The 461,373-nt window shown below is 59.0% G+C and carries 399 protein-coding genes, 3 tRNA genes and 8 pseudogenes (1 of these 410 running past the window's edge); 207 read left to right on the plus strand and 203 right to left on the minus strand.

Going from position 1 to position 461,373, the window contains the following annotated elements:
• The 21 genes from PspS49_RS14730 to rfaH all read right to left on the minus strand — a co-directional run.
• A protein-coding gene (locus tag PspS49_RS14730) for a glucose/quinate/shikimate family membrane-bound PQQ-dependent dehydrogenase (protein ID WP_160039941.1) crosses the window boundary here: on the minus strand, positions 1 to 2,199 show its 5' portion. The gene continues 207 nt to the left of window position 1, outside the view; the window shows 2,199 of its 2,406 coding nt (coding positions 1-2,199); the start codon lies at positions 2,197 to 2,199; its stop codon lies off the left edge, out of view.
• A 326-nt stretch (positions 2,200 to 2,525) separates the two neighbouring features.
• Positions 2,526 to 2,831: a DUF6482 family protein gene (locus PspS49_RS14735; RefSeq protein ID WP_077572938.1), complete on the minus strand. Its 306-nt coding sequence runs from the start codon at positions 2,829 to 2,831 to the stop codon at positions 2,526 to 2,528.
• Between the two features lie 14 nt (positions 2,832 to 2,845).
• Positions 2,846 to 3,556 (minus strand): SDR family NAD(P)-dependent oxidoreductase, encoded by a 711-nt coding sequence (locus PspS49_RS14740; RefSeq protein WP_077572937.1) that lies wholly within the window; start codon positions 3,554 to 3,556, stop codon positions 2,846 to 2,848.
• Positions 3,553 to 4,095 carry a DUF3833 domain-containing protein gene (locus PspS49_RS14745; protein ID WP_150729248.1) on the minus strand — a complete coding sequence of 181 codons (543 nt, stop codon included), beginning with the start codon at positions 4,093 to 4,095 and terminating at the stop codon, positions 3,553 to 3,555. Before PspS49_RS14745 ends, PspS49_RS14740 begins: the two co-directional genes overlap by 4 nt.
• A gap of 81 nt (positions 4,096 to 4,176) precedes the next feature.
• Positions 4,177 to 4,734: a GTP cyclohydrolase I FolE gene (gene folE, locus PspS49_RS14750; RefSeq protein ID WP_160039943.1), complete on the minus strand. Its 558-nt coding sequence runs from the start codon at positions 4,732 to 4,734 to the stop codon at positions 4,177 to 4,179.
• A gap of 315 nt (positions 4,735 to 5,049) precedes the next feature.
• Positions 5,050 to 5,952 carry a bestrophin family ion channel gene (locus tag PspS49_RS14755; protein ID WP_038361505.1) on the minus strand — a complete coding sequence of 301 codons (903 nt, stop codon included), beginning with the start codon at positions 5,950 to 5,952 and terminating at the stop codon, positions 5,050 to 5,052.
• Between the two features lie 100 nt (positions 5,953 to 6,052).
• On the minus strand, positions 6,053 to 7,072 hold the full coding sequence (locus PspS49_RS14760) for an acyltransferase (RefSeq protein ID WP_238786284.1): 1,020 nt from the start codon (positions 7,070 to 7,072) through the stop codon (positions 6,053 to 6,055).
• 154 nt (positions 7,073 to 7,226) lie between these two features.
• A complete protein-coding gene (locus PspS49_RS14765; protein WP_238786285.1) occupies positions 7,227 to 8,693 on the minus strand; it encodes a family 16 glycosylhydrolase in 1,467 nt (488 codons plus the stop codon).
• Positions 8,690 to 9,745: a UDP-glucose 4-epimerase GalE gene (gene galE / locus PspS49_RS14770; protein WP_160039945.1), complete on the minus strand. Its 1,056-nt coding sequence runs from the start codon at positions 9,743 to 9,745 to the stop codon at positions 8,690 to 8,692. Before galE ends, PspS49_RS14765 begins: the two co-directional genes overlap by 4 nt.
• Positions 9,746 to 9,774: 29 nt before the next feature.
• On the minus strand, positions 9,775 to 11,193 hold the full coding sequence (locus tag PspS49_RS14775; RefSeq protein ID WP_160039947.1) for an oligosaccharide flippase family protein: 1,419 nt from the start codon (positions 11,191 to 11,193) through the stop codon (positions 9,775 to 9,777).
• A gap of 13 nt (positions 11,194 to 11,206) precedes the next feature.
• Positions 11,207 to 12,160, minus strand: coding sequence for a glycosyltransferase family A protein (locus PspS49_RS14780; RefSeq protein WP_160039949.1), 954 nt, complete (start codon positions 12,158 to 12,160; stop codon positions 11,207 to 11,209).
• 17 nt (positions 12,161 to 12,177) lie between these two features.
• Complete coding sequence (locus tag PspS49_RS14785) at positions 12,178 to 13,491, minus strand: O-antigen ligase family protein (RefSeq protein WP_160039951.1); 1,314 nt, start codon at positions 13,489 to 13,491, stop codon at positions 12,178 to 12,180.
• Positions 13,488 to 14,600, minus strand: a complete 1,113-nt coding sequence (locus tag PspS49_RS14790; protein ID WP_160039953.1) for a glycosyltransferase — start codon at positions 14,598 to 14,600, stop codon at positions 13,488 to 13,490. The genes PspS49_RS14785 and PspS49_RS14790 overlap by 4 nt, the downstream gene beginning before the upstream one ends.
• The gene (locus PspS49_RS14795; RefSeq protein ID WP_160039955.1) at positions 14,597 to 15,676 is read right to left on the minus strand and encodes a glycosyltransferase; all 1,080 of its coding nucleotides are present in this window, start codon (positions 15,674 to 15,676) and stop codon (positions 14,597 to 14,599) included. The genes PspS49_RS14790 and PspS49_RS14795 overlap by 4 nt, the downstream gene beginning before the upstream one ends.
• 2 nt (positions 15,677 to 15,678) lie before the next feature.
• Positions 15,679 to 16,383 (minus strand): WecB/TagA/CpsF family glycosyltransferase, encoded by a 705-nt coding sequence (locus tag PspS49_RS14800; protein ID WP_160039957.1) that lies wholly within the window; start codon positions 16,381 to 16,383, stop codon positions 15,679 to 15,681.
• Positions 16,384 to 16,395: 12 nt separating this feature from the next.
• Positions 16,396 to 17,736, minus strand: coding sequence for a UDP-glucose/GDP-mannose dehydrogenase family protein (locus PspS49_RS14805; RefSeq protein WP_160039959.1), 1,341 nt, complete (start codon positions 17,734 to 17,736; stop codon positions 16,396 to 16,398).
• Positions 17,737 to 17,807: 71 nt separating this feature from the next.
• Positions 17,808 to 19,199, minus strand: coding sequence for an undecaprenyl-phosphate glucose phosphotransferase (locus tag PspS49_RS14810; protein ID WP_160039961.1), 1,392 nt, complete (start codon positions 19,197 to 19,199; stop codon positions 17,808 to 17,810).
• Positions 19,200 to 19,348: 149 nt separating this feature from the next.
• Positions 19,349 to 21,664 (minus strand): GNVR domain-containing protein, encoded by a 2,316-nt coding sequence (locus PspS49_RS14815; protein ID WP_160039963.1) that lies wholly within the window; start codon positions 21,662 to 21,664, stop codon positions 19,349 to 19,351.
• A gap of 2 nt (positions 21,665 to 21,666) precedes the next feature.
• Positions 21,667 to 22,200: a polysaccharide biosynthesis/export family protein gene (locus PspS49_RS14820; protein WP_122598339.1), complete on the minus strand. Its 534-nt coding sequence runs from the start codon at positions 22,198 to 22,200 to the stop codon at positions 21,667 to 21,669.
• Between the two features lie 12 nt (positions 22,201 to 22,212).
• Complete coding sequence (locus PspS49_RS14825; RefSeq protein WP_160039965.1) at positions 22,213 to 23,373, minus strand: outer membrane beta-barrel protein; 1,161 nt, start codon at positions 23,371 to 23,373, stop codon at positions 22,213 to 22,215.
• A 37-nt stretch (positions 23,374 to 23,410) separates the two neighbouring features.
• Entirely contained in the window at positions 23,411 to 23,947 is a 537-nt protein-coding gene (gene rfaH, locus PspS49_RS14830; protein ID WP_160039967.1) for a transcription/translation regulatory transformer protein RfaH, read from the minus strand.
• A gap of 603 nt (positions 23,948 to 24,550) precedes the next feature.
• On the opposite strand from rfaH, the gene PspS49_RS14835 reads away from it, so the two are divergent.
• Positions 24,551 to 25,528: an NAD-dependent epimerase gene (locus tag PspS49_RS14835; protein WP_160039969.1), complete on the plus strand. Its 978-nt coding sequence runs from the start codon at positions 24,551 to 24,553 to the stop codon at positions 25,526 to 25,528.
• A gap of 59 nt (positions 25,529 to 25,587) precedes the next feature.
• Here the strand turns inward: PspS49_RS14835 and PspS49_RS14840 are convergent, their stop codons facing one another.
• From PspS49_RS14840 to PspS49_RS14865, 6 genes are all read right to left on the minus strand, one after another.
• On the minus strand, positions 25,588 to 26,400 hold the full coding sequence (locus PspS49_RS14840; RefSeq protein ID WP_160039971.1) for a DUF1206 domain-containing protein: 813 nt from the start codon (positions 26,398 to 26,400) through the stop codon (positions 25,588 to 25,590).
• 183 nt (positions 26,401 to 26,583) lie between these two features.
• A complete protein-coding gene (locus PspS49_RS14845; RefSeq protein WP_160039973.1) occupies positions 26,584 to 27,588 on the minus strand; it encodes an XdhC family protein in 1,005 nt (334 codons plus the stop codon).
• Between the two features lie 12 nt (positions 27,589 to 27,600).
• Complete coding sequence (locus tag PspS49_RS14850; RefSeq protein ID WP_160039975.1) at positions 27,601 to 28,953, minus strand: cytochrome c; 1,353 nt, start codon at positions 28,951 to 28,953, stop codon at positions 27,601 to 27,603.
• 17 nt (positions 28,954 to 28,970) lie between these two features.
• Positions 28,971 to 31,223: a molybdopterin cofactor-binding domain-containing protein gene (locus PspS49_RS14855; protein ID WP_160039977.1), complete on the minus strand. Its 2,253-nt coding sequence runs from the start codon at positions 31,221 to 31,223 to the stop codon at positions 28,971 to 28,973.
• A complete protein-coding gene (locus tag PspS49_RS14860; RefSeq protein WP_116030274.1) occupies positions 31,223 to 31,678 on the minus strand; it encodes a (2Fe-2S)-binding protein in 456 nt (151 codons plus the stop codon). The genes PspS49_RS14855 and PspS49_RS14860 overlap by 1 nt, the downstream gene beginning before the upstream one ends.
• An 87-nt stretch (positions 31,679 to 31,765) precedes the next feature.
• The gene (locus PspS49_RS14865; RefSeq protein WP_160039979.1) at positions 31,766 to 32,683 is read right to left on the minus strand and encodes an AraC family transcriptional regulator; all 918 of its coding nucleotides are present in this window, start codon (positions 32,681 to 32,683) and stop codon (positions 31,766 to 31,768) included.
• A 229-nt stretch (positions 32,684 to 32,912) separates the two neighbouring features.
• On the opposite strand from PspS49_RS14865, the gene PspS49_RS14870 reads away from it, so the two are divergent.
• Positions 32,913 to 34,157: an MFS transporter gene (locus PspS49_RS14870; RefSeq protein ID WP_150751431.1), complete on the plus strand. Its 1,245-nt coding sequence runs from the start codon at positions 32,913 to 32,915 to the stop codon at positions 34,155 to 34,157.
• 16 nt (positions 34,158 to 34,173) lie between these two features.
• Here PspS49_RS14870 and PspS49_RS14875 read toward each other — a convergent pair whose 3' ends face one another.
• Entirely contained in the window at positions 34,174 to 34,635 is a 462-nt protein-coding gene (locus PspS49_RS14875) for a hypothetical protein (RefSeq protein WP_150751430.1), read from the minus strand.
• 163 nt (positions 34,636 to 34,798) lie between these two features.
• Between PspS49_RS14875 and PspS49_RS29845 the strand changes: the two are divergent.
• Positions 34,799 to 34,954, plus strand: a pseudogene (locus tag PspS49_RS29845) (kinase); the annotation flags it as partial.
• A 92-nt stretch (positions 34,955 to 35,046) separates the two neighbouring features.
• Here the strand turns inward: PspS49_RS29845 and PspS49_RS14880 are convergent.
• The gene (locus PspS49_RS14880; RefSeq protein ID WP_150751429.1) at positions 35,047 to 35,682 is read right to left on the minus strand and encodes a hypothetical protein; all 636 of its coding nucleotides are present in this window, start codon (positions 35,680 to 35,682) and stop codon (positions 35,047 to 35,049) included.
• 169 nt (positions 35,683 to 35,851) lie between these two features.
• Between PspS49_RS14880 and PspS49_RS29850 the strand changes: the two are divergent.
• Positions 35,852 to 36,052, plus strand: a pseudogene (locus PspS49_RS29850) (MFS transporter); the annotation flags it as partial.
• A 111-nt stretch (positions 36,053 to 36,163) separates the two neighbouring features.
• Here the strand turns inward: PspS49_RS29850 and PspS49_RS14890 are convergent.
• On the minus strand, positions 36,164 to 37,417 hold the full coding sequence (locus PspS49_RS14890) for an MFS transporter (protein WP_160039981.1): 1,254 nt from the start codon (positions 37,415 to 37,417) through the stop codon (positions 36,164 to 36,166).
• A 429-nt stretch (positions 37,418 to 37,846) separates the two neighbouring features.
• Between PspS49_RS14890 and PspS49_RS14895 the strand changes: the two genes are divergently transcribed.
• The gene (locus tag PspS49_RS14895; protein ID WP_160039983.1) at positions 37,847 to 38,302 is read left to right on the plus strand and encodes a hypothetical protein; all 456 of its coding nucleotides are present in this window, start codon (positions 37,847 to 37,849) and stop codon (positions 38,300 to 38,302) included.
• A gap of 90 nt (positions 38,303 to 38,392) precedes the next feature.
• On the opposite strand, the gene PspS49_RS14900 is transcribed toward PspS49_RS14895, so the two are convergent.
• The 6 genes from PspS49_RS14900 to PspS49_RS14925 form a co-directional block, all read right to left on the minus strand.
• Positions 38,393 to 38,896 (minus strand): cupin domain-containing protein, encoded by a 504-nt coding sequence (locus tag PspS49_RS14900; RefSeq protein ID WP_160039985.1) that lies wholly within the window; start codon positions 38,894 to 38,896, stop codon positions 38,393 to 38,395.
• On the minus strand, positions 38,896 to 39,414 hold the full coding sequence (locus PspS49_RS14905) for a GNAT family N-acetyltransferase (RefSeq protein WP_160040017.1): 519 nt from the start codon (positions 39,412 to 39,414) through the stop codon (positions 38,896 to 38,898). Before PspS49_RS14905 ends, PspS49_RS14900 begins: the two co-directional genes overlap by 1 nt.
• 96 nt (positions 39,415 to 39,510) lie before the next feature.
• Positions 39,511 to 39,732, minus strand: a complete 222-nt coding sequence (locus tag PspS49_RS14910) for a hypothetical protein (RefSeq protein WP_160040019.1) — start codon at positions 39,730 to 39,732, stop codon at positions 39,511 to 39,513.
• A gap of 71 nt (positions 39,733 to 39,803) precedes the next feature.
• On the minus strand, positions 39,804 to 40,190 hold the full coding sequence (locus PspS49_RS14915) for a cupin domain-containing protein (protein ID WP_127927582.1): 387 nt from the start codon (positions 40,188 to 40,190) through the stop codon (positions 39,804 to 39,806).
• A 72-nt stretch (positions 40,191 to 40,262) separates the two neighbouring features.
• Positions 40,263 to 41,087 (minus strand): AraC family transcriptional regulator, encoded by an 825-nt coding sequence (locus PspS49_RS14920; RefSeq protein WP_127927584.1) that lies wholly within the window; start codon positions 41,085 to 41,087, stop codon positions 40,263 to 40,265.
• Between the two features lie 136 nt (positions 41,088 to 41,223).
• On the minus strand, positions 41,224 to 42,129 hold the full coding sequence (locus tag PspS49_RS14925; protein WP_160040021.1) for a LysR family transcriptional regulator: 906 nt from the start codon (positions 42,127 to 42,129) through the stop codon (positions 41,224 to 41,226).
• 94 nt (positions 42,130 to 42,223) lie between these two features.
• Between PspS49_RS14925 and PspS49_RS14930 the strand changes: the two genes are divergently transcribed.
• The 5 genes from PspS49_RS14930 (at position 42,224) to PspS49_RS14950 (ending at position 49,880) form a co-directional block, all read left to right on the plus strand.
• The gene (locus tag PspS49_RS14930) at positions 42,224 to 43,390 is read left to right on the plus strand and encodes an MFS transporter (RefSeq protein ID WP_160040023.1); all 1,167 of its coding nucleotides are present in this window, start codon (positions 42,224 to 42,226) and stop codon (positions 43,388 to 43,390) included.
• A gap of 58 nt (positions 43,391 to 43,448) precedes the next feature.
• The gene (locus tag PspS49_RS14935) at positions 43,449 to 44,075 is read left to right on the plus strand and encodes a TetR/AcrR family transcriptional regulator (protein ID WP_160040025.1); all 627 of its coding nucleotides are present in this window, start codon (positions 43,449 to 43,451) and stop codon (positions 44,073 to 44,075) included.
• A gap of 201 nt (positions 44,076 to 44,276) precedes the next feature.
• On the plus strand, positions 44,277 to 45,548 hold the full coding sequence (locus PspS49_RS14940; RefSeq protein WP_160040027.1) for an outer membrane protein transport protein: 1,272 nt from the start codon (positions 44,277 to 44,279) through the stop codon (positions 45,546 to 45,548).
• A gap of 136 nt (positions 45,549 to 45,684) precedes the next feature.
• Entirely contained in the window at positions 45,685 to 46,794 is a 1,110-nt protein-coding gene (locus PspS49_RS14945) for an efflux RND transporter periplasmic adaptor subunit (protein ID WP_160040029.1), read from the plus strand.
• On the plus strand, positions 46,791 to 49,880 hold the full coding sequence (locus tag PspS49_RS14950; RefSeq protein WP_160040031.1) for an efflux RND transporter permease subunit: 3,090 nt from the start codon (positions 46,791 to 46,793) through the stop codon (positions 49,878 to 49,880). Before PspS49_RS14945 ends, PspS49_RS14950 begins: the two co-directional genes overlap by 4 nt.
• Positions 49,881 to 49,931: 51 nt before the next feature.
• Here the strand turns inward: PspS49_RS14950 and PspS49_RS14955 are convergent, their stop codons facing one another.
• The gene (locus PspS49_RS14955) at positions 49,932 to 50,846 is read right to left on the minus strand and encodes a LysR family transcriptional regulator (protein ID WP_160040033.1); all 915 of its coding nucleotides are present in this window, start codon (positions 50,844 to 50,846) and stop codon (positions 49,932 to 49,934) included.
• 214 nt (positions 50,847 to 51,060) lie between these two features.
• Here PspS49_RS14955 and PspS49_RS14960 point away from each other — a divergent pair, with 214 nt between their 5' ends.
• The 3 genes from PspS49_RS14960 (at position 51,061) to PspS49_RS29995 (ending at position 53,212) form a co-directional block, all read left to right on the plus strand.
• Positions 51,061 to 52,392: a nucleobase:cation symporter-2 family protein gene (locus PspS49_RS14960; RefSeq protein ID WP_160040035.1), complete on the plus strand. Its 1,332-nt coding sequence runs from the start codon at positions 51,061 to 51,063 to the stop codon at positions 52,390 to 52,392.
• Positions 52,393 to 52,423: 31 nt separating this feature from the next.
• Positions 52,424 to 52,933, plus strand: a complete 510-nt coding sequence (locus PspS49_RS14965; RefSeq protein ID WP_160040037.1) for a nucleoside deaminase — start codon at positions 52,424 to 52,426, stop codon at positions 52,931 to 52,933.
• Between the two features lie 147 nt (positions 52,934 to 53,080).
• Positions 53,081 to 53,212, plus strand: coding sequence for a hypothetical protein (locus PspS49_RS29995; RefSeq protein ID WP_086936038.1), 132 nt, complete (start codon positions 53,081 to 53,083; stop codon positions 53,210 to 53,212).
• 97 nt (positions 53,213 to 53,309) lie between these two features.
• Here PspS49_RS29995 and PspS49_RS14970 read toward each other — a convergent pair whose 3' ends face one another.
• From PspS49_RS14970 to PspS49_RS14985, 4 genes are all read right to left on the minus strand, one after another.
• Positions 53,310 to 53,705 carry a hypothetical protein gene (locus PspS49_RS14970; protein WP_160040039.1) on the minus strand — a complete coding sequence of 132 codons (396 nt, stop codon included), beginning with the start codon at positions 53,703 to 53,705 and terminating at the stop codon, positions 53,310 to 53,312.
• A 215-nt stretch (positions 53,706 to 53,920) separates the two neighbouring features.
• Positions 53,921 to 56,368 (minus strand): fimbria/pilus outer membrane usher protein, encoded by a 2,448-nt coding sequence (locus PspS49_RS14975; RefSeq protein WP_160042542.1) that lies wholly within the window; start codon positions 56,366 to 56,368, stop codon positions 53,921 to 53,923.
• Between the two features lie 218 nt (positions 56,369 to 56,586).
• Positions 56,587 to 57,336 (minus strand): molecular chaperone, encoded by a 750-nt coding sequence (locus PspS49_RS14980; protein WP_034154083.1) that lies wholly within the window; start codon positions 57,334 to 57,336, stop codon positions 56,587 to 56,589.
• A 68-nt stretch (positions 57,337 to 57,404) separates the two neighbouring features.
• Positions 57,405 to 58,010 carry a fimbrial protein gene (locus PspS49_RS14985; RefSeq protein ID WP_034154082.1) on the minus strand — a complete coding sequence of 202 codons (606 nt, stop codon included), beginning with the start codon at positions 58,008 to 58,010 and terminating at the stop codon, positions 57,405 to 57,407.
• 319 nt (positions 58,011 to 58,329) lie between these two features.
• On the opposite strand from PspS49_RS14985, the gene PspS49_RS14990 reads away from it, so the two are divergent.
• From PspS49_RS14990 to PspS49_RS15015, 6 genes are all read left to right on the plus strand, one after another.
• Positions 58,330 to 59,550, plus strand: a complete 1,221-nt coding sequence (locus PspS49_RS14990) for an EAL domain-containing response regulator (RefSeq protein WP_122661958.1) — start codon at positions 58,330 to 58,332, stop codon at positions 59,548 to 59,550.
• Between the two features lie 174 nt (positions 59,551 to 59,724).
• Positions 59,725 to 60,432 carry a response regulator transcription factor gene (locus PspS49_RS14995; protein WP_034154080.1) on the plus strand — a complete coding sequence of 236 codons (708 nt, stop codon included), beginning with the start codon at positions 59,725 to 59,727 and terminating at the stop codon, positions 60,430 to 60,432.
• A 7-nt stretch (positions 60,433 to 60,439) separates the two neighbouring features.
• On the plus strand, positions 60,440 to 64,072 hold the full coding sequence (locus PspS49_RS15000; RefSeq protein WP_160040041.1) for a transporter substrate-binding domain-containing protein: 3,633 nt from the start codon (positions 60,440 to 60,442) through the stop codon (positions 64,070 to 64,072).
• A gap of 104 nt (positions 64,073 to 64,176) precedes the next feature.
• Positions 64,177 to 64,560 (plus strand): hypothetical protein, encoded by a 384-nt coding sequence (locus PspS49_RS15005; protein ID WP_077572902.1) that lies wholly within the window; start codon positions 64,177 to 64,179, stop codon positions 64,558 to 64,560.
• A 309-nt stretch (positions 64,561 to 64,869) separates the two neighbouring features.
• Positions 64,870 to 65,331 carry a hypothetical protein gene (locus PspS49_RS15010; protein WP_077572901.1) on the plus strand — a complete coding sequence of 154 codons (462 nt, stop codon included), beginning with the start codon at positions 64,870 to 64,872 and terminating at the stop codon, positions 65,329 to 65,331.
• A 94-nt stretch (positions 65,332 to 65,425) separates the two neighbouring features.
• Positions 65,426 to 67,054, plus strand: a complete 1,629-nt coding sequence (locus tag PspS49_RS15015) for a methyl-accepting chemotaxis protein (protein ID WP_077572900.1) — start codon at positions 65,426 to 65,428, stop codon at positions 67,052 to 67,054.
• 74 nt (positions 67,055 to 67,128) lie between these two features.
• Here PspS49_RS15015 and PspS49_RS15020 read toward each other — a convergent pair whose 3' ends face one another.
• Entirely contained in the window at positions 67,129 to 67,668 is a 540-nt protein-coding gene (locus tag PspS49_RS15020; RefSeq protein ID WP_160040043.1) for a hypothetical protein, read from the minus strand.
• A gap of 357 nt (positions 67,669 to 68,025) precedes the next feature.
• Here PspS49_RS15020 and PspS49_RS15025 point away from each other — a divergent pair, with 357 nt between their 5' ends.
• Positions 68,026 to 68,943, plus strand: coding sequence for a fimbrial protein (locus PspS49_RS15025; RefSeq protein WP_230669501.1), 918 nt, complete (start codon positions 68,026 to 68,028; stop codon positions 68,941 to 68,943).
• Between the two features lie 211 nt (positions 68,944 to 69,154).
• On the opposite strand, the gene PspS49_RS15030 is transcribed toward PspS49_RS15025, so the two are convergent.
• From PspS49_RS15030 to PspS49_RS15040, 3 genes are read right to left on the minus strand one after another with little or no spacing between them, the layout of a single operon-like run.
• Positions 69,155 to 70,156, minus strand: a complete 1,002-nt coding sequence (locus PspS49_RS15030; RefSeq protein WP_160040045.1) for an NAD(P)H-quinone oxidoreductase — start codon at positions 70,154 to 70,156, stop codon at positions 69,155 to 69,157.
• A complete protein-coding gene (locus tag PspS49_RS15035) occupies positions 70,157 to 70,489 on the minus strand; it encodes a carboxymuconolactone decarboxylase family protein (protein ID WP_077572896.1) in 333 nt (110 codons plus the stop codon).
• Between the two features lie 11 nt (positions 70,490 to 70,500).
• A complete protein-coding gene (locus PspS49_RS15040; protein ID WP_160040047.1) occupies positions 70,501 to 71,937 on the minus strand; it encodes an NAD-dependent succinate-semialdehyde dehydrogenase in 1,437 nt (478 codons plus the stop codon).
• Between the two features lie 221 nt (positions 71,938 to 72,158).
• Between PspS49_RS15040 and PspS49_RS15045 the strand changes: the two genes are divergently transcribed.
• Positions 72,159 to 73,085 (plus strand): LysR family transcriptional regulator, encoded by a 927-nt coding sequence (locus tag PspS49_RS15045; protein WP_150729215.1) that lies wholly within the window; start codon positions 72,159 to 72,161, stop codon positions 73,083 to 73,085.
• 76 nt (positions 73,086 to 73,161) lie between these two features.
• Here the strand turns inward: PspS49_RS15045 and PspS49_RS15050 are convergent, their stop codons facing one another.
• From PspS49_RS15050 to PspS49_RS15075, 6 genes are all read right to left on the minus strand, one after another.
• Positions 73,162 to 73,413: a DUF2790 domain-containing protein gene (locus PspS49_RS15050; protein ID WP_160040049.1), complete on the minus strand. Its 252-nt coding sequence runs from the start codon at positions 73,411 to 73,413 to the stop codon at positions 73,162 to 73,164.
• A gap of 254 nt (positions 73,414 to 73,667) precedes the next feature.
• Complete coding sequence (locus tag PspS49_RS15055) at positions 73,668 to 74,789, minus strand: SMP-30/gluconolactonase/LRE family protein (RefSeq protein ID WP_160040051.1); 1,122 nt, start codon at positions 74,787 to 74,789, stop codon at positions 73,668 to 73,670.
• 123 nt (positions 74,790 to 74,912) lie between these two features.
• Positions 74,913 to 75,941, minus strand: a complete 1,029-nt coding sequence (locus PspS49_RS15060; protein ID WP_160040053.1) for a transketolase family protein — start codon at positions 75,939 to 75,941, stop codon at positions 74,913 to 74,915.
• Positions 75,938 to 76,786, minus strand: a complete 849-nt coding sequence (locus PspS49_RS15065) for a transketolase (RefSeq protein WP_160040055.1) — start codon at positions 76,784 to 76,786, stop codon at positions 75,938 to 75,940. The genes PspS49_RS15060 and PspS49_RS15065 overlap by 4 nt, the downstream gene beginning before the upstream one ends.
• 17 nt (positions 76,787 to 76,803) lie before the next feature.
• A complete protein-coding gene (locus PspS49_RS15070; RefSeq protein WP_016984522.1) occupies positions 76,804 to 78,102 on the minus strand; it encodes an MFS transporter in 1,299 nt (432 codons plus the stop codon).
• Between the two features lie 100 nt (positions 78,103 to 78,202).
• Positions 78,203 to 78,952 (minus strand): SDR family NAD(P)-dependent oxidoreductase, encoded by a 750-nt coding sequence (locus tag PspS49_RS15075; RefSeq protein ID WP_122843954.1) that lies wholly within the window; start codon positions 78,950 to 78,952, stop codon positions 78,203 to 78,205.
• A 198-nt stretch (positions 78,953 to 79,150) separates the two neighbouring features.
• Between PspS49_RS15075 and PspS49_RS15080 the strand changes: the two genes are divergently transcribed.
• Positions 79,151 to 80,065: a LysR substrate-binding domain-containing protein gene (locus tag PspS49_RS15080; protein ID WP_116030292.1), complete on the plus strand. Its 915-nt coding sequence runs from the start codon at positions 79,151 to 79,153 to the stop codon at positions 80,063 to 80,065.
• Between the two features lie 38 nt (positions 80,066 to 80,103).
• Here the strand turns inward: PspS49_RS15080 and PspS49_RS15085 are convergent, their stop codons facing one another.
• Positions 80,104 to 80,706, minus strand: a complete 603-nt coding sequence (locus PspS49_RS15085) for a helix-turn-helix domain-containing protein (RefSeq protein WP_160040057.1) — start codon at positions 80,704 to 80,706, stop codon at positions 80,104 to 80,106.
• A gap of 158 nt (positions 80,707 to 80,864) precedes the next feature.
• On the opposite strand from PspS49_RS15085, the gene PspS49_RS15090 reads away from it, so the two are divergent.
• Entirely contained in the window at positions 80,865 to 81,560 is a 696-nt protein-coding gene (locus PspS49_RS15090; RefSeq protein WP_016986055.1) for a B3/4 domain-containing protein, read from the plus strand.
• 101 nt (positions 81,561 to 81,661) lie between these two features.
• On the opposite strand, the gene PspS49_RS15095 is transcribed toward PspS49_RS15090, so the two are convergent.
• The gene (locus PspS49_RS15095) at positions 81,662 to 82,795 is read right to left on the minus strand and encodes an aminotransferase class V-fold PLP-dependent enzyme (RefSeq protein ID WP_160040059.1); all 1,134 of its coding nucleotides are present in this window, start codon (positions 82,793 to 82,795) and stop codon (positions 81,662 to 81,664) included.
• A gap of 127 nt (positions 82,796 to 82,922) precedes the next feature.
• Here PspS49_RS15095 and PspS49_RS15100 point away from each other — a divergent pair, with 127 nt between their 5' ends.
• Both PspS49_RS15100 and PspS49_RS15105 read left to right on the plus strand, forming a co-directional pair.
• Positions 82,923 to 83,534 (plus strand): dTMP kinase, encoded by a 612-nt coding sequence (locus PspS49_RS15100; protein WP_141125673.1) that lies wholly within the window; start codon positions 82,923 to 82,925, stop codon positions 83,532 to 83,534.
• A gap of 85 nt (positions 83,535 to 83,619) precedes the next feature.
• Positions 83,620 to 84,735, plus strand: coding sequence for an aromatic ring-hydroxylating dioxygenase subunit alpha (locus tag PspS49_RS15105; RefSeq protein ID WP_160040061.1), 1,116 nt, complete (start codon positions 83,620 to 83,622; stop codon positions 84,733 to 84,735).
• 42 nt (positions 84,736 to 84,777) lie between these two features.
• Here the strand turns inward: PspS49_RS15105 and PspS49_RS15110 are convergent, their stop codons facing one another.
• On the minus strand, positions 84,778 to 86,076 hold the full coding sequence (locus tag PspS49_RS15110) for an MFS transporter (protein WP_160040063.1): 1,299 nt from the start codon (positions 86,074 to 86,076) through the stop codon (positions 84,778 to 84,780).
• Positions 86,077 to 86,367: 291 nt separating this feature from the next.
• Here PspS49_RS15110 and PspS49_RS15115 point away from each other — a divergent pair, with 291 nt between their 5' ends.
• The 3 genes from PspS49_RS15115 to PspS49_RS15125 all read left to right on the plus strand — a co-directional run bounded on the left by PspS49_RS15115 (position 86,368) and on the right by PspS49_RS15125 (position 88,705).
• Positions 86,368 to 87,300, plus strand: coding sequence for a hypothetical protein (locus PspS49_RS15115; protein ID WP_160040065.1), 933 nt, complete (start codon positions 86,368 to 86,370; stop codon positions 87,298 to 87,300).
• A 163-nt stretch (positions 87,301 to 87,463) separates the two neighbouring features.
• On the plus strand, positions 87,464 to 87,712 hold the full coding sequence (locus PspS49_RS15120; protein ID WP_174245062.1) for a hypothetical protein: 249 nt from the start codon (positions 87,464 to 87,466) through the stop codon (positions 87,710 to 87,712).
• Between the two features lie 63 nt (positions 87,713 to 87,775).
• Positions 87,776 to 88,705 (plus strand): ZIP family metal transporter, encoded by a 930-nt coding sequence (locus tag PspS49_RS15125; RefSeq protein ID WP_160040067.1) that lies wholly within the window; start codon positions 87,776 to 87,778, stop codon positions 88,703 to 88,705.
• Positions 88,706 to 88,734: 29 nt separating this feature from the next.
• On the opposite strand, the gene PspS49_RS15130 is transcribed toward PspS49_RS15125, so the two are convergent.
• The 5 genes from PspS49_RS15130 to PspS49_RS15150 form a co-directional block, all read right to left on the minus strand.
• Complete coding sequence (locus tag PspS49_RS15130) at positions 88,735 to 89,694, minus strand: DMT family transporter (protein WP_160040069.1); 960 nt, start codon at positions 89,692 to 89,694, stop codon at positions 88,735 to 88,737.
• Between the two features lie 228 nt (positions 89,695 to 89,922).
• On the minus strand, positions 89,923 to 91,035 hold the full coding sequence (locus PspS49_RS15135) for an alkene reductase (protein ID WP_150774241.1): 1,113 nt from the start codon (positions 91,033 to 91,035) through the stop codon (positions 89,923 to 89,925).
• A 170-nt stretch (positions 91,036 to 91,205) separates the two neighbouring features.
• Positions 91,206 to 93,440, minus strand: a complete 2,235-nt coding sequence (locus tag PspS49_RS15140; protein WP_160040071.1) for a molybdopterin cofactor-binding domain-containing protein — start codon at positions 93,438 to 93,440, stop codon at positions 91,206 to 91,208.
• Positions 93,437 to 93,910, minus strand: a complete 474-nt coding sequence (locus tag PspS49_RS15145) for a (2Fe-2S)-binding protein (protein WP_160040073.1) — start codon at positions 93,908 to 93,910, stop codon at positions 93,437 to 93,439. Before PspS49_RS15145 ends, PspS49_RS15140 begins: the two co-directional genes overlap by 4 nt.
• Positions 93,907 to 95,187, minus strand: a complete 1,281-nt coding sequence (locus PspS49_RS15150) for a c-type cytochrome (protein WP_160040075.1) — start codon at positions 95,185 to 95,187, stop codon at positions 93,907 to 93,909. The genes PspS49_RS15145 and PspS49_RS15150 overlap by 4 nt, the downstream gene beginning before the upstream one ends.
• Positions 95,188 to 95,482: 295 nt before the next feature.
• Here PspS49_RS15150 and PspS49_RS15155 point away from each other — a divergent pair, with 295 nt between their 5' ends.
• Together PspS49_RS15155 and PspS49_RS15160 are read left to right on the plus strand one after the other, a co-directional pair.
• Positions 95,483 to 96,682: an MFS transporter gene (locus PspS49_RS15155; RefSeq protein WP_160040077.1), complete on the plus strand. Its 1,200-nt coding sequence runs from the start codon at positions 95,483 to 95,485 to the stop codon at positions 96,680 to 96,682.
• 94 nt (positions 96,683 to 96,776) lie between these two features.
• A complete protein-coding gene (locus PspS49_RS15160) occupies positions 96,777 to 97,700 on the plus strand; it encodes a LysR family transcriptional regulator (protein WP_160040079.1) in 924 nt (307 codons plus the stop codon).
• Positions 97,701 to 97,710: 10 nt separating this feature from the next.
• Here PspS49_RS15160 and PspS49_RS15165 read toward each other — a convergent pair whose 3' ends face one another.
• The 4 genes from PspS49_RS15165 to xylA all read right to left on the minus strand — a co-directional run bounded on the left by PspS49_RS15165 (position 97,711) and on the right by xylA (position 103,026).
• Positions 97,711 to 98,847, minus strand: a complete 1,137-nt coding sequence (locus PspS49_RS15165; protein WP_038361373.1) for a sugar ABC transporter permease — start codon at positions 98,845 to 98,847, stop codon at positions 97,711 to 97,713.
• Positions 98,848 to 100,404 carry a D-xylose ABC transporter ATP-binding protein gene (gene xylG / locus PspS49_RS15170; RefSeq protein WP_160040081.1) on the minus strand — a complete coding sequence of 519 codons (1,557 nt, stop codon included), beginning with the start codon at positions 100,402 to 100,404 and terminating at the stop codon, positions 98,848 to 98,850.
• A gap of 154 nt (positions 100,405 to 100,558) precedes the next feature.
• Entirely contained in the window at positions 100,559 to 101,560 is a 1,002-nt protein-coding gene (gene xylF, locus PspS49_RS15175; protein WP_102899781.1) for a D-xylose ABC transporter substrate-binding protein, read from the minus strand.
• Positions 101,561 to 101,709: 149 nt separating this feature from the next.
• Complete coding sequence (gene xylA / locus PspS49_RS15180; RefSeq protein ID WP_160040083.1) at positions 101,710 to 103,026, minus strand: xylose isomerase; 1,317 nt, start codon at positions 103,024 to 103,026, stop codon at positions 101,710 to 101,712.
• 175 nt (positions 103,027 to 103,201) lie between these two features.
• On the opposite strand from xylA, the gene PspS49_RS15185 reads away from it, so the two are divergent.
• The 4 genes from PspS49_RS15185 to PspS49_RS15200 all read left to right on the plus strand — a co-directional run bounded on the left by PspS49_RS15185 (position 103,202) and on the right by PspS49_RS15200 (position 107,790).
• Positions 103,202 to 104,389: a XylR family transcriptional regulator gene (locus PspS49_RS15185; protein WP_160040085.1), complete on the plus strand. Its 1,188-nt coding sequence runs from the start codon at positions 103,202 to 103,204 to the stop codon at positions 104,387 to 104,389.
• A 172-nt stretch (positions 104,390 to 104,561) separates the two neighbouring features.
• Positions 104,562 to 105,692, plus strand: coding sequence for an alkene reductase (locus PspS49_RS15190; RefSeq protein ID WP_127927657.1), 1,131 nt, complete (start codon positions 104,562 to 104,564; stop codon positions 105,690 to 105,692).
• 154 nt (positions 105,693 to 105,846) lie between these two features.
• Positions 105,847 to 106,785 (plus strand): LysR family transcriptional regulator, encoded by a 939-nt coding sequence (locus tag PspS49_RS15195; RefSeq protein WP_160040087.1) that lies wholly within the window; start codon positions 105,847 to 105,849, stop codon positions 106,783 to 106,785.
• A gap of 81 nt (positions 106,786 to 106,866) precedes the next feature.
• Positions 106,867 to 107,790, plus strand: coding sequence for a LysR family transcriptional regulator (locus tag PspS49_RS15200; protein WP_160040089.1), 924 nt, complete (start codon positions 106,867 to 106,869; stop codon positions 107,788 to 107,790).
• Here PspS49_RS15200 and PspS49_RS15205 read toward each other — a convergent pair.
• Complete coding sequence (locus PspS49_RS15205) at positions 107,787 to 108,920, minus strand: porin (RefSeq protein ID WP_174245121.1); 1,134 nt, start codon at positions 108,918 to 108,920, stop codon at positions 107,787 to 107,789. The genes PspS49_RS15200 and PspS49_RS15205 overlap by 4 nt on opposite strands.
• 439 nt (positions 108,921 to 109,359) lie before the next feature.
• Here PspS49_RS15205 and PspS49_RS15210 point away from each other — a divergent pair, with 439 nt between their 5' ends.
• Complete coding sequence (locus PspS49_RS15210; protein ID WP_238786355.1) at positions 109,360 to 110,637, plus strand: MFS transporter; 1,278 nt, start codon at positions 109,360 to 109,362, stop codon at positions 110,635 to 110,637.
• Between the two features lie 3 nt (positions 110,638 to 110,640).
• Positions 110,641 to 111,819: a M20 aminoacylase family protein gene (locus tag PspS49_RS15215; protein WP_160040095.1), complete on the plus strand. Its 1,179-nt coding sequence runs from the start codon at positions 110,641 to 110,643 to the stop codon at positions 111,817 to 111,819.
• A gap of 270 nt (positions 111,820 to 112,089) precedes the next feature.
• Here PspS49_RS15215 and PspS49_RS15220 read toward each other — a convergent pair whose 3' ends face one another.
• From PspS49_RS15220 to PspS49_RS15250, 7 genes and pseudogenes are all read right to left on the minus strand, one after another.
• On the minus strand, positions 112,090 to 112,605 hold the full coding sequence (locus PspS49_RS15220; protein ID WP_150751395.1) for a cupin domain-containing protein: 516 nt from the start codon (positions 112,603 to 112,605) through the stop codon (positions 112,090 to 112,092).
• A 171-nt stretch (positions 112,606 to 112,776) separates the two neighbouring features.
• Positions 112,777 to 113,163: an antibiotic biosynthesis monooxygenase gene (locus PspS49_RS15225; protein ID WP_150649368.1), complete on the minus strand. Its 387-nt coding sequence runs from the start codon at positions 113,161 to 113,163 to the stop codon at positions 112,777 to 112,779.
• A gap of 13 nt (positions 113,164 to 113,176) precedes the next feature.
• A pseudogene (locus tag PspS49_RS15230) lies at positions 113,177 to 113,302 on the minus strand (LysR family transcriptional regulator); the annotation flags it as partial.
• A gap of 170 nt (positions 113,303 to 113,472) precedes the next feature.
• Positions 113,473 to 114,189 (minus strand): SDR family oxidoreductase, encoded by a 717-nt coding sequence (locus PspS49_RS15235; RefSeq protein WP_095049093.1) that lies wholly within the window; start codon positions 114,187 to 114,189, stop codon positions 113,473 to 113,475.
• A gap of 82 nt (positions 114,190 to 114,271) precedes the next feature.
• Complete coding sequence (locus PspS49_RS15240) at positions 114,272 to 114,757, minus strand: ATP-binding protein (protein ID WP_127927671.1); 486 nt, start codon at positions 114,755 to 114,757, stop codon at positions 114,272 to 114,274.
• A gap of 179 nt (positions 114,758 to 114,936) precedes the next feature.
• Positions 114,937 to 115,836: an EamA family transporter gene (locus tag PspS49_RS15245; protein ID WP_160040099.1), complete on the minus strand. Its 900-nt coding sequence runs from the start codon at positions 115,834 to 115,836 to the stop codon at positions 114,937 to 114,939.
• A gap of 128 nt (positions 115,837 to 115,964) precedes the next feature.
• Positions 115,965 to 117,044, minus strand: coding sequence for an SDR family oxidoreductase (locus PspS49_RS15250; protein ID WP_150751393.1), 1,080 nt, complete (start codon positions 117,042 to 117,044; stop codon positions 115,965 to 115,967).
• 74 nt (positions 117,045 to 117,118) lie between these two features.
• Between PspS49_RS15250 and PspS49_RS15255 the strand changes: the two genes are divergently transcribed.
• Complete coding sequence (locus PspS49_RS15255; protein WP_150751392.1) at positions 117,119 to 117,511, plus strand: MerR family transcriptional regulator; 393 nt, start codon at positions 117,119 to 117,121, stop codon at positions 117,509 to 117,511.
• Positions 117,512 to 117,693: 182 nt separating this feature from the next.
• Here PspS49_RS15255 and PspS49_RS15260 read toward each other — a convergent pair whose 3' ends face one another.
• Positions 117,694 to 118,164, minus strand: coding sequence for a MarR family winged helix-turn-helix transcriptional regulator (locus PspS49_RS15260; protein WP_160040101.1), 471 nt, complete (start codon positions 118,162 to 118,164; stop codon positions 117,694 to 117,696).
• 285 nt (positions 118,165 to 118,449) lie between these two features.
• Here PspS49_RS15260 and PspS49_RS15265 point away from each other — a divergent pair, with 285 nt between their 5' ends.
• Positions 118,450 to 119,403 carry a PDR/VanB family oxidoreductase gene (locus PspS49_RS15265; RefSeq protein ID WP_160040103.1) on the plus strand — a complete coding sequence of 318 codons (954 nt, stop codon included), beginning with the start codon at positions 118,450 to 118,452 and terminating at the stop codon, positions 119,401 to 119,403.
• 36 nt (positions 119,404 to 119,439) lie between these two features.
• Positions 119,440 to 120,513 (plus strand): aromatic ring-hydroxylating dioxygenase subunit alpha, encoded by a 1,074-nt coding sequence (locus tag PspS49_RS15270; protein WP_160040105.1) that lies wholly within the window; start codon positions 119,440 to 119,442, stop codon positions 120,511 to 120,513.
• Positions 120,514 to 120,572: 59 nt separating this feature from the next.
• On the opposite strand, the gene PspS49_RS15275 is transcribed toward PspS49_RS15270, so the two are convergent.
• The 13 genes from PspS49_RS15275 to PspS49_RS15335 all read right to left on the minus strand — a co-directional run bounded on the left by PspS49_RS15275 (position 120,573) and on the right by PspS49_RS15335 (position 136,233).
• Positions 120,573 to 122,204, minus strand: coding sequence for an arylsulfatase (locus tag PspS49_RS15275; RefSeq protein WP_160040107.1), 1,632 nt, complete (start codon positions 122,202 to 122,204; stop codon positions 120,573 to 120,575).
• Between the two features lie 45 nt (positions 122,205 to 122,249).
• On the minus strand, positions 122,250 to 123,044 hold the full coding sequence (locus PspS49_RS15280) for a cyclase family protein (RefSeq protein WP_110718488.1): 795 nt from the start codon (positions 123,042 to 123,044) through the stop codon (positions 122,250 to 122,252).
• Positions 123,022 to 124,023, minus strand: coding sequence for an NAD-dependent epimerase/dehydratase family protein (locus PspS49_RS15285; protein WP_160040109.1), 1,002 nt, complete (start codon positions 124,021 to 124,023; stop codon positions 123,022 to 123,024). Before PspS49_RS15285 ends, PspS49_RS15280 begins: the two co-directional genes overlap by 23 nt.
• A 9-nt stretch (positions 124,024 to 124,032) precedes the next feature.
• A complete protein-coding gene (locus tag PspS49_RS15290) occupies positions 124,033 to 125,016 on the minus strand; it encodes a fumarylacetoacetate hydrolase family protein (protein WP_160040111.1) in 984 nt (327 codons plus the stop codon).
• Positions 125,013 to 125,594 (minus strand): cupin domain-containing protein, encoded by a 582-nt coding sequence (locus PspS49_RS15295; RefSeq protein ID WP_160040113.1) that lies wholly within the window; start codon positions 125,592 to 125,594, stop codon positions 125,013 to 125,015. The genes PspS49_RS15290 and PspS49_RS15295 overlap by 4 nt, the downstream gene beginning before the upstream one ends.
• Before the next feature lie 13 nt (positions 125,595 to 125,607).
• Positions 125,608 to 126,855 carry an MFS transporter gene (locus tag PspS49_RS15300; protein WP_160040115.1) on the minus strand — a complete coding sequence of 416 codons (1,248 nt, stop codon included), beginning with the start codon at positions 126,853 to 126,855 and terminating at the stop codon, positions 125,608 to 125,610.
• The gene (locus PspS49_RS15305) at positions 126,845 to 129,319 is read right to left on the minus strand and encodes an MMPL family transporter (RefSeq protein ID WP_160040117.1); all 2,475 of its coding nucleotides are present in this window, start codon (positions 129,317 to 129,319) and stop codon (positions 126,845 to 126,847) included. Before PspS49_RS15305 ends, PspS49_RS15300 begins: the two co-directional genes overlap by 11 nt.
• A 4-nt stretch (positions 129,320 to 129,323) precedes the next feature.
• Complete coding sequence (locus PspS49_RS15310) at positions 129,324 to 130,427, minus strand: YCF48-related protein (RefSeq protein WP_160040119.1); 1,104 nt, start codon at positions 130,425 to 130,427, stop codon at positions 129,324 to 129,326.
• Between the two features lie 60 nt (positions 130,428 to 130,487).
• The gene (locus PspS49_RS15315; protein ID WP_160040121.1) at positions 130,488 to 131,876 is read right to left on the minus strand and encodes a DUF1329 domain-containing protein; all 1,389 of its coding nucleotides are present in this window, start codon (positions 131,874 to 131,876) and stop codon (positions 130,488 to 130,490) included.
• A gap of 12 nt (positions 131,877 to 131,888) precedes the next feature.
• Positions 131,889 to 133,586: a DUF1302 domain-containing protein gene (locus tag PspS49_RS15320; protein ID WP_160040123.1), complete on the minus strand. Its 1,698-nt coding sequence runs from the start codon at positions 133,584 to 133,586 to the stop codon at positions 131,889 to 131,891.
• A 57-nt stretch (positions 133,587 to 133,643) separates the two neighbouring features.
• Positions 133,644 to 134,780: an FAD-dependent oxidoreductase gene (locus PspS49_RS15325; protein WP_122609318.1), complete on the minus strand. Its 1,137-nt coding sequence runs from the start codon at positions 134,778 to 134,780 to the stop codon at positions 133,644 to 133,646.
• 134 nt (positions 134,781 to 134,914) lie between these two features.
• A complete protein-coding gene (locus tag PspS49_RS15330) occupies positions 134,915 to 135,277 on the minus strand; it encodes a Rieske (2Fe-2S) protein (protein WP_160040125.1) in 363 nt (120 codons plus the stop codon).
• Positions 135,278 to 135,291: 14 nt separating this feature from the next.
• On the minus strand, positions 135,292 to 136,233 hold the full coding sequence (locus PspS49_RS15335; RefSeq protein ID WP_150751378.1) for a VOC family protein: 942 nt from the start codon (positions 136,231 to 136,233) through the stop codon (positions 135,292 to 135,294).
• A gap of 257 nt (positions 136,234 to 136,490) precedes the next feature.
• Here PspS49_RS15335 and PspS49_RS15340 point away from each other — a divergent pair, with 257 nt between their 5' ends.
• From PspS49_RS15340 to PspS49_RS15355, 4 genes are all read left to right on the plus strand, one after another.
• The gene (locus PspS49_RS15340; RefSeq protein WP_150729173.1) at positions 136,491 to 137,453 is read left to right on the plus strand and encodes a LysR family transcriptional regulator; all 963 of its coding nucleotides are present in this window, start codon (positions 136,491 to 136,493) and stop codon (positions 137,451 to 137,453) included.
• Positions 137,454 to 137,512: 59 nt separating this feature from the next.
• Positions 137,513 to 138,670 (plus strand): prolyl oligopeptidase family serine peptidase, encoded by a 1,158-nt coding sequence (locus PspS49_RS15345; RefSeq protein ID WP_160040127.1) that lies wholly within the window; start codon positions 137,513 to 137,515, stop codon positions 138,668 to 138,670.
• A gap of 185 nt (positions 138,671 to 138,855) precedes the next feature.
• Positions 138,856 to 140,205: an amidohydrolase family protein gene (locus PspS49_RS15350; RefSeq protein WP_160040129.1), complete on the plus strand. Its 1,350-nt coding sequence runs from the start codon at positions 138,856 to 138,858 to the stop codon at positions 140,203 to 140,205.
• 11 nt (positions 140,206 to 140,216) lie between these two features.
• Positions 140,217 to 140,663 (plus strand): heme-binding protein, encoded by a 447-nt coding sequence (locus tag PspS49_RS15355; RefSeq protein ID WP_160040131.1) that lies wholly within the window; start codon positions 140,217 to 140,219, stop codon positions 140,661 to 140,663.
• Here the strand turns inward: PspS49_RS15355 and PspS49_RS15360 are convergent.
• The 7 genes from PspS49_RS15360 to PspS49_RS15390 form a co-directional block, all read right to left on the minus strand.
• A complete protein-coding gene (locus PspS49_RS15360; protein ID WP_160040133.1) occupies positions 140,648 to 141,583 on the minus strand; it encodes a LysR family transcriptional regulator in 936 nt (311 codons plus the stop codon). The two genes, PspS49_RS15355 and PspS49_RS15360, sit on opposite strands and share 16 nt — an antisense overlap.
• Positions 141,584 to 142,015: 432 nt before the next feature.
• Complete coding sequence (locus tag PspS49_RS15365) at positions 142,016 to 142,444, minus strand: hypothetical protein (protein ID WP_150776153.1); 429 nt, start codon at positions 142,442 to 142,444, stop codon at positions 142,016 to 142,018.
• 149 nt (positions 142,445 to 142,593) lie between these two features.
• Positions 142,594 to 143,031, minus strand: coding sequence for a hypothetical protein (locus PspS49_RS15370; protein ID WP_238786287.1), 438 nt, complete (start codon positions 143,029 to 143,031; stop codon positions 142,594 to 142,596).
• Between the two features lie 650 nt (positions 143,032 to 143,681).
• Complete coding sequence (locus PspS49_RS15375; protein ID WP_150776685.1) at positions 143,682 to 143,996, minus strand: hypothetical protein; 315 nt, start codon at positions 143,994 to 143,996, stop codon at positions 143,682 to 143,684.
• Positions 143,997 to 144,237: 241 nt separating this feature from the next.
• Entirely contained in the window at positions 144,238 to 144,642 is a 405-nt protein-coding gene (locus PspS49_RS15380; protein ID WP_150776686.1) for a thioesterase family protein, read from the minus strand.
• Positions 144,643 to 144,769: 127 nt separating this feature from the next.
• Positions 144,770 to 145,519, minus strand: coding sequence for a TIM barrel protein (locus tag PspS49_RS15385; RefSeq protein ID WP_150776684.1), 750 nt, complete (start codon positions 145,517 to 145,519; stop codon positions 144,770 to 144,772).
• 92 nt (positions 145,520 to 145,611) lie between these two features.
• On the minus strand, positions 145,612 to 147,177 hold the full coding sequence (locus tag PspS49_RS15390) for a carbohydrate porin (protein ID WP_160040137.1): 1,566 nt from the start codon (positions 147,175 to 147,177) through the stop codon (positions 145,612 to 145,614).
• Positions 147,178 to 147,345: 168 nt separating this feature from the next.
• Between PspS49_RS15390 and PspS49_RS15395 the strand changes: the two genes are divergently transcribed.
• From PspS49_RS15395 to PspS49_RS15420, 6 genes are all read left to right on the plus strand, one after another.
• Positions 147,346 to 148,620 carry an ABC transporter substrate-binding protein gene (locus PspS49_RS15395; protein ID WP_160040140.1) on the plus strand — a complete coding sequence of 425 codons (1,275 nt, stop codon included), beginning with the start codon at positions 147,346 to 147,348 and terminating at the stop codon, positions 148,618 to 148,620.
• 21 nt (positions 148,621 to 148,641) lie between these two features.
• A complete protein-coding gene (locus PspS49_RS15400; protein ID WP_160040142.1) occupies positions 148,642 to 149,604 on the plus strand; it encodes a sugar ABC transporter permease in 963 nt (320 codons plus the stop codon).
• The gene (locus PspS49_RS15405; protein ID WP_160040144.1) at positions 149,601 to 150,443 is read left to right on the plus strand and encodes a carbohydrate ABC transporter permease; all 843 of its coding nucleotides are present in this window, start codon (positions 149,601 to 149,603) and stop codon (positions 150,441 to 150,443) included. The genes PspS49_RS15400 and PspS49_RS15405 overlap by 4 nt, the downstream gene beginning before the upstream one ends.
• A gap of 27 nt (positions 150,444 to 150,470) precedes the next feature.
• Positions 150,471 to 151,616 carry a sn-glycerol-3-phosphate ABC transporter ATP-binding protein UgpC gene (gene ugpC, locus PspS49_RS15410; RefSeq protein ID WP_160040146.1) on the plus strand — a complete coding sequence of 382 codons (1,146 nt, stop codon included), beginning with the start codon at positions 150,471 to 150,473 and terminating at the stop codon, positions 151,614 to 151,616.
• Positions 151,613 to 153,112: a sucrose-6-phosphate hydrolase gene (locus PspS49_RS15415; protein ID WP_160040148.1), complete on the plus strand. Its 1,500-nt coding sequence runs from the start codon at positions 151,613 to 151,615 to the stop codon at positions 153,110 to 153,112. The genes ugpC and PspS49_RS15415 overlap by 4 nt, the downstream gene beginning before the upstream one ends.
• Before the next feature lie 75 nt (positions 153,113 to 153,187).
• Positions 153,188 to 154,180, plus strand: coding sequence for a LacI family DNA-binding transcriptional regulator (locus tag PspS49_RS15420; RefSeq protein WP_160040150.1), 993 nt, complete (start codon positions 153,188 to 153,190; stop codon positions 154,178 to 154,180).
• 57 nt (positions 154,181 to 154,237) lie between these two features.
• On the opposite strand, the gene PspS49_RS15425 is transcribed toward PspS49_RS15420, so the two are convergent.
• From PspS49_RS15425 to PspS49_RS15440, 4 genes are all read right to left on the minus strand, one after another.
• Positions 154,238 to 156,637 (minus strand): TonB-dependent receptor, encoded by a 2,400-nt coding sequence (locus tag PspS49_RS15425; RefSeq protein ID WP_160040152.1) that lies wholly within the window; start codon positions 156,635 to 156,637, stop codon positions 154,238 to 154,240.
• Between the two features lie 67 nt (positions 156,638 to 156,704).
• Positions 156,705 to 157,667 (minus strand): FecR domain-containing protein, encoded by a 963-nt coding sequence (locus tag PspS49_RS15430; RefSeq protein WP_160040154.1) that lies wholly within the window; start codon positions 157,665 to 157,667, stop codon positions 156,705 to 156,707.
• Positions 157,658 to 158,176 carry a sigma-70 family RNA polymerase sigma factor gene (locus tag PspS49_RS15435; RefSeq protein ID WP_160040156.1) on the minus strand — a complete coding sequence of 173 codons (519 nt, stop codon included), beginning with the start codon at positions 158,174 to 158,176 and terminating at the stop codon, positions 157,658 to 157,660. Before PspS49_RS15435 ends, PspS49_RS15430 begins: the two co-directional genes overlap by 10 nt.
• A 90-nt stretch (positions 158,177 to 158,266) precedes the next feature.
• Positions 158,267 to 159,166 carry a helix-turn-helix domain-containing protein gene (locus PspS49_RS15440; RefSeq protein WP_160040158.1) on the minus strand — a complete coding sequence of 300 codons (900 nt, stop codon included), beginning with the start codon at positions 159,164 to 159,166 and terminating at the stop codon, positions 158,267 to 158,269.
• Between the two features lie 162 nt (positions 159,167 to 159,328).
• Here PspS49_RS15440 and PspS49_RS15445 point away from each other — a divergent pair, with 162 nt between their 5' ends.
• The 5 genes from PspS49_RS15445 to PspS49_RS15465 all read left to right on the plus strand — a co-directional run bounded on the left by PspS49_RS15445 (position 159,329) and on the right by PspS49_RS15465 (position 165,716).
• Positions 159,329 to 160,687 carry a glutamine synthetase family protein gene (locus tag PspS49_RS15445; RefSeq protein WP_160040160.1) on the plus strand — a complete coding sequence of 453 codons (1,359 nt, stop codon included), beginning with the start codon at positions 159,329 to 159,331 and terminating at the stop codon, positions 160,685 to 160,687.
• Between the two features lie 151 nt (positions 160,688 to 160,838).
• Positions 160,839 to 161,927, plus strand: coding sequence for a polyamine ABC transporter substrate-binding protein (locus tag PspS49_RS15450; protein WP_160040162.1), 1,089 nt, complete (start codon positions 160,839 to 160,841; stop codon positions 161,925 to 161,927).
• On the plus strand, positions 161,924 to 163,234 hold the full coding sequence (locus PspS49_RS15455; RefSeq protein WP_160040164.1) for an FAD-binding oxidoreductase: 1,311 nt from the start codon (positions 161,924 to 161,926) through the stop codon (positions 163,232 to 163,234). Before PspS49_RS15450 ends, PspS49_RS15455 begins: the two co-directional genes overlap by 4 nt.
• A 255-nt stretch (positions 163,235 to 163,489) precedes the next feature.
• Positions 163,490 to 165,145, plus strand: a complete 1,656-nt coding sequence (locus PspS49_RS15460) for an MlaD family protein (RefSeq protein WP_127927760.1) — start codon at positions 163,490 to 163,492, stop codon at positions 165,143 to 165,145.
• A 16-nt stretch (positions 165,146 to 165,161) separates the two neighbouring features.
• Positions 165,162 to 165,716, plus strand: coding sequence for a PqiC family protein (locus tag PspS49_RS15465; protein WP_127927762.1), 555 nt, complete (start codon positions 165,162 to 165,164; stop codon positions 165,714 to 165,716).
• A 5-nt stretch (positions 165,717 to 165,721) separates the two neighbouring features.
• Here PspS49_RS15465 and PspS49_RS15470 read toward each other — a convergent pair whose 3' ends face one another.
• Positions 165,722 to 166,567 (minus strand): tyrosine-type recombinase/integrase, encoded by an 846-nt coding sequence (locus PspS49_RS15470; RefSeq protein WP_238786356.1) that lies wholly within the window; start codon positions 166,565 to 166,567, stop codon positions 165,722 to 165,724.
• A gap of 447 nt (positions 166,568 to 167,014) precedes the next feature.
• Between PspS49_RS15470 and arnB the strand changes: the two genes are divergently transcribed.
• The 13 genes from arnB to PspS49_RS15535 all read left to right on the plus strand — a co-directional run bounded on the left by arnB (position 167,015) and on the right by PspS49_RS15535 (position 181,165).
• A complete protein-coding gene (gene arnB, locus PspS49_RS15475) occupies positions 167,015 to 168,163 on the plus strand; it encodes a UDP-4-amino-4-deoxy-L-arabinose aminotransferase (protein ID WP_127927764.1) in 1,149 nt (382 codons plus the stop codon).
• Complete coding sequence (arnC, locus tag PspS49_RS15480) at positions 168,160 to 169,176, plus strand: undecaprenyl-phosphate 4-deoxy-4-formamido-L-arabinose transferase (protein WP_127927766.1); 1,017 nt, start codon at positions 168,160 to 168,162, stop codon at positions 169,174 to 169,176. The genes arnB and arnC overlap by 4 nt, the downstream gene beginning before the upstream one ends.
• Positions 169,173 to 171,164 carry a bifunctional UDP-4-amino-4-deoxy-L-arabinose formyltransferase/UDP-glucuronic acid oxidase ArnA gene (gene arnA, locus PspS49_RS15485; protein ID WP_160040166.1) on the plus strand — a complete coding sequence of 664 codons (1,992 nt, stop codon included), beginning with the start codon at positions 169,173 to 169,175 and terminating at the stop codon, positions 171,162 to 171,164. The genes arnC and arnA overlap by 4 nt, the downstream gene beginning before the upstream one ends.
• Positions 171,164 to 172,048 carry a 4-deoxy-4-formamido-L-arabinose-phosphoundecaprenol deformylase gene (gene arnD, locus PspS49_RS15490; protein WP_160040168.1) on the plus strand — a complete coding sequence of 295 codons (885 nt, stop codon included), beginning with the start codon at positions 171,164 to 171,166 and terminating at the stop codon, positions 172,046 to 172,048. The genes arnA and arnD overlap by 1 nt, the downstream gene beginning before the upstream one ends.
• The gene (gene arnT / locus PspS49_RS15495; RefSeq protein ID WP_160040170.1) at positions 172,045 to 173,697 is read left to right on the plus strand and encodes a lipid IV(A) 4-amino-4-deoxy-L-arabinosyltransferase; all 1,653 of its coding nucleotides are present in this window, start codon (positions 172,045 to 172,047) and stop codon (positions 173,695 to 173,697) included. The genes arnD and arnT overlap by 4 nt, the downstream gene beginning before the upstream one ends.
• Positions 173,694 to 174,038 carry a 4-amino-4-deoxy-L-arabinose-phosphoundecaprenol flippase subunit ArnE gene (gene arnE, locus PspS49_RS15500; RefSeq protein ID WP_160040172.1) on the plus strand — a complete coding sequence of 115 codons (345 nt, stop codon included), beginning with the start codon at positions 173,694 to 173,696 and terminating at the stop codon, positions 174,036 to 174,038. Before arnT ends, arnE begins: the two co-directional genes overlap by 4 nt.
• Entirely contained in the window at positions 174,035 to 174,439 is a 405-nt protein-coding gene (gene arnF, locus PspS49_RS15505; protein ID WP_160040174.1) for a 4-amino-4-deoxy-L-arabinose-phosphoundecaprenol flippase subunit ArnF, read from the plus strand. The genes arnE and arnF overlap by 4 nt, the downstream gene beginning before the upstream one ends.
• On the plus strand, positions 174,436 to 175,815 hold the full coding sequence (locus PspS49_RS15510) for a UDP-glucose/GDP-mannose dehydrogenase family protein (protein ID WP_160040185.1): 1,380 nt from the start codon (positions 174,436 to 174,438) through the stop codon (positions 175,813 to 175,815). The genes arnF and PspS49_RS15510 overlap by 4 nt, the downstream gene beginning before the upstream one ends.
• 114 nt (positions 175,816 to 175,929) lie before the next feature.
• Positions 175,930 to 176,442, plus strand: coding sequence for a GNAT family N-acetyltransferase (locus tag PspS49_RS15515; RefSeq protein WP_160040187.1), 513 nt, complete (start codon positions 175,930 to 175,932; stop codon positions 176,440 to 176,442).
• Positions 176,443 to 176,642: 200 nt separating this feature from the next.
• Positions 176,643 to 177,821 carry an MFS transporter gene (locus PspS49_RS15520; RefSeq protein WP_160040189.1) on the plus strand — a complete coding sequence of 393 codons (1,179 nt, stop codon included), beginning with the start codon at positions 176,643 to 176,645 and terminating at the stop codon, positions 177,819 to 177,821.
• 157 nt (positions 177,822 to 177,978) lie between these two features.
• Entirely contained in the window at positions 177,979 to 178,665 is a 687-nt protein-coding gene (locus PspS49_RS15525) for an HPP family protein (RefSeq protein ID WP_160040191.1), read from the plus strand.
• A 238-nt stretch (positions 178,666 to 178,903) separates the two neighbouring features.
• Positions 178,904 to 180,010, plus strand: a complete 1,107-nt coding sequence (locus PspS49_RS15530) for an enoyl-CoA hydratase/isomerase family protein (protein WP_160040193.1) — start codon at positions 178,904 to 178,906, stop codon at positions 180,008 to 180,010.
• 3 nt (positions 180,011 to 180,013) lie between these two features.
• On the plus strand, positions 180,014 to 181,165 hold the full coding sequence (locus PspS49_RS15535; protein WP_150751349.1) for an acyl-CoA dehydrogenase family protein: 1,152 nt from the start codon (positions 180,014 to 180,016) through the stop codon (positions 181,163 to 181,165).
• 341 nt (positions 181,166 to 181,506) lie between these two features.
• Here PspS49_RS15535 and PspS49_RS15540 read toward each other — a convergent pair whose 3' ends face one another.
• The 6 genes from PspS49_RS15540 to PspS49_RS15565 form a co-directional block, all read right to left on the minus strand.
• Positions 181,507 to 182,280 carry an enoyl-CoA hydratase gene (locus PspS49_RS15540; protein WP_160040195.1) on the minus strand — a complete coding sequence of 258 codons (774 nt, stop codon included), beginning with the start codon at positions 182,278 to 182,280 and terminating at the stop codon, positions 181,507 to 181,509.
• A gap of 16 nt (positions 182,281 to 182,296) precedes the next feature.
• On the minus strand, positions 182,297 to 183,424 hold the full coding sequence (locus PspS49_RS15545; RefSeq protein WP_160040197.1) for an acyl-CoA dehydrogenase: 1,128 nt from the start codon (positions 183,422 to 183,424) through the stop codon (positions 182,297 to 182,299).
• Positions 183,425 to 183,566: 142 nt separating this feature from the next.
• Positions 183,567 to 184,760, minus strand: a complete 1,194-nt coding sequence (locus PspS49_RS15550) for an acetyl-CoA C-acyltransferase (RefSeq protein ID WP_160040199.1) — start codon at positions 184,758 to 184,760, stop codon at positions 183,567 to 183,569.
• Between the two features lie 12 nt (positions 184,761 to 184,772).
• Positions 184,773 to 185,534, minus strand: a complete 762-nt coding sequence (locus PspS49_RS15555) for an SDR family NAD(P)-dependent oxidoreductase (protein ID WP_160040201.1) — start codon at positions 185,532 to 185,534, stop codon at positions 184,773 to 184,775.
• 16 nt (positions 185,535 to 185,550) lie between these two features.
• On the minus strand, positions 185,551 to 187,215 hold the full coding sequence (locus PspS49_RS15560; protein WP_127927796.1) for an AMP-binding protein: 1,665 nt from the start codon (positions 187,213 to 187,215) through the stop codon (positions 185,551 to 185,553).
• Between the two features lie 826 nt (positions 187,216 to 188,041).
• The gene (locus PspS49_RS15565; protein ID WP_160040203.1) at positions 188,042 to 189,058 is read right to left on the minus strand and encodes an AraC family transcriptional regulator; all 1,017 of its coding nucleotides are present in this window, start codon (positions 189,056 to 189,058) and stop codon (positions 188,042 to 188,044) included.
• A gap of 289 nt (positions 189,059 to 189,347) precedes the next feature.
• Between PspS49_RS15565 and efeU the strand changes: the two genes are divergently transcribed.
• Genes efeU through efeO (PspS49_RS15585) form a run of 4 tightly spaced genes read left to right on the plus strand, consistent with a single transcriptional unit; the run spans position 189,348 to position 193,570 of the window.
• Complete coding sequence (efeU, locus tag PspS49_RS15570) at positions 189,348 to 190,193, plus strand: iron uptake transporter permease EfeU (RefSeq protein WP_077572785.1); 846 nt, start codon at positions 189,348 to 189,350, stop codon at positions 190,191 to 190,193.
• Positions 190,194 to 190,201: 8 nt separating this feature from the next.
• Positions 190,202 to 191,401, plus strand: coding sequence for an iron uptake system protein EfeO (gene efeO / locus PspS49_RS15575; RefSeq protein ID WP_160040205.1), 1,200 nt, complete (start codon positions 190,202 to 190,204; stop codon positions 191,399 to 191,401).
• Positions 191,402 to 191,419: 18 nt separating this feature from the next.
• A complete protein-coding gene (efeB, locus tag PspS49_RS15580; RefSeq protein ID WP_160040207.1) occupies positions 191,420 to 192,718 on the plus strand; it encodes an iron uptake transporter deferrochelatase/peroxidase subunit in 1,299 nt (432 codons plus the stop codon).
• A 27-nt stretch (positions 192,719 to 192,745) separates the two neighbouring features.
• A complete protein-coding gene (efeO, locus tag PspS49_RS15585) occupies positions 192,746 to 193,570 on the plus strand; it encodes an iron uptake system protein EfeO (RefSeq protein ID WP_160040209.1) in 825 nt (274 codons plus the stop codon).
• Between the two features lie 122 nt (positions 193,571 to 193,692).
• Here efeO (PspS49_RS15585) and pssA read toward each other — a convergent pair whose 3' ends face one another.
• Complete coding sequence (gene pssA / locus PspS49_RS15590) at positions 193,693 to 195,036, minus strand: CDP-diacylglycerol--serine O-phosphatidyltransferase (RefSeq protein WP_160040211.1); 1,344 nt, start codon at positions 195,034 to 195,036, stop codon at positions 193,693 to 193,695.
• Positions 195,037 to 195,240: 204 nt separating this feature from the next.
• Between pssA and PspS49_RS15595 the strand changes: the two genes are divergently transcribed.
• Both PspS49_RS15595 and PspS49_RS15600 read left to right on the plus strand, forming a co-directional pair.
• A complete protein-coding gene (locus PspS49_RS15595; protein ID WP_150792674.1) occupies positions 195,241 to 195,804 on the plus strand; it encodes a TetR family transcriptional regulator in 564 nt (187 codons plus the stop codon).
• A 55-nt stretch (positions 195,805 to 195,859) separates the two neighbouring features.
• Positions 195,860 to 196,339, plus strand: a complete 480-nt coding sequence (locus PspS49_RS15600; protein ID WP_038361256.1) for a nuclear transport factor 2 family protein — start codon at positions 195,860 to 195,862, stop codon at positions 196,337 to 196,339.
• Positions 196,340 to 196,461: 122 nt separating this feature from the next.
• On the opposite strand, the gene sfnG is transcribed toward PspS49_RS15600, so the two are convergent.
• Positions 196,462 to 197,544 carry a dimethylsulfone monooxygenase SfnG gene (gene sfnG / locus PspS49_RS15605; RefSeq protein WP_150776606.1) on the minus strand — a complete coding sequence of 361 codons (1,083 nt, stop codon included), beginning with the start codon at positions 197,542 to 197,544 and terminating at the stop codon, positions 196,462 to 196,464.
• 334 nt (positions 197,545 to 197,878) lie between these two features.
• On the opposite strand from sfnG, the gene PspS49_RS15610 reads away from it, so the two are divergent.
• Positions 197,879 to 198,658 carry a TSUP family transporter gene (locus PspS49_RS15610; protein WP_103302453.1) on the plus strand — a complete coding sequence of 260 codons (780 nt, stop codon included), beginning with the start codon at positions 197,879 to 197,881 and terminating at the stop codon, positions 198,656 to 198,658.
• On the opposite strand, the gene nudC is transcribed toward PspS49_RS15610, so the two are convergent.
• From nudC to PspS49_RS15630, 4 genes are all read right to left on the minus strand, one after another.
• Entirely contained in the window at positions 198,626 to 199,456 is an 831-nt protein-coding gene (gene nudC / locus PspS49_RS15615; protein WP_160040213.1) for an NAD(+) diphosphatase, read from the minus strand. The genes PspS49_RS15610 and nudC overlap by 33 nt on opposite strands.
• Before the next feature lie 6 nt (positions 199,457 to 199,462).
• On the minus strand, positions 199,463 to 200,275 hold the full coding sequence (locus tag PspS49_RS15620) for a crotonase/enoyl-CoA hydratase family protein (protein ID WP_129393953.1): 813 nt from the start codon (positions 200,273 to 200,275) through the stop codon (positions 199,463 to 199,465).
• A gap of 203 nt (positions 200,276 to 200,478) precedes the next feature.
• Positions 200,479 to 201,402: a magnesium transporter CorA family protein gene (locus PspS49_RS15625; RefSeq protein WP_110718565.1), complete on the minus strand. Its 924-nt coding sequence runs from the start codon at positions 201,400 to 201,402 to the stop codon at positions 200,479 to 200,481.
• 7 nt (positions 201,403 to 201,409) lie between these two features.
• Positions 201,410 to 202,984 (minus strand): RimK family protein, encoded by a 1,575-nt coding sequence (locus PspS49_RS15630; RefSeq protein WP_160040215.1) that lies wholly within the window; start codon positions 202,982 to 202,984, stop codon positions 201,410 to 201,412.
• A 92-nt stretch (positions 202,985 to 203,076) separates the two neighbouring features.
• Here PspS49_RS15630 and PspS49_RS15635 point away from each other — a divergent pair, with 92 nt between their 5' ends.
• The gene (locus PspS49_RS15635; protein WP_160040217.1) at positions 203,077 to 204,177 is read left to right on the plus strand and encodes a peptidase C39 family protein; all 1,101 of its coding nucleotides are present in this window, start codon (positions 203,077 to 203,079) and stop codon (positions 204,175 to 204,177) included.
• A gap of 107 nt (positions 204,178 to 204,284) precedes the next feature.
• Here the strand turns inward: PspS49_RS15635 and PspS49_RS15640 are convergent, their stop codons facing one another.
• Together PspS49_RS15640 and PspS49_RS15645 are read right to left on the minus strand one after the other, a co-directional pair.
• Positions 204,285 to 205,439 carry a PQQ-dependent sugar dehydrogenase gene (locus tag PspS49_RS15640; RefSeq protein ID WP_160040219.1) on the minus strand — a complete coding sequence of 385 codons (1,155 nt, stop codon included), beginning with the start codon at positions 205,437 to 205,439 and terminating at the stop codon, positions 204,285 to 204,287.
• Positions 205,440 to 205,492: 53 nt separating this feature from the next.
• Positions 205,493 to 205,813, minus strand: a complete 321-nt coding sequence (locus PspS49_RS15645; RefSeq protein WP_127927830.1) for a hypothetical protein — start codon at positions 205,811 to 205,813, stop codon at positions 205,493 to 205,495.
• 190 nt (positions 205,814 to 206,003) lie between these two features.
• On the opposite strand from PspS49_RS15645, the gene PspS49_RS15650 reads away from it, so the two are divergent.
• Positions 206,004 to 206,870 (plus strand): Ku protein, encoded by an 867-nt coding sequence (locus tag PspS49_RS15650; RefSeq protein ID WP_160040221.1) that lies wholly within the window; start codon positions 206,004 to 206,006, stop codon positions 206,868 to 206,870.
• A gap of 164 nt (positions 206,871 to 207,034) precedes the next feature.
• On the opposite strand, the gene lpxO is transcribed toward PspS49_RS15650, so the two are convergent.
• A complete protein-coding gene (gene lpxO, locus PspS49_RS15655; RefSeq protein ID WP_160040233.1) occupies positions 207,035 to 207,934 on the minus strand; it encodes a lipid A hydroxylase LpxO in 900 nt (299 codons plus the stop codon).
• Positions 207,935 to 208,310: 376 nt separating this feature from the next.
• On the opposite strand from lpxO, the gene PspS49_RS15660 reads away from it, so the two are divergent.
• Positions 208,311 to 209,897 (plus strand): ABC-F family ATPase, encoded by a 1,587-nt coding sequence (locus PspS49_RS15660; RefSeq protein ID WP_077572769.1) that lies wholly within the window; start codon positions 208,311 to 208,313, stop codon positions 209,895 to 209,897.
• A 279-nt stretch (positions 209,898 to 210,176) separates the two neighbouring features.
• On the plus strand, positions 210,177 to 211,364 hold the full coding sequence (locus tag PspS49_RS15665; RefSeq protein ID WP_150775937.1) for an MFS transporter: 1,188 nt from the start codon (positions 210,177 to 210,179) through the stop codon (positions 211,362 to 211,364).
• 23 nt (positions 211,365 to 211,387) lie between these two features.
• On the opposite strand, the gene PspS49_RS15670 is transcribed toward PspS49_RS15665, so the two are convergent.
• A complete protein-coding gene (locus PspS49_RS15670; RefSeq protein WP_160040235.1) occupies positions 211,388 to 212,425 on the minus strand; it encodes a dienelactone hydrolase in 1,038 nt (345 codons plus the stop codon).
• Positions 212,426 to 212,661: 236 nt separating this feature from the next.
• Positions 212,662 to 213,273 (minus strand): FMN-dependent NADH-azoreductase, encoded by a 612-nt coding sequence (locus PspS49_RS15675; RefSeq protein WP_160040237.1) that lies wholly within the window; start codon positions 213,271 to 213,273, stop codon positions 212,662 to 212,664.
• 126 nt (positions 213,274 to 213,399) lie between these two features.
• Between PspS49_RS15675 and PspS49_RS15680 the strand changes: the two genes are divergently transcribed.
• Together PspS49_RS15680 and PspS49_RS15685 are read left to right on the plus strand one after the other, a co-directional pair.
• Entirely contained in the window at positions 213,400 to 214,308 is a 909-nt protein-coding gene (locus PspS49_RS15680) for a LysR substrate-binding domain-containing protein (protein WP_127927842.1), read from the plus strand.
• The gene (locus PspS49_RS15685; protein WP_160040239.1) at positions 214,305 to 214,664 is read left to right on the plus strand and encodes an MmcQ/YjbR family DNA-binding protein; all 360 of its coding nucleotides are present in this window, start codon (positions 214,305 to 214,307) and stop codon (positions 214,662 to 214,664) included. The genes PspS49_RS15680 and PspS49_RS15685 overlap by 4 nt, the downstream gene beginning before the upstream one ends.
• Before the next feature lie 121 nt (positions 214,665 to 214,785).
• Here PspS49_RS15685 and PspS49_RS15690 read toward each other — a convergent pair whose 3' ends face one another.
• Positions 214,786 to 215,214, minus strand: a complete 429-nt coding sequence (locus tag PspS49_RS15690; protein ID WP_160040241.1) for a DUF1294 domain-containing protein — start codon at positions 215,212 to 215,214, stop codon at positions 214,786 to 214,788.
• A complete protein-coding gene (locus PspS49_RS15695) occupies positions 215,211 to 216,041 on the minus strand; it encodes an undecaprenyl-diphosphate phosphatase (protein WP_127927848.1) in 831 nt (276 codons plus the stop codon). Before PspS49_RS15695 ends, PspS49_RS15690 begins: the two co-directional genes overlap by 4 nt.
• 304 nt (positions 216,042 to 216,345) lie before the next feature.
• Here PspS49_RS15695 and PspS49_RS15700 point away from each other — a divergent pair, with 304 nt between their 5' ends.
• The 9 genes from PspS49_RS15700 (at position 216,346) to PspS49_RS15740 (ending at position 224,672) form a co-directional block, all read left to right on the plus strand.
• The gene (locus PspS49_RS15700) at positions 216,346 to 217,980 is read left to right on the plus strand and encodes a methyl-accepting chemotaxis protein (protein ID WP_127927850.1); all 1,635 of its coding nucleotides are present in this window, start codon (positions 216,346 to 216,348) and stop codon (positions 217,978 to 217,980) included.
• 255 nt (positions 217,981 to 218,235) lie between these two features.
• The gene (gene pnuC / locus PspS49_RS15705) at positions 218,236 to 218,799 is read left to right on the plus strand and encodes a nicotinamide riboside transporter PnuC (protein ID WP_160040243.1); all 564 of its coding nucleotides are present in this window, start codon (positions 218,236 to 218,238) and stop codon (positions 218,797 to 218,799) included.
• Positions 218,796 to 219,320, plus strand: coding sequence for an AAA family ATPase (locus PspS49_RS15710; RefSeq protein WP_160040245.1), 525 nt, complete (start codon positions 218,796 to 218,798; stop codon positions 219,318 to 219,320). The genes pnuC and PspS49_RS15710 overlap by 4 nt, the downstream gene beginning before the upstream one ends.
• A gap of 357 nt (positions 219,321 to 219,677) precedes the next feature.
• Positions 219,678 to 220,130: a hypothetical protein gene (locus PspS49_RS15715; RefSeq protein ID WP_127927856.1), complete on the plus strand. Its 453-nt coding sequence runs from the start codon at positions 219,678 to 219,680 to the stop codon at positions 220,128 to 220,130.
• Between the two features lies 1 nt (position 220,131).
• Positions 220,132 to 220,707 (plus strand): adhesin, encoded by a 576-nt coding sequence (locus tag PspS49_RS15720; RefSeq protein WP_150751325.1) that lies wholly within the window; start codon positions 220,132 to 220,134, stop codon positions 220,705 to 220,707.
• A 73-nt stretch (positions 220,708 to 220,780) separates the two neighbouring features.
• Entirely contained in the window at positions 220,781 to 221,785 is a 1,005-nt protein-coding gene (locus PspS49_RS15725; RefSeq protein WP_127927860.1) for a heme utilization protein, read from the plus strand.
• Positions 221,786 to 221,847: 62 nt separating this feature from the next.
• Positions 221,848 to 222,528 (plus strand): C39 family peptidase, encoded by a 681-nt coding sequence (locus tag PspS49_RS15730; protein WP_127927862.1) that lies wholly within the window; start codon positions 221,848 to 221,850, stop codon positions 222,526 to 222,528.
• A 44-nt stretch (positions 222,529 to 222,572) separates the two neighbouring features.
• Entirely contained in the window at positions 222,573 to 223,322 is a 750-nt protein-coding gene (locus PspS49_RS15735) for a hypothetical protein (protein WP_127927865.1), read from the plus strand.
• A gap of 45 nt (positions 223,323 to 223,367) precedes the next feature.
• Entirely contained in the window at positions 223,368 to 224,672 is a 1,305-nt protein-coding gene (locus tag PspS49_RS15740) for a hypothetical protein (RefSeq protein ID WP_127927867.1), read from the plus strand.
• Positions 224,673 to 224,771: 99 nt separating this feature from the next.
• On the opposite strand, the gene PspS49_RS15745 is transcribed toward PspS49_RS15740, so the two are convergent.
• Positions 224,772 to 226,097, minus strand: a complete 1,326-nt coding sequence (locus tag PspS49_RS15745) for a sigma-54 dependent transcriptional regulator (RefSeq protein WP_127927869.1) — start codon at positions 226,095 to 226,097, stop codon at positions 224,772 to 224,774.
• A 354-nt stretch (positions 226,098 to 226,451) separates the two neighbouring features.
• On the opposite strand from PspS49_RS15745, the gene PspS49_RS15750 reads away from it, so the two are divergent.
• The 7 genes and pseudogenes from PspS49_RS15750 to PspS49_RS29860 all read left to right on the plus strand — a co-directional run.
• On the plus strand, positions 226,452 to 226,718 hold the full coding sequence (locus PspS49_RS15750) for a hypothetical protein (protein ID WP_016983763.1): 267 nt from the start codon (positions 226,452 to 226,454) through the stop codon (positions 226,716 to 226,718).
• Positions 226,719 to 226,996: 278 nt separating this feature from the next.
• Positions 226,997 to 228,286 carry a hypothetical protein gene (locus PspS49_RS15755; protein WP_160040247.1) on the plus strand — a complete coding sequence of 430 codons (1,290 nt, stop codon included), beginning with the start codon at positions 226,997 to 226,999 and terminating at the stop codon, positions 228,284 to 228,286.
• 132 nt (positions 228,287 to 228,418) lie between these two features.
• The gene (locus PspS49_RS15760) at positions 228,419 to 229,351 is read left to right on the plus strand and encodes a hypothetical protein (protein ID WP_127927873.1); all 933 of its coding nucleotides are present in this window, start codon (positions 228,419 to 228,421) and stop codon (positions 229,349 to 229,351) included.
• A gap of 205 nt (positions 229,352 to 229,556) precedes the next feature.
• The gene (locus PspS49_RS15765) at positions 229,557 to 230,477 is read left to right on the plus strand and encodes a hypothetical protein (RefSeq protein ID WP_127927875.1); all 921 of its coding nucleotides are present in this window, start codon (positions 229,557 to 229,559) and stop codon (positions 230,475 to 230,477) included.
• Between the two features lie 172 nt (positions 230,478 to 230,649).
• Positions 230,650 to 232,152, plus strand: a complete 1,503-nt coding sequence (gene nhaB / locus PspS49_RS15770; RefSeq protein ID WP_127927877.1) for a sodium/proton antiporter NhaB — start codon at positions 230,650 to 230,652, stop codon at positions 232,150 to 232,152.
• 359 nt (positions 232,153 to 232,511) lie between these two features.
• A pseudogene (locus PspS49_RS29855) lies at positions 232,512 to 232,604 on the plus strand (metal ABC transporter ATP-binding protein); the annotation flags it as partial.
• 750 nt (positions 232,605 to 233,354) lie between these two features.
• Positions 233,355 to 233,459 (plus strand): annotated as a pseudogene (locus tag PspS49_RS29860) (metal ABC transporter ATP-binding protein); the annotation flags it as partial.
• 184 nt (positions 233,460 to 233,643) lie between these two features.
• Here PspS49_RS29860 and PspS49_RS15775 read toward each other — a convergent pair.
• The 3 genes from PspS49_RS15775 to gnd are packed head-to-tail and all read right to left on the minus strand — an operon-like array spanning position 233,644 to position 236,962.
• A complete protein-coding gene (locus PspS49_RS15775; RefSeq protein WP_127927879.1) occupies positions 233,644 to 234,465 on the minus strand; it encodes an HAD family hydrolase in 822 nt (273 codons plus the stop codon).
• On the minus strand, positions 234,462 to 235,985 hold the full coding sequence (zwf, locus tag PspS49_RS15780) for a glucose-6-phosphate dehydrogenase (RefSeq protein WP_127927881.1): 1,524 nt from the start codon (positions 235,983 to 235,985) through the stop codon (positions 234,462 to 234,464). The genes PspS49_RS15775 and zwf overlap by 4 nt, the downstream gene beginning before the upstream one ends.
• On the minus strand, positions 235,982 to 236,962 hold the full coding sequence (gnd, locus tag PspS49_RS15785) for a phosphogluconate dehydrogenase (NAD(+)-dependent, decarboxylating) (protein WP_034153922.1): 981 nt from the start codon (positions 236,960 to 236,962) through the stop codon (positions 235,982 to 235,984). The genes zwf and gnd overlap by 4 nt, the downstream gene beginning before the upstream one ends.
• A gap of 273 nt (positions 236,963 to 237,235) precedes the next feature.
• Here gnd and PspS49_RS15790 point away from each other — a divergent pair, with 273 nt between their 5' ends.
• The 3 genes from PspS49_RS15790 to PspS49_RS15800 all read left to right on the plus strand — a co-directional run bounded on the left by PspS49_RS15790 (position 237,236) and on the right by PspS49_RS15800 (position 242,183).
• On the plus strand, positions 237,236 to 237,418 hold the full coding sequence (locus PspS49_RS15790) for a DUF6026 family protein (protein ID WP_016983768.1): 183 nt from the start codon (positions 237,236 to 237,238) through the stop codon (positions 237,416 to 237,418).
• A gap of 209 nt (positions 237,419 to 237,627) precedes the next feature.
• Entirely contained in the window at positions 237,628 to 239,376 is a 1,749-nt protein-coding gene (locus PspS49_RS15795; protein WP_160040249.1) for a phosphoethanolamine transferase CptA, read from the plus strand.
• A gap of 248 nt (positions 239,377 to 239,624) precedes the next feature.
• On the plus strand, positions 239,625 to 242,183 hold the full coding sequence (locus tag PspS49_RS15800) for a hypothetical protein (protein ID WP_238786288.1): 2,559 nt from the start codon (positions 239,625 to 239,627) through the stop codon (positions 242,181 to 242,183).
• Between the two features lie 243 nt (positions 242,184 to 242,426).
• Here the strand turns inward: PspS49_RS15800 and PspS49_RS15805 are convergent.
• Positions 242,427 to 242,522, minus strand: a tRNA-Sec gene (locus tag PspS49_RS15805).
• 415 nt (positions 242,523 to 242,937) lie between these two features.
• Here PspS49_RS15805 and PspS49_RS15815 point away from each other — a divergent pair.
• The 6 genes and pseudogenes from PspS49_RS15815 to PspS49_RS15840 form a co-directional block, all read left to right on the plus strand.
• Positions 242,938 to 243,147: pseudogene (locus tag PspS49_RS15815) on the plus strand (hypothetical protein); the annotation flags it as partial.
• A 278-nt stretch (positions 243,148 to 243,425) separates the two neighbouring features.
• Positions 243,426 to 247,454 carry an Ig-like domain repeat protein gene (locus PspS49_RS29695; protein WP_174245063.1) on the plus strand — a complete coding sequence of 1,343 codons (4,029 nt, stop codon included), beginning with the start codon at positions 243,426 to 243,428 and terminating at the stop codon, positions 247,452 to 247,454.
• A 662-nt stretch (positions 247,455 to 248,116) separates the two neighbouring features.
• Positions 248,117 to 248,392, plus strand: coding sequence for a DUF3077 domain-containing protein (locus PspS49_RS15825; RefSeq protein ID WP_160040254.1), 276 nt, complete (start codon positions 248,117 to 248,119; stop codon positions 248,390 to 248,392).
• A complete protein-coding gene (locus PspS49_RS15830; protein ID WP_150775626.1) occupies positions 248,389 to 248,655 on the plus strand; it encodes a short-chain dehydrogenase in 267 nt (88 codons plus the stop codon). The genes PspS49_RS15825 and PspS49_RS15830 overlap by 4 nt, the downstream gene beginning before the upstream one ends.
• Positions 248,656 to 248,872: 217 nt before the next feature.
• On the plus strand, positions 248,873 to 251,101 hold the full coding sequence (locus tag PspS49_RS15835) for a TonB-dependent siderophore receptor (RefSeq protein WP_160040257.1): 2,229 nt from the start codon (positions 248,873 to 248,875) through the stop codon (positions 251,099 to 251,101).
• Positions 251,102 to 251,286: 185 nt separating this feature from the next.
• Positions 251,287 to 251,496 carry a hypothetical protein gene (locus PspS49_RS15840; RefSeq protein WP_150649465.1) on the plus strand — a complete coding sequence of 70 codons (210 nt, stop codon included), beginning with the start codon at positions 251,287 to 251,289 and terminating at the stop codon, positions 251,494 to 251,496.
• 352 nt (positions 251,497 to 251,848) lie between these two features.
• Here PspS49_RS15840 and PspS49_RS15845 read toward each other — a convergent pair whose 3' ends face one another.
• The 5 genes from PspS49_RS15845 to PspS49_RS15865 all read right to left on the minus strand — a co-directional run bounded on the left by PspS49_RS15845 (position 251,849) and on the right by PspS49_RS15865 (position 255,361).
• A complete protein-coding gene (locus tag PspS49_RS15845; RefSeq protein WP_160040260.1) occupies positions 251,849 to 252,346 on the minus strand; it encodes a GNAT family N-acetyltransferase in 498 nt (165 codons plus the stop codon).
• A gap of 168 nt (positions 252,347 to 252,514) precedes the next feature.
• A complete protein-coding gene (locus PspS49_RS15850; protein WP_160040263.1) occupies positions 252,515 to 253,096 on the minus strand; it encodes a DinB family protein in 582 nt (193 codons plus the stop codon).
• A 17-nt stretch (positions 253,097 to 253,113) separates the two neighbouring features.
• Positions 253,114 to 254,229 carry a cell division protein ZapE gene (gene zapE / locus PspS49_RS15855; protein WP_160040266.1) on the minus strand — a complete coding sequence of 372 codons (1,116 nt, stop codon included), beginning with the start codon at positions 254,227 to 254,229 and terminating at the stop codon, positions 253,114 to 253,116.
• A 22-nt stretch (positions 254,230 to 254,251) separates the two neighbouring features.
• On the minus strand, positions 254,252 to 254,593 hold the full coding sequence (locus PspS49_RS15860) for a nuclear transport factor 2 family protein (RefSeq protein WP_127927907.1): 342 nt from the start codon (positions 254,591 to 254,593) through the stop codon (positions 254,252 to 254,254).
• A gap of 51 nt (positions 254,594 to 254,644) precedes the next feature.
• Positions 254,645 to 255,361, minus strand: a complete 717-nt coding sequence (locus PspS49_RS15865; RefSeq protein ID WP_127927909.1) for a YafY family protein — start codon at positions 255,359 to 255,361, stop codon at positions 254,645 to 254,647.
• 200 nt (positions 255,362 to 255,561) lie between these two features.
• Here PspS49_RS15865 and PspS49_RS15870 point away from each other — a divergent pair, with 200 nt between their 5' ends.
• Complete coding sequence (locus PspS49_RS15870) at positions 255,562 to 256,614, plus strand: aldo/keto reductase (protein ID WP_160040269.1); 1,053 nt, start codon at positions 255,562 to 255,564, stop codon at positions 256,612 to 256,614.
• Between the two features lie 148 nt (positions 256,615 to 256,762).
• Here PspS49_RS15870 and speB read toward each other — a convergent pair whose 3' ends face one another.
• Positions 256,763 to 257,722, minus strand: a complete 960-nt coding sequence (gene speB, locus PspS49_RS15875) for an agmatinase (protein WP_127927913.1) — start codon at positions 257,720 to 257,722, stop codon at positions 256,763 to 256,765.
• 16 nt (positions 257,723 to 257,738) lie between these two features.
• Complete coding sequence (locus PspS49_RS15880) at positions 257,739 to 258,830, minus strand: polyamine ABC transporter substrate-binding protein (protein WP_160040273.1); 1,092 nt, start codon at positions 258,828 to 258,830, stop codon at positions 257,739 to 257,741.
• Positions 258,831 to 258,929: 99 nt separating this feature from the next.
• On the opposite strand from PspS49_RS15880, the gene PspS49_RS15885 reads away from it, so the two are divergent.
• The 4 genes from PspS49_RS15885 (at position 258,930) to PspS49_RS15900 (ending at position 262,647) form a co-directional block, all read left to right on the plus strand.
• Entirely contained in the window at positions 258,930 to 259,823 is an 894-nt protein-coding gene (locus PspS49_RS15885; protein WP_160040276.1) for a LysR family transcriptional regulator, read from the plus strand.
• A 217-nt stretch (positions 259,824 to 260,040) separates the two neighbouring features.
• On the plus strand, positions 260,041 to 261,507 hold the full coding sequence (locus PspS49_RS15890; RefSeq protein WP_016982855.1) for a nucleobase:cation symporter-2 family protein: 1,467 nt from the start codon (positions 260,041 to 260,043) through the stop codon (positions 261,505 to 261,507).
• Positions 261,508 to 261,574: 67 nt separating this feature from the next.
• On the plus strand, positions 261,575 to 262,048 hold the full coding sequence (locus PspS49_RS15895; RefSeq protein WP_150775633.1) for an LEA type 2 family protein: 474 nt from the start codon (positions 261,575 to 261,577) through the stop codon (positions 262,046 to 262,048).
• A gap of 53 nt (positions 262,049 to 262,101) precedes the next feature.
• Positions 262,102 to 262,647, plus strand: a complete 546-nt coding sequence (locus PspS49_RS15900) for a GNAT family N-acetyltransferase (protein WP_150775634.1) — start codon at positions 262,102 to 262,104, stop codon at positions 262,645 to 262,647.
• Positions 262,648 to 262,782: 135 nt separating this feature from the next.
• Here the strand turns inward: PspS49_RS15900 and PspS49_RS15905 are convergent, their stop codons facing one another.
• Positions 262,783 to 263,706, minus strand: coding sequence for a carbon-nitrogen hydrolase family protein (locus tag PspS49_RS15905; RefSeq protein WP_102900964.1), 924 nt, complete (start codon positions 263,704 to 263,706; stop codon positions 262,783 to 262,785).
• Between the two features lie 84 nt (positions 263,707 to 263,790).
• On the opposite strand from PspS49_RS15905, the gene PspS49_RS15910 reads away from it, so the two are divergent.
• Positions 263,791 to 264,699: a LysR family transcriptional regulator gene (locus PspS49_RS15910; RefSeq protein WP_160040279.1), complete on the plus strand. Its 909-nt coding sequence runs from the start codon at positions 263,791 to 263,793 to the stop codon at positions 264,697 to 264,699.
• A gap of 4 nt (positions 264,700 to 264,703) precedes the next feature.
• On the opposite strand, the gene PspS49_RS15915 is transcribed toward PspS49_RS15910, so the two are convergent.
• Positions 264,704 to 264,958 carry a hypothetical protein gene (locus PspS49_RS15915; RefSeq protein ID WP_007917411.1) on the minus strand — a complete coding sequence of 85 codons (255 nt, stop codon included), beginning with the start codon at positions 264,956 to 264,958 and terminating at the stop codon, positions 264,704 to 264,706.
• A gap of 154 nt (positions 264,959 to 265,112) precedes the next feature.
• Between PspS49_RS15915 and PspS49_RS15920 the strand changes: the two genes are divergently transcribed.
• Entirely contained in the window at positions 265,113 to 265,430 is a 318-nt protein-coding gene (locus tag PspS49_RS15920) for a DUF883 family protein (RefSeq protein ID WP_016982860.1), read from the plus strand.
• Between the two features lie 199 nt (positions 265,431 to 265,629).
• Here the strand turns inward: PspS49_RS15920 and PspS49_RS15925 are convergent, their stop codons facing one another.
• Positions 265,630 to 266,670, minus strand: coding sequence for an Ldh family oxidoreductase (locus PspS49_RS15925; protein ID WP_160040282.1), 1,041 nt, complete (start codon positions 266,668 to 266,670; stop codon positions 265,630 to 265,632).
• A gap of 234 nt (positions 266,671 to 266,904) precedes the next feature.
• Here PspS49_RS15925 and PspS49_RS15930 point away from each other — a divergent pair, with 234 nt between their 5' ends.
• The gene (locus tag PspS49_RS15930) at positions 266,905 to 271,755 is read left to right on the plus strand and encodes a DUF6543 domain-containing protein (RefSeq protein ID WP_160040285.1); all 4,851 of its coding nucleotides are present in this window, start codon (positions 266,905 to 266,907) and stop codon (positions 271,753 to 271,755) included.
• Positions 271,756 to 271,819: 64 nt separating this feature from the next.
• On the opposite strand, the gene PspS49_RS15935 is transcribed toward PspS49_RS15930, so the two are convergent.
• On the minus strand, positions 271,820 to 272,089 hold the full coding sequence (locus tag PspS49_RS15935) for a PepSY domain-containing protein (RefSeq protein ID WP_127927934.1): 270 nt from the start codon (positions 272,087 to 272,089) through the stop codon (positions 271,820 to 271,822).
• A gap of 153 nt (positions 272,090 to 272,242) precedes the next feature.
• Here PspS49_RS15935 and PspS49_RS15940 point away from each other — a divergent pair, with 153 nt between their 5' ends.
• Positions 272,243 to 273,256 (plus strand): FecR family protein, encoded by a 1,014-nt coding sequence (locus PspS49_RS15940; RefSeq protein ID WP_160040288.1) that lies wholly within the window; start codon positions 272,243 to 272,245, stop codon positions 273,254 to 273,256.
• Positions 273,257 to 273,312: 56 nt separating this feature from the next.
• On the opposite strand, the gene PspS49_RS15945 is transcribed toward PspS49_RS15940, so the two are convergent.
• Entirely contained in the window at positions 273,313 to 275,658 is a 2,346-nt protein-coding gene (locus tag PspS49_RS15945; RefSeq protein ID WP_160040291.1) for an acylase, read from the minus strand.
• Between the two features lie 1,540 nt (positions 275,659 to 277,198).
• On the opposite strand from PspS49_RS15945, the gene PspS49_RS15950 reads away from it, so the two are divergent.
• Positions 277,199 to 277,576, plus strand: a complete 378-nt coding sequence (locus PspS49_RS15950) for a fe2+ zn2+ uptake regulation protein (protein ID WP_127927942.1) — start codon at positions 277,199 to 277,201, stop codon at positions 277,574 to 277,576.
• A gap of 18 nt (positions 277,577 to 277,594) precedes the next feature.
• On the opposite strand, the gene PspS49_RS15955 is transcribed toward PspS49_RS15950, so the two are convergent.
• Positions 277,595 to 277,783, minus strand: coding sequence for a hypothetical protein (locus PspS49_RS15955; RefSeq protein WP_038363103.1), 189 nt, complete (start codon positions 277,781 to 277,783; stop codon positions 277,595 to 277,597).
• 158 nt (positions 277,784 to 277,941) lie between these two features.
• On the opposite strand from PspS49_RS15955, the gene PspS49_RS29700 reads away from it, so the two are divergent.
• From PspS49_RS29700 to PspS49_RS15980, 6 genes are all read left to right on the plus strand, one after another.
• On the plus strand, positions 277,942 to 278,082 hold the full coding sequence (locus PspS49_RS29700) for a hypothetical protein (protein ID WP_007918111.1): 141 nt from the start codon (positions 277,942 to 277,944) through the stop codon (positions 278,080 to 278,082).
• 277 nt (positions 278,083 to 278,359) lie between these two features.
• Complete coding sequence (locus tag PspS49_RS15960) at positions 278,360 to 279,607, plus strand: MFS transporter (protein WP_127927944.1); 1,248 nt, start codon at positions 278,360 to 278,362, stop codon at positions 279,605 to 279,607.
• 12 nt (positions 279,608 to 279,619) lie between these two features.
• Positions 279,620 to 280,750: an acyl-protein synthase gene (locus PspS49_RS15965; RefSeq protein ID WP_160040294.1), complete on the plus strand. Its 1,131-nt coding sequence runs from the start codon at positions 279,620 to 279,622 to the stop codon at positions 280,748 to 280,750.
• A 1-nt stretch (position 280,751) separates the two neighbouring features.
• The gene (locus tag PspS49_RS15970) at positions 280,752 to 283,148 is read left to right on the plus strand and encodes an acyl-CoA reductase (RefSeq protein ID WP_160040296.1); all 2,397 of its coding nucleotides are present in this window, start codon (positions 280,752 to 280,754) and stop codon (positions 283,146 to 283,148) included.
• Positions 283,149 to 283,189: 41 nt separating this feature from the next.
• Entirely contained in the window at positions 283,190 to 284,491 is a 1,302-nt protein-coding gene (locus tag PspS49_RS15975; protein WP_150775643.1) for an AMP-binding protein, read from the plus strand.
• Positions 284,479 to 285,417 (plus strand): GNAT family N-acetyltransferase, encoded by a 939-nt coding sequence (locus tag PspS49_RS15980; protein WP_160040298.1) that lies wholly within the window; start codon positions 284,479 to 284,481, stop codon positions 285,415 to 285,417. The genes PspS49_RS15975 and PspS49_RS15980 overlap by 13 nt, the downstream gene beginning before the upstream one ends.
• A gap of 60 nt (positions 285,418 to 285,477) precedes the next feature.
• On the opposite strand, the gene PspS49_RS15985 is transcribed toward PspS49_RS15980, so the two are convergent.
• Positions 285,478 to 286,005, minus strand: a complete 528-nt coding sequence (locus PspS49_RS15985; protein WP_127927954.1) for a hypothetical protein — start codon at positions 286,003 to 286,005, stop codon at positions 285,478 to 285,480.
• A gap of 380 nt (positions 286,006 to 286,385) precedes the next feature.
• Here PspS49_RS15985 and PspS49_RS15990 point away from each other — a divergent pair, with 380 nt between their 5' ends.
• The 18 genes from PspS49_RS15990 (at position 286,386) to PspS49_RS16075 (ending at position 309,635) form a co-directional block, all read left to right on the plus strand.
• The gene (locus PspS49_RS15990) at positions 286,386 to 288,377 is read left to right on the plus strand and encodes a methyl-accepting chemotaxis protein (protein WP_160040300.1); all 1,992 of its coding nucleotides are present in this window, start codon (positions 286,386 to 286,388) and stop codon (positions 288,375 to 288,377) included.
• Positions 288,378 to 288,701: 324 nt separating this feature from the next.
• A complete protein-coding gene (locus PspS49_RS15995; RefSeq protein ID WP_038368994.1) occupies positions 288,702 to 289,148 on the plus strand; it encodes a DUF411 domain-containing protein in 447 nt (148 codons plus the stop codon).
• Positions 289,148 to 289,582, plus strand: coding sequence for a YqaA family protein (locus PspS49_RS16000; protein ID WP_160042546.1), 435 nt, complete (start codon positions 289,148 to 289,150; stop codon positions 289,580 to 289,582). The genes PspS49_RS15995 and PspS49_RS16000 overlap by 1 nt, the downstream gene beginning before the upstream one ends.
• A gap of 87 nt (positions 289,583 to 289,669) precedes the next feature.
• Positions 289,670 to 290,719, plus strand: coding sequence for an alpha/beta hydrolase (locus tag PspS49_RS16005; RefSeq protein WP_127927958.1), 1,050 nt, complete (start codon positions 289,670 to 289,672; stop codon positions 290,717 to 290,719).
• A gap of 13 nt (positions 290,720 to 290,732) precedes the next feature.
• A complete protein-coding gene (locus PspS49_RS16010; RefSeq protein WP_160040303.1) occupies positions 290,733 to 291,686 on the plus strand; it encodes a D-2-hydroxyacid dehydrogenase family protein in 954 nt (317 codons plus the stop codon).
• Between the two features lie 592 nt (positions 291,687 to 292,278).
• Positions 292,279 to 293,865, plus strand: a complete 1,587-nt coding sequence (gene glgA / locus PspS49_RS16015; RefSeq protein WP_127927962.1) for a glycogen synthase GlgA — start codon at positions 292,279 to 292,281, stop codon at positions 293,863 to 293,865.
• Positions 293,866 to 293,883: 18 nt separating this feature from the next.
• Positions 293,884 to 295,686, plus strand: coding sequence for a malto-oligosyltrehalose trehalohydrolase (treZ, locus tag PspS49_RS16020; RefSeq protein ID WP_150752281.1), 1,803 nt, complete (start codon positions 293,884 to 293,886; stop codon positions 295,684 to 295,686).
• A complete protein-coding gene (gene malQ / locus PspS49_RS16025) occupies positions 295,683 to 297,761 on the plus strand; it encodes a 4-alpha-glucanotransferase (protein WP_160040306.1) in 2,079 nt (692 codons plus the stop codon). Before treZ ends, malQ begins: the two co-directional genes overlap by 4 nt.
• A complete protein-coding gene (locus PspS49_RS16030; protein WP_160040309.1) occupies positions 297,758 to 300,526 on the plus strand; it encodes a malto-oligosyltrehalose synthase in 2,769 nt (922 codons plus the stop codon). The genes malQ and PspS49_RS16030 overlap by 4 nt, the downstream gene beginning before the upstream one ends.
• A 27-nt stretch (positions 300,527 to 300,553) precedes the next feature.
• On the plus strand, positions 300,554 to 300,868 hold the full coding sequence (locus PspS49_RS16035) for a DUF2934 domain-containing protein (RefSeq protein WP_127927970.1): 315 nt from the start codon (positions 300,554 to 300,556) through the stop codon (positions 300,866 to 300,868).
• A 224-nt stretch (positions 300,869 to 301,092) separates the two neighbouring features.
• Positions 301,093 to 303,252: a glycogen debranching protein GlgX gene (gene glgX, locus PspS49_RS16040; protein WP_127927974.1), complete on the plus strand. Its 2,160-nt coding sequence runs from the start codon at positions 301,093 to 301,095 to the stop codon at positions 303,250 to 303,252.
• Between the two features lies 1 nt (position 303,253).
• Complete coding sequence (locus PspS49_RS16045; RefSeq protein WP_160040312.1) at positions 303,254 to 304,252, plus strand: acyl-CoA dehydrogenase family protein; 999 nt, start codon at positions 303,254 to 303,256, stop codon at positions 304,250 to 304,252.
• Positions 304,249 to 305,007 carry a PIG-L family deacetylase gene (locus PspS49_RS16050; RefSeq protein ID WP_160040315.1) on the plus strand — a complete coding sequence of 253 codons (759 nt, stop codon included), beginning with the start codon at positions 304,249 to 304,251 and terminating at the stop codon, positions 305,005 to 305,007. Before PspS49_RS16045 ends, PspS49_RS16050 begins: the two co-directional genes overlap by 4 nt.
• On the plus strand, positions 305,004 to 305,603 hold the full coding sequence (locus PspS49_RS16055; protein ID WP_160040318.1) for an SAM-dependent methyltransferase: 600 nt from the start codon (positions 305,004 to 305,006) through the stop codon (positions 305,601 to 305,603). The genes PspS49_RS16050 and PspS49_RS16055 overlap by 4 nt, the downstream gene beginning before the upstream one ends.
• Positions 305,600 to 306,286, plus strand: a complete 687-nt coding sequence (locus tag PspS49_RS16060; protein WP_127927982.1) for a glycosyltransferase — start codon at positions 305,600 to 305,602, stop codon at positions 306,284 to 306,286. The genes PspS49_RS16055 and PspS49_RS16060 overlap by 4 nt, the downstream gene beginning before the upstream one ends.
• 156 nt (positions 306,287 to 306,442) lie before the next feature.
• Positions 306,443 to 307,201 (plus strand): PIG-L family deacetylase, encoded by a 759-nt coding sequence (locus tag PspS49_RS16065; RefSeq protein ID WP_127927984.1) that lies wholly within the window; start codon positions 306,443 to 306,445, stop codon positions 307,199 to 307,201.
• Positions 307,202 to 307,395: 194 nt separating this feature from the next.
• Positions 307,396 to 308,178: an endonuclease/exonuclease/phosphatase family protein gene (locus PspS49_RS16070; RefSeq protein WP_123375378.1), complete on the plus strand. Its 783-nt coding sequence runs from the start codon at positions 307,396 to 307,398 to the stop codon at positions 308,176 to 308,178.
• Between the two features lie 389 nt (positions 308,179 to 308,567).
• Entirely contained in the window at positions 308,568 to 309,635 is a 1,068-nt protein-coding gene (locus PspS49_RS16075; RefSeq protein ID WP_160040321.1) for an autotransporter outer membrane beta-barrel domain-containing protein, read from the plus strand.
• Positions 309,636 to 309,759: 124 nt separating this feature from the next.
• Here the strand turns inward: PspS49_RS16075 and glgB are convergent, their stop codons facing one another.
• The 3 genes from glgB to PspS49_RS16090 form a co-directional block, all read right to left on the minus strand.
• The gene (gene glgB / locus PspS49_RS16080; RefSeq protein WP_127927990.1) at positions 309,760 to 311,991 is read right to left on the minus strand and encodes a 1,4-alpha-glucan branching protein GlgB; all 2,232 of its coding nucleotides are present in this window, start codon (positions 311,989 to 311,991) and stop codon (positions 309,760 to 309,762) included.
• Positions 311,992 to 311,993: 2 nt separating this feature from the next.
• Entirely contained in the window at positions 311,994 to 315,335 is a 3,342-nt protein-coding gene (gene treS, locus PspS49_RS16085; RefSeq protein ID WP_160040324.1) for a maltose alpha-D-glucosyltransferase, read from the minus strand.
• 147 nt (positions 315,336 to 315,482) lie between these two features.
• Positions 315,483 to 317,480, minus strand: a complete 1,998-nt coding sequence (locus tag PspS49_RS16090; RefSeq protein ID WP_160040327.1) for an alpha-1,4-glucan--maltose-1-phosphate maltosyltransferase — start codon at positions 317,478 to 317,480, stop codon at positions 315,483 to 315,485.
• A 217-nt stretch (positions 317,481 to 317,697) separates the two neighbouring features.
• Between PspS49_RS16090 and PspS49_RS29705 the strand changes: the two genes are divergently transcribed.
• A complete protein-coding gene (locus PspS49_RS29705; RefSeq protein ID WP_007966757.1) occupies positions 317,698 to 317,856 on the plus strand; it encodes a hypothetical protein in 159 nt (52 codons plus the stop codon).
• A gap of 125 nt (positions 317,857 to 317,981) precedes the next feature.
• Here the strand turns inward: PspS49_RS29705 and PspS49_RS16095 are convergent, their stop codons facing one another.
• Positions 317,982 to 318,494 (minus strand): MgtC/SapB family protein, encoded by a 513-nt coding sequence (locus tag PspS49_RS16095; RefSeq protein ID WP_116032991.1) that lies wholly within the window; start codon positions 318,492 to 318,494, stop codon positions 317,982 to 317,984.
• A 124-nt stretch (positions 318,495 to 318,618) separates the two neighbouring features.
• On the opposite strand from PspS49_RS16095, the gene PspS49_RS16100 reads away from it, so the two are divergent.
• From PspS49_RS16100 to mapR, 3 genes are all read left to right on the plus strand, one after another.
• Positions 318,619 to 318,867, plus strand: coding sequence for a DUF3203 family protein (locus tag PspS49_RS16100; protein ID WP_127927998.1), 249 nt, complete (start codon positions 318,619 to 318,621; stop codon positions 318,865 to 318,867).
• Positions 318,868 to 319,062: 195 nt separating this feature from the next.
• Positions 319,063 to 320,493 carry a cytochrome c oxidase accessory protein CcoG gene (gene ccoG, locus PspS49_RS16105; RefSeq protein ID WP_160040330.1) on the plus strand — a complete coding sequence of 477 codons (1,431 nt, stop codon included), beginning with the start codon at positions 319,063 to 319,065 and terminating at the stop codon, positions 320,491 to 320,493.
• Between the two features lie 277 nt (positions 320,494 to 320,770).
• Positions 320,771 to 322,180, plus strand: a complete 1,410-nt coding sequence (mapR, locus tag PspS49_RS16110) for a GntR family transcriptional regulator MpaR (protein WP_034155962.1) — start codon at positions 320,771 to 320,773, stop codon at positions 322,178 to 322,180.
• Between the two features lie 134 nt (positions 322,181 to 322,314).
• Here the strand turns inward: mapR and PspS49_RS16115 are convergent, their stop codons facing one another.
• The 7 genes from PspS49_RS16115 to tpx all read right to left on the minus strand — a co-directional run bounded on the left by PspS49_RS16115 (position 322,315) and on the right by tpx (position 335,368).
• Positions 322,315 to 323,061: an SDR family oxidoreductase gene (locus PspS49_RS16115; RefSeq protein ID WP_127928002.1), complete on the minus strand. Its 747-nt coding sequence runs from the start codon at positions 323,059 to 323,061 to the stop codon at positions 322,315 to 322,317.
• A gap of 190 nt (positions 323,062 to 323,251) precedes the next feature.
• Positions 323,252 to 325,333: an EAL domain-containing protein gene (locus PspS49_RS16120; RefSeq protein WP_160040333.1), complete on the minus strand. Its 2,082-nt coding sequence runs from the start codon at positions 325,331 to 325,333 to the stop codon at positions 323,252 to 323,254.
• Positions 325,334 to 325,554: 221 nt separating this feature from the next.
• On the minus strand, positions 325,555 to 327,027 hold the full coding sequence (locus PspS49_RS16125; RefSeq protein ID WP_160040336.1) for an efflux transporter outer membrane subunit: 1,473 nt from the start codon (positions 327,025 to 327,027) through the stop codon (positions 325,555 to 325,557).
• Complete coding sequence (locus PspS49_RS16130) at positions 327,024 to 330,131, minus strand: efflux RND transporter permease subunit (protein ID WP_150752265.1); 3,108 nt, start codon at positions 330,129 to 330,131, stop codon at positions 327,024 to 327,026. Before PspS49_RS16130 ends, PspS49_RS16125 begins: the two co-directional genes overlap by 4 nt.
• 145 nt (positions 330,132 to 330,276) lie before the next feature.
• Complete coding sequence (locus PspS49_RS16135) at positions 330,277 to 333,378, minus strand: MdtB/MuxB family multidrug efflux RND transporter permease subunit (RefSeq protein WP_160040339.1); 3,102 nt, start codon at positions 333,376 to 333,378, stop codon at positions 330,277 to 330,279.
• Positions 333,375 to 334,682: an MdtA/MuxA family multidrug efflux RND transporter periplasmic adaptor subunit gene (locus PspS49_RS16140; RefSeq protein ID WP_160040342.1), complete on the minus strand. Its 1,308-nt coding sequence runs from the start codon at positions 334,680 to 334,682 to the stop codon at positions 333,375 to 333,377. The genes PspS49_RS16135 and PspS49_RS16140 overlap by 4 nt, the downstream gene beginning before the upstream one ends.
• Positions 334,683 to 334,867: 185 nt before the next feature.
• Positions 334,868 to 335,368 (minus strand): thiol peroxidase, encoded by a 501-nt coding sequence (gene tpx, locus PspS49_RS16145; protein WP_008086450.1) that lies wholly within the window; start codon positions 335,366 to 335,368, stop codon positions 334,868 to 334,870.
• 337 nt (positions 335,369 to 335,705) lie between these two features.
• Between tpx and PspS49_RS16150 the strand changes: the two genes are divergently transcribed.
• The gene (locus tag PspS49_RS16150) at positions 335,706 to 336,131 is read left to right on the plus strand and encodes a YciI family protein (RefSeq protein ID WP_122597854.1); all 426 of its coding nucleotides are present in this window, start codon (positions 335,706 to 335,708) and stop codon (positions 336,129 to 336,131) included.
• A 110-nt stretch (positions 336,132 to 336,241) separates the two neighbouring features.
• Here the strand turns inward: PspS49_RS16150 and PspS49_RS16155 are convergent, their stop codons facing one another.
• Both PspS49_RS16155 and PspS49_RS16160 read right to left on the minus strand, forming a co-directional pair.
• Positions 336,242 to 336,718, minus strand: coding sequence for a hypothetical protein (locus PspS49_RS16155; RefSeq protein ID WP_150776100.1), 477 nt, complete (start codon positions 336,716 to 336,718; stop codon positions 336,242 to 336,244).
• 331 nt (positions 336,719 to 337,049) lie between these two features.
• Positions 337,050 to 337,418: a DUF6124 family protein gene (locus PspS49_RS16160; RefSeq protein ID WP_127928014.1), complete on the minus strand. Its 369-nt coding sequence runs from the start codon at positions 337,416 to 337,418 to the stop codon at positions 337,050 to 337,052.
• A gap of 643 nt (positions 337,419 to 338,061) precedes the next feature.
• Between PspS49_RS16160 and PspS49_RS16165 the strand changes: the two genes are divergently transcribed.
• Positions 338,062 to 339,690 (plus strand): J domain-containing protein, encoded by a 1,629-nt coding sequence (locus tag PspS49_RS16165; protein WP_160040345.1) that lies wholly within the window; start codon positions 338,062 to 338,064, stop codon positions 339,688 to 339,690.
• Positions 339,687 to 340,682, plus strand: coding sequence for a DUF3829 domain-containing protein (locus tag PspS49_RS16170; RefSeq protein ID WP_150752260.1), 996 nt, complete (start codon positions 339,687 to 339,689; stop codon positions 340,680 to 340,682). Before PspS49_RS16165 ends, PspS49_RS16170 begins: the two co-directional genes overlap by 4 nt.
• A gap of 48 nt (positions 340,683 to 340,730) precedes the next feature.
• Here the strand turns inward: PspS49_RS16170 and PspS49_RS16175 are convergent, their stop codons facing one another.
• Entirely contained in the window at positions 340,731 to 341,405 is a 675-nt protein-coding gene (locus tag PspS49_RS16175) for a DUF3313 domain-containing protein (protein ID WP_160040348.1), read from the minus strand.
• Between the two features lie 212 nt (positions 341,406 to 341,617).
• On the opposite strand from PspS49_RS16175, the gene PspS49_RS16180 reads away from it, so the two are divergent.
• On the plus strand, positions 341,618 to 343,972 hold the full coding sequence (locus PspS49_RS16180; protein WP_160040351.1) for a tetratricopeptide repeat protein: 2,355 nt from the start codon (positions 341,618 to 341,620) through the stop codon (positions 343,970 to 343,972).
• Positions 343,973 to 344,316: 344 nt separating this feature from the next.
• Here the strand turns inward: PspS49_RS16180 and PspS49_RS16185 are convergent, their stop codons facing one another.
• From PspS49_RS16185 to PspS49_RS16195, 3 genes are all read right to left on the minus strand, one after another.
• On the minus strand, positions 344,317 to 345,291 hold the full coding sequence (locus PspS49_RS16185) for a hypothetical protein (protein ID WP_127928048.1): 975 nt from the start codon (positions 345,289 to 345,291) through the stop codon (positions 344,317 to 344,319).
• Positions 345,292 to 345,510: 219 nt separating this feature from the next.
• A complete protein-coding gene (locus tag PspS49_RS16190; RefSeq protein WP_127928050.1) occupies positions 345,511 to 345,990 on the minus strand; it encodes a DUF934 domain-containing protein in 480 nt (159 codons plus the stop codon).
• A complete protein-coding gene (locus tag PspS49_RS16195) occupies positions 345,987 to 347,660 on the minus strand; it encodes a nitrite/sulfite reductase (protein ID WP_160040354.1) in 1,674 nt (557 codons plus the stop codon). The genes PspS49_RS16190 and PspS49_RS16195 overlap by 4 nt, the downstream gene beginning before the upstream one ends.
• Positions 347,661 to 347,998: 338 nt before the next feature.
• Between PspS49_RS16195 and ccoN the strand changes: the two genes are divergently transcribed.
• Both ccoN and PspS49_RS16205 read left to right on the plus strand, forming a co-directional pair.
• Entirely contained in the window at positions 347,999 to 349,426 is a 1,428-nt protein-coding gene (gene ccoN / locus PspS49_RS16200; protein WP_160040356.1) for a cytochrome-c oxidase, cbb3-type subunit I, read from the plus strand.
• Between the two features lie 18 nt (positions 349,427 to 349,444).
• On the plus strand, positions 349,445 to 349,663 hold the full coding sequence (locus tag PspS49_RS16205) for a hypothetical protein (protein ID WP_016983187.1): 219 nt from the start codon (positions 349,445 to 349,447) through the stop codon (positions 349,661 to 349,663).
• A 301-nt stretch (positions 349,664 to 349,964) separates the two neighbouring features.
• Here the strand turns inward: PspS49_RS16205 and PspS49_RS16210 are convergent, their stop codons facing one another.
• The gene (locus tag PspS49_RS16210; RefSeq protein ID WP_150752254.1) at positions 349,965 to 350,456 is read right to left on the minus strand and encodes a hypothetical protein; all 492 of its coding nucleotides are present in this window, start codon (positions 350,454 to 350,456) and stop codon (positions 349,965 to 349,967) included.
• 212 nt (positions 350,457 to 350,668) lie between these two features.
• On the opposite strand from PspS49_RS16210, the gene PspS49_RS16215 reads away from it, so the two are divergent.
• A complete protein-coding gene (locus tag PspS49_RS16215) occupies positions 350,669 to 351,361 on the plus strand; it encodes an aspartate/glutamate racemase family protein (RefSeq protein ID WP_160040359.1) in 693 nt (230 codons plus the stop codon).
• Between the two features lies 1 nt (position 351,362).
• Here the strand turns inward: PspS49_RS16215 and PspS49_RS16220 are convergent, their stop codons facing one another.
• Positions 351,363 to 351,881, minus strand: a complete 519-nt coding sequence (locus tag PspS49_RS16220) for a GNAT family N-acetyltransferase (RefSeq protein WP_160040362.1) — start codon at positions 351,879 to 351,881, stop codon at positions 351,363 to 351,365.
• A gap of 263 nt (positions 351,882 to 352,144) precedes the next feature.
• Here PspS49_RS16220 and PspS49_RS16225 point away from each other — a divergent pair, with 263 nt between their 5' ends.
• Both PspS49_RS16225 and PspS49_RS16230 read left to right on the plus strand, forming a co-directional pair.
• Entirely contained in the window at positions 352,145 to 356,170 is a 4,026-nt protein-coding gene (locus PspS49_RS16225) for a YncE family protein (RefSeq protein WP_160040365.1), read from the plus strand.
• A 581-nt stretch (positions 356,171 to 356,751) separates the two neighbouring features.
• Positions 356,752 to 357,110: pseudogene (locus PspS49_RS16230) on the plus strand (hypothetical protein).
• Between the two features lie 98 nt (positions 357,111 to 357,208).
• On the opposite strand, the gene PspS49_RS16235 reads toward PspS49_RS16230, so the two are convergent.
• The 14 genes and pseudogenes from PspS49_RS16235 to PspS49_RS16300 all read right to left on the minus strand — a co-directional run bounded on the left by PspS49_RS16235 (position 357,209) and on the right by PspS49_RS16300 (position 370,890).
• Positions 357,209 to 357,385, minus strand: coding sequence for a hypothetical protein (locus tag PspS49_RS16235; RefSeq protein WP_160040368.1), 177 nt, complete (start codon positions 357,383 to 357,385; stop codon positions 357,209 to 357,211).
• Between the two features lie 11 nt (positions 357,386 to 357,396).
• Positions 357,397 to 358,377 (minus strand): LysR family transcriptional regulator, encoded by a 981-nt coding sequence (locus PspS49_RS16240; protein ID WP_160040371.1) that lies wholly within the window; start codon positions 358,375 to 358,377, stop codon positions 357,397 to 357,399.
• A gap of 156 nt (positions 358,378 to 358,533) precedes the next feature.
• Positions 358,534 to 359,481 carry a peptidylprolyl isomerase gene (locus PspS49_RS16245; RefSeq protein WP_160040374.1) on the minus strand — a complete coding sequence of 316 codons (948 nt, stop codon included), beginning with the start codon at positions 359,479 to 359,481 and terminating at the stop codon, positions 358,534 to 358,536.
• On the minus strand, positions 359,478 to 359,948 hold the full coding sequence (locus PspS49_RS16250) for a YbjN domain-containing protein (protein ID WP_160040376.1): 471 nt from the start codon (positions 359,946 to 359,948) through the stop codon (positions 359,478 to 359,480). The genes PspS49_RS16245 and PspS49_RS16250 overlap by 4 nt, the downstream gene beginning before the upstream one ends.
• A 17-nt stretch (positions 359,949 to 359,965) precedes the next feature.
• Positions 359,966 to 360,595, minus strand: coding sequence for a DNA repair protein (locus tag PspS49_RS16255; protein ID WP_160040378.1), 630 nt, complete (start codon positions 360,593 to 360,595; stop codon positions 359,966 to 359,968).
• A 17-nt stretch (positions 360,596 to 360,612) separates the two neighbouring features.
• Entirely contained in the window at positions 360,613 to 362,310 is a 1,698-nt protein-coding gene (locus PspS49_RS16260; RefSeq protein ID WP_095112037.1) for a putative porin, read from the minus strand.
• 39 nt (positions 362,311 to 362,349) lie between these two features.
• Positions 362,350 to 363,054, minus strand: coding sequence for an energy transducer TonB (locus PspS49_RS16265; protein WP_137216818.1), 705 nt, complete (start codon positions 363,052 to 363,054; stop codon positions 362,350 to 362,352).
• 3 nt (positions 363,055 to 363,057) lie between these two features.
• A complete protein-coding gene (locus PspS49_RS16270) occupies positions 363,058 to 363,483 on the minus strand; it encodes a biopolymer transporter ExbD (RefSeq protein WP_007915482.1) in 426 nt (141 codons plus the stop codon).
• 11 nt (positions 363,484 to 363,494) lie between these two features.
• A complete protein-coding gene (locus PspS49_RS16275) occupies positions 363,495 to 365,291 on the minus strand; it encodes a MotA/TolQ/ExbB proton channel family protein (RefSeq protein WP_160040381.1) in 1,797 nt (598 codons plus the stop codon).
• A gap of 14 nt (positions 365,292 to 365,305) precedes the next feature.
• Positions 365,306 to 366,904: a ShlB/FhaC/HecB family hemolysin secretion/activation protein gene (locus PspS49_RS16280; RefSeq protein WP_160040384.1), complete on the minus strand. Its 1,599-nt coding sequence runs from the start codon at positions 366,902 to 366,904 to the stop codon at positions 365,306 to 365,308.
• A 56-nt stretch (positions 366,905 to 366,960) separates the two neighbouring features.
• Positions 366,961 to 367,290: pseudogene (locus tag PspS49_RS30000) on the minus strand (transposase); the annotation flags it as partial.
• Positions 367,291 to 367,845: 555 nt separating this feature from the next.
• Entirely contained in the window at positions 367,846 to 369,054 is a 1,209-nt protein-coding gene (locus tag PspS49_RS16290; RefSeq protein WP_174245123.1) for a DSD1 family PLP-dependent enzyme, read from the minus strand.
• Positions 369,055 to 369,128: 74 nt separating this feature from the next.
• Entirely contained in the window at positions 369,129 to 370,457 is a 1,329-nt protein-coding gene (locus PspS49_RS16295) for a D-arabinono-1,4-lactone oxidase (protein ID WP_174245124.1), read from the minus strand.
• Between the two features lie 76 nt (positions 370,458 to 370,533).
• On the minus strand, positions 370,534 to 370,890 hold the full coding sequence (locus tag PspS49_RS16300) for a c-type cytochrome (protein WP_127928084.1): 357 nt from the start codon (positions 370,888 to 370,890) through the stop codon (positions 370,534 to 370,536).
• 365 nt (positions 370,891 to 371,255) lie between these two features.
• On the opposite strand from PspS49_RS16300, the gene PspS49_RS16305 reads away from it, so the two are divergent.
• The 4 genes from PspS49_RS16305 (at position 371,256) to PspS49_RS16320 (ending at position 375,429) form a co-directional block, all read left to right on the plus strand.
• Positions 371,256 to 372,881, plus strand: a complete 1,626-nt coding sequence (locus PspS49_RS16305) for an NADP-dependent glyceraldehyde-3-phosphate dehydrogenase (protein ID WP_150751057.1) — start codon at positions 371,256 to 371,258, stop codon at positions 372,879 to 372,881.
• Positions 372,882 to 373,011: 130 nt separating this feature from the next.
• Positions 373,012 to 373,362 (plus strand): DUF3302 domain-containing protein, encoded by a 351-nt coding sequence (locus tag PspS49_RS16310; RefSeq protein ID WP_038368661.1) that lies wholly within the window; start codon positions 373,012 to 373,014, stop codon positions 373,360 to 373,362.
• 5 nt (positions 373,363 to 373,367) lie between these two features.
• Positions 373,368 to 374,327 carry an HlyD family secretion protein gene (locus tag PspS49_RS16315; RefSeq protein ID WP_127928088.1) on the plus strand — a complete coding sequence of 320 codons (960 nt, stop codon included), beginning with the start codon at positions 373,368 to 373,370 and terminating at the stop codon, positions 374,325 to 374,327.
• A gap of 61 nt (positions 374,328 to 374,388) precedes the next feature.
• Positions 374,389 to 375,429, plus strand: a complete 1,041-nt coding sequence (locus PspS49_RS16320; RefSeq protein WP_174245064.1) for an FUSC family protein — start codon at positions 374,389 to 374,391, stop codon at positions 375,427 to 375,429.
• Between the two features lie 3 nt (positions 375,430 to 375,432).
• On the opposite strand, the gene PspS49_RS16325 is transcribed toward PspS49_RS16320, so the two are convergent.
• Complete coding sequence (locus PspS49_RS16325; protein ID WP_160040393.1) at positions 375,433 to 376,326, minus strand: DMT family transporter; 894 nt, start codon at positions 376,324 to 376,326, stop codon at positions 375,433 to 375,435.
• Positions 376,327 to 376,464: 138 nt separating this feature from the next.
• On the opposite strand from PspS49_RS16325, the gene PspS49_RS16330 reads away from it, so the two are divergent.
• Complete coding sequence (locus PspS49_RS16330) at positions 376,465 to 376,902, plus strand: Lrp/AsnC family transcriptional regulator (protein WP_064381847.1); 438 nt, start codon at positions 376,465 to 376,467, stop codon at positions 376,900 to 376,902.
• Between the two features lie 57 nt (positions 376,903 to 376,959).
• The gene (locus tag PspS49_RS16335; protein ID WP_150775361.1) at positions 376,960 to 377,277 is read left to right on the plus strand and encodes a YceK/YidQ family lipoprotein; all 318 of its coding nucleotides are present in this window, start codon (positions 376,960 to 376,962) and stop codon (positions 377,275 to 377,277) included.
• 87 nt (positions 377,278 to 377,364) lie between these two features.
• Here PspS49_RS16335 and PspS49_RS16340 read toward each other — a convergent pair whose 3' ends face one another.
• Complete coding sequence (locus PspS49_RS16340) at positions 377,365 to 378,036, minus strand: Bax inhibitor-1/YccA family protein (RefSeq protein WP_007915443.1); 672 nt, start codon at positions 378,034 to 378,036, stop codon at positions 377,365 to 377,367.
• Between the two features lie 122 nt (positions 378,037 to 378,158).
• Between PspS49_RS16340 and PspS49_RS16345 the strand changes: the two genes are divergently transcribed.
• The 4 genes from PspS49_RS16345 (at position 378,159) to PspS49_RS16360 (ending at position 380,697) form a co-directional block, all read left to right on the plus strand.
• Positions 378,159 to 378,246, plus strand: a tRNA-Ser gene (locus tag PspS49_RS16345).
• Between the two features lie 844 nt (positions 378,247 to 379,090).
• On the plus strand, positions 379,091 to 379,255 hold the full coding sequence (locus PspS49_RS16350; protein WP_224790123.1) for an ectoine synthase: 165 nt from the start codon (positions 379,091 to 379,093) through the stop codon (positions 379,253 to 379,255).
• A gap of 46 nt (positions 379,256 to 379,301) precedes the next feature.
• A complete protein-coding gene (locus tag PspS49_RS16355; protein WP_160040396.1) occupies positions 379,302 to 380,513 on the plus strand; it encodes an MFS transporter in 1,212 nt (403 codons plus the stop codon).
• Entirely contained in the window at positions 380,488 to 380,697 is a 210-nt protein-coding gene (locus tag PspS49_RS16360) for a hypothetical protein (protein ID WP_160040399.1), read from the plus strand. Before PspS49_RS16355 ends, PspS49_RS16360 begins: the two co-directional genes overlap by 26 nt.
• A gap of 9 nt (positions 380,698 to 380,706) precedes the next feature.
• Here PspS49_RS16360 and PspS49_RS16365 read toward each other — a convergent pair whose 3' ends face one another.
• The gene (locus PspS49_RS16365) at positions 380,707 to 381,120 is read right to left on the minus strand and encodes a cupin domain-containing protein (protein WP_160040402.1); all 414 of its coding nucleotides are present in this window, start codon (positions 381,118 to 381,120) and stop codon (positions 380,707 to 380,709) included.
• A gap of 123 nt (positions 381,121 to 381,243) precedes the next feature.
• Positions 381,244 to 382,143: a transcriptional regulator GcvA gene (locus tag PspS49_RS16370; RefSeq protein ID WP_174245125.1), complete on the minus strand. Its 900-nt coding sequence runs from the start codon at positions 382,141 to 382,143 to the stop codon at positions 381,244 to 381,246.
• Positions 382,144 to 382,253: 110 nt separating this feature from the next.
• Here PspS49_RS16370 and gstA point away from each other — a divergent pair, with 110 nt between their 5' ends.
• The 3 genes from gstA (at position 382,254) to PspS49_RS16385 (ending at position 385,531) form a co-directional block, all read left to right on the plus strand.
• Positions 382,254 to 382,865, plus strand: coding sequence for a glutathione transferase GstA (gene gstA / locus PspS49_RS16375; RefSeq protein WP_160040408.1), 612 nt, complete (start codon positions 382,254 to 382,256; stop codon positions 382,863 to 382,865).
• Between the two features lie 84 nt (positions 382,866 to 382,949).
• Positions 382,950 to 383,330 carry a RidA family protein gene (locus PspS49_RS16380; RefSeq protein ID WP_127928194.1) on the plus strand — a complete coding sequence of 127 codons (381 nt, stop codon included), beginning with the start codon at positions 382,950 to 382,952 and terminating at the stop codon, positions 383,328 to 383,330.
• Positions 383,331 to 383,542: 212 nt separating this feature from the next.
• Positions 383,543 to 385,531, plus strand: a complete 1,989-nt coding sequence (locus tag PspS49_RS16385; RefSeq protein WP_160040411.1) for a U32 family peptidase — start codon at positions 383,543 to 383,545, stop codon at positions 385,529 to 385,531.
• 113 nt (positions 385,532 to 385,644) lie between these two features.
• On the opposite strand, the gene PspS49_RS16390 is transcribed toward PspS49_RS16385, so the two are convergent.
• Positions 385,645 to 385,719, minus strand: a tRNA-Gln gene (locus PspS49_RS16390).
• A 318-nt stretch (positions 385,720 to 386,037) separates the two neighbouring features.
• Here PspS49_RS16390 and PspS49_RS16395 point away from each other — a divergent pair.
• On the plus strand, positions 386,038 to 387,063 hold the full coding sequence (locus tag PspS49_RS16395) for an alpha/beta hydrolase (RefSeq protein WP_160040414.1): 1,026 nt from the start codon (positions 386,038 to 386,040) through the stop codon (positions 387,061 to 387,063).
• Positions 387,064 to 387,267: 204 nt separating this feature from the next.
• On the opposite strand, the gene PspS49_RS16400 is transcribed toward PspS49_RS16395, so the two are convergent.
• The 4 genes from PspS49_RS16400 to PspS49_RS16415 all read right to left on the minus strand — a co-directional run bounded on the left by PspS49_RS16400 (position 387,268) and on the right by PspS49_RS16415 (position 390,602).
• On the minus strand, positions 387,268 to 387,624 hold the full coding sequence (locus tag PspS49_RS16400) for a DUF6124 family protein (protein WP_160040417.1): 357 nt from the start codon (positions 387,622 to 387,624) through the stop codon (positions 387,268 to 387,270).
• Positions 387,625 to 387,742: 118 nt separating this feature from the next.
• Positions 387,743 to 388,108 carry a hypothetical protein gene (locus PspS49_RS16405; protein WP_123593384.1) on the minus strand — a complete coding sequence of 122 codons (366 nt, stop codon included), beginning with the start codon at positions 388,106 to 388,108 and terminating at the stop codon, positions 387,743 to 387,745.
• A gap of 477 nt (positions 388,109 to 388,585) precedes the next feature.
• Positions 388,586 to 389,611: a GlxA family transcriptional regulator gene (locus PspS49_RS16410; RefSeq protein ID WP_150751049.1), complete on the minus strand. Its 1,026-nt coding sequence runs from the start codon at positions 389,609 to 389,611 to the stop codon at positions 388,586 to 388,588.
• A 46-nt stretch (positions 389,612 to 389,657) separates the two neighbouring features.
• Entirely contained in the window at positions 389,658 to 390,602 is a 945-nt protein-coding gene (locus tag PspS49_RS16415) for a LysR family transcriptional regulator (RefSeq protein ID WP_160040420.1), read from the minus strand.
• A gap of 113 nt (positions 390,603 to 390,715) precedes the next feature.
• On the opposite strand from PspS49_RS16415, the gene PspS49_RS16420 reads away from it, so the two are divergent.
• From PspS49_RS16420 to PspS49_RS16455, 8 genes are all read left to right on the plus strand, one after another.
• Positions 390,716 to 391,108, plus strand: coding sequence for a RidA family protein (locus PspS49_RS16420; RefSeq protein WP_150751047.1), 393 nt, complete (start codon positions 390,716 to 390,718; stop codon positions 391,106 to 391,108).
• A gap of 89 nt (positions 391,109 to 391,197) precedes the next feature.
• Positions 391,198 to 391,917 carry an SDR family oxidoreductase gene (locus tag PspS49_RS16425; RefSeq protein ID WP_160040423.1) on the plus strand — a complete coding sequence of 240 codons (720 nt, stop codon included), beginning with the start codon at positions 391,198 to 391,200 and terminating at the stop codon, positions 391,915 to 391,917.
• Positions 391,918 to 392,046: 129 nt separating this feature from the next.
• Complete coding sequence (locus PspS49_RS16430; RefSeq protein ID WP_160040426.1) at positions 392,047 to 392,910, plus strand: putative selenate ABC transporter substrate-binding protein; 864 nt, start codon at positions 392,047 to 392,049, stop codon at positions 392,908 to 392,910.
• Positions 392,907 to 393,704, plus strand: coding sequence for an ATP-binding cassette domain-containing protein (locus tag PspS49_RS16435; protein WP_160040429.1), 798 nt, complete (start codon positions 392,907 to 392,909; stop codon positions 393,702 to 393,704). Before PspS49_RS16430 ends, PspS49_RS16435 begins: the two co-directional genes overlap by 4 nt.
• The gene (locus PspS49_RS16440) at positions 393,698 to 394,522 is read left to right on the plus strand and encodes an ABC transporter permease subunit (RefSeq protein ID WP_160040432.1); all 825 of its coding nucleotides are present in this window, start codon (positions 393,698 to 393,700) and stop codon (positions 394,520 to 394,522) included. The genes PspS49_RS16435 and PspS49_RS16440 overlap by 7 nt, the downstream gene beginning before the upstream one ends.
• Positions 394,519 to 395,286: a phosphonate ABC transporter, permease protein PhnE gene (gene phnE / locus PspS49_RS16445; RefSeq protein WP_160040436.1), complete on the plus strand. Its 768-nt coding sequence runs from the start codon at positions 394,519 to 394,521 to the stop codon at positions 395,284 to 395,286. The genes PspS49_RS16440 and phnE overlap by 4 nt, the downstream gene beginning before the upstream one ends.
• Before the next feature lie 188 nt (positions 395,287 to 395,474).
• Positions 395,475 to 397,154: an MFS transporter gene (locus PspS49_RS16450; RefSeq protein ID WP_160040439.1), complete on the plus strand. Its 1,680-nt coding sequence runs from the start codon at positions 395,475 to 395,477 to the stop codon at positions 397,152 to 397,154.
• A gap of 114 nt (positions 397,155 to 397,268) precedes the next feature.
• Complete coding sequence (locus tag PspS49_RS16455; protein WP_127928216.1) at positions 397,269 to 397,484, plus strand: hypothetical protein; 216 nt, start codon at positions 397,269 to 397,271, stop codon at positions 397,482 to 397,484.
• A 422-nt stretch (positions 397,485 to 397,906) separates the two neighbouring features.
• On the opposite strand, the gene PspS49_RS16460 is transcribed toward PspS49_RS16455, so the two are convergent.
• Positions 397,907 to 398,644 carry a DUF72 domain-containing protein gene (locus PspS49_RS16460; RefSeq protein WP_160042550.1) on the minus strand — a complete coding sequence of 246 codons (738 nt, stop codon included), beginning with the start codon at positions 398,642 to 398,644 and terminating at the stop codon, positions 397,907 to 397,909.
• A gap of 144 nt (positions 398,645 to 398,788) precedes the next feature.
• The gene (locus PspS49_RS16465) at positions 398,789 to 400,576 is read right to left on the minus strand and encodes a thiamine pyrophosphate-requiring protein (RefSeq protein ID WP_160040442.1); all 1,788 of its coding nucleotides are present in this window, start codon (positions 400,574 to 400,576) and stop codon (positions 398,789 to 398,791) included.
• A 185-nt stretch (positions 400,577 to 400,761) separates the two neighbouring features.
• Here PspS49_RS16465 and PspS49_RS16470 point away from each other — a divergent pair, with 185 nt between their 5' ends.
• On the plus strand, positions 400,762 to 401,532 hold the full coding sequence (locus PspS49_RS16470; protein WP_160040445.1) for an APH(3')-II family aminoglycoside O-phosphotransferase: 771 nt from the start codon (positions 400,762 to 400,764) through the stop codon (positions 401,530 to 401,532).
• Between the two features lie 136 nt (positions 401,533 to 401,668).
• Here the strand turns inward: PspS49_RS16470 and PspS49_RS16475 are convergent, their stop codons facing one another.
• Positions 401,669 to 401,944 (minus strand): DUF2798 domain-containing protein, encoded by a 276-nt coding sequence (locus PspS49_RS16475; protein WP_127928222.1) that lies wholly within the window; start codon positions 401,942 to 401,944, stop codon positions 401,669 to 401,671.
• A 123-nt stretch (positions 401,945 to 402,067) separates the two neighbouring features.
• Between PspS49_RS16475 and PspS49_RS16480 the strand changes: the two genes are divergently transcribed.
• The 7 genes from PspS49_RS16480 to PspS49_RS16510 all read left to right on the plus strand — a co-directional run bounded on the left by PspS49_RS16480 (position 402,068) and on the right by PspS49_RS16510 (position 409,893).
• A complete protein-coding gene (locus PspS49_RS16480) occupies positions 402,068 to 402,979 on the plus strand; it encodes a LysR family transcriptional regulator (protein WP_160040448.1) in 912 nt (303 codons plus the stop codon).
• An 88-nt stretch (positions 402,980 to 403,067) separates the two neighbouring features.
• Entirely contained in the window at positions 403,068 to 404,144 is a 1,077-nt protein-coding gene (locus PspS49_RS16485) for an alpha/beta fold hydrolase (protein WP_160040451.1), read from the plus strand.
• 2 nt (positions 404,145 to 404,146) lie between these two features.
• The gene (locus tag PspS49_RS16490) at positions 404,147 to 404,557 is read left to right on the plus strand and encodes a GFA family protein (RefSeq protein ID WP_160040454.1); all 411 of its coding nucleotides are present in this window, start codon (positions 404,147 to 404,149) and stop codon (positions 404,555 to 404,557) included.
• On the plus strand, positions 404,526 to 404,996 hold the full coding sequence (locus tag PspS49_RS16495) for a hypothetical protein (protein WP_160040457.1): 471 nt from the start codon (positions 404,526 to 404,528) through the stop codon (positions 404,994 to 404,996). The genes PspS49_RS16490 and PspS49_RS16495 overlap by 32 nt, the downstream gene beginning before the upstream one ends.
• 258 nt (positions 404,997 to 405,254) lie before the next feature.
• A complete protein-coding gene (gene yghU, locus PspS49_RS16500; protein ID WP_160040459.1) occupies positions 405,255 to 406,094 on the plus strand; it encodes a glutathione-dependent disulfide-bond oxidoreductase in 840 nt (279 codons plus the stop codon).
• A gap of 286 nt (positions 406,095 to 406,380) precedes the next feature.
• Entirely contained in the window at positions 406,381 to 408,561 is a 2,181-nt protein-coding gene (locus PspS49_RS16505; protein WP_160040462.1) for a TonB-dependent siderophore receptor, read from the plus strand.
• A gap of 138 nt (positions 408,562 to 408,699) precedes the next feature.
• A complete protein-coding gene (locus PspS49_RS16510; protein WP_160040465.1) occupies positions 408,700 to 409,893 on the plus strand; it encodes a GAF domain-containing sensor histidine kinase in 1,194 nt (397 codons plus the stop codon).
• Here PspS49_RS16510 and PspS49_RS16515 read toward each other — a convergent pair.
• The 3 genes from PspS49_RS16515 to PspS49_RS16525 all read right to left on the minus strand — a co-directional run bounded on the left by PspS49_RS16515 (position 409,890) and on the right by PspS49_RS16525 (position 412,738).
• Positions 409,890 to 410,531 carry a LysE family translocator gene (locus PspS49_RS16515; RefSeq protein ID WP_127928239.1) on the minus strand — a complete coding sequence of 214 codons (642 nt, stop codon included), beginning with the start codon at positions 410,529 to 410,531 and terminating at the stop codon, positions 409,890 to 409,892. The two genes, PspS49_RS16510 and PspS49_RS16515, sit on opposite strands and share 4 nt — an antisense overlap.
• Before the next feature lie 1,134 nt (positions 410,532 to 411,665).
• Positions 411,666 to 412,007, minus strand: a complete 342-nt coding sequence (locus tag PspS49_RS16520) for a hypothetical protein (RefSeq protein ID WP_122598452.1) — start codon at positions 412,005 to 412,007, stop codon at positions 411,666 to 411,668.
• Positions 412,008 to 412,093: 86 nt separating this feature from the next.
• Positions 412,094 to 412,738, minus strand: a complete 645-nt coding sequence (locus tag PspS49_RS16525; RefSeq protein ID WP_160040468.1) for an ATPase — start codon at positions 412,736 to 412,738, stop codon at positions 412,094 to 412,096.
• Positions 412,739 to 412,907: 169 nt separating this feature from the next.
• On the opposite strand from PspS49_RS16525, the gene PspS49_RS16530 reads away from it, so the two are divergent.
• From PspS49_RS16530 to PspS49_RS16540, 3 genes are all read left to right on the plus strand, one after another.
• Positions 412,908 to 413,156 (plus strand): hypothetical protein, encoded by a 249-nt coding sequence (locus PspS49_RS16530; protein ID WP_127928245.1) that lies wholly within the window; start codon positions 412,908 to 412,910, stop codon positions 413,154 to 413,156.
• 147 nt (positions 413,157 to 413,303) lie between these two features.
• On the plus strand, positions 413,304 to 414,461 hold the full coding sequence (locus PspS49_RS16535) for a GGDEF domain-containing protein (RefSeq protein WP_150751032.1): 1,158 nt from the start codon (positions 413,304 to 413,306) through the stop codon (positions 414,459 to 414,461).
• Positions 414,462 to 414,469: 8 nt separating this feature from the next.
• Positions 414,470 to 414,985, plus strand: coding sequence for a PaaI family thioesterase (locus PspS49_RS16540; RefSeq protein ID WP_160040471.1), 516 nt, complete (start codon positions 414,470 to 414,472; stop codon positions 414,983 to 414,985).
• A gap of 371 nt (positions 414,986 to 415,356) precedes the next feature.
• Here the strand turns inward: PspS49_RS16540 and PspS49_RS16545 are convergent, their stop codons facing one another.
• Entirely contained in the window at positions 415,357 to 417,555 is a 2,199-nt protein-coding gene (locus PspS49_RS16545) for an OsmC domain/YcaO domain-containing protein (RefSeq protein ID WP_160040474.1), read from the minus strand.
• A 221-nt stretch (positions 417,556 to 417,776) separates the two neighbouring features.
• Here PspS49_RS16545 and PspS49_RS16550 point away from each other — a divergent pair, with 221 nt between their 5' ends.
• Positions 417,777 to 420,389, plus strand: coding sequence for an EAL domain-containing protein (locus PspS49_RS16550; protein WP_160040477.1), 2,613 nt, complete (start codon positions 417,777 to 417,779; stop codon positions 420,387 to 420,389).
• Positions 420,390 to 420,433: 44 nt separating this feature from the next.
• Here PspS49_RS16550 and PspS49_RS16555 read toward each other — a convergent pair whose 3' ends face one another.
• Together PspS49_RS16555 and ppk2 are read right to left on the minus strand one after the other, a co-directional pair.
• Complete coding sequence (locus PspS49_RS16555) at positions 420,434 to 420,649, minus strand: hypothetical protein (protein WP_127928255.1); 216 nt, start codon at positions 420,647 to 420,649, stop codon at positions 420,434 to 420,436.
• Between the two features lie 368 nt (positions 420,650 to 421,017).
• Positions 421,018 to 421,833, minus strand: coding sequence for a polyphosphate kinase 2 (gene ppk2 / locus PspS49_RS16560; protein WP_160040480.1), 816 nt, complete (start codon positions 421,831 to 421,833; stop codon positions 421,018 to 421,020).
• Positions 421,834 to 422,021: 188 nt separating this feature from the next.
• On the opposite strand from ppk2, the gene PspS49_RS16565 reads away from it, so the two are divergent.
• From PspS49_RS16565 to PspS49_RS16590, 6 genes are all read left to right on the plus strand, one after another.
• A complete protein-coding gene (locus PspS49_RS16565; RefSeq protein ID WP_160040484.1) occupies positions 422,022 to 424,148 on the plus strand; it encodes a TonB-dependent receptor in 2,127 nt (708 codons plus the stop codon).
• Between the two features lie 235 nt (positions 424,149 to 424,383).
• Positions 424,384 to 425,175, plus strand: coding sequence for an enhanced serine sensitivity protein SseB (sseB, locus tag PspS49_RS16570; RefSeq protein WP_127928260.1), 792 nt, complete (start codon positions 424,384 to 424,386; stop codon positions 425,173 to 425,175).
• Between the two features lie 201 nt (positions 425,176 to 425,376).
• Positions 425,377 to 425,754: a cytochrome c gene (locus PspS49_RS16575; RefSeq protein ID WP_160040487.1), complete on the plus strand. Its 378-nt coding sequence runs from the start codon at positions 425,377 to 425,379 to the stop codon at positions 425,752 to 425,754.
• A 67-nt stretch (positions 425,755 to 425,821) separates the two neighbouring features.
• Complete coding sequence (locus PspS49_RS16580) at positions 425,822 to 426,472, plus strand: hypothetical protein (protein ID WP_160040490.1); 651 nt, start codon at positions 425,822 to 425,824, stop codon at positions 426,470 to 426,472.
• A 64-nt stretch (positions 426,473 to 426,536) separates the two neighbouring features.
• On the plus strand, positions 426,537 to 427,250 hold the full coding sequence (locus PspS49_RS16585; protein ID WP_224790121.1) for a DUF695 domain-containing protein: 714 nt from the start codon (positions 426,537 to 426,539) through the stop codon (positions 427,248 to 427,250).
• Between the two features lie 58 nt (positions 427,251 to 427,308).
• Complete coding sequence (locus PspS49_RS16590; protein ID WP_160040493.1) at positions 427,309 to 427,782, plus strand: hypothetical protein; 474 nt, start codon at positions 427,309 to 427,311, stop codon at positions 427,780 to 427,782.
• 105 nt (positions 427,783 to 427,887) lie between these two features.
• Here the strand turns inward: PspS49_RS16590 and msrA are convergent, their stop codons facing one another.
• The 3 genes from msrA to PspS49_RS16605 all read right to left on the minus strand — a co-directional run bounded on the left by msrA (position 427,888) and on the right by PspS49_RS16605 (position 430,166).
• Positions 427,888 to 428,394, minus strand: coding sequence for a peptide-methionine (S)-S-oxide reductase MsrA (msrA, locus tag PspS49_RS16595; RefSeq protein WP_150751022.1), 507 nt, complete (start codon positions 428,392 to 428,394; stop codon positions 427,888 to 427,890).
• An 85-nt stretch (positions 428,395 to 428,479) separates the two neighbouring features.
• Entirely contained in the window at positions 428,480 to 428,773 is a 294-nt protein-coding gene (locus tag PspS49_RS16600) for a hypothetical protein (protein WP_150751021.1), read from the minus strand.
• Positions 428,774 to 428,948: 175 nt separating this feature from the next.
• Complete coding sequence (locus tag PspS49_RS16605) at positions 428,949 to 430,166, minus strand: MFS transporter (protein WP_150751020.1); 1,218 nt, start codon at positions 430,164 to 430,166, stop codon at positions 428,949 to 428,951.
• 131 nt (positions 430,167 to 430,297) lie between these two features.
• On the opposite strand from PspS49_RS16605, the gene PspS49_RS16610 reads away from it, so the two are divergent.
• Together PspS49_RS16610 and PspS49_RS16615 are read left to right on the plus strand one after the other, a co-directional pair.
• Positions 430,298 to 430,933 carry a TetR/AcrR family transcriptional regulator gene (locus tag PspS49_RS16610; RefSeq protein ID WP_160040496.1) on the plus strand — a complete coding sequence of 212 codons (636 nt, stop codon included), beginning with the start codon at positions 430,298 to 430,300 and terminating at the stop codon, positions 430,931 to 430,933.
• Positions 430,930 to 431,235 carry an ATP-binding protein gene (locus PspS49_RS16615; protein WP_238786289.1) on the plus strand — a complete coding sequence of 102 codons (306 nt, stop codon included), beginning with the start codon at positions 430,930 to 430,932 and terminating at the stop codon, positions 431,233 to 431,235. The genes PspS49_RS16610 and PspS49_RS16615 overlap by 4 nt, the downstream gene beginning before the upstream one ends.
• Here PspS49_RS16615 and PspS49_RS16620 read toward each other — a convergent pair.
• Positions 431,222 to 431,476, minus strand: a complete 255-nt coding sequence (locus tag PspS49_RS16620) for a hypothetical protein (protein ID WP_127928275.1) — start codon at positions 431,474 to 431,476, stop codon at positions 431,222 to 431,224. The two genes, PspS49_RS16615 and PspS49_RS16620, sit on opposite strands and share 14 nt — an antisense overlap.
• Positions 431,477 to 431,616: 140 nt before the next feature.
• Entirely contained in the window at positions 431,617 to 431,997 is a 381-nt protein-coding gene (locus PspS49_RS16625) for a hypothetical protein (protein WP_127930418.1), read from the minus strand.
• Positions 431,998 to 432,396: 399 nt separating this feature from the next.
• Between PspS49_RS16625 and PspS49_RS16630 the strand changes: the two genes are divergently transcribed.
• The 3 genes from PspS49_RS16630 (at position 432,397) to PspS49_RS16640 (ending at position 434,787) form a co-directional block, all read left to right on the plus strand.
• Positions 432,397 to 433,194, plus strand: coding sequence for an enhanced serine sensitivity protein SseB C-terminal domain-containing protein (locus PspS49_RS16630; RefSeq protein WP_127928277.1), 798 nt, complete (start codon positions 432,397 to 432,399; stop codon positions 433,192 to 433,194).
• A complete protein-coding gene (locus PspS49_RS16635) occupies positions 433,191 to 433,799 on the plus strand; it encodes a hypothetical protein (RefSeq protein WP_160040499.1) in 609 nt (202 codons plus the stop codon). The genes PspS49_RS16630 and PspS49_RS16635 overlap by 4 nt, the downstream gene beginning before the upstream one ends.
• A 625-nt stretch (positions 433,800 to 434,424) precedes the next feature.
• The gene (locus PspS49_RS16640) at positions 434,425 to 434,787 is read left to right on the plus strand and encodes a DUF6124 family protein (protein WP_127928279.1); all 363 of its coding nucleotides are present in this window, start codon (positions 434,425 to 434,427) and stop codon (positions 434,785 to 434,787) included.
• 291 nt (positions 434,788 to 435,078) lie between these two features.
• On the opposite strand, the gene PspS49_RS16645 is transcribed toward PspS49_RS16640, so the two are convergent.
• From PspS49_RS16645 to PspS49_RS16660, 4 genes are all read right to left on the minus strand, one after another.
• Complete coding sequence (locus tag PspS49_RS16645; RefSeq protein ID WP_127928281.1) at positions 435,079 to 435,999, minus strand: hypothetical protein; 921 nt, start codon at positions 435,997 to 435,999, stop codon at positions 435,079 to 435,081.
• A gap of 234 nt (positions 436,000 to 436,233) precedes the next feature.
• On the minus strand, positions 436,234 to 437,352 hold the full coding sequence (locus tag PspS49_RS16650) for a hypothetical protein (RefSeq protein WP_238704343.1): 1,119 nt from the start codon (positions 437,350 to 437,352) through the stop codon (positions 436,234 to 436,236).
• Between the two features lie 112 nt (positions 437,353 to 437,464).
• The gene (locus PspS49_RS16655; protein WP_127928283.1) at positions 437,465 to 437,851 is read right to left on the minus strand and encodes a hypothetical protein; all 387 of its coding nucleotides are present in this window, start codon (positions 437,849 to 437,851) and stop codon (positions 437,465 to 437,467) included.
• Between the two features lie 166 nt (positions 437,852 to 438,017).
• On the minus strand, positions 438,018 to 438,821 hold the full coding sequence (locus PspS49_RS16660) for a 2OG-Fe(II) oxygenase (protein ID WP_160040502.1): 804 nt from the start codon (positions 438,819 to 438,821) through the stop codon (positions 438,018 to 438,020).
• A 267-nt stretch (positions 438,822 to 439,088) separates the two neighbouring features.
• Between PspS49_RS16660 and PspS49_RS16665 the strand changes: the two genes are divergently transcribed.
• On the plus strand, positions 439,089 to 440,060 hold the full coding sequence (locus PspS49_RS16665; protein ID WP_160040505.1) for an AraC family transcriptional regulator: 972 nt from the start codon (positions 439,089 to 439,091) through the stop codon (positions 440,058 to 440,060).
• A 709-nt stretch (positions 440,061 to 440,769) separates the two neighbouring features.
• On the opposite strand, the gene PspS49_RS16670 is transcribed toward PspS49_RS16665, so the two are convergent.
• Positions 440,770 to 442,689 (minus strand): tyrosine-protein phosphatase, encoded by a 1,920-nt coding sequence (locus tag PspS49_RS16670; protein ID WP_160040508.1) that lies wholly within the window; start codon positions 442,687 to 442,689, stop codon positions 440,770 to 440,772.
• 450 nt (positions 442,690 to 443,139) lie between these two features.
• Here PspS49_RS16670 and PspS49_RS16675 point away from each other — a divergent pair, with 450 nt between their 5' ends.
• Positions 443,140 to 444,081, plus strand: a complete 942-nt coding sequence (locus PspS49_RS16675) for a transposase (RefSeq protein WP_108227338.1) — start codon at positions 443,140 to 443,142, stop codon at positions 444,079 to 444,081.
• Between the two features lie 445 nt (positions 444,082 to 444,526).
• On the plus strand, positions 444,527 to 446,035 hold the full coding sequence (locus PspS49_RS16680) for an EAL domain-containing protein (protein WP_238786290.1): 1,509 nt from the start codon (positions 444,527 to 444,529) through the stop codon (positions 446,033 to 446,035).
• On the opposite strand, the gene PspS49_RS16685 is transcribed toward PspS49_RS16680, so the two are convergent.
• Positions 446,036 to 446,434, minus strand: a complete 399-nt coding sequence (locus PspS49_RS16685; RefSeq protein ID WP_160040514.1) for a hypothetical protein — start codon at positions 446,432 to 446,434, stop codon at positions 446,036 to 446,038.
• An 80-nt stretch (positions 446,435 to 446,514) separates the two neighbouring features.
• Positions 446,515 to 446,781, minus strand: coding sequence for a hypothetical protein (locus PspS49_RS16690; protein ID WP_160040517.1), 267 nt, complete (start codon positions 446,779 to 446,781; stop codon positions 446,515 to 446,517).
• A gap of 143 nt (positions 446,782 to 446,924) precedes the next feature.
• On the opposite strand from PspS49_RS16690, the gene PspS49_RS16695 reads away from it, so the two are divergent.
• The 7 genes from PspS49_RS16695 (at position 446,925) to PspS49_RS16725 (ending at position 452,682) form a co-directional block, all read left to right on the plus strand.
• Complete coding sequence (locus PspS49_RS16695) at positions 446,925 to 447,365, plus strand: TspO/MBR family protein (RefSeq protein WP_007916213.1); 441 nt, start codon at positions 446,925 to 446,927, stop codon at positions 447,363 to 447,365.
• Complete coding sequence (locus tag PspS49_RS16700) at positions 447,365 to 448,366, plus strand: alpha/beta hydrolase (protein ID WP_160040520.1); 1,002 nt, start codon at positions 447,365 to 447,367, stop codon at positions 448,364 to 448,366. The genes PspS49_RS16695 and PspS49_RS16700 overlap by 1 nt, the downstream gene beginning before the upstream one ends.
• Before the next feature lie 92 nt (positions 448,367 to 448,458).
• The gene (locus PspS49_RS16705; RefSeq protein ID WP_160040523.1) at positions 448,459 to 449,085 is read left to right on the plus strand and encodes a DUF3885 domain-containing protein; all 627 of its coding nucleotides are present in this window, start codon (positions 448,459 to 448,461) and stop codon (positions 449,083 to 449,085) included.
• 76 nt (positions 449,086 to 449,161) lie between these two features.
• Positions 449,162 to 449,572, plus strand: a complete 411-nt coding sequence (locus tag PspS49_RS16710) for a hypothetical protein (protein WP_150751008.1) — start codon at positions 449,162 to 449,164, stop codon at positions 449,570 to 449,572.
• Positions 449,573 to 450,057: 485 nt separating this feature from the next.
• Positions 450,058 to 451,917: an ABC transporter ATP-binding protein gene (locus tag PspS49_RS16715; RefSeq protein ID WP_160040526.1), complete on the plus strand. Its 1,860-nt coding sequence runs from the start codon at positions 450,058 to 450,060 to the stop codon at positions 451,915 to 451,917.
• Positions 451,918 to 452,047: 130 nt separating this feature from the next.
• On the plus strand, positions 452,048 to 452,341 hold the full coding sequence (locus tag PspS49_RS16720; protein WP_160040529.1) for a hypothetical protein: 294 nt from the start codon (positions 452,048 to 452,050) through the stop codon (positions 452,339 to 452,341).
• 176 nt (positions 452,342 to 452,517) lie between these two features.
• Positions 452,518 to 452,682 (plus strand): hypothetical protein, encoded by a 165-nt coding sequence (locus tag PspS49_RS16725; protein WP_160040532.1) that lies wholly within the window; start codon positions 452,518 to 452,520, stop codon positions 452,680 to 452,682.
• Here PspS49_RS16725 and PspS49_RS16730 read toward each other — a convergent pair.
• The 5 genes from PspS49_RS16730 to PspS49_RS16750 form a co-directional block, all read right to left on the minus strand.
• A complete protein-coding gene (locus PspS49_RS16730) occupies positions 452,660 to 457,045 on the minus strand; it encodes a response regulator (RefSeq protein WP_160040535.1) in 4,386 nt (1,461 codons plus the stop codon). The genes PspS49_RS16725 and PspS49_RS16730 overlap by 23 nt on opposite strands.
• 43 nt (positions 457,046 to 457,088) lie before the next feature.
• Positions 457,089 to 458,246, minus strand: a complete 1,158-nt coding sequence (locus PspS49_RS16735) for a two-component system response regulator (protein WP_160040538.1) — start codon at positions 458,244 to 458,246, stop codon at positions 457,089 to 457,091.
• Positions 458,247 to 458,510: 264 nt separating this feature from the next.
• The gene (locus PspS49_RS16740) at positions 458,511 to 458,924 is read right to left on the minus strand and encodes a PaaI family thioesterase (protein WP_064118477.1); all 414 of its coding nucleotides are present in this window, start codon (positions 458,922 to 458,924) and stop codon (positions 458,511 to 458,513) included.
• Between the two features lie 182 nt (positions 458,925 to 459,106).
• Positions 459,107 to 460,507 (minus strand): GABA permease, encoded by a 1,401-nt coding sequence (gabP, locus tag PspS49_RS16745; protein WP_160040541.1) that lies wholly within the window; start codon positions 460,505 to 460,507, stop codon positions 459,107 to 459,109.
• 312 nt (positions 460,508 to 460,819) lie between these two features.
• The gene (locus tag PspS49_RS16750; protein WP_160040544.1) at positions 460,820 to 461,302 is read right to left on the minus strand and encodes an HIT family protein; all 483 of its coding nucleotides are present in this window, start codon (positions 461,300 to 461,302) and stop codon (positions 460,820 to 460,822) included.
• Positions 461,303 to 461,373: the final 71 nt, after the last annotated feature.

A 461,373-nucleotide genomic window follows, 5' to 3' on the forward strand; every position in this document is an offset into this window, starting at 1 on the left:
GATGAAGATCAAACCACCTTGGGTCGACAGCGTGCCGCCGAGGGTTGGCAGACCGATCTTGATCGGCAGGTGCATGCGGATGCCCAGTGGACCGGTGTCTTCAACGGTGCCGACCGGAACCTGCCAGGCGATTTTCTGGGTCTTCATGTCGATCGCCGTCAGCGTGCCGAACGGTGGTGCCTGGCAAGGAATGCCGGCCACCGACAGGAAGCGGTTCTTGTTCACAGCGTACGGCGTGCCTTTCAGCGGTACGGCGCCCATGCCGGTGTTCAGTGCTTCGCCACCGCCAGCGGCTTGACCCTTGTTCTGCGACGGAATCATCTGAATCCACAGACCCAGGCGCATGTCGTTGACGAAGATGAAGCCGTGTACCGGGTCAGTGGAGATGCTGCCCCAGTTCATGCCGCCCAGCGAACCTGGGAAGCTCAGCGATTTGTCCATGCCCGGCGCGGTGTACAGGCCGTCGTAGCGCATGCCTTTGAAGTCGATGCGGCAGAGCAACTGGTCGTACGGCGTGGCGCCCCACATGTCCGATTCAGTCAGGTGCTGAGCACCGATTTCTGGCATGCCCACCGATTTCGGCTGAGTCGGGGAGTACGGTTCGTTCGGGATGTTCGCCGCTTTCACCGGTACTTCTTTAACCTCGGTCAACGGTTTGCCGGTCGCGCGGTCGAGCACGTAGATCTGCCCGGCCTTGGTGCCGATGACCAGTGCCGGAATGCTTTTGCCGTCCTTGGTGAAGTCGATCAGGCTCGGCTGCATCGGCAGGTCGAAGTCCCAGAGATCGTTGTGCACGGTCTGGAACACCCAGCGCTCGTCACCGCTGGTGGCGTCCAGCGCGAGGATCGAAGCACCGTAGGTGTGATCGAGTTTGCTGCGCTCGACACCATAGATGTCGGTCGACGAACTGCCCATCGGCAGGAACACGGTGTTGGTCGCCGGGTCATAGGACATCGGCGCCCAGCTGTTCGGCGTGCTGCGCACATAAGTGCTGCCGTCGGCCGGTGCGTTTTTATCCTGCGGATTGCCCGGGTCGAAGGCCCAACGCATGGCGCCGGTGATCACATCGAAACCACGGATTACGCCGCCGGGCATGTCGGTCTGCACGTTGTCAGCTACGCGACCGCCAACCACCACGGTGGTGCCGGCCATCAGCGGCGCGGACGACAGCTGATAGTAGCTGTCCGGCACGTTACCCAGACCGGCCTTCAGATCAACCTGGCCGTTGTTGCCGAAACCCTGGCAGAACTCGCCGGTGTCCGCATCGACCGCGATCAGGCGGGCATCAATGGTGTTGGTCAGCAGACGACGCTGGCAATTGGCGGCCGGCGCAGGCTTGGCTTCGATGATTTTCGAATTGGCCGGCTGAGCGATAGCGGCGGTGGCGTCGAAATAGGCCATGCCACGGCAGCGCTGCCAGACTTTCGACTGAGCGTTGATCGCGTTCTTCCACAGCTCTTTACCGGTGTCGGCATCGAGGGCGATCAGGTTGTTGTGCGGGGTGCAGATGAACACCTTGTTGCCAACCTGCAGCGGGGTGAGCTGATCTTCAGCACCGTTGCCATCGCTCTCGGCGACGTCACCGGTGTGATAGGTCCACGCCACTTTCAGTTTGTCGACGTTGTTGCGGTTGATCTGGTCCAGCGCGGCGAAGCGGCTGCCACCTTCGGTATTACCGTAGTGCGCCCAGTCCTTTTGCGCCTTGTCCGGCTCGACCGGGGTCAGGCCCGGGCCAGTGCCGGTTGCCGCCACGGTTGGATGGGCGACAAACATATTGCCGGCCGCCACAACCACGCCGACCGCAAGCACCGCAGCCACAGCGTAAGCGCCGCGACCGGCAACGCCACCGTTGGCACGCTTGAGCTGCGGATAAACCAGCGCCACGACCAAGCCGATCACACTGAACATGAACAGGCGCGAGAACACCGGCCAGAACACCAGGCCGGCATCGCTCACCGCCCAGATCGCGGTGCCCACCAGGAACGCGGCGAACAACCACGCGCCGGCAAGCTTGAAGCGCGCGATCAGCAGACCGGAAACGGCCATGACCAAGCCACCCACCAGGAAGTACCACGAGCCTCCCAGGCTGACCAACTTCACGCCGCCCGCAGCCAGCGCCAAGCCGAGCAGGGCGATGACGACGCCCAGCCCGATCAGAATGAATTTTGATATGCCCGAGAGGCGTTGACTCTGCTTCACGTTGAGTGTCCCGTTGAAATGAGGCGCGCATTATATAGTTAGGTAACTACCTAGTTAAATCACTAATTCAGTAATAAAGCGTTATTGGATTTTTGATAATCCGCTTGGGCCGCAAATGGCGCTCTGACAGGCTTCAACAGAGCTTTTGAAAACCTGCAAAAGACGCCGTTTTGTCAGAAAAAATCATGGTTATGACAGCATTTCTATTTTGCTGTTTTCAGTCAGCCAACACCGTTCAACTGACGCACGGCCGTAACACCAGCTTAGCGGGTACGCGACAAATGGGGCGGCCCCCGCTCGTTACCAGTTGATGTGCGTGGTTCGACTCATACGGGCGTAGTGAGCGAAAAGGGAATGCGCAGCTCTTCGACAGGCCCTGTATCGCGCCCGCACATTTCGTCGTGCACGCATTGCTGCACCAGCACGCAGGGAAAGGCCGGCACGGTCTGCAGCAAGTCACGCAGGTGGGTGATCGAGCGCAGGTGCATCGGCTTGGCCGCGTCATCCAGCAGGGTGAACTGGCCGTGATCCAGACGGATCCGCGCCAGATAAAAACCACCTTCGAGTGACAGCAGCTCCAGTTCACGTATTTCACTGTTGGCCGCACGTTCGGTGAGGGCTTGCAGGTTCATGCTTCACTCCTTGCCTACCAGGGTAGGCGTTCTCCATCGTAGGCAAAGAAATGGCCGCTGTCGGCCGACGTCAACTGGTCTATCAAGGTCAGTAACTGTTCAGCGGCAACGTCTGCCGGACGGGCGCTGGAGGCGCCGCGAAAAGGTTGCGACAACCCCGACACCACCGTGCCCGGGTGCAGACTGAGCAAGCGACTCTGCGGGCGCGTGCGTGCCAGTTCGATGGCGGCGGTCTTGATCAGCATGTTCAACGCAGCCTTGGAGGCGCGGTAGGCGTACCAGCCGCCCAAACGGTTGTCGCCAATGCTCCCGACCTTGGCCGAAAGCATCGCCATCGCTCCCCGAGGATCGAGCAGTGGCAGGAAATGACGCAACACCAATGCCGGTCCCAGCGTGTTCACTTGAAACACGGTTTGCAGCGCCTCCGGCTCGATTGCGCTGAAGCTTTTTTCCGGTTTGATCCCTTCGCGATGGAGCAGACCGGCCGCGTGGATGATCAGTTGATACGGCGCTTCGCCTGCCAGTTCGGAGGCGGCACTGGCAATCGTTTCGGGCCGTTCAAGGTCGAGCGCGGGGAGGGTACGGCGCCCCAGCGCACGAACGTCGGCACAGCGCGGATCCTGTTTCAGCAGTTGGCAAAAGGCTGTGCCGAGGGCGCCACTGGCGCCGATCACCAGCGCGCGATAACCGTCGCCGAGCGAGGCCAGGGTCAATGCGCGGTTCATTCGCTGACTCCGGCACCCTGGCGACGGAAGAACAATGTCACCTGTCCGACCTCTACGCCGAATTTGGACATGCTGGTGCGGTTGATCAACGTGTCCTCGTCCATCAAGTACATCCAGTCGTCCATGCTCATTTCGTAAGTCGAGTCATCGACCGGCAGGTTCAGGCGATAACGCCAGTGCAACGTGTTGCCCGCGACCCGGCCCTCGGCGACACCCACCACGTCAGCCGCGCGACCGCTCCAACGCCCCTGGCCTTCGGGCGTGAGAGTCCAGACGCGACGTTGGCGGGTGCCGTCGCTGTACAGGAAGCGCTCGTCGAGAATCAGGTTGTTGCCCTCACGCCGGCTGACGATGTTGACCTCAAAACGCTTGGCCACCTCACCGTTGCGCTTCTGAAACATCCCCCAGGCTTTGACGGGCTGGCTGAAAAAACGCTGCAGGTCCAGGGCCGGTTGTTGCTCGGCATAACGGGCAACATCTACGCTGCCGCAGCTTGCGACGCTGAGGACCAGTGCCAATAACAGCAGAAATCGGGTCATCGCCTAACTCCCTGAAACACACAAGTGAAGAGGGTGAGATTCGAACTATCGGCTTGTACAGTGACTGTCCCCTGTATAGCTTTATCGACGTCCGATCAGTTGCAGGAACTCCTGCCGTGTCGTCGAACTATCCCGGAAAGCCCCCAGCATCACGGAGGAGGTCATGACCGAATTCTGCTTCTCAACGCCGCGCATCATCATGCACATGTGCCGCGCTTCAATGACCACCGCCACACCGGCGGCATCGGTGATCTGCTGGATGGCGTCGGCAATCTGCCGTGTAAGGTTTTCCTGGATCTGCAGGCGACGCGCGAACATGTCTACCACCCGCGCGACCTTCGACAGCCCCAGGACCCGGCCGGTGGGGATGTACGCGACATGTGCCTTGCCGATAAAGGGCAGCATGTGGTGCTCGCACAAGGAATACAGCTCGATGTCGCTGACGATCACCATTTCATCGCTCTGCGACTCGAACAAGGCACCGTTGGTGACGTCTTCCAGGCTCATGGTGTAGCCGTTGCACAGGTACTGCGTCGCTTTGGCGGCGCGCTTGGGTGTGTCCAACAGTCCTTCGCGCTCGGGGTTTTCACCGACGCCGACGAGAATTTCACGGTAATGGCTGGCTAATAGTGGGTTCATTCAAGGTGCTCGCGGCAGTGCTGTGCGTGAGGCCAATCCATAGCGAAAGAGTTGTACGCAATGAAGTGCTTTGTATAGGTTTTATTGAAGATAGGCTGAAAAAAATCACCTGACAATGAATCGGCAATCTTTTTTATGCAGATGCGAAAACCTCACATCGCAAAATGTGAGACCGCGAGGAGCGGGAAGCAGAGGGGGATGACAGTGAGCGCTCCGGGAGATGTGTGAGCGCGGTGCGATCACAAGCGATGTTGTGCGGCGTTCTGATTGATTTGGAAACCGTCAGACGTCCTGACGGTTACCGATTGCTGCACCTCAAGCGTTCTCTTCAAGCCTGCGCACGTCACCCAAAGAATCACGCTGCATCGACTGCAGGTTTTTCTCGATGGTTTCGCACAGCGCTTCCATCTGAATCTGGTGTTCGCTGTGGCGAAACGGGCTTTGCAGATCGGTGCCGATGCGTTCGATGGCCAGCAGCATAAAACCGACCACGGTCGAAGCCAACGGCGTGAACCAGCCCAAAGACTCCACCAGCCCGACGGGCACGATCAGGCAGAACAGCGAAATAAACAGCCGCGGGAAATACACATAAGGGTAGGGCAGCGGCGTATTGGCAATCCGCTCCATGCCGCCCTGGCTGTTGGACAAATCCACCAGCGTCGACTCCAGCCGTGCCAGACGAATGCTGTCCAGGCGCCCGGCCTTGTATTCGCGAGCGAGCAAGGTCGCGGAACCGGTGAGAATGTCATTGGCAAAGTTATTGGTCGTGCCACTGCGGGCGAATTCATTGGCGGGAATAAACGCGCGGACTTCCTCAGGGCAAGGCTGGCCTTGCAGATGCGCGGCGAGGCAATTCACATAAGCGACGTGGCGGCGCAACAGGGTCGACTTGACCGGATTGACCTCGCCATCGGGATCATCCAGCAACGTCAGCACCTGGCGGGCGAAGCTGCGCGAATTGTTGATCATCGAACCCCACAACGTGCGTGCTTCCCACCAGCGGTTGTAAGCGCTGCTGTTGCGAAAACTGATCAGCACGATCAATGCCGAACCCAATAACGTCAGGGGCATCAATGGCAGGTTCAGCTTGGCGTTGAGGAACAACATGAAATCGACGGTGACGGCGATGTCCCAGAGCAGCAGCCAGAACAACGCCCAGCCGACATAGCCCAGAGTCTTGATGATCAAACGGTATTTTCTGACGATGGCTGCTTTCAAACGGAAACCTCGTGGTGAGCGGTAAGCGTTAACGCCTTAGCTCGGACGCTGTTTTCGCGGGAAAGGTTCGCTAAATCGCTTCAGCTTTCGTCGCCGCCGGCTAACCGGCCCGTAGACGATTGAAGGAAAATGACAGGGACCTTTTCATCAGTCTGGCCATTGGCGTTTCGATTTTTTCGTGAATGACATAGGACGCAGCGATCATCAAAGCCACGGTGCCCCACAGCAGCAGGTGCGCATTCACCGCCGGATAGGCCATGTTGAAGATGATGAAACCGATCATTTGATGGAGCAGGTACAGCGGGTATGTGAGCGCTCCCAGGGTCGTCCAGTTCAATTGCCCGATGGCGGCTGTTTTGTTGGTTGCGATCAAAAGGAAGGTCATAAAGAAAACGATAATGACGCTGCCGATGATCGAGGGATCGTATTGCGTCGCATATTTGCTTTCGATCGACTCGGCCCAGGTAATGGCAGTAAAGGTGGCCAAGGCCAATGCGCCCGCCACCAAGGCAATGCGCAGTTTTGTCATACCCTTCGCCCAGATCAGGTAGAACGTGGCACCGGCGATGAAGTAGGCCGCGTAATCAGTGATGAGAATCGAGCGCAGCTTTTCGAAAGCGAGGACTTCCGCGGTGGCCGACACCAGTAACCACAGCACGAGGCAGGGTTCGATTTTGTCTATTTTCTTCAAGGCCAGGAGAATCGAGATCATCAGGTAGAACTTGATTTCGACAAACAGCGACCAGTAAACGCCGTCGATGGGCGGGACGCCGATCAGATCGCCAAGGAACGTCATGTTGATCAGGTATTGATAAAGATCCGCGCTGAATCTGGGCTGTCCGAAGGCGAGTGTGATCAGAAAGGTGAGCGTGCAGCACACCCAGAATGCCGGGCACAGGCGCACCACGCGGGAGATGAAAAACACCTGCAGATTGTTGCTCGACGCCGTCATCAGGATGACAAATCCGCTGATCATGAAAAACAGTTCCACGCCCAGGTAACCGTATTTGGCCACCTCGGCCAGCAGCGGATAGGGCATGACCGACATGTCGCCCCGCGCATACCCGCGAAACGCGTAGTGAAAAATCACCACGGCGAGCGCAGCCAGGAAGCGCAGCAAATCCAGTTCCTTCAGTCGTCGGTTGTTCATGTTTGGGCGCTCCGGACGTGTTAGCGCTGATTGAGAACTGACGACTCTGCCGAGTGGAATTCGACCCAAGGCGAAAGCTATGGCAGCAGGAGGGGGCATCGACTGTCCCAGCGTTGTGTGACGGTTATGGACCGCGTTGCCACCTGTGGATGTAGTCGACTTCGAAGGTGGACGGCAGGTCAGCGTCGTCGACCACGCCGAACCATTTCCACATGGCCTCACTGTCAAAGACGATTTGCATCGGGAAGAAGAAGTGGCGGTTCTTCGATTCCCTGACCAGCACGCCATCGACGTACCAGCGCAGGGTGTCGGGTTGCCAGTCGAAGCCGTAGACATGAAAGTCACTGGCCAGGCGCCAAGGGCTGATCCAGGTGCTGCCGCTGGCGATATGTTCTTTACTTTGCGGCGTGGCCCATAAGTGAGCGTTCATGTTGTAAGAACGATCCGAGGCTGCGCCTTTGGTTTTACCGCCAATTTCAAAGATATCGATTTCGGTGGCGTTGTCCGTGAAGCCCGTCCACGCCAGCCAGAATGCGCTCGACGCTGCGGAGTTCATCGGTTTGGCGCGTGCTTCGTAGTAGCCGTAGAAACCGCGTTCACGGGTACGGACCATGGCTGAGGTGTAATCCTTGAAGCCAAGCTCGACGTACTTCTGCGGCAAGGTTTCCTTACGAAAGACAATGTTCAGGTTGCCGTTGCTGACGCTGGCATTGCGTGGAGTGAACAGCGCCGGTTTGCGCCCGAGCGATTCATTGCCGATGGCATTGTTGACGTGCCAGCGGGTGGGGTCGAGGCTGCTGCCGTTGAAGTCATCGGACAGGTTGGTGTCGAGTACCCAGCGTCCGCCGTTGTTTTGATCGGACAGTGGCAGATAAACGTGAGTGCGGGTCGGCAGCGTGCCCAGCGGACCGACACGGGTCCATGTATCGGCGTGGGTGGGAACGGCCACTGACCACTTGTGCGCAAGGTACTGAAAAGCCTGCTGACGCTCGGCGAGGGACGCAAACGGGCGGTCGTAAACCAGCACCTCGGCGATATCGCCGCGAAAGTTTTCCGACGTGCCGATGGCATTGCGCCCGACCGCATACGGGCCGATCGGCACACCCTGCAGTTCCAGGACGGAAACCGTCGGTTCATACGCGGTGGTTTGCGCCAGGCTGATGGCGAAGTTCGGCAACACGTTATCGTTGTCAGCGGTTTGCGCACGTGAACTGAACAACCGCTGCCACGGATCGACGCCGGCCTGTTCTGGCAATCGGCGGGACACGACCAATACCGTGACAGGCCCATTTCCACTGCGAATGTTTTTGCCCAGAAACGCCGAAGTACCACTCAAACGCACGACGGCATGGCCATTCACGGCGTTTTCAATCTTTTGTGGCTGCTCGGTGCCTTCGTCGACCCAGGCGTCATGGGACTGGCCGGATTTATCGCTCCAGCGCTGCACACGGTTCTGCGCATTCACGCTCAGGCTGGACGCATCGGCCGCGTCCAGCCACAGCACCAGCCCGGCATTGGGCGGCGCTTGTGCGGCGTTGCCAGTCAGCGCAACCCACAGCAGCAGCGCCGGCAGCGATCGTAAGAACATCATTTGAACGCAAGCAGCGCTGGGATTTCGAAGGAAGACTGATACCCCTGCGGATTACACGACTGCCAGCGCCAGGCATCGACAATCATTTGTGGCAGGTCGCGTTGCGCGGTCCAGCCCAGCTCGCGTCCGGCCTTGGCCGGGTCTGCCCAGCACTTGGCAATGTCACCTTCGCGGCGCGGTGCAAAGCGGTAGGGAATGCTGATGCCGGTGATGTCCTCGAAACTGTGGATTATCTGCAACACGCTGTAGCCGACCCCCGTGCCGAGGTTCCAGAAATGGATGCCGTGGTTCTGCTGCAACACCAGCAGTGCCTTGAGGTGGCCAATGGCGAGGTCGACCACGTGGATGTAGTCGCGCACGCAGGTGCCGTCGACGGTGGGATAGTCGCTGCCGTACACCGTGAGTTCCGGTATCCGGCCAATGGCGACCTGGGTCAGGCACGGCAGCAGGTTGTTGGGTCGGCCGCGCGGGTCTTCACCGATCATCCCGCTTTCGTGGGCGCCAATCGGATTGAAGTAGCGCAACAGGCCAATGCTCCAGCGCGGATCGGAATCGCACAAATCCGTCAGCAGCTCTTCGATCATCAGCTTGGTGCGACCATACGGATTGACCGGTTTACCGGTGCCGAAGTCTTCGGCAATCGGCGTACGGGTCGGCTCGCCGTACACCGTGGCCGATGAGCTGAAAACCAGACGGAAGACGTTGTTGCGCGCCATGGCCCGGCACAGGTCCAGCGTACCGGCGACATTGTTGGCGTAGTAGTCGAGTGGCTTGCGCACGCTTTCGGCGACGGATTTGAGGCTGGCAAAATGCACCACCGCATCGATGTCATAGCGCCTGAAAATGTCGTCCAGCAGGTCGGAATCACGGATGTCGCCCTTGATGAAATCGACCCGGGTCAAAGTCAGTTGCTCAAGGCGCGCGATGCACTCCTGACAGCTGTTGCACAGGTTATCGAGCACCAGCACCCGGTGCCCGGCATTGATGAGCGCCAAAGCGGTATGCGAGCCGATGTAACCGGCCCCGCCAGTAATCAACGTGGTTTTGCGCATGGTGAGGTCTTCCTGTCTCAGGGACTGAATCAGCGGGCGGTGAAAACCGATTTGAATTCCTGCGGCCAGTGCGGGTGGATGAGGCTGTACGCCACGGCGTAGCTCAGCGCGCCCACCGCGATGTTGCCGATCAGGTGCAGGTAGCCTTGGAAACCCAGTTGCGGTGACACCAGCAATACGGTCGCGGCCATGACCAGCGCGGCAATCACGCTGCGGTAATTGGCCTCGACAAACCGCCGCCAGCTGTAACCGATGGCCAGGTTGAGGCCGCGAATTTGCAGTGGCGTGATCAGCAACATGCGCGCGAGCAGAGCGGCAGCTGCGGCCATGCCGCCATAAACGCTGCCGAGGCTGTAGACCAGCGCCAGAGCCAGAACTGTGGTGAGTACTTCCGCCTTGATCGTCAGGTGGCTGCGGTTGACCGCCACCAGTGCGGTGGTGGCGTACATGGCGGTGTTGCCGATGGCCGCGGTGCAGGCCAGCACTTGCAACAGTGGAATGGCGTCGGCCCACTTGGCGCCGAAGATCAACAGGATGAGGTCGTTGGCCGTGAGCGCGAGGCCAATGAACAGCGGCGTCAACACAAAGCCGCTGACCGCGGTCGAGTCGCCAATGATCCCGAGCAGGCGCTTGGGTTCCGCACTGCGTCGGGCGAACGCCGGCAACGCATAACTCAGCAGACCGTTATAAATCGCTGTGCGCGGCAGTTCGATGATGCGCATCGCCATGTTGAACATGCCGACTGCGTTCGCCCCGGCCGTCATCCCCAGCACCACGTTGACGCCGCGCTGCAAGGTTTGTGAACTCAGCGAATTGATTGCAACCGGTGCACCGGCCTTCAACAGTTCGCGCAAGACCGTCCGGTCGATGGCAAACGCGATGCGTCGCCGGTCTGCACCCATCAGGACCATGATCGACACCCATTCCATGATCAGCGCCTGGGCAATCACTGCCCACGCACCCCAACCGTACAGCGCCACTACGATGCCGCCGACGCCGCCCGCGACTTTGCCCAGTAACGTGCGCGACGCGAGCATCTTGAAGTTACCGCTACGGCGCATTTGCGCCACATAGACCCGCGCCATCATGGTGAACAGGATTTTCACCGAGGCCACTGCCGTCAGCCATTGCAGCAGCGGGTCGGGCGTGTACAGGAATGCCGCGAGCGAGATGATGACAATCGACACCAGACTGACGAGCACCCCGGCCCAGAAAGCCGTGGAAATGTGTTTGTCTTCCAGCCGTTCAAGGCGTACCAGCGGATCCTCCAGCACCGATGAGTACACCAGACCGATCAGCTCGACGATGGCAATGATGATCGTGCCCACACCCAGCTCGGCCGGCGACAGCAGCTTCGCGTAGACGACAAAGGTAATCATCGACAGCAGGATCAGGCCGAATTTCTCGGTGAAGATCCAGCTCAACGTCACCAGACGGTGATTGGCCATGGCGGTTACCGGTTCAATGAGCTGGGGTTGACGCCGTTGCCTTGCGCCATGTTCTGGCGCGGGCATAGAGATAGCGCAAGGTCGGTTTACCGTTGGCGAAGATCAGCGCTTGCCAGGAGCACTCGAGCATTCGCCGGTACACGCCGAGCACTTGGTCGTGCTCGCCGCGGCGGGAAAACGCTTCGAGAAAATCGGTGTGGTTGCTCAGGACGAAATCGATCCGTTGCTGCTGGCTGAGCATCTCGCTGTAGCGGGCGAGGTACACCTCGATGAAATGGATCTTGTTCTGGTAGTACTTTTTCGGTTGCGCGGTCATGTTGCCGCCGTTGACCGTGCGCTCCAGCAGTACCTGCGGCACCGTGTGGACCTCCCAGTGTTCGGCGATCCGCGTCCACATGTAGCGGTCTTCGGAGTAGCGCAGGCTGGCATCGAAGCCGCCGAGCTGCATGATCACCTCGCGCCTGACCAGCGCAGTGGAAACGCCATTGACGACGTTGGCGTGGATGAAGTCGTAGAAGTGCCTGCCGCTTTTGCGGCGGTTGTCCAGCTGCCGCCGGCCGTCGCTGTAATTGACCTGCGCATAGCAGTCGATCAACCCCACCGGCCGGCCCTGACGACTGAGTTCTTCGTACAGGGCCAGTTGCAGTTCGAGCTTTTGCGGGTGCCACTGGTCATCGGCATCGAGCATCGCCACAAACGTCTCTTGCGAGTGGCGCATGCCGTGATTACGCGCGCTGGCCTGGCCTTCGTTGGCTTGCTGCAGCAGCGTCAGGCGAAACGGCGCGACAAAGTCTCTGACCCGTTGCGGGCCGTCATCGGTGGAGCCATCGTCGATGACGATGACGTGATCCGGCAGGCGGGTTTGCCCGACCAGCGACGCTAATGTCTGCTCAATGCTGTCGGCGCCGTTGTACATCGGGATGACGACGCACACTGAATCCACGGAAGAGGGGGCTTGGTTGGGCACGGGTGGTTCTCCTTGGGTTACGCGTTGGCTGAATCGCGCGGCAGTGCTCTGCCAGAGACACGCTGACGCTGCGTTGCCGCTGAGGTTGCGGGGTAGACCGCGAGGTGATGGCGGAAAGACAGGGCCAGAGTGCAGAACACCAGAAACTCGGCGGAGCGATAGTTGGGGATCACGTACGCCACATAATTGGTGACGGCGAACAAACCGATGATCACCAGTGCACTGGCGCGAAACTGCGCGGTCTGGTTGGCGGTCACGGCGCGGTATTGCTTGAGCAGGGCTTCGCCAAACATCAAGGCCAGCGCCGTCAGTTGGATTGCACCGCCGTTGAGCAGGGTTTCGACGTAGCCGCTGTGGGCGTTACCGATGTAGCCCCAGCGAGTAATGAAGCCATCGGCATCGGGGCTGGACCAGAAGGCGCCGAAGCCGTAACCCTTGAGGAACTGCCCGTCGATAAACGGCGCGAGCAATTCCCAGATCAAGGTGCGGTCGGTCAGTGACGGGTCGCGACCGGCCATTTCCAGCAGCACCGCAAAGTTGCTGTAGAGGAACAGGCACACCAGTAGATAGAGGAGGGTACAGCCGAGGAACATCAGCGGCGAATGGTTGATGCGCAAACGGATCAGGGTCAGGAAGTACCAGTAGCTGATCGCGCCGGAAACAATCAGCGCTACCCCGGTCGCCGACTGCGCGAGCAAGATCGCGACCAGTGAGAAAAACGCACAGAACAGCGCCCAGTGATTGCGTCGGCGAATCATCGGTAGCAACAACAGGATGGCGATCGCGTTGAGCCGCGCACCGGCATTCTTTTCGGCAAAAATCCCCTTGAAGGCGCCGTCGCGAATCCCCCCGGACAGGAACGCGACGTCAGGCATCACCACGGCGAGGATCAAGCCGATCAGCGCCGCCCCGCCGATGGCGCAACCAAGCATGAAGGTGATTTTTTCCAGCGAATAGTTGTAGGCAATGAAACCGGCGAAAAACACCATGCTGAGCATCGCGATAAAGCGCTTGAAACTCAGCATCGGGTCGTGGGACCAGCCGATCGACGCGATGACACAGAGCAAGAACAGCAGCATGAAAAAGTTGCTGCGATAAAAGGTCTTGCTGAGGAACACCTTGTTGCGGATGAAGAAGAATAACGGCACCAACAGCGTGATCAGCCCGCAAATCTGATTGGCCACGTTGCCTTCGAGGTCTTTGTTGATGTCGCCGAAGCTGGCGGCTCCGCCCAGGCTGAGGACAAAGGTAATCACCTGGATGTAGAACAGGATGCCGAACAAGGTGAAGCCGTCGCGTAAGGTCGAATACCTGATCGCCAGTGTGCTCATGATGACGGGCTCCCGATCAACGCTTTGAGATAGGTCTGCACGGCGCTGGCATTGATGAATCGGGCCGCGGCCTCCAGGCGCAATTCACGTTGCAGATTGCGCGGTGTGGCCAGTTGCAGGGCAATCGCCTGCGCCAGGGCGATTGGATCGTCGACGTCGACCAGTGGCGCGACTACACCGCCAACGAGGATGTCTTGCGGGCCATGGGGGCAGCGGGTTGCCACCACCGGCGTGCCCGTGGATAACGCCTCTACCAAGGCGTTTGGGCTGCCCTCGAAGCGCGACGACAGCACGAAGCAATCGGCGGCAGCGACCTCCGCCAAAGGGGCATGGGCATAGCCCGGCAGATCGAAGCGGTCCGCCATGCCCAGTGCGCGCGCCTGTTCCAGCAGATTCGGCCTGAGTGCGCCCTCGCCAAAAATGATCAGTCGGGCGCGGCTGTCCGGCAATGCAGCGAACGCGGTGATCAAGGTGTCGAAGCCTTTTTGCGGCGCCAGTCGACCCACGGCGACAATCACCGGGCCGGATTTTTCCTGCAGCCAGCGGTGGCTGGGCAGACCGAGCGTCTTCTCGCGAAAGTCATTGTCGAGCACCGGGTTGTCGGCAATGGTCACGTCCTGGCGGCGGGCCACGGTGGTGTCGACCAGGTCCTGGGCTACACCCCGCGAGACACAGATCACCGGGTTGGGAATCAGCCGATACAACAGCGGCGCCAGCAGGTACGCGACGCGCACCATGAAGTCGGGGTTGACGTGCTTGTCGTGGGAAAAGGCATTGCGCTCGCTGACGTGCAGGCGTGCCAGCGTGCCGGACAACACCGACGCAGCGATCGCCACCACGTTGACGTGGGTGAGGGCCGCCAGTTGTGCGTCAAAGCGATTGGCCCGCAGAAAACGCGTGAGTGCCGGCACTGCACGGACGCTGCGTGGGCTATTCAACTCAACCTTCTTCACGCGCGGGTCGAGGTGCGCGGCGTGAATGCCGCCGCCGGTGAGCATCAGCAAGGTCACGTCATTGCCCGCGTCCACCAGCGCTCCAGCCAGACGCGCCAACATTTTTTCAGCCCCGCCGGCGCTGAGGTCATGCAGGATGATCAGCAACTTTTTCATTGATTCCATACCTGGTAATACGCCTGCGCCGCGTACTGGCTGGTGTACTGACGCAGGGTGTCAGTGAGTCTGGTTTCGCTGAAGGCGACGTCATCGCGTGGCGTCAGGCTGCGCAGCATGCCGTCGGCCAGCGCCGGTACGTCGTTGACCCTCACCAGTTGGCCCAGTCGGCCGTTGTCGAGCAGTTCTCGGGGGCCGGTCTCGCAATCGCTGGCCAGCACCGGCGTGCCCAGTGCCAGCGCCTCGATCAACACCGTCGGCATGCCTTCTTGCACGGAACTCAAAATGAACAACTGCGCGTGCCGGAGCAGCGGATAGGGGTTGCTCAGGAACCCGGTGAAATGCACTCGCGGGGCGATGCCCAGACGACGGGCTTGAGCGGTCAGTGCCTCGCGCAACGGGCCATCGCCGACGATCACCAGATCCGGCAGCGCAGCGCTGCGCAACGCCAGCGCGTAGGCATCGAGCAACAGCTGAAAACCTTTCGGTTCGACCAAACGGCCCAGGCCCAACCAGTACGCACCGGGCATTCCGGCGGGTAGCGGCGCCTGCGAGGCTTGAAAGAGTTGCTCGGTGACCACCGCATTGGGGCAATAACGGATGCGCTGCTGACCCCAGGGCAGTAACTCGACGAGCGTCTGGCGCAAGGCATTGGAGACGGTGACGACCTTGCCGCTGCCACACAGGTACAAGCTGTAGAGCACGCGCAGGCTGGCAGGACCGGTGTTCTGTTCACTGCAATCGAGGGTCGCGTGGCGGCAATAGATGACTTTGTAGAAACGACCCAAGGTGGCGAACCAGGTGCAGAGGTTGGCCTGTTCCTTGGCGGCAATCAGGTGGGTGACGCCTTCACGCTGTATGAGCCGGCGCAACAAAATGATGGACTTGAGCAAACCGATGAGACCGCTGCCGCCGCCGTTGAAGCGCTGCACACCGGGCGTGTCGGGCACGTCTGCGTTGATAACGAAAAAGCTCACCCGTCGGCCGTCCTTGAGAAACTGCTCGGACAACCGTTGCTGCACGCGCTCGACGCCACCGCCCACCTTGAAATCCTTGAGGATAAACAGGATATGCATGGTCATTCCCCCACACTGATGGCGACTTTGTGTCGGGCGAGCATCGTCAGCAGGTGCAAGAAGTTGCTGGGGTAATCGACGAGGTAGCGTTTGATCGTGTGCGGCTCGCGGTACATTCGATAGAACGCGCGCAGGTGCAGGCGGTTGATCAGCGCCGGATAATATTGCCGCGTGGCCAGCGCTTCCTGGCGGATGAAACCGCCACAGGTGAAGGCAACACCACGAAAGCCTGCGCGCAGGGCATCCTGTTCGAACTGTTCTTGCAGCCCGGCGCCCAGGCCAACAATCAGGATGTCGGCGGCGCTGCGACAGATGTCCGCTTGAATGTCTTCGGCCTCGGCAGCGTCGAAATAGCCGTTGCGATAACCGGCGATGGTCAACTGCGGATAAAGCGCCCCGATCTTGACGATAAACAGCTCCAGCTCGGCCTGCCGGGCGCCGACGAAGTACACGCGTTTACCCAGTTGCTCGGCGCTGCCGAGGACAAGGTCGGCGATCGAGGTGAAGTCGAAGCTGACCCGGCCAATCGTCCTGCCGGTCACCCGCGACATGAAGGTCGACATCAGCATGCCGTCGCAGAAATAGGCGACGCTGCCCGGGGTCTGCTGGAAAACGCTGCCGATGGAGGCAAAGTTGATAAAGGAATAGGCCTGGTTGGCCTCCAGTAATTTCGCCGAGTAATGCCCGACCAATTCCAGCTGCAACATGGCGCGGCTCCTTCAAATGACTGAAGGGGTTGGCCGCCCCACGGATATGTAGGTGAAGCCACGGTTGCTCAAACGCTGCGGATCGAACAGATTGCGTCCGTCGAAGATCAACGGTTGCTTGAGCTGCCGGCTGAGCAAATCGAAGTCCGGCGCGCGAAAGGCTTGCCACTCGGTGACGATGATCAACGCGTCGGCATTTTTCAGCGCCGCTTCCTTGGTCCCCGCCAGCGTCAGGGCATCGCGCGCGCCATACAGGCGCTGGGCCTCTTCCATGGCTTTCGGATCAAACGCCTGAACGCTGGCGCCGGCGTGCCACAAGGCCTCCATCAGTACGCGGCTGGGCGCTTCGCGCATGTCGTCGGTATTGGGTTTGAAACTCAAGCCCCACAGGGCAAACGTCTTGCCGCGCAGATGACCGTCGAAGTGATTGAAAATCTTGCTGTACAGACTGGCTTTCTGGTCCTGGTTGCGCGCCTCTACAGCCTTGAGCAGGCGGGCGTCGATATCGACACTGGTCGCGGCATGGATCAGCGCCTTGACGTCTTTGGGAAAGCACGAGCCGCCGTAACCCACGCCCGGGTAGATAAACTGGTAACCGATGCGCGGGTCGGCGCCGATGCCGTGGCGGACTTTTTCGATGTCGGCGCCGAGCTTTTCGGCGAGGCAGGCCATCTCGTTCATGAAGCTGATCTTGGTCGCCAGCATGCAGTTGGCGGCGTACTTGCTCAGCTCAGCGCTGCGAAGGTCCATGACAATGATTTTGTCGCGGCTGCGATTGAACGGCTCATACAGTTCGCGCATCACCGCTTCGGCATGCGGGCTGTCGGTGCCGATGATGATCCGGTCCGGGCGCATGCAGTCTTCGACCGCGCAGCCTTCCTTGAGAAATTCCGGGTTCGACACCACATCGAACGTCAGATGGCTGCGATTGTTGTCGGCCAGCACCTGCTCGATACACGCACGCACCTGATCGCCCGTGCCGACCGGCACCGTGGATTTGTCGACGATGATCTGACGCCGATCCATGTTCAGCGCGATGCTCTGCGCCACGCTCAACACGTATTGCAGATCGGCCGAACCGTCTTCGTCGGGCGGTGTGCCGACGGCGATCAACAGCACATCACCATGCTGAACAGCCTCCGCCAGATCCGTGCCGAAGCGCAGACGACCACTTTGATAATTATCACGCACAAGGCTTTTCAGGCCCGGCTCGTAGATCGGCAGCGTGCCTTGTTTCAGCGCCTCGACCCGGGCCGCGTCGACATCGACGCAGAGCACGTTGTGCCCGACCTCGGCCAGTGCGGCGCCCTGGACAAGGCCCACGTAACCAATACCGAATACGCTCACATTCATGGTCAAACCTCAGCTCGTTGTGAAGGTTGTCAACGCAGGGGCAGGGCGGGGATCAAGCGGTCGGGCAGGGGTCAGTAGATGTTTTTCGAGAACAGGGTGAAGGGCGTCTTGATGAGGATTTTGATGTCGAGCCACAGCGACCATTGGTTGATGTAGTTGAGGTCCTGGGCGACGCGCAGCTGCATCTTTTCCACGGTCTCGGTTTCGCCGCGATGGCCGGTGATCTGGGCCAGACCGGTGATGCCCGGCTTGAGGCGATGGCGGGCCATGTAGGCGCGCACCTTGCCGGTGTAATAAATGTTGTGGGTGACGGCATGCGGGCGCGGGCCGACCAGGGCCATCTGGCCGGACACGACATTGAACAACTGCGGCAATTCGTCGATGGAACTGCGGCGCAGGAAGCCGCCGATCGGGGTCAGACGGGCATCGTCACGGGTGGCCTGGCGCACCTCGCGATCGTCGTGGATGTGCATCGAACGAAACTTCCAGACCTTGATCACTTCACCGTTGCAACCGTGGCGGGCCTGCTTGAACAGCACCGGGCCTGCGGAGGTCAGCTTGACGGCGACGGCCACCGCCAGCAGCAAGGGACTAAGCAGAATAATGGCCGCGCCGGCCAGGCTGCGTTCAAACAGGTCCTTGCAAAACAGACTCGCCGGGTGCGAGCTGATCAGGCTTTCATTGAGGTAGATCGCCGGCATTCGCTCGATTTCCGAGATCGAATGGTTGAGCAACACCATGCTGCCGAAATCCGGAATCCACACCACGTCGACATTCATATCCAAGAGGTCGATGTACAGCGCTTCAATGGTCGCGGCATGCGCCATGGTCAGCACGATGTAGACGCGGCGCACTTCCAGGCGCGTGATGATCTCGCGGATCGCGGCAACGTTGCCGAGCAGCGGCAGGATGCTTGGGGCCGGGCCGCTGTTGTCGGCAGCGGCGATGAAGCCGAGCACCAGCGCGCGGTTCGGTCGCGAGAGTTTTTTCGCCAGCTCATGGGCCGTCGGGCAGGTGCCGATGATCACCGACCGGCGCTCTTTGCAGACCTTGCGCGAGTGCAGCCGGGCGAAGTAATGCAGGGGCAGAAAACTCGCCGCCTGCACCACGAAACCCAACACGGCCCAGACAATAATCACCTGGCGTGAATAGATCGCGCTGGTCTGGGTGATGAAGGCGATGGCCGCGAGCACGGCCAGCAGAATCAGCCAGCCGGCCAGCAATCGGCCCAGGCCGACCAGCAGACCATGGCGCTTGTGATAGACCTGCATCACGCTGTAAATCGGCACCGAACCGAGCACGGCGAGAATGATCAGGATGCGGTATTCGCTGTTCAGACTGCCGACGCGCCAATGCACGAGCAACATCAGCAACACGGTGGTCAGCGACAGCGCACACAGCCACTGGCCCCAGAAAGTCAGGCCTCGGCGGTGCGTCAGGTGAGCGGTATAGAGCGGTGTCATGGGCTTAACCTCAAGGCAGCAGTCATGTATCAGCGCTAATCGAACGGACAGGACGGGTCGCCCGATGGCTATTCCGTAGCTCGGCAGAGGTGAAGCGGGTTGTGCGATGGCAGAAGGGGGTGTAGCGGCTGGCGTATTCGCCTGAGGTGTTACCTGGGCGCGAAATCGTAGTTATAGAACGCCCGGGAGTGGTGATGGCCGTACTTGCGCGCCTTGCGCAGGTCGACCTGGTTGAGCACGGTGCCAAACACCGGCACATGGCTCTGCTGCAACGCGGCGAGGCCGCGCTGTACCTGGCTGATTGGCGTGCTGTCGGCCTTGACCACGTAGATCACGGCATCCGAATGCCGCGCCAGCAACAGTGCGTCGCTGATCATCTCGGCTGGGGGTGAATCGATAATGATGTGGCGGTAACGCGACCTCAGTGCCTCAAGCATGCGCGCCATGCGCGGTGAGCTGAGCAGATCCTGCGGCGGCGGTTGCAACGGATTGAGCGAATCGGCCGGCGACGGCAGGCGCGGGGCGGCGAACATGTCCAGCGGTGCCGGCAGGACTTTGCCGGCCGGCAACATGTCCAGATTGCCCACCGAGACAATGCAGTCTTCAAGCCGGGCGGTGCCGGCAATGACATTCGCCAGTCCGGGGCTGTCCGGTGGGAAATCGAAGTTCAGCGACAAGGTTGGCTGACGCATGTCGGCATCGATCAACAACACACGCTCGAGTGACGTCAGCGAGCTGGCCAGATTGTTGGCAATGGTGCTTTTACCCTCACCGGCAACCGTCGACGTCACCAGCACCACCTGCGAGGGCATTTCGCTGCTTTGCAGCATCAACCAGGTACGCAGGTTGCGAATGGTCTCGGAAAAGCGCGGATTGTCGTTATCTTCAAACAAGCGCGCCAGTTGCCGACGGGTTTTCTTCGTCACCAGCGGCACAACGCTGAGCAACGGAATGTTCAGCGCGTTTTCGATCGACTCGTCGGTTTTGAAGGTATTGCTCAGGCTCTCGAACAGCAGCGCCAAGGCAACGCCGATCACCGCAGCGATCAGCCCGACGATCGCGACAATCAAGGTTTTACGCGGTTTGCTCGCATCGACCGGGACAATGGCCGGGTCGACGATGCGCACCTTGGTCGAGTCCATGTCGGCGGTGGCGGTGGTTTCTTTCAAGCGGGTGACGAAGGTTTCATACAGCGCGCGGGAGCTGTCGACCTCACGCTGGAACTCGCGCAACTGAAACTCTTTGCGCGCAATGTCCTGGATTTGCGCCTTGTTGCTGTTGAACGACTGACGCAGCGAGGCTTCACTGGCAGTGGCGAGCTGGTATTGCCGCTCGATACCGGCGACCACTTGCTGCACCTGCAATTGCAGGCTGGTGGTGGCGGTGCGCAATTCGGTTTGCGCAGAAAGCAGGCTCGGGTGTTTTGGCCCATAACGGCCCGCCAGTTCATCTACCTTGGCTTGCGCCACAGCCCGGTCGGCCTGGAACTTCTGCACCAAAGGATTGCTCAGCACCGCAGGTACGCTGGAGAGGCGGCTCAGATCGCCGTTGCCCAAGGCCTTCGCCTGGCGGTATTCGCTCTCGGCTTCAGCGCGGTTGCGCCGGGCGTCGACCATGCGATTACCGGTCATTTCCAGTTCGTTGGCACTGATGGTGGCAACGCCGCCGACGTCCACCAGACCTTGCTCTTCGCGGTAGCCCTGGAGCTTTTTCTCGGCCACGCGCAAGTTGTCGCGCAGCTTGACCAGCCGTGTGTTCATCCAGGCTGTGGTGGTTTGCGAGGACTTCTCGCTGGTGTCGAGCTGGCTGTCGGTGAAGCCTTGGGCCAACGCATTGGCCGCTGCGGCTGCGAGAACCGGATCGGGCAACTCGACCTCGATCTCGAGCAACTGGCTCTTGCCGACGAACTTGACGCTGGTGTGCAGCATGAGGTTCTGCGTGACCTGATTGAAAACATCTTCTTCAGTGGGCTCGTCTTTTTTGCTCAGCGGCATCAACCGGCTCAGGCCCGGGATCCATTGATCAAGGTCGAGATCCGCCAGCCACTGGCGCGGTGTGAACCAGGGCTTTGATTGCTGGCGCGGGTCGGTGACCGGATGCGTGGTCAGGCCGAGTTTTTTCACTGCGCGTTCGGCAAGATCGCGCGATTGCAGGAGCGCCTGCTGGGTCTGCAAATAGTCCGTGGCGTTGCCGCCGGAATCCTTGACTTGCTGGAACGACATCAGCGGCGGGGTTTTATCGTTGAACAGCAAGGTGGTGCTGCCGATGTATTGCGGCGTGATGTTCGAGACCACAATCGCGGCCAGCGCAGCGCTCGCCAGCACCAGCCAGGCGATGCTCCATTTGGCGCGCCAGATCACTCTCCAGAGCTTTAACAGGTCAAGGGTGTCCTTGTCTTCGCTGTACTGCTGATGCAGATGCGCTTGCAGAGGACGTTCGACGTAGGTGCTAGGGCTGTTGTCCATGATTAGAAAAAGCCTTGTGCAATGGAAATGGTGTCACCGGGGGCAATCGTGGTGTTGCGCGTCACGTCATCGGTGAGGGTCGCGCCACCATCGCCGCGCAAAATGGTCACGCGCTTGATCGAGGCCCGCTCGGTCAAGCCACCGCCCAAGGCAATGGCTTTCTCCAGAGTCAGGCCGGGCACGAACGGGTAGCTGCCGGGTTTCTTGACTTCGCCATTGATGTAGAAAGAGCGGTATTCAATCTGACTGAGGCTGACTTTCGGGTCGATCAGGTATCCCTGTTTCAGCCCGTCGACAATGATTTTTTCGACTTGGCCGGGGGTCAGTCCCTTGGCGGAGATCTCACCGAGAAAAGGGTAGGAAAAAGTGCCGGCATCACTGAGGCGGATCTTTTTCAGGCTCAATTCCGGCTCACCGAAAACGATGATCCGCAACACATCGCCAGCGGCCAGTTTGTATTGGGTGCTGGGGTCTGCAGCGAAGGTATGAGGTAGAAAAAACAGGGCAAACACCAAGACGAGCGTGCGTGTGTTCATGTCGAAACCCTCTTAAAGGCTGACGTTGAAACTGATCTGGAACACGTTGCGGGTGAAGCTTTCATCGTCGGCATCGGAATCGTTGTCGCGATAGCGATAGCCCAATTCGATATCCAGCCAGCGGCGCATCGCGTACACCACGGCGAGGTTGTAGTCCTGGAGATCGTCGGTACGGCTTTGGCCTTCGTAGACATAACGACCAAACCCGGCTTGTGCCACCGTGGTGATGCGTTCGGTCCAGCCGTGGCGCCAACCGACCTGAGTGAACGTCGACTTCACGGCATCAGCGCCATCGTCACCTTCGGCGAGGGCTTGGCGAGCGACAAAGGTAAACGTCGAGTAGGTTCGCGGTTTCCATTGCAAGTCCACTTGCCAGGTCGGGTTGTTGAGGTCTTTGGATTCGCTGTTGTCGAAGTTCTTGCGCTCATAACCGAGGCGCACTTTGCCCGTCGTACGTGCGGTGAAGTCCCACACGGCACCGGCCAGTACCGCATCGGATTTGCTGCTGCGCGGGCTGTTGGCTTGCTGATAATCAAAGTCGGTGTGGTCATATTCCAGCAGGCCGCGGGTGTTACTGCCGATGCGGTGGTACCAGGTGCTGGTGAGGGCGATGGTATTGCGTTCCTTGTCGTCGTTGATGCCGTCGGCATTGTCGTAGCGAAGTTGCGCGTAACTGGCGCCGACATCGATTTGGTTGTCGGCACTTTTAGCGCCGAAGGTGTATAGCCCCCCCACGCGTTTATTGTTGAGTTTGTCGTTGATGCCCTCGACTGCCGTCGACTCGGTGCGCTCCCATTTACGGTATTCAGCATCGAGCTTGAGACGATGGCGGTCGGTGAACTCCATGATGCTGTCGGCACGCACGCGCTGGGCGGTGTTCGAGGCATCGGAATCGTCGTGATAGATATAACGCGTGGGCTGCCAGATCAGTCGAGTGGCGCTGTTGCGATCTTCAGCCTTGAGCTCGAAGGTCGGCGCCAATTTGGTGACCATCGATGACTGTTTACTGTTCTCCACTTCGCGAAAGTTATCGTCATAACTTTCTGAAAACAAAAAGGATGGCGTGAAATCGAATCCGTAAACATTAATGGCTTGCGGATCGATACTCCAGGCCATTCCAGGATAGAGAGAGGCCATCAGCAGTGCGACAGGGCATCGTGACTTCAAAGCCATGTTATAGCTCCTGAGCAAAGGCTTATAAGGCAAGGGGTTAGTGATAGTTCTGAACGTTGGGTTGTTGACGTTCGATCACGCTGAGTGGCAAGCAAACGGATTGTTCGCGATTAAGAAACTGCAAGAGGATCATCACCCGGTCGCTGCCGTGCAAGCCGAGAAACACGCCCTCCAAGGGTGCCAGCGGGCCGCTGACGATCTGCAGGTTCTGCCCCGGTTTCAGGGCCTCATCCGGCCCCGACAGCGATGATTCGATACAGCGCGCACGCAAGTGCTCGATGACGTGCTCTGCCACCGTCGCCGGACCGTGATTGAATTCGACGATGCGACTGACCCCGCGTGTAGAACGCAAGGGCCCCCAATTGTCGTTACGACTGAGTTGGATAAACAAATACCCGGGGAATAGCGATTCGCGCACTCGCTGTCGTTTCCCACGGATGATTCGTTCACTGAGGAGTTGCGGATGGAATACCACGTAATCCTGTTGGAGCAGGTTCAGGTGAGCGCGCTCATCCTGACGTGGCTTGCATTGCAAAAGGTACCAAAAGGGATGTTCGGAGCTGATAACTGGCATGCTGGTAAACTCTGTAATGATCGAAAGTTTATGCAGGCAGGAGCTCTATCGAGGGCTAAGTAAAGGCAAATGGCAACAGTCTGTTTTTATGTTTGGCGCAGAAGTGTTTCATGCATGAATCACAAAGCGTTTCATTAAGGTGCGTCGAACTTAGGCGTGACGCTATAGTGTGCGGCGCATAGGGAATAAGCCGCGGCTTAACTTTTCAGAAGACAAAGCTACCGCACGGTCTGCGCATGGCAGCGTTTAATGATAGGTAACTAAGTAGTTGTCTCTGAAACGACAGGGCGCGAGTAGAATATTGCTCGCGCCCTGTAAAAATGAACCTTGGTAGTTATCGGCCAGTCTTTGCGGTCTGTCAAACGTTCCCAGTCAAAAAACACGCCATTTATCCGCTAGTGATGGCACTCGCGCGCAGGTTATTGTTTTTTAAGGCGTCATCCTTTTGTCGGAAGGCAAGAAACTTTACTGTCACTTCAGAGTCGTCGCTCGCCATTTAGATCAGACGTTAAACCCCATAGTTGGGGAAGTTATAAAGTCTGGACTCCGCAAGTCGACCAACGCTATAACTAATCGCCTGGCGACTTGGCTGGAGAGGCGAATATGTCCGTTCTTGTTACAGGTGCTGCAGGCTTTATCGGATATCACACGGTCAGACGATTGATATTGCAAGGCCATCAAGTAATCGGCATCGACAATCTTAACGATTATTACAGCGTGGAACTCAAACAGGCGCGCCTCAAGCAGTTGAGCGAGCTAAAAGGTTTCCGTTTCCAGACCATGGACATTGTCGATAAGCCAGCCTTGATGGCTCTGTTCGAAGAGCAGGGGTTCACCGAAGTCGTGCATTTGGCCGCGCAAGCGGGTGTCCGCTATTCGCTCGACAACCCGGATGCCTATGCGCAATCAAATCTGCTGGGCTTTCTCAATGTGCTGGAAGCCTGCCGGCACTATCCACCTGCGCATCTGATCTACGCGTCGAGCAGTTCGGTGTACGGGGCCAACAGCAAGCTGCCATACAGCGTCGATGACGCGGTCGAGCATCCGGTGTCCCTGTATGCCGCCACCAAACGCGCCAATGAATTGCTTGCCGACAGTTACTGCCATCTCTACGGCCTGAAGGCCAGCGGGCTGCGATTTTTTACCGTCTATGGACCATGGGGCCGACCGGACATGGCGATGTTCAAGTTCACCGAAGCGATCCTTCAGGGGCGGCCGATTGATATTTACAATCAGGGTCAGATGGCGCGGGACTTTACCTACGTCGATGACGTTGTCGAAAGCATCGTCCGCCTGTGCCCGAAGCCGCCAACGCCCGACAAAGACGCCCATGGCAGCCACCGGATTTTCAACCTGGGGCGGGGCAGGCCGATAGCGCTGCTGGATTTTGTCGACTGCCTGGAGACGGCATTAGGCATAAAAGCCCAGCGCAATTTGCTGCCGATGCAGGCCGGCGATGTGGTCAAGACCTGGGCTGATGTTTCGGCGCTGGCAGACTGGATCGGGTTTTCGCCGCAGGTCGAGGTTGAGGTGGGTGTGGCGGAGTTTGTACGGTGGTATCGCGAGTATTATCGGGTGTGATCGAAACAGTAGCGTCCCCGCTGACGGGGTGACGAGCGCCATGGGGACTGGATTACACCCTACGGTCTCGCGACTCCCGGCACATCCATATTGATCTTGCGCCAGAATGCTTCCGCCAGACTGTAGACCGAGAAGGCAATCAGCCCCAAGGCCATCACCATCAAGATCAGCCAGCCAGCGGGTAGATTCTGCAGCGCATCGAGCGCTTCCTTCATACCCGGTGGATCCATGGCTTGATAGGTGGAACCGCTGACGGCCAGCAGCAATGCAATCTCGATAAACACCACGCCGCGCGCGATCAGACCAAACCGCGAGACCGGGCGCACGTAGCGCATGACATCCTCGTCGGCCTCGAAATACTTCTCGAACGACGCTTTCCATCCTTTGACGATGTGAGCAATGCCGACCCCCAGCGGAATGAGGGCGATCAGGTACACCAGCCAGTTCGAATGTTCCCAGGACAGCAAATGCGCCAGCCAGTCTTTGGTTTGTCCTGCGGAATCGCCCGAGCTTTTAATCCCGCTTATAAGCAGACCCAATGCAAAGAACGCCAGAGCACCATTGACCAAGCCACCCACAAACAGCCCTGTGCGAATCACCAGCCCTTTGAATTTTGTGCCGTGATGGTCGACATCACGCGTTGCCTGCAGGACACGCCAGGCGGCAAATGCGAGCAGCCCCGCCACGACAAGTCCAACCAGAAAATAGCCGAATGGCTGGCCCAGCAACGCTTCCAGACTCTTGTGACTGTCCTTTGGCTTGGTTGAATCCTGGGCTGCCAGCAACGCAAAGATGCCGATGATCAAATACAGCATTCCCCGGGCGGCGTAGCCTCCCCGAGCGAGGATGACAAGGTTGCTTTGCGCGGACATGGGACGTATTCCTGAGAGGTCATACCAGAGCAGACCCTTCTTGCCGGGAGGGGTTCTATGACCTGTCGAAGAACACAGTGAGCTGGTTTGTGCAGACAACTCATCAATAGCCGGAATCGTCACCTGATAAACCACGTCGTTTCGCTGCCGGCCGACAACGCCGACACAGAGAAGCCGCGTGGCTCATTCTGCGAGCGCTTTGGCCCTGGCAATTGAAAACGCTTTCGGCAGATTGGCGCCATTCTTCGCCGCAAGGATCTCGGCCATCACACTAACGGCAATTTCCGCCGGCGTCTTGCTACCAATATAGAGGCCGATCGGCCCGTGCAGGCGCTCAAGCGACGCTTCGGTTTCACCAAAATGCTCAATCAGGCGTTCCCGGCGCAGTTGGCTGTTGCGCCGCGAACCGATGGCGCCGATGTAAAACGCCGGGCCGTGGAGCGCTTCGAGCAGGGCCAGATCGTCGAGTTTGGGGTCATGACTCAAGGCGACGATGCAGGTGCGCAGATCGACCGCGAAGTCGCGCACCACGTCGTCCGGCATGCCGACAATCCGCTCCACACCGTCTACTGCCCACGTCTCGATGTACTCGGGACGCGGATCGCACACCGCCACCTTGAAGCCGTTGAACAACGCCATGGTCGCCAGATACTCGGCCAACGCGCCGGCACCGATCATCAGCATCCGGTAGCCCGGTCCCAGAGTGTTGAGCATCTGCGCACCATCGAAGCTGAATTGTTCCGGCGTTGCGGTCGGTTCGAGCATGACCTGACCGGACTCCAACGCCAGTCGGCGACGAACCAGTTGCCCGGCGTCCAGTTGCCCCAGCAACGCGTCAAGCGACTGCCACGCCGGGTTGAACTCAAGGATCAGTTCCAGCGTGCCACCGCACGGCAAGCCGAAGCGATGCGCCTCATCGGCGCTGACGCCGTAGCGCACCACTTGCGGTGCGCTGTCGCTAAAAGCGCTGCCGCCATGCGCCGTGGTGAAGCGATGGATCAGATCGTCTTCGATGCAGCCGCCGGACACGCTGCCCACCACGCGACCGTCGTCACGCAAAGCCATCATCGACCCCGTCGGCCGTGGTGACGAACCCCAAGTGCGCGCCACCGTGGCGAGCAACACTCGCTCGCCAGCGGCGAGCCAGTCCCGCGCCGTGCGCAGGACCAGCAAGTCGATGCTTTCCATCAGTGTCTCCTCTTAGCGCATCTGCAGAATGATCGGGCTGCTGCTGGCCGGATCAGTGTGTTCACGCAGTTTGCCCACCGCCTGCGCATCGACCGCTGTGCTCTGATTGCCCCAGGTGCTGCGCATGAACGTCAGCACTTCGGCGATCTGCTGATCCGACAACTGCTCACGGAAGGCCGGCATGCGATAGGCATCCGGCACGCCAGCCGCGACGACACGCTGCGAACCATTGAGGGTGATGTTGATCGCCGAAGCGCTTTCCTTGGCCAGTGCCGAGGTGGCGCCGGCCAGCGGCGGCATCCATTCAGGTTGACCCTTGCCGTCGAGACCGTGACAGGAAGCACAGCGCGCCACGTAGGTATGCGCACCGGGCGAATCCAGACGTTGCGCTGCCGAAACCGCTTGATACTGCCACGGCGCGCCATCCCGTTCACGATCCCCGGGAAGTGACTTCAGGTAGTGGGCAATCGCGGTCAAATCATCATCGCTCATGAACTGCGTGGAGTTGTTGAACGCCTCAGTCATCGAGCCGTAGACCACCGCGTGTTTATTGCGACCGGTCTTGAGGAACTGCACGATTTCCGGCTCGCTCCAACGGCCCAGCCCGGTGTTGTGATCATCGCGCAGGCTCGGTGCGTACCAGCCATCGAGCAAGGCGCCGGCGAGGTACGGCTTACCGGAGTCATCCAGTGCCTTCTCGTTGAACGCCAGGCCGCGCGGCGTGTGGCAACTGCCGCAGTGTCCGGCGCCCTGAACGAGGTAAGCACCACGGTTCCACTGTTCATCCTGCGACGGTTTGGGCGCATACGGTTCGGCATCGACAAACACACCGTTCCACAGCGCAATCGGCCAGCGCAGGTTCAGCGGAAACGGAATCGCACTGGGGATGTTCGCCTGTTTCACCGGCGCCACGCCTTTCATGAAGAACGCATACAACGCACGCACATCATCGTCACTGAGCTTGGCGTAGGACGGGTAGGGCATCGCCGGGTACAAACGGCGACTGTCGGGCGCCACGCCGTGGCGCACCGCCCGGTCAAAATCCGCCAGGCTGTAGTGGCCGATGCCGGTTTCCGTGTCCGGGGTGATATTGGTCGCATGGATTGAGCCCAGCGGTGTGGCCATTTCCAGGCCACCAGCGAATGGCGCGCCTCCTGGCACGCTGTGACAGGCCACGCAATCGCTGAGCCGGGCGACGTATTCGCCACGGGCGACCAGTGCCGGGTCGATGTCGGCCACGGCGATCTGATGAGTTTCAAGGCGCGAGACAGGCTCACGGGTGACATACCAGGCCAGCAGGCCTGCCGCGACCAGGCACGGCACTGCCAGCCAGCCAGCGGTTCTTGCGAATCGGCTGTTATTCATGGACGCTCCGGCGCTGATCAAGTGAAGGTGTGTCGGCTCATCGGCAGGCTGCGCACCCGCTGACCGGTTAGCCTTGCCACCGCGTTAGCGACGGCGGGCGCGACCGCTGGCAACGGCGGTTCACCGATGCCACCCATTTTTTCGCCACTCTCGACCACACGCACGTGTACCCGAGCCATCCGCGCAGGCGGCAGGATCTGATACAAGTCGTAGTTGCGCGCCCGGGGTTTGCCATCAATCCACACGGCTTCTTCCACCAGGGTTTGCGACAGTCCCAACGCCACAGCGCCGTTGACCTGCGCTTCGACAATCGCCGGGTTGACGATGCTGCCCGGGTCAATCGCCTGCCAGATGTCGTGCACCTTGACCTGACCGTTCTCGATGGACACCTCGGCGATCACCGCCGTCTCCGTACCGAACGGCGAAGCCATGGCCACACCGCGCGCACGTTTGCTGCCATCCTCGGCGGTAAACGGCCCGCGCTTCCAGCCGCCCGACAGTTCAGCCACCGCTTGCAGCAGGGTGGTCAGGCGTTTGTTGTCACGCAGCAGATGCAGACGCAGGTCGAACGGGTCTTTGCCACCCTTGTCGGCGAGCTCATCGAGGAACGATTCATAGAAGAAGTCGTTGAGGGAGTTGCCCACCGAACGCCAGTAACCGAGCATGGCCGGGCCTTTGACGTAGATCTGCGCGATGCGTTTGTTGGGGATCGCATAGGTTTTGCCTGACAACCCTTCAAGCGCTGTGGGGTCGAGTTTTTCACCCTGTTTGCCGGCGAGGGCTTCGGTCGGGCCTTCGGTGGCACTGATCGCTTCGATTGCCAGCGGCCAGCCGTCGTTGTCCAGCGCGGCACGGAAGTTCACCGCAGCAACGGGGCGGAGCACGTCACGCAGGAACTCTTCTTCGCGGCTCCAGATCAGTTTGACCGGACGGCCAACCGCTTTCGCCAGCGCGATTGCCTGAGGGTAGGGACTGGCCGAGTCGTAGAGGAAATGCCGGCCGAAGAACCCGCCTAGCAGCGGCGAATGCAAGGTGATGCGCGACGGATCCAGCCCTGTGCGTTTGGCAATGTCGGCACGGAACATGTCCGGCGCCTGATTCGGCAACCAGACTTCCAGCGTACCGTCCGGGTTGAATCGGGCCAGTGCCGAAGGCGGCTCCAGTTGTCCATGGTTCAGGTATTGGTTGTGGTAAGTGGCGTCGATCCGGGTCTTGGTTTCCTTGAGAATCGCAGCCACGTCGCCTTCGTTTTCATCATCTTTGGCCGGGCCTTTATCTTCAGCGAGACGCTTGAACCAGGCATCGCTGGAAAAGTCGGCGGGCATCGGCCGCACTTTGCTGTCGGCCGTTGGTTCTTGCCAGTCGACCTGAATTGCCTCGACGGCACGTTTGGCGTGCCACCAGCGCTCGGCAACCACCGCCACGGCACCCGGCAGACGGTGCACGGAATGCACGCCTTTCATTGCCTTGACCTGCTCTTCGTTGCGCAGGTTGCCGACCGTCATGCCCAGGCGCGGGGCATGTTGCACGGCGGCATGGAGCATGTCGTCGACCTTCAGATCGATGCTGTACAGCGCCTTGCCGGTGGACTTGTCGTAGGCATCGAGGCGCTTCACCGGTTTGCCGATCCAGCGGAACTGGCTCGGATCACGCAGTTGCACGGAGGCCGGATCGGGAACCGGCAGATCCATCGCGCGCTCGGCCAGTTCACCGTAAGCCAGCGAGCGGCCCGACTTGGCATGCACGACTTTGCCAGGCTCGGTGCTCAACTCGCTGACTGGCACGCCAAGTTGTTGCGCGCCCGCCTGCAACAGCATGGCGCGGGCAAGGGCGCCGAGGCGGCGCATGACCGGGTAGCTCATGCGCACCGACATACTGCCGCCGGTGATGCGCATGCCGTTTTCCAACACCACATAGGCTTCGCCGGGCGGTGCGGCTTCGACCAGAAAGGTCGACGGATCGGCATCCAGCTCTTCACCGACGATTTGCGCCATCGCCGTGAACGTGCCTTGTCCGCCTTCCATGAACGGGCAGAGCAGACGCACGCGATTGTCTGGACGGATCTCGAGAAACGCCGGCACCTGCGTGCCGCGCTCGGCCGTCGCCGCGGCAACGGCAGCTTGCACGCGTGTCGCACCGAGCGGCAGGCCGAAGCCGAGGACCAGCGCGCCGACGGCGGTACCGGTGAGAAAACGTCTGCGCGAAACATTGATCGGTTCGTGCAGATCCAGTGCCGAGGCTTGCAGTGAAGGGTCGATTCGAACGTTCATCACGCGTCTCCCTTGCCGGCCAGCTCATGCACGGCGGCATGAATGGCGTTGTAGGTACCGCAGCGGCACAGGTTGACCATCGCCGCTTCGATTTGCGCATCACTCGGTTTGGGGTTTTGTTTGAGCAGCGCGGTGGCGGCCATCACCTGCCCGGACTGGCAGTAGCCGCACTGCGCGACCTGCAGATCGACCCAGGTCGCGACCACCCGTTTGCCCACTTCATCGCTTTCGATGGCTTCAATGGTGGTGACCTCGCGGCCAACCACACCGGCCACCGGCGTGACGCAGGAGCGCACCACATTGCCGTCCACCAACACTGAGCAGGCGCCGCATTGCGCCAGACCGCAGCCGTACTTGGTCCCGGTCATGCCCAGATCATCGCGGATCACCCACAGCAAGGGCGTATCGGCGTCGGCATCGACCTGATAGGTCTTCTGGTTGATTCGTAGTTCCATGATTCACCCGCTGATCATCGGTTGACGTGCATTGTTATTTGCGGTGGCACGCGGCGTGGCGCATCACCGTTGAAGCTGGTTGTTCGTTCAGAGCGCTTCTGCCTCGAATGGCTGCCCGCGCAACAGGGCAATGTCACGACTCGGTGCAGTGCCGAACAGGCGGCCATATTCGCGACTGAACTGCGAAGGGCTTTCATAGCCGACCGCAAACGCAGCGCGCGATACGTCGAGGCGCTCGACCAGCATCAGCCGCCGCGCTTCGTTGAGCCGCAGCCATTTCTGGTACTGCAGCGGACTCATGCCGGTGAGCTGACGGAAATGATGGTGAAAGGTCGGCGCACTCATCTGCACCCGCGCGGCCAGATCATCGATGCGCAGGGCATCGGTGTAGTTGACCTTGAGCCAGTCAATCGCCTTGGCGATGCGATAACCCTGACCATCGACGGCCGTGATCTGCCGCAGCCGCGCACCTTGATCGGTGTGGAGTAACCGGTAGTGGATTTCGCGCAAAATCAGCGGCGCCAGCACCGGGATCGCTTCGGGTTCATCGAGCAATGCCAGCAGTCGATCGAGAGCGCCTTCCAGGGCAGACGACATACTGCCAATCGCGGCGCCCGTGCCCGTTGCTGGCTGCCGCTTGGCCGGCAGGCCGCTCTTGGTGATGACCTCGGCGAGCATGCTGACATCCAGTTTCAGCACGAGGCCGACACAGGGCTGCTGGGGACTGGCAAGCATCACTTCGGAGTTGGCGGGCAGGTCCAGTGAAGTGACCAGAAACCGTGACGGGTCATAGCTGTAGCCCTCACCACCGACCCACAAGCGCTTTTCGCCGCGACCCACGAGAATCAGGCTGGGTTCGATCATGCACACCATGGGCGGCGCCGGTTGGTCGCGACGAAACAGCGACAAGCCGGGTATGGCCGTGGCGAAGTCACCCGGTGCGTTCACGCGCGGGTCAATGTGCAACGCCAAAGGCGATTGCTGAGCCAGAGGGGTAGGGATCATGTCGGGTCACTCCTGTTGACCGAACTCTAATCCGCGCGCGAGACGTTTCCTATCCATCACCCTGCATCGCCAGAGGATCAGGCAAGCATTCAAGAGGAATGCGCTAGGGAAGGGCCGGATTGACCGGGAGAATGTGTCTATCTGTTACAGGGGCAGTGCCCGAATGGGCTTCACGCTGCTTGCCCCTGCGCATCACATCCACAGGTTTTTCGCACCACAGGTAGTTCCCATGACGTTTCCTTCTACAGATCCTTCTAAAAGAACAGGCGGCTGGAGCGCCGTGCTGGCCATGTCGTTGGCCGCATTCGCTTTGGTCGCTTCAGAGTTCATGCCCGTCAGTCTACTGACGCCGATTGCGGCCGACCTGCACATCACCGAAGGCCAGGCCGGGCAGGGGATTTCCGTGTCCGGTGCCTTCGCCTTGATCACCAGCCTGCTGATTGCCTCGGTCGCTGCTCGCGTCGAACGCAAGAAATTACTGCTGGGCCTGACCTTGCTGATGATCGTCTCCGGTACGGTCGTCGCGGTCGCGCCAGGCTACCCGTCATTCATGTTCGGACGTGCGTTGATCGGGATCGCGATCGGCGGTTTCTGGTCATTGTCGGCAGCGACTGCGATGCGTCTGGTGAAGCCTGAACAGGTTTCGCGAGCGCTGGCCATCGTCAATGGCGGTAACGCTCTCGCCACGGTAATCGCGGCTCCAGCGGGGAGTTTTCTTGGCTCGTTGATCGGCTGGCGCGGGGCATTCTTCTGTGTGGTTCCGGTCGCGGTGCTTGCCGCCGTGTGGCTGCTGATCAGCCTCCCATCCTTCAAGGCTGAGCGCCAGGCCGGAAGCGGCAACGTTCTGCGGTTGATGAAGCAGTTGCCAGTGGCCTTGGGCATGGTCGCCGTCAGTGTCTTTTTCATGGGCCAATTCATGTTGTTCACCTACCTGCGTCCCTTTCTTGAAGGCGTGACGGGCGTCAGTGTCTCAACGTTGTCCTTGATGCTGCTGGGGTTGGGACTGGCCGGTTTTATCGGTACCTTTCTAATTGAAAGGTTTATGGGCCGCGGCCTCTACCGCACGTTGACCGTCATCCCGCTGATCATGGCGGCCATCGCGCTGGCGTTGGTCAGCTTCGGCAAATCACCGCTGCTGACCGCCGTGTTGCTCGGCCTCTGGGGACTGGTTGCCACGGCCGCGCCGGTCGGCTGGTGGACATGGCTGGCGCAGACGCTGCCGGATGATGCGGAGGCCGGAGGTGGCTTGCTCGTCGCCATTGTCCAACTGGCGATCGCCGGTGGCGCGATCATTGGCGGTCTGGCCTTCGATCTGAGCGGTTACAAAGCCACATTCGAGCTTAGCGCCGCTGTCTTGGTTGTCGCGTCAGTGCTGGCCTGGTTGGCGGGGCGCAATGCCACTGAAGTTCATCTTGTCGAACCGGCAGCTCATTCGAACGCTGTTTCCGGCGAAGCTGAGTCCCGATTTGTCTGATCAAGCAGGAAGCTGCTCAGTGCGCCAATGACGGTTGGGTCGCGACCGAGACAGTGAAGATCACAACAAACAGCACGACGACTGCCCAGAACATCACCATGACTGTCAGCATGACCACCTTAAGGCCTTGATAAAGCCTGCGCAGCCAATGGCCTTCGGGTTTTGCTTCTGCGCGGGTTCTGAGTAGGCCTTTCAAATAAAAGCCGAGCAGCGCCAATAGCCCGCCATCTATCGCCAGCGCAGGCAGGCCGGCTATGGGGAAGATGCTTTCCCACCGATAGAAAGAAGACCGGCTCAGAAAGACCACATAACAAGTCAGACCGCCGTAGGGCAGTGCTCTCCACCATTTGCCAGCCAGCGCGCCGACCATCAGGCACATGATCACCATGAACGGGCTGAGGAGAATATGGAGCATCCACTCCAGTACGTTGAGGAAGTAGTCCGGGGAATGGATGCTGCGCCAGAGGTGTTCCAACATTGATCGGGTTCCTGCCTGCTATGAAGTAAGTGCTGCTGCGGTGCTTCCGTGCTGCTGCACGGTATCGGCGTGTTTTTGGGTTACATAAGGGTTGTTGTGTAAATCAGGGGCTTTAGGGGCGTGCGGACTACGCCGGAGCATGCCCGGGCGGGGGAGGAATTCAAGGGTAGACACCAGGAAGGTTGATATTACCGGCCTGACGCCACCCACCTGGCAGTCTGTATTGGCTCATGAATATGAGCCGTGGGATAACGCTCCGTTTTATATAGACACAGCCTTGACGTCTCGCTGCTTTCGAACAATATCGATCATTGGTTAGGCTCTGCGCCTTTCCTGCTATTTCAACCTGTATCTAGACTGATAACATCTAGTGGGTAAAAAGGCGTGAAAGGCCCAAGGCAATATTCCACCTTATCCAAAGTATTGCTGAACAATTGCCAAACCTCTTAGTTGTGACAATGCGCCAATGCAAGCAGTATGAGTGGCTTGATTCGGATAGCCGTGCTCCCACCATATTCGCCAAGTAATGCCTTCACTCGATCGAATGACGGCAGCTAGCTTATTGGCGCAACCCGCCGGAAGCAGCAGATCACCGTTTGCAGTGGGCAATATCCAATTTGAGGATGCTGAGGCGCACGGGATTTTGGAAATAAAAATATCAATCTTACTTGCAGCGCCATATTCATCAAACATTTGAGGGAGCTTCCTCAGAAACAGTTCTTCCGCATGGCCGCCACCTTGTTGCGGATTCTCGATGACCCTTAGAGTGCCGAGCACAGGTTGGCTACCCTGTATGAAAGGGCCTCGCAAACGGTCGGCAGGCTGAATTCTTCGCTGCTGTTTCATACCTGCCAATGTGACGAGCGCAACGCCTCCAATCCCTGTCTTTATTGGGTTGTCTCTATACCCCATACTTCCGAATGTGCATATTGTTCCGTCGTCATCATCAAATCTTGATATTAAGTAAACATAGCCGGGACTCTGTCTCGCAAGCACGTCAAGTGATCGCTTGTGACGAATGAACTCAGAGCTTTCTACCAATGTCATGAGCACCTCCTTGTGAAACGTAAAATTCCAAACCTGACCTCAATCAACGCCAGTTTAGTAGATTTTCAAGCGACCGTTTTTGACCGATTACTGCCTCTTGTGGTCGGCTGAAAACAGCCCTTGTCCAACGATGGGATGAAACAGAAAGCGATCCTGCTTTATTACTCGCCTCTGGGGACTGGTTCCCACCGCCGCGCCGATCGGCTGGTGGACATGGCTGGCGCAAACGCTTCCGGATGATGCTGCGCAGGCCGGAGGCGGCTTGCTGGTGGCGATTGTCCAAGTGGCGATCGCGGGAGGCGCAATCATTGGTGACCTGGCTTTTGATCTGAGTGGCTACAAATCTACATTCGGGCTTAGCGCCGCGGTGTAGGTCGCCGCGTCGGTGCTTGCCTGATTGGCGGGGCTCAATGCCACGGAAGCTCAGGAAGGGGAGTCTGATGCTCACTTTGAGTTGACCGAGTAACGTTTCAACCGCATTTCATGGACTCAAGATCGCCGCAAGTTCCGGATGGTTTTTTGCGTAATACAGCTCTGACTCAGCGTCATCTTCCAGGAAGTGCCATATCTTTTTTGATCGCATGGAATACATGACGATAATCAGAAATACCCCGAGATAAAGCCACATCAAACTGTTTGCGCCGGATCTGGACATGATGGCGCCCGTCATCATGAATGAAACCGAGCTGCCTAGCTGACTGATCACTAATGTGGAGGCCATCAGTCGTACGCGTACGCCGGAGGGGATCGACATGAGCCTCTTGTCCATTCCGACCATAGCAATGCAAGCACTCGCCGCCCCGGCGAAAAACAGACAAGTACTCAACTGCCAGATTTCGTCGGCTTGCGTCGCTGCACAGAGTGCAAACGTTAATAGGGCCCAACATCCAAGATACTTGTTGCGCTGATTTTCCTTTTTGCTAATCAGCGGGCTTAAGAAGAACAAACCTGCAACAGCCCCACCCGCGAACAGCGCATTGAACAGGCCAACGCTACCTTCAGCTAAACCGCGAGTGTGTATGAGCGCTGGAACCAACATCGGTACCGTCGCTGTTACGGCAAAACCCAGTAGCAACCCTGAAAAAGTCAAAAATTGTTCTGCCGGTAGAGCGCATTTGAGTTTAAGCCCCAAAAGCATGTCATTAACGTGATCGGCTGATGATTTTCTGCGTAGCAGGGCAGGGGCTGCACTCACCGGTAGCATCATGGCGAACGCCACGATGACTAATCCCACGATTGACGCAAATAGCAGCGAGATTTCCAGTGAAGAAACCGTAATAACAATACCCGCCAACAAGGGCCCCGCAACCCTGCCGACAGTAACGACGATGCGCCGGACGCGAAATGCCGCGTCCGCACGATATTTATCAACGGTTTCCGCAGGATAGATACCCAACAGAGGCTGGATCATTCCAAATGCTGATGCCGCGATCACATCGATCAGTATCAGCGCATCAAGCGAATACCAGTTTGCGGCAAAAAAGTATCGCAATACGCTGGCCATCAAGATCGCAAAACAGCCTACCTTGAGCGCCGTACTGCGGCGCATCGACTCAACACGCGGCGCCAGGCACAACATTGAAATGATCGCCGCGAGCGCGAGCGCTGTTTCGTAGGCCGCCAGCTCCAGCAGGCTTCCTCGCTGCACGATGATCAGCGGTAGCGTGGTATTCCAGCAGCCGAGGTAGATCCAGAGTAACAAGTCCAGGCAAAGATACTTTCGAAATGTACTCAATTCGTGGGTTCCTTGCTCCGCACCTTGTCAACTCAATAAAACAAAGGTGCAGTGAGGGTTCAGATTGCGTGATATCAAAAGCTCTTACCGTCGACAATGAAAAAATTACTCTGTAAATCAGCTGATTGCTGGTCAGTTAAGGTTTGGCTGGATGGCTCTGTCAAACTATTTTTTTTGCGCACCATTTTGGTAAATAACCAAGGATCCGTGACGACTTTGTTCTTTGAAGTTCAGCCAGGCGAGCATCAAAAAGAGGCACCTATAAAAGTGTTGCGCACATGCAGAGTGCGAAAGGATGGCGTGAATTGACACATGACTTCGCGAGGTTGCCCTTCAGCACGGGTTAAATCTGGCGATAACCTGTTCGGCGACTCAAGCGTTTTCTCACCGGATGTTCCCGCCAGCCCTCTATCGTTGAATGGACTTCCCATGCATCACCGCATCCATGCCGCTTACCATCAAGCAAAATTCAGTCGTAGCCGTTGTGCCTGGCTATTTATCGACAACGTACCTATCGAACAGTGGCTGAACAGTCATCTCGAATACCCCGATCAGGACCTCAACGGTCTTTCATTGATGTGGTTGCTGGACGAGGAAGAAGACGCGCTCGCCAAACGGCGCTTCGCTCCTGCAGAAGACGGGACTTCGACGCCAGTTCCACTGTTGGTCTGCGGCGATGATATGGACTTCGATTGCTTTGTGTTGATGACCGAACAGGTGATTGACGGAGAGACTCTGCATTGGCGTCGTTTTGGGTTGAGCGTGTCCAGCGGCCTGGAAGTCGGTATTACCACTCGATGGGACGTCGAGAATCGGCCGATCAGTTTTTCCCTTGCGGAATTTCGCGAAGCGCTGGAGGACTTTTACAGACTGATGAAAGCCTGAAGGGCTGAGTGAGGTCGGAGTGTCATTCGCGCGCGCCGAGTGTTTCGCAATGCCGGGGGAAACCTGCCCGGGATCGAAAACACGGCGCCCTCATGGTTCGTCGTCCCAATAATCAAGCGTAGCCCCGGGCCGCTGCACAGCGGCGAAGGCGCGCGCTCCATTGATTGTGACCATCGCCTGATATTTGCCGGAGTCCGGGTATTGGCAGACTTCGGGGGTTTCTCGGGTGCCAATGGACAGATACTTCAGCGGTGCATCCGAGGTGTTGATGATCTGATGCGGATATTCGGGGCCGGCCGGAATGAAGATGACGTCGCCGCTTCGGATCGGCAACATTTCACCCGCCACGCGCAGGGTGCCAAACCCTTCCAGGATGACGAACATCTCTTCCTGAGCATAATGAAAGTGGTAGGGACAAGAACGCTTGCCTGGCGCGACGATGTCCACCGACGCACCGAGTTTCTGCGCGACGGTGTCAGTGCCGAGGCGCGCGCCATGGCTCTCGTAAAGAGGGTCGCGGCGCTCGTATTGCAGCGGCACATCATTGAAATTGCGAATCATGCGCGCAGCTAAAGCACAGGGGTCATTGCTCATTAATCACTCCCGAAAGTATCTGTATGGGCATCCCGCCTGTCGCCCAAACGAACGGTATTACTGTTGGCGCGGACATAATAATTATCAAATTCACCGCTTTCGACAAATACGAAACCATGGCGAATATAAAAGCGATTTGAAGCGCTTTCTTTGAGAGCGCCAACTTTAACAGGGCGTCCGATCTCATCCGCCTCTCTGAAAATCCGAGTGAGAACTTCGGTGCCTATCCCTGCTCCTTGAGCGCTAGGTATCACATACAAGTGGTCGAGCAGTAGCTCGCTCTGATGGTCTTTGAGAACGACAAAACCGACCATATCACCTGATACTTCTATGCGGCGCGTGCTGCTAGCGTCGAAACCACTATGAAACCGTTCGCGCGCGCGATCAGGATCAAATCGCCCAAGCCGCTCTAGGCTTTCGCGCATGGCCTCAATCCGAATGGCTATCAGATCTTCTAGATCGCAGTTTGAAGCACGGCGTAAAACGACAGCAGATTTTTGGTCAGGGAAAGGTGACATAACAAGCGCTCCAGGCATGGCCGGTGACTCATTATAGAGAGCGTGAGTGGCATAACCAGTCACGCCGGCCCATGCCCGCAACCAGAACGTACTGTCTCAGCCATACATGTACAAAAGGTCGTCGATCAGCTCTAGGTCCTGCTGCGTGAACTGGACCTTGTTGTACCGTCTAATGTCCTCAAGCACACCCCTGATCGGAACTTGCCGCGAAGGATCCTGAACAATTTCGATCAGACGGTCGTAATCGGGATCTCTTCCCTTGAGGTGTTTTTCAATCAGTTCTTTGAGCGCTACGCGCGCCACTGGATCGGATAGCACTGTCACTTATCCCGCAAGATCGTGAATTCATCTTCCAACTCAGCGCAGACATCGCACAGGATGGTGCTGGATTATATCCAGACGTCGTTCAAGGCCGTTCTTTCACCATCTTCATGCCCGGTATTCAAAATACCTCGTGGCTCGATCATCATCAGTTTTGTTTCACCTTTAGCAGCCGTCCGATGTTCAACACCACGGGGTACTACATACAGTTCACCCGGGCTCACATAGACGCAGCCATCCGGCAGGTCGATGCGCAAGGTGCCCTCCAGGACAAGAAATGCTTCGTCGGTCTCAGGATGTGAGTGCCAGATGAATTCGCCTTCGATTCGCACAACCTTGAACTGGTAGTCATTCATCTCTGCAACAACCCTGGGACTCCATTGCTGTTCGATGAGCGACGCTTTACGTGCCAGGTTTACAGGAACTGATGATTGTTGATGACGGAGCTTTGACATGACGGATCCTCTTTGGTCGAAGTCGTCATCCTATAGAGCATGGAGCAGGGCGCTCTTGTACGATCCTGCAAGTCAGCGCGCGGCCCGCAATCGTTCCAGCCAGCGCATGGGCGGAACTCCGTAGCAGCGGCTGAAGTGTCGCGTCATATGACTTTGATCGTGGAAACCCGCGACGAGGGCCGCATCCACCAAGGTGAAACCTTCAAGCACCAATGCGCGGAACCGATCCAGACGGCGCAGGGTGACAAATCGGTAAGGGCTCGTACCGTAAAGTGTTCTGAAGTCGCGTGACAGGCTCCAGCGTTCGCGCCCACTGGCATGTTCCAGCATCTCCAGCGAAATGCATGTGTGCAGATGTTCCAGGATGAATGCTCTGGCGCGCTCGGCTGCGCGGTAATCCAGACGCTTGCGCCCGCGCGGCTTGCCGCCGACCGCACGCAACGCCATCGCCAGGTCATACAGCGCGTCCTGTTCCTCCAGTATTTCCAGTGGATGATCCACCGCTTGCACGAATGCTTCACTGGCCTGGAACAGACGCGGATCGCTCGACAGTCCCCCTGCGATAAAGGGCAAGGGTTCCCCACCCAGAACGTTCTGGATCAATGACGGATCAACGTAGGCCATTCGATAACGAAAGCCTGCGTCAGTGCCGGCCATGCCATCGTGGAGTTCGTCGGGGTGAAGCACGAGCGTGTTGCCGGGAACACCGTGGCGCAGCGAGCCTGCGTAGTGAAAGCTCTGAACGCCCGCCAACGTACGGCCGATCGAGTAGGTGTCGTGTCGATGAGGATCGTAGCCGTGGCTGCCGAACCACGCTTCGATACGCTCGATGCCCCCAGGCTGAACACTGCGGATGACCCAGTCGGCGGTGCCGGCTTGGCCATTTTTTTGATCCATGAATGTGTACCTTCCCGATTCTGCGCGTTGGTGGTGAAGATTTGTCTGTCGGAAATATACAAGTGAGGGTATTTAGATGTCTGTTCCTGACCTAAAGCGGTCTTTAACGACGGCCATCAACTTCACGAGTATCAGCTTATACCTGCGCTGACATCCGGTGATGCTCCAGCAAGAAGTCGACGAACAATCGCACCCGCGCCGGCATTGCCGGGCCACCGACGAATACCGCATGAATCGGTTCCTGATCCCCCGGGTTCCAGTCTTGCAACAGCGCAATCAGGTCGCCGCGCTGCAGATCCTCGCTCACGCTGAACTCTCCGATACGTGCAATGCCGGCGCCCATTCGCGCGAGTTGTGCCAGCGCTTCACCACTGCTGCATTCGATGTTGCCGCTGACCTTCAGGGAAAACGCTTTGCCATCACGGATGAATGGCCAGTTGGGTTCGGCACGCCGGAAGTTGAAGCGCAGGCAGTTGTGCTGCAACAGGTCCTCCGGTTCCTGGGGGATGCCGTGGCGCTGCAGATACTCGGGCGATGCCACTACTACCTGGCCGGTAGTGCCGATCCTGCGTGCGGTCAGCGGGCTGTCGGGCAGATGGCCGAAGCGCACCGCGACGTCGGCCTGTCCGCCAAGAATGTCGACCACTTCGTCGCCGAGGGTGAGGTCGACGACGATGTTCGGGTAACGGGCGCTGAAAGCTGCGACCAAGGGAACGATGGCCAGACGGCCGTGGCCAAGGGCGGCACTGACGCGCAATCGCCCTCTGGGCACGCCTTGGTCGGCGATGGCTTCTTCGACCTCGTCCATGTCGGCGAGGATACGCCGGGCGCCGCGCAGGAACGCTTCGCCCTCGGCCGTGAAGGTGATCGCCCGGGTGGTGCGCAGCAGCAAGCGAGTGCCAAGCCGTTGCTCGGTGCGCGCAATGATCCGGCTGACTGCCGAGGGTGTCAGGCCCAGCGCACGCGCGGCCGCCGAGAGGCTGCCTTCCTGCGCGACGGTGGTGAACACGCTCATTTCACCTGACCTGCCGTTGAAATCCACTTGTGCCTCCTACGCAAAGGTGATTGCCAAAAATGCTATCTACCGCCTGAAAAGACGGGATCGTAGCATTGGCGGCATAGATAAGGAGTTTTCCATGCGTATCAATCCACCACTTGTTGCACTCGCCATCGGTGCCTTCGGCATCGGCGTTACAGAATTCGCCCCCATGGGCATGTTGCCGGGGATCGCTGCGGATCTGGGCGTTTCCATTCCCGCTGCCGGTTTGCTGGTCAGTGCTTATGCGCTGGGCGTATTGCTCGGCGCACCGCTGATGACTCTGACCACCGGCAAGATTCCCCGGCGCTATCTGCTGATCGGGCTCATGGCGATTTTCACCCTCGGTAATCTGATGTCGGCCCTGGCCACCGATTACTACAGCCTCATGGTTGCCAGGGTCGTGACCTCGCTGAACCACGGTGCCTTCTTTGGCGTTGGTTCCGTCGTCGCCGCCACCCTGGTCGCCCCGGAAAAACGTGCTGGGGCGGTTGCGGCGATGTTCATGGGCCTGACTCTGGCGACCATCGGCGGTGTGCCGCTGGCCGCCTGGTTTGGCGAAATGTTTGGTTGGCGCACGGCTTTCTGGGGGATTACCGGCCTGGGCGTGGTGACCATGGCCGCGTTGTGGTTCGCTCTGCCTAATGTGCGGGCGCCGCAAAGCGTCGGTGTCATGGCAGAAATCCGGGTGTTGGGGCGCGGCCCGGTACTGGCCGCGCTGGCCCTGACCGTGGTCGGCTCGAGTGCGATGTTCACCGTCTTCACCTACATCGCGCCGATCCTCAGCAGCGAGACCCATGCGTCCACCGCCTTCATCACCGCCATGCTGATGCTTTACGGTGTCGGTTTGACGCTGGGCAACATGTGGGGCGGCAAGGCCGCTGACCGCTCAATCGATCGCACCCTGATCGTCTCGCTGAGCGTGCTGATTGTCGTATTGTTGGCGTTCACCGTACTGATGCGCTGGCCGCTGCCGGCCGCCGTGGCCATCCTGATCTGGGGTATCGCCAGCTTCGCCCTCGTGCCGCCGCTGCAGATGCGTGTCATGGAAGCGGCGAAGGACGCGCCCAATCTGGCCTCGGCGGTGAACATCGGCGCCTTCAACTTCGGCAATGCGATTGGCGCAGCGCTGGGCGGCGCGGTGATCAGCAGCGGGCTGGGTTATCCGGCGATCTCCCTGGCCGGCGCGGCAATGGCGGGCCTGGGGCTGCTGATGGTGTTGGGGTTTGCGTGGCGTTCCAGAACGGTTGAAGCCGCGGTGGTGTGACACGTTCAACAATGCTCGGCGAGTTGTCAGTCATTCATAGGGTGAGTAAGCTGCGCCCATGAATCAGCCATCCGTATCTACCTCCTCGCCGAGCACTCGCGGCCCCGCCGAACACGACATTCGTGACCAGATTGTCGCCGCGGCCAACGAGCATTTCAGCCAATACGGCTACGGTAAAACCACGGTTTCCGACCTGGCCAAGGCCATCGGTTTTTCCAAGGCGTACATCTATAAGTTCTTTGATTCCAAGCAGGCAATTGGCGAGGCCATTTGCGCCAACTGTCTTGGGCAAATCGCTGCGGCAGTCGAACAAGCGGTTAATACCGAAGCGATTTCAGCCACCGAGCGTTTGCGCAGGTTGGTGAAAACCGTGATCGCTACGGGTGTGGATCTGTTTTTCAACGATCGCAAGCTCTACGACATCGCGGCGTTTTCCGCTTCGGAGCGCTGGAACAGTGCCCAGGTGTATGAAGCGCAGATCAAGGGCTTTATCCTCGATATCGTGCGCCATGGTCGAGAAGCGGGGGAGTTTGAGCGCAAGACGCCGCTGGACGAGACCGTCGAGGCGATCAATCTGGCGCTGCGACCTTTCGTCAACCCGCTGCTGTTGCAACACAATCTGGATTTGATCGAGCAAGCGCCCACGCTGACGACCAACCTCATCCTGCGCAGCCTCATGCCTTGACCCATCGCTGGGCAAGGTTTTCAGGCGATTCCAGTCAGACGACATCCCCCCTCATTACGTTTCCTGCCCACCGGCACATAAGTGCCGGGAGGGCGTTGAATTTAGCTTGTCGTGACCATTGACTGATTCGGTCACATGGATAATATGGCTTCGCTGTAGTGCTCGATGTTCTATTCCAGTGATCTCCATAGAGTCCCGATAATGAAAAAAACAATGCTCAAGAGCCCCATGGGCCTGGCCGTCGTGCTTGCGTCTTCCAATGTGTTCGCCGGTGGCTTTGCACTCAACGAACAAAGCATCAGCGGGATGGGCTCCGGTTTTGCCGGGCGCTCTTCATCAGCCGAAGACGCCAGTACGATCTACGGCAACCCGGCGGGCATGGCGCGGATTAAACGAGAGCAGGTCAGCGTGGGCGCGGCGACGCTGTTCGCCAAGTCGGATATCAGCCGGACGCGCAGTACGTTCGGCGGCAATGAAGACGGCGACATGGTGCCAACGACCACCGTGCCCATGGGGTATTACGTCAAACCGATTGATGACCACTGGGCATTCGGCGTCGGATTTTATGTGCCGTTCGGGCTGATCACCGACTACGGCAGTGGTTTTGCCGGACGCTATTACGCCAACAAGAGTGAAGTCACCACGCTGACTTTCCAGCCGACCATCAGCTACGCCTTTAACGAAAAAGTCTCGATCGGCTTCGGTCCGACCATTAACCGTATCAGCGGCGAGATATCCGGCATGGTGCCCAATCCACTCAGCCCGGGGCGTAATGACGGCAAGCTGAAAAGCACGGGTGATGATACCGCGCTGGGCTTCAACGCCGGTGTGCTGGTGCAGGCGACAGACCAGACCCGCCTGGGGCTGACCTATCACTCCAAAGTCAGTTACCACCTGGATGCGAAAACCAAGGTCACCGATGGCATCTTCAGCGTGCTGGGCGTGAGCGGTCGCAGCTATGACGCGTCGCTGGACGTGGACACGCCGGAGTCGGTGGACGTTTCGGTTACGCATCAATTCAATAACGACTGGACGCTTTATGTCGGCAGTACCTGGACGCGCTGGAGCCGCTTCAAGGAGCTGACGATCGAGAACAGTGGCTTGCCGCCGTTGCTGAGTGGCCAGTTGGGGACGATTAGCGAAGAGCAGAACTGGCACGACACCTGGGCTCACGCGATCGGTGCGGCCTATCAACTGAATAACCAATGGGTGCTTCGTGCCGGTTTTTCGGTTGATCAGTCACCGGCCAACAACACCAATCGAGGGCCGCGCATTCCGACGGGCGACCGCAAGGTGCTCAGCTTCGGTGCCGGCTGGACGCCGGTGGAAAATGTCACGATCGACCTGGCTTATTCCTACCTTTGGGAGGAGAGCGTCGAGGTTAACGACACCTCGGCATCGAGAGGTGCCTACAGTGCCAGATACAAGAACAGTGCGAGCGGGCTTGGGACTTCTGTGAGCTACCGTTTTTAGTCGGGCCTGTCAGTCGATCCGTAGTCCGATGTTGCTGATGGCCAGGATGCAGTTATTTCTCAGGTTGTGACTATTGACGATATTGGTCACAAGACTGAGAATATGATGATCATCCTATTCCTCAGTAAGGGAATCTATGCGCCGGCTCCGACCTTTCCCCATTGCCGCATGCTTGTTACCTCTTGCCCTGACTGCCTGCGGCGAATCTTCAAGCGTTGCAGATCCCCGTACCCAGGCGCCGCTGGTCAGATCCGCTGCGGTTCAAGCGTCACCCGATGTCGCTCGCTCTTTCACCGGCGTGGTCGCGGCGCGCGTTCAGGGCGACTTGGGTTTTCGCGTGTCGGGCAAAGTGCTCGAACGTCTGGTTGATACGGGGGAGGTCGTCAAGCGGGGTCAGCCGCTGATGCGTCTCGACCCGATCGACCTTGGACTGCAAGCGCGGGCGCAGCAGGCGGCGGTCATAGCTGCTCGCGCCAGCGCCAAACAGACAGCCGACGACGAGGCTCGCTATCGCAAACTGGTCGGCGTTGGCGCCATTTCGGCATCAGCCTACGACCAGTACAGAGCCGCCGCGGAGACTGCAAAGGCGCAGCTCAATGCCGCGCAAGCGCAAGCCGACGTGGCCCTTAATGCGTCGGGTTATGCGCTGCTGGTCGCTGATGCGGACGGCGTGGTGGTGGAAACTCTCGCTGAACCTGGACAAGTCATCAGCCCGGGACAACCGGTGGTGCGATTGGCGCGCGCAGGGCAACGCGAAGCCATCGTGCATCTGCCTGAAACGTTGCGCCCGGCTGCCGGCTCCACCGCGCAAGCCAGCCTTTATGGAGTGAATTCGGCTCCTGTCACGGTTAGTCTCAGGCTGCTTTCGGACTCCGCAGACCGCACAACACGCACATTCGAAGCGCGGTATGTGCTCGAAGGGCCGCTGGCCAATGCGCCAATCGGTGCGACCGTCACCCTCAGCATTGCCGAGGGCGCCACCCAGACACAGGCCTTACAAGTTCCCATCGCTGCTGTTTACGACGCGGGTAAAGGTCCAGGTGTGTGGTTGATCGCCGGAACACCGGCAACAGTGACCTGGCGAGCGGTTCAGGTGCTGGGGTTGAGCGATGATTCGGCCCGCATCGCCGGCGACCTCACTGCCGGTGAGCAGGTTGTAGCGTTGGGCGCACATTTGCTGCGCGATGGCGAAGAGGTGCGATTGCCGCAACAGAGCGAAGCCAGCGTTGCCGGGAGTCGTCCATGAGCCAGGGGCGCTTCAACCTTTCGGCCATCGCCGTGCGCGAGCGGGCAATCACGGTGTTTCTGATTTTTCTGATTGCCGTTGCAGGGACGTTGTCGTTCTTTCAACTGGGACGTGCGGAAGATCCACCGTTTACGGTCAAGCAGCTGACCGTGATTACCGCGTGGCCGGGCGCGACGGCGCAAGAGATGCAGGATCAGGTCGCCGAACCCCTTGAAAAGCGCCTGCAAGAACTCAAGTGGTACGACCGCTCGGAAACCTACACCCGCCCTGGACTGGCGTTCACGATGGTGTCGTTGCTCGATAGCACGCCGCCCTCGCAAGTGCAGGAAGAGTTCTATCAAGCGCGCAAGAAACTCGACGATGAAGCCATCAGGCTGCCGGCCGGTGTGATCGGGCCGATGGTCAACGATGAGTTTTCCGATGTGACCTTCGCGCTGTTCGCCTTGAAAGCCAAAGGTGAGCCGCAGAGCTTGCTGGTGCGTGATGCCGAAGCCATGCGCCAGCGTCTGCTGCACGTGCCGGGGGTGAAGAAGGTCAACATCATCGGTGAGCAAGCCGAGCGCATCTACGTTTCATTTTCCCATGACCGCTTGGCGACCCTCGGCTTGTCGCCGCAGGACATCTTCGCCGCGCTGAACAGTCAGAACGTGCTGACGCCCGCCGGCTCCATCGAAACCAATGGGCCACAGGTGTTTCTGCGTCTCGACGGTGCTTTCGACAAGGTGCAGAAAATTCGCGACACACCGGTCTCCGTGCAGGGCCGCACGCTCAAGCTCTCTGATGTGGCGACGGTTGAACGCGGTTACGAAGATCCGGCGACCTTTGTTGTGCGCAATAACGGCGAAGACGCGCTGCTGCTGGGTGTGGTGATGCGCGAGGGCTGGAACGGTCTCGATCTGGGCAAGGTGCTGGATGCGGAGACCGCGCGGATCAATGCGGAAATGCCATTGGGCATGACCCTCGCCAAAGTCACCGACCAGGCAGTCAATATCGACTCGGCGGTCGGCGAGTTCATGGTCAAATTTTTTGTCGCGCTGCTGGTGGTCATGCTCGTGTGCTTTCTGAGTATGGGCTGGCGAGTAGGCGTGGTGGTCGCCGCCGCAGTGCCGTTGACCCTGGCGATCGTGTTCGTGGTGATGGCCGCCACCGGCAAGAACTTCGATCGGATTACCCTCGGGTCATTGATCCTCGCGCTCGGGCTGTTGGTCGATGACGCGATCATCGCCATTGAAATGATGGTGGTGAAAATGGAGGAGGGCTACGATCGCATCAAAGCGTCCGCGTATGCCTGGAGCCATACGGCGGCACCGATGCTGTCCGGTACGCTGGTGACGGCGATCGGCTTTTTGCCCAACGGTTTTGCCCAGTCCACTGCCGGCGAGTACACCAGCAATATGTTCTGGATTGTCGGCATCGCACTGATCGCTTCCTGGGTCGTTGCGGTGGCGTTCACCCCGTATCTGGGCGTGAAGTTGTTGCCGGACATCAAGAAGGTTGAAGGTGGCCACGCGGCGATCTACAACACGCCGAATTACAACCGTTTCCGCCGGCTGCTGACCGCGGTGATCGCTCGCAAATGGCTGGTGGCAGGCACGGTGGTCACGCTGTTTTTCGTCGCCGTGCCAGGCATGGGCTTGGTGAAGAAACAGTTCTTTCCGACCTCCGATCGCCCCGAGGTGATGATCGAGGTGCAGATGCCCTATGGGACTTCGATCGAGCAGACCAGCGCCGCGGCCGCTAAGGTCGAAGCCTGGTTGCACGAGCAGGATGAGGCGAAAATCGTCACGGCCTATATCGGCCAGGGTGCGCCGCGTTTCTTCCTGGCGATGGCGCCGGAATTACCCGATCCCTCGTTTGCCAAAATCGTGGTGCTGACGGACAGTCAGGAAGCACGCGAAACCCTCAAGTTCCGGCTGCGCGAAGCGGTTGCTGAAGGACTGGCCCCGGAGGCCCGTGTCAGGGCTACGCAAATTGTCTTTGGTCCTTATTCGCCGTTTCCGGTTGCCTACCGGGTGATGGGTCCTGATCCGGCGAAACTACGCGATATCGCCGAGCAAGTCCGCGGCGTGCTGCAAGACAGCCCGATGATGAGAACGGTGAACACTGACTGGGGACCGCTGACCCCGACATTGCATTTCAGTCTCGATCAGGACCGTCTGCAAGCAGTGGGGCTGACCTCGAATGCGGTTGCCCAGCAACTGCAGTTCCTGCTGAGCGGAGTGCCGATTACCGCGGTGCGCGAGGATATTCGGTCTGTCCAGGTTGTTGGGCGTGCCGCTGGCAATATCAGGCTCGACCCGGCGCAAATCAAAGGTTTCACCTTGGTCGGCGCGGCGGGACAACGCATCCCGTTGTCGCAGATCGGCGAGGTCGATGTGCGCATGGAGGATCCGATTCTGCGCCGCCGTGATCGCACGCCAACCATCACCGTGCGGGGCGACATTGCCGAAGGCTTGCAGCCACCGGATGTTTCGAGTGTGATCCTCAAGCAGTTGCAGCCGATCATCGAAACACTGCCTGCCGGTTACCGGATCGAGCAGGCAGGCGCCATCGAGGAATCCGGCAAGGCGGGCAAGGCGATCCTGCCCTTGCTGCCGATCATGATCGCCATGACGTTGCTGATCATCATGGTGCAGGTGCGTTCGATCGCGGCGATGATCATGGTCTTCCTCACCTCGCCATTAGGCTTGATTGGTGTGGTGCCGACGCTGCTGATCTTCAATCAGCCATTTGGCATCAATGCGCTGGTCGGGTTGATTGCGCTGTCGGGGATCCTGATGCGCAATACGCTGATTCTGATCGGGCAGATCCATCACAACACGCTGGAAGGACTGGACCCGTTCCATGCCGTGGTCGAAGCCACTGTGCAACGTGCGCGGCCGGTACTGCTGACGGCGCTGGCGGCCATTTTGGCGTTTATTCCACTGACACACTCGGTGTTCTGGGGCACGCTGGCCTACACCCTGATTGGCGGCACGTTCGTCGGCACCATCATGACGCTGGTGTTCCTGCCGGCGATGTATTCCATCTGGTTCAAGATCCGCCCTGAGCACGAGGTTCAGACCGAAACAGTCAAACTGGCGTAGTGACAACGCCTGCAATCGAGGCCCGCTTTGGCGGGCCTCTTTGTTCCCACGTCAAAGGGTGGTGATCTGCCCGTTGCGATCCAGCTCATACACCTTGTTGCCCTGCAATTTCTCCTTCAGCCACCGCTCCGCGTTGCCCAGCGGTCGCTGCCGCGCCCACAGCAAATCCACACCAATCTGCCAGTCGGTATGCGGATACGCCGAGAGCTGTAGCTCCACCAGCTCACCCTTGGCCAGTTCACGCTGAACAAGCTGGCGGGGCAGGGTGGCCCAACCGAGCCCGGCGCGGACCATTTCCAGTAACGCCAGATAGCTTTCCGCTTGCCACAACTGGGTCGAGCGCAGGTATTCGCTGCTCGGCAGTTTGCTCGCGTGGGCGCTGAAGGCCAGGCGCCGATGGACGTGCAGGTCGTCGAACGTGACGTTATCGAGTTGCGCCAATGGATGGTCGGGGTGGCAGACGTGCAGCATGATCAGCTTGCCCAGTTGCTGAAACGCCAGCTCCTTGGGATAGCCGGGCTGTGAGAACGCCACACCGAGTACCGCTTCGCCGCTGCTGACCAGTTCGCTGACGTCGCCGTAAACCGGATGGCGGATGATCAGGTCGACAAAGGGGAACGCGGCTTCGAAGGCTTTGAGCACCGGCATGATCGGCCCGTACGGCGTTTCAATCGCCAGTGTCAGGCTGGTTTCGACGTTGTCCGAAAGGCAGTCAGCGTGGGCTTCGAAGGTCATGCAGCGTTCGAGCACGGCTTCGGCCTGCACCAGCAATTTGTGGCCGCTGGCGGTGAGGGCAGGGCTGCGGTTGCTGCGGTCGAACAGGTCGACGCCAAGGTCGGTTTCGAGGTTGGCAATCGCCGCGCTGATGGTCGATTGGGTCTTGCCCAGTTGGCGCCCGGCGGCGGAAAACGATCCGCTTTTGACCACTTGGACGAACATCAACAGTTGATCGAGTGAGAAGCGCAAGCGGTGAACTCCCGGGTCGAAAATGAAGGTTTGGAGCGGCTAACGAATGCCTGATTGTGCCATCGAAAAAAGCGATGGTTGCTAATTTGTTTCATCGCAATAAACGTTCAAATATGCCCTCGCGTCAAACGATCTCCGGGGCGGATCTGACTTTCAAGCGTCCCTGAGCATGCCCGCGATCTCAACAGATGCCGCACCTTCAGGAGCGTGTGAAATGACTACACAACGCATTCATCCGGTGGACGAGGTTTTGCCACTGCGACAGTTGTTCACGTTTGGCTTGCAGCATGTGCTGGTGATGTACGCGGGAGCGGTGGCGGTGCCGCTGATTCTCGGCAGTGCGATGGGCCTGACCTCGGCGCAGGTGGTGTTGCTGATCAACGCCAACCTGTTGACCTCTGGCGTGGCGACGCTGATTCAAACTCTCGGCTTCTGGAAATTCGGCGCACGGCTGCCGCTGATTCAGGGCTGCTCGTTCATTGCTCTGGCGCCGATGATCATGATCGGCAAGGAATTCGGCCTCAGTCAGATTTTCGGTGCGGTGATCGCCGCCGGCTTTATCACCATTGCCCTGGCACCGGTGTTCAGCCGCTTGCTGCGGTTTTTTCCGCCGGTGGTGATTGGCAGTCTGATCACCATTATCGGCATCTCGCTGATGCCGGCGGCGGCGATCTGGCTGGGCGGCGGCAATCCCGACTCGGCGGATTTCGGCAATCCGGCGAACTTGTTGCTGGGTCTGGCCACGGTCAGCGTGACACTGGTGATCTATGCCAAATGCAAGGGCTTCCTCGGCAACCTCAGCGTGTTGATCGGCCTGTTCGTCGGCAGTCTGATCGCAGCGGCTTGCGGCATGACTCACTTCAATCGGGTCAGCGAAGCCGCGTGGTTTGAGCTGAGTGCGCCGATGGCCTTCGGCGCGCCGGACTTCGCGCCGGTGCCCATTCTGATCATGACCCTGGCGATGCTGGTGATCATGGCGGAGACCACCGGCAACTGCTTGGCGATCGGCAAACTGACCGGCAAACCGACCACGCAAAAGACCCTCGGCAACGCGTTTCGCGCCGACGGCTTGTCGACCATGCTCGGTGGTTTGTTCAACAGTTTTCCTTACAACGCCTTCACCCAGAACACCGGTTTGATTGCGCTTTCCAACGTCAAAAGCCGCTTCGTCGTGGCCGCCGCCGGGGCAATCATGGTGCTGATGGGGTTGTTCCCGAAACTCGGCGCGTTGATTGCGGCGGTGCCGACACCGGTGCTCGGTGGTTGCGCAATCGTGATGTTCGGCATGACCACGGTGGCAGGGATTCAGGAACTGTCGCGGGTGCAGTTCGAGGGCACTCGCAACGGCATCATCGTCGCCGTGTCGGTGAGTGTCGGCGTGCTGCCGATGTCCTTTCCTGCGCTGTTCGAACACGTTGAGCCGACGTTGAAACTGGTGCTCGACAGCGGGATTTTCCTCGGAGCGATCACCGCCATCGCCCTCAACATCCTGCTCAACAACGAAAAAAAATCGACCGAAACCCTCGGCGCTGAACTGGCCGACTGACCTTTTGTTTTCCACTGCCCAGGAGTTACCCATGAATCAATTCACTCAGCTCATCCCGGCTGGCGTCAGCGATCTGGATCTGGCGTTGTTGCACCAGACCATCGCCTTGTCCGAGGCATCGAAACAACGCGGTCGCCATCCGTTCGCGGCATTGGTGGCCGACCGCAACGGCAAGGTGATTGTCGAAGCGGGGAATAACTCGATGCCGCCGGAAGGCGATCCGACGCAGCACGCCGAGTTGGTGGCGGCCGCCGCAGCGGCAAAATTGCTGTCGCCGCAAGAGCTGGAACTGTGCACGCTGTACACCAGCGCCGAACCTTGCTGCATGTGCGCCGGCGCGGTGTATTGGACCGGAATCGGGCGAGTGGTTTATGCCTTGTCGGAGCATGCCTTGCTGGGATTGACGGGGGATCATCCGGAGAACCCGACGTTCTCTCTGCCGTGCCGCGAGGTGTTCGCCAAGGGGCAGCGCAAGGTCAGTGTGCTGGGGCCGATGCTGGAGGGGGAGGCGGCTGAACCGCACAAGGGCTTCTGGTTGTAACCGCTTTGAAACGAAGCGCGCGTGGTGTGAGGTTGCGCTATCCAGAGACTTAAGAGTACTTGCTCGCCGAGAGGGAGAAGGTGCGAAGTTTTGGAACTGCCAGCCCTCGGCCGATGCCGAATGAGTAACCAGAACGAGGGCAAAGCAATGACTGAAGAAACAGCACAATTTCCAGAGGAAGAAGTACCTGATCAATCGACGCCGGCGCATTCCACAGAGGAAGAGCAAAAGCGCCTCAAAGATTTTAACAAGGAAGGCATCCCGCCCGGCAGCTGCTGATGGGTAGGCACTGGCTCGGGCCACGTACCTTCGGCGCGTCGCTTTGCGACGCGCCATGAGGCGTTGGCCTGCGCCAGTGCGGCCATCGGCGGGGATTTCAAGCGTGTGTGTCAACGCTGAGTGTCATTTGGATCAATGTTGCCTGCAGCGCGTGGAGGTTGCCAGCACATACAGAAATCTGATTTTGAATCTCGATTGTTCTTTGAGACTTCTCTTCTTCTGGCATATTCATTCTTTCGATTTTAGCCAGCTCTGCTCTGCGAGTGGCAAGTTGTTGCTGCATCTCGGCAATTTGTTTTTTTATGAGCTCGACTGCACTAATAGGCTGTTTGACCGTATCAACACCTTCTTCTCTGGAATCAATTCTAATCTTGTCGTCGCTAGTGGTTTTCTTCGTAAGTGATAGATGATTTTGCGAATCTGATTTTATGTGTTGGTTGTTCTCTGGTTTTTTCTTATAGATGGTTACGCTCATTGCACTGATTTTTGGCATGGCTAATTCTCTTGGCTTTCTCGGCTATAGGGCGTTGGGGCTATTGATCTCACACGGTTGCGCGTGAGTGCTCACTACGCCTTTTATGGTAATGAGTCTTCTGCATGAGGATATAGGAATTGTCTTGTTTTTATGCGCCATGGCTAGACGCGCAGAAACGACAAGGCTCTGAATAAATCAGAGCCTTGATATTGAAGATTGAAGAATTGAACGTGTTATTTCGATGTGTCTACGCTGGTTGAGCAAGAAAGCCGGTAATGCTCATAGTTCAAATCCTTCAGTCGTTCTGGAAGCTTGTAAGGGGCGGGGCAACTTTTACCCTGCCACTTGATTGTAATAATCCCTTGATCTTTGGTAACAAGCGCTAACGCCTTGCCGGTGGGGTCGGAAAGTGCCAGTTGTTTACCATCGGCATCCATCAATACCGCTCCGAATGGGAGGGGGTTGCCCTCGGCATCGTAGAGTTCGAACTGGATCCGTCGACCTTTGCTGCCCTCGAAGCGCGCGAGCACTACTGAACCTCGTCTCGGTACGAGTTGTCGAGTGGCGTTGTCCAGCTCTATGTCACCGCCGAGATTTCGTGTGTCCAGTGTCACCCAATTCACGCGATAGGGCTGTGCGTTTGGAAGGACGGCATAGCCGTTGAGGCCGGTTTTCACGCCGGAGTAGCTGCTGACTTCTACCCCTGACATGCCAGGCACTTCCACCATTGCGAATGTTTCGCCGACGGTCTGGCCCATGTTGATTCCCCCCGCGTGAGCCACGATCGATCCGGCCGCGCTCAGGTTCTGTGATTCATAACCGCTGCCTCGGCTGTAGCCCAATCCCAGATCGCCCATCGCTGTACGGGTACTCAGGCTGAGTGAGCCGGAGCGATCACCTTGCACACTGCGCCCGGTCTGTACGGAATAGTAGGTGTCACTGTCTTCAGTCAGATAACCATTGATCCCGGCTTGTGTACTGGTGCCGGTATTCTGATGATTGCTGGAAATGTAGGCGCGAGGTGCGCGAGGTGTCGATCCGAGCGGGAATGAGATCGAAACGCTCAATTGGGTGTCGTGAGTGGTGTCGCCGCGTGTGCCGAATTCCTCGGTTTTACTCAAGCTGATGTTGTAGTTCAGGTCGCGCCAATTGTTGTTGTAACCGGCGGAGAAGCTGCGCGAGCCGCCGCGATCCCAATAGCGCTGATCACTGGCATTCAAGTACAGCGAGCCGTACTGGCGCGCTTCGCCCAGGGTCTGGTTGACCGTGAGGTCGGTACGGGTTTTGGCGTTACCTGCGCGCCGTGTAGCGCCGGTGCTGGTGTCTTGAACGTGGTCGGTCAGCGTGCGGTAACCCTCGGTCGAATAACGATAGGCGGCGAGGGTGAAGCTGGTATCGGTGCCGGTGAAGGTCTTTGCATAGAGCGCGCGTACGCTGCTGCCCTGGGTCGTTTTGCCAAATGCCTTGCTGGACGATTGCGTCACGTCCAGCGACATCGCGCCAATCGAAGTGTTCTTCGCCGCACCGACGGAAAGCGCCTTGAAACCATTGCTGGCCTGAATGCCGGCAATGCCTGTCAGGTTGCTGGTCAGACCGTAGGCGAAAGTGCCGCCCAGGAAGGCCGGCTTGTCATAGCCTTCGCTGTTGTTGTTGAATTTGCCGCTCGACAGGCTGTACTTCAACTGTCCCTCACGCACCATCGTCGGCAGGGCGGAGAACGCCTGCCGGGTGACCTTGCGCCGACCATCCGCCTCGACAATGGTGATCTCCAGATCGCCATTGGAACCCGATGGATAGATATCACTGATCTCGAACGGCCCCGGCGGCACGTTGGTGGTGTAAAGAATGTAGTTATCCTGGCGGACCTCGATCTTCGCATTGGTTTCAGCCACGCCACGAATGATTGGCGCATAGCCGCGCTCGCTGTCTGCGCGCATGCCCTCATCAGAGGCTACCTTGACGCCTTGATAGCGCACGCTGTCGAACAGGTCTGAGTCGGAAAAGATTTCACCCGCGCTCAGTTGCCCCTTGATCGCCGTGAGGTCGCGCTGGATGAAAGTGCGGTTGCTGACAAACCGATTGGGCCGGCCGGTGGCACTGCTCAGATTGGACTCGTTACGCAAACGCCAGGCACCGAAGTTGATGCCGTTGCGCAGCCCCAGATTATTGGAGATCTGCGTCGAGTAATCGGTTTTGCTGCGGGTGCTGCTCAACTGATAGTTGATGAATCCGGCGGCCACGCCATCGTCCCAAAGCTCTGGGTCAACATAGCCGCGCATGCCGCGTGCCATAGCAACCTGCGGCACGCTGATATTGAGGCGCAGGCGGTTGGCGTCAAAACTGATACTGGCTTGCTCGATCATCGACGCAAGATCGTAGTGATCGGCAGGCCGTTGCTCATCAACCAGACCTTGCTCACGCAGTTTGCGCATGTCCACACCCAGCTGCTGTAACAATTCCAGGGTGATACGTGGCTCGACTTTGCCGTTGAGCGGGTTGGCCGCGAAATCAACGTCGCGACGACCGACCAGCGTGCCGTTGCTGAAAACGTCAACGCGATATCGGCCAGGCAGAACGCTGTTGGCATTCAACAAAGGCTGCAGATCGACCGCCGATGAACCTTCCAGAAACAAGGTATTGAACGCTTCACCCGCTACCGCGGCGGGGCCTTCGGCACCCATGGCGAAGCCACAAATGGCCATGTTGATGGCAAAGCACAATGGATGCAGGCAGCCCAACGCCGTTTTGTTTTTATGGCGCGCAACGTGATGCTTTACACAACTTGAAGATGTGTGGTGTTGGGAGGAAAACATGCAATTTGCCTTATCAGTCCGTGTTGCTTCAACCGGAGTCCGGAACTCGTAAATAGCTTGTGAATTGGCGGGGCGGGGCGAGGAAGTTACTGGGCGGATGCATCTTTCACGCGCTCGGCATGACTTTCGATAGCGCTGAGTGGTGCATCGAATCGTTGTTGTGCGCCGTAATCATTAATGGCTGAAAAAGTCAGGCGTGGAGAACCGGGTGGCAACTCTTTCAAGTTGAACGAGCGAACTTCGCCCGGAGCGATCATTGTCGAATCAATCACCAGTTCCGCTTTATTTCCAGCAGCGACTTTCAGGTCGGCCAGCGATACGTGGTAATTGCTTTGATTTTTTACTTTCAGTACCGACTTGCCAGCTTGCGTGACCAGTTGCCATACAAGTTGCACCGGCGCTTGCGCGGCGGCTCCGGTGAGTCCGTCCGGACGGAAGAAAACCTTGATGCGCTGACGTACCGCCAGTTGCAGCGTATTGACATCGGCAGCACTGGCCTGAGGGATTTCCTGCACGTTCAGCCACACCACCGACTCTTTGTCCGCAGGCATGCCGCGGCCTTCATAAAGAATCCTCAACAGTTGCTGTTGATTGGGTTCGAGTCGGGCCAGCGGTGGAGTCACCGCGAACGGCGGCGCGCTGCCAGCCGCGTCGCCGGCATCCAGCCACGATTGCGCCAGGATGGTTTGCCCGCCGTTGCGCACGGTGACGTTTGCCTCTTTGTGCGCGCCATCGAAAATGATCCGGGTGGAACTCAAGGAGATGCTGGCGAATGCCGAGTGCGTCATCAACAACCCGGCAAGCCCCAGGCAGAGCGGAAAATAGCGACTTAACATAGTTTTCACCGATTGATCTGGTGGGGAAGGACGAGGCACAGCGGCCCCGTCCAGGTATTGCGCGCTGCTTATTCGTATTCGAGAACGAACGGCAGAGTGGCGTTACCGGTACCTGCAGTAGCGGTGGTCTTGTCGCCGGTGGTGACGTAAGCGGCTGCGAACGACAGGGTGCCGTCGCCGCCAGTGGTGCCGTCGCCGGTCAGACTGGTCTGTACTTTGGCAGTGGCTTCAGAGCTCAGGTCGATCAACTGGCCGTTGCTGTCCAGCAGCGCGATACCTACGCCTTTGGCTGCATCAGTACCTTGCAGCTTGAGAACTTTCTTGCCATCAACCAGGCCCGAACCACCGTTGACGGTTGGTTTGAACAGCATCGACACTTTGGTGCCGGCGTTGCAGTTCACTTTCAGGTTGAAATCGTTGGCAGCCACGCGACCAGCACCCGGGGCAGAATCGGTGCCCATGTCTTTGATCGACACGCTGCCCATGTCCACAGCGATCATCTTGTCGTTACCCGAAGCGCCATCTACCGAGCAAGCGTCGTTGTTGATGACGCCGGTGAAACTGATTTGACCGCTGCCGCCCTTGACGGCTTTAGCGGCTTCTTCTTCAGCCAGTGCGCCAGTGGAGGCAGCCAGTACGGAAAGAGTGAGTACTGCGAAAGCGAACTTTTTCATGTTTATATCCGAAGTTATTGTGAAGTGCTGCATTGAAATGCCAGGCCATGTTAGGTCGGTGATAGCGATGGGTCTTTGAGATTTGTCTTAAAGCGTGGCAAGTGCGAACAAGGCGGCAATATCGGAAGTGCGTATTTATATTCTCAGTAAAGTGCAGTGGACTAAATGAGACAATTCTCAAAGTCGCGCGAGCTCTACCTGATTAGTATTCGCGGACGCAGAAATTCTCAGTCAATGCAAAGTTTGTGAGCAATCTTTCTGTTGGAAGATGATTCAAGCTTTTCGCTATTAATGGCTGATAGAACGAGGTTCCCGGTTTGTGAACACGCTTCGTATATTGGTATTGGAAGATCACGCCTTCCAGCGCACGGCTGCGGTCAGCGCGCTTAACAGTCTGGGTTACAAAAATATCTTTCAGGCGGCTGACGGAAAGGATGCGCTGGCTTTGATCTCCCAGGCAGGAGGTGTGGACGTTGCGTTGTGTGACTTGAGCATGGCCGGGATGGATGGTTTGACCTTTCTGCGCCTGGCGAGAGAGGCCGGATTGATTCGCGCAGTGATCATCTGCAGTTCACTGCCTGAAGACTTGTTACGCACGGTCGATCGAATTGTCACGTTGCAGGGCCTGGAATTGCTTGGCAGTGTCGGCAAGCCCTTGATGGTCGATGTACTGGCGCCATTGCTGGCTCGCTATCGGCCGCACAGCCAGGTCGATGCCAAACTGGCGGAAAGTCATCTCGATCAGCCTACGGAGAACGAAGTGCTCGAAGCGATACGCCGGCAGGAATTTCGCGCGTACTTCCAGCCCAAGTTTCACCTGCGCAGTGGTGAGGTGGATGGCGCCGAGGTGCTGGTGCGCTGGCAAAGCCCCAGTCGCGGGTTGCTTTCACCGGGTATGTTTCTGCCAACGATCGAGCGTTGCGGACTGCTCGACGAAATGTTTTTCAGCCTGCTCACGCAAGGACTGAGTCTGCAGCGTTTCGTGCAGTCCCACGGCAAGCCGTTCAAGCTCGCCTTCAATCTCGACGTCACGCAGATGGCCAACCCGAATCTCGTCGACCGGATCAAGGCGCTGTTGCGCATTCACGGCGCCTCGCCAGCCGGGCTCATATTCGAGCTGACGGAAACCGGTCTGCTGCAGATGCCCGAGATCAGCATGGAAAACATGGTGCGTCTGCGCATGCTCGGCTTCAGCCTGGCGATCGATGATTTCGGTGTCGGCTACTCTTCGCTGGAGCGACTGTGTCAGATGCCGTTCAACGAAATCAAACTCGACGCCGGTTTTGTGCAGAATTTCCAGCAGGCTCGCTACAGTGCGGTTATCCACGGTGCACTGGCCTTGGCGCGCGAGCTGGACATGCGAGTGGTCGCAGAAGGCATTGAAACCGCAGATCAGGTTCATCACCTGGCTCGACTCGGTTGCCAGTGGGGGCAGGGTTTCTTCTATGCCCGGCCCATGAATTGGGCGCACCTGGTCGATTGGCGTTTCGAGGGTCAAAAATCGTCCTGGCGCCGGGCAATAGGCACGTCCGACCTTTGATCCGCGCGCGCGGTCTGACTTTTGGGACAAAGCCCTATTTCGTCACGTCTTCAAAACAATCATCATGTGACGAGAAATCAATCAGATGCACCTGAATGCTTCGGTGATGCCCGGGATCGGCTGCGGTTGCCAAGTGCTGATGATCCTTCAACCCTCCTCATCATGGAGCTGTTCATGCATTGGTCAGTCGTGAATCCGTTACGCGTTGCCATCCTTGATGATCACTCGCTCATACGTCTGGCGATGAAATCGCGGCTGACGCGCGAAGCCGAGTTCAGTGTCGTGGGCGTGTACGCGAGCAGTGCGCAGTTGCTCGCTGGATTGCGCGAGACCGAAATCGACCTGCTGATACTCGACTACAAGCTGCACGATGGCGAGCTGGACGGGCTTAATCTGATTCGCCTGCTGCGCAAGCAATATCCGGGCATGCGCATCCTCGTCTCATCCTCCGAAGAGCGCCCGGCAGTAGTGAACATGGCGATCGGAGCGGGCGTCAGCGGATTCTTCGGCAAGTCCCAGCCAGTCGATGACCTGATCACCGGCATCCGCTGCGCAGCGTCCGGCCAGTTGTACCTGTCGCAGGCAATGGCCTTCGAACTTGATGTGCTGCCTGTGTCAGTCGATGAGCCTGCTGGTAGCAATGATGACGGCGCGGCGCACAGCGACGATTTTCTGAGCAATCCTCTGCTGTCGCCGAAAGAGAAAGAAGTCTTGCGCTGCTGCCTCGAGGGTATGGGGGTGACGCAGATCGCTTTGAAGTTCTCGCGCAGTCGCAAAACCATCAGTGGGCAAAAACAGGCCGCTTTCAAAAAGCTTGGCATTCGTGGTGATGCAGAGCTGTTCAAGTTGCAGCACAGCCTGACAGCCGACAACCAGGGATAACTCGCTTATGTTTCATCTGTTGCGCGGTGTTTTGCTAGTCAGTGTGCTTTTCGTGTTCGGTAGCGGGTCGTTGTGGGCAGCAGAGCCGCGCACTCTGCAGGTGTTCGGTCGATCGGACTGCAAGGAGGTGCAAGTCGATCTGGGCAATGAAGACTGGAGTTGGCTACGGCAGAAACGCAGCCTCGTATTGGGATCGGCGCTTCCGGATTTTCCGCCCTATGTCATGACCGCAAGCGGTACGCGTTATGAGGGGATTGCCGCCGACATTGCCTGCATTATCGGCCAGGCCTTGCATGTCGAAGTTACCGTCAAGGCTTATCCTGACCGTCGCGAGGCCATGGCGGCGCTTGAACGCGGCGACATCGACATGTTGGGCAGCTCCAACAGTTTCGAGTTGATCGATGGCCTCGTCACGCTCAGCAAACCTTATGTCGAAGACGTGCCGGCGATGTTCATGCGCGGCGATGATCGGCGACCGATGCCGGCCAATCTGGCCGGTCTGCGTATTGCGGTTGCCGACGATTACCTGCCATCCAGTCAGCTGCATGGCTTGTACCCCAACGCCGAGTTCGTACTTTTCCCATCGAACGAGTTGGCACTGGCCGCGCTGGCGTTTGGCAAAGTCGATTTGTTTCTGGGCGACACGGTGTCCAGCAATTATCTTATCAATCTCAACTACTTCAACTATGTGCGCCTGCACTCTTTCGTCAAAACGCAAACCAGCGGTTTCAGCTTTGCCTTGCGCCGAGGTAATGATCAACTGCTGCGTCTGATCGACTCGGTCATCGAGTCGATGGGTGAGGGCAAGATAGCCGAAATTTCCAAGCGCTGGTCCGGTGGCGGCGGGGCACTGACACCCAAACGCATCGATCTGACACCCGGTGAAGCACGCTGGCTTGAACTGCACCCGGTCGCGCGGTTCGTGATCAATGACGATCAGGCGCCATTTGCGTTCTTTGATGGCGATGGCAATTTTGGCGGGATCGGCGCCGATCTGCTGGAGCTGATTCAGCGGCGCACTGGTTTGCAGATCGATGTAGAGCGCACCGACAGTTTTTCCAGCTTGAGCACACGCCTGCTGGATGGCAGTGCCGATATCTCGTTGCTGACGCCAACCGTCTCCCGTGAAGTCGGTATGCGTTTCACCCACCCGTTCCTCGCCAGTCCCTTTGTGATCGTCACCGCCAAGGACGCAGGCGCGCCGTCAAGCCTGCAGGAGCTACGCGGCAAGCGTGTCGCCGTCCCCGAGAGTTCGGCGGAGCGTGAGCTGCTCAAGGATTACCCCGACATCGAGATTGTCGACAGCGAAACAGTGCTGGGCGCTCTGGCTGACGTGAAGGATGGGCGAGCAGACGCGATGATTACCACGTTGCACAGTGCGCGTTACTACATCGCTCACATCTACAGCGACAGTTTGCGCATCTCCAACATCGTCGGCATGAACAAGGGTTTCCTCGCCTTCGCCGCCCGACGCGCCGATACCGAACTGGTCAGCATTCTGAACAAGGCTCTGTTGAGCATTCCACCCGATGAGCTGGACGTGATTCTCAACCGTTGGCGTCCCATTGCTGCGTTCTCGGGTTTGTCGTGGCGCGATTACAAGACGTTGATCTACCAGATCAGCGCTGGCGCATTCCTGATCATCCTCGGATCGCTGGCGTGGAATTTCTATATTCGCCGGCAGATCCGCGAGCGCAGTCGGGCAGAGCGCTTGCTCGGCGATCAACTGAAGTTCATGGGGGCGCTGATCAACGGCACGCCGCATCCCATTTACGTTCGCGATCGGGAAGGTCGGCTTGTCACCTGCAATAACAATTATCTGCAGACGTTTGGCCTGTTGGAAAAGGACGTGATTGGCAAGACCGTGCTCGAAAGCGGCAAGCGCAATCGCCAGGAGGCGTTGCAATTTCACGATGACTATCTGCGCGTCATCGAGCGGGACGAACCTTACGAGGTGGATCGCACGCTGCATGTCGGTGATACGCGGCTGATCATTTATCACTGGATTCAGCCTTATCACGACACAACGGGCGAAGTCAGAGGCGTGATCTGCGGCTGGATCGACATCAGCGAGCGCCGCGAACTGATCGAAGAGTTGCGTTCGGCGAAAGAGCTGGCCGATGAGTCGAGCCGCGCCAAAACCACATTCCTGGCGACGATGAGCCACGAAATCCGTACGCCGATGAGCGCCGTGATCGGCATGCTTGAACTCACACTCAAGCGCGCCGAGCAGGGCCACTTCGATCGACCGGCGATTGAAGTGGCCTACGACTCGGCCAAAGGCCTGCTGGAGCTGATCGGCGACATTCTCGATGTGGTTCGCATCGAGTCTGGGCATGTCAGTCTTTCGCCGAAACGTGCCAACCTGCGCGAACTGGTCGAATCCGTAGCGCGGGTCTTCGACGGCCTGGCCAGGCAGAAGAGTCTGGTGTTGAAGCTCGATATCGACGCCACCGTCGGCTGTGACGTACTGGTTGATCCGATGCGCTTCCAGCAGGTGCTCTCGAACCTGGTCGGCAATGCCATCAAGTTTACCGATACCGGGCATGTCAGCGTCTCGATTCGTGGCCAACGCCTTGCTGACGAACGTTTGCAGGTCGACTTGAAAGTCGAGGACACCGGCATCGGCATTTCCAGCGCTGATTTGCAGAACCTGTTCCAGCCGTTTTCGCAAGCCAATCACGGCCCCTCGAACCGGGGCGGCACCGGTCTGGGGTTGGCGATTTCACGTTCGCTGTGCGAGTTGATGGGCGGGCGGCTGAACATCACCAGTACGCTGGGCAAAGGCACCTGCCTGGAAGTATCGCTGTTCTTCAATATCCTCAGTCCGCTCGGCGGCAAGGTGCTGCCTGTTTCGGTCGTCCAGGACAAGCCAGTGCCGACGCTGCGGATTCTGGTAGTGGATGACCAGAGCGCCAATCGTCTGCTGCTGATGCAGCAGCTCAGCTTTCTTGGCCAGGCGGTGCGTGACGCTGCCGATGGAGCGCAGGCATTGGCGTTGTGGCGCTCTGAGCCGTTCGACATTGTCATCACGGACTGCAACATGCCGGTCATGAACGGCTATGAACTGGCCCGCACCATCCGCCAGGACGAACGCGACAGTGGTGGCGCGCCGTGTATCGTCTTGGGCTTCACAGCCAACGCGCAGCCGGAAGAAAAAGTGAAATGCCGAGAGGCGGGGATGGATGACTGTCTGTTCAAACCGATCAGCCTCAGCACCTTGTCGACCATGCTTGCCGGCTGGGAAAAGAATGTCGAAACCGAGCCGGTTCAAAGCCCGCCAGCGGCGAGTATCAAGGAGCTGGGGTCGATTCGCGAGCGTCTGACCGAACTCACCGGAGGCGATCTCGACATGATGAAAGAACTGCTGCGCGAGGCGCTGTCTAGTTGCGAGAAGGATCTGGAGGAGTTGCATTCGCTGATACCCGAAAGCGATCCCGGTTTGTTGGCTGACCTGGCACATCGGATCAAGGGCGCGGCGCGCATCGTCGCCGAGCATCAGGTCATCGAGGCGTGTAACGACCTTGAGGCCGAGTGCGAAGCGCCGGTCATCGATCCACTGGATATCAATCGCAGCGCGTTGAAGCTTGAGCATGCACAAGCTGATCTGATCAAGAAAATCAAACGGGTCGAGCTGTAACCGTATTGGCGCAGGGCCCTGCTGACTGGCCTTGTAATGAAGGGGGACGTTAAAGATCATTTTGCAACGGGCGATACCTTGGTTAATAACCATGGAGTTTCGCGATGATCATTCGACGTCCTTTATTGATTGCCAGTCTCTGCCTGCTTGGTTTTGACACCGTCAGCGCGGCCCAGTCTGCGCCCGTCAGCGGAGTGATTCGCTTCAGCGGACAGATTGTCGAGGCAAGTTGCATGGCGAGTGGCGCCAGCCGTGCTTCTGCTTCTTTCGAGCTGCTTGATTGTCCGCAGGCGAGCACTGGTCAGATGTTCTCGGTGACCAACGTCAGTGCGGCTGGGCGGGGTGAGCCGCGCCAGCAAGTATTCGTGAAGATGATTGCCGATACCCACGAGCAGGAAAAATATTACGACCAGCGCCTGCTGCTCACGGACAACAACGGCCACCCGATAACGACTGGCAATTACGTCGTGACGCTGACGCTGCCTTGATGGACTGAGAAAGAATGAGTTTGCGCCCCTTGTTTCAAGGTTACTGACAACAAGGGGCATTAATAATGAGAATTGTCTGGTTCGTACACAACCGTCTCGCGCTTCTGGCATTGCGCCGCTCTCCACTGTTGCAAAATCCCTCCCTCCAAAGACTTTGAACCATGCCGGGCCCCGCTAGCGCGGGCTTGTCAGCAAAGTGTGGTTTTCGTTCAGCGACCCCCGCGGTCATTTTGAGACAAGTCTCATATCGGACGGGCTGGCCCTTGGTTATTTTCTTGAAAGGAAGAATGGAGCTGCCAAAGGTGTCCGATGTTTCTTGAAAATAACCGAAGTCGATCCTTGCGGATCCTGATCGCCGATAGCGACGTGCGTAGAGGCCTGTCGATTGAACAGCAGTTCAACAAGCTGGGCTGTCTCAGCGTCGTGAACGTATGCACTTATCGTGACCTGAGAATACTGACGTATTACTGCCCCCAGCGGCTCAGCCTGGTCGTCGTCAATGCTGAGTTGCTCAACGAGATGGCGATGGATCCGCTCGATTTTTTTGGGGAAAACCCGCTGATTCGTCACCTGCTGATTTTCAACCCCAGTGATGATCATCAGTGGTCGAAGACCTTCTTCAACCCGCATCCGCAACGCTGGATGCGTCTGGTCTCGAAAATCAATCTGCCGCGATTGGCGGATTTTCTGATGCTGGCTGATCCCGCGCTCAATGAAAGTGCGGAGCCGGCCTCAACTGATCCCACGCTGTCTTCGTGTGCAAACCGCTAGCTGCACCCTTGCGCGGTGACGGCTGATTGTCTGCGCCAGCTTTCCTGCCAGCTCGTAAGACCCATTGTCTGAATACACTCTAAGGTAAGGCATCATGCTGCTTCGTAAACTCAACCTCGCGCCGCGATCGGCGCTGTGTTTTGGCTTGTTCTGTCTCATGATTATCGCGATCGGATTGATCGCCTTGCAGCAAGTCGACTTGCTCAACAAGGCAGAAACCTATGTCGAGACGACCATCGTGCCAAGCATCAAGCTGCTCGGCCAACTGGATCGCGAGTTCATCGAAATCAAGGGCAATAACGCCCGTTTGCGTAACCCTATCGAAACCCCTGAGCGCAAGGCTCAGGCCCTGATGGACATTCAGCAATCGCGTCAGCTCATCAAAAATCATCAACGAGCGCTCATTGATCTGCTGACTACTGACGCTGGGCGTAAAGCGTTCGAGGAGTTCGCCAAAGCACAAGCGGTCAATGATCAGGCGCAGGACCAATACCTTGAAACCGTGGCGAAAGGGCAGCTTGAAGCGGCCATTGCGCTGTCAAAGAATCAGATGCGTGCCGCCTCGGACGGCGTGCAGGTCGCGCTCAAAAAGCTGATTGCTCTCAACGAGATCGAAGCATATGAAGCGGGCAAGCAGGCCGACAATGTCTACGAACACACGCTGTTGATCGTCAGTGTGTTCATTGTCATTGCCATCGGTGCTTCCTTGGCCCTGGCGGTGTTGTACACGCGCAGCCTGACGGTGCCGATTGCAGGCTCGCTAAGGGTTGCGGAATGCATCGCCGCCAACGATTTGAGCGAAACCATCGCGCTGGATGGTTCCGATGAGGCGGCGCAGATGCTGTCTTCGTTGGCCGCGATGCAGGCCAGTTTGCGTGATGCGCTGATCATGATCCGTGACTCGTCCACGCAGTTGGCCGAAACCTCGGAAGTCATGCACGGCGTCACCGAAGATATTTCGCGTATCACTCAGCGTCAGAGTCATGAAATCGAAATGGCCGCCACCGCCGTGACTGAAATGAGTGCGGCGGTGGAGCAGGTCGCGGACAACGCCGCATCGACCTCGCAACTGACGTCGGAATCAAGCGCAGCAGCTGTTGCCGGTAAAGCCCAGGTCAGCGAAACGGTCGCGGCAATCAATCTGATGGTTTCCAGCGTGCATAGCACCTCGGCTGAAGTGCAGGCGCTTTCTACGATGGCGAGCGATATCAGCAGCGTGCTGGACGTGATCCGAGAAGTCGCCGAACAAACCAATCTGCTCGCTTTGAACGCGGCCATCGAAGCGGCACGGGCGGGGGAGGCGGGCCGTGGCTTTGCCGTGGTTGCAGATGAGGTGAGAGGGCTGGCGCAACGTACGCAGAAATCGACCGAGGACATTGAATCCATGGTCAGCTCCATTCAGTCGGGCACCAGTCGGGCGGTTTCTTCCATGAGCCACACCCGCTCTCAGGCCGAAAGAACGCTCGAGATGGCCAATATCGCCGGCGAAGTGCTGACCGACATTACTGGCTCACTGAATCTCATCAATGAACGAAATCTGCTGATGGCGACCGCTGCCGAAGAGCAGGCTCAGGTTGCACGCGAGGTGGATCGAAGCCTTATCAGCATTCGCGACCTGTCTTGCGAAACCGCAGAAGGTTCGAAACAGACGGCAGTTGCATCGGCGGAGCTTTCGCAATTGGCGGCCTCGCTGAATAAGTTGACCAAGGAATTCAAGCTTTAAAAAGTTAACGGGAAGCCCTGATTGCCAGGGCTTTTTCGGTCCGCGATCAATCGTATTGCGCAACGAGTGCAGGCTCATTTCTGTGTTGGCAATGCGGTTTGTGCCGTCAGCTGTTCAATGCAGTGGGCGAGTTGTTTTTCATAGCTTTCCAGCACGGCTTCAGCATCAGCTTCGCGCTCATCACGCAAGCGGAAGAAATCGTCGCGATTGAGCTGGTCCGCGACGAGCCGGATATTTTGCTCAATGATCGCGCACAGTGAGTCTTCGTCCTCTAACGCGGTGCTGGTTTGCGTCGCGCGTTGAGTGTTTTCCAGCTCGGTCTTTGCCGTCTCGGCGGCCTTCACTTGTTCCTTCGCGTTAAGCAGATCGGTTTCCAGGGCTTGCTTCTGTTCTGCCAGGCGCTTGAGTTCTGCGCTCATTGACTGGATAGCATCGGCGCGGTGGGTGAGTTGGACCTCCTGTTGTTGCACCACATCCTTCAGTGGAAACAGTTCATTGAGCTGGTAACCGGCGACCACGGTCATGGCGATCAGCGCCAGTGCCAGAATCGTCAGGCAGTAGATGGCGGCGTTGCTCTGGGGTTTTGCGCTATTGAGGGTATCGAGGGCTCTCACGGAATCGTTTCTCCTATCAAGAGAAGTCAGTGTAATGCCAGAGTTTCGTTGTGCCTTTAAGACGAGTCTTAAATTGGTTGTTGGTTATTTGCGCTGGCAAAGGTGTTCAACTTGGCTTTTTATAGATATTCCGAATTTAGCTAGTGGCTATAAGTCTATGAGAATTGTCTGGTTTTTGAATAAATAAAACTTTTGCTCAAGTGTTATTTATTCATTATCTTTTCGCTCCGTTTATGGTGATTTTGCTGCCGGTTAAATATTCGCACCATCGTCAATCATTCAGTTTTTTGCATGCAGCGCAGAGTCAGAGGGAGTGTTATGAAGTTATGCCATATATCAATTGTCGGGCTCTTGTACATGCTGTCGTCAAACGCAACGGCGGCGGTATGCGAATTTTATCCCGACAATTCCATGGGCAACCTCCGAGTTGTCCTTCCGGCCACGATCTCGGTGCCGCGGGACACGCCGACCGGCACGGTTATCTATGAAAGCCCAATCGTGACCCTGGGAGCCATTCCCAGTTCGTTCAGGTGCTCTGCGGTACACAATGAAGGTGTGCGCAATTCTGTGGGCACCACCCAGGCGGGCGCGCAGACTTTTCCCATTGGAAATACCGGCATCGGCTGGCAATGGGTTCGACCGCCATCGGGCAAAGTATGGAAAGGCTTTCCGGGTGACTCCGACGTCGCTGGCGGTTGGGGGTGGAATGGCACTGAGCACATCTTGCGGCTTGTAAAGACGGGTGAGATTTCCGGTAGTGCGACGATACCCTCAGGCCAATTGGGGAAATTTGTCGCTGCTGAAATCGAGCCTCTTGCATTGAATACAAGTGGCACGCGGGTGGTCTCACAGTCTTGCGAAACACCCGATGTAAAAGTTGATATGGGTAGCTATAACTTGAGCGATTTCCCGAAGAACGGTGCCTATGCCAAGGAGCAATACTTTTTTCTCAGTATGAAAAACTGTCCTGCCGGAATAAACAACTTCCGCTACTCCTTTTCGCCCACTGCGGGCAGCCCTGCGTGGGACGCTAATACTGGCATGGTAAATCTGAACAGTAGCTCCACTGCCAAAGGTTTGGCATTGCAGATGCGCTTCAGAGACGGGAAGCCACTCAAGCTGAATCAGAACTACATAACAAAAGCGCCTACATCGGAAGGCGGGAATGCATCTGTAGACTTGCAAGCGCGCTTCGTGCGCATCGAGCCTTCCAATGCGCAAATGCGAGCGGGCAATGCCAATGCCGAAATTGCCTTTGTCGTTGAGTATCTATGAGGAGGCCAACAGCTTCTTCACCTCAGCCACAATCATCGCAATGTCGAAAGGCATGGCCAGCCCCACGTCGAACTTTCAAAGAAAGGCATGAGAAGCGGGTTGTCGACATACGGAACAGGTCGACTAAGCCCGAACACTTATGCATGTCAATGCATAAGCAGAAAACGGTGCCCATCAAGGGCACCGTTGTTAATCGACCATTCGACCCGTTTTAAATCAAGTCTTCTGGCTGCATCGTCAAAATGATTTTCCCGACGTTCCCGGAAGACTCCATCCGGCGATGCGCATCGGCAGCCCGCGCTAGAGCAAACGTGCTATCGACGACCGGCTCAAGGCTTCCGGCACCCTCGAAGCGATCAAGCCAGTGATCGCGGAATCGCTTGATCATGGCGTGCTTCTCCGGTTGCGTGCGTGACTTCATCACCGTGCCGATGATTTGCAAGTGGCGGTAAAGAATGTCCTCCAGCGCCACCGTGACGTTGCCGCCACCGCCAAGGATGCCGACCTGAATCAGGCGACCGCCCTTGGCAAGGGACGCGATGTTGCGGGCGAAGTAGGGCTCACCGATAAAATCGATGATCACATCGACGCCGCGACCCTGGGTTTTGTCGGCGATCACCTCAGCGAAGTCCTGCGTCTTGTAGTCGATCGCCACGTCTGCGCCCAAATGCTCGACACGCGCCAACTTGCTGCCTTCGGTGGTCGCATACACCGTGGCGCCGGTGGCGTAAGCCAACTGCACCGCAGCAGACCCGACGCCGCCAGCGGCCGCGTGTATCAGCACCGAATCGCCAGCCTTGAGCCGAGCCAGGTGCATCATCGCTTCATGGGCCGTGACGAAGACCTCGGGAATGGCCGCCGCATGTACATAGTCAACCTGCGCAGGGATGTGCATGGCCATGCGGTAATCGATGCGTGCCTGCTCGGCGTAGGCGCCGCCGCCGACCACACCCATGACGCGATCTCCGACCTCGAACCCCGTCACCGCTTTACCTTTGCCGATCACTTCGCCAGCGATTTCCAAGCCGATGATCAGCGAGTCGCCGAAATCCGGATGGCCGTAGCCACCGGTCCGGTGCGTCAGATCCGCTCGGTTCACTCCGGCGGCATAGACACGTACCAGCAGGTCGTCAGGACGGACTTCAGGATTGGCGACCTCGACGAGTTCGAGGACGTCTGGCGCACCGAATTCTATGATGTTGATGGCTTTCATTCAGTTGTTCTCCGTTTCGCTGAACGTGGCGTTGGCGATAGCCGATGCGGTGATGGCGCCAGGGAAGCCCACATAGAAAGCCAGGTGTGTGATCGCTGCCGCCAGTTCGTCTTGGGTTACACCGTTGCCAGCCGCGCGGCGTAAGTGGGCAGGCAACTCTTCCGAGTGACCAGCGGCTATCAATGCCGCCACGGTGATCAGACTACGGTCGCGCAGGGACAGCGCGGGATCGCTCCAGATTTGCGGATAAAGCGTCGAGTCGACGAATTGCGCCAGCTTTGGCGTGAACGCGCGCGCGGCTTCGCGAGGACTGCTGAAATTGAGCTTGGACATGGGCGAGTTCCTTAAACCTGGCTGATGAATTTGTGGGTCAGATAGTGCTCGATGCCTTCAATGCCACCTTCGGAGCCGTGACCGCTTTCTTTCATGCCGCCGAACGGGAGCTCGGTTGCGACGATGCGGTATTGGTTGATCCCGATCATCCCGGCCTCTAACCCGTCGGCGACGTCAATGGCCGTGCGCGCGCTGGAGGTGAACGCGTAGGCCGAAAGTCCGTAGGGCAGGCGGTTGGCTTCTTGCAGCCCATCGGCCAGCTCATCGAACCGCATCAGTACGGCGATGGGGCCGAAGGGTTCTTCGTGCATGATGCGGGCGTTCATCGGCACATCCGCCAGAACGGTGGGCTGGAAGAAGTAGCCCTCGCCTGACAAGGCTTCGCCACCGACCAATACTCGTGCACCTTTTTCGACGGCATCGGCGACCAGTTCTTCCATTTTTGCCAATTGCCTTGGGTTGGCTAACGGTCCGACCTGAGTGTCCGGATGCAGGCCGTCACCGATTCTCAGGGCTTGGGTCGCCGCGACAAAGTGATCGACAAAGGCTTGATAGGCGCCACGCTGGATCAGAAACCGAGTGGATGAAATGCACACCTGCCCGGTGCCGCGAAAGCGGTTGGCGACGCCTTCGACTGCGGCTTTTTCAATGTCGGCATCCTCGAACACCAGCACCGGTCCGTGTCCACCGAGTTCAAGGGTGATGGGCTTCACGCCTTCGGCAGCGCGTGCAGACAGCAGGCGACCGATAGGCACCGAACCGGTGAAGGTCACTTTGCGAATGATCGGCGAGGCGATCAGATGGCTGGACACTTGATCCGGTACGCCAAACACCACTTGCAGCACACCCTTGGGCAATCCTGCATCGTCGAGTGCACGCGCCAGGGCCAGCGCTGTGGAAGGGCTTTCTTCACCGGGTTTGAGAATGACGCTGCAACCGGCGGCCAGTGCTGCCGAGAGCTTGCGTGCCGGGGTGATGGCCGGGAAATTCCACGGTGTGAATGCGGCCACTGGGCCGATGGCCTGGCGTTTGACCAGTTGCAGCACGCCTGGCCGGTTAGCCGGGACCACACGGCCATCGATACGCCGGGCGCTTTCGGCGAACCATTCGAAATACTCCGCCGCACGGGTCACTTCATCCAGGCTTTCACCCAGCGGTTTGCCTTCCTCCAGGGTCATCTGCGCGGCGATCTGCGGCGCACGTTCGAGGATCAGGTCGGCGGCACGCTTGAGGATTTTTGCGCGTTGGTCAGGCACGGTCTGGCGCCATTGCTCGAAGCTCAGGCGAGTCACTTCCAAGGCGTGATCAAGATCGCCTGCGGTGGCGAGCGGGACGCGGCCGATTTCCCGGCCGGTCGCCGGGTTGACGACAGCAGCGGTATCGCGCCCTTCGGCACTGATCCATTCACCACCGATGAAAAGATAAAGCGGGTCGTAGGAAGTCTTCATGATGCGCCCTTCAGTTGGTTGTCAGAGATTCGTAAGAAACCCGGCGCCGGTTCAGGCAGCCTGTGCAACCAAGTCTATGGAAGGAGGGGCCATTGATTTAGACGGGCCAGAGGGAATCATTGTTGTCGCCAGAGGTAATATCGAGCCGCGGGCCGAACGTGTAGCATCCGGAAAAAGTGCGCGCTATCACGGGTGAGCGTCAGATCTACAGGAAGGTCGCGATGGATAAACTTTCGAACATGTCGGTGTACATAAAGGTTGTCGAGATGGGCAGTTTCACGGCCGTGGCCAATCATCTGGATTCCACCGTCGGTAACGTATCGCGTGCTGTCTCTGCGCTGGAAAACGTGCTCGATGCGCGCCTGTTGCAACGCTCGACCCGACGCCTGTCGGTCACCGATGCCGGGCGACGGTTCTATGAGCGCTGCACGAAGATTCTGGCTGATCTGGAGAGTGCCGAAGCCGAAGCCAGCAATGCCGCGCTGGAGCCTCGGGGAACACTGCGGGTGCATTGCGTTCCTGGGCTGGCCCGGCATCTGGTCACGGGGGCGGTGCTGGAGTACCGCCAGCAATTCCCGGAGGTGACGGTGGATTTATTGCTCTCGCAACGCATGCCTAACCTGTTGGAAGACCAACTTGACGTCTCGATTCTGATCGCCCGCGCGCTCCCCGATTCGGCGTATGTCAGCCAGAAGATCGGCGTCAGCCATTGTGTGTTGGCGGCGTCGCCGGATTACCTGGCTAGGCATGCGGCCCCGGAAACACCTGAAGACCTGCGGGATCACCAGTGTCTGTTGTTGGGTACCGTGGACTATGTCCGGGATGAGTGGCAACTCAAAAGCAAGGCGGGGGACGCGACATTTGTCCCGACAGGGCCAAGTTTCAGCGTTAACGATATGGATGCGATGGCACATGCCATTCGAGAGGGCGCGGGGATTGGCTTGCTGGCCGGGTTTACGGCCATCGACGATTTGCGTTCCGGCAAGCTAGTGCGGGTTTTGCCTGACTACCATACCTATGAGCGTAACGTGTACGCCGTCTATACCTCTCGGCAGTTTGTCGATGCAAAAATCACCCGGTTTATTGAAACGCTGAAAGATCGGGTTGGCAGTCAGCTGGCAGCCACGGCCAAAGAACTGATCGATTGAAATACTGCGGAGCAAAAAGGTATTTGCGCCTCGATGAGACCACTCTCCGAGGCGCAATGATCGGCGAACAACTGACCTAGCCCTGGCTGCAACGGCCCATGACGTTATAGGTCAGTACATGGCGTTTGCCTTGCGAATCCTGGTAGGTCATGTGCGTCGGTACCACTGCGCAAACATCCGGCACCGGGTCTTCAGAGATGACCTTGGCGACATCCAGGTGGGTACCGTAGCGATATTGCTCGACCTGTTTAGTCGTTGCAGAACCTTCCTGCGCTGCTACCACAGAGCTGAAGCCCAACAGTGCGACGATGATCATTGCCGTTTTCATGATGTGATTTCCTAAAGTAAGTGTGATGTTGCTGGCAGGACGAACTTTAGGCTTGAGGGTTTTGCGCAAACAGGCGTGAATCTGGGAAAGACTTTTATCAATTTCGAACACAATCTTGGGGTGTCTGACGCTAGGGCGTTTCACAGGGGCCGGCGAGGCGGGATAGTAACCGGGCTTGAATGCCGCGCACCCTTGGATGCGCGGCAGACTATCGTTTCGATACTCACGAAACTGTCGCGAGACGAACCGCGCTTTTACAACGCAAACGTAGTCCCACGAGTATTCACGAACAGCGAATAGATCGAGTGACTGCTGGCCATGAACAGCCGATTCCCTTCGCGCCCGCCAAAGCACAAATTCGGGCAACGCTCTGGCAGCGATATGTGCCCGATGGCCTTGCCCTGCGGATTGAAAACGCGCACGCCGTCGAGTTTTTCCAGGTCGGCCTTGGGGTCACCATTGCCGCCCCAGCCGCACCACAGGTTGCCGGCTTCGTCGCATTTGATGCCGTCGATAGCTGCATATTCCAGACCTTCGATGTGCTTGCGGCGTTCGCCCAGTGTGCCGTCGTCTTTTACGGCAATCGCCCAGATCAGGCGATTGGGCTTGGCGCGACCTTCAACGACGTACAGTGTTTTCTCATCGGGAGAAAAGCACAGACCGTTGGGGCCGTTCAGATCGTCGATGACCCGCGTGACCTTTTTGCTCTCGCCGTCGATGCGGTACACGGCGTGGGGTTGGCTCGGGGTGATTTTGTGGCCTTCGTAGTTGTTGCCGGTCTGGAAGGGCGGGTCGGTGAACCAGATCGATCCGTCACTTTTGCAGACGATGTCGTTGGGCGAGTTGAAGGGCTTGCCGTCGAAGCTGTCGGCCAGCACGGTGATCGTGCCATTGGCTTCGGTGCGCGTGATGCGCCGGCCTTCGCTGGTGGTGGTAGAGCCTTCACAAACAATCAAACGCCCTTGGCGATCCCGGCACATGCCGTTGGAGAAATTGGAGTGTTCGCGGTACACGCTGAAGGTATCGGTGATTTCGTCCCAGCGCATGATGCGATTGTTGGGGATGTCACTGACCAACAGATAGCGGCCATCGCCGACCCACACCGGTCCTTCGGCCCAGCGCATGCCGGTGGCAAGTTTTTCAACACTGGCGTTGAAAACACGTAATTCGAGGAAGCTGTCGTCGAGGATATGAATCAGCGGATCTGGATAGCGCTGACTCAAGGGTTCGGCGGCCTCGGCGAGTCGGGGCAGTGCGGCACTGCCGACGGTGGCGAGCGTAGCGGAAACAGCCAAGGACTTTTTCAGGAAGCTGCGGCGGGTGTTGCCTTGCGCTCGGTGGAGGCTTTCAAGTTTGGCGGACAGGCATGAGTCCATGTAGCGATCTCCGTGGTTTTATTTTTTTTCGGGGAGACGTAGTAATACCTTGTGATAGGACATCGTACAAGCTGTTCGTTGTCCGCGAGTTGTAGGGCGCTTGTCCATAAGCGCCCTGATCGGTCAGCGGTCCAGCCAAAGCTTGATCTGCGCGCAGACGGCCTGGGTAGAAATGCCGTAACGATCATGCAGTGTCGGCAAAGCACCCGCGTCCAGAAACGCGTCCGGCAAAGCGATCTGCCTGAACGCTGGCGTGACTCCGTTACGCAGCAGCACCCCGGCAACGGCCTCGCCGAGTCCGCCAATAATCGAGCTGTTTTCTGCGGTAACCACCAGTCGACCTGATTTGCGAGCTTCGGCAAGAATGGTTTGTTCATCCAGCGGCTTTATCGTCGGTACGTGCAACACGGCGACATCCACGCCATCTGCTTGCAGTTCCTTGGCGGCTTCAAGTGCGCGCATGGTCATCAGGCCGGTGGAGATGATCAGCACATCGTTACCGGTGCGCAGGGTTTTGGCTTTGCCGATCTCGAACTGATAGCCGTACTCGTCGAGCACCAGCGGTACGTTGCCGCGCAGCAAACGCATGTACACAGGCCCTTGATGCGCGGCGATCGCTGGTACGGCCTGTTCGATTTCCAGGGCATCGCAGGGGTCGACAATCATCAGGTTGGGCATGGCACGGAAGATGGCCAGGTCATCGGTGGCCTGGTGGCTGGGGCCGTATCCGGTGGTGAGACCGGGCAGGCCGCAGACGATTTTGACGTTGAGGTTTTCCTCGGCGATGGCCATGCAGATGAAGTCATAGGCACGCCGCGAAGCAAACACCGCATAGGTCGTGGCAAAGGGGACGAAGCCTTCACGGGCCATGCCCGCGGCTGCACTCATCAGCAGTTGTTCGGCCATGCCCATTTGATAGAAACGGTCCGGGTGGGCCTTGGCGAAGATGTGCAGGTCGGTGTATTTGGACAGGTCGGCGGACAGGCCGACGATGTCCTGGCGTTGATCAGCCAGCGCCGCCAGCGCATGACCGAAAGGCGCGGCTTTGGTGGCTTGGCCCTCAGAAGCGATGGACGCGATCATCGCCGACGTGGTCAGGCGTTTCTTGCTCGGCTCGGCAGTCGGCATGGGTGTTTTGACGGCGTTGTTCATTGGATTTTTCCTTCTTCAAGATTGCGCAGCGCCAAGTCCCATTCGTGCTCTTCCACACGGATGAAGTGGGTTTTCTCGCGGGTTTCCAGGAAGGGCACGCCTTTGCCCATTTTGGTGTCGCAGATGATCACTCTTGGTTGGCTGCCAGAATGATTGCGCGCGGCATCGAATGCGCTGACCAGCGCCTCCAGATCATTGCCGTCGACGCGCTGGGTAAACCAGCCAAATGCCTGCCAGCGATCGACGATGGGTTCGAACGAGAGAATTTCGCTGGAGTGGCCGTCGGCTTGCTGGTTGTTGACGTCGACGATGGCGATCAGGTTGTCGAGCTGCCAGTGCGAAGCCGACATCAGCGCTTCCCAGGTCGAGCCTTCGTTCAACTCGCCATCGGACAGCAGGTTGTAGACGAAGGAGGGCGAATCTTTGCGCTTGAGGCCCAGGCAGGCACCGACAGCGATGCCCAGCCCCTGACCCAACGAGCCGCCGGTGATTTCCATGCCCGGGGTGTAGGCGGCCATGCCCGACATCGGCAGGCGACTGTCGTCCGAGCCGTAGGTTTCCAGCTCTTCGAGCGGGATGATCTCGGCTTCGATCAGCGCTGCGTACAGCGCAATGGCGTAGTGACCGATGGAGAGGTAGAAGCGATCGCGCTGCTCCCATTCAGGGTCTGTGGGGCGATGATTCATCGCATGAAAGTAAGACACCGCCAGCAGATCGGCAGCGCCGAGTGCCTGGCCGACGTAGCCCTGACCCTGGACCTGGCCCATGCGCAGCGCGTGGCGGCGAATGTTGTGCGCGCGCTCCGTTAGGCTCAGGGATGCAGCGTGTGAAAGATTAGTCGTCATGATGAAACTCCGTTAACTCAACGATTGACCAGGGCGGCGGGAATGCGCAGGACCAGACTGGCGCCGAGGAACAGCACGCCCGTAATCAGGTACATGCCGATGGCGCTGGAGCCGGTCAGGGTGGTGATCCAGCCGATCAGATAAGGCGAGCAGAACCCGGCGAGATTGGCGAAGCTGTTGACCGCGGCGATGCCAGCGGCGGCAGACACCCCGCCGAGCAGCGTGGTGGGCAGCATCCAGAACAGCGACGTCGCCGACAAAATGCCGGAAGCGGCCAGGCATAGACTGAGGATCGACAGCGTTGAGTTGCCGCCCATCATCGCCGCCAGGCTCAAGCCGATCGCCCCGGCAATCATCGGCACGATGAGGTGCCAGCGGCGTTCGCGATGTTTGTCACCACTGCGGCCCACCAACAACATCGCGACGATGGCGCACAGGTAGGGCAGGCTGGTCATAAAACCGATGTGCAGCGGGTCGGAAACCCCCGCATTGCGCACCAGTGTGGGCAGCCAGAAGGTGATAGCGTACTGGCCCATCACCACGCAGAAGTAGATGGCCGCCAGCAGCCACAGACGGCGATCGCGAATGAATTCGCCAACCGAGGCGTGGGTGACTTTTTGCTGGTCGTCTTCGGCCAGTTCGCGAGTGATCAGGGCTTTTTCTTCGTCATTCAGCCAAGTGGCCTGATGCACGCCGTCTTTCAGATAGCTCAGCACCAGCAGCCCGACGATGACGGTCGGTACCGCCTCCAGAACGAACATCCACTGCCAGCCGGCCCAACCGTGCACGCCGGCGAAGTGGTTCATGATCCAGCCGGAAAGCGGACCACCGACCATGCCTGACAGCGGAATGGCGATGAACCACAGCACCGTCATGCGTGCCCGACGGTAGGACGGAAACCAGTAGGTGAGGTAGAGCAACAGGCCCGGCGCCAGACCGGCTTCGGCAATCCCCAGCAGAAAGCGCAACGCATAGAATTGCCACGCGGTTTCGACGAAGGCGAACAGCGCCGAAACGATGCCCCAGGTGATCATGATCCGCGCGATCCACACGCGCGCACCGACCTTGTGCAGAATGATGTTGCTGGGCACTTCGCAGAGGAAATAGCCGATGAAGAACACGCCGGCGCCCAATCCGTAGACCGTTTCGCTGAGGGCCAGATCGTTCATCATTTGCAGCTTGGCGAAGCCGACGTTGACCCGATCCAGATAGGCGCACAAATAGCACAGCATCAGGAACGGCATCAGGCGCCAAGCGGTTTTGCGATAGGCAGAGGAGCGCACGGTCGAAACCGCTTCGAGCGACAGGGTAGTCATGATGGTCTGATCTCTTGTTTTTATTGACCGCCAGGCCATCAGGCCCGGCTGCATCATCGATCCAGAACCGCACGGGCCGCACAGGCCCGCCCAGAAGTACTCAGTGAATCAGCATGCCGCCGTTCACATCCAAGGTGATGCCAGTCAGATAAGAGGATAAGTCGCTGGCGAGAAACAGCGCAGCGTTGGCGACGTCCTGCGCCTCACCCAGGCGACCCAGCGGAATGCCGTCGATGATGGCGTGACGGCGCTCGTCCTGCATCAGGCCGCCGGTGATGTCGGTGTGGATCAGGCCCGGCGCGATGGAGTTGACGCGAATGTTGTCGGGGCCCAGCTCCCGTGCCATGGCTTTGCCCAGACCCAGCACACCGGCCTTGGCCGCGCTGTAATGCGGGCCTCCGAAAATGCCGCCACCGCGTTGCGCAGACACCGACGACATGCAGACGATGCTGCCGCTGGCCTGCTGACGCATAAGCGGAATCACCGCTTGGGACATGAGCAGGGTGCCACGCAGGCTGACGTCCAGCACCTTGTCGTAGTCCGAAGGACGAATGTCGAGGGTCTTGAGTGGCTGGGTAATGCCGGCGTTGTTGACGAGGATATCAATGCGCCCGAAGTGCTCGATGATGGTGGCGACGGCTTGCTGAACCTGCGCCTCGTCCGCGACGTTAGCCGCCAGTCCCAGGTGACCTTCGCCCAGCGACGCAGCAGCGTCGCGCGCGGCGGATGCATCCAGATCAAGGATCACGACACGAGCGCCTTGTTGTGCGAACGTCGTCGCTGTAGCGCGGCCGATGCCACGGGCAGATGCGGCACCGGTGATGATTGCGACTTTGCCTTGGAGAAGCATGGAGGTGTTCCTCTAATTGTTTTTATGGGTTCGGTCCGCAAAGAACCGATGACTCAGCTTGTCCTCCAGACCGGCCCTGAGCAATAACGCAAACTTCACTGGGTGCTGAAAAAAATTCAGCACTCGCCAGCGTTGTCTGCCGATGTTTGAATAGCCACAAGCCCGGCCCAAGCCACTTGCAGCGGAAAAACAATCATCATGAGTTCATCTGGCGAAGCACCTGCGACCCTGCCACCCCTGAAAGCCATTCAGGCCTTTGAGCAAACAGCACGCTTCGGCAACGTTGCCCGCGCCGCCGAATTGCTGGATTTGACCCCGTCGGCGGTCAGTCACCAATTGGCCAAACTAGAGGCGATGATCGGGCGTCAGTTATTTCTCAGAACAGCCAGGGGCGTGACATTGACGCCAGTGGGCGAGCAATACCTGACCGAAGTGTCCGGCATTCTGCACAGCCTGGCGGTGGCGACAGAGCGTGCCGCCAGCGATGTCAGTCTCGATTGCCTGCGGTTGCACTCGTCACCCAGCTTCGGACTGCTGTGGCTGATGCCGCGGCTGGAACAGTTTCGCCAGAGTCATCCCGACATCCAGCTCAATCTGTCGTGTTCTTACGAATCACTGCATTTCAGTCGCGACAAGATCGATGTCGACATCCGTCACGGCATGCCCAATTGGCCAAGTTTCGAAGTCCGTACGGTGCGCAATGAAAAAATTGCCGTGCTGGCGTCGCCGAAATTGCTGCAGCAACGCCCGATCCGCACAGTCGCGGATCTGCTCGACTGCAATCTGATCCTGTCGGAAGCGACGCTGATCAAGTGGCCGCAGCTGTTTGCTCAACATGGCCTGTCGCGTCCGGAAAAACCCTATTCACTCAGCTTTGACCGCTCCTACATGACATTGGAGGCGGCCAGCCACGGTCTTGGGTTTGCGTTGGAAAGCACGCTGCTCGCGCAGGATTATCTGGCGCGTGGTGCTTTAGTCGAGGTAGCGCCGGGGCTGAGTGCCCCGATCACCGCACACCACCTGGTGTTCCCGAGAGCGCACGCCGGTTTTCCGCGGGTCAGGCGATTTCTGGAGTGGATGCAGAATGAGCTGGGGCACGACTTCAACTACTGACAGTTATGTCATGAAGCCTGTGCCCGAATGTCGGGTATCTACTGATGTATCTCGGTCACGGACATGGTGAACACCAACCTGGATATGCCCGCGTTGGAATAGGAGTGAGGCACATCAGTTTTCGCCACTGCCGAACTCCCGGCAGGAATGATCAGCTCTGTTTCCCCGATCATGCATTTCAACGTGCCTTTCTCTACATGGAACAGTTCAAGCGTGCCTTGAGGGTGCCCCGGTGAAGCGAACGATTCACCAGGATGCATTTCCCAGCGCCATAACTCGATCATGTTCGGGCCGGACGTTCCTGCAAGAAGTCGCGCAGTGCCTCCAAGGTCACCGGTCCAGAGCGTGGGGATATCCTGGCTTTCGATGATATGGGCAGAGGGGGCCTCGGTCACATTGACGATGTCGGCAACCGACAGGCCCAGCGCGGCGGCGATTTTGCAAAGAATGCCGATACTGGGATTCGCGGTGCATTTTTCTATTTCGACGACCATTCCTTTGCTCACGCCTGAGCGCCGAGAAAGCTCGTCCAGCGTGATTTTCTGTGCCTTGCGGGCTTGTTTGAGTGTGCGTGCGACGGCCAGGCTGACGGCTTGAGCATCAGCACCTGGGGTAGTCGACAAGCTGGTATTCATGGTCATTGATCAGGTTCATGAAAAAAAGTGCTGGAATTTTCGGCCCTTAACGATCGTGGCGTCAATCGACTCACCCACTGAAGCGGAACATGATGGTCATTATATTGACTAAATCGGTCATCGATAGATAGCATGAAACACCATTTGAATCCTGGAGGTTTTTGATGCTGTCCGTACTGCCGTTGATCGATCCAGCCGTTGCAGAACTGGCTCCGGGGTTCCGGGCCCTGAGCATTGTGGTGGAAGCTGCACCACTCACCCGTCCTGAAGTTGCCCGGGCCGCCCTGGATCACGCTTGCAAGGCTGTGCAGGCGGGTGGTCCAAGCTGGGGAGACGCTCACCTTGCCGCCTGGGCCGACGCCTTCAGAAAGTTCGGGGCCAAGCCACAGCGCACGCCTTGTTCAGCCGAAGCGTTGCGTAAAAGGGTTTTACGTGACGGGACCTTGCCGAGCCTCGATCCCATCGTCGATCTCTACAACGCCATCAGCATCGAGTACGCCATTCCGGTAGGCGGGGAAAACATAGAGGCTTATGCAGGCGCTCCGCATCTTGTCGTCGCCAATGGCAGCGAGCCCTTTGACACGATGAAAGAGGGCGTTCCCGCTGTCGAGTATCCAGATGCCGGCGAAGTGGTCTGGCGCGATGACAAAGGCGTGACCTGCCGCCGCTGGAATTGGCGGCAAGGTGTCAGAACCCGCCTTGGGGCCGATGCGCAGAACATGTGGTTCATTCTCGAGAGTTTGCCAGCGATGCCGCTTGAAGCCTTGACTGAAGCAGGGGACAAGCTGATCGCAGGTTTGCAGCAAATGATGCCCGGCGTGCAGATTGAAAGCTCGCTGATTGGTCCCGGGGCCAAATAGTCGATAGACCACTGAACAGAATGATGAACCGCCTTGCTGGAAGAAGGGCACACGTCGGGAATGCCCTTCTGGAGTTCAAGCGTTAGGAACGATATGGGACCTTAGTCAACCATCAGCTCATCCAGTGCCTGCTCCAGCAGGCTGACCGTGCGCTCGATATTCTGCAGCTTCTCCAGGCCGAACAGGCCGAGGCGAAAGGTCTGGAAGTCGGCCGGCTCATCGCATTGCAGCGGCACGCCGGCGGCGATCTGCAGGCCGTGCTGGGCAAATTTCTTGCCGCTCTTGATGTCGGCATCATCGGTGTAACTCACCACCACACCTGGGGCCTGAAAGCCTTCTGCGGCCACGCTTTTGAAACCTCTGCCGGTCAACAGCGCACGCACCCGATCACCCAGCGCCTGTTGCTCGTCGCGGATCTTGTCGAACCCGTACGCTTGCGTCTCTTTCATCACCTCATTGAAGCGGGCGAGCGAATCGCAGGGCATGGTCGCGTGATAGGCATGTCCGCCCTGTTCGTAGGACTGCATGATCTGCAGCCACTTTTTCAGGTCGCAGGCGAAGCTGCTGCTTTGCGTCTGTTCGATACGCTCGAGCGCCGCAGCACTGAACATCACCAGGGCGCAGCAAGGGGAGGCGCTCCAGCCTTTCTGCGGAGCGCTGATCAACAGGTCGACGGCGCACTTGTGCATATCCACCCAGATCGTGCCGGAGGCGATGCAGTCCAGCACGAACAGACCACCCACCGCATGCACGGCGTCGCCAACGGCTCGCAGGTACTCGTCGGGCAGGAGGATCCCGGATGAAGTTTCAACGTGAGGGGCGAAGACCACTTTCGGCTTCTGCGCCGCAATGGCGGCCAGCACTTCGTCCAGCGGCGGCGGGGCGTAGGCCGCCTGGCGACCCGTCTCGACCGGCCGGGCTTTGAGCACCGTAGTGGCTGCGGGGATGTTGCCCATCTCCAGGATCTGGCTCCAGCGATAACTGAACCAGCCGTTGCGTATCACCAGACATTGTTGGCCGGTGGCGAACTGCCGCGCCACCGCTTCCATGCCGAATGTACCGCTGCCCGGAACCACCGCCACCGCTTCGGCGTTGTAGACCTGTTTAAGGGTCGTGGAAATGTTCTTCATCACGCCTTGAAAGGACTGCGACATGTGGTTCAGCGAGCGGTCGGTGTAGACCACTGAGTACTCGACCAATCCCTCGGGATCGATGCTCGGATAAAGCTTGGACATGGTGACTCCTTTGGCAGAGGGGTAAACATCATTGGCAAGCAAGTGTAGGCAAAGGGCAGGGAACAGCTCATTGATTTGCGCAAATGAGGTTAGAGTGCTCGGCAATGTCTCAATCGTTGCGTGAACCATGAAGCTGCCGCTGTTTATTTCTCTGGACGGGCCCAAGGGCACCGGCAAAACCACATTGCTGGAGGCCGTTACCGCAGCGCTGCGGGCAGACAAGCACAAAGTCATCCGCCTGTGCGAGAGAAAAAGCGATCCGTACCGCGGCGAAACCATGGCCCTGGTCAACCAGCTCGCTAGACATCCCTCGCGGGATCTGGAGTGGGCGGTGTGTCAGCGCCTTGCGGATAGCCGCCGCTGGATTTCCCGGGAGGTACTGCCCAAACAGCCGCTGGACAGCATCATCCTGATCGATCGCTGGTATCCGTCGGATGCCGCATTTCGCCATAGCGTGCCGTTTGCCGAGATTCTGCAGTTGAACATGCAGCGAGGCGTGCGTGTGCCGGATCTGCATGTCGGCGTCGTCACCGCGCCGGATATTTCATGGGCGCGGGCAACGGCCCGATCACGAGGACTCGGCGGCACGGTGATCCAGAAACACGCCGAGCACGTCGTGTGTAGCGAGATGTTCGAGCAGGCGGTTGCCGATCACGGCTGGGTGTTGTGCCGTAACGAAGGAACCATCGAAGCCGCAACGACTCAGGTAGTTGCAGAGATCTATAAAGTGCTTGGCTGATTGTCGAATCAGCGCCGCCTGATCTAGTTTGAATGCCAGGTTTCTCTGACCTGAACTCACCGTACTGACGGATCACACGCCCCCCATGCTCACAAACCTTTGGTATGTCGTTGTCCCATCGTCACAGCTGACTGATGGACTGATGCCGGTTCAATTGCTCGGACAACCGTTCGTGGCGTTCCGCGATGACGCGGGGGTCGCTCACCTGCTTTCGGATATTTGCGTGCATCGCGGCGGCTCGCTCTCAGCTGGCAGCAAGGTCGGCAACAACGTGCAGTGTCCCTATCACGGCTGGCGGTTTGGCACTGATGGCGTGTGCACGCAGATACCGGCGCAGCCGGACCTGCGCATTCCCGCCAAGGCGCGAGTCGATGCGTACCCGACGCTGGAGCGCTACGGCTGGATCTGGGCGTTTTTAGGTGATCTGCCGGAATCTGAGCGTCCACCCTTGCCCACGCTCGACTGGATGGACGATCCCGCCATCCGCGTGGTCTCGGGACACTTTGACTGGCAGGCCAGTTGGGACCGGATTATTGAAAACGGTCTGGATTTCGCGCACGCACCGTTTGTCCATGGTTCAACCTTCGGTGATCCGGATCATCCCGAGATTGAATCGTTCGAGGTCGACAGTGATGCGTGGAGCGGCAGCGCCCAAATGCTTATGCGCAGGCCGGCGCGCAAAGGGTTGCTGAGACGCAAATCCTCCACCGAGTTTGTCAGTGTGGTCACTGTTCCGGGGTTTCACCTGTCCGGCCCTTGTACAACGCTTGAGCTTGAGTTGCCCAACGGCTGGCGGATCTACATCGTCTCGGCGCATGTGCCGATTGATGCCAATCACACGCGCACCTGGTGGATGATGGGCAGAACGTTTCTGCGCTCCCGATTGCTCGATCGCAGGTTCATTGCGAGCAATATCCGTATCTTCGAACAGGATCATGCCGTGCTGAAAAACGTGCGGCCCGAGCGCGTGCCGGACTCTTTCCAGCAGGAGGTTTCGCTGAAATCCGACGCGCTGCAGATTGCCTTTCGCCGAGACGTACAGGCACTGGAGTTGCGCGGTTGGCGGATCGATGAAGACCGCCTCGCTCGAACCTTCACCGGACGCAAGGCTTGCGCGATACCCAGCCCTGAACGTCGTCAGATTCGCGCTTGGGCGATAGAGCCGATTCCGCTCGTGGATATCACCCACGAATCTGAATAGCGGTGCGAGCCAGCCTGCGCTTGGCACAGACTGGCGAAAGCCTTAGCGCGTCTCACATTGCGGCGAAGGCTCGCCGCTCAATGCATCCACCATCGGCGGATGCTCCTGCACCGCTTGACGCAGATCTTCAGTCACCCGCAGCTCCGCACCTGTCGGTGAGAACGTGGCTGCCGCTGCAAACGGCGCGGGATTGGCCGGAACCGGGCGTTTGCCACGGCGCCACAGGAAGAAGGTAACCATGCACAGATTGACCAGTGCAAACACCCAGAACAAACCATTGGCACCGAACGAATTCATCACCGGCGAGATCATCATCGGGCTGATCGCCGAGCCCAGTGAGTTGATCAGCAGCAAGCCCTGAATCATCGGCACCAAGGCTTCGGCCGGGGCGCGGTCGGCGGCATGGCTGACCGCGACCGGGTAAAGCGCGAACACACCACCACCAAGCAGAAACAACATCACCGCGAGCATCGTCGAGGACAACGGCACCAGGACGATCAACAGCGACAATACCGTGCACGCCACTGTCAGAATCGTCAGCACTTGCAAGCGATCCTTGCGATCAGACCAGCGTCCCACCGGGTATTGCAGGAGCATCGCACCGAGGATCGTCCAGGCCATCATGCTGCCGACTTCCCCGACATTCAGACCACTGCGCTGCAAGTACAGCGGCAGCAAGGTGTAGATCGCCGCAATGGTCACACCCGAACCGAAACAGCCGACCAGCCCGGTCGGCGTCACGCCCAATAGTTGCCGAGGCTTGAGCGGCTCGACCTGATCGAGCAATGGCGACACGCGCGGCAGGATCACGATCGGCAGCACCGACAACGAAGCGAGCATGCCGGCGACCATGAACGGTGCGCTGTCGCTCAACCCGGTGATCTTGCCCAACGTTGCCTGACCCAGCACACCGGCGCCGTACAGGACGATCATGTACAACGCGAGCAAGCGCCCACGAATCTTCGCGTCGCCGGCCAGCAGCAGCCAGCTTTCGATCACCAGAAACACACCGACCGTGGCCCAGCCGTTGATCAGGCGCAGGGCGAACCAGCCCCAAGTGTCGTAAAACAATCCCTGCAGCAGGATGGTCACGGCGATCAGCGAAGCAAAGCTGCCATAGGCGCGGATATGACCGATGCGCAGAATCAAGCGGTCATTGAATACGGCGCCCAGGGTCAGACCGATGAAGTAGGCCGAGGAAACGACACCGATCATCGTGGTCGACGCACCGGCAGCGTCCAGTCGAAGGGTGGTCAGCGACGACATGAAACCGTTGCCCAGCGCAACAATGAACAGCCCAAGCAAGGGCGCCAGCGCCATGGCCAGCAAACGCGGAGACATAAAAACCTCTGGAGATCGAACAGCAGAACGTGCGCCTCTGCGCATGCGATTGCCAAGCCGGGGTGTGTGATGCAGGCAGACACCGAGGGGGCTGCAAGAGAGCGCGGGATTCTAAGGCTTGTGCAGGATTTGCCAATAGCTGTTTGCTGCGACGTTAGGACGCAGGTGTTGCCATTTATGCCTGTCCTGAGCGTACGGAGAAAAAACAGCTTTTTGCCATCACCCAAGTGCTAAATTGCCTCGCGTACGGTAAGTGTTGCGCAATCACGCAAGTTTCAGGAGATCAACCGCATGGAAGCCACCCCGATAGGCCGAACAGCCGCAACACGTTACCTCGCAGCATTTGGTCTATCGCTGCTGTTCAACCCTTCAACCCCGGCCTTCGCCTTCAACCCCGAGCTGCATTCGGCCTATGCACTGAGAGCAGCGCAGGCGTATCAACGCTGCCCGGGGGTGAAGTTGCCCGAGCAGTTGGCCGAGGCTTTGGCGGCAGGCACTGACGCTGAGGATTCAAACCTGCTGACGCTCCCTCAGCGCGCTACCAATTGGCACTTCTATAACCGCAACAAAAAACTTGAGCCATTCTGGTTCGCCAACCGTAGCCTGGACGTGATTTTTTCCAAACGTATTGAAAAGCTGAACGCGCTGCTGGCGGAACCTGATGCCGATCCTGTTGCGGTATACGAGCAAGCGGGAAGGGTCTTGCATTACATACAGGACATGAGCGTCCCCGGCCATGTCGTGCCGGCTTACCACGCCAAGTTGCCGGGCAATGATCCCGATCCGTTTGATGAGTTCGAAAGCATTGAAGCGCTGCCAGTGTTCGGTTTGTCTGAAGCGCAGTGTCAGGCGCTTCGTGATGAGGCAGGTAAAGCCGATGCCACTCCTCAGCACTTTTTGAATGCCGCCGCGACAGCCACCTTGCAGGCGATAGAGCAGATAGACGCAGCCGGCAAACCTGTCGTCGATGGTGCATGGAAAGCGTATTGGGTGTATCCCGCCCGAGATGCTGCCGACGCTCGCAAAGGCTGGGGCCAATACGCTAGCTGCGAGTTTACAAAGGGCGATGTCAAGGCTGAGTGCAAGCGTGAAGAGGAGCTTGTGGCGTTGTTTGAGCAGCAATCTCGACAGGCTCAGACAAATTCGGTGTTGATGCTTTTTTATGTACAAAAGAAGATGGCCGAAGCAGGCCAAAAAGACGCCAGTGCAATGGCTAATCAATAGCCCCATGAGAATGCCGGCGTAGCGCATCTGCCGGCATCGCGCTGGAAGGCCCGCAACAAGCCTTCCTTTTTTCTATTGCTTTCAGGTAATCCGCTTTTCGTCAGACATTTTGAACCTAACCCGAAATCAGTCGCTCAACCGGGAAATATTCGGGGTGGGCGAAATGAACGCGTTCAAGAACCAACTGACATTCGCACAAGAAACCAAACTACTCGCTTTGGCTGCCTGGCAACGTGCACTGGAAAATCTTCAACTGCGAATGGACTGCCCAGACGCCTATCACGACGAACTGCTGCGCCAGTCGGATGAAATGGATCGCTTGGGCATACTCAGTTGGGACGAGTGGCGCGACCTGCGCAGGGAAGCAGACGTCGCTTATCTGCGCGCAGTCGCTGGAGACGATTACCACTGAGGTCATGTACGGTCGTTTTCCGGAGCTGCTGAAAAGATCGAATCAACAAAACAGGAGATTTCCATGCCCGAACCGTTGACCTCATCAGCCGCACCCGCTCGCTCCTGGTTCGCCCGATTCTCAGGATCCGGATGGGGCGGGCGCGTCTTCTGGTCAATTCTGATCGGCGTGACAGTCTTCCTGTTGATAAGCGGTTATGGCGCCTTCGTCGGAGCCAACAAACAAAATCTGCACTTTGCCTTTATCGGTGGCATGACCGGCTTCGCTGCCACGGCAATCGGTGCTGTGGTAGCGATCGCGTTACGAGACATCGCCGCCCGAACCCAAGACATCATGCTCGGCTTCGCCGCCGGGATGATGCTGGCCGCCAGTTCGTTTTCGCTCATTCTGCCGGGCATAGAGGCGGCTCAGGCGCTTTGCGATAACCCGTTACTCGCGGCCTGCGTCGTCGTTGCAGGATTGGGATTGGGCGTTGCGCTGATGGTCGGCCTTGATCGTTTCGTGCCTCACGAACACGAGAAAAGCGGACGCCGTGGGCCGGACGCGCAGCGCATCAATCGTGTCTGGTTGTTCGTCCTGGCAATCACATTGCATAACCTGCCGGAAGGCATGGCCATTGGCGTGAGCTTCGCCAACGGCGATATGAAGGTCGGATTGCCGCTGACCGCGGCGATCGCCATTCAGGATATTCCCGAAGGTCTGGCAGTCGCCCTGGCATTACGCGTGACAGGCATCTCAGCGCTTCGCGCCGCGCTGATTGCGGTGGGTTCGGGGTTGATGGAGCCCATTGGCGCCATCGTCGGCTTGGGTATTTCCAGCAGCTTTGCGTTGGGATATCCCATTGCGCTTGGTTTGGCCGCCGGGGCGATGATTTTTGTGGTGTCCCATGAGGTCATTCCCGAGACCCATCGCAACGGGCATGAGACCCCGGCCACCTTGGGACTAATGCTTGGCTTTGGGGTGATGATGTTTCTCGATACGGCTTTGGGTTAATCACGAACCTGACCACTGAATAGAAACCCTCACGCACTGGCTTTAACCTCAGCCTTGACCACTGATTTACGGTAAGTCAGCAGAACGATGCCCATGACCACAATCACTCCGCCGAAAATCTGTCCTGTACTGAGCATCTGGTCCAGCACAATCCAGCCCATCAGCAGCGTTGCCAATGGCTCGATATTCATGACCGGCGCATTGCGCGACATGTCGAGTCGCGGTACCGAAATGAACAGGACGATAAAACCTGTGCCGTACAGCACCACCAGCGTGGCGAGGGCCAGCCATCCGGTCGAGGTGGCGGGCAGGTTCAATCCGCCGGGAAGGGCACCCGTCAGCCCTGCCAGATTGACGCTGCTGAACACGATGAAAATGGTCAGCAGACTGCGCACCGAGCCACGTACCTGAGACAACTTGTGGTCGGTGATCCACAGCGCGCAGGCGAATACGCTGGCGGCGCAGAATGCGAGCGCAACGCCCGTCAGCCATTGCGCACTGACGTCTGTCGTGGTCGAGAGCCGCCCGGGGACATCCAGCACAAACACCAGGCCCAGTAGAATCAAACCCATTAACGTCGCAGTGCGTGCGCTCGGTCGCGGGCCACCCAGCGCCCATGTGAGCAATGCCAGCAGAATGGGGAACACGTTCGCCACCAGCAGGGCCAGCGCCACCGGCACCCGTGCGACAGCGGAATACAGACACAGACTCTGCGCAGTGATCAGCAACCCCAGCAATAGCTGCCAGCGCCAGGCACCCGCCGGCAAGCGCAGGCTTTGTCTTTGCCACAGCACCAGGATGGCGAGCACCAGCAAGGTCCCGCCGGAACGCATCAAAATCGCCAGCAGCACACCCGCACCATCATCAAAGGCGACTCGCGCCGCCACATGATTGCCGGCAAACGCACAGCCCATGCACAACAGAATGATCACGGCCAGGTAACGGGGGTAGGGCGGCGGTACGGTTTGCGTAGCGGTAGGGCGAGGCATGGCAGATCTCAGGATTGTTAGCCGTTCGAACGACTTGGTTTTTATTAGGTTGTCGTACAACCAGCCCGTTTTATCGCATTCGGCGACGTCGGGCAATAGACCTGAAAGCGCACATCTACGCATATGTTTGACGTTACGGTGGATTTCCCACGACTTTGATTAGGCACAGAGATCGTATGACCTAATAAAAAAGGGGCGAGTCCGCCCCTCCCATAGGTCTGCATTTGTTCAGGCATGAAATGGATAATCGATGTACCCACGCTGATCCCCACCGAAAAAGCTGCTCGGATCCGGCGCGTTGAGCGCCAGACCATCGTGCAGCCGACGCGGTAAATCCGGGTTGGCCAGGAACGGCCGGCCAAACGCGATGATGTCGGCACGATCGGCAATCAGTGCCTGTTCGGCAGATTGCGCATCGTAGCCGCCCGCCAGGATCAGCACGCCGTTCCAGGTTTTGCGCAACTGGGCAATGATCGCGTCCCAGCGCGGGTCGAAGTTCTCATCTTTGACTGTGCCGACCATCGCCGGCTCGACCAGGTGCAGGTAGGCCAGATTCCATTGGTTGAGCGCTTCGACGAGGTGGCCGAAGGTGGCCTCCGGGGTGTCATCGCCCATGCCCATGAAACGCCCCATCGGCGTCAGGCGTACGCCCACTCGTTCGGCGCCGACTTCTTCAGCCACGGCCGCGACCACTTCCAGCAGAAACCGCGCGCGATTCTCCACGCTGCCGCCATAGGCATCGTCACGCTGATTGCTGTTGCTGTTAAGAAACTGGTCGAGCAGGTAACCGTTGCCGGCATGGATTTCCACACCGTCCATGCCCGCCTGCAAGGCGTTGCGCGCGGCCACCCGATAGTCCTCGACGATGCCGGCGATTTCCGCGGTTTCCAATGCGCGCGGCACCGGCACATCACCCCAGACACCGTTACCGTTTTCGTCGACGATAAACGTCTTGCCCGGCACCGGCAGCGCGCTGGGCGCAACCGGCAGGCCGGCATCGGGTTGAAAGCTCGGATGGGAAACCCGACCGACGTGCCACAGTTGCATGAAGATCAACCCGCCGGCCTCATGCACCGCGGCGCTGACGTCACGCCACGCCCGGACCTGCTCAGGGCTGTAGATGCCCGGCGTCCAGGCGTAACCCTGAGCTTGCCGGGAGATTTGTGTAGCCTCGGTGATGATCAGCGCGGCACTGGCCCGTTGGCGGTAGTACTCGGCGTTCATCGGAGTCGGCACATCGCCCGGTTGGCCGGCGCGTGAGCGCGTCAACGGCGCCATTGCCACGCGGTGGGCGAGCGTATAAGGACCGAGTGCGAGGGGTTGGAACAGACGACGGGTCATGGGTAGCTCCAGATTTCAATTGAAGGAATTCCAGCGCGGCAGCAGGGCCGCGAACCAGTGCCGCTAACTTAACCGCGCTCAGCGGGGCTGATAATCGGCGACCGGCGCTACGCTGTTTTGCGCAGGGCGCAACGACGCCCGTGCTCATCAGCGATGAACACGGGCGTGGCTCAGGCGGGTTGGTTTGAGCGCGTGAGTGGCAGGTTCAGCCAGCGACGGCCGGTGGCGTTGGCCACGGCGTTACCAAGGGCGGCGGCCATCGGCCCCTGGACGATTTCAGCAGCACCGAGGAACGGTTCTCCCGGTTGGTCGAGCAAATGCACATCGACTTTTTTCGGCAGTTGCGTGAAGCGCAGAATCGGATAACCGCTCCAGTCGTAGCTGCGAATGCCCCCGGCGTCGTAAGCGACTTTTTCGTACAGGGTCCAGCTCGCGGACTGCACGATACCGCCCTCGACCTGATTGCGCAGGCCGTCGGGGCTGACGATCTGGCCGACGTCAACCGCCGTCACCACGTGATCGATGCGGATCTCGCCGGTCTGCGGATGCACCCGAAGTTTCACCGCAATGGCGCAGTAACCCATGATGTTTTTGTAGCGGGCAAAGGCGAAACCGATACCGGCGCCGGGCTCGCTGCTTTTTTGCGGCCAGCCGATCTCATCACGCACACGCTCAATGACCGCGCGAGCACGCGGATCGCTGAGGTGGGCCAGACGCAGCGCCACCGCGTCGATACCGGCCCTGATCGCCAACTCGTCGATGCTCGCCTCGATAGCGAAGATGTTGATGTGCGCACCCAGCGAACGCATGGCCGAGGTGCGAAAGGGCATCTGGGTGACGAAGGTCATGTTGATGCGCGTCGAGTTGAGGTCGTACAGCGGCACCGCATTGCGATCACCATCGCCTTCGGGCTGGGCGATCGGCACGGAGGGCGCCGAGGCGAAGGGCCGCGCGAGCAAGCGTGCCGGTAGCAGACGCCCGGCGTTGACGATGCGTTCGTTGTGCGGCGTGGTCCAGAGTTCGTAGGCCCAATCCTGCAGGCGGCCCTGGCTGAGGCCGGCGTCGACTTCGGTGACCATCGCCGAGCTGTATGGCTCCCAAAGATTTTCCTGTTCGCGCATCCATTGCACGCGTACCGGCGTACCGGGCACGCGCAGGGCAATCAATGCCGCATCGGCGGCGGCATCATCGGCGCCGTTATGCCCGTAGCACCCTGAGCCTTCGGTATGAATACAGCGCACCCGCTCAGGCGGCAGATCGAGCATTTCGGCAATGCCGGCGCGCAGCGGGTAAACGCCTTGGGTGTGGGTCCACACGGTGAGAACGCCGTCCTTGAACCAGGCCACTGCGCAGGACGGGCCGATCGAGCCGTGCATCAGGTATTGCTTGGTGAGCCGCGCCTGAAAACGCGTGTCAGCCGCGCCGCTCGGCGTGCCACTGTTGCTGATCGGATAGCGCCGTGAGGGCAGGCGTTTGAGCAGACCATGAATCTCGGCCGCCTCGGGAATCGCTTCGCCTTCGCTCCATTGCGTCACCTCACTGGCACGGCGCATGGCTTTGATCGCTTGCCACTCATCACCGGCGACCACCGCCAGATAGCTGCCGTCACGGATCACTTTGACCACGCCAGCCAACGCCTCGATGGACGCCGTATCGAATGCTTGCAACGTGCAGCCCGGACGGGGCGGGCGGATCACCCGCGCATGCAGCATGCCCGGCAGGCGCATGTCCTGGACGAATGCTGCGCCACCGCTGACCTTCGCCGGAATGTCGAGGCGCGGCAACGAATGGCCGATCAGTTTGAATTCAGCGGCGGCCATCGCCGGTGACTGCGCCTTGGCATATTGATGCACATCGACATGCTTGACCGCGTCGACGTAACTCATCCGCTGAGCGGCCGGGCCTTCGATCACACCGTCGCGAGTGCTCAGCAGCGCTGCATCAACCTGCCAACGGCGCGCGGCGGCATCGACGAGCATTTCGCGTACCTGCGCGGCGGCGTTGTACAACGCGGTGCCGCTGTCGAAAATGCTGTGACTGCCGGCGGTGTAGCCTTCATTGGGCGTCAGCGCGGTGTCGGCGGTGAGCAGGTTGATAGCGGTTGCCGGCACCTGCAAACGTTCGGCAGCAATTTGCAGCAATGCGGTTTTCACCCCGGTGCCCAATTCGACCTTGCCGGTGTAGACGGTAATGCCGTCGGCGCCGATGCGGATCCAGGCGTCGAGAAACGGGTTGGTGCGCAGGCTTCCGGGCAGGTCGGGCGCGAGGACCACGGTGCCGAGCGTATCGACTTCCGTATCCGCCAACACACGCCGCGCGACCGGCAGCAGGGTGAACGCCATCAGCAACGCACCACCGCGCAGGAAGGCGCGTCGGCTCGGATTCAGTTCATTCGACTCGCTCATGTCAGGCTCCCGTTGTGCCCGGCCACCTGTTTGATCGCCTCGATGATCCGCAAGTGCGTACCGCAGCGGCACAGGTTGCCGGCCATGTATTCGCGAATGGTCGCCTCATCCGGGTGGCGATTACGCTCAAGCAACGCTTGCGCGCGCATCAGCATGCCGGCGATGCAGTAGCCGCATTGCGCAGCCTGTTTCTCGATGAACGCCGCTTGCAGAGGGCCAGGTTGTTCCGCGCTGCCGAGGCTTTCCACGGTGCGGATTTTTTTGCCTTCGAGACCGGCGCAGGGCGTCAGGCAGGCGAACACCGGTTGATCATCGACGATCACCGTGCAGGCGCCGCATTGGCCGAGACCGCAGCCGTATTTGGCGCCGTTGAGGTTCAAGTGATTGCGCAGCGCATACAGCAGCGGCATGTCCGGCTCCAGCTCAAGCGGTTGCGCGGCTCCGTTGACGTTGAGGGTGATCTGGCTCATTTCGTCTCCTGACGTAACGCTTCAATAGTGGAAGAGAGGTCGGCCCACGGTTGATCGGGGCTGGCTTGCTGACGCAGATACGCGGCCAGTGCGCCGAGTTGCGCGTTGTCGAGGCTGGCGGCGAACGCAGGCATCAGCGGGCCGGGCGATCCGGCTGTGGCGGGCAAGCCTTCGAGCACGGTTTTGAGGAAGTTGCGCGAACTGGCCGCTTGCAACGCCGAGGTGTTTTGCAACGCCGGACGACCATCGATGGTGCGCATTGGCGCCGCCGGGCCATGGCAACCGGCGCAGGCGCTGCTGAAGAGCAGGGCGCCGGTCGAGTGGTCTGCCGCTTCACTGGCAGGCGTCTTCGCCGTCGTCTCTGTCACCGAACGCGGGTTTTCCAGACTGAGCAGGTATTCGGCAATCGCCTCGGCTTCACTGGCGGGCAAGCGCGCCAGACTCAAGCTGACCGGACGCATCGGCCCGGCGGGTGTGCCGTGGCCATCAACGATCTCGGCGCGCAGATAGCCCACCAGTTGCTCGCGACTCCACGGGTTGCTGCGTTGGCCCATACCGACCAGCATCGGCGCCTGCCAGCCGTCGACGCTGCCGCCCTGTAGATATTCCGAAGATTTTTCCGCGCCGATCAGGTTCAGCGGCGAATGGCAGCCGGCGCAGTGCCCCGGGCCGTCGACCAGATAACGCCCGCGATTCCACGCCTCGCTGCGCTGTGCCAGCGGCGTCAATGGCTCGCCGTGCAAAAACAGCAAGTTCCAGAACGACACCAAAGGGCGAATGTTCATCGGAAAGTTCATCCGGTTCTGCTCGGCCGGCGCGTGCACGGCAGGGCCGCTCATCAAGTAGGCATAAGCGTCGGCGATGTCTGCTGCGCTCATGCGCCGGTAGTGCACGTAGGGGAACGCCGGATAAAGGAAGTGACCATCGCGAGCGATGCCCTGACGCATCGCCCGCTCGAAGGCCGGCAGTGACCATTGGCCAATACCGGTCTCTACATCTGGGGTGATGTTGGTGCTGTACAGCGTGCCGAACGGCGTTACCAGCGGCAGCCCGCCGGCCAGATATTCACCGCCGGGGCGGGTATGGCAGACCGCACAATCGCCGGCCTCGACCACCCGCGCCCCGCGTTGCAACTGCGCAGTATCGAACAGCGTCGGGCGCTCGATCGGTCTAATTGCCGGGCGCCACATCAGCCAAACGGCGCCGATCAGGCCGAGCACGGCGGCGACTGCCACGCTGATCCATAGCGTTCTGGACTTCAGAAATGAGCTGTTCATGGGACGGAGAAAAACGCGGCAGGCAATGGCAGAACGGATGGGATACGGGTCATGACAACGCTCCTTGTAACAGCCGGGGAAGGGCGCCGCTGGGGACGACGGCGCCAGGGGCCAAAGCGTAGAGAAACCGTCTGCGCGGGAGAATCAGCGGCGCACGCAACAGCGCGTTGCGCGAGAAGCAACACCTGCGCCGTTGCGCAGGACGCATCACTGCGTTGCCCGCCGCGTGGATTCTGCGCATCGCCACAGGGCCGTAGCCTTGGCAGCACTTTCCTGAACTCAATGAGGTGTCATCATGCTCACGGGCAACCCGGCCGTTGCGGCCAACGCCGAACAGCCAACTTCACTTTCCGGCCTGATGGTCGCGTTCCTGGCATTCTGCTGTGGCGCGGTTGTGGCCAATCTTTATTACGCGCAGCCAATCGTCGAGCTGATTGCACCGCAGATCGGTCTGTCGAGCGCCAATGCCAGCCTGATCGTTTCGCTGACGCAGTTTGGCTACGCGCTGGGCCTGTTAATGCTGGTGCCACTGGCCGACCTGATGGAAAACCGCCGTCTGGTGGTCGGCTTCACCCTCGCGGCGAGCGTCACGCTGTTGTGCGCCGGCCTGACTCATTCGCCGTCGATGTTCCTGTTGTTGTCTTTGCTCATCGGCCTGACGTCGGTGGCCGTGCAGATCCTGGTGCCGCTGGCGGCACACCTGGCGCCCGAAGCCAGCCGTGGCCGCGTCGTCGGCAATATCATGAGCGGCCTGCTGCTGGGCATTCTGTTGTCGCGGCCACTGTCGAGCCTGTTGGTTGAAGTGTTCGGCTGGCGCGGGGTGTTTTACAGCGCGGCGGCCCTGATGGCGGTCATCGCGCTGATCACTGCAGTGGCGCTGCCGCGTCGGCTGCCGACGCATAAAGCCACCTATGCTGCGCTGATCGGATCGGTGTTTGCCTTGGCCTCGCGCTATCCGCTGTTGCGTCAGCGCTCGCTGTATCAAGGTTTGCTGTTTGCCAGCTTCAGCCTGTTCTGGACCCTCGCGCCGATTGAACTGATGCGTCACCACGGCTTTACTCAGACGCAAGTCGCGATCTTTGCACTGGTCGGTGCCGTGGGTGCCATTGCGGCGCCGATTGCCGGGCGTCTGGCCGATGCCGGGCATGGTCGTCGCGGCACACTGGTCGCATTGTTGCTGGCGCCGGTTTCGCTGTTGATCGCCGCACTCCCGGGCAGCGGCTATGTCTGGCTGGTGGTGTGCGCGGTGCTGCTGGATTTCGCCGTGCAATTGAACATGGTGCTCGGCCAGCGTGAGGTCTACGCCCTCGATCCCCACAGCCGTGCGCGCCTGAATGCGGTGTATATGACCAGCATTTTCGTCGGCGGCGCCGTGGGCTCACTGGTCGCCAGTCCGCTGTACGAGCACTTCGGCTGGAACCTGTCCGCCGTCACGGTGGCGCTGTTGCCAGCGCTGGCGCTCGGGTTGTTCCTGAGCCGCAAGGCCGATGACTGAACATCCAGCAGGTGCGGGCAAGCACGGCGGTACAAGACGTCGGGGGAACAGTGATGCACAATCATCCGCGTTCCCTATCGACCGGACCCCGCTTATGGACAAGTTGCTGGCACTGAAGATGTTTGTGGAAACCGTGCGCTGCGGGGGCTATTCCTCGGCAGCGCGCAAACTCGGGATATCCACGTCGTCAGTGACACGGCAAGTGGCCGGGCTGGAGCACGAGTTGGGCGCGAGCCTGCTCAATCGCACCACGCGCAACACCAGCGTGACCGTTGCCGGCCAGACCTATTTCGAAAAAGCCGTGGCGATTCTCGACGCGATCGACGAAGCCGATGCTGTCGTCGCCGATCGTGGCGCCGAAGCGCAGGGCCGTCTGCGCATCAGCGTGCCGGTGGAGTTCGGCCGACGCCTGATCGCGCCGCATCTGAGCCGCTTGCTCGAGCGGCATCCGGGCCTGGAGATCAGTCTGTCGCTGAGCGATCAAGTCAGCGACCTGCTCAGCGAGCAGATCGATGTTTCAGTGCGGCTGGGATCGTCGGTGGTCAGTGAAGACATCGTCAGCAAACGCGTGGGGCAGTTCGAACGCTGGGTGGTGGCCAGTCCGGCGTATCTGGCGCGTAGCGCGGCGCTCTGTCATCCACGGGATTTGCTGGAGCATCAATGCCTGCGTTTCGATTACGGCGGCACCCACCAGCACTGGACCTTTCAGAATGAAGACGCGCCCATTCAGCTCAACGTCCATGGGCGCCTGCAAAGCAACAACGCCGACATCCTGCGCGAAGCAGCCATCGGCGGCGGCGGGGTGACACTGCTGGCTGACTGGCTGGTCCGCGACGACGTCGCAGCCGGCCGGCTGACCCGCTTGCTTGAGCACTACGAGGTCAATCCCGGCAGTGCCAGCACCTGCATCAACGCCTTGTATTTACCCAATCACCGAGGCTCCAGCCGGATCAATGTGTTTATCGATTTCCTGATGGAAATTCTCAGCCCGGCGCCCGCGACCACGCCCGCAGCGTGATGCTTGCGGCTCAACGGCGCCCGGTCCGCGTACTCACATCCACCCAAACCGCCAACACCAGAATGCTGCCCTTGACGATCATCTGCCAGTAACTGTCGACATCGAGCATCGACATGCCGTTGTCGAGACTGGTAATAACCAGCGCGCCGAGGAGGGCGCCGTACACCGTGCCGGAGCCGCCGCGCATGGAGGTGCCGCCGATAAAGCACGCGGCGATGGCGTCGAGTTCACCCATGCTGCCGGCCGAAGGCGAACCGGCGGCCAGGCGCGCGGTGTTGACCACGCCGGCGAGGGCGCACATTACGCCCATGATCCCGAAGATCCACAGCTTAACCGCCTGCACATTGATCCCGGACAGGCGCGTCGCTTCCATATTGCTGCCCACGGCATAGACGCGGCGGCCGAACACGGTCTGACTGGTCACGTAGCTGAACACGCCCAGCAGAATCAGCAACAGCAGGACCGGCACGGGGATGCCGTCATAGCTGTTCAGCGTCTGCACGAAACCGGCGAGCACGGCACCGATCACCAACACGCGGACGACGTCACGCACCAACGAATGCGCCGCGAGGCCGTGCAGGGCGCGATTGCGTCGTTGTTTCCAGGTCAGGAACACGGTCAGCGCGAACAGCAGAACGCCGAGGCCGGTGCCTATCGCGTGGGGCAGGTAACCCTGGCCAATGTAAACCAGCTCCGGCGATACCGGCGCGATGGTCGTGCCGCCGGTAATCCCCAGCAGAATCCCGCGAAAAGCCAGCATGCCGCCCAGACCGACAATGAAGGAGGGTATGCGCAGGTAAGCCGTCATGTAGCCGTTGGCGAGGCCGATCATCAGGCCACACAAGGCGACCAGACTCAGATTCGCCAGCAGCGGAATGTGGTAGACCACATCGAGAATCGCCGCGAGGCCGCCGAGCAGACCGAGCAACGAGCCGACCGACAAATCGATCTCGCCGCTGATGATCACCAGCACCATGCCGCAGGCGAGAATGCCGGTAATCGACATCTGCCTTAGCAGATTGGAAAGGTTGCGCGGGGTCAGGAATCCGCCCTCGGTCTGCCAGCTGAAGAATAGCCAGATCAGCACCACGGCAAACACCAGCGCGAGCATTTTGTAGCGGGTGAACAGTTGTTTGACCTGATTCATTTACGCGGATTTCCGATCATTATTGTTATGACTGCCAGGCTGGCTGAGGGCAGCGGCGAGCACCTGTTCCTGGGTAAGTTCATGGTTGATGAAGTCGCCCCGCAACTGGCCTTCACCGATCACCAGCACACGGTCGGAAACGCCGAGCACTTCCGCCAGCTCCGACGAGACCATGATGATCGACACGCCGGCGGCGGCCAGCGCGCCCATCAACTTGTAGATTTCGTATTTGGCGCCGACGTCCACGCCTCGGGTCGGCTCATCGAGAATCAGTACCCGGGGTTTGGCCAGCAGCATCTTCGCCAGCACGGCTTTTTGCTGATTGCCACCCGACAGGCTGGTGATCGGCAGGAACGGGCTGGCGGTCTTGAGGTGCAGGCGCGAGATTTCCCGATCGATGCAGCCCAGTTCAGCTTCGGCATCGATGCGGGTCAGTTTCGAATAGTTGTCCAGTACGGCGAGGGTGATGTTCTGGCCGACGCCCAGATCCGGAATAATGCCTTGGCGCTTGCGGTCTTCCGGCACCAGGCACAGGCCGGCGCGGATGGACTTGAGTGGCGTGCGGGTGTCGATGGGTTGGCCATTGAGCCAGACTTCGCCCTCGTGGCGACCGGGATAAGCGCCGAACAGCGCGGTCACCAGTTCGGTACGGCCGGCACCGACCAGCCCGGCGATGCCGAGGATTTCGCCGCGCTTGAGGACGAAGGAAATGTCGTCGACCCGTTTGCGCTTGGGGTTGTCGACGTCGTAGCAAGTGATGTGGCGGGCCTCGAAAATCACCTCGCCAATATCGTGTGGCTCGCTGGGGTAGAGGTTGCTCATTTCCCGCCCGACCATCTGGGTGATGATCTGCGCAATGTCCATGTCGGCCATGGCGGTGGTGGCGATGTGTTTGCCGTCGCGGATCACCGAAATGGTGTCGCACACGGCGGCCACTTCATCGAGCTTGTGCGAGATGTAGACGCAGGCCACACCTTTGGCTTTGAGGTCGCGGATGATGTCCAGCAACACCTCGATTTCCGAGCGGCTCAAGGCTGATGAAGGCTCGTCGAGGATCAGCAGGCGGGCCTTTTTGTTCAGGGCCTTGGCGATTTCCACCAGTTGCTGATAGCCGCCGCCGTACTGTGAAACCGGCAGCGAGACGTTCATGTCGGGGACTTTCAATTCACGCATCAGCGCTTCGGCACGGTGGATCATCGCCGGGTAATTCATGCGTCCGCCGGGCAGCGTCAATTCATGGCCCATGAAAATGTTTTCGGCCACCGACAGATCGGGCACCAGCGTCAGCTCCTGGTGAATGATGACGATACCGGCGGCTTCCGTTTCACTGATCGATTGCGCCCTAAGTGGTTGCCCGTCCCAGAGGATTTCACCGTCCCAAGTGCCATGGGGATAGACCGCCGAGAGGATCTTCATCAGCGTCGACTTGCCGGCGCCATTCTCGCCGCACAGGCCAACGCACTCGCCGGGCCTGACCTTGATGTCGATGCCGTTGAGTGCTTTGACACCGCCGAAGGTTTTGACGATGCCGTTCATTTGCAGCAGATAGTCGGACATGGACAGGGCTCGTATATCAAAGACTCACACACCACTGAACCTGGGTGGGAGCGAGCCTGCTCGCGAAAGCGTCAGTTCAGACAATGCTTCGTTGACTGACACAGCGCATTCGCGAGCAAGCTCACTCCCACAATGGTTTTCGCATTACCGGAGATCACTTCCCGGCAATTTGCGCCTTGGTGTAGAAGCCGTCCTGTTCGAGCAGGTCGATGTTGTCCTTGGTCAGCGGGGTTGGCGTGAGCAGGATGGTGTCGACCTTTTTGCTGCCGTTGTCGTACTGCGAGCTGAAGGCGGGTTTTTCGTTGCGCGCCAGTTGCACCGAGAGCTTGGCCGCTTCGCTGGCGATGAGTTTCAGCGGTTTGTACACGGTCATGGTTTGCGTGCCGGCGATCACGCGTTTGACCGCGGCAAGGTCAGCGTCCTGCCCGGAAATCGGCACTTTTCCGGCCAGTTGCTGTGCCGCCAGTGCCTGAATCGCTCCGCCTGCCGTGGCGTCGTTGGAGGCGACGATGCCGTCGATTTTGTTGTCGTTGCGGGTCAGGGCGTTTTCAACAATGCTCAGCGCTTCGGTCGGGTTCCATTCCTTCACCCACTGTTGGCCGACGATCTTGATATCGCCCTTGTCGATGGCCGGTTGCAGCACTTTCATCTGGCCTTCACGCAGGATTTTGGCGTTGTTGTCGGTGGGCGCACCACCGAGCAAAAAGTAATTACCCTTGGGCGCCGCTTTCAGCACGCCGCTGGCCTGCATCTCGCCGACCTTTTCGTTATCGAAGGAAATGTAGGCGTCGACATCGGCGTTGAGAATCAGACGGTCATAGGACACGACTTTGATCCCGGCTTTCTTCGCTTCGGCCACCGCGTTGGTCAGCACCGTGGCGTTGAACGGCACGATGACGATGACATCGACGCCCCGGGAAATCAGGTTTTCGATCTGGGAAATCTGCTTCTGCTCGTTGGCATCCGCCGACTGCACGAAGACCTTGGCGTCCATTTTTTCGGCCGCCGCAACGAAGTAGTCACGGTCACGCGACCAGCGCTCCAGGCGCAGGTCATCAATGGAGAAACCGATTTTCGGGTGGGCAGCATCAGCCATCACCGGCAGAGACAGCAAGGCCAGAGCAGTGGCCAATAGCGTGCGTTTTACGTTCTTCATAGTGGGGCGTCCTTTTATTGTTGTTGGAAAGACACGGCCTGACGATGAGTATCGGGCTGGTAAAACTGTAGAGAATCCGCAGACGCCGCAGGCACAGATTTGTCGTAGAAATGTCACCGCGTGGATGCGCCCGCAGACTCCCTGTGTGATCAGCGATAGATAAAGCGGTTGACGATGTTCTCGAGCCTTTCCTGGCGGCCGCTGACCGCTTGCGGGTTCAACTCGTTGGTGAACGCGTGCTCGGCCAGCGATTCAAGGTTGAAGTCGCCGGCCATCACCGCTTGCCCGAACGGCTGCTGCCAACCGGCGTAGCGTTGATCCTTGAGCCGTTGCAGCTCGTCGTTCTGGACCATGGCCGCTGCGCGCTCCAGAGATAGGGCAAGAACGTCCATGGCACCGACGTGGCCATGGAACAGATCGATCTGATCAAGGCTTTGCCGGCGAACCTTGGAGTCGAAGTTGAACCCGCCATTCTTGAAGCCGCCGGCCTTGAGGATTTCATAGGTGGCGAGGGTCATTTCTTCGACGCTGTTGGGGAACTGGTCGGTGTCCCAGCCGTTTTGCGGATCACCGCGGTTGGCGTCGATGCTGCCGAAAATCCCCAGGGAGACGGCGGTCGCAATCTCGTGATGGAAGCTATGCCCGGCCAAAGTCGCGTGGTTAGCCTCGATGTTGACCTTGATTTCGTGCTCCAGCCCGAACTGCTGAAGAAAGCCAAACACGGTGGCGCTGTCGTAATCGTATTGGTGTTTGGTCGGCTCTTGCGGCTTGGGTTCGATCAGCAGGTCACCGGTGAAACCGATCTTGTGCTTGTGCTCGACCACCATGCGCATAAAGCGGCCCAATTGTTCGCGTTCACGTTTCAGGTCAGTGTTGAGCAGGGTTTCGTAGCCTTCGCGACCGCCCCACAACACGTAGTTGGCGCCTTTCAAGCGCTGGGTCGCGTTCATCGCGCTGAACACTTGGGCAGCGGCGCAGGCGAACACTTCGGGATCGGGGTTGCTCGCGGCGCCGGCAGCGAAACGCGGATTGCTGAAGCAATTGGCGGTGCCCCACAACACCTTGATTCCGCTGGCTTCCTGGTGTTGCTCGAGGTGATCAACCATTTGCGCGAAGTGGTTGCGATACTCCTTCAGAGAGCTGCCTTCCGGAGCGACATCGGTGTCATGGAAGCAGTAATAGTCGATACCCAGTTTGGAGAAGAATTCGAAGGCGGCGGCTGCTTTGCCGATGGCCACTTCCATCGGGTCGCCGGCATGTTGCCATGGGCGCTTGAACGTCCCCGCGCCGAACACATCGGAACCCGGCCAGACGAACGTGTGCCAGTAACAGGCGGCCATGCGCAGGTGTTCGCGCATGGGTTTGCCGAGGATGAGTTTGTCGGCGTCGTAGTGACGAAAGGAGAGGGGAGAATCGCTGTCTGGACCTTCGAAGCGAATCGCATCGACATCGGGAAAATACTGCATGGACCTTGTCCTTGTTGTTCTTGGCGGTGTCTCGATACTAGCAACGGCCCTGACCCTGCTGATTATGAAAAACATCAACACCGAGTGCGATTTTGCGTATTGAGCTTCGTCGCCCAGGCGCCTAGTCTGTGCCAATCGCCTCTGTGAAAAGGGGCCCGGGACAAGCATAAAAACAATGAAAACCGTACCGCCTGTTCACCGCATCGCTCTGTTGTTCAACGGCAGCAAGATCTACGACCGTGGGATCATCAGCGGCATCGGCAACTACCTGAGCAGCACCCGCGCTTCCTGGGACCTGTTTCTCGAGGAGGATTTTCTCTGTCGTTTGAAAGGCATCGAGCGCTGGCAGGGTGACGGGATCATTGCCGATTTCGACGATCCGCTGATTGGCGAGGCGCTGGCCGATATCCAGATGCCGGTGGTGGCGGTAGGGGGCTCGTACGAGGATAAACGCGCCTATCCGAAAGCGATTCCCTATGTCGCCACCGATAACAATGCGCTGATGACGCTGGCCTATACGCATTTGATAGAAGCAGGACTGCAACGTTTTGCCTGCTTCAGCCTGCCGGAAGCGCAAGCCAATCGCTGGGCGCAGGAGCGGGAAAAAGCCTTTCGCAAACTGATGAAACGCGACGGCCTGCACGGCGAAATCTATCGCGGCATGGGCACCAGCGCACCGCTGTGGGACAGCGCCGTCGAACAACTGATCGCCTGGCTGCAAAGCCTGCCCAAACCCATCGGCATCATTGCCGTCAGCGACGCCCGCGCCCGGCAATTGCTGCAAGCCTGCCTCACCGCCGGGATTGCCGTGCCGGAACAGGTGGCATTGATCGGCATCGACAATGATCCGCTGACACGCAGCCTGACCCGGGTGCCGCTGAGCTCGGTCATTCAGGGTACGGAAACCATGGGCCGTACCGCCGCGCAATTGCTTCACCAGATGCTGCACGGCATGCCGTCCGCCGGCACGCAAATCCTGATTCCCCCGGATGCGGTCAACGTGCAGGTGTCGAGCTTGCACCAGCCATTGGGCAATCCTTACGTCATGCAAGCGCTGTTGTTTATTCGCCAATATGCTTGTCAGGGCATCAAAACGGCACAGGTCGCGGCTTATGTCGGTGTGTCACGTTCGTCACTTGAAGCGCATTTTCGTGCTGAGCGAGGTTGCAGCGTGCATGACGAGATTTTGCGTTTCAAATTGGCAGCGGCTACCAGTGGTTTGAAAAATACTGACTCGGTGATTGCCGACGTGGCGCGCAGTTGTGGCTTTAAATCTGCGCAGTATCTGCACACGGTGTTTCGCCGGGAATTGGGTTGTACGCCTCGGGAGTATCAGCAGGCTCCGACTAAATCTCATTGCTAAAAAAGCAATAGTCATTTGCGATTCCGGCGGATTGTTGCCGTCAATATCAGAAGTTAGCATCAATCCATTGCTGCAACTCATCAGGCCTTTGGCGCGAGTTCGAGACAGTCCACATCGTTAGCCTGTCGCTGCGCTGATCGTCGTCTCAGTTGATCAACCTTGGAAAATTCTGATGTCGAAACTCTTCGAAGCACTTCGCCTGGGCGACACCTCGCTCAAAAACCGCATCGTCATGGCGCCGCTGACCCGTTCGCGTGCACCCAATGATGCAGCCGATGAACGCGTTGCGCTGTATTACGCGCAACGCGCTACCGCAGGCTTGATCGTCAGCGAAGGCACGCCGATTTCCCGTGAAGGGCAGGGCTATCTGTTCAATCCCGGCATCTTCACTGCCGAGCAGATCGCTGGATGGCGTCTGACCACCGACTCGGTGCATGCCGTAGGCGGCAAGATGTTTGCGCAGATCTGGCACGTCGGCCGCGTCTCGCATCCGTCGATCCAGGAAGGTGGAAAACTGCCGGTGAGCGCCACGTCGAAGCAAGCCGTCGGCGCGACAGCGTTCGGTTATGACGCTGATGGCAAGCCAGCACTGGTCGAGCCGCCGGCGCCCCGTCAACTGGAAACGGCTGAGGTTTCGCGGATCGTCGGTGAGTTCGCACAGGCTGCGCAAAACGCGATTGAGGCGGGTTTCGATGGCGTGGAAATTCACGGTGCCAATGGCTATTTGTTCGAGCAGTTCATGAATCCGCTGGTCAATGATCGAACCGATCAGTACTCGGCCGATCGACTGGAAAATCGTCTGCGCTTCACCCTGGAAGTGATCGATGCCGTGGTCGCGCGGATTGGCGCGGGTCGGGTGGGCATTCGTATTTCGCCGTATGGTCAGTTGTTCGATATGCCGCTGTACGAGCAAATCGATGAAACCTACACCGCGCTGGCTGAGGAGATTGGTGCGCGGCAACTGGCCTACGTTCATGTGATGGATCAGTCCGGTTTTCCTGCTCCGGGTACTGAGGGCGGTGGCGGCGGGCCGAAGGCAACCTTCCTTGAGTTGCTGTCGACCATCAAGTCGAAATTGCCGGCCACCGCGCTGATTCTGGCGGGCGGCATGTCGCGCCAGCGTGCGGACGATCTGATCAATGACGGCATCATCGACCTCGCCGCGTTTGGTACCGCTTACATCAGCAACCCTGATCTGGTGGCGCGGCTGCAGCACAACTGGCCTCTGACCGACGCCAAGCGCGAAACCTTTTACGGCGGCGGGGCCGAGGGTTATGTCGATTACCCGCCCTATAAAGGCTAAGTAGCCGCTGAAGCACTGGCAGCCGTCACCGTTATTCGGGGCGGCTGCTTTTTCATGTCGGCTGCAAACAGGCCTGCAAGGATGTTGCGAGAGGACAAGCAGGCGAAGTTCTGTTTTAGTGCAAACCAACTGTCCCTGATGATCGGAATTCCTCATGCACCTCAAAGCGCACCGGTACTTCGCCATGGTTGCCGTGACTGGCAGTTTCTCGGCGACGGCCCGGCACTTCCAAGTGCCGGCGTCCTCCGTTTCGCGCTTCATCGCGGCGCTCGAGCGAGAGGTGGGGCAGCAGCTTCTTTATCGAAACACCCGCGCAGTGAAACTGACGGATGCGGGCGAGCGTTATTACCAGCAGATCCGCGAAGTGCTGGAATTGCTCGATGCGGCTGATGAGGAAATAACCGGCAAGGGTGGCGAGGTGCGTGGACTTGTACGGATCAACGCGCCGGTCGCGTTCGGCAGCCTGCATATCGTCAAACTGTTGAACGGTCTGTATGACAAGTATCCCGAGCTGACGGTCGAGTTGACGGTCACCGATGCCTTTATCGACCCGGTTCAGGAGGGCGCTGACATCATCTTCCGGGTCGGGCACCTGGGCGACTCTGGCTTGATCGGCCGGAAAATCTGCGATCAGCAATACGTTCTGTGCGCCAGTGCGGACTACATAACGAAGCATGGCCAACCCGCGTCGCCGGCGGATCTGCAGAATCATGCCTGCCTGGTCTACAAGGGAACCGGCGGGGCGCAGCGCTGGTATTTCAGAAAGCCTGGCAGCGACAAACCCGAGATCATCGACGTCCATGGTCCGCTCAGAAGTAATAATGGACAGGTGCTGGTGGAGGCCGCGCTGGCGGGCAGGGGGATCGTGTTTTTTCCGTCCTGGCTCTTTAGTCGCGAGAGCTTCATAAACCAGCAGCTCATTCGGCTGTTACCTGATTGGCAGGGATCGGTGGAGCAAACGCCTAGCCAGATCCATCTGCTTTCCCCGGAGAATCGCCTGCGGTCTCAGAAGGTCCGTGTGGTGTGGGACTACTTCATCAAAGCGATCGGCGCGCCTCCTTACTGGGACGATCTCGGTGATCCTCGTCCATGAGCAATCCAGGAAATCAATGAGTGGTGAATGGCCGGCATCTTGCTTTATGGTTGGCGCCAAATAAAAAGCGAGTCGCACACCGTGAAATTTCATCAAATCAGAGCCTTGGTCGCGATCAACCAGTGCGGCAGCATCAATGAAGCTTCGCAGATGCTGCATGTCACTCAGCCCGCGTTGAGCCGTTCAATCAAGGATCTGGAGCGCGAGTTAGGCCTGACCCTGCTGCAGCGTTCCTACAAAGGCATGTCTCTGACTGACGAAGGCCGGCGCATCATCCGGCATGCACACATGGCGGTCGAGAGCATGCGGCGCCTGCAGATCGAGGCCGACAATATTCACGACATGGCCGTGGGGGAGGTAGCTGTCGGCGTCACTTCACTGACCGCCATGCTGCCGGGTTTTGAGAAGTGCATCAGTGACTACCAGGCGAAAAACCCACGGGTGCGGATCAAACTGATCGAGCTGCGTCCCAGCCATATTGTCCAGCGTTTGCGCGATGGGACTCTGGACTTTGCCCTGACGTCTCAACAGAACACTCAACGTCTGAATCTCGATTGGGAGGCTCTGCATCGAATTAAGGGCACAGTGGTGTGCAGTCCGAACAATCCGTTGCGGCATTCGCCCTCGTTACGGCAATTACAGTACGCCAACTGGATCAGCCTGGACGAGGTAGACGACCGATCTTCGCAGTTCTACCAAATGTTCGAGGTCAACGATATTCACCCGCCGCAGAAGGTGATCGAGTGCGCCTCGCTGTTCCTGGCCTTGCGCCTGGTGGAGAATGCCGACGCGTTCATGACCCTGAGCAATCTCGCGCTGGGCAGTGCACTGCCGCCGGGACGGGTACCGGAACTGGTCCTCGTCGAAGTCGAAGAGGTCATCCCCGAATACCCGATTTATCTGGTGTGCGTTGACCGCCATTCGCTGACGTCGCCGGCGAGGGATTTGTTCTACGGTCTCAAATCCAAGCTGGCCGCAGAGTCATCGGCAGAGCCGGCTTACTAGAAGTGGTAGTACATGCCGACTGCCAGGTTACTGGGGTTGTCACCGGTTTGCTCGAGGGGGATTCCTGCATAGCTGATGGCGGATTCCGGGCGGTTATCGATCAGGGCGACCCGACCGTAGATGGCCCAGTTCTTCTTCAGGAAATGGTCGTAGCCGAGCATGATCCCGGTGGCGTCCTTATCGCCGAATTCGATGTCGCGCTTGACCAGTGCCATGCGCGCCACATCGGCTTTGCCGACGGGCGCAGAGAGGCCCAACGTCCATGCGCTCATGCTCGGTGTGGCGTGGTAGTCGACGTCCTGGCGCTGCCAGGTGACATTGGCAGACAGCGGCCCGAAGTCATAAAACGCCGAAGCGCTTTTGAAGTAGTTGTGGGTCTGCCGCTGACGGTCGCCGTCGTCCCATGGATCGCTCAAGTAATCATTGAATGAGCCCAGCAAAATCCACCGCGCATTGCTGTACTGAACACTCATGCCTTTACCGCGCACGGTTTTGCCGGAGCTGGCGGTATCGTTCAGGCCCAGGCTCACGGCGGTGGCCACGCTGAAACCGGCGAATTTGGGCGTGGTGTAGGCGAGGGTGTGCTTGGGTCGCATATCCAGATAATAGGCACCGCGCCCGGCCGGCGGGCTGGTCAGGTAGGTATAGGGCGAACCGTAGGTGGCCAGGAAAGGATCAGCAAACGTCGGCGTGCCCATGCCATAGGTTTTGCCGAACTCCAACTTGCCGTACTCCCGCGAACGCAGCGCCGCTACCGCCAGACGTAGCGTGCCGACCTGCTTCCAATGCTCTTCCAGCGCTTGGCCATTGAGGTTGAAACCTTCCTCGACGTCGAACTCCAGCACCGTATCCGGGTTGAGGGCCTTGCGCATGTAAAGCCCGAGCTTGTTGGTCCAGGCGCCGCCACCCGCGAGTTTGGTTCCGGAGTGATGGCCCGAGTCCTGATAATTAACAAGCGCATCGAGCGTGCCGTAGACATTGAGCTTGTCGGTGTAACCCTTATCGACGTTGTAATAGCCAAATCCTGGCGCTACTCGGGCAATGGCAGGGAATCCCTCAGCCTGGCTGCACGTCGGTAGCCCGAGCCCCAGGAGCCAAGCGGTCAATGAACAATTGCGCGCGGTGGACATAACCATTTCAGACGCTCCATAGACGTGATGGCTGATGAGCCGCAGCCTCCACGAAAATAAAAACCGGCGGAAATGGTCAATTTTGCATGGGTATGCCTACTGGTTAATTTGCTGGGGAATGACCGGTGCAATGAGGGCGGCAGGCGTGTGCAAAGATCACAAAAAGAAGCCCGATTACTTCGATTCGGCGACTGCATGCGTCTGAATAATGGAAGCCATTGGTGCGATACCCGTCATCAAGTCCTCGCGCAGCACCGTTGTAGGGCGCATTCAAAGGACGTGGCGCAAGCAAGTTAACCATTGGTTAATTGCCTGCAAAAAGCGCAAGTGATTCGTCTTCGGAGTTCCCCGATAGTTGGCCTCGCATAACGCCAATAAGAAATCGGAGCGTGCCATGACGACCCTGCATTCGGACACTTCCCTGGCCAACGGAGGAACGATGCGTTCCAATCCGGCCACATCCAACTCCAGAAAAGCCACGGTAGCGTGCGCCCTCGGCAATGCCTTGGAAATGTACGACTTCACGATCTACAGCTTTTTTGCCGTGATCATCGCCAAGAACTTTTTCCCCGCGCAGTCTCCGATAGCCTCATTGCTGATGTCGCTGACGGCATTCGGAGTGGGCTTTCTGATGCGTCCGGTCGGGGCAATGATCATTGGCCGTTTCGCCGATAGAAAAGGGCGCAAGGCTGCGCTTACGCTGACCATTGCACTGATGACACTGGGTACGGCGCTGATCGCATTCGCCCCCACTTATCAGCAAGCCGGGGTACTGGGCACCGTCCTGTTGGTCATCGGCCGACTGACTCAAGGTTTTTCCGCTGGCGGAGAAATCGGCACCGCCTCGGTGTTGATGATGGAGTCCTCGTCGACGAACCATCGATGCAGCAATGTCAGCTGGCAGGCTGCGAGTCAGGGTTACGCGGCTCTGGTCGGGGCCGGGATCGGTCTTCTCCTCAGCAGTGTCATGACCACGCCTGACCTTGAAGCATGGGGTTGGCGTATCCCTTTCGTCATCGGCCTGTTGATTGGCCCGGTCGGCTGGTACATCCGCCGCTGCCTGCCAGAAACTCTTGAACAGACCACGATCAGCGCCGCCCCTTCAACCGTGCACAAACCCGGCTGGCGCGAGGTCATTGATCTGCGCAACACCGCACTCGCCACCGGCCTGATGGCGAGCGCAACCATTGGCATGTACCTGTTCATTTTCTACATGCCGGCGTACCTGGTCAGCGCGCTGCATTATCCGCAGCGCAGCGCCTTGGCGATTGCCTGCGTTGCAGCCGCGTGCCTGGCGATCATCACCCCAATTGCAGGACGTTACGCCGACCGCCACGGCCTGCGCAAAAAACTGCTGGTCTGGACGATGACCTTACCGGTTATCGCAGCATGGCCCGCACTTTGGCTGTTGTCGCATACCACTGACTTGTACGTCGCGATGTTGATCGTCGCACTGCTGGTACTGCCAGGCTGCGTGGGCTCCGGGGCGTTTTTCGCGATGATCATGGAAGCCTTCGCCAAGCCACACCGAGCGCTCGGCACGTCGGTGAGTTACAGCTTCGGCGTCACCTTGTTCGGCGGTTTCTCACCGTTGATCGCCACATGGCTGACCTCGGCACTCGACACACCCACAGCCCCGGCGTTCTACCTGCTGGTCGGCGGTGTGATCAGCCTGTGCTGCTTGAAACTGTTCCCGGAAAACATTGGACGAGACTGACCCATGCGCAACCAACAAAATAAATCAGCATTGAGCGACACCGAATTGCAAAGCTTTATCGCCTTGCGCCGACAAATCCATGCTGCGCCTGAACTGGGCGGCGAAACCCCGAACACCGCTGAACTGGTCGCCGCCAAACTCACGCAATGGGGCTATCAGGTGCATCGCGGTATCGGCGGACATGGCCTGGTCGGCGTCCTGAAAAGAGGCGAGGGCACACGCCGTATCGGACTGCGCGCCGACATGGACGCGCTGCCCATGCAAGAAAAAAACACCTTTGCGCATGCCAGCCAGATTGCCGATCGCATGCATGCCTGCGGGCATGACGGGCACACCGCGATCCTGCTCGCGGCCGCTTATCGTCTGGCCACCCACGGCGAATTCAACGGCACCCTCAATCTGATTTTTCAACCGGATGAGGAGGGCTTGTGTGGGGCCAAGGCGATGATCGACGACGGCCTGTTTCAGCGTTTTCCCTGCGATGCGATTTTTGCGCTGCATAACATGCCCGGTTACCCCTTGGGCACGGCCGTGGTTCAGGCGGGCCCGACCATGGCGTCCTCGGAACGTGTGTCGCTGCGTATCACCGGCCAAGGTGGGCATGGTGCTATGCCAGAGAAATCGGTCGATCCATTACCCGTGGTGGCCAGCTTGATCAATGCGATCCAGACCATCAAATCGCGCAATCTCGGCCCGGAAGAGTACGCGGTCATCAGCATTGGCATGCTCGAGGCCGGGAGTGTCTACAACATCATTCCTGACGACGCCCGCATGCTGATCAGTGTGCGTACCGATACTCCGCAGACTCAGCAAAAGATCAATCAGCGACTCGAGCAGATCGTCCGCGGTCACGAGCAATCATTCGGCGTGAGCATTGACCTGGAGTTCACTCCGCTGGCCCCGGCACTGATCAACGACGACACCGAAACACAACGAGTGCGCGAAAGTCTTGTGCCGCTTTTTGAACCTGGTCACCTGCAAAGTCGGGGGCCGAAGGTCATGGGTACCGAAGACTTCGCCTGGATGCTCGCAGAAGTACCGGGGTGCTATTTCTTGTTGGGCAACGGTGAGGGTGAGTTTCACGGTTGCTCCGTGCACAACCCGCACTACGACTTCAATGATGAGCTGATCCGGTTGGGCGCCGATTGCTGGGTAAAACTGGTGGAAGATTTTCTCGTCTGACCAACCTCATACGGATTGATCCGCGCACGCCATAGCGTGTACGGATCAGCGGTTGATAGAAGTGATGATGGCAAGGCAGCGACTGCTGAGGTGATTGTCGAAATGTAGACAAGGCGGTTGCTGCTAGGGCACGTAGCGTAATACATGATTTAACATAATATACATTACACGTAACAAGATGTTGCGAGATCAGCCCGGTTGCACAGTGGATTTCAGCCTACAGAATCGACCTGAATCCGATCCACTGCTTTTCCTTGAATTCGACGGCGCTCAACCCTCATCACGCGTCAGCTTTTCAATCAGCGTTCGATGCTGTGGAAATTGTTGCGTGAGTTTCTGCCGATCACCCATTTCCATATCGGCAAAATCAAATCCTGGCGAAACGGCTTCGCTGATCAGCCCAAATCCGTTTTCGCCTTCGAGCAACCGCGAAGCTTTCCATAGTCCACCCGGTACGCGTAATTGCAAAAGCTGTCCTGCCAGAATGTCGGCGCCCATCACCAATGTCTGCAACGAGCCGTCAGCATGAATCAGGCTGTACTCAATGGCGTCGCCCAGGTGGAAATAATGCAGGATGTCGGATCGATTGAAATGAAACTGGCCCACCGGTGATTGCTGATCCAGCAGATAGTAAATCGAGGTCATCAGATACCGTGGACCGCTGGGGGTTTCGAGTGGGACGCGATGATCGGCCTGATAGGTTCTACGGAAATAGCCACCTTCGAGGTGAGGCTGCAGATCCAACGTTTTAATAATGTCTTCAGCTTTGGCTTCACACATGATCATGGGCTCTTCTCCGTCAAATATGCCGCCAATTTACGTTAACTCGACTAAACGACCATTTAGTGTAGTTAAACGTGAACCGTAAGGTCTGCGTCGAACTCATCCCTTTTCATCACTTTCCTCCATTTAAAAAGCCAGCCCGCCCAGCGCGCAAATCTCTTTCGAACTGGCCTGTTACGGCGCAGGCCGGGGGCTTAGCTCGATTGGCGCGGTTTCAATCAAGCGCTTCGATACAATCATCGACTTGGTTGTGGCAGCGTACTTTTTGAAGTGCGGCGATTCGATATGGCTTCGGTATGCCGAATCGCTGGCGTAGATTTCGAAGAAATGAAACCAGTTCGGGCGGTCGACTTCGGCGACGGCGTAGATTGATATGACGCCCGGCTCTGTTCGAGTCGACTCTGTGATCTCTTCCTTGACTGCGGCTTGATAGGCCGCAACCTGTGCAGGATCGATTTCGAGTTGCGCGATGCGCACCACCAAGCCATTTTCCTCGGCGGCCAGCGCTTGTCCTGCCAGTAATCCAGCCAATGCCACCACTCCTAATAAACGTTTACCCATCAGGTTTCCCCCTCTTCATTGTGTGGCTCAAGGCGGAGGCGCTGATGCCCACCTCTTTGCCTGCGCGATTAAAGCTTTGATGGCGGGTAATGGCGAGAACGTAGACAAAGTCTGCGACGTTGGCGCGGCTTACATTCATGAGGCCTCACAACTTGAAACCGGGATGGAAGCCGGACGAGCGACCACGTCAGATGATTCTACGGATCACGTAAGCGTATTTTGATGAGTTTCCCTCATTAAACTGTCGCATCCGACTCATCAGTTAAATTCCATGATCGGGAACGAAGGCCGGAAATCTTCTTCGTATCGCTATTTGCCACCGAGACTCCCTCCCCCATCGACGCTGATCACCTGGCCGGTAACGAAGGATGCTCCCTCGCTCAGCAGGAAGGTAATCAGCGAGGCCACTTCTGATGGCGTGCCCAGTCTTTGCATCGGAATGGTGGAGAGTATCTGACGCTCACCCTCACTTCCCACGGGACGGTTTTTTCGGAAAAGCTCGGTGTCTATGGGGCCCGGTGCGACTGCATTGACCGTAATGCCAATGGGCGCCAACTCAAGTGCCCACGTACGCGTGACCCCCACCAATGCACTTTTTGCGGCAGCGTAAGCGGTTCTGTCCCGGGCTCCAAAAATGGCACGGCTGCAGACATTCACGATGCGTCCCGCAGACGATCGCTTCAGAGACGGCAGGCAAGCCTGGGTGATTTGTACCGAGGCTCTGACATTCAGGTCAAAAACGTTTTGGAGTGTTTCGAGTTCAAGCGTTTCCAGGCTTTGCGCAGACGCAACACCTGCGTTATTGACGACGGCATCAATAGAGGTCCGTTCCAGGAGTTTCTCAAGCATTTTCCTCGTTTGCTGAGCATCGCTTAAATCACAGAGCAACAGCTTCCCGGGAAAATCATCAACCGGATGCCTGGCGATGCCGACCACATTCCAGCCTGCCTGATTCAACTGAGTACTGAGTGCAAAACCGATCCCTTTGGTTGCTCCAGTGACCAGTGCAGTTCGGCTGTTGTTCATGGTTACCCCTCTCATCAACGATCACCTGCGACGCCAGAAGCAGACGTTCCAGATAACTCACTCCAAGAAATATGCCCGCCCTTCAGTATCGGTGAATTTCAATCCGTATCCCCTCATTCGTATCTGGAGCACGAAAGTAGCTCGTTATCAAATCGAACTCAGCGTCGCTTGCTGTAAACTCATGCTCGGCGCGGCCATTGCGCCGATGTAGCCTGCCCCGACAGGTCTCATCATCCACTTCGATGTAGTGGAAACAGTGGGGAATTTCGGCAGCGTCAGCCAGACCGCGTAACCACAGCCGATCCTCTGGCGTGTTGGCCGGGAAATCCAGAACCACAGTCACGCCAGCCTTCAGCACATCGATGACAAGCGGGCCCACCAGTGCCCGAATCTGACGCGCAAGCCTCACGTAATCGGCCACTGATTGGATCTGATCAGGGTAAAGCCTTGAGAGCCAATGATCCTCACTCATCAAAATAGCCGACCGTTCAAACGCCAAGGACTTGGCCAACGTCGATTTACCGGATGCAATCTTGCCTGACATCAAATGAAGCATTGGTTTGGTCATGGGGGACTCCTCCTTGTCGAGTTCTGATGATGTTCATTGAAAAGCATCGAAGCAACCGCATACCCTCCACTGTCAGCTTTAGACTGGGCCCGGTTTTTCCAGCCAGAACTTCAGCCTTTCTTGCTTTTCTCTTCATCGTATTCTTCTTGGACCGCACGTAATAAGGATCCGAAATAGCCTCACTCGGTCGAAGGGACGGAAGCTTTGCTGCCCAAGCGTATGAGCTCATTGGAGAAACACAGGCCGACTATGATCAGCACCGCTCCCGCGTAGAGGCTTTCGCGCGGTACTTCATTGAGCGCCACAAACGCCAGCAGCGCGGCAAACAGTGGCTCGGTCAATTCCAGCGCTTGTACTTGGGATGGCTTGAGATACTCGATGGCCTTGGTTGTGCAGAAGAAGCCCAGGATTGTCGGTAGCGTGGCCAACGCCAGCAACGCGGCGATCGCCATCGGCGACAACTCGCCTATTACAAAACCATCGGCGGCAGCCGGCATCAGCAAGTACAGGCTGCCAAAGAACAGCAATTGGCGGGTGAAGTGCAGTCCTCCCGACACCCCCATACGCTTCATAGCCACCGAAAAGGCTCCATAGCCGGAACCGGCCACGGCGGCGAGCGCAGCACCTTGCAGTGTAAAGCCCTGCTGCAGGTCGCCGCCGAAGATTACCGAGATTCCGGCGATAGCCAGGGTCGCGCCAACAGTAGCGTTCGCGGTGATCGCGTCCTTGAGGAAAATGCGCCCCAGAATGATCGAGGAAATTGACGCGCTGGCCATCAGCACCACCACCACACCTGCCGCAGCGTAGTGTCGATAGGCGGACGTTTCGAAATGGAACAGCACAAAGATGCCAAGAAACGCGCAGACAGCCGCCTGCGTCCATTTGGTCGATGTCGCCGGGCGCTTGGAGAAAAACAACAGAATCGAGAGAAGCACGCAACCCAGTACGGTCTTGATGACAGCAACACTGGTAGAGGTGAAACCATTACTCATGAGTATTTTGCTGAGTACCCCGATCGTTGCGTTCAGTGCCGCAGCGGAGAGTGCAAATATGACGCCTTTCCTGAAAGTCGATTGCATGGATGACGATCCCTGTCGCTGAATGGTCGTTCGATAGAAAGCCGCCCTGTATCGACGGCGCAAAGTTTGAGCACACGAACAGCCGACTAATACCGATAGGGTGCTATTCGCCGTCATGTCGCCAACGGTCAGAGGGCCTGGCCTTTGGCGATGCAATACGAGTTGACGAACATGGCAGTGTGCTGCAGAGACTGACGTATATCCGGTTTGGCTATTCCATGTCTGTTGGCAAATTGCTCAACCGCCGCCGTATTAAAACGAGTGGTCTGGATAAAATCCAGGGCTTCGGGTTTTGAATTCAAGAACCTCGCTACGGGAGGAATACTCAGTAGCAGCTTCAGTAATCGAATTGAAATGTGATGCTTGGGAGACTTTAATCCCAACGGTTGTGCAGCCTGTGCCAGGAGCTCTCGCAGGTTTGGCGTCTGGTCATCAAGCGCCAGCAGTTCCTGACCCACCATGGCAGGATCAAACGCACAAACTGCCACCAGTTCAGCCAGGTAATCCACGGTGACCAGTGGCAGCCAGTGCCTGGCGGTGCCGGGCACCGCAGTCAACTTGCCCTGCACAAGGTTGCGTATCAGCTCCACCAGCGGCTGACCGTCAAGGATATGCCCCGTGCGGCTGTGGCCACAGACCGTCGCAGGGTGGACAACAGTAATCTCCCCGCCCTTGGCTGACATGACCTCCAGGGTCGCAAAATGCGCCTCCAGCTTGCTTCCCTCGTAACCACCGACACGCCGGTAGACGGCAGGCCAATTCGTCCGCTCCGGATAACGAGGGTCAATGCCGATGCGTTGTAGATGTTCATGATTTTTCAGCATGTAGCCGCCGATCATCACTAAACGGCTTTTTTGCTCAGCCGCCAACAGCGCCACGCGCTTTGCCCCTTCTACGTTCACCGCACGAGAGTGCTCCACTGAAAGCCCCCATGCGAAGTGCGCGCCCAAGTGGAACATGACGCTGGCGCGCCTCAGCACTTCTCGGTCAGCAGCGCTCAGCCCGAGGTTGTCGTGTTCCAGATCGCCAGCGACGGCGAATACCCGGGCTGCGCACCCGCCCAAATGATCGACTTGCTCGCGCAAGGCCGCCAGTCGCTCCGGGCGACGCATCAACACCCGAACGGTGTGACCTTTTGCACTCAGGTTCGCCACTAAATGTTGGCCGACGAAACCAGTCCCGCCTGTGACAAAGCACTCCACGCTCATTTCCCTGTTCCTTGTTGAAGGTGAGAAATCAAGCGTAAAGTATCGACCCCACTCTACAGTCAAGCGGTGTTTCCATGAAAATCGGCGAACTCGAAGCGCGCAGCGGCGCCAGCCGTCATACGTTGCGCTACTACGAGCAAATCGGCCTGATCTCCCCCCTACGGCAAACCAACAACTATCGCGTTTACAACGAGCAAACTCTGCAGGATCTGGACTTTATCCAGCGCGCGCAAAGCATGGGATTTTCTCTGGGGGAAATCGGCGAGATTCTGGATGCGCAGCGGAACAAGCTGATCGATTGTGCTGAAGGCGCGAAGCTGATTGAAAAGAAGATGGCCGACATCAAACAGAAAATCGCCAACCTCCAAGGTGTTTATCGGTATCTGGATGAAGAGCGCGCCACTCTGGAAGCCAGTGCCGCCAGGCAACTTGAGCTTCAGCAACAGAGCAACGCTTCCAATCATTAAACCAGCCCGTTTTCCAGGCGCATCATGGTGATCATTCCTGGCCGGTTTCTTTCAGTCACGATGGGCGGAATTCAGGCGTTCGGCTAGACGTGTACACCCATGCACAGCAGATATCAGCAGTCCGGCAACTCGCACCGCGCAGCAGCTTTCAACGCCAATTCCACGCTGCGGTCTGCCGCGACTCACTCCTCACTCGGGTCGTAACTGTTCACATTAGGCACTTGCAGATGCAGGCGCCCAAGCAAGTCAACCAACGTGTCGACCTCGGCCGGGGTCAATCCGCTGAGCAGACGCGACTCTCGCTCAAGTGCAACTTTGAGCACGCGGTCATGTAGTTCTTTACCGCTGGCCGTCAATCGCACGGTGTAACGCCGCGCGTCCCTGGGATCCAGCTGACTGGTGATCCGCCCCGCTGCTTCCAGTGTCTGCAATGAACGACTGACAGCGCTCTTGTCGAGACCGATCGCCTGGCAGATTCGATTGGCGGTGATGTCGGATTCAACCGCCAGCATCGACAGCATCCGCCATTCAACCACGCCGATTCCGAAGTGTTTGCGGTAGCACTGGGAAGCCCCGGTTGCGAGTTTGTTCGCCAGGAAAGTCACCAGGCCAGGTACATAACGCGACAGGTTCAGTTGTGTATCGGTAGGCATCGAGAAAACACCGTAGATCGAAGATCTTGCAATTTGGTTGACACCGCAACTAAATTATCTGAGGATTCACTCAGCCTGTCATTGCGGACGATGCGCCGCATGATACGCCGTAGCACAACCTCAAAAAAATAATTAACAGGTCTTGCTTATGAACGCTCCCCAACTGTGCCCTTCCTTGGCGCCCATGATTACCCACCCTTTCTACTTCTTCTTGCCTGGCTGATTAGTCACCCGCAAGTCCCCCTTTCGTTTTTCAGCAGCCACTTCAATGTGGAGGGAGAAGTCATGCTTCAAGTCAGCGTCACCCGCAAGGTCGTCGAGGCCGAGGGTATTTGCAGTTTTGAGCTGTGCGCAGCAGACGGGCGGCCGTTACCACCGTTCAATGCCGGTGCTCACATCGACATCCATATTGCCGGCGGCCTCACCCGGCAATACTCGCTGTGCAATGACTCCCGAGAGCGTCATCGCTACGTAATCAGTGTGCTGAAGGATCCCGCCTCTCGGGGTGGCTCCACTGCGATGCACGACACCATCAGTCAGGGACAGACACTCAGCATCAGCGAACCCCGCAACCTCTTCCCACTCGCTGACTCAGCCAAGCGTCACCTGCTGTTTGGCGGTGGTATTGGCATTACGCCGATGCTGGCAATGGCCCATGAGCTTCATCATCAAGGCGCGGATTTCGAGCTGCATTACAGCTTTCGATCCAGCGAACGCGCCGCGTTTATCCGATTGCTCGAGCAAGCGCCGTTCGCCAACCACGTGCACTTGCATGACGACAGCGGATCGCCCGAACAGAAGCTCGATGCAACCGCCCTCCTCGCCGCGCCAGACACCGCGACTCACCTCTACGTATGTGGCCCGGCCGGCTTCATGAATTTCATCCTCGACACCGCGCAGGCCGCTGGCTGGCCCGAAGATCGTGTGCACAGAGAGTTCTTCGCCGCCGCACCTATCGATGCAAGCGCTGATTTGCCCTTCGAAGTTCAACTGGCGAGCACAGGGCAGATTTTTTACATCCCCGCCGATCGCACCGTTTTCGAAGTGCTCGATGAGGCCGGGATTGCCATCGAATCATCGTGCGAGCAAGGCGTCTGCGGCACCTGTGTCACGGGTTTGCTCGAAGGCATTGGCGATCACCGTGACCAGTTCATGACCGCCGCCGAACACGCTGCCAATGACCGTTTCACGCCGTGCTGCTCACGTGCCAAATCGCCCCGACTGGTATTGGACCTTTGACCTGAACCGAGCATCGAACGCTCGCCGGAGAACATCATGACGACCGCTGCCCAACCTCTTGCACACGAAATTGTCCCGGCCAATGCGCCGAGCTTCCCGCTCGATCAATGGTACGTCGCGGCCTTGAGCCGGGAACTGAAAGACCAGCCCCTTGGCCGTACGTTACTGAATAAACCTGTGGTGCTTTTTCGCACGGCGGATAACCAGGTCGCCGCGCTGGAAGACCGCTGCTGCCATCGGGCATTGCCCTTGTCCGGCGGCACAGTGGAGGAACGCGGTTTGCGCTGCGGTTACCACGGCCTGCTATTCAATGAAGGCGGTAAATGCATTGAAATTCCAGGCCAGGACAAGATCCCGAGCAAAGCCAAAGTCCCTGCCTACCCTGTCCGGGAGCAGGATCAGATCATCTGGATCTGGTTTGGCAGCGCAGAGCACCCAGAGCCGACATTCGCGCCACCGGTCTACGACGTGCACAGCAGCGGCAAATACCTGTTCGACGGTGATGTTTACCACTACGACGCGCCTTATCAACTCATCCACGACAACCTTATGGATCTCAGCCACTTGGGCTACGTCCATTTGCACACCATTGGCGGCAACGCCAGCATTCATATGAACGCGCAGATGAGCGTGGACGGGGATGACTCGATGGTTCGCGTGGTTCGCCACATGCCCGATTCCGTTCCGCCGCCGACCTACACCGCGGCCTACCCGTTCAAAGGCAACATCGACCGCTGGCAGGAGATCGAATTTCACTTCAATCACCTGCGCATCTGGACCGGCGCGATCGATGCAGGCACGGACGACCTGAACAACCCGGATCGGGGTGGTTTTCATATGCGTGGTTTTCACGGCGTAACGCCGGAAACAGACACCTCAAGCCACTATTTCTGGACCATGGCCACCAACCCTGAACATGATCCCGAGGCCGTCACAGCCAAAGTTCTGCATCAGACGCGATTGACGTTCGACGAAGACAAAGTGGTGATCGAAGCGCAGTACCAGAACATGTGCCGGTTCGGTACACGTCCGATGATTGATATTCATGTCGACGTCGGAGCCAATCGTGCCCGCAGAATCATCGAGCGACTGCGCAACCCAACGAGTTGATGGCCGCAAAACAGTGGCGGCGAGAAACGCCGTCCACTGTGTGCAAAGCCTCTGCCGTACTAACGCGGCGGAAACGCTACGCCGACCCGCTCGGCATACTTGAGCCACGCGGCCTTGAGCCGTTCGACCGTCTGCGGCTGAGCCGCCGCCAGGTCACGGGTTTCACCACGATCCTGGGCAACATCAAACAGCTGCCATTGCGGCGGCTGTGTGTTATCGCCGAAACCTGCTTGCGGGCGCATGCCCAACAATTTGAGGTTGCCCTCACGATAATAAGCATTGCCGAACAACTCACCGGCCAGACTCTCAGCGTCGTGAGGGCTGCCCTTGCCTTCGAGCATGGGCAGGATGGATCGGCCGGTGATCGGGTGTTTGTCCGCTTCGCTCGGCAAAGCGATGCCCGCCAAATCAAGGAATGTCGGCGCCAGATCATCCACCCGCGCTACGCCTCTTTCCACACCCTGACGCCGCAGTGTCTTGGGCAGTTGGATGATCGCCGGCACACTGATTCCGCCTTCGGCCGTGGTGCCCTTGAACAAGTGAAAAGGCGCGGCACTGACTTCCGCCCAGCGCAATCCATAGTCGATCTGCGAGCCGCGCTGGCCCAGATTGGCCAGGCTGTTATCGGTGTTCACGCCGGGTGGATAGAACTGCGCATGATTTTCCGCCGCCGCGCCGTTGTCGGACATGAACACGATCACCGTGTTGTCGTACTGGCCGCTTTGGCGCAGGTAGTCGATAACCCGGCCAATGTTGTGATCGAGGTTGTCGACCATTGCCGCGTAGATTTCCATTTTCCGCGCTTCGACTTTCTGCTGCTCAGCCGTGAGTTGCTGCCAACCGGGCAGCCGAGGGTTCACGGGCAACGGTTGCGCCGGCTGAAAGTCCTTGTCCAGCAAGCCGAGTTTTTTCAGCCGCTCAATGCGCGACGAACGCACGGTGTCGTAGCCTTGATCGAAGCGGCCGCGGTATTTGTCCAGGTATTCCTTGGGCGCTTGCAACGGCCAGTGCGGTGACGTGTAGGCGGCATAGGCGAAAAACGGTTTGCCTTCACGTTGGCTGTTTTGCAGATAGCCAATCAGCTTGTCGGTGTAAAAGTCGGTGGAGTAGAACGTCTCGGGAAGCTCTACCGACTGGCCGTTTTCACGGTAATGCACTTGCTCCAACGGCGTCGGTGCAACGCTGGCGGGTTTGAAGTGCGTCGCCCCGCCTTCCAGCAAGGTGAACGACTGCTGGAAACCGCGCCGGTCAGGGCCTTGATCGGTTTCCAGACCCAAGTGCCATTTGCCGACCATCAGCGTGTTGTAGCCGCCCGCTTTTAGCAACTCGGCAACCGAGTAGGCGCGCCCGTTCAGGTACCCCTCATACCCCGGTTTACCCTGTTGAAACGGTTGCAAGGCTTCGGCCATGGTGCCCAGTCCGACCAAGTGATTGTCCGTACCGGACAGCAACATCGATCGAGTGATGGAACAGGTCGGCGCCGCGTACATGCTGGTGAATTGCACGCCCTGTTGCGCCAGTTCATCCAGCCTGGGGGTGTGAATCTCTCCGCCATAGCTGCCCAGATCCGAGTAGCCGAGATCGTCCGCCACAATCAGCAGAATATTCGGTTGGCTGGCCGCCATGGCCACGCCGCCGCCCATTGTCAGGGCGCAAAAAAGTGCCGTCAGCGGTAATCGCAATAGAGCCATCGGTTTTCTCTTATTGTCGTTAAAGGAATGCCTCAAACAGCCCGATCACTCTTCGAAAATAGCCACCGCACGCACAAAACCTGCTGACGCATGACGGATCTTGTAAGGAAAACACGACACCGTGAAGCCGCTCGCTGGCAGGGATTCGAGGTTGGCCAGTTTCTCCATTTGCCCGTAGCCGATATCGCGCCCGGCCTTATGCCCTTCCCAGATGATCGAGGCATCGCCGCTGGCAGCAAAACGCTCACGGGTGTATTTGAACGGCGCGTCCCAGCTCCAGGCGTCAGTGCCGACCACGCGCACGCCGCGTTCCAGAAGATACATCGTCGCTTCGCGTCCCATGCCGATACCGGCGTCGAGGTAACCCGGTTGGCCAAACAGTGCCCCGGCGCGTGTGTTGATCAGCACGATATCCAGTGGTTGCAGCGTGTGCTCAATGCGCGCCAGTTCCGCTTCAACCTCTTCTGCCGTGACCACGTGACCGTCGGGCAAATGGCGAAAGTCCAGTTTGACCCCCGGCTGCAAGCACCAGTCCAGCGGCAACTCATCAATGCCAAACGCCGGCTCGCCGCCATCGGTGGTCGAGGCGTAATGCCACGGCGCGTCCATGTGGGTGCCGCTGTGGGTGGTGATCTGCAAGCGCTCGGCGGCCCACGACTCATTGCCGGGCATCTGCTCAAGCTGCAAGCCCGGGAACATCGCCGCCATCTCCGGCCAGCCTTGCTGGTGATCCATGTAATCGATTTTCGGCAACAGCGGTGGCGGGTCTGTGTACGGGTTGTTATCGAGGGTCACCGAAAGGTCGACCAGACGACGTTTACGCTGGATGGGCTGTGACATGAGGCGTATCTCCGTTCAACGGCAGAGGCCGATAAGGGGCTGGATTGAAGGCGTTGCGAATAAGCGTGGCGACGTTGCCGTCATGGCAGAAACCGGCAGCGCGGGCCTGCGGGGTTTTCAAGGGCGGCATGCGCCCGAACAGGGTTTCGAGGTCAAGGTCAGCGGCGAAACTGATCAGCGCACGGCGTTGCTCGCCGTAAGTTGCCGCCAGAGCATCGATGACTTGGGCGATGGACAAATGCAGCACCGGCAGTTGCCAGACCCGCTGTTGCGCGGCGGCGTCATCCAGTTCAGCGGCGTGGATCAGGTTGTTTACGCAACAGCGCGCCGACATCCACCACGCCGTTGCTTGCGGTGATACCGGGCAGCAATACTCAGCGCCCTCGGCAAAGGCACGCATCAAGTCGCTCATGAAAGCCGAGCGCAAGCCGTTGGGTTCGCGCGGTCGCGCGACAATGCCCGGCAGGCGCACCGCGCGGCCATCGACTTCAGCGCGCCGACCCAGATCGATCAGCGCACGCTCGACCATCATCTTGTGTGTGCCGTACGACAGTTGCGGATGCAGTTCAGCCTGCTCGTTCATCTTCGCCGGCAGATCGGCGCCGTACACCGCAACGCTGCTGGCATACACCAGAACCGGTGGACGCACCTTGTTGCGCAGTTGATCGAGCAGTTCGAGGCTGGCCAGCAGGTTGACCTGATAACCCGATTCGTAATGCGCCTCCGCCGCTCCGCCGGGGACGCTGACCAAGTGAAACACCACATCGATGCCATCGGCGAGGACACGGCGCATCAACGCCGCATCCGTCACGCTGCCGCTGTGCCGCCGCAGGCGCGGATCGTCTGGCAGGCCTTGGACATCAGTGTCGAGCACCAGCAACGAACGAATGACTTGCCCGCGCAAACTGCCGCGCGCGAGCAGACAACGCAGCAGTTCGCGGCCGACAAAGCCATTGGCTCCGGTAATCAGTACACGCATGGGCGTTCCTTAGCCGTGGGCCTTGACGACGCGTTGATCGATCGCACCAAACAACGACCGACCATCGCTGCCGGTGACGTCCATGCGCACACGATCACCGAAACGCATAAATCCTGTCACCGGCGCGCCGTGCTCGATCATCTCAATGGCCCGACGTTCGGCGATGCATGCCGAGCCGACGTTGCGCTCGGCGTTCGACACCGTGCCGGAACCGATCAGCGTGCCGGCGCGCAAGCGTCGGGTTAAGGCCGCGTGGGCGATCAGTTGGCCAAAATGAAAGTTCATCTGCGCGCCGTGCGGCTGGCCAAACCACTCGCCGTTCCACTGCACTTGCAGGGGCAAATTGACGCGGCCGTCTCGCCAGGCTTCGCCGAGTTCATCCGGGGTAATCGCCAACGGGGCAAAACTGGAGGACGGTTTGGCTTGCAGAAATCCAAAACCGGTGCGCATTTCACGCGGAGCCAGTGCCCGCAGGCTGACATCGTTGATCTGCAGGATCAGTTTGACGTGCTGTAATGCGCTTTCGGCCGAACAGCCCATCGGCACATCATCGACCAGCACGACAAACTCGCCTTCGAAATCGATGCCCTGGCTTTCGCTCGGCAGTTCGATGTCATCGTGTGCGCCGATAAAGTCATCACCTGCACCCTGATACATCAACGGCGTACGGTCAGCGCCTTCGATCGGGTCGAGGTTGAACGCCTTCTGCATCAGTGCACCGTGACTGAGAAACGCCGAGCCATCGCACCATTGGTAAGCACGCGGCAACGGTGCCATCGCCTGCGCGGGGTCGAAGGCAAAGGCCTCGCGGCAATCGTGGTTTTCTAGCTCACGCGCCAGGGCTTGCAAACGCGGCTCGGCTTCGCGCCAGTTTTCGATGGCGTGCTGCAAGGTCGGCGCTACCGAACCGGCGTCCACCGCCCGGGCCATGTCGCGCGAAATCACCACCAATTGGCCGTCACGGCTGCCGTTTTTCAAGGTTGCGAGCTTCATGATTTTTCTCCCGGGCAGTCTTGCAGTTCAGCGGCAAAGCGCCCGTCCAGCAGGATAAACACCATGCGCGCCATGGCCTCGGTGCGGTTGCTCCACGCGTGATTGGTGCCGCGCTGAACCACCACGTCGCCGCGTTTGAGGTGGATCTCTTCATCGTCGAGCACCAGCCAGACTTCGCCTTCGGTGACGATGCCGTAATCGAGGGTTTCGGTGCGGTGCATCAGTTTGTGCCGCGAGTTCGCCTGACCGGTACCGGCATGCGCCTGACCAATTTCGGCAAATGCGGCCGCAGCAGCGCCATCACTGACCTGGTTCTGCACGTTGTCCGGCGGAATATCGACGACGCGAATCACACTGCCCAGCGGGCCGGGGCTCAGCTGTAAAGGTTTGCTGGTTGGATCATCGGCATTGTCGAGCAGTGCCGGACTGCCGCTGCTGTTCCATATTTCATGAAACACCGTGCCTGGCACCGCTTGCAGCGCGAAAACGTTGGCAGTTGCTCCGTGACTGGCGACGACGGCGCGGCCGTGGGCATCATGCCCGGTGACCACGCGCTTGAAGGGGGGAAGCGCTTGCATGGAAAATCCTCGTTCAATGGCCGTTGCTGATGGAGTCGTGACCGCCGACATGGCTGCGGATCAACAGACCACCGAGCCTCGGCACGGACAGACAAAACAGCGCCACAACCAGTTGCAGCCAACCGATCATGGCCAATGCTTGAGGCAACTCTGTAGAAGCCCCGGAAGTGATGGCGAGTACCACCAGCGGGCTAATGAACTCGCCGGCAAAAATCGCGGCGGTGAAACACCCCGCCGCTCGCCCACGCTGAGCAAAACCGACTTGCGCCATGATCCAGGTGATCAACGTCGGCAACATAAGGCCGATGCCCAGACCGTTGACCAGAACCGCGACCACCACTTGCGCGTGGCTGCCGGCAGCGGCCATCAACAGGCCGCCGATGCCGGCCAGGCCATAGGCAATCAGCAACAGATGCTGGCTGCGCAGACCGCTCAACAGACGAAAACTCAAGGCCCCGACGAGCACACCGAGTTGATTGGCACCCATGGTCATGCCGATCTGCTGCGGCGCATCCACGTGCAACAAGTTGAGCAAGTAGCCGGCCTGCACCGGCACGATGAACAGGCTCAGGCCCGCGAGCAGCGACAACGCATACAGGGGCGTCAGTGCGCGCCACGGAAACAGGCGCTGGACTGGCACCGGCAGCGTTGCTGCCGGTTGCACGCGGGGTTGCGGTTCCCAGAGTTTCCACGCCATCAGCGGCAGGAAGATCAGCCCGACTGCGTACAGTGCAAACGGCGTGCGCCAGTCGTCCTGTCCGAGAAAACCACCCAGCGCGATAAACACCGCAGCAGAGAGCGACGTTGCGACCATTTGCAGTGCAAACAGGCGTTCACGGCGTGCGCCGCTGTAGTAGTCGCCCATCAACGTGGTGCAGCAGGTCATGATCCCCGCCTCTGCCAGACCGATGCCGGCGCGGCTGGCGACAATGGCCGGCAGCGAATCCAGCCAAAGCGGAAGCACACCGCAGAGCGTGTACAGGGCCATGCTCGCCAACAACAGCGGTTTGCGTCCAAGCCGATCGGCGATGACCCCGGCAAACGGCGCCAGTACTGCAATCATCAATGCCGGCAAGGTCAGCACGATCGGCACCAGCACCGTGCTGCCCACGACCTCGGCAAAATGTGCCTGCATGCGCGGCAATACCGGTGCGAGCAATACCGCGCCAAGCACTGGCAGACAGCTGCCGAGCAGCAACAGCAACGATTGCGTCAAACCGGCGCGGCGGCCGCTGTTTTCCAATGAAGACTCAACGGCCATGACAGGTCTCCCGATGACGCGTTTGATGAATATCTACCGCCGCGGCTCGCGACGGCAGGCTCAGATTGATTGCCTCCGCCGGCGTTTCTGCGTCAGTGTTCGTGCGCCGAGCAGGCAGCAGGAAGTACGCCAGCGCTGGCAACAGCAGCAGCGCGCCGACCATGTTCCAGACGAACATGAACGCCAGTAGCACGCCCATGTCAGCCTGGAATTTGATCGGCGAGAAGATCCACGTGGCCACGCCAATGGCGAGCGTGATACCGGTGAGCATCACCACTTTGCCGGTGGACACCAGGGCGCGGTAATAGGCTTCAGACAGGCTCGCGCCCTGGCGCAGATGACCTAGCAGGATGCTCATCACATACAACGCATAGTCGACGCCAATGCCGACACCCAACGCGATCACCGGCAACGTCGCGACCTTAACGCCGATGTTCAGCCAGACCATCAACGCTTCGCAGAGGATCGAAGTGACCATCAGCGGAATCACCGCGCACAGCGTGGCGCGCCACGAGCGGAAGGTGATCAGGCACAGGACGATCACCGCCCCGTAGACCCAGAACAGCATCTCGCGATTGGCCTGCTTGACCACGATATTGGTCGCCGCTTCGATGCCGGCATTGCCCGCTGCCAGCAGGAACTGCACATCCTGGTCGTTATTGGCGGCGGCGAATTGCTCGACGTGCTCGACCAGCCGCGTCAGCGTTTCAGCCTTGTGGTCGGTGAGGTAGGCGTACAGCGTGAGCAGGCTGCAATCCTCGTTGTACAAGCCGCGTGGTGCACTGGCGGTGATCATGTTGAGCATCGCCTGATTGTTCTGCAGCTCGTACCACTTGGCGCTGCCTTCGCTGAGGCCGACCAGCATGCGGCGGTTGAGCAAGGCCAGCGAGTTGGTCGAATCCACCCCCGGCAGCGCACGCAGTTGCCAGTCCAGCGCATCGACTTTGGCGAGGATGTCGTAACGCGCACACTGTCCGGCCGGGGTCTTGACCATCACTGCGAACAAATCACTGCTGGCGCCGTAATGCCGGGTCAGAAACGCATCGTCCTGGTTGTAGCGCGAGTCGGCCCGCAGCTCCGGTGCACCGGCATCCAGATCACCGATCTTCAATTGCAGGCTGACCACAAAGCCCAATGCCGCCAACGCCAGGCTGATGGCAATGCACAGGCTGGCCCAGCGACGTCGGGTAAACAGATCGAGAAAACGCCAGAAGCCATGACGCCGCGCGCCGGCCTGATCGTTCTGCTCGCTCTTCAGGCTAAGTTGCGCCGCACGCGGCGTTACGCCGACATAGGACAGCAACACCGGCAGCAGAATCAGGTTGGTGAAAATCAGCACCGCCACACCGATACTGGCGATCACCGCCAGATCCTGAATCACCTGGATCTTGATCAGCATCAGCACGGCAAAACCCACTGCGTCGCAGAGCAATGCCGTCAGCCCGGCCAGAAACAGCCGTCGAAAGGTGAAGCGCGCGGCCACCACCCGGTGCATGCCGCGACCGATGTCCTGCATGATGCCGTTCATTTTCTGCGCACCGTGGCTCATGCCGATGGCGAACACCAGAAACGGCACCAACACCGAATACGGATCCAGTTGATAGTCGAGCAACGGCAACAGGCCCAGTTGCCAGACCACCGCCACCAGCGAACAGAACACCACCAGCAACGTGCTGCGCAGGCAGCGTGTGTACCAGAACAGCACAGCGGTGGTGATCAGAATCGCTACGGCGAAGAACAGCAGGATCTGCTTGAGCCCGGCAATCAGGTCGCCGACCTTTTTCGCGAAACCGGTGATGTGAATGTCGATCCTGTCGTTCTGGTACTCGCTGCGCAACGCCTCCAGTTGCTCCGACAGCACCGAGTAATTCAGCGCCTGGCCGTCGGCAGTCGTCGCCAGTAAAGGCACGTAAATGATGCTCGAGGTTTGATCGAACGCGACCAGTTGGCCGAGCTCGTTGGAGCGCTGCACGTTGCGGCGCAAGGCCTCGAGACTGGCCGGGGTGCCCGCGTAATCGTCCGGAATCACCGGACCGCCATCCAGTCCGTCTTCCGTCACTGCGACCCAACGCGTTGCCGGGGTCCACAGCGACTTCATGTAGGCACGGTCGACGCCGGGCAGCAGGTAAAGCTTGTCGCTCAAGGCCTGCAAGGTTTTCAGATACTCAGCGTCGTAGATATCGCCCTGGCGATTGGCGACAACGATGCGCAAGGAGTTGCCCAGACCGCTGAGCTGCTTTTGATGTTGCAGATAATTGGCGATGTAGGGTTGTTGCGTGGGAATCATCTTTTCGAAACTGGCGTTCAGCTCGACACGCGTGGCCTGATAGCCCAAGAAAAGCGTGGTCACCAGGCACACCAGCAACACCCACAACCGGTGATTGAACAAAGTGCGTTCCACGACCGAGCCGGAGCGCGGGTCGAAACTCGCCAGGCTGGCCGTGGCGTTGTCGAATGGTTTCATAACCTCACTCCGAAGCTGTAGCAGTGGGCGACGCCAGGCGCGTCACCCCGGTGAAACCGGCCAGCACCAGGCTGCCATCGGCGGCCTGCACGACACTGGAAATCGGTTTGCCCAGCGGTTTGCCGAAAGGCTGCAGGGTGGGTGCGTCGCCCGTGGTGCGAAACATTGCGCCCGCCTGATTGACCAACAACAGCTGGCCGTCAGCGCTGCGAATCGCTTCACTGAAGGACACGGGCATCGGTACGGGCGCGGGCACGAAGCTGTTGCCGTCGTCGGTGGAAATGAACGCGTTGCCTTTCAGGCCTGCCGCCAGCAGCGTGCCGTCATCGCGTACTTGCAGGGCGAAAAAGCTGCCGCTGTACGGGCTGTCGAGCGCGACGAAGGATCGTCCGCCGTCCTCGGAACGCGCCACATAGCCTTGCTCGCCGGCGATGAACCAACGCTCGTCGTGTTGCGCGACGGCATACAGGTGCGCGCCCATCGGATTGTCGATATGGCCCATCAGCGACTGCCAGCTCACGCCGCCGTCCTCGGTGGTAAACGCGAGGCCGTAGGCGCCGACGATCAGGCCGTGACGCGCATCGGTGAACTTGAGGCTCAGAAACGGTTTGTCCGCGCCTTCGCTGACCATCCGTTCGGCAGTTTGCACACGTGCCGCCGCTGCGTCGGGGTCAGTCGCTGTCGGCAATTGCTCGCGTGCGCCCTGCAATTCCAGTTGCGCAGCGCGATCGCCGTCCAGTTGCAACGCCCAGTTTTCACCGCCGTCGTGGGAGACCAGCACCGCACCGGCATGGCCGACCGCCCAGCCCGTGTTCGCATCGACAAACTGCACCGCCGTAAGGCTGACGGAGACCGGCACCTGCGCCTGCCGCCAATTGATACCGTTGTCATCGGAGAGCAAGACGATGCCGCGTTCGCCGACCGCCACCAACCGCGCACCTGCCCGCGCCAGATCAAGCAAGACGGCTTGCCGGGCCTGCGGCGCGCGCATTGCCGGGGTGTGCAATACATCACCGACAACAGCAGCCTGAGCCTGGCTTACGGGTAATACGCAAGGCAGCGCCAGCAGCGCTAACAACCGCCCGAGCACCTGACAGATTCTGTTCATACCGACCTCGAAACCACCTGTGAAACCGGATCGCCACAGCGTGTCGCGATCCGGCCCGATTCAACGAACCCCGGCACCCGCCATCGCCGCCGGCGAGAATTCCGATGCCTTGTAGCGATCGACCACGCCGTATTGCTCAGGCAGACCGGTGTAGACGTTCTGGATAAACCAGGCGCCGGAGGTCAGGTCGTAGAAACCCGAAGATAGCTGCGCTTGCGCTGGCAGATCCGGCAGCACGGCCGGTAGCGACCACAAGGTTTTGGCGAGTTGGCCGTTGGCGTCCCAGCGATCGCCGAGCATCGCTTGCCAAGTGTCTTCGTCGAGGTAGTAGCGGCCCTTCGGCAACTGGTGACGCTTGCCCGGCGCGAGTTCGGCGTCTACCACCCACACGCGATGCAATTCCCAGCGCACGTAATCAGGATTCATGTGATGGGCCAGAAACAGGTCTTCCGGTTTGCCGGCGGTCAGGACTTTGTTGGTGTTGTAAGGGATATACATTTCCTGCTTGCCGACCAGTTTCCAGTCAAAGCGATCGATGCGCCCCTGGAACACGCTCAACTCATCGAACGACATCACCCCAGCGGTGGCCGGCGTCGGTGTGTCGCAGCAGGCATTCGGCAACTTGCGCACGCGGCGCTGGCCGGTCAGATAGACGTGAGCCTGGGACTTGTCGCCGTTGATATTGGTGCGCCCCATGATTTGCTCACCGGCACGCAACGGCGGGCCGACGTTAAGCAGGCGGAACAGCCAGTAATCACCGGCGAAGCTTTCCGGCGTGCCGTCCTGGTAGTAATACGGCATGTCCTGGATCGCCTGGCCGTCGGTGGTCATCACCTGTTTGCCGTCTGCAGTCATCAGGTAATGGCGAAAGTGCATGGCCAGTGACGTGCCGCGCCAGTTGAGGATGTGGTTCCACATGGCTTCGGCGCCGTTATGCGGGATCGGGAATGGAATCCCGCCAAACGCACCTTCGGGCACAGGTCCAGCGCTGCTCTCGACCAGCTTGGCGCGGGTGGCATTTTTCAGGGTGTTGTCATACACCCATTGCGGTGCGGCGGCCGAGCGACGGGTCGGATAGACATCGATGCGATAGGTGTCAGGAAAGCGCTTGAACATTTCCTTGGTGCCATCGCTGAGCTTGGCGGCGTATTGCGCCAGGTTTTTCGAGGTGATGCTGAACAGCGGCTTGTCAGCCGCAAACGGATCGTTGCGTTTGCCGCCCGGTTTATACGCCGGGTCAACCTTGGTGTAACCGCCCTGCCAGGCCGGAATGCTGCCGTCGGCATTGCCAGCGCGCTCGGCACCCATTGGCGTGAGACTGCTCGACAGCTTGGCGGCCTCTTCTGCGGTGGCCGCCGTTGCAACCTGACTCAGGACGGTCAGCGTTCCGAGCAAGGCAAAGCACAGGGCTTTAAGCTGCGGGACACGATTGTGGTGGTGAGAAGTCATGCGCAAGTCCTCTTAAAACGTGGTCTTGACGGAGAAGGCGAGGTAATCCCGATCCTTCAGCGATTGCTTGTAATTGAACTGGCTGAGGCCGTTGAGGTTGGTGTCCTCGGCGCCGTAGTAATGCGTGTAGGTCAGGCCGGCCGTGACGCGATCGAGGTAAGTGGCGGTGATGCCGATGTTGATGTCGCCACCGTTGTCCGGGCCGAACGAGCTGACCACCGCTGATTTGCCCAGCGGGAAATAACTGACGCCGACCGGAATGCTGATATCGATGCCGGAGAAGAACTGGCGGTACGTCGGCGTGTAGACGACTTTGAAACCCAGGCCATCATCGGTGGCGTTCGGGTCCAGCGCGGCGCGATTTTTAGTGACGCTGAGCAGGCGGTTCCACGCCACTTCACCAACCAGTCCGGACTCGCGGGCGATGAAGTTGGGGCCAAACGAAGCCAACACGTTCAGGTTGACGTGAGCGGTGCGACCCACGGCGTAGAGCGCGTCATCATCGTTGTCGGCGATGACGCCGGGCAGCACGGTCTGACCGTTCGAAACCAGCGGCATGTTCCAGCGCATCGACGCTTCACCGGCGAAGCTGTACTCGTCCACGGTGGTGGAAAAACTCGCGCCCAGCGCGCGAATGTCTTCGGGGTAAACCCAGTAGTACTCGCCGATCTGGCCGGTGCTGAAGTTCGGCGCCGCCGTCGACGGTTTCAGATACAGCTTCGGCGTCTTGTCGTGGTACTGGATGGCGTAGAGGCCGTACTCGACGGTCTCAGCGCTGTATTTCAGTTGCAAACCGCCCTGCCCCGAACTGCGCGCTTCCTTATCGTTACCGTGGAAAAACGCAGCGGGACTGGCCGGGTTGCCGCCGAGGAATGCCGGAAACGGTGCCCCGACGATCAAACGCTCATTGCCTTCGCCAATGGTGTCGCTGGTGGAGAAATAGCTGCCAGCGGCGGGCAGACGTGTTTCTTCCCACTCGAGTTGGTAGTAGGCACCGAGCGATACGTCGTCCGTCAGTTGGAAGGTGCCAGACAGTTGATTGACCGGACGGGTGATTTCCTTGAACTGCGTGTTAGGCACCGACTGCGCCTTGACCACGTCAACCGGGGCCATGCCACCGGCAATGCCGTTGGCGCCGAAGAACAGGCTTTCGCCCCAGATCAGGCCATGACGGCCGGCGCGCACCGACGTTGCGCGGTCGGCCAGTTCACCGTTCCAGTAAACGAAGGCGTCGAGGATTTCGCCGTCACCACCGTGCAAATGACGGGTGTCGTCGGTGAACTCGTCGTAGCCCACGGAACGTGCGTTGGCGCGGGACGGATCGTTATTGTCGTTGTTGCCCTGATACTCGCTGTCGTACCACGCTGCGCCGCTCAAACGTGCGCCGAAGTCCTTAAATGACAGATCCAGCTCCGAGAGGATGTCGGTGCGATTGGAGATCAGGCCTTTTTTGAACGCACGATCACCATCGTCCTGATTGAGCGCCACCTGACCTTCGGTCAACTTGCTGCTCGGGTTCTGCGTGCGCCAGGCAGCGCTGTACTTGACCGTGTTGTCCCAGCGCAACTTGAAATCCGGGTTGCCAGTATCGATGTCGAAAGCCTGAGCGGCCTGGCTGCACAGCACCAGCAGCGCAGCAACGCTCAAACCAAAGGGTGCAGACGAGCAGACCGAGCGACGCGCGAGCGCCGCAGTCGTAGAACTAACCATCGCGTTAACCTCTTGTTTTTATAGTGGTAACTGCTGTGGATGCGTCGCAGGTGGGGCTTAGATTGGCTCGGCAGTGCGCGCGAGCATTTGCTTGACCAGGCCAATGCGATCGAAGGCCCGGTCGTGTTGCATCTCCTTGTCACCGGCCAGCACCGAGCTTTCGCTGATGTATTTGCAACGTTCGAAACGCCGCGCCATGAAGCGCTGCAGTTGCTGTTCGACGCTGGTGGAGGCGGACTGCTCGCGAGTGAGTTCTTCGCTGAGCACAATCGCGTCTTCGATGGCCATGCCGGCGCCTTGACCGAGGTGCGGCGTGGTCGCGTGGGCCGCATCGCCGATCAGCAGGACGCGTCCGCGATGCCACGGCTCATCGACGAACACCACCTCCATCGGCTTGTAGACGACCTGACTGTTGTCAGTGATTTGCTCGCGCAGCTCGCCGATCAGCCCGGTAAAGCCTTGCAGGCGCTGGCGCATCTGCGCAGCCAGATCGGCAGGATCCATCCACGGATTGGACGGTTCGTGGGACGTCAGAAACAGGTACATCAAGTCGCCGGCCAGCGGCACCAGCCCGGCGTTGCCGTCAGCGCTTTGATAGTTGGCCAAATGATCGATCTGTGGCGCGCGGGGAAAGTTGTAGCGCCACACCGATTGGCCCGTGAAACGCGGGGTGTAGGCATCGCCGAAGACCAGGCTGCGCACTTTCGAGAACAGTCCGTCGGCACCGACCACCAGGTCGTAGTGGCCGCGATTGCCGTCGGTAAACAACACGTCGACCTCTGTGCCGTTGTCGTCCAGCGCTTCCACACTCAGGCCCAAACGCACGTTGGCGCCGAGTTGCAGAGCGGTTTCGCTGAGAACTTTGTGCAGCGCCAAGCGAGAAATGCCGACGTTGGCTGGGTACTGCGGACCGGCCAGTCGCTGACCCGGAATGCGCGCCAGTTGCTGTCCGCCGGGGCCGTAGATGGCGACGTCTTCGAAGGCATACGCGGCATCGAGATAGCCGTCGAGAACGCCCAGCTTGGCCATTTCACGGACGACGTTGCTCTGTTGAATAATCCCGACGCCATAGACTGTCCATTCGGACTTGAGCTCGATCAGGTCGACCTCGATACCTTTACGCCGCAAGGCGATGGCCGCACACAAGCCGCCGATACCACCGCCCACGATCAGAACGTTGTTCACTGCACTCATGGTGTTCTCTCTTTTTATTCTTGTGATCGATGCTGCGTCGGGCACGGCATCGTTGGATGAAGCTTCCCGGCAAAGCAGGGATTTGACTAATCGCGAGTAAGGATGCGATGTATCGCCGTACGCGATACCTCGATTTATCCCGGCTGCGGCAACTCTTCAGGCATTCGTAACAGCAGCCAGCCATCCTTCTCGCTGAACGGCAGCGCCTCCAGCGTCTGGCCCAGGCACGGGCCGTAGATGCACTCGCCCGTCGCCGGAAGAAAATGCGCACCGTGGGCGTAACAGACGATCAACTGGCCATCGGCGGACAAGAAGCGGTCCTTGCGATACTCCAGACGCACGTCCAGATGCGGACAACGGTTGCGATAGACCCGCACCCGATCGTCATGACGCAGGGCAAACACGCTGTCGCGCCCCTGCGCCAACGGATCGAATCCGCGCGCCCGGCCCTCCTCCAGTTCGTCCAGCCGACACAATGGCCGCGCAATAGCGCTCATGATCAGCGCCGGCTTCAACCGAGTTTCGGCGGCGGGCCACCGGGAGCCCATTTTTCTTTGGCGCTGAACAGGAACAGCTGCGAGTTATCCGCCGACAGCGGCGCGCGACGGGCCTCCCAGGCGTCATCGTGCTTGTCCATGTCGGCGTCGTATTCAATGTGGCAGCCCAGCGGACTGTTGAAGTACCAGAACCAGTTGGAGCCAAACAGGTGACGGCCCGGGCCCCAGAAACTGGTCCAGCCCTTTTGCTCGAAACGCGTCCCGGCCAGCAGCACTTCGGTGCCACTGCCCATGTGGAAGGTGAAGTGTTCGCAGCCTTTCATGTGCGGTGGGGTCTGGATCATGAACAGGCAATGGTGATCGTCAGAACCGGCCGGGCGCATGAACGGCCCGGCGCCAATGAAGGTGTCGGTGGTGCGAAAACCCAGACGCTCGGCGTAGAACGCTTCTGCTTTCGCTGCATCGGGTACGAAATACACCACGTGCGACAAAGTGCGCGGAACAGCGCCCATATCGAGGCTAATGCCCGGCTGGTTAAGCGGCCGCTGTGGCGCATGGCCGGCGGCGTTGGTCAGGTCATCCGGTGCGCTGTAAGGCTTGCGTACAGTGACCTGAAAAGCGATGGCGAAACCCATGTCGTCAACGCTGTGCAGCACGCCGTGTTGATCGCGACGGACACTACGATCACGGGCCAGCTCATCTTCGATGGCATCCAGATCGCTGATCGCAGCGACCCCGTAGACCGTCTCGCGAATCGACGGCGCCGGGCCGATCGCCGCTGGCAAATCAGGATCGTCGGCTCGACGGATAATCACGGCGGTGCCGTCCAGCGCTTCGAAACGCCCGCCGTTGCTGCCAACGCCGACCGGCGCAAGGCCGTAGTCGCGCAGGCAATCAGTGCAGGCTTGAATGTCATCGACGCCAAAAATCAGGGCATCAAGGCCAATGATGTTCATGGCTTACCACTCCATTGAAATTATGATCCGGTGACTGTCGCCATGGACGCCTTGCAGCGCGCCGGGCCTGACTGGAAACCGGTGGTGGTGTCGGCAGCAGGGCCGACTGCGGCGAAGATTGGCGCAAGGGCTGACAGCTGACTAATCGCGAGTCGGGATGCGACCTATCGGCAAACGCGATACCTGCGACGAAGGTTGACGTGTCGATGGATTCGTTCGAATGTATTGCGAAAATAAATACAAAAACGGACCTGCCCATGCGTTTCAACCATCTGGATCTGAACCTGCTGGTCGCGCTCGATGTGTTGCTCGAAGAGCAGAACATCACCCGCGCTGCCGAACGCCTGCACATGACCCAATCCGCCACCAGCGGTGTGCTCGCGCGTTTGCGCACCTACTTTGAGGATGAGTTGCTGGTGCAGGTGGGACGCAAGATGCAGCCCACGCCTTACGCCACGGAACTGGCCAGACCGGTGCGAGAAGTCCTGCTGACGATCCAGTCCTCAATTACCGCCAAACCGGTGTTCGACCCGGCCACCAGCAAGCGACATTTCCGCTTGGTGACCTCGGACTATCTGATCAGCGTGCTGTTCGCCCAAGTGATCCAGAACATTCATCAGCAAGCGCCCAACATCACTTTCGAAATGCTTGGCCCCAGCGACAATTCCGGCGAGTTGCTGGTACGCGGCGAGGTCGACCTGATGATTGTTCCCGAGCGCTACATCATTGAAGGCCACCCTTCGCGCCTGCTGTTCGAGGAAGAACACGTGTGCGTGGTGTGGCAAGGCAATACGCAAGTCGGCGACACCCTGACCCTTGAGCAGTACATGGAGATGGGCCATGTCTCGGTGGGCTTTGGCCGTACCCGGCACATGAGCATCGAAGAATGGTTCATGAATCAATACGGCTTCAATCGGCGCATTGAAGTGATCACCAGCGACTTCAATACCCTGCCGCAACTGATTGTCGGCACGCAGCGCATCGCCACGATGCACCAGCGTCTGGCGAACCTCTACGCGCACTATCTGCCGCTGCGCATCCTGCCGCCGCCGGTGAAAATCCCGGTCATGCGCGAGTACATGTTGTGGCACCGCAGCGTTGACGGCGACCCGATGCACCGCTGGCTGCGCGAACGCATCAGCGAATCCATCCAGCATCTGCAACACGTGCCCATCGTATCTCGCGATACCTCGTATCCGCCGTCACGATTGGCCAATTAGTCGGGTGATCCTTAACGTGCCTTGGGAATGCCAAGGCAACCATAAGGACAACAATAATCATGTTTCGCTATTTCCCGACCAACTACGTTTGGAATCTCTCTGTCGACCTGGCCATTGAAATGGGCGCCCGCATGGGTGAAATCGAAGAGATGTGCGCCCCGCTGCAAGAGGCGGCCAAGCAGCCGGACGCGGCCGGCACCCGCGCCTTTCGCGAAACCTGGGCGAAAATGGCTGACAAGCTTTGCGGTCTGGCTGAGGAAGACGAAGGCAATGGCCGGATGCTCTCGGCTGGCGAAAAATACAACCGCGCCGCCACTTACTATTTGACCTGCGAGCGTCTGCAAGCTCATGGTGCGCCAGGCCGTACCGAGCTGTATCAGCGTTTTCTGCAGACCTTCAAGCGCGGCATCGAATTGTCGCGGGAAAACTGTGAACGGGTGGAAATCCCTTACGAGGGCAAACATCTTTCCGGCTTGCTCGTGCGTGCCGAAGGCGTCGAGGGGCCGGCGCCGATTCTGGTGCAGGTCAATGGTCTGGACTCGACCAAAGAAATGAAATACCGCGTGGGCTTGCCCGCCTGGCTGGCGAAACGCGGCATCTCTTCGCTGATCATCGACCAGCCCGGCACCGGCGAAGCGCTGCGCCTGCATGGCCTGACCGCACGATTCGACAGTGAACACTGGGCCAGTCGTGTGGTGGATTGGCTGGAAACCCGAAGCGACATCGATGCCAAACGTATCGGGCTCGAAGGTGTCTCCCTTGGAGGGTATTACTGCCCGCGCGCGGTTGCATTCGAACCACGCTTCGCCTGCGGCGTAGTCTGGGGCGCCAACCATGACTGGCGTGATGTGCAAAAGCGTCGACTGGAAAAGGAAGGCAGCTTCCCGGTGCCGCACTACTGGGCGCATGTCTGCTGGGTGTGGGGCGCCAAGGACGTCGAAGAGTTCATGACCATCGCCGAAGACGTCCACCTCGATGGCGTGCTCGACCGGATCAAGGTGCCGTTCCTGGTGACCCATGGTGAGCAGGATTCGCAGATTCCATTGAAGTGGGCGCATCGCACCTACGAACAACTGGTCAACAGTCCAAAATGTGAACTGAAAATCTTCACCGAACGTGAAGGTGGTGTGCAGCATTCGAGCTTCGACAACAGCATCAATGCCGGGCATTACATTGCCGACTGGGTTGCTGAAACCCTCGGTGGTCGCACCGCTTGATCTACTGAAAGATACGCACAAAAAAACGCCGGACAATCCCACGATTGTCCGGCGTTTTCGTTGGAGGCTTCAGCCCGGCGCAGCTATTGACGCGATCAATGCGCAGCCATCGATGCAATCTGCTGGTCGTCCCCTCGCCTGCTCTCTAGCCTCTCTTTGCATAACAATCACATAGCGAAGACGCCATGACTGCCCTGCACCTGAAATGCCAGACCCTGTTTGACGGCACCGGACTGCAAACCCGCCAGCAACAGACATTGATCGTCGAAAACGGCCTGCTCAGTTACGTTGGGCCCACCGCGCTGGCACCTGCTCCCAAACCCGGCGATACCCAAGTGGATGCAGGGGATGATTTCGTCATGCCGGGGCTGGTGGATGTGCACACGCATCTGGCCTTCGGTAACGCGCAGAGCGAAGAAGACATTGATCTGTGGACCAGTGACGAATTTCGCGCGTTGCGCGGGATGTTCTTCGCGCAACACGTACTGGCCGCCGGCGTCACCAGCATGGTCTGCCCCGGCGACAGCGGCCAGCTCAGCATCGCCGTGCGCAATGCGGTGACCGCTGGTTTGTTCGAAGGGCCGAGGATCGCAGCCAGCAGCCGCGTCATCACCAACCGCCAGAGTCTCAATGACTGGTTCCCGAGTCGGGTCGGCGCTCCGGAGTACTTCACCGCGCAGTTGGTCACCAGCCGTAGCGACGCCCTCGCGGAGATCCGCAAGCAGGCCAAGGATGGCGTTGACCTGATCAAGATCGCCATGGACGGCACGCACCGCCGCCCCAACGGCGAAATCATTGCGGCTTTCACCGCCGACGAAACCTTCGAAATGGTTGAGGAAGCGCATCGTCTGGGCTGCAAGGTTGCCACCCATGCCTATGGACGCGAAGCTGTGATGTACGCGGCGCGTGCAGGCGTTGACCTGGTTTTCCATGCCTTTTACATGGACGACACGTGCATCGAAGCGTTGCTCGAGGCCGGCAGCATCCTGGCCCCGACCATGACTTTCCCGCAAAACACCGTGGATTTCTGCCAGCCCCATGATCCGGCGATCAGCACGGGTTATGCCGGTTATTGTGCTCGCACATTGGAGGTCGGTTCGGCGGTACTCAAACGCGCCAAAGCGGCGGGTGTTCCGTTCGCCTGCGGCAGTGACAGCGGGTTCGCGGTAACGCCTTACGGCGAATGGCACGCCCGTGAACTGGAGCTGTTGGTCACGCGCCTGGGATTCACCCCGGCCGAAGCGTTATACGCAGCGACGGCTGTCGGTGCGCGCTGTATGCCACGCGGTGAAACCCTCGGCTCGCTGCAGGTGGGCAAGCAGGCAGACTTCCTCGTGCTTGATGGTTCACCACTGGATGACATCCGCGTCCTTCAGGATCGCTCGCGCCTGAAGGCCGTTTACAAGGCCGGCCAACCGGTGCGCATGGATCGCAGCCCCTACAACCCCAAGCAAGTGTCCGATTTCAACTCGCTGAAATGGACCGATCTTTACACCCGCGACCGCGTGGCCCAACTGGGCAAGTGGACCGTATGAGGACAGATGCCATGCAACGATTGGATCTGCTGACTGCGACGAACATGGCCAGCGATGCCATTCGCATTGCTCGGGAAACCGGGATCAAACCGCTGGGCGTCGCCGTACTGGATGCCGCCGGCCATCCCTTGGCGATTTTGCGCGACGAAGACGCCACGTTCCTGCGTACGCAAATCGCCACAGGCAAGGCACGCGGTTGCCTGGGCATGGGTTTTGGCGGACGTGAACTGGCGCGACGCGCGCAGGCCATGCCGGCGTTTTTCGACGCGATCAACAGTTTGACCGGCGGCGAAGTTATTCCGGTAGCGGGCGGCGTGCTGATTCGAAATGCCGAGGGCGTGATTCTCGGGGCTATCGGCATCAGCGGTGATACCTCGGACAACGACGAGCGCTGCGCATTGCTGGCCATCGCCAAGGCCGGATTGGTCGCCGACAGCGGCGATCAGACAGAGGGTTGATCGAGCAACGCGGCCTGTTCCAGCAGCAGGCCGCGAAACCATTGCATGGCCGGGTCATGTTCTTGATAGGGATGCCATTGCAAAACTTGAACGGCCTCGGGAAAAGCCACCGGCGCCGGGTGGACGCGTAATGGATAACACTGGGCGAAGCGTTGCGCCTGCCGTTGAAACACCGTGGCAATGCGTGCGGTACCGACAATGAATTGCGGCATCAGCACAAAGCTTTCAACGGTCACCGCCACTCGCCGCTCAATGCCGAGTTCATGCAGGTGCATGGCATCCATCGCCAGGTTGTGCCCATCGGAAAACTCGCGCACCACATGCGCCGCGGCGCAATAGTCGGCCATGCTCAGTTGCTCGCTAAACTCTGGCTGCTGGGCGCAGACGATACAACAGAGCTGGTCCGTCATGAGCGGCACATGGGGATAGGCCGGATTCAGCCGTCGTTGCGGCACGACCACACAATCGCTGCGCCGATAATCCAGCGCTTCGCTGACGACATCACCGTCGCGTGGCACCGGCATGTCGCGCAGGCTCAAGCGAATATTCGGAGCGATACGCGCCAATACACGGCTGACAGCCGGAAGCAGCACGTCGGCGACGTAATCGGAGGCTACGAGGGTGATGTGCCGTTCGCAGTTCGCCGGGTCAAAACTTAGTGGCGCGTCGACGACTTCCCGTGTCAGTGCCAACGCTGCACGTACCTTTGGCAGCAACTCCAGGCCCAGCGCCGTGGGTTCCAGGCGGCGCCCGACTTGCACCAGTAACGGGTCGTTGAAATGTTCACGCAAGCGGCCCAATGCCGAGCTGGCAGCTGACTGCCCCAGGCACAAACGCTCGGCCGCTCTGCTGACGCTGCATTCGCTCAACAAGGCGTCCAGCGCAACCAAGAGATTAAGGTCGAGGCGTCGATATCGCATGTGGGTTCCGCTGAAGGTGATGGCGACGTTTTTGCCACTGTTTACGGGCAGGATCAAAAACGAATCATGACCTTAGCGAGCTGTGTAGCAATGCGCCAATCGCATGCGTCGTTGGGAGGTATCGCTAACGAAGATACCAAGCGCCAATGCGCGTAATTAGTTACTCATGGGAAGCCACTAAATAGAAGGGGCAACACACACCATCGATTATCTAGTAGGTAGGCAAAAGCGCTGCGATCACTTTTGATCGAGAGCAACTTATAGGTTGCTCGAAAATCGATGCTCGTGGATGACGGTAGTCGGTCAGAAGCAACCGCTCGGGAATGGGGTCTTTTGACCAGACGCTCACGCACCCGAACGGTTGCATGGACTGATAGAGAAAATCTGCTTTAACGCCTCCACCCTCTGCAAAGGGCCGACACTTTGATGAACTCATTCACTGAGCATGTCGCCAGTTTGACGTCTTTTTCTAACACAATTGATCGTCAAAAGCACACCGGCTGCAATGCCTTGTGTTCCGCACATAAGCCAGATTAGGCCTATGTGAAAAAGGACCCAGGCACTCAAACCTAGAATCAGTGTTAACAAAACCCCAAGTAAAAGTAGTGGCAGGTGTTGCACAGAGGGGCTGTCCTCCAGCGAGTCGGAAAAAATGCTCCAGCATGCCCATTGCGAAAACAGCGACACCAGAAGCCACAACATGATCACCCCCCAACCTGAAAAGGATTGTGAGGTGAACAGGTTGATCGTCGAGGTGATGGTGATCCAAAGAGTGAAGACGAATGTAGTGCTTGAAGGTACGGTATAGGCTGGAAGGGCAATGGCTATCTGAATCAACTTGAGTGTTTGCAATCGAGTCATTCATACGCTCCCTGCGAGTTGAATTTTACCGCGCCCTTTGGACTCTTCAGTGACTATAGATCAGGAGTTCTTTGAGGGGAGTATGCTGACGGTCAGCTCTTGGCCGATTGCTGTCTTTGGGAAGGTCCGCAGTCGACCCATAGCTGTCATTAAATTGAGGTAACGAAGCGGGTTTCGAGGCCTACACTTACTGACGGTAGCGCATTAATCAATACGACGGCATCGTCGCCCTGGTTAAGGTAGATCAACGAGTCACCGGTCTCGAACGTAACTATGAATCCGGCCAGCCAAGGCTCTTGTCCGTTGAAAGAGTCAAGAATTCCCTCAACTGCGCAAATTTTTGTGTTCTCAAGGTGGGTTGCTGACAGATCCGCAAGCAGGTTTTCCCTCTTCCAGGAGCAGATCACGTTTGGCTCTATCTCGAAGGGAGTCGGCGTATCAGAAGGAAACAAGTCCGCACCAACTCTCTCGCCATCACTCAAGAGATACATGGATAGAACTTCTCCTTCGCCAAAACGCCACTCTAGAGAACCTGTGTCTCCCAGATCTTTCTCGTCGTTGAAATAGTACTGGTCGTGCAGCAGCACGCTCAGCCGTTTTCCCAAAAGCGAACGTGCGTTTTGCAGGTCTAGGACAGCTCTTGTAGGGGATGGGGAGTGTCGGCTAGACATCGGCATCTCATATAGGATGGAAGAGAGGCAGATACTACACAAACGCTATTACGTCCGCTTCTGGCCGATTGCTGCTGGTCGCGACCGTAGGTGATTGGTGCTAGATACGAAGAACCGCGTGAACTTGTATTAATTTCTTAGCCAGTTCAGCCAGAGCATTTCAGGGACTTCGGATCGAATGACACATTGGCCATACTTCGAATGTCAGGTACTGGTTGCCATTCAGCAGTGGTGGAGTCGATTTCGCGCAGAGTCCATTGCTGGGGGCCGGACCAGGACAGTTCTATGTAGGGGCCTTCAAGTACTTCGTTCGCTATTAACATGTCGACTTCGTCGGCAGGTCCCGGGAGCATGCCTCCGACAGCAATGGGCACGCGCTGATGCAAAAGGCTGTTGAGCATGCACAACAACTCGGCACGTGATGTGTAATGCACTCTGTAATCCCCGACTTCTGTGTAGGCAAACACCAGGCTGCCGGAAACGGAGTCGACGGAGCTGATCAAAGTGAGATGCGTCGGTGGCAGGCCTAACCCCTTTGAATACCGTAGTTTGATAACTGCGCCCCTTTATGTAGTTCGCTTTATGAGCTCGACGAGCTTCGCGGCTTCATTGCGCAATTCATCGAATCTTTCGTTTAGCACAACATGACCCAGCTTCCAGCAAAGGACGCCATTCTCATCACTTTGACCAAGAATGAGATCATTGAATGAGCCCATTCCACCATAGGCTGACTGTAGGTACTCAATTCCGGAGTAATCAGAATCCATTAAGCGTGCTCTTGCCTTACGCATCCACAGGCTCCAGTGAGTATCTCCATCGCTCTCAAGCATTGCTGCAAGCTGATCAAGAACGCAGATCAGCTCTTCGGTTTTAGGTCCCATTTCTTGACATCGTCCAAGGTGAATCACGGTATGGGAAGGAACCCCACCGCCGAGTATTTTTCGTCAGTCTCGCTACATAAGCTACTGTTTTGCAATCAGGTTGTCCAAGGGCCGCTTTTGGCCGATTGCTGCCGGTCACCAAGGCCGCAATCGCCCATAGCTCCCGGTGAGGAATGGTAGATTTTGGCCACAACCGGACACTCGACAGCCCCCCGAAACTTTGTTGAGTCCGTCTGATCGTCTACGAAAGAAGCGCTCGCAACGGAGCTGGAATGGGTACAACTTCCTTACTTTCCGGTGAGACACAAACGTGTGTGACATTCGCGGTAAATGACAGCACGCCTTCGCCTACAACCCCCTCAACCAAAAAAGTAAAAGAGTGCTCGCCCAACCTGGCCACGCCAACTTTAATAGTCATTTCGTCATCCCACGTCAGCGGAGACAGCAACTCGATCGACATCGCACGCACCGGCGGCAATATATTAAAACTCATCACCGCTCTAAGCCCCGGCCCCCCTACCCATCTGTCGAGTGCTACACCAATGGCCTCTACAGCAAAATGTGAGAATCGCGGGGTGTAAACCACCCCTGCCGGATCACAATCTCCGAACAAAATAGTTCGACTTACAAAAACCGCATCAGGCATTAACTCCCCCCTACTCGCCAGCGTCAGGCCGATATCGATGAGTTCTTCTCGCTCGGCCATCAAGGGCTTCTGCCTTTGATGGCGGCGATTTACCTATATCTGCGATTCAAAGATTTCTGTCTAGAACCTAAGCACTTAGCTGCTTAAACCAGTCAAGACTCGCAACAGTAGTTCCAGAAGGACGGTATTCACACCCGATCCATCCGGCGTAGCCGCGTTGCTCCAGCGCCGCGAACAAGGCAGCAAAGTCGATATTCCCCGTTCCCGGCTCGTGACGCCCCGGGTAATCGGCTATTTGCACATGCACGGTTCTGTCATAGAAACGCGCCAGCACATCGGCTGCGTCTCCGGTCAAAAGCTGGGCATGGTAAAGATCAAGAATCAGCCCGACACTCGGGAAGGTCTCCAGTACCTGTTGCGCCTTGCTGAAGTCAGACATGTAATAGCCCGGCATCGCCTCCGCGCTGATCACTTCGATCAGCGGCCGCAGCCCCTGGTCTTCCAAGTACTTGACCGCATATTCCAGGTTGCCCGCGTAGGTTCGCTCAGCGTCATTCTGCGTGGTAACGCCCGACATGATGTGGACATCCGCACACGCCAAGGTCTTTGCGTAGCGGGCGGCCTGGAGCAACCCGTCACGAAACTCCTCGCCCCTGCCCTGTAACGCGGCGATGCCTTTGGTCACGCCAGCCGGGGCGGCGAACTGAATCAACGGCAAACTGTATTGGGCTAGATGGTCGGCAAGCAGACTGGCGTCGAATTCATACGGCGACGGGAATTCAACTGCCCGGAAACCGGCGGCTGCGGCGGCTTCGATGCGTTGCAGAAAAGGCAATTCATTGAATTGAAAACCGAGATGAGCATTGAACTTGAGCATTGGTAATTATCCATCCTGGGAAGAAACGACATCATCAGCCTGGAGCATCCTTCGCCGCTCCAGCACTGCACTATCGCAAGTACGTTCAACGATTAAAACCAGGTTTCCATCTGTATGCCGTATTGCCACACCCCTCCCGCCTGGAAGTCGGACATGCCAAAGGCGTCTGTAGTACTGAACCTGTCCAGATCCGAAGACCAGTTCATGTAGCTGGCGAACACTCGCAACTCTGGACGCGTGAGTAGATCACCAACGTCAAGTTTGAATGTCGGGGCGACAGTGAACTTCCAGAAGTTACCATCGACCGCATTTCGTTGTAGATAGCCTTTGGGGTCGAGGTTCATGGTTTGCCAGCTCATTTCGTAGGCCATTTCGAAGTTGCTGTTGATTTTGTTGGCCAGTCGCACGTTCAGGGTCAGCCAGCGGTAGTCGTCACCTTTTACGTATCGATCCTTGCTCTGTTCGGCCAGCAAACTAGGCCCGATGCGCCAGTCAGAGGTCAGCGGGGTCTCACCGTAAAGCGCCAGACGCAGCGCGCGGGCGTCGTCGATCAACTCACCATCCGAGCCAACGTTCTTGACCTCTGCCCCCAGACCTTGCCCATAGAGCAGCGCCGTTTTGAAGAAGCCTTCCCTGCCGAAAAAGGTTTTCTGGTGATTGGCCAGCATGCTGTGCAAACCCGAATCCGCAGGCGTCAAACCGGCTTTGTTGGTGCGGGTGCCGACATCGTTTTTCTTTGCGCCGATGGCGTTGTACATCCACTGCCACTGGCCATCCGCAAAGAACTGGTTGGAGGTCAGGATGTAGCTTTCCACATCGGCATTGATACCGCCTTGACTGAAATCCCCGTAGCTACGCCCAATCAACGAGTAATTCGAGCGCCAATGCTGGTTCATCTGCACATCGTAAATTCCACCGCCGGTGCCGGCCAGGTAAACGACGTCGGAGTCCAGCCAGTGGATATCGAAATTATCTCTATCGAAGCGCTTGCCCGCCCACAGCGTAGCGTTCTCGAAGACTGAATTGCCTTTGAACGCAGCGACATGGTCGAGCGTTGTGAATACCTGGCGTACGTTGAGTTTGCTTTCGTCGGCCGTCCAGTCATTGGAGCTTTCCACACCGTCGGCGATAGAGACCGTGAACTTGGAACGGGTGCCGTTTTGCGCATAGAGCTCTTTCGACAGGTCGATGCGCATGTAGGTGTCGTCTTCGTTACCGAGTCGCCCGACTGCACCACCCACCGAGCCGGCCGGCGTTGTGTAAGGGCCGCCACGCCCGCCACCCAGCCCCTCGTCGACCAACAATCCGGAGCGCGCATAGCCGTTGAAGCTGAATCCATCGGTGAGGTTCCCGGTACTGCCCTCCTTGTCCAGGCTTTGCTGACGGGCTTCGAGTTTTGCCAGTCGGGTGTCCAGAGCCGGTGCGGAAATGGCTGTTGCGTTAGATGCGACGGGTTGCAAGGGCGGCGTCGCGCGTTTGACCTGCTGCAATTCCCGGGCAAGTGCCTGGGTCTGCTGCTCGGCCGTGGCCGCACGCTTTTCCGCTGCGCTGGCACGCGCTTCAAGTGCGGCCATGCGCTCTTCCAGCGTCGCGGCCTGAGAGGTCGCCGCAGAGGTGCCGAGCACACCTGCCAATAGCCAGCCTGTTGCTTTGTGCATATGAAATCCCTGTTTTGTTTTTATTGTTGGTTGACGCAAACGGCCGTTTTTTGCGTGCGTTGCGAGTTGCCGCAATCGACGAAAAAAAGGATGCCTCCTCGCAAATACGCTGCTACATTTGGCGATGTTAACGTTAACTTTTCTAAAAACAAAAATAAAGGACGCTCGATGAAACACCTGAAATCGCTCCTGCCAGTCGCATTGATCACCCTGTCTGCCGCACTTCCATCCGTGTCGAACGCAACCGATCTGACGATCTCCTGCGGTGCGGTGGGTGCGGAGTTGCAACTGTGCAAAGAGGCCGTCGAGACATGGTCGAAACAGACTGGCAACAACGTCGAGGTGGTCTCCACGCCTAACTCGGCAACCGAGAGGTTGTCGTTCTACCAGCAGATCCTCAGTGCGCAGTCCACCGACATCGACATCATTCAAATCGATATGGTGTGGCCGGGGATGCTGGCCAAACACCTGATGGATCTGCGTGAAGTGCTTCCCGCCAACGCGACCCAAGGCTACTTCCCGGCACAGGTCGATAACGCCACGGTCAACGGACGGCTGGTGACGATGCCGTGGTTCACCGACTCGGGGCTGCTGTATTACCGCAAAGACTTGCTTGAGAAATACAACAAGCCGGTTCCCCATACGTGGGAGGAAATGACCGCTACCGCCAGGGACGTGCAACAGGCTGAGCGCAGCGCTGGCAACGCAAATCTGTGGGGTTATATCTTTCAGGGACGTGCCTACGAGGGGCTGACGTGTAATGCGCTGGAGTGGATCAGCAGCCAGCCGCAAGGCGGACTGATCAATCAACGCGGCGACATCGTGGTCAACAGTCAGGCCTCGAGAGCGGCGTTGACCCTGGCGAAAAGCTGGGTCGGCGACATCTCCCCGCGTGGCGTGCTCAATTACACCGAGGAAGAAGGACGTGGCGTATTCCAGTCGGGCAATGCGCTGTTCATGCGTAACTGGCCTTATGTCTGGGCTCTGGTGCAAAGCCAGGACAGCGCCGTAAAAGACCAGGTCGGCGTCGCTCCCCTGCCCCGCGGCGGCGAAACCGGCGAGCATGCCTCCACCCTCGGTGGCTGGGGCCTGGCGGTCTCGCGTTATAGCGCCCATCCCAAACTTGCCGCCGAACTGGTGAGCTACCTGAGCAGTGCCCAAGAGCAAAAACGTCGAGCGCTGAAAGGCGCCTACAACCCGGTAATCGAGTCGCTGTATCAAGATCCCGAGTTGCTCGCGGCCATGCCTTATTACGCTCAGCTGCACAGCATTCTCAACGCTGGGGTCATGCGCCCCGCCGCCATCACCGCCGATCGCTATCCACGGGTCTCCAATGCCTTCTTCGATCGGGTGCATGGCGTGCTGGCGGGCGAGTTGCCCGTCGATCAGGCACTCGCCGAACTGGAAAGCGAACTCACGCGCATCAAACGCCGGAACTGGTAAGCCACAAGGAAGGAAATCACCATGTCTGTCTCTACGACCCATGCCCCCTTTGACGAGCTGCTGCTCACGAGGGAAACGCCTGTACAACGTCGCCGGGTGCGCGCTGCCTGGCTGTTTCTGACGCCAATGCTGGTCTGCCTGGCCCTGGTGGCTGCGTGGCCGCTGCTGCGCACATTCTGGTTCAGCCTGACCGACGCCAGCCTGGCGGACACCGGTGGCGCAACCTTCATTGGCCTGAGCAATTATCTGGTGTTCAGCGGTTCCGGCTGGTCGGGCATCCTCGTCGATCCACAGTGGTGGAATGCGGTGCGCAACACGTTGTATTTCACGGTGGTCTCGGTGGGACTGGAAGTCGTCCTGGGGCTGTTGGTGGCGTTGCTGCTGAACATCAAGTTCACCGGCCGTTCGCTGGTGCGTGCGTTGATTCTGATTCCGTGGGCGATTCCGACGATTGTCTCGGCGAAGATCTGGTCATGGATGCTCAACGACCAGTTCGGCATCATCAATCACCTGATGCTCAGCCTCGGCCTGATTGACGCCCCGTTGGCGTGGACGGCAGATGCGGACCTGTCGATGTGGGCGGTGATCATCGTTGACGTCTGGAAGACCGTGCCCTTTGTCACGCTGCTGATGCTGGCGGCCTTGCAGATGTTGCCGAGCGATTGCTACGAAGCGGCCAGGGTCGATGGCATTCACCCGCTGAACGTGTTCTGGCGTGTCACGCTGCCACTGTTGATGCCTGCACTGCTGGTGGCGGCGATCTTCCGCATCCTCGATTCCCTGCGGGTCTTCGACGTCATCTATGTGCTGACCTCGAACTCGTCGAGCACCATGAGCATGTCGGTGTATGCCCGCCAGCACCTGGTGGAGTTCCAGGACGTCGGTTACGGCAGCGCGGCGTCGACGCTGTTGTTTCTGGTGGTCGCGGTGATCGCCATGCTTTATCTCTACCTCGGACGCCGTCAAATGGAGGTCCGCGCATGAGCCCGCGCCTGCTGAAAAAAGCGCTGTTGCGCCTCGGCTTCTGGTGCCTGATCGGGGTGTTGCTGCTGTATGCGGTTTTCCCGTTCTACTACGCCATCGTGACGTCGCTGAAGCCCTCCAGCGCGTTGTTCGAGGTGAGCTACTGGATCGAACATCCCGACTTCTCCAATTACGCGGCGATCCTTCACCAGGCTTCATTCCTGCGAGCGATCGGTAATTCGCTGGTGGTTGCGCTGTGCGTGGTGACGCTGGCGCTGTTCCTCAGCCTGACCGCTGCCTATGCCTTGGGCCGGGTGAAATTCCGTGGGCGTGGCACGGTGTTGATGATGGTGCTTGGCGTGTCGATGTTTCCTCAGGTCGCGGTGCTGTCGGGACTGTTCGAAGTGATCCGCGCCTTGGGTCTGTACAACACGTCGTGGGCGTTGATCCTCAGCTACACGATTTTCACCCTGCCCTTCACCGTCTGGGTGCTGACCACCTTCATGGGGCAACTCCCCCATGAACTGGAGGAAGCGGCAATCATGGATGGTGCGTCACCCTGGGTGACGCTGACCCGCGTGCTGTTGCCGCTGCTCTGGCCAGCCCTCGTCACCACTGGTTTGCTGGCCTTCATCGCCGCGTGGAACGAGTTCCTGTTTGCCCTGACGTTCACCCTCACCGACAGCCAACGCACCGTGCCGGTTGCCATCGCCTTGATTTCCGGCGGCAGCCCCCATGAGTTGCCTTGGGGCTTGTTGATGGCTGCCTCGGTGCTGGTCACCGTCCCACTGGTGATTCTGGTGCTGATCTTCCAGCGCCGAATCGTTTCCGGTCTCACTGCCGGCGCGTTAAAGGGTTGATGCCCAACAAAGACAAGGAACAGCATCGTGATCAAATTGAAACTGGACAACGTGAACAAACAACTGGGCGGCGCGCGGATTCTTCGCGACATCAACCTGGAGATCGCTGCGGGTGAATTCGTGGTGTTCGTCGGTCCTTCGGGCTGCGGAAAGTCGACCCTGCTGCGCCTGATCGCCGGACTGGATTCGATCTGTGCCGGCGACCTGCTGATCGACGGGCGGCGGGTCAACGACCTGGAACCGCGCGAACGTGGCGTCGGCATGGTGTTTCAGTCTTATGCGCTATACCCGCACATGAGCGTCTACGACAACATCAGTTTTGGCCTCAAACTGGCCAAGACTGAAAAGAGCAGCCTGCGCGAGCGGGTGCTGAAAACCGCGCAAATCCTGCAATTGGACAAACTGCTGCAACGCAAACCGAAAGAACTGTCTGGCGGGCAACGTCAGCGTGTGGCCATGGGCAGGGCCATGGCGCGGGAGCCGGACATTCTGTTGTTCGATGAGCCGCTGTCCAACCTGGATGCTTCATTGCGGGTGCAGATGCGCAACGAAATCGCCCGACTGCATGCCCGATTGGGCTCGACCATGATCTACGTCACTCACGACCAGGTGGAAGCGATGACCCTGGCCGACAAAATTGTCGTGCTCAATGGCGGTCATATTGAGCAGGTCGGCTCACCGCGCGAACTCTATGAGCGCCCGGCCAGCCGCTTTGTCGCCGGTTTTCTCGGTTCGCCGAAAATGAACTTCCTGCCGGCACGCCTGCAGGCGCCGGACGAAACCAGCCTGGTCGATACTCCGGTTTTGGGGATGACTGCCCTGCCCTTCGACAGCTCGAACCTGGCGGCGGACGCCTCGCTGAGCCTGGGCGTTCGTCCGGAACACCTGTCGCTCAAAGCGGCGCCGGGAGCGGCTGGCGTCGTCGTGACCGGGGTCGAATACCTCGGCAGCGAAACCTATGTGCACCTCGATACCGGGCAGGACGAGCCACTGATCTGTCGTTGTGAAGTCAACGCCGGATGGCAAGCAGGCGATCGGGTCGAATTGCAACTGGACATCGACAAGATCCACCTGTTCGACACCGACGGCACGGCATTGAAGCGCCACCCGCACGCCATTGAATCCGCGCAGGATGACCTCTCTTTGCGCTCAGTCCGAGCACACGCCCTATGACCTTTTTGAATACCCAGAGCGATCCAATGTCTTCGACCCTTGACCTTGCGCAGCGCGCACTGGCTGACAGCCAGTCTCGCGTCATCGAGGATTATCGACCCGGTTACCATATTGCCCCGCCGGCCGGCTGGATGAACGACCCGAACGGGGTCGTGTACTTCCGTGGCGAATATCACGTGTTCTATCAGCATCACCCCTTCGACGCGAAATGGGGCCCGATGTATTGGGGCCATGCCAAGAGTGCCGATCTGGTGCATTGGCAGCACCTGCCCATTGCGCTGGCACCCGGCGATGACTGCGACCGCGACGGCTGTTTTTCCGGTAGCGCCGTGGTCTGTGGCGATACCCTGGCGCTGATCTACACCGGACACACCTGGCTGGGCGAAGTGGGTGACGAGCGCTTGATCAAACAGGTCCAGTGCCTGGCCACCAGCAACGACGGCATCCACTTCGTCAAACACGGCGTGGTGATCGACAGCGCGCCGCAAGACACCATCATGCACTTCCGTGACCCCAAGGTCTGGCAGGACGATGGCCATTGGTACCTGATTGCCGGCGCACGTCTGTGCGACAGACCGCTACTGCCGCTGTACCGCTCCACGGATCTGCACGCCTGGGAATTCCTCGACTATGTGTCCGCCGGCAGCGAGGGCGATGGCTATATGTGGGAATGCCCGGACCTGTTTCGACTGAATGGACGCGATGTGCTGCTGTACTCTCCGCAAGGCATGCAAGCCGACGGTTATGACCGGCTCAACAAGTACCAGACCGGTTATCGAGTGGGCCAACTCGATAACCAGTGGCACTTCACCGGTGGAACTTTTGTCGAGCTGGATAACGGCCACGATTTCTATGCGGCGCAAACGCTGTTGGCCGCCGATGGGCGGCGCCTCGTCTGGGCGTGGCTGGACATGTGGGAAAGCCCGATGCCGAGCCAGGCCCATCACTGGTGTGGCATGCTCGGACTGCCACGCGAACTTGAGCTGTGCGCCGAGCGCCTTTGCGTGTATCCGGCACGGGAGCTCAGCGCGCTACGAATGACGCAATTGCCGGGGGCGCCGTGGTGGGAAGCGTCGGGAACCCGCTGGGTGCCGGAGGTAAACGGCGACATGCTGGAAATCCATGTGCATCTGGATCTGCTCGGCTGCACTGACGGCCACTTGGGAGTCGCCTTACGCTGCAGCGACGATGGCCGTGAAGAAACTCTGCTCTATTACGATGCATCACTGCAGCGCCTGGTGCTTGACCGCAGCCGCTCGGGTGCGCAAGTCACCGGCCAGCGCAGCGTCTCGATAGACCCGACACAAGAGCGACTGGAACTGCGCGTGTTTCTTGATCGCTCGTCCATTGAGGTGTTCGACGAAAACGGCCGCTTCAGCCTCAGCAGTCGCCTCTATCCGCGCTCCGACAGTTTGGGCGTGAAGCTGGTGGCAAGCGGGAGTGGCGGGCGCGTCTCGATTGCCAAGGCATGGCCGCTCGGTTCTGCATGGTCATGAGCGGCGTCATTCGGGTCGCGAGAAACCCGGGGCCTGTGTCATGATTCTGCGTCAACCTGACCGGCCGCACTTCGCATGACTTCAGTGAAAGACGTTGCACAACTGGCCGGCGTGTCCCTGATGACGGTGTCTCGAGCGCTCAATAGTCCGGAAAAACTGAGCCCCGAAACCCTTCTACGGGTGCGTCGTGCCATTGATGAACTGCAATTCGTACCCAGCCTGTCAGCGCGCAAGATGCGCGGTGACAACCTGCAGTCGCGCACCATCGGCGTGTTCGCGCTGGACACCGCGACCACGCCCTTCGCGGTCGAGCTGCTGCTGTCCATTGAGCAGACCGCGCAACAGGCCGGCTGGAATGTCTTTATCCTCAACCTGCTAAGCAACCCGCCCACCGACCAGAACATCGACCTGATGCTGTCGCACCGTCCGGACGGTCTGATCTTCAGCGCCATGGGATTTCGCCAGGTCAGCATTCCCGAGCGCTTGAAGAGCAAGCCTCTGGTGCTCGCCAATTGTCTGGCAGATGACAGCAGCCTCGTCAGTTATGTGCCCGACGACGAAATGGGCCAGTATCGCGCCGTACACCACGCGTTGAGCCTCGGCTACAAGCGGCCTCTGTGTATCAATCTGCCGAAACAGAGTCTGGCATGGGGGCTGCGACAAAAAGGCTTGCAGAGTGCCTGTCAGGCATTCGGACTGGCGCCTGACACACTCCTGCAATACGACCTTTCCGATCATGATGCCTATGGTGAAACAGCCGCTATCCTCGACCGGCATGTCATTGATGGTCGTCCCCAATTCGATATTCTGATCTGTGGCAACGACCGCATTGCCTTTTGTGCCTATCAACTGTTGTTGGGGCGTGGGCTGAAAATTCCGGACGATGTTGCTGTGCTCGGCTACGACAACATGATCGGCATTGCCGAGTTGTTCATCCCGCCGCTGACCACGGTGCAACTGCCGTACTACGAGATTGGGCGCCAGGCTGCACGGCATCTGATCGAGACCCTTGAGCTATCGGGAACTCAGCGAGTTGACTGTCCATTGGTGGTCAGGACATCACTCTGAGAGTGGTGTTGTTCGCTGATTGCATTCCCGATTGCTTTTTTGATTTGCCGAGTGAAATCAGAAGTCCACTGTCGCTGAAAGTAGATAGGTTCTCGGTGTCGACAACGTCAACCCCGGTTCACTGTCATCCGAAGCGCCTGCTGAACTCCAATAACGCTTATCCAGCACGTTCTCGATATTCCCGCGCAAGGTGATGGTTTTGTCGTCAACCTTGAACGCATAGCGCGTCCCTACGTCGAAGCGCTCCCAGGAATCGATTTCCTTCTCGTTGGACTGATCCAGGTACTGCGAACTCGAATAAATGCCCCGCGTTGTCAGCGTCAACCCCTGCACAGTCGGCACGTCCCACTCGGCGCCCAGATTGACATTGTATTTCGGCGTCGCCGGTGCGCGATTGCCGTCGAAGGTGCCATTGGTGGTGTGGGTCAGCTCGCTGTCGATGTACATCACGCCGCCGAGCAAGCGGAAGCCTTTGAGCGGTTCGCCGAACACGCTCAGTTCCACGCCATTGTTCTCGCGCTTGCCATTGGGGCCAAAGACTCGCGTGGTGGCGTTGGTTTCGTACGCCGGTTGCTTGATGCGAAACACCGCAGCGGTCAACGCGTAGGCGCCGGCGTCGTATTTGGCCCCCACTTCAACCTGACGACTGATAAACGGCGGGAAGATTTCATCTTCGTTCACCGAGGTCGACGGCGCGATCTTGCCCTGGCTCAGGCCTTCCATGTAGTTGGCGTACAACGACAGTTTGTCGGTCGCCTTGAACAGAATGCCGCCCGATGGCGAAACCTTTTCTTCGTCGTAAGCGGTGTCACCTTTGACGTCATCGCTCCAGTCGTCGACTTTCACCCGCTGCCAGCGAGCGCCGAGGGTCAGCAGCAATCGATCGTCGAAAAAGCCCAAGGTGTCGGACAGCGCGACGCCGCTGAAGCGGTTTTCGGTGTAGACCTTGGCGTCATTGCGTGTCGGCGTGCCGGGTTTTGCTGTTTCCACCGGGTCATACAGGTTGCTGCGCCCTGCCGCGTAACGCGCGCCGCCGTTCTCGAAATCCATGTAGAAGTAGCTGGCCGCGAGGTTGACCTCATGGCTCACCGGCCCGGTATGAAACCAGTTGCGCACGCCTGCCGTTGCGGTACGGACATTCTCGTCGCGGGTGAAGTCGCGCGGCAGTACGCTGAAATCACCGGCATCGTTGGTGACGGAAACGGCGTGGCGCAGGAAGTCATGATTACTTTTGCGCGCGCCGACGCCGCCGTACAGCATCACCGAATCATTGACGTCGAACTCAGCGTTGAGCGTGCCGAAGGTGTCCTCGGTTTTCGCCTGAGTCCAGGGTTGCGCGTAGTTGCGATGCACCTTGTTCGCGCTCGGAACCTTGGCATTGGCCGCGACCTGCACGCGCTCCTGCGGTGCGTCGGTGTCGCGTTCGGTGTGGCCGATATCGGTGGAAAGTCGCAAGCGCTCACCGCGAAAATCCAGGCCGAGCACGGCCATGTCACGGTCGACACTTTGATGATCCCACTCGGTATCACCAGACTGCTTGACGCCGTTGAAGCGCAGGCCGAACTGATTGTCCTCACCGAACCGCCGGCCGACATCCACCGCGCCGCCGACCTGATTGTTCGACGCATAGTTGGCCGTCAGCGAGGTGATCGGTTTGTCGGTGGCACGCTTAGGCACCACGTTGATCCCCCCGCCTACGCTGCCCCGCGGCGAGATGCCGTTGATGAGCTGGCTCGGGCCTTTGAGAATATCCACACGATCGGCCATTTCCATGTCAATGGTGTACGTCGGCAGCACGCCATAGAGCCCGTTGTACGCCACGTCGCTGTTGAACAGGCTGAAACCACGGATGGTGAACTGCTCGTAGCGGCCACCGGCCGGGTTGGTTGCACGCACCGAAGGGTCGCTGGCGATCAGATCGCCCAGCGTGCGTGCCTGCTGGTTTTTCACGGCTTCGCTGGTGTAGGTGGTCATGCTGAACGGGGTTTCCATGAAGTCTTTCGACCCCAGCAAACCCTGCGAGCCACGCCGCGCGACTTGGCCGCCGGCAAACACATCGGCATCGCTGGAACCGGTGGCACCGAGAATCGACGTCGGCGCCAGTTGCAGGCTGCTGCCCTCGGCGGCTGGAATCAATGTGTAGGCTTGCTCGCCCAGCGGTTGCAGTTGCAGACCGGAACCCAGCAACAAGCGAGCGAACCCCTCCTCCACAGCGAACTCGCCGGACAAGCCGTTGCTGTTGCGGCCACTCACCAGTGCCGGATCGACCGACAGATTGACCCCGGCCAACCCGGCAAACCGCGTCAACGCTGCACTCAGGCTGCCGGCCGGCACCTGATAACTGCGCCGGGTGTCTTCGGCCCAGCTCGACTGGATCAACACAGGGCTGGCACTCAGGCTCAGCAGGAGGCTCAACTGCAACAACGGACGCAAACGACTTGGGAATACTGCGGGCATTGGAAGAAGCTCTCGATTTTGTTCACTTACCTGCAATGACCGGTGAAGCGAAAAAAAGGGACAGGCTTCAACCAGTTTTTTCTGAGGGGGGAATGTGTCGAGGCGTGAGAGACACCCAGAACCGCGTACGCGTATGAACGTCGATCGGCAGGCTCGCCGCGAGCAGTGCGAGGATTTGATCAGTATTGTCGAGGCGGAAACTGCCGGTGATGCGCAACGCTTCCAACGCCGGATCCCAGCGCAACAGCCCCGAACGATAGCGACTCAGCTCGCGCAAGAAGTCTCCCAGCGCTTGGTTCTGCGCCATCAACACGCCGTCACGCCAGCCCGGCATCAACGCATCGAATGCTTTGACGGAACCTGCGCCAGACGCTTGCAGGCTGACTTGCTGTCCTTGATTCAACACCAGCGCGGGTCCGTGCAACGGCTGTAACTGCACCGTGCCGCTGACCACCGAAACATTGCAATCACGCTCATTGAGACGCACGCATACTTCGCTGCGGCTGACGATGATCCGGCCGTAAGGCGCGTTGATAGTCAGCGCCGAACTGCCCGGAACGTTGAGCGCTATCTCGCCACGCAACAGCGTCAATTGCCGTCCCGGCAGATCGACATTCACTGCGCTGGCGGTGTTCAGTTGTAACGAACTGCCGTCACCCAACGACAAACGCTGGCGCTCTCCAGTGCTGGTGTGCAGATCTGCACGCCATACATCCATCGGCAATTGTCGACTGATCAGCCACGCTGCCGGCACCAACGCGGCGAGACCGAGCGCACGTTTCAGCGCCGCGCGACGCGCCAGATCCGGACGATCCAGCGTGGCCATGGCCAACGCCGCCGGCACAGCGGAAAAGCGTTGGCGCAACAGCTGGATCTTCTGCCAAGCATTTTCATGACGACTGTCACTGTTGCGCCAATGCTGCAGCCGCGCGTGATCATCATCCGTGGCATCGCCCGATTCGAGCAGCGCCAGCCATTGCGCGGCGGCGCGTGCCACTTCGCGCACTTCTGCGTTGGGCGCTACGCGCATGCTAGATCCAACATCAAGCAATGCTCGTAAGCTTGCGCCATATAACGTTTTATTGTGCGTTCGGAGACCTGCAGGCGCTCGGCGATTTCGCGATAACCGAGGCCTTCGAGCTGACTCAGGAGAAAGGCCCGACGCACCGCTCGCGGCAAACCATCGAGCAGCTCATCCAGCGCTTGCAGGGTTTCCAGCAGCAGCCAGCGCTGCTCGGGCGACGGCACGCATTCTTCGGGCAATTGCGCGAGGGCTTCGAGATAGGCCTTTTCCAGACTGCGGCGGGTGTAGAAATTGCTCAGCAGGCGTTTGCCCACGGTCAGCAGATAAGCGCGCGGCTCACGCATGTCGGCAATCGGCTGAGCGCTGCACAGCACGCGCAGGAAGGTGTCCTGGCTCAGATCCGCCGCATCCCACGCGTTGCCCATGCGCCGCCGCAGCCAGGTTTCCAGCCAGCCTCGGTGATCGCGATAGAGTTCGTGCAGGTGCTGCGGCGATGGCGTCGCTGCTTCAGTCATCTCAAGAGTCCTGCGCGAAGTCAGTTTCAAATGAGAGTGATTCTATTTAACTTCAGCGCCGAGACAAAGCCTTTTTAACCGGCAAGGCTTTCATGAGCGCTTCAAGGTCTCGCTCGGCAACTCCTTGAACAACGCCCGGTAACTGCTGGAAAACCTTCCCAAATGCCAGAACGACCACTGCATCGCCACCTCGGCAACCGTAGTTTCCGTCGGCCGGCGCTTGAGCAATTCACGGTGTGCGCTGTTCAACCGGCGCAGGCGCAGCCAGTGACTCGGGGTCATCCCGGTGTAAGCCTTGAACGCCTGCTGCAATTGCCGCAACGGCACCCCGGCCACTTGCGAAAGCTCCAGCAGATTGACCGTGTCTTCCGGCGAATCGGCCGCCCACTCTCCAACCCGTTTCATGATCATCCGTTCTTCGCTACGTTTCTGTAACCCGCCGCGATCAAGGCTGGCATGAGCGTTGTCGAGAATGAACAAACAGTCTTCGAGCAGTTGCTTTGTCAGCGCATCTTTATCAAGCAGATCAACAGCTTGCGACACCTTCGTGAGAGTCGAGCTTAACCAGCGACTGAACAAAGCGTTCTGCCCGCAATTGAGTTGGGTCATGAACAAGCCTTCGAGTTTCGCCACATTCAGACCGTGCTGACGGACAAACTCCGGACCGAACACCACGGCGATTTCCTGGTAGTTCTCCGGGGTGATCCAGATATTGCGGCTCTCTTCATTGAGCAAATAAAGCGCGTTGTCGCTGCGATCAAAACAGAACGCCAGAGCACCCGATGGCGCGCTGAAATTCTGCTCGACGCGGGTGTTCATCTGCTCTTCATAGACCTCGACACCCTGCAGATCCAGATAGCGGATCTGCCCGGCGAAGTGCCCCGGCGACATCTGTTGGTAATGCTGGACCCAGCCCGGTGTGGCGCGGACTTGTTCGGCGACATCGGCGGTGTTGAACGCTTGGACTTGTAGCGGATTGCACGTCGTCATGGGGTGACCTTGCGCACTCTTTTGGTGCGCTTTGGTGCTGCTTAAAGTGGATAGATGGAACTGCAAGGCTCGCCCAAGATAGTCGTCAACGCGCCACAGGGGAAGGGGCGGAAGATGAAACCCGCCCTCCCCGGCGTCTATAAAACCAATAACGAGGTCTTTATGAATGCCCCTTTCGATCAGCTGTTCACGTGGCTGAAAGATCACAAGATTACCGAAGTCGAATGTGTGGTCAGCGACCTGACCGGCATTGCCCGCGGCAAGATCGCGCCGACCAACAAGTTCCTGCATGAGCGAGGCATGCGCCTGCCGGAAAGTGTGCTGCTGCAAACGGTAACCGGGGATTTTGTCGACGACGACATCTACTACGACCTGCTCGATCCTGCCGATATCGACATGGTCTGCAAGCCCGTGGCTGACGCGGTCTACGTGATTCCATGGGCGATCGAGCCGACCGCCATCGTCATCCACGACACCTTCGACAAGTTCGGCAACCCGATCGAACTATCGCCGCGCAACGTGCTGAAGAAAGTCTTGCAGCTGTACACCGACAAAGGCTGGAAGCCGATTGTGGCGCCGGAAATGGAGTTCTACCTGACTCAGCGCTGCGAAGACCCGGACTTGCCGCTCAAGGCACCACTGGGCCGCTCGGGCCGTGCTGAAAGCGGTCGGCAGTCGTTCTCCATCGATGCTGCCAACGAATTCGATCCGTTGTTTGAAGACGTCTACGACTGGTGCGAACTGCAAGGCCTGGACCTCGACACGCTGATCCACGAAGACGGCCCGGCGCAGATGGAAATCAACTTCCGCCACGGTGATGCGCTGGATCTGGCTGACCAGATCACCGTGTTCAAACGCACCATGCGTGAGGCAGCGCTCAAGCACAACGTCGCCGCGACCTTCATGGCCAAGCCGATCGGCGATGAGCCGGGCAGCGCCATGCACATTCACCAGAGCGTGGTCGAAATCGCCACCGGCAAGCCGATCTTCGCCAATGAAGACGGGCAGATGAGCGAGCTGTTCCTGCATTACATCGGCGGTTTGCAGAAGTACATCCCGAAAGTGCTGCCGATGTTCGCGCCGAACGTCAACTCGTTCCGCCGCTTCCTGCCGGACACCTCGGCGCCGGTCAACGTCGAATGGGGCGAAGAAAACCGCACCGTCGGCCTGCGCGTGCCGACTTCCAGCCCTGAAGCCATGCGCGTGGAAAACCGCCTGCCGGGCGCTGACGCCAACCCGTACCTGGCGATTGCCGCGAGTCTGCTCTGCGGTTACATCGGCATGGTCGAAGCCATCGCGCCGAGCGCTGCGGTCCAGGGCCGCGCTTACGAGCGCCGCAACCTGCGCCTGCCGATCACCATCGAAGAAGCGCTGACGCAGATGGAAGAATGCGAAACCGTCGCGCAATACCTCGGCGACAATTTCGTCCGTGGCTATGTCGCGGTGAAGCGTGCCGAGCATGAAAACTTCAAGCGCGTGATCAGCTCGTGGGAGCGTGAGTTCCTGATGCTGAGCGTTTAAGACCTTCGTTGTCTGTACCACCGCTATCGCGAGCAGGCTCACTCCTACAGGGGGAATGCATTCCAAAATGTAGGAGTGAGCCTGCTCGCGATGGCGGCAGCTCAAACAGCAAAGAACCACCTGAAAAATCCAAAAAATTAGAGGTGTAGATATGCGTCTGTTGAAAACCATGGTTCCCGCCGCTCTGGCCCTGATGTGCAGCATCGGAGCCCAAGCCCAGCCACAAGTCAGCGTCTACAACTGGACCGACTACATCGGCGAAACCACCCTCGCCGACTTCCAGAGCCAAAGCGGGATCAAGGTGATCTACGACGTTTTCGATTCCAACGAAACCCTCGAAGGCAAACTGCTCGCCGGTCGCACCGGGTATGACGTGGTGGTGCCGTCCAACCACTTCCTCGCCCGTCAGGTGAAGGCCGGCGCGTTCCTCAAACTTGATCGCTCGCAGTTGCCGAACTTCAAGAACCTCGACCCGAAACTGCTCGAACTGCTGGAGAAAAACGACCCGGGCAACGAGCACTCGGTGCCGTACCTGTGGGGCACTAACGGCATCGGTTACAACGTCGACAAGGTCAAGCAGGTGCTGGGCATCGATCACATTGATTCGTGGGCCGTGCTGTTCGAGCCTGAGAACCTGAAAAAACTCAGCCAGTGCGGCGTGTCGATGATGGACTCCGCTGACGAGGTGTTCCCTGCCGTGCTCAACTACATGGGCATGGACCCGCGCAGCGAAAATCCGGAAGACTTCAAAAAGGCCGAAGCCAAACTGCTGAGCATTCGTCCTTACATTACCTATTTCCATTCTTCGAAATACGTGTCCGACCTGGCCAACGGTGATATTTGCGTAGCCTTCGGTTATTCCGGCGACGTGTTCCAGGCCGCCAACCGCGCCAAGGAAGCCAAGAACGGCGTGAACATCGCTTACGCCATTCCGAAAGAAGGCGCCAACCTCTGGTTCGACCTGCTGGCCATCCCGGCCGACGCCAGCAACACCAAAGAAGCCCATGCCTTCATTAATTACCTGCTCGATCCGCAAGTGATCGCCAAGGTCAGCGCTTCGGTCGGTTACGCCAACCCGAACCCGGCCGCCAAGCAATACATGGATCCGGAGCTGGTCAACAATCCAGAGGTTTACCCACCTCAAGCAGTCCTCGACAAACTCTATATTTCTACCACCCCGCCCCAAGCGATCATGCGTCTGATGACCCGTTCCTGGAGCAAAGTGAAGTCGAACAAATGAATCAGTACACCCAGGAACACGCCCGCTCCTATTACGCCGCTTCGGCGCGGGCGACCACATCTTATCCAGTACTGGACGGTGACCTGACGGCCGATGTCTGCGTGATCGGCGCCGGGTTCACCGGCGTCAACACCGCCATCGAGCTGGCTCAGCGTGGATTGTCAGTGGTGTTGATCGAAGCCCGGCGCATCGGTTGGGGCGCCAGCGGGCGCAATGGCGGCCAGTTGATTCGCGGGATCGGTCATGACGTCACCGGGTTCGCCAAGTATGTCGGTCAGGAAGGCGTGCGTTATTTGCAGCGTGCCGGTATCGATTCGGTGGAACTGGTGCGTCAGCGCATCGGCGACAACGGCGACAACGGCATCGAGTGTGATCTGCGCTGGGGCTTCTGCGATCTGGCCAACACCCCGGCGCAATTCGACGCCTTCAAGGATGAATTGGTCGATCTCGCCGAACTCGGCTATGCCCACGAAACCCGCCTGATCGGCCCGGAGCAGATCCGCCAGCAAGTGGTCAACTCCGACATTTATGCCGGTGGGCTGGTGGACATGGGTTCCGGCCACTTGCACCCGCTGGATCTGGTGCAAGGCGAAGCGCGACTTGCAGCATCGTTGGGCGTAAGGATTTTCGAGCAGAGTGAAGTGCTGGAAATCATCCATGGCCCGACCGTGCAGGTGCGTTGCGCAACCGGCACCGTGCGCGCTGGCAGTCTGGTGCTCGGCTGCAATGCGCATCTGGACGACCTCGAACAACAACTCAGTGGAAAGGTGCTGCCGGCCGGCAGCTACATCATCGCCACCGAACCGTTGTCTGAGGCGCGCGCCGCGCAACTGATCCCGCACAATCTGGCGGTGTGCGACCAGAAAGTCGGCCTCGATTACTACCGGCTCTCGGCGGACCGGCGCTTGTTGTTCGGCGGTGCCTGCCACTATTCCGGCCGCGATCCGGCGGACATCGCCGCTTATATGAGACCGAAGATGCTCAAAGTCTTCCCGCAACTGGCGGACGTGCGCATCGATTACCAGTGGGGCGGCAAGATCGGCATCACCGCCAACCGCTTCCCGCAGGTCGGCCGGCTCAAGCAGCACCCGAACGTGTTCTACGCGCAGGGCTATTCCGGTCACGGCCTGAACGTCACGCACTGGTGCGCGAAACTGCTCGGCGAGGCAATTCATGCCGGTCACAGTCAGGGCATGGACGTGTTCAGCGGCGTGCCGCACATGACCTTCCCCGGCGGCCCGGCCCTGCGCTCGCCACTGCTGGCACTGGGCATGTTCTGGTATCGCCTGCGGGAAATGCTCGGCTGACAGCACAAGCAGCGCTGTCGCGATCTGATCGTTCCCGGCTTTGATCGTTCCCACGCTCTGCGTGGGAATGCCTCAAGGGACGCTCTGCGTCCAGTGACGCGGAGCGTCACGGGCTGCATTCCCACGCAGAGCGTGGGAACGATCATCAAGCACAGGTGAGCTATACACATTTGCTCTATCGCCAAGCACTTCTATATTGATGAGGTGCTTTTGCGTTCCTGACGCTCAGTGCCCAATCAATCGAGGAGGACATGGATGAAGTCGTCAGCCACCGACGAGCCGCGAGCACCAGGCCAAGCCCCAGTCAAAACCCGCCGTTTCGGCATTTCGCTCGTCTGGATCGTGCCGATCGTGGCGGTGCTCGTGGGCATCTCGCTGGTGGTGCACAACGTGATGCAGGAAGGGCCGACGATCATCGTCAACTTCAAGACCGGCAGCGGCCTGACGGCGAACAAGACCGAGGTCAAATACCGCAACGTGGTCATCGGTCAGGTCACGGACGTCGAGTTGAGTGGCGACCAGAAAAGCGTCGACGCCACCATCAAACTGTCCAAACAGGCGGAAACCTTCACGCGCGAAGATTCACAGTTCTGGGTGGTGCGCCCGCGCATTGGCGCCGGCGGCGTCTCGGGCATCGACACCCTGCTTTCCGGTGACTACATCGGCGCCGACGTCGGCCAGTCCGATAGCCGCGCAAAGAACTTCAAGGGTCTGGAAAATCCTCCGCCGATCACCTATGGCGAACCCGGCAAGCGCTTCATGCTGCATGCGCCGGATCTCGGTTCACTGGACATCGGTTCACCGGTTTATTACCGCAAGATTCCGGTCGGCCAGGTCGTCACTTACGCCCTTAACCCGGAAGGCAAAGGGGTCGATATCGAGGTGTTCATTCACGCGCCGAACGACGCGTTCGTCACCGAAAACACCCGTTTCTGGAATGCCAGCGGCATCGACATCAATGTCGGTGCCAACGGCTTTGCCGTGAAGACCGAATCGCTGTCAACCATGCTGGTGGGCGGCATTGCGTTCCGTGCTCCGGATTACAGTCCCAACGATGTGGCCGCCGCCGACGACAAGGATTTCGAACTGTTCGCCGACCAGCAGAGCGCCCTCGCCCCGCCGAACGGCAAGGCGCAATACATGGTGCTGCGTTTCGAGCAGTCACTGCGCGGACTCAAGGTCGATGCGCCGGTCGAGTTCCTCGGTATGGAAATCGGCCGGGTCGTGGGCATCAACCTGGATTTCGATGCGAAAAAACGCACCTTCCCGCTGAACGTCGGCATCGTCATTTACCCGCAGCGTCTCGGTCAGGCCTACAAAAAGATGCTCACCGAATTCAAGCACGACCCCAACGACGAAGCGGCCGGCATCCGCCTGCTGGGCACCTTCGTCGATAATGGCCTGCGTGCTCAGGCGCGCAGTGGCAACCTGCTGACCGGCCAGTTGTACGTGGCACTGGACTTCTTCCCGAAAGCGGAGAAAGTCGCGTTCGACCCGAGCGCTCGCCCGGTCGTTCTACCGACCGTTCCGGGAAGCCTCGAACAGCTGCAGGAGAAACTCGAAGCCGTGGTCGACAAGCTCAACAAGCTGCCGGTCGATCGCATCGCCAACAACCTCGACAGCAATCTGATCGAGCTGCGCAAAGGCCTGACCCAGTTCAACGCCAAGACCCTGCCGGGCGTGCAGAGCACCCTCGCCGACGTCAGCAAGACCTTGCAGTCCGCCAGCTCGACCCTGGCCGAAGATTCGCCGCAACGCGAGAAACTCACCGAGACCCTCGACGAACTCGGACGCATGTCGCGTTCGCTGCGTGAGCTGTCGGATTACTTGGGCCGGCATCCGGAATCGCTGATTCGTGGTCGCCCCGATAACGCCGCGCCTATAGACCTGAAAGGCCCGCCACGCAACTGAGCACAGGAGCTGAACCATGGCTGTACCGCTGAAAATCACCGTGCTCGCTGCGTTCATGCTGCTTGGCGCCTGCCGCAGCGACCCGATCAGCTTCCACACCCTGACGCCGGTACAGATCGCCAACACCCGGACCGGCGCGCAGATTCCGATTGAAGCGCTGAGCGTGCCGCCGCAGGTCGACCGTGCGCAAATCGTTATCCGCCAGGGCAACAGCGGCCTGGCGATTCTGGAAACCGATTGGTGGGGGGCGACACTGGCGGATGAGTTGCGCGGTGCGTTGGCCGATCAATTGAGCAATACCAGTGGGCAAGGCAATGTTTCGGTGCGCATCGAAGTGCAACGCTTCGACTCGATCCCCGGTCAGTACGGCCTGATCGACGCCAAATGGCGCTTGCGTCCTGTCGGCGCCACTGACAATGGCTCGCTGACCTGCCGTTCGACCCTGCAAACACCGTCCGGCCCGACCATCGATGATCTGGTGGGCGCCCAGCAGCACAACGTCAAACGGCTGGCCGATCAGATCAGTCGGGCGGCAACCGGCAACGCGCGCACCTGCCCTTCCCCGTCCTGACAGGCCTACAGATCGAAGCGATCCACCGCACGCCGCCGCTCGTTGTCATCACGCACATCGTAGTTGGCGGTGGTCTGGATGTTGCTGTGGTGCGCGAGCTTCTGCGCGATCGACAGATCATGTTCCTCGATGACCCGCGTAATAAACGAGCGGCGGAAGTCGTGAGGCATGATCTTCACCCCGACCTGGGTGCCACGCTGGCGGGCGATGTAATAGATCGCGTGTTTGGTGATGCGCTCGCGGGTGATGTGGCTGCCGCGACGGATACGATTGAACAGAAAGGCATCGTCGCTCTCGCCTTCCTTGAGTTGCGAGCGGCGCAACTCCAGCCACGCATCGAGTTTGGCGAATGCCCAGGCCGGCGCGTACTTGATCAGTTGTTTGTTGCCCTTACCGGTGACGGTCAGGCTGCGCTCAGTGAAGTCGACCTGATTCAAATCCAGGTCCACCGACTCCGATTTACGCATGCCGGTGCCGTACAACAGCGCAATCACTGCCGCGTCGCGCAGGCCTTGTGGGCGTGGATCGGCGGAGCAAACTTCCATCAGTTCGTGAATCAAGGTGCGCTTCAAGTTGCGGCCCTGAGATAACCGCGTGCCGGCAATGCCTTTGACCGAACGCATCTTTAAAAGATGATCCTGACTGATCAGACTCATGCGCCAGGCTTCATTCATCACCCCGCGCACGGCATTCACATACAGCGACGAGGTATTCGGCGCATAACCGTCGGCGCGCAACGCGGCGACCAGCGCCACGACGTCTTCCGGTTGCAGCCCGTGCCAGGGGATTTCTTCGATATCCACGTCTTCGAAACCCAGGCGGTCCGCAGCATCCTGCAAGACATAGCGCATGGTCAGTTGGCTGGAAGGCGCCAGTCGCGCCAGATAAAGCGTCAGCGGATTAGTGTTGGACGGGGTGGATTCAGTACTCGACAAGTCAATCAAACGAAACGGCCTTGAATAGAAAACAGTTCAACAAAACAACTTAAAAGTGCAAACAAACTTATATAAAGAGCGACTCTTCCGTAAGACTTTTCGACTAAAACAGCCGATGAACGGAAGAAGTCTGAACGGTGGCTGTATGGCTTACAGATAGACGAATCGCCGACCGTTTTTTCATGTTCCTTTGACAAAAACGCGCATAACCTTAGTTACAACAGGTTGCCCCGAAAGGCCTGCAACCCTGCCGGCCGCGGACTGGAAAGTCAATCAGGTATTCCCCGACCGGTAACTCAACCCTTTGAAATTCCGTGTTTTTCAGACAATCGGCTGAAGGATGGCTGTCGCCCCGAGGTTCTTATGAGTCAAGCGTTTCTGCCGTTTTCCCGGCCGAGTATCGGCGAAGAAGAAATAGCCGCCGTCGAACAAGTATTACGTTCGGGCTGGATTACTACCGGCCCTAAAAACCAGGCACTGGAAGAACAGTTCGCACACTATGTCGGTTGCAAACACGCCGTGGCACTTTCCTCGGCCACCGGTGGCATGCACATCACCTTGTTGGCTTTGGGCATCGGCCCGGGCGACGAAGTCATCACCCCGTCGCAGACCTGGGTGTCGACGGCCAACATGATCTCGCTGCTCGGCGCCACACCGGTATTCGTCGACGTTGACCGCGACACCCTGATGACCGACGCCGCGCGCATCGAAGCGGCAATCACCCCACGCACCAAAGCAATCATCCCGGTGCATTACGCCGGCGCCGCGTTTGATCTCGATCCGCTGTACGCGTTGGCCGACAAACACGGCATCGCCGTCATCGAAGACGCCGCCCACGCAGCCGGTACCCGTTACAAGGGCCGCCACGTCGGCTCGCAGGGCACAGCGATTTTTTCCTTCCACGCGATCAAGAACATGACCTGTGCCGAAGGCGCGATGTTCGTCACCGACGACGAAGCCTTGGCCAGCCGCGTGCGCATGCTCAAATTCCACGGTCTGGGCGTTGATGCCTACGATCGCCTGACCGGTGGCCGCAAGCCGCAGGCCCAGGTGATGGAACCGGGATTCAAATACAACCTCGCCGACATCAACGCCGCGATTGCGTTGGTGCAGCTTGAGCGTCTGGACGCGATCAACGCCCGTCGCTCTGAATTGGCCGCCGCCTACCGGCAAAAACTCGAAGGCCTGCCGGTGCAACCGCTGGCCCTGCCCGCCTACGCGCAGACCCACGCCTGGCACCTGTTCATCCTGCGCATCGACAGCGAGCGCTGCGGCATGGACCGCGAAGCCTTTATGAAAGGTTTGCAGGACCAAGGCATCGGCACCGGTATCCATTTCATCGCCACCCACCTGCACACCTGGTATCGCCAGCGTGACCCCGACCTCTACCTGCCCGACACCGAATGGAACTCGGCGCGGCTGTGTTCGATTCCGCTGTTCCCCGACATGAGCGATCAGGACCTTGATCGCGTGGTCGGCGCCATCGCCACCCTTATGGACAAACGCCCGTGAAAACCTATCCGATCCGCTGTGTGTCGATCGTCATCCCGGTCTACAACGAACAGGACAGCCTGCCGGAACTGCTGCGCCGTACCGAAGCTGCCTGCCGGATGCTGCGTCACGACTATGAAATCGTCCTCGTTGACGACGGCAGCCGTGACGATTCCGCCCACCTTCTGGAAGAAGCCGCGAGCCGTGAAGACAGCCCGTTCGTGGCGGTCATCCTCAACCGCAACTACGGCCAGCACGCAGCAATCATGGCCGGTTTCGAACAATGCAAAGGCGATGTGGTGATCACCCTCGACGCCGACCTGCAGAACCCGCCGGAAGAAATCCCCCGGCTGGTCGCCGAAGCGGAAAAGGGTTACGACGTCGTCGGCACCGTGCGCGGCAACCGCCAGGATTCGGCCCTGCGCCGCTATCCGTCGAAGCTGATCAACCTCGCCGTGCAGCGTTCCACCGGCGTCGCCATGAGCGACTACGGCTGCATGCTCCGCGCCTACCGCCGAACGATCATCGACGCGATGCTCGCCTGCCGTGAACGCAGCACCTTCATTCCGATTCTGGCCAACAGCTTCGCCCGTCACACCACCGAGATTGTCGTCGCCCACGCCGAGCGCGAACACGGCGATTCGAAGTACAGCCCGATGCGTTTGATCAATCTGATGTTCGACCTGATCACCTGCATGACCACCACGCCTCTGCGCTTGCTGAGCATTGTCGGCTTCGCCATGGCCGGCCTCGGCGTGCTGTTTGCCGCCGCACTGATCGTGTTGCGCCTGGTGTTCGGTGCCGGCTGGGCCGGTGACGGCATGTTCGTGCTGTTCGCGGTGTTGTTCGTGTTCACCGGTGGCCAGTTCATCGGCATGGGCCTGCTCGGCGAATACCTGGGGCGCATGTACAGCGACGTGCGCGCCCGCCCGCGTTTCTTCGTGGAAAAAGTCTTGCGCGGCCAACCCGCCATGCCGCCGCGCGCCATCACCGTCGACGGTCTCTCCTCCTCCAATGATCAGGTTCTCTCATGAGCGCAAAAACGGTTGTCTTCGCTTATCACGATATCGGCTGCGCCGGCATTCAAGCCCTGCTGGACAGCGGCTATGACATCGCGGCGGTGTTCACTCACGCCGATGACCCGAAAGAGAACGCCTTCTACGCCTCGGTCGCGCAATTGTGCGCCCGTAAAGGCATTCCGGTGCACGCCCCGGAAGACGTCAACCACCCGCTGTGGATCGAGCGGATCGCCAAACTCAATCCGGACTACGTGTTCTCCTTCTACTACCGCCACCTGCTGAGCGAATCGTTGCTGGCCACCGCAAAAAAAGGCGCGTTCAACCTGCACGGTTCTCTGTTGCCGAGCTACCGTGGCCGCGCCCCGGCCAACTGGGTGCTGGTTAACGGTGAAACCGAAACCGGCGTCACCCTGCACCGCATGGTCAAACGTGCCGATGCCGGCGCCATTGTTGCCCAGCAGCGCGTGGCCATCGAGCGCAGCGACACCGCGTTGAGCCTGCACGGCAAGCTGCGCATCGCCGCGACGGATCTGCTGCGCGACACTTTGCCAGCCATGCTGCAAGGCAAGATCAGCGAAACCGCGCAGGACGAATCGAAGGCCACAGTATTCGGTCGTCGCACGGCGGCGGACGGCAAACTGCTCTGGGCCAAACCCGCCGAGCAATTGTTCAACCTGGTGCGTGCGGTGACTCAACCGTATCCGGGCGCTTTCTGCGCCGTGGGCGAGCACAAACTCATCGTCTGGAGCGCCGAAGTCGTCAAAGGCAACGACGGTCAGGCGCCGGGCCGGGTGATCAGTGTCGATCCACTGCGCATTGCCTGCGGTGAAGATTCGCTGGTGATCCTCTCCGGCCAGCGCAATGACAGCGGCCTGTTCCTCAGCGGCCCGCAACTGGCCAGTGAACTCGGTCTGGTCGACGGCTCGCTGCTGCGCGGTGCCGAGTCCGGCCGTGGGCCACGCCGCACGCGGGTGCTGATCCTCGGTGTCAACGGTTTTATCGGCAATCACTTGTCCGAACGCCTGCTGCGTGATGACCGCTATGAAGTCTATGGCCTGGACATCGGTTCCGACGCCATCGACCGTCTGCGCAGCCATCCGCACTTCCACTATGTCGAAGGCGACATCAGCATTCACTCCGAGTGGATCGAGTACCACATCAAGAAGTGCGACGTGGTCCTGCCGCTGGTGGCCATCGCCACACCGATCGAATACACCCGCAACCCGCTGCGCGTGTTCGAACTCGACTTCGAAGAAAACCTGAAACTGGTGCGCTACTGCGTCAAGTACAACAAGCGCGTGATCTTCCCGTCGACCTCGGAAGTCTATGGCATGTGCCAGGACAAGCACTTCGACGAAGACACTTCGAACCTGGTGGTCGGCCCGATCAACAAGCAGCGCTGGATCTACTCGGTGTCCAAACAACTGCTGGATCGGGTGATCTGGGCCTATGGCGCCAAGGGTCTGAATTTCACCCTGTTCCGTCCGTTCAACTGGATGGGCCCGCGCCTTGATCGCCTGGATTCGGCGCGCATCGGCAGCTCCCGCGCCATCACTCAGTTGATTCTTAATCTGGTCGAAGGCACGCCGATTCGCCTGTTCGACGGCGGCGAGCAAAAACGCTGCTTCACCGACATCGCCGACGGCGTCGAAGCCTTGGCGCGGATCATCGATAACGATGGCGACGTCTGCAACGGTCAGATCATCAACATCGGCAACCCGGACAACGAGGCCAGTATTCGTCAGTTGGGCGAAGAGTTGCTGCGTCAGTTCGAAGCGCATCCGCTGCGCAACAACTTCCCGCCATTCGCCGGTTTCCGCGACGTGGAAAGCAAAGCGTTCTACGGCGCCGGTTACCAGGACGTCGAGCACCGCAAGCCAAGCATCGCCAACGCCAAACGTCTGCTCGACTGGACGCCGACCGTGGAAATGCGCGAGACCATTGGCAATACGCTGGATTTCTTCTTGCGTGAAGCCATGCTCGAAATCGCGGACAAGCGTTGATGCAGGCCGGTCTACGCATCGACGTCGACACCTTTCGCGGCACCCGTGAAGGGGTGCCGCGTTTGCTGGAAATGCTCGACGAGGCGCAGATCAAGGCGACGTTTTTCTTCAGTGTCGGCCCCGACAACATGGGCCGGCATCTGTGGCGCCTGATCCGCCCGCAGTTCCTCTGGAAGATGCTCCGCTCCAATGCGGCCGGCCTGTACGGCTGGGACATTTTGCTGGCCGGTACGGCGTGGCCGGGCAAACCGATTGGCCGCGAACTCGGGCACCTGATGCGTCAGGCCCGGGATGCCGGTCATGAAGTGGGTTTGCATGCCTGGGATCACCACGGCTGGCAGGCCAATGCCGGGCGCTGGAGCAATGCGCAACTGATCGAGCAGATCCGTCAGGGCGTCGACACTTTGAGCGACATTCTCGGCGAGAAAGTCGAGTGCTCGGCCGCCGCCGGCTGGCGTGCCGACGAGCGCGTGATCGAGGCCAAGCAAGCCTTCGACTTTCGCTACAACAGCGATTGCCGAGGCAATCGCCTGTTTCGTCCGCTGCTGGCCGACGGCACGCCGGGCACGCCACAGATTCCAGTGGATCTGCCAACTTTCGACGAAGTCGTCGGCCCCATCGTTGCCGCGCGGGATTACAACGCGTTCCTCCTCGATCACTTTCGCCCGCAACAGCTCAACGTCTACACCATTCATGCCGAGGTAGAAGGGATTCTGATGGCCGAGGATTTTCGTCAATTACTGGCCGCTGCACGTCAGCGCAACATCGATTTCAAACCGCTGGGCGATTTGCTGCCCGAGTTTTTCAACACCTTGCCCGTGGGTCGCGTGCAACGCGGCGCCCTCGACGGCCGTGAAGGCTGGCTGGGAGTGCAAGGCGCATGACTAGACGCTGGACGCTGCCACTGTTGTTGCTGGGCATTTGTCTGCTGGCCTATCTGCTGCCGCTGGGCACGCACGGCTTGTGGATTCCCGACGAAACCCGTTACGCGCAGATCAGTCAGGACATGCTGCTCAGTGGCAACCGGGTGTCGCCGCACTTCATGAGCCTGCGTTATTTCGAGAAGCCGATTGCCGGTTACTGGATGATCGCACTGGGTCAGCAATTGTTCGGGCAAAACCTGTTCGGCGTGCGCTTCGCTTCAGCGCTGAGCACCGGCCTGAGCGTGCTGCTGTGCTATCTGGTCGCCCGACGTTTATGGAACGAGCCGCGCAAAAGCTTCGTCTGCGCCCTGCTCTACATGAGTTTCACGATTGTTGCCGGTCAGGCTGGGTACGCCAACCTCGATCCGCAATTCACCTTCTGGGTCAACCTCAGCCTGGTGGCGCTGTGGTTTGCCGTCGACAGTCAAACCGGCGGCAAGCGCATGGCGGCCTGGGCGGTATTGGGGTTGGCGTGTGGCATGGGCTTCATGACCAAGGGATTCCTCGCCTGGCTGCTGCCGGTGTTGATCGCCCTGCCGTGGATGCTCTGGCAAAAACGCTGGCGTGAACTGCTGATGTTCGGCCCGGTGGCGATTGCCGTGGCGATCCTGATCAGCCTGCCGTGGGTGCTCTCGGTGCATGCGCAGGAGCCGGACTACTGGCGATTCTTCTTCTGGCACGAACACATCCGCCGCTTTGCCGGGGACGATGCGCAGCATGATGCGCCGTGGTGGTTTTATCTGCCGCTGCTGGTGGCGTTCAGTCTGCCGTGGGCGGGATTGCTGCCGACGGCGTTCAAGCAAGCCTGGCAAAGCCGCGCTCAGCCCAAAGTCGTATTCCTGCTGCTGTGGCTGCTGATGCCGCTGCTGTTTTTCAGCCTGAGCAACGGCAAGCTGCCGACCTACATCCTGCCGTGCCTGCTGCCGATGGCGTTGCTGCTCGGTCATGCGCTGGCCGATCGTTTGCGTCTGGAGCAAGGTCGGGCGCTGAGCATCAATGGTCTGCTCAATCTGTTGCTGGGCGTCGCCACGCTGATTGCGCTGGTGTACCTGCAACTGAGCAAACCGGTCTACGACCACGAACTGCACAGCATGGTGCTGGTGTTTATCGCGCTGATCGGCTGGATCATCGCCAACCTGCTGCAAGCCTTTCTGCCGCTGCAATGCTGGGCAGCACCGGCGCTCGGCAGCCTGCTGCTGATCGCGGTGCTCCCGGCGGCACTGCCCAAATCGGTGGTCGCCAACAAGATGCCCGATCAATTCATCAAGCATCACGTCACTGAACTGGCGCAGACCGCCCATCTACTGAGCAACGACCTCGGCGCTGCTTCAGCGCTGGCCTGGCGCCTGAAAACCCCGCAAGTCGCGTTGTACAACACGATAGGCGAATTGAAATATGGCCTTGCCTATCCTGACGGCATTCAACAGCGGGTCGATCCCGATCACGTGCAACAGTGGATGCGCGAGGCACGCCGCAGCGGTGCGGTCGGCGTGGTGATGCGCGTCAAGGGGCAGGACGAACTGGACGAAATCGACAGATTGCCAAAGGACGGCGTCCGTTATGAGCAGGGCAACCTGGTGATCATGATCCTGCCCAAGGAGGCGTCATGAGCCTGTTGCTGTTGTTGGCTGCGTGCCTGCTGACCTGCCTGGGCCAAGTGGCGCAGAAATACGCCGTGGAGAGCTGGCGCGGGGGCGATTCTTCGCTGATTGGCAAACTGCGCTCGCCGTGGTTATGGCTGGCCCTGTTCGCCCTCGGTTCCGGTCTGTTGGTCTGGCTGTTGGTGTTGCAGCGGCTGGAAGTCGGCATCGCCTATCCGATGCTCAGCCTCAACTTCGTGCTGATCACCCTGATCGCGCGCTTCGTCTTCCGTGAGCCGATCGACCGCCAGCATTGGCTCGGCGTCGCGTTGGTAATCGGTGGTGTGGTTTTGCTGGGGCAGCAGTCATGAACCCGCGTCGCGGCGTCATTTTCGCGCTGGGCAGCGTGTTGCTGGTCAGCGCGGCGCAATTGGCGATGCGCTGGAGCATGACGCGCCTGCCCGTGCCGAAACAATGGCTGGCCTTCGACAGCCTCGACCGGTTTGCGCTGGCCGTGGTCGTCGCGGCGATTTTTGCCTACGCGCTGTCGATGCTCTGCTGGCTCGCCGCCCTGCGCGATCTGCCGCTGGGCCGGGCTTATTCGCTGCTGAGCATCAGCTATGCGCTGGTTTATCTGCTGGCGGCCAGTCTGCCGCTGTTCAACGAATCCTTCAGTTTCACTCAATCACTGGGCGTGGCGCTGGTCATGCTCGGGGTCATCACCATCAACACGCGTCCGGCTCGTGCGCCCGAATTCAGGAGTGCTCCATGAAAATCACAGTATTTGGCAGCGGTTACGTCGGTCTGGTGCAAGCGGCTGTGTTGGCCGAAGTCGGCCATGATGTCGTGTGCATGGACGTCGACCAGAAGAAGGTCGAGCTGTTGCGCCAGGGTCACGTGAGCATTTTTGAACCGGGACTGGCCAGCCTGGTGCGCGAAGGGCTGGACTCGAAACGCCTGCAATTCACCACCGATGAAAAGCTCGCCGTGCAGCACGCGCGGGTGGCGTTTATTGCCGTGGGTACGCCGTCGCGTGAGGACGGTTCGGCCGATCTGCGTTACGTGCTTTCGGTCGGTGACGCGATTGCCCGGCATCGTGAGCAGCCATTGATCATCGTGGAGAAATCCACGGTGCCGGTGGGTACTGGCGACACCCTGCGCACGCACATTGAAAAAGCCTTGATCAAGGTCGGCCGCCTGCTGCAGTTCGATATCGTCTCCAACCCGGAATTTCTCAAGGAAGGCTCAGCGGTTGCCGATTGCCGCCGTCCGGACCGTATCGTTATCGGTTGCGAAGGCGATGAAGTGCGCGACGTGATGCGTGATCTGTACTCGCCGTTCAACCGCAACCATGACCGCATCATGTTCATGGACCTGCGCAGCGCCGAGCTGACCAAGTACGCCGCCAACTGCATGCTGGCGACCAAGATCAGCTTCATCAACCAGATCGCCGAACTCGCCGAACACCTCGGTGCCGACATCGAATCGGTGCGCCAGGGCATCGGTGCCGATACGCGCATCGGTTACCACTTCATCTACCCGGGCTGCGGTTATGGCGGCTCGTGCTTCCCGAAAGACATGCGCGCGTTGATCCACAGCGCCGAAGAAGCGCATTGCTCCAGCGACTTGCTGCAAGCGGTCGAGGCGATCAACCAGCGGCAGAAACACAAATTGTTCGAGCGCATCAACGCGTTCTACAAGGGTGATTTGCGCGGCAAGACCTTCGCCCTGTGGGGCCTGGCGTTTAAACCGAATACCGACGACATGCGTGACGCGCCGAGCCGGGTCCTGCTGGAAGAACTCTGGGCCGCCGGTGCCAGTGTGCGCGCCTTCGACCCGGAAGCCATGCAGGAAACCCAGAACCTCTACCCGGACGAATCGAAACTGATGCTGATGGGTACGCCGGAATCGGTACTGCCCGGGGCCGATGCGCTGATCATCTGCACCGAGTGGCAGCAGTTCAAAGCCCCGGATTTCGACTTGATCAAACAGCGCCTCAACACGCCGGTGATCTTCGACGGGCGCAACCTGTACGACGCCGAGCGTCTGGCGCGCAACGGCTTCCAGTACTTCCCGATGGGCCGTGGCGAATCGCGTAAGTTGCCGATCCCGCTGCAGCAGTGGCCGCACGCGTCCGACGTCGCTTGATGACGCCATCACTCTGTACACCGCCCCCCTTGTAGGCGCTGCCGAAGGCTGCGATCTTTTGATCTTGTTTCTTGAAATCCAGATCAACAGATCGCAACCGGCGGCAGCTCCTACATGAACATGATCATTCGCCTCGCAAGGCCCGCTGACGCGGTGGCCCTCCCTGCCATCGAACGCTCGGCTGCCGAGCTGTTCCGTCTTGACCCGCAATTGGCCTGGCTGGCGGATGCCGAGGTGGCGGAGGTTGCGCAACATGTGCGTGCTATCGAGGAGGCGAATATGTGGGTCGCCGAAAGTACCGGACTGGCAGGGTTTCTCCGCGCAGTCGAAATCGACCAGCACCTGCACATTGAAGAGTTGTCTGTCAGTCAGGCCTTTCAGGGCCAGGGCATCGGTCGACGGCTGGTTTCGGCGGCGATTGAACAAGCGCGCGCGTTGCGGTTGAACGCAGTGACATTGACCACGTTTCGCGACCTGCCGTGGAATGCGCCGTTTTATCAGCGCATGGGGTTTGTCGAGTTGACGTCCGCACCTACCGCTGGCTATTTGCACGACGCCGTACAGGCCGAAATCGCACTGGGTTTTCCCGCGAACCGCCGCTGCGCCATGCACCTGCCCCTGATTTGAACGCAACGAAAATCCCCTGTGGGAGCGAGCCTGCTCGCGAAGGCGCAGTGTCAGTCAACATTGATGTATCTGACACAACGCATTCGCGAGCAGGCTCGCTCCCACAGGGGATGGTGTTATGGCAGCTTGACCGTTGGTGATTGCCCGGTAAGGATGGCGTACGCCCGCCAGGCATTCTCAAATAAGGACATTGACCCTTCGTGGCCACCTACTCGCGCCTCATCCGCCGGTTGATGATCAGCTCGCTGACCGTCGTTATCAGCCGCGCCCTGATCAGCCCGCTACTGACGCTGTTCCTCAGCAACAAGCTCGGCCTCAACCCGCAAGACGTCGGTCTGCTGCTGGGCATTGCGGTGTTCAGCGCCACGCTGTTGTCGTTGTACGGGGGTTACATCATCGATCGGCTCGACAAACGCCAGTTGCTGATCCTGACCATGCTCTCCAGCGGTATCGGTCTGATCCTGCTGACCTTCGCGCAGAATCTGTATCTGGTCACCCTGGTGCTGATCATCAGCGAAACGGCATCGGCGCTGTTCCTCATCTGCTCCAAAGCCATCCTCAGTGAAAACCTGCCAGTCGGCCAACGGGTCAAGGCGTTTTCCCTCAACTACACATTGACCAACATCGGCTATGCCGTCGGCCCGATGATCGGCGTGGTGATTGCCGGGGTGCAGCCCTCTGCACCCTTTATCGTGGCCGGTGCGATTGCCATCGGCAGCATCTTTCTGCTGCTCGGCGCCGGCCGGGAAGCCAGCCCGATTGCTCCAGTCGCCGCAGCGCCGAGTTTTCTGAAAACCCTGATCATCCTGAAAAACGACCGCACGATGATCCTGTTTACCCTGGGCTGCCTGCTCAGCACGCTGGTGCACGGACGTTTCACCCTGTACCTGTCGCAATACCTGCTGGTCACCCACACCCAACAACAGACGCTGGACACCATGGCCGCCCTGCTCGCCTGCAACGCAATCACGGTGATCCTGTTGCAGTACCAGATCGGCCGCTTGCTCAGCCGTGAACACCTGCGTCACTGGATAGCCGGCGGCACCGCGTTGTTCATCGTCGGGCTGATCGGCTTCAGTCTCGCCGACAGCCTGATCGGTTGGTGCGTGGCGATGTTCATCTTTACCTTGGGCGAGATGATCATTTACCCGGCCGACTTTCTGTTCGTTGACACATTGGCCCCGGAAGACCTGCGCGGCAGCTATTACGGCGCGCAGAATCTGGCGGCGCTGGGTGGTGCGGCCAGCCCAGTCATGTGCGGATTTCTGCTGATGCACACACCGGCGCCGAGCATGTTCTATGCCTTGAGCGCACTGGCGGCGGTGGGCGGCTATTTGTGTTTCGTCAGTGGCCGTCGCGTCGCTTCAATTCAAAATTAATGCACTAAATGTGCATTAATATGAATTTGTCAGCATCGATTTTGATCGGCACACTGTGCGGGTTCCTCCCCCAATGTTGGAACGCTTCGAGGGCTTTCCGGATATGCCGGACAAGTCCTTTTTTTTGCCTCGAATTTGCTGCAAGGATCGGATTCACATGCTCGCTCGCTGGTTGCCTGCCGCCATCAATACCCGTCCCACCGAATGGAGTCGCGCCGCCATCGGCATGGCCTTGGGCACGTTGTTCAGTGTGTGGCTGTGCGCGCAGGTGTTCGGCCATGAAGTCGCCTATCACTTGATCGGGCCATTGGGCGCATCGGCGGTGTTGCTGTTCGCCGTGTCATCCGGTGCCCTCGCCCAGCCCTGGTCGATTCTCGGCGGCTACTTGTGTGCCGGCGTCGTTGCGTTGCTGGTGGCCCATGTCCTCGGCCGCACGCTCGGCAGCGCTTGTCTGGCGGCGGGCATGGCGCTGATTCTGATGTGCTGGCTGCGTTGCCTGCATCCGCCCGCTGGCGCCTTGGCGCTGACGCTGGTTCTGGCCGATCCTGCAACCATCGCCATGGACTGGAAAGCCATGGAACCGGTGATGCTTGGCGCAGCGTGCATGCTGCTCAGTGCCTTGGCCTACAACAACCTGACCCGCATCCGTTATCCGAAACGTCCGGCGGAACCGGCACCGGTGCTGACACCGGTCGACAGTCAGGCGATCACCGCCGAAGACCTCAAACTCGCTTTGGCCGACATGGAAGCCTTCATCGACATAACCCCTGAAGACCTCGAACAACTGATCCACGCCAGCGAACTGCACGCCAAACGTCGCAGCATTACCCAAACCTTCCGCTGACTCCGTGTAGGAGCTGCCGAAGGCTGCGATCTTTTGATTTTGTTATTTAAGGTCAAGATCAAAAGATCGCAGCCTGCGGCAGCTCCTACATGAGCCCGCGTACATTTTCGACCAAGGTAAAAACGCAAACTCCCCCTGCGAATATCCCGGTTGTACACGGCAAATTTGCACTGTTACGATCCAGTAACGCTCGCGCGCGAGCTTTTCGAATAAAGACAATAAAAGCAGGGAGTTACTGATGACAGCTCAGGCTTCATCCCCGCGGACTCAGTCCATGGACGCCACGCAGAACGAAGTGCTGGCCGAGGTTCGCAACCATATCGGTCACCTGACCCTCAACCGCCCCGCCGGTCTCAACGCCATTACCCTCGACATGGTGCGCTTGCTGCAACAGCAACTCGATGCCTGGGCGACTGACGCCAATGTGCATGCGGTGGTTCTACGCGGTGCCGGTGAAAAAGCCTTCTGCGCCGGTGGCGACATTCGTTCCCTGTACGACAGTTTCAAGAGCGGCGATACGCTGCACGAAGATTTCTTCGTCGAGGAATATGCCCTCGACCTGACGATTCATCACTACCGCAAACCGGTGCTGGCGCTGATGGACGGATTTGTCCTCGGCGGCGGCATGGGCCTGGTGCAAGGCGCCGATCTGCGCGTGGTCACCGAGAAGAGCCGACTGGCGATGCCGGAAGTGGCCATCGGTTATTTCCCCGATGTCGGTGGCAGCTATTTCCTGCCGCGCATTCCCGGTGAGCTGGGGATTTACCTGGGCGTCAGCGGCGTGCAGATCCGTGCCGCCGATGCGCTGTATTGCGGCCTCGCCGATTGGTATCTGGACAGCAGCAAACTGGCGCTGCTCGACGAAAAACTCGATCAGATGGAATGGCAGGACACGCCGCTCAAGGCGCTGCAGAATCTATTGGCCAAACACGCCGTGCAGACCTTGCCTGACGCTCCGCTAGAAACCTTGCGCCCGGCCATTGACCACTTTTTCGCGCTGCCGGATGTGCCGAGCATGGTCGAGCAACTGCGCGCGGTGACCGTCGCCGACAGCCACGAATGGGCGACCACCACGGCAGACTTGCTGGAAACCCGTTCGCCGCTGGCGATGGCAGTGACCCTGGAAATGCTCCGTCGCGGCCGTCACTTGAGTCTGGAACACTGTTTCGCTCTCGAACTGCACCTGGATCGCCAGTGGTTCGCGCGCGGCGACCTGATCGAAGGCGTACGCGCCCTGCTGATCGATAAAGACAAGACACCGCGCTGGAACCCGCCGACCCTCGATGCGCTGAACGCTACGCATGTCGCGAGTTTCTTCCACGGTTTTGATGAGAGCGGGAGCTGAGCCATGCACGATCTCGAACTGACTGAAGAACAAGTGATGATCCGCGACATGGCCCGGGACTTTGCCCGTGGCGAAATCGCACCCCATGCGCAGGCCTGGGAAAAGGCTGGCTGGATTGACGACGCGCTCGTCGCGAAGATGGGCGAATTGGGTTTGCTCGGCATGGTCGTCCCCGAAGAATGGGGCGGCACCTACGTCGATTACGTCGCTTATGCGTTGGCGGTGGAAGAGATTTCCGCCGGTGATGGCGCGACCGGCGCATTCATGAGCATCCACAACTCGGTCGGCTGCGGCCCGGTGCTCAACTACGGCAGCGAAGCACAGAAACAGACCTGGCTGGCGGATCTGGCCAGCGGCAAAACCATCGGCTGCTTCTGCCTGACCGAACCGCAGGCCGGCTCCGAAGCGCATAACCTGCGCACCCGCGCCGAACTGCGTGACGGCCAGTGGGTGATCAACGGCGCCAAGCAATTTGTCAGCAACGGCAAACGGGCGAAGCTGGCGATCGTGTTTGCGGTGACTGATCCGGATCTGGGCAAGAAAGGCATTTCGGCGTTTCTGGTGCCAACCGATACCGCCGGTTTTATCGTTGATCGCACCGAACACAAAATGGGCATCCGCGCCTCCGATACCTGCGCGGTGACGCTGAGTAATTGCAGCATTCCTGAGACCAATCTGCTCGGTGAGCGTGGTAAAGGTCTGGCGATTGCCCTGTCCAACCTTGAAGGCGGACGCATCGGCATCGCGGCGCAGGCTTTGGGTATCGCGCGCGCGGCATTTGAAGCGGCGCTGGTGTATTCGCGCGATCGCATCCAGTTCGGCAAACCGATCAACGAACACCAGAGCATTGCCAATTTGCTGGCCGATATGCACATGCAGATCAACGCGGCGCGGCTGATGATCCTGCATGCGGCGCGTCTGCGTACGGCGGGCAAACCTTGCTTGTCCGAGGCTTCGCAGGCCAAGTTGTTTGCTTCGGAAATGGCCGAGAAAGTATGTTCCTCGGCGATTCAGATTCATGGCGGGTATGGTTATCTGGAGGATTATCCGGTCGAGAAGTATTACCGCGATGCGCGGATTACCCAGATCTATGAAGGCTCGAGCGAGATTCAGCGGATGGTCATTGCGCGGGAGCTGAAGAACTATCAGTTGTAATGGTGTTGGCCCCTTTCCCTCACCCCAGCCCTCTCCCCGAGGGAGAGGGGGCCGACCGAGGTGTCTGGCGTCATACATCGACCTGAAAGATTGAGTCGATTATGGATTTAATAAAGCACCTTCAGGTCGACGTACCTCCCAAGCATCCCCCAATCAGTCCCCTCTCCCTCTGGGAGAGGGTTAGGGTGAGGGGTTTTTGATTTTGATGTATATCAAACCTTAAAAGCTTCGCGAGCAGGCTCGCTCCCACAGAGATCTCCAGCGAACACAGATTGTGTGAACGCCGAGAACCTCATGTGGGAGCGAGCCTGCTCGCGAAGGCGTCAGCTCAGGCACCACATTTATTTGCCTTGGAATGCAGCCTCACGCTTGGCAATAAACGCCGCCATCCCCTCCTTCTGATCCTGCGTCGCAAACGCCGCATGGAACACCCGGCGCTCGAAGCGCACGCCCTCAGTCAGGTTCACTTCAAAGGCACGATTCACACTTTCTTTGACCATCATCGCAATCGGCAGCGACTTGCTGGCGATCACCGCCGCTACCCTCAGCGCTTCGTCGAGCAACTCATCACTCGGCACAATGCGCGCAACGATACCGCAACGCTCAGCCTCCACCGCATCGATCAAGCGCCCGCTCAGGCACATCTCCATGGCTTTCGCTTTGCCGACGGCGCGCGTCAGGCGCTGGGTGCCACCCATACCCGGCAACACCCCGAGGTTGATTTCCGGTTGGCCAAACTTCGCGTTATCACCGGCCAGAATAAAGTCGCACATCAACGCCAACTCACAGCCACCACCGAGGGCGAAACCGTTGACCGCTGCAATGATCGGCTTACGCCGGTTAGCCACGCGATCGCTGTCGCTGAACAGGTCGTCCATGTAGATCTGCGGGTAGGTCAGTTCGGCCATTTCCTTGATGTCGGCACCGGCGGCAAAGGCCTTTTTCGAACCGGTGAGGACGATGCAACCGATGTTCGCATCCGCTTCCAGCGCATCAAGGGCCTGGTTCACTTCGCTGACCAGTTGCGCATTCAGCGCATTCAGCGCCTGCAGGCGGTTGAGGGTGATCAGGCCAACGCGGCCGTGGGTTTCGAGCAGAATGGTTTCGTACGTCATGAATAAAAATTCCTTCTTAAAGATTGCGCGAAATGACCATGCGCTGAATATCGCTGGTGCCTTCGTAGATCTGGCAGACGCGTACGTCGCGGTAGATACGTTCCAGCGGGAAGTCGTTGAGGTAACCGTAACCGCCGAGGGTTTGCAACGCCATCGAACAGACCTTCTCGGCCATCTCCGAGGCGAACAGTTTGGCCATCGACGCCTCGACCAGTGCTGGTTGACCGCTGTCACGCAGGGCGGCGGCGTAATGCACCATTTGCCGGGCGACGGCGATTTGCGTGGCCATGTCGGCCAGGCGGAATGCTACCGCCTGATGCTCGATGATCGGCTTGCCGAAGGTGTCGCGCTCACGGGCATAATCGCGCGCCGCTTCAAATGCGGCGCGGGCCATGCCTACCGATTGCGACGCAATGCCGACGCGGCCACCTTCAAGATTGGCCAGCGCAATCTTGTAGCCCTCGCCCTCTTCACCCAAACGGTTGGCCACCGGCACTTTCACATCTTCAAAGAGAATCTGGCAGGTGTCGGACGCGTGTTGACCGAGCTTGTCTTCGACGCGGGCGACTTTGTAACCCGGTGAATCGGTCGGCACGATAAACGCGCTGATACCGCGTTTGCCGGCACTCGGATCGGTCACCGCAAACACAATCACGATCCCGGCGTTTTGCCCTGAGGTGATGAACTGTTTGCAGCCATTCAGCACGTAGTGATCGCCTTCCAGCCGTGCACGGGTTTTCAGGCTGCTGGCATCGGAACCGGCTTGCGGTTCGGTCAGCGCAAATGCGCCGAGCATGGTGCCGCTGGCCAAGGGTTTGAGGAAGCGTTCGCGCTGATCGTCGTTGCCGAACTTGAGGATCGGCACGCAGCCGACCGAGTTGTGCACGCTCATGATCGTCGAGCAGGCGCCGTCGCCGGCGGCGATTTCTTCCAGGGCCATGGCGTACGCCAGATAACCGGTGTCGCAGCCGCCCCACTGCTCCGGCACGAGCATGCCGAAGAAGCCCAGCCCGGCCATCTGGCCGATGGCTTCCTTGGGGAAACGGTGCTCGCGATCCCACTCGGCAGCGAACGGCTTCAAGCGTTCCTCGGCGAACTGCCGGGCCATGTCGCGGATCTGGGTTTGGTCTTCGTTGGGAATCATGGTGAATCCTTAAATCCGGGTTACCACACAGAACCCCTGTGGGAGCGAGCCTGCTCGCGAAAGCGGTGTGTCAGTAAAGCAAACATTGACTGACATGACGCCTTCGCGAGCAGGCTCGCTCCCACAGGTATTGGCGTTTGCTTCAATACACGCATTCCACGGCCATAGCCGTGGCTTCGCCGCCGCCGATGCAAATCGCCGCGATGCCGCGTTTCTGCTTTCTCTGGCGCAAAGCCGACAGCAACGTCACCAGAATCCGCGCACCCGACGCGCCGATCGGATGACCCAGTGCGCAGGCACCGCCATGCACATTCAGCTTGTCATGGGGGATTTCCAGGTGCGTCATCGCCGCCATGCCAACCACGGCAAACGCCTCGTTGACCTCGAACAGATCGACGTCACCCAACGACCAACCGGTTTTCTTGATCAGCTTCTTGATCGCACCAATCGGCGCCACCGGGAACAGGCCTGGGGTGTCGGCAAACGCGGCATGACCGTGAATCACCGCCAACGGTTTCAGACCGAGTTTCTGCGCTTGCGACTGACGCATCAGCACCAATGCCGCCGCGCCGTCAGAGATCGAACTGGAGTTCGCCGCCGTCACCGTGCCGCCCTCACGGAACGCCGGTTTCAGCGAGGCCACTTTGTCGAGTTTGGCTTTCGGCGGCTGCTCGTCATGGCTGATCAGCACCTGTTCTTTGCCGACGGTCACGGTCAGCGGGACGATTTCGTCCTTGAAGCTGCCGTCCTTGATCGCCTGCTGAGCGCGGGTGGTCGAGGCGATGGCAAAAGCGTCCTGCGCCTCACGGCTGAAGCCATTGGTTTCGGCGCAATCTTCGGCGAAGGTGCCCATCAGGCGCCCTTTGTCGTAAGCGTCTTCAAGGCCATCGAGGAACATCGAGTCGAGCACACGGCCATGGCCCATGCGGTAACCGGCGCGGGCACGATCCAGCAGGTATGGCGAGTTGGACATGCTTTCCATGCCACCGGCGATCACCACATCGGCACTGCCAGCCACCAGCATGTCGTGAGCCAGAATCGTGGTTTCCATGCCCGAACCGCACATCTTGTTGACGGTGGTGCAACGGGTCGACTTATCCAGCCCGGCCCCCAGCGCAGCCTGACGCGCCGGCGCCTGACCGAGGCCGGCGGGCAACACGCAACCAAACAGCACTTCATCAACCGAGTCACTGGCGACACCGGCACGCTCAACCGCAGCCTTGATCGCCGCAGCACCGAGTTGCGGCGCGGTGAGGCTTTTCAGTTCGCCCTGAAAGCCGCCCATTGGCGTGCGCACGGCGCTGACGATAACAATCGGATCGTTGGAAATAGTCATGACAAATCCTCCTTACTTGGCGGCCATACGCAAGGCGCCGTCGAGACGGATCACCTCGCCGTTGAGCATGCTGTTTTCGATGATATGCCGAACCAGTGCAGCGTACTCGGCAGGCTTACCCAGACGTGGCGGGAACGGTACGCCGGCGGCCAGCGAATCGCGGACTTCCGGGGTCATGCCGGCCATCATCGGCGTTTCGAAAATACCTGGGGCGATGGTCATCACGCGGATGCCGAAGCGCGCCAGTTCACGGGCGGCTGGCAGAGTCAGACTGGCGATCGCGCCTTTGGAGGCCGAGTACGCCGCTTGGCCGATCTGACCGTCGAACGCCGCGACCGATGCAGTGTTGATGATCACGCCGCGTTCGCCATCAGCGTTTGGCTCGGATTCGGCAATCGCCGCAGCAGCCAGACGCAGCATGTTGAAGCTGCCGATCAGGTTGACGTTGATCACTTGGGCGAAGCTGCTCAGCGCATGCGGGCCGTTCTTGCCGAGGATCTTCTCGCCACGGACGATACCGGCGCAGTTGACCAGACCGTTGAGGCTGCCAAAGGCTTTTACCGTCGCCTGCACGGCAGCTTCAGCGGCGCCTTCGTTGCTGATGTCGGCGACCACACTTTGTGCGCCCAGACGCTGAGCCTGAGCGGCGACGGCTTCGGCGTTCATGTCCACCAGCATCACTTTGGCGCCGGCACTCACCAGCAGTTCAGCGGTGGCGGCACCGAGGCCGGATGCGCCGCCGGTGACGATAAAAACCTTGTTCTCGATCTGCATGACTGTATTTCCTGATTCAAGCTGAAACGTTATGCGCCGCAGCCTCTTGAGCCTTGGCGATTTCCTGGTTGCGCAAGATAAAGCGCTGCAATTTGCCACTCGGGGTCTTGGGCAATTCGCTGACAAATTCAATTTCACGTGGGTACGAATGCGCCGCCAGACGCTTGCGCACGTGTTGGCGCAGTTCTTCGGCCAGCTCCGGCGCGGCGCGGTATTGCGCACTCAATACGACAAAAGCTTTGACCAGCTCGGTGCGTTCCGGATCGGGTTTGCCGACCACCGCTGCTTCGACCACCGCCGGGTGTTCGATCAGCGCGCTTTCCACGTCGAACGGGCCGACGCGGTAGCCGGAGGTGGTGATCACGTCATCGCTGCGACCGACGAAGCTGATGCTGCCGTCCGGGTTCCATTCCACGGTGTCGCCGCTCAGGTAGTAATCGCCGACGAAGGCTTTGGTCGGCGCGCCTTCATAACCGCCGAACCAGCACATCGGCGATTGCGGCCGGTCGATGGCGAGAATGCCCGGCTGTCCGACGCCGAGTTCGTTGTACTGCTCATCCAGCACGACGATGCGATGGCCCGGCGAGGCGAAACCGGCGGCGCCGACGTGCACCGCGTGATCGAGGCCGTGGTGGTTGCACAGGACCATGCCCAGTTCGGTCTGGCCGTAATGGTCATGAATGACCACATCGAGGTTGTCGGCGAACCAACGAATCACTTCCGGGTTCAGCGGCTCACCGGCGCTGCTGACGATGCGCAATTTGCCTTTGATCGACTTGGCGAACTCATCGCCGCCGGCAATCAACAAACGATAAGCCGTTGGCGAACCGGTGAGGTTAGTGATGCCGTACTTGTTGATCACCCGGCAGGTGCTTTCGAGGGTGAACGGGCCATCGTAGAAGGTGATCGGATGGCCCATCGACAACGGGCCGGTGACGCCGAAATAGATGCCGTAGGCCCAGCCCGGATCGGCGACGTTCCAGAATGAATCTTCCGGGCGCAGATCGACGGCATCGCGGGTGTAACTCTGGAAGGCGACGATGGCTTTGAGTGGCACCGACAGCGCTTTCGACGGGCCGGTGGTGCCTGAGGTGAACATCAGCAGGAACGGGTCTTCACCCGTCAGCAATACCGGTTCGCAGACGCTGGAATGGTTGGCCAGTTCAGCCCAGAAACTGAAGTCGCCACGGACGATGCCCTGGCCTTTCGCGCCGCCGACGGTAACGAGGGTCGGGCAATCGGCGACTTCAGCGAGTTTCGGCCGGTTGACCGCGTCGGTGACCACGACTTTGGCGCCGGAGCTGTTTAGGCGATGTTCGAGGGCTTTCGGGCCGAACGCGGTGAACAGCGGCTGATACACCGCGCCAATGCGCCAGGTGGCCAACACGGTGATGAGCAATTCGACGTTGCGCGGCAGCAGACCGGCGACCTTGTCACCCTTCTGTACGCCTTGGGCGAGAAGAAAATTGGCGAAACGCGCGGCTTTGTCTTGCAGATCGCTGAAGGTGTACGTCGCACTGGCGCCGTCGCGGCCTTCCCAGAACAGCGCAATGCGCCCCGGCAACGCATGGCGGTCGCAGCATTCGACGCAGGCGTTGAGCGCCTCAAGCGTACCGCTGAGCGCGGCATCCACGGTGTGCTGATAGTTGAACTGTGCGGTGGCAGACAAGTAATCGCGCATTGCCAGAATCCCTCTGTTTTTTATTAGGCTGGGAAGCGTAAACAACAGAGGGATAGTCGCGCTGTGCGGGGGCTGGGGCAATGGTCAAAGCTATCAATGTGGCTGACTGGTTTGGCCATGCCCTGCCACACCGATCGTTCCCACGCTCTGCGTGGGAATGCAGCCTCGGACGCTCTGCGTCCGCTCCAGAACTGGAACGCGGAGCGTCCCTTGAGGCATTCCCACGCGGAGCGTGGGAACGATCAAGCGGCGGGAAGTGTTCGATCAGACAACCTCATTCAGAATCAGCGTGCGGTAATGCCCAGGATTCGACCCCGACCACTTGCGAAACGCCCTCCTGCCACACCGATCGTTCCCACGCTCTGCGTGGGAATGCAGCCTCGGACGCTCTGCGTCCGCTCCGAGCTGGAACGCGGAGCGTCCCTTGAGGCATTCCCACGCGGAGCGTGGGAACGATCAAACGGCGGGATGTGTTGGGTCAGACAACCTCGTTCAGGATCAACGTGCGATAGTGGCCCGGATTCGACCCCGACCACTTGCGAAACGCCCTCCTGCCACACCGATCATTCCCACGCTCTGCGTGGGAACGATCAAGCGGCGGATGTGTTGGATCAGACAACCTCATTCAGGATCAGCGTGCGATAGTGGCCCGGATTCGACCCCGACCACTTGCGAAACGCCCTCCTGCCACACCGATCGTTCCCACGCTCTGCGTGGGAATGCAGCCTCGGACGCTCTGCGTCCGCTCCAGAACTGGAACGCGGAGCGTCCCTTGAGGCATTCCCACGCGGAGCGTGGGAACGATCAAGCGGCGGGATGTGTTGGGTCAGACAACCTCGTTCAGGATCAACGTGCGGTAATGTCCCGGATTGGACCCCGACCACTTGCGAAACGCCTTATAGAACGAACTCGCATCGGCAAACCCCAATCGACTGGCAATCTCGACAAAACTGATAGAAGGTTCCGCCAGCCAGATAATCGCCAATTCCTTGCGCACACTGTCCTTGAGGCCTTGATAGGTCTGCCCTTCCTCGGCCAGTCGCCGGCGCAAGGTCGAGGCCGACATGCACAACTGTTGCGCCAGTGCCTCGGTTTCCGGCCATTGTTCAGCGGGCAGTTGTCGCAGGTCGTGTTTGATCCGACTGGCCAGACTCTGCGGGTCGCGGTACTTCACCAGAATGTTCGCCGGTGCATGAGCTAGAAAGCGTTTCAGTTCTTCCGCGCTGCGCTTGATCGGCAGATCGAGGCAATCGGCAGAGAAAATCATTCGAGTACGCGGCCGCTCGAAACGCAGGTTTTCCGAGAACATCACCCGGTAATCATCGGTGAAGTCCGGCGCCGCGCAGCGCAGTTCGATGGCCAGAATCGGAATCCGCCGCCCGGCCAGCCAGCAGGCCACGCCGTGGACGATCATCCAGTAGGTGAAATAAGTGAAGGCGCGGCGCGGTTCGGGGTCGTCCTCCAGCAGGACGATTTCCGCGAGACTTTGCTGGTGCACCAGTTGCGCCGGCATGCGTTCAAGCATCAATGACAGAAAGCTCAGGCCCGTGCTCAAACCCGCTGCCAGCGTCGGTTGCGCCATCGCGCTGCGACAGAGGAATTCAAGGCTGCCGGACTTGAGCTTGCGCGGGTCCATGCCGAAGAACTCGTCATCGCCACGGCGGGCCAGCAAGCGCCAGAGCTTTGCGTACTGCGAGGCCGGCACCCGGCTGTGTTCGGTTGGCAGCAACGCCGGATCAATCCCGACCTTGTTCAAGACCTCTTCGGTGGCTGCGCCCGGGGCACAACTTTGCAGCAGCGCTTCACGCACCAGTTGAACGGCGATGGTGTCTTTTTCCGACATGGAGCGCGGTTAACCTTGTTGTTTTGGGTGGCATGCATATTACCGCAGGTGGCGAATTCAACACGAACCCCTGTAGGAGTGAGCCTGCTCGCGATAGCGGTGGGTCTGAAAAATCAGCGCTGACTGACACGACGCCATCGCGAGCAGGCGAAGGCCTACAGGGATCAATGCGAGGCAAAAATTGAGGTCGTTCAGCAACTGTTCAGGTTTATGTCAATCAATGTCATGTGAGAATGACTTTCATTATGTTACAACTTGTAACCTCTTCGAATGACTTGTTGGATGCCGAATGCTCGTTCCCTTCCTGATCATGCTGCGCGAAGGCATTGAAGCCGCGCTGATCGTTGGCATTATCGCCAGCTACCTGCAACAGACCGGCCGTGGCCAGTGGATGCCCGCCGTGTGGATCGGCGTGTTTCTCGCCGCAGCCCTCGCCCTGCTGGTCGGCGGTGGTCTGGAGTTGGTCAGCGCTGAATTCCCGCAAAAGCAGCAGGAGCTGTTCGAGGGCATTGTCGGCCTGGTGGCCGTGGGCATTCTCAGCTCCATGGTGTTCTGGATGCGCAAGGTCGCGCGCTCGATCAAGCATTCGCTGCAAGCCTCACTGGATCAGGCGCTGACTTCTTCGAAGCATCAAGTGATCGCCTTGATCGCCATGGTGTTTTTCGCCGTCGCCCGTGAAGGCCTGGAAACGGTGTTTTTCCTGCTCGCGGTGTTCCAGCAGAGCGAAGGCCCGGGCGCGCCGATCGGTGCCCTGCTCGGGCTGATTCTGGCGATCATCGTCGGTTTCCTGATCTACAGCGGCAGCATGCGCCTCAACCTTTCGGCGTTCTTCAAGTGGACCGGCCTGTTCATTCTGGTGGTCGCCGCCGGGATTCTAGCCAACTCGGTGCAGGCGCTGCATGAAGCCGGGCTGTGGAATCACCTGCAAACCGTGCTGTTCGACTTCAGCGCGACGCTGCCGATGGACGGCCCGCTGGGCTCGGTGCTGGCCGGCATGTTCGGTTATCAGGATGCGCCGACCGTCAGCACCCTCGGGGCGTATCTGATCTATCTGCTGGTGGCACTGGTGATGTTCTTTTACCCGGCTCCCGCGCCGAAGCCTTCCGCACAATCGTCTTCCGTTTCCAGCCAATAAGGGCATTCATGTCAAAGCCTAACTCTCCTCAGGCCTCCCCTCCCCGCGCCTTGCGCTGGGCGGTGGCCGGCTCGGTGGTGGTGATGATCGCCGCCGGCGGCCTGTTTTATTACGCCTCGAAAATGGCCGCGGCCAAGCGTCAGCACAATCACGATGAAGTGGTGGTGAATATTCATCCGGGCAGTTGCGAGCCGAACGCGCTGACGGTGCCGGCCGGCCGCGCCAGTTTCCGCATCGTCAATCGCTCCGACCGTGCGGTGGAATGGGAAATTCTCGACGGCGTACTCGTCGTCGAGGAGCGTGAAAACATTGCGCCAGGCCTGAGTCAGGTGATCAACGCCAATCTGCAACCCGGCGATTACGCGATCACCTGCGGCCTGCTGAGCAACCCGCGCGGCACCTTGCACGTGACGCCAACCGCTGCCTCCGACGCTGCCGCCAAAGCCAAACCATCAATGGTCGCTTTCATCGGGCCGTTGTCGGAGTTCCGTGTGTACCTGGCCAGCCAGAGCAGCGTGCTGATCAAAGCCATGACGGCGCTCAATCAAGCCATTGAAAGCGGCGATTTGGCTCAGGCTCAGGCGCTGTATCTGCCCGCACGTGTCGCTTATCAACATCTGGCCCCGGCCGCGCAGCGTCTGGCCGAACTGGACAACAGCATCAACGCCCGCGCCGATTACTTCGAAAAACGCGAGCAGGATCCAGCGTTCGTCGGTTTCCACCGTCTCGAATTCGGCCTGTTCCAACAGCGCAAACTCGACGATCTGACGCCGGTCGCCCAGCGTCTGCTCAGCGATGTCACCACGCTCAAACAGCAATTGCTCGCGCAGTCGCTGCCGCCGGAGCAACTGGTCAACGTCATCGTGCGCAACCTCAACACCTTGGCCGACGTCCGCGCCGCCAGCGGTGAAGAGGAACGCTACAGCCACAGCGACCTCAACGGTTTCGCCGCCAATGCGCAAACCGCGCGCAAAGTCGTCGATCTGCTGCGGCCAATGCTGAGCAAATCTGCCGCCGACCTGTTGCCGAAAATCGACAAGGCACTGGCGGACTTCGACAGCGAACTCGACAGCTACAAGATCAAGGACGGCTACGCCAGCTACGACTCCATCAGCGGCGCACAACGCAAGCAGATCGCCGACAAGGCTCAGGCTCTGGCCGACGCACTGGATGGCATCGATCCCGCCCTCGGCCTTTCCGGCCTGTAAGCAGAAGACCCATTCCCGATGAAAGATTCAGAAAACCTCAACCTGCAACGTCGCCGTGTCCTGATGGGCATGGGCGCCGCCGGTGTCGCCCTCGCTGGTTCCGCCCTGAGCTGCCCGGCCATGGCCGCCGCGCCGGCGCAAGTCACCGAAGCGCCGAGCAGCGACAAGACCGAAGACCGCCACGATTTTCACGGCATGCACCAGACCGGCATCGTCACCCCGCGTCCGGCCTCGGGCATGCTGGTTTCATTCGATGTGTTGGCCAGTGATCGCGAAGACCTCGAGCGGCTGTTCCGTACGCTCAACGAGCGCATCGCGTTTCTGATGACGGGTGGCCCCGTCGCGCAGATCGATCCGAAACTGCCACCGCCAGATTCCGGCATCCTCGGCCCGAACGTAACCCCGGACAACCTGACCATCACCGTTTCCGTCGGCGAGTCGCTGTTCGACGAGCGCTTCGGTCTGGCCGAGGCCAAACCCAAACGGCTGATCCGTATGGTCGGTTTCCCCAACGATGCGCTGGACGCCGACTGCTGCCATGGCGACCTGAGCCTGCAGTTCTGCTCGAACACCGCCGACACCAACATTCACGCCCTGCGCGACATCGTCAAAAACCTGCCCGATCTGCTGCTGGTGCGCTGGAAACAGGAAGGCAGCGTGCCGCCGCAAGCCCCGGCGAAACCGGGCGTGCCGGCACAATCGGCGCGCAATTTCCTCGGTTTCCGCGACGGCTCGGCCAACCCGGATTCCAACGATGGCAAAGCCATGGATCGCCTGGTCTGGGTGCAACCGGGCAGCGATGAACCGGCCTGGGCTGCCCACGGCAGCTATCAGGCCGTGCGGATCATCCGCAACTTCGTCGAGCGCTGGGATCGCACGCCGTTGCAGGAGCAGGAAAGCATCCTTGGCCGGGTCAAAACCACCGGTGCACCGATGGGTGGCCAGCATGAAAGCGAGGTCCCGGATTACAGCAAGGACCCGGCGGGCAAACTGACCAAACTCGACGCGCACATTCGCCTGGCTAATCCGCGCACGGCTGCGACTCAGGCCAACCTGATCCTGCGCCGGCCGTTCAACTATTCCAACGGCGTGAACAAGAACGGCCAGCTCGACATGGGCCTGCTGTTCATCTGTTACCAGGCTGATCTGGAAAAAGGCTTCATCACCGTGCAGACCCGCCTCAACGGCGAGCCGCTGGAGGAATACCTCAAACCGGTCGGCGGCGGCTACTTCTTCACCCTGCCGGGTGTCACCGGCGACAAGGACTTCATCGGCCGCTCGCTGCTCAACGCCACACAACCGAAAACCGCTGCATAAAACAATCTCGACACTGGAGCCGCCCCCATGAAAAAGACGCCACTCGCGTTATTGCTGACCCTTGGTTTGCTCAACACCCCGCTGTCGGCGTTTGCCGCGACAGCGCCGCTGGATCTGGTCGGGCCGGTTTCGGACTACAAGATTTACGTCACCGAGCAATTGGATGAACTGGGTAGCCACACCCAACAATTCACCGACGCCGTGAAGAAAGGCGACCTGGCCACCGCGCAAAAGCTCTACGCACCGACCCGCGTTTACTACGAGTCGATCGAGCCGATTGCCGAGCTGTTCAGTGACCTTGATGCGTCCATCGACTCCCGTGTCGACGACCACGAGAAAGGCGTGAAAGCCGAGGACTTCACCGGTTTCCACCGCATCGAATACACGCTGTTCTCGGAGAAAAGCACTCAGGGCCTGAACGCGCTGGCAGACAAGCTCAACAGCGACGTCAAAGACCTGCAAACCCGCGTCGCCGGCCTGACCTTCCCGCCTGAGAAAGTCGTCGGCGGTGCTGCTGCGCTGCTGGAAGAAGTCGCCGCGACCAAGATCTCCGGCGAAGAAGATCGCTACAGCCACACCGACCTGTATGACTTCCAGGGCAATATCGACGGTGCGAAGAAAATCGTTGATCTGTTCCGTCCGCAAATTGAAGAACAGGACAAGGCGTTTGTCGCGAAGGTCGACAAGAACTTTGCCACGGTCGACAAGATTCTGGCCAAGTACAAGACCAAGGATGGTGGTTTCGAGACTTATGACAAGGTGAAGGATAACGACCGTAAAGCGCTGGTTGGGCCGGTGAATACACTGGCGGAAGACCTGTCCACGTTGCGTGGCAAGTTGGGTCTGAATTAAGTTTTGTAGCGCCTGTTGAGGCCCTATCGCGAGCAGGCTCACTCCTACATTAGGAATGCGTTCCCCTGTAGGAGTGAGCCTGCTCGCGATAGCGGTTGTATGACCGCTACAAATTCAAAGCCTTACAAAATCCGATAGAGCAACCGCTCAATCCGCACCCGGCTCACGCGCTTGAGAAACTTGGCCACCCCGGCCGGGTACTCTGGCAGCGTCTCCAGACTCTGAAAGCTGTCGATCCGCGTGGTATGGCGGAAAATCTCTTCCAGCTCCTTCGCTCGCGGCTCCAGCCATTCGCCTTTCGGGTCATCAATCAGCAGCGCGTTTTCCAGGTCCAGTCGGAACGCCCTTGGATTGAGGTTGTTGCCGGTCAGCAGCGTATAGCGCTGGTCGATCCACATGCCCTTGAGGTGATAGGTGTTGTCGCCATCACGCCACAGATGCAGGTTCAACTGACCGCTGTCGATGTTGCGCTGATGCCGTTTGGCGAAGCGGCGCAGGCTGATCTCGTACAGATACGGTAGCGCCGCAATCACCTTGAACGGCTCGCTCGGCGGGATATAGAAATCGTTGGCGGTCTTGTCGCCGACGACGATATCGATCTTCACGCCACGAGCCAGCGCGCGGTTGATCTCACGGATCACGCCCAGCGGCAGGTTGAAGTACGGCGTGCAGATGGTCAGTTGCTTTTGCGCGCTGGCGATCAACTCAAGAATCGCCCGGTTCAACGGGTTGTTCTTGCCGACGCCGAGCAACGGAGTGACTGACAGGCCTTCTCTGGCCGTGCTGCCGGTGGCGGTATCGTACGTCGCGTATTTGAGACGGCTGCGCAGATCACCGATGTCGTTGCGCAGGCTACGCGTAGTCGGCAGGTTTGGCAGATCGAGGCGATGCACAGCTTTCGATTCGATCAGGCCGTGCTTGACCAAGTGATGCATCGAATCGGCCAGTTCGCGACTTTGCAGGACGTGATAACGGTCGAAACGGTACTTGTCGAACTTGTGCAGGTAAACGTTGTTCAGGCTCGCGCCGCTGTAGACCACGCAGTCGTCGATCACGAAGCCTTTCAAATGCAGCACACCAAACAACTCGCGGGTCTGCACCGGCACGCCGTACACCGGCACTTCGCTCTGGTGCGTGCGGGTCATTTCCTGATACCACGCCGAGTTGCCCGGCTGCTTTCCGGCGCCGATCAGCCCGCGCTGGGCACGCAACCAATCGACGACCACGGCGATTTCCAGCTCGGGGCGCTTAAGCTTGGCCGCGTGGAGAGCATCGAGGATTTCCTGACCGGCTTCGTCTTGCTGCAGATACAGCGCGACGATGTAGATGCGCTGGGTCGCCGTGGCGATTTTTTCCAGCAGGCAACGACGGAACTCGGCGGCGCCGGACAGAATGGTCACGGCCTCGGCGGTCAGCGGAAAGCTGCGCAGTTTAGGCAGCAGGGAACGTTTGAAAAGCAACGGCATAGGGCTCGCAATGGGTCGAATCCGAAGAACCCGAGAGCTTACACCATCGCATCCTTCGGGTCTTGTTAGTGCCCGTAAAGAGATCAAAAGATCGCAGCCTTCGGCAGCTCCTACACGGGCCAATGTAGGAGCTGCCGAAGGCTGCGATCTTTTGATCCTAAAAAACCATTGCCAAAGGAGAACAATCGTTCTACTGTTCGCCACATGAACGAAATCACTAGCAACGACACACGAGACATCATTCTGGATGTCACCGAAAAGCTGATCTACAAAAGTGGCATCGCTGCCACCAGCATGGATCTTCTGGTGAAAACCGCCGGCGTCTCCAGAAAAAGTATTTACCGTTACTTTGCCGACAAGGACGCCTTGACCGTTGCCGCCCTGCAACGCCGCGACGTGCGCTGGATGCACTGGTACCGAAGCGCTGTCGATCAAGCCGAAACCCCGGCCGATCGCCTGCTCAACCTGTTCACCGTGCTCAAGAGCTGGTTCGCCTCGGAAGGTTTCCGTGGCTGCGCGTTCATCAACACCAGCGGCGAGACCGGCGACCCGCAGGACCCGGTGCGCCTGGTCGCCAAAGAACACAAACAGAAGCTGCTCGACTATGTGTGCGAGCTGTGTACCGAACATGGCGCCGAGGATCCGCAACTGCTGGCCAGACAGCTGCTGATCCTGATTGACGGTGCCATTACCGTAGCGCTTGTGATGGGTGATCACAGTGCCGCCGATAATGCGCAATGCATGGCGCGAAAGTTATTGGACCTGTAACGCCTTAATAAGCCGGACTTGTTGTTCAATTATTAATTAGATCGGGAGACTGAACATGTCTACTGCAGCCCAGGTACGTCCGCCATTGCCGCCCTTCAACCGTGAATCGGCGATCGAAAAAGTTCGTTTGGCCGAGGATGGCTGGAACTCCCGCGACCCGGAACGGGTATCGCTGGCCTACACCCTCGACACCAAGTGGCGTAACCGCGCCGAGTTCGCCAACAATCGCGAAGAAGCCAAGGCCTTCCTCACCCGTAAATGGGCGAAAGAACTGGACTACCGCTTGATCAAGGAGCTCTGGGCCTACTCGGATACCCGCATCGCCGTGCGCTACGCCTATGAATGGCACGATGATTCGGGTAACTGGTTCCGCTCTTACGGCAATGAAAACTGGGAATTCGATGAACAGGGCCTGATGTTCCAGCGCTACGCGTGCATCAACGACATGCCGATCAAGGAAAGCGAACGCAAGTTCCACTGGCCACTGGGCCGGCGCCCGGATGATCATCCAAGCCTGTCTGACCTCGGTCTCTGATTTCACAGTGAGTTCAATTGTGGGAGCGAGCCTGCTCGCGAAGGCGTCGTATCAGTCAATGTAGTTGTTGCTGACACACGGCTTTCGCGAGCAGGCTCGCTCCCACATTGGCTCCTCGGTGTTCAGGCGACGGCGGCGGTCTTCTCGGCCTCCAGTTCACGCACCAGCGGTAATACGCGCCGCCCGAAATATTCGACCTCTTCCTGAAAGTGCAGAAACCCCGCCAGCACCAGATCCACCCCCACCGCCTTCAGCGCCACAATCCGCTCGGCAATCTGCAACGGCGTGCCGATCAAGTTGGTTTTGAAGCCATCGTTGTACTGCACCAGATCCTCAAACGTCGATTTCGCCCAGTTGCCCTCACCCTCCGGCGATGCCCGGCCCGCTTGTTTCGCCGCGTCGCCAAAGGCGTTCACGGCTTCCGGGTCAGCCTGATCGATGATCTGCGCCAGCACGGCCCGCGCCTCTTCTTCGGTATCACGGGCGATGACAAACGCGTTGACGCCAACTTTCACCGAATGATTATTCGCCGCTGCTTTGGCACGAATATCGTCGACCTGCGCCCTGATCCCTTCAACGCTGTTGCCATTGGTGAAATACCAGTCCGAAACCCGCGCCGCCATGTCCCGTGCCGCACGCGAACTGCCACCCTGAAAGATCTCCGGACGGCCCAAGGGTTTCGGTTTCAGGCTGTAATTGTCGAAGCGGTAGAAGTCGCCGCGAAAGGTGAAGTTGTCCTCGCTCCACACGCCGCGCAATGAACGGATGAACTCTTCGGAACGACGATAACGCTCGTCGTGCTCCAGCCAATGCTCGCCGATGGCTTGAAACTCGCCTTTGAACCAGCCGCTGACGATGTTCACCGCGATGCGGCCGTTGGTGAGTTGATCGATCGTCGCCAGTTGCTTGGCCGCCAGCGCCGGTTGCCACGGGCCGGGCAGGATCGCTGCGATCACCTTGAGTTTGCTGGTGGCCGCGAGTAACGCGTGGCTGAACGCAACTGACTCATGCTGAAACTCGGCGCCGTAACCGGCGGTGAAGCGGATCTGCGTCAGCGCGTATTCGAACCCGGCAGCCTCGGCGAGCTGCGCCAGTTTGCGGTTGTAGTCGATGCCCCAATCGGTGCGCTGTTCGATCTTGCTGACCACCAGCCCACCGCTGACGTTCGGCACCCAGTAGGCAAATTTCACGGCTTGCTGACTCATTGGCGTGTCCTCGGGACGTTTGCGGAGATGAGGGTGGTAGAGCAGCAAGCGTGCCAGGGTTGAAATGCCTGGTTTTATTGGTGTTCGGCGTTGGATAGATGTTTTGTAGAGGGGAGATTTGTTGGCTGGATGTTGAGTGGGCAACAGTAGATTTTGCAGTGGCTGGAAAGCCGCCTTCGCGAGCAGGCTCGCTCCCACAGGGTGGAATGCATTCCAAATGTGGGAGCGAGCCTGCTCGCGAAGGCGTCAGACGGGTCGCCGCAACAGTTGGATACAGGTAACATGACCGCCCTCCCCGCAGCCAAATCTGCGCCCTGCCGAATAAGCCGATTCCATGCCTTTCGAACTCAGCGTTGACCTCACCACCCTGGCCATTCTGGCCCTCGTCGCTTTCATTGCCGGTTTCATCGATGCCATCGCTGGCGGTGGCGGTCTGTTGACCACACCGGCCCTGCTGACGGCTGGCCTGCCGCCGCACCTGGTGCTGGGCACCAACAAGCTGAGTTCGACTTTCGGTTCGGCCACCGCCAGTTTCACCTTTTACCGCCGCAAACTGTTCCACCCTCGGCAGTGGGTGCACGCGATTGTCGGCACGCTGGTCGGCGCATTGACCGGCGCCATCGTCGCCCATTACCTGCCGGCCGAATGGCTGAACAAGATGCTTCCGGTAATCGTCTTCGCCTGCGGCCTGTATCTATTGTTCGGCGGCACGCCAAAAGCACCGCTGGACAGCGATGCGCCGATCAAAAAGAAATGGCAGTCGACCCAGGGCTTCAGCCTCGGTTTCTACGACGGCGTGGCGGGTCCGGGCACCGGCGCGTTCTGGACGGTGAGCAGCCTGCTGCTTTACCCGATCGACCTGGTCAAGGCCAGCGGCGTAGCGCGCAGCATGAACTTCGTCAGCAACATTGCGGCGCTGTCGGTGTTCGTGTTTTCCGGACAGGTGGACTGGATCATCGGCCTGAGCATGGGCCTGTCGGTGATGGTCGGCGCGTTCTTTGGCGCGCGCACCGCGATCAGCGGCGGCGCCAAGTTCATTCGCCCGGTGTTCATCACCGTGGTACTGGGATTGACCGTGCGCCTAGCCTGGCAGCACTGGTTCAGCGTGGCCTAAGCGCCGCGCCACGTAGACGTCGATCAGGTAACGGGCAATCGACTTGGACGCCGGCAACGGCGGCAGGTCGTGCACGTTGAACCACTGGGCGTCTTCGATCTCGTCTTCCTGACAGACAATCTCGCCGCCGGCATATTCGGCATGGAAGCCGAGCATCATCGAATGCGGGAACGGCCAGCACTGGCTGCCCAGATACTGAATATTCTTCACCTCGATCTGCACTTCCTCGCGCACTTCCCGAATCAGGCAATCCTCGGCTGACTCGCCCGGCTCGGCGAACCCCGCCAGCGTGCTGTACACCCCGGTAACGAAGCGCGGTGAGCGCGCCAACAGGACCTCGTCGCCACGGGTGATCAGCACGATCATGCTCGGCGAAATACGCGGATAACTGCGCAGATCGCACGGCTGGCAATACATCGCCCGTTCACGCGGCACTTGCGTCATGGCTTGCCCGCAATTGCCGCAGAAACGATGTTCGCGGGCCCAGGTGCCGATCTGCGCGGCGTAACCGAGCACTTTGTAGATCGTGTGATCGCCGTCGAGCATGAACGCCCGCAGGCCTTTCCAGTTGCAACCCGGCACCTCACTGGTACTGCGCAGTTCGAGCAGGTACACCGGCTCGCCATCGAGATGGCCAATGCCGTGTTCGGCGAGGACTGACAAGTCCTGCCGCTTGAGCCATTCCCGAGGGAATAACGCGCCGTTGTCATCGAACAGAAAGCCTTCCGGGCTGCGCGCCACGGCCCAGCCGCCAGGTTGATCGGTGTCCAGTACTGCAGTGGTCCAGCGAGCTGTCATGGTTTCTCAGTCCAGAAATTCGGGTTTCTGTTTGCTCATATGGGCGGCCATGGCCACGCGCAAATCGGTGGATTGCAGCATGGCGGCGTTCCAGGTGGCAACGTATTCGAGGCCGTCGTCGATGCGATGGTCGCGCATGTAGCTGATCATTTCCTTGGTGCCGGTGACCGCGATCGGCGATTTCGAAGCGATCTCACGAGCAATGTCGATCACACCTTCGAGCAGCGCGTCCTTGTCGCTGTAGACGCGGTTGACCAGGCCAATGCTGCGCGCCTCGTCAGCGCCGAAAGTGCGACCGGTGTAAGCCAGCTCACGCAGCATGCCGTCACCGATGATCCGTGGCAACCGTTGCAAAGTGCCAACATCGGCGGCCATGCCGATATCGATTTCCTTGATCGAGAATTGCGCGTCTTCGGCGGCGTAGCGCATGTCGCAGGCAGCGATCAGATCGATGGCGCCACCCAGGCAGTAACCCTGAATGGCGGCGAGCACCGGTTTGCGGCAGTTATCGACGGCGTTGAACGAGGCTTGCAGGGTCAGAATCTTGCGACGCAGCAGGCGCGCATTACGGCCGACATCCTTGCCCAGTTCATTGGCGACGCCGGCGAGCATCATCAGGTCGATGCCGGAGGAAAAGTGTTTGCCGTTGCCGCTGAGCACTACCACGCGCACTTCGTCGGTGTCGTCGATCCACTGGAAGATCTCGACGATCTCGCTCCAGAACGCGGCGTTCATCGAATTGATTTTTTCCGGGCGATTGATCTGCACATGGGCGATGTTGTCGGCCAGTTCGACGCTGAAGGCGGAGTATTGAGTCATGGCAGTGATCCTTTACCGGGCTGAAAATGAGGCCCGAACTATAACAAGGCATCACGGTGGCGGTTCGGCCAATTGCGGGACTGTCCTGAGTTTTACTTTGCCCGTGCCGGCCTCTTCGCGAGCAGGCTCACTCCCACAGGAGAATGCATTTCAAAATGTGGGAGCGAGCCTGCTCGCGAAGGCGCCGGATCAGACAACCTGATTCATCGAGCCAATCGCCGCAGCCCAAACAACATCCCCCCCGCCCCCAGCAACATCGCCGCCAGAAACAGCGGATAGGAAACCCACCACGGCGTCCCCGCCGTCATCATGCTGAACTCCGACATCCCGCCAATACTGGCAATCAGGTTCAACGGCAGAAACACCACGTTGATCAACGTCAGTTTGCGCAGCAGGTTGTTCATGCTGTTGTTCATCAGATTGCCGCGCGCATCGATCAGTCCGGAAAACACCGTGGAGTAGATCTCCGCCTGCTTGTAGCACTGGTTGTTTTCGATGATCAGGTCGTCGATCAGGCCGATCGCCTCACTGCCGAAATGCTGCTTCTCGGCATGATTGCGCAGGCGCGTGAGGACCGCGCCGTTGCTGTGTAGCGCGTTGATGTAATAGATCAGGCTTTCGCTGAGGTTGAACATCTGCACCAGATGCTGGTTCTGCATCGAGGCGTTGAATTTCTGCTGCAACTCGCGGGCGACCAGTTTGATCACCTTCAAGTGCCCGAGGTAGTGATGGATGTTGTTGAACAGCAGATCGAGCAAGACATCCAGCGGCGTATTCAGCGGCTGGCGAGTGCCGAGGCCGTGCAGCGGTGTGTCGTCGGTGGCGATCACCAGCAATTGCCCCGGCGCGAACAGCAATCCGCAGGACGACACTTCAAACGCAAGACTGCCGCCACCGGAATAGTTTTCCGGACGCTTCCAGATCAGGAACAGATGGTCGGGATGAAACTCGATGCGCGAGACCTCGTCCGGGTCCAGCGCTGACGCCAGTGCATGCTCATCGACCTTGAAATGACTGTGTAGCAAATCGCGCTCGGCAGCATCAGGGTTGCTGAACAACATGACCTCGGCGTCCAGCCGCTCGACCCGCTGCAAAGCGCCGTGGCTCAGTGCAAAGCTGTTGATCATCGGCGCCTCACCAGGCCTGACCGCGACGTTTGAGTTCCAGACGGCGCACGAATTCTTCCAGCACCAGTGAATACAGATCGTCGTGCAAATAAGCGTCTTCGATGCCGGCGTCGAGGTTGGGGTTGTCGTTGACTTCGATCACCACGACTTTGTCGCCCGCCTGTTTCAAATCGACACCGTAAAGGCCGTCGCCGATCAGATTGGCGGTCTTCACCGCTAACTCCACCACCGCGCGCGGCGCCTCGTGGATTGCCATCGTGCGGCATTCGCCGTTGACGTCCTGGCCTTTGGCCTTGTGGTTGTAGATTTGCCAATGGCCCTTGGACATGAAGTATTGGCAGGCGAAGATCGGTTTGCGGTTGAGCACGCCGATGCGCCAGTCGTACTCGGTGTAGAAAAACTCCTGAGCCAGCAGCAACACCGAGTGTTCGAACAGTTCGGCGGTCGCTTCGAGCAGCGCCTGCTGGCTTTCGACCTTGATCACCCCACGGGAAAAACAGCCATCGGGAATCTTCAGCACCAGCGGAAAGCCAAGCCGCTCGCCGACCCGTTCGAAGTCTTCGGGTCGCTCCTTGTAAAGGATCTCGGTGGCGGGCATACCCAGTTGATGGCTGTTGAGCAGATCGGTCAGATAGACCTTGTTGGTGCAGCGTAAAATCGATGTCGGGTCATCCATCACCACCAGTCCTTCGCTCTCGGCTTTCTTGGCAAAGCGATAGGTGTGATTGTCGACGCTGGTGGTCTCACGGATCAGCAAGCCGTCGTACTCGGCCAGACGTGCGTAATCCTTGCGTTCAATCAGCTCAACATCGATGCCCATGGTTTTGCCGACCCGGACGAAATTCGCCAGTGCCTTGGCGTTGGACGGCGGCAGGGCTTCTTGCGGATCGTGCAGAATCGCCAGGTCGTAGCGCGCCACTTGCGGAGAACGCGGTACTCGCCAGACTTTACGGCTGAAACCGTCCAGCGCATTGGCGAACTGATCTTCCTGATCATCGCGCAACTTGTGCAAAGCGCCAGACTTTATCCCTTCGATGTGCCAGCCGTTAGTTCGTCGAAACTCAACTAACAGAATCGGACAGGGAAATACTTCAAACAACTGCCGGGCCAGATCCTGTAAGGGCTCGATATGGGTTCGGCCAAAATACAGGGTCAGGGTAAAACCTTCGGTATCACTGTAGAGGTGATGGCTGAGGGCTTTTTCCAGGGTTTTATCGAGATCATCCAGAGCCAGACCGTACAGTGATTTTTTCGTCAACTCGCTGATGGTGCGCACCGACGGAATCACCTTGTGCCCTCGTGCTTCGGCCAGCAACGAGCAGTAGTAGCCATGGCCCAGGTACTTGTAGCTGCGGCACAGATTGATCACCTGCACGCGTTTTCCCGACTCGCTGTCACAGCTGTGTTCGAGGTATTCCTGGGCGGTCACGATGTCTTCGCTGGGGAAGTATGAAGCCCAGTCTTCCTTGCGCTCGACAATAATCAACACTTGACTGGAGGCTTTAATCGCTGAACTTAAAAGAGTTGCCGCCGGCAAACTTTGCTCGGATACTTCGCGCCAATGACCCTGTACCGCTGACATAGAGATTGATCCGTTGGAGAACAAGACCTTTTCTATTAAGCACGAAGTTTTTTGAAAGTCTCGTTTCGTTACGCAACTTTTACGGTGGTCATATGAAGGCTGTTTTTCGTTTGGCGGTAGTTGAGGACTTGCCGGCGCTGCTGGTACTGGAAATGCAATGTTTCACCACGGACCGGCTCACCAGTCGCAGCTTTCAGTGGATGATCACCCGCGCTCACGGCCGGTTGCTGGTGGCCGAGTCCAACGGTCAATTGCTGGGTTACGCGCTGGTGTTGTTCCATCGCGGCACTTCACTCGCGCGGCTGTATTCCATCGCACTCGCCGTCGAGGCGCGCGGCACCGGCCTGAGCAAACAATTGCTGCAACGCATTGAGGCGCTGGCGCTCGAACACGACTGCGCGTATCTGCGCCTGGAGGTTCGCTTAGACAATCCCGCCGCGATTGCGCTGTATGAACGCAATGGCTACCGGCGCTTTGCACTGATTCACGATTACTACGAAGACCACGCGGATGCGCTGCGCTTGGAGAAACGCATTCTTCAGCACCGCGACTCGCGCAGCATCAAGGTGCCCTACTACCCGCAAACCACCGATTTCACTTGCGGCCCGGCGTGTCTGCTGATGGCCATGGGCGCACTACAATCTGAACGCTTGCTGGAGCGGCGCGAAGAATTGCAGATCTGGCGTGAGGCGACCACGGTGTTCATGACCTCCGGCCATGGCGGTTGCAGCCCGCAGGGATTGGCGTTGGCGGCATGGCGTCGGGGTTACAGGGTGGGTTTGCAGCTGAGTCTGGCCGGGCCGTTATTCCTTGACGGTGTGCGTGATGCGCATAAAAAAGACGTCATGCGCCTGGTACACGAAGAGTTCACCGCGCAATTGCAGGAGACCGATGTTGAGTGTTTGATCGGTGCGTCTCTGGATCTGCCGCGACTGCTGGACGCCGGTGGGCAGCCACTGGTGTTGATCAGCAGCTATCGACTGACGCGCTCTAAATCGCCGCACTGGGTGGTCGTGACCGATTGCGACGAAGATTTCGTTTACCTGCACGACCCGGATGTCGATCACAGCCAGCATCGACAGCCCATGGATTGCCAGCATGTGCCGGTGAGCCATGGTGAGTTCGAGAAAATGTGCCGGTTTGGCCGGGGCAAATTGCGTGCTGCGGTGGTGCTGTATTCCCGCGAAACGTGAGCCTGCACATGTAGGAGCCGCCGCAGGCTGCGATCTTTTGATTCTGAAAAACAAGTCAAAAGATCGCAGCCTCGTTGCACTCGACAGCTCCTACAGGGGAATACCCGTCAAGGTGTGGGCTTCAGGCCGATCTTGTACAGCGAACCCTTCTCCTCATCGGTCAGCACATACAAATAACCATCCGGACCTTGCCGCACATCGCGAATCCGCTGATTCAGTTCACCGAGCAAGCGCTCCTCGTGCACAACCTTGTCGCCATCGAACTGCAAACGAATCAATTCCTGAGTCACCAAGGCTCCGATAAACGCATTGTGCTGCCACGGTTTGAAGCGATCGGCATCGTAGAACGCCATACCGGTGACGCCCGGCGACTTCTCCCAGACATGGTGCGGCGCGACCGTGCCTTCGGCGGTTTTACCCTGGGCTTCCGGGATCGGCTGCATCGAGTAATTGATGCCGTGGGTCGCCAGTGGCCAGCCGTAATTCTTGCCGCGTTCGATGATGTTCACCTCATCGCCACCGCGCGGGCCGTGTTCGTTCTCCCACAACGTACCGGTCCAAGGATTGAGTGCTGCGCCCTGCGGGTTGCGCAGGCCGTAGGCCCAGATCTCGGGACGAACGCCAGACTGACCAACAAAGGGGTTGTCATCCGGCACCTTGCCGTCCGGGTAGATGCGCACGACCTTGCCTTGCAACTTGTCGAGATCCTGCGCCGTTGGCCGGTCGTTGTTCTCACCCAGGGTGATGAACAGATAGCCGTCGCGGTCAAACACCAGCCGCGAACCGAAATGATTGCCGACCGAAAGTTTCGGTTCCTGACGGAAGATCACTTTGAAATCCTTCAGCGTCTTCAAGTCATCCGAAAGCCGACCACGCCCGACGGCGGTGCCGGCCTTGTCACCGGCACCACCGCCTTCGGCATACGACAGGTAGACCAGGCGATCCTCTTTGAAATCCGGCGACAGCACGACATCCAGCAACCCGCCCTGCCCTTTGGCCCAGACCTGTGGCACGCCGGAGATCGGCGCCGACAGTTTGCCGTCAGCGCCCACCACACGCAGATTGCCGGGACGCTCAGTGACCAGCATGCCTTGGCGATCCGGTAGAAACGCCAGTGCCCACGGATGCTCGAGCCCCGCGGAAATGGTCGTGACTTCGAGGGTGCCCTGTTCGCTTTGCAGCTTTTTAGGGGCGGCGGCGAATACCGGAGCGCTGATCAGCGCTCCGGCACACAGTGTGGCTAGAAGAGTTTTACGCAACATGCACGATTCCTTTTGTTCGTTTGCAATGGCCGGCAGAACCTCAGTCCTGCCGCTCAACGGTTGCTGTCTCCGCTGCGCGAAGGTGGATTGGGAATGAACGTGGGTGGTGTGCCCGGCACCGGGCGGATCGGCTGGCCGTTGCCAATGCCTCGGTTCTCGACCGTAGGCTGACGTGGCGTCGGCACAGTGTTCGGCCCCCGAATGGGCGGAGCGCTGGGCTGGGTGCCCTGCATGCTGTTGGGGTTGGCCCGGCGGATCGGGCTGTTGTAGGGGTTGTTGCTGTTGCCGGTAGGGCTTTGCGCCAACAGGACGTCGGCATGAACCAGACCGCCACTGAGGGTCAGGACGACGATGCCAAGCAGAATTCGGTTCATGACACTGCCTCTCGATGGGGCCGGGGATAGAGCCTTCGAGTCCACGCTACGCCGAGGGTTCGGATTTGTTAACCCACAAGCCTTAAACAACATGTAACACGACTTGACCGAGTCCCCGAAACCCCGTGCATTCCGGGGAAACTTTCAGTCACAGCCACAGGTCATCCGATCATCACTCGGAGAACTCACCATGGCTCGGGCAATCTGGAAAGGCGCAATCAGTTTCGGACTGGTGCACATCCCTGTCGCACTGGTCTCGGCGACGTCGTCGCAGGGCGTGGATTTCGATTGGCTCGACAGCCGCAGCATGGACCCGGTGGGTTATAAACGGGTGAACAAGGTCACCGGCAAGGAAGTCACCAAGGAGCACATCGTCAAAGGCGTGGCCTATGAAAAAGGCCGTTATGTGGTACTCAGCGAAGAGGAAATCCGCTCGGCGCACCCGGTTTCAACGCAGACCATCGACATTTTTTCTTTCGTCGACGCCGAACAGATTCCCCTGCAAAACATCGACACGCCCTACTATCTGGCACCCGACAAACGCGGTGGCAAGGTCTATGCGCTACTGCGCGAAACCCTGAGCAAAACCAATAAAGTCGCCCTCGCCCGTGTGGTCCTGCATACGCGCCAGTACCTGGCGGCGTTGATGCCGCTGGAGTCTGCACTGGTGCTGGTGAAACTGCGTTGGCCGCAGGAGGTACGTGGCCTCGACGAGCTGGAACTGGGCAGCGAAGTGACCAAACCGCAGTTGGCCAAGGGTGAGCTGGACATGGCCAAACGGCTGGTGCAGGACATGAGCGCGGACTGGAAGCCCGAGGATTACAAGGATGAGTTCGAAGACAAGATCATGGCCCTGGTCGAGAAAAAGGCCCATGAAGGCAAGATCGAGGATGTCGAAACGGTGGGTGGCGAGGAAGAACGCAAAACTGCTGATGTGATCGACTTGACCGAGCTGCTCAAACGCAGTCTGGGCGGGAAAGCGCCGGCGAAGCCAAAAGCGAAGGCCGCCACCAAGGCTGCGCCAGCCAAGAGGACAAAGAAGGCCTCTGGTGAATGACAATCCAAGGATCGTCAGGCAACTGACAGGTTGTATTTGAGAGAGTCATCGCTAGCAGGGTAGCTCCCACAGGGTTCTGAGTCGAATGCAAAAATTGCTATCACTCAAGACTAAAGTGGGAGCGAGCCTGCTCGCGAAGGCGCCAGCCAAACCAATGCAAAAATTCAGATCAGAATGAAGATCGCCAGCAAACCACCGAAGATCGCCCACTTCTCCATGTAGTAACGCTTGCGATTGCGTTTTTTCAGCTCTTTACCACGCAGGCGAATCTTGTAGATCCGGGTAAACAAACGGTTGATCCCGCCAGTACGGTCGCCAGCATCGTTCGGCGCACCTGCCGCCGACATAACGGTACGGCTGAACCAGGCGTTGAACGCTGCGGCCCAGCGGTACTTCATCGGCCGCTCGATGTCGCAGAACAGGATGATGCGGTTCTTGTCGGTGGTGTTTTCGGCGTAATGAATAAACGTCTCGTCGAACATTACCGCTTCGCCATCGCGCCAGTGGTAGCTCTCGCCATCGACATTGATGTAGCAGCCGGCGTCGTTCGGCGTGTCCAGGCCCAAGTGATAACGATAGGAGCCCGCATAGGGATCACGATGACGCACCAGCTTCGAACCCGGTGGCAGCTCGGCAAACATCGCGGCCTTGATCGAACCGATGTTCTGCACCAGCTCGGTGGTGCGCGGGCACAGCTTCATGGCCGACGGATGGCTCTCGCCGTACCACTTCAGGTAGAAACGCTTCCAGCCACTCTTGAAGAAGGAGTTGAAGCCAACATCGTCGTACTGGTTAGAGCGCTTGATCTCGCCGGCACGCAGCAGATTCTGCCCTTCCTCGCGGATTTCCTCCCAGTGCGCCTGTAGCGGGCTCAAGTCGGGAAAATCAGCCGGGTCGAGGTAAGGCTTGTTCGGCTTTTTCGAGAACAGATACAAGAAGCAGTTGATCGGCGCGAGGAACGTCGAATGGTCGCTGAGCTGTCGGCCGAGTTTGTGGCGCACACGGCCACGAAGATGAACGTATGCAATTGAAATGACATAAATAGCAGCAATGATGAGTTTCACGGAAATCGTCACACGTCAGAAGTGAACAAACTGCGCGCCGGCGGCCTGAAGCCCCGCGTCTTAAGCAGTGGTCTGAATACACATGGCACGTCCTTGGCCCGCGCCGTTACCGGACGCTCGGTGAAAGGTGGCATTTTAGCCACAGTTTGTAACCGATAGTGAACCTTCATCTGTGAAAAACTGTCCCGCGATCATGCCAATCGGCGATCGTGGCGTCTTCGCCCTATCGTTTAAAGAGCCAGACCAGTACAATCGCCGCCAAACTTTACGCGCCCCCTTGGTTGATGTCGGGATTCTCCCGCTTCAGCGCACTTTGACTCGGGCCGAGCGCTCCAGCCGCACCTCGCTTTTTAAGAATGCTTCGCAGGAATAACTCTTGATTTCTACAGCTAACATCACGATGCAGTTCGGCGCCAAGCCGCTCTTCGAAAACGTTTCGGTCAAATTCGGCGCGGGCAATCGCTACGGCCTGATCGGCGCCAACGGTTGCGGCAAGTCGACCTTCATGAAAATCCTCGGCGGTGACCTCGACCCGTCCGGTGGTCAGGTCATGCTCGAGCCGAACGTGCGTCTGGGTAAATTGCGCCAGGACCAGTTCGCCTACGAAGAATTCACCGTGATCGACACCGTGATCATGGGTCACGAAGAGCTGTGGAAGGTCAAGGCCGAGCGCGATCGCATCTACTCGCTGCCGGAAATGAGCGAAGAAGACGGCATGGCCGTGGCCGAGCTGGAAACCGAATTCGCCGAAATGGACGGCTACACCGCCGAATCCCGCGCCGGTGAACTGTTGCTGGGCCTGGGTATCGGCATCGAGCAGCACTTCGGCCCGATGAGCGAAGTTTCGCCGGGCTGGAAACTGCGCGTATTGCTGGCGCAGGCGCTGTTCTCCGATCCGGAAGTGCTGTTGCTCGACGAACCGACCAACCACTTGGACATCAACACCATTCGCTGGCTGGAAAACGTTCTGACCCAGCGCAACAGCTTGATGATCATCATCTCCCACGACCGTCACTTCCTGAACAGCGTGTGCACGCACATGGCTGACCTGGATTACGGCGAGCTGCGTCTGTTCCCGGGCAACTACGACGAGTACATGACCGTGGCGACCCAGTCGCGCGAGCAACTGCTGTCGGACAACGCCAAGAAGAAAGCACAGATTTCCGAGCTGCAATCGTTCGTCAGCCGCTTCTCGGCCAACGCCTCGAAAGCCAAACAAGCGACTTCTCGCGCCAAGGCGATCGACAAGATCCAGCTGGCCGAGGTCAAGCCTTCGAGCCGCGTGAGCCCGTTCATTCGCTTCGATCAGAACAAGAAGCTGCACCGTCAGGCAGTCATCGTCGAAAAAATGGCCAAAGGCTTCGACGGCAAACCCCTGTTCAAAGACTTCAGCTTCCAGGTTGAAGCCGGCGAGCGCGTGGCGATCATCGGCCCGAACGGTATCGGTAAAACCACCCTGCTGCGTACCCTGGTCAACGAACTGACCCCGGACGCCGGCGCCATCAAGTGGACCGACGCCGCGGAACTGGGCTACTACGCTCAGGACCACGCGCACGACTTCGAAGACGACGTTACGCTGTTCGACTGGATGGGTCAGTGGACTCAGGGCGAGCAGATGATTCGCGGCACTTTGGGCCGCATGCTGTTCTCCAACGACGAGATCCTCAAGTCGGTCAAAGTGATTTCCGGTGGTGAGCAAGGTCGCATGCTGTTCGGCAAGCTGATCCTGCAAAAGCCGAACGTGCTGATCATGGACGAACCGACCAACCACCTGGACATGGAATCGATCGAGGCGCTGAACCTGGCGCTGGAAAACTACCCGGGCACGCTGATCTTCGTCAGCCACGACCGTGAGTTCGTATCGTCCCTGGCCACGCGCATCATCGAGCTGAGCCCGGATGGCGTGACTGACTTCAGCGGCACTTACGATGACTACCTGCGTAGTCAGGGTGTGGTGTTCTAAAAAGCAGCTTCTAGTGTTGAGCTGTTAGCTTCAAGCTAAAGCCCTGTCCATGTGACGGGGCTTTTTGCATTTCAGGGTGAGGGATTTGCTGGTGCGGCTACCTTCGCGAGCAGGCTCGCTCCCACCTTTGGAATGCATTCCCCTGTGGGAGCGAGCCTGCTCGCGAAGGGGCCATCAGCAGCTACATCAATCCTCAGGGAAGTAGTTAGCCTGCTTTCTTTTATCTCAAGCCCACGCCATGATGCGAACTCTCCCACCGCCGCCCGCGAACGAGTCCTCATGTCTGCGCAGCAACTGCCACCGCAAAGCTCCATGGCGATCACCCTGCAGATCGTCTCCATCGTTTTCTACACCTTTATTGCGTTCCTCTGCATCGGTTTGCCGATCGCGGTGTTGCCCGGTTATGTGCACGAACAATTGGGTTTCAGCGCGGTCATCGCCGGGCTGGTGATTGGCTCGCAATATCTGGCCACCCTGCTCAGCCGGCCGATGGCCGGGCGCATGTCGGATACACTCGGCACCAAACGGGCGATCATTTATGGCTTGTGGGGGATTGTCCTCAGCGGCTTGCTGACGCTGGTCTCTACGCTGCTACAGGACTTTGCGCTGACCAGCCTGATCATCTTGATTATCGGGCGTTTGCTGCTCGGCATCGCGCAAGGGCTGATTGGCGTTGGCACGATCAGTTGGTGCATGGGCCAGGTCGGGGTCGAACACACGGCGAAATCCATCGGCTGGAACGGCATCGCGTCCTATGGCGCGATTGCCATTGGTGCGCCGCTGGGTGTGGTAATGGTCGCCGATTACGGTTTCACCAGCCTCGGCATCGCGCTAGCGGTCCTTGCGGCCGGCGCACTGCTGCTGATCCGCAACAAACCGTCGGTGCCGGTGATCCGTGGCGAGCGGCTACCGTTCTGGGCCGTGTTCGGGCGGATCGCGCCGTATGGCGCCAGCCTGACCCTCGCCTCGATCGGCTACGGCACGCTGACCACGTTTATCACCCTTTATTACCTTAATCGCGGCTGGAGCGGCGCGGCGTATTGCCTGACAGTGTTCGGCGTATGTTTCATTCTGTCGCGGCTGCTGTTTATTTCGGCGATCAGCCGTTTCGGCGGCTTCAAATCGGCGATCGCCTGCATGACCATCGAAACCGTCGGGCTGCTGATGTTGTGGCTGGCACCGTCCACCGCTTTCGCTTTGATCGGCGCGGGACTGGCGGGGTTTGGCCTGTCGCTGGTGTACCCGGCGCTGGGCGTCGAAGCGATCAAACAGGTGCCGAGTTCCAGTCGCGGTTCGGGCTTGGGCGCTTACGCGGTGTTCTTCGATCTGGCGCTGGCGATTGCCGGGCCGCTGATGGGCGCGGTGGCGTTGAATCTGGGGTATTCGTGGATATTCTTCAGTGCGGCGCTGTTGTCGGTGATCGGGCTGGGCCTGACCCTGCTGCTCCAGCGCCGGGCGACGACCTAAAGTCCTACAGGGGATTTGCGGGGTTATTGATCCGCGGTTTGCATGCCGGCCCGGGTTGGTCTGCCCAGTATATGCGAGAAGAACCGCCCGGCCTCGGAGATGAGGTTGCGATGGATATCCTCGCGATCCACCCCATCAGCATCGGTGCACAGCGCCGGCATCGCGCGAATCTGCTCTTCATTACACGGCGCCATAAAAACGAAGTGCCCTGCCCCGGCCAGCAGCTTGAAATCCGGCGCTGTCGGCAGTTTGCGCGCCAGCGCGGCAGCGTTCTTGTCGAAGGCCACCAGTTTGTCGCCGTCGCCGCTGTAGAGCAGCACCGGCACATGCACATCAGCCAGGGTGTGACGGCCGAACTTCAGGCTCAGCGGCGCCATCAGCAGCAACGCATGCACGCGCGGATCGGCCACCGGTTGCAGGTCATCGCGATCGACGATCAATTCACCCTGCGTATTGCAGGCGTCACGATCATCCGGACGTTCCTGGCAATAACGACGCAGGCGATCGAGGTCCGGTTGCGCCCCGGACAGAATCAACGCCGTCTCGCCGCCCGCCGAATAACCGATCACGCCCACCTGTTCGGCATTGACGTACGGCGCGAGCATGCGGTCGCCGAGGGTTGCAGTGATCGCTTCGGAAATCTGGATCGGCCGCCCGTACAGATTGCTCAGGGTACCGAGTCGGCTGTGGTCTTTGGAGTTGTCACCGGGGTGAATCACCGCCACCACGACAAAGCCTTTGCGTGCCAGCGAGGTGGCAAGGTCGTGCAGCGCCAGGGGCGTGCCGGTGTTGCCGTGGGAGAGCATCAACATCGGAAAGCGGCCGATGGCGACTTTGGTGTCTTCGCCGGCCTCGACTGAGTAGCCCTCGAGCAGGCTCATGTGTTCGCGATCGCTGGAGGGATAAAACGCGATGGCGCGCATCGGTTGCAGATCCAAAGGATCGAGGAAGGTCATCTCGTGATAGCCGACGCTCCACACAGGGTGTCGCCCAGGCGCAGCATGCACTGTGTTAAGGCTGCCAAGCAGGCAAATCAGTAACGTTGCACAAAGACGCATCATGGGATGCCCCACCCTGTTGTTACTCAATCGAAAGATCCGTTGCGTGGCGGGCCAGAACCACCGGGGATTCGGTGTTTCGGTACGACATCGCACTCAGATGCTGATTGTCTGACTGCATAACCCGGGCCAGATTATGTAACAGTCAGAAACAAAAAACTCCGTATTCGCCCCTTGCGGAACCAGAATACAGAGTTTTTCGGGTGTTACCTGAACATCAGCTGTTCTTTACGCAAGCCTTACGCCGCGGCGAACAATTGCTCGCTGATTTTCGCTTGCGCAGCGGTCATCGCGTTGTTGCGCACTTCTTCGCCATACGCCAGACCTTCAGCGCGGACGATTTCGATGTCGGTGATGCCGAGGAAGCCCAGAACCAGCTTCAGGTATTCTTCGTGAGCGATGCCGCTGGCCTGACCGGCATGGATACCGCCGGAGGTCGAAACGATCACCACTTTCTTGCCACCGCACAGGCCTTCAGGGCCGGCTTCGGTATAACGGAAGGTCTGACCGGCAACCGCAACGCGATCGATCCACGCCTTGAGTTGAGTCGGTACGGTGAAGTTGTACATCGGCGCTGCAATCACTACGGCGTCGGCAGCAATGAATTCGGCCAGGGTCGAAGCGCTCAGTTCGGCTTCGTGCTGTTGTGCGGCGTTGCGCAGTTCAGCGGTGGTACCGGCGGCGACCAGTGTGGTCGACGAGAAGTGGCTGATGGCGTCGGTGGCCAGGTCGCGGTAGGTCACGACAGCGTTTGGCTCGGCGGTTTGCCAGGCTTTGACGACTTCGCTGCTCAACTGACGGGAAGCCGAGTTGTCGCCCAGAATGCTCGAATCGATATGCAGCAGTTTCATGTGGAATCTCCTGGAATGAATCGCCGATGGCGACGGAATGGAGACAATCCTACGCAAGAAACCAATGGATGATTAGCCGCCTGAAATGCGATAGTTTGTCCCACTGATAGAACAGTGGATTTCCCTATGCAAGACCTCAACGATCTTTACTATTTCGCCAAAGTCGTCGAGGCCGGCGGGTTCGCGGCGGCCGGGCGCTTGCTGGGCATTCCCAAGTCACGACTGTCACGGCGCATAGCCGAACTGGAAGAACGCCTCGGCGCGCGTTTGCTGCAACGCACCACCCGACAACTCAACCTCACGGCGGTGGGTGAACGCTATCTGCGTCACTGTCAGGCGATGTTGCTGGAAGCAGAAATGGCCGATGAGGCCGTGGCGAGCATGTCCAGCGAGCCGCGCGGCCGTTTGCGGGTCTCCTGCCCCACCGGTCTGGCCCGGGAAATGTTGCCGTGGGTCATCAGCGAATTTTTAGGCAAATTTCCGCAGGTGCAACTGGAAGTGGTATTGCTCAATCGCCGGGTCGATCTGGTCGGCGAAGGTTTTGATGTCGCGCTGCGTGTGCGCGAGCACGGTGACGAAGATCCGTTGTTGGTGACCCGGCGTTTGCGCCAGGCGCAAATGGTCGTGGTGGCCAGTCCGGCATTTATCGATGGGCAAACGATCAACCATCCGCAAGACCTCAAAAGCCTGCCCGTGCTCGGCGCGCTGGAGGCGGATCGCATGGTGCATGTGCGCTTGCTCGATCAGCAGGGCCATAGCTTTGAACTGAACATGGAAGCGCGCCTGGGCATCGATGACTTTATTGTGCGCAAAGCCTGCGTGCTGGCGGGTCAGGGTTTCACTTTGCTGCCGATGATGTACTGCGAAGAGGAACTGAGAAACGGCACCCTGGTGCAGTTGCTGCCAGAGTGGTCGCTGCCCGGCGGCTGGCTGCAAGCGGTGTATCCGCATCGGCGCGGGGTGATGCCGGCGGTGCGCGCGTGGATCGATCATCTGGTCGAGTCGTTCAATGCCTGTGGGGAGCGGTTGTTATGAGCAAGGGAAAGATGAGCGAAGCCGACGTTGCGGCGTTCTGCCTGGAACTGCCGGGCGCTCGGGAAGATTACAAATGGGGTGGCGTGCGGGTGTTCTCGATTGCCGGCAACAAGATGTTTGCCTTGCAGGGGCTGCGCGGGGATTCACTGGCATTCAAGGTCGACAAGGATCTGTTTCTCGGTCATTGCGACCGCCCGGGGATTCATCCGGCGCCGTATCTGGCGCGGGCGCAGTGGATCATCATGCATCCGCCCTACCCGCTGGGTGCTGAGGAGTTACGCGGGTTGTTGCAGCGTTCGCATCAGTTGGTGGTGAGCAAGTTGCCGAAAAAGACCCAGGTGGGATTATTGCTCTAACCCCAATCCCCCCTGTGGGAGCGAGCCTGCTCGCGAAAGCGGACTTTCATTCAACGATGATGTTGTCTGACACGGCCTCTTCGCGAGCAGGCTCGCTCCCACATTGGTTTTTTGCAGTTCTTTAGAACAGCGTCAGCAGGTTCGAGCCAAGAAACAACTGGTCGATCCAGAACACTTGGTGCAGCACGACAATCACCCAGAACAGAACCTGAAACGACACCTTGCGCGTCTTGTGCCGGAACACCTGCTGGGCAATCAACGCGCCCGGCCAGCCGCCCGCCAGCTCTACGGCATGCAGGATGTTCTCCGGTGTACGCCAGGCAGCCGTCTGCGCCTTGCGCTTATCGGCCCAATACATGAAGAACGCTAGCACGCTGACGATCCCGTAAGCGGCCAGCGGCACCAGCGAAATCCCGCGCAGCCACATCGACAACGAGCCGAACAGCGGCAGCGCGCAGACGATCAGCAGAACCAGCAGTTTCAATTTCAGGTGCTGAATGTTGCCGCCCGAAGGTCGCCCTTCGGGCCGGCGTGCGCGGGAATCACTCATGGTTTGGCCGCCGCCCAGTCGATCCAGCCAAACTGCCACGTCGCCAGAATCACCAGACCAAACACGATTCGATACCAGGCGAACGCCGCGTAGCTGTGGCTGGCGATGAACTTGAGCAAGCCGCGCACGGCGATCATGGCGAAGATGAACGCCGTGACAAAACCGATGGCGAACACCGGGAAGTCTGCCGGTACAAACAGATCGCGGTACTTGTAGCCCGAGTAAACCGCCGCACCGACCATGGTCGGCATGGCGAGGAAGAACGAAAACTCGGTGGCGGTCTTGCGCGACAGGCCGAACAGCAACCCGCCAATGATCGTCGAGCCAGAGCGCGAGGTGCCAGGAATCATCGCCAGACACTGGGCGAAGCCGACTTTCAAGGCATCTTTCCAGGTGATTTCGTCGACCGTCTCAGCGTGCACTTCATGCTGACGCTTTTCCGCCCACAACATGATAATGCCGCCCACCACCAGTGCTGTCGCAACGGTAATCGGGTTGAACAGGTATTCGTGGATCAGGTCGGCGAAGATCACGCCCAGCACCACAGCGGGCAGAAACGCGATCAGCAGGTTGGCGGTAAAACGCCGTGCGCTTGGCTGGGTCGGCAAACCGATGACCACATCGAAGATCTTGCGTCGAAACTCCCAGACCACCGCAAGAATCGCGCCGAGCTGGATGATGATATTGAACGCCATGGCTCGTTCGCCGCCGAATTCGAGCAAGTCGGCAACAATGATCTGGTGTCCGGTACTGGAAATGGGCAAAAACTCCGTCAGCCCTTCTACAACTCCTAGTATCAGTGCCTGCAAGGCCGTCCAAAGATCCATCAATCCCCCAAAGAGCGATGCGCGCCGGCATGCCCCGATAGTATTTTTTTACGTTCACTGCGATCAGCGTAGCTGGTTGTGGCTGTACCGATTCCGCGCGCACAGGATCCACACGAAACGGTCAAAATTCCGTGAAATATCAATTTGGATTCAGGTTTTCACGCGCGGGGCCGAAATCCTAACAGACAAGCCTTAATAGCGCTGCCGCGTTATACGACTTGGGTCGCGTATGCCCGCTCACGAAATCGTGGTTGGATGCTGGCGGTCGTTTATTACAAGAAAAAGAATCCGGAGTGACAGCGTTATGAACAGCTTGCGCAGTGTGTCGATCAGCCGACGCTTGTGGCTCATCTTGATTGTGGCGGTGGTCATGTTGCTGACCTTGGGCGTGTTGATGCTCAAGCAGATCCACGACGACCTGTATCACGCCAAGGCCCAGAAAACCCAGCACGTGGTACAGACGGCCAGCGGCCTGCTGACCTATTACCACGACCTCGAAACCGCCGGCACTTTGAGCAAAGACGCGGCGCAGAAGCAGGCGCTGACGGCGATTCGCGGCCTGCGCTACGACCAGAGCGATTATTTCTGGATCAACGACCTCACGCCCGTGATGGTCATGCACCCGACCAATCCGAAACTCGAAGGCCAGAACCTCTCGGCGATCCGCGATCCGGACGGCTTTGCGGTGTTCAACGAAATGGTTGCCATCGCCAAGGCCAAAGGTGCCGGCATGGTCGACTACCGTTGGCCGAAACCCGGCGCCAGTGAGCCGGTGGCCAAGACTTCCTACGTCAAACTGTTCGAACCTTGGGGCTGGGTGCTTGGCTCCGGGGTTTATGTCGATGATGTGCAGGCGGAATTCCAGGGCCAAATGATCAAGGCTTCGGTCATCGGCTTGGCGATTGCGCTGATCATGGCGCTGCTGGTGATCCTGATCGCACGCAGCATTGTGCGTCCGCTGCAAGAAACCGTGAACGCCATGGCCAACATTGCCAGTGGTGAAAGCGACCTGACCCGCAGTCTCGATACCCATGGCAAGGATGAAGTCACCGAGCTTGCGCATCACTTCAACGCCTTCACCGCCAAACTGCGACGGGTGATCGGCGATTTGCAGGTGTCGGCCAGCGCCTTGGGTCAATCGTCCAGTGAACTGGGCAACGACGCCTCGCAGGCCCAGCAACGCAGCCAGCAGCAATCGCAGCAGATGGAACTGGTGGCCACGGCGATCAACGAAGTGACCTATGGCGTGCAAGATGTGGCGAAGAACGCCGAGCATGCCGCCGCCGAAATGCGTGACGCCGAAGCGCAGGCGCAACAGGGCCAGATCAACATCGACGGCAGCTTGCAGCAGATCGACAAGCTGTCCGGCACCATCGATCAAGCGGTTGAAGTGATTCGCACCCTGGCGGCCGAAAGCACCCAGATCGGTAGCGTGCTGGAAGTGATCCGCTCGATTGCCGAACAGACCAACCTGCTCGCACTCAACGCCGCGATTGAAGCCGCCCGTGCCGGTGAACAAGGTCGGGGGTTTGCCGTAGTCGCGGATGAAGTGCGCTTGTTGGCGCAGCGCACGCAGAAGTCGACAGCGGAAATCCAGTCGATGATCGAGCGCCTGCAGAACCATTCCGAGGCGGCCGTGAAGGTGATCGGTGACAGCAGCAAGGCGTCGCAATTGACCATTGAACAAGCCGGGCTGGCCGGTGCCAGTCTGAATGCCATCGGCCAGGCGCTGCGCAATCTCAATGGCCTGAATGCGTCGATTGCCAGCGCTACGTTGCAGCAGGCGCATGTGGTCGAGGACATCAATCAGAACGTGACGCAGGCTGCTGGCCTCTCGCACAGCACGGCGATCGCGGCCGAGCAGTCGAGTGCCGCCAGCCTGCGCCTCGGCCAGTTGAGCGAACAACTCAACGCCCTCCTGCGCCAGTTCCGCGTCTGACCCGTGTAACTCTGGTGAGCCCACCCCTCACCCCAGCCCTCTCCCCGAGGAGAGGGGGCCGACCGAGGTGTCTCAAGCTATACGTCGACCTGAAAAATCGAGTCGATTATGGATTCAACGCAGAAAGACCAGGTCGGCGTATCTCGAACATCCAACTTGGTCAGTCCCCTCTCCCTCCGGGAGAGGGTTAGGGTGAGGGGTTTGGCCCAATGCAGTACAATCCGCCCCCTCCTCAATTTCCCCCAAGGAACCCCCATGTCCGGGCTTGAACTGTTTGCCGCCGCCCTTGGCGTGATCGCCGTGTGGCTGACGGTCAAACAGAATCCGTGGTGCTGGCCGATCGGGCTGATCATGGTGCTGCTCTACAGCTGGATCTTCTTCGAAGTGAAGCTGTACTCGGACATGTTGCTGCAAGTGATTTACGCCGCATTGCAAGTCTATGGCTGGTGGCAATGGACTCGCGCCGGGACGATGCATGACGGCCGCGAGGTCACCCGCCTCGATCAACGCTCTATCCTGATCGGCCTCGGTGCTGGCGCGGTCGGCAGCCTGCTGCTCGGCGCGGCCATGGCCCACTGGACCGACGCCGCGCAACCGTGGCTCGATGCCGCGCTCACCGGTTTCAGCCTGGTTGCGCAACTGTGGATGGCGCAGAAACGCCTGCAATGCTGGGCGTTGTGGTTTGTGCTCGATGTGATCTTTGTCGGCTTGTTCATCTATAAAGGGCTGTACCTGACCGCTGCGCTGTACGGTCTGTTCACTCTGCTGGCCATTCAAGGCTTTCGCGAATGGCGCGCTGACCCGGCGTTGCGCACATGAAGGTCGTGGTGCTGACCGGGCCTGAATCCACCGGCAAGAGCTGGCTGGCGGCGGGCCTGCAACAACGCTTTGGCGGTGTGCGCGTGGATGAATACGTGCGCCGCTTTATCGAACTCAATCCCCGTGACACCTGCCTGGCCGACATCCCTGCCATCGCTCGGGGCCAGTTGCAACGGGAAGATGAAGCGCGGGCGCAACAGCCGTCGTTGCTGATTCTCGACACTCACTTATTGAGCAACATGCTGTGGAGCCAGACGCTGTTCGGTGACTGCCCGGACTGGTTGGCATCCGAGTTGCTGACCCGGCATTACGACCTGCACCTTCTCTTGTCCCCGGAACAGGTCGACTGGACCGATGACGGTCAGCGCTGCCAACCGGATCTGGACGAGCGTCTGGCGTTTTACCAGTCCACGCAAAACTGGCTGGAAACCCACCATCAGCGCTTTCTGATCATTCAGGGCAATTGGGCCGAACGCCAACGACAGGCTTTTGCCGCCGTCGAGCAACTGCTGGCGGAGTGACCCGGCCAACGGGTCAGTTTCCCCAATGATCCCCCCTGTTTTGGGGGCAAAGTGTCCGATCCTGAAACACTCCGTGAGGTGCAAAGTGCCCGTCTCAGCACTGTTCACTGTTTTGTCATCGCCGTTGTTTCACGGTTGAAACACATCGTCGCAAACCCTCGTTCCAGAGCTTTGTTCAGCCAATAGACAGGTCGGCGCGCGCACGCGTGTATCAATCCTGAAACAGTGTGTGTATCAGCTGCGCGGCTGATTTTTGCAAGCATCTGAAACCAAACGACATTTAAAAAGCGGCACAGCTTTCGCTCTCTCCTTCACAACGCTGACTCGGGCCAGCCCACTGAAGAAGGAATTGCAGCCGTGGGGAATATCCAAAAAGGTTTGACCTGCCTTCTGCTGATCGGATCAGCAGCCAGCACATTGCTCAGTTTCAATGTCCACGCAGAAGGCAATGGCGTCATCGTCCTCAACCGCGATGTCCAGCCGATCCCGATTGGTCGCAATGGCGGCAAAGACCCCTACCCGACCACCGTCAATGCCAATCCGTCCGCACGCATCAACTCCACCATGAACAGCACCGAATTGAGCGACGGCGACTTCGCCGGTGTCGCCAGCGGCAGCGCGTTCCGCACCGTCAACAATGTCCAGGCCGGCAGCAATCTGCCAGGCCTCAATACCGTCACCAATCCCAATGGCATGCCCGGCATGAGCGCAGGACACGGCGGCGGTTCCGGTGGCGCGATTTCCGGCACGATCAACCGCGCCATGAGTTCCGGCCTTGCGCCATTGACCCGCATGGCCGGAGGCCAATGAGATGAATCGTTCACTCCTTCTGCTTGCCCTGCTCGGTTGCACCACTGCCATGGCTGCTGAACCTGGTTCAGTGAACAAGGCCAACATTCAAGATTCCGGGGTTCAGTACCGCGGCAATTTCAACGTCAACCAGGCGGCTGGCGATCAAATGCAACAGGCCAACGTCAAGGCTGTGGCGATCGGCACCGAATCCCACGCCACTACCAGCGTCATGCAGAAAATCGATACACCTGCCTCGCGCTCGATGGACGCCAGCGCAACCATCGGCGGCACCTCTTTCAGCAATGGCAACGGGATCCTGGGCGTGAACCAGGGTGCCGGGGCCAACAACCAGATGGCCAATGTGACGCGCGTCAGCATCAGTGCTGCCCCGCAGAGCGTTGACGACAGTGCCCTTTCGCAACAGAACGTGGCGCTTTTACCGAGCTCAGGAGCAACTGGTACCTCACCCGGCAGTCGCCAGGTCACGACAAGTGATCAGGCCTTCACCGGCAGCCGCGGGGTAATCCAGGTGAACCAGAGTGCCGGGGTGGGGAACCGAATGGCTAACACCCTGAGCATCCGGGTCGCTGACTGACCCAAACAACAAAAGCAGTGCAATTAGAAAGTACCAACACTTAACCAACTAATAAGCACGATGGAGAAACACCATGAAACCTACAATGGCTCTCAAACCACTGGTTTTCGCACTTGCAGCAGTGATGGCAATCGCAGCACAGGCAGGCGGTCGTGATGACGATCATGGTAATGGTCACGGTAACGGGCACGGTAACGGCCATGGTAATAACCAGCCTAAAGGCCCAACCCTGGAACAACTGCTGCAAATCACCGCAGGCGCTGGTGCCGCTGTGCTTGACGTGCAAGACAGCGACGGCAACGTGGTGAAAAACCAGGGCACTCTGAACAACGCTAATGCCAGTGATTCGCTCAACGGTTCCAACGGCAACATGGGCGCCAACGTTGCAGCCGGCGACGGCAACCAGCAGGACAACGCTGCTGCGCTGGCCACAGCTGACGAAAGCTTCATCTTCGGTAACGCTGTTGCTGCTTCGAGTGCAACTCAAGTCAACAACAACAACTATGTGAAAAACTCGTCCACCTTCAACAACGCTACGCTCAACAACGCAGGCAACAATGGTTCCGGCAACATCGGCATCAACGTCACTGCCGGCAACTTCAACCAGCAGAAAAACAACCTGGCGATCGCCGTATCCGGTGGCCGCGTAGCTCAGGCTGCTGCTTCTGCCAACCAGTCTTCCACTGGCCTGGTTGTAGAAAACAAAGGCGTGCAGGCCTACAAAACCGACACCCTCACCGGCACTTATGCCGCTGCTGGCGTGTTCAAAGCCAAAGGCACTGCAACCATCGAAGATGATGACCACCACGGCGGTTATGGCAATCGTGGCGGCGGCCACGGCGGCAACGATGACCAGAAAGCCAAGTTCGAAGCCGTGGGTACCTTTGGCCTCGCTGGCGTAACCACTCAGCAAGTGATGACCAAAGACGGCTGGAAAGCCCCTGTGGTCAACAATGCCAACATGACCAACTCGATGAACAACTTCTCCGGCAACGGCGGAGCCAACGTCTCGGCGGGTGTGGGCAACCAACAAAGCAACTCGCTGTCCATCGCTGCTGGCTGCAGAGCCTGCCTGTAATCGCGATCGAACGAAAGCCCCGGAAACGGGGCTTTTCCTCAGTCCGCAAAGGCGTATCGATCATGCGTAAGACTGCCCTCCTCGCTCTGCTTTTCGTCTGTGGCCTGACTCAGGCCGGTCAGATGCCCGTGGCTGCCCTGCCGGGTGGCACGCTCGTCTACAAAAACGTGCAGAGCATTCGTGAGCGCAAGTTTGCCGACATCGTCGAACAGAAAACCGATTTCAGCTGCGGCGCCGCTGCACTGGCAACGGTATTACGCCAGGCCTATTGGCTCGACGTCGATGAGGAGCACATCATCAAAGGCATGCTGGTCAACGCTGACCAGGACCTTGTTCGTACTCAAGGTTTTTCCATGCTCGACATGAAGCGCTACATAGAAAGCATCGGCATGCGCGCCAGGGGTTACAAGATTCCACCGGAAAAGCTCGAAGCGGTAACGATCCCGGTGGTGGTACTGATGGAAATTCGCGGCTACAAGCATTTCGTCGTGTTGCAGCGTTCGGACAAGGACTGGGTTTACATCGGAGACCCGGTGCTCGGCCATAAACGCTACAAACATGATGACTTTGTCAAAGGTTGGAACGGCATTGTCTTCGCCATCGTCGGTCCCGGATATGACAAGGCCAACGCCTTGCGCAGCCCTCCGGTGCCCTTGACGGCCAAGAACAAGCTGGATGGTTTCAACCCGGTCAAAGATGCTGAATTGATGGATTTCGGGTTCATTCAGAGCGACTTCTTTTAATCGCCGATTATAGAAAATGGGACTGGATGTCCCGGGAGCAGCAGATGAAAACCTCATACTGGCTGGCCGCCGCCTGCCTGGCAGCGAGTGCGTCAGGCTATGCCAATGCAGGATTCAAACCCATAGAAATCAAGGACCAGGAGCTCGCCGAGCTACGTGGTCGTTATGTCATGCCGGGGCGGATTATCAGCTTCGGCATTGTCATGAGCAGTACCTGGCGCAACGCCAGCGGAGACCTGATCGGAGCGTCTGCCTCGATGCAGGTGCAACAGGCCACAATCAAACCAGAATTCTACGTTTCGACCATCAAGGAGATGGGCAACGGCAGTACGCCGGAACTGGGCACAGGATCGATTATCGGCGGTGCCGGTCTTAACTCATCGTCGGGCGTGACGCAGAGCGTACGCGCGGCAGGTGATGGCAACACGGCGAACAACAACGTCGCCATCAACGTCAAGGAAGCCAATCAGGCGCCAGCACTCGCACCCGCACAGGGCCAAGCCCTGCTGGCCGGCCAGACCATTTCCGGCAGCAATGCCGCCGGCAATGTCGCGGTGTCGGCAACCGGTACGGGTGGCGTGCAAATGGCGATTCAAGCCAGTGGCAATCAAGGTTCGGCGCTGCAACAGGTCGCCTCCAGCGGCTTACTGCAGAACACCCGCCTGCTCGGCAGTGCCAACGTGGTCAATAACCTGACTCAACTTAATGTCGTACTCAATAATAACGGCAGAAGCGCCGGCGCACTGGATTGCAACCTGACTCAACTCGGGGCCCTACGCAGTATTGGATATTGAACTACGCTGAGTCTCGATCATTGGGCTTAAAGGGACGGCTTATTCATGTATCGATCAGTATCACTGCGTGCCGCAGTGTGTTTGAGCACTCTTCTTCCTGCGGCGATGCTGCAAGCAGCACCGGATGCAGATGTACAGGCCCTGAAACAGGAACTTCTGGAGCTGAAACAACGATACGAAGTACAACAAAAGGCCCTGGCGGTTCTCGAACAACGAGTCCGCCAGGTTGAAGAACAACCCGCCGCCCCACCACCAAAACGGCTGGCAAAATCGCCGTCGGACATGAAAGGCAACCGCGTCGCCACCGGCACCGGTGCGGCAGCAGCATCAGGAGGCGCCGCCGGGGGCAGTGGCGCTTCTTACGGGCAATCACTGGCGGACGACTCACAACCGGCGCAGAGCGTTTCCAACCTGTACGACGAAGCCAGCGGCTTCTTCGGCGGCGGCAAGTTCAGTGTCGAAACCGGCATCACCTACTCGCGCTATGACACCCGTCAGCTGATTCTCAACGGGTTCCTCGCACTCGATTCGATCTTTCTTGGCAACATCAACCTTGACCGGATCAAGGCTGACACCTGGACCCTCGACCTTACCGGCCGCTACAACTTCGACAACCGCTGGCAGTTCGACCTGAACGTGCCCGTGGTCTATCGCGAATCGACTTATCAGTCGGGCGGCGGCAATGAGGGCGCGGCCGGTGTCACTACAGAAGAAACCGTCACCAAGGATCCCACCATTGGCGACGTCAACTTCGGCATCGCCTACAAGTTCCTCGACGAGTCGGTCAATACACCGGACGCGGTCGTCACCTTGCGGGTCAAGGCGCCAACCGGCAAGGATCCGTTCGGGATCAAACTGCGCCAGACCGATGCCAACTCCAATCTGTTTGTACCTGACACCTTGCCCACCGGTAACGGCGTCTGGTCGATCACGCCGGGCATCTCGCTGGTCAAGACGTTCGACCCGGCGGTGCTGTTCGGCAGCTTGTCCTACACCCACAACCTGGAGGAGTCGTTTGACGACATCAGCTCGACGGTCAACCAGAAAAACCCGGGCAAGGTAAAGATCGGCGACAGCTTCCAGATCGGCGCCGGTATTGCGTTTGCACTGAACGAGAAGATGAGTATGTCGTTCTCGGTGTCTGACCTGGTGCAGCGCAAGAGCAAGCTGAAACAGGATGGCGGGGATTGGGAATCGGTGGTGTCCAGCGACGCCAACGCCGGTTACTTCAACGTCGGCATGACCATTGCGGCCACCGATAACCTGACCATCGTACCCAACCTGTCCATCGGCATGACGGATGATGCCCCGGACTTTTCCTTCAGCCTGAAATTCCCGTATTACTTCTAGGCAAAAGCCAAAGATCGCAGCCTTCGGCAGCACCTACATCGGATTTGTGTAATCCCTGTAGGAGCTGCCGAAGGCTGCGATCTTTTGATCTTCAGGTATCTAGCGAATCTGGTGTTTATGCAGCAGGCGATAAAACGTCGGCCGCGACACCCCCAGGACTTTGGCCGCCACACTGAGATTATCGCTGTGCCGGTTCAACACATCGCACAGTGCCTGGCGCTCGGCGCGGGTCTTGTAGTCTTCCAGCGTGCCCATGGGTGTCGCGATCGAATGCTGACTGATCAGCCCCAGGTCTCGGGCCTCGATCTGCCGCCCTTCGGCCAACACCAGCCCGCGCCGCACACGGTTGGCCAGCTCACGGACGTTGCCCGGCCAGTCATGTTTGCCCATGGCAATCAGCGCGTCTTCGCTGAAGCTGCGCGGGCGTCGACCGGTTTCGTGGCTGTAGAAATGGGAAAAATGGTTGGCCAGCATTGAGAGGTCGCCGTGGCGTTCGCGCAAAGGCGCAGTGACCACTTGCAGCACGTTGAGCCGGTAATACAAATCTTCGCGAAATCGCTTCTTCTCAATGGCCGCTTCCAGGTCGACGTGAGTCGCCGCCAGAACCCGCACATCCACCGGAATCGGCTGGCTGCCGCCGACACGTTCAATGTGCCGTTCCTGCAGGAAACGCAACAGATTGGCTTGCAGTTCCAGCGGCAGATCGCCGATTTCATCGAGAAACAGCGTGCCGCCATTGGCCGCTTCGATGCGCCCGATCTTGCGTTGATGCGCGCCGGTGAAGGCGCCTTTCTCGTGGCCGAACAGCTCGGATTGAATCAAATGCTCAGGAATCGCCCCACAATTGATTGCCACAAACGGCTTGCTGTGACGCTGGGACTGGCGGTGCAGCGTGCGCGCGACCAGTTCTTTGCCGGTACCGCTTTCGCCGCGGATCAACACAGGCGATTCGGTGGGTGCCAGTTTGCTGAGTAGTTTGCGCAGTTCACGGATCGGCTTGCTGTCGCCGAGCAGTTCATGTTCGGGCTGATCGACGTGGATCGTGCCTTGCCCGCGCAAACGCGCCATGCCGAACGCGCGCCCGAGCGTCACCTGCACGCGCGAGACGTCGAACGGCAAGGTGTGAAAATCGAAAAACCATTCGCAGACGAAGTCACCGACGTTTTGTAATCGCAGCACTTCCTGATTGAGCACGGCGATCCATTCGGTGCCACTGCGGCTGATCAGTTCTTTGACGGCTTCGGGACGTTCGAGGTGAAACGGCTGCAAACGCAACAAGCCGACGTCACAACTGCGATCGGCAGCGTTTTCCAGGGTACAACTATCAACATCCCAACCTACGGCGCGTAATCCGGGCAATAAGCGGTGGCAGTCGTCGCACGGATCGACCACCAGTAAACGTCGTAACGCAGGCGCTTCGCTCATGACTGTTCCTTGGCGCCAAATTATTAGAAATGATTGTAAAAACAGTCATTTGGCAGACCCGACTGTAACATTAGCAAGATTTTGACAGGGCCTTGTATCGATTGCTTATAGGTGTACAAGCAATCACGTTATAAGAAGCAAAGTTGTTAGTGAGCTATCGACTAATCCCAGCCTTAACCTTTCAGGGAGCTTTCAAAAACCTGTCGGTAAAGCAACGCCATGAAAGAAAGTTGAAATTTCTTTGTTTCATGTGTGACCTGCCTGCGGGTTCGGTGCATCAGTACAAGTACCAGCCGAACGGTAAGCCCAACCGACGGCACATCACTTGATTGGGCACCATAGAGAGAACAACCCATGACCGCCCCGCTCCGTATCAACGAAGCTCTTTTGATTGCCAACCACGCGTTCAAACCTTTCCAGTGCGTGGCCTGGGCGCCACAAGACGGCAATGGCGAACTGAGCCTTACCGTCATTGACCGAACCAATTCGCACATCGGTCGCAAACAGATCCCAAGCAGCGCCTACTCCGATCCAGCGCAACTCGAGCAACTACTGCAGCAGGCTCGCGCTGAGCTCAGCGAAGAAGGTTACAGCCTGCAATCGTGGTCGATGCCGCACTAACAGCCGGGCGATGCGGATGACTTTCAGGTCATCCGCCCTCTTCGCTTAGTTGTAATCTTTTAAACACCCGATACTTTTGTACAACTCTTTGCAAGGTGCTCAGGCTTAACTGCTTGGCCGGCTTGCTATTGGTTCAAAAAGACACTGTTCTGGCACAGTGCGACCCTCCACCTGTTAGTTCTTACAGTTGTACTTCTCCCGGTTCAGGGATTGAATGTTCCGCTCATGCAGTTACCCACCCGGTTCCGGTAAAGGTCAACTCGCAAGGAGATGCGTGCATGTCCACTCTGAACACTTTTGCGCTGCCGGCGTTATCGACGTCTGCCGGTCAACTCGATAAAACATTTGCCACCACCGGCATCGCCCAAGTGTATTTCGCTGACAGCCTGTCCAGCCTGACCGAGGATATCGCCCTCGATGCGCAGGGGCGGATCCTCGTCGCGGCGAAAGTCGGCGTTGCTGCCGGCAATCGATTCGGACTGGCACGAATGCTCGCCGATGGCTCGGCTGATCTGGCCTTTGGCGACAAAGGCAGCGTGATCGATACGTTTGCCCCAGGCTTCGAAGCCACGGCCGGTAAAGTCCAGGCACTGCCCGACGGGCGCATCCTGCTCGCCGGCCTGCATTATGAAAACGCTCATCGCACCCTGCCCGCACTGGCCCTGTTCGACGCTCAGGGCAAACCGGATTTGCGCTTTGGCGACAATGGTCGTCAGGTGGTGCGCTTGCCCGGCGATCTGTCCATGGGCAGCCGTGATGCCTGGCTGCCGCCGGGCGTACCGGGCGCCGAAGCCTGCGATTTTGTCGTCCAGGAAGACGGCCATATTCTGTTGATCGCCAATCACCACTTCGAACTCGCCGACCATGCCGGCATGCTGATTCGCCTCAAGCCCGACGGCAGCCTCGATGAAACCTTCAATGGCCGCGGTTTTGTGATGATTCGCCACTTGCTGCTCAACACCTGGCTGAGCAGTCTGCTGGTGCAGAAGGATGGGCGTATTGTGGTGGCAGGCTCCATCGACTTCCCGCAGGAGGGTTTATTGGCGCGCTACCTGCCCAATGGTCGCCTCGACGAACGCTTCGCCGTGGATGGTTTCATGGCGTTCAAGGCGCACGGCAAAAGCGCTCTGGTCAGTCAGGTCCTTGAGTCCGCCGACGCGCTGCACTGTTTCGGCAGCAGCCGCGATCCGATTCGTTGTATGGCGTACAGCCTGCACACCAATGGCCGCCCGAACCTGCACAACCATGCCGGCCAACCCCAACTGCTGGAAATCGGCCCCAGCGGCTGCCAATGGAGCGCCGCGCAACGTATGGCGGACGGCCGCATCATCGCGGTCGGTGCAACCATTGGTGGAATCGAAGCGGACTTTATCGTAGCCCGCTACTCGAGTGATGGCGGCCTGGATCACAGCTTTGCCGACGGTAAAGGCTGGCTGCGCACGCGCTTGGGCCGCAGCCTGGACACAGCCAATTCGCTGGCCGTGCAAGCGGATGACGCCATTCTCGTGGGCGGTTATTCACTGGATGGCAATTACCGGGCGATGGTGGCGCGGTATCTGAATCAATAGGCAGGCGGGACTGACCGTTCGTCGAAAACAGGTCTGTACCTGTAATTTCTGACAGTAGACGTCAACCTTGATCGGGCATCAGATAGCAGGGCGCAGAAAGCGGCGCGCCCATTCAGAAAAAGGAATTTTGATATGAACGATCTAGTGACACCGTCCAAACATCGGACATCGGTTGAGCTTTTCGGTGGAAGCGCTGAGCTTGCAGCTCCCCGGCTCATTTCAATCACCAATGGTGACAACCAGGTTATTCCACCTGACGGTACAACCACGAACGGTGATCTGTCTTTCGTCGGTTCGGCGGAGCCGAATCAATTAGCCGAGATACTGGACCATGGTATTCCTGCACACCCTCCCGTGAATGTTGACGCAGCGGGTCATTTCAGCGCCCTGCTGCTCAATCAGCAACGAGGCCGTCACGTATACAGTGTGAAAACAGCTGATGGTCAAGAGTCAGCGACGTGGACTGTCAATGTAGATGTGAGCGAAACGCTCTCAATCGACTCGGTATACGAACCTGACGGCAGGCCCGTCGGAAGAGGTGAAAGCACTTTCCATAATGTGCTGCATTTTATTGGCACGGCCACGCCAGGCAAAGTAGTGGAGCTGGTGAATAACGGTACGGTGCTAAAACTCTTGAATGTCGCTGACAACGGGCATTGGAGCGCCATTCTCGAGAACCTCGTGACAGGTACCCAAAACTTCATCGCTCGGGAAACCAATGGACAGCAATCATCGCCATGGCGGGTCCTGATAAAGCAACCTGCACCGATCAGCATTCAATTTGTCTTGGGCAATGAAAATTTTCAGCTGATCGCGAATCACGAGTCCACGTCCGATAGATCGGTGACTTTGGTTGGCACTGCAACTCCTGGTGAATCAGGCTGGATTGTCGAGTACAGCCGTGAATTGGTGCCCTTCACTGCAAATGAGCAGGGTGTCTACTACGCGACAATCAAGGACCTGGAAGAAAATCGGGTTCACAACTTCAGACTCCGATCCGATCTGGGTCGAATCTCAACGCCTTGGGTAATCCAGGTGGTTTCGTCGAAATTGCCAAAAAATTAGGTTCCTTACATAAGCAAAACAAATCCGCCGAGTCATGACTCGGCGGATTTTTTTCGTTCCGGCAGCGTTAGAGCAAAGGCATTCACCGTTCGTCCGGAATGCGCCTGTACCTGTAATTTCTGACAGTAGACACCAATCTTGATCGGGCATCAGATAGCAGGGCGCGCATGAATCATGCGCCGTCATCTGATAAGGGAGTTTTGAAATGAGCGAGCAAGAGGCACTGCAAAAACAAAATCCATCTGCCAAGACTTCAGACTATAACGCGAGAACCCTTCCCCGAATTCTTACAGTTACCGATCAGTACGGTGACCCCGTCCAGAACCCCGGGTTCACTAAAAGCAATCAACTTTATTTTGAGGGGAAGGCCCCGCGTAGTGAACTTGTGGAACTACTGGATAAGAGTATTCCCGTCTATCATCCCGTTTACGTTACAGAACATGGTGACTTCAATTTTTATCTGACAGATCAACGATCGGGTGATCATGAATACAGTGTAAAAGACAGTAATGGTTACGAGTCAGCGCCATGGGTGATCACTCTGGATATAACTGACGCGGTATCTATCGACTGGATAACAGGTCCTGACGGTCAGATGATCGAGGACAACGGTAGCACTCTGTTTAGCGAGCTGGATTTTGTTGGCCAAGGCGAAGCGGGTCAGAAGATCGAGCTGCTGGACAACGGCGTGGTCGTACAAACGTTTGCTGTAAATGAAATGAAACGCTGGTTTGGCAATGTAAAGGAACTGTCGACAGGTAGCCACGAATTCATGGCTCGAGGGCAAAAGGGTCAGGAATCAGCTGTCTGGCGCGTCCTGATCAAAAAACCGGCACCGCTCAGTATTCGCTTTGTACTGGGCCAGGAAAATTATCAGCTAATAGAAAATAACGGTGCAACGACGGATCAGGTAGTGACCATAGTTGGCACGGCGAACCCCAATGAAAAGGGCTGGGTCGTCACAAGTGCGAACGCTGCCGAACCCTTCGCAGCAAATGAAAGCGGTGTCTACTTCACAACTTTTCGGAACTTGGCAGCAGGGCGTCATAGCTTCAGTCTAAGATCCGATTTGGGGCGTGTCTCAGCGCCATGGGTGGTCATAGTGATTTACTCGAAATTGCCGTAACTCATTTCCCGCACGATCAAACAACGCCCCGCCGAGACATGCGTCGCAGGGGCGTTGTGTGTTCAGTGCCAGAAAGCCTGGCTACTACAAATTTGCGTCAAACCCAGTTACACCTTGAACTTGCATCGCACATCCGGCAACTTGCGCGCTTCAATAAAACAAGGAGCAACCGATGTCCGGTTCAATGGCCCAGGCGTTCGCGCACAATTTTCTCGGGCAATCGCCACGTTGGTACAAGGCGACCATCGTCGGTTTTCTGATCCTCAATGCGCTGGTGCTGTTCACGGTTGGCCCGGTCGCGGCCGGCTGGTTGCTGGTGATCGAATTCATCTTCACTCTGGCCATGGCGCTCAAGTGCTATCCGCTGATGCCCGGTGGCTTGCTGTTGATCGAAGCGTTGCTGCTGAAGATGACCACGCCGCAGGCGCTGTACGATGAACTGGTGCACAACTTTCCGGTGATCCTGCTGCTGATGTTCATGGTGGCCGGCATCTACTTCATGAAGGATCTGTTGCTGTTTCTGTTCTCGCGCCTGCTGCTGGGCGTACGTTCAAAAGCGGCGCTGGCGTTGATGTTCTGTTTTCTCTCGGCATTTCTCTCGGCGTTTCTTGATGCCCTGACGGTGACAGCGGTGATCATCAGCGCGGCGGTCGGCTTTTATTCTGTCTATCACCGCGTCGCGTCCGGTAATGATCCGCGCCAGGACAGTGAATTCGCTGACGACCAGAACCTGCCGACACTGCATCACGAAGATCTGGAGCAGTTCCGCGCATTCTTGCGCAGCCTGTTGATGCACGGTGCGGTCGGTACGGCGCTGGGCGGTGTCTGCACATTGGTGGGCGAGCCGCAGAATCTGTTGATCGGCCACGAAATGGGTTGGCACTTCGGCGAGTTCTTCACCAAGGTTGCGCCGGTTTCGCTGCCGGTGCTGGCAGCGGGTCTGGTCACCTGCGTGTTGCTGGAAAAGCTGCGTTGGTTCGGTTACGGCACGCTGCTGCCGGACAATGTTCGCGCCGTGCTGGCCAACTATGCCGCCGAAGACAACGCCGAACGCACGGCGCGCCAACGCGCGGCACTGCTGGTGCAAGGCGCTGCGGCCCTGATCCTGATCGGTTGCCTGGCCTTGCACATCGCTGAAGTCGGTTTGATCGGCTTGATGGTCATTGTGCTGATCACCGCGTTTACCGGTATCACTGACGAGCATCGTCTGGGCAGCGCGTTCAAGGACGCCATGCCGTTCACCGCGTTGCTGGTGGTGTTTTTTGCGGTGGTCGCGGTGATTCACGATCAACAGCTGTTTGCACCGCTGATCCAGTGGGTGCTGGCCCTGCCGGTCGAACAACAACCGGGCATGCTGTTTATTGCCAACGGTTTGCTGTCGGCGATCAGTGACAACGTGTTTGTCGCGACGATTTACATCACCGAAGTGAAGCAGGCGTTCCTCGCCGGGCACATGAGTCGTGAGCATTTCGAGACGTTGGCGATCGCGATCAACACCGGCACCAACCTGCCAAGTGTGGCGACGCCGAATGGTCAGGCTGCGTTTCTGTTCCTGCTGACCTCGGCGATTGCGCCGCTGGTGCGCCTGTCGTACGGGCGGATGGTGTGGATGGCGTTGCCGTACACCTTCGTGATGGGGCTGCTGGGCTGGTATGCGGTGAGCTACTGGCTCTGACAAACACTGAATAAACCTGTGGGAGCGAGCCTGCTCGCGAAGAGGGAGTGTCAGACAACAGATTCGTTGATGACACACCGCTTTCGCGAGCAGGCTCGCTCCCACATTTGGTTTTGCGTGCTTTCAGCGAGGCGGGATGTATTTCTCGATCGCTTGGGCTACCGCTCTGACAAACACTGAATAAACCTGTGGGAGCGAGCCTGCTCGCGAAGAGGGAGTGTCCGACAACAGATTCGTTGAATGACACACCGCTTTCGCGAGCAGGCTCGCTCCCACATTTGGTTTTGCGTGCTTTCAGCGAGGCAGGATGTATTTCTCGATCGCTTGGGCTACCGCTCTGACAAGCGCCGAATAAACCTGTGGGAGCGAGCCTGCTCGCGAAGAGGGAGTGTCAGACAACAGATTCGTTGAATGACACACCGCATTCGCGAGCAGGCTCGCTCCCACATTTGGTTTTGCGTGCTTTCAGCGAGGCAGGATGTATTTCTCGATCGCTTGAGCTACCGCTCTGACAAACACTGAATAAACCTGTGGGAGCGAGCCTGCTCGCGAAGAGGGAGTATCCGACAACAGATTCGTTGAATGACACACCGCTTTCGCGAGCAGGCTCGCTCCCACATTTGGCTTTGCGTGCTTTCAGCGAGGCAGGATGTATTTCTCGATCGCTTGGGCTACCGCTCTGACAAGCACTGAATAAACCTGTGGGAGCGAGCCTGCTCGCGAAGAGGGAGTGTCAGATAACAGATTCGTTGAATGACACACCGCTTTCGCGAGCAGGCTCGCTCCCACATTTGGTTATGCGTGCTTTCAGCGAGGCAGGATGTATTTCTCGATCGCTTGGGCTACCGCTCTGACAAACACTGAATAAACCTGTGGGAGCGAGCCTGCTCGCGAAGAGGGAGTGTCAGATAACAGATTCGTTGAATGACACACCGCTTTCGCGAGCAGGCTCGCTCCCACATTTGGTTATGCGTGCTTTCAGCGAGGCAGGATGTATTTCTCGATCGCTTGGGCTACCGCTCTGACAAACACTGAATAAACCTGTGGGAGCGAGCCTGCTCGCGAAGAGGGAGTATCCGACAACAGATTCGTTGCATGACACACCGCTTTCGCGAGCAGGCTCGCTCCCACATTTGGTTTTGCGTGCTTTCAGCGAGGCAGGATGTATTTCTCGATCGCTTGGGCTACCGCTCTGACAAACACTGAATAAACCTGTGGGAGCGAGCCTGCTCGCGAAGAGGGAGTGTCAGACAACAGATTCGTTGAATGACACACCGCATTCGCGAGCAGGCTCGCTCCCACATTTGGTTATGCGTGCTTTCAGCGAGGCAGGATGTATTTCTCGATCGCTTGGGCTACCGCTCTGACAAACACTGAATAAACCTGTGGGAGCGAGCCTGCTCGCGAAGAGGGAGTGTCAGACAACAGATTCGTTGAATGACACACCGCTTTCGCGAGCAGGCTCGCTCCCACATTGGTTTTTGGGTGGAGTCAGTGAGGGAGGATGTATTGCTCGATCGCCTGGGCCACGCCGTCTTCGGTGTTCGGCGCGGTGACCACGTCGGCTTGGCGCTTCACCGCCTCCTCCGCCTGCCCCATGGCAATCGACAGGCCTGCGCAATGAAACATCGCCGGGTCGTTACCGCCATCACCAATCGCAGCGGTCTGCTCCAGCGGTATGCCCAAGTGCTCGGCCAAAGTCGCCAGTGCGGTGCCCTTGTTGGCCTCTAGCGCCGTCACGTCGAGATAAACCGGTTGCGAACGCGACACCTGCGCCATCCCGTTGACTTTCGGCAACAGTAGAGCTTCCAGTTCGATCAACAGTTCCGTGTTGTTGCTGGTCGCGACAATCTTGTCGATGCGCTGCAGATACGGCTCGAAACTCTCCACCACGACGGGTGGATAACCGAGGCCGTGCTGTTCGCGCGGCACCATCGGCCCGTGCGGATCCTTGAGCAGCCAATCGCCGCCGCTGAACACCCAGATTTCAACGTCCGGTTGATCAGCGAACAGCGCCAGCGCAATCAGTGCGGTGGTAGCCGGCAGGTAATGCGCGACCAGTAAACTGCCATCCGGGTTGACGATAGTGCCGCCATTGAACGCCGCCGTCGGCAAATCAACACCCAGGGCTTCAATTTGTTGCAGCATGGCTTTCGGTGGCCGGCCGGTGGCGAGGCTGAACAACACGCCCGCCTCCCGCAGCGAACGCACCGCGTCGATGGTGCGTTGGCTCAGCGTGTGATCCGGCAGCAACAGTGTGCCGTCCATGTCGCTGAGCAGAAAACGGATGGGTTGTTTCGGCACATCACTCATCCGAGGCCATGCCAGACGCGACCATCGCGAGTCAGCAGATCTTCGGCAGCTTGCGGGCCGTCCTCACCCGCGGCATAGGCCTGCACGCTCGCGTCCTGTTGCCAGGCATCAAGGAACGGCTGCACAGCGCGCCAGCCGTTCTCGATGTTGTCGGCACGCTGGAACAGCGTCTGATCGCCGGTCAGGCAGTCGTAGATCAAGGTTTCGTACCCCGTCGACGGCTGCATCTCGAAAAAGTCTTTGTAAGCAAAACCCAGCTCGATGTTGGCCATGTTCAACGCTGGCCCCGGCCGTTTGGCCAGCAGGTCGAACCACATGCCTTCGTTCGGCTGGATCTGGATACGCAGGTAAGTCGGCTGCAATTCGTCGACTTCGGTGTCACGGAACTGCGCGTAAGGCGCCGGTTTGAAGCAGATGACGATCTCGGTATCGCGCACACTCATGCGCTTGCCGGTGCGCAGGTAGAACGGCACGCCGACCCAACGCCAGTTGTCGATCATCACCTTCAGCGCCACGTAGGTTTCCGTGGTGCTGTCAGGGGATACGTTGGGCTCCTGGCGGTAGCCGTTCAACGCCTTGCCATCGACTTCGCCGGCGCTGTACTGGCCGCGAACCGAGTTGGCGCGGGCTTCTTCGGTCGTCCATGGACGAATCGCCCCGACCACCTTGGCCTTCTCGCCGCGCACCGCGTCAGCGCCGAACGCCGCGGGCGGTTCCATGGCAACCATGGCGAGCAACTGGAACAGGTGATTGGGCACCATGTCGCGCAGTGCACCGGTGTGTTCGTAAAAACTGCCACGGGTTTCGACACCGACGGTTTCCGCGGCGGTGATCTGTACGTGGTCGATGTAATGGTTGTTCCAGAACGCTTCGAACAGGCTGTTGGAGAACCGGCTGACCAGAATGTTCTGCACGGTTTCCTTGCCCAGATAATGGTCGATCCGATAGATCTGCTTCTCGGACATCACCTTGAGCAAACAGGCGTTCAACGCTTCGGCGGTGTGCAGGTCGGAGCCGAACGGCTTCTCGATCACCACCCTTCTGAACGCTTGCGGGGTTTCTTCAAGCAAACCGGCGCTGCCGAGTCGGCGCACCACTTCACTGAAGAAACGCGGCGCGGTGGCCAGGTAGAACACCGCATTGCCGGTGCCGCTGTCGGCGATTTTCGCCGCCAGCGCTGAATAGGTGCTGTCGTCCAGAAAGTCGCCCTGGACGTAGCTGATACCTTTGGCGAGCTTGGCCCACAAGGCCGGATCAAGCATCTGATCGCCCTTGCCGACTTTCGCCGCCACTTCGGTACGGATGAAGTCTTCGAGCTTTTGCGCGAAGGCCTCATCGGTAATGGCGTTGTGGTCAACGCCGACGATCCGCAGATTGTCGTCAAGCAAGCCGTCGCGACTGAGGTTGTACAGCGCCGGCATCAGCAAGCGCTTGACCAGGTCGCCGTGGGCACCGAACAAAAACAGCGTGGTCGGTGGTGCGGGTTCTGCCTTGGATTTTCTGCGGATCGTATGGGTCATTTCTTCGGTGTCTCCACGTGGCCGCCGAAGCCGAAGCGCTGGGCCGAAAGAATCTTGTCGCCAAAGGTGCCCTGGCCGCGCGAGCGGTAGCGCGAGAACAGCGAGTTCGACAGCACCGGTACCGGCACCGCTTGTTCCATGGCCGCTTCGATGGTCCATTGACCTTCGCCGCTGTCAGCGACGGAACCGGAGAAACCGTCGAGCTTCGGATCGCTGGCCAGCGCATCGGCGGTCAGGTCCAGCAGCCACGAAGACACCACGCTGCCACGACGCCACACTTCAGCAATGTCGGCCACGTTCAGGTCGAAACGCTGATCTTCCGGCAGGCGCTCGCTGGATTTGGTCTTGAGGATGTCGAAGCCCTCGGCGAACGCGGCCATCATGCCGTACTCGATGCCGTTGTGAATCATCTTCACGAAGTGCCCGGCACCGGCAGGACCGGCGTGGATGTAACCGTGCTCGGCACGATGATCTTCAGACTTGCGATCCTTGGTGCGCGGGATGTCACCCATGCCCGGCGCCAGAGCAGCGAACAACGGGTCGAGGCGCTGCACGGTTTCAGCGTCGCCGCCGATCATCATGCAATAGCCGCGCTCCAGGCCCCAAACGCCGCCCGAGGTGCCGACGTCGATGTAGTGCAGGCCTTTTTCGGCCAAAGTCCTGGCCCGGCGAATGTCATCCTTATAGTTGGTGTTGCCGCCGTCGATGATGGTGTCGCCGGCTTCGAGCAAAGTGCTCAGGGTGTTGATGGTGTCTTCGGTGGGTGCGCCGGCCGGCAACATGACCCATACCGCACGCGGTTTGGCCAGGCCGGCAACCAGTGCCGGCAAGTCGGCGACGCCGGTGGAGCCCTCGGCGACCAGGTTATCGATGAAAGCGGTATTGCGGTCGTAAACAACGGTGGTGTGACCGTTGAGCATCAGACGTCGCGCAATATTGCCGCCCATGCGGCCCAGTCCAATAATCCCGAGTTGCATGTGCTGATGCTCCTTACTACAAATAAATGTGTGTCATTGGTTATAGCCCAACGCGACTGATGGAGGTTAGTCCAGAGCGTTGCGATGAAGTTTCCGGGCATTGTGCCCGATCCAGACTGATAACGCCCCGAATCCTGCTGAAGACACACCGACCATGAAAAATAAAAAAGTTCCATTCACAGGCAAAAGAAATCAAAATCGGCGCCGATAGCAAGTCAGTACCCGCAAACGGGGACGACTTACAGTTGATGCACGCCATTTGCGAGGTGAGCAATGGGCACAGTACACACAGCAATGCCGCCACAAACCCTGTACGTGACGATTCGTCGCGATGAATTGCGTCAGTTGAAAGACGAACGCGACCAGTTGAAGCAGGAGCTGGCGCAACTGCGCCTGTTGACCCAGGGTGCGCAACCGCAACCTTTGCCGGTCGTTCAGCGTCATCCCCACGCCTGATACCCCGCCTGATTCGGGAACGGCAGCGGCTGTTCCCGACGCACTACCCTCTGGCTGCATGCCCCACGGCAAAAGCGCCGCTTAACAAAACTTTCACATTCTCTTCGTAATACTCCGCCCCATTCTGGCCGTACCTGCGTGTACGGCCTCCGTTCGTCGGCTTCATGGATGTTCCGGCGGTGGTTGTAACGAGTGAGCTGGAGCGCCGAATGGCATTGTTCAAACGCAGCAAAACGACTGCGACAGGTTTCGATTGGGCCGGTTTTCTCTGGCTGTTTGTATTCTTCTGGTACTTCTCGGGTATCACTCAACTGCTGATCCAGTTGACCGGCACTTCCGGCTTCACCGGGTTCCGTCAGGCGTTCGTCATGAGCGCGATCTGGCTGGCGCCGATGCTGCTGTTCCCCAAACGCACCAAACTGCTCGCCGCCATCATCGGCGTGGTGTTGTGGGCCTGCTCGATGGCCAGCCTGGGCTACTTCTTCATCTATGAGCAGGAATTCTCCCAGAGCGTCATCTTCATCATGTTCGAGTCGAACGTGTCCGAAGCCGGCGAGTACATGACCCAGTACTTTGCCTGGTGGATGGTGCCGGCGTTCCTCGCGCACACCGCGTTCGCTTACTTCCTGTGGACTCGCCTGCGCCCGGTGTACATGCCCCGTGGCCGCGCATTCGTCGCAGCAATGGCCATTCTGATTGCAGTGATCGGTTATCCGCTGGTCAAGCAAACCCTGCGCATGGGCACCTTCGCCCAAGGCTTCGAGAAATTCGAAACCCGTATCGAGCCAGCGGTGCCATGGCAGATGGTCGTGGCCTATCACCGTTACCAGGAAACCCTCGCCGACATGCAGGGCATGCTGCACAACGTCAGCAAGATTCCGCCGCTGAAAAATCTCAAGGATGCCTCGGCCGATCAGCCGAAGACCCTGGTGCTGGTCATCGGTGAGTCGACCAACCGTCAGCGCATGAGCCTTTATGGCTATCAGCGCAACACCACGCCGGAACTGGACAAGCTCAAGGATCAACTGGCGGTGTTCGACAACGTCGTCACTCCACGTCCGTACACCATCGAGGCGCTGCAGCAGGTCCTGACCTTTGCCGACGAGGAAAACCCGGATCTGTACCTGTCCACGCCGTCGCTGGTCAGCATGATGAAACAGGCCGGCTACAAGACCTTCTGGATCACCAACCAGCAGACCATGACCAAGCGCAACACCATGCTCACCACGTTCTCCGAACAGGCCGACGAGCAGGTGTACCTGAACAACAACCGCAACCAGAACGCCGCGCAATACGACGGCGACGTCATCGAGCCCTTTAACAAGGCCCTGACTGATGCGGCACCGCGCAAACTGATCGTTGTGCATTTGCTCGGCACACACATGAGCTACCAGTACCGCTATCCGCCGACGTTCGACAAGTTCCAGGACCGCAACGGCGTGCCGCCCGGCGTGCGTGACGACCAGGTACCGACCTACAACAGCTACGACAACGCCGTGCTGTACAACGACTTCGTCGTGTCGAGCCTGATCAAGGATTACGCCAAATCCGATCCGAACGGCTTCCTGCTGTACCTTTCGGATCACGGTGAAGACGTGTTCGACTCAGTGGGCCACAAGACCCTGGGTCGCAACGAAAACAAACCGACCGCGCCGATGTACACCATCCCGTTCATGGCCTGGGCGTCACCGAAGTGGAAGGCCAACCATGACTGGAACTTTGCCGGCGATCTGGATCGCCCGTACAGCAGCTCGCACTTGATCCACACCTGGGCCGACCTCGCCGGCTTGAGTTTCGATGAGCTCGACCGCAGCAAGAGCCTGGTCAGTGACAGTTTCAAGGTGCGGCCACTGCTGATCGGCGACCCGTATCAGACCGATCAGCGTGCACTGATCGACTTCAGTTTGATGAAGCCGAAGAAGCCCACCGCAACCGTCGCCGACGCCGTGGAGCAATAACGTTGCGTTGGATGTGCAGGCATGAGAGCAACTGAATAGCGCTCTGCCTGATCGTTGAAAAGCTCTGTATCGAAAGATGCAGAGCTTTTTTATGCCTTCGGAAATCCGGATCGTTCGATGAACGATCCATTGTGCAAACGCCTACCGCACGTCGGATTTCAGCCCGCACCTGTCAGATCTGACAGGTGCGCAATTCCACCAATCCGCTTTCAATCACTCCGTCACCTCACCGAACGGAGCACGCCCCCATGTCCAACCCAACACCGGATGCCCTGAAGTCCCTCTACTTCCCCGCCCTGAACCCGCTCGACCCAGCGGAAGACTACGATGGCGGCATCCCCATTCGTGGCGTGGAAAACGGGTTGCAAGGCACTGTGCCTGCCTGGCTCTCCATGAGCATTGGCGACCGGGTCGATGTTTTTTGGAACAACGCCACGCAGGCAGTGTGGAGCAAGACCATTCAATACGAGTCCGAACTCAATCGGGATGTGACCTTCACCTTGGCCAAGGATTTTGTGCTCGACGGTGATGCCACCAACGTTTACTACAAGATCACCGGCAAGAACCATCCCGGCGAAGAATCCAGACCCCGCTTGAAACTGCTGGTCAAACTCACCCGCCCCGGCGAATACGACGACATCCCCGGTGATGACGGCCACTCCGACCTCAATTTTTCCCTCGACCGCTACGAAATCGACCAGGACTTTTTGGAAACCGACGTGGTGACGATGCGCATCACCCCCTACCGCAACCTGACCCGCTTCGACCGCATCCACGCCCGCTGGGGCAGCCAGCAAGTGTTGCATCTCGTCAGCCCGGAACAAGCGGCGGATCCGCTGAAAAACCCCATCGACATCACTTTCGATTACAAGCTGATCAAGGCCGCCGGCGATGGCTCAGCGGTGGCCGTGGCGTTTCAGGTGGTCGACCGCTGCGGCAACTACCCCGACGAGCGCGCGCCGTGGTCAGCCCTACAGTCGGTGCTGGTGGACATGAACGGCGACCGACTGGACTCACCACTGGTGCTGGTCCAAGGCAAGCCGACCGATCGGGTGGACCTCGACACACTGGGTGACGACGACGTCATCGTTCGCGTGTACACGCCGACTAAAGACTTTGCCGTGAACGATGAAGTGCTCCTGACCTGGACCGGCACCCCCGCCCAAGGCCCGCAAATCATCGTCGGCCCGTTATCGATGCCGGTGGAGTTCGTGCCCTTTCAGCTCGACTTCACCATCCCCAACGAAGCCGTGCGCGCCATCGCCAAGGGCAGTGCGTCGGTGGGTTTTGTCCGGCGCCGCGAGGGTGAATCCGACCGCCCCTCGAAAAACGCGAGCGTCAGCGTCGTCGGCGACATCAGCCGATTGCTCGCGCCTGGCGTCGCCGAGGCACCTGGCGGGACGTTGCCAGTCGATACGCCGTGGGCGACGGTGAGTATTCCGTGGTACGTCGGTCGCAACGGCAGTGATCTGCTGAACCTGATCTGGGAAGCAAAGGCGCCCGGCGGCGACCCTGTTTACTACGAGGACCCGCGCCAAGTCGGCAACGTAGCGGATGGCGAGCCCGTCCTGCGCGCCGTTGCCCAGAGCGATATCCAGCGTTTCGATGGCCTGAGCGTCAAGGTCTACTACGTCGTCACCAACAGAGACAACCTGCTGCTGAGCGTGCGCGAATCGCTGCCATTCATCATGCAGGTGGGCGTGCCAATGCCGACCTTTGATCGCCCGGAAGTCGAAGAAGCAGACGCCGATGACGTGCTGGATCCGGACAAGGTGTCGCCGACCGGCGCAACGCTGGTCGCGCCCTTCCTCGGCACCCAGGACAAGGACCGCGTGACCTACCGCTGGCGCGGCTCGGCCAGCGGCGGCAGCACCAGCGATTATCTGGACATGATTCCGGCCACGGTGGGTAAACCGGTGAAGTTCACGGTGGGCAAGGCATTCGTGACTGCCAATCGTAACGGCACGGTGGTGGCGGATTACAGTATTCAGCGGGGGGGAGAAACGCTGGGGCATTCGCGGGAGTTGACGTTGGGAGTTGGCCAGGCAACTGCTCCAACTATCGATGCGGTGATAGGCTCTCCCAGCAATGTTGAAATCCCTCAAGGCGGGGAAACGGAGGAAACGGCCGTAACCCTGAGCGGCATCGCTGCCAAAGGCCAGAAAGTCGAAATCTTTGACGGCGCAGTCTCCAAAGGTCCGGCACCTGCAGATCCCACAACCGGTGTCTGGACGCTGCTCGTCAGTGCCCTGGCTGTGGCTGCACACAGCTTTACCGCCAAGGCGTTGTATGGCAGTGAGATGTCATCCAATCCTCCGAGAACCTTAAGGGTAGTTGAGCCTTATATAGAAGAAAACTTCGACAACGTAGTAGATCAAAGAATTGTCGATTTAAATGCAACAATGGAAACTCCACTAATGACTATTAAAAAATTATTTGGTGGTGACGGCCCTCAGCATTATGCAGCAATTTGCAACACTGATGATTTTTACCCAGAAAAAATAAGTGGAAAAGTGCTGTTTATCAGTCACTTTTACACCGACTTCTACGGAAAATCATACATAATAAACCTTAAAAATCAATACAGAAAAATATCATTCTGGATAAAATCAGACAGAAGCGTATATGGGCATATCATCCTTAAAAACGGCACAACCAACGTAGGACAACTAACAGTTAGCGGCTCTGAACTTACTCCAAATCTCTGCGAAATAGCGTCATCCGATTTTTTCAATGCAATAGAGCTAAATATGACCGGAGGCTTTTCATTTAAATACCAGATCGATCACATTCGACTATATAAATAACTACAATTACAGTTAAACGGAATTAAACGGGGGCAGGCCACGTTATCTGCATTTCTGATCGAAGATCGCAGTCTTCAGTAACTCCTAAGCGATTCATTGTAGGAACTGCTGCAGGCTGGGACTAAACGGGCCCAGACTACGTTTTTCCAGCATTTCGAATTAAAAGATCACCAGCCTTCGGCAGCTCCTACAGATATGTGAGTAGGAGCTGCCGAAGGCTGCGATCTTTTGATTTGTAAGAACTGGCGGAAGACAGCCGGAATCGAACCTGCCCGGGAACGGATGCCCTGCCCGACCGGGTTTGAAGCCCTGCCGCGCCACCCGGCGCGATTGCCTTCCTTGAAATCATTGTGCGTCGACGTGGGCCAGCGCGTTGTCGGGGCGAATCTGGCAGGATTCACCGAGGCGCCTTGTCAGGCCGATGCGATCAAAATACTCCAGATACTTTTTGCCTTTTAAACTCGTGCGTTTAAAAGACACCTCAAGACACGCCTTCAAGGCTACATATCCTTGCGCCATTGCCTACAGCTACGCCAGAATCCGCCGGTTTGTGCGCCTTGGGGTTGGGCCTTATCGTGGATCGGTCGCTGACGAATCAGCGATCGGGTTTAGCGATCCGATACCCTGCAGACGCTCAATCCCCAGTCTCAATTGCAGCGTTGTCTGTCTGCACTTGGCGTCATGGTGGCTGTGCGTGGGAGACCTTCGGGTCTACCCGGGATTTCTGTGACCCGGATCGCTAACCTGCGTACAGCCGCCACCCCGTAAAACCCGCCGGATGTGCGCCGTCACCGCAGACTTCAAAAACGAGGAATTGCTGGCCGATGCCTGCGAAACCCTCGCCTCCGCCAGAACCATCGCCAATGACTTCCAGCGACGGACGCTTTCAGGGATCGCGCAACTGATCATACTGGGCGAACTGGCGGTGAATCGGGTGATGGATAATCTGGATTTACCCCAATAGCGCACCCCCACCGATGATCGTTCCCGCGCTCCCGCGTGGGAATGCCTCAACGGATGCTCCACGTTCGGCTCTGGATGGGGCACAGAGCGCACCGGGCTGCATTCCTTTGCTGCGCGTGGGAACGATCAATCTCTAAGGCTTTTTCAGCTGCGACTCGACCTCTCCCAAAATCACCATCCGTCGGATTCAAGCCTGCACCTGTCAGATCTGACAGGTGCGCAAACTAACTTTTAGCCGTTCAATCACTCCGTCACTTTCCGCCACGGAGTCCCCCTCCCATGTCCGCCAAAGACCAGCCTGACAACGCCCCACTGATCCTCAATGAACTCAAGATCCCCGGCCGTACCGGGCCAGTGTCCGAAACGCCCAAGGTCTGGGGCATCAACCGCGCCGCGGCGCTGGACAATTTTCCGCGTCAGGGTCTGTTGTGCCAGGCCGGGCCTTGGGCGCCGATGAATCGCCTCGACAAGCTGGTGATCTACAAGGACAAGACCCAGGAGATATTGCCAAAAACCGTTGATGAAAACGAAGTCGGCACCGAGCTGCAAATGTTCGTGGAGGCGCGGCATATCACCGAGGGCACATACACCTTGTCCTACAGCGTTACCCGGCAGGGCGGGACGGCCGAACATTCGCTAGAGATGCAGGTGCTGGTCAAGCTCACCCGCCCAGGTGGCGAGGATCATAGCGAAGAGCCGGGGCATCCGGATCTGGTCATGACCATCCCTGAGGAGATTCTCAAGGGGGGTATCGACGAGGATAACGTCGCCGCTGGCGTACTGATCACCATCGGCAACGCCGATGGCAAGCCACCCTATCCATTCGCCGCGGCCGGCGATGTGATCCGGGTTAGCTGGGGCGGCGTATTTGTACTCAGCGCCCCGTTGACCCAAGCGCAGGCTGATGGCACGGACTCAATCACCGTGAAGATCGAGGAAGGCAAAATCCGCAAGGCCGGCGACTCCGACGACTCGGGTCTGGCTGTGGTTTTCGAGGTTTACGATCTGGTCGACAATCGATCGTCGGACTGGAGTGTCGAACAACGGGTGTTGGTGGCAGTGGACACAACGCGCTTGGTCGCGCCATTGCTCAAGGAAGCGCTGAACAATGTGCTGGACGTCGACAAACTGGGCGACGCCGACGGCACAGCGCAGGTCTGGGTGTCAGGCTCCTCGTTCAAGGTCGGCGACATCCCCATCCTGACAATCAAGGGAACACCACAAGAAGGCCCGCCGGTTGATATTGAAGTGCCGGGGGAAGCCTTGGTCAGCGTGCCGACCACCCATGAAACCAAAATCGCCAATAGCCTCCTGCGCCAATTGGCAAAAAGCCAGATCGCCCTGTCCTATCGCCTGAAAAAGGCCGATGGCTCTGCTGATCTACGTGCCAAAACCCAGTTCATCCGCGCCATCGGCGAAGTTCAGCGGCTGGCCGCGCCGATCATGCTGGACGAGGACTCCGGGGCGCTGGACCCGACGCTGGCCCAGATACGCCTGGAGATTCCATTCGACAAATCCTTTGCCGAAGGTCAGGTCCTCAAGATATTCATGCTCGGCACCACGCCTGGTCTCAAACCTTACCTGCCTGACTTGCCTCTTCGCCCCATCACCCGCAACGACATCGTCGCAGCCAAACCGTTGTCGTACAGCATCGACGGCAAACACCTGGCCCCGGTCAACGGTGGCACGGCGGAGTTCTACTACCAGCAACTGATCGCGGACGCGGTACTCGCCACGCTGGACAAGTACGCCGCCACTCGCGCCATTCGCGAGTCGATCCACACCGACATCCTGCAAGTCGGCGAACCGCGCCTGGAACTGCCCGAACCGGTAGTGGCCGGCGTGGTCGACGGCGTCCTGCCTGCCGACACCGCCGGCACAACCCTGACCGTGCCGTACACCGAAACGGTCAAAGGCGATGAAGTCTTCATGTTCTGGATCGGCTCGATCACCGACGAATACCCCGATTCGATCAAGCTGAACGAATTCACCGCCGGTAAGCAAGTACCGTTCACCATCCCGGCCGAGGAGATCAAGGGCAATGAAGGCGGGACGGTGATCGCCAGGTACGAAATCAAACGTGCGGATGGGCGGACGAGTTATGCCGAACCGTTGGAGTTCAGTGTCGGGGTGGCGCTGGAAAACCCCTTGCCATTGCCACAGATGCCGGAAGCCACAGGCAATGGTGCCAGTGTGACCCTGGCGCCACTCGACGCCCAAGCGGGTGCCCGCGTGATCGTGGCCTACACCGGCATGAACGAAACACATAACATCAAACTGAGCATGGCGGGCACGCCCGGCGTCGGCTCACCGGACATCCCGGCCAAACCGGGCGTCGCCAGCGGCAGCGTCGAGTTCCTGATTCCCGCCACAGCCATCGCAGCCAACATCGGCAATGAAACCAAAACCTTCACACTCAGCTACGAAGTCACCGCAGGCCAGACAACTCCATCTTTGCCTTTGACCGTCAGCGTCACGCCGCTGCCTGCGACAGAGCTGGACAAAATCAGCATTGAACAAGCCGAGGGCACGGTGCTGGATCTGGCGAAGGTGACGTTGGGCGCAACGATTCTCGCTGGCGTCTGGGCGTTTATAGCCGCCAATCATCGGGTAGGACTGAACTTCAAAGGTACGAAGAGTAACGGCGATGCCTTCCATCACGTGGTATGGCCGTGGCCGTCTTCCTACGTTAATCAAAACTGGTTCAACAGCGGTCAATACACACATACGCTGGCGTACAACGCCATCAAGGACCTGGCGGATGGCAGTCGGCTGGAATTGCATTTCAAAGCGGCGTTGACGTTGAGTCGTGAGGAGGCTGAGGCGATTGATGCGCCGGTGAAGGTTTATACGATCAGGGCCCTCGATCTGAAAGAGCCTCGTATCAAGGAAGCCAGTGACGACAGTCTCGATCCATTCGCGGCCAGCGACACACTGACCGCTGTTATTCCGGCTTACACAAACATGATCGGGACCCAGGTCAGCGTGACCTGGAGCGGCACGCCCGGTGAGGGCAGCGCAACGGCCGGCCCCTTCGAGGTGAACGCGCAAGCAGACAAGGAAGTGGCGCTGCCGAACTCAGTGGTCGCGTTCAATCTAGGCAAACCGGTGAAAGTGACTTACACCGTCATCCGCAATGCCGTACCGCAGAATTCGGATGAATTGGATCTGACTGTGCTATCGATTACTGATGGCGATACGAATCTTCCGACGCCAGCCATCGACGGGGCGATAGGCGATGACCTGGAAGTGATGGAACTGGCGGAAGGTGCGCAACTAAGGATCGAAAAATGGCCGTTGCAGGCTTCGAATCAGTGTATTTGGCTGCGTTACGACGGAACTAACAAGAACGGTGACGCCGTAGAAAAAACCTTCTGGGCAGGAGAAGCGCATCAACAGGTAGAAGGGTTGGTAACGCCGGCACAGGTTGCCTGGTTAAGAGAACTCAAAGATGGACTGCCGCTGACGATTACCTTCAAATTGAATTTTGACAAGGTGGCCGATGCGAGTACAGCGGTCGGTTTTCCGGTCAGGACTTATACTGTCAAGGCTGTTGAGGATGTGAAACCGGAAATTACCCGGGTCGAAGATTCCAAGGGTACTGAAGTTCTGCCAGGGGGCGATACGTTGGACACCACAGTGACACTCATTGGCAGCGCCACCATGGGCCAGATGGTGGAGATCTTTGACTACGCCGACAGCAAGGGCGAAACCACCGCGCAACCCGGGACGGGTATCTGGACTCATACGCTAACGGGCTTGGTCGAGGGAAATCACAGTTATACGGCTAAAGCTCTGTATGGAAGCGAGCAAGTGTCGGCGCCCAGGACGGTGACCGTGATTAAAGCTGTATCGGGTGAAGACTTTGGAGATAGAAAGCACCTTTTTTCAAAACTCCATGAACCTTATGAGCTTCCCAGCGGAACAATTGCATTGATCTCAGGAGCAGTATCAGACTTAAATCCTGCCTCTATATGGCCAGCGATTTATCTAGTCCCTGGAAAAATTGAAGGCAGCGCGTTATATCTGTCCGCCAATTATAAAAACATCCTAAAATACGACTTCAAAGCAACTTACTCAGAAATAAGTTTCTGGTTTAATAATGTATATAATTATTCATTGCTTTATAAATTTATTGTTTATGACGCACAAGGAGTTGAATTAGAATCAAAATTACACAGTGCAGTTAAGGGGGTAACTCAAATAGTTTTCACAACACCTGGAATAAAGAGCCTAAAGATTGAAGCCGTGAATGGCGGCGATTTTGCAACAGGACTAGTGATAGACTCCTTCAAATTCAAAGAATGACTTGTTTACGCAGTTGATCGGCTCTCGGTTTCTTGATATTTCAATAGGGGCAAAACTTAGGAACGTTATCGTTATCAGGGACAGACCCTGAGGGATCCCCACAAATCTACTCCAAGATCTGTGCCTGATGATGCACCTCATCACGCAGAGCTTTCTCCAATGTTTCCCAGTCTCCGCTGCTTCCGCGAATTAAACGGGAATTAAACGGGGACAGACCACGTTATCTGCATTTCTGATCGAAGATCGCAGTCTTCAGTAACTCCTAAGCGATTCATTGTAGGAACTGCTGCAGGCTGCGATCTCTTTTGTCAGGAGGAGCCTGACAGATTGTCAAAGCCCGTAGCCTTTCCCCTACAACGAATCCCGCCAAACTCCGGCAGACTGCAGCGGTTGACTGCCCTGCCCTCACTCCCTATCCTCGCGCCTGTCACGACTCATTCGTGATCGGGTTTGACGGCTCGGACTTCCTTACTACGCGCATAGCCTTTCTCTGCTCGTGCACTTTTGTGCCCGCTCATTGCCTATGGTGACTGTGTGTGGGGCATCTTCGGATGCGCCGGGTTTGTGAGGACCGGTCCGTCAACCTGCGCACAGTTGCCACCCATTCGTTTGACGGCGATCAAGTGGCAGCTCTCTTTAACTCTGAAAGAGATACCTCACTTATGAAGCAAGCAAACACAGCCTCGACTCCCTGCGACCACATCGCTCACCACCCTTTCCGCGTCCGTCCCGACCTCTCGCTCCTCGACGCCCTCGAACACGCGGCCGTCTACCTCAACTGCGCCGAAGCCCTCGCTCACCAAGCCCCTAGCGTCGCTCGCCCGGATCACAGCAGCTCGCTGCGCTGGGCCAGCCAGCAAATGCTCGCCAACGCCCGCGCACTGGTCCTGGCTTCCATCGCCAGTCAGCACACCGCTCAGACCAGAGGTGACGTATGAAAGCGCACCTTTCGATGACCCACAACGAGGACAGCATTCCGGTGTTACTGGTCTCCACCGAAGCACCACTGGATGTCTTGCACGCTAGCGCGGCCAGTCGCTTTTTGGCGGTGACGCAGATGATGGAAAGTCTGGCCAGTCTGGATATCTCGTCCGCCAAAGGCGCCGATGTGCAGCAACTGGCCCATGCAGCGGCGATGTTGTTGCGTGATGGCTGTGACGTGATGGATGTGCTGGGCCGGCAGATTCGTTTGCGGGTCTGATATCGGCAAGATCAAAAGATCGCAGCCTTCGGCAGCACCTACACCGATCCCGGTAGAAGCTGCCGAAAGCTGCGATCTTTTACGTTTGAACCGTGGTCGAGCCAACCTCTGAAACACTTTCAAATAACAATATTTCTCGTTTGACACTAAATCCCCGCCCCACGCCTCGTCTTTGAACAAACGGATTTTTTCCCTCGAAGACAAGGAGTCGGCTGCGATGTTCGCGCCCATTACCCGTTCCATGACCCTCACCCTCGGTCTGTGCAGCGCTGCATTCAGCGCCGGTCTGCTGGCTGAAACCGAAGCCGAAAAGCCGCTGAAACCCAGCAACACAGCGCTGGAGCTGGCCGAGACCAACGTCAGTGCGCAAGGCTTGGGCACGACCACCGAAAACACCGAGTCCTACACCACCGGCGCGATGAGCACCGCTACTCGCCTGAACCTGTCGATCAAGGAAACCCCGCAATCGGTCTCGGTGATCACGCGTCAGCAGATGGATGATTTCAAGCTCGGTACATTGACCGAGGCCATGCGTCAGACCACGGGCATTGTGGTGCAGCATCTGGATTCGGATCGGGTCAGCTATTCGTCGCGCGGCTATGCGATCAACAACTTCCAGATCGACGGAATGCTCAATACCTTCGATCGCATGAAGTCCGATTCCGACACGATTATTTACGACCGTATCGAGGTAGTACGCGGTGCCACCGGGTTGACCACGGGGGCCGGTGATCCATCGGCGACCATCAACATGGTGCGCAAGCGCCCGACTACGCAGTGGCAGGCGCTGGCCGGGGTCAGTGGCGGCAGCTACGACAATTACTACAGCTACGTCGATGTCGGCGGGCCGTTGGCTTTCGACGGTCGTCTTCGCGGACGCACGGTGCTGGCCTATCGCGACAACCAGTCGATCAAAGACAAGTACGCGCTGCAACGGGAAGTCGGATATGGCGTGCTCGAGGCGGATCTGACCGATTCCACCGTGCTGGCGGTCGGTTACGACTATCAGAACAAGCATGTGCAAGGCTCGTCCTGGGGCACCGTGCCCTACTGGAATGCCGATGGCAGCAAGGCCGGTCTGGGACGTTCGACCAACATGGCGACGTCGTGGAGTTCCTGGCCGCTGCAGGACAAAACCGCGTTCGCTACTCTCGATCAGCAACTGGCCGGCGGCTGGCGCCTGAAAGCGGCGTACACCCACCGCGACAGCAATACCGACGGCAAGGTCTATTACGCTGGCACCGGATATCCCGAGCCCGACCGCAGCGGCATGAGCGCCTACACCTCGCACATGATCGGCACGCAGAAAATGCAGGCGTATGACTTCAATGTCTCCGGCCCCTACTCGCTGCTGGGCCGCGAGCACGAAATGATGTTCGGCTACGGAGAGGCCGAGCGCCGCTCGAACTCTCCGTACACCATCGCCAGCCCACGCCCCAGAGGTTACGGGACTATCCGCGACTGGAAATACATGGGCGATATCGCCAAATTCAGCGACACCGTCACCGATCTCACCGGCGCCAAGGACGATACCCGGCAGAAAGCCGGATACATCGCCACGCGCCTGAGCCTGACCGATGAACTGCACGCGGTGCTGGGCAGTCGCTACGGCAGCTGGCAAGCCTCCAGCACCACCAACAGCTACAACGCCAATCGACAGCTGACCAAAGTCGATTACACCAGCCAGAAACAGAATGACGTCTGGACGCCTTACGCCGGGCTGCTGTATGACCTGACCCCGGAATACACGGTGTACGTGAGTTACACCGACATCTTCAAACCCCAGGGCAATCGCGACAAGAATCGCAAGTACATCGACCCGGTGGTGGGTAAAAACTATGAGCTGGGCCTCAAGGGCAGTTTGCTCGAGGAACGCCTGAATCTGTCCACAGCGCTGTTCTGGAGCAAGCAGGATAATGTCGCTGAAGTGGACAATTCGGTGCCGGCGGATCCGGTTACCCGCGAACAGTTCTACAAGTCCGGTGGCAAGGGCAACAAGGTCAACGGCTTTGAAGCTGAAGTGTCCGGGGAAATTCTTCGTGGCTGGAACATGACTGCCGGATACACCTACACACACTCGGTCGACGGCGAAAGCGAGCGCACCAACACCAATCAGCCCATGAACCTGTTGCGTGTGTCCACCGCGTATCGTCTGCCGGGCGAATGGCAGGCGCTGACCGTGGGCGGCGCGGTGAACTGGCAAAGCGATATGTATGGCACCGCGCCCCGACCGGTTGGCCTCGGCACCGAAGAGACACGCATCAACCAGAGCGGCTACACCGTGGTCAACCTGATGTCGCGGTATGAGTTCGACAGGCACCTGTCAGCATCGCTGAACGTCAACAATCTGTTCGACAAGAAATATTACGACAACGTCGGCTTCTACGACGGCGTGTATTGGGGAGATCCGCGCACGCTAACGGTGAGTCTCGACTGGAAGCTCTGACCCGTCCCCCTCTGACGCGGTGCGCCTGGATCGATGGGCGCCGCGTCTGTCAGATATCGCTCTGCAACCTGCTGCAAAACCTACACTGAACGAGCGTTAACCCCGTGTTAATTCACACGGGAGAGACTCCTCTCGAGTTCTGATTCATGGATGAAACGGCTCCCACTTGTTCAGTAGGAGGCACCATGAAAATCGCTACCGTAATCCTTGCCGGGCTGTTTGCCCTGGGTTCTGCCAGCGTCTTCGCCGAAGGCGGCGCTGAGCGCATGCGGTATTACTACGACAACTTCCCGGTTCACCACGCCCAGAGCGCGCAGCAGAGCGACGCCAACGCGAAAGAAATTCGCGTTCCCGCCGACCAGACCGCGCAAGTGACCGAGTCCTATCGCGACTGAGATTGACCGAGCAACCGATGGACCTCCCGTGGCTCCGCTCTGGCCTGGGAGAAGACAGTTGGGCGCCCTGATTGGGGCGCCTTTTTTTTGTGGTCATTCTGTTGATTAATCAGGATTGGGTGTCCGGCTTTCGACTTGTGGTGAATTCGCCCCTCACCCCAGCCCTCTCCCGAGGGAGAGGGAGCTGTTTTGTGGTGTTTTCAGGATCGCCGTTTGCCTGTAGGCCGGTTTGGCGTTTGATTTGTGGGCTTTTCAAACCTGAGTGCGGCTCGATGTTTCAGGTCGGCGTACCTCGCCCAAACACCTCGGTCAGTCCCCTCTCCCTCCGGGAGAGGGTTAGGGTGAGGGGCTTTCAGGCTTGCAAATTCTTGATCCAGAACAGCATGCGCCCGTAATTCGGGTCGAACATGCCCGGCGCGAAGCCGAATTTGCCGTAAGCATTCTGCGCGACGGCGTTGCCTTCCAGCACTTCGAGGGTAATCTTGCAGCAGCCGCGCTGGCGGGCAATCTCTTCAACTTTCTGCAGCATTTTCTGGCTCAGACCGAGGCCACGAAACTGGCCCACCACCGCCACGTCGTGAACGTTGACCAGCGGTTTGCAGGCAAACGTGGAAAACCCTTCAAAGCAGTTCACCAGCCCCGCCGGCTCGCCACCGACAAAGGCCAGCACGCTGAACGCATGCGGTCGCCGGGCCAGTTCTTCAGGCAGACGACGCAGCAGATCAGAGTCAAGCGAATGACCGCCGCCCATAGGGTCTTCAGCATAATGATTGAGCACAATACCGATGGCCTCGGCGTGCGCTGGATTGCTGTAGCTGGCTTGAAGTACAAGAATCTCTGTGGAATCCATTTCCATCCCCGAACACACAAAAGCCCCATCACGCAAAGTGCGCACTGAAAGGCTGTCTGACCTTAGCGCGGGGATGATCCGGCGGGCAACCCGCAAGATCGCAGCCTTCGGCAGCTCCTGCAGGTAATCAGATGCAGGAGCTGCCGAAGGTTGCGATCCTTTGCTTGGTCAATGCCCCCAGATCAGTTCCTCGGTCCAGCCGAGTTCGGCGAAATCTTCGGCACGCAGAGCACTTTCGCCGACACAGAAGAACTCATCCAGTTGCGGCGGTTTCACCGACGTGTCGCTGAGCATCGCGTGCACCTGGCCGCGGTGATGAAGCTGATGCTCGAACAGGTGCGAAAGCATGCGCAAACGGCTGTCGTGCTGCGGCGCGTCGCGGGCGATAGTGACGACTCGGCCCAGATCGGCATCGCGCAGTTGCTCGCAATAGGCGATCAGGCGCCGATCAACGTGCGCCTGCTCTTCGCGCAGTGGTGGGCCGTCGGTAAATGGCTCATCCGCATTGAAAAACACATAGCAGTCGGGATGCGGCTCGTCCCCGCGCAACTCGCGTTCCAATGCATCGACGTAGAACCAGTCGCAGGTGAGGATGTGATTGAGGGTCAGACGAATGCTCGGGAAAAAACTCACCCGGGGCGCGGCCAGCTCTGCCGCTTCGAGCTGGCTCCAGGCCTTGGCCAGACGATGATTGGCCCAGGCATTCTGGTAAGCCATCGTCAGCAGATGATGGGAAAGCGGTTGGCTCATGTCGGCGCCCTCTTCACTCAAGCTTCGGCAAAGCGCTGCAGCTGCATCTCCTGCAAGCGACTGAGGGTCCGGCGGAACGGGAATTCCAGATAACCCTCGGTGTACAGCGCATCCATTGGCACTTGCGCCTCGATGTACAGCGGCACCTTGCGGTCATAGCACTCGTCGACCAGCGCAATGAAACGTCGCACGCCGTCGTCGTGGACCGACAGTTGCGGCAACTCGCGGTCACCCGCCACCACTCGCTGCGCGCCGTCTTCGGTGCCACGCGCGATGCGCCCCTCGCGTTTCTGTGCGCTGAGATTGGGTACTTCGCTCAACAGAATAGCCGTGTAACGGTCGCACAGTGCGATGAAATCCATGGCGGCGAACGGTTGCTCGCAGAGATCCGCATAGCGACACCACAACACCGTTTCACTGGCCTGCACCACGTTCAACTGGCGATGCCCGACCGACACCGGTTCGCGGCTGGCCGGTTGCCCGGCGGTCAAAGCCTGAAACACTTCGTCCAGCGCACTGAGCGAGGACGTGGCCACAAAATAACGTTGCAGACCTGCGCCCGGATGCAGTCGATGATCCTCGGCACCATTCACCGCGACCACCTGCATATGCGCCTTGATCGCGGCAATCGCCGGGACAAAACGGTCGCGGTTGAAGCCGTCGGCGTACAGATCATCCGGCGGCAGATTGGACGTGCACACGATCACCACGCCTTCGTCGAACATCACCTGAAACAGCCGACCAAGAATGATCGCGTCACCGATGTCGTTGACGAACAGCTCATCGAAGCACAGCACCCGCACCTCCGCCGCCAGCTCTTTGGCCAGCACGCGCAACGGATCGGCAATCCCGGTCAACTGGAACGAGCGCTGATGCACCCAGCCCATGAAGTGATGAAAGTGTTGGCGTCGCGCCGGCACCCGCAGGCTCTGATAGAACTGATCCATCAGCCAGGTCTTGCCGCGCCCGACCGGCCCCCACAGATAAACGCCGGTGACCGAACGGGCACCGGCGTGCAGGGCTTCGTGGCATTTTTGCAGCGCCCAGACCGCGTGTTCCTGGGCTTCATCCTGGATGAAGCCCTTGTGTTGAACGGCGTGTTGCCAGGCGCTGAGGGGGGAGTCGAAAGTCATGCGCGGCAGTATGCCACGATGCTTACAGGGAAATATCCAGGCGGGCGATTTTGCCCTGCTCGTTCAAGCGGAACGTATAACGCAGCTGGGCCGGGCTGCCGGGAAATGTCCCGGAAATCAGTCCGTGCACCAGCACTTTGCCGGTGCGTTGCTGGACCTCCAGCACTTCGACCCGAGGCTGATAGCGTTGCCCGGTGTCTTGCATCCATTGTGCAATGGCGTGCGGGCCGACCTGATGCTGGCCCTCGTCGAACACGTTGGCATCCTCGGCAAAAAAACTGGCGACCCGCGAGGTGTCACGTGCGTTGGCCGCATCGATATACGCAGCGATGGCCGGGGCCAGTGTAGAGGCGGGATGAGACATGATTGCAGCTCCTTTTGTGTGGTTCTGCCGTCATCGTAAAGCAGCGTTGCGTCAGTTTTTGTCAGGAGTGAATCGCCCGCTTTCATCCAGTTGCATCTGCTCGCGCCAGGTGCGCAACCAGTCGCTGCGGCGCCCCGGATAACCATCACCCTGACGCCTGGCGGCGCTGATCCGGTCTGTGCGAAATGTACGGTAGGCGCCGCGCAATTCGCACCACGCAACAATGATCCGCACCTCATTGAGAAAGCCCAGCGCCAATGGCCAGATCAGCCGCTGACTGGGCACCTGTTGCGCGTCGGCGTAATCGATGTGCAGTTTGGCCTGGTCGCGGATGGCGTGGCGGAACACGTTCAACGGCACGGCGTTTTGCGGAAAACCATAGCCCGGCGGCCCCGGCATCACCGTGGGATTACGCAGCGCTTCCTGGGCCTGCGGATCGAGTACGGCGGCAATTTTCGCCAGCGCATCCGCCGCCGCTTTACCGAGGACTTCGTCACCGCGCTGATCGACGTAGCGCAAACCGAGGACGATGGCTTCGGTCTCTTCGGCGTTGAGCATCAGCGGCGGCAGAAACAGGCCGCTGCGCAACACATAACCGATCCCCGCCTCGCCATGGATCGGCGCGCCGAGGGCGGTCAGTTCAGCGATATCGCGATAGAGCGTACGCTCGGACACTTCCAGCTCGGCGGCGAGGATTGCCGCCGTGACCGGGCGTTTCTTGCCGCGCAGCACTTGCAGCAAAGTCAAAAGACGAGTGGTACGCGACACGATGGCCAGGCTCAGCAGGGAAAGTGCTCGCAGCTTAGCAGAGGCTGGTGTCAGAAAATGGCAGGAGCGTGGCGAGGCTGATGTGCTGGTTTTACCGTTGAGCGGCAAGCGTCTTGACAGTGAATATTATCGACATCATATTGACCAAATATTTCGAACGTAATTTTTACAACTGATGAATTTCCACCGAGGGCGTTGCCATGCATTACAAGGTTTTTGGTCGCAAAACCGGTCTGCGTGTTTCTGAACTGGCGCTGGGCGCCGGCAATTTCGGCACCGGTTGGGGCCACGGCGCCGAACGTGACGAAGCCAAGCGCATCTTTGATGGCTTCCTCGATGCCGGCGGCAATTTCATTGATACCGCCAATGGTTATCAGGGCGGACAGTCGGAATCGATGCTCAGTGAATTCATTGCCCCGGAGCGCGATCGCCTGGTGATCGCCACCAAATACAGCATGGGCACGACCCCGGCCGACGGCATTTCCCACACCGGCAACAGCCGGAAAAACATGGTTCGCGCGGTAGAAGAAAGCCTTAAACGCTTGAACACCGATCACATTGATCTGTTCTGGGCGCACGTGACCGATGGCGTGACGCCGATGGAAGAAATTCTCCGCGGTTTTGATGATCTGGTGCGCGCGGGCAAAATCCACTATGCCGGTTTGTCGAACTTCCCGGCGTGGCGCGTTTCCCGCGCTGACGTGTTGGCGGAGCTGCGCGGCTTTGCGCCGATAGTCGCGATTCAGGTCGAATACAGCCTCGCTGAACGCAGCGCCGAGCGCGAGTTGCTGCCAATGGCCGAAGCACTTGGACTGGCGGCAACCCTGTGGTCACCCTTGGCGGGTGGGTTCCTCACGGGCAAATATCGCGGCGGCGATGACAATAACCGTGCGAGCAAACTCGGCATGCTGGTGCACGCGGAAAAAAGCGCCCGCGAAACCGCCCTGCTCGATACGTTGCTGGCGGTGGCCGCAGAAATCGGCGCCAGTCCGACCCACGTCGCCATCGCCTGGTTACGCGAAAAAGCCCGGCGTTCGACGACTGCGCTGATCCCGATCCTCGGCTCGCGCACCCGCGAACAACTGGACGCCACCCTTGGCGCACTCGACGTGCAACTGAACGAACAACACATGGCGCGGCTTGAAGACAGCAGTGCCGTGCCGGCGGGTGTACCGCACGAGACGATTACCAGTGCCGCGCCTCGCTTTACCGGTCCGCAAACGTTGGACCTGCCGATCATCCCGGTAGCCTGACCCGCCTCGCGTCGCCACGGGATAATCGTTCCCACGCTCCCGCGTGGGAATGCCTCAACGGACGCTCCGCGTTCGGCCCTAGAGGGGACGCGGAGCGTCCCAGGCTGCATTCCCACGCAGAGCGTGGGAACGATCATTGGCGGCCGGTTTAGCGATCGACCTTGTGTCGGGCGGCGTAGAGGCAGAGCATTTCCATCGCCAGTGTCGCGGCGGCCAATGAGGTGACCTCGGCGTGGTCGTAGGCCGGGGCGACTTCCACCACGTCCATCCCGACCAGATTGATCCCACGCAAACCACCGAGAATTTCCAGCGCTTGTACGGTGCTCAAACCGCCGCAGACAGGCGTTCCGGTTCCGGGTGCAAACGCCGGATCCAGGCAATCAATGTCGAACGTCAGATACACCGGATTATCACCCACCCGCGCGCGAATCGCTTCGACAATCGCCTCACAGCCCCGCCGATGGACCTGCCGCGCATCCAGCACCTGGAAACCCATGTGATCGTCATTGGTGGTGCGCAAACCGATCTGCACCGAGCGCGCCGGATCAACCAGCCCTTCGCGAGCGGCGTGCCAGAACATCGTGCCATGGTCGACCCGCTTGCCCTCCTCGTCCGGCCAGGTGTCGCTGTGCGCATCGAAGTGGATCAGCGACAGCGTGCCGTGCTTGCGTGCATGCGCTTTCAGCAATGGGTAGCTGATGAAGTGATCACCGCCAAACGTCAGCATCGCGCTGCCGGCGTTGAGAATCTGCTCGGCGTGGGCTTCGATGCTTTCCGGGATGCTGTGGGGTGAGCCGTAATCGAAGTCGCAGTCGCCGTAATCGATAACCGCCAAATGCTCGAACGGGTCGAACGTCCACGGCCAGTGGCGTTCCCAGGCGATCCCGGTGGAAGCCGCACGAATCCCCCGTGGCCCGAAACGAGCGCCGGGGCGGTTGCTGGTAGCGGTGTCGAACGGCACGCCGCTGACCGCGACATCGACGCCGCGCAAGTCACGGCTGTAGCGCCGGCGCATGAAACTGGTGATGCCGGCGTAGGTACTTTCGGCGGCAGTGCCATAAAGGCTGTCACGGGTCATGGCTTGATCGTTCTGCATGGGCACATCCATCGTGGTGCTCCTGTTGTTATTGATGGCTACGGAAAGTGGTCCACAGACGCGTGCGCTGACGCATGTCCTTGAGGCTCATGCTGCGGTCGGCGTAGAGCCGCGCACGCACGTCGCTCGGCGGATAGATGTCGGGATCGTTGCGCACCGCCTCGTCCACCAATGGCGTGGCGGCCTGGTTGGCGGTGGCAAAGAACAAGGTATTGGTCAGTTCGGCCACCGAGTCGGGGCGCAGCATGAACTCGATGAACGCCCGCGCGGCCTCGGGGTGCGGCGCGTCTTTGGGGATGGCCAGATTGTCCTGCCATACCAGCGTGCCTTCCTTGGGAATGCGGTACGCCACTTCGAACGCTTTATTGGCTTTGCGCGCCTGATCTGCGGCCATGCTCGCGTCGCCGTTGTAGGTCAGCGCGAGGCACACGTTGCCGCTGGCCAGATCATTGATCTGCCGGCCGGTGGCGACGTAGAGCACCGATGGCTGGAGGTTCTGCAACAACGCCTCGGCGGCGGCCAGGTCGTTTTTGTCGGTGCTGTAGGGATCCTTGCCCAAATAATGCAGGGCCAGACCGATGACTTCTTGCGGCGAATCGAGAATGGCGATGCCGCAGTCCTTGAGCTTGCTGGCGTTCTGCGGTTTGAACAGCAGGTCGAGGCTGTTCAGCGGCACATCAGGCAGACGCTGCTTCACCGCCTCGACATTCATGCCCAGCCCCAACGTGCCCCAGGTGTACGGCACGCCATAGCGATTGCCGGGGTCGACCGCGGCCATTTTTTCCAGTAAATCCGGATCAAGATTGGCGTAACCCTTGAGGCCCTCGTGAGGGATTTCTTTCAAGGCGCCGGCCGCCAGCCCCCGCGCCAGCACGCTGGACGACGGCACCACCACGTCATACCCGCTGCCGCCAGTGAGCAACTTGGTTTCCAGCACCTCGGAGGTGTCGAACGTGTCATAACGCACATGAATGCCGGTTTTCTGCTCGAACCGTTGCAGGGTTGACGGCGGCACGTAGTCGGCCCAGCTGTAGAGATTGAGGGTCTTGTCCTCGGCCTGAGCCTGAACAGCCACGGACAACAGCAGCACGGGGAAACACAGCTTGAACACGGGAGCCATGACGAACACCTGACCGGAGGAAGTGGTTGCAGGATGCGCCGTCGGATACATTAGAAAAATAGCCGAATAATCATCCTGACTTTACGCCGGAGTAATGTGATGTTGGGTCAACTGCACGATGTCGATTTGCAACTGCTGCGCCTGTTTGTGCGAGTGGTCGAGTGTGGCGGCTTCAGCGCTGCCCAGGGTGATCTGGGCCTGAGCCAGTCGAGCATCAGCCAGCAAATGGCCAAACTGGAAACCCGCCTCGGCTACCGTTTGTGCAGCCGTGGCAAGGCTGGCTTCAGCGTTACGCCCAAGGGCGAGCAGTTGCTGATCGCGGTGCGCACGTTGTTTGAATCGATCGAAACCTTCCGCCATCAATCCAACGGCGTCGCCGGACGCTTGATCGGCGAAGTGCGCCTGGGGATTTCCGAGTCGGTCGATCAATCGGTGCTGCAAAGGGTAGCTGCGGCGATCCGACGTTTTCGCGAGCGCGATGAGTCGGTGCGTATCGAGCTGATCAGTGCCATACCCGGCGAAATGGAACGGCTGCTGCTGCAACAGCGGCTGGATCTGGCCATCGGTTATTTCTCGCAAGTGCAAAGTGCCTTCGACTATCAGCAGTTGTTCAGCGAAACCCAGCATTTGTACTGCGCCGCCGGCCATCCATTGTTTAACGACGAGACGCCCAGCGACGCCGCGTTGCAGGCCTGCGACCGGGTCGATCACCCCTATCGTTTTTTCCGCAGTGACGAGCCGTTTCAGGGCAAGCTCTGCTCGGCGCGATCGGAGCAGGTCGAAGGCACGCTGACGTTTATTCTCTCCGGCAAACATGTCGGCTATTTGCCGGATCACTATGCGCGGAGCTGGCAGGAAAAGGGGTTGCTGCGGCCAATTCGTGAGGGCGAGTTGAGTTTCGAAGTAGCCTTTCATCTGGCCCGGCATCGGGCGCAGGTGCCGGGGGATGCGCAAAAAGCCTTCGAGGAAGATCTGCTCGCGGCCTTCTCCTGATACATCTCCCTGTAGGAGCTGCCGCAGGCTGCGATCTTTTGATCTTAAAAGATCGCAGCCTCGTTTCACTCGACAGCTCCTACACGGGCGTTTGCCGATAGCGACCAATAAAACCTGACCTTTCAGGCAGTTATTGCTCGTTGCCCTCGCCGCCCTCTTCCGGCATCCTGCGCCTCCATTTTCTGACCCGGCCCCGCCTTGCGGCGCGCAAAACACCATGACCGCCTCTGAAAAAGCCCCGCGCAACAACGACCTGATCTACGGCCTCAACGACCGCCCGCACCTGACTGCCACCGTGTTTGCCGCACTGCAACACGTGCTGGCCAGCTTCGTCGGTATCATCACCCCGACCCTGATCATGGGCGGCGCCCTCGGTCTGCAAAGTGAAATTCCTTACCTGATCAGCATGGCGCTGTTCGTCTCCGGCCTCGGTACTTTCGTCCAGGCCAAGCGCTTCGGCCCGGTCGGTTCGGGATTGTTGTGCCTGCAAGGCACCAGTTTTTCCTTTATCAGCGTGATTCTCAGCGCCGGTTTCATGGTCAAGGCGCGCGGTGGCGGCACCGATGAAATCCTCTCGACGATCTTCGGCGTGTGCTTTTTCGCCGCCTTCATCGAAGTGGTGCTGAGCCAGTTCATCGGCAAACTGCGCATGCTGATCACCCCGGTGGTCACCGGTACGATCATCACGCTGATGGGCCTGTCGCTGATCAAAGTGGCGATGACGGACATCGCCGGCGGTTTCGGCGCGCCTGATCTGGGTGCGGCCAGCCACATTTTCCTCGCAGCGCTGGTGATCGGCACCATCGTCGTGTTGAACCGCGTCGACGTACCGTTCCTGCGCCTGGGCGCGATCGTCATCGGTCTGACCCTCGGTTACGTGGTCGCGTGGCTGATGGGCACGGTGGATTTCGCCTCCATGCCTGAAGTGCCGCTGGTCAGCGTGCCGGTGCCGTTCAAGTACGGCTTCAACTTCGACTGGGTGGCGTTCGTGCCGGTGGCAGTGATTTTCCTCGTGTCGCCGCTGGAAGCTGCCGGTGATCTGACGGCCAACTCGATGATCTCGCGGCAACCGGTCAAAGGCCCGCTGTACATCCGCCGAATCAAATCCGGCCTGCTCGCCGACGGCCTCAACTCGGCCATGGCGGCGGTGTTCAACAGCATGCCGATGGTGACCTTCGCGCAGAACAACGGCGTGATTCAACTCACCGGTGTGGCCAGCCGCTACGTCGCCTTCTTCATCGCCGGTTTGCTGGTGTTGCTCGGGCTGTTCCCGATGATCGGCGCGGTGCTGCAGTTGATGCCGAAACCGGTACTCGGCGGCGCTGAACTGGTGATGTTCGGCACCGTCGCGGTGGCCGGGATCAAGATCCTCGCCGAAGCAGGTCTGCATCGGCGCAACATGCTGATCGTGGCGATTTCGCTGGGTATGGGCCTGGGCATCGCCGCTGTGCCGGAAGTTCTGCGCGAGCTGCCGCAAGCGCTGCGCAACATCTTCGAATCGCCGATCACCGTCGGCGCGTTGTGCGCTATCGTGCTGAATATCTTCCTGCCAGAAGAATTCATCGAGCTGGAAGAAGACGATTTCGACCCGGAAGCCTCGATTCTTCAGGTCATGGAAAATCCGGACATGCCGGCCAAAGGTGAACCTGCCCCAGCGGCGGCTGTCGCACAGTTGAACCGCTAACGTCTGGCCTTTGATAGAAAGGGCTGAGCCGGTGACGGTTCAGCCCTTTTTTGTTGAGAGACCGTTTATGCGCCGCTTCCAAGCCGTCATTCTGTCACTGCTTCTGCTGTCCCTCAGCGCCTGTGCGCTGTTCCCCAACCGAGACCCGGTGAACATCAACGTGGTCGGCCTGGAGCCGTTGCCAAGCCAGGATCTGGAAGTGCGTTTCGCCATCAAGATTCGCGTGCAAAACCCTAATGAAACGGCCATCGACTACAACGGCATCGCTTTGGATCTTGAAGTCAACGGCCATTCACTGGCCTCGGGTGTCAGCGATCAGAGCGGTTCAATCCCAAGGTTTTCCGAGGCCATTGTTAGCGTTCCGGTCAGCATCTCGGCGTTTTCGGTATTACGCCAGACGCTGGGCCTGAGTCAGACGCAAACCCTCGATAACCTGCCCTATGTGCTGCGCGGCAAGCTTGCCGGCGGTCTGTTTGGCACCATGCGTTTTGTCGACAGCGGCAAGCTCAGCCTGCCCAAGGCCAGTGCCGCAACCTGGTAAAAATGCGCTAGCCTGCCTCGTTCCTTAAAGACACTTATGGAGGCTGCAGGTTTATGGAAGACATACCGACGCTGTACACCGAACGACTGATCCTGCGCCCATTGCAACTGGCCGATGCCGAAGCCGTGCAGCGCGAATTTCCGCATTGGGACGTGGTGCGTTATCTGAACGCAGCCGTGCCATGGCCGTATCCGGAGGACGGTGCCCTCGCCTATCTGCGCGACGTTGCCTTGCCAGCGGTTGCGGCGGGCAAGGAATGGCCGTGGACGATTCGCCTGAAATCGGCACCGGAACTGTTGATCGGCAAGATCAGCCTGATGGATCAAGCGGACAACCACCGCGGCTTCTGGCTGGCACCGGCGTGGCAAGGTCAGGGTTTGATGACGGAAGCCTGCGCGGTGGTGACCGATTACTGGTTCAACGTTCTGCAACGCCCAGTGATGCGCGTGCCGAAAGCGGCGCCGAACATTGGCTCGCGCAAGCTCTCGGAGCGCGCGGGGATGCGCTTGATCCGAACCGATGAAGGCGATTTCGTCGGTGGGCGTTTCCCTCGGGAGCTGTGGGAAATCACCCGTGAAGAATGGCAGCAGCGCCACTGACTTCCAGACACACCACCGATCCATTGTAGGAGTGAGCCTGCTCGCGATAGCGGTCTGCCAGACACCATAATCGTTAACTGACAGATTGCTATCGCGAGCAGGCTCACTCCTACAGGTTTTGTGTCAGCCAGTGGGTTAAGTGTTGAAGCGCACACCCGGTTTGGCCCGCTCATCCACACTCAGTTCAAACACATCCGGCCGCGCATAGTGGCCGACTACATCGTAGTCATAGCGCGCCCGCACCAGCTCATCGGTGTCGATCTCAGCAGTGAGCAACCCCGCCTCGCCGCGCAACGGCCCCGCCAGCACATCCCCCATCGGCCCGACAATCACGCTGCCACCGGCAATCAACGGCCGATCCGCCGGCCAATTGGCGACTTCAACGCCCAACGCCTGAGGCGAAGCCTGCACCTGACACGCACTGACCACAAAGCAACGGCCCTCATGGGCGATATGACGCATGCTGACCTGCCACATCTCGCGCTCATCGACGGTCGGCGCGCACCAGACTTCAATGCCCTTGGCGTACATCGCCGTGCGCAGCAGCGGCATCATGTTTTCCCAGCACACCACCGCGCCGAGCTTGCCGACCTGGGTGTCAAACACCGGCAAGGTCGAGCCATCACCCTTGCCCCAGATCAGCCGTTCGGTGCCGGTCGGCATCAGTTTGCGGTGTTTGCCGACAAGCCCGCCCTGCGGGTCGAAATACAGCGCTGTGCAATACAACGTGCTGCCACCGCGTTCGATCACACCGATTACCAGGTTTGCCCCGGTTCGCGCCGACATTGCCGCCAGCGCTTGCGTTTCCGCGCCCGGCACATCGATCGCGTTGGCGAAGTATCGGGCATAGGCTTCGCGCCCTTCTGGCAGGCGATAACCCAGTTGCGTACCGAAACCCTCGCCTTTCGGATAACCGCCCAGCAGTGCTTCCGGCATCACCACCAGCGCAGCGCCGGATTCGATGATCGCGCCTTCCCAACTGAGAATCTGTTCCAGAGTCGCGTCTTTGCCTTCGGGCAAGGCGCCGATTTGCAGCGCAGCAACGATTGATTTGGCCATCGCGGTAACTCCATCAGGTTCAGTGGTTGCCGATTCTGCGGCGCCACGCGATCATGAATAAAGCCCCGTTCACTGCTGAATGATATGAGCCAAATGAATATCACCACCATCGACCTCAACCTGCTGAAAGTCCTCGAAGCCCTGCATGAAGAATCCAGCGCCAGCCGTGCAGCGCTGCGTCTGGGCGTCACGCAATCGGCGGTCAGTGCGGCGCTGCGACGGTTGCGCGATGTCTACGGCGATCAATTGTTCGTACGTACCGGGCGCGGGTTGGCACCGACACTCAAGGCCAATCAATTGAAACCGGTGGTCAGTGAAGCGCTGAACAAGTGTCGGCAAAGCCTGGCAATGGTCGACCCGGCAGCCAATCAATACGAGGGTCGCTCGGTTACCGTAGGGCTGTCGGACGACTTCGAGATTGCCTACGGTCGCCGGCTGATCGGGGAAATCGCTCGCAGCGCACCGAAGTTGCGCCTGATCTTTCGCCAGACCCACAGCCAGATCGTTGCTCGCGCCTTGATGGATCGCAGCATCGACCTGGCGATCACCGCCGGTGGTTTTGCCGAACGTTTGCTCAGTCGTCAGGTGTTGGGCGAAGGCGGCTACGCGTGTCTGGTCGATCCGGCGAGCCTGGCGCCCGGCCAGCAGCAGATCGATCTTGAGGAGTTCGTCGCCCGCGAGCACATTCTGGTGTCGTCCGGCGGTTTTATCGGGATTACCGATGAAGGTCTGGCGGCGCTGGGCCTGAGCCGACGGGTGTGCGCCTCGACCACGCATTTCGCCGCGCTGCCGTATCTGCTCAAGGGCAGTCGGGCGGTGGCGACGATTCCGGCGCATGCCGCCGAGAGCATCGCGGCACTCAGCGGCCTGGCGCTGCTGCCCTGCCCGCTGAAATTGCCGCGTTATCCGATCGAACTGGGCTGGCGCACCAGCGCGCAGATCGATCCGGTGGTGGTCAAGGTTCGCGAGGTGATTGTCGCGACCTTCACCTGAGGCATTACTTGTTGGCGGCCATCAGTCGATTGACTTCACTGCGCACCATGTTGGCGAACTCCGGCGGCGACATGCCGTCCAGTTCGGCGCGGACCCACTCGGCCCACTTGCCCTTGCGCTTGCCACGCTCGCCGAACAAACGCGCGGCTTCGCCTTTGGCCTTGCCGAGGTTGTTTTGCCAGAGTTCGAACAGACGGGACTTCTCGTCCTCCAGTGCGGCGCGCTCTGCGAGTGATTTGTCGGCCAGATTGAAACTCATCGGGAATTATCCTGCTGCATAAAATGGCGACATCTTACACGCTCGACGGAAATCTCCCGCGCAGGTTTTTCTTTCTGGCTTAAATTCAGTGCAACTTTTTGCTCAGCGCCACACTCCATTGATCACTGTCCATTCAACTGCAAGGAGTCATCCAATGGCCCGCAAATCCGCCGTGCAAGCCGCCGAAGATCAAATCAAGGATCAAGCCTTCAGCGAACTTCAGGCTCTGATCGAAGAGTCCGACAAACTGCTCAAGAGCAGCGCCTCACTGGTCGGCGAAGAAGCGGAAACGCTGCGCGGACAGATCGCCCTGAAACTGCAGCAGGCGCTGGATTCGGTCTCGAGCGTACGTGACCGCACCAAACCGGCAGTCGATGCCACCGAAAGCTACATCGGCGGTCATCCATGGCAGACCGTGGCGATCTCCGCCGGTTTCGGTCTGGTGGTCGGCTTGTTGCTCGGCCGTCGCTGAGTCAAACGCATACTAAAAAGGCGAACCCACTGGGTTCGCCTTTTTATGCCTGCATGTTTTTGCCGGTTTTGAACCAGATCTGGGCATTCAAAACCCGAGTTCAGCTCGATCTCTCACGTCGGCGCACATCTCCCATTCACCCCGGTCAGTCCCCTCTCCCTCCGGGAGAGGGCTAGGGTGAGGGGCCTTTGCTCTTTGCTCACACCCCCGCCAATTCGCGCAACTGCGCCAATGTCTGCGCCTCCAGCACAATGCCCTCAGCCAACGATTTACTGCGTTGCCAATGCCGACGATCCCCCGGCAAACGCTTGAGCCCGACGCTGTGCATCTGCCGCACCAGTTCACCACTGCGTTCGGCAAAACCCTGCCCGGCGGCCTTGCTCGGGTCGATGACGATCAACAACTGTCCGGTCCACGGCGTTTTCGCCCCGGGATGATTGGACCAATCGAACTCGAAGGAAAAATTGCCTCCCGTCAATGCTGCAGCCAGCAGCTCAACCATCATCGACAGCGCCGAACCTTTATGGCCACCGAACGGCAACAGCGCCCCGCCCTCAAGAATCGCTTTGGGATCCTGAGTCGGCTGACCGAGGCTGTCCACGCCCATTCCGACCGGCAGCCGTTCGCCTTTGCGCGCAGCAATCTGCACGTCGCCATGGGCAATCGCGCTGGTGGCCAGATCGAAGACGATCGGTGCGGCGCCGGCCCGTGGCGCGGCGAAGGCAATCGGGTTGGTGCCGAACAGCGGCCGGTCGGCGCCGTGGGGCACCACGCAGGTCATGCTGTTGACCACACTGAGCGCCACCAGACCTTCGTCAGCGAACGGCTCGACGTCCGGCCACAATGCGGCGAAGTGATGCGAGTTACGAATCGCCAGCACGGCGATCCCGGCGTGCCGCGCCTTTTCCACCAGCAGCGGCCGAGCGGCGGCCAATGCCGGCTGAGCGAAACCGTTACCGGCATCGACACGGACAAATCCCGAGGCAACATCTTCGACTTGCGGCACGGCGTGCCCGTTGACCCAGCCGCTGGCCAGGGTCGAGACATAACCGGGAATGCGGAAAACCCCGTGACTGTGGGCACCATCGCGCTCGGCGCCGGCGCAATTGGCGGCCAGCACTTGCGCGACTTCAGCGGAGGTGCCGTGGCGCAGAAAAATCGTTTCAAGCAGTTGCGTCAGCGCTTCGAGAGACAACGAGGACGAAACAGCAGAGGACACATGATCGTGTGGCGCAGACATCTGAAGCTCCAGAATGATTATTGGAGGGAACAACAGCGTATGGACGACTAGCTCACCGATTAACCATGGCTCAGCTGCCGGCTGTCAACCTTTCGATTGCTCAGCCATGACTGGCATCGCTGTCCTGGCACATTTCGACTCGGTGCGTGCGGTAACTATTTACCGCCAGTGCGCCCAGTCACGTCTCTATTCTTGCGCTCCCCGGCCCCAACGCCTCCGCTCCGAGTCTCGATGATGTCTACGCCCCTTGCTCCACTCCTGTTTCCGGATGTTCTCAAAGCTCCCGACCAGCACGCTGACCTGGCTACCGCGCAGGGTCTCAACAGCAAAGATTTCAGCTGGCTTGCGCATGTGGAACTCGCGACTCACACGTTGCGCAGTGAACAAACCCCGCCGATGTTGGCCGAGCGCATTCTGCTTAACGCCGACAGGCAATTGGCGGTGCCGCTGGCCGGGAGTTTTACTCTCGGCGCCGGGCCGGATGATGGCGGTGTGTTCCTCTACACCCCCTACGACGGCCTGAAGAAATACAGCGATCAGCAAGCGCTGCTCGAAGCGTTGCAGACGCGCCTCGACAACGCTGACGAACAGGATGATCTATTGGCGTTCCTCAGCGTCTCGCTGCGCAAGGAACTGGTGGAAAAACGCGGAATCAGTCTGACCCTTGAAACGATCGAAGGAGACGTGTTCGAGGATCAAAAAGCGGCGATCAACACGTCACAGGATTTGTCCACGCGCGACCTGCTGGATGAGCTCAAACGTCTGCCTTCGCTCACCACCCTGCTGGAAAAGATTCTCGACGAACTGCTCGAACCTCACTTCGCGGGTCTGCAACAGTCACGCACCCGCGTCAGTTTTTTCGCCGACACCGCGCCCCTCTCCGGGGATGTACGGCAGTGGGTCGATTCGCTGTCGCTGAGTGAGGCACTGCTGCTGCACTTCCGCCGCCAGGGCTGGCCGCATGGTCAGACAGCCGAATTTTCCAATCCGGCTCGCTCCGGCACAGATGCTGACCAGGCAATATGGGCGGATGCAATCAAGTCCGCCTCGGGAAAGCTGACCATGCTGTTGTTTCGACAGCTCGAGGTTTACTGGAATGCCGCCGCTTTTGAAGGTTCCCCCAGACGCACATTCTTCAGCCGGACGTTGCTCGATCAAGCACGTGCAGACTTACTGCTCAAGCGCGAAACCGACATCCTCGAGGCGAAGGAATTCGAAGCCCTTCACAGCTTGATACGGGAGCCGGACAGCGCCGTGCGGCGTCCGACCTTCGAAACGGTATGCCTGGGCGAAGAAACCACCTATGTCGAGTTGGCTGGATCGCTGATGATCAACCATGACAAGGCTTATCTCTACACCCCCACCCAAGGCGTGCAAGTACTCACCGACTACGCCGACCTGCGCCAAACGCTGATCGCCAAACTCAATGCCGCCGGACATGAAGATGAGCTGTACGGGCTCATGAACCTGGAGGAGCGCAATCGCTACCTGGGCTTCGCCAATGCTCAGGTGTCCGGCGAAAACATAGCCGGCGATATCATGGCAACACTGATGGAGGCGATTATCACCAAGCAACGCCAGAGCGTTGAATTCGCCTTGCAGCTGTTTCGCCAAAGCGAACGCCGTACTGACATTCATGCATTTTTCGATAAGGCGCTGGATATCCGTTCGATGATTCACGAGCGCTTGGTCAGGCTAGACGTCAATGAGCGCTGGAGCACCCGCCCGCTGTTCTCCAGCGCACCGCCCTCGTCATTGGTCCAGGCCGACAAAGCTGCGCAACTGGCGACAACGTTAGAACGAACACTGGAAAATCTCACCGACAACTTCAAGGGCCAGCCGACCGCGAGCAGCGCTGAACAACGGGTCTTTCTCGAAGGCATTCGATGGAAACTGGCGCAGGCTTTCGAGGATGGAGTGCGCGGTGAAGCGCACATGAGAAATCTCGGCGACTCCTGGCCTGCAGCGGAACGAAAAATCGTCGATACCGTATTCGACGCAAAACACGCAACACGCATGGACCGCCAGTCACTCAACGGTTTCCGGCCGGATGCGTGGGCGCTCAACCTCACTTGCGAGGGCCGAAGTGGCGTGCTGTCACTCGCTCACTGTGTGTTGCTGACCGAGCGCGGAGGCATGGACGTAGCGCACTCCGGGCGCGCCATCTTGTGGACGCCCGCCATCGGCCTGGAATCGTTCGACAACATAGCGATTGCGCAAAAACAATTGCAACAGCGCCTGAACGACAACAACCAGAGCCAGACGCTGCTGGAAAACCTGCCGAAGACGCAACATCGGCTGGATCAGCAATACACGCTGGGCACCTTTCAATTGATTGAGGGCAACGTGTTGAACGACCGTATGCAATCGGCCATTGACCACTATCTGGACCATTGCGAGGCGTTACGCGTTTGCATAAAGGATGAGGACTCACTCGCCGGTTTTCTCGACAAACTGAAAAACAAGGTCATCGAGACCAATCTGCGCCGGGCCGTTGAGCTTGCCAGGACTGTTGCCCGTCATCTGGATTTCCCCGATTGGCTGCGCATGGCCCCGGTCGCGGAACAGCGTACCCAGCTCGCACTGCTGGATGAGTTGCGCCGCTGCTTTATCGATGGCAAGGATTTTCTCGAGGGTGTGCCCGCGTTGGACAGCCACGTCGAGCAGACTTTGAAAACGCTGCTCGACAGCAGATTTCCGAACAACGGCCTCAAGCCACAAGACATCCGCATCACGCCGAATCTGACGCTGGCCGGTCCTGCCTGCAACCTGCTCGAATTTGCTCTGCACCACTACAACATTGTGCAGGGCACCGGGTTCAAGGTTGCCTCGAATACCACCGCAGGGTTGCCGGCAAAACTCAATCAGTCCGCCGTCCGCCAACTGCTGCAATCCCTCGATATCAGCACCACCTACACGCAGAAAGTGAGCGAGGCGCTGTCAGCTGACAGTGAGTCTGCGCGCACCAGCAAAGAGCGGTTTTTACGTCAGTTGCCCTGGCAGTTGATGCAGCATGCGCACGCGATGAAGTTGCAGCAACAATTGTCAGAAACCGGCTACGACTTCATTTGTCAGGTTCTGGACATGCCGGACGGAGTGGCGCGTGCAACGGTAGAGGGCGCTCACGCCATTGCCAGTCCACTGTCATTGATCAAGACCACGGGGGCTGACCTGGTCGATACCCTCGGGCTTTATCTCATCGGGCCCGGCGCGGGGCAGACAGGGCCACAGGTGCTGTATGCCCCCTACTCCAAATACGTTTTTCGTGAGTTCGAGAATGAAGCGCAGTTGATCGATGCATTGAATACACCGGGACATTTCCAGGACCTGATCATCCGGCGCCTGCCCGCCGGCGAGCAGTCCGCGTTCAAAAACCTGCTGAAAACGACGATTGGCAAAACCAGTGAAATCAAACTGCAAAGTACGCCCATCTCCGGCAATGTGCTGGAGCGGCTGCACAAGGATACGCTCAGCCTTTTGCCGCAATTACTCGGTTGCCAATCGCAGATCAATGCGCAAGCGGACTGGGAAGCGGCAAAGTTTCTATTCAGTCACGGTGTCCGTCTGGTTCCGCACGTTTTGCCGGGGAAACTCGCTTCCCTGGTTTTTCTTTGGAAAAGCTACGAGGATTTCAAAGAGTCTGCCGAGGAGCTTCAGCAACATCATTGGGCAAATGCCTTGAAAAGCTTTATCTCGGGGGCGATTTCCCTGTTCAGTCTGGGTCGTTTTTCCTGGGAAACAGCGGCGGAAAGTGAAACGGCCGAATTTGCTGTCCAGGCGCAGGCTAGCGACGCAAACGCGGCAGCCACGGCCCCGCCGCTCTGGTCGAAAGTCCCACCAGCTACGCCCTCCCGCGTTAATCTGCAGCCCTTTGAAACCACCACAGCGCTGGAAAACTTCAAGCTTGAAACCAATAAACTTGTCTATGGCAGTTCGTCGAGCACGCAAAAGTTTGCGGCGATCGCTGGCAAGGTCTACCCGGTGGTCAAGGATGAAAAGGTCTGGTATTTGAGCAAGAAAGACGGCGGACAAGGACCAACCCTTGAACAGAAAAACTCAAGGCTGGTACTGGCACCCGCGGGTCAGCCTGTTCATCGCTGTCGATCCAAACGCAACCGTGTGCAAGCTGACGTTGAACGCAGCCGTTCGATACTCATGTATATCCAGGCTCAAGGGATGGCACAAATCAATCGGCGCTATCCGGCCAGAGCCTTCGTGATCCAGCAAGCTGTCGCTCGGGCAAGAGAATACGCGCTGAATTGTCTGCATAACTTCGTCATACATCGCGACAATCTGGGCGGCACTCGCGTGGAAGCCGTACTCAGAAATTTTTTCGACGTGTTACAAGTCACGCCCACGCTGCTCAGAAAAGTAGAACAGGTGATAATCCCCATCTGCCGCGAGCTGACGGACCCAGCAGATGATCTGCTCTATACGGAGCGCTTTTTCGCTGGCTTGAATGCGCGCTATGGCGACGATACGGTTGCATTTGTCTTCAAACAAGACCGGCGGAAGATAGTCCACCTGACCGAACTTTTCTTTAATCCGCGCCTGGATCCCTACACCGCTTTCCTGCCTCCCAGATTCAATGTTGACTCCCATGCTCGCGCGGTCACGCTGATCCACGAGCTTTCTCATTTGGTTTGCGATGCCGAAGACTTCGACTTCGTGGAGGCGATGAGTCCATACCCTGACCTTATAAACACGACAACCGCTGAAGGTGCGGCTCTCCAAGCGGGTCTGGAGCGTGAGCGCAAATCCTTGTCCCGCTCTGCTGCGCCTACGCGCTTGTTTGCGGAGAAGAGCAAGAATGGGGTGTGGGTAGACATGGACCAGGTGCCAGCACGGGCCGAAGATTACAAAAAAATTCTCAAACTGACCAAAACCAGAAACCTTGCAGATGCACGTAAAGCCTTCCGCGATCCAGTCTCTGCCGACGCACGCATCGAGGTGAAAATGGCCAACGCTGACTCGATCGCACTGTTCATCAGCGAACTGGGCAGGGTGCTGGACCCTCCTCCGGCCCCGATACCTTTACCGGCGCCAGGCTCAAGCCAGACAGGATCCTCGCCAGCATTGCCGTAACAACCGCAACAGACATACGCCGGCTTGCAGCCGGCGTATGTTTTACAACGCGTAACCAGGGTGGTTAATCCTTCTGATCCCGCAATACATTGCCTGAAGCGCCGTCGATGCGGAACTCGTAGACAACACCGTCAGCCTTGCGCCCTTCGCCTTTCCAATAGCCATTGTTGTCGGCTTCGATCTCATAGACCTCGACATAACCGGCCTTGGTCTTGACGATCTCGATGGCTTTTTCGATGGTGATCCAGCCTGCGCCCGGCCGATCGGCCAGCGCTGCGCCTGCGCTCAGCAAGCCGGCAGTGGCAATTAGCGCTGCGATTGTCTTTTTGATCATTTTTTCACTCCATTTATGGATAGTAGTCGTTTGCATCCTGCTTTTTTGGGTGCCGGAGCGAAAAATAAGTTCCACTTTGATGGGCAATTGCCATGACGAATGTTCTCGGTAACTTCCCGACAAGGTTAGAATGTGCGAAATCAGGACGAGTCAATGACCCAAGACACTCTCTCGGAAGCCGAATACGATGCGATCACCGATGCCGCCGCGCATTGGTGCATGCGTGTGCACGCCGCCGACTGCACCGATGAAGATCGTCGCGCATTCAAGCAATGGCACGACGCCCATCCGCTGCACGCGTTCGAATATGAAGCCATGCTGGAAATCTGGAACGTGGCCGAACATTTGCCACGCCCCGCATCGGCCACCGCCCTCCCGGCGCACGGGCCCGCGCAGCAGCCTTCGCGCTCGTGGCGCCAGTTTGCTGTAGCAGCAGGCGTGTGTGCGCTTGCTCTGCCATTGGCAGCCTACACCGGCTGGAACCTGGGCTGGCTGCCCGACAGTTACGAGCATTTTACCGCCACCGATAATGTCCGACAGGTGACGTTGGGCGATGGCAGCCAACTCGAACTGAACCTCAACACCGATCTGACCTTCAGCAATTACAAGGACGAACGCCGCGTCACCCTGAAAAAAGGCGAGGCGTTCTTTACGGTCAGCCACGACATGTCCCACCCGTTTGTCGTTCGTGCAGGCGAAGGCAAAATTCGCGTCACGGGCACGCGTTTCAATGTCTGGATGTATCAGGATCAAGTGCGCGTGAACCTGATCGAAGGCTCCGTGCTGGTCACCAGCGATCGCTCATTGCCGGGCGATGGCCTGCGCCTCGGTCCATCGATGCAGGCGCGCTACAAACACGGCGACTACATACCGCAGATCAGCCAGACCTACTCCGGTGACACGTCACTGGCCTGGCGCAACGGCAAACTGGTGCTGGACAACCTGGCGCTGAGCGAGGCCCTGCCACTGATCAATCGCTATCTGAACAATCCTTTGGAACTGGCTGACAACAGTACCGGTACGATTCGTGTGGGTGGCATCTACAACATCAAAGAGCTGAACAACCTGGCCAACAGCCTGCCCAAGGTACTGCCGGTCTGCCTGAGCCGTAACAAGGAAGGTAACCCGGTGATCAACTCGATACCGCAACAACCGCCAAAAAGCTGAAGGCCGCACCCTTTGCAGGATGCGGCCTTCAGGCTTGATGCCTTTAATGCTCGGGCTTACTGAGCGGCGACTTTCCCCGCCTTGTCCAACGCCTCGCGAACAGTCTGCACCTGGTATTGCGGGTCAGCCTGAATCTGCTGCTCGGTAAACGGCAGCACACTCCACTGTTTCTTCGAGAACGCCTCGGTCTGATCCCGCGAATACTTCGACGCCGGATCGCTCGACAGCGAGAACGCCAGCAACCCTTGGGCGTGCGGGCCCTTCTCATCGAAGGTCACGACTTGCAGGTAGCTGGTACCGCTGACCACTTCAAGTTTGCCGTCTTCACGCGGCACGCTCTGAATGGCGTTGTAAATTCCCAGCGTACCCGGGCCGCCGTGAATCGGCGTCTGTTTCCCGCCACTGCTGACCACCTGGATGTCACCCCAGCGGGTTTGCGGCTTCAAACCCATTTTCTGGCTCAACTCGACCGACGCCAACATGGCTTCACGCAGCGCCTTGGCCACCGCCGGCTGCTCGACCGCCAGTCCACGTGGCGTGTGTTGCGCATCTTCAGGATCGAACGCCACGCGCCAGACGTCCGGCGAAGCCTGCAGCGCCTGCATGATGGTCTGGAAATGCACCAGGCCCAGGCCTGAATCGAGATTGGCGCGGCCATCCCATGCCTTGAGGCTGACGCAAACCGGCTTAAGCGCCTGCGCGTCGGTGCCAAGGTCAGAGGCACAGAACTTCAGCAGATCCGGGATCACCTGAGTCGCCAGGTACACCTGATCGTCCATCACCATTTGTTGCAGATCCTTCACCGCCAGCGGGCCTTTCTTGCTCAGCGTGCCCAAACGATCCAGCGCAAACCGCGAGCGCAAGCCCAGCGGCTGGCCGTCCTGACTGATCAGTGGCGAGAAACCGGTGAGCGGTTGCGCCGGGTTGGCCAGCCACGCCGAATCGTTGGAGTGCTGGACGAAGTCCTTGCGCAGCAGTTGCGGTAATTGGCTGGAGGCATAAATGCCCTTCTGCGCAGCTTGTGGGTCAATGTCCCACGCGCAGGCACTGTTGGAGCCGTCCAGCACGATCATTTTTGTGCCGATACGCGGATCACTGCACTTGGCCAGTTTCTCGGCGTTGACGTTCGGCACTACTGACAAGTTCATATACAGCGTCTGGCCTTTGTCATCGACGGCCAGGGTGTTGACCCACGGAATACCCTGAATCTTGTGCACCGAATCCTGCAGTTCCTGAAGCGTGGACGCCTGATTCATCGCGTACCACTGATTCAGCACCCGATCATTGTCGAGGTTGGCATCGCGCAGGCTGTAGGCGAACCGATTGTCCCAGTCGAGCTTGCCCGGCCATTGCACAATCGGCCCGAACTGCGAGCTGTAGATATCCCGCGAAACCGGCACCACTTGCCCGTCAGCCTGTTTCACCTGCACGGTGACGGTCTGTTTGTTCAACGGCAGAGATTTGCCATCGAGCAGATAGCGTGTGGAATCCTTCGGATCGAGTTGCAGCCGATACAACGTGAAGTGTTTCGACGAATCGACCGTGTGCGTCCAGGCCAGATGCTGATTGAAGCCGATATTGATCATCGGCAAGCCTGGCAAGGCAGCACCCATGACATCGAGTTTGCCCGGAATGGTCAGGTGCATCTGATAGAAGCGCATACCGCCAACCCAAGGAAAATGCGGGTTGGCCAGCAACATCCCGCGCCCGTTGAACGAGCGCTCACTGCCCACCGCGACAGCGTTACTGCCTCGATCAAGTGCAAAGCGCTGCTGACGCGCATCGGCCAACTGATAAGCCTGCACGTCGTGTTCGATCCCGGCTGTCGCTTGCGGCGGCGTGGCGCCGGCCAAAGCCTCGGCAAACTGCCCAACGCCGCCCTCGACCAACAGACGGCGGGTCAGCTTCACCAGATCTTCCGGTGCGATCTCACGCACCCACTCACCCTGACACTGTTGCGGCAAACCTTGCTGGCGACGCTCGGCCAGATAACGGTTGTAACCGGCGGTATAGCCTTCGACCAGATCACGCACCTGCGCAGGTTGCGCCTGCCAGAATGCCTTGACCGCTTCAGGCGTATTGAGCCAGGTAAAGAACACATCGCTGACCCGGTTTTCGCGCTGCTCGACGGTGAACTGATCCGGGCCGAAGTAACGGGAACGCTGGCCATTGACCGTCACAATCTCGTTGGCCAACAGGCACAGATTGTCCTGCGCATAGGCATAACCGATACCGACCCCAAGCCCACGCTCGTCCTGCGCACGAATATGCGGCACGCCAAAAGCAGTACGGCGAATATCGGCGCTGACATCCGTGGCCGGGCTGAACGCATGAGCCGAACAACTCAGCCCAAAAACCACGCCGGCCAAGGTCAGTCCGGTTAACTGTCTGGAAATAATCACGCTCGCTCCTGATCGACATGCCAAAGAGCGGATCCGGTGCTAACGCGGACCCGCCCTGGAAACACCCACGCGTCCACGCGCAATGAGCCTGTCGAAGAAACGAAGTCAAAGAAAAAAATTTAGACCCTCCAAACGACCCCCCAAACGCAAAATCAAAAGCCCCTCACCCTAGCCCTCTCCCAAAGGGAGAGGGCACTGATCGAGGTGACTGCCAGAGCTACGCCGACCTGAAATACCAAGTTGAACTCAATGAACCAGATCAAAAGCCCCTCACCCTAGCCCTCTCCCAGAGGGAGAGGGCACTGATCGAGGTGATTACCAGAGCTACGCCGACCTGAAATACCGATTTGAACGCAATACTGAACCAGATCAAAAGCCCCTCACCCTAGCCCTCTCCCAGAGGGAGAGGGCACTGATCGAGGTGATTGCCAGAGCTACGCAGACCTGAAATACCGAGTTGAACTCAATGAACCAGATCAATAGCCCCTCACCCTAGCCCTCTCCCAAAGGGAGAGGGAACTGACCGAGGTGACTGCCAGAGCTACGCCGACCTGAAATACCGAGTTGAACTCAATGAACCAGATCAAAAGCCCCTCACCCTAGCCCTCTCCCGGAGGGAGAGGGCACTGATCGAGGTGATTGCCAGAGCTACGCCGACCTGAAATACCGAGTTGAACTCAATGAACCAGATCAAAAGCCCCTCACCCTAGCCCTCTCCCGGAGGGAGAGGGAACTGATCGAGGTGATTGCCAGAACTACGCCGACCTGAAATACCGAGTTGAACTCAATGAACCAGATCAAAAGCCCCTCACCCTAGCCCTCTCCCGGAGGGAGAGGGAACTGATCGAGGTGACTGCCAGAGCTACGCCGACCTGAAATACCAAGTTGAACTCAATGAACCAGATCAAAAGCCCCTCACCCTAGCCCTCTCCCGGAGGGAGAGGGAACTGATCGAGGTGATTGCCAGAGCTACGCCGACCTGAAATACCAAGTTGAACTCAATGAACCAGATCAAAAGCCCCTCACCCGCTCCTAACCACTCAACAGGATGAGCGTTAGCTCGGCTGCAGCTTTTGATCTGCCGGCCCCTTCGGCAGGCTGAGTGGAGGGATTTATCCGGGGGTGGGAGCACAGCGACCGTTCGACGAAGTCGAACACATCGAGAGGAGGTGCAGCGAAGCAAACCGTAGGCGATGCCCCCGGATAGATCCCGGAATGAAGGAACCCGAGCCACGGCGAGGGCCGAACGCCGGGGCCCAGACCTTTGGTTCCTTTGGGGCGTTTGCCAAAGGGACTCGCTGTAAGAGCGAAACCGCCAGCGGCAACACCCATAACAACGGATATTCACCCAAACCCCCAAGAGCATGGTCGGCCCAAAGGCCGCCAAGCCCAAAGCAACTGCAATCGACAATCACAAGAAAAAGACAAACCCCCGACAAATTTTCTACATCTTTTCTTTCATGATTTGTCGTGCTGATACGTCTTGTCTTAGAGAGCGCAAAAAAACCATCCCGATCAGGCTCTGAAAAGGAGTAATCGCATGTACAACTCGCAACTACCAACGGACGGTAGCCAGGCACCCAAAGGAGTTTCCATGAGCCCCCACGCGAGCGATTTCGGGCAACGCGTCGAGCGTCACGGCAACGAACGCATCCGGCTGCTGCTGAAAAGTTTCGGCCTGCGCACCAGCCTGATTCGTCTGAAAGTCATCGACGCCCTGCTGGTTGCCGCACAAAGCGAGCGACGTCTGGGCGTGCGCGGTGTCCACAGCCAATTGCTGGATCTGGATATTCCGCTGTCCTTCCTCAGTGTGCGCGAAGTGCTCAAACGGCTGTGCGCCGAAGGTGTGATCACCTTCAATGATGACAAGAGCTACAGCCTGCATCCACAGGCTGCGGCCGTCCTCAACAACGATTGAAGCGTGCGGCAAACGCCGTCAAGGCTTGACCTTGCGGCGCATCACGCCGTTGATCACCACCACGATCACCGCTACACCGATGGCGACGAACTGGAATGTCTTCTCCGAAATCATTCCGGCGTTTTGCAGCCAGGACAGGCCAAGCATGATCGCCAGCACCGACACGGCAATCAGAATCGAATAAATCAAGCGTTGCTTGTGGGTCATTGCGGCTTCCTGAAACGTTGAAATGTATCTGCTTTGTATCCGCTTGCATGCCATGCACTTACCGTTCTACGGGGATGCATCGTGGCAATCGGGGTCTCATGTTACAGCCGATGAAGAGTTTTGGCTTCATGACGGCGTAACCATGAGGAACTTTCAAAATGCTGCGTCGAATCACCTGGCTGATTCCCGTTCTTGCCCTGCTGACCCTGAGTGGCTGCATCATCTTCCCCCACGGTGGCTGGCATGACGATCACCACCGTTACTACCAGGGTGGCCCTGGCTACTACCAACATCGATAGAACAGGATTGTTCGCCCTGCCCGCTTGCCGATAAGCAGATGGCGGCAGGAAATCAACAAGTCCGATCAACTTCAAACAAAGCCCGCCCTGTTGCGGGCTTTTCTGTTTTTGCCGTGGCGGCTGCCACGCACTCGTAACTAGCGCTTAGCGGCAACTCGGAACCCACAAAACAAGTTGCAAGCATTTGAAATCTAATGTCGCAGCAAAAAAATAGGTCATGCAAGCCCCTGCAACTAGTCTCTGGCAACTTTCCTTTCACTCACTAACAGGGACGTTTATGCAGAGAACACTGATACAAATCGGGCCGCGACAAGTGCTCGGATTTTGTTTTGCGCTAAGCGCTTTTGAACTTCTGACGTATATGGCCAGCGACTTGATCATGCCGGCCATGCTGAGCGTGACAACTGATCTTCAGGCCGATGTGCGGCATGTTCCCAACGCCTTCAACCTTTATCTGATTGGCGGTATCTGCCTGCAATGGCTGATCGGGCCATTGTCCGATCAATGGGGGCGACGGCGGGTATTGCTGAGCGGTTGCGCATTGTTCGCAATGGCCTGCGCCGCTGCGTTTTTCACGAAGAGTATTGAAGCCTTCAATCTACTGAGACTGCTGCAAGGCATGGGCTTGGGTTTTGTGGTCGCGGTCAGTTACCCGGCCCTTCAAGAGGTCTTCTGCGAGGCCGATGCGGTGCGCTTGATGGCGCTGCTCGGCAACATCGCCCTGCTGTCACCGCTGGTGGGGCCGCTGCTGGGCATTCTGTTGTTGCAATGGTTGTCCTGGCGCGAACTGTTCCTGGGCCTGGGCCTTGTAGCGTCGCTGGTCTGGCTGGGACTGTTCGTCTACATGCCGGAAACGGTCGGGGTTACGCGCCGCGATGGACAGCTGCAACCCGCGGTACGTTTTTCCTGGCGCCAGACCTGCCAGCGCTACCGCGTCTTGTTCGGCAATGGCCGATTCCTCGCTGCCAGCCTCGCGCTCGGGCTGATGAGCTTGCCATTGATTGCCTGGATCGGCCTGTCACCGTTGCTGCTGATGCAGTTGCTCGGGCTGTCGCCGGTTGAATATGGCTTGTGGCAGATTCCGGTTTTTTCTGCAGTGATCGCCGGCAACCTGATCCTCGACCGCTTGCTCGCGACTCACTCTTTGCCCCAGTTGATCCGCTTGGCGCTCTGGCCATTTTGTCTGGGGCTGCTGGCGCTGATCGGCAGCGCGCTGTCTGGCGCTGGCCTGGGCCCGGTGGTCGCCAGCCTGGCGCTGTACGCCGTCGGCTTGGGCATGAGCAATGCCGCACTCTATCGGCTGGCGTTATTTACCAGCGATGACAGCAAAGGCCTGGTCTCGGCGCTGGTCGGCATGATTTCGATTGCCGTGATGGGTGTCGGCGGTTTGCTGATTGCTGCCCTCGGCGGTGGCGCGCGCCTCGAACTCTTCGCGCTCTTCGCCGCGTTCAGCGGCCTGTTGAGCCTGCCGTTGGTGCAGGGATTATTAAAAGGCTTACACGCCGATTCCACCGCCGCTCAATAAAGGAATATTGAAATGAATCAGTTTCCCGCCAGCGATGCGCTCTGCGCGTTGCCACACCCCTATTGCCCGGACTCGGTGCCTGCGGGCCTGTTCGATCGGGCCATGACCGAGATCAGTCGATACCATTGCCAGCACACTCCCGGTTACGCCCATTGGCTGAATGCCAACGGTCTCGACGTGGAAGAGCTCGACGCCCTGCAAGACTGGTCGCAACTGCCACCGATTCTGGCCAATTTTTTCAAACAGCAACTGTTGCTCAGCCCGACCGGGGAGAACGCCCTGGAACTGACATCGTCCGGCACCAGTGGGCAGAAAAGTCGCATGCGTTATGACCCGCGCAGTCTGTCCGGCGCGCAATTCATGGTCGAACGAATTTTTAGCCATTACGGCTGGAACTCCGCCGATACGCCGTGCAACTACCTGCTGCTGAGCTATGAGCCGCAGGGCGCCATCACGCTGGGGACGTCATACACCGACCAGTTCCTCTGCCGGTTTGCCCCGGTCAATCGCGTCGCCTACGCCTTGCGCTGCACCGGTGACAGCCACCAGTTCGATCTGTTCGGGGTCATCGCGGCCCTGCAATCGTTCGCCGAAGAAGGCTTGCCGGTGCGCATTTTCGGCTTCCCGGCATTCCTTTGGCAGACCTTGCAGCATATGCAGGCTAACGGCGTGCCTGAGTTGAAGCTGCCGGACGATTCGCTGGTGTTTTTTGGCGGCGGCTGGAAAACCCGCACCAGCGAGGAAATCCCCAAACTTCAACTGTACGGGCGCATCTCCCGGCAACTCGGCATCCCGACAGCGCGCTGTCGAGACGGTTACGGTGCGGTCGAGCACGCGGTGCCTTACATCGAATGTGCCCACCATCATTTTCACGTTCCGGTTTACGCCAAAGCGTACGTGCGAAATCCGCTGGATTTCTCCGTGCAGCCCTACGGCCAGCAAGGCTTGCTGGGATTCGTCTCACCCTACATTTCATCCAGCCCGGCGCACGCGGTAGTGATGAGCGATCTGGCAACGCTGCACCCCGGCGCAAGTTGTGGCTGTGGCCTTGCCTGTGACTGGTTCGAACTGCATGGCCGCGCGGGCACCACTGCCGGCAGAAGCTGCGCGATGGCCGCAGCGCAATTACTGGGGAGTCACTGACATGTACCTGATCAACGGAGAACTGCACGCGGACGTCGACCTCGACAATGCACTGGCACTGCTGCATCAGACCTTGCCGCAACACCTGAACACGCCGCTGGACAGCGCCACCGTACTGACCGCAACCGCCAACTTTGCCCAACATCTGCGCAGCGCCGAGTTGCCGCTGGATGACGCGCAACGCCAGGCGCTGATCGACTTCTGCCAGCCTCGCACTCTGCAAACCAAGCTTGAAAGAGAATTGGGCGATCAAGCCGCAACCCTGCGGCGTCTCGATTATCGGCAATCGCACTTTGAACGCTGGAGTCCGCTGGGTCTGGTGGTCCATGTCACACCGGCAAACGCGCCACTGCTGGCGTGCTGCGCGATGATCGAAAGCCTCTTGGCCGGCAACATCAATTGGCTGCGTCCCAGCCGCAGCGACCACGGTTTGACGGCGCGGGTGCTGCACGCGTTAGTGCAATGCGACCCCAGCGATCAGCTGCGCTATCACGTCGCCGTGCTGCCGGTGGCAACCGAGCAGATCGGTCGTTTGTGCAAAATGGCCAACGGCGTATCGGCGTGGGGTGGCGAAGCGGCGCTGCAAGCGATCCGCCAACAGCTGCCACCCGGTTGTCGCTGGATCGACTGGGGGCACCGCATCAGTTTTGCCTATCTGACGCCGGACGCAGCCTCGCCGCAGGCACTGGAGGCGATCGTCGATGAGGTTTGTCGACTGGATCAACAGGCCTGCTCCAGCCCGCAGTGGCTATTGGTCGATAGCGATGATCCTATCGTTCTTGAGGACATCGGCTGTGCATTGGCCAAAGCGTTCGAGCGGCGTGCCGAGCACTGGCCGGCGCTGGTCCCGACCGTGCAGGAAGCCAGCGAAATCAGCAGCCACGGCATGATGACGCGTTTGAGCAGGAGTTTTTCCGGAGTCACGGCGCAGGTCTGGAGTGCGCCGGGCTGGCGCGTTGTCTGGAGCCACAATGAGTTGCTCGCGCCCTCGCCGCTGTTTCGCACGCTGCTGCTCAAGCCGCTGCCACGCGAGCGCCTGTCGCAAACCCTGCTGCCTTGGCGCAACGTGTTGCAGAGCTGTGCGTTGGTGTGCAGCGAAGCACAGATCGCAGAACTGTCGCGGACACTGATTGCGGCGGGCGTCAGCCGAATTGCACCGATCGAGGCGATCCATGACGGCTATGACGGCGAACCCCACGACGGCGTTTACGCGCTGCAACGCCTGAGCCGCCGTGTGTCGGTGAGCGTCGCGGCGACGCAACTGCCCAGCCACATGACCCTTGATCGAACACCTTGTGCGCTGCACCCGACGAACGTGCCGATCACCGACAAAGAAGCGTTTATCGCACGACCGACGACAGCGGCGGCGCAGCTGTTTTTCCGCTCCGGCGGCAGCAGCGGCACACCGGCGTTGTCGGGATTCAGTTACCACGATTTTCAACGGCAAATGCAGGCGACAGCCGACGGGTTGTTCGCGGCGGGGCTCGATCCGGCCCGCGACAAGGTGATGAACCTGTTTTTCAGTGGCGGTTTGTATGGCGGCTTTTTCAGTTTTGCCAAAGTCCTCGAACTGCTGGGCGCCACCCACCTGCCCATGGGCGCCCCCGCCGATGATGACTACAGCGATATTGCACAAGTAATCATTGAGCAGCGTGTGACTGTATTGATCGGCATGCCCAGCACCCTGCATCGCTTGTTCCTTAACGAACAGCAGCGTCTGAGCCGTTATGGCGCGATTGAAAAAGTGTTTCTCGGTGGTGAACACATCAGTGATCAGTGTCGTGAGCTATTGCAACGCTGCGGCGTCTCCAGCATTCGCTCGGCGGTGTACGGCAGTGTCGATGCGGGGCCATTCGGGCATGCCTGCGTCGCCACCGGCGATGGTGTGTTTCATCTGATGGACACCATCCAGCATCTGGAAATCGTTGCCCTGGAGGAGGACGTTCCGGTCGCCGGCAATGAAATTGGCCGCTTGCTGTTCACCTCAAAAGCACGCGAGGGCCAACGGGTGCAACGTTATGAAGTCGGCGATACCGGTCGATGGCTGCCCGGCGCCTGCGCATGCGGACTGAATTCGCCGCGCTTCGAACTGCTGCAACGGCACGGCCGACTGTTGCGCATCGGCACCGATTTCATTTGCCTGAATGAACTCGCCGGGCACCTGCAAGCACCGTTTCAGTTGCACCTCGATCACGCCCCTGATGGTCTGGAGCGCTTGCTGATTCGCAGCTCCGGCGAGCCTGCCGACATCCTCGGCCGACTGCTGAACTACTCGACGCTGGCCGTTCTGCAGCGCACCGGACTGCTCACGGTTGAAGCGCAAACTTGCGAGCCGCAGCAGTTCTGCAGAAACCGACACAGCGGAAAAATCCCGTCAGTCATCGACGCGCGCCGTTAAGAGCACTATCGCCTACGGCGGCCATCATCCAGGACAACATCATGAACACAACACTTGAGTTAAACGCGCTGGTCGCTTTTGCCCGTGAACATTCAAAGTATTACGCCAGACATTTGCATCACGTTACAGCGCAGGTCAGCACACTGGATGAACTTCCGGTCATCGATCCGCAACACTACTGGGCAACCAGCCAGAACTTCGACCAATGGCCCGTACTGACATCAACGGTTGAGCGCGCACTGGTGTTCAAGACCGGAGGAACATCCAGCGCCGGTAAACTTTCGGCATTTACCCGCGAAGAATGGCAGACACTTGTAAAAGACTTTGGCAGCCATCTCGGCAATCAATTGAATCCCGGAGACCGGGTGGCAAATCTGTTCTTTGTTGGCGATCTGTATGCCAGTTTCATTTTTATCCATGACGCACTGGCGCAGGAAACGGCGGGTGTCACCGAGTACCCGTTTACCGGTGATGTCGACCCTTTTGTGCTGGCAGATTCCATCCATCAGCACCGGATCAACGTGCTGGCCGGTGTGCCCGCGCAATTGCTGGCGTTCGCCGGCGTGCTGGAGCGCCAGGCGCAAACGCTGGTTGAAGTCGAGACCATACTTTATGGCGGAGAAAGCCTGTTCGCCGGTCAATTGCAGTTATTGCAGCGGGTGTTTCCCAACGCGCGGATCGCCTCCATCGGCTACGCCAGTGTCGACGCTGGTTTCATCGGCGCCACAAGCCGCGATTGCGCCTTGGGTGAACACCGGATGCTGGCCAGCCACAGCCTGCTGGAAATCGTCGACGAACACACCGGAGAAGTGATCGAAGAATGCGACCGCAGCGGGCGACTGCTGATCACCAACCTCACCCGTCGGCTGATGCCATTGATTCGCTACCCCGTGGGCGACCTCGCCTGTTGGCGAGAGCCGGCCACGGCGGCCATGCGCAAGTTTGCCTTGCTGGGCCGCAGCGCAAGCAGTCAGCGCGTGCGAGTAAGCAGCCTGACTCTGCTGGTCGAGGACATCACCAGAATCGTCCAGCGCAGCACCGCCAGCGACGACTGGCAACTGGTCATCAGCCAATCGGCAAACGTCGATATCCTGCGTCTGAAGTGGGTGCCCGACGGGCTCAACGCTGAAAGCACTGACGCCGGAAAAACGCTGCACCGTGAGTTGATCGAGCATTACCCGCTGATTACGCAACTGTGCGTTGAGGGCCAACTTGAACTGCAGGTTGTCCATTGCACAACCGATGAACTCGCTCGACATCCGCGCTCCGGCAAGCGGCAACGAATCGTCGACCTGCGCATCTACGACACCCAACGCCCGGAGCAACGCCCATGGACGACTTGACGCTGCGCAGCTATCGAAGCACCGACGCCGGAGCTGTCAGCCGCCTGTTCCGGGAAATCTATGGTGATCACTACGTGCAGCCCCACGTGTATTTGCCGTTGATGATCAACCAGAACCATGGCGATGGGAGCTGGCATTCACTGGTGGCGCAGTCCGGCAAAAAAATCCTCGGTCACGCCACGTTATGCAGAAACCCCGGATCGTCCACGGCGGAACTGGCATTGAGCGTGGTCCATCCGTCGACCCGCGGGCAGAACATCGCCACGCAGTTGGGCTCTCGGCTATTGATCCATGCCCAGGCGCTGGGATGCCATGGCGTGACGATCAAACAGGTGACGCAGCATCCCTACACACAGCGCATGGCTGACAGGCTCGGTTTCTGCAGCAGCGGCTTGCTGCTCGACTATTGCCCCTCGCCGTTTGGCGAACCGCTGCCGGAGTCCATCGTCATCGGCTACACGCCGATTGATGGCTACCGACGACCGCTCCCGGCACTGCCATGGCCGCAAAGCTGTGCCAGGTTCATGGAGCATTTGTGCGGGGTATACGGGACACAGGACAAAGAGCCGCCCTGGGTGGGGCCGCAGATCCATGTCGAGCCCTGTACCGGGCGCTATGACGTCATGCTGAAAAAACTCGACAGCAGTCTGCTCAAGCAGCTTCAACGACTGCCTGCCCACTGGTTGATCTCGATTCGGCTAAGACTTGCAAACGGATTTGCCTGTGCCGTGGAGAGCCTGACGGCGATGGGTTTCACCTTCACCGGGATTGCCCCGAATGACCGCTGCGCGGGTTGGCTGGCGTTGTTTCATCGGGGCTATCGCCCGCGCTCGCTGAAGTTACATTGCCCGCACATGCAGCGTTTGCATGATCAGGCGCAATCGCAAATCGCAGCGCACGCCAAGGAGGCGTCGCCGCCGGCTTGAGCAACGGCCGGCCCATCGGTGTCGCCCGTTCAAACCAGGAACGGGCGACAACTGATCAGCTTACGCCTTGGCCTTGACGCCCTGATCGACCGGTTTAGGCGCGTTGCCATCACCATAGTTCTTCAGGTTCTGCAGGACGTAGATCGCTTTCTTGAACTCGGGAATCAGGTTTTTGCCGTAGGCATTGCCATTGAGACCATTGTTCTGGATAGCGTCGAGTTGGGTGGCGAAATATTCCAGTGCGTTGAATTTGGCGTCGATGTCTTTGGTCACGCCAAAACGGTCGAACTTGTCCCCGGCGGCTTTCAACGTGAACGAAGTGACCTCGGAGATCAACCCGCGGCTACGCAGCATCTCGCTCAGATTACCCAATTGTTTTACCGAAACATTCGCCGGATCGAAGCCCTTGATCGCTTTGCGCATACCCTGCTTGTCCATTTCGGCAGTGTTCAGCGCGTTGGGATCGTTGCCGACCATGTTGAGCATCTGCTGCACTTTGACGCTCTGGCTGACTTGTTTCTTTGCGCCGGTGTCGCGTACCAGAAGTCCTGCCTTGGCCTGCCAGCCGCCAACGTTACCGATCGTCATGAGAAGACTCCCTGTGAAAAACCATAAAAATTCCGTGGGCAATGCCATCAATGGCGGCGAGTATCAGCGGGCGAACTGATGGCACCAACCTCTTTCTGCACATTTTTACAATTCTTGTACATTCTCGATACAAAAGCAAAACAGCCCGTAAACCGTGACCCAGAGCTGTCATGCCAATGCAACGAAAATGACTTTTTCCCGCGATCAGGCACGTTAGCCACAGCACCTGTATCGGGTCTGATACCGACCAGTCATCGGCACCGGTGTTTTTTAGGACGCCAGTACCTAAAGGTTCCCGGCACATCGACGATACGCTGTGGATACCCGCACTGTTTTACCCCTGCCCCCTAATAAGAAACGCTGCTCAAGGACCGGTCTCCATGCCCGCATTCCGTACTATTTCGGCTCGCTACACGCTGTTTCTGGTTCTGTTCATCCTGCTGCTGTCGGTGTTGACCGTGGTCGGCATCAGCCAATTGGTTGCCCCCAAACTGCGTCAGACCGAAGAACAGGTGGTCCTCAACCGCATCGCCGAAGTGGCCGAGCAGATTCAGGGCGAGTTGAACAAAGTGCAGGCGCAACAGCGCAGCATCACCCAGACGATTCCGTTGCTCGATAGCGCCGCCATCGACACGGTGTTGCCAGGCCTGGTCGATCAGTACGGCGAGTTGAAGGTGTTCGGCGGCGGGATCTGGCCGCTGCCGGGGCAGCGTGAGGCTGGGCGCAACAAATTCAGCACGTTCTGGCACCGCGATGCCTCGGGCAAACTGGCGGTGAATACATTCTGGAACAGCGACGCTGCCCCCAACTATTACGACCAGAGCTGGTACAAGGGCGGTATGGCCACACCTCGCGGCCAATGTGCCTGGGCGGCCGCATACAAAGATGACGCCAGTGCCGAGCCGCGCACCAACTGCGCCATGGCCATCCAGAAAAACGGCAGTGCCTGGGGCGTGTCGACCATCGACGTCACCCTCGGCTTTTTCAACGATCTGGTGGCGCGCAAGGAAAAAGACCTCAACGCCGAAATGCTCATCGTTGAAGCCGACGGCAAGATCATCAGTAACAGTTCACGCATCAGTGGCCCGATCGTGCTGAAGAACATCAGCGAACTGGCCGGCACTTCAACCTTTGCCAGCCAGGTCAAAGCCGGCCTGCAAAACCGCGATCAGGCTCAGCGCGTCGAGTTCGACAACAACGGTGATGCCAGCACCTTCTTCATGCGCCCGATTGAAGGCACGCCGTGGTTCCTCGCCACCGCCCTGCCGACAAAAATGCTCACGGCCCAGCGTGATGACGTCCTCAGCACCCTGAGCCTGTTGCAGATTCCGCTGGTGATCCTGCTGGTGCTGTTGCAGGTCTACGCGATTCGTCAATTGGTGCAGCGCATGAAAGCGTTGAAAGCCAACATCGACTTGCTGTCCAGTGGCGATGCCGACCTGACCCGACGCATTACCATTCGTGCCGAAGATGAACTCGGCGCCATCGGCCATTCGGTCAATACCTTCATCGCCTATCTGCAAAACATGATCGGCGAAGTCACCCAGGCCACCGGCGCCATGGCGTCCAGCCTCGACAACCTGCAACGCACCTCGGCGCACACCAGCCAGATCCTCCTGCGTCACGCCTCGGAAACCGACCAGACCGTTACCGCTATCACCGAGATGAGTTCGACCGCAGAAAGCGTTGCGCAGAATGCCGCCGAAACCGCAGCGTTCACACAGCGCGCCAACGAAAACGCCGACCGTTCCCGCGTGGTCGTGGGCGAAGCCACCAACAGTGTCGTGGCGCTGATCGATGAAGTGGCCAGTGCTACACACAAAGTTGAAAACATGCAGCAGGACGCTCAACGCATCACCGAAATACTCGGGGTGATCGGCGCGATCGCCGGCCAGACCAACCTGTTGGCGCTCAACGCCGCAATCGAAGCAGCTCGCGCCGGTGAACAGGGCCGGGGGTTTGCCGTGGTTGCCGATGAAGTCCGCGCCCTCGCCGCGCGCACGCAGGCCAGCACCTCGGAAATCAACGAGATGTTGACGCGTCTGACGCAGGGCGTGAGTTCGTCGGTCAGCGCCATGGAAAACACCCAGGCCAGTTGCCAGTCCGCCGCCGATGCCACCGCACGGGTCAACTCGGGTCTGGATGAAATGGCCGGTTCGGTCAGCCATATCAACAGCCTCAGCACCCAGATCGCCACCGCCGCCGAGCAGCAAAGCGCGGTGACCGAAGAGATCAACCGCAGCATGGTGCAGATCCGTCACATGGTCGATGAGCTGGTGCAGAGCGGCAAAGCCAGCGAACTGAATACCCGCCAATTGCTCGAAGCCAATAGCCGGGTGAGCGCGATCATGGGGCGTTTCAAAGTCCGCTGATTCATGCAGGAATTTCTGCCAACCCGATAACCCCTGTGGGAGCGAGCCTGCTCGCGAAAGCGTCCTTTCAGTCACTGCATCCAGTGCCTGACACACTGCCTTCGCGAGCAGGCTCGCTCCCACAGGGTTCGACGGCGTTCACACCATCGCCAGATGTGGCCACCTGACAACTTTGTCATCTCGCGCTCAGCAACCTGTCAGCCTTGATCTACGATCATCCTGCCAGCCTGCCTTGCAACAACTGGAAACATTGCGTTGATGCCTGGCGGAAAAAACCGTTCAAAATGCGTTCTTTTTGACCGTCACCCGAGCCGAGGATCCGCTATGCGAACCCACCTGCGTCTGGTCGCCCTGAGCGCCCTGTTCATTTCCTCCCTGGCCCAGGCCGCCGATCTGATCCCGATCGAAGTGCACCGCGATGCCAACTGCGGCTGCTGCAAAAAATGGATCAGCCACCTCGAAGCCAACGGTTTCAAAGTCGACGATCACGTAGAAAGCGACATGAGCAGCTTCAAGCAACAACATGGCGTTCCGCCGCGTCTGGCCTCGTGCCACACCGCAATCATCAACGGCAAATTCGTCGAGGGCCATGTGCCGGCAGAACAAGTGCTGGCCCTGAGCAAGCGTGACGACCTGCTCGGCGTGGCCGCACCGGGCATGCCGATGGGTTCGCCGGGCATGGAAATGGACGGCATGAGCGATGCTTATCAGGTCATCGGCCTGAAAAAGGATGGCGCTGATGTCGTGGTGGCGGACTACCCGGCCCATTGATCGGCGCGGCTTACTTCGGGCTGTTCCTTGCCGCGTTCGGTGCAGCGACCTTGTTGCCGCTGCAGTCCGAGGCATTTCTGGTCGGGCTGATCGCCAGTGATCGCTACTGGCTGTGGGGATTGCTGGCCGTCGCGACGCTGGGCAACGTACTCGGCTCGCTGGTCAACTGGTGGCTGGGCCGTGGCATCGAGCGTTTTCAGGATCGGCGCTGGTTTCCGGTCAGCCCCGCGCACATGACCAAGGCGCGCAAACACTATGAGCGCTACGGGCATTGGTCGTTGCTGCTCAGTTGGCTGCCAATCATCGGCGATCCACTGACGCTGATTGCCGGTGTCATGCGCGAGCCGCTCGGGCGGTTTCTGTTGATCGTCACCCTGGCCAAAGGTGCACGCTATGGCGTGCTGGCCGTGCTGACCCTGGGCTGGCTCGGTTGAACGATCAGGCGCAGGCATTGCCTGTGTTTAACGTCGCCATAATCCAGCCGTTCCAGCATCGGCCGATTTCAAACGGAGTTTGACCTTATGTCTGTCACGTTTTCCCGTTGGCTCCCCTCCCTGTTCCTCTGCGCCGCCCTGCCCTTGTCTGCGCAGGCTGCCGCGCCAGCCGAAGCAACGCCTGAAGGCCCGGCCTACGGTCCCGAACTGCAAGGCTTCGAATACCCTTACACGCTTAAACACTTTGCGTTTCAGTCTCAGGGCAAATCCCTGCAAATGGGTTACATGGACGTCGCCGCTCACGGCAAGGCCAATGGCCGCACCGTGGTGCTGATGCACGGCAAAAACTTTTGCGCGGCCACCTGGGACAGTTCGATCAAGGCCTTGAGCGAGTCCGGTTACCGGGTGATCGCGCCGGATCAGATCGGCTTCTGCACCTCGAGCAAACCGGACAATTATCAATACAGCTTCCAGCAATTAGCGACCAACACCCAACAATTGCTCAAAGCGCTGGGCATTCAGAAAGCCACGCTGCTCGGTCATTCCACCGGTGGCATGCTCGCCACCCGCTATGCCTTGTTGTTCCCGGAACAGGTCGAGCAACTGGCGCTGGTCAACCCGATCGGCCTGGAAGACTGGAAAGCCCTCGGCGTGCCCTATCGCACCGTGGATCAGTGGTATCAGCGCGAACTGAAAGTCAGCGCCCAGGGCATTCGTGATTACGAACGCACCACCTATTACGACGGCCGCTGGAAACCGGAATTCGACCGTTGGGTGGACATGCTCGCCGGCCTGAGCAAAGGCCCGGGCAAAACCCAGGTCGCGTGGAACTCGGCGCTGATCTACGACATGATTTTCACCCAGCCGGTGTACTACGAGTTCAAGGACCTGAAGATGCCGACCCTGCTGCTGATCGGCACCTCCGACACCACCGCCATCGGCAAGGACCTCGCGCCGCCTGAGGTAAAAGCGAAAATCGGCCATTACGAAGTGCTCGGCAAACAAGTGGCCAAGCTGATTCCGCAGTCGACGCTGGTGGAATTTCCCGGCATGGGCCACGCGCCGCAAATGGAAGAACCGGCGCAGTTCCACAAAGCTCTGCTCGACTGGCTGAATACATCCAATCCCGTTCGTTGATGAGGTAAGGCTGATGGCGGTGCAGATTGCAGTAATCGATGACTGGCAGGACGTGGCCCGCGATGTGGTCGACTGGTCAGTACTCGATAGCCTTGGTGAAGTGACGTTCGAGCATGATTACCCGGCCGACAACGCCACATTGGCCGAGCGTCTCGGCCGGTATCAGGTGATCTGTGTGATGCGCGAGCGCACACGGTTCGATGAAGACCTGCTCAAGCGCTTGCCTAATCTCGAATTGCTGGTCACTGGCGGCATGCGCAACGCGGCGCTGGACATGCAGGCCGCCGCAAAACTGGGCATCAAGGTCTGCGGCACCGACAGCTACAAGCATGCCGCGCCGGAGTTGACCTGGGCGCTGATCATGGCAGCGACGCGTAATCTGGTGAATGAGGCCAACTCCCTGCGCGCAGGCCATTGGCAACAGGGTCTGGGCGGCGACCTGCATGGCAAGACCCTCGGGATTCTCGGTCTGGGCAGCATCGGCCAGCGCGTCGCGCAGTTCGGTCAGGTGTTCGGCATGCGGGTGATTGCCTGGAGCGAAAACCTCACCGTCGAACGGGCTGAACAGGTGGGCGTGACGTACGTGAACAAGCAGGCACTGTTCGAGCAGGCTGACGTACTGTCGGTGCATCTGGTGCTCAGCGAGCGCAGTCGCGGGCTGGTCGATGCGCAGGCGCTGGGCTGGATGAAACCGACGGCCCTGCTGGTCAACACCGCGCGCGGGCCGATTGTCGATGAAGCCGCGCTGATCAAGGCCTTGCAGAAACAGCACATCGCCGGGGCCGCACTGGACGTATTCGAGCAGGAACCGCTGCCGGCCATGCACCCGTTTCGCACACTCGACAATGTGTTGGCGACGCCGCATGTCGGGTATGTCAGTCGGCAAAACTATGAGCAGTTCTTTTCGCAGATGATCGAGGATGTTCAGGCTTGGGCGGCTGGGGATCCGGTTCGCCTGTTGAACTGACCCTTCTCTGCAAATAGAGGGTGAAGTCACTATTGCTATCGCGAGCAGGCTCACTCCTACAGGGGAACGCATTTCAACTGTAGGAGTGAGCCTGCTCGCGATAGCGTCATAACAGTCACCCCATCAACAAACTGCCCGCACCACAACAGTGCAACCGCCCTCCTCGCTAGCACAAAATCGTGACCACCCAGTCACCGTTTTGGCCCTCCCTCGCAGAAAAACCTGCACTTCGTCGGTGCGTTTGCCCCACCAAAGTACGGTTTGCACCGACAGCCAACCGATTGTCGAACAATTTACCCATTTGCTCTGGCCCGCTCTAGGATCTGGCCTAGACTGGTTTTTTCGGGGTACGACCTGTCGGTCACATTGCGGAAAAAAACTCGAAACTTTTGCGCAAAGCGGCGGGTCATCTGAAAGGCAGGGCCAAAGCGACTGGTGCAATCCTTGCAACGGCCCGTTCACCCATTCTGCTTGCGCGTGTTGGGTAGCGTTTGCTCACCGATGCGTGGCGCGTTTGCGCCCGGCCACAGGATTTGGCCATGGACATCGCTTGTTCAAGACAAGAATCAGATCAACGATACGGGAGATTCATATGATCAGTGCGGCATTGGATATTCAGGGAGAGCGTGCTCAGCAGGCGGTTGGTGAATCGAGCACCGTCAGTGTTCCCGGCAGCCGACAGATCAACGTCCCCGGCACCAAAACGCTGACTCCGGTAGCGAGCCAGAACCCCAACAAGAAAAAAGTGTTGTTCGTGACTTCGGAAATCGCCGATCTGGTGAAAACCGGTGGTCTGGGCGACGTCTCCGCTGCCCTGCCCCGCGCGATGGCCCATCTGCATGATGTTCGCGTGCTGATCCCCGGTTATCCGCAAGTGATGCACAGCGAGAATCCGATCCACATCATCGGCGAACTCGGCGGCCACGCCGCATTGCCACCGTGCAAGATCGGGCGCATGGACATGCCGGACGGTCTGGTCATCTACGTGTTGATCTGCCCTGAACTCTACGAGCGCGAAGGCTCGCCCTACGGCGCCAACAACGGTCGCGACTGGCCGGACAATCACATTCGTTTCGCCCGCCTCGGCCTGGCCGCTGCCGACATCGCCGCCAACCTCGCACAGATTCACTGGTGCCCGGATCTGGTGCACGCCCATGACTGGCCGGCCGGCCTCGCCCCGGCTTATATGCACTGGCGCGGGCAGCGCACGCCGACCCTGTTCACCATTCACAACCTCGCCTACCAAGGCGTGACCAGCCTCGGTTCCTGCCCTGAACTGGGGATTCCCAACCATGCCCTGCAACAGGAAGGCATGGAGTTCTACGGCAAGATGTCGTTCCTCAAGGCCGGCATGGCCTATTCGAGCCACATCACCACGGTCAGCGCGACTTATGCGCAGGAAATCACCACCCCGGATTTCGGCTGCGGCCTCGACGGCTTTCTCGCCGCCAAGACCCAGCAAGGCTTGCTCAGCGGTATCCCCAATGGCATCGACGAGAGCTGGGACGCCGCCACCGATCCGCACCTGTTCGCACCGTTCGCCATGGGTGACTGGGAAGGCAAAGCGGTCAACGCCGCGCATGTGCGTGAGCTATTTGAATTGAATGACTCAGCAGGCCCGTTGTTCGCCGTGGTGTCGCGACTGGTTTATCAAAAAGGTCTGGACCTGACGATAGCGGTATCCGAGTACATCGTTAAAAACGGCGGCCAGATCGCCATCATCGGTCGTGGCGAACCGGAAGAGGAACAAGCCATGCGTGAACTGGCGCTGCGCTTTCCCGGGCAGATCGGCGTGCGCATTGGCTTCAATGAAACCGACGCCCGCCGCATGTTCGCCGGCAGCGATTTCCTGCTGATGCCCTCGCGTTACGAGCCTTGTGGTTTGAGCCAGATGTACGCCCAGCGTTTCGGCTCGCTGCCGGTGGCGCGCAACACTGGCGGGCTGGCCGACACCATTGAAAACGGCGTCACCGGTTTCCTCTTCGATGAATCCACCGCCGAAAGCTACCAGGAAGCCCTGAGCCGCGCGTTCAAGGTCTTTGCTTTCCCCGAACTGCTCAATGCAATGCGTTGCCGGGCGATGGCTGCACCGTTCAACTGGTGCAAAGCGGTTGAACCGTACGCCGAACTCTACGAACAACTGGTGGCCAAGGCGCTGGGTAAAGCTCACCACAAATAACCAGGGAGGTTCACCACGATGCCGTTACGGTCTACTGAAACCTGGCCCCACGGCGCGATCATGCTGGACGCCGAACACACACAGTTCGCGCTGTGGGCGCCGGATGCTTTTTACGTCAGTGTCGAACTTGAAAACGGCCAGTCTCTGCCGATGTTGTCTCAGGCCGACGGCTGGTTTGTAATCAAGGCCCGCTGTCCGGCGGGCACCCGCTACCGCTACAACATCGACGGCGAACTGGAGGTGCCCGACCCGGCCTCCAGAGCACAGGATGGTGACCTCGACCGCCACAGCGTGGTGGTCGATCCGCTGGCTTATCAATGGCGCCACAGTGCCTGGCACGGTCGGCCGTGGAGCGAAGCGGTGATCTACGAGTTGCACGTCGGTGCGCTCGGTGGTTTCGCTGAAGTCGAACAACATCTGGCGCGCCTCGCGGGTCTGGGCATCACCGCCATCGAGCTGATGCCGCTGGCGCAGTTCCCCGGCGACCGCAATTGGGGCTACGACGGTGTTTTGCCCTACGCCCCGCAAGCCTCCTACGGCACGCCGGAACAACTCAAGCACCTGATCGACAGCGCCCACGGCCATGGCTTGGCCGTCATTCTTGATGTGGTCTACAACCACTTCGGCCCTGACGGCAATTACCTGCACCGTTACGCCAAAGGCTTTTTCCGCGAGGACAAACACACGCCGTGGGGCGCGGCGATCGATTTCCGCCGCGACGAAGTGCGCGAATTTTTCATCGAAAACGCGTTGATGTGGTTGCTCGAGTATCGCTTCGACGGACTGCGCCTCGACGCCGTGCATGCCATCGAAGACCCGGACTTCCTCACGGTAATGGCCCAGCGCATCCGCGCGCAGATCGACCCGAGCCGGCATGTCTGGCTGACCGTGGAAAACGAACTCAACCAGTCGAGCCTGCTCGAATACGACTACGACGCGCAGTGGAACGACGACGGCCATAACGCCCTGCACGTCTTGCTCACCGGCGAAACCGACGCCTATTACGCCGACTACGCCGCGCAACCCACCGAACAATTGGTGCGTTGCCTGAGTCAGGGGTTTGTGTTCCAGGGCCACATCACCCGCCATGGCGAACCACGCGGCGAACCCAGCGAACACCTGCCGTCGACCGCGTTCGTGCTGTTTCTGCAAAACCACGATCAGATCGGCAACCGCGCGTTCGGCGAGCGCCTGCATCATCTGGCCGATCCGCGCGCCGTGCAGGCAGCGACGGTGCTATTGCTGCTGTCACCGATGATTCCGCTGATGTTCATGGGCGATGAATTCGCCGCCGAGCAGCCGTTCCTGTTTTTCACCAGTCACCACGGCGAACTGGCGGAGTTGGTACGCGAAGGCCGGCGCAACGAATTTGCCGCGTTCAGTGCCTTCACCGATCCGCACAAGCGTGAACGGATTCCCGACCCGAATGCCGAAAAAACCTTCCACACCTCGCAGCCAAGGTTGATTGGCCATGGCAGTGCAAAACAGCAGGAAAGCCTCGCGCTGTACCAGAAGCTTCTGCAATTTCGCCATCAATACATCATTCCCCATCTGTCCGGCACGCAAGCGCTCGGCGCCCATATGCTCGGTTATGGCGCGGTCAGTGCACGCTGGCGCCTGGGCAATGGCAGTGAGCTGCGAATTGACCTGAACCTCAGCGACACGCCAGTGGTCAACCCTCCACAGACCGAGGCCGTGTGGTTGTTTCAGCAGCCACCCACCGTCGATCTATCGGAATCGGGCGTACTGCCCGCGTATTGCGCGCTTGTCAGCCTCACGGCCGCAACCCCTTTGCAACCTCTGGATGGAGAGCGCCTATGAGCGATGCGCAACTGGAAATTCTCGCAAGCCGCGCCGGCCTTGCCGTCGACTGGATCGACGCCAACGGCCGCCCGCAAAAAGTCGCTCCGGCGGTGCTGCGCAATGTGCTTATCGGCCTCGGTCACCCTGCCAGCACGGCGCAGGAAATCGACGCCAGCCTGTTGGAACTGCAAGCCGTTCAACAAGACCGCCACCTGCCGCCGCTGTTGACCAGCGATGTCGGGGTCGGCCTTGATCTGGGGCGTTACTTTGCGCCTGAAACCCCGTGTGAAATTCACCTTGAAGACGGTTCACGCCTGAACCTCAAACTGGACAGCGAAGCCGTGTTGCCGGGGCTGATCCCGGTCGGCTATCAACAAGTACACATCAGCGATCAGTATTTCACCCTGGCCGTGGCCCCGGAGCGCTGCTTCAGCGTCGGCGATGCGGTGGATAATCCGATTCCCCGCGTCTGGGGCCTGAGTGCGCAACTGTATGCCTTGCGCCGCGCCGGTGACGGCGGTTTCGGCGACACTCAAGCACTGGAAGACCTGGTCCGTGTGGCCGGTGAGCGCGGCGCCGATGCCGTGGCGATCAGCCCGTTGCACGCGATGTTCAGCGCCGATACCGGACGCTACAGCCCTTATTCGCCGTCCAGTCGGCTGTTCCTCAATTCTCTGTATGCCGCACCGGGCGCGATTCTCGGTGAACGCGCCTTGCGTGATGCGATCGACGCGGCAGGTCTGACTGAACAGTTCGCGCAACTCGAAGACCTGAAACTGATCGACTGGCCGAGCGCCGCCGACGCCAAGCAAAAACTCCTGCAAGCCTTGTACGAAGGCTTCATCGCTGGTGACCACCCGCTGCACCCGGACTTCGCCAGTTTCCGCCATGCCGGCGGTGAAGCACTGGAAAACCACTGCCGTTTCGAAGCAATTCAGGAAATGCGCGCCGCCCGTGGCGAAAACCTCGACTGGCGTCAGTGGCCGGAACACTGGCACGACCCGCGCGGTGCCGCGCTGGAAGCGTTTGCCGAGGAATACGCCGAGCGCATCGGCTACTTCGCTTTTTGCCAATGGCTGATCCACCGTTGTCTGGAACGCGCGCAAACCGCCGCACGCAGCGCCGGTATGGGCATCGGCCTGATCGCCGATCTGGCGGTGGGTGCCGACGGTGCCGGCAGTCAGGCCTGGAGTTTTCAGGATGAACTGCTCGCCTCGCTGACCGTCGGTGCGCCGCCGGACATTCTCAATCGCTCCGGGCAAGGCTGGGGGATTTCCGCGTTCTCGCCGGAAGGCCTGATCCGTAATGGTTTCCGTGCGTTCATTGACATGCTGCGGGCAAACTTCGCCCATGCTGGCGGCTTGCGAATTGACCATGTCATGGGCCTGCAACGGCTGTGGGTGATTCCCAACGGCTCGGCACCTGCCGATGGCGCGTATCTGTATTACCCGGTCGATGACTTGCTGCGGTTGCTGTCCCTTGAGTCGCATCGCCACCAGGCTATCGTCCTCGGCGAAGACCTCGGCACCGTGCCTGATGGTCTGCGCGAAAAGCTCATCGCCCGCTCCATGCTCGGCATGCGCGTGCTGCTGTTCGAGCAGGACAACACCCATTTCAAACCGATTCTCGACTGGCCGGACAACGCGCTGGCAACGACCAGTACCCATGATCTGCCAACGCTCAACGGCTGGTGGCATGGCCGCGATATCGACTGGAATGCTCGATTGGGTTTTGTCGACGCCAACGGTGAAATCGAATGGCGGCATCATCGTCAGCGCGAGCGCGAAGGTTTGCGCAGCGCCTTGAGCCAAGACCCGCAAAACTTTCGCGAGGAATCCCACGAGGCCGATCAAGTGGTCGATGCCGCTGTGCGCTTCCTCGGCCACACCCGCGCGCCATTGGTGCTGTTGCCGCTGGAAGATGCGCTGGGCATCAACGAACAGGCGAATCTGCCGGGTACCATCGACACCCATCCAAACTGGTCGCGGCGCTTGCCCGGCACCAGTGAGGCGCTGCTCGACGGCGCCGATGCGGCGCGACGTCTGGAGTTGCTGGCCTGTGCGCGTCTCCAGGCTGCCGAGCGTGACCAATGAATCAAACGCTTATCCAGCCCCTGCGGGCGACCCTGCGGCTGCAATTTCATAAAGGTTTCAGCCTCGAACAAGCGGTGCCGTTGGTGCCGTACTTTGCCCGGCTCGGCATCAGCCACATTTATGCCTCGCCGCTACTCGCGGCGCGGGCCGGTTCCATGCACGGCTATGACGTGGTCGATCCGACCCAAGTCAACCCGGAGCTTGGCGGCGAGCCGGCGCTTCGGCGTTTGGTCAGCACCCTGCGCGAACACAACATGGGGCTGATCCTCGATATCGTCTCCAACCACATGGCCGTCGGTGGCAGCGACAACCCGTGGTGGCTCGATCTGCTGGAGTGGGGGCGGCTGAGCCCTTACGGTGAGTTCTTCGATATTCAGTGGCACTCGCCCGACCCGTTGATGGAAGGCCAATTGTTGCTGCCGTTTCTTGGCAGCGATTACGGCGTCGCGCTGCAGGACGGCACTCTGAAACTGCTGTTCAACCCACACACTGGCAGCTTTTACGTCGAGCACTACGACCATCACTTCCCGATCTGCCCGAATGACTACGGTGAGTTGCTCAAATCCGCAGACGTGCTGAAACCGCTGGCCGATCGCTTCAGCACCCTCAGTTATCAGACCGATGCCCACTCGCTGGCGATGCCGCTGAAAGAAGAATTGCGGCAACTGGCGACGGATCCGTCAATCGCTGCAGCCATTGAAAACAACCTGAAGCATTACGACTCAACCAGCGAAGAAGGCTTCCACAAACTGCATCAGTTGCTGGAGCGTCAGAGCTATCGCCTGGCCAGTTGGCGCACCGCAGCGGATGACATCAACTGGCGGCGCTTCTTCGACATCAACGAACTCGGTGGACTGCGCGTTGAACGTCCGGCGGTGTTCGAGGCCACCCACGGCAAGATCTTTCAGTTGATCGCTGAAGGGCTGATCGACGGCTTGCGCATCGACCACATCGACGGCCTCGCCGACCCGCGTGGCTATTGCCGCAAACTGCGCCGGCGTGTCGATCTGCTGGCACCCGGCAGGCACTTGCCGATCTACGTCGAGAAGATCCTCGGCGCCGGCGAAACCCTGCACCGCGACTGGGCGGTGGACGGCACCACCGGTTATGAATTCATGAATCAGCTGTCGCTGCTGCAGCACGATCCCGATGGCGAACACGTACTCGGTGACCTCTGGCAACGCCGCACCGAACGGCCGGCTGCTTTCATCGAGGAAGCGCAACTGGCGCGCCAGCAGATCCTCAACGGTTCGTTGGCCAGCGATTGCGAAAGCGTCGCCCAAGCGCTGCTGCAAGTCGCCCGCGATGACCTGATGACTCGCGACCTGACACTCGGCGCGATCCGCCGGGTGTTGCAGGCGTTGATCGTGCATTTCCCGGTATACCGCACCTACATCAGCGCGATGGGTCGCTCCGAACAGGACGAAAGATTTTTCCAGCAGGCCATGGACGGTGCGCGGCAAACCCTCAGCGAAGCCGATTGGCCGGTACTCGACTGTGTCGCTGCGTGGCTCGGTGGCACGCCATGGCGGCACAAACCGCGCGGGCGTTCACGCAAAATCCTCAAACACGCCTGCGTACGCTTTCAGCAACTGACTTCACCGGCGGCGGCCAAAGCCGTGGAAGACACCGCGCTGTATCGCTCGGCGGTGCTGTTGTCGCGCAATGACGTCGGCTACAACACTGAGCAGTTCAGTGCCCCGGTCAGTGACTTTCACGCGGTCAATCAGCAACGGCTGAACGAGTTTCCCGACAACTTGCTGGCCACCGCCACCCACGATCACAAACGCGGCGAAGACACTCGCGCGCGTCTGGCCGTGCTCAGCGAGCGCAGTCATTGGTATGCGGAGCAGATCGAATTGTGGCGCGCCCTCGCCCGTCCTGTTCGGGTTGACGATCAGATGCCTTCGACCGGCGATGAGCTGATCCTCTATCAAGCGTTGCTCGGCAGTTGGCCGTTGCAATTGCGCGATGACGATCAGGCAGGAGCAGCCGACTACGCCAAACGTATCTGGCAATGGCAGCAGAAAGCCCTGCGTGAGGCCAAGCTGCAAAGCAGTTGGAGCGCGCCGAACGAAGCCTATGAAAACGCCGCGCAGGCGTTCACCGAAAAACTCCTCACCGGAGAGGAAGGCGAACTGCTGCGCGCCGCGCTGAGCAAGACCGTCAACAGCATCGCCGCCGCCGGCGCCCTCAATGGCTTGGCGCAAACCTTGCTGCGCATGACCGTGCCGGGGGTGCCGGATCTGTATCAGGGCAACGAGTTCTGGGACTTCAGTCTGGTCGATCCGGACAACCGCCGGCCGGTGGATTACGCCGCTCGCGAGCACGCACTGGAGGCGCCATTGCCACCTGCGGAGTTGTTGGCGAACTGGCGTGACGGGCGTATCAAGCAAGCCTTGATCGCCGAGGTGTTGAACCTGCGTGTCGAGCATGCCGAGCTGTTTCGCCGGGGCAGCTACCAGCCCCTGGAAGTGCTCGGCAGTCAGGCGCACAACGTGCTCGCGTTTGCCCGTGAGCACGAGGGCAAGCAGGCCATCGTGATCGTGCCGATCCGTTGCGCAAACTTGCTGGAAAACGGTGCTGTACCTCAGGTCGATGCGCTGCGCTGGGGCGATACGCGGGTGGCTTTACCGTTCGCCGCCTCTGAGACAAACCTGAAGGGACTTTTTTCAAGCACAGCAGTCACAAAAAACAGGGAGCTGAATATCAGCGACGCGCTGGGGGATGTCCCGGTCAATCTCTTTATCCAACACTTAACGTAAGCACGAGTTCAGTTCAGGAGCATTGCGATGAGTACCGACGATAAACGCATTCGCGAATTCGCCTATCAAATCTGGGAGTCGGAAGGTCAGCCCGACGGTCAGGAAGCACGCCATTGGGAGATGGCGCGCAAACTGGCTGAAGCAGAAGCGCTGGCGCCGAAGAAGCCACCGAAAGCCGCTGGCAGCAAAACCGCGGGCAAGACTGCCGAGGTCAAAGCACCGGCCGCCAAACCGAAACCGGCGGCCAAGGCCAAACCGGCCAGCGCCGCCAAAGTGATTCCCCCGGGCGAAAAAGCCGCCGAGAAAAAGCCCCGAGCGCCGCGAAAGCCTTCGGCGATCTGACGCTAACCGGATTATTGAACTGAATGAATGTGTGGCGGGTTCGCTCGCCACCGAGGGCGCGTTCGTCCTCAAGAAACCCACCAATCCCCTGTAGGAGTGAGCCTGCTCGCGATAGCTATCTGACATTCAACATTGATGTCGCCTGATAGACCGCTATCGCGAGCAGGCTCACTCCTACAGGGGGATGTGTAAGCCCAGAAATTACCCGTTTTGCAGGAGCAATCATGACCCGTCCAAAAAAAGCCGAGCCCACCGCGCACGCCGAGCCGTCGAGAATCCGTGAAGGCCTGCCCTTCCCGCTCGGTGCGACCTGGGATGGGTTGGGGGTCAACTTCGCGCTGTTTTCCGCCAACGCAACCAAAGTCGAACTGTGCATCTTCGACGACGCCGGCGAAGTCGAACTCGAACGCATCGAACTGCCGGAATACACCGACGAGATCTACCACGGCTACCTGCCCGATGCGCATCCGGGGCTGATCTACGGCTACCGTGTCTACGGCCCGTACGACCCGGCCAACGGTCACCGCTTCAACCACAACAAATTGCTTATCGATCCCTACGCCAAGCAATTGGTCGGCGAACTGAAATGGTCGGAAGCGCTGTTCGGCTACACCATCGGCCATCCCGACGCCGACCTCAGTTTCGATGAGCGCGACAGCGCGCCTTTTGTGCCCAAATGCAAGGTCATCGACCCGGCGCACACCTGGGGCAATGACCACCGCGTCAGCGTGCCGTGGGACAAGACCATCATTTATGAAACCCACGTGCGCGGCATCAGCATGCGCCACCCTTCTGTACCGGAGAACGTGCGCGGCACCTTCGCCGGGTTGATGGTCGACGATGTGCTTGAACACATCCGCAAGCTCGGCGTGTCGACGGTCGAGCTGCTGCCGATCCACGCCTTCGTCAACGACCAGCATCTGCTGCACAAAGGCATGACCAATTACTGGGGCTACAACAGCATCGCCTTCTTCGCCCCGGACCCACGTTATCTGGCCAGCGGCAAGATCGCCGAGTTCAAGGAGATGGTCGCGCACCTGCACGAAGCCAATCTCGAAGTGATCCTCGACGTGGTCTACAACCACACCGCCGAGGGCAACGAACAAGGCCCGACCCTGTCGATGCGCGGCATCGACAACGCCTCCTACTACCGCTTGATGCCCGACGACAAGCGCTTCTACATCAACGATTCCGGCACCGGCAACACGCTGGACCTGAGCCACCCGTGCGTGCTGCAAATGGTCACCGACTCGTTGCGTTACTGGGCCAGTGAGATGCATGTCGACGGTTTCCGTTTCGATCTGGCAACCATTCTCGGCCGCTATCACGATGGCTTCGATGAACGTCACAGCTTCCTCGTCGCCTGCCGCCAGGACCCGGTGCTGCGTCAGGTGAAAATGATTGCCGAGCCGTGGGACTGCGGCCCCGGCGGCTATCAGGTGGGTAACTTCCCACCGGGCTGGGTCGAGTGGAACGACAAGTTCCGCGACACCGTGCGCGCCTTCTGGAAAGGCGACGACGGTCAGGTCGCCGATTTTGCTAGCCGCATGACCGCCTCCGGCGAGATGTTCAATCAGCGTGGGCGGCGGCCGTATTCGTCGGTGAACTTCATCACCGCCCACGACGGTTTCACCCTCAACGATCTGGTCTCGTACAACGACAAGCACAACGAAGCCAACGACGAGAACAATCAGGACGGCAGCAACAACAATCTGTCGTGGAACCACGGCGTCGAGGGCCCGACCGACGATCCGGAAATCAATGCCCTGCGCCACCGGCAGATGCGCAACTTCTTCGCCACCTTGCTGCTCGCCCAAGGCACACCGATGATCGTCGCCGGCGACGAGTTTGCCCGCACTCAGGACGGCAACAACAACGCCTATTGCCAGGACAGCGAGATCGGTTGGGTCAACTGGGACCTCAGCGAGGACGGCAAGGCGCTGCTGAAATTCGTCAAGCGCCTGATCAAGTTGCGCCTGACTTACCCAATCCTGCGGCGCGGGCGTTTTCTGGTCGGCGAGTACAACGAGGACATCGGCGTCAAGGACGTCACCTGGCTGGCGCCGGACGCCACCGAGATGACCACCGAACACTGGCACGACGCGCACAACCGTTGCCTGGGCATGCTGCTCGATGGTCGCGCCCAGGAAACCGGGATTCGTCGCAAAGGCGCGGATGCGACGCTGTTGCTGGTGGTCAACGCGCATCACGACATCGTCAACTTCACCCTGCCGGAAGTACCCGACGGTGGATTCTGGACATGCATGGTCGACACCAATCAGCCGTCGATTCGCGGTCAGGAACGTTTCGAGTTCGGTCACCAATACTCGGTCACCGGGCGCTCGCTGCTGCTGTTCGAACTGCAACGTGATGAAGAAGATTGATATGGATCTGCACAGTTATCTGACCCGACGTCCAGCGGATTATCCGCACACCGCAGCCCTCGGCAATTGCCTGCGGGCGCTGGTCGAGGCCGGGCTGGATCGCCTGCCGCTACCGGGCAGTGGCCACACGCTGGAGCGTTTTCAGTGTTTGGCGGAGGTCGGCGGACATGATCTGGGCTTGTGCAAACTGTTCGAAGGCCACACCGACGCACTGGCGATCATCGAGCAATTGGGCGGTACGCCGACACCGGGCAGCACTTGGGGCATGTGGGCAGCGGAACCGCCGCAAGCGCGGGTCAAGGTCAGTCCGGCCGGGCACATGGTCGCGCTGCACGGACGCAAGGCGTGGTGCTCCGGCGCCGCCGTGCTCAGCCATGCCTTGCTCACCGCGTGGGATGCCGATGATCAGCAACAACTGGTCGCCGTCGCCCTCGACCAACCGGGCGTGACCATCACCGAGCAAGGCTGGCAAGCCGTGGGCATGGGCGCCACCGGCAGCGTTGAAGTGCTGTTCGACGGCGCCGAAGCACAGGCCATCGGCAACCCCGGCGACTATCTGCAACGTGCGGGTTTCTGGCAGGGCGGGATCGGCATTGCTGCATGCTGGTACGGCGCCGCGCGGCAAATCGCCGAAGCGTTGCGCCGCCATTGTGGGCAACGCCCGGAACCCCACGCCCTCGCCCATCTCGGCGCAGTCGACAGTGCCTTGCAGGCGGCCGCCGATGTGCTGCGTTTCAGCGCCCTGCACATCGATGCACACCCCGAGGACAACGCCGAATTGCTCGCCCGTCGGGCCCGTGCGGTGGTCGAGCAGTCAGCCGAACAGGTGATGCGTGAGGTCGGCCGCGCGCTCGGCGCCGGGCCGTTTTGCAAGGATCGCCACTTTGCTCGGCTCAGCGCCGACCTGCCGGTGTTCTTGCGTCAGAGTCATGCCGAACGTGATCTGGCGGCGCTCGGGCAAATGGTTGCCGGGCAATCCGCGGAGGCATGGGCGCTATGAAAATCAATCCGATTGTCGGTCAGGGCACGAGCCTGCATCAATGGCAGGCTTCGCGGCATCTGGCGGAGCTGGACAGCATCGACATCCTCAGTCTGGTGCCACCGGGCGCACGGGCAGTCATTGTCGCGCCGCACCCGGACGACGAAGTGCTCGGCTGTGGTGGCTTGCTGCAATTGCTCGCGGCTGCTGGCCGGCCTTTGCAATTGATTTCGGTGACCGACGGCAGCGCCAGTCACCCTGGTTCCAGTCGCTGGCCGGTGGAGCGACTGAGCGTGGTGCGCCCACAGGAATCTGCCGAAGCGCTGCGCCGACTCGGTCTGCCGATGCATCGCGTGAAGTGGCTGCGCGGCGGTTTCACCGACACTCAGGTCGCGGCGCAGGAAAGCGAGTTGATCGAATTTATCGAACGTCATCTGCGCCCGGACGACGTGCTGTTCACCACGTGGAGCGAGGACGGCCATTGCGACCACGAAGCCGTCGGCCGCGCCAGTGCCGAAGCCGCGCGCCGGGTCGGTGCGAGCTGCCATGAATTGCCGGTGTGGACGTGGCACTGGGCGACCCCGGAAGACGCCTTCGTACCGTGGCAACGGGCGCGCAAGATTCTCCTGACGCCAGCGCAAGTCGCACGCAAGCGCCACGCGGTGTACGCCTTCGCCAGTCAACTGGAAGGCGATCCTGACGCCGGACTTGGCCCGGTGCTCGCGCCGTATGTGCTCGATCGCCTCTTACAGCCTTTCGAAGTGGTGTTTCTATGAGTGTCGAGGATCGCTATTTCGACGGCCTGTTTGCCGGTAACGACGACCCGTGGGCGTTCCGTGAGCGCTGGTACGAGCAACGCAAACGCGCGATCACCCTCGCCGCCCTGCCGCGTCCGCACTATCGGGCGATCTTCGAACCGGGCTGCGCCAACGGCGAGTTGAGCGCCGAACTCGCCGCCCGTTGCGATCGCTTGCTGTGCTGCGACACTGCCAGTGCCGCAGTGACCCTGGCGCGCACGCGTTTGAGTCTGTTCGAACACGCCGAAGTGCGGCAAAACCGTCTTCCCGGCGACTGGCCGGAGGAAAAATTCGACCTGATTGTATTTAGCGAGATCGGCTACTACCTCGACGGCGAAGATCTGACAGAAGTGATCCGTCGGGCCAGTGATTGTCTGACTGCCGACGGCCAGTTCCTCGCTTGTCACTGGCGTCCGCCCATCGACGGCTGCCCGCTGAATGCCCGGCAGGTTCACGACCTGATTCACGAAAAACTGCAGCTGCCACGGCTGGTTTTGCATCAGGAAGCGGACTTCATTCTTGAGGTGTGGAGCCGTGAACCGCGCTCGGTGGCGGCACTGGAGGGTTTGCGATGATCGGCATTCTGATCCCGGCACACAACGAAGAAGACCTGCTCGACGAATGCCTCAGCGCGGCCATGCGCGCCAGCCGGCATGGCTTGCTGGCCGGCGAGCGCGTCGAAGTGCTGGTGGTGCTCGACAGTTGCACCGATCGCTCGGCGCAGATTGTCAGCGGCTATCCGGTGCTGAGCCTGCACATCGACGCGCGCAATGTCGGTCAGGCCCGCGCGGCTGGCGCACAGCTGTTGCTGGAGCGCGGCGCGCGCTGGATCTCCTGCTCGGACGCCGACAGCCGCGTCGCCGATGACTGGCTGGTGGCACAACTGGGGTTGGGTGCAGACGCAGTCTGCGGTACCGTCACCGTCGAGCACTGGCACGAGTCATTCGATGCCGCGGCGCAAATCCGCTACCACCGGCATTACCGGGCCTGCGATGGCCATCGGCATATCCACGGTGCCAATCTGGGCATCAGCGCCGATGCCTATCGCTGGGCCGGAGGCTTTAAACCGCTGGCGTGCGACGAAGATGTGCAGTTGGTGCGGGAACTGGAACTCGACGGCGCCAACATCGCCTGGAGCCATCGCCCGCAAGTGCTGACCAGCGCGCGCTTCGACAGCCGTGCGCGCGGAGGCTTCGGTGACTATCTGCGAAATCTGGCACAGATGGAGCAAAAAAAAGCGGATCAGATTGATCTGTGACGCGACGAACTTCTCTTCATGAGCAATACTCTGCTGCGCGGCAATCCAGGGTTCGGAGCGTCGCAGGGCAATCAACCAGCCTTCACGGGTCGGTAGCGTCGGGCAATCACTGTCACGCGCACGACTGAGGGCGAGTCAACACAAGGACGTCATATCATGAAACCGTTAACCCTCAGCGACAGCAGTTCGTCGGCGCAAATCTGGAACAGCGCCGCGCAACTGGACAACATCCCCGTCATCAATACCCGCAGTCTGGTGCCCGACGGTGCCCGCGCCGTGGTCATCGCGCCGCATCCGGGTGATGAAGTGGTCACCTGCGGCGGTCTGCTGCAATTGCTCTCCAGCCTCGGTCATCCGTTGCAATTGCTCTCGATCACCGACGGCAGCGCCAGCCATCCGGGTTCGCGGCAATGGTCGGAAAAGCGCCTTAGCGTATTCCGCCCACAGGAAAGCGTCGAAGCCCTGCGCCGCCTCGGCCTGCCGATGCACAGCCTGAAATGGGTGCGCGGTGGCTTCACTGACAACGCCCTGTGCGAACAACAGGCGCAAGTGACCGAATTCATCAGCCGCTACCTGCGCCCCGGCGACGTGGTGTTCAGCACCTGGCGCGGCGATGGCAACGACGACCATGAAGCCGTGGGCCGGGCCAGTGCGCAAGCGGCTGAACAGGCCGGCGCGACCTTTCATGATGTACCGGTGTGGGCCTGGCACTGGCCTGAACGCGACCAGCAACTGATCCCTTGGGAACGCGCGCGCAAACTGCGCCTCGACACCTGGACCGTCGCGCGCAAAAGCCACGCCACTCACGCCTACGCCAGCCAGCTCAACGGTGAACCGGCGATCGGCATTGCGCCGATGCTGCCGCCGGTGATTCTCGAAAGAATGCGCCTGCCCTACGAAATCGTGTTTGTCTGACGCCGTTTCGGGTGGGAGCGAGCCTGCTCGCGAACGCGGTGGTTCTACCAACTCATGTATTGGATTTGCCGACGCCTTCGCGAGCAGGCTCGCTCCCACAGGAATTGGGTTGTCATCAACCATGATTTGCAAGGAACTGCCGCCCCTCCCCGTCAGTCGCATGAACAAGTGGCCCGCAATCCAGAGGAGTGAACGTGTCCAGCGATCCCAAGCGTCATGTTGTCGACGCGCCCGTCATCCATCGTCTCAGGGTGCTGACGGTCAACACCCACAAGGGCTTCACCGCGCTCAACCGGCGCTTCATCCTGCCGGAACTGCGTGAAGCGGTGCGCAGCACTTCGGCCGATCTGGTGTTTCTGCAGGAAGTGGTGGGTGAACACGAGCGGCATTCGAGTCGTTACAACGAATGGCCGCAAACCTCGCAATACGAGTTTCTCGCCGACAGCATGTGGAGCGATTTCGCTTATGGGCGCAACGCCGTCTACCCCGACGGCCATCATGGCAATGCGCTGCTGTCGAAATACCCGATCCGTGAGTACCGCAACCTCGATGTGTCGATCACCGGCCCTGAACGCCGTGGCCTGCTGCACTGCGTGCTCGATGTGCCGGGGCACGCCGAGGTCCACGCGATCTGTGTGCACCTGAGTCTGCTGGAAAGCCATCGGCAATTGCAGCTGCAACTGCTTTGTCAGTTGCTCGAATCCCTGCCTGATGATGCGCCGGTGATCATCGCCGGCGATTTCAATGACTGGCAGCTGCAGGGCAATGTCGCCCTCGCCCGTCGCGATTATCTGCACGAAGCCTTCGAGCGTCACCACGGGCGCCCGGCCAAGACTTACCCGGCGCGTTTTCCATTACTGCGACTGGACCGGATCTACCTGCGCAATGCCAGCAGTCATGACCCACAGATCCTCGGTAACAAGCCGTGGACGCATCTGTCCGATCATCTGCCGCTGGCCGTCGAAGTGCACCTGTAGCCGCAATAGTGACAGCAATGCAGGACGCAATGAGGCAGCTCGTTCGTTGGTTGAAAGTTACCGACAGACCATCTGTCGGTAACTGAATGCCTCTGTGTCGGGGCTTAGGCTGCGTTTTTCCATACAAACAACCACTTAGTTATGTTCAGAAAAACAAACGCTTGCAAAGCCCGTTTTGCCACTACCGCTCATCGTTCAATTTCTTGACGGGCACGCGCGACTCTTCTTATCTCTACCTTACTACCCCCGGAATCACTACCCGGGACGAGCCTTCGGACACTCGCGAAATCGAGCGGTCAGAGTTCGCCCCGCTCCATTCGGTCGCCCCTCGTTCGGGGTAGGAGAGACGCCACACAGAGAGAATGCATGCGCCTGCAAGGTAGACCTCCATGAAAACTTCAATAAGCCCACGCGAGATCAAAATCACTTTCTGCACAGTGTCGAGTTCAATCTTGCTGTGCTCATCCATGGAGGCGCAGGCCGGTTCTGCGGCGGATGAAACGACCCCGTGGTATCGCGCGGACGTGCCGGTCATGACCTTGCCCGCCACCGTCATTACGCCCGGCCCGCAACGCTTCAGTCCACGCCCCGATCTGCAAGGCACGCGCCTGATCACCGAAGACCTCGCTCCGTCAGCCTGGGATGAGTTGTACGGCAGAAGCGCCCGGCAGGCACAGACCGACGTGCTGTCGTCAGGTTACGCGACACCCGGCAGCGGCGACTTCAAAGGCCCCGCCGTGCTGACTCTGCAAAGTGGTAGCCATACCCAGAAAATCGGCCTGATTGGTGGTCTCAACCAGATTCAAGCCAATGGCAACGGCCCGCTTACCAGCCGCGCCCTCGCAGACCCGAACAGTGACACCCTCAATCTGCAAGGCCAAAGCCTTGGCGCCTATTACAGCCTGATCGGCGCCCAGGGCTGGCACGTTGATTTATCCGCCAGTGGCGGCCGGGTCAGCGGCTTCAGTCGCAACGGCCAAGGCGCGCGGCAAGCCACCGAAGGCAGTGCCATGACCTTCTCGGTCGAAGGCGGCTTCCCGATTGGCTTGAGTGAAAACTGGGTGGTGGAACCGCAGGCGCAATTGATCAATCAGCGCATCACCCTCGACACGCCCTACGCCGGTTCGGGCAATGCCTCTTCCTCCGATCTGACAGCGTGGAGCGGCCGCGTCGGCGCACGCTTGAAAGGCAGTTACGATTTGAATGGTCTGCCGGTCGAACCCTATGTGCGCACCAACCTCTGGCACACCGTTTACACCGGCAATACCGTGACCCTGGATCAGGTCGACAAGATCAGCAGCAGCCGCAAATCATCCACTGTTGAGTTGGGATTGGGCCTGGTGGCGCGGGTGACGCCGGCGGTGAGTCTGTATGTCAGTGCCGATTACAGCAGTGATGTCGATGACAATGATTTGAACGGGATCATTGGCAGCCTTGGAGTGCGGATGCGTTGGTGAGCGCTGAGCCGGATTTTGAAGGTGTCTGAACTGGCGCCTTCGCGAGCAGGCTCGCTCCCACATTTGGAATGTATTTACCCTGTGGGAGCGAGCCTGCTCGCGAAGGCAGCGACGCGGTCTCGGATCAACCCTCCGGTTTGAGGATCAACACCGCCAACGGCGGCAGATTCAGTTCCAGCGACAACGACTGGCCATGGCTCGGCACTTCCTCGGTAAACGCCCCGCCGCCATTGCCGTAATTGGAACCGGCATAGGTGTCGGCATCGCTGTTGAGCAATTCAGTCCAGCGCCCGGCAAACGGCACACCGACGCGATAGGCCTGACGCGGCACCGGCGTGAAGTTAGCCACCACCAGCACCGGTTTACCGTCCTTGCTCCAGCGCAGCCAGGCATAAACGCTGTTGATCGCATCGTCGCCGATCAGCCACTGGAAACCCTGCGGCGCGTCGTCCTGATCGTGCAGCGCCGGCTCCTCGCGATAGAGCCGATTGAGATCGCCAACCAGTTTCTGCACGCCTTTGTGCTCGGAGTACTGCAGCAGATACCAGTCCAGCTGCTGATCGTGATTCCACTCGCGCCACTGGCCAAACTCGCAGCCCATGAACAACAGTTTCTTGCCCGGATGGGTCCACATGAAACTCAGATAGGCGCGCAGGTTGGCGAATTTCTGCCAGCGATCACCAGGCATCTTGTCGATCAGCGAATGCTTGCCGTGCACCACTTCGTCGTGGGAAATCGGCAGGATGAACCGCTCGGACCAAGCGTAGACCAGGCCAAAACTCAACTCGTTGTGATGATGCGCGCGGTACACCGGGTCCTGCTGGATGTAATGCAGCGAATCGTGCATCCAGCCCATGTTCCATTTATAGGCAAACCCCAAGCCGCCCTGCTGCGTACTTTGGCTGACACCCGGCCACGCGGTGGACTCTTCGGCGATCACCAGCGCACCCGGCGCTTCCAGTTCAACCACATCGTTCAAGTGCCGCAGAAAGTCGATGGCTTCGAGATTTTCCCGGCCGCCATGACGATTGGGCACCCATTCGCCGGCCTTGCGCGAATAGTCGCGATAGAGCATCGAAGCCACCGCATCGACGCGCAAACCATCGACATGGAAATGCTTCAACCAGTGCAGCCCCGACGCCAGCATGTAGCCGTGCACTTCGGTACGACCCAGGTTATAGATCAGCGTGTCCCAATCCTGATGGAAGCCTTCCAGCGGATTGCCGTACTCGTACAGCGCGGTGCCGTCGAACTGCGCCATACCGTGAGTATCAGTGGGGAAATGTGCTGGCACCCAGTCGAGGATCACACCGATCTCCGCCCGGTGGCAGGCGTCGACGAATTCGGCAAACTGCGCCGGGGAGCCATAGCGCGCGCTCGGCGCGAATTGCGAAAGCAATTGATAACCCCAGGAGCCACCAAACGGGTGCTCCATGATCGGCATCAGTTCGATATGGGTAAAACCCAGTTCCTTGACGTACGGGATCAACCTTTCAGCAAGTTCCGGCCAGGTGTACTGGCGCGCCACTTCGCCCAGATCGTCCAGCTCGCATTGCCAGGAACCGGCATGCAGTTCATAGATCGACAGCGGCGCCGAGTGTTTCTGCCGGTCGCGTCGGCTGCTCATCCAGTCCTGATCTTGCCAGTCGATTTGCAGCGGCTCAGCGACTTTCGACGCGGTATCCGGCGGCAGGCTGGTAGCCAGCGCCATCGGGTCGGCCTTGAGCGGCAGAATCCCGTGAGCGCCGAGAATCTCGTATTTGTACAACTCCCCCGCTTGCAGGCGCGGGATGAACAACTCCCAGACCCCCGACGGGTGACGCAGGCGCATTGGATGGCGACGCCCGTCCCAGACGTTGAAATCACCGACCACTGACACGCGTCGGGCATTCGGCGCCCACACGGCGAAACGCACGCCGTCGACACCATCCACGGTTTTCAGCTGGGCGCCGAGGCACGCACTGAGGTCGCGGTGATTGCCCTCGGCGAACAGATACAAATCCATTTCACCGAGCAGTTGACCGAAGCTATACGGGTCTTCGGCGACTTGCTCGCCGCCGGCCCAGCGCGTGCGCAACTGATACGGCCGCGCCTGATCGAAATGACCGACAAACAGCCCCGGCGTTTCGGTCTGCTCCAGTGGACCGCGTTCTTCGCCGCTGTCCTTGTCCAGCACCACGACACTCAACGCACCCGGTAGATAGGCGCGAATGAACTGCCCGCCAGCGCCATCGCCGTGCGGGCCAAGAATGGAAAAAGGATCGTGATGTTCAGCGCGGACCAAGGCGTCGATATCTTTCGCCGAGGGCAGCAGTGCTTCTTTGACCTGACCCTGTTCCTTGTTCGAGAAACTCATGACTACTCTCCACCAAGATCGGAAAAGGGTTTAAGCCCCGTCAATAACCCGTACAAACCGTGCAACGGCACGGGCAGCCACGTGGGGCGATTTTCGGCTTCATAGGCCACTTCATAGGCCGCCTTCTCCAGGCCAAACAACGCCAAAGCGGCGTCGGCACCTTCAGGATCTTGCCAGGCATGATCAAGACTAGCTGCCGCACGGCGATATGCCTGAACAAATGCCTCACGGGCCTCACGCAGATAACGCTCGGCGACCAGACGCCGCGCAGTTTCAGACTCAGCGCTGTGGTCGACGTTGTGCACGTTGATGGTCATCGCTGCCGCGTAATCGAACGAGCGCAGCACGCCGCTGACATCTTTGTACGGACTGTGTTTGCCACGGCGCTCGCTCAATGGCCGCGCCGGCTCACCCTCGAAGTCGATCAGATAGGCATCGCCCTTGATCACCAGCACCTGGCCCAAATGCAGATCGCCATGGACGCGAATGCGCAAACCGCCGACGGCTTTTTTCGCCAGATCCTGCACGTGGGCGAGAATGGTTTTCTTCTCGTCGACCAGCCTCTTCACCAGTTTCTGATCCGCTGCGCTGAGTTCGCCCTGATGCTGCTTGAGCAGTTTCAAGGCGTGCTCGACCTGGGCCACGACATCCTTGCCCGTCGCCTGCATGTCCTTGGCCGTCGACACCTGCGGCGCGAAGTCGGCATTGTCGGTAGGCGCGGCGAGCACCTTGTGCATCTCACCCAGACGCTGACCGAGCATGCCGGCAAAATCCCTCAGCTCACCGAGGGCGTTGTAATGCTGTTCCTGCTCGGACATGGCGTCGGCCAGCTCATCACGCAGCGCCCGTTCGAGGTTGTTCTGCGTCCATTCCCACGCATCGCCCTGATTGCTCAAGTAACCCTGAGCGATCATCAGCAGATTGTCTTCGCCCTTGCCATCGCGACGGATCACCGAGCCGAGCAGCGGAGAGATATTGGCAAATCCGGCCTCGGTCAGGTAAGCGCTCATCTCCAGTTCCGGGTGTACGCCAGAAGCGACTTTACGTATCAGCTTGAGCACCAGACTGTTGCCAATGACCACCGAACTGTTCGATTGCTCAGCGGACAGATAACGCACTTCCGACTCGGCACCCAGGCCGAGTTTTTCCAGATGCGGCGTCGGCGCAAAGCGGATTTCGCCCTCAGCCGACTCCAGCACCGTGTTGTTCTGCATGCCTTGCAGCACTGCGCGAACAAACGCTTCGAGGCTGAACGCGTCAGTGATCAGACCGACTTGTCGTACACGGCGTACACGGGACAAAGCCAATTGCTGCGGCAACGCCGGGCCAACCTGATCCTCGGCAATAAAGCCGAACGGCAGTTGATAGCGACTGGTCTGTCCGCCACTGGTGACTTCGATTTCGCTCAGCAGCACCGGATGCTGCGCATCGCCGAAACGCACGCCGTAGGCCAGATGCACTTTGTCGATGGCCGCATCCTTGCCCGCGAACCAGCGCCGGTTCTGCAGCCAGCTCGGCAGAATGCTTTGCTCCAGCGTCGTCCGTGACGGCGCTTCGAGCAGTTCTTCCATGCGTTTTTTCAGCACCAGCGTGGTGAAGTCCGGCAGGCTCTGCGCCGGTTCCACGTGCCAGCTCGGCATCTGGTTTTCCGCCGCCAGGGCGAACCAATAGAAACCGTACGGCGCCAGGGTCAGGAGGAAATTCAACTGGCCAATCGGCGGGAACGCATTACCGCCAAGCATCTCCACCGGCACCATGCCGACATAGGCCGACAGGTCCAGTTCCACCGCTTGCGCACTGCGCGAGACGTTGGCCACGCACAGGATGATTTCGTGTTTGCCGTCGACATCGGTGAATTCGCGGGTGTAAGCCAGCACGCGACGGTTGTTCGGCGAGAGCATTTTCAAGGTGCCACGGCCAAAAGCCTTGGACTGTTTGCGCACCGCCAGCAGACGGCGCGTCCAGTTCAACAGCGAATGCGGATCGCCGGACTGGGTTTCGACGTTGACCGACAGATAGCCGTACTGCGGATCCATGATCGGCGGCAGCACCAGACTCGCCGGATCGGCGCGGGAGAAGCCGCCGTTGCGGTCGATCGACCATTGCATCGGCGTACGCACGCCATCGCGGTCGCCAAGGTAAATGTTGTCGCCCATGCCGATTTCATCGCCGTAATACAACGTCGGCGTGCCGGGCATCGACAGCAGCAGACTGTTGAGCAACTCGATGCGGCGGCGGTCGCGCTCCATCAACGGCGCCAGACGCCGACGAATGCCGAGATTGATCCGCGCACGACGGTCAGCGGCGTAGTAATTCCACAGATAGTCACGTTCCTTGTCAGTGACCATTTCCAGGGTCAGCTCATCGTGGTTGCGCAGAAAGATCGCCCACTGGCAGTTGGCAGGGATTTCCGGGGTCTGGCGTAAAATGTCGGTGATCGGGAAGCGATCTTCCTGAGCCAGCGCCATGTACATGCGCGGCATCAGCGGAAAGTGAAACGCCATGTGGCATTCATCACCGTTGAGGCCAGCGGCATCGGTGTCACCGAAGTACAGCTGGGTGTCTTCCGGCCATTGGTTGGCCTCGGCGAGCAGCATGCGGTCGGGATAATTGGCGTCGATTTCCGCGCGAATCTGCTTGAGAACGTCGTGGGTCTCGGGCAGGTTTTCGTTGTTGGTGCCGTCGCGCTCGATCAAGTATGGAATGGCATCGAGGCGCAGACCGTCGATGCCCATGTCCAGCCAGTAGCGCATCACCGACAGTACGGCCTTCATCACTTGCGGGTTGTCGAAATTCAGATCGGGCTGGTGCGAATAGAAACGGTGCCAGAAGTACTGGCCGGCGACCGGGTCCCAGGTCCAGTTGGACTTTTCCGTGTCGAGAAAAATGATCCGCGTGCCGTCGTACTTCTGATCGTCATCCGACCACACATAGAAGTCCCGCGCCGCCGAGCCGGGTTTGGCCTTGCGCGCACGCTGGAACCACGGGTGCTGATCGGAGGTGTGGTTGATGACCAGCTCGGTGATCACCCGCAAGCCGCGCTTGTGCGCCTCGGCGATAAAGCGCTTGGCGTCGGCCATGGTCCCGTAATCGCTGTGTACGCCTCGGTATTCGGCAATGTCATAACCGTCATCGCGACGCGGCGAGGGATAGAACGGCAATAGCCAGATGGTATTGACGCCGAGGTCGGCAATGTAATCGAGTTTGGCGATCAGGCCGGGAAAGTCGCCGATCCCGTCATTGTTGGAGTCGAAAAACGATTTGACGTGAACTTGATAGATCACCGCGTCCTTGTACCAGAGCGGGTCTTTGATGAAGGTGGCTGCCTTGGGTTTCTTCGCCATGTGAAACTCCTGCTGAATGCTTTAAAAGCGCCCCACGATGATCGTTCCCCCGCTCTGCGTGGGAATGCCGCCATGGACGCTCTGCGTCCGTTTCTGGGACGCGGAGCGTCCCGGGATGCATTCCCACGCAGAGCGTGGGAACGATCATTACGTAGCGGTGATTCTCCAGATGCCGAACGGCTGATACGCCGGGTCCAGGCGCATGAACTGGTATTTGCCATGCCAGTCCCAGCGATGCCCGTTCATCAAGTCTTCGCCATGGGTCGTCGCGTCGTCGGGCAGGCCCATTTCCCACAATGGCAGTTCGAAATTCGCCTCCTGCACGTTGTGCGGATCAAGGCTGACCGCCACCAGAATGAAATTGCTGCCGTCAAAACTGCGCTTGCCGAAATACAGAATATTGTCGTTCCAAGCGTTGTAGACCTTCAGGCCCAGGTGCGTGTGCAACGCCGGGTTCTGCCGACGAATGCGGTTGAGCTGGGCGATCTCGGCAATGATGTTGCCGGGCGCGGTGAAGTCGCGGACGCGGATCTCGTATTTCTCCGAGTCGAGGTATTCCTCCTTGCCCGGCACTGGGGCCGCCTCACACAATTCGAACCCCGAATACATGCCCCACAGCCCCGAGCCCATGGTCGCCAGCGCCGCGCGAATCAAGAAGCCGGGGCGGCCTGACTCGTGCAGAAACGCCGGGTTGATGTCTGGGGTATTCACAAAGAAATTCGGCCGGTAGCACTCGCGCCATGGCGATTCATTCAGTTCAGTGAAATACGTCGCCAGCTCAGCCTTGCTGTTGCGCCAGGTGAAATAGGTGTAGCTCTGCGTGTACCCGACCTTGCCCAGCCGCGCCATCATTGCCGGCGTGGTGAAGGCCTCGGCGAGGAAGATCACTTCCGGGTACAGCGCCCGCACATCAGCGATCAGCCATTGCCAGAACGGCAGCGGTTTGGTGTGCGGATTGTCGACGCGGAAGATTTTCACGCCCTCCTCGACCCAGCCGATGACGATGTCACGCAACTCGATCCACAGACTCGGAATCGCCTCCGGCGCATAGAAGTCGACGTTGACGATGTCCTGGTATTTCTTCGGCGGGTTTTCCGCGTATTTGATCGTGCCGTCCGGGCGCCAGTTGAACCAGCCCGGATGCTGTTTGAGCCACGGGTGATCCTGGGAACACTGGATGGCGAAGTCGAGGGCGATTTCCAGGCCGTGATCGGCAGCAGCGGCGACCAATCGACGGAAGTCGTCGCGGGTGCCGAGCTGCGAGTGAATGGCCTCGTGCCCGCCCTCCTCGCTGCCAATCGCATAAGGGCTGCCCGGATCATCGGGGCCGGCGGTCAGGGAATTATTGCGGCCCTTGCGATGGGCGCGACCGATCGGGTGGATCGGCGTGAAGTACAGCACGTCGAAGCCCATGTCCTGAATCATTGGCAGACGTGAGTGCACGTCGTTAAAGGTGCCATGACGGTGGGGATCGTCAGTGATCGAGCGCGGAAACAGTTCGTACCAACTGGCAAACTCGGCGAGTTCGCGCTCGACGTCCATGGGGAATTCGGCGCTGACGCTCAAGTAAGCCCGATGATCGGCCTCGGCCATCAGTTGCGCACTGCGCGAGTGCAGAAACAGCGCAACTTGCTCGGTTTCGAGCAGCCCGGAGAGTTCATGGTGCAACGCTGCGAGCTGCTCGCTCAGTTGGCCTTCGCTGCGTTCAGCGGCCTGTTGCACCATGCTGCGGCCTTCTTGCAGCTCGAGCGAAACGGGCACGGCAGCGTTGTGCTTCTTCTCCAGTTCATACTGGAAACTGGCGAATTGATCGATCCACGCTTCGATGCAATACAGGTAGCGCCCCTGATGTTCAGGGCGGAACTGGCCTTGCCAGCCGTTATTGCCCTGATCGGCCATCACTTCGCTTTGCCAGGTCTCCTCGCCTTCCTCGCGCCAGCGGATGCGCACGGCGAGTTTGTCGTGGCCGTCGGCAAACACCTTGCTGGTGACCACCACTTCGCGGCCGGCAATCGACTTCACGGCGAACTGCCCGCCATCAAGCGTCGGCATGGTGTTTTCGATGACAATGCGCGGCAGCAGCAGTGCCTGCGACAGCGGCATGTGCGGGTTGTAGCTCAGTTCCGAAGGTTTTTCAGCAGTCATTGAGCATCTCTCCTTAACGCCCCAAGGACGCTCTTGTGCCGGATCAGTGTTCACAACGAAGCACCTGCCCCGAAATGAACTCACTTAGGTTCCGAGCGACCGGCGCCGGGAAAAGTTCAGATGAAATTGCCGTGTCAGAAAAGCGGATCGAATTGCGCGCAGGGTGGTCAATCCACTTAAGCACTTCTCACGCCATGTGCCACACGGAGGTCATCAGATGAACATCCCGATCCCGGCGGAAACGCCCGATCCGAACATCGACAAACCCACTTTGCCCGAGACTGAGCCGCAACCGGTTCCCGAGCAGGAACCACCTGGCACCACGCCACCGCCGAAAGAAGAACCACCAACGACGATGCCACCAGTCATCGTCTGACTGATCGTTCCCACGCTCCGCGTGGGAATGCAGCCCGGGACGCTCCGCGTCCCAAAGCGGACGCGGAGCGTCCATTGAGGCATTCCCACGCAGAGCGTGGGAACGATCAACGTGGCAACGATCAGTCAGTGATCATCAGTCTTCTCCTCTTCTTTTTCGAAGAGTTTTACGATGCGCGGCATCACGCTGAAAATCCCCAGCGCCAGTAAGGTACTGAGCAGCGCCGTGGCTTCCCGGCCAAGGCCGGCAGCGACACCAATGGCCGCCGTCATCCACAGCCCGGCAGCCGTGGTCAGGCCTTTGACATGGCCTTCATCGCCTTCCTTGTTTTTCAGGATAGTCCCGGCACCGAGAAAGCCGATCCCGGCAATCACCCCTTGCACCACGCGACTCATCGCATCGGACTCGGCCCCGGACGTCTGCGGCACCAGTACAAACAACGCCGCCCCCAGCGCCACCAACATATGCGTGCGCACCCCTGCAGCCTTGCCCTTGTGCTCACGCTCGAACCCGAGAATGCCGCCCAGAATCGCCGCCATCAGCAGGCGCACGGTAATGCGCGTCAATTGCGAAGCATCGCCAACGTCGGCGAACTCCGCCTGCAGGGTTTCCCACACTTCATGCCACCACGCGTTCATCGTGCAGTCCTTGTTATTGGGTCTATAGAGGATGGACAGCGGCGACCATTAATCAGTTGCGCAGAACGATCGGCGCAGCGTGCGCCCTAACCTTGCAGACCTCCCTGAAAAAAGGACTGCTCCTATGCCTCTTCGAGTCGATGAATCCAACCCCGAGCAAAAAGTGTGTTTTTTCACCGTCGAACACGGCGAGGAAATTCGCATTTGCGACACCCTGGAAGTCAGGACGGACAGCGAAAAATCCATGTCATTCGTGGAAATAGAAGGCCGCCGCGTTTACATCACCGAGGCAGAAGCCGACGAATTGACCGTCGCAGGCGCCAAGGACGGCCGCAAGCATTTGAAGGCCGACGAGAGTGGTTCGGTGATTTGACTGACCTTGATCAACACCCCGCGCAAACGCCTACGATAGGCGTTTGCGCCCGTGTCTGCGGGCTGCTTCAAGTTGTCGCAGGCGTTGCGCAGAAACGCATCTGATCCGCTTTTTATTGAAATAGCTGAGTCTGTTATGCAAACAGATCGGCGCTCATAGTGCTCTGGCCTGATGGAGGCTGATGAGCGAATAACCATGAGCGAACAAATTCCCGTCCGAACCGTAGAAGCATCTCCAACTATCAAAAGTGTGCCCGCACGCCCAATGAAGGCGACGGCCAGGTCCAGCGACAACCAGATTCACACCCGCAGCTTCACTGGCCTGTTCCGCACCCTGCGCATGAGCGGCGCGGGTTTTCTGTTCGTGTTGTTTTTCGGCACCGTGTGGCTGGACTGGGGCGGGCGTCAGGCAGTGCTCTGGGATCTTTCCGAAAGTAAATTCCACATCTTCGGCGCGACGTTCTGGCCACAGGATTTCATCCTGCTGTCCGCGCTGCTGATCATCGCCGCGTTCGGCCTGTTCGCCATCACCGTGTTTGCCGGCCGGGTCTGGTGCGGCTACACCTGTCCGCAGAGTTCGTGGACGTGGATCTTCATGTGGTGCGAGAAAATCACCGAAGGCGAACGCAACCAACGGATCAAACTGCAAGCCGCGCCGTGGAACCTGAACAAACTGGCGCGCCGTGCGGCCAAGCACACCCTGTGGCTGGCGATCAGCGTGCTGACCGGCCTGACCTTCGTCGGTTATTTCACCCCTATCCGGCCATTGGCCGAAGAATTGCTGACCCTGCAAATTGGTGGCGTCAGTCTGTTCTGGGTGCTGTTTTTCACCGCTGCCACCTACATCAACGCCGGTTGGTTACGTGAGGCGGTGTGCATGCACATGTGCCCGTATGCGCGGTTCCAGAGCGTGATGTTCGACAAGGACACCCTGGCGATTTCCTATGACGTGGTCCGTGGCGAAAACCGTGGCCCGCGTAAACGCGACGTGAAACCGCTGGAAGCAGGCCTGGGCGATTGCATAGACTGTCAGTTGTGCGTGCAGGTCTGCCCGACCGGCATCGACATCCGCGACGGCTTGCAGATGGAGTGCATCGGCTGCGCCGCGTGCATCGACGCCTGCGACTCGATCATGGACAAAATGAACTACCCGCGCGGTTTGATCCGCTACAGTTCCGAGCGCGAATTGCAGGGTGGCAAAACCCATCTGCTGCGCCCCCGACTGATTGGCTACAGCGTGGTGCTGGTGGCGATGATCGGCGCATTGGCACTGGCGCTGGTGGAGCGGCCGATGGTCTCGCTGGACGTGACCAAAGACCGCGGGCTGTTCCGCGAGAACGGTCAAGGCCAGATCGAAAACATCTATAGCCTCAAAGTCATCAACAAGACCCAGCAACGCCAGGACTACAACCTGAGCCTGGTCGACGGTGACGGCTTCCAGTTGCAAGGCAAGACCGAGCTGAGCCTGGCCCCGGGTGAGATTGTCGATGTGCCGGTGTCGGTGGCGATGACCACGGAACGCCCGGCCAGCAGCTCGCAGACCTTGAGTTTCAAGATTGCCGACAGCGATGAGCCTGAGGTTTATAGCGTGGCGAAGAGCAGGTTTGTGGCGCCGATGAATCGCTGAGCCGTTAGAATCTTTTCCCCTCACCCCAGCCCTCTCCCAGGGGTAGAGGGGGCCGACCGAGGTGTCTGTCGCTATACATCGACCTGACAGACCGAGTCGATTATGGATTCAACAAAGTACTTTCCGGCCGAGTCGATTATGGATTCAACAAAGTACTTTCAGGTCGGTGTAGTTCACAAGCATCCCGCAATCAGTCCCCTCTCCCTTTGGGAGAGGGTTAGGGTGAGGGGCAGTTCTCCTGACACACCTCATCATCAACCAGCACCAAGGCTCCTCGATGAAACGCTACGAAAAATTCGCCGACGACATCGCTGAACTGATCCGCTCCGGCGTCCTTGGCCCCGGCCAGCGCGTGCCTTCGGTGCGTTACGCCAGCCAGACCTACGGCGTCAGCCCGTCCACGGTGTTCCAGGCCTATTACCTGCTCGAGCGCCGCGGCCTGATCCGCGCGCGGCCGCGCTCCGGTTACTTCGTCAACACCCATGCCCCGAGCCCGTTTTCCGAGCCGGTGATCAGTAGCCACGTCAACGATTCCACCGAAGTCGACGTCAGCGAACTGGTGTTCTCGGTACTCGATTCGATCAAAGATCCGAGCACGATCCCCTTCGGCTCGGCATTCCCCAGCCCGACGCTGTTTCCGCTGCAACGCCTGTCGCGCTCGCTGGCCAGCGCTGCCCGCGAGATGGATCCGCGCATGGTCGTCACCGACATGTCGCCGGGCAATCCGCAACTGCGCCGGCAAATCGCTCTGCGCTACATGGTCGGCGGCCTGATGTTGCCGATGGAAGAACTGCTGATCACCAACGGCGCCCTCGAAGCGCTGAACCTGTGCCTGCAAGCGGTGACAGAGCCCGGCGATCTGGTGGCCATCGAAGCCCCGGCGTTCTACGCCAGCCTGCAAGTACTGGAACGGCTGAAGCTCAAAGCCGTGGAAATCCCCGTGCACCCGCGCGACGGCATCGATCTCGGCGTGCTCGCGCAAACCCTCGAACGCCACCCGATCAAGGCCTGCTGGTGCATGACCAGTTTCCAGAACCCGATGGGGGCCACCATGCCCGAGGCGAAGAAACAGGAATTGGTCGAACTGCTGCGTCGCCATCAAGTGCCGCTGATCGAAGACGACGTCTACGCCGAACTCTATTACGGCCAACAGGCACCGAAACCGGCCAAGGCCTTCGACACCGAAGGCCTGGTGATGCATTGCGGCTCGTTCGCCAAAAGCCTGGCCCCCGGTTACCGCATCGGCTGGGTCGCCGCCGGGCGTTATGCGCAGAAAATCGAACGGCTGAAACTGATGACCTCGCTGTGTGCCTCGATGCCCGCGCAGGCAGCGATTGCCGACTATCTGCAACACGGCGGCTACGACCGTCACTTACGCAAATTGCGTTACGCCCTCGAAGAACAGCAAAGCGCGATGCTCGCCGCGATTGCCCGTTATTTCCCGGCGCAGACGCGGGTCAGCCAACCCGCAGGTGGTTACTTCCTGTGGCTGGAATTGCCACCGCAGATGGATTCATTGAAGCTGTTTCAGATGGCACTGGCGCAAGGCATCAGCATTGCCCCGGGGCCGATTTTCTCGCCGACGCAGCGGTTCAGGAACTGTATTCGTCTGAACTATGGCAGCCCTTGGACTGAGGATTCGGAGAAGGCCATGGAGACGTTGGGGCGGATTGTGCGGTCGTTCTGACAGTCCTGTGTTGCTTGGGCTATTGCCTTCGCGAGCAGGCTCGCTCCCACCTTGGATTTGTGCCGGACACAGAACCAATGTGGGAGCGAGCCTGCTCGCGAAGAGGGCCGACCTGGCAACGAAATGTTCAGGGCTTAACGCCCGCCCCCCAAATCAACAAACGTCCCGGTCGCATACGACGCCTTATCCGACAACAACCAGACAATCGCCTCCGCCACCTCATCCGGCCGGCCGCCACGGGCCATTGGAATCGCCGACTCCAGCTTGCTGACCCGATCCGGATCGCCGCTCAAGGCATGGAAATCGGTATAGATGTAACCCGGACGCACCGCGTTGACGCGAATTCCCTCGCCCGCCACTTCCTTGGACAAACCGATGGTGAAGGTATCGAGTGCACCTTTGGACGCGGCGTAATCGACGTATTCGTTCGGCGAGCCGAGACGCGAAGCCACCGACGACACGTTGACGATACTGCCACCCTGCCCGCCGTGCTTGGGCGACATGCGCAGGATCGCGTGCTTGGCGCAGAGGATCGGCGCCAGGACATTGGTTTTCATGATTTTGAGGATACGGAATTCGGACATTTCGTCGACTCGCGACTTTTGTCCGACGGTGCCAGCGTTGTTCACCAAAGCGGTGACGCGGCCCAGTTCGCTGTCGACCCGCTGGAACAGCGCGATCACTTCGTCTTCGATGCTGACATCGGCCCGCACCGCGATGGCCTGTGCACCCAAGGCACGGACTTGCTCCAGCACGCTTTGCGCAGCCTGTTCATCCGACTGATAGTTGATGCAGATCCGATAGCCTTGCCCGGCAGCCAACAGCGCCGTCGCGGCGCCAATTCCGCGTCCGCCACCGGTGATCACAATGACTTTATCCATGCTGGCCTTTCCCCCAAATGCACACGTAACAGTCGGGGGGAAGAATAACCGCCATTGGCGGGTTTTGCATGGAGTCTGTGGTGTCTGGGCAGACGCCTTCGCGAGCAGGCTCGCTCCCACACTGGATTTGTGCTCCGCGCCGCCCCCCTGTGGGAGCGAGCCTGCTCGCGAAGAACGATAACGCGGTCGATCAGACCACCGCTAACTGCTCACCCCGCGCAATATCCTGCATGAATTTTTCCGCCGGCATCGGATGCCCCAGCAGATACCCCTGCAACGAATCACAACCCAACTGCGTCAGAAATTCCTGCTGCACGCCGGTTTCCACGCCTTCCGCGACAATGCGCAAACCGAGCGCCTGCCCCAACGCAACAATCGCCGAGACAATCGCCGCATCGTCGCTGTCATGCTCCAGATCGCGCACAAACCCACGGTCGATCTTCAGCTCATTGGCCGGCAGACGCTTGAGATACATCAGACTGGAATAACCGGTGCCGAAGTCATCGATCGACAGATCGACGCCCATGTCCGACAACTCCTGCAACACCGTCATGCTCGCATCGGCATCGCTCATCGCCGTGGTTTCGGTGATTTCCAGGGTCAGGCTGTTGGCCGGCAAGTGGTGGGTGGCCAGCGCCTTGGCCACGCTGCGTACCAGCCCTGTGTGGCAAAACTGCAACGCCGACAGATTCACCGCGATGCGCCAATCGGTGTAACCGAGCACGTACCACTCGCGCATCTGCCGGCAGGCTTCGTTGAGCACCCATTCACCGATCGGAATGATCAGACCGGTTTTCTCGGCCAGTTCGATGAACTTGTCCGGCATCAGCATGCCGTGGGTCGGGTGCTGCCAACGCAACAGCGCTTCGGCGCCGACCGGACGGCCATTGGCGGCATCGAACTTGGGTTGGTAGTGCAAGCTGAACTGGCTGTGCTCAAGTGCCGCACGCAGGTCCTGCAACAACTGCAACTGCTTGCGTGCGTTGTTGTTCATCGAGGCATCGAAAAAGCTGTAGCCGTTTTTGCCGCCGCCCTTGGCGTGGTACATCGCTGCGTCGGCGTTCATCAGCAGTTCCTGCGCGTTCTGGCCATTGCCCGGATACAGGGCGATGCCGACGCTGGCGGAGATCTGCAAGTCATGCTCGGCGACGCGGAACGATTGCGCGATCAAGCCGACCTGACGGGCCGCCAATCCCAAAGCGTCATTGGGTTCGGTGAGGCGCACCAACAACACGAATTCATCGCCACCGATCCGCGCCAGCGTGTCCGGGCCGCGCAAGTCTTCACGCAGACGCAACCCCACTTCACGCAGCAACTGATCGCCCATGTGATGACCAAACGCATCGTTAACCGGTTTGAAGCCGTCCAGATCGATGAACATCAAGGCAAAACAGCCGCCCTGCTCATGGACCTTTTTCATTGCCTGATTAATGCGGTCGTCCAGCAGCATGCGGTTCGGCAGCCCGGTCAGGGTGTCGTGCAGGGCCAGCTGGGTGAGTTCGCGGTTGGCCATGGTCAACGAGTGCGCGAGATCGGCGGTGCGCGCTTCGAGGCGCGCGTCGAGAATCGAGGTCAGCAAGGCAATCGACAGCACCGCCAACGTGGTAATCAACACCAGGCTGTCGAGGCCATTGCCTTTCAAGCCATTGACGGTGGCACCACAGAAACTGCCATCAGGGAATTGCGCAGCAGCCATGCCGGTGTAATGCATGCCGACAATCGCGATGCCCATGATGATCGCCGCGCCGCCACGAATCAGACGCACATAGGGAGAATGCTGACGCAAGCGGAAGGCGATCCACAGCGCCGCCGCCGACGCACCGACGGCAATCAGCAACGAGGCGCCGAACAGCGTCGGGTCGTAATCAATGCCGGGCGTCATGCGCATCGCCGCCATGCCGGTGTAATGCATGGCGCTGATCCCGCTGCCCATGATCAACGCACCCAATGCCAGTTGCAGCATTGGCAGTTTCGGCTGGCTGACCAGCCACAGCGCGAACCCGCAGGACAACACGGCGATCAGCAGCGACAGCACGGTCAGACTGATGTCATAGCCGAGATCAATCGGCAGTTTGAAGGCGAGCATGCCAATGAAATGCATCGACCAGACGCCGATGCCCATGGCGAACGCTCCCCCCGCCGTCCAGAAATGCACGGCACGGCCCTTGGCCGTGGCGATGCGACCGGTGAGGTCGAGCGCGGTGTACGAAGCGAGAATCGCCACACACAACGAAATGAAAACCAGGGTGGAGGAATAACTACCGATGAGCATGGGGATTCTCGTGACCACCCAACGCGGATTGCGTCCGTTCCCGGTCGGGCAAATGCGGCGATTGTACTGATTGCACAGAAGAACGCACTGACAAAGTAAGCAATTGGCCATCAAGCCGATGAAACGCTTGTTCGATCGTCCGACAAGGCTCTGGCCCGGCGCTCACGCCCTTACACGATCGTTCCCACGCTCTGCGTGGGAACGATCAGTGAAGCCAGCCTTCAGCGGGTGCTATCGCTGACCTCCAGTTGCCCATCCCAACCGCCGCCCAGCGCGGCAATCAATTGCACGCTGGCAATCAAGCGGCTTTGCAGAATGTTCAGCACGCTGCGCTCGTTACTCAACGCCGTGGCTTGCACCACCACCACATCGATGTAGGCAATCAGCCCGGCCTTGTACTGGTTTTCCGTCAGGCGCAGGGAGTCGCGGGCAGCATCGAGGGCTTCCTGGCGCACCGCCGCTTCATCCTCGTAAACTTTGAGCTGCACCAGATAGTTTTCCACCTCGCGGAAACCGTCGAGCACGGTCTGGCGGTACTTGGCCACGGTCTGGTCATACACCGCTTCGGTACGATCGACTTCCGCCGAACGAATGCCGCCGTCGAACAGCGGCAACGCCAGTTTCGGCCCGACCGACCAGAAGCGGTTCGGCAGGCTGATCAGGTTCTGCGAGGTACTGCTGCTGTAACCGCCGCTCAGGCTCAGGCTCAGATCCGGGTAATACGCTGCTTTGGCCACACCGATGTTGGCGTTGGCGGCGATCACCGAACGCTCCGCCGAAGCAATGTCCGGGCGACGCTCCAGCAACTGTGATGGCAGGCTCAACGGCACCTGCGGCAACTTCGGAATGGTCTGCACTTCGGCAATGTTGAAATCCGCCGGCGCTTGCCCCGTGAGCACCGCAATCGCATTTTCGAACTGCGCGCGTTGCCAGATCAGGTCAACCAGATCGGCCTGGGTGCTTTTCAGTTGCGTCTGCGCCTGGGCCACCGCATCCCGCCCGGAAACGCCCGCGCGGTATTGGTTCTGGGTCATTTTCAGCGAGCGTTCGTAAGCGGCAACCGTGGCTTCGAGCAGCCGTTTCTGCTGATCGATCACCCGCAACTGCAGGTAGTTCTGCACCAGTTCCGACTGCTGACTCAGACGCATCGCCGCCAGATCGGCAAAACTGGCTTGGGCGCTGGCCTCGTCAGCCTCAAGCCCACGGCGCAACTTGCCCCACACATCGGCTTCCCAACTGACGCCCAGTTCAGCGTTGTAGGTATCACGGATGCCGCTGGAGGAACTGCTCAAACTTGAACTGCTGCTGCCGGTGCCCTGACTGGAGCGGGTTTTACCCAAGCTCAGATCGACACTCGGGTAAAACGCCCCGCGAGCGCTACGCACCAAAGCCTGCGCTTGCCGGTACTGGGCTTCCGACTGCGCGACGGTCTGGTTGGCATTGTTCAGGCGTTCGATCAAGCCGTTGAGCTGCTGATCGCCGTACAACTCCCACCACGCACCCCGGGCCAGCGAGTCGCTCGGGTTGGCCTGGGTCCAGCCCTCGGCTTCCTTGTACTGGGCAATTTCAGCGGTCTGCGGACGCTGGTAGTCCGGGCCGACAGCGCAGGCACTGAGCATCGCCACGCACAGCGACAGGCTCAGCAGACGCGAGCCGCGCACAGTGGCCAGATTGAAAAGCGAACGGTCAGTCATAGCGGAGTTTCCAGAGCGGCGTCAGTACGCACGCCACGCCATTTGTTGAAACGATGGCGCAGCTTGTCGAGATAGAGGTAAACCACAGGCGTGGTGTAAAGCGTCAGTACCTGGCTGAAAATCAGCCCGCCGATGATGGTCAGGCCCAGCGGCTGGCGCATTTCCGCGCCTTCGGCCCGGCTGAGCAGCAACGGCAAGGCACCGAGAATTGCTGCCAGCGTGGTCATCAGAATCGGCCGCAGGCGTTGCAGGCAGGCGCTGCGGATCGACTCCAGCGGCGACAGGCCTTGATGACGCTCCAGTTGCAACGCGAGGTCGATCATCAAAATGGCGTTTTTCTTCACCACGCCAATCAGCAGGAACAACCCGAGCAACGAGATCAGGCTGAACTCGCCGCCCAGCGCATAGATCGACAGCAACGCGCCGACACCGGCCGACGGCAGGGTCGACAGAATCGTCAGCGGGTGAATGTAGCTTTCATACAGCACGCCCAACACCAGATACACCGCCAGCAACGCGCCGAGAATCATGAACGGCTGGCTCTTCTGCGTCGCGGCAAAAGCGTCGGCGGTGCCGGCCATTTTCGCGATGACGTCTTCCGGCAGGCCGAGCTTGGCAATCGCCCGCTCGATGGCAGCACTGCCCTGCTCCACCGTCACGCCTTCGGCCATGTCGAAGGAAATGTCTTCGGAGGCAAACTGGCCTTCGTGGCTGACGCGGTCGTCCTCCAGGCTGTTTTCGTAATGAGCGAAGGTCGACAGCGGCACCCGCGCACCGTCAGCGGTGATCACCTGCACCTGCTTGAGCGTCACCGGGTCCTGGGCGTATTTCGGATTGACCTCCATCACCACCTGATACTGGTTGAGGCTGTCGTAGATCGTCGAAATCTGCCGCTGGCTGTAGGCGTTGTTCAACACCGAGGTAACCATGTCCATGTCGACACCGAGGCGTTTGGCCTGATCGCGGTCGACAATCAGCGTCACTTGCTGGGCGCCCGCTCCCTCTCGGGCGTCAATGGCCGTCAACTCCGGCAAGGCCCTTAACGCGGTAACCACTTTCGGGTACCACTTGCGCAACTCGCTCAAATCACCGCTTTGCAAAATGTAGCTGTACTGCGAGGTGGTCTGTTCGCGGCCGCCGCCAAACTGCAGATCCTGATCCGCCATCAGCATCAATTGTGCACCAGGGACCTTGGGCATTTCCTTGCGCAGGCGTTCGATGACCTTTTGCGCATTGAGCTGGCGCTCCTTGATTGGCTTCAGACGCACCAGCATGAAGGCGTTGTTGGTGCCGTTGCTGCCACCGATGAACCCGGCGACGCTTTCCACTGCTTCGTCCTTGAGCACAGCACGGCGGAAGATTTCCATTTTCGGCTGCATCACGCTGAACGAAAGACCGTCGTCACCGCGCACGAAACCGATCAACTGGCCGGTGTCCTGCTGCGGCATGAAGGTTTTCGGCACCACCACGTACAGCGCGACGTTCACGCCAACGGTGATCAGCAGACTGAGCAAGGTCAGACGACGATGGCGCAACACCCAGTCGAGGCTGCTGGCGTATTTGCCAACCATCCAGTCGTTGGTGCGGCGGCTCCAGCGTTGCAGACGGTTCTCCTGCCCCGGCGTGTGCGGCTTGAGCCAACGGGCGCAGAGCATCGGCGTCAGCGTCAGGGAAACCACCAGCGAGACGACAATGGCTGCCGCCAGGGTGATGGAAAACTCACGAAACAGGCTCTCGACGATGCCGCCCATGAACAGAATCGACAGGAACACCGCGACCAGCGAAACGTTCATTGACAGCAAGGTGAAACCGACTTCCTTGGCCCCGAGGTACGCGGCCTGCATCGGTTTGACGCCTTCGTCGATGTGCCGGGAAATGTTCTCCAGCACCACGATGGCGTCGTCCACCACCAGACCGGTGGCCAGAATCAGCGCCATCAGCGACAGGTTGTTCAGCGAAAATCCGTAGAGGTACATCACCGCAAAGGTGCCGACCAGCGACACCGGCACGGCCAGTGTCGGAATCAGCGAGGCGCGGAAGTTCCCAAGGAACAGGAACACCACCAGAATCACCAGTGCCACGGCAATCAGCAGCGTCATCTCTGCTTCGTGCAGGGTGGCCTTGATCACCGGTGAGCGGTCCATGGCCAGATTCAGCTTCACGCTGGCCGGCAACACGGCTTGCAGGGCCGGCAACTGCGCTTTGATCTCGTTGACCGTCTCGATGATGTTGGCGCCAGCCTGGCGGTTGATCACCAACAGCACCGCCGCGTCATCGTTGAAGAAACCGCTGTTGTAGCGGTCCTCGACACCGTCGCTGACCTTGGCCACGTCCTTGAGGCGCAACGCCGCGCCGTCGGCATAGTGGATGATCAGTGATTCGTAATCCTTGGCCTTTTCCAGCTGGTCATTGGCCTGGATCTGCCACAGACGCTGACCGTCCTCGACCGAACCCTTGGGCCGGCGCACGTTGGCATCGGCGATAGTCTTGCGCACATCGTCGAGCGCCACGCCGTACTGGTTCAGCGCTTGCGGTTCGAGTTCGATACGCACCGCCGGCAGCGAACTGCCGCCGATCTGCACTTCGCCGACGCCCTGCACCTGGGACAGGCTCTGGGACAGAATGGTCGAGGCCAAATCGTAGAGCTGGCCTTTTTCCAGCACATCGGAGGTCAGCGACAGCACCATGATCGGTGCTTGCGACGGGTTGACCTTCTTGTAGGTCGGCATGCTGCGCATACCGCTCGGCAGCAGGTTGCGCGACGCGTTGATCGCGGCCTGCACTTCCCGCGCGGCGCCGTTGATGTCGCGGTCGAGGTCAAACTGCAGAATGACCCGGGTCGAACCCTGACTGGAACGGCTGCTCATGGTGTTGACGCCGGCAATCGCGCCGAACGAGCGCTCCAGCGGCGTGGCCACGGTGGACGCCATGACCTCCGGGCTGGCACCGGGCAGGCTCGCCTGCACGACGATCACCGGGAAATCCATTTGCGGCAGCGGCGCCACCGGCAGCAGGCCGAAGCTGACACCGCCGAGCAGCATGATCGCCAGGCTCAGCAGCATCGTCGCTACCGGGCGCTTGATGAAAGGACCGGAGAGGTTCATCGAACGCGATCTCCGCCTTCACCGCAGATCCCTGTGGGAGCGAGCCTGCTCGCGAATGCAATCTTGTATTCAACAATGATGTTGCCTGATAGGCCGCTTTCGCGAGCAGGCTCGCTCCCACAAGGGATGTGTGATGCTCGCGAAGTCATACCGACACCTCTTCAGCATCCGCATTGGTCTTGCCAAAGCGTCGCCCGAGGCGGTCGAAGTACAGGTAGATCACCGGCGTGGTGAACAGCGTCAGCACCTGGCTCACCAGCAGACCGCCGACCATCACCAGACCCAGCGGCTGGCGCAATTCAGCACCTGAGCCCGTGGCAAGCATCAACGGCACCGCGCCAAACAGCGCCGCCAGCGTGGTCATGAGGATTGGCCGGAAGCGCAGCAGCGCGGCCTGATAGATCGCCTGCTCCGGCGCCATGCCTTGGGTGCGTTCAGCATCGAGGGCGAAGTCGATCATCATGATCGCGTTCTTTTTCACGATACCGATCAACAGGATGATGCCGATGATCGCGATCATGCCCAGGTCATTGCCACTGAGCAGCAACGCCAGCAAGGCACCGACCGCCGCCGACGGCAAGGTCGAGAGAATGGTGATCGGGTGAATGTAGCTCTCGTACAGCACGCCCAGCACGATGTACATGGTCACCACCGCCGCCAGAATCAGCAGCAAGGTGCTCGACAACGAGGCCTGGAAGGCTTCGGCCGCACCCTGGAACTGGGTCTGCACGCCAACCGGCATGCCGATGTCTTTCTGCACCTGCTCGATAACGTCGACCGCATGCCCCAGCGCTACACCGGGCGCCAGGTTGAATGACATCATCACCGCCGGGAACTGGCCGATATGGGTGATCGCCAGTTGCGCCTGACGTTCTTCCACATGGGCCAGGCTCGACAGGCGTACCTGCGCGCCATCGGTGGTCTTGACGTGAATCTGGTCCAGCGCCTGCGGGCCGATCTTCTCCCCGGCCTGAGCTTGCAGTACCACGCGGTACTGGCTGGCCTGGGTGTAAATCGTCGAAATCTGGCGCTGGCCAAAAGCGTCGTACAGCGCATCAGTGATGTTCGCCACCGAGACGCCAAGGCGTGACGCCGCATCGCGGTCGATCACCAGATACACCTGCAAACCCTTGTCCTGCAAATCACTGGCAACGTCGGTCAGTTCCGGACGCTGGGCCAACGCTTCGACCAGACGGCCGCTCCACTGGCTGAGCAGTTCGGAGTCCGGCGAGGACATGCTGAACTGATATTGCGTGCGGCTGACGCGGTCCTCGATGGTCAGGTCCTGCACCGGCTGCATGAACAGACGGATACCGACCAGTTTGTCCAGTTGCGGTTGCAGGCGCGCAATCACTTCAGTGGCGCTCAGATCGCGATCGCCGTGGGGCTTGAGGTTGATCAGCAAGCGCCCGCTGTTTAGCGTGGCGTTATCGCCGTCGACGCCGATGTAGGACGACAGGCTCTGCACCGCCGGATCTTCGAGAATGATTTTCGCCAGTTCCTGTTGACGCTCGCCCATCGCCGCGAAGGAAATCGACTGCGGCGCTTCGGAAATGCCCTGAATCACCCCGGTGTCCTGTACCGGGAAGAAGCCCTTTGGCACGACCATATAGAGGAACACGGTCAACGCCAGTGTGCCGATAGCCACCAGCAGGGTCAGCGGCTGATGCTTGAGCACCCAGCGCAGCATCCGACCATACTCGGCGATCATCCAGTCGATGACAGCACCGCTGGCACGGTAGAAACGGCCCTGCTCATGTGCTTCCGGCTCACGCTTGAGCAAACGCGCGCACATCATCGGCGTCAGGGTCAGCGAAACCACCAGGGAAATCAGGATTGCCACGGCCAGGGTGATGGCGAACTCGCGGAACAAGCGCCCGACTACGTCCGCCATGAACAACAGCGGAATCAGTACCGCGATCAGCGACAGGGTCAAGGAGATCAGGGTGAAGCCGATCTGCTTGGCGCCCTTGAGCGCGGCTTGCATCGGGCTGTCGCCCTCTTCGATGAAGCGCGCGATGTTCTCGAGCATGACGATGGCGTCGTCGACCACGAAACCGGTGGCAATGGTCAGGGCCATCAGGGTCAGGTTATTCACCGAGAACCCGGCCAGGTACATTACGCCAAAGGTGCCGATCAGCGACAGCGGCACGGCCACCGACGGAATGATCGTGGCACTGGCGCGACGCAGGAACAGGAATGTCACCATCACCACCAGGGCGATGGCGATGAGCAGTTCGTGTTGCACGTCGGTGACCGAGGCGCGGATGGTCTGCGTACGGTCGGTCAGCACAGTGACATCAAGGCCGGCCGGCAGGTTGTCGGTGATGCTCGGCAGCAGTGCCTTGATGCGGTCGACCACTTCGATCACGTTGGCACCCGGCTGACGCTGGATGTTCAGCAATACCGCCTGATTCTGGTTGGCCCATGCAGCGAGGCGTTCGTTCTCGGCGCCGTCGACGATTTCCGCCACGTCCTTGAGCCGTAACGGCGCGCCGTTCTTGTAGGCGAGAATCAGATTGGCGTAGTCCTCGGGCGAGGTCAGTTGATCGTTGGCGTCGAGCATCGACACTCGGGTCGGGCCGTCGAAGTTGCCTTTCGGCTGATTGACGTTGGAAGCGCCGATCAAGGTACGCACGTCCGACAGGTTCAGGCTATTGGCGGCCAACGCTTCCGGGTTGACCTTGATACGCACGGCCTGACGCTGACCGCCGGCAATGCTGACCATGCCGACGCCGCTGATCTGGGCGATTTTCTGCGCCATGCGCGTATCGACCAGGTCATTGAGTTTGGGCAGCAGCATGGTTTTCGAGGTGATCGCCAGGGTCAGCACCGGGGTGTCCGCCGGGTTGACCTTGTTGTACACCGGCGGCGCTGGCAAATCGGTCGGCAGCAGATTGGTCGCGGCGTTGATCGCGGCTTGCACCTGCTGTTCGGCGACGTCCATGTTGATGTCGAGGCTGAAACGCAGGGTCAGCACCGACGCACCGCCGGAACTGGTCGAGGCCATTTGCGTCAGGCCCGGCATCTGCCCGAACTGGCGCTCGAGTGGCGCGGTCACGGCACTGGTCATCACGTCCGGGCTGGCGCCGGGATACAAGGTCATGACGCGGATGGTCGGGTAATCGACCTGTGGCAACGCCGATACCGGCAGCAAGCGATAAGCGATCAGGCCGGCCAGAACAATGGCCAGCATGCTCAGGGTGGTAGCTACCGGTCGGAGGATGAACAGCCGCGAAATGTTCATGCGCCCTTCTTGGCCTTGTCAGTGACCGCAGCGTCTGGCGTCTGGGCGGCGGACTTGCCTTGCAGGTGTTCGGTCGGGGTGGTTGGCACTTTATTGCTGTCGTTGACCACTTCCACTTCACTGCCTTCTTTCAGGCGGTCAGTGCCTTCCAGTACCACGCGGTCGCCAGCGGCCAGACCTTCAGTGACCACGGTGTTTTCGCCATCACTGGCGCCAATCTTCAGTTGGCGAATAGTGACTTTCTTGTCGCCATCCAGCGCATAGACGAAGGTGCCGTTGGTGCCGAACTGAATCGCTGCCGACGGTGCCAGTACCACGCCTTTCAGCGTGTCAGCGAGCAAGTGCACGTTGACGAACTGGTTGGGGAACAGCGCCTGATCGCGGTTTTCGTAGCGGGCCTTGAACTTCAGGGTGCCGGTGGCGACGTCGATCTGGTTGTCGAGACTTTGCAGTACGCCGGTGGCTTGCAGTTTGGTGTCGCCGCGATCCCACGCTTCGGCCGGCAGCTTGGCGCCGCTGCGATAACGCGCAAGCACGGTTTCAAGGCTGTTTTCCGGCAAGGTGAAAGCCACACTGATCGGTTGCGTCTGGGTGATCACTGCAAGGAAGGTGGTGTCGTTAGCGGTAACGAGGTTGCCGACGTCAACCTGACGCAAACCGACACGGCCGGCAATCGGCGCGCGGATCTTGGTGAATTCGAGATTGAGCTTGGCGTCGTTGACCGCGGCCTGATTGGTCTTGACCGTGCCCAGATACTGGCCGACCAGTGCTTCGGCGGTGTCCAGCGTCTGTTTGGCGATGCTGTCCTCTTTGTACAGACCGCGATAACGCTCGACGTCGACCTGGGCGTTTTTCAGTTGCGCCTGATTCTGCAGCAACGTGCCTTCAGCCTGCAGCAAGGCGTTCTGGTATGGACGTGGATCGATCTCCGCCAACAGGTCGCCGGCCTTGACCATCTGCCCTTCTTCGAAATTGATTTTCACCAGTTCGCCGCCCACCCGGCTGCGCACATTGATGGTGTTCAGCGCCGTCACCGTACCCAGCGCTTTGTAGTACAGCGGAAAGTCGCCGGTGACCGCCGGCGCCACGCGCACCGGAATCGGCCCGGCGCCGCCACCGAAGCCCGGCCGCATCATTCCCGAACGCCCGGTGTGCCCGGCTGCAGCCTTGTCAGCGCCCTCCTTGTGGGCTGAACCGGCGGGCCAGAATTTCCAGCACAGAACGGCGATCACCAACAAGACAAGCAGGCTGATCAGCCAGCGACGGGAATTACGGGGGGACGATTGCATGGAGTGATTAACCATTGGGCGCGTGGGCTTCTATTACGGGAGGCTGAACGATAAGCACTGATGGGGAATTAGCAAAGCAGCTTTACCGGCAATTTACTTACACCTTACGTTTCAAGGTGTGAGGCAAAACACTGATACACAAATGAAAACGGCCTGGACAGGGCCAGGCCGTTAACAATTGTAAAGCGTTGTGGCAGAGCTTACTTGAGGACGGCCAGAGCAGCGTCGTAATTAGGCTCTTCCGCAATTTCCTTGACCAGTTCGCTGTGCAGCACGTTGTCGTTTTCGTCCAGAACCACCACGGCACGGGCGGTCAGGCCTTTCAACGGGCCGTCAGCAATGGCCACACCGTAGTTCTCGATGAACTCGGCGCCGCGCAGGGTCGACAGGTTCTGTACGTTTTCCAGGCCTTCAGCGCCGCAGAAACGCGCTTGGGCGAACGGCAGGTCAGCGGAGATGCACAGCACCACGGTGTTTGCCACTTCGTTGGCCTGAGCGTTGAACTTGCGTACCGAAGTCGCGCAGGTCGGGGTGTCGACGCTTGGGAAGATGTTCAGCACTTTGCGCTTGCCGGCGAAGTCTTTCAGGGTCACGTCGGACAGATTGCCGGCAACCAGAGAAAAGGCTGGCGCCTTGGAACCGGCTTGTGGCAACTGGCCGTTGACTTGAACCGGATTGCCTTTAAGGGTGACTTGAGCCATGACTTGAGTCCTTCTGATGTTTTGATTGGAAAGCATGCAAGAGGCCGAAGTTAACCACGAAATGTTTCAAGCACCTATGCCCTTTGATGAAATTGTTGGGTGCCTGCGCGAAAAATTGTATACAAAACTACCGCTATTCCCACTGTGGGAGCGAGCCTGCTCGCGAAGGCGCTGGATCAGTCAGCATAAATGTCGAATGTGACGACCTCTTCGCGAGCAGGCTCGCTCCCACATTGGATTCTGTGGTGTTACTGGTCTTTTATTTAGGATCCCTGTCGATTCACCGCTGGCTCGTTCGACTAAACAACGAATCCCCACAATCCTCGGAGTCACCGCCATGCGATTCATGATCCTTGTCAAAGCCAGCGCCGATTCGGAAGCCGGCATCATGCCCAGCGAAGAACTGATCACCGCGATGGGCAACTTCAACGAAGAGCTGGTCAAAGCCGGCATTCTCATCGACGCCGACGGCCTGCACCCGAGCAGCAAAGGTGCGCGTGTGCATTTCTCCGGTGACAAACGCACGGTCATCGACGGGCCGTTCATCGAGACCAAAGAGTTGGTGGCGGGTTACTGGATCTGGGAAGTGAAATCGAAAGAAGAAGCCATCGAATGGGTCAAGCGCTGCCCTAACCCGATGCCGGGCGAGTCCGATATTGAAATCCGCCAGATATTCTCCGCCGAAGACTTCGGCGCCGAATTCACCCCCGAAGCACGTGCGCAAGAAGAACGCGTTCGCGAACAAGCCAAGAAAAACAGCTGAACCGGACATCCCATGTAGGAGCTGCCGAAGGCTGCGATCTTTTGATTCTGTTCTTAAAACACAAGATCAAAAGATCGCAGCGTCGTTTCACTCGACAGCTAAAGAGTCGATCAGTCGGGCATAGAGCGGATGATGTCAGCCAGATCATCTTTGGTTATTTCATTGGCCTTGATCGCAGCGGCGACATCTGTTCTGGAAAGCGGAAAACGTTTGAAAGTTTCTTTCAAGGTTTCCTCATCAACATTGTCCAGCCAGAGCGGATCGATAGATGAACCGCCATATTCAGGCTTCATGGGAATTTCTTCGTGTGCAATTGCGCCTTTATGGTTGAGATACACCACATAACGGTCATGCCCTTCAGGAAAGCTTTTATCGTGATAAAGCGTAGTGCCCAAAGGCAGAACATAGTAGTTCTGGTCGCCATTTGGCCCTTCAATCAGCAACGGCTCTTTGGTTTTGATCATTTTCCTGTCGTGCCCTTTCCCGATATCACCAAAAATCAGAAAAGCCAAAAAAACTGCATTGACGGATAAAACTGCCGCCAGCCATAGGCTCAGTCGTCTATTTGTAAATGTTTTTCCTATCAAACCTTTGCTCCTGCAATTGTCAAGGCTATCCCTAACCGTCATTCAAGGGACGCTCTGCGTTCCAGCTTGCGAATTTGACGCAGAGCGTCAAGGGCTGCATTCCCACGCAGAGCGTGGGAACGATCATTCAAGAGAGATCAATTCTTGAGTTCGACGTGATCCAGGGCATGATTCACCGCGAGTTCACCAGCATTACGATTTGTCTTGATCGTTCCCACGCTCTGCGTGGGAATGCCTCAAGGGACGCTCCGCGTTCCAGCTTGCGGATTAGACGCAAAGCGTCAGGCACTGCATTCCCGTGCAGAGCGTGGGAACGATCATTCAAGAGAGATCAGTTCTTGAGTTCGACGTGATCCAGGGCTTGATTCACCGCGAGTTCCCCCAGCATGACGACCTGTGCGATCCCCAGTGCAGTCTTGCGGTGCGAGGTTTCCAGCGAGGCGGCGAAGTTGATCAGCATTTCGCTGGCCGAGCCGAGGGTTTCGCTGGCGTTGGCGAGCAGGGATTCGGTGTTGTACCTGGGATTGGCGAGGTACATGGGTTCCGGCTCGTTGGCGCTGGACATGATGTGGGCGGAGGGGTTGAGGTAGAAATCGAGGGCGCGGTCGGCGGCTTCGTGGAGTTTTTTGCTGTCGACTGAGGCGTAGGGGGATGTGGTGTCGGCGTCTGATTCTGGGGGATTGGGTGTTGGTTTTTTCATGGTGTAACTCCACTGGAAAGTTGGAGCTGCCCCATTCGGTTTCCGGACGAAGAGGTGGCAGCTGTACGCAGGTTGGAAACCCGGGCAGCGGCGACCCGGTCGACCCGAAGGTCTCCCGCGCACAGCCGCCATAACGGAGTGCACACATTCGAAGTGCGCAAGGATACGTTATGAAAGGCGTGTACGCGCCACTAATACCCGTCGGGGTTTCCAGTCCCGGTCGCTGATTTGGCAGCGACGAACACAGGCTAGAGACCCGACGTCCGACGGACAACCTGAAAACCTTGTGGGAACGTTCCGCAAATTCCAAACAACGCTTAAACATCCCGAATTGAAATACGCACAGGTAGGAGCTGCCGAAGGCTCGGACCGCGATCGGACGATCTTTTGATTTTGCATTTAAAAAACAAGATTAAAAGATCGCAGCCTCGTGTCACTCGACTGCTCCTGTCGCCAGTGCGCCGTCCCCTTGCAGAGTCAGTTGGCGGGTGATGCGCAGTGATGGTGGCAACCCCTATTTCCGCTGGTTCGTCGGCAAATAAACGACGGCTGAGGACTTTTCGACGCGAAACAGGTAGGGTGCGCAAAATCAAAGTGCCATCACTGGACCGCGTCGCAGGTTTTCAATGGAGTTGTACACGCAATGAGTTGCTGGACCGTCCTTGGCCTTACGGCCGACGCCGATACGCGCAGTATCAAACGCCAATACGCTGCCCTGCTCAAACAGACCCGTCCGGACGAAGACGCCGAGGGCTTCCAGCGCCTGCGTGACGCCTATGAGCAAGCCCTGAATTACAAGGAATGGGCGCAGGCCAACGAAGACACAGAGAGCGAAAACGACAGCTGGGATTTGACCGGCCTGACCGTGGTCGAAGTCGATGCCTTGCAACAGGCAACTCGCTCGCTGCAAGGCACCAGCCTTGCGCAGTTGCAACAACGCCATGCCCTCGCCGTTGAGCAGGGTTGCGCGCATATCCTCGAAGAGACCCTGCTGCAGCATTGCATCGAAAACCCGCAAACATCGGCGCCGATGGTCGATTGGGCGGTGCAGACCTATCACTGGTTCAGTGCCTGGCAGCGCCTGGAACTGGATGAGGAATCCATCGAACATTTGCTCGATCAGCAGCGCGAACGCATTACTCGACCGCTGCGTGATGCCCTCGATCGTGAGGAGAGTGCGGCCTTTTTGCAGGCCTACGCACAGTGCGGCCAATGTCTGTGGCTCGACGCTGAAGTACACCGGCTGTGGTTCAACCTGTTCCTGAGTCGATTGCTACTGGACAGCGAACACTGGTCCTGCGCTGTTTTCGAGCAGGTTTGTGCGGGCCAGGGCTGGCATTCCGGCCCGGCCAACCGTTGCCCGCAAGATGAATGGAAGCGTCTGGTCGCGCGCCATGAGGCACCGATTTTTATCGCGCAACAGCGTCAACTCGCGCAAGAGCCGCCCGCCACTGCCGAACATCGCGCCGCGCGCCTGTTGCTCGGGAGCGGCCCGTTCAGCCAGCGTCGCGCGCTGGCCCGGCGCCTGCGTGAGAAAGATTGGGAGCATTGCCGACATTTGAGTTCGGCGCTGTATGCCAATCATCCGAAGGTCTGTGCAGAGTTGCCCGGTGGCACCGCGTTTTTCTGGCGTGACTGGGAGCTGAGCCGTGGCGAATGGCCGACCTACCTTGGCGTGGTGCTGGCCTGTCTGATCGGCGCGTTTACTCATTTCATCCCGCTGGGGCTGCGCGTCACCGGGCTGTTCAATATCGTCATGACCTCAACGATCGTGTTTGGGGTGATCGCTGCGGGCATCAACTGGCTGACTCACGAATTGGCGCACACCCATTGGCTGCTGGATGACCGCCTCAGCGCACGGTTGTGGCCGGGGGACGCCAAGGACGCTGCACCGTTCGGCATACTGCGTGATCTGATTCCCTGCGCATTGATGGTGGCTGGGCTCAGCTGGTTTTTCGGCCCCATCGCTGGCGGCGTCTATGCCGCCACACTGGCCTGCGTGGGTTTGATCCGTCGCCGTCAGGTCAAGCCACACACGTCCTGGGAAAAGACCAACCTGCCGGCGAAAGTCGGCCTGACGCTACTCGGCGTTGTCGCCCTGGTGCTGGTGCTGGGCGTGTTCAAAGTGGCCGCCAGTCAAGGCACGGTCAATCGCAATCAGGGGCTACAACCCTGGGCGGAGCGTTTGTGTAGCCGGTTGCCGGCGAGTTCTTTCGATTGCGGCGCTCCGGCCACCCGTGAACAGTGGTATCCCGCGGAGGCACGGCCATGACGTCGAGATTCATGTTTGTCAGCGGCGTAGTGGTCGTTCTGGTGGTGATGGGGCTGTCGAGCGCGACCCGGCCGTTCCTGAAACTCGATCTGTGGCTTGATCAGCGCGAATCCCCTGTGACCGCGCAGGCCAACGCGTTGAGTCCGATCATTGCATGCGTCAACCGTGTCGATGTGCACTGGCGCAACGCCTACGACAAATTCGAACGTCCGCGGCCAACAAGTGATGCATTCGGGCATTATCTTGCTGAGGCACGGGATTTCGACAACACGGATGCGTACACCGTGCAGGACATCCAAAAGGATCTCTGCCTCAGTCATATCAACGAAAAACTCGAACTCTTGGCCTATCAGCCAGTGCTTTCACAAAAAGTCCGTGACTACGCGCAAGCACTGCAGGGAGCAGCGGTGATCTTTACGCCGGAGCGACTCGACAGAAGTGCGAATTTTTATGCCACGCCGCTCGCCCGGTTGTCCCAGGGCTCGGGGCAAATCCAGGCCGCCAGCAATGCCTACATCAATGCATCGACAGCCTTGCGAGAGGAACTGCTGCCACTGGACGTGGCTCAGCGCCCCGAGCAGCTCAAGCTGCTGGAAGCGCGGGTAGGCAAGGAGATTCATTGGTCTCTGCTGGCGTACATGATTCAGGCCCGGGAGACACTGGACCTGCTCGAAGACGGGATGAAACACCGCACGCTGACCCCGCAAGCCGTGGCCGACACCACCGCCGATCTGCAACAGGCGTGGGATCGCCACGAACCGCTCATGGGCCTTCGTTTGGGTGGTTTGCGAAACAAGGACGATGACGCGCGTGACTTGTGGGATTACATCCGCGCGCCCTCGCAAACGTATCTCGACGCGTTGAGAACCCTGCACGAGGACTGGCAAAACCACGCCGAACCGCAACGCTTGAGCGACGACTACTACGCCGTCACTCGCGGTTACGACGTCCTGCTCAGTCACTACAACCGCCGGGCGCGCGCCGACTTCTGAGGGTGTGCACAGGCCGGAGAATCCTCGCGGACCTCCGGCCTCGTGCGTTTACTTGGCAGCCTTGAGCTTCAGATACGACTGACGCAGGTCTGAGGCCCAGCCATCGATCACAGGTTTGACATCATTGGCCGTCATCGCCTGCGAATCATTTTCCAGTGGCTTGCCGGTGCCTTTGCGTACCACTTGCGCGACGACCTTGTTATTCGCGCCATCGAGGAACACCGCTTCGGTGGCCAACGTAGTTTCCTGATCGCGAATACCGCTGGCCGTGCTGACCGCTGCTGCCACCAGGGCAATCGGAATCACCTCATACGCGTGCAGGCCTTCGGTCTTGCTGCTCACGGCGGTGATCGCCGCACGCACCACAATCACGCCAGGGCCTGGGCCGGTGGCCAACGGCAGGTCTTTGCCGATCTCACGCTTGAGCGCCTGATCGTAGTAGGAAGTGATGCCATTGAGGGTCTGCTGGGAGATCTTCGCGGTCGGCTGCGGTTTCGGGTAGAGCTGGGTCGGCTCGATATAAACGCTGGTGAATTTCTTGACGTCGACCTTCGGATCGATCCAGCGCATGACCTCGGCACCGGAGGGCGATTTGGCCTCTTTGAGCTGGCTGTAGTCCTTGAGGAAGCCGGAGTACTCTTTCGGGTCGACGGTTTTGCTGGAACAACCTACCACTGCGAGGGTGGCAAAACACAGTGTGCCCATCATCACTGCTAGCTTCATGCTGTAACTCCTGTCAGAAGGCCGAAAACTTTGCCCGGGGGAACTACAGGTATAGCTAAAACCTCAGTAATTGCGATTGCAAAGCACAATATTCACGCAACGCTGCGCGGCGCATCACAACGGTCATTTGACAGACACCGGTCATCCGGCAAAGCTGCACCGGGCTTGAACGCACGCCCGACGGCAAATGCACCTGGACTACGGAAGTCGCAATGCCCAAGCATAAAAATAAAACAGCACAACCTGACCCTGATTCGCCTCGATCTACACTCTCAAAATATCTGTTCCCGATCACCATTGGCGTGCTGCTGGCCGCCGTGGCAGGGATCGGCTGGTTTCTGTTCAGCCCTGCGCCCGCCCCCGTAAAACCTGCGCCAATAAGCGTGTCAGCAGCCGTAAAGCCGCAGCCTGTTGTGGTGAACAAACCGGCGACGATGGTCGATGAACAACAATGCCAGGGCTGCCACAGCGAACAGGTCAAGGACTGGCAAGGTTCACATCACCAGTTGGCGATGCAGCCGGCGAGCGCTGAAACGATGCTCGGCGATTTCAATAACGTCACATTCAAAGCCGAAAGCGAGACCACACGATTCTCGCGCAAGGGCGATGAATTCTGGGTCAATACCCCTGGCATCAATGGCAAGAACGCCGACTTCAAAGTCGCCTACACCTTCGGCATCGCGCCGTTGCAGCAATACCTGATCGAGGTCGGCGAAGGTCGTTTGCAGGCGCTCGGCGTGGCGTGGGATACCGAGAAACATCGCTGGTTTCATCTCTATCCCGGCCAAGGCGTCAACTTCAAGAATCCGCTGCACTGGAGCAAGCCAAGCCAGAACGCCAACTTCATGTGCGTCGAGTGCCACACCACCGGTTTCAAGCGCAATTTCGATGCGGCCAGCAACACCTTCAACAGTCAGTGGAACAGCCTCGGCGTCGGTTGCCAGGCCTGCCATGGTCCAGCATCGAACCATCTGGAATGGACGCAGAAAAAAACCGATCTGATCCATCAGGGTTTTGACGTCGACCTCAAGGACAAGAACGCCACCGTCGAGATCGAAACCTGCGCCCGCTGCCACGCGCGCCGTGCGCCGTTGGGCGATGGCTACACCGTCGGCAAGCGCCTGATGGACGACTACCTGCCGAGCATCCTCACCCGCGAACTGTATGCGCTGGACGGCAAGATCAAGGATGAGGTCTTCGAACACGGCTCGTTCCTGCAAAGCAAAATGTTCGACAAGGGCGTGCGTTGCAGCAACTGCCACAACCCGCACAGCAGCGAACTGAAAGCCCCGGGCAACGCGGTGTGCCTGCAATGCCACAACACCGCCGGCAAGACTTCGGTCGAGGGCGTTGATGGCAAGGGCTTGCAGGCGAAGAACTACGACTCCATCGAACACACCCGCCACACCATGGGTCAGCCTGGCTCGCAGTGCGTGGATTGCCACATGCCGGGCAAGTTCTACATGGGCAACGACTTCCGCCATGACCACAGTTTCAGCATCCCCAACCCGGAGCGAGCGCAGAAACTCGGCACCCCGGATGCTTGCCTGACCTGTCATCAGGGCAAGGCTGGCGACAAGGTCACCGCGCAGTTCAAGTTGTGGAGCGCCTCAAGCGCAACCCAGGCTCCGCGCTATGACGAAAGCCTGTGGCTGATCCGCAATGGCCAGCCGGGGGCTGCTGATGCGCTGTACGAGCAGTTGCAGCGCAGCAATTTGCCAGCGATTCAACGGGCGACGTTGCTCGCGGAGTTGCCGCTGTATCCGAGCGAACAGGCCTTGAAGCTGGCCACGCTGGATCTGAAGAACCCGGCGCCTCAGGTGCGCGAAAGTGCGGTGCGGGCGATCAGTGCATTCCTGCCGCCGCCAGAGCGCGCACCGTTGTTGGCGCCGTTGCTGGGCGATCCGGTGAAAGCCGTGCGAATCGTTGCCGCGCGGGATTTGTTGAGCGTTGCGCGCAATAACGGGCTCGGTGCGGCGCAAGCCAACTGGGATGCAGCGATTGCCGAGTACGAAACGGTACAGAAGAGTCTGCTGGAGCGTGCCGAGGCCAACCTGAATCTGGCGATGCTGTATCAGGCCAGTGGCCGAGGTTCGGAAGTCGAAGGTCTGCTGCGCTCGGCACTCAAGCGCGACCCGGATTTCTACCCGGCGCTGGTGACGCTGGTGCAGTGGCCGGAGGCCAATGGCCGTGGCCAAGAGGCGCAGACACTGCTGGATGACAGCCTCAAGCAGCATCCGGACGCGGCGTTGTTGCAGCACACTCGAGGCTTGTCGCTAATCCGCGCTGGCAAGGCTGGCGACGCCATGTCACCACTTAAGAAAGCCGCGCAACTGGAGCCGCAGAACGCTCAATACGGTTATGTGCTGGCGGTGGCGCTGCATGAAAGTGGCAAGGTCGATGAGGCGTGTGCGGTGCTCGAAGGTTTGCTCAAGGCTCAACCGGCGAACCGCAATGCGCGGTTGTCGCTGATTCAGTGGTATCTCGACAGCGGGCAGGAGCCGAAGGCGCAGGTGCTGTTGCAGGGGTGGAAGAAGATGAATATGGGGGATCCGGCGCTTAAGTGATTGGCTGGAGATTGGCTTCCCTCACCCTAGCCCTCTCCCAGAGGGAGAGGGGACCGATTGGGGGATATTCAAGAGATACGCCGACGTGAACGATTGGCGTTGAATCCATAATCGACTCGGTCTTTCACGTCGGTGTCACTCGCCAGACAACTCGGTCAGTCCCCTCTCCCACTGGGAGGGAACTGATTGGGGAATACTCAAGAAATACACCGACGTGAACGATTGGCTTTGAATCCATAATCGACTCGGTTTTTCACGTCGGTGTCACTCGCCAGACAACTCGGTCAGTCCCCTCTCCCTCCGGGAGAGGGTTAGGGTGAGGGGCTTTTCAAGGTTCAACCGATTTACCAGGACGAAGTCTCACCACTACGCAACGCCATCTCGCGCCGGCTGTTGATGTGCATCGCCTTGATCAGCGACACCGTGCCCACCAGCAAGATCGCCGCCCCCAACAGGAAATCGATGTTGTACAACTGGAAGTCCTGCACCGGCCCGATCAGCAGCACCCGCACGATCGCAGCGCCCAACAGCGTGGCGAGGAAGTCGATCCCCGGCTCATTACGGTAAAACACCAGCAGCAACGGCAGGCACAGCACCAACAGCAGCAACAACACGACAACCTTGAACGAACCTTTGCGCTCGACGCTAAACGCACATTCGTGCGGGCCGTAAGCCTTGTAGTCGTCATCGCGGATCATCGAGTTGTTCTCGTTGATGTAGTCGACGCGGTTGTACTTCTGGATCGGTGTGAAGGTGTTGGACATCTCCATCAACGTGGTGATGTTCTTGAAGCGCAGGTCTACGCGCTCGCTGCCCTTGAGGTAATAGAGCACCGGTTTATAGCCGTAGCGATAGGTGTCGAAAGGGAATTCGGTGACCTGACCCTGCACGCCGATCGGGCGTGGTTCGAGTTCGGCGTAGGCGCTTTTGTTGGTGGCCGACAGGTTACGGCTCAGCGGTTGAACCTTGACCTGCTCAAGGAAGATCGGCGTGACGCCGTAGGACCACTGCAAGGGTTCCAGACGCAGGCGCAGTTCATTGCGACCCAGGTCGTAACGGTTGAAGGTGCGCTCCGAAACCACCAGGGAACCGCTGAGCATGAACTCGCCGCGCAGGTTATTGGTCACGCGCAAGGTCAGTTGGTCCTTGCCCAGCAACGCCGCTTCCGTGGACGGTGGCGTGCCGCACCACGCGGTGCTTTCGCCGACACCGCCGAGCTGGCCGCTGCGGTTTTCCTTGAATACGTAAAAGTAACTGGCCCACAGCGTCACCATCAACAGCAACGCTGTGAGGCCGAGGATTTTTTTGCCCGGACTCACTGATCAGACTCCCTTCTTCGGTTCCATCGTCCAGCCGAAAACCCGCTGGCGACGGCGACTCTACCAAAAGGCCACCATCGACCCAAGGGAAAATGCCTGATTCGTCAGGTTTCTAGGGGTTTCCCCGGTGTACATCGAAGATCAAAAGATCGCAGCCTGCGGCAGCTCCTACACGCGATCCACTGTGGAGCTGCCGCAGGCTGCGATCTTTTTTAACCGTCAACGCCGACGGAAAAGCGGACGCGGCTCGATCACCGAACGCCCATACAACACGCTCATGCCGGCCAACCCCTTCAGCGCATCCTCGGCAGATTTGTCCTCGCGCACCGCAAAACTGTCGAACCCGCACTGGCGCATATGGCTGAGCTGATCACGCAACACGTCGCCAATCGCACGCAACTCCCCTGCCCAGCCGAAACGACTGCGCAGCAGATACGCCTGGCTGTAAGCGCGGCCGTCGCGAAAACTCGGGAAGTCCAGCGCGATCAGCGGCAACGATCGCAACCACGGCACCAGGCTTTCAACGTCATCGTCCGGGCCCAGCCACACGGCGTGGGTCGACGGCGATTCCAGCCAATGCCCCAGCGGCAGCATCAACAAACCATCAGGCCTTGGCGTCGATGGCTCACGCACCAACGTCCACGGATCGTCTGTCACTATCCGCGCCACGCCCTGCTCCAGCCGCAACAGATTATTCATGCCGTGGCCTCCAGCGTCTTCGGATAGACCCGCTCCTTGAATGGCTCCATCCCGATTCGCGCCACGGTGTCGACAAACAACTCTTCGTGCTCGCGATAGCGCACAAACGTGCCGATGATCCGCTCGATCACCTGCGGCACTTCGGCAGCGCTGAACGACGGGCCGATGACTTTGCCCAGCGCGCTGTGCTTGCCTTGGGCGCCGCCGAGGGTGATCTGATACCACTCGCTGCCGTTCTTATCGACGCCGAGGATGCCGATATTGCCGATGTGGTGGTGACCGCAGGCGTTCATGCAGCCGGAGATGTTCAAGCTGATATCGCCCAAATCATGTAGGTAATCGAGATTATCGAAACGTGCCTGAATCGCCTGGGCGATCGGGATCGATTTGGCGTTGGCCAGTGCACAGAAATCGCCGCCGGGGCAGGCAATGATGTCGGTGAGCAGGCCGACGTTGGCGCTGCCCAGATCGTGTTTGCACGCCAGTTGCCACAACGCAAAGAGGTCGGTTTTCGCCACGTCGGGCAGGACGATGTTCTGCTCATGGGCGATACGAATCTCGCCAAAACCGAAACGCTGCGACCAGTCGGCCACCGCCAGCATCTGCACACCGGTGACATCTCCCGGCGGCGACGCCATGCCCGGTTTGGTCGACAACACCACACTGGTGTAACCCGGCACTTTGTGCGGCTGCACGTTGCGCGCGACCCAACGGGCAAACGCCGGGCTTTCCGCCAGGCGTGTGCCGAAGTCCAGATCGGTGTCGGCCAGGGTGTGATAAACCGGCGGCACGAAGGCGCTGGCGACCCGTTGATATTCGGCCTCGGTCAACTGCGCCGGGCCGTCCTTGAGGTGCCGCCATTCCTCTTCGACTTCCTTGGCAAACGCCTCGATGCCCAGCGCCTTGACCAGAATCTTGATCCGCGCCTTGTACTTGTTATCGCGCCGACCGTGACGGTTGTACACGCGCAGCACGGCTTCGACGTAGGACAACAAATGCTGCCACGGCAAGCCCTCACGGATCTGCAAACCGAGGATCGGCGTGCGCCCCAGACCACCGCCGACGATCACTCGCAGCAGCATCTGCCCGTCGCGACCGGGGTAAAGATACAGGCCGATGTCGTGCATCATGATCGCCGCGCGATCCTGCTTCGCCGAGCAAATGGCAATCTTGAATTTGCGCGGCAGAAACAGGAATTCCGGGTTGATCGTCGACCACTGCCGCAGAATCTCGGCCAGTGGACGCGGGTCGATCAACTCGTCCGCCGCGACCCCCGCGAACGCCTCGGTGGTGATGTTGCGCACACAGTTGCCGGAGGTCTGGATCGCATGCATGTTGACCTGCGCCAGACGTTCGAGGATGTCCGGCACCTCGGCGAGTTCGATCCAGTTGAACTGCATGTTCTGCCGCGTAGTGAAGTGGCCGTAACCGCGATCGTAATCACTGGCGATGCTCGCCAGCGTGCGCATCTGTTCGGCACTCAAGGTGCCGTAGGGAATCGCCACGCGCAGCATGTAGGCGTGCTTTTGCATGTACAAGCCGTTTTGCAGGCGCAGCGGCAAAAACTCCTCTTCGCTCAGTTCCCCGGCCATGAAGCGCTCGACCTGATCTCGAAACTGCGCAACGCGCTCGAACACCAGCGCCCGGTCGTAATCATCGTATTGATACATGCCGCCACCTCATCAGTTATTCCTGTGGGAGCGAGCCTGCTCGCGAATGCGGTGTGTCAGGCAACTGCATTGTTGGCTGACACACCGCATTCGCGAGCAGGCTCGCTCCCACAGTTTTCTTCAGAGCACTATGACGAAGCAGCGCAGCACGTTACAGATTCACCTGAGGCGATAAAAACCATATCAGGGCGCGGCAGAACGCCGCAGTCAGCCCTTCAATCTGATCCGCATAAATGAAAGATTCCTGAGCCTGTTTTGTTTCTGACGGGGTTTCTACAGTGCAGCTCATGCCAGACCGGGTGGCCTGGCAAGACTTTGCAACCGTGGATGAACTGACCATGAGTACAGCAACAATCGGACAGGCTTATAACTACAAGGTCGTCCGCCAATTCGTCATCGCCACAATTTTCTGGGGTGTGGTGGGCATGGCAATGGGCGTGTTTATCGCCTCGCAACTGGTCTGGCCAGAGATGAACCTGGATCTGCCGTGGACCACCTTCGGCCGCTTGCGCCCGCTGCACACCAGCCTGGTGATTTTCGGTTTCGCCGGCAGCGCGCAATTTGCCGCCAGTTATTACGCGGTGCAGCGGACCTGCCAGGTGCGGCTGTATTCGGACAAACTCGCCGCGTTCACCTTCTGGGGCTGGCAATCGGTGATTGTGATCATGCTGATCACCCTACCGCTGGGCTACACCACCACCAAGGAATACGCCGAGATCGAATTCTCCGGCGCGGTGTGGATGGCCGTGGTCTGGGTCGCCTACGCCGTGGTGTTTTTCACCACCGTGGTGCAACGCAAGACCAAACACATCTACGTCGGCAACTGGTTTTTCGGCGCGTTCATTCTGGTGATCGCCATGCTCCATGTGGTCAACCACCTGTCGATTCCGGTGGACTGGTTCAAGTCCTATCCAGTGTATTCCGGCGCCACCGACGCCATGTTGCAGTGGTGGTACGGGCACAACGCGGTGGGCTTCTTCCTGACCACCGGGTTTCTCGGGATGATGTATTACTTCGTGCCGAAACAGGTCAATCGCCCGGTGTATTCGTATCGCTTGTCGATCGTGCATTTCTGGGCGCTGATCACCCTGTACATCTGGGCCGGCCCGCACCATTTGCACTACACCGCGCTGCCGGACTGGGCGCAGTCGCTGGGCATGGCCATGTCGCTGATCCTGCTCGCGCCGAGCTGGGGCGGGATGATCAACGGCATGATGACCTTGTCCGGCGCCTGGCATAAGTTGCGCACCGACCCGATTCTGCGCTTTCTCGTGCTGTCGCTGGCGTTCTACGGCATGTCGACGTTCGAAGGGCCGATGATGGCGATCAAAACCGTCAACGCCCTCTCCCACTACACCGACTGGACCATCGGCCACGTGCACGCCGGCGCCTTGGGCTGGGTGGCAATGATCACCTTCGGCGCGACCTATCACATGGTGCCGAAAGTCTTTGGTCGCGAGCAGATGTACAGCACGCCGCTGATCAATCTGCACTTCTGGCTGGCGACCATCGGCACGGTTTTGTACATCGCCTCAATGTGGGTCAACGGCATCACCCAAGGCCTGATGTGGCGGGCGATCAACGAGGACGGCACGCTGACCTATTCGTTTGTCGAGGCGCTGCAGGCCAGTCATCCGGGATTCATCGTGCGCTTTGCCGGCGGGGTGTTCTTCCTCACGGGGATGTTGCTGATGGCTTACAACGTGTGGCGTACGGTGCGGGTCGCCGACGTCGCACTGGCCCAACGTGAAGCGCAGATCGCCTGAGGCAGGGAGCCGCTCGTGATGGAGATTTTCTTTGATGTGTTGGGCGTGGTGTTCCTGTGGCTGGCGGTGGAGTACTGCTTGCGACGGGAGACGGCGGACAGTCTGGATGAAGCGAGCATGGTGCCGTTTGCCGATGACCCGGAGGTGGCGCGGCGGGTGGAGCTGGCCACCGGTAAAACCGTGAAAGCGGTGGCGCCGGAGGTGGCGAAGCCGGGGTGGGTCAATCTCGATATGTGAGGGTGTCAGGTGGGCTGCCCTCACCCTAGCCCTCTCCCGGAGGGAGAGGGAACTGACCGAGTCGTTTGTTCGGGTTACACCGACCTGAAATATCAAGTTGAACTCAGGTTCTGAACAGCACTCGGTCTGCCCCCTTTCCCCCTCGCCCCAGAGGGAGCGGGAACTGACCGAGCTGATTATTCGGGTTACACCGACCTGAAATATCCAAGGTGAATGCAATCTCAAAACCAATGAAGATCGGCTCCCTTTCCCCTCGCCCCCTTGGGGGAGAGGGCTGGGGTGAGGGGGTAAGCTCTTGATCTTAACCGCGTTCGCGAGGAATCAGACTCTGCAACTGCTGCGCCAGAAAGTTCGCATCAAACACAAACGTATCCGGATCCTTCAAACCATTGGTCTTGCGCCACTGCCACTCACCATTCGCCAATCCCACCAGCGAAATGCTGCCATAACGCGCCGCCGTCAGCCCCATCACCGCAAGCGAGATCTGTCCCGCGCTGCCCATCACATCCGGCACAAACTCCACCGGTTTACCGGCAATCACAATGCTCAGCTTCTCTGTCTTGAAGGTCGAGGTCTCCACCGGCGTGCTCGGCCCGAATGCAACATACGCCTCACGACTCACCTCCAGCAGATTCGGCGCCTGCACCGGTTCCAGCCATTGCTGAATATCACCGAACAACGCGGTAATCCGTGTAGCCCAAGCCGCCGATTGCGTCTCGAACAGTTGCTTCTTGTGCGCTTCGCTCTCGGCGTAATGACGAAGCATCTCGCCCAGTTGTTGTACATCGTCCATAGCGGTGTTCCTCGGAAAGGACCTGCAAAGGTCGATAGTGGCAGATACCAGCCCCGGCGTACGTTTAACCTGCACCCGCCCCGACAAAGCACCATGACACTTGCGTGAAAGATCAGCGGTACAGTCACTTGCTGCTGGTATCGAAGTGTGAAGAAAAGGAAACTCCCGTCAGACCTGAACACTCGACACTGTCATTTGCCTGAGGACATTCAATGCGCACCATCGGCCTGATCGGCGGCATGAGCTGGGAATCCAGCGCCGAATACTATCGACTCATCAATCAGCAAGTCCGTGATCGTCTCGGCCCGTTGCGCTCGGCGCAATTGCTGATGCACAGCGTCGATTTCGGCCCCGTCGAACAGGCCCAGCACGCCGGGCGCTGGGACGATGCGGCGGCGATTCTGGTCGATGCTGCGCGCAGGCTGGAAGCGGGCGGCGCGGAATGCGTGGTGCTGTGTACCAACACCATGCACAAGGTCGCCGAGCAGATTCAGGCGGCGATCAACATTCCGTTTTTGCACATTGCCGAACCGGCCGCGCAGGCAGCTCTGGACATCGATGCTCGCACCGTCGGTTTGCTCGGCACCGCATTCACCATGGAACAGGATTTCCTCAAGCAACGCCTGGTCGCCAAGGGTTTGACCGTATTGGTGCCGGACGAAACAGAGCGCAAGGATGTACACCGGATCATCTACGACGAACTCTGCGTCGGCGTGATCAGCGATCAGTCTCGGCAAATCTATCAACGAGTGATCGAATCCCTCACCGCACGCGGCGCGCAGGCGATCATCCTCGGTTGCACGGAAATCGGCCTGTTGATCAAACCCGAACACAGCGCCCTGCCCCTGCTCGACACCACCGAACTGCATGCGCAGTCGGCGGTGGCGTTTGCCTTGGGCGACTGATTCAGGTCTTCGGACGACTGCGCAAACGGGCCATGCTCAGGGTGTCCACCCACTGCCCGTCGCGTACCGCGTAATCGCGAAACAGGCCTTCGTCCTCGAAACCGAATTTGCGGTAGAGGCCGATGGCTGCCTCATTGTCGGCGTAAACCGAGAGTTCGACGCGGTGCAGATTCATCCAGTTGTCGGCGACGTCCAGCGCCGCCGCCAACAGCATCGAACCCACGCCTTTGCCTTGCCACGCCACGGCGACTGCCATACCGACGCTGCCGGCGTGGCTGCGACGAATCCGCGAATAGTTTTCCAGCCCCAGATGGCCGATGACCTGACCCTGATGCAGCGCGACCAGCTTCAACACCCGTTCATTTTCCGCCAGCAGTCGTTGGCGCCAGACGTCGACGGACTGAAACGGCATCTGCAACACCTGCCGGGTGACGGCCCGCTCGTTGTAGAGCGCAGTGACAGCCTCGATGTGCGACTCGCTGAAGCGTTCGATGTGAATGGCGGCGTTGTGATCGGGCATGGCGGATCCTTCCTGGATCGATGTGTGGCTGACCACTCTAAACCGCACGCCACCCGCCTGGCGAGAGCGAAAATGGTGGGAGCGAGCCTGCTCGCGAAAGTGATCGTTCGGTCGCCGGTTTCATTGATTGGACGAAAACGGTTGCCGCCCCTACTCCATACCGTATGTCGGATTTCAGCCCGCACCTGTCAGATCTGACAGGTGCGCAATCTCGCTTTTAGCCGTTCAATCACTCCGTCACCTTCCCGACCGGAGTCGTTGCCATGGCCAACCCCAACAAACCCCTGCTACTCGCGGAACTCGGCATTCCGGGTCGCAGCAAGGACCCGGTGTCGAAGGATCCCGATGTCTGGGGCATCAACATCGCCGCCGCGCTGGGCAACTTTCCGCTGCATGGCCTGCAGTGCCAGGCCGGCCCATGGGGGAATATGGCGAGTGGCGACAGGTTGACGATCTTTTGGGGCACCGGGCTGGACGCGGGGGGCAAGACCGTCCTCAAGGACGAGGTCGACACGCAATTGCGCATGTTCGTGCCTTCCCGGCACATGGTCGATGGTCAGTTCGCGGTGTCCTATGTCGTCAAGCCGTTGGGCGGCACGGATCAACCGTCTGAAGTCATGCAGGTACTGGTCAAGCTGACGCGCCCGGGCGGGCACGATAACAACGGTGACGGCGGGCATTCCAAGCTGATCATGATCATTCCCCAAGACATTCTTGACGGTGGCATCGACGAGGAGATTGCGAAAAAAGGCGTGCCGATCAGCATTGGCAAGGCCGATGGCACACCGCCCTACCCCTACGCCGCAGCCGGCGATATTTGTCGCGTGAGTTGGGGCGGGATCTTCGTGCTCAGTGAGCCGCTGACTCAGGAACAGGCCGAAGGCAAGGCCCCGATCATCATCAGCATCACGGAAGCGATCATCAAAGAGGCCGGTGATGCGCCCGGCGTAGCCGTGGTGTTCGAGGTGTACGACAAGGTCTTCAACCGTTCCGAGGACTGGAGCCCCGAACAGCGTGTGGTAGTGGCCGTTGATGCGACCCGGCTGATCGCGCCGTTGCTCAAGGAAACGCTGAACAACGTGCTGGATGTCGACCAACTGGGCGACGCTGACGGCACCGTGCAAATTATCGCCACAGACAAAGCCAGCTTCGAAATCGGTGACATCCCGTTTATCAGGATCAAGGGCACGCCGGTCGAAGGTGCGCCGATTGATCTGGAAGTAGAAGGCGCGGCGTTGACCAGCGTGCCGAGCATTATTGAAATCAAGGCCCCCAACGCCGTGCTGCGACAGTTGGCCAAGTCGCAGATCACTTTGTCATACCGTCTGAAAAAAGCCGACGGCACCGCCGATCTGAAATCGAAAAGCCAATTCATCCGCGCCATCGGCGAAGTCCAGCGACTGGCCGCGCCGATCATGCTGGACGAGGACTCCGGGGCGCTGGACCCGACGCTGGCCCAGGTGCGTCTCGAGATCCCCTTCGACAAATCCTTTGCCGAAGGCCAGGTCCTCAAGATATTCATGCTCGGCACGACGCCTGGTCTCAAACCTTACCTGCCTGACTTGCCTCTTCGCCTCATCACCCGCAACGACATCGTCGCAGCCAAACCGTTGTCGTACAGCATCGACGGCAAACACCTGGCCCCGGTCAACGGTGGCACGGCGGAGTTCTACTACCAGCAACTGCTCGCGGACGCGGTACTCGCCACGCTGGACAAGTACGCAGCCACCCGCGCCATTCGCGAGTCGATCCACACCGACATACTGCAAGTCGGCGAACCACGCCTGGAACTACCTGAACCGGTGGTGGCCGGCGTGGTGGACGGCGTTCTGCCAGCCGACACCGCCGGCACAACCCTGACCGTGCCGTACACCGAAACGGTCAAAGGCGATGAAGTCTTCATGTTCTGGATCGGCTCGATCACCGGCGAATACCCCGATTCGATCAAGCTGAACGAATTCACCGCCGGTAAGGAAGTACCGTTCACCATCCCGGCCGAGGAGATCAAGGGCAATGAAGGCGGGACGGTGATCGCCAGGTACGAAATCAAACGTGCGGATGGGCGGACGAGTTATGCCGAGCCGTTGGAGTTCAGTGTCGGGGTGGCGCTGGAAAACCCCTTGCCATTGCCACAAATGCCGGAAGCCACAGGCAATGGTGCCAGTGTGACCCTGGCGCCACTCGACGCCCAAGCGGGCGCCCGCGTGATCGTGGCCTACACCGGCATGAACGAAACACATAACATCAAACTGAGCATGCTCGGGACACCCGGCGTCGGCTCACCGGAAATCCCCGCCAAACCGGGCGTCGCCAGCGGCAGCGTCGAGTTCCTGATTCCCGCCGAAGCCATTGCGGCCAACATCGGCAATGAAACCAAAACCTTCACACTCAGCTACGAAGTCACGGCAGGCCAGACAATTCCATCTTTGCCTTTGACCGTCAGCGTCACGCCGCTGCCTGCGACAGAGCTGGACAAGATCAGCATTGAACAAGCCGAGGGCACGGTGCTGGATCTATCGAAGGTGACGTTGGGCGCAACGATTCTCGCTGGCGTCTGGGCGTTTATAGCCGCCAATCAGCGGGTAGGACTGAACCTCAAAGGTACGAAGAGTAACGGCGATGCCTTCCATCACGTGGTATGGCCGTGGCCCTCCTCCTACGTTAATCAAAACTGGTTCAACAGCGGTCAATACACACATACGCTGGCGTACAACGCCATCAAGGATCTGGCGGATGGCAGTCGGCTGGAGTTGCATTTCAAAGCGGCGCTGACGTTGAGTCGTGAGGAGGCTGAGGCGATTGATGCGCCGGTGAAGGTTTATACGATCAGGGCCGTGGAGGATATAGTGCCCACCATTGACTCGGTCAAAGGCACTCTAAGCAACGACGACATCCTCGATGGTGACATAACTGTTGAGACTGAACTCACACTGAAAGGCATGGCAAGCAAACTCCAAACAATCCATTTATTTGATAACAATACTCTTCAGGACACCCTTACTGTCGACGCAGAAGGCATCTGGTCGACTTCATATACAGCTGGCGTGGGAAATCACAAAATTACTGCTCAAGGAGATTACGGCAGCAATCCGACTTCAACAGCGTATAACTTTGAAGTGATACCAGAAGAATATTTAACGTTCAAAAATGCACCTTACACTGCGGCTCCTGCAGGACGCATCAAGGATATCAAGCTACAACTACGCACTGTGGTTGGTGACAACCCCGTCACGGGAATAGTCACCCTAACACTACCTGATGGGTTTCTTTATGCTGATGGAGGATGTGGCGAGCGCGAGTTCAGCACTGGCTCAGATGGAGTCCTGACTATTTCGTCAATTAAAGCCCCCATAATCAGTGGAGACTTCTCGCTGACTGCCGAAAGACTAAAACTAAAAGCAGCGGCCACAACAACGGTAACAAAACTTGGCGAAGCAAGAAAAATAGTTTTGGAAAAAGAACCATGGGGTTTGGCCCTGAGCGACGACGGCACGCGACTTTACATAACCACTGGCAATAGCGGTTCACTGTTTGTGATTGACACATCAAACTACGAAACCATTAAAAAACATGCAAACCTGACAGGCAATCGCGGAATAGCGTTAGATAAAAACGAACGATATTCATATATCGGCAATTTCGCCCACAACTCTGTCACTCAACTAGAATTACACTCAGGCGCACATACAAAAGTAATTTCCGCCCAAAAACTGATTACCGACGTTATCTTGAGCGCGGACGACAGCAAACTTTATACCTGCAACAGATCAAGCAACAGCATAAGTATAATAACCTTGCATGACTTAAAGTCCGTTCACGTCACGGTAGGTTTCGCCCCAAGAAAACTGGCTATGAGTCCGGATCAAGCTTATGTCTATGCAAGCAATACGGAAAGTAACTTTATATCTGCAATAAATACCGATTCCGGCTTGGCAACCTCTATTGCTATAGCGGCAACCAGTCATGACATAGCATTCAGTCCTGACGGCGATTTTGCTTATGCCGTCACTACGTCTGGCGTCGCGGTAATTGACACTAAACAACAAAAACAAATCAACTTCATTGAAGATGTTGGCGGCTGGGGTATATCGGTCAGCCCAGATGGAAAGTCTTTAAGTGTTTGTAACCAAGCTAATAACTCTGTGAGGACCATCAGCCTTCCATCCGGTGTGTTGGGGCCTGCCAAAACGGTCGGAACTGATCCTCGCCAACTCATTCATAGCAAAGACGGTAGTCGACTCTACGTCTGCAATTACGGTGAAAACACGATAAGTGTCATAGAGATTTAAGGTTTGACCAGTTTGCATTCTGTGGAGAGTCTGATATCTGGACACGTAATTTGGGGACGGATTTATTTAACCAGTGATTTAAACAGCGGGGCTTGATCGGGATTTTTCTGCTGAACGGGATGGCCCTTTCGCGAGCAAGCTCGCTCCCACAGGGAAACGCATTCCAAATGTGAGAGTAAGCTTGCTCGCGAAAGGGTCGTCAGGTTTGGCGCAATTCTTTGATTTAAACGAAGGCGTTTAAAAGACACTTGCAGATACGGTCTCCAGGTTACAAACCCTTGCGCCGTTACCTACAGCCAAGCCAGAATCCGCCGGCTTGTGCGCCTTGGGGTCGGGTTCTATTGTGGTGCGGTCGCTGACGAATCAGCGATCGGGTTTCGCAGCCCGGACCAATCAAGGCGCACAGCGCTCCCAATCGTTGCTATCAAGATTTATGCAACGGTGCTTCATGGCGGCTGTGCGCGGGATACCTTCGGGTATGCCGGGTACCTTGATTCCCGGTCTGCGAACCTGCGTACAGCTGCCACCTCTCTTCGTTTCGCAGCGAAATGTGGCGGCTCCAACAATCAAGGAGCTTCACCATGATCAAACCAACACCCAACCCTCCCGAAACCGACCCCACCTCCCCCTACGAATCCCTCGATTCGAAAAAACTCCACGAAGCCGCCGACCGCGCCCTCGATCACTACCTCTGCCACCCGGCTCCACGCCGCCACCGCGCAAGACCCGCCGGATGTACGCCGTCACCGCCGACTTCAAAAACGAAGAACTGCTGGCCGATGCCAGCGAAACGCTCGCTTGCGCCAGAACCATCGCCCATGACTTCGCCCACCTCATACCCGCGTCACAGCGCAGGACGCTACTGGGGATCGCGCAACTGATCATGCTGGGCGAACCGGCGGTGAATCGGGTGATGGATAATCTGGAGTTGCCGCAGTAGCGCCTCCTCCCGATGATCGTTCCCACAGCTGCGTTTGCACCGCAGAATGTGTGGGAACGGGCTTGCCCCCGCAGGCTGAATGACAGGCGCAGCAATCTTCAGACAAACGAAACCCGCCGTTCCGACTCATCGGGGCGGCGGTTTTGTTTTTGTGTCGAGTTTGTCGATGCGTCGGCTGTCAGGCTGGCATCGCTGGCAAACCAGCTTCCACAGGGTTCGCGGTGTGCCCACATCTCATCAGTGATGATAGTCATCGCCAGCAGGCTGGTTTCCACGGGAATCTCGCTCAGGGCTGGAACCATTCGTGGCGTTCGTTGAAGGTGTGGTGGATCAGGTCAGTCAGGGTCTGCACTTCAGCCACATTCTGTGAGTCAGCATTGACGGCCAGCCACGCCTGCAATTGCATGGGTTCGGCGAATAATCCGGGTAGCGCAATCAGACCACGATCAAACCGGCTCATATACGCCGGCAGCAAACCTATGCACGCGCTGCAGCGAATCATCTCCAGCATCAATTCATAAGACTGCATTTGCACCACGCCGGCCAGACGCTGTTCAACCAGTTCATTCCACGGACGAAAGCTGTCGATCTGCCGATCGTGCTGCCATTGCACGAGCATGAAATCGGCGAGGTCGTCGGGGGTGTCCGGGCGGGCGGTGACGCGGGAGTAGCGTTTGGCGATGTGTGGCAGGTAGTCGAGGCGCGCCAGCGCTTGCGGTTCGCTGGTGGCGAAGGTCGGGCCGGGGTGCGGGGTTTCGCCATGGGCCAGCCACAGCACGATGTCGGCGCTGACGGCGCGCAGGGACAGTTCGCTGTCCAGCGCGATGATTTCCAGACGTACGCTGGCGTTGCGGCGCAGCAGTGCGATGAGGTCGCGGCCGAGGATGTCGTGCAGGATCGATTCGGCGACAGCCAGGCGAATCAATGGTTGTTCGATCACCGGGTGTTTGCGTTCGTTGGCCAGCGTCACCAGTTTGGCCTGCAATTGCTGGCCTTCGCGGGTCAGGCTCAGGGCACTGCCTTGAAAGCTGAACAGCGTGTGTTGCAGTAAATGCTCAAGCTGCGCGAGTTGTTTGCGCAGCAAGGTCGAGCGCACGTTGAGGCTGCGTGCGGCTTGCATGAAACAGCCGCAGCGGGCGCTGACCAGGAAGTATTGGACGACGTCGGCGTCGATGGTCGCGGCGTGTGCGAGCCACGGTTCGCTGTTGTCGTGTGGCCAGTGGTAATCGGGGTTGCCCTGTCGTCCTGCGGGTTCGGTGAATGACATCGATGACTCCCTGTCGATCTTTGTATTTGTCTTACGCAGCTCCCTGTAGGAGTGAGCCTGCTCGCGATAGCGTCCGGTCAGTTGACATTGACTAACCTGACCCACCGCTATCGCGAGCAGGCTCACTCCTACAGGGGGGTTGTGGTGTAGGTGAAATCAGTGTTTTTCCTCGAGGACTTTGTTGAGTTCAGCGCCGTCGATGCTCAGTGTTGCGGTGTTGAGCATGCCGTCCAGATAGGCTTGGGCGATTTGCTCCTGGCGTTGCGCACGCAAGGCCTGGGTCATTTGATCGCGCAGTTCATCGAGGGTTGCGGTACGGGCGGGTTGTTGCTCGGTGAGCTTGATCACATGGAACCCGGCGGCACTTTGGACGGGATCAGAGACTGCGCCAACCTTGAGCCGCGCCACGGCGCTTCGCACTTCCGGCACCAATTGCTGCAACGGTTGCAGACCGCTATCGCCGCCGCGTTCAGCGGTGACGCGATCCTGCGAATATTGAGTCGCCAGCGCGGCAAATTCCGCAGGCGTCGCCTGGGCTTTTTTGCTCAGGTCAAGCGCCTGCTTGCGCACCGATTCAAGATTCTGCGGATCATTGACGCCGAGGAAAATCTGACTGACCCGATACAACGCCGGGGTCTGCCAGCTTGCCTTGCCCGCGTCATAAGCCTGCTGCAATTCCGCTGCACTCGGATAATCCGCCGGCACCTGGCTGACCGAACGCAAGTAATCACGGAACACAATCTGCTCAGTCGCCGCACGGGTCTGCCGTGCCACGTCCGGGCGCTGCGCCCAACCTTGGGCATCGGCCTGCTCCAGCACCGCTTTCTCGGCCAGACGTGTGCGAATCCAGCGTTCCAGTGCCTCACGATTGCCGCGCAGTTGCTCGCGGGTCTCCGCTGGCACCGTCGCCAGCAACGTCTGAAGTTCCGCAGGGGTTACTTGCTGATTGCCCAAGCGCGCCACCGCCGGCCCCGTTGCAACCGTCGCCAGCGGTGACGATTGCTGGGCGGCGACCGGGTCACTGCCCGGCCGCACCACCAGCGCCACGGCCACCACCAACAGCGCCACCGCAGCGGCGCTGATCACCATGGCAGGCTTTTTCACAGCGCGACTTCCTCTTGCTCGGCAACGGCGACTTTGGCGGTCTGCGCGCCGCCGTTCTGGGTGAAGTCACGCAGATAAACGATGAACTCCTGCAACAGGCGATCCCACAATTCGAGGTTGCCGCGCAGGTGATCGTTGCTCACGCCCGCCGCCACCACCACATCCATTTCCATCACCAGAAACTCGCCCTGCAACGACAACCGGGCAAAACGACGGCTGGCGTTCCACTGCTCGGCCACACCCTGTGGCAACTCACCCTGCACCCGCAGCGCACAGCTGAAAGTGAAATCGACGTAGCTGCCCTGCTCCACCGCCGGATTACCAAAGCGCACGGCGTAGCCGATGCCCTGGCTGGCGCTGAGCAACTGAACAATACCGTTCTGCTCGGTTTCGTTGACGCGATAACCCGCAGCTTGCAGGACTTCGGTCAGGGATTTTGGTGATACGTGGCTGATCAATTGAGTCATTGTTTCTTCCTTGTTCATCAGTGTGCGAGCGCGGCTTGCGGCGCGTCGAATTGAGTCTTGTAGAGCTCGTCACCGAACCCCTGAGCCAGTTCATCGAACTTGACCCGGGCGCTGCCCGCGAAGGGCTGGCGGATCTTCATCACCTCGGCCACATCGATGTTTTCGTAGGCAGTGAGGATCTGCTTGGCGACGCCGTACATCTGCTGATTCTTGACTGAACATTGCTGCACTTGTGTGTCACGTTCAGCCAATTGCGCTTGAAGCTTAGACCGTTCTGCCTCTTTGGCACGGGCCATGACCAGCAACTCGTCATAGGCCTTTTTGAACTTGCCGGTCTGCTCGGCGCTGGCCGCCACTTGTGCCTGCGCCTGGCTGTGCAGGCTCTGTTGCTGCCCGGCGAGCTGCTCGGCAACGCCTTTGACCTTGGCCAGTTCGGCAGTCAATTGCTTGATTTGCGCCTGCGCAGCCTTGGCTTCGTTTTGCGCCGCCAATTGCGCGGCGCTGGCCTGGGCCTGCTGACTTTGCAGGGCCTGCAACTGTTGCGTGGTGCTGCGCAATTGCGTGCGCAGGCGTTCTTCCATGCCTTCGGCGTTCGCACCGGTAGCGCACAACAAGCCGAGGCTCAGCCACAACAAACGCGTTTTCATAACCCTCTCCCGGCGCCTTAGAAGCGCGTGTTGATCTCAAGCTGCAAGACGTCGATGTCGAACGGCGCGCCGTACACCGCTTCGGTGCTCATCCAGCGACCGGTGGCATAAACGTTCTTCGCCAGACCGTAGTTGCCGCCGATGAAATAACCCTTGGCGTTGGTGCCGCCGAGGTGGAACGAGGAGTCGTTGAAGCCGTCCGGCAAGGCATCGGGCTGGATGTACTTGTAGCCAGCGAACATGTTCCAGTCGCCCTGCTTTTTCAGGTCCAGCGCGCTGCCGAGGGTGAACTGCACCATCCACGCATTGGCGCCGCTTTCGATGTCGCCGTTGCTGTCGAGGTTGTTGACGATCTGCCCGGCCGAGCGCTTGCGCATGTCGCCTTCGTCGTAGGCGAGGTTGTGGATGTAGTTGCCTTGGCTGCGCAGCTTGAAGTCTTCTGGCAGGTCGGCGTCCCACACCACGTTCAGATCCAGCAGGTTGAATTCCGAAGCGAGGCCAACAAACTGCGGTTGCGGCGTGGTGGTCGGGTTGAGCGGGTTCGGCGTGATGTCGCGCAGCAGGAACACGCTGTTGCCCTTCTGCATGAATGCCGCACGGCTGCCGTCGCTGTCGCAACCCGGTGCGCCGGCCCACGGTTCGCAAGGGCTGGAACGCTGGCCTTGAATGTCGTCGAAACGGTAGTAAGCCAGCGCGCCTTTCAAGCGGTTGTTGCTGTTGATCGCCCATTTGGCGCCAATCTGCGCGCCGTACAACCACTTGTTGTCGCTCTCTTCCTTGTCGAAGCCGTTGCTGCTGGCGGTGTCGTTGGTGTAGTCCACCGGGAACGCGCCGACGGTGCCGAACACGCCCCAATCGCGATTGAGTTTGTGGTCGAAAATCGCCGCCACGCCGTCGAAATTCAAGTCGTTGGAATAGAGCATGTCGGTGGACATGAACGGGTTGGCGAAGCGCCCACCGGTCAGGGTCAATTCATCCGTAGGCTTCCAGTTGAGGTAGCCCTGATCGAGCCAGATATCCTTCTTGGCGAAGCCGCCGCCGAGGTTTTGCGTGGTCGACACCGGGTTGTTGTCCGAGCCGGTGCCGATACGAATACCGGCAGTCCATTGCGGCGAGATCTCGGCTTTCATGCCCAGCCGTGCGCGGATGCGGAACTGGTTGGTGCGGTCTTCGCGGGTGTTGAGCAACGGCGGCAGATTGGTGCTGCTGTTGGGGTTTACGTCGTACGGGCCGTTGTTGTTAAGCTTGGCGAAGTCGACGATCTCGTTGCTGTTGCTGTCCGAGTAGTAGCGCGATTCATTGCGCAAGCGAATGTCGCCGTCGAAACTGATGCGCGCCGCCCATTCCGGGAAGCTGTTGGGCGCGGCCCAGTTTTCCTGTTTGGCAGTGGCCATGACTTCGGCTTTGACCTGGTCGCGGATCTGGTCGCGCACCGCTGCCGGCACGTATTGCACACGGACATCGCCCGGCGCCGCCACTGGCCCGGCCGCCACGGCGGTGGATGCCGCAGCTTGTTTGGCCTGCGCCGCTTCGTTCTGCGCCTGGGCGATCAGTGCGTCAGCCTTGTCCTGCTTCAGAATGCCCTGCTCGACCAGCAAGCGGATCAGATTGATCGTGGCGTTCTCCGAGGGCGCAGGCGCTGCCACGGCCTGACCGACCAGGGTCGCAATGACCATGCCGACCGCCAGGGACAATCGATTCACGTTGGAAATCATCTGCACACAACTCCTTTTGGCAAAGCGTAAATAAGTGAATTAACCCGGACGCCGCCCTTGCAGGGACAGGCGCACAGGCAACGTGATGGAGGCCGGTGGCCGTTCGCTCAGCGCCGGGGCACCGCGCAGCGCCGCCAGCACCTGGGTATCTATTTCGGGGTTGCCGCTGGACTTGATCAGCTCGACCCGGGTGATCTCGCCAACGCTGCTCAGCCAGACATCGGCCTGCAGCGAAAACGCAAGGTTGCGCAGTTCGGGGTTTTCACGCAGCAAGCGCTGGAAGGTGAACGCCAGAAACTGGCTGTACGTCCCCGTGCCCAAACGTCCGCCGCCAGCTCCGGCCATGCCGCCACCCTTGCCCGCGCCGATGTTGAAGGCGTCGCTGCCGCTTTGAGCATCGCCGTCCATTTGCATCGGGTTGGCCAGATCGTCCGCCGGTGATGGCGGCGCTTCTTCCTCGGGCTTGACCTCTTCCGGCTCCGGCGTTGGCTCCGGCTCGACGACTTTCTCTTCCACCGGGGTTTCCGGCTCCGGTGGTTTTTCCGGCGGCGGAGGTGGCGGTGGCGGCAACGGAATGATCGTCGGCACCTTCGGCGCTTCGCGGCGGATGCCGCTCATGTCATTGGCCCACTGCCACAAAAACCACGCAGCGAGCGCGCCGATCAGCAATCCGGCGCCCCACTTCGCATAACGCAGCGCTGGCTTTTTCACCGGCAGCGGCTCGATCGGGAGTTGTGCGGTCATGACTCAGCCCTGACTCGGTTTGCCGGTCACAAGACCGACCTGGGACAGTTCGAGCCGGCGCAACAGATCCAGCACTTCGATGACTTTCTGGTATTGCACCGTGGCGTCGCCGCGCACGATCACCGGGAAATCCGGGCTCTGCGCCTTCTCGATGCGCAGGCGCTCTTCCAGTTCGGCCAGCGTCACCGGGTAGGCGTCTAGGAACACCTGCCCGCCGTCATTCACCGAAATCGCCTTGGTCTTGGCTTCGGACAGCGACACGGAGGCGCTGGCCTTGGGCAGGTTGATCTGGATCCCCGAGACCTGCGCGGTGGCGGTGAGGATGAACATCACCAGCACCACCATCAGCACGTCGACCAGCGGGGTGATGTTGATGCTGTCCACTGCTGCATCTTCATCATCGTCGTGGGAGGCATTTACGGACGCCATGTCAGTGCTCCTCAGGCCGGTAGAGAGTGGTTGGCGTGATGGCCGCGATGCGACGACTCACTGAACTGACTCTCGCCGTGCATCTCCGCCAGACGGGTGATGAACTCATCGACGAACACGCGCATGTCAGCGCTGACTTCCTTGTTGCGGGTAATCAGGCGGTTGTAGCCAAACAGCGCCGGGATCGCGACGAACAGGCCCATTGCCGTGGCCAACAACGCGGCGGCCATACCGGGAGCGATGGCGTTGATGTTGACGTCGCCGGCCATCGCCGTGCCGAGGAACACCACCATGATCCCCAGCACCGTACCGAGCAGGCCGATGTATGGGCCGCCGGCGATGGCGTTGGACAGGGTCGAGAGTTTCGAACTCAGTTGCTGGTTTTCCCGGGTACGTACGCCGTCCATCGAGCAGCGGATCGCTTCGATGGTCGCCGCTGAAACCGAGGAGGTATCGGCGCCCTGCTCGCGACGGGTACGGATTTCTTTGACCGCCACCAGGTACAGGCGCCACAGCGACGAATGCTGCAATCGCTGGGCGAGTTGCGCATCGTCGGCGAACATTTCCAGACGCGTGCCGACCTTGGCGAACTGCACGCGGAAGTCTTCGTTGGCGGCAGACACGCGACTGAGGCTGCGGTTCTTGCGCAGCATGATGATCCACGACTGGAACATCATCAGCACCAGCACGGCGATGATCACCCAGGCGTCGATTGGCACCGCGTTGAGCAGGAAGCCGAGGCTGCCGAAACCGAACCCGGATTGCTCTTCATCGACGCCGTAAGCGACCAGTTTCGACTCGGCGCCTTGCGAGGTGGCGTCGGCCAGCAACAGCGCTGCCGGGCGTGAAACCTTCGACAGGCGCAATTCATCGATAGCGCCCACAAACGGCTGGAACGGACCTTCGTGCACGTCAGCACCGATGGCCATGACCGAGTTGAAGGCCGGCATCGCCTGGGCGAGCGTGGCCGCTTCGCGACCGTTGATGAACAGGGTCACTTTCGCGCCTTCAGCGGTCAGCGCGACGTGCTGCCATTGGCCGGGATTGAGCGCTTGCGTGGCGACAGCGCGTTGGCCATCGATTTCCACGAACGGCACGCCTTGGTTGGCGCCGATCAGCAAACTGTTGGCGCCTTCGCGGCGAGCGAGAATCAGTTGCTCGCCATTAGCCTGATCCAGACGCAACCAGGCACTGAAGGTGAACGCACTGCCCGCATTGTGTTGCAACGAAGGACTGGCCGGCAGCAACAACGGCTGGCTGCTGAACTGCAACGCGCGCCCTACTACACCGTCAATCACCGCACCGGTCGCGCTTTGCGCGGTATTGCCGTAGGCCGTGGTGTCTTTGGCCGGGGTGCCGGTGGCGCCGTCGAAGTGATACAGCGCGGTGTAATTCGGATCAAAGGTCAGTTGGCCGTTGCCGGTCGCCGGCGCCTTCTGATTGCCGTAGTACATCCAGATGTCCTGGCGCTGACCGCCCTCGACATTTGGCACATCGACCCAGATCAGCGCCATGCCCATCAGCGCGTCGAAGCTTTCGATCTGGTGGTTGAGCACAGTCTTGTCATCGGCAGCGACGAAGCGCAGATCGGCGCCGTCCTCTTTCACCCCGTCGAAGGTGAAATTGCCAGTGTGCAGGCGCACCAGCAGCGCGGTGCGGCCAAGGGCCTGATTGATCGCCGCGCCTTGTGGCGTGGTGTCGACGGCGATCTGTTTGCGGTAGTGCCAGTCGTCCTGCCACCAGGCCTGAGCCGTGGCCGGGAGCACGAAGCCCAGGCAGATCAACAACGAAAGGAAGAGGCGCTGCATGAACGTGCTCCTTGTCAGAAAGTGGCTTGAAGGTTGAAGTGCAGGCGCGATTCCTGTTTCGAGGTGTTCGGCCCTTCGAGTAGCGGGTAGCCCCAGTCGAGGCTGCCGGACAGCCATTTGCTCAGGCTGGCGCGGGTGCCGAGGCCGACACTGGCCAGGGCGTAATTGGCGTCCTGATCCGGCAGTTCGTCGCGCAGGTAAAGTTGTGCGCCTTCGGCAAAGGCGTAGAAACGCCAGTCCTGTATCCACGTGCCGGCGTACTTGGCCAGCGACGGCGTGCGCACTTCCTGACTGAGCAGCAAGCCGTCATCGCCGGTGCGTTCGGCGGCCAGATAGCCGCGCACCGAGGTGGCGCCGCCGGCGGAGAATTGTTCGTTGGAAACCAATGGCCCGGACGCCAACTGGAATGCTGCTTTGCTTGCGCTTTGCCAGTCGCTGTCGAAGGTCCAGGTGTAATTCGTATCGCCCTTGAGCACGGCGAAACTCGGTTTGGCGCGGTAGCGTTTGTAGTCGAAATCTTCGTCGGAACTGCCGTAGCCGAAAATGCTGCGAGTGGCGGCGACCAGGCTCAGGCCGAGGCCGAGCTGGCTCTTCTCGGTGTAGCGATAGCCGTTGTAGGCGAAGGTGAACGGCGCATATTGCAACGGGACTTTGTCGCTCTCACCGGACAGGGTCAGGCGTTCGTCGAAGTCCTTGAAGTCGATGCCGGCCGACAGCGAGTTCGACCAGTTGCCGCTCGATGGCAGCGTGTAAATCGCCGACACACCATAGGAATGGCCCTTGCCGAGTACGTTGCTGCCACCGATGGTGGCGACGTTGCTGTCGGACTGGTAACCGGAGAACTGCACGCTCCAGCGATCGGTCAGCGGCGCGGTGTAGGAGCCGGACCAGACCTTGGCGTTGTCGGTTTCCTGCGGCGCAGTGAAGAACGTCAGGTTGACGCTATGGCCGAGTTGCCAGAGGTTGTTGTAGCCGAGGCTAGTGACCGTGCGCAGCTTCTCGGTGTCGGCGCTGTAATCGTTGTTGAGGCCAACACTGGCGGTCCACGGGTTCTGGTCTTCTACCTGCAAATCGACGTCCATGGTGCCGGGGCGCTGACCCTCGCGCACCAGCGGCATCACTTGCCGGCCCGGGGTTTTGTTCAACTGGGCCAGTTCGCCCTGAACCTTGGCGAAGTCCGGTACCTCGCCTTCTTTCAGCGCCGGGACGTCGTCGCGAATATCCAGCGGCGAATAGTGTTTGGCGCCGACCACGCGCACCCGGCCGACCTTGGTTTCGCTGACTTGCAAGTAGACGATGCCGTCGGCCACCGCTTGCTCCGGCAGCTCGACGAACACCGATTGATAGCCACGCTCCTGATAGGCCTTCTGCAAGGCGTCCCGCGCGCCTTCGATATCGCTGAGGGCTTTTTGCGGGCCGAGAAACGGGTACACCGCTTCTTCAATGGCCCGCGCATCGAGCACGGTGTTGCCGCGCACGAAGTATTCGTTGACGTCGACCAGACGCTGGGCCGCCGCGTTGTTGGCGGCCTCTTCGGCCAATGCCGGCTGCGCGCCCGCCGTCACCAGCAGCCAGCCCCACAGCGCCAGCCGTGACTTGAAAATCGGTTCCACACTACCCCCTGAATTCGCGATGACCTGTTGGCGTTTCGAACGCCGCGTGTATGGCGTCAATTGCTGGCTGTCGAGGCACAGGCGTGCTTGCCCAGCCACGTGTGCAAAAGCGCGAAGTTCAACGAGAACTCGGGCATTTGCAGCAACGCGCCGCAGAACACTTCGCCAATGATTTTTTGAATGAGCAGCACCGCCCGTGGCTCGTTGAGCAGCGTGGCGATGTCGCGACTGAGGGCGTTGAAGCTCCAGACTTTCTGGTTCAGGCCAAGACCGACGAACCAGCGGAACAGCAGGTTGTAGTTGAGCTGTTCATACAGTTGCTGTTCGCTGGGCACCGAATAGAGCAGTTGCAGGAGCAGGATGTGCATCACCGTTTGCGCGGGGATCAGCATGCCGGGTTCGGCATTGAGGTCGTGCAGGAGCTCGCGGTGGGCATCGAGCAAGTCGTCGATCTGCGGGCGCAGCAACACCAGCGAATGGCCCGGCGGGATGTAGCTGGAAACCTCTTTCAAGGCGCCCTGCCAGTCATCCTGCGAGACAATCCAGACCCACGGCGCGCCGTAGCGATACACCGAAACCGGCTTCTTGCGCGCGGCTTCGACGATCTTCGACAGGCGTTGATCGAGTTCCTGCATGCCCACTTTCGAGTAGCGTTCCATAGTCCCCATTGCCTCACTCCCGGCGTCCCGCCTCGGCTTGTGAAAAGCGCCCTGTTGGGCCCCTCAAGCGCGTTACATAGGCATGACCGGACTGGCGATGTGCTACCGAACTTTTGTCATAAAAGCTTCATTACAGAATTGATCGGGATTTAACAGACAACACAAAACCCTGTAGGAGCGAGCCTGCTCGCGAAAGCGGTGTGCCAGTCAATTAGAAGGTGACTGACGGGACGCTTTCGCGAGCAGGCTCGCTCCCACAAGGGGATTGTTTGTGGTTGGAAGTCAGGTGTAGACGGGCCAGGTGTCGACGATCTTGCCGTTGCGCACGGCGAGCAGATCGCCGAATTGCAGGAGCACGGCTTCGGTCTGGGTCGGGCGCAGGAAGACTTGATCTTCGATGGTCAGGCCGACGGCGCTGGAGCCATTGACCATTTCCTGATTGGAGCTGCGGCCATACACGCCGTTGCTTTGCAGACCAGCGGGCGATTCGAACTCGGCCATCCAGTTGCCGCCATAGATGAAGAAAGCCTGACGCTGATTCGCGTCCCACCACGAGAACAGTTTTGACTTGTCATCCAGCGCCGGGATGTTCACAGCCCCCGTGCTTTTTAGAACTGGCGTGGCGATGTAGGTCGCGGGCACATGCGCGGTGAGCGATGGCAAATCATAGTGCGTCGGTTTGAGCATCGCCGTGCCCACAGAAACCTCGGTACTCAGTTTCTCGTTTTCGTGAATGCGATAACTCGGGCTGCCCGCGGTGTTCAGGCACAAACCGTCATGCCACAACACGGGAAATTGCTGCCGGGTGAAATCGACGCAGCGCTGATAAATCACCATGACCTTGGCGAACAGCTCCTCGGGCGAGCCGAGAACTCCCGGCACGCCCATGCCCACGAATGGGTCGTAACCCATGAACCCGGCGAATTCCAGATGCTGCGGGTTGGCGCTGATCAGCGTGAGCATTTGCCCAAGGACATTCACATCACTGACGCCGCCACGATGCAGGCCGACATCCAGTTCGATGTTGATGCGCATCCGTGTGCCCAAGCCCTGCGCCAACGCAAGGTATTGCTGCAAACGTTCAGGACTGTCGAGCAGCCATTGCAGTTGCTTCGCGGGATCGAACGGGCCTTTGTGGGATTGATAAAACAGCTCTGCCGAACGCACCGGCAATGGCTTGCCGAGCAGAATGTCGGACTGCGGAAAAACCTGTGCATCGTGATTGAGAAACGGCTGATGAAACGACATCAGCTTCTGCGTTCCGGCACGTTGTGCGATGTAGCTCAACAGCCCCGGTGACGGCAGCGACTTCTCCACCAGACGCAATTGTTTGCCGCCGCGCTTGACCGATTGCATCACCACATCAATGTTGTGATCGAGACGATCGAGATCGATGAGCAGCACCGGACGCATTGGCCCGTTGTCCTTCAATTCTTTGTTCAGCGCGCGGAAATAGTCGCTGTACGGCGCGCCGTGATCCCCTGGGCGCAACCACGCGCCAACACCGACCAAGAGAGCGCCGACACCCAACGTACCGAGAAGAAAGTTACGTCGATTGACCGCCATCAACTCACCCCCAGAATCGACGCCAGATGCGCATTGAGAAAGCGTCCGCTCGGATCCAGCGCCTGGCGCACGTCGACAAACTCGCGCCAGCGCGGATACAGCGGTTGCAGGTTCTTTGCGTTGAGCGTGTGCAATTTGCCCCAGTGCGGCCGGCCGTTGTACTTCCAGAAGATCGGTTCGACCGCCGCAAAGAAGTTGTGATGATCCATCTGATAATGCTGGTGCACCGAGATCGAACAGCTGTCGCGGCCCTCGAACATGCTCAACGCAATGTTATCCGCCTTGACGTAGCGGTACTCGATGGGAAACCAGGTGCGCAGATCCTTATCCTGGATCAGCTTGAGGATTTCGCGCAGGCAGGCCGGGCCGTGTTCGGCGGGTACCGAATATTCCATTTCGTTGAAACGCACGGTGCGCACGTTGGCGTAGATGTCGAACGAGTCGCCGACGCGGTCATCGAAACTGGCCAGATGGCGCAGGCTGTTGAGCAGCGTGCGGCGCAGGTCGGGAAAGTCGCTGCCGTACTTGTCGATCTTTTCGATCAGGGTGACGAACTCGTTGCCGCCCTCTTCTTCCGGACTGATCGGCGGCGTGGCCGGGTCGTCGGTTTCGTTGAGGGCGATGGACAAGGCGTAATCGGAATGGGTGACGACGAGCATTTCCCAGTGTTGGTTTTCACGGGTGTTGTTGTCGAGGTCTTCGAGCAGTTCTTCGGTTTTGGCGATCCATTGGCGCTCGCGCAGGCGATAGGCCGGACGGTTTTGCAGACGGATTTTTGTTGCCACACCGAGGGCACCGAGGGACACGCGCGCGGCATTGAAGACTTCAGAATGACGCTGACTGTCGCAGTCGAGCACCTCGCCATTGGCGGTCACCAGTTGCATGCCGCAGACGTGCGCCGAGTAGGACTGGAAGTTTTTGCCGGTGCCGTGGGTCGACGTGGCAATCGCGCCGGCCAGGGTCTGATAATCGATGTCGGCCATGTTTTGCAGGGCCTGGCCGATGTCTTTCAACGGCTGGCCCATGCGTGACATCGGCGTACCGGCGGCAAATTCGGCTTGTAAGGTTTTCGCGTCATGATCGAGCAGGCCGGTGAAGTAACTCAGCGACAAGAGTGTGCCGTCGGTGGGCACCAAAGCGCTGAACGAGTGCGCCGAGCCGACCGGGCGGATCTTGCCTTGCGCCTGCTGGATAGCGGCCACCAGTTCATCAAGATTCTTCGGCGCCAGTCGCGCCGCCGGCAGGCAACTCTGCCCGCCCGACCAGTTGCGCCACGGAATCAAACGCGGCGCACGCATCAATTGGCCCAATGCCGGGTGGCTCGCCAACGCACTGAACGCACCGACGATGCTTGCCCGTTGCAACAACTGACGCCGTGTCAGATCCATCGTCATGCCGGGCACCTTATTGAGGGAGGGGCTGGTCGGCCATGAAGCCGATCAGTTGCAGGAATTGCTCTTCGCTGCACTCGACACACTGGCCCATCGGCGGCATGCCGTTGTAGCCGTTGATGGCGTGGTCGAGCAGCGTGTCGGCGCCCTGCCGGATGCGCGGTTCCCAGGCTTTGCGGTCGCCGGTCAGTGGTGCGTTGGCCGCCGGGTTGGCGTGGCAGAGCTGGCAGCTGTTGGTGTAGATCTGCGCCAGTGCCGGGTCTTTGGGCATGGCGTTGTTGTGGATGGTGGCCGGGGGTTTGGGGTCTTCGCCGCAGCCGGGCAGCGCCACGGCCAACGCCAGCAGTAGAGTGAGTCGGATTGCCCGCATAACGGCCTCGCTTATTGTTGTGCTCACACCTTAAGGCAGCGGCTGCTACGGGTTGAGGGCATTGCGGGACAGCGAGGGGGGCAAACGGGGCCAGCCCTCTCCCCCGATGATCGTTCCCACGCTCTGCGTGGGAATGCCTCAAGGGACGCTCCGCGTTCCAATGGGACGCAGAGCGTCCCGGGCTGCATTCCCACGCGGAGCGTGGGAACGATCAGGCCAGCGGTTTCGTGCTCTCCTTAAAGCTCTGTTTTGCGCCTCTGCGTGACATTCGGGTGACATTTGCGGGTTTAAATTCCGGCGCATTCAGGCGTATAACCTGTGAAGGCTTTTTGATCTGCATACGGACATCAACACGGGGTAGCGACATGACCACAACAAACATCCTTGGCAACCTGTTCCCTTCTGTCAGCGACATCCCGGAAAAATACCGCCTCGACGCTCAGGTCGAGCAACGCGAATATCTGGTCGACGGCCAGTTGCGCCGTTGGGACGGCCCGCTTGCCACCGTGCGCAGCCCGGTCTATCTGAAAGGTGACAACGGCGACGAACAAGTGATTCTCGGCAGCACGCCGCTGCTCGATGCCGACACCGCCCTCACCGCCCTCGACGCCGCCGTACGTGCCTACGACCGTGGCCAGGGCCTGTGGCCGACCATGCGCGTGGCCGAACGCATCCAGCACGTCGAAGCCTTCCTTGGCCGCATGCGCCAACAGCGCGATGCCGTGGTGAAGCTGTTGATGTGGGAGATCGGCAAGAACCTCAAGGACTCGGAAAAAGAGTTCGACCGCACCTGTGACTACATCGTCGACACCATCAATGCACTCAAGGAACTCGACCGCCGCTCCAGCCGTTTCGAGCTGGAACAGGACACCCTCGGGCAGATCCGCCGCGTGCCGCTCGGCGTCGCCCTGTGCATGGGCCCTTACAACTATCCGCTGAACGAAACCTTCACCACGCTGATCCCGGCATTGATCATGGGCAACACCGTGGTGTTCAAACCGGCCAAGCTCGGCGTGCTGCTGATCCGTCCTCTGCTGGAAGCGTTCCGCGACAGCTTTCCGACCGGTGTTATCAACGTGATCTACGGCAGCGGCCGGGAAACCGTCAGCGCCTTGATGGCCAGCGGCAAGATCGACATCTTCGCCTTTATCGGCACCAACAAGGCCGCCAGCGACCTGAAGAAACTCCACCCGAAACCTCACCGCTTGCGCGCTGCGCTGGGGCTGGATGCGAAGAACCCCGGCATCGTCTTGCCGGAAGTCGATCTGGACAACGCCGTCAGCGAAGCGGTCACCGGTTCACTGTCGTTCAACGGCCAGCGCTGCACCGCGCTGAAAATCCTCTTCGTCCACGAAGACGTGGTTGACAGCTTCATCGAAAAATTCAACGCCAAACTGGCCACGCTGAAACCGGGCATGCCGTGGGACAGCGGTGTGTCGCTGACGCCGTTGCCGGAGTCGGGCAAGGTCGATTATCTGCATGGTCTGGTGGCGGATGCGCGCAGCAAAGGCGCCGAAGTGGTCAACCCCAATGGCGGCGAATCACGAGAGTCGTTCTTCTACCCGGCGGTGCTGTACCCGGTGAACCCGCAAATGCGCGTCTATCAGGAAGAGCAATTCGGCCCGGTGGTGCCGATCGTGCCTTACCGCCATCTCGATACCGTGATCGACTATGTGCTGGAGTCGGATTTTGGCCAGCAACTGAGCATCTTCGGCACCAACCCGGTGGCGGTCGGCCGTCTGGTCGACACCTTTGCCAACCAGGTCGGGCGGATCAACCTCAACGCGCAATGCCAACGCGGTCCGGACACCTATCCGTTCAATGGCCGCAAGAATTCGGCGGAAGGCACGCTGTCGGTACACGATGCGTTGCGGGTGTTCTCGATCCGTACGCTGGTGGCGACCAAGTTCCAGGACAGCAACAAGGACCTGATCAGCGAGATCATTCGCGGACGTGATTCGAGCTTCCTGACCACCGATTACATCTTCTGATCGACTGTCACCGGAATCGTGAATAAGCAAAAAGACGACGGCATCCGCTTCTGATCCAAAGTCGCCAAGCGCCCGGCAAATCAGTGGCTACACTGATGCCAGCACTGTGCTGGATGCCGGGAGCTTGACCATGCTGGATTACTTTGCGCTAGGGGTTTTGGTGTTTGCCGGGCTCGTACTGTTTTACGGGATCATCGTGTTGCACGACATTCCCTATGAGATTGCCGTTCATCGTAAACACCCGCATCAGGATGCGATCCATGCCACTGGCTGGGTTAGTCTGTTCACGCTGCATGCGCTCTGGCCTTTCCTGTGGATCTGGGCGATGGCCTATCGAGAAGATCGCGGCTGGGGTTTCGGTGACGGTAAATCCGTGCAAAACCATGTCGTTCGCCTGGAGCAACAGGTGGTCGAACTGCAAGGACGCCTCGAACGACTCGAAGCGCTGAATGCCACTGCTCCCCACAACCGGGAGGGCTGAACACCATGGATCTGCTCCTTATCCTGACTTACGCCGCGATCTGCGTCGCAGTATTCAAGATCTTCCGTATCCCGCTGAACAAATGGACGGTGCCCACCGCCGTACTGGGCGGCATCCTGATGATCGGCGCCTTGATTTTTACCATGAACTACAACCATCCCTACTCTGAGGTGGCGCGCACGTACTTCGTGTCTGTGCCGGTGATTCCCATCGTCAGCGGCCAGGTGATCGACGTGCCGGTGAAGGGTAACGAGCCGCTGGAAAAAGGCGACGTGCTGTTTCGCATCGACCCTACGCCGTTTCAAAACCGGGTGAAATCGCTCAAGGCGCAATTGATCGCCGCCAAGGGTGATCGCTACCGGATCACCGAATTGATCCGACGCAACTTCGGCACCCAGCGCGAACTGGATGCGGCCATCGCCCGCACCGATGATCTGCAGGCGCAGCTGGACAACGCCCAGTTTGAGCTAGACAACACCACCGTTCGCGCGCCGAGCAAAGGCTTCGTCACTCACGTGTCCTTGCGGCCGGGGATGATGGCGAGCAAGTTGCCATTGCGTCCGTCGATGGTGTTCATTCCCGAGGAAGGCCAATATTTTGCCGCGTGGATGCGCCAGAACAGCCTGCTGCGCCTGACCGTCGGGGATGAGGCAGAAGTCGCGTTCGACGGCATTCCCGGCAAGGTGTTCGCCGGCCGGGTGAAAAACGTCATCGGTGTGATTGCCGAAGGCCAGGTGCAGCCTTCCGGCACACTGATCGGCTATACCGGTTCGCCGCCGGCCGGGCGTGTGCCGGTGATCATCGAAATCACCGATCCGGCCTTCGCCCAGTACAGCAAGCTGATGCCGGGCGGTGCTTACGGGCAGGCCGCGTTGTACAGTCAGCACTTCCATCACATTGGCACGATGCGCAAAATCCTCCTGCGTATGGCAGCATGGATGAATTACATTTTCCCTTTCCATTGACCTGAAGCCCAATCACGAGAGGCCCGCACTGAGTACTTACAGCACCCATCGACTTCCGCCCTTGCTGCGCCGTGTCCTGCGTCCGTTGCTTGATCCCTATCGACGTTACCGGCACGCGCGGCTGATCCATGCGGTGCGCGTGGCCCTCGGCTTGCTGGCAACGATCCTGCTGACCACCGGCATCAATCTGCCCCACGGCGAATGGGCCTCGGTGACCATGCTGGTGGTGATCGGCGGTTTGCAGCATCACGGCAACATCGGCAAAAAAGCCGCCGAACGCGCCACCGGCACCTTGATCGGTGCCGGCGTCGGTTTGCTGCTGGTGGCGCAGCAGGCGTGGCTTGGCATGCCGTGGCTGACGTATTTTGCGATGGCGGTGGTCTGCGGTTTCTTCTCTTATCACGCGATTGGCAAGGGTGGTTACACTGCCCTGCTCTCGGCGATTACCGTGTTCATTGTCGCCGGACATGGTGACAACCCGATCACCGACGGCTTGTGGCGCGGCGTCGATATTCTCATCGGGATTGCCCTCGCTCTGGCCTTCTCTTTTGCCCTGCCGCTCTACGCGGTGTATTCGTGGCGCTACAACCTCGCCGATGCCCTGCGTGATTGCGCTACGGTGTATGGGCGGATCATCGGCAGCCAACCGGTCAGCGCCGATGAGCATCTGAAATTAATGGGCCGTCTCGGCGCGGTGATGGTGCAGTTGCGTTCACTGATGCCGTCAGTGTCCAAGGAAGTGAAGATTTCCATGACCGAACTCGATGCCATCCAGCGCAATCTGCGCATGTGCATCAGCACGCTGGAGATCCTCGGCAACACGCGACCGGATGCCAACGATCCAGAAGCCATGGCGCATCTGCAATCAGCGCTAAAGGCCGAGCACCGGCAGATTCGCGTGCAACTGATCGGCATGGCCCGGGCGTTGAAAACCGGCGCTTCGCAACGCCTGGACAAGCCACTGGAGTTGCCGGAAGCCAACCTCGATGCGCCGGTTTACAGCACGCTGGATGGCTACCGACTGCTAACCCGGCAACTGGTGGCGAACATCGGCGAGATGCGCCAGCGCCTGGCGAAAACCGCGCCGCACTGGAACATCTGAGGGTTACTGCGCGGCCAGCCGCCGGGACTTCAGGCCCCAGCCCTGTTGCATGCCGGCGGCGGCCAGCAGGATTGCCGCGACACCGACCCATTGCAGGGTTTCCAAGCGATGGCCGAACGCGAACCAATCGACGAAGATCGCCGCAATCGGGTAGATGAACGACAATGCGCCGGTCAATGCGGTCGGCAATTTCTGGATGGCGCCGTACAGCAGCACATACATCAGGCCGGTGTGAACGATGCCCAGCGTCACCAGACTGGCCCAGGCACTCGGTGCTTGCGGCAATGCGCTGAAATGCGCGAACGGCGCCAGCAGCAAAATTCCGGTGCACACCTGAATCAGCGCTATCAGATGCGGTGGCGTGCCGGTCAGGCGTTTGATGATCAGCGCGGCAATCGCATAGAGAAACGCCGCACCCAACGCCAACGCAATGCCCATCAGATAGTCGTTGCCGCTCTCGCCCTGAGTTCCGTGGGCACCGACGATCGCCAACATGCCCGTGAAGGAAATCGCCAGCCAGAACAGCTTCTGCAGGGTGATTTTTTCGCCGAGAAACAGCGCCGCCAACCCGACCAGCATAAACGGCTGCACGTTGTACACCGCCGTGCCAATGGCAATCGAGGCGCGGGAGTACGAGGCAAACAACAACACCCAGTTACCGACAATCGCCATCCCGCTCAGCACTGCGAGCAGGAATGTGGTGCGGGTCAGAATGCCCGGGCGCAGAAAGCCGAAAGCGGCACAGATCAGCAGCAAGGTGCCGGCCCCGAATACACAGCGCCAGAACACCACGTCGAGCACCGGTTGCCCGGAGACCAGCACGAACCAGCCGATTGTCCCGGATATCAGCATGGCAGCGGTCATTTCGAATGAGCCGTGACGGAGTGTGTTGTCCATCATCTATCTCCTGAGTGTGTGTGAAAAGTATGTCAAGCGAACACGCAAACGCTCCAGAGCAAAAAGCAGGCTAAACTCGCAATCTGCCTTTTTTATCGTGGGTAGTTTTCATCAATTGCCTAATGCTGGAGTTTTTTCATGACTGACGATATTGATCAGATCCTCATCGGCGCATTGATGGAGGATTCACGGCGCTCGCTCAAAGCCCTGGCACAAATCAGTGGACTGTCGTCACCAAGCGTGGCCGAGCGTTTGCGTCGACTGGAAGAGCGCGGTGTGCTCAAGGGCTATACCGTGGAGATCGACCCGAAATGCTTTGGCTACCAATTGCAGGCGATCGTACGGGTACGCCCGCTGCCGGGGCAGTTACAGGAGGTGGAGCGGCAGATCCTGTCGATTCCCGAATTCACCGAGTGCGACAAGGTGACGGGCGAGGATTGTTTTATCGCGCGCTTGCATGTGCGCTCAATGGAACAGCTGGACACCCTGCTCGACCGCCTCAATACCTTGGCCGAAACCAACACCGCGATCGTCAAGAAGACGCCGGTGAAGCGTCGTTTGCCGCCGATGGCCTAAGTGCTTTTTCCACACGTTCGGCGTAGATTGAAGTTTTTCCGGCGAAGGATTGGCGGTATGAAAGTTAAGGCAATGATGCTGATGGCATTAGTGTTGAGTGGTTGCGGGACAGTGCAGACGGTCGTGCGCGACGACCAGGTTGCCATAGACGATTTGAAATCGAACAAATCCTATTGCGGGGCGGTACCACGAATCTACAGCGGCGTGATGTATGACTTCTGCAGTCTGCATGCACCGATAGACGAAGGTAACAAGTACAACGCAGCCCTGCCCGGCTGGGCGATTGATGCCGTGGCTTCCGGGGTGCTCGACACCTTGTTGCTGCCCTACACCATTTACAAACAACAGACTGACGGCAGCATCGTTATCAACTGAATAGTCCCGGGCACGGGACAGAACCGCTTTCCTGCAGACAACAAAAAACCCGCCGAAGCGGGTTTTTTGTTATTTCACAGCCAGCGATCAGTCGTCGCGGCTCATGATGCCGAAGATCTGCAACAAGCTGATGAACAGGTTGTAGATCGATACATACAGGCTGATGGTCGCCATGATGTAGTTACGCTCGCCGCCGTGGATGATGGCGCTGGTCTGGAACAGGATGCACACGGACGAGAACAGCACGAAACCTGCGCTGATCGCCAGTTGCAGGCCGCTGACCTGGAAGAAGAAGCTTGCCAGCGTTGCACCCAGCAACACGAAGAAACCAGCGGTGATGAAACCACCGAGGAAGCTCATGTCCTTGCGGGTGATCAGCACGTAGGCCGACAGACCACCGAACACCAGCGCGGTCATCGCGAACGCCGAGCTGACCACTTCAGCGCCGCCCTGCATGCCCAGGTAACGGTTGAGGATCGGGCCGAGCAGGAAACCCATGAAACCGGTCAGCGCAAAAGCGGACACCAGGCCCCACGCGGAATCACGGAGTTTGTTGGTGAGGAAGAACAGCCCGTAGAAGCCGATCAGCACCACGAAAATGTTCGGGTAGCCAACACGCATCTGCTGGGCAACAAAAGCCATGACGCCGCTGAATGCGAGGGTCAGAGCCAGTAGGCCGTAAGTGTTGCGCAGGACGCGGCTAACCTCTAGCTGCTCAGCCTGCACGCTGTTATTAACTGCGTAATCCTGTTCGCGCATGGCGACACTCCTGTTGGTTTGAAACGTTCAGTCGCAAAGATCATAACAGACGCTCTGTAACAAGCCATGCAGAGAGTTTGACAGTGTGTTTCATTCAGGTATTATGGCGCCCGCAACGCAACGGAGGTGTGGCCGAGTGGTTTAAGGCAACGGTCTTGAAAACCGTCGACTGTAACAGGTCCATGAGTTCGAATCCCATCGCCTCCGCCATATTTGGTACCGACAAAGCCCTGATTATTCAGGGCTTTGTCGTTTCTGGCGTTCTGAAAAATTTCTGTCGTGCCAGATGCGTTCCCGCCTGTGAGTTGTAAAGGACTCCCACTGCGCCGTCCCACAAATCAGGCTGTTTTCCGAGGCTATAGGTCGGTGATTACACGTCACGAATGCCTACCGCGGCGCCTCGACCTATAACGTCGTTCAGATCGGCAACGGGAATCTGCTGGGCACTATCAGCAGGTCAATCTTCAACTTCGAAAGTGATGAGGTGAAGGTGTGCAACGGCCCATCAGCCCTCAATTCCTGTGGAGACGCTGTGCCCCTATAGGTTCAAAAACAGCTCACTGGCTTTGCATTGCGAACTCGTACGCTTTGAAAATCTTCTCTGCGGCGCCGTATCACAATTCAAGAGCCAGAGAATGAACATACGTTCATCGAAAACAAGGCTCGATGCGTCTAGGCTGCGGGTTCCGACATAGTGACTACAGGAGTAACCCACCATGTTCTCGCACGAAAGCGTCCCGCTAATCATCATCTTTGTCATCATGCTCATAGGCGTGCTTACGGCTTTTTTGCACCCGGTGCATGCGCTCTTTAGCTGGCTTCGGAGGCGCAGAGAAAGATCGACCGTCAAGATCGCAAAAGACATGAATTCGCGCTGAATCCTTCCATTAAGGGCCCGGATGCGTCTGGGCTTTTCCCGCCTGAGAAGAAGAAAAAAACACAGCACAACAGACCGTTATTGCTTTAAGCATTCTGCTCTTCCTTGGCGTCATTCTTGAAAGTGTCCTGAAACACGGCAAATATCGGCCAGCCGCCGGCAAACAGCTCGTCAAAATTGCAGTCACTCAACCGACGTTTTTTTCTTGTACTCGACCAACACGATCGTCATTACCTGCGCGGGAGCAAGGAGCAAGACCTGATCCTCGCCAGCGTATTCAACCCGCCCAAGCGCGGGGATGAGCGGCATAATCTCAATGACAGCCTAGGATCGGCATACTGAAGCACAGCTGGCCGCGCGCCTGACTGTCAATAACAAGGAGTTCACTTTGCGCAAGGATTACCTGGCATTTTTCACCTCGCTGTTCCTCTCGCGACTAGCGGATCAGATTCTATTGTTCATCGTGCCGTTGGTGGTGTTCCAGACTACCAACAGTGCTTCCTGGGCGGGTTTGGCGTTTTTCGTCGAATCGCTGCCGCGCTTTCTCGCGTTTCCGCTGTGCGGAGCCCTGTGCGACAAGTTTTCGCCGATCAGGATTCTGCACATCAGCCAGGTTTACCGTGCGCTGCTTTGTCTGCTGGCAGTAGGCATGTTTGCCCTCTTCGGCGGTATCGCCTGGGTCGTCGTGCTGTCAGCGCTATGCGGCGTACTGACCACTCAGGGCATCATGGCCCGAGAGGTGCTGATGCCACACATTTTCCAACACTACAGCTACACCAAGACCTTGTCCTATTCGCAGATCGCCGATCAGACCGGGCTGGTGCTCGGGCCGCTGGTGGCTGCATTGCTGTTGGAAGTCTGGGCGTGGCATTGGGTGGTGCTGTGGGTCGCCGGGCTCTTCCTGCTGGCGGACCTGAGCATGCTGGTCTGGCAACGCCTCAGCCGCATCACGCTGGAAGTGTTCGAGCAGCATCAGGACATCTGGCTGCAACCGCTGCGTATCGCTTTTGGTCACATCCGCGAGCTGGCGGAACTGAAGAAAATCATCCTGCTGGCGGTTGGGGTCAACCTGATCGTCGGCGTCACTCTCGCTACTTCGGCAGCGATGGTGATCGGCGAGTTCAGTGCCGGCAAGGATGCCTATGCCGGGCTACAGGCAGCGGGCGCGGTGACCACCATCATCATTCTGTTCTTCCTCGCACGGGTTGAACTGCCGCAACGGATACTCGGCGGGCTCGCTTATTCAATGATTGCCGCAGGTGCGCTGGTCAGCGCCCTGAGTCCGAATCTGGCCGGCTATGTGCTGGGATTCCTGCTGATCGTCGGCTTCGACAAGATGTTCAACATCTACATGCGCAGCATCCGCCAGCGGGTGATTCCGGCCAAGGACTTCGGCAAGACCGTGGGCGTGATCACCTTGCTCAACAACCTCTCGCAACCTTTGGCGGGGTTGCTGGTGGCGTTGCTGGCCTCAAGCGTGGGTACGCAAGGGGTGATCCTGATTCTGGCCGTGCTGACTATGCTGCTGGGTGCCGTAGCGGTATGGTGGTTTGCCGTCAGCAGAGGAACCCTGAATGCCGAAGAATCCACCGCCCCCTGAAAACAAAGCTACCGCCGCCGACATCGAGCGCTCGATCCAGGCTTTAAACAAAATGGCCGAGCGCCTCTGGGGCGAAGGTCGAGAGGCCGAGGCCAAAGCCCTGCTCGATGCGCTCGATGCGTTGAACCGGGCGCTCGATCGAATCAGGATTGGAGAAAGTCGCCGAGCGGCGACTCTCCATTGAGCCAAGGGCCTAAGGCTTGAGGATCAGCAACGGCTCACCCTTCTTGACGATGTAAGTCGCCAATTCCGAACCCTTGTCCGCACCCACGTTTTTGGCGACATGCGCCACACCTTGCGGAATGAACAACGAATCCCCCGCTTTCAGCGTCACCGGCGCCCTGCCCTCCAGTTGATATTCGAAAGTACCGCTGATCACATACGCGACCTCAACACCGGGATGCGCGTGTCTTGGCGAGGTCACGCCCGGTTCGAAATCGACGCGTGCCTGAATCACTTCGCGCTCGGCGGCCCCGAGATCCTGGCGAACCAGGTCCGTGCGGCTCAAGCCTTGTTGCCAACTCTTGGCCGGTGCGTCAGCCGCATGGGTGATGCCGATCATTGAAGCGAGTATCGCGGCGCTGGCCAGTAACAGTGGACGATGCATGGTGTTGCCCTCTCGAACGTAGTGGTGTGGTGGCCTCTACTTTGAGCGGGTCATGTAGGGAGGATGTGTCGTAAACCCCGGGTTTATTGTTCACGTGTGTATCCACGGCAGATTGATACACGCTTATACAAAGGTTTCTCTGGCTAGCGGCTGCGCCAACAGCCATGCCCTGAAGGCGACGATTTTCTTCACCTGTGCCGTTTCACGCGGCGTCACCAGATAAAAACCCAATTGATCTTTCAAGCGCAGATCGAAGGGTACGACCAGACGCCCGGCCCGCAGATCGTCTTCGACATAGGTCGAGCGGCCAATGCATACGCCCTGCCCGTCAACCGCTGCCTGCACCGCCATCATCGCCAGATCGAAGGTCAACCGTGGTCCCTCGGCCAACTGCAGCGGTTGGCCCGCAGCGCTTAGCCAGGTGCTCCAGTCAGTGGCCGTCACGCCGCTGACTTGCAGCATTGTGTGCCTGGCCAGATCTGCGGGCGTGCTCAGCGTCTTCGCCAATGCGGGGCTGCACACCGGAAAGATTTCATCGGACATCAAAAAGTCGGCCTGCAAGCCCTTCCAGTCACCACGCCCGTAACGAATCGCCGCATCGATAGTGCCCTTGCGAAAATCGACCAGCTCAGTGGACGCACTGATCCGCACATCGATATCGGCAAACGCCTGCTGAAAGGACGGCAGTCGCGGCAGCAACCACTTCGATGCCACGGACACCAGGGTGCTGATAGTCAGTACGCTTTTGTGGCGTCCTTCAAGCAATTGCTCAGTCGAATAGCGCAGCTCCTGAAACGCCGCACGAATGCCCGGCAGATAGGCCTGCCCTTCTTCGCTAAGCGCCACCCCCTCGGCGAGTCGCAGAAACAAATGAACACCCAGCTCCGCTTCGAGTCGACGAATCTGGTGGCTGACAGCCGTTTGGGTGACGTTGAGTTCTTCGGCAGCCTTGGTAAAACTCATGTGCCGGGCAGCGGCTTCAAAGGCTCGCAATCCGTTGAGTGAGGGCAGTGAAACAGTCATGGAGTTGATGGTACTCATGAGATTTTGTCATACGCTAGCACCGTAAATGACCTTTGCGAAAGCTGCGCGGGTAAACGATTGTGGCGCCTCTCACATTGCCAGGAAGTGCCATGAAACTGTATTTCGCGCCGATGACTTGCTCGCTTTCCCCGCATATTGTGCTGCGGGAACTGGGTTTGCCCTTCGAACTGGTTCGCGTCAACAACCACAGCAAACGCACCGCCGACGGGCGTGACTTTCAAGAGATAAACCCGAAGGGCTATGTCGCCGCGCTGTTACTGGATAACGGTGAGGTACTGACGGAAGGCCCGGCGATCCTGCAGTTTCTGGTCGATCAGGTGCCCGGCAACAAACTGGCGCCCGCGCTGGGCACCTGGGAGCGCACGCGTCTGCAGGAGCATCTGAACTTCATCAGCTCGGAGATTCATGGTGGTAGTGCACCGCTGTTCAATGCCGACATCGCGCAATCGGTGAAAGCGATCTTCCGGGACAGGCTGTTCAAGCGCCTGGACTACCTGAATCGGCAACTGGCGAATCAGGACTACCTCACCGGCACATTCGGCATCGCCGATGCCTATCTGTTTACCGTACTGACGTGGCTGCCAGTCTTCTACATCGACATCTCAGCCTGGCCCGCCCTTGCCGCCTATAGTCGTCGCATCGCCGCCCGCCCCTGCGTAATTGCAGCGACGGCGGCGGAAGCAGCGACGCTGCCGGTCTGAACATCATCAGGGCATCGAGCGGGCCATCTCGTCCCTGAAGCTGTAAACTGCCGCGATCTTCACTCTCTCAAACAAGGGATCAGCATGGCCAACCAAGACATCATTTTCACTCCGGACCCGGACGCAGACTCGATCTCTTCGGACGTCACCACGTTCAACGGCATCATGGTCTCCACGCAAATCCCGACCCGCGCCGACGGCAGCCTGGAACTGGGCGATATCACCCTGCAAAGCGAATGCACCCTGCAAGCACTGAAGCTTGCGCTGGAACGTGCCGGCAGCTCGATGGATCGGGTGATGCACTTGACCATTTACCTGACCGACATGGCCGATCGCGCCGCATTCAATGAGGTTTACAAACGTTTCTTTGCCAAGCCGTGGCCGGTGCGTGCGGCAGTGGGTGTGGCCTCGCTGGCGGTTGAAGGAATGCGTGTGGAAGTGACTGCGATGGCGGCCAAGGCCTGACCTCACACCGCCAAACCCTGTGGGAGCGAGCCTGCTCGCGAAGGCTTCAGTTCAGGCGCCATTGATGCTGAATGTGATGGCCCCTTCGCGAGCAGGCTCGCTCCCACAGGGGGTTGTGCAGTGTCAGCTGCCATCGGGCAGCACAGGCGTGCCGGGCGCGCGTTTCACGGGTAGAATGCGCGCCTAACCGTGACAGCCTGACTAAAAAAACTATGTCCTTGCCCAAGCATCATCTGGAATTGCTCAGCCCTGCCCGCGATGTGGCCATCGCCCGTGAGGCGATCCTCCACGGCGCTGACGCCGTGTACATCGGCGGCCCAAGCTTCGGCGCGCGCCACAATGCCTGCAACGAAGTCGGCGAAATCGCCGAACTGGTGGAATTTGCCCGCAAGTATCACGCGCGCATCTTCACCACCATCAACACCATCCTGCACGACAACGAACTGGAGCCGGCGCGCAAGCTGATCCATCAGTTGTACGACGCTGGTGTCGACGCGCTGATCGTTCAGGATCTGGGCGTGATGGAGCTGGACATTCCGCCGATCGAGCTGCACGCCTCGACCCAGACCGACATTCGTACGCTGGAGCGGGCGAAGTTCCTCGATCAGGCCGGTTTCTCGCAACTGGTATTGGCCCGTGAGCTGAACCTGCAGGAAATCCGTGCGATCGCCGACGAAACCGACGCTGCCATCGAATTCTTCATCCATGGCGCGTTGTGCGTGGCCTTCTCCGGCCAGTGCAACATTTCCCACGCGCAGACCGGGCGCAGCGCCAACCGTGGCGACTGCTCGCAGGCCTGCCGCTTGCCGTACACCCTGAAAGATGAAAAGGGTGGCGTGATCGCCTACGAAAAACACCTGTTGTCGATGAAAGACAACAACCAGAGCGCCAACATCCGCGCATTGGTTGAAGCCGGTGTGCGTTCGTTCAAGATCGAAGGTCGCTACAAGGACATGGGCTATGTGAAAAACATCACCGCCTATTACCGCCAGCGCCTCGACGACGTGCTCGAAGACCGCCCGGATCTGGCCCGTGCCTCCAGCGGCCGCACCGCGCACTTCTTCCTGCCGGACCCGGAAAAGACTTTCCACCGGGGTAGCACCGATTACTTTGTCACTGATCGCAAGATCGACATCGGCGCCTTCGACTCGCCTACCTTCACCGGTCTGCCAGTGGGCACAGTCGAGAAAGTCGGCAAACGCGACATGCAGGTCGTCACCCAGGAGCCGCTGTCCAACGGCGACGGCTTGAACGTGCTGGTCAAACGCGAAGTGGTCGGTTTCCGCGCCAACATCGCCGAAGCAAAAGGTGAATTCGAAGAAGACGGCGAGAAGCGCTACCGCTATCGCGTCGAGCCGAACGAGATGCCCGAAGGCCTGTACAAGCTGCGCCCGAATCATCCGTTGAATCGCAACCTCGATCACAACTGGCAGCAGGCGCTACAGAAGACCTCTTCGGAGCGTCGCGTGGCCCTGAGCTGGGTCGCTCGTCTGCGTGAAGAACAGCTGGAAGTGACCGCCACCAGTGAAGAAGGCATCAGCGCCAGCGTCACCCTCGCCGGTCCGTTCGGTGTGGCCAACAAGCCTGAGCAAGCGCTGGAACAATTGCGCGATCTGCTCGGCCAGCTCGGCACCACGCAGTACCACGCCACCGATATCAAACTGGATGCGCCACAGGCGTTCTTCATCCCCAACTCGCAGCTCAAATCCCTGCGCCGTGAAGTGATCGAGAACCTGACCGCCGCCCGTGTCGCCGCTCACCCGCGTGGCGGCCGTAAAGCCGAAACCAGCCCACCGCCGGTGTACCCGGATTCGCACCTGACGTTCCTCGCCAACGTCTACAACCAGAAGGCGCGCGACTTCTACCACCGTCATGGCGTCAAGCTGATCGACGCGGCGTACGAAGCTCACGAAGAGCCGGGCGAAGTGCCGGTGATGATCACCAAGCACTGCCTGCGTTTCTCCTTCAACCTGTGCCCGAAACAGGCGAAAGGCGTGACCGGCGTGCGCACCAAAGTTGCGCCGATGCAGTTGATCCACGGCGATGAAGTGCTGACGCTGAAGTTCGATTGCAAGCCGTGCGAAATGCACATCATCGGCAAGATGAAAGGCCACATCCTCAACCTGCCGCAACCGGGCAGCGTGGTCGGCCATATCAGTCCTGAAGACCTGATGAAAACCATTCCGCGCGCACCGCACTGAGTGGACGGCGTGCGCGGTGCTTCGGCGCCGCGCACACCTTCTTTACCAAGCCTGGCCAAATCGCAGGCATAAAAAAACGCCAACTTCTTGCGAAGTTGGCGTTTTTTCGAATATGGCAGGGGCGGCTGGATTCGAACCAACGCATGGCAGGATCAAAACCTGCTGCCTTACCGCTTGGCGACGCCCCTACTGCTCTTTCCAGCTACTCCGTTAGGTTCGCTGTGAGAACGGGGCGCAATTTACCAAGGTTTTTCCGCTTTGTGAAGCGCGGAATGAAATATTTTTTGTTTTAAAACAGCGACTTATTATTTTGGCCTGAATCAGGTCCAGGCTGAGTCGGTTTATCGCTGTGTATCACACTGTGTACGAACCCCACCGCGACACATCGACTTTCGATAAAGCCGTTCTTCGACACAGCCCAGATACGTCTCCGCGCTCAAATGCACTCAAGGTTTCAGGTGTTCATTCAGAACCCTTGGCCAAAGGCTCGCAAAGGAGACGTCACCATGAAGATGGCACTGCACATCCGCAAAACCGCGTTCGGTTTGTCGATTCTGGCTTTGTCGTTGTTCGCTTTTGGCAGCGCTCAGGCGCAAACCGCTGAACCCGCCGCCGCCAGCTATTCCGCGCCCTCGCCCTTCGGCCCGCTCAAACATGTGAAGGCCGGCGTACTCGACGTGGCCTACGCCGAAACCGGCCCTGCCGATGGCCCGGTGGTGATCCTGTTGCACGGCTGGCCCTACGACATTCACAGCTACGACGAAGTCGCGCCGTTGCTCGCAGCCAAGGGTTATCGGGTGTTGATGCCGTATGCGCGGGGTTATGGCGATACGCAGTTCCTTTCGAAAGACACCCTGCGCAATGGCCAACCGGCGGCGCTGGCCAGTGACGTCATCGACTTCATGGACGCGCTGAAGATCAAGCAAGCGGTGCTCGGCGGTTATGACTGGGGTGCGCGTTCGGCAGGCATCGTTTCGGCGTTGTGGCCGGAACGGGTGAAAGCGCTGGTGTCGGTCAGCGGTTATCTGATCGGCAATCAGGCCGCCGGGCAGAACCCGCTGCCGCCCAAGGCGGAATTGCAGTGGTGGTATCAGTTCTACTTTGCGACTGACCGTGGCCGTGCCGGGTATGAGAAGAACACCCACGACTTCGCCAAATTGATCTGGCAGACCGCTTCGCCGCAGTGGAAGTTTGATGACGCCACGTTCGACCGCAGCGCCAAGGCGCTGGAGAACCCCGATCATGTCGACATCACCGTGTTCAATTACCGCTGGCGGTTGGGCCTGGTTCAGGGCGAGGCGAAATACGCCGCGCTGGAGCAGAAACTCGCCACCGCGCCGTCGATCAGCGTGCCGACCATTACCCTTGAAGGCGACGCCAACGGTGCGCCGCATCCGGCGCCGGAGGATTACGCCAAGCGCTTTACCGGCAAGTATCAGTTCCGTTTGATCAATGGCGGGACTGGGCACAACCTGCCGCAGGAAGATCCGCAGGCGTTTGCCAAAGCCGTGATCGACGCCGATCACCTGTAGAAACAAAAAAGCAGTCAGCCGCAATGGCTGACTGCTTGATTATTTGAGGGTGGAGGGATGGTCACTTTTTGCAGATGCTTTGCCTGAACGGACGCCATCGCGAGCAGGCTCACTCCTACATTTGAAATGCGTTCCCCTTGTAGGAGTGAGCCTGCTCGCGATCACGCCCGACCACACACCCTCAATCCCAACTAACGTGCACGATCACTCGGTTGGCACAACCAGATCCAACGCTTTGTTCACCGCCAACTCCCCCAACATGACCACTTGCGCAATACCCAGCAGGGTATGGCGGTTCGATCCCTCCAGCACCCCGGCAAAATTGCCGAGCATAACCGTGGCAGACGCGAGGGAACCGCTGGCATTACTCAGCAAAGACTCGACGTCGGATTGCGGGTTAACCATGAACATCGTGCTGGGCGTATAGGGTGTGGCCATGATCGCGGCAGGCAACAGGTAATGGTCAAGCGCACGCTCTGCCGCTTCGTGAAGCTTTCTTGAATTGGGCGATGCGTACGGGGATACCAGGTCGGTGACCGGTGGTTCGGGTGGCTGAGACATCTGCTGAAACTCCAGACAAGAACCGTTTTGCGGCTCTTTGATCGAAGGCGTGAAGCGCCGCGATTACGGACGCTTCTGTGCAATGAGGGAGCGAGCCCCTCACCCATCTGCACCGCGACTAGTGCGGCAAGCGCTGGTTATCCAGGACTCGACCGACCACCAGTTCGCTGAGCATGATCACCTGTTGCAGGATCAGCATCTTTTTGCGCTGTGAAGGGTCAATCGAATCGGCGAGTTCACGGGCCATGTCAGTGGCTGAGGACAATGTTTCAGTGGCTTCGACGAGCAGGGTTTCGTTATCAACCGTGGGGTCGATGAGGTAGATCTTGCCGGTTTTGCGGGTGGGGATTGAAGTCTTCAGCGCCGAGGGATTGAGGTAGAAGTTGATCGCGCGGTCGGTGGCCTCTTTGATGTTTCGAGGTTCGAGTGCGGCGTCGTAGGGGATTGGATCGGTTTCTGGCGGGTTTGGCGTAATTTTGAACATAGATGACACTCGCTTAGCAAAAAATAAGGAGCCATCACTCACGCTACCAAACGAGGTGGTGACCATTGCGCAGGTTGGTAGACCGGTCTAAGCGAGTAAACCCCGGCGCTCCCGAAGGAGCCCCACGCATGGCCACCATATAAAACCGAGCCCCGAAAAGAGACTGCATATAGCGGCGCATAACGCTTAGAAAACGGGCTACCAAACCCGATCACTGTTTTGCAGTGACAGGGAAACGATACAGCCCGCCTCAAGGCGCGTAAGCCGGCGGATTCTGGCGTACGCGTAGGCAACGGCGCAAGGTGTTGTAGCCGTTATGGCGTAACAGTGCGTGTAAGTTAAACGTGTGTGGGTGATGGTATTTAAGAGCCCCTCACCCTAGCCCTCTCCCAGAGGGAGAGGGGACTGACCGAGGTGTTTGGGGGAGGTACGCCGACGTGGGATATTGAGGTGAATTCAGGTGGGTGACGGCTGGTGTTATTTGACCAGCCGTTTTTCTTTGGAGGGTCTGTAGCCGAAATACGAGCTGTAGCATTTGCTGAAATGGCTTGGGGAAACGAAGCCGCACGCTACGAGCACTTCCACTTGTGACAGCTCCGTGTGTTGCAGCAAACGCCGCGCTTCGGTGATGCGCAGTTCCAGGTAATAGCGCTGCGGCGTGGTGCCCAGTTGCTCCTTGAACAAGCGCTCCAACTGGCGACGTGAGCGCCCCGCGTACACGGCCAGTTGCTCCAGCTCCAGCGGTTCCTCCAGATTGGCATCCATCAGTTTCACCACTTCACGCAGCGGCGCACTGACGCAGAGGTTTTCATCCGGTTTGATCCGGCGGTAGCGCGATTCCTCAAAAGCCAGAATGTCTTCGATGCCTTCGACCAAGGCTTTGCCGTGCAGGCTTTTTATCCAGTCGAGTGCCATGTGAAAGGCCCCGGACGGACTCGAAGCCGTCAGCCGGTCGCGATCGATCACGTAAGGCTCACTGCTGACGTGGGTGGCTTTGGCGATCTCGGTCAGCGCCGGGCGGTGTTCCGGGTGGATCGCGCAGCGATAGCCGTCGAGCAGCCCGGCCCGGCCGAGAAACCACGAACCGTTCCACAACCCGGCCAGACCGATGCCCCGCTCCGCCGCAGCCTTGAGCAAATGAATGAACTCATCACTCGCGCGCAGTTCGGTGCGATACCCGCCACACACTACCAGCAGATCCAGTTGCTGAAGCGCGGCCAAATCCAGACGTGCATCGGGCCGGATCACCAGCCCAAGATCACTGATGACTTCGCCGTCGCCCAAACCAAACGTGCGCGAAGAAAACAATCCTGGGCGCAGCAGATTAGTAGTGACAACGGTGTCCAGCGCCTGGGTAAAAGCCGGCAGTGAAAAGTGTTCGAGCAGCAGAAAACCGGTGCGGGTCAGGCGCGTGTCATCCGCGCCTTGCTCATTCAGATAGCGGAGGTTTTTCCCCTTCATGCCTCCGCTGAATTGCCGTCGTTCGATCAAGTTCGGGTCCATCGGTCATGTTGTTGTGCGCCGATAGTTGGCTCGAATGGCGTCAGAGTCAATCACCTGTCGTTGACCGCACCCCCAGCCGATCGATCAACGGGTCATGCTGCGCCATCACCTCGACAATCCAGTCGATGAACACTCGCAGTTTCAGGCTGACATGGCGGTTCGGTGGATACGCGATGTAGAGCGGCATCGACTCGAGTTTCCAGTCCTCGAACAGCGGCACCAGTTCGCCGCGCGCCTCGTGTTCGGCAGACATGTATTTGGGCAGCCACAGCACGCCCAGGCCCGCCAGACCTGCCGCGAGGTAGGCATTACCATCATCGACCGCGAGCACGTGACGGCCTTTGATTTGCAGGTTTTCACTGGCGTTGTGCAAGGCATACGGCACCGGTTTGCCGGTACGTGCCCAGAGGAAACCGACCACCCGATGATGGCTGCCTTCCAGCTCCCGTGGATGCGCAGGTGTGCCCGCGCGTGCCAGATATTGCGGTGCGGCGAATACACCCAACTGCAGATCGGCGACCTTGCGCGCCATCAGCGACAAGTCCATAAGCTCGCCACCGCGCACCACGCAATCGACATTCTCATCAATAATGTCGACGATGCGGTCGCTGACGCCCATGTCGATCTGGATATCCGGATAACGCGCGTGAAACTCAGGCAGGGCCGGCACCAGAATCAGCCGTGCCAGCGGACTCGGTACGTCCACGCGTAGCCGCCCCTTGGGCAACGCCGCCGCGCCGGGCAGGCTGGTTTCGGCGTCGTCCATATCCGCCAGCAACTTAATCACTCGCTCGTAATAAACCGCGCCATCGGTGGTGACGTTGACCTTGCGCGTTGTGCGGTTGAGCAGCTTGACCCGCAGCCGTGCCTCCAACTGTTGAACCAGTTGCGTCACGGTGGTTTTGCTCATGTGCAGGGTTTCGGCGGCTTTGGTGAAACTTCCGGCCTCGACCACCCGGGCGAACGCCTGCATTGCGTCAAAACGGTCCAAGGTGCGCCCTCGATTGTTTGGATTTCACAAACAGTGAACGCCAAGCTTGCGCGTTTATCGCCCGTCTGCAAATACCTACAGTGGCTCCATCAACTCACTGATGGAGACACACCATGACCCAGCGCGATGTTGTTTTCCCCCCTGCCCGCCGCGCCCTTTACGAGCGCCATCGTTATTCGCCGGCGGTGCGTTCCAACGGTTTTCTGTTTGTTTCGGGACAAGTCGGCAGCACCGAGGACGGCACGCCCGAGCCGGACCTGGAGAACCAGGTGCGTCAGGCTTTCACCAATTTGAATGCAATCCTCAATGAAGCCGGTTGCACGTTCGACGACGTGGTCGACGTCACCGTGTTCATCGTTGATCCGCAGTCGAAGTTCGAAACTATCTGGAATCTGGTGCTGACGGAATTTTGGGGCGAGGCGCCGCACCCGACTGCCACCGCGATTGGTGTGACGTGGCTGTATGGCTTTGATTTCGAGATCAAGGTGATCGCCAAACTGCCGTAAATATCCGGACACACCCATTCGTTTGCCATTTCAGAGGTCGTCTGCTTGCATGCTGTCCCACATCAGCATTCAGATCAGGGAGACGATCGATGAACATTTTGGTGGTCGGTGCCAGCAAGGGCTTGGGTAGAGCTTTGATTGATGGTTTGGGGAACGCGGGAGACACGCTGATCGGTGTTTCCCGCACGCGCCCCGAGGACTTGATCGTCGATGCCGAGCGCAACGTACGCTGGGTAGAGGCCGACCTGATGTTTGCGGCGAAAGCGGCGCATACCATTGAGCAGGCAGTCGCCAAGGATGGTCTGGATACATTGATTTACAACCTCGGCATCTGGGAAACCTTGGCCTTCGATCCAGCCTATGCGCTTCTCGATTCCCCGGACGAGGAAGTGCAAGCCATCGTCAGTTGCAACATCACCTCAACAATCCTGCTGATCAAACGTCTGCTCCCTCTGCTGCTGAAAAGCGCCCAACCCAGAATCATCCTCACCGGATCAACCTCGGGCCTGTCACAAAGCGGGCGCCCGGAAGTCGCTTTCGGCGCCTCGAAATTCGCCCTGCGCGGGATCGCCGATACGTTGCGCGAAGGCTACCGACATCAACGTCTGGCGGTCACCTGCCTTAACCTGGTGTATCTGAACACCGAGGACCCGCTGAGCACCCCGCTAGATCTGGCAGCACAGCGTGGCGAGGGTCAGCTGATTCCAGTGCACGATGTCGTTCAGGTGGTGCACATGATCCTGAGTCTGTCCTCGGCCAGCTACGTCAAAGAGCTCACGCTGCCGGCGATACTCGACGAACGCTTTTGACCACTCAGGCCTTGATGGCGCTGGCCTTTGCGCGTGGGAATACGTATAACCTCGCCGATTCGTCTACCCTCACGTAGCGCCCTGATTCAGCTCTTCACACTTTTTGACGCTCACGAAACGGAGAATTCCATGCTCAAACGAACACTGGCACTGACCGCCGGCCTGGCCCTGTCCTTTTCGACTTTGATGGTGCAAGCCGCCGACGTTTTGCGCGTCAGCGCGATTCCCGATGAAGCGCCGACCGAACTGCTGCGCAAATTCGAGCCGCTGGGTGCCTATCTGGAGCAGCAACTGGGCATGAAGGTGCAGTTCGTGCCGGTGGCCGATTACCCGGCAGTGGTTGAAGCCTTGGCGACCGATCGCCTCGACATGGCCTGGCTCGGCGGTTTTACCTTTGTGCAGGCGCGTTTAAAGACTGATGCAACGACGCCAGTCATTCCGCTGGTTCAGCGCGAACAGGACGCGCAGTTCACGAGCAAATTCATCACTGCTGACCCGAACGTGAAAAGCCTGGCGGATCTGAAAGGCAAGACCTTCGCTTTCGGTTCGGTGTCGTCGACCTCCGGCAGCCTGATGCCGCGTTACTTCATGCTGAAAAACGACAACATCAAGCCTGAGGCGTATTTCAGCCGTGTCGCCTACTCCGGCGCGCACGATGCCACCGTGGCCTGGGTGCAGGCCGGCAAGGTCGACGCCGGTGTACTGAACGCCAGCGTCTGGCAGAAACTGGTCGACGCCGGCAAGGTCGACACCACCAAGGTCAAAGTCTTCGCCACCACGCCGACCTACTTCGATTACAACTGGACCGTGCGCGGCACCCTCGATCCGGCTCTGGCGGCGAAGATCAAGAAAGCCTTCCTCGATCTGGACCCGGCCAACCCTGAGCAAAAGAAGATTCTTGATCTGCAAGCCGCCAGCCGTTTTATCGACACCAAGCCTGAGAACTACAAGGGCATCGAGGAAGCCGCCCGCGCTGCCGAACTGCTGAAATGACCCTGAGCCTCAACCAGGGCAGCCTGCGCCACGCCAATGGAGTCGACGCCCTGCGCGGTGTCGACTTGCAGATTGGCGTTGGCGAACAGGTCGCCATCATTGGCCCGTCCGGGGCTGGCAAATCGAGTTTGCTCAACCTGCTGGCCACCGCGTTGCGGCCCAGCAGCGGTGAAATTGAAGTGTTGGGTGAACGCGCCTGGCACTTGTCCGCCCGCCAACGCCAACGCCTGCGTGCGCGAATCGGTCTGGTGCATCAGGCACCGCCGTTGCCGCCACGTCAGCGCGTGATCACAGCGGTGCTGGCCGGTAAGCTCGGCCAATGGAGTCTGGGCAAAAGTCTTCTGAACCTGTTGCATCCACTGGATGTGGCGGGTGCGCGCGCGGCGTTGGCGCGGCTGGATCTGGGCGACAAGTTGTTCGCGCATTGTCAGCAACTGTCTGGCGGCCAGTTGCAACGCGTCGGGATTGCCCGGGTGTTGTATCAGGCGCCGGAGATTCTGCTGGCTGATGAACCGGTGTCGGCGATGGATCCGGTGATGGCCGGGCACACCCTGTCGATCCTTTCGCGCCACGCTCGCGAGCACAACGTCACGCTGGTGGCGAGCCTGCACGCGGTCGATCTGGCGCTGTCGCACTTCCCACGAATAATCGGTCTGCGCGACGGGCAGGTTCTGTTCGACAGCCCTTCCGCTCAAGTAAGCCATGAAATGCTCGATGCGCTGTACGCCAACGAAAAACTGCAATCGCCGACCGCTGCAGTGGCGCCTCTGACTGTGCAGATCCCCCGATGCTGAAAGCCGATTCACGGGATCCCGCGGCGTGGCCACGGCTGTTGCTGACGCTCTTGGCGATTGCCTTGCTGTGGCCGGGCATTCAGCTCAGCGAACTGAATCTGGGCGTGCTGCTGCCCGACAGCCAGAATGAAATGGGCCGTTTTGTCGCGCAATTCTGGCCACCTGCACACGACCAAGCGTTTCTCCAATTACTGCTCAAAGCCACCCTGCAAACCTTGGCCATCGCCACCGCCGGCATGGCATTGGCGCTGTTGTTGGCGATACCCGCAGGGCTGATTGCCAGTCGCGCGCTGTCGCTGTCCGCTGCCTCGCGCGGTGGCGTACCGAGCCGACTGGGACGCCTGCTGCGCTGGCCGGTACGCGGGCTGCTGATTTTTTTGCGCAGCGTGCCGGAAATCGTCTGGGCGCTGTTGTTTGTCCGCGCCGTCGGGCTGGGACCGGCGGCCGGTGTGCTGGCCATCGCCATCACATACAGCGGCATGCTCGGCAAGGTCTACGCGGAGATTTTCGAATCCACTGATCAGCGTCCGGCACACGCGTTGTTGCAGGCCGGCAGCGGCCGGTTGGCGGCGTTTGCTTACGGCACGTTGCCCAATGTCGCGTCGGAGCTGCTGTCGTATACGGTCTATCGCTGGGAATGCGCGATCCGCGCATCAGTGGTGATGGGGTTTGTTGGCGCCGGAGGCTTGGGTCAGCAGATCGACCTGTCGATCCGCATGTTCGCCGGCGGTGAAGTCGCCAGTATTCTGCTGTGCTTCCTGATTCTGGTGTTGGCCGCCGATCAACTCAGCCGCTTGCTGCGCTGGAGGTTGACATGAATCGCCTGCTCAACCTGCTGCTGATCGCGGGCATTGCGCTGGCGGTTGTCGCTTCCTTCGTTTATCTGGGGCTGGATCTTGGCGAACTGGGCAGCGCCACCAGCCTCAAGCAGATGGGCGCGTATGTGCAGCGCTTTCTGAGCCCGGATCTGTGCGCCGATTACCTCAAGGCAATCTTCCACGGTTCGCTGGAAACGTTGGCCATGTCGGCCCTCGGCACCCTGCTCGCCGCCGTGTTCGGCATCGCCCTGGCGCTGCCCGCCGCCGGGCGTTTCGGCTGGCCGCTGCAAAGTGCCTCGCGCTTGCTGCTCAACGCCTTGCGGGCGATTCCGGAACTGGTCTGGGCGGCGCTGATGGTGCTTGCCGCCGGCCTCGGCCCGAACGCCGGCACCCTCGCCCTCGCCCTGCACACCACCGGCGTGCTTGGCCGGTTGTTTGCCGAAGCTCTGGAAAATACGCCGCCGCAACCGGCCGAAGCCATTCGTTTGCAGGGCGGCAATCCGCTCCTTGCCTTCTGTTACGGCACGCTGCCGAACCTTGCGCCGCAACTGCTCGCCTACATTCTGTATCGCTGGGAAAACAACATCCGCATGGCCAGCGTGCTGGGTTTTGTCGGTGCCGGCGGGCTTGGGCAGATGCTCTATGTGAGTCTCAGCCTGTTTCAGGAAGCGCAGGCGAGTACGGTGATTCTGGCAATGCTGGTGCTGGTGTTTGTGGTCGACTGGCTGAGTGCGTGGAGTCGTCAGCGCTGGGTCAAGGCCTGATGCACGGGCCGGCGGGTGGATATCTGGCAAAAGCTGATTATGCTTCAGGAAACCTGGCAGCGATGCGAGGCGGTCAGACTGTGCAAGTTTCACGCGAGAGCAGTTGCGGCATACGCCACAAGGCCAGAGTGCGATAAGCGGTAACGGGGGACTCCGGCCTACGACAATAAGCACGACGGAGAACACCCATGCCCACAATCGACACAGCATCCACCGGCAGTCCACCGCGCAGCGGCGGCATCACCAAGGAGGAGCGCAAGGTCATCTTCGCTTCGTCCTTGGGCACGGTTTTCGAGTGGTACGACTTTTACCTCTACGGCTCACTGGCGGCGATCATCGCCAAGCATTTCTTCGCCGGCGTCAACGAAACCACCGCGTTCATCTTTGCCCTGCTCGCCTTTGCCGCCGGCTTCGCGGTGCGGCCGTTCGGGGCGATCGTGTTCGGCCGGCTCGGTGACATGATCGGACGCAAACACACATTCCTCATCACCATTGTCATCATGGGCATCTCGACAGCCATTGTCGGTATATTGCCTGGCTACGCGACCATAGGTGTCGCCGCCCCCGTCATCCTGATCACCCTGCGTCTATTGCAAGGCCTGGCGCTCGGTGGCGAGTATGGCGGGGCTGCGACCTACGTGGCCGAACACGCGCCGCGCAACAAACGCGGGTTCTTCACCTCGTGGATTCAAACCACTGCGACGCTTGGCCTGTTCCTTTCGTTGCTGGTGATCCTCGCCTGCCGCACCGCACTGGGCACCGAAGCCTTCGAAGCGTGGGGCTGGCGGATTCCGTTTCTGCTGTCGATCCTGCTGCTGATCGTCTCGGTGTACATTCGCCTGCAACTGAGCGAATCACCGGTGTTCCAGAAGATGAAGGCCGAAGGCAAGGCGTCGAAAGCGCCACTGACCGAGTCCTTCGCGCGCTGGGACAACCTCAAAGTGGTGATCATGTCGCTGCTTGGCGGCACGGCCGGGCAAGCGGTGGTCTGGTACACCGGGCAGTTCTATGCGCTTTTTTTCCTGCTGCAAACGCTGAAGATCGACCCGCAGACCGCCAATCTGCTGATCGCCGGTTCACTGCTGATCGGCACGCCGTTCTTCGTGATTTTCGGCAGCCTCTCTGATCGTATCGGGCGCAAGCCGATCATCATGGTCGGCTGCATTCTGGCGGCGCTGACCTACTTCCCGATCTTTCATGCGCTGACCCAATACGGTAACCCCGACGTGTTCATCGCCCAGGAGAAGAACCCGGTCAAAGTCATCGCCAATCCTGACCAGTGCTCGTTCCAGTTCGACCCGGTGGGCAAGGCCAAATTCACCAGTTCCTGCGACCTGGCGAAGACCTTGCTGGCAAAACGGGCGATTCCCTATGAGAACGTGATTGCGGAGCCGGGCACCGTCGCGCAAGTGCGCATCGGTGACAAAGTCGTCGAGAGTTTCGAAGGCAGCGCCCTGCCAGCCGCCGACTTCAAGACGCGCAATGATGCGTTCACCGCGACCCTCGGCACAGCACTCAAGGAGGCCGGTTATCCGGAGAAAGCCGACCCGGCGAAAACCAACTACCCGATGGTCCTGCTCCTGCTCACCGTGCTGGTCATCTACGTAACCATGGTCTACGGCCCGATTGCGGCGTGGCTGGTCGAGCTGTTCCCGACCCGTATCCGCTACACCTCGATGTCGCTGCCGTATCACATTGGTAACGGCTGGTTCGGTGGTTTCCTGCCGACGGTGGCGTTCGCCATGGTCGCCGCCACGGGGGATATCTATTACGGGCTGTGGTACCCGATCGTGATCGCGGTGATGACGGCGGTACTCGGCACGTTCTTCCTGCCGGAAACCAAGGATCGCGACATTCTCAAGGACTGAAAACCGTCAGCGCGCCCTCTCGCGGGAGGGCGCCATTCGGCACAACCCGGCAAAAATATCGAACGCCTGCCGCACTGCCTGCCTCCAATGTTTACACCACTGGAGGTCACCAATATGAACAGCGACGATAAAACCCCGAACGCCCCGCCCACCGATACGTCCGGCAAACCGGTGAACGTAGTCGAGCGCGATCTTGAAGACCGGGACGATGACAGCGAAGCCGTGGATGAAGTCATCACGCCTTCGTCCACAAGGGTGAAGGAACAGGACGCCGAGACGCTGCAGCGCAAGATCGATGAGATAGAACGCAAAGTGGCCGACGGTAATTAGTGTTTTTTCAGGCGATCGCAACCGTCTGCTGGCTCTACCCCCTCACCCCAGCCCTCTCCCCCAAGGGGGCGAGGGGGAAAGGGAGCCGGTTTGTGTGCTTTTCAAATCTTGCGTTCAACTCGGTCTTTCAAGTCGGCGTAACTTGCACAAACAACGCGGTCAGCCCCCTCTCCCCACGGGGCGAGGGGGAAAGGGAGCCGGTTTGTGTGCTTTTCAAATCTTGCGTTCAGCTCGGTCTTTCAAGTCGACGGAACTTGCTCGAGCAACGCGGTCAGTCCCCTCTCCCCGCGGGGAGAGGGGGAAAGGGAGCCGATTTGTGTGCTTTTCAAATCTTGCATTCAGCTCGGTCTTTCAAGTCGGCGTAACTTGCACAAACACCTCGGTCAGTCCCCTCTCCCTCTGGGAGAGGGTTAGGGTGAGGGCTACTTCGCCAAGTTGAGTTTCACGGCCGCGCGAATCTGCGCAAGCGTCAAGGCGTTGCTCAGTGCTGCGCCGCTGGCGGTGTTGTCGAAAATACACCAGGTCGCCGCACCTGCAGCAGCCGCTGACTGCAAGGCTTGTGCGAGGTTTTGCAAGTAAAGTGAATCATAGGCGCTGTGGTAGATGCGCGGTGAACCGTGCAGGCGCCAATATCGGGTTCCTGCCCAGCCACTGGGCGCTGCATCACTGCTGATGCGCGAGGGATCGACGGCCGCTTGGGCGATCTGACAAGTCTTCAACATTGACTCAGCGCTGACCCACGATGCATGCCGTGGCTCAAGCACCACAGGGCCGGAAAACCGCTGACGCAACGTCGTGAAAAAGGCGTAGGCGCTGGCTTCTTCGAACACCAGCGATGGCGGCAATTGCACCAATAAGCAGCCCAGGCGCTCGCCCAACCCGCCGCACTCAGCCAGAAACTTGTCCAGCGCCACCTCGCAGCCTGCCAGGCGTAATTCATGGGTGATGTGTTTGGGCATTTTCACCGAAAAGCGAAAGGCCTCCGGTACGCCATCGGCCCAGCGCTCATAGGTTTGCCGACGGTGCGGGCGGTAGAACGAACTGTTGATTTCCACGCCGTTGAGGCGCCCGGCGTAGCGCTGCAAGTGCGAGCCTTCCACCGGAAATGCCGGCCAATGCTCACGCCCCAGACTCCAGCCTGCACAGCCAATGAAAATCAAAAACACACCTCCTCACCTGTATGCGCTGATCGTTCCCACGCGCAGCAAATGCAGCCCGTGACGCTCCGCGTCACTGGACGCAGAGCGTCCCTAGAGGCATTCCCACGCAGAGCGTGGGAACGATCAAGCCTGCTCGCTAACCGGTTATTTTTTCCCGGGCAATACCGAGCCGAGCACCTGCTTGGCGGTTTGCATGATCACCCCGGCCTCATCCGGATCGCCCTTGAGCAACGTCGTGGCAAACTTCTTCGCCTGTTCAAGCTTGATGTGCGGCGGCAAGGGCGGCACGTTCGGGTCAGTCTTGAACTCGATCACCACCGGCACTTCCGAGGCCAGTGCCTTTTCCCAGGCAGCGGCGACGTCTTCTTCGCGATCGACAAAAATGCCCTTCAGGCCGATAGAAATGGCGAACAAGTGATACGGCACGTCAGGAATGCTTTGCGAGGCTTCGAACTTTGGATCGCCCTCCATCACCCGCTGCTCCCACGTCACCTGATTGAGGTCCTCGTTGTTGAACACCGCGCAGATCCACTTGGGGCTCGCCCACTGGCGCCAGTACTTGGCGACTGTAATCAGCTCGGCCATGTTGTTCATCTGCATCGCACCGTCGCCCACCAGTGCGATCACTGCACGCTCGGGGTAGGCGAATTTGGCGGCAATCGCGTAAGGCACCGTAGCGCCCATGGACGCAAGTCCGCCGGACAATGAGCACTGCATGCCACGGCGGATTTTCAGGTCACGGGCAAACCAATTGGCGCACGACCCCGAATCGCTGGTGACGATTGCCTCATCGGGCAGGCGCGGCGACAGCTCATACAACACCCTTTGCGGGTTGACCGGGTCGGCTTTGACCATCGCGCGTTTTTCCAGGGTTTTCTCCCAGCTCCCGCGCCAGCCTTCGACTTTCTTGCGCCATTTGTTCGAGGTTTTCTGTTCGAGTAGCGGCAACAACGCCGCGAGGGTTTCCGCCGAGTCGCCGACCAGATTGACTTCCATCGGATAGCGCAGGCTGAGCATGTCGGGCTGCAAATCGATCTGCACGCCACGGGCCTGACCCTCCTTGGGCAAAAACTCCGCGTAGGGAAAGCCCGAACCGATCATCAGCAAGGTGTCGCATTCGTTCATCAGCTTGTAGCTCGGTTCAGTGCCGAGCAGGCCTATGCTGCCGGTGACCCAAGGCAAATCGTCCGGCAGCGCGGCTTTACCCAACAGCGCTTTGGCGACGCCGGCGCCGAGTTTTTCCGCCACCGCGATGACTTCATCAGTCGCTTGCAATGCCCCGGCGCCAACCAGAATCGCGACCTTTTCGCCCGCGTTCAAAACGTCGGCGGCACGCTGCAGATCGGCGTCATAAGGCAACACTTTGGGTTTCGTATAACCCACACCGGAATGCGCAGTGCCATGGGCGCGCGCGGGTGCTTCGTATTTCAGATCCTGCAAATCGTTGGGCAGAATCAGCGCGGTCACCCGACGCTCACCCACGGCCGTGCGCACTGCACGGTCGAGCAGATGCCGAACCTGCGAAGGCGCTGACGCTTGTTGCACGAATGCTCCGGCGACATCCTTGAACATCGACACCAGATCAAGCTCTTGCTGATAGTGACTGCCCAGCGCGGTGCGTGCTTGCTGGCCGACGATGGCCAGCACCGGCATGTGATCCAGGCGCGCATCGTAGAGGCCGGTGATCAGGTGCGAAGCGCCGGGGCCGGAAGTGGCGATGCACACACCCAACTCGCCAGTGAACTTGGCATGCGCCGAGGCCATGAACGCGGCCATTTCTTCATGGCGTGCCTGGATGAATTCGATTTTCCCCTTGGCCCGGCTGAGCGCGCCGAACACGCCGTTGATGCCGTCACCCGGATAGCCAAAAATCCGCGTGACGCCCCATTGGCTGAGCCGCTCAACCAGAAAATCTCCTACGGTCATCGTCATCTTGATCCTCGTCTTTCTCCGCTGCATGAAACTGTCCCGGCAGAACATCCGCCGTGTGCTGTAAGGGTCTGGACAGTCGGCTTGTCGGCGAAGTTTCGATTGATTTCCCTGAACCGATCCTTGTTTGCGCACCAAACCGCCAGAGCGGCACAATGCGCGCTTCGATAATCGCAAGGACAAAAGACATGGATTTCCCCGCAGCATGGCGCAGCCAATTTGCCGGTGCGGCCATTGAACAGCAGACCATTGGCGAGTCGCGCGCTGATGTATGGCGGATTACACCTGCCGGGGCGGCGCCGCAGTTCGTCAAAACCGAACAAGTGATGACTTGGGGCGAGTTGCCCGGTGAAGTGCAACGCTTACGCTGGATGGCGACTCAGGATTTACCGGCGCCGCGTGTGCTCGACACCACCACCCAAGCGCAACACAACTGGCTGTTGATGACCGCCGTGCCAGGTCGGGATCTTGCCAGCAGCGAGCACCTTTCGCCGGAGCAGATCGTCGCGCTCGCGGCGCAGGCATTGCGCACATTGCACGCGGTGGCGATCGACAGTTGCCCGTTCGATCACAGTCTGGAGCAGAAGATCACACGGGCCCGCGAACACCTGCTCGCCGGATTGATCGACGAAGAAGACTTCGACGATTCGCGCATTGGCCAATCCGCCGAAGCCGTGTTCCAGCAGATGCTCGCCGTACGCCCCGAGCACGAAGATCTGGTGGTGACTCATGGCGATGCATGCCTGCCCAACCTGCTCGCCGCCAATGGCCGCTTCAGTGGGTTTGTCGACTGTGGACGACTGGGCGTCGCTGACCGTTATCAGGATTTGGCGCTGGCCGCCCACAGCATCACGGACAACCTCGGCGCGCAGTGGCTGCCGCTGTTTTTCGAGGTCTATGGTGTGGAACCGGATCAGCAGCGGATCGCCTTTTATCAGTTGCTCGACGAGTTTTTCTGAGGCACCCCACAAAACCTCTCGGTCTGCGGTGAGGCCATTCGCGAGCAGGCTCGCTCCCACAGGGAATCGCGGTCTAAATGTGGGAGCGAGCCTGCTCGCGAAGACGTCAGAACAGTCACTGCTGAGACGGGGCCTTTCAACAATGCGGATGCACCGTCCACGCCACCAGTTTGATCACGATCGGCCGCACGACCAGGATGCACAGAAACGCCACCGGCATCGCCAGCTTGTAGGCGTGTAAGGCATTACTCAGGTAGTCGTTATCAATGCCCGAGTTGGCGGCAGTGATCACCAGCGACATCAGAAAGGCCATGATCGTCGCCATGTACAACGCAAACACATACGGCGTGGCACGCGGCGCCAGCTTGCGGCGACCGATGATCAAGGCTTCGGCGTTGGTTCTTTGATTCATATGGCTTTTCCATCCATTGACAGGGAGACCGCACGTTAGCAAAGCCGACCCAGCGCAACTAGACGCTCAACCGCAGGTACTTTATAAAGCAGATCTTACGAATCCACCCTCGGCAGGACATGGATGAATCTGTTAGCGGCGATTGCCAGTTTTATCAAAGTGGTCGAAGCCGGCTCGATTGTCGGCGCCGCCAAAATTCTCGGCGTCAGTGCAGCGGCGGTCAGCCAGACGATCAATCGACTGGAAGCGCACCTCGGCGTACGCCTGTTGCAACGCACCACGCGCAGCATGGCGCTGACCGAAAACGGCGCGGTGTACTACGAGAAAGTCCGGCGCATCGCCGCCGATCTGGAGGCCGCGCAAAGCTCGATCAGCCACGATGAAACCGAGTTGCAAGGCCGGCTGAGCATTGCCTCCACCTCAGCGTTCGGCCGCCATGTGCTGGCATCCCTGATCGCCAGTTTTGGCGCACTGCACCCGCGCCTGCTGATCGAACTCTCGACCACCAATGGCAAGATCAACCACATCCAGGACGGCATCGATCTGAGCCTGCGGATCACGCCGCAACTTGAGGACGGCATCGTCGCGCGCAAGATCGTTTCACTGCCCTTTATCATGTGCGCCGCACCGGCCTATCTTCAGCGCGCTGGGTGGCCGAAATCGCCGGATGATTTGCAAAACCATGCCTGCCTGGCCTTTCGTTATCCCTTGGACGGGCGTTTTCTGCGCTGGAGTTTTGTTCGCGACGGCCAGCGTTTCGACGCCCCTATCAATGCCACCGCCATCAGTGATGACATCGATGCCCTGGCGCAAATGGCTGTGCACGGCGCCGGGGTCACGCGACTGGCGGAGTTTGTTGCGGCGCCTTACCTGGCGAGCGGGCAATTGGTGCCGCTGTTTGAACACAGCGTCGTCCAGCCCATGGACATCTACGCCTGCGTACAGGAACGCGCGGCGATGACGCCCAAGGTCAAAGCCTTTCTGGACTATCTGACGGCGCATCTGGCCACGCGCTGGCCAATGGAAAATGTTTAAGACGCAGGGCTCAAAGAGGCTCGCTGAAGCGCGCGAAATCAGTCAAAGTCCACCTCGCCCATTCGGCCCATCACGGAAGATAAAAACAATGAAAAAGTCTCTCGGCGCGCTGCTTCTGATCAGCTTGAGCAGTCACGCATTCGCTGACGCTCAACCCGTTGGTTTCCAGTACGCCACGCTGGCGGATCCGCGCAATGAGCGCTCGGTGGAAATGGTCGTCTGGTACCCGAGTGCGGCCACCGATGCGACGCCGCAATTGTTCGGCGACAACCCGGTATTCGTCGGCGCCCCTGCGGTGCTCGACGCCCCAGCCGCCAAGGGCGAGCATCCATTGGTAGTGCTTTCCCACGGCAATGGCGGAAGCTGGATCAACCAGACCTGGCTGGCCAGTGCGCTGGCGCATCAGGGTTACATCGTCGCGGCAGTCAACCATCCCGGCACCACCAGCCGCGATCGCAGCCCACAAGCCGCCTCTCAGTTGTGGCAGCGCCCCGTCGACCTCAGCCGCGCCATCGACGCGGTGACGGCGCAACCGGAAAAATTCGGCGCGGTGGCCAAGGATCGCATTGCCATCGTCGGCCATTCTCTCGGCGGCTGGACCGTGCTCGAAGCCGGAGGTGCACGCTTCGACCCCGAGCGCTTTGCCGAAGACTGCAAAGTCCATCCGCAACTGGCCAGTTGCACGGCGTACCTACAGATGAACACTGCAAGCACTGCGCAATCGAAAGCCCGACTGGCCGCCGATTGGCGCGACAAGCGCGTCAATGCCGTTGTTTCACTGGACCTGGGTCTTTCGCGCGGAATGACCGATGCAAGCCTGGCAAACTACCCCGTGCCGATCCTGGTGATCGCTGCCGGCGTACCATCGAAAGAGCTGCCTGCTCAACTGGAATCCGTCGACCTCGCCAAACGCCTGCCAAAAACCTCATCGCGTTTCGTCGAGATCAGCGACGCTAGTCACTTCAGTTTCATGGCAATCTGCAAACCTGGCGCCGTGGCCATGCTCGACGAGGATGTACCGGGCGACAGCATCATCTGCACCGATGGCGAGGGCGGCCGCCCACGCACAGAGATCCAGCAACAGGTGATTTCCCTGATTACCGGGTTTCTGGCGCCTTCACCTGACCGCTTGAAACCAGCCATCACTTACCAGGATCCCCGATAACAATGCTCACGCCCTCCCCTCAGACCTTCCGGGGCAGCTGCCTGTGCGGAGCGGTGAAATACCAGATCCGTTCACGGCCCAAAGCGCTTTCGCACTGCCATTGCAGCCAATGCCGCAAAAGCCACGGCGCAGCGTTTGCCAGCTATGGCAGCGTGCTGCGCCAGAACCTGGAACTGCTGGAGGGCGCCGAACAGCTCAAGGCCTATCAGTCTTCGCAATCGGTACAGCGCCAGTTTTGCCTGAACTGCGGCTCGTCGCTGTTCTGGGCAAACAGTCAGGGTGAGTACCGCGACTGGATTTCGGTAGCCCTGGGCACGCTGGACACAACGTTCACCACGGAAAAACAGCAGCACGTCGAAGTGACGTCGAAGGCGCCGTGGTTTGAAATCAAGGATCAATGGCCGCAGCGCTGAGCCTGAAAGATTCATTCGCCAGACGTTGCTTCACCCTTTGGAAACGCGAGATCAGATGAAACTCTCAAAAAAAGCGGCTTTCCCTGCGCTGGTAATGGCCGCGATACCTGTCATTGCGCTGCAGATGTTTCTGTATGACGCCGAAATAACCATGGCGCAGGCATCAATGGGCAGCGTGCCTGTTCAATTGATCGCAGAAATACTGATCACCATCGCCACTCATCTGTTTGTCATCCTGATGGTGCCAATGCTCTTGATCGCCTACAGGAAGTACCTCGCCGGCTATGCAGTGCTTGGCCTGTCCCTCGCTGCCTACACCCAGATGACCACAGGGCTGGGTGTGATCGGGCCGATGATCGCCGTCATCGCCGTCTCGATCCTGGGGTTTTATGGCTTCAGAAAAGCCAGCGAATGGGTACGTTATATGCGCGCGAAATGAATGACGCGGCCGCTCAATCGCACAGCAGATCACCGTCGAGCTGACGCGAGCAAGCGCTCATTGCTTCGCTCAGCCATGTCCTGAAGGCTGTGCTATTGGCGCAGTTCTCAAACGGCCGTGGTGATTTGGCCAGTCTCAGTGCCGTGGGCAATTGCAAGCACAGAAATCCATCGCGCTCTGGAACAGGAAGCGGGTTCTGTGGTGTCCTGTCCATTCTCAGCAGGTATTTTTCCACTCGCCAACGATGAGGCCCCTTACATGAGCAAAGCGCCGTACGTTCCGCCCCAGGTCTGGAAAAACGAAGCCCCGTCCGGTGGCCAGTTCGCCAGTATCAATCGGCCGATTGCCGGGTCGACCCATGACAAGACCCTGCCGGTGGGCAAGCACCCGTTACAGCTGTATTCACTGGCCACGCCCAACGGCGTCAAAGTAACGATTCTGCTGGAAGAGCTGTTAGCGCTGGGGCACAACGCTGCCGAGTACGATGCGTGGCTGATCCGCATTGGCGAGGGCGATCAGTTTTCCAGCGGGTTTGTCGAGATCAACCCGAACTCGAAAATCCCGGCGCTGCTGGATCGCAGCGTCGAGCCACCGATCCGTGTGTTCGAATCGGGTTCGATCCTGCTGTATCTGGCGGAAAAGTTCGGTGCCTTTCTGCCGAAAGACCCGGCCGGCCGTAGCGAAACGTTGAACTGGCTGTTCTGGCAGATGGGCGCAGCGCCTTATCTGGGCGGCGGCTTCGGCCATTTCTATGCGTATGCGCCGGAGAAGATGGAGTACCCGATCAACCGCTTCACCATGGAAGCCAAGCGGCAGCTGGATGTGCTTGATCGACGTCTGGCCGAAAGCACTTACCTGGCGGGTGACCGTTACACCATCGCCGACATCGCGGTCTGGCCGTGGTATGGGCAACTGGTGCGCAACAATGTCTATTCCGCCGCCGAATTTCTCGCGGCTCACGAATACACGCATGTGCAGCGCTGGGCAGAGGAGATCGCCCAACGGCCGGCCGTCATTCGCGGGCAACGCGTCAATCGCACGTGGGGCGATGAGGCGACTCAAGTGCCCGAGCGGCACCAGGCCGAAGATCTGAACTGAGCCCTTTTCACCTCACGCTCATCCGCTGAGCGTCCCCCATCAGCAGCGCCGGCGCAGTTTTTTTTGCGCCGGGCCGCTGCGCTTTGATTCACCCCTCGCACGCCCCCGAAAACTCCACTTCCCTGCCAATCCCTCGGGGTAGAGCCTCCGGTCAATTGTGAAAAATTCATTAACTAACTGAGCCGTACGGCTTTCTTCACCCGGAATGATCTGACACACTAATGCGAATAATTCCTACAAGCACTCGCACTTAATTCGTTTTCGTATCATTTGGGGAAGCAGATTGATGTCGTTTCACACCCTACACCGCCGCGCAGACCTCTCGCCCAACCTGTTGGCGCTCGCCATTTGCATGGCCAGCGTCGCACCTGCACTGGCCGATGAAACAACGCCCGCCACGCCTGAAAAAGCCGCGGCGACCGGCACGCTGGAGCTGGACGCGACCGAAATCGGCGCCACCCAGATGAGCAGCACCACCGAAGACACCCAGTCCTACACCACTGGTCCGATGCGCACAGCGACCAAACTGTCGCTGACCATGCGCGAAACGCCTCAGGCGGTGACGGTGATTACCCGTCAACGGATGGACGACCAGAACATGACCAGCATCAACGACGTGGTGAAAGGCACGCCGGGGTTGTTCCTCAGCCAGGCCAGCGGCCCGGGCCGGCAGACCTACAGTTCGCGCGGCTTCGACATCGACACCATCATGTACGACGGCCTGCCGAGTTCGTACTCACCGTTCTCGATGGCGGTGCAACCGAACCTGGCGATGTTCGACCGCGTCGAAATCGTCCGTGGTGCGACCGGCCTGGTCACCGGTGCCGGCAACCCTTCGGCGGCGATCAACCTGGTGCGCAAACGCCCGACGGCCGATCAACGCGTGACCCTCACCGGTGCCGCCGGCAGTTGGGATGACTACCGTGGCGAGATCGACGCTTCCAGCCCGTTGAACGAAAGCGGCACCTTGCGTGGTCGCGTGGTCAGCTCCTATCAGGGCGCCGACAGTTTCCGCGACAAAGAAGAGAACGACCATGGCCTGTTCTACGCCATCGGTGAAGCCGACCTGAGCGACAGCACCACCGCGACCCTCGGTTTCTCGCGGCAGAATGAACAAACCAACTATTTCTGGGGCGGCCTGCCGATCGGCACCAATGGCCATCACCTCGATCTGCCCCGCTCTACCTACCCGGGCACCGATTGGGAAAACCGCAAGCTGCAAATCGACACCGTGTTCGGTGAAGTGGAACATCGTTTCGACAACGACTGGAAACTGCACGTTGCCGGCTCGACCTCAACCCTCGACGGCGAGTTCTCCGGGACTTACCTGTCGCGTTACGCCGGCCCGCTGGAAACCACGGCCTATCAATCCCATCACACTGACAAGCAGCGCTCGCTCGATGTGTTCGCCAGTGGCCCGTTCGAAGCGTTCGGCCGCAGCCACGAACTGGTCGTCGGCGCCAGCAACCGGGTGTATGACGCGACCACCAAGGAATACGACCCGTACACCACCGCCTGGCCGATTGGCGCACCCAAACCTGACTTCGTGCGGGACGGCAAAACCCGCAACGTCACCACCCAGGATGCCGTGTACCTGACCACCCGCCTGAGCCTGGCCGATCCACTGACGCTGATCCTCGGCGGCCGTCTCGACTGGTATGACTACGATGACCGCTCCGGCGATGGCGACAACAAGGTCACCCGCAACCTCACCCGCTATGCCGGCCTGATCTACAAACTTGACGACCACCACTCGGTGTACGCCAGCTACACCGATATCTTCACCCCGCAGACCCAGAAGGATCTCGGCGGCAAAGTGCTCGACCCGATCGTCGGTGAAAACTACGAAGTCGGCATCAAGGGCGAGTACTTCAACGGCGCCCTCAACGCCAGTCTGGCAGTGTTCCAGATGGACCAGACCGGCCGTTCCACTCTGGCCGACAACCAGTTCGGCTGCCCGGTCATGACTTGCTACAACTCATCGGGCAAGGTGCGCAGCCAAGGCGTCGATATGGAATTGCAAGGCGCCCTGACCGACAACTGGCAGGTCGGCGCCGGCTACACCTACACCCGCGCGCACTACATCAAGGACGAAAATCCGGCCAACAACAATCAGCGTTTCGAAACCGACACGCCAGAGCATCTGTTCAAAGTGTCCACCGTGTACCGCTTCCAGGGTCCGCTGCAACACCTGCGCGTGGGTGGCAACGTTTACTGGCAGAGCCGCATGTACAACGATGTCGCCCTCGCCAATAACGGTAGCTACCGCCTGGAACAGGGTGGCTATGCGGTCACCGACCTGATGGCCGGGTACGAAGTCAACAAACACCTGGATCTGCAGGTCAATGCGAACAATATCTTTGACCGCGTCTATTACTCCGCGATTGGCTCCAATGTCACGTGGGGCTCCAACGATAACTATGGCAACCCACGCAGCTACATGCTGACTGCCAAGTACAAGTTCTGAGTTACAGACGATCAATTGCGCAACCAATACCAAGGGCGCCCGGAAATCCGCGGCGCCCTTGTTTTTTCCGCCCGCCGCATTAGTCATGAACGGCAATACCAGATAGTCTCTAAGCGAACTCATCTCGAAGCATCGCCCATGACCAACCCGGACTTTGCACCCGACATCGAAGCCATTCGCAGTATTGACTCGGTGCCGGTCATCCTGAGCATGGTCAAACACCTCACCGGCATGCGTTTCGCCGCGGTGGCACGGGTCACCGAAAGCAACTGGGTGGCGTGCGCCGTTGATGACTCGATTGATTTCGGGCTCAAACCCGGTGGCGAACTGGTGCTCGAATCAACCATCTGCCACGAGATCCGCCAGCATCAGCAGCCGGTGATCTTCGGTCATGCCAGTACGCACCCGGTCTTTTCGCTGCACCACACGCCGAAAACCTATGGGCTGGAAAGCTACATTTCCATTCCCATCGTCAAAGCCAACGGCGAGTTCTTCGGCACGCTGTGCGCCATCGACTCGGTCCCGGCCAATATCGATGAACCGGCCATTACCAAAACACTCACCTTGTTCGCTCAATTGATCGCCATGAACCTGGACACGCACCGTCATCTGGAAGCGACCCAGATCGAGCTGAACAACGCCAATGAACTCGGGCGCCTGCGCGAGCAGTTCATCGCCGTACTCGGCCATGACCTGCGCACACCTCTAAGTGCGGTGCGCATGAGCGCCGACTTGCTGGAAAGCAAAACCGAAGACAAACGTTCGCTCAACCTGATTGCGGCGATTCGCAACAGCTCGGTGCGCATGGGCGTGTTGATCGAAAACATCCTCGACTTTGCCCGAGGACGACTGGGCGGCGGAATTCCGGTGCAGCGCAAGCTGGTGGATGACTTGCAGCACACCCTGCAATTGACCCTTGCCGAGGTTCAGGCGTCCCATCCGCAGGCGAATTTCATCCATGAACTGGATGTGCCGGCAGGCGTCTATTGCGATGCGCTGCGGATCAGCCAGTTGCTTTCCAATCTGCTGGGCAATGCGGTTACCCACGGCTCGAACAGCACACCGATCGTCCTCAAAGCCTGTGCAGAAAACGACGAGATCGTGATTTCCCTGACCAATCAGGGCACACCGATTTCAGCGCAGCTGATGCCGCTGCTGTTCGAACCCTTCTCCCGCGCCGAAGCCGGGCAACGTTGCGAGGGCTTGGGACTGGGGCTTTACATCGCCTCGCAGATAGCGATGGCACACAACGGCACTTTGAGCGTGACCTCAAGCGCCGAGTCGGGAACCTGCTTCGTGGCGAGATTCCCGGCCCGGTTCAAATGGGTTTAAGCGGTCTGCCGACGCATCGTCAGAATCGCCGCGCCAAAACCGATAAACGTAGACCCGACCACCCGGCTGACCCAACGGGACAACGCCGGACGAGTCAACACGCCCTTGGCCCGCGAGGCCAGCGCGGCATAAACGCTCAGTGACGACACCGACAACGCCATGAAGATCGAGGTCAGGATCAGAAATTGCGGCAACAGTGCGGCGCCCTGATCGATGAACTGCGGGAACAACGCGGTAAAAAACATCGTCGCCTTGGGATTGGTCACCGCCGTCAGAAACGCCGACTTGTACAGCTTGCCGCGAGTCGGCCGCCCCTTGCTCGCCTCCCCCTCGATAGCCTCCGGGAGCATCGGGCCTTTCTTGAACAGCTGCTTGACGCCGAGGTAGAACAGATACCCGGCACCGATGATCTTCACTGCGTTAAACAGGATTTCCGAGCTGGCCAACAACGCCCCCAACCCCAACATCGCCGCCGCCGACAGACAGAACAGACCGCTGGCATTACCCAGCGACGACCAGATCGTGCTGCGCTGCCCATGCGCGAGACTGTTATTGATCGCCATCAGCGTCGCCGGTCCCGGGCTGGCGATGGCAATTGCGGCGACCAGAGTGAAGGTCAATATCGAGTGAGAATCCATTTTCGCTACTCGCAAGGTTGAAGTTGCCGCATCTTACAACAACCGGCTGCATAGCCCAGATCAAAAGCCCCTCACCCTAGCCCTCTCCCCGAGGGAGAGGGGACTGACCGAGGTAATTTTTAGAAATACACCGACGTGGAATATCGAGCTGGATTCAAGCTCAGTAACAGATCAGACCAAAAGCCCCTCACCCTAGCCCTCTCCCAAAGGGAGAGCGGACTGACCGAGGTGATTTTTAGAAATACACCGACGTGGAATATCGAGCTGGATTCAAGCTCAGTAACAGATCAGACCAAAAGCCCCTCACCCTAGCCCTCTCCCAAAGGGAGAGGGGACTGACCGAGGTGATTTTTAGAAATACACCGACGTGGAATATCGAGCTGGATTCAAGCTCAGTAACAGATCAGACCAAAAGCCCCTCACCCTAGCCCTCTCCCAAAGGGAGAGCGGACTGACCGAGGTGATTTGCGAGAAATACACCGACGTGGAATATCGAGCTGGATTCAAGCTCAGTAACAGATCAGACCAAAAGCCCCTCACCCTAGCCCTCTCCCAAAGGGAGAGCGGACTGACCGAGGTGATTTGCGAGAAATACACCGACATGAAATACCCAGTTGAACTCAAGACCGAACCAGATCAAAAGCCGAACCCCCTGCTCCTCACCACTCAACAGGATGAGCGTTAGCTCGGCTGCCGCTCTTGAACTTGATTCACGGGCGACGTCGGAAGGCTGAGTGGAGGGATTGATCCGGGCGTGGGAGCGCAGCGACCGTTTGGCGCAGCCAAACACAGCGAGAGGAGGTGCAGCGAAGCAAACCGTAGGCGCTGCGCCCGGATCGATCACGGAGCGAAGGAACCCCGAGCCCCAGCGAGCGGGCCGCACGCAGGAGCAAGCGTTTTTTGCTTACTTTTTTTGGCGTTTGAAAAAAAGTGAGTCGCCGTAAGGGCGAAACCGTAATAAGCCATCACCGCAGCAACGGATATTCACAAAGAACACCCCGAGCATGGTCGGCCCATAGGCCGCCAAGCCCAAACAAAAAAAAGCCCCGCAAACCGAATGAAAGGCGCGGGGCAAAAAATTGGTTGGTTGCGGCCAACCAAAGGAGCTCAGTCAAATACGTACAAAAGCGAAAATCAGATGCAATCCTGCGCAGCCCGCTCAAAACTCGAAGGCAAAAGATTCGAAGCCAACAAATGCCGCTCGTAGATAAACACCTTGCCGCCATTGCCAGCCTTGTAAGCCTCAAGCACGTTGTCAGCCGAAACCTTGCTCGGCACCACAATCCGGTAACTACGCTGAGTCTGCGAAACCGTCGGGTTCAACGCACTGCCCTGCAACTTCGGCACCACGCAATCAGCGTATTGCGCAGGCGTCTTGCTGGTCTGCAAGGTCAGGCTCGGATTGTTCGGCGCCGAAGCGCAACCGGCGAGCAGCAAGGAAGCAACAGCCATGGCAGGCACGAATAAAAGACGCATCGGTGTCATCCTGAAAATAAAGGTTCGGTTCAACCGGCAACGGTTCAGCCTCACGGAGCCGCCGTCGCCATTTATGTTTTAAGTGTTCAGCTCGACGCCACCAGCGCCTTGAGCGACACATCGAATTGCCTCAAAGCGTTGAGTTGCAGGTCACGCTGTTTGTCGATCTGCGCGGCAATGGCCGGCGCCGCCTGGTTATGCACCCACACCGAAGGCAGCTGTTTCTCGACGGCACCTTCAGCCTTGCCGATGTATTGCAGGTCGGCGTCGTAGAAACGTGCGGTGAAGCGCGCTTCGACCAGGCTGTTTTGCTGCGTCAGCAAGCGATTGAAGGTGTCGAGCTTCACCACCACGTCGGGATGCGCCTGTACCAATGCGTCGAGGTTGTCGTAAACGGTCACCGACAAGAACTGTTGTTGCAGCGAACTCACCAGCCAGTCGATGGCCAGTTCCGGATCGGAGCTGCTGACGAAGGCTTCACGAATCCGCGAGTCGAGCGCATCTTTCGCGCCGTTGACCGCCATGTCGTGGTAACGCTCAAGGTATTGCAGGTTGTCCAGGGTGTTCTCGCTGAGCAACACGCCGACGGTTTGCGAATGCTGCAATGTCGCGCTGCTGCCGGTGAGAGTCTGGAAGTGACACGACCCGGCGTCGGCTGCGAACGTCGGTGCAGTGAAGAGTGCTCCGCCCGTCAGCAGGGCGACCATAGCCAGTCGGGTCAATGTGTTCATCGCGCAAATTCCTTGAGCTGCGTGTTCGATGGAGGCGATTTTCCGCCGATTGCCGACAAAGCAGAACTTGCGTTTCTTGATGGTCACTATTACTTCTAGCAATAGTTGCGCGACGTGCAGACTGATACACACTCAATACAAGTAGAAAAAGACCCATGAGGAACCTTCCTTGAGAACGTTTGACCTGATCCGAGACGCCGTTCTGCCCGACTTCCGCGAGCGCGTGGCCGAGTACCTGGTCCAGTACGAAAGCATATTGCTGGACAAAAACCTCACCGACCCGCAACTGATCACAGACACCGCCAATCAGTTACGCGGTTACCTGCGCGGGCTGAACACCACCCGCGTGCTGGGTATGGCTTATTGGGAAGAACTGGATCGTCGAGTCGTCGACACCTGGCTCGCGCCGGAGCAATGACCGATCCGCGCAGTGGTTGGGGCGGCGGCGAGCAACCGCGACCTCCCCGCTGCCAGTGGTCTGCGCGGCAACGCGACCTCTGCGAAAAAACCGCCCGAACGCTTACAATCGCCGGTCTCACTGCCAATCAGACAGGCGCATCAAGAAATGCCGCTCGACCCACCTACGATGTTGACCATTTCCATCGCCCTCGCAGCCGCCGCCGCGCTGTATCTGGCGATCGAATGGCGCAGCATTCGTGAGCCATCGCTACTGTTCTGGAGCGCCGGTTTCGCCACCATCACCGTCGGTTCCACCCTGGCCCTGCTGCGCAGCAGCGGCTTTCTGCTGATCGGCATCTGGTTCGCCAACGGGCTGCTGGTGACCGCGCATTTCCTGTTCCTGCTCGGCGTGGCGCGCTTCACCCAGATACGCCTGTCGTCGGCCTGGTACCTGATCTTCGTGACCTGGCTGGTCATGCTGTTGTTGCCGGACGGGCCGCTGTGGTCGAAGGTGATGCTGGCGGCCAATTCGTTGCTGGTGGCGCTGTCGACCCTCAAGGCCAGCTCGCTGCTGCGCCCCCACGGCAAATCGTTGAGCGTCGGCGCGGTGCAGTTGCGCTATGTGCTGCTCGGTCACGGGATTTTCTACGTGGCCAAAGCCCTGACCGTGGTGATCCCCGGCACGCTGATCGATCTGGCGGCGTTTCGTGGCGAGATCATCCAGATTTCTCTGGTCGAGGGCGCGATGGCAATCATGTTGATCGCCTTGTCGATGACCGGCACCGAACGTTACCGCCGGGAAAAACAGATCGCCCGGCTTGCCGAGCGCGATCCACTGACCGCTTTGTACAACCGCCGCGCACTCGAGAAACGTGCGCCGCGCCTGCTCGAACAGGTATCGCCCGAGCATCCCGGCGCCCTGCTGCTGATCGACATCGACAACTTCAAACTGGTCAACGACCAGTACGGTCACACCGCCGGCGACCGTTTGCTGATTGCCCTGAGCGAGATGATCCGCTCGGTGCTGCCGCGTAATGCGCTGACAGCCCGTTTGGGTGGTGACGAGTTCGTCATTCTGCTCAACAGTGCTTCGAGTGAGCGCGTCATGGAACTGGGCAACACGCTGCGCGAGCAGTTTCTCAGCACCACTTCGCAGACATTCCCCACCACTGCCGCCGTCACCCTGAGCATCGGCGCCAGCCTGTTCGACAACCCGCCCGCCAACCTGACGGCACTGATCGAACAAGGCGACGCCGCCCTCTACGAATCGAAACGCGGCGGGCGCAATCGCTTGCGTCTAACCGGGCTCACCACTCCAGGATAATAAAAACCATGTCCAGCCTCGATACGCCTCTGCAAGACCTCGCCGCGCCCGAAGGCGTTTGCTACGGCTGCGGCGGCCGCAACCCGCACGGCCTGCACGTCAAAAGCCATTGGCACGAAGACGGTGTGCACGTGATTGCCGAACACCTACCGGAGGCCAAGTACTGCGGCTGGCCGGATCTGGTCTACGGTGGCCTGATCGCGATGCTGGTCGACTGCCATTCCAACTGGACAGCGATGGCTTACCACTATCGGGCAGAAAACCGCGAACCTGGCAGCCTGCCGCGCATTGACTGCGTCACCGGCAACCTCGGCATCAAGTTCATCAAGCCGACACCGATGGGTGTGCCGCTGGTTTTACGGGCGAAAGTCGAAGGTGAAGTCGGGCGCAAGACGCGGGTGATTTGTGAAGTGTTTGCCGGTGACGTCCTCACCGCCGTGGGTGATTCGGTGTTTGTGCGAGTGGATACCGGGCAATTGGCGAATGCGGCGCATGGGCGGAAAAGCCAAAGCCCCTCACCCTAGCCCTCTCCCAGAGGGAGAGGGGACTGACCGAGGTGTTTGGTTGAAATACGCCGACCTGAAATATCGGATCGAACTCTGGTTTTGAAAAGCTCACAGATCAGCTCCCTCTCTTCAGGGTGAAGGGACTGACCGAGGTGTTTGGTTGAAATACGCCGACCTGAGATATCGAGCCGAACTCGGGTTTTGCAAAATCCTCACCTCAGCCCTCTCCTTGGGGAAAGGAGACTGACCGAGGCGTCTGGTTGAAATACGCCGACCTGAGATATCGAGTCGAACCAGGATTTTGAAAAGCCCACAAATTAGCTCCCTCTCCTAGGGGAGAGGGCTGGGGTGAGGGGTGAATTCACCACCGAACCCAATGTGAAACAGGCTTAAACCTGTTTCACATTCGCCCGCGCCGTATGCAGCTTTTTATAGCTCTCGATCAAACGCAAATGCCGATCCAGCCCTTCCAGCTTCATGCTGGTCGGCGTCAAACCGTAGAAACGCACGCTGCCGTTAACCGAACCAATCGCCGCATCCATACGCTCGTCGCCAAACATACGACGGAAGTTAGCCTCGTAGTCTTCCAGTTCCAGATCCTCGTCCAGCTCCATCTCCAGCACCACGTTGACCGCTTGATAGAACAAGCCGCGCTCGACGGTGTTGTCGTTGTATTGCAGGAAAGCCTCGACCAGGTCTTTGGCCTGTTCGTACTTTTGCAGGGCGAGGCAGATCAGCAAGCGCAGTTCCAGAATCGTCAACTTGCCCCACGGCGTGTTGTCGTCGAACTCGACGCCGATCAGTGTGGTGATCTCGGTGTAATCGTCCTGCTCGCTGTTTTCCAGGCCTTGGGCGAGGTTGCGCAGGCCGACTTTGCTCAGGTTGTGCAGGTTGAGGATGTCGGCACGGAACTGCAGGGCCTTGTTGGTGTTGTCCCAGATCAGGTCTTCGACCGGGTAGATTTCCGAGTAGTCCGGCACGAGGATGCGGCAGGCCTTGGCACCGATGTGCTCGTAGACCGCCATGTAGACCTCTTTGCCCATGTCTTCGAGGATGCCGAACAGCGTCGCGGCTTCTTCGGCGTTGGAGTTTTCACCCTGGCCGGAGAAGTCCCACTCGACGAATTCGAAGTCCGGTTTGGCACTGAAGAAGCGCCACGACACCACACCGCTGGAGTCGATGAAGTGCTCGACGAAGTTGTTCGGCTCGGTAACCGCCTGACCGGAGAAGGTCGGCTGCGGCAAGTCGTTCAAACCTTCAAAGCTGCGCCCCTGCAGCAATTCGGTGAGGCTGCGTTCCAGCGCCACTTCCAGGCTCGGATGCGCGCCGAACGAGGCGAACACGCCGCCCGTACGCGGGTTCATCAAGGTCACGCACATCACCGGGAATTCACCGCCCAACGACGCGTCCTTGACCAGCACCGGGAAGCCCTGCTCTTCCAGGCCTTTGATGCCGGCAAGGATGCTCGGATACTTCTCCAGCACTGCTTGCGGCACGTCCGGCAGGGCCATTTCGCCTTCGAGGATTTCACGTTTGACCGCGCGCTCGAAGATCTCCGACAGGCACTGCACCTGCGCTTCGGCGAGGGTGTTGCCGGCGCTCATACCGTTGCTGAGGTAAAGGTTTTCGATCAGGTTAGACGGGAAGTACACCACTTCATTATCCGACTGGCGCACAAACGGCAGCGAGCAGATGCCGCGCTGGGTGTTGCCGGAGTTGGTGTCGAACAGGTTCGAGCCACGCAATTCGCCGTCACGGTTGTAAATTTTCAGGGTGTAGTCGTCGAGAATCTCGCTCGGCAACTCGTCTTTCGGGCCCGGTTTGAACCATTGTTCGTCCGGGTAGTGGACGAATTCCGCGTTGGCGATTTCTTCGCCCCAGAACTGGTCGTTGTAGAAGAAGTTGCAGTTCAGGCGCTCGATGAACTCGCCCAATGCCGAGGCCAGTGCACCCTCTTTGGTCGCGCCCTTGCCATTGGTGAAGCACATCGGCGAATGCGCATCGCGAATGTGCAGCGACCAGACGTTAGGCACGATGTTGCGCCACGAAGCGATTTCGATCTTCATCCCGAGGTCGGCGAGAATGCCCGACATGTTGGCGATGGTCTGCTCCAGCGGCAGGTCCTTGCCGGCGATGAAGGTGCCTGCGTCGGAACCGGCCACCGGCATCAACAACGCCTGAGCATCGGCGTCGAGGTTTTCGACTTCTTCAATGATGAATTCCGGGCCGGTCTGCACGACCTTCTTCACCGTGCAGCGGTCGATCGAGCGCAGGATGCCCAAACGATCTTTCTCGGAAATGTCCGCCGGCAACTCGACCTGGATCTTGAAGATCTGGTTGTAGCGGTTTTCCGGGTCGACGATGTTGTTCTGCGACAGGCGAATGTTCTCAGTCGGAATGTTGCGGGTGTCGCAGTACAACTTCACAAAGTAAGCCGCACACAACGCCGACGATGCCAGAAAGTAGTCGAACGGCCCCGGTGCCGAGCCATCGCCCTTGTAGCGGATGGGCTGATCGGCGATCACCGTGAAGTCGTCGAACTTGGCTTCAAGTCGAAGGTTGTCGAGAAAGTTGACCTTGATTTCCATGCGGGATTACCAGAATACGGCTAAACGAATGGCGGCCATTATCCGGTTTTTGCGCGGGAAGTCTTGCCCTTTCGGGATTGGCCGCTGATCGGCGTCCTGCACTTGGGAAGACAAATCACGCGGGGTTCACTACGCTTTCAGAGCAGTCGCCGAGAACAATCTGAACATTGCGCCCACGCCGTGGTTCTAGATTCAGAAGACAGCGGATCAAGGACGAGCACATGGACCTTTCCAGCTATGCAGCCCCGCTTCCACCGCGCCAGAGCGCCGTCACTCGCCGCCTGGCCTTCGCGGTCGGAGCGCTGTTCGTCAGTGGCGTGATTGCGGCGGCGGTCGCTTTGCTGGGTATCGCCGAGCGCCTGGACAGCGAAGAGCTCACCAAAACCCGCTTTTACTCGGCTCGCGCGCTGGAAAACCGCATCACTGCCTCGAAAAACTACATCACCAGCTACGCCTACTGGACCACCGCCTACGAGCATTTGAGCGGTCAGGTCGATACCGATTGGGCCTACACCGAGCAGAACCTCGGCAAAACCCTGTTCACCAGTGACGGCTATGACGGCGTGTTCGTCCTCAACCCCGAAGGCACCCGTTACGCGGTGGTGCGCGGGCAAATGGTCGATGCCGAGCTGTCCGCGTTCGTTCAGGTCAGCGCCACGGAGTTACTGGATCAAGTGTTGGGCCAAGGTGATCTGACCAAGCCAGTCAGCCGCTATTCACTGTTCGAAGGCTGGCCGGCGCTGGTGTCGGCGGCGACGATCATTCCCAACGATGAACGACCACTCGGCGATCCGCAGACTTCTTCGGTGCTGGTGTTCGTCGACAAACTCACGCCGACCAAATTGCGCCTGATCGGCAGCGGTTACGGCTTGAATAACCTGACCCTGGCACTGGACGATACGCTCGACCCGAAACGCCCTCGCGTGCCGCTGGACAGCACCGGTTACAGCCTGATCGCTGATCTGGAGCGACCCGGGCAACATTTACTGTGGTCATTGCTGCCGCCACTCGGCGCGACGATTGTGGTGCTGATGCTGCTGACCGCGTACTTCTTCCGTCACGCCTTGCGCTCATCGCAGTACGTCGACCAGAGTTTTGCCGTCATGCAAACCTCCAATCAAGCACTGGAAAACGCCAACCGGGAGCTGGAAGCCAGTGAAGAACGCTTTCGCGCCGTGGCCGAAGCCGCGTCCGACTGGATCTGGGAAGTCGACCGCCACCTGGCGCTGACGTACCTGTCGGCGCGCTTCAGCGAAGTGACCGGTTACCCGCAAACCCTGTGGCTGGGGCAGGACATCGGCCAACTGTTGAGTTGTGACACCACGCCACTGGAACTGTGGCTGAGAAACCTCACCGAGGAGAACAGCGCCAGTGATTTGCGTTGCACCTACCGTGACCACTCCGGCCAGCAACACCACTGTCGGTTGTCCGCCCGGCCGATCTTCGACAAACACGCGGTGATCGGCTATCGCGGTACCGCCAGCGACATCACCGACGAAGTTGCTGCTCATGCGCAGATTCAACATCTGTCGATGCACGACGCCCTGACCGGCCTGCCCAATCGCAACAAACTTGCGCGTTATCTGGATGAAGCGCTGCTGCTCAAAGAGCACGCGCCGCCACTGTCACTGCTGATGATCGACCTCGATAACTTCAAGCCGATCAACGATTCGCTCGGCCATCCGGCCGGTGATGCCGTGCTGCAGGAAGTCGCCACGCGCCTGCGTGAATGCACCCGCGAACACGACATCGTCGCGCGTCTGGGCGGCGACGAGTTCATCGTGGTGCTCAACGGCATGGACAGTCCGCACGAAATCGACAAGTTCTGCACCCGCCTGATCGGCAGCCTGCATCAACCGGTGGTGTTCGAACATCATCCGCTGCACATCGGCGCCAGCATCGGCATCTCGCTTAGTCGCCGCCACGGCTACGTACCCAGCGACCTGATCCGTTACGCCGACATTGCCCTGTATCAGGCCAAGTCCGAGGGCAAGAACACCTGGTGCTATTTCGAAGCGCACATGAGCGACCAGATCCAGACCCGCCGGCAGATGGAAGACGACCTGCGCCATGCGCTCAAACACAACGAATTCATCCTGCACTATCAACCACGCTACAAGATCGATGGCAAGCACATCGTTTCGGTCGAAGCGCTGGTGCGCTGGCAACACCCGACCAAAGGCCTGCTCGGCCCGGACCTGTTCATACCGCTGGCGGAGCAGACCGATCTGATCGTGCCGCTCGGGCGCTGGGTGTTGCGTGAAGCCTGCGAAACCGCGCTGGGCTGGCCGGAAGACATTCTGCTGTCGGTGAATCTGTCGCCCGCGCAGTTTGCCGTCAGCGATGTGGTCGAGGATATTCGGGAGGTTCTGGTGCAAACCCGTTTTCCAGCGAGTCGCCTGGAACTGGAAATCACCGAGAACGTGATGCTCAACGACACCGACGGCGCGTTGACCACCATGAATGCCCTGAAAGAACTCGGCGTGCGCCTGAACATGGACGACTTCGGCACCGGTTACTCGTCGCTCGGTTACCTGCGCGCTTATCCTTTTGACGGGATCAAGATCGACAAACGCTTCATCGCCTCGATCAGCAGCGGCACCAATGATCGCGCGGTGGTGCAGGCGATCATCGGCCTGGGCAAAGCCATGGGCCTGACTGTCACCGCCGAAGGGGTCGAGACTGAAGAGCAACTGGATATTCTCGGGGTCGATCAGTGCAATGAGGTGCAGGGTTATTTCATGAGTCGGCCGATCGACAAAGTCGCGTTTGCGCGGTTGCTGCAAGATTCCAGAGGTGCACATTTGAAAGCGAAGAAAGGTCGTGTGACTTGAACGGCTACACGGCGGAGCGACCGCTGTAGCCGTTCGCGGCACCTTCAACCGCGTGTTGAACCTGAGTCATTGGTAAATACATTGCCCGCATCCCGCACCAACTGCCGCCACTCGGCACTGGTGATCAACCCCTCCTCTTCCATTTCATCGGCTGCCTTGAGCAGTTCGTCGTACTGCTGCTCCGGGTCCAGACGCATCTGCGATTGCGTCGCCAGTTTTCGCCATGCCGCCAGTTTTTCTTGTTTGCGCTGATCAAACATCGGGCATCTCTCGTGAAGGACTCTCTCGATAGAAAGAAACGAGATCGCGGTGGTTCAGCGCAGTCGACGGATGGACTTTTTGCTTCTAAAGCGCTTTGCCGATCAACAATGATGGATACACCACCGAATACTGTGGGAGCGAGCCTGCTCGCGAAAGCGGTTTGTCTGCACCGAAGATATTGGCTGACCCACCGCTATCGCTTGCAGGCAAGCTCCCACAGGGTTTGCGCTGATCAGCAATGATGGATACACCACCGAACCCTGTAGGAGTGAGCCTGCTCGCGATAGCGGATTGTCTATGGCGGATGTGTTGGCTGACACTCCGCTATCGCGAGCAGGCTCACTCCCACAGGGATTGGGGCAGTTTGTCAGAACTTCTCGGCCACGCGCCGGTATGGATAATCCGGATCGCGGTACTTGCCCGGCTTCTGTCGTTTGGGCAGCTCGATTTGCTCGCGCTTCACCTCCTCATACGGAATGCGGCTGAGCACATCGGAGATGATGTTCAGCCGTGCGCGGCGTTTGTCATTGGAGTCGGCCACCAGCCACGGCGCGTGTTCAGTGTCGGAGTATTTGAACATTTCGTCCCGCGCCCGTGAGTAGTCGTACCAGCGGCTGTAGGACTTGAGGTCCATCGGTGTCAGTTTCCAGGTCTTGCGCCCGTCGTTGATTCGCGCCTCAAGCCGGCGGGTTTGCTCTTCAGGGCTTACTTCCAGCCAGTACTTGAGCAGGATCACTCCCGATTGGACGATGGCGTGTTCGACCCAGGGAATCGATTTGAGGAATTTGTCGGCCTGCTCGTCGGTGCAGAAGCCCATCACCCGCTCGACACCGGCGCGGTTGTACCAGCTGCGATCGAAGATCACCACTTCGCCTGCCGCCGGTAGATAAGGCAGATAACGTTGCACGTGCATCTGGCTTTTCTCGCGATCGGTCGGCGCCGGCAGCGCCACCACGCGAAAGACACGCGGGCTGACGCGCTCGGTCAATGCCTTGATGGTCCCGCCCTTGCCAGCGCCGTCGCGGCCTTCGAAAACGATGCAGACCTTGACGCCCTTGGCAATCACCCATTCCTGCAACTTGACCAGTTCGACGTGCAGTTTGCGCAAATGCTCGAGGTAATCCTTGTTTTTCAATTTCGGACTTTCAGGCGCCGTGGCGGCCTTCTTTTTGCCTTTTGCCATGACCTTGGCCTCTCTCCAATAAATGCAGAAACAGAGTGTTGATTGACGGGATACACCAGACACGTGAGGTTAGTTCATGACGTGCCGTTTGCCATGGCCGGGCAAAAAGCCAAATTGCCATGTGTTTCGTTCGTTCTTTGTTACGTCGCACTGTTCATTGCCCGTTCTTGCCTGCCTGGAGTTTTTCGATGCCGTCGTCCAAATCCCTGCCCACCGCCCTGCTCGGCCTGGCGCTCGCCTGCCCGGCGATGGCCGAGACTCAAGGTCTGGAATTGGGGCAAGTACTGATTTCGGCCGAGGATCGCAACGGTAGTGATGTCTCTGTTGAGGAAGCCAAGGCCCGCCTCGAACAGGTGCCCGGCGGCACCAGCGTGGTCGACATGCGCCAGCCATTGCAGGGCCGCGTGGCGAGCAATCAGGATGTGCTGGCGTATCAGCCGGGGGTTTATGCGCAGTCGGCGGGCAACGAAGGCGTGAAAATCTCGGTGCGTGGCTCAGGCATCAACCGGGCACCGGGCGCTCACGCGTCGGGGCTGTACACCCTGCTCGACGGTCTGCCGTTGACCGGCCCGGGCGGCACGCCTTACGAATTGCTCGAGCCGTTGTGGGTCGATCACGTTGAAGTGCTGCGCGGCGCCAACGGTTTTGATCGCGGTTCGCTGGCACTTGGCGGCGCCATCGATTACGTCAGCCACACCGGCTACGACGCGCCGAAACTGCAAGTGCGCTACGCGACTGGAAGCCACGGCTATCAGCAGCGTCAGGTCAGTTCCGGGCAAGTGCTCGGCGATTTCGATTACTACGTGTCGCTCACCGATTCCAACGCCGACGGCTATCAGGATCACACCGCCAGCGAGAGCAAAGGCCTGATCGCCAACTTCGGTTATCGCTTCAACCCGAACCTGGAAACCCGCTTCTATATCCGCTACCGCGAAACCGACAACGACCTCGCCGGCCGCGTAACCAAGCACTCCATCGAACACTCGCCTCGCGCGGCCAATCCGTCCTACGTGGCGCGCGACGATAGCCGCAAACAGCCGGGCAGCACCTTCATCGGCAACAAGACCACCTATTACATCGACGACGATTCGAGCATCCAGACCGGCCTCGTTTATCACGACTACCCGATGGACCTGCGCGAAGGTCCGAACCGTTTGAAGGTCGCCTACACCGACGTCAGTGGCACCTTCGACTACAAACGCCGCGACACGATTTTCGGCATGGAAAGCCGCAGCAACGTCGGCCTGCGCGTGACCAAACACCTGCCCAACGACGGCGCCAGCGAATTCGTGCGCATCCCCAGCGGCAACACCGCCAGCTACGTGCCCGGCACGCGCATGCGCAACTTCACCTATCAGGGCTCGGACACCGTTCTGCACTTCGGCAACGATCTGGAAATCGCCGACGACCTGTGGCTGACTACGGGGCTCGCCGCCATCTACACCCGCCGCGAAAGCGACGTGACCTACCCGCAAAGCGGCGGCAAAACCAGCATGAACGACTGGGATTACGCGCCACGCCTCGGCCTGCGCTACCAGATCACCCCGGACCTGCAAGTGTTCGGCAACCTCAGCCGCTCGGTTGAAGCACCACACCCGTGGTCGCTGATCTACAGCTCCAATGTGCGCTTCCCGGCTGGCAGCGGCGCCGCGACCGGCACGCAGAAAGACCCGATCGAATTGCAGAACCAGACCGCGACCACGCTGGAACTCGGCGGCCGTGGCGACAGCGCTGTCGGCGAATGGAGTCTGGCGTGGTATTACGCGCAGGTGCGGCATGAATTGCTGTCGGTGCTGCCGGATGCCACCGCCGTCACCCCTTACGAACTCAACGCCAGCCCGACCGTGCACCAAGGCGTTGAAGCGAGCCTGAACAGCAAACTCTGGTCGGCGGCCGATGGCCGCCAATTGAGCTTGCGTCAGGCGTATACCTTCAGCGACTTCCACTATCGAGATGACGATCGTTTTAGCGACAACCGACTCCCCGGCCTGCCGATGCACTACTACCAGGGTGAGCTGCGTTACGACTGGCCGCAGGGGTTCTTTGCGGCGGTGAATACGCAATTGGTGTCCAAGGTGGCGGTGGATTACGCCAACAGCTACTACGCCGATCCGTATGCACTGTTCGGCGCGACGCTGGGTTACAACGCGCCGAAGGGTGACTGGCAGACGTGGGTGGATATGCGCAACCTGACCAACAAACACTACGCAGCAACGGTCACACCGGGGTATGACGACAAGGGACTGGATGCGGCGCGGTCTACTCCGGGTGAAGGGATGGGGGTTTATGTCGGGGTTTCGTGGAGTTTGCTCTGACACCTCCCCTGTGGGAGCCAGCCTGCTGGCGATGGCGGCGAATCTGTCGCAAAGAAGCTAACTGACCTACCGTCATCGCTTGCAGGCAAGCTCACACAGTGATTTGCGCTGTACCCGAATTTTGTGATCTATACACAAACCTGTGGCAACAGGTTTGCACGCGAAGGCGTCAGCCGAACACGCGTCGATGTAAATGTTCTACGCCCTGTTTCAGAACGAGTCACGGATGAACACCATGGATTCCCAACCAGAAAACCTGCTGGAAAAAAGCCTCAAACGGGCCGCCGACGAACCGGCACATCGTCCGGAGTTTTTCAACACTCTGTTGAATTCGAACGTTTACATTCTCGGCACCGCCGGAGAGGCAGACGGCCACGTCAATCTCCAAGCCGGCAGCAACATCAGCATCGCCCATTGGCAAAAACCGGATGGCACCCCGGTCATCCCGTTTTTCTCGTCCCTGCAAACACTGCAACAGTCCATCGACAGCGAGCAGACCTACCTCGAAATACCCGCCCGATCGTTGTTCGAAATCACACTGGGCGCCCTGCTCTGTCTGAATCCGAAGTCGCCTTACGGCAAAGAGTTTTTCCCGCAAGAGGTGCACAATTTGCTCGCCGATGCCGTTGGCCAGACCGCCACGCAACGCACGGTCGAGAAAGAAACCAACGTGCTGCTCGGCCAGCCTGCCGAATACCCGTCACAAATGGTCCACTCGCTCACGCAACTGTTCGCCAAACATTCCAATGTGAAGCGCGGGTTTCTGGCATTGATGCATGACACCTCGGTGGACGAAAAACCGCACTTGATCGTGGGCATTGAGGCGGACGGCGATATTGAGCGGGTTATGCGTGAGGCGGGCAATGTTGCCGGGGATACCGCGCCGCAGGGCGAGCCGGTTGATTTGTGCCGTGTGTCCCAAGGCGAAGCCGGCCTGAGTGATTACTTTCTCAGGGAAACCACGCCCTTCTATGAGCGCAAGTGGGGCAATAAACTGCGTTCTTTTCTGGGGTTTGGTAAAGCGTGATTGAACATGCACCGGGACCCTGGGTTCTGGACGAGACCGCCGAGGTCACGGCCGGACTTGCTGATTTGATCGCGGCGATTGCCAAAACCGAGCGATCGCAAATCCCATGAGTCCGGGTTGGAAACACGGATTCACGCTGGAAAACTGAGTGATCGTAAAATGTGGACCGGGCTGACCGGTCCGCCACAAGGACCGTGAAAAATGAAAGTATTGCTCATCGCTTCGCTTGCAATTTTGTCGATAACTCAAACATCTTTGTCCTTCGCCGATAACGCCAATGGCAAAAATCTTTTTTTACAGCGATGTGCGGTGTGCCATGGAGCAGATATCAAGGCAACAGGCCCCTTGGCGAATAAAAGCCAACCGCCGACGCCTGACCTGACAACAGCCACCTTCAAGAAGCGACTGCATGATTATCCAGGCGTCATCGTCTCCTCGATCATTCTTCGCCCCAATGGCGATCTGATTCCAAGAACCCTGCGGGACAACGGCATAAAAATCGAGCCGCACGCCTGGAGCGTTCAGGACTTTCGCGACTTGAATCAATACATGAGTCGTGTGATTTCAGAGAGTCGGTGATTTGATAAAACGACGACGTTTGAACCGGAACACAACCCTCTCCAATGCCCACCGAGTCAGGAAATGAATGAACTTCACCGATGACATGGCGGCCGCTTTTCCTGCGGGCAATCCGATACCCGCACGCCTTCGCCAATCACTTGAGTTGTTGGAAGAGCATGGCTGCGTGCGCAGTCACCGCGATGGCACGCGCTATATGACGCTGCATCCGGACCCCGCACACAGCGATGTGGCGACAACCGCTTTTTACCTGCCAGTACCTGCCGACACCGCCCGCTGGACTAACAGCGATGATCCTGACGTAAACCAGCGCCTGACCCTATTCCTCAGAACCGGTGGGGACGGCTCGTGGGCCGGGCTGTGGCTGGACGACAGCGGGCAACAGCGATTCGTCCATCTGGGATCAGGGTCCGGGTCAACGATGCTTTGCGTCCTGACCGACACGATTGAAGACTTGTTGAGGCTGCTGGCTATCGGTTACGACGAGCTCTGCTGGCCGGAGCAATTTCAACTGACCCCGGATCAAGTACGCGAAAAAGAATACGCCGAAGACGATTACCCTCCTCCGCCTCTTCTGTTGCGAAGCCACGTCGAGCGAACGCTCGGGCTGAGCATACCGGCGCGAGCAGCGGATCTGGTCCGCGGTACAGCGTGCATGGATGTGAGCGAATCGAACGACCCCTTCTGGAACTGGCTCAAGCAGGTCAGCCGGCATTAATGGCGACACTGCTCGATCACTTCCACTCCAAACCAGTCCTCGCCCCTCCCAAGGAAGGCATGTTGTGAATGACGTCAAACCCGACAATCGAAATACCCTGAATCGCGCTTGGCCGCTGTTTTTGCTACTGGCATCGACAGCTCTGCTTAACACGGGCTGTTCCCACCCCCCGCCACCGATCGAACGCGACCCCTGCCTGGATGAAGGCCCACTCCACAGTGCGGCTTACGATGACTGCGTGGCTGACCGTAAGGACGCAAGTGATGCTGCACTCAAAGCCATTCTGGGCGATGCCCCTGATCTTTACACACAAACGCGCCTAGCCGAGCCGGGCGAGGAAACTTTCCAGAAGTCCGACTATCCGGACACCCCCAGCCCCATGAGTTACCGGACTGCTCGCTCAATTTCCGCGACGGAGCAGCAGGCGCTACCGTTCAAGATGAGAGTCCGCTGGAATTACACCTCCAGGAAACTCCTGCCGCGACCTCGTGATCTTGTACGCATGAATGAGATGGAGGCCCTTTTACTGTCGGCCGCGGCGGATGACGGGCTCGCGAAGTGGGTGTGCACGGTCACTGGAGAACACCGTCGGGAGTGGATCTTCTACGCCCGAAGTGACACTGATTTCATGAACCGGATGCAGACGCTGTTGGCACCCAGCGGACCTTATCCTGTCGAATGGAGCGGTCGTAAAGAGCCTGCGCGCAGTGCCGAGGGGGCCAATAGTGCCGACCCGTCCGGGGAAATCCGCATGACCCCTAAACGGTGTTTGGAGTGAGAGACAGGGACACTTGTGGCGCTCTCTGCACTTACAGATCATTCAAGGAAAAATGCTCATGAGCATGAAAAAAATTATGCTGGCTGTATTGGCCGCAGCGGCGCTGGCGGGTTGTGGGGGTAACAAGGACAAGGCGCAGGCGTTCGTCGAGTCCAGTGGCATGACCAAGCAATACGCCAGCATGGTCGAGACCGCGTCCAGCGGTTATGCCTCCCGCTACCCGATGCTCGAACACGAGCAAATTCGCAACGTTGTACGAGAGAACATCGATCCTGACGACCTGAAGGGCATGGTCGTGGAAATCTATGCCAATCACTTCAACAACGATGAGCTTGACCTGCTGACTCGCGCCAACCAGCATCCCGAGCAGGCGATGACGATCATCCAGAGTTCGAAAAAGGGCCGCGATCTGGCCGAAAAATTCATGGCCGTCCAGAGCACCCTCGCTAAAGATATGCGAGATGCAATGGCCGACAGCGATGAGGCGATCATCGATGCGCTGGATGATTTGAAGGATGAAGCGCAGGGCTAAAACGGCGCCATAGGCACTCGCCGCTTCGCGGGCTTGCCCGCGAAGTCGGAAACTCATTCAGCCTCGCAACCACTGAAGTAGCGCGGAATGAGCGGCGTGCACCTCTCACGCGCGCTTCGGCAGCTTCCAGTTCGGGCGAATGAAATGGCAGGTGTAGCCATTCGGAATACGCTCAAGGTAATCCTGATGCTCCGGCTCCGCTTCCCAAAACGGCCCCGCCGGTTCGATCTCGGTGACCACTCGGCCAGGCCATAGCTTTGAAGCATCCACGTCGGCAGCGGTGTCTTCAGCGATATCGCGCTGCGCTTCGTTGAGATAATAAATCGCCGAGCGATAGCTGCGACCGAGGTCATTGCCCTGACGGTTTGACGTGCTCGGGTCGTGAATCTGGAAGAAAAACTCAAGGATCTGTCGATAGCTGATCACCGCCGGATCGAAGGTGATTTCGATAGCTTCGGCGTGGTCACCATGGTTGCGATAAGTAGCGTTCGGCACGTCGCCGCCGGTGTAACCGACGCGAGTCTGCAACACGCCGGGATAGCGCCGCAGCAAATCCTGCATGCCCCAGAAGCAGCCGCCGGCGAGGATGGCGGTTTCGGTTTGAGTGGTCATGGCGTGTCGTTCCTCTTCGGGGTGTTGGGTATAGCGATGGTTATGAGGGCGGGTTGGCGGATTCCAAGGGGCTGAGCCAATAGAACTACTGACGCGCTGAAACCTGATTGGCTTCCTCGAGCAAAGAACCCGTAATCCTTCGGCCGCTGTAATCACTGACAAAGTAATTGATTCGGTTAGCCAGATACTGCATCGATAACCAGCCCAAACCGTGGTAGTCACGCATCTCCTCAGCATTGAGCTTGATCATGGACTGGTACCCCACAAAAGACGCTTCACATTCAACGAGGATGTAGACAGAACCATCTGCGAGCTTGAAAAGTCGCCAGTAGCTGTCGTCGGTGTGATATTCCGCGGGAGTGAGTCGAACCAGTTCCATGATTGAATTCCGTGGGCTTTCTTTTGGTTTGAGACCATAACATGGCTGCAAAGCCACGGTTTTAGATGAGACGCTTCTGGCCGGTTGTCGACGTTGACGACATTCAGATTCAGGTCAAAAGCGCTAAGCGTGCCATGGTCGCCCTCGAGGCTCACGCAGTGCGCGCATCCGGGCATCAGTGCCCGGCAACCCCAACCGCTCCAGCAACACGCGGCCCCGATCTGAACCCATGCACCCGCGCGCCGAAGGCAATGGCAAACCCTACGCTCACCAGCACCACCATGGCCCAGGGAAATGAGGCGACGCCCCAGCGGTCGAGCAACACCCCGCCGACCACCCCGCTGCCAGCAATCGCGCTGTTCCAAGCCACCACATTCAACGACAGCGCGACATCGGCGCCGTCACCGGCAGCATCCGCCAGTGCCGTCTGCAACAAAGTCGCCGCGCCGCCAAAACTCAATCCCCACACCAACACGCCGAGGTAAATCACCTGCGGTACACGCCCCCAAAAGCCAAACACCACGCAAACCAATGCAAACGTCGCCAGACTCACCAGCACTGTCTTGCGCAACAGCGGCTCAACCAGTTTCGCGGTCAGCCAGATCCCCGCCAACGCTGCGAGACCAAACACCAACAACACCAGATCTACACGATCCGCCAGCCCCGCCGGCGCCACAAACGGTGCGATGTAGGTGTAGAGAATGTTGTGCGCCAGCATCCAGCTGATCACCACCGCCAGCACCGGCCGCACACCCGGCGTGGTCAACACGCGGCGCAACGACAGACGCTGATGCGCAGGCTGCGGCGGATAATCCGGCACCTTCACCAACACCCAAACGATCAGTATCAACGTCAGGGCCGACATCAGGCCAAACGTCGTGCGCCATCCGACGAGGCCACCGAGCCATGTGCCGAGCGGCACGCCTAGTGACAGGGCAATCGGCGTACCGACCATGGCCAGTGCCAACGCTTTGCCCTGCTGATCAGGCTCAACCATGCGCCGCGCATAACCGGCCAACAAACTCCACGCCAACCCGGCCGAAACCCCGGCAAAGAACCGCGCCACCAGCGTCACACCATAGTGCGACGACAGCGCCGTGATCGAGTTGAACAGCAGAAAACCAACGATGGTCAGCAACAGCACATTGCGCCGACGCCAGCCGCGCGTGGCGATGGTCATCGGGATCACCGCCAGCACCGAGCCCAGCGCATACGCGGTGACCATCTGCCCGGCCATCGAAGGCGAAATCGCCAGGCCTTCGCTGATCAGCGGCAACAGTCCGGCGGGTAAGGTTTCGGTGACAATGCAGATAAAACCGGTCATGGCCAGCGCCAACAGCGCGCCGATGGGCAGGCGTTTGGGCGCCGCCGATAGAGTCAATGAAGGTGTCACGGGAAACTCCTTGTGAGCAGAATGTCAGACTTAAATACCGATCGATATAAAATACTGGCGGCAGCCGAGGCACGTTGTCAACGACTTATGTATCGACTAGTATCCAAATCACTTTCCGAGGAGTTTCAGCTATGGCCAGAACCGGCCGCCCCCGCGCATTCGATCGCGACGACGCCGTCGACCAGGCCATGCAATTGTTCTGGCAACACGGCTACGACTCGACATCCCTTTCACTGTTGAAGGCTGAACTGGGCGGCGGCATTTCCGCGCCAAGCTTTTACGCTGCTTTCGGCTCCAAGGAAGCCTTGTTCGATGAGTGCGTACAGCGTTACCTCACGACCTTCGCCCAAGTCACCGAATGCCTATGGGATGAAAACCTGCCGCCACGCCAAGCCATCGAAACCGCCCTGCGCCAATCGGCACGCATGCAATGCGACGACGGCCACCCGAAAGGCTGCATGGTCACCCTCGGCGTCATGAGCGCGCCGAGTCCGGAAAACGCCCACGTCGCTCAAGCCCTCACCCATTCCCGAGCCCGAACCCGCGCGGGGATTGTGGCGTGTGTCGAGCGTGGTGTGAGTGAAGGGCTGTTAGCGGACGACACGAACGCAGCCGCGATGGCGACGGTGTTCGATAGTTTCCTGCAGGGGATTTCCATCCTTGCTCGGGATGACACGCCGATTGAGAGTATTGATGCGGCGATTACGCAGGTGATGCGGACTTGGGATGTGGCCCGTACCACCGCACCTGCACCAGAACAGGCATGAAAGGCGTCTGGATGCTCAAACAGCATAAGGAAAACCAGCCATTGCAAATCCACGTTATTTACACCCACACCGAGGTGCTGCTCTCCAGACACCCTTACGCCTCATGGAGAGAAATTCAGAATCAGTACCCTGACTACATCACATCGCTCGGCCCTTGGGATGACCAAGCCGTTATCGAATACCTGATCGACGAATACCCCGAACTTTCTCCCCATCCGAAAGAGCAGGTCGCAGCGCTCATCGCGGGTACTGAAGAGACAAAAGTGATAACAACAGTACATTCACCGGCTAGACAGCCTTAGACGCGAGCTCGAGCATTCTGGCGAATTGAGCAATCGCCAGATGAATCTCATCCTGAGTGTCGCCATCCCAATCCTCAACCGTCGACAACTCGGTCCTCAGCGCGTCAATGCGACTGCGTATTTCAGCAACCTCTTCGTCCCCACACTGCTGCGTAATTGCCGCCCACTTCTCATCCGAAATACGCTGCTGCACGGACAGCCCCGCACTCGCTTGCGCGATCATTGCTGACAGTTTGCTCATCAAATATCCCTACCCTATTCCTTGCAGACAGTCGGCCCTATGCCCTCACCGGAAATAGGCATGATGTCATTGCCCATGCTGAGGCACAGCGCTTTATTACTGAAAAGACGCCCAAATCAGCGGGCTAAACAAGACCGGATCTATGCCGACACACGATCCGGGTATACCTCAACGTAACTCGACTCCCCGCCTCCACTAGCACCGGACAACCACCCCCACACAAAGCTCAACGTCGTTCGCCCTCCGTCGTCCACCCCGACAATGCCACGGGACCAACCGGACAAAATCTCGTCCTCAGTCGTCAGGCAATGAAACAGCAACTCTATGGTGTCAGGACCAGTCACGCGGCCAACTTGATGCCCCATACGAATCCGCCCGCCTTGGTAAGTGCTGGAAATGCCCGAACCCTCAACACGGTAATGAAACACCGTCCCGCTACCCGACAGCCCCTGCGTGTTATCCGCTACCGCGAATTGGCGATCATGCAAACGTTCGCTGACTTGAGAAAAGAGAGTTTCCATAAATGTCGCGTCCTTGATGAAGAAGGCTATTCCAGTGTGTGAGCATCCTACCCCATCAAATTTCAGATTTATCAGAACGCTTTTCTTCACGTTTTCACAGGCGCGTAAAAACCTGCTCACGATTCTGCCGGGCAAGCCGTTACAACAATGGAGGCGTATGAAAGTTTTAAACGCGAAGAAATCACGCAACTTGCCAGCGAGATGATGCGACCTGCACATGTCAATGAGGCTGACCAGATAAGCGCCTTCAGATACGTAAAGGGGCGCCCGGGTTATTCGGTTTTCTGGGAGTTTGCCTACGACGTACACGCTCAAGGGAAACGCTGGATCCTGCTAGGGTGCACTAGCGACTGACCCACTCTTTGCCATTCATTTTTGTCTGTTTTTATGGAACCACCGATGGACATCAGCAATACCCAGGAAGAAAACACACTAGAACAATCGCTCGAGTTGGCTGCGAAAGAACCTGCCCGCCGACCTGATTTTTTCAAGACGCTGTTGAACTCAATGGTTTATGTCCCGGGTTCGACCGGCGCGGGCAAGGGACACATTGACCTTGAGGCTGGCAGCCAAATCAGCATCGCACATTGGGAAAAGCAGGACGGCACGGCAGTCATCCCGTTTTTTACCTCGCTGCAAACGCTGGAGCAGTCCATAGCTCGTGGCGAGTCCTACCTGGAAATTCCGGCCAGATCCCTGTTTGAAATGACGCTGGGCACTCCGCTTTTCCTGGAACCGAAGTCGCCCTATGGCAAAGAGTTTCTCCCGGAAGAAGTGCAAAGCCTGCTGTCCGCCGAGATTGGCCGGACAACACAACGCACATTGGAAAAAGACGCCCACGTGCAACTCGGGCAGCCCGCGCAATATCCAACAAAAATGGTTAACGCGCTCACGCAGCTATTCGCCAAACATCGCAACATCAAGCGTGGGTTTCTGGCGCTTATGTACAACGTAACGACGGATGAAAAGCCTCACCTGGTGGTTGGCATCGAAGCGGACGGCGATATTGAATTGATCTTGCGCGAAGCCAGTCAAGTTGCCAGGGACACCGCACCCGATGGCGAAGACGTTGGCCTGTATCGCATTCAGGAAGGTGAGCAGGACCTGAGCGATTACTTCTTTACACAAACCACTCCGTTCTATCAGCGGACGTTGGGCAGCAAACTGCGTTCATTGTTTGGTTTTGGTAAAGCGTGACCGAGTTCAACCCCAAACTGACCGCAGATCAGGCGTGCGCAATCGTGCTCGCGCTGTTTGACGGTGTGATGAGAGATGGCAAACCCGAGCGGTTTGTCATTCAGAACTGTGAGCTGTCCGCCAACGGTGATTACTGGGTCATTCGCAGCAACAGCGAGGACTACGTCGTCCACGGCATGACAGAGTTCTGTTATGTCGGTGTCAATGCGCACTTGATCAATGTGGTGACCGGCGAGCGCGAGACGGTCGCCAATTGCTTCAGTGTCGAGGAGTATCTACAGGACAAATACGACCTGACCGCGGCGACGGGCAAACAGTATGTACTGACCCCGGCACTCGACCGGGCGAATAAACCCGCGCTGATCAATCTGCGCCGAAAACTGCAGTGCACCTACCCGCAAACCCTCGCGTTGCTGACGGGCCCGCAACGGCTATGGCTCACGGGTACACGCAGACGTCTGCAAGACGCACAGCGACTGCTTGGCGAGCAAGGCATCATCACTCAAATCGAGTTAGTGCCTGATGCCAGTGAAGCCGTCGCCATCGGCGTCGAAACCTGGTACATCGAAGCGGTGTTGAAAGCGGTGCGCAAACGCTTGGGTTAAGCGGTGAATTAGCCGCCGCTGCCTTTCAGACTCAGTCGATCAATTTGCTCAAGACTCGGTGCCCATCAGGGTTGCATGCTGTCGGTGGGTGAAGGCAAGGTCTACCAAATGAAATGGGGCGAAAAAGCCATACAGAGCTGCCGCATCGAACTGGACGTGAGCAAAGCACCGATGGTGGATGGTTATTGCGTGGCGGATGCCGTGTGTAAGTAAAACCGGGACTTGATGCGCGGTGATGATCGACGCTGTTTAAGGATGCCAGGCCTCACACGCCGGCATTTCAACGACTGGTTTAAAAACGTTCCGAGATACGTCCGACAGGCTACAACGCCTTGCGCCGTTGCCTACGACTACGCCAGAATCCGCCGGCTTGTGCGCCGGGTGGGCGGGTTCTATCGTGGGTCGGTCACTGAATAGCAGTGATCGGGTTTGGTAGCCCGGCTTACCTGTCGCATCGCAGATCTATTTGCACGGACGTCTTCGTCCGCTGTTTATGGTGGCCATGCGTAGGGCGTCTTCGGACGCGCCGGGTATCCAGGTGACCGGTCTACCAACCTGCGTTTGGCCACCACCCTCGTTTGGTAGCGAAAGTGATGGCTCCATTTTTCATCCTGGAGTTTCATCTATGTTCAAAATTACGCCGAATCCACCAGAAACCGATCCAATCTCAGGCGACGAATCCCCCGACACCAAGAAATTCAACGAAGCCGTCGACCGCGCCCTCTCCCATTACCTCGGCCCTGCCCCGGAAATCATGCTCACCCCGTACCAAACCAACAAGATGTTCATCGCCAACCCGAACACCAAGACTGAGGAATTGCTGGTGAATGCCAGTGAATCGCTCGGCTCGGCCTCTGTAATGTTGGGCGATGTAATCGGTCTGGTTCACGGACCGGCACGCAAGACACTGCAAGGCATTGCGCAGGTGGTAATGCTTGGGGAGTTAGCGGTGAATCGGGCGTTGGATAACGTAGTGCCGACGGAGTAACGAGAACTCCTCCATGACGGTCGGGATGTCGTCATGGAGGCAGACCAGACAGACCCACCAAGACAGAAAATAAATCAGCCCCCTTTATTCTCGTTTTATTGCCGTTAGCAACTCAGGGCGAAAGCCGAATACAGAGGGCACAACGGCAATGTGGTGTTTTCCTGGTTTTCAGGCTTTGGCGGGCTCCGAAGTGATCGGACGCAGGTTCGAATGGCCAAGAGCAGGAATGCAGTGCAACAGCCACGAAGGTTCGCGCAAGAGGCGCACGCCGAATCCACCTCTATCCAACCGCTAGATCGGAAATACCGGAACCTGACCTCCTTTGATTTCAATTTTATGTTCTGAGTAGAACGCCACCGCCCCTTTGCACTCTGCGACCGGGCGGTGGCCTTTTGAATTGGGCTTGAGGAAAACATCCGCTTTACCTGCGACAACAACTCTCGCTTCAGCGGCCCCTCTGATCGCTATGGCAACTTCATCGCCTCCGGGCGAGCACGCAAAGTTGCAGGCGTAAATGCCAATACCCAATTTAGGGCCAAACAGTTTCTTCAACAGCACGCCAAATGATTCCGGATTGATAAAATCCTTTCCGGATTCAGACCGGCCCAACACTGCAGCAAAATTTCTCTTTACAAATATTTCGTCCGCATTACCCAGCCACATCTGCCCGATATAACCATGTGTGACGATCAGTACAGTGTCGATCCAACCGTCAGCCACCTCTGCCACGCTGGTCAGTTTTACAACCAGCTCTTCATATGTGCCATCGGCATGAACCAGGTGCGACACGCCTGAAAACGTCTCAACATAGCTCTCGACACCTTTAGCAAAAGCACTGCCCGAGTTGCCCTTTTTGATCTCTTCTGAAAAATCGTGGTAGATCACCACTATTTCACGCTGATAAGGATCGACGAACTCTTCCTCATCAATTCTGAATTTGAAATCCCCGCGAAAAGCGGCATAAGCAGGCACCAGCTTTTCTTCCTTTTGCTTGAAAAATACAATTAATGCTCGCCCGACAATGACCGATTCTTTTTCGGTTTCTGCGACCCACGGCGTTCCTATCAACCAATCGGTTAACTTGTTGACAGGGTCTAGAACTGCCAGTTTTAGTGTCGTAAACGGGATCAGTGCTTCGCTCCCGTCAAGCATGTTTTTTATGACGACGCCGGCTTTGACTTTTCTTTCGACAACTGCATTCCAGCAGATCATGTGAAGCTCCTTGAATAAGCGTGTAGTCGAAAACCGTAAATCAGTGTAGTCGTTAGTTGGCGAAGTGCCCGGTGCTGTGGCGATGAACCGGGCACTGGATAACGTGGTGCCGACGGAGCAATGAAAATTCCTCCATGACGGCTAGGATGCCGTCATGGAGGAGGATCAGATATACGCACCAAGACTGAAAATTAATCCGTCCCCCTTTTTCACCGTCCCTTTTTCACCCCGTGATTACCAAGCCCATGGTTGCTCAGTCTGCCCCATAAACTTCGAACCATGCAGGAACGTATTACGCTCCTGCGTAGTGGTCAGCGCAAATCGGGCCCAATGCGAATGGGCGATCACGTTCAATTCCTCTTGCCACTGCTGCTTGATTTCCAGCTCTTGGATGTTTCGCCCTTCAAGCACCTCTTCTGAGAACAAATCCACAAGCTCAATGGGTATCGCATTAGCCGAGCCTAGACGAGATCGTATGTTTACCGAGCAAAGCTCCACGACCAATCCGGCAACGCCTTTTTTCATCAACTGCTGTAGCACTCTAAGCTTTTCGCTTGCAGCAAAATTCGTTTTTTTCAGTAGGGTGTTGTAGCGCGGCTTGAAATAATTAATCAACGCCGCTTCTGCCAGGGATACCACCTCATGTCGCTGCAGTCGGACATCCCTAAGACGATTGAAATGGGCAGAATCTTGCGCATCAGTGGCCTGAGCTTCCACATTGAAGTCGCCTCCATTGCTGATGATTGTCCTCCGATGCTCGAACCGATAGAGCAAAAGTAAAACCTCGCGCTCCGGGGAATGTGTCGAGTTCTCGGCGAGAATTTGCTGAAACTTGGTATGCGACAACAAGCGATTCAAAGCAGTCAGGGTATTCGTTCGTCCGATGCTCTGGCCAACATAGAGCACTTCCATATCCGTGTCGGGACGCGTCAATTCACTTTCGGCAGCCGCAACGATGACGCTGACGGCAATCATCTGATCTCCTTCGGAAGTCATCACGACCATCGATGATCCGTTGGCGGCAACGGCGACACCTAAAATGTCTGCGGTACCCGCAGTTGTTGGAAGACGAATCTCATAAGTAAAGGGGACCCGCGTCACCCCGTGTTCGCGCAATACCAAAAACTCACCCAAAACGATCCGTCCATTGCGAGATAGACTTTCAGGATTCAGGTAAATGCGATGACGACTGACGATGAGATAAATGTTGGAGCCGGCGAGCGCGGCCTTATGAACTGGATTGTCCTTTATATGGTAAAGGTCTGCCGGCGTCAGCATCGATGGAAGGCTCGAGTAGAGATGGGTTGCCCCTTCCATTGAAAAGAGCCTGATAGTTTCACTCAGATCGATCACGCATCGCTCCTGTGAAGTGCATTGAAATAATTGAAGCCCACCCCAGCTCAGGGGTATTCCGTCCGTAAAAACCATTCAGAAATGGACGAACGAGGACGCGCAGGCACCGACTTCAAAGACGATGCAGCCCTGTAGCATCTCGCCAGTACAAGGTTTCTTCGAATTGGAAGCTAATAAGAAAGAAGGCCGAACACGACTGAGATATGGATTGAGCGATTTTATCCACATCTTCCATAGACGATTCCCCCTCAGGTTCGGGGCCTTTTAATCTGATGGTGCAACGCAAAGCGACAGGAAAGTCGAGTCCCTTTGTATTCTCAGCATAGATCGTAGAGTCATCTGTTACATCACCGCCATTCAATCTAAGCCCCGAGGCAAATACAGCGGACAAGCCATTACCCGCCACCTCTATTTCCCAAGCCCCCGCATTCTCAACGGCGCATTTCAGCGCTGTAATTGTGAGTGTACTATCAGCTTCCAAGCACAGATCAAGACTCATGAATCCTCTCTTTTTCCTGCCTGAACAGTTACACCAAAATTTTGAGTACGATCTTCGCGATAGTGTATTGGGCTAGTGGCTTGAACGTCTCCTTCTTGCCGTAAACTGCACCAGCTGCTCACCACCCAGTCCAAAAAACGGCTGCTTCCCTGATTACGCGGCCTCCTCACCCCTTCTTCTTAAACAATTTATTCAAGTAATACTTCAAACTGACACGATCCTTCGGCCGCGGCTTATAGTGCGTTTTATTCCTCTGCCCCGGCTCCCCGCCCACCCCACTCGCCGTGTAGTAATAAAGCGCAATCGACCGCCGAGTGATGTGTTCCGGCGTAGTCAACGGCTCCGGATGCCCATGGTTACTATCCTTATCCGTATTGAAAATCACGCACCGGTTATAAATCGGCAGTACCTTCTTCAGGCATTTCTTCATCCCCACATCCCAAAGCTCCAGGTTGCCGCCGTACGCTTCCTGCCAGTCCTCGGTCAGGTAAATGATCACGTTCAGCCGCCGCTCAACATTGAGTTTTTTGTTCAGCCGAAAATCCGAGTGCACGCCCAGAAAGCCGCCTGTTTTGGTTTCGTGCAATCCGCCGCCTGCAAAATAAGGGTCAGGAATCAGCCCTTGAATGCCGGTGAGTTTTTCGAGGAATTCCAGCATGGGTGCGGAGTTGAAGGTGTTGAAGACGTTCTTCAGGTACGGGCTGCAGGCGTTGGGGCTTATCTGGCGTTTGAGTTGGCCTTTGTAGCCGCGCTCGTAGATTTGTTCGTTGTTGGTCGGTTCGACCGGGAAGTGTTCGCGGATGCTGGCGATGACGTCTGCTTGCAGGAAGTTGTCGATGACGATGTGCGGGAATGGTGTGGCTTGGGTGTATTCGTGGGTCAGTGATTCGCCGAAAGCGCTGGCGGCGTTTTGGTCGAAGTCGAGTTCCGGGGTCAGGGTGATGGGGAGTGTTTGTGTGTTGGCTTGCATTGCCGCTCCAATTAACTTGAATGCTTTCAGGTCATGTCAAACAGGGCCAAGCGCTGAGTGCATCGCCGCTATTTGTTTGCTGAGTACAGTTGCGAGCAGGTTGCCATGTTGGCCTTTGCCTGCCGAGTGTCCTTGTTCCTAAACGTGGTGCGGCGCTGTAACGGCATGTTTCTGGCTGTCACAAACTCGTCATATTTCCTCTGCTAATCTCCTCGGCGCCCTGCCCTACACCCCAGTTCTAGAGCCCCAACCGAAGGTGCCGCCAAGGTGTTTCCGACTCCAGTTCGCCAGCAAATCATCCTGCGCTCCGACAATCTCCGTTCCGATGACTTCGGTGCACTGTTTTCCAGATTGTTTGGCAATCGTTATGCCGACAATCCGCCGCTGCCGTCGAACATCATTATCGGCGGCGTCTACGGGCGGCACGATGGCGTGAGTTTTCGGCGGATGCATTATCACGGTGATTTCACCGTGGCTTTCCCCGATCCACAGGATGAGATCACGTTTGTGATTCCCACGGCGGGCAAGATCGTTTTCAACCACGCTACTGAGTCCATCGGTGTGTCGCATGTGGGGCTGGCGATCGATAAGGCGGATATCCGTTCGATGCGCTTTCTGGATGATCACGCGCATCACGGGATGTCGATCAATCGTCTTCAGCTCACCGAGCGGCTATCGGCGCTATTGGATAAACCGATTCTGCAGAAGATTGTTTTTGAGCCGAGTGTGGATCTGGAGACGGCAGCGTTTCAGGGGATCAAGGCGTTGATTGATCTGGCCACGGGGACGGAGTTTGATCTGTTGATCAACAGCGGGACGTTGATGCCGTCGCGGTTGCGCGAGATGTTGGTTGATGCGGTGCTGGAGGCTTGGCCGCATAACTTTTCCGAGGCGTTGCGCCGGCCCACGGCGATGGTTGCGCCGCGGCATGTGAAGTTGGCGGTGGAGTTTATTCAGGCGCATCCGGAGCAATTGGTTAGCGGTGTGGATCTGGCGCGGTTGAGTCATGTCAGTCAGCGGGCGTTGCAGGAGGGGTTTCGGCGGTTTGTCGGGATGTCGATTGTGGCGTATCAGCGGCAGGTGCGGCTGGAGCGGGCTTATGAGGTTTTGAAGCAGCGGGGTTCGGGGTCGGTGACGGAGGTGGCGTTGCGGTTCGGGTTTAGCAATGTGGGGCGGTTTTGTCGGTATTTTCAGGGGGCTTATGGGATGAGTCCGGCGGAGTTTCGGGCTCGGGGGTGATTGGGTAACAGGTTTGCAAGGTAACTTGTGGTGAGAAGATTTAGCTAAACGTCGCACCGCGCCGATGGGTCGCTAAGCGTGGGGATGGCACGCCGGCGCGGTTGATCGAGGAGTGGGCGCGGAGACGTTTGACCGAGTTGGCCAGTTGATTTTGCGGTAACTGCTTTCCCCTCACCCTAGCCCTATCCCCAAGGAGAGGGAACCGAGCCGGGGATATTGAAGATCTACACCGACCTGAGAGTCTTGCTTTGAATCCATAATCGCCTCGATCTTTCAGGTCGATGCATGACGCAAGACGCCTCGGTCAGTCCCCTCTCCCACAACTTCATATACAAGCGCAAGGGACACTCGCAGGTTTTGTGGTGGGGCTGCCCCTCATCGGAACGCCGCCCGCCCATCCCTCTCCCGAGGGAGAGGGAGCCGATTGGTGGGCTTTTCAAAATTTGAGCTCGACTCGGTATTCCACGTCGGTGTAACTCTTCCAATCCACGCGGTCAGTCCCCTCTCCCTTCGGGAGAGGGTTAGGGTGAGGGGCTTTTGATTGGCTGCTATTGGATGGAATCAAATGTGTGGGAGCGGGCTTGCTCGCGAATGCGGTGGGTCAGTCGATTTGAAGTTGACTGGTCTGGCGCTTTCGCGAGCAGGCTCGCTCCCACATTGGGTTTTGGGGTGTTTGTTGGATTGGGGTCTTCCTTGACCCCGTTTTCTTTTAGAACGCGTAACTGGCTTTGAGGCCGCCGTTGAAGCCGTGGCTGTCGCCGCCGCCATTGGCGCCCACTTCTGCGCCCAGGCTCAGGGCGCCGAGGCTGGCCATGAGGTCGACGCCGCCGCTGAATTGGTCGCGGTTGTCGAAGGCGGCGCGTTGTTCGATGTCGAGGCCGAGCAGGTGGCTTTGGCTGTCGACCTGGTTGTCACCCAGTGTGCGTTCGTAACCGACTTGCACGCCCGGCACCAGTTGCCATGCGCCCATCGCCACCGGGGCGAAGGCGACGTTGAGGTTGGCGACGGCGCTGCGGCGGGTGGCGCTGTTGTCGTCGACGTCGAGGGCCAGTTCGCTGCCCTTCTCTTTGAAGCTGTTGAGGTCGAGGTGGCTGACTCGGAAACCGAGGCTTGGCTCGAAGGTCACGCCGTTGATTTGGGCGCGGTAGCCAAGTGCAAGCGTGGCGCCGCTGAGGTTGCCGTGGGTATCGCCCTTCGCGGTGCCGAGGCCGCCGCCGAGGTCGCGTTTGCTGTCGTAGTCGACGTAGCCGGTGCTGGCGTTGGCATCGACGAACAGACCTTGTTCCAGGCGAGTGAAACCGTAGCGGGCGCCGACGTTGACGAAGGTGAAGTCGGTATCGGCTTCGCCACCCGCGCCACCGACCGTGCCTTTGCTGTAGCCGAAACCGCCGCGTGCGCTGAGTTGTTCGCTGAAGCGCTGGGTGATGCCGACCATCAGGCCTTGGCTGTGTTCGTTGCTGCTTTCAGCATGGGCCGAGCCGTCGGTGCCGAGGTAGCCGGCGAGCGCGGTGGTCCAGAGGCGGTATTGGCCGACCTTGAGGTCAGTGCCGCTGGCGAACGGCGCGGCGGCTTGCTCGATCATTGCGTTTTGGCGCAGCAGGTAGCTGGCGGCGTCGGCGTGCACCTGGCCGCCGACCTGGGATTCGACACCGCCGAGGGTGCCGGCGTCGATGGCCGATTGCAGGTAGTAGTTGTAGGCGCTGTAGGTGCCGGACAGGTTGGTGTTCTGCAATTCGCGAAGCAATTCGGCGCCGGCGGCGGCGTTGCCGATCAGCCCGGCCTGGCCCGGCAGGCTGTTGTATTCGACGAGTTTGCCGCGCAGGACGTAAATGGTTTCTTGCGACAGGCCGAGGCCTTGTTTGAGGTAATTGTCCATGCTGCCGTATTCGGCGGTGACTTCGTCGAGGCCGGCCTGAAGGTAGCTGGCCTGCACACCGAGCAGCGGCTCGTAGATGGCGGCCATGCTCGGCGGCAGCGCTTTGAGCGTGGCAGCGACGCGGGCGGCGGTGTAGTCGTTGGTCGCCAGGTAGTTGGCCATGATGGTTACATCGTCGACACCGGCGATACTCTGCAATACGGCGGCGGTCCAGCCAGTGCGGTCCTTGCCGGCGGTGCAGTGGAACAGTTGCGCGGCGTCGACACTGGCCAGTTCATTGAACAGTACGGCGAACTGGCTGCGCATGCCGGCGTCAATGACGAAGGCGCGGTTGGTCTGCTCCATCATCGCGATGGCGTCGGCGGCGCTTTTGAAGGAGATATTGGTGATGTTCGCGCCGGAGGTGGTGCTGCCGATGATGTCGATGTTCTCGTAGGTCGCTCCGCTGATCATTGTGTCCGGGGTGGCGGCGATTTCGCTCGGGGTGCGCAGGTCGTAGATGGCTTTGATGCCGAGGCTGTTGAGGGTCGCCAGATCGCTGGCCGTCGGCGTCAGCGCGTTGGAGCGGTAGAACACGCCGCTGCGCATCGTGCCGTCGTGGGCCGTGGTGTACGCGGTGGTGATGCCGGCGATATCACGAAAGTTGTCGATGCCTTGCAGGCGCGGCGTGTCCAGCGGCACGGACTCGGCAGCATGGGCGGCGGCGATGGACAGGCTCAGTACGGACAGCGAACACAGAAGACGTTGAAACACAGTGCAGCCTCATTTCGGTTAGCGTTGGGCTGCCTACTATCTGCACTGAATTGACACGAAATATGACAAATTCGCGTAGCGCGAAAATGCCTGCGCGAATGGTCCGTGGCGTGCGTGAATTGTCCATCGGGTCGGATGGTGGAGTTTGAGCGGCGACACTGTGGGAGCGAGCTTGCTCGCGAATGCGGTGGGTCAGCTAAGGTGATGTTGGCTGACAGGGCCCCTTCGCGAGCAAGCTCGCTTGTATGGTAGGACTTGAAGGGAGGAGGAGGGACAAGGCTCGATTCTGACTGTTGACGCAGCACAGACCGTGGGAGATTTCGCCCCTCCTCCTTTCACCCAAGCGCCGATAAAGAATGCATCTGGCTAGACCGACGATAGGAACAAGCCTGCGCCTCTGGGTGAGCCCTTCAAGTGCTCAAACCTTATCCCGGAGGAAATCCTGTGGCAATGCCAGTCGCTCTATCAAATCCGATCGTTGGCGTGGATGTCGCCAAAAATGAACTGGTGATTTATCAGGCCGATAGCGATCTGCTTGAAGCGATTCCCAACACCAAAACATCCATCAAGCAGTGGCTGAAGGCCTTGCTCGGCCCCGTGTCTATTGCCATTGAGGCAACCAACATCTACCACCTGGAATTCGCTGATTTGGCCTATGCGGCCGGTTGCACGATTTACATGGTGGGCGGCTATGAACTCAAACATTACCGCGAAGGCGTGAAGATCCGCGCCAAAACCGACGCCTTGGACGCCAAGTTGCTGGCCCGTTACCTGAAGAACGAAGCCGAGGAGTTGCGCCCCTGGACCCCGCCATCACCGCTGTACCGCCAGCTCCTGAGCCTTTTCCGCCGCCGCGCGGCTTTGGTCCAGGCAAGGGTCGGCCTGGTGCAGAGCTGGTCGAATGAGCCGCTGTTGAAGGCAGCTTTTGCTGAACAAATAAAATCCATGCAGCGGCTTGAAACGATGATCGAAAAGACGATCAACGATCAGCTCAAACAAGCCGGTTTGCTCGGCCAATTGAAGCGTTGCCTGAAAGTTGAGGGCATTGGATTTCTGACCGGAGCGCGCCTGCTCACGGCGTTTCAGCGGGGGGAATTTAGCAACGCGGATGCGTTTATCGCCTTCCTGGGCATGGATTTACGGGTATCGAAATCAGGGCAAAAGGACGGTCGCCGCAGCTTGACCAAGCGCGGAGACCCCGAGGCCCGCCGACTTTTGCACAACGCAGCGATGTCGGCTAGCCGTACGATAGCCTGGAAAGGGTTTTACGAAGCCCAAAGAGCACGGGGTTTCAGCACCACGCAGGCGTTGGTGATGCTGGCTCGCAAACTTGCTCGGGTGGTATTCGCCTTGCTGAAAGGGCAAAGCGAATATCAGACAAAAGTCAGTTGAGGGCTTCCCCTCAACCATAGAATCTCCCACAGGGTTCTTCGGGATGCTGGATATCTCGGTTTTCACCCAAAAACTGTAGGAGCTCGGGAGTGCTGGATATCCTGGATTTGACACAAATTTTGTAGGAGTGAGCCTGCTCGCGATAGCAGGGTGTCATTTCGCACATCAACGGCCTGACCCACCGCCATCGCGAGCAGGCTCGCTCCTACACGGGTACGTGGTGTGCGCAGAATCGCCGATTGAACATAACCACCCGCGCACTCAGGTGGGTTGATCTACAGCAATATTTGCCCCACACAGCGGCGTTATTCTGCAGTGGCTGAAAACAGCCGTGCTGTGCGCACGTCACAGGCCTTGTGGCCAAGGTGGCGCCATGAACAAAAAACGCATTGTCTGGGGGAGCGTGCTCCTGGGCCTTCCGTGTGTCTTGCTTCCGCTCCTTTTGATGGGTTACGTCGCCTGGATGTTGAATCTGGCAGCGGCTCAACAACGTCTGGAAACCCTCGCTTCCGTCGCCTCCAGTCGCGCCCACGGGACTTTCAGTGAAGCGGCCAGCGCCCTGAAATCCATCGCGGGTTCGCGTCTCGCGCCGTGCACGCCGGAAAGCATCGACGAGATGCGTCTGCTGACCATCAACACCCTCTCGGTGAAGTCGATCGGTTACGTCGAAGAAGAGATTTACGCCTGCGGCTCCTGGGGACCGGTCGGGCAGCACGCGACGCCATGGCGCGAGGACTTCACCACCTCGGACGGCGTGCGCGTGTCGCTCGGCGTGCAGTCGCGCATCGTTGCGGCGAAACCGATGATGGCGCTGCAGTATGCGGCGTTCAACGTGCTGGTCGATCCCGAGCAGTTTCTGCATGTGATGCTTGATGAGGATTTGCACTTGGCGGTCGGCACCGCGTCCGGGCAATTGATCAGCACCTCGCGCCCGGGTGCGGAACACTTCCTGGCTCGCGTGCATTCCGGCCCGCATTCGGGCCTTGCCGACGGCTATCTCTACACCCTCGTGCACAGCGGCGACTGGGTCGCCATCGCCGCGCTGTCGCGCCATGAGCTGATGCAAGGCTTGATCCGCCGGGAATTACTGCTGTTGCCCATCGGTGGTTTGCTCGCGGGGGTGCTGGTGTTGCTGATCGTGCGCCGCACCCGGCAACGTCTGTCACCGCTGGCGGAACTGCAACTGGCGGTGCGCAATCGCGAGTTCGTTGTTCACTATCAACCGATCATCCGCCTCAGCGACGGTGCCTGCGTCGGCGCAGAGGCTCTGGTGCGCTGGCAGCATCCGGATGGCTCGCGGGTATGCCCCGATGCATTTATTCCGCTGGCCGAGCACAGCGGTTTGATTCTGCCGATCACCGATCAGGTCATCGACAATGTGATGCGCGACCTCGGCCCGTTGCTGGCCAAGGAGCGCAGCTTGCACGTGGCGATCAACCTGGCGGCGAAGGACGTCAGCAGCGGCCGCTTTCTGCCGAAGCTGGAAGCCGCGCTGAACCGGGCCAATGTGCAGCAGCATCAGATTTGGCTGGAGGCGACAGAGCGCGGTTTTGTAGAGATCGACGCCGCGCGGGCCACGGTCAACCATGCCCGCGAGCTGGGTTATCTAGCGGCTATCGATGATTTCGGCACCGGTTTTTCCAGTCTTCAGCATTTACAGCAATTGCCGCTGGATGTGCTGAAGATCGACAAGTCGTTCGTCGACAACATCGATCAGGACGCAGCCACTGGATCAGTGACCGGCCACATCATCGAAATGGCCAAGAGTCTGCGCCTGCAGATAGTCGCCGAAGGCATCGAGACCGAAGCCCAGCGCGATTACCTGCGCGATCACGGTGTGCAGTTTGGTCAGGGCTGGCTGTTTGGCAAAGCGATGCCGGCGGAGGAGTTTTTGCGTTTCTATCAAGAGCGGGCAAACCTGCTTGTCGACCACCCAGCGCTAGAAAACGTGTAACTATCGACGAGCCCCGGACAAGCCACCCGTCAGCCGATCAAGAATCTGCACGAGTTCAGGTCGCGTCCATTTTTCCCACGGTACGACCTCCTCGTTATCACCGGTGTGCCTGTGCTCTCCGGAATCAAACGCGAGGTAGATGGAAAAAGCCGGCTCGGGCATTTCGGCATCCATGCCGAGGTTGACGATATCGCCGAACAACAGATTCATCACCTCGTCGCATGCGTGAAAGTCGCGTGCACCGCTAAGAAACTGATCGGCCATGGCAATCGCGACCTGATTCAACAGGTCGCGAGGACTCATCTGCACAGCCTGACAAATAAGGCTCAAGTCGTGAATCGTATCTTGCTCCAGGATTTGCAGAACGTAAGCAAGATCAGCGCGGCTCAGGGTCGGCAAGGCGTGTCCTCCGGGCGTACAGTGAAGTGTGCGCGCAGCATGCGATGGATCGCCGCCGTTGCCAACGTTTGCATCACGTTTCAATTGGTCTGGCTGACCACCTTGATGTGCGTGATCCCTACTCGCTTGGCATGTTCGAGGATCTGCTCGTGTGTCGAATCTGCGGTGGGCATGATCAGGCCGTTTTCCGCGTCGCCCAAGTGCAGTTCCAGCAGATGCATCGCGGCCTCATGCTCGGCCAACTGCTGTTCCTTGAGTTCAAGCAGAAAAGTCCGCGGCTCGTCGTTGAATCGATATTCGATGTGATAGGTGTACATGATGTCATCCGCGTCAGTAGGAAAAGGCAACTGATTATCCTGACGCAATGGTCAGTTTTTAGTTCAAATTGAATAGCCCCTCCGGCCATTCTGAAATTCATGGCAAACTTTTCGCGCGCCGGGGCGTCCTTTTCTTAAACCCCTTACCGGCTGATTTCAGCCAAGGACTGGCGATGACCTTTTTCATTTTTCTTCTGGCCTGCGCAGCAGCGGCAACCACCGGCGTGATGTTCAAACCGGGGCCGTGGTATGAAGGGCTGAACAAACCCGGTTTTACCCCGCCCAATTGGGCGTTCCCCGTGGCCTGGACGATTATCTATCTGCTGTTGGCCTGGGCCGGTTACCGCTTGAGCCTGATCCCCGGCAGCCAGACCGTGCTAGCCCTATGGGCGGCGCAGATTGCGTTGAACACGCTGTGGACGCCGGTGTTCTTCGGTGCGCATCAGGTGCTGGCAGCGATGGTGATTCTCACCGTGTTGTGGCTGGTGGTCGCGGCGATGGTGGTGCTGGCGATACAACTGGATCTGATCACGGGGTTGATCCTGTTTCCTTATCTGGCGTGGCTGTGCGTGGCGGCGGCGTTGAATTTTTCCATCCTGATCAAGAACCGCTGATGAGCAATGCCAATTGGGGTACTGCAACACCGTGGCCGCAGGGCGAGCGTGAATTGGCGCAGGTGCGCGCCTTCAACCGGAAGCTTGCTTGGCTGCCGCGTTTCAAGGTCCGTAATCGCCTGACGCCGCGTTTGATTCAGGCGCTGTTGCGCGTCAGTCAGGTCGGCGGCGCGGGGAAGTTGCGCACGCATGGCCTGACGGCTGAGCAGAAGCTGATCGGTAACGTGCCTGTGCGGATCATCCGGCCCAAAGGCAAGACAAAAGGCGTGGTGCTGGACTTTCACGGTGGCGGCTGGGTGATCGGCAATGCGCAGATGGATGACAATTTCAACATCGCCATCGTCAACACCTGCCAAGTGACGGTGATCTCGGTCGATTATCGATTAGCGGTCTCGACGCCGCTTGAAGGTCTGCTGGAGGACTGCCTCAACGCTACTCGCGGAGTATTGAGTGATGCCGAATTTGCCGGTCTGCCCGTCGTAGTGGTCGGTGAATCGGCGGGCGGTCATCTGGCGGCGGCGACGTTGCTGGCGCTGAAGCAGTGGCCGGAGTTGCTGCAACGCATCAGCGGCGCGCTGCTGTATTACGGCGTCTACGACCTGACGGGAACCCCAAGCGTACGCAGCGCGCCTGCCGATACACTGGTGCTGGACGGCCCCGGCATCGTCGAGGCACTGCGCTTGCTCACCCCGGAACTGACTGACGAACAGCGCCGCCAGCCACCGTTATCCCCCCTGTACGGCGACTTCAGCGGTTTCCCGCCCGCCCTGCTGTTTGCCGGTGAACTCGATCCGCTGCGCGACGATACCCTCGACATCGCCAAACGCTGGGCGCAATCGGCGCCGGTCGAAATGTACCTGCTGCCCTCCTCGCCCCACGGCTTTATCCACTTCCCCACGGCGATCGCTCAGGGCGTTCTGGCCTACAGTCGACAATGGATTTCGGCGCGTGTCGAGGCCGTTGGTTCGCCACAAACGCCAGCAGCTGCAGCGTCTCGTTGAATCACCGACTTAGCTCAAGCGTCAGGGTTAAAGTAAGATCTGTCCGCAGCTCCTTGGCCGAGGAGACAGGCGAATGAATACGAAGGGATAACGTGAACCTACGAGATAAAATCGAGAGGACTTTTCAAGGCAAAGCCTTCGCCCGACCTCTTTTCTATTCCTGCCCCGGAGGACTGCGCTTCGAGCTCTCCGAAACGGGCGGGATCATCGAGCAGTTCCTGACTGCCCTACGAAAATCGACAACGATCTGCAGCGATATCTTTGCTGATGCAGAAACGTTTGTGGTGTGTCTGCGCACTCACTCAGGCAGCCATGGATTTATGCATCGGGCCGCGATTCGCGCATTTCGATCTGCCGGCATTGATATTCCTCCTGAACGCTCAGTCTGGAGTGAGGAGATAGATGTCGAAGAATGGTATTGCGAAGAAGAGCCTGAGTACTGGATCAACATCGCGTTCGAAGCACCGATCACAAGCCTTCAAGCATTTCTCTGGTGTGCATTGGCTAAAGATTTTGGCGCTATTGAGCCCAATCCCCACTGTGATGTGTATCTGTTCAATCTGCCGAAACAGGTCATGGTCTTCCCCTACGACGACAGAGGCATGGATGTCGTCGGCCTTAATGCACCACTGCTTTCGCAACTCTACGAGCGGCACAATCAATACCTGCTGGACTATGACCGCTCGGCCATGGACGTCACGCTCGCAGGGGTGCGTTAGGCGCTATTTATGGCGCTCACATCAGCGAGAATTCAAAGAGGGTGTTTCTGGGCGTGAGCAATACTGGATGCGCGACATGGAAATAGATCGTCTGCTGAAGAAGCGGCAACTCAATGTGCAGGAACAGAATGCGGTGACTGCCCATCGCCTGACGGAAACCGCTCGATTCTGGCGTGATGCCTGTATTCCCGAGGCCTTGGCACGTTTCGGCGAGCGCCAAGGTATTGATTGGTCAGGAACGGTCGTAATCGATCTTGAAGTCGACTTCCCTGGAATGCCACGCCTGTATGGCTTGATCCTCGATCAAGCGGAACGGTTCATAGCGTTTCAAATTGACACCGACAGTGACCATCAACACGTTGAGTTCGTAAGCCAATGGGAGGATGTCTCGGCGCATCAGAATTATACGGCTTCCGAGCGCGGCACTGGCCAAGGGTTTGCTGTGATTGCTTTGCAGGTCAGGCGTGAAGTGCTTGCACAAGGATAGGTGTCGGTTTTCAGGCATAGGTTTCCTCTCTCTGGAAGGCCGACAACCGCCGCGCTCAGGCGATGTAGAAAAAGTACAGCGCCAAACCCAGCAACTGCATGAGCAGCAGGATGGAAAGCAAATGATTACAGCCCTTCCAGACATTGCTCACCGGTTTGTTTCTGGCGACTCGGTAACGGAGATAACTGTCGAGTGACAGAGACGCCGTGGGGATCAACACGAACAAAAACGTCAAAAAGAAATTAAACATTTCCTTTGCCCGTCGACTCCCAACATGAAACCGGATTTGTTCGCTGCATCGTGCACTGCTCAAGTCGTCTGAGCAGACAGCTTAGCTGATCGGCATGTACCCGGGATCCTTGGGGTTCTGCACCGCAGTGCTTCCGGGCAATAACACTTAGTGGGGACACGCCGGTGACGTGCGATCCCTCAAAGCCGCCATTAAGTGGCAAAATCCCCCGACCCTGATCATTTCGGAGACCAAAATGCTTCGCGTGTTTGAACAACGGCTCGACCCATTTCCTCCCGACGAAGCACCACCTCCGCCCGTCGGCCTGATGCGGTTCCTGTGGGCCTGCACGCGCGGCGCTCGCGGTTATATCCTCGCATTGGCGCTGCTCAGTGCCGGTGTGTCGATCTACGAAGCCTGGCTGTTTTCCTTTCTCGGCCAAGTCGTCGATCTGCTCTCGACGTGGCAGGCCGGTGGCGGGGTCAACGCGCAAGAAAGTCGCGTGCTGTGGGGCATCGGTATCGTGCTGTTCATCAGCATTGGCCTGGTGGCGTTGCGCACCATGGTTCAGCACCAGATATTGGCGATCAATCTGCCGCTGCGGCTGCGCTGGGATTTCCATCGGCTGATGCTGCGGCAAAGCCTTTCGTTTTTCTCCGACGAGTTCTCCGGACGGGTCACGACCAAGGTCATGCAGACCGCGCTGGCCGTGCGCGAAGTCCTGTTCACCCTGATCGAAATCGCACCCGGCATCGGCGTTTACTTCATTGCGATCATCGCCCTGGCCGGCGGTTTTGCCTTGAAACTGATGCTGCCGTTCATTGCCTGGCTCGCGCTGTTCGGGCTGGCCATGTTGTATTTCGTGCCGCGCCTGGGGAAGGTTGGCCAGGAACAGGCCGATGCGCGCTCGTCGATGACCGGGCGCATTGCCGACGCCTACACCAACATCACCACGGTGAAACTGTTCTCGCACTCCAAACGTGAAGCGCATTTCGCCCGTGCGGCCATGGAGGATTTCAAGCTCACCGGTTTTCGCCAGATGCGTCTGGTCAGCCAGTTTGAAATCGTCAATCAGGCATTGGTGGTCGGGTTGATTCTGGGCGCCGGCGGCTACGCGCTGTGGCTGTGGCACCTGGGCCAGGTCGGTACCGGTGCGGTGGCGGCGATCACCGCCATGGCGCTGCGCGTCAACGGCATGTCGCACTGGATCATGTGGCAGATGACGTCGCTGTTCGAAAACATCGGCACCGTGCAGGACGGCATGGCCACCCTCACCCGTGGCCCCAAGGTGCAAGATGCGCCGAACGCCAGCGTGCTGGTGCCGGCGGGCGGCGCGGTGACATTCGACAAGGTCAATTTCAACTACAACGGCGAACGCCAGGTCCTCGACAACCTGAGCCTGAACATCCGTGCCGGCGAAAAAATCGGTCTGGTCGGCCGCTCCGGTGCAGGCAAATCGACGCTGATCAATCTGCTGCTGCGCTTCTATGACGTCGACAGCGGCAAGATTTGCATCGACGGCCAAAACATCGCGCACGTGACGCAAGACAGTCTGCGCAGCGCGATCGGCATGGTCACGCAAGACACGTCCCTGCTCCACCGCTCGATACGCGACAACATCACCTACGGCCGCCCGGACGCCACCGACGAAGACATCCGCCGCGCCGCCGCCAATGCGCAGGCCGACGGCTTCATCAGCCAACTGAGCGACAAGCAAGGCCACAGCGGCTACGACACCTTGGTCGGCGAGCGCGGCATCAAACTCTCCGGCGGCCAGCGCCAACGCATTGCCATCGCTCGCGTGATGCTGAAAAACGCGCCGATCCTGTTGCTCGACGAAGCCACCAGCGCGCTGGACTCTGAAGTCGAAGTGGCCATTCAGGAAAGCCTCGATGAAATGATGCAGGGCAAAACCGTGATCGCCATTGCCCATCGGCTGTCGACGATTGCGGCGATGGATCGACTCATTGTCATGGATGAGGGGCGCATTATCGAACAGGGGACACACACTGAATTGCTGCACAGAAACGGCATTTATGCGCGGCTCTGGCAGCATCAGAGCGGTGGGTTTCTGGGTGAGGAACAGGGTGTGGCGGCGGCGATGGATCAGGCTTGAGGGTATGGGGTGGGGAGCAGTTGTTTATAAGCGACTGCTTTCGGCCAATAGCGGACATTGGCTTCAGTCGCATGCATTCGCCGAAACTGGCCTGTAGTAGGATACGGATTTAATCGAAAGAAGCTTCAAAATGGATGTTCGCGCACTTGAAGAAAGCAGCGTCTTGTCGATCACGCTGGACCAAGCCCATCTCTACTTCGAGATGGTTGTGAGACTGGATGACGGGACCAAAAACAAACTGATGGCATGGAACGCGGACGGCACAGAGCTAGCTATCAGACTTGGTGCGCTTCACGTTCAAAATGCAAGCGAGCTCGGAGAGCTTGAAGGGATAAACATCGTTGATAATGTTTTATTCCTTGAGGGTGATTTTGGAGATATCGCAATTCAAGCTACTTCGATTTCCATTGAAAAGTTGGTGTAACTACCGCTCTGCAGGCTACTTCGAGCTGAAGGTTACCTCTCATGGATGTCTGCTTCTGGCCAATAGCGGCCACTCACGAACGACCTGTTTCGGCCAGAAGCGGACTGTAGACAGGTCGCCGCTGAGGTCTCTACGTTGATCGATCTGGTGACAGCACACCCTAAAAAGGAGCCGTCATGTTGGTAATTCCCATTGATCGAGATAGCGTTCATGCGGGGGATGATCTGCAAAGCCATGCAATGTCGATCACACTCGATCCATCAGCAACACTGCGCACCTTAATCAGAGTGATACAAGATATGGACTGCCTGCCTTGTATCAGTGGAATTTATCCTGAATGAGCTGCAAGGCGCGATCAAAGTCGAACAGTTCCACCTGCGCCGCGGCGAGTGCCAGCCGTTCTGCCAACGCTCGATCGAGTGGCATATTGCGCAGTGCCACCAGCACGTCCGAAGCCGCCGTATCACCTTCTTCCAAAAGAACAATAAGCCTGTTCAGTTGCTCGCTGATTGCCGAGTCGTCCAGCGGGTAGCCATCCATGGAGGCCGGTGTGTTTGCCTTAAGGTCGGCCAGAGCCGCCAGGGTCGGGAGCAAGCAATGCTCGACCTGCATCGCTAGCGCTTGCACTACCGTAGCCGGCTCGCCGTTCTGGCAGGCCTGTTCTAACAACGTGCAAGCCTGCGCCACGGCCTTGGCGCCGATGTTGCCGGCGGTGCCGCGCAAACTGTGCGCCAGCCGCCCGGCGGCAGCAGGATCCGGATCGATTCGTGCGGCCTGGAATTGCTCGGCAAAGTCTGTCTGAGTATCGCGAAACTTGCAGAGCAGACGTAAGTAGAGATCCCGCCGCCCCATGCAGGTGGCGAGACCCGCCGCCAGATCAATGCCCTCAAGACGATCTGGCAAGCCATCGGCGAAGCCTGCGTTCAGCGGTGCTTGAGCGGCTCTTGGTTTAATCCACTTTGCCATTGTCGCGAACATCGTTTCGACATTCAGTGGCTTGGAGATATGGTCGTTCATGCCGCATTCGAGCGCTCGCTCGCGGTCACCGTCCATGGCATTGGCGGTCATAGCGATCACCGGAAGCGTGCTGAAGCGCGGTTGCTGGCGAATTTGCCGGGTGGCCGTGTAGCCATCCATCACTGGCATCTGGCAATCCATCAGCACGCCATCGAAGTCGTCATCCTCGCCGAGGATATCCAAGGCCTCTTGGCCGTGCGTGGCGAGTCGCAAGCGTATTCCGACACTTTCCAGCAGCTCGCTGGCCAATTCCTGATTCAGCTCGTTATCTTCGACCAGAAGCAGCCGCGCGCCATTGAGACTGGCTACGGTACTGGCATTCTGTTGGGAGCGTTCGCCAGCCCGAGTATCGCTGTGCGTGTCTCTGCCCAGCACGACACCGATGGCTTCGAGTAACGAGGACGGCGTGACGGGTTTGGTCAGTATCACCGGCAACTGGAGGCCCTGGCGTTCGGCTTCTTCGCGAGCTTCCTCACGGCCAAAAGCGGTCACCATGATGACCGATGGTGTGCGCATCAGACTGGCGGAATGCATTCTGCTTACGGCTTCCATGCCATCCATGCCGGGCATTCGCCAGTCCATCAAGACCAGATCGTAAGGCAATACCTTGTGCTCGGCGTCGGCCAACATGCGCAGCGCCAGACTACCGCTCTGCGCGACATCCACTTCCAGGCCAAAGCTGCGCGCCATACCCGAGAGAATTTCACGGGCACTGGTGTTGTCATCCACGACCAGTACCCGCATACCAAGCAGTTCGCCGGCCTTGAACATACGGCGCGGCTGCACGTTTTGCTGCACGCCGAGTTGCACCTGGAAATGGAATGTAGAGCCGATCCCCGGTTCACTTTCGACCCAGATTCGGCCGGCCATCAGCTCCACCAGTTTCTTCGAGATAGACAGCCCCAACCCGGTGCCACCGTATTTGCGGGTGATCGAACTGTCCGCCTGGCTGAATGACTGAAACAGGCGTGAACACTGCTCGACGGTCATGCCAATGCCTGTGTCGCGCACCCAGAAATGCAGTTGCACACTGTCCGTGTGCGCCCCCACTTCTTCCACTCCGACCACGATTTCGCCGTGCTCGGTGAATTTGGCTGCGTTGTTGCCCAGGTTGATCAGCACTTGCCCCAACCGCAGAGGATCACCCAGCAGTGCCGTGGGCAAGTCGGGCGGGATCTGGAACAACAACTCAAGGCCTTTGTCCTCGGTCTTCAGGCCAATCATCGAGGTGAAACTGTCGAATACGTCCTCCAGGCGGAAAGGCACGTGTTCGAGGCTCATCCTGCCGGCCTCGATCTTGGAGAAGTCGAGGATGTCGTTGATGATTCCCAGCAGGTTCTCCGCTGATCGGTGGACCTTTTCAATGTAGTTGCGCTGGCGTTTATCCAGTTCTGTACGCAGCGCCAAGTGGCTCATGCCGATGATGGCGTTCATCGGTGTTCGGATCTCATGGCTCATGTTGGCGAGGAACTCGCTCTTGGCCAGCGTGGCCTCTTCCGCCGCAGCCCTTGCCTCTGCCAGCGCGGTGACGTCGATGTTGATGCCGGTTGCGCGCAATGGCTTGCCGTCAGGCGTGCGTGAGAAGCGATTCAGCGAGCGGAACGTGCGCACCTGCCCATCGTTTTTACGCACGATCCGGAAGTCGAACTCGACGCGATCATCGCCACTCTGAACGGCGTTCTCGAACGTGCTGCTGACTCGCGCCACATCCTCGGGATGCACCAGCGCTTTCCAGTGCACCAACGAGCCACCGAAGCCGCCAGCCTCAAGTCCGAACAGCGTTTCAAGCTGAGGAGTCCAATAGTTGGTGCCGCTGACCAGATCGACGTCGAACAACCCGATGTCACCGGCCTCTTGTGCCAGGTTCAGGCGATCGCTGGCAGTTCGCAGCCTGGCTTCCATCGCCCGGCGCTCACTGACATCGCGCACCGAGGCGCACACACAGACGCCACGACCCTCGAGGCGGGGCAAATGGGAAAGGCCGATTTCCACGGAGAACAGGCTGCCGTCTTTGCGTACTCCGCTCAAATCGTCCAGATCGCCGCCCATCTGCCGGGTTCCGCCGCTGGCAATGAAGCCGTCGCGTAACCTGACATGCCGCTCGCGAGCAGCCTGCGGTACCAGACGCTCGATACTGGCGCCAATCAGCTCGCCGGGGGCGTAACCAAACAAGGTGTCCATTTGCGGGTTGGTCATCAGGATGCGGCCGTCGGCTCCCAGCACCAGCATGCCGTCCGGGGCTGCCTCGATGATGCCGCGGTACCAGGCCTCGGTGGCGCGCAGTTCGGCCTGCTGGGCCTCCAGCTCTCTGGCCTGGTGTTCCAGCAGCAAGGTTTGCGCGCCCATTTCGTCAGCCTGGCGCCGTGTTTCCTGCAGCAGCGCCTGGGCTGCCTCGCTGCGTTCCATAATGGCCATTGCACCGGCCAGCCTCGGCAGGACTTCTTGCAAGAGCAACGCCTCTTTCTCCTCCAGCGAGTGAAAGCCAGCCATTTCCACAACCCCGAGCAGGCGCTCGCCACGCAGCACCGGCTGCACCATCAGATGGCTGGCGGCTGCTGCGCCCAACTGCGCGCGCACATGCCAGAACGATTCGGGCAGATCCTCAAGCTGACGGGGTTGGCGATCCAGTGCGCACTGGCCAAGCAACCCCTCACCGAGTTCAAGCTCGGCGGGCAACGGGTGCTCACTGTCCACCGCATAACCGCCGACTAATTGCAGGCGCGACGCGCCCTCATAGAGCACGTAAAGCGCCCCCTGGCACATGCCCAAACGGGGCGCGATGCGGCTGAAAAAAGCCTGGGCCAACTGCTGTGGCGTCTCAGCCTGTTGCAAATCCACTTGCAGGAGCGAGGCATGGCCTTTCACCCAACGCTGGCGTTCAAGTTGACAAGCCTCCACTTGCAGCGTGGCAATGGCCCGCGCCAGGTCGCCGGTTTCGTTGCGCAGGTCGGTGTGCGGGATCTGGCCGTCCAGCTTGCCCGACGCCAATTCATCAACCGCCACGCGGACGCGGTTGAGCGGCACACGAATGGAATAACTGACCAGCCAGGTCAACAGCAAAGCCAACGTTGAACCGCCCAACAGCAAGACATAGGTGATCATGCTGCTGCGCTGGGCGTACTCTGCGAGGTTCTTCGCCGTATCGTGGATGTCGGCTTCCTTGTTTTTCTCGATCTGGTTGAGCAGCCCGTCGCCGCCCTGTTCCAACGCAAGAAAATCCTTACTGTTGAGCAACATCAAGGCCTGACCCAAGGAACCCTTGCCGGCGAACTCCAACGCTTCATCGCCATCTTTTTGCAGACGCTGTAATACCCGTTCGAATTCCAACAGGCTGCTGATGCTGCTCTGTCTGCGCAGAGTTGGACGAACCTGCTCCAGCGCTTCATGGAGTCGCGCCTGGGCGACATCCATCTGGGCTCTGGCGCTGATACGGATGTCCGCGTTGTTGGTAGCGATTGCACGTTGCATGGCGAGCAACAGATGCGGCAACTGCACCCGAACCTCCTGCACATGCTGGATACCCACCAGATCCTGTTGGTACAACTGCTGCATTTCGTTTCTGAGCGAATACTGGGTGCGCAGGCTTTGCACGCCGAGTATCAGGATCAATGTCATCAACGCCGCGAAGCCGATGATCAATTTGCTGCGCAGGGACAGGCGCTCGAGCATCTCGAACAGTCTGTTCATAAACGGCCTCTTTCAACTGGATGTGCAGAGTGATGCGCGGGGCTCAGGGACGATCAGCAATTTGTTCAAGCAGGGCTAACTGCCTGGCCATGTCCTGGTCGCTGTCGGCAAATCGCTCGGCAATTGCGCGGAACTGCTCGGCATTGGCGAGAAACGCGTCACAGATGTCCGGATCAAAATGCGAGCCCCGGCCTTCGCGGATGATTTTCACCGCCTGCTCGTGGGGCATGCCGGGCTTGTACACGCGGCGACTGATCAGCGCATCGTAGACATCCGCCACGGCCATCAATCGGGCGCTGATCGGGATGTCGTCAGTGGCCACACCTTGCGGATAGCCACTGCCATCCCACTTTTCCTGGTGGCCGTAGGCAATTTCCTTGGCCAGATGAAGGAAGTCGACGTTTATTCCCAACTGATCCTCGGCGTGCTGGATGGCGTCGCGTCCCAATGTGGTGTGGGTTTTCATGATCTCGAACTCTTCGGCGGTCAGCCGCCCCGGTTTCAGCAGGATGCGATCAGGAATGCCAATCTTGCCGATATCGTGCAGCGGTGCCGATTTGAAGAGCAGTTTGATCGTGTCCTCGTCGAGGAAGTCCCGGAAGCGCGGGTGATTGCGCAACAGTTCAGCCAGGCGTTTGATGTAGTGTTGGGTGCGGCGAATGTGGTTGCCGGTTTCGTTATCACGGGTTTCGGCCAGCGAAGCCATGGCGTGGATCGTGACATCCTGGATGGCGATCACCTCGCGGGTACGCCGTTGCACTTCCTGCTCCAGAAAATCGTTCTGATTGCGCAGGAAATCGGCAACGGCCTTGAGCTTGATCTGAGTCTCGACCCTGGCCATTAGAACCGGGGGAATGATCGGCTTGGTGATGTAATCCGCAGCGCCCAGGCTCAAGCCGCGAATCTCGTCCTCCGTAGCGGTCATCGAGGTCAGGAAAATGATCGGGATATGGCGAATGCGAGCGTCAAGCTTGAGCTGCTCGGCAACGTCATAACCGGACAGGCCCGGCATCATGATGTCCAGCAGGATCAGGTCGGGAAGCGGGTCTGCCTGTAGCAGGCGCAGGGCCTTTTCGCCGCTGTTGGCGGCCTTGACCCGATATTTGTCCTTGAGCAACTCGGCGATCAGCATCAGGTTATCGGGTGTATCGTCGACCACCAGAACGGTAGCTGATGGGTAAACGTCCTGCATGCTATCCATGTATGTTGGCTCCCGTGTGCGCAATTCAAGAGCAGGCGCACTTACGCCAATCTCTTGCTGGCAAGCGTAGCTAGAAAAGCTGCAATCGCTAGGTGAAGATCGGCAGGTTGGTTCGAAGAAACACTAAATCGAATGTCTGCGCTTGGCCGAAAGCAGTCGTTAGCAAGCCACTACCGGCTACAAGCCGTCATTCAACGGGGCAACACTCACTCAATCAGCAGCATGATGTGGTCTGCGGACCAACGCCTTGATGGCCATGCCTTTTCAACCCATTGGCACAGCAAACACCGCACTGGCCCGCGCCACCGTTCTCTCCCCGACATGCAGGCTGACAGCGGCAAACGCCAGTTGGCGTCCTTTTTTCGAGTACTCGAGGCGCACTTCCAGCCACTCGTTCATTTTTACGGCACCGAGATAATCCAGGGTCATGCTCGCGGTGATCAATGGCTGCGGAGGGTCGCTGGAAAAGGCCATGGCGTAACCCATACCGACATCGGCCAACGTTGCCAGTACACCGCCATGCAAGGTACCCCGGCCATTGGCATGGCGGGAGTCGGTCAGCAATCCCAGTTCCAGTTGCAGGCCGCTGCCCCTCGCGTAGATCGGGCCCAGCAAATCAAGCAACGGACTGCTGCGGGTAAATGGGGTGAATCCTTCGGGAATTGCGGTGGCGTCCATGGTCCCTCCGTGTGCCGGCGACTCACCGGCGTCATTGACCTGAATACTTCGATTCAGTTGGAGGGTTTATGGGCAATCGCGTAACGGGGCAAGAACTATACGGATGCGGAATTTGCAGTGATAAAGCGTGCACCCTGCCCCTCCGACCTTAGCGAAGGGAGTCTCAGGTTCGACGCCAACGCCTAACCCGCCGACGTGACCCTTGCCGCCGGCGCAGGATGACGCGAAGTCACCAGGCCGATAAAGGAAATCCCCAGCGCCAGGCCAATGGTGGTGGTGACTTCGGTGCGGTGCTCCGGGGTGATCATCATCACCGCCAGCGCGGCGCAGATGAACACGATCACCAGCCAGGTCAGCCACGGAAACAGCCACATGCGAAACGTCAGTTCAACGTTGCGCTGACGCAAAATCCGGCGCATGCGCAACTGCGACACTGCGATGGCCAGGTACACCAGCAAGGCAATCGCGCCGGAGCTGGCCAGCAGGAATTGAAACAGCCCGGCGGGCATGAAGTAGCTCCACACGGTGATCAACGCGCCGAGCACGGTACTGGCAATCACTGCTGCGCGGGGCACGCCTGCCGAGGAGGTCGCCTTCAGCATTTTCGGCGCATCGCCGCGCCGGCCCAGCGAGAACAGCATGCGCGAGGCAATGTAGATCGAGGAGTTCATGCAACTGGCCACGGCGATCAGGACGACGACGTCGACCATGAACTTGGCATGGGGAATGTTCATGATTTCCAGGGCGCGCTGATAAGACCCGACCGAGGCCAGCAACGGATCATTCCAGGGCACCACGGAGATCACCACGAAGATCGACAGCAGGTAAAACACGCCGATGCGCCAGATCACCGAGCGCGTGGCCTTGGCAATGTTTCGCGACGGATCGTTCGATTCAGCGGCGGCGATGGTCACCGCTTCAGTGCCAATGAAACTGAACATGATGGTGATGAACGCGCCGACAACCGCCGACAAACCGTTAGGCGCAAATCCGCCATGTTCGGCCATCAACCCGGTCAAGCCGCTGACTTCGCGATCGGGCACCCAGCCCATCAACACAGCAAAACCGACACCGATAAAACCGATGATCGCCACAACCTTGGCCATGGCGAACCAGAATTCGAACTCACCGTACTTGGACACGCTGAACAGGTTGGTCACCACCAGCGCAATGATCGAGCCCAAGGCGAACAGCCAGGCATCGACCTGCGGAAACCATTGGTTCAACACATGCCCGGCGGCGAGCGCTTCGATAGGAATGACCAGAACCCAGAACCACCAGTAAAGCCAGCCAATGGTGAAGCCGGCCCAGCGTCCGATAGCCTGGTCGGCATAAGTGGAAAACGAACCGGTGTCCGGATTGGCGACCGCCATTTCGCCGAGCATGCGCATGACCAGCACGACGAGCAGACCCGAGAACAGATAAGCCAGCAGAACCGCCGGCCCCGCCGCTGCAATGGCGTGCCCTGAACCTACGAACAATCCGGCGCCGATAATCCCGGCGATGGACAGCATAGTGACGTGACGAGGCTTGAAGCCCTGCGCCAATTGGCTACTCGAATCCATGGAGTTCGGGCTGATCATTGGTTTTTTTATTCTCTGCTGATCGACATTCAAGCAAGTTGACTGGGCAAACGAGCACGATCGTTGCCTGCTGAACCTCCCGAAAGAAGCCCGTCCAACCGCCGCAGTTCTTATCAACCCCATGATCTGGATGGGGTTATTTGATGTGAAGACGCATCACCTTACCCGGCCTGCCGGACCACTCAATAGCCTGATTGCGCCATGGTTGTGTCTGATATCGACATGCAAAGACCGAACGGTCTGGATCGACACCAACCAGTCAGCGAGAAGTCGCAGAATAGTTTGCGGGTTAGTTGCGCCTTGTTCCAACAATCAGCCAAACGCAATACGCAAATGTTTGATCACTTCTTCAATGGAAGGGCCGTGCGCCTCCGGTGGTATCGGGTTTTCACCAAACTCCCGCCAGACGAATAACGTCAGCTCTGCACCGTCAGTCGCTGATGCAGCACCTTCAGCGTGGGCAAACGTTTCGAGGAGTCGATATCGCGTGTCCTGCCAGAACAGCGCTTCGACCCAGTGATAAACCGGAATGAAATGGAAGTGGATCGGTAAACCCGGCTGATGCCCGTAGCGACCGATGTAGAGGTGTTTTGGCGTGAGTTGTCGCTCGATGACTTGCTGGGTTTTGGCAAGCAAACCGCCCAACTCGCTCAAGGCATCGGATGACAACTCGGCCAGCGATGTGGTTTCGACCTTTGTTCCCAGCATCAGATAGCCGGGAAGCGTGCTCGCCAGATGGTGATTGATGATCCAGTGTTCGGTTTCATGAATGATGAAATTCGGGGCAATTTCCATGTGCCGGAGGTCCTGAAGCAATTGAGGTGCCAGCGTAACAAAGGCTGCTTTACGATGCCTGCTGCGTAGTT

Source organism: Pseudomonas sp. S49 (assembly GCF_009866785.1).
GTDB lineage: Bacteria > Pseudomonadota > Gammaproteobacteria > Pseudomonadales > Pseudomonadaceae > Aquipseudomonas.

What these genes read in the sequence shown, in the direction of transcription:
- PspS49_RS16250 (WP_160040376.1), bottom strand. Translation starts at nt 359,948, where the DNA reads ATGACTCAATTGATCAGCCACGTATCACCAAAATCCCTGACCGAAGTC.
- gstA (WP_160040408.1), top strand. Translation starts at nt 382,254, where the DNA reads ATGAAACTGTATTTCGCGCCGATGACTTGCTCGCTTTCCCCGCATATT.
- PspS49_RS16520 (WP_122598452.1), bottom strand. Translation starts at nt 412,007, where the DNA reads ATGCGTCTTTTATTCGTGCCTGCCATGGCTGTTGCTTCCTTGCTGCTC.
- tpx (WP_008086450.1), bottom strand. Translation starts at nt 335,368, where the DNA reads ATGGCTCAAGTCACCCTTAAAGGCAATCCGGTTCAAGTCAACGGCCAG.
- PspS49_RS15740 (WP_127927867.1), top strand. Translation starts at nt 223,368, where the DNA reads ATGTATCGATCAGTATCACTGCGTGCCGCAGTGTGTTTGAGCACTCTT.
- glgA (WP_127927962.1), top strand. Translation starts at nt 292,279, where the DNA reads ATGATCAGTGCGGCATTGGATATTCAGGGAGAGCGTGCTCAGCAGGCG.
- PspS49_RS15455 (WP_160040164.1), top strand. Translation starts at nt 161,924, where the DNA reads ATGAATCAGTACACCCAGGAACACGCCCGCTCCTATTACGCCGCTTCG.
- galE (WP_160039945.1), bottom strand. Translation starts at nt 9,745, where the DNA reads ATGCGCAAAACCACGTTGATTACTGGCGGGGCCGGTTACATCGGCTCG.
- PspS49_RS15210 (WP_238786355.1), top strand. Translation starts at nt 109,360, where the DNA reads ATGCGTTCCAATCCGGCCACATCCAACTCCAGAAAAGCCACGGTAGCG.
- PspS49_RS14875 (WP_150751430.1), bottom strand. Translation starts at nt 34,635, where the DNA reads ATGTTGGAACACCTCTGGCGCAGCATCCATTCCCCGGACTACTTCCTC.
- PspS49_RS16485 (WP_160040451.1), top strand. Translation starts at nt 403,068, where the DNA reads ATGAAAAAGTCTCTCGGCGCGCTGCTTCTGATCAGCTTGAGCAGTCAC.
- PspS49_RS15215 (WP_160040095.1), top strand. Translation starts at nt 110,641, where the DNA reads ATGCGCAACCAACAAAATAAATCAGCATTGAGCGACACCGAATTGCAA.
- glgB (WP_127927990.1), bottom strand. Translation starts at nt 311,991, where the DNA reads ATGAGTTTCTCGAACAAGGAACAGGGTCAGGTCAAAGAAGCACTGCTG.
- PspS49_RS29995 (WP_086936038.1), top strand. Translation starts at nt 53,081, where the DNA reads ATGACTGAAGAAACAGCACAATTTCCAGAGGAAGAAGTACCTGATCAA.
- PspS49_RS16075 (WP_160040321.1), top strand. Translation starts at nt 308,568, where the DNA reads ATGAAAACTTCAATAAGCCCACGCGAGATCAAAATCACTTTCTGCACA.
- speB (WP_127927913.1), bottom strand. Translation starts at nt 257,722, where the DNA reads ATGGATGTGCCCATGCAGAACGATCAAGCCATGACCCGTGACAGCCTT.
- PspS49_RS15640 (WP_160040219.1), bottom strand. Translation starts at nt 205,439, where the DNA reads ATGTTGCGTAAAACTCTTCTAGCCACACTGTGTGCCGGAGCGCTGATC.
- PspS49_RS14775 (WP_160039947.1), bottom strand. Translation starts at nt 11,193, where the DNA reads ATGGCCAATCACCGTCTGGTGACGTTGAGCTGGATCTTCACCGAGAAA.
- PspS49_RS15185 (WP_160040085.1), top strand. Translation starts at nt 103,202, where the DNA reads ATGAAAACCGTACCGCCTGTTCACCGCATCGCTCTGTTGTTCAACGGC.
- gabP (WP_160040541.1), bottom strand. Translation starts at nt 460,507, where the DNA reads ATGATCAGCCCGAACTCCATGGATTCGAGTAGCCAATTGGCGCAGGGC.
- PspS49_RS15320 (WP_160040123.1), bottom strand. Translation starts at nt 133,586, where the DNA reads ATGGTTAGTTCTACGACTGCGGCGCTCGCGCGTCGCTCGGTCTGCTCG.
- PspS49_RS15335 (WP_150751378.1), bottom strand. Translation starts at nt 136,233, where the DNA reads ATGAACATCATTGGCCTTGATGCCCTGATTTTTGGCGTCGATGACATT.
- PspS49_RS16465 (WP_160040442.1), bottom strand. Translation starts at nt 400,576, where the DNA reads ATGACGATGACCGTAGGAGATTTTCTGGTTGAGCGGCTCAGCCAATGG.
- PspS49_RS16210 (WP_150752254.1), bottom strand. Translation starts at nt 350,456, where the DNA reads ATGGACGATGTACAACAACTGGGCGAGATGCTTCGTCATTACGCCGAG.
- PspS49_RS15545 (WP_160040197.1), bottom strand. Translation starts at nt 183,424, where the DNA reads ATGATTCCCAACGAAGACCAAACCCAGATCCGCGACATGGCCCGGCAG.
- PspS49_RS16325 (WP_160040393.1), bottom strand. Translation starts at nt 376,326, where the DNA reads ATGGACAACACACTCCGTCACGGCTCATTCGAAATGACCGCTGCCATG.
- PspS49_RS15685 (WP_160040239.1), top strand. Translation starts at nt 214,305, where the DNA reads ATGAGCAAGGGAAAGATGAGCGAAGCCGACGTTGCGGCGTTCTGCCTG.
- PspS49_RS14820 (WP_122598339.1), bottom strand. Translation starts at nt 22,200, where the DNA reads ATGAACACACGCACGCTCGTCTTGGTGTTTGCCCTGTTTTTTCTACCT.
- PspS49_RS15285 (WP_160040109.1), bottom strand. Translation starts at nt 124,023, where the DNA reads ATGCGTGTACTGATTACCGGAGCCAATGGCTTTGTCGGCCGCGAACTG.
- PspS49_RS15970 (WP_160040296.1), top strand. Translation starts at nt 280,752, where the DNA reads ATGTACCTGATCAACGGAGAACTGCACGCGGACGTCGACCTCGACAAT.
- PspS49_RS16140 (WP_160040342.1), bottom strand. Translation starts at nt 334,682, where the DNA reads ATGGTTAATCACTCCATGCAATCGTCCCCCCGTAATTCCCGTCGCTGG.
- PspS49_RS16120 (WP_160040333.1), bottom strand. Translation starts at nt 325,333, where the DNA reads ATGCTCATCGGTAGTTATTCCTCCACCCTGGTTTTCATTTCGTTGTGT.
- PspS49_RS15240 (WP_127927671.1), bottom strand. Translation starts at nt 114,757, where the DNA reads ATGACCAAACCAATGCTTCATTTGATGTCAGGCAAGATTGCATCCGGT.
- PspS49_RS14825 (WP_160039965.1), bottom strand. Translation starts at nt 23,373, where the DNA reads ATGGCTTTGAAGTCACGATGCCCTGTCGCACTGCTGATGGCCTCTCTC.
- PspS49_RS15650 (WP_160040221.1), top strand. Translation starts at nt 206,004, where the DNA reads ATGGCTCGGGCAATCTGGAAAGGCGCAATCAGTTTCGGACTGGTGCAC.
- PspS49_RS16430 (WP_160040426.1), top strand. Translation starts at nt 392,047, where the DNA reads ATGCTCAAACGAACACTGGCACTGACCGCCGGCCTGGCCCTGTCCTTT.
- PspS49_RS16490 (WP_160040454.1), top strand. Translation starts at nt 404,147, where the DNA reads ATGCTCACGCCCTCCCCTCAGACCTTCCGGGGCAGCTGCCTGTGCGGA.
- PspS49_RS16655 (WP_127928283.1), bottom strand. Translation starts at nt 437,851, where the DNA reads ATGAGTCTTGATCTGTGCTTGGAAGCTGATAGTACACTCACAATTACA.
- PspS49_RS14915 (WP_127927582.1), bottom strand. Translation starts at nt 40,190, where the DNA reads ATGTCAAAGCTCCGTCATCAACAATCATCAGTTCCTGTAAACCTGGCA.
- PspS49_RS16615 (WP_238786289.1), top strand. Translation starts at nt 430,930, where the DNA reads ATGAAAGGCGTCTGGATGCTCAAACAGCATAAGGAAAACCAGCCATTG.
- PspS49_RS15330 (WP_160040125.1), bottom strand. Translation starts at nt 135,277, where the DNA reads ATGAGCGCTATTGCGCGGCCATTGTGTCGGCTGGACGAACTGGAGGAG.
- PspS49_RS15595 (WP_150792674.1), top strand. Translation starts at nt 195,241, where the DNA reads ATGAACGAAATCACTAGCAACGACACACGAGACATCATTCTGGATGTC.
- PspS49_RS15155 (WP_160040077.1), top strand. Translation starts at nt 95,483, where the DNA reads ATGCTCACGGGCAACCCGGCCGTTGCGGCCAACGCCGAACAGCCAACT.
- PspS49_RS15355 (WP_160040131.1), top strand. Translation starts at nt 140,217, where the DNA reads ATGCAACGATTGGATCTGCTGACTGCGACGAACATGGCCAGCGATGCC.
- efeB (WP_160040207.1), top strand. Translation starts at nt 191,420, where the DNA reads ATGAAAGATTCAGAAAACCTCAACCTGCAACGTCGCCGTGTCCTGATG.
- PspS49_RS15255 (WP_150751392.1), top strand. Translation starts at nt 117,119, where the DNA reads ATGAAAATCGGCGAACTCGAAGCGCGCAGCGGCGCCAGCCGTCATACG.
- PspS49_RS16730 (WP_160040535.1), bottom strand. Translation starts at nt 457,045, where the DNA reads ATGAACAGACTGTTCGAGATGCTCGAGCGCCTGTCCCTGCGCAGCAAA.
- PspS49_RS15400 (WP_160040142.1), top strand. Translation starts at nt 148,642, where the DNA reads ATGTCTGTCTCTACGACCCATGCCCCCTTTGACGAGCTGCTGCTCACG.
- PspS49_RS16300 (WP_127928084.1), bottom strand. Translation starts at nt 370,890, where the DNA reads ATGCGGGCAATCCGACTCACTCTACTGCTGGCGTTGGCCGTGGCGCTG.
- PspS49_RS14835 (WP_160039969.1), top strand. Translation starts at nt 24,551, where the DNA reads ATGTCCGTTCTTGTTACAGGTGCTGCAGGCTTTATCGGATATCACACG.
- PspS49_RS15275 (WP_160040107.1), bottom strand. Translation starts at nt 122,204, where the DNA reads ATGGCTCTATTGCGATTACCGCTGACGGCACTTTTTTGCGCCCTGACA.
- PspS49_RS16170 (WP_150752260.1), top strand. Translation starts at nt 339,687, where the DNA reads ATGACGTCGAGATTCATGTTTGTCAGCGGCGTAGTGGTCGTTCTGGTG.
- PspS49_RS16045 (WP_160040312.1), top strand. Translation starts at nt 303,254, where the DNA reads ATGGATCTGCACAGTTATCTGACCCGACGTCCAGCGGATTATCCGCAC.
- PspS49_RS16090 (WP_160040327.1), bottom strand. Translation starts at nt 317,480, where the DNA reads ATGACTGCTGAAAAACCTTCGGAACTGAGCTACAACCCGCACATGCCG.
- malQ (WP_160040306.1), top strand. Translation starts at nt 295,683, where the DNA reads ATGAGCGATGCGCAACTGGAAATTCTCGCAAGCCGCGCCGGCCTTGCC.
- PspS49_RS16065 (WP_127927984.1), top strand. Translation starts at nt 306,443, where the DNA reads ATGAAACCGTTAACCCTCAGCGACAGCAGTTCGTCGGCGCAAATCTGG.
- zapE (WP_160040266.1), bottom strand. Translation starts at nt 254,229, where the DNA reads ATGACTTTCGACTCCCCCCTCAGCGCCTGGCAACACGCCGTTCAACAC.
- PspS49_RS15465 (WP_127927762.1), top strand. Translation starts at nt 165,162, where the DNA reads ATGGCTGTACCGCTGAAAATCACCGTGCTCGCTGCGTTCATGCTGCTT.
- PspS49_RS16680 (WP_238786290.1), top strand. Translation starts at nt 444,527, where the DNA reads ATGGGTTACGTCGCCTGGATGTTGAATCTGGCAGCGGCTCAACAACGT.
- PspS49_RS16130 (WP_150752265.1), bottom strand. Translation starts at nt 330,131, where the DNA reads ATGAACCTCTCCGGTCCTTTCATCAAGCGCCCGGTAGCGACGATGCTG.
- PspS49_RS15905 (WP_102900964.1), bottom strand. Translation starts at nt 263,706, where the DNA reads ATGGCCAAATCAATCGTTGCTGCGCTGCAAATCGGCGCCTTGCCCGAA.
- PspS49_RS16435 (WP_160040429.1), top strand. Translation starts at nt 392,907, where the DNA reads ATGACCCTGAGCCTCAACCAGGGCAGCCTGCGCCACGCCAATGGAGTC.
- PspS49_RS16175 (WP_160040348.1), bottom strand. Translation starts at nt 341,405, where the DNA reads ATGAAGCTAGCAGTGATGATGGGCACACTGTGTTTTGCCACCCTCGCA.
- PspS49_RS15135 (WP_150774241.1), bottom strand. Translation starts at nt 91,035, where the DNA reads ATGACCCGTCGTCTGTTCCAACCCCTCGCACTCGGTCCTTATACGCTC.
- PspS49_RS15860 (WP_127927907.1), bottom strand. Translation starts at nt 254,593, where the DNA reads ATGTCTCATCCCGCCTCTACACTGGCCCCGGCCATCGCTGCGTATATC.
- PspS49_RS14810 (WP_160039961.1), bottom strand. Translation starts at nt 19,199, where the DNA reads ATGACACCGCTCTATACCGCTCACCTGACGCACCGCCGAGGCCTGACT.
- PspS49_RS15775 (WP_127927879.1), bottom strand. Translation starts at nt 234,465, where the DNA reads ATGAGTGATGTGCCGAAACAACCCATCCGTTTTCTGCTCAGCGACATG.
- PspS49_RS15535 (WP_150751349.1), top strand. Translation starts at nt 180,014, where the DNA reads ATGCACGATCTCGAACTGACTGAAGAACAAGTGATGATCCGCGACATG.
- PspS49_RS16315 (WP_127928088.1), top strand. Translation starts at nt 373,368, where the DNA reads ATGGATCTGCTCCTTATCCTGACTTACGCCGCGATCTGCGTCGCAGTA.
- PspS49_RS16510 (WP_160040465.1), top strand. Translation starts at nt 408,700, where the DNA reads ATGACCAACCCGGACTTTGCACCCGACATCGAAGCCATTCGCAGTATT.
- PspS49_RS15745 (WP_127927869.1), bottom strand. Translation starts at nt 226,097, where the DNA reads ATGAGCGAAGCGCCTGCGTTACGACGTTTACTGGTGGTCGATCCGTGC.
- PspS49_RS15295 (WP_160040113.1), bottom strand. Translation starts at nt 125,594, where the DNA reads ATGCAAGCGCTTCCCCCCTTCAAGCGCGTGGTCACCGGGCATGATGCC.
- pssA (WP_160040211.1), bottom strand. Translation starts at nt 195,036, where the DNA reads ATGCCGTTGCTTTTCAAACGTTCCCTGCTGCCTAAACTGCGCAGCTTT.
- PspS49_RS15515 (WP_160040187.1), top strand. Translation starts at nt 175,930, where the DNA reads ATGAACATGATCATTCGCCTCGCAAGGCCCGCTGACGCGGTGGCCCTC.
- PspS49_RS16675 (WP_108227338.1), top strand. Translation starts at nt 443,140, where the DNA reads ATGCCAGTCGCTCTATCAAATCCGATCGTTGGCGTGGATGTCGCCAAA.
- PspS49_RS15460 (WP_127927760.1), top strand. Translation starts at nt 163,490, where the DNA reads ATGAAGTCGTCAGCCACCGACGAGCCGCGAGCACCAGGCCAAGCCCCA.
- PspS49_RS16555 (WP_127928255.1), bottom strand. Translation starts at nt 420,649, where the DNA reads ATGTTTGATCAGCGCAAACAAGAAAAACTGGCGGCATGGCGAAAACTG.
- PspS49_RS16100 (WP_127927998.1), top strand. Translation starts at nt 318,619, where the DNA reads ATGCCTCTTCGAGTCGATGAATCCAACCCCGAGCAAAAAGTGTGTTTT.
- PspS49_RS16410 (WP_150751049.1), bottom strand. Translation starts at nt 389,611, where the DNA reads ATGGACCCGAACTTGATCGAACGACGGCAATTCAGCGGAGGCATGAAG.
- PspS49_RS14735 (WP_077572938.1), bottom strand. Translation starts at nt 2,831, where the DNA reads ATGAACCTGCAAGCCCTCACCGAACGTGCGGCCAACAGTGAAATACGT.
- PspS49_RS16710 (WP_150751008.1), top strand. Translation starts at nt 449,162, where the DNA reads ATGGAAATAGATCGTCTGCTGAAGAAGCGGCAACTCAATGTGCAGGAA.
- PspS49_RS16220 (WP_160040362.1), bottom strand. Translation starts at nt 351,881, where the DNA reads ATGCCCGATCACAACGCCGCCATTCACATCGAACGCTTCAGCGAGTCG.
- PspS49_RS15635 (WP_160040217.1), top strand. Translation starts at nt 203,077, where the DNA reads ATGAAGGCTGTTTTTCGTTTGGCGGTAGTTGAGGACTTGCCGGCGCTG.
- efeO (WP_160040209.1), top strand. Translation starts at nt 192,746, where the DNA reads ATGAAAAAGACGCCACTCGCGTTATTGCTGACCCTTGGTTTGCTCAAC.
- PspS49_RS14785 (WP_160039951.1), bottom strand. Translation starts at nt 13,491, where the DNA reads ATGAGCACACTGGCGATCAGGTATTCGACCTTACGCGACGGCTTCACC.
- PspS49_RS16720 (WP_160040529.1), top strand. Translation starts at nt 452,048, where the DNA reads ATGGATGTTCGCGCACTTGAAGAAAGCAGCGTCTTGTCGATCACGCTG.
- PspS49_RS14965 (WP_160040037.1), top strand. Translation starts at nt 52,424, where the DNA reads ATGAATCAATTCACTCAGCTCATCCCGGCTGGCGTCAGCGATCTGGAT.
- PspS49_RS15265 (WP_160040103.1), top strand. Translation starts at nt 118,450, where the DNA reads ATGCTTCAAGTCAGCGTCACCCGCAAGGTCGTCGAGGCCGAGGGTATT.
- PspS49_RS14940 (WP_160040027.1), top strand. Translation starts at nt 44,277, where the DNA reads ATGAAAAAAACAATGCTCAAGAGCCCCATGGGCCTGGCCGTCGTGCTT.
- PspS49_RS15365 (WP_150776153.1), bottom strand. Translation starts at nt 142,444, where the DNA reads ATGACTCGATTGCAAACACTCAAGTTGATTCAGATAGCCATTGCCCTT.
- PspS49_RS16060 (WP_127927982.1), top strand. Translation starts at nt 305,600, where the DNA reads ATGATCGGCATTCTGATCCCGGCACACAACGAAGAAGACCTGCTCGAC.
- PspS49_RS15440 (WP_160040158.1), bottom strand. Translation starts at nt 159,166, where the DNA reads ATGACGACGTGCAATCCGCTACAAGTCCAAGCGTTCAACACCGCCGAT.
- PspS49_RS15725 (WP_127927860.1), top strand. Translation starts at nt 220,781, where the DNA reads ATGAAACCTACAATGGCTCTCAAACCACTGGTTTTCGCACTTGCAGCA.
- PspS49_RS16005 (WP_127927958.1), top strand. Translation starts at nt 289,670, where the DNA reads ATGTCTGTCACGTTTTCCCGTTGGCTCCCCTCCCTGTTCCTCTGCGCC.
- PspS49_RS16115 (WP_127928002.1), bottom strand. Translation starts at nt 323,061, where the DNA reads ATGGATAAAGTCATTGTGATCACCGGTGGCGGACGCGGAATTGGCGCC.
- PspS49_RS15305 (WP_160040117.1), bottom strand. Translation starts at nt 129,319, where the DNA reads ATGAAACCATTCGACAACGCCACGGCCAGCCTGGCGAGTTTCGACCCG.
- arnF (WP_160040174.1), top strand. Translation starts at nt 174,035, where the DNA reads ATGAACCCGCGTCGCGGCGTCATTTTCGCGCTGGGCAGCGTGTTGCTG.
- PspS49_RS16360 (WP_160040399.1), top strand. Translation starts at nt 380,488, where the DNA reads ATGCCGAAGAATCCACCGCCCCCTGAAAACAAAGCTACCGCCGCCGAC.
- PspS49_RS16600 (WP_150751021.1), bottom strand. Translation starts at nt 428,773, where the DNA reads ATGGAACTGGTTCGACTCACTCCCGCGGAATATCACACCGACGACAGC.
- PspS49_RS14850 (WP_160039975.1), bottom strand. Translation starts at nt 28,953, where the DNA reads ATGAATAACAGCCGATTCGCAAGAACCGCTGGCTGGCTGGCAGTGCCG.
- PspS49_RS14840 (WP_160039971.1), bottom strand. Translation starts at nt 26,400, where the DNA reads ATGTCCGCGCAAAGCAACCTTGTCATCCTCGCTCGGGGAGGCTACGCC.
- PspS49_RS15140 (WP_160040071.1), bottom strand. Translation starts at nt 93,440, where the DNA reads ATGAGCGAGTCGAATGAACTGAATCCGAGCCGACGCGCCTTCCTGCGC.
- PspS49_RS16400 (WP_160040417.1), bottom strand. Translation starts at nt 387,624, where the DNA reads ATGTCTCAGCCACCCGAACCACCGGTCACCGACCTGGTATCCCCGTAC.
- PspS49_RS16055 (WP_160040318.1), top strand. Translation starts at nt 305,004, where the DNA reads ATGAGTGTCGAGGATCGCTATTTCGACGGCCTGTTTGCCGGTAACGAC.
- PspS49_RS15870 (WP_160040269.1), top strand. Translation starts at nt 255,562, where the DNA reads ATGCATTACAAGGTTTTTGGTCGCAAAACCGGTCTGCGTGTTTCTGAA.
- PspS49_RS15670 (WP_160040235.1), bottom strand. Translation starts at nt 212,425, where the DNA reads ATGATGCGTCTTTGTGCAACGTTACTGATTTGCCTGCTTGGCAGCCTT.
- PspS49_RS15130 (WP_160040069.1), bottom strand. Translation starts at nt 89,694, where the DNA reads ATGCCTCGCCCTACCGCTACGCAAACCGTACCGCCGCCCTACCCCCGT.
- PspS49_RS15085 (WP_160040057.1), bottom strand. Translation starts at nt 80,706, where the DNA reads ATGACCATGAATACCAGCTTGTCGACTACCCCAGGTGCTGATGCTCAA.
- efeO (WP_160040205.1), top strand. Translation starts at nt 190,202, where the DNA reads ATGTCAAAGCCTAACTCTCCTCAGGCCTCCCCTCCCCGCGCCTTGCGC.
- PspS49_RS15610 (WP_103302453.1), top strand. Translation starts at nt 197,879, where the DNA reads ATGCCTTTCGAACTCAGCGTTGACCTCACCACCCTGGCCATTCTGGCC.
- PspS49_RS16725 (WP_160040532.1), top strand. Translation starts at nt 452,518, where the DNA reads ATGTTGGTAATTCCCATTGATCGAGATAGCGTTCATGCGGGGGATGAT.
- PspS49_RS15310 (WP_160040119.1), bottom strand. Translation starts at nt 130,427, where the DNA reads ATGAACAGAATCTGTCAGGTGCTCGGGCGGTTGTTAGCGCTGCTGGCG.
- PspS49_RS16700 (WP_160040520.1), top strand. Translation starts at nt 447,365, where the DNA reads ATGAGCAATGCCAATTGGGGTACTGCAACACCGTGGCCGCAGGGCGAG.
- PspS49_RS14765 (WP_238786285.1), bottom strand. Translation starts at nt 8,693, where the DNA reads ATGATGTTCTTACGATCGCTGCCGGCGCTGCTGCTGTGGGTTGCGCTG.
- PspS49_RS15830 (WP_150775626.1), top strand. Translation starts at nt 248,389, where the DNA reads ATGAAAGCGCACCTTTCGATGACCCACAACGAGGACAGCATTCCGGTG.
- PspS49_RS16640 (WP_127928279.1), top strand. Translation starts at nt 434,425, where the DNA reads ATGTTCAAAATTACGCCGAATCCACCAGAAACCGATCCAATCTCAGGC.
- PspS49_RS15630 (WP_160040215.1), bottom strand. Translation starts at nt 202,984, where the DNA reads ATGTCAGCGGTACAGGGTCATTGGCGCGAAGTATCCGAGCAAAGTTTG.
- PspS49_RS15345 (WP_160040127.1), top strand. Translation starts at nt 137,513, where the DNA reads ATGTTTCGCTATTTCCCGACCAACTACGTTTGGAATCTCTCTGTCGAC.
- PspS49_RS14900 (WP_160039985.1), bottom strand. Translation starts at nt 38,896, where the DNA reads ATGAGCAATGACCCCTGTGCTTTAGCTGCGCGCATGATTCGCAATTTC.
- PspS49_RS15270 (WP_160040105.1), top strand. Translation starts at nt 119,440, where the DNA reads ATGACGACCGCTGCCCAACCTCTTGCACACGAAATTGTCCCGGCCAAT.
- PspS49_RS15765 (WP_127927875.1), top strand. Translation starts at nt 229,557, where the DNA reads ATGAGCGAGCAAGAGGCACTGCAAAAACAAAATCCATCTGCCAAGACT.
- PspS49_RS16330 (WP_064381847.1), top strand. Translation starts at nt 376,465, where the DNA reads ATGACTGACGATATTGATCAGATCCTCATCGGCGCATTGATGGAGGAT.
- PspS49_RS15165 (WP_038361373.1), bottom strand. Translation starts at nt 98,847, where the DNA reads ATGAATCAGGTCAAACAACTGTTCACCCGCTACAAAATGCTCGCGCTG.
- PspS49_RS15080 (WP_116030292.1), top strand. Translation starts at nt 79,151, where the DNA reads ATGAGTTCATCTGGCGAAGCACCTGCGACCCTGCCACCCCTGAAAGCC.
- glgX (WP_127927974.1), top strand. Translation starts at nt 301,093, where the DNA reads ATGACCCGTCCAAAAAAAGCCGAGCCCACCGCGCACGCCGAGCCGTCG.
- PspS49_RS15980 (WP_160040298.1), top strand. Translation starts at nt 284,479, where the DNA reads ATGGACGACTTGACGCTGCGCAGCTATCGAAGCACCGACGCCGGAGCT.
- PspS49_RS15965 (WP_160040294.1), top strand. Translation starts at nt 279,620, where the DNA reads ATGAATCAGTTTCCCGCCAGCGATGCGCTCTGCGCGTTGCCACACCCC.
- PspS49_RS16395 (WP_160040414.1), top strand. Translation starts at nt 386,038, where the DNA reads ATGAAGATGGCACTGCACATCCGCAAAACCGCGTTCGGTTTGTCGATT.
- PspS49_RS15900 (WP_150775634.1), top strand. Translation starts at nt 262,102, where the DNA reads ATGGAAGACATACCGACGCTGTACACCGAACGACTGATCCTGCGCCCA.
- PspS49_RS15525 (WP_160040191.1), top strand. Translation starts at nt 177,979, where the DNA reads ATGCTCGCTCGCTGGTTGCCTGCCGCCATCAATACCCGTCCCACCGAA.
- PspS49_RS15030 (WP_160040045.1), bottom strand. Translation starts at nt 70,156, where the DNA reads ATGAAAGCCATCAACATCATAGAATTCGGTGCGCCAGACGTCCTCGAA.
- PspS49_RS15190 (WP_127927657.1), top strand. Translation starts at nt 104,562, where the DNA reads ATGTCGAAACTCTTCGAAGCACTTCGCCTGGGCGACACCTCGCTCAAA.
- PspS49_RS15100 (WP_141125673.1), top strand. Translation starts at nt 82,923, where the DNA reads ATGAAGCTGCCGCTGTTTATTTCTCTGGACGGGCCCAAGGGCACCGGC.
- PspS49_RS16630 (WP_127928277.1), top strand. Translation starts at nt 432,397, where the DNA reads ATGGACATCAGCAATACCCAGGAAGAAAACACACTAGAACAATCGCTC.
- PspS49_RS15975 (WP_150775643.1), top strand. Translation starts at nt 283,190, where the DNA reads ATGAACACAACACTTGAGTTAAACGCGCTGGTCGCTTTTGCCCGTGAA.
- PspS49_RS15645 (WP_127927830.1), bottom strand. Translation starts at nt 205,813, where the DNA reads ATGAACCGAATTCTGCTTGGCATCGTCGTCCTGACCCTCAGTGGCGGT.
- PspS49_RS14865 (WP_160039979.1), bottom strand. Translation starts at nt 32,683, where the DNA reads ATGATCCCTACCCCTCTGGCTCAGCAATCGCCTTTGGCGTTGCACATT.
- PspS49_RS15415 (WP_160040148.1), top strand. Translation starts at nt 151,613, where the DNA reads ATGACCTTTTTGAATACCCAGAGCGATCCAATGTCTTCGACCCTTGAC.
- PspS49_RS16125 (WP_160040336.1), bottom strand. Translation starts at nt 327,027, where the DNA reads ATGACTGACCGTTCGCTTTTCAATCTGGCCACTGTGCGCGGCTCGCGT.
- PspS49_RS15695 (WP_127927848.1), bottom strand. Translation starts at nt 216,041, where the DNA reads ATGGATCTTTGGACGGCCTTGCAGGCACTGATACTAGGAGTTGTAGAA.
- PspS49_RS15350 (WP_160040129.1), top strand. Translation starts at nt 138,856, where the DNA reads ATGACTGCCCTGCACCTGAAATGCCAGACCCTGTTTGACGGCACCGGA.
- PspS49_RS15665 (WP_150775937.1), top strand. Translation starts at nt 210,177, where the DNA reads ATGTCTGCGCAGCAACTGCCACCGCAAAGCTCCATGGCGATCACCCTG.
- PspS49_RS15025 (WP_230669501.1), top strand. Translation starts at nt 68,026, where the DNA reads ATGCTGTCGTCAAACGCAACGGCGGCGGTATGCGAATTTTATCCCGAC.
- PspS49_RS15990 (WP_160040300.1), top strand. Translation starts at nt 286,386, where the DNA reads ATGCCCGCATTCCGTACTATTTCGGCTCGCTACACGCTGTTTCTGGTT.
- PspS49_RS16370 (WP_174245125.1), bottom strand. Translation starts at nt 382,143, where the DNA reads ATGACTGTTTCACTGCCCTCACTCAACGGATTGCGAGCCTTTGAAGCC.
- PspS49_RS29705 (WP_007966757.1), top strand. Translation starts at nt 317,698, where the DNA reads ATGAACATCCCGATCCCGGCGGAAACGCCCGATCCGAACATCGACAAA.
- PspS49_RS16420 (WP_150751047.1), top strand. Translation starts at nt 390,716, where the DNA reads ATGACCCAGCGCGATGTTGTTTTCCCCCCTGCCCGCCGCGCCCTTTAC.
- PspS49_RS15050 (WP_160040049.1), bottom strand. Translation starts at nt 73,413, where the DNA reads ATGAAAACGGCAATGATCATCGTCGCACTGTTGGGCTTCAGCTCTGTG.
- PspS49_RS15960 (WP_127927944.1), top strand. Translation starts at nt 278,360, where the DNA reads ATGCAGAGAACACTGATACAAATCGGGCCGCGACAAGTGCTCGGATTT.
- PspS49_RS14805 (WP_160039959.1), bottom strand. Translation starts at nt 17,736, where the DNA reads ATGAATGTGAGCGTATTCGGTATTGGTTACGTGGGCCTTGTCCAGGGC.
- PspS49_RS15390 (WP_160040137.1), bottom strand. Translation starts at nt 147,177, where the DNA reads ATGCACAAAGCAACAGGCTGGCTATTGGCAGGTGTGCTCGGCACCTCT.
- PspS49_RS14845 (WP_160039973.1), bottom strand. Translation starts at nt 27,588, where the DNA reads ATGGAAAGCATCGACTTGCTGGTCCTGCGCACGGCGCGGGACTGGCTC.
- PspS49_RS16580 (WP_160040490.1), top strand. Translation starts at nt 425,822, where the DNA reads ATGAACTTCACCGATGACATGGCGGCCGCTTTTCCTGCGGGCAATCCG.
- PspS49_RS15950 (WP_127927942.1), top strand. Translation starts at nt 277,199, where the DNA reads ATGTACAACTCGCAACTACCAACGGACGGTAGCCAGGCACCCAAAGGA.
- PspS49_RS15420 (WP_160040150.1), top strand. Translation starts at nt 153,188, where the DNA reads ATGACTTCAGTGAAAGACGTTGCACAACTGGCCGGCGTGTCCCTGATG.
- PspS49_RS15925 (WP_160040282.1), bottom strand. Translation starts at nt 266,670, where the DNA reads ATGTCTGCGCCACACGATCATGTGTCCTCTGCTGTTTCGTCCTCGTTG.
- PspS49_RS15245 (WP_160040099.1), bottom strand. Translation starts at nt 115,836, where the DNA reads ATGCAATCGACTTTCAGGAAAGGCGTCATATTTGCACTCTCCGCTGCG.
- PspS49_RS15205 (WP_174245121.1), bottom strand. Translation starts at nt 108,920, where the DNA reads ATGTCCACCGCGCGCAATTGTTCATTGACCGCTTGGCTCCTGGGGCTC.
- PspS49_RS15880 (WP_160040273.1), bottom strand. Translation starts at nt 258,830, where the DNA reads ATGGCTCCCGTGTTCAAGCTGTGTTTCCCCGTGCTGCTGTTGTCCGTG.
- PspS49_RS14880 (WP_150751429.1), bottom strand. Translation starts at nt 35,682, where the DNA reads ATGACATTGGTAGAAAGCTCTGAGTTCATTCGTCACAAGCGATCACTT.
- PspS49_RS15890 (WP_016982855.1), top strand. Translation starts at nt 260,041, where the DNA reads ATGACCGCCTCTGAAAAAGCCCCGCGCAACAACGACCTGATCTACGGC.
- mapR (WP_034155962.1), top strand. Translation starts at nt 320,771, where the DNA reads ATGAAACGCTACGAAAAATTCGCCGACGACATCGCTGAACTGATCCGC.
- PspS49_RS16095 (WP_116032991.1), bottom strand. Translation starts at nt 318,494, where the DNA reads ATGAACGCGTGGTGGCATGAAGTGTGGGAAACCCTGCAGGCGGAGTTC.
- PspS49_RS15760 (WP_127927873.1), top strand. Translation starts at nt 228,419, where the DNA reads ATGAACGATCTAGTGACACCGTCCAAACATCGGACATCGGTTGAGCTT.
- PspS49_RS15735 (WP_127927865.1), top strand. Translation starts at nt 222,573, where the DNA reads ATGAAAACCTCATACTGGCTGGCCGCCGCCTGCCTGGCAGCGAGTGCG.
- PspS49_RS14985 (WP_034154082.1), bottom strand. Translation starts at nt 58,010, where the DNA reads ATGAAAAAGTTCGCTTTCGCAGTACTCACTCTTTCCGTACTGGCTGCC.
- PspS49_RS15000 (WP_160040041.1), top strand. Translation starts at nt 60,440, where the DNA reads ATGTTTCATCTGTTGCGCGGTGTTTTGCTAGTCAGTGTGCTTTTCGTG.
- PspS49_RS15795 (WP_160040249.1), top strand. Translation starts at nt 237,628, where the DNA reads ATGGCATTGTTCAAACGCAGCAAAACGACTGCGACAGGTTTCGATTGG.
- PspS49_RS16260 (WP_095112037.1), bottom strand. Translation starts at nt 362,310, where the DNA reads ATGATTTCCAACGTGAATCGATTGTCCCTGGCGGTCGGCATGGTCATT.
- PspS49_RS15315 (WP_160040121.1), bottom strand. Translation starts at nt 131,876, where the DNA reads ATGACTTCTCACCACCACAATCGTGTCCCGCAGCTTAAAGCCCTGTGC.
- PspS49_RS15930 (WP_160040285.1), top strand. Translation starts at nt 266,905, where the DNA reads ATGTCTACGCCCCTTGCTCCACTCCTGTTTCCGGATGTTCTCAAAGCT.
- PspS49_RS16550 (WP_160040477.1), top strand. Translation starts at nt 417,777, where the DNA reads ATGGACCTTTCCAGCTATGCAGCCCCGCTTCCACCGCGCCAGAGCGCC.
- pnuC (WP_160040243.1), top strand. Translation starts at nt 218,236, where the DNA reads ATGTCCGGGCTTGAACTGTTTGCCGCCGCCCTTGGCGTGATCGCCGTG.
- PspS49_RS16575 (WP_160040487.1), top strand. Translation starts at nt 425,377, where the DNA reads ATGAAAGTATTGCTCATCGCTTCGCTTGCAATTTTGTCGATAACTCAA.
- PspS49_RS15360 (WP_160040133.1), bottom strand. Translation starts at nt 141,583, where the DNA reads ATGCGATATCGACGCCTCGACCTTAATCTCTTGGTTGCGCTGGACGCC.
- PspS49_RS16385 (WP_160040411.1), top strand. Translation starts at nt 383,543, where the DNA reads ATGTCCTTGCCCAAGCATCATCTGGAATTGCTCAGCCCTGCCCGCGAT.
- PspS49_RS16380 (WP_127928194.1), top strand. Translation starts at nt 382,950, where the DNA reads ATGGCCAACCAAGACATCATTTTCACTCCGGACCCGGACGCAGACTCG.
- PspS49_RS16165 (WP_160040345.1), top strand. Translation starts at nt 338,062, where the DNA reads ATGAGTTGCTGGACCGTCCTTGGCCTTACGGCCGACGCCGATACGCGC.
- PspS49_RS15680 (WP_127927842.1), top strand. Translation starts at nt 213,400, where the DNA reads ATGCAAGACCTCAACGATCTTTACTATTTCGCCAAAGTCGTCGAGGCC.
- PspS49_RS29695 (WP_174245063.1), top strand. Translation starts at nt 243,426, where the DNA reads ATGTCCGCCAAAGACCAGCCTGACAACGCCCCACTGATCCTCAATGAA.
- PspS49_RS15445 (WP_160040160.1), top strand. Translation starts at nt 159,329, where the DNA reads ATGAATGCCCCTTTCGATCAGCTGTTCACGTGGCTGAAAGATCACAAG.
- PspS49_RS16475 (WP_127928222.1), bottom strand. Translation starts at nt 401,944, where the DNA reads ATGAATCAAAGAACCAACGCCGAAGCCTTGATCATCGGTCGCCGCAAG.
- PspS49_RS16425 (WP_160040423.1), top strand. Translation starts at nt 391,198, where the DNA reads ATGAACATTTTGGTGGTCGGTGCCAGCAAGGGCTTGGGTAGAGCTTTG.
- PspS49_RS15730 (WP_127927862.1), top strand. Translation starts at nt 221,848, where the DNA reads ATGCGTAAGACTGCCCTCCTCGCTCTGCTTTTCGTCTGTGGCCTGACT.
- PspS49_RS16275 (WP_160040381.1), bottom strand. Translation starts at nt 365,291, where the DNA reads ATGCAGCGCCTCTTCCTTTCGTTGTTGATCTGCCTGGGCTTCGTGCTC.
- xylF (WP_102899781.1), bottom strand. Translation starts at nt 101,560, where the DNA reads ATGAAGAACGTAAAACGCACGCTATTGGCCACTGCTCTGGCCTTGCTG.
- PspS49_RS16255 (WP_160040378.1), bottom strand. Translation starts at nt 360,595, where the DNA reads ATGAAAACGCGTTTGTTGTGGCTGAGCCTCGGCTTGTTGTGCGCTACC.
- PspS49_RS16150 (WP_122597854.1), top strand. Translation starts at nt 335,706, where the DNA reads ATGCGATTCATGATCCTTGTCAAAGCCAGCGCCGATTCGGAAGCCGGC.
- ppk2 (WP_160040480.1), bottom strand. Translation starts at nt 421,833, where the DNA reads ATGGCAAAAGGCAAAAAGAAGGCCGCCACGGCGCCTGAAAGTCCGAAA.
- PspS49_RS16525 (WP_160040468.1), bottom strand. Translation starts at nt 412,738, where the DNA reads ATGAACACATTGACCCGACTGGCTATGGTCGCCCTGCTGACGGGCGGA.
- PspS49_RS15565 (WP_160040203.1), bottom strand. Translation starts at nt 189,058, where the DNA reads ATGTCGGAAAAAGACACCATCGCCGTTCAACTGGTGCGTGAAGCGCTG.
- PspS49_RS16135 (WP_160040339.1), bottom strand. Translation starts at nt 333,378, where the DNA reads ATGAACATTTCGCGGCTGTTCATCCTCCGACCGGTAGCTACCACCCTG.
- PspS49_RS16305 (WP_150751057.1), top strand. Translation starts at nt 371,256, where the DNA reads ATGACCACAACAAACATCCTTGGCAACCTGTTCCCTTCTGTCAGCGAC.
- PspS49_RS15425 (WP_160040152.1), bottom strand. Translation starts at nt 156,637, where the DNA reads ATGCCCGCAGTATTCCCAAGTCGTTTGCGTCCGTTGTTGCAGTTGAGC.
- PspS49_RS16470 (WP_160040445.1), top strand. Translation starts at nt 400,762, where the DNA reads ATGGATTTCCCCGCAGCATGGCGCAGCCAATTTGCCGGTGCGGCCATT.
- PspS49_RS16190 (WP_127928050.1), bottom strand. Translation starts at nt 345,990, where the DNA reads ATGAATAATCTGTTGCGGCTGGAGCAGGGCGTGGCGCGGATAGTGACA.
- PspS49_RS15470 (WP_238786356.1), bottom strand. Translation starts at nt 166,567, where the DNA reads ATGCGCTATGTCTTGCAGGATGCTGCGGACCGCCTGGGTTTCGAAGAC.
- PspS49_RS15840 (WP_150649465.1), top strand. Translation starts at nt 251,287, where the DNA reads ATGAAAATCGCTACCGTAATCCTTGCCGGGCTGTTTGCCCTGGGTTCT.
- arnD (WP_160040168.1), top strand. Translation starts at nt 171,164, where the DNA reads ATGCAGGCCGGTCTACGCATCGACGTCGACACCTTTCGCGGCACCCGT.
- PspS49_RS16610 (WP_160040496.1), top strand. Translation starts at nt 430,298, where the DNA reads ATGGCCAGAACCGGCCGCCCCCGCGCATTCGATCGCGACGACGCCGTC.
- treZ (WP_150752281.1), top strand. Translation starts at nt 293,884, where the DNA reads ATGCCGTTACGGTCTACTGAAACCTGGCCCCACGGCGCGATCATGCTG.
- PspS49_RS15620 (WP_129393953.1), bottom strand. Translation starts at nt 200,275, where the DNA reads ATGACTCAATACTCCGCCTTCAGCGTCGAACTGGCCGACAACATCGCC.
- PspS49_RS15145 (WP_160040073.1), bottom strand. Translation starts at nt 93,910, where the DNA reads ATGAGCCAGATCACCCTCAACGTCAACGGAGCCGCGCAACCGCTTGAG.
- PspS49_RS15720 (WP_150751325.1), top strand. Translation starts at nt 220,132, where the DNA reads ATGAATCGTTCACTCCTTCTGCTTGCCCTGCTCGGTTGCACCACTGCC.
- xylG (WP_160040081.1), bottom strand. Translation starts at nt 100,404, where the DNA reads ATGTCCGACTATCTGCTGCAAATGAACGGCATCGTCAAAACCTTCGGC.
- PspS49_RS15915 (WP_007917411.1), bottom strand. Translation starts at nt 264,958, where the DNA reads ATGAGTTTCAATCTGGCCGACAAATCACTCGCAGAGCGCGCCGCACTG.
- PspS49_RS16265 (WP_137216818.1), bottom strand. Translation starts at nt 363,054, where the DNA reads ATGACCGCACAACTCCCGATCGAGCCGCTGCCGGTGAAAAAGCCAGCG.
- PspS49_RS14980 (WP_034154083.1), bottom strand. Translation starts at nt 57,336, where the DNA reads ATGTTAAGTCGCTATTTTCCGCTCTGCCTGGGGCTTGCCGGGTTGTTG.
- PspS49_RS14975 (WP_160042542.1), bottom strand. Translation starts at nt 56,368, where the DNA reads ATGGGTGCCGAAGGCCCCGCCGCGGTAGCGGGTGAAGCGTTCAATACC.
- ccoN (WP_160040356.1), top strand. Translation starts at nt 347,999, where the DNA reads ATGAGTACAGCAACAATCGGACAGGCTTATAACTACAAGGTCGTCCGC.
- PspS49_RS16740 (WP_064118477.1), bottom strand. Translation starts at nt 458,924, where the DNA reads ATGGACGCCACCGCAATTCCCGAAGGATTCACCCCATTTACCCGCAGC.
- PspS49_RS14740 (WP_077572937.1), bottom strand. Translation starts at nt 3,556, where the DNA reads ATGAACCGCGCATTGACCCTGGCCTCGCTCGGCGACGGTTATCGCGCG.
- PspS49_RS15675 (WP_160040237.1), bottom strand. Translation starts at nt 213,273, where the DNA reads ATGAAACTGCTGCATATCGATTCGAGCATTCTGGGCGACAACTCGGCT.
- PspS49_RS15260 (WP_160040101.1), bottom strand. Translation starts at nt 118,164, where the DNA reads ATGCCTACCGATACACAACTGAACCTGTCGCGTTATGTACCTGGCCTG.
- PspS49_RS16340 (WP_007915443.1), bottom strand. Translation starts at nt 378,036, where the DNA reads ATGCGCGAACAGGATTACGCAGTTAATAACAGCGTGCAGGCTGAGCAG.
- PspS49_RS16750 (WP_160040544.1), bottom strand. Translation starts at nt 461,302, where the DNA reads ATGGAAATTGCCCCGAATTTCATCATTCATGAAACCGAACACTGGATC.
- PspS49_RS15075 (WP_122843954.1), bottom strand. Translation starts at nt 78,952, where the DNA reads ATGCTTCTCCAAGGCAAAGTCGCAATCATCACCGGTGCCGCATCTGCC.
- PspS49_RS14995 (WP_034154080.1), top strand. Translation starts at nt 59,725, where the DNA reads ATGCATTGGTCAGTCGTGAATCCGTTACGCGTTGCCATCCTTGATGAT.
- PspS49_RS15700 (WP_127927850.1), top strand. Translation starts at nt 216,346, where the DNA reads ATGAACAGCTTGCGCAGTGTGTCGATCAGCCGACGCTTGTGGCTCATC.
- PspS49_RS15225 (WP_150649368.1), bottom strand. Translation starts at nt 113,163, where the DNA reads ATGGGTAAACGTTTATTAGGAGTGGTGGCATTGGCTGGATTACTGGCA.
- PspS49_RS15560 (WP_127927796.1), bottom strand. Translation starts at nt 187,215, where the DNA reads ATGCGCGATTACTTGTCTGCCACCGCACAGTTCAACTATCAGCACACC.
- PspS49_RS15250 (WP_150751393.1), bottom strand. Translation starts at nt 117,044, where the DNA reads ATGAGCGTGGAGTGCTTTGTCACAGGCGGGACTGGTTTCGTCGGCCAA.
- PspS49_RS15800 (WP_238786288.1), top strand. Translation starts at nt 239,625, where the DNA reads ATGTCCAACCCAACACCGGATGCCCTGAAGTCCCTCTACTTCCCCGCC.
- PspS49_RS15090 (WP_016986055.1), top strand. Translation starts at nt 80,865, where the DNA reads ATGCTGTCCGTACTGCCGTTGATCGATCCAGCCGTTGCAGAACTGGCT.
- PspS49_RS15385 (WP_150776684.1), bottom strand. Translation starts at nt 145,519, where the DNA reads ATGCTCAAGTTCAATGCTCATCTCGGTTTTCAATTCAATGAATTGCCT.
- PspS49_RS16215 (WP_160040359.1), top strand. Translation starts at nt 350,669, where the DNA reads ATGCGCACCATCGGCCTGATCGGCGGCATGAGCTGGGAATCCAGCGCC.
- nudC (WP_160040213.1), bottom strand. Translation starts at nt 199,456, where the DNA reads ATGACAGCTCGCTGGACCACTGCAGTACTGGACACCGATCAACCTGGC.
- PspS49_RS16480 (WP_160040448.1), top strand. Translation starts at nt 402,068, where the DNA reads ATGAATCTGTTAGCGGCGATTGCCAGTTTTATCAAAGTGGTCGAAGCC.
- PspS49_RS15015 (WP_077572900.1), top strand. Translation starts at nt 65,426, where the DNA reads ATGCTGCTTCGTAAACTCAACCTCGCGCCGCGATCGGCGCTGTGTTTT.
- PspS49_RS15055 (WP_160040051.1), bottom strand. Translation starts at nt 74,789, where the DNA reads ATGGACTCATGCCTGTCCGCCAAACTTGAAAGCCTCCACCGAGCGCAA.
- PspS49_RS15095 (WP_160040059.1), bottom strand. Translation starts at nt 82,795, where the DNA reads ATGTCCAAGCTTTATCCGAGCATCGATCCCGAGGGATTGGTCGAGTAC.
- PspS49_RS14960 (WP_160040035.1), top strand. Translation starts at nt 51,061, where the DNA reads ATGACTACACAACGCATTCATCCGGTGGACGAGGTTTTGCCACTGCGA.
- PspS49_RS14800 (WP_160039957.1), bottom strand. Translation starts at nt 16,383, where the DNA reads ATGTTGCAGCTGGAATTGGTCGGGCATTACTCGGCGAAATTACTGGAG.
- PspS49_RS15195 (WP_160040087.1), top strand. Translation starts at nt 105,847, where the DNA reads ATGCACCTCAAAGCGCACCGGTACTTCGCCATGGTTGCCGTGACTGGC.
- PspS49_RS14970 (WP_160040039.1), bottom strand. Translation starts at nt 53,705, where the DNA reads ATGCCAAAAATCAGTGCAATGAGCGTAACCATCTATAAGAAAAAACCA.
- xylA (WP_160040083.1), bottom strand. Translation starts at nt 103,026, where the DNA reads ATGCAGTATTTTCCCGATGTCGATGCGATTCGCTTCGAAGGTCCAGAC.
- PspS49_RS15550 (WP_160040199.1), bottom strand. Translation starts at nt 184,760, where the DNA reads ATGACTATTTCCAACGATCCGATTGTTATCGTCAGCGCCGTGCGCACG.
- folE (WP_160039943.1), bottom strand. Translation starts at nt 4,734, where the DNA reads ATGAACCCACTATTAGCCAGCCATTACCGTGAAATTCTCGTCGGCGTC.
- PspS49_RS14795 (WP_160039955.1), bottom strand. Translation starts at nt 15,676, where the DNA reads ATGCATATCCTGTTTATCCTCAAGGATTTCAAGGTGGGCGGTGGCGTC.
- PspS49_RS15600 (WP_038361256.1), top strand. Translation starts at nt 195,860, where the DNA reads ATGTCTACTGCAGCCCAGGTACGTCCGCCATTGCCGCCCTTCAACCGT.
- PspS49_RS15035 (WP_077572896.1), bottom strand. Translation starts at nt 70,489, where the DNA reads ATGTCCAAGCTCAATTTCAGCAGTCCTCGCGAAGCCGCGCGCGCGTTC.
- PspS49_RS14895 (WP_160039983.1), top strand. Translation starts at nt 37,847, where the DNA reads ATGCATCACCGCATCCATGCCGCTTACCATCAAGCAAAATTCAGTCGT.
- PspS49_RS15835 (WP_160040257.1), top strand. Translation starts at nt 248,873, where the DNA reads ATGTTCGCGCCCATTACCCGTTCCATGACCCTCACCCTCGGTCTGTGC.
- PspS49_RS16535 (WP_150751032.1), top strand. Translation starts at nt 413,304, where the DNA reads ATGCCGCTCGACCCACCTACGATGTTGACCATTTCCATCGCCCTCGCA.
- PspS49_RS16270 (WP_007915482.1), bottom strand. Translation starts at nt 363,483, where the DNA reads ATGGCGTCCGTAAATGCCTCCCACGACGATGATGAAGATGCAGCAGTG.
- PspS49_RS15845 (WP_160040260.1), bottom strand. Translation starts at nt 252,346, where the DNA reads ATGGATTCCACAGAGATTCTTGTACTTCAAGCCAGCTACAGCAATCCA.
- PspS49_RS15235 (WP_095049093.1), bottom strand. Translation starts at nt 114,189, where the DNA reads ATGAACAACAGCCGAACTGCACTGGTCACTGGAGCAACCAAAGGGATC.
- PspS49_RS16240 (WP_160040371.1), bottom strand. Translation starts at nt 358,377, where the DNA reads ATGTCATTCACCGAACCCGCAGGACGACAGGGCAACCCCGATTACCAC.
- PspS49_RS15110 (WP_160040063.1), bottom strand. Translation starts at nt 86,076, where the DNA reads ATGTCTCCGCGTTTGCTGGCCATGGCGCTGGCGCCCTTGCTTGGGCTG.
- treS (WP_160040324.1), bottom strand. Translation starts at nt 315,335, where the DNA reads ATGGCGAAGAAACCCAAGGCAGCCACCTTCATCAAAGACCCGCTCTGG.
- PspS49_RS14790 (WP_160039953.1), bottom strand. Translation starts at nt 14,600, where the DNA reads ATGAAAAAGTTGCTGATCATCCTGCATGACCTCAGCGCCGGCGGGGCT.
- PspS49_RS15150 (WP_160040075.1), bottom strand. Translation starts at nt 95,187, where the DNA reads ATGAACAGCTCATTTCTGAAGTCCAGAACGCTATGGATCAGCGTGGCA.
- PspS49_RS16505 (WP_160040462.1), top strand. Translation starts at nt 406,381, where the DNA reads ATGTCGTTTCACACCCTACACCGCCGCGCAGACCTCTCGCCCAACCTG.
- PspS49_RS15045 (WP_150729215.1), top strand. Translation starts at nt 72,159, where the DNA reads ATGGATAAACTTTCGAACATGTCGGTGTACATAAAGGTTGTCGAGATG.
- PspS49_RS15940 (WP_160040288.1), top strand. Translation starts at nt 272,243, where the DNA reads ATGACCCAAGACACTCTCTCGGAAGCCGAATACGATGCGATCACCGAT.
- PspS49_RS15530 (WP_160040193.1), top strand. Translation starts at nt 178,904, where the DNA reads ATGACAGCTCAGGCTTCATCCCCGCGGACTCAGTCCATGGACGCCACG.
- phnE (WP_160040436.1), top strand. Translation starts at nt 394,519, where the DNA reads ATGAATCGCCTGCTCAACCTGCTGCTGATCGCGGGCATTGCGCTGGCG.
- PspS49_RS15540 (WP_160040195.1), bottom strand. Translation starts at nt 182,280, where the DNA reads ATGACGTACGAAACCATTCTGCTCGAAACCCACGGCCGCGTTGGCCTG.
- PspS49_RS16050 (WP_160040315.1), top strand. Translation starts at nt 304,249, where the DNA reads ATGAAAATCAATCCGATTGTCGGTCAGGGCACGAGCCTGCATCAATGG.
- PspS49_RS14870 (WP_150751431.1), top strand. Translation starts at nt 32,913, where the DNA reads ATGACGTTTCCTTCTACAGATCCTTCTAAAAGAACAGGCGGCTGGAGC.
- PspS49_RS16450 (WP_160040439.1), top strand. Translation starts at nt 395,475, where the DNA reads ATGCCCACAATCGACACAGCATCCACCGGCAGTCCACCGCGCAGCGGC.
- PspS49_RS15065 (WP_160040055.1), bottom strand. Translation starts at nt 76,786, where the DNA reads ATGACGACTAATCTTTCACACGCTGCATCCCTGAGCCTAACGGAGCGC.
- PspS49_RS15010 (WP_077572901.1), top strand. Translation starts at nt 64,870, where the DNA reads ATGTTTCTTGAAAATAACCGAAGTCGATCCTTGCGGATCCTGATCGCC.
- PspS49_RS15340 (WP_150729173.1), top strand. Translation starts at nt 136,491, where the DNA reads ATGCGTTTCAACCATCTGGATCTGAACCTGCTGGTCGCGCTCGATGTG.
- PspS49_RS15995 (WP_038368994.1), top strand. Translation starts at nt 288,702, where the DNA reads ATGCGAACCCACCTGCGTCTGGTCGCCCTGAGCGCCCTGTTCATTTCC.
- PspS49_RS15125 (WP_160040067.1), top strand. Translation starts at nt 87,776, where the DNA reads ATGCCCGAACCGTTGACCTCATCAGCCGCACCCGCTCGCTCCTGGTTC.
- PspS49_RS16660 (WP_160040502.1), bottom strand. Translation starts at nt 438,821, where the DNA reads ATGCAAGCCAACACACAAACACTCCCCATCACCCTGACCCCGGAACTC.
- PspS49_RS16405 (WP_123593384.1), bottom strand. Translation starts at nt 388,108, where the DNA reads ATGTTCAAAATTACGCCAAACCCGCCAGAAACCGATCCAATCCCCTAC.
- ccoG (WP_160040330.1), top strand. Translation starts at nt 319,063, where the DNA reads ATGAGCGAACAAATTCCCGTCCGAACCGTAGAAGCATCTCCAACTATC.
- PspS49_RS16180 (WP_160040351.1), top strand. Translation starts at nt 341,618, where the DNA reads ATGCCCAAGCATAAAAATAAAACAGCACAACCTGACCCTGATTCGCCT.
- PspS49_RS14905 (WP_160040017.1), bottom strand. Translation starts at nt 39,414, where the DNA reads ATGTCACCTTTCCCTGACCAAAAATCTGCTGTCGTTTTACGCCGTGCT.
- arnB (WP_127927764.1), top strand. Translation starts at nt 167,015, where the DNA reads ATGAGTCAAGCGTTTCTGCCGTTTTCCCGGCCGAGTATCGGCGAAGAA.
- PspS49_RS15955 (WP_038363103.1), bottom strand. Translation starts at nt 277,783, where the DNA reads ATGACCCACAAGCAACGCTTGATTTATTCGATTCTGATTGCCGTGTCG.
- PspS49_RS16515 (WP_127928239.1), bottom strand. Translation starts at nt 410,531, where the DNA reads ATGGATTCTCACTCGATATTGACCTTCACTCTGGTCGCCGCAATTGCC.
- arnT (WP_160040170.1), top strand. Translation starts at nt 172,045, where the DNA reads ATGACTAGACGCTGGACGCTGCCACTGTTGTTGCTGGGCATTTGTCTG.
- PspS49_RS15300 (WP_160040115.1), bottom strand. Translation starts at nt 126,855, where the DNA reads ATGGCCGTTGAGTCTTCATTGGAAAACAGCGGCCGCCGCGCCGGTTTG.
- PspS49_RS15160 (WP_160040079.1), top strand. Translation starts at nt 96,777, where the DNA reads ATGGACAAGTTGCTGGCACTGAAGATGTTTGTGGAAACCGTGCGCTGC.
- PspS49_RS15005 (WP_077572902.1), top strand. Translation starts at nt 64,177, where the DNA reads ATGATCATTCGACGTCCTTTATTGATTGCCAGTCTCTGCCTGCTTGGT.
- PspS49_RS16010 (WP_160040303.1), top strand. Translation starts at nt 290,733, where the DNA reads ATGGCGGTGCAGATTGCAGTAATCGATGACTGGCAGGACGTGGCCCGC.
- PspS49_RS15375 (WP_150776685.1), bottom strand. Translation starts at nt 143,996, where the DNA reads ATGGGACCTAAAACCGAAGAGCTGATCTGCGTTCTTGATCAGCTTGCA.
- PspS49_RS15895 (WP_150775633.1), top strand. Translation starts at nt 261,575, where the DNA reads ATGCGCCGCTTCCAAGCCGTCATTCTGTCACTGCTTCTGCTGTCCCTC.
- PspS49_RS16455 (WP_127928216.1), top strand. Translation starts at nt 397,269, where the DNA reads ATGAACAGCGACGATAAAACCCCGAACGCCCCGCCCACCGATACGTCC.
- sseB (WP_127928260.1), top strand. Translation starts at nt 424,384, where the DNA reads ATGGATTCCCAACCAGAAAACCTGCTGGAAAAAAGCCTCAAACGGGCC.
- PspS49_RS14745 (WP_150729248.1), bottom strand. Translation starts at nt 4,095, where the DNA reads ATGACCCGATTTCTGCTGTTATTGGCACTGGTCCTCAGCGTCGCAAGC.
- PspS49_RS15690 (WP_160040241.1), bottom strand. Translation starts at nt 215,214, where the DNA reads ATGAGTGATTCCCGCGCACGCCGGCCCGAAGGGCGACCTTCGGGCGGC.
- PspS49_RS16620 (WP_127928275.1), bottom strand. Translation starts at nt 431,476, where the DNA reads ATGAGCAAACTGTCAGCAATGATCGCGCAAGCGAGTGCGGGGCTGTCC.
- PspS49_RS15750 (WP_016983763.1), top strand. Translation starts at nt 226,452, where the DNA reads ATGACCGCCCCGCTCCGTATCAACGAAGCTCTTTTGATTGCCAACCAC.
- PspS49_RS15040 (WP_160040047.1), bottom strand. Translation starts at nt 71,937, where the DNA reads ATGAAGACTTCCTACGACCCGCTTTATCTTTTCATCGGTGGTGAATGG.
- PspS49_RS16035 (WP_127927970.1), top strand. Translation starts at nt 300,554, where the DNA reads ATGAGTACCGACGATAAACGCATTCGCGAATTCGCCTATCAAATCTGG.
- PspS49_RS16365 (WP_160040402.1), bottom strand. Translation starts at nt 381,120, where the DNA reads ATGCATCGTCCACTGTTACTGGCCAGCGCCGCGATACTCGCTTCAATG.
- PspS49_RS16545 (WP_160040474.1), bottom strand. Translation starts at nt 417,555, where the DNA reads ATGGAAATCAAGGTCAACTTTCTCGACAACCTTCGACTTGAAGCCAAG.
- PspS49_RS15850 (WP_160040263.1), bottom strand. Translation starts at nt 253,096, where the DNA reads ATGAGCCAACCGCTTTCCCATCATCTGCTGACGATGGCTTACCAGAAT.
- PspS49_RS15450 (WP_160040162.1), top strand. Translation starts at nt 160,839, where the DNA reads ATGCGTCTGTTGAAAACCATGGTTCCCGCCGCTCTGGCCCTGATGTGC.
- PspS49_RS15920 (WP_016982860.1), top strand. Translation starts at nt 265,113, where the DNA reads ATGGCCCGCAAATCCGCCGTGCAAGCCGCCGAAGATCAAATCAAGGAT.
- PspS49_RS15790 (WP_016983768.1), top strand. Translation starts at nt 237,236, where the DNA reads ATGGGCACAGTACACACAGCAATGCCGCCACAAACCCTGTACGTGACG.
- yghU (WP_160040459.1), top strand. Translation starts at nt 405,255, where the DNA reads ATGAGCAAAGCGCCGTACGTTCCGCCCCAGGTCTGGAAAAACGAAGCC.
- PspS49_RS15710 (WP_160040245.1), top strand. Translation starts at nt 218,796, where the DNA reads ATGAAGGTCGTGGTGCTGACCGGGCCTGAATCCACCGGCAAGAGCTGG.
- PspS49_RS15105 (WP_160040061.1), top strand. Translation starts at nt 83,620, where the DNA reads ATGCTCACAAACCTTTGGTATGTCGTTGTCCCATCGTCACAGCTGACT.
- PspS49_RS15060 (WP_160040053.1), bottom strand. Translation starts at nt 75,941, where the DNA reads ATGAACAACGCCGTCAAAACACCCATGCCGACTGCCGAGCCGAGCAAG.
- PspS49_RS16695 (WP_007916213.1), top strand. Translation starts at nt 446,925, where the DNA reads ATGACCTTTTTCATTTTTCTTCTGGCCTGCGCAGCAGCGGCAACCACC.
- PspS49_RS16540 (WP_160040471.1), top strand. Translation starts at nt 414,470, where the DNA reads ATGTCCAGCCTCGATACGCCTCTGCAAGACCTCGCCGCGCCCGAAGGC.
- PspS49_RS14815 (WP_160039963.1), bottom strand. Translation starts at nt 21,664, where the DNA reads ATGGACAACAGCCCTAGCACCTACGTCGAACGTCCTCTGCAAGCGCAT.
- PspS49_RS15885 (WP_160040276.1), top strand. Translation starts at nt 258,930, where the DNA reads ATGTTGGGTCAACTGCACGATGTCGATTTGCAACTGCTGCGCCTGTTT.
- PspS49_RS15510 (WP_160040185.1), top strand. Translation starts at nt 174,436, where the DNA reads ATGAAAATCACAGTATTTGGCAGCGGTTACGTCGGTCTGGTGCAAGCG.
- PspS49_RS15825 (WP_160040254.1), top strand. Translation starts at nt 248,117, where the DNA reads ATGAAGCAAGCAAACACAGCCTCGACTCCCTGCGACCACATCGCTCAC.
- PspS49_RS15435 (WP_160040156.1), bottom strand. Translation starts at nt 158,176, where the DNA reads ATGACTGAAGCAGCGACGCCATCGCCGCAGCACCTGCACGAACTCTAT.
- PspS49_RS15380 (WP_150776686.1), bottom strand. Translation starts at nt 144,642, where the DNA reads ATGCCTGATGCGGTTTTTGTAAGTCGAACTATTTTGTTCGGAGATTGT.
- PspS49_RS16225 (WP_160040365.1), top strand. Translation starts at nt 352,145, where the DNA reads ATGGCCAACCCCAACAAACCCCTGCTACTCGCGGAACTCGGCATTCCG.
- PspS49_RS15985 (WP_127927954.1), bottom strand. Translation starts at nt 286,005, where the DNA reads ATGACGATCGGTAACGTTGGCGGCTGGCAGGCCAAGGCAGGACTTCTG.
- PspS49_RS29700 (WP_007918111.1), top strand. Translation starts at nt 277,942, where the DNA reads ATGCTGCGTCGAATCACCTGGCTGATTCCCGTTCTTGCCCTGCTGACC.
- PspS49_RS15220 (WP_150751395.1), bottom strand. Translation starts at nt 112,605, where the DNA reads ATGATCATGTGTGAAGCCAAAGCTGAAGACATTATTAAAACGTTGGAT.
- PspS49_RS15910 (WP_160040279.1), top strand. Translation starts at nt 263,791, where the DNA reads ATGAGCCAAATGAATATCACCACCATCGACCTCAACCTGCTGAAAGTC.
- msrA (WP_150751022.1), bottom strand. Translation starts at nt 428,394, where the DNA reads ATGACCACTCAAACCGAAACCGCCATCCTCGCCGGCGGCTGCTTCTGG.
- zwf (WP_127927881.1), bottom strand. Translation starts at nt 235,985, where the DNA reads ATGACCCATACGATCCGCAGAAAATCCAAGGCAGAACCCGCACCACCG.
- PspS49_RS15290 (WP_160040111.1), bottom strand. Translation starts at nt 125,016, where the DNA reads ATGAAGCTCGCAACCTTGAAAAACGGCAGCCGTGACGGCCAATTGGTG.
- PspS49_RS16440 (WP_160040432.1), top strand. Translation starts at nt 393,698, where the DNA reads ATGCTGAAAGCCGATTCACGGGATCCCGCGGCGTGGCCACGGCTGTTG.
- PspS49_RS15430 (WP_160040154.1), bottom strand. Translation starts at nt 157,667, where the DNA reads ATGCGCGTAGCGCCCAACGCAGAAGTGCGCGAAGTGGCACGCGCCGCC.
- PspS49_RS16030 (WP_160040309.1), top strand. Translation starts at nt 297,758, where the DNA reads ATGAATCAAACGCTTATCCAGCCCCTGCGGGCGACCCTGCGGCTGCAA.
- PspS49_RS14945 (WP_160040029.1), top strand. Translation starts at nt 45,685, where the DNA reads ATGCGCCGGCTCCGACCTTTCCCCATTGCCGCATGCTTGTTACCTCTT.
- PspS49_RS16625 (WP_127930418.1), bottom strand. Translation starts at nt 431,997, where the DNA reads ATGGAAACTCTCTTTTCTCAAGTCAGCGAACGTTTGCATGATCGCCAA.
- PspS49_RS15395 (WP_160040140.1), top strand. Translation starts at nt 147,346, where the DNA reads ATGAAACACCTGAAATCGCTCCTGCCAGTCGCATTGATCACCCTGTCT.
- PspS49_RS14855 (WP_160039977.1), bottom strand. Translation starts at nt 31,223, where the DNA reads ATGAACGTTCGAATCGACCCTTCACTGCAAGCCTCGGCACTGGATCTG.
- PspS49_RS16645 (WP_127928281.1), bottom strand. Translation starts at nt 435,999, where the DNA reads ATGATCTGCTGGAATGCAGTTGTCGAAAGAAAAGTCAAAGCCGGCGTC.
- PspS49_RS15115 (WP_160040065.1), top strand. Translation starts at nt 86,368, where the DNA reads ATGGAAGCCACCCCGATAGGCCGAACAGCCGCAACACGTTACCTCGCA.
- PspS49_RS16590 (WP_160040493.1), top strand. Translation starts at nt 427,309, where the DNA reads ATGAGCATGAAAAAAATTATGCTGGCTGTATTGGCCGCAGCGGCGCTG.
- PspS49_RS16310 (WP_038368661.1), top strand. Translation starts at nt 373,012, where the DNA reads ATGCTGGATTACTTTGCGCTAGGGGTTTTGGTGTTTGCCGGGCTCGTA.
- arnE (WP_160040172.1), top strand. Translation starts at nt 173,694, where the DNA reads ATGAGCCTGTTGCTGTTGTTGGCTGCGTGCCTGCTGACCTGCCTGGGC.
- PspS49_RS14930 (WP_160040023.1), top strand. Translation starts at nt 42,224, where the DNA reads ATGCGTATCAATCCACCACTTGTTGCACTCGCCATCGGTGCCTTCGGC.
- PspS49_RS16715 (WP_160040526.1), top strand. Translation starts at nt 450,058, where the DNA reads ATGCTTCGCGTGTTTGAACAACGGCTCGACCCATTTCCTCCCGACGAA.
- PspS49_RS15625 (WP_110718565.1), bottom strand. Translation starts at nt 201,402, where the DNA reads ATGATCAACAGCTTTGCACTGAGCCACGGCGCTTTGCAGCGGGTCGAG.
- PspS49_RS15325 (WP_122609318.1), bottom strand. Translation starts at nt 134,780, where the DNA reads ATGAGTGCAGTGAACAACGTTCTGATCGTGGGCGGTGGTATCGGCGGC.
- PspS49_RS16205 (WP_016983187.1), top strand. Translation starts at nt 349,445, where the DNA reads ATGGAGATTTTCTTTGATGTGTTGGGCGTGGTGTTCCTGTGGCTGGCG.
- gnd (WP_034153922.1), bottom strand. Translation starts at nt 236,962, where the DNA reads ATGCAACTCGGGATTATTGGACTGGGCCGCATGGGCGGCAATATTGCG.
- PspS49_RS14935 (WP_160040025.1), top strand. Translation starts at nt 43,449, where the DNA reads ATGAATCAGCCATCCGTATCTACCTCCTCGCCGAGCACTCGCGGCCCC.
- PspS49_RS16565 (WP_160040484.1), top strand. Translation starts at nt 422,022, where the DNA reads ATGCCGTCGTCCAAATCCCTGCCCACCGCCCTGCTCGGCCTGGCGCTC.
- PspS49_RS15405 (WP_160040144.1), top strand. Translation starts at nt 149,601, where the DNA reads ATGAGCCCGCGCCTGCTGAAAAAAGCGCTGTTGCGCCTCGGCTTCTGG.
- rfaH (WP_160039967.1), bottom strand. Translation starts at nt 23,947, where the DNA reads ATGCCAGTTATCAGCTCCGAACATCCCTTTTGGTACCTTTTGCAATGC.
- PspS49_RS16195 (WP_160040354.1), bottom strand. Translation starts at nt 347,660, where the DNA reads ATGTATCAATACGATGATTACGACCGGGCGCTGGTGTTCGAGCGCGTT.
- PspS49_RS15070 (WP_016984522.1), bottom strand. Translation starts at nt 78,102, where the DNA reads ATGACTACCCTGTCGCTCGAAGCGGTTTCGACCGTGCGCTCCTCTGCC.
- PspS49_RS15555 (WP_160040201.1), bottom strand. Translation starts at nt 185,534, where the DNA reads ATGCAGATCGAGAACAAGGTTTTTATCGTCACCGGCGGCGCATCCGGC.
- PspS49_RS16160 (WP_127928014.1), bottom strand. Translation starts at nt 337,418, where the DNA reads ATGAAAAAACCAACACCCAATCCCCCAGAATCAGACGCCGACACCACA.
- PspS49_RS16335 (WP_150775361.1), top strand. Translation starts at nt 376,960, where the DNA reads ATGAAAGTTAAGGCAATGATGCTGATGGCATTAGTGTTGAGTGGTTGC.
- PspS49_RS15120 (WP_174245062.1), top strand. Translation starts at nt 87,464, where the DNA reads ATGAACGCGTTCAAGAACCAACTGACATTCGCACAAGAAACCAAACTA.
- PspS49_RS16735 (WP_160040538.1), bottom strand. Translation starts at nt 458,246, where the DNA reads ATGGATAGCATGCAGGACGTTTACCCATCAGCTACCGTTCTGGTGGTC.
- PspS49_RS14950 (WP_160040031.1), top strand. Translation starts at nt 46,791, where the DNA reads ATGAGCCAGGGGCGCTTCAACCTTTCGGCCATCGCCGTGCGCGAGCGG.
- PspS49_RS15935 (WP_127927934.1), bottom strand. Translation starts at nt 272,089, where the DNA reads ATGATCAAAAAGACAATCGCAGCGCTAATTGCCACTGCCGGCTTGCTG.
- sfnG (WP_150776606.1), bottom strand. Translation starts at nt 197,544, where the DNA reads ATGAGTCAGCAAGCCGTGAAATTTGCCTACTGGGTGCCGAACGTCAGC.
- PspS49_RS14920 (WP_127927584.1), bottom strand. Translation starts at nt 41,087, where the DNA reads ATGGATCAAAAAAATGGCCAAGCCGGCACCGCCGACTGGGTCATCCGC.
- PspS49_RS15280 (WP_110718488.1), bottom strand. Translation starts at nt 123,044, where the DNA reads ATGTCACAGCCCATCCAGCGTAAACGTCGTCTGGTCGACCTTTCGGTG.
- PspS49_RS14860 (WP_116030274.1), bottom strand. Translation starts at nt 31,678, where the DNA reads ATGGAACTACGAATCAACCAGAAGACCTATCAGGTCGATGCCGACGCC.
- arnA (WP_160040166.1), top strand. Translation starts at nt 169,173, where the DNA reads ATGAGCGCAAAAACGGTTGTCTTCGCTTATCACGATATCGGCTGCGCC.
- efeU (WP_077572785.1), top strand. Translation starts at nt 189,348, where the DNA reads ATGCTCGTTCCCTTCCTGATCATGCTGCGCGAAGGCATTGAAGCCGCG.
- nhaB (WP_127927877.1), top strand. Translation starts at nt 230,650, where the DNA reads ATGTCCGGTTCAATGGCCCAGGCGTTCGCGCACAATTTTCTCGGGCAA.
- PspS49_RS15755 (WP_160040247.1), top strand. Translation starts at nt 226,997, where the DNA reads ATGTCCACTCTGAACACTTTTGCGCTGCCGGCGTTATCGACGTCTGCC.